Genomic DNA, 350623 nt, shown 5'->3' with positions numbered 1-350623 from the left:
ATGGTCATGCCGGGCGACAACGTGAAGATGGTGGTGACCCTGATCAACCCGGTGGCGATGGACGAAGGCCTGCGTTTCGCGATCCGCGAAGGCGGCCGTACGGTCGGCGCCGGCGTGGTGTCCAAGATCATCAAGTGACGTGACGGCGCGTCCGCGCCCAAGGCGCGGACGCCTCAGCCGGAACGTCATCCCCGCGCAAACGGGGATCCAGCGTCCGGCGGGCTACGAACAGGCGGACCGGAATCCCGGTCCGCCTGTTTTTTTGCAGAAAACCCTTCGCCATCAGCGATCGGATGCTGCAAACCAGCAAAACCTGCGCTATCATGCGCGCCCCTTGAGGGCCGCTTGGCCCGAAAGGAATCGCATGACCCGCCAGCGCCCCCTGGGAGGCCGCTGGTTCCTACCGCGAAAAGAGGTGCAGGAAGCGCCTCGTGTTCGCCAGACACGGAGTGTCGCGTGCCTTCCTGCAGGCCCTTGGGCCGGGCAGGGCGTCCCGGTGGTTGACGGGGTGTGTCACGCGTCCTATACTTTCATGTCTGGGCGGGCCGGTTTACCGGCTCGCCTAGTTTTTCAGGAAGAATCCTCAGCCGATCCGGCACTTTCCGTCCGTGGAGTCCACGCGGCCGGTGGGGAGCTGGAACAGCTTGGACTAACCGGGGCAAGGCATCCCAGAGGCCGCGCCCGTCGCTCTTTAACGAAGGAACTACCGCAATGGCGGACCAAAAGATCCGAATCCGGCTCAAGGCGTACGATCATCGTCTGATCGACCGCTCGGCCAGCGAGATCGTCGAGACGGCCAAGCGGACCGGCGCGCAAGTGCGCGGCCCGATCCCGCTGCCGACCAAGATCGAGCGCTACACCATCCTGGTTTCCCCGCACGTCGACAAGGACGCGCGTGACCAGTACGAGACCCGCACGCACAAGCGCGTGCTCGACATCGTCGACCCGAACGACAAGACCGTGGACGCGCTGATGAAGCTCGAGCTCGCGGCTGGCGTCGACGTGCAGATCAAGTTGACCTGAGGCCCACGACCATGACCGCGAAGAAATATTCGTTGGGTCTCGTCGGCCGCAAGGCTGGCATGACCCGCGTGTTCACCGAAGATGGCAAGTCCATTCCGGTGACGCTGATCGAAGCTACCCCCAACCGCATCACCCAGATCAAGACCCCGGAAACCGACGGCTACAGCGCCGTGCAGGTCGCCGTGGGCAGCCGTCGCGCCTCGCTCGTCACCAAGCCCGTCGCCGGTCACCTGGCCAAGGCCAAGGTCGAAGCCGGTCGTGGCCTGTGGGAGCTGCGCGTGGAAGCCGACAAGCTGGGCGACTTCACCGTCGGCGGCGAGATCAAGGCCGACATCTTCGAAGTCGGGCAGATCGTCGACGTCCAGGGCGTCACCAAGGGCAAGGGCTTCCAGGGCACCATCAAGCGCTGGAACTTCCGCATGGGCGACGCCACCCACGGTAACTCGCTGTCGCATCGCGCGCCGGGTTCGCTGGGTCAGCGCCAGACGCCGGGCCGCGTGTTCCCGGGCAAGAAGATGTCGGGCCACATGGGTGCCGTGCAGCAGAGCACGCAGAACCTGGAAGTCGTCCGCGTGGACGCCGAGCGCGGCCTGATCGCCGTCCGCGGCGCCGTGCCGGGTGCGCCGGGTGGCGACGTGATCGTGCGTCCGGCGAGCAAGGGTTGAGGAGAACGACCATGGAACTAGCCATTACAGGTAGCGCCAACAAGCTGTCGGTCTCCGACGACGTGTTCGGCCGCGAGTTCAGCGAGGATCTGGTCCACCAGGTCGTCGTTGCCTACCGCAACGCCGGTCGTGCCGGCACCAAGGCGCAGAAGACGCGCGCCGAAGTGAACGGCACCACCAAGAAGTCCAAGAAGCAGAAGGGCGGCGGCGCCCGTCACGGTGCCCTGACCGCGCCGATCTTCGTCGGCGGCGGCGTGACCTTCGCGGCCAAGCCGCGCAGCTTTGCGCAGAAGGTCAACCGCAAGATGTACCGCGCGGCCATCAGCTCCATCCTGTCCGAGCTGAACCGCCAGAACCGCCTGAAGGTCGTGGAAGCGTTCGATGTGGACGCCACCAAGACCAGCGCCCTGGTCGAGAAGCTGAAGGGCCTGGACCTGGGTCAGCGTCCGCTGATCGTCACCGAGGATGCCTCCGAGCACCTGTACCTGTCCGCCCGCAACCTTCCCTACGTGGAAGTGCGCGACGTGCAGGGCCTGGACCCGGCAGCGCTGGTCGGTGCCGACTCGGTGCTGATCACGGCCGACGCCGTCAAGAAGATCGAGGAGTGGCTGGCATGATCAGCAACGAAAAGATTTTTGCCGTGCTGCGTGCTCCGCGCGTCTCCGAAAAGACCGTGCGCCTGCAGGAACTCTCCAACCAATACGTCTTCGAAGTCTCGAACGATGCCACCAAGGCCGATGTGAAGGCCGCGGTCGAGCAGCTGTTCGACGTCAAGGTCGAGACGGTCAACGTGGTCAACGTCAAGGGCAAGAACAAGTCCTTCCGTAACCGCGCCGGCCGCCGCGGCGACTGGCGCAAGGCGTACGTGCGTCTGGCCGATGGTCAGGCCATCGACGTGTCGGCCAAGGCCTGAGGTAGACCCACATGCCATTGATGAAATTCAAGCCCACCTCCCCCGGTCGCCGTTCGGCGGTCCGCGTGGTGACGCCCGACCTGCACAAGGGTGCCCCGCATGCTGCGCTGCTCGAGAAGCAGAGCAAGTCCGGCGGTCGCAACCACCACGGTCGCATCACCACCCGTCATATCGGCGGTGGCCACAAGCAGCATTACCGCATCATCGACTTCAAGCGCGACAAGGAAGGCATCCCGGCGCGCGTGGAGCGGATCGAATACGATCCCAACCGCACCGCGCACATCGCGCTGCTGTGCTATGTCGATGGCGAGCGTCGCTACATCATCGCCCCCAAGGGCCTGAAGGCCGGTGACCAGGTCATCGCCGGTAGCGATGCCCCGATCAAGGCCGGCAACACGCTGCCGTTGCGCAACATCCCGGTCGGTACGACGATCCACGGCATCGAGCTGAAGCCGGGCAAGGGCGCGCAGATCGCGCGCGCCGCCGGCGCCGCCGTGCAGCTGGTGGCTCGCGAGCAGGGCTTCGCCACGCTGCGCCTCCGCTCCGGCGAAATGCGCAAGGTGCAGGTCGAGTGCCGCGCCACGGTGGGCGAAGTCGGCAACGACGAGCACAGCCTCGAGAAGCTGGGCAAGGCCGGCGCCAAGCGCTGGCGCGGTATCAAGCCGACCGTCCGCGGTGCGGCCATGAACCCGGTCGACCACCCGCACGGTGGTGGTGAGGCGAAGGCCGGCCAGGGCAACCCGCACCCGGTCACCCCGTGGGGTGTGCCGACCAAGGGTTACAAGACGCGCAAGAACAAGCGCACGCAGCAATTCATCGTCCGCGATCGTAGGGGCTAATCGACCATGGCACGTTCACTCAAGAAGGGCCCGTTCGTCGATCACCACCTCGTCAAGAAGGTGGAGGCCGCGGGCGGCAGCAAGAAGCCGATCAAGACCTGGTCGCGCCGTTCGATGATCCTGCCGGAAATGGTGGGTTTCACGATCGCCATCCACAACGGCAAGAACCACGTTCCGGTGCTGGTCAACGAGAACATGGTCGGCCACAAGCTCGGCGAGTTTGCCGTCACCCGTACCTTCAAGGGTCACGGTGGCGACAAGAAAGCCGGCGGCAAGAAGTAAGGAGAGATGACCATGGAAGCGAAAGCCATCCTGCGCACCGCGCGCATCTCCCCCCAGAAGGCCCGCCTGGTCGCCGACCAGGTGCGCGGTCTGCCCGCCGAACGCGCTGTCAACCTGCTGAAGTTCTCGGACAAGAAGGCTGCCCACCTGATCAAGAAGGTCGTGGAGTCCGCCATCGCCAACGCCGAGAACAACCAGGGCGCCGACGTCGACGAGCTGAAGGTCAAGACCATCATGGTCGACGAAGGTCCGATGCTGAAGCGTTTCATGGCCCGCGCCAAGGGCCGTGGCACCCGCATTCTGAAGCGCACCAGCCACATCACCGTGGTCGTGGGCGAGGGCAAATAAGTATGGGTCACAAAGTTCATCCGACCGGTATCCGCCTGGGCATCGCCAAGGACTGGAATTCCAAGTGGTTCGCCAACAAGCGCGACTACGCCGACTACCTCGCCGCGGACCTCAAGGTGCGCGAGATGCTTCGCAAGAAGCTGGCGCAGGCGGGCATTTCCAAGATCCTGATCGAGCGTCCGGCCAAGACCGCCCGCGTGACCATCCACACCGCCCGTCCGGGCGTGGTGATCGGCAAGCGCGGTGAGGACATCGAGAAGCTGCGCAAGGAAGTGAGCGACCTGATGGGCGTCCCGGCGCACATCAACGTCACCGAAGTGCGCAAGCCCGAGCTGGACGCCCAACTGGTGTCCGAATCGATCGCGCAGCAGCTGGAACGCCGCATCATGTTCCGTCGCGCCATGAAGCGCGCCGTCGGCAACGCGATGCGCCTGGGTGCCCTGGGCATCAAGGTCAACGTCGCTGGCCGCTTGAACGGCGCGGAAATCGCCCGTTCCGAGTGGTACCGCGAAGGCCGTGTGCCGCTGCACACGCTGCGTGCCGACATCGATTACGGTTTTGCCGAGGCGAAGACCACCTACGGCATCATCGGCATCAAGGTGTGGGTCTACAAGGGCGAAATCTTCGATTTCAGCCAGGTGGGTCAGGAGAAGCAGGACGACGCGCGCCCCGAGCGCAGCGAACGTCCGTCGCGCCCGGCTCGTGACCGCGACGCGAGGTAATCAGTCATGTTGCAACCCAAGCGAACCAAGTACCGCAAGATGCACAAGGGCCGTAACGAAGGCCTGAGCTGGAGCGGCAACCTCGTCAGTTTCGGCGAGTACGGCCTGAAGGCCACGGCGCACGGTCAGCTGACCGCGCGCCAGATCGAGGCGGCCCGCCGCTCGATCAGCCGCTACGTCAAGCGCGGCGGCAAGATGTGGATCCGTGTGTTCCCCGACAAGCCCATCACCAAGAAGCCCATCGAAGTCCGCATGGGTTCGGGTAAGGGCAACGTCGAATACTGGGTCGCCCAGATCCAGCCGGGCCGCATGATCTATGAAATCGAAGGCGTCAGCGAGGACATCGCGCGCGAGGCGTTCCGCCTGGCCGCGGCCAAGCTGTCGGTCACCACCACTTTCGTGACCCGGACGGTGCGCTAATGGAACTCAAGCAACTCCGCGAGAAATCGGCTGACGAGCTGAAGGCCCACCTGACCGAGCTGCGCAAGGAGCAGTTCTCCCTGCGCATGCAGAAGGTGACCGGCCAGCTGCCGAAGACGCATGAAACCCGCCGGGTCCGCCGCGAGATCGCTCGCGTCAAGACCCTGCTGGGCAGCCAGAAGTAAGGAGCGACCAAGATGAGCGATAACAAAGACAAAGCGCAACGCACCATCGAAGGCCGCGTCGTCAGCAACAAGATGGACAAGACGGTCACCATCCTGGTGGAGCGTCAGGTCAAGCACGCCCTGTACGGCAAGTACATCAAGCGTTCCACCAAGCTGCACGCGCACGACGCGGACAACAGCTGCAAGGAAGGCGACGTGGTGCGTGTGACCGAGATCGCCCCGATGTCCAAGACCAAGAACTGGCGCGTGGTGGAAATCATCACCCGCGCGGCCGAATAAAGGAGATCTGACTCATGATCCAGATGCAGAGCTACCTTGACGCGGCCGACAACTCCGGTGCCAAAGAACTGATGTGCATCAAGGTGCTGGGCGGCTCCAAGCGCCGCTACGCCGGCATCGGCGACATCATCAAGGTGACCGTCAAGGACGCCATCCCGCGTGGCAAGGTCAAGAAGGGCGAAGTCTACGACGCGGTCGTCGTGCGCACCCGCAAGGGCGTCCGTCGCCCCGACGGTTCGCTGATCCGCTTCGATGGCAACGCCGCCGTCCTGCTGAACAACAAGCAGGAGCCGATCGGCACCCGCATTTTCGGGCCCGTGACCCGCGAGCTGCGTTCCGAGAAGTTCATGAAGATCGTTTCGCTCGCGCCTGAAGTGCTCTGAGCGGAGGACATACAAATGGCTAACCGTATCAAGAAGGGCGACCAGGTCGTCGTCACCGCCGGCAAGGACAAGGGCAAGAAGGGCGACGTGGTGCGCGTGGACGGCGATCGCGTGGTCGTCTCCAACGTCAATGTCGTCAAGCGCCACACCAAGCCGAACCCGCAGGCCGGTATCGCGGGTGGCGTGGTGGAGAGCGAGCGCTCGATCCACATTTCCAATGTCGCGCTGTTCAACCCGGCAACGGGCAAGGGCGAGCGTATCGGTTTCAAGGTGCTGGAGGATGGACGCAAACTGCGTGTGTTCCGCTCCAGCGGTGAGGCGCTCGACGCCTGAGGAATGACATGACCACTCGTCTCGAAAAAATCTACAAGGAAGAAGTGGCGCCGGCTCTGATGAAGAAGTTCGGCTACACCAATCCGATGGAAGTGCCGAAGATCACCAAGATCACCATCAACATGGGTGTGGGTGAAGCGGCGACCAACAAGAAGATCTTGGAAAACGCCGTGGCCGACCTGGCCAAGATCACCGGCCAGAAGCCGATCACGACCAAGTCCCGCGTATCGGTGGCTTCGTTCAAGATCCGCGACGGCTGGCCGATCGGCTGCAAGGTGACCCTGCGTCGCGCCAAGATGTACGAATTCCTGGACCGCCTGATCAGCATCTCGCTGCCGCGCGTCCGCGACTTCCGTGGCGTGTCCGGCCGTTCGTTCGACGGTCGCGGCAACTACAACATGGGCGTGAAGGAACAGATCATCTTCCCGGAAATCGACTTCGACGCCGTCGACGCGATCCGCGGCATGGATATCGCCATCACGACGACCGCCAAGAACGACGCCGAAGCCAAGGCGCTGCTCGAAGCGTTCAAGTTCCCGTTCCGCAACTGATTCGCTAGGAAAACGACATCATGGCAAAGACCTCGATGGTCAACCGCGACATCAAGCGGGAAAAGCTGGCCAAGCAGTACGCCGCCAAGCGCGACGCGCTGAAGAAGATCATCTCCAGCCAGAACGCTTCGTACGAAGAGAAGGCGGACGCGGTGGTCAAGCTGCAGAAGCTGCCGCGCGACTCCTCGCCGAGCCGTCAGCGCAACCGCTGCGAGCTGTCCGGTCGTTCGCGTGGCGTGTACCGCAAGTTCGGCCTAGGTCGCAACATGCTGCGCAAGGCCACCATGAACGGCGACGTTCCCGGCCTGCGCAAGGCTAGCTGGTAAGGATGCCAGCGGGCGCCCTCAGGGGCTCCCCTGCGGTTTCAAGGACAAGTCCGGCACATGCCGGACTTGTTGTTGTACAATGTTTGGCTCCCGTGGCTCGGCCAGGGGAGGGCTGGTGAACCGGCCGCCCGCCTGGGGGTTTCCAGGGACAACACGAGATTTTCGCGAAAGCGGATATCGGTGCTACTCATAAGGCAGACTCTCATGAGCATGACTGATCCCATCGCCGACATGCTGGTGCGCATTCGCAATGCCGCCGCTGTGGGCAAGCCGACGGTGAAGATGCCGTCCTCCAAGATCAAGACCTCGATCGCCAACGTCCTCAAGGCGGAAGGCTACATCGGCGACGTCCGCGTGACGAAGACCGAGAACAACAAGGCCGAGCTCGAAATCGTCCTGAAGTACTTCGAAGGCAAGCCCGTCATCGAGAAGCTGAGCCGCGTGTCCCGTTCGGGTCTGCGCCAGTACCGTGGCAAGGCTGAACTGCCCAAGGTCCTCGGTGGCCTCGGCGTCGCCATCATCTCCACCTCGAAGGGCATCATGACCGATGCGCAGGCCCGTGCGGCCGGCGTGGGTGGTGAAGTCCTGTGCTTCGTGGCCTAAGCGAAGGAGCCCAGACATGTCCCGCGTAGCCAAGAAGCCGATCAATCTCCCGAAGGGCGTCGAACTGAATGCCCAGGGTGAAACCCTCAACGTCAAGGGCCCGAAGGGCACCCTGTCCATCGCCAAGCCGGCCGGCGTCGAACTGAACGTCGACAACGGTACGGTGAACCTGTCGCCGGCCACCCCGGCCGACGACGCCATCACCGGCACCATTCGCGCGATCCTGGCCAACATGGTCAAGGGCGTGTCGGAGGGTTTCGAGCGCAAGCTCGAGCTGGTGGGCGTGGGTTACCGCGCCGCGATGCAGGGCAAGGACCTGAACCTGTCGCTGGGTTTCTCCCATCCGATCCTGTTCAAGACGCCGGAAGGCATCACCATCGCCACCCCGACCCAGACCGAAATCCTGGTGCAGGGCGCCGACAAGCAGCGCGTTGGTGAAGTCGCCGCCAAGATCCGCGGTTTCCGTCCGCCGGAGCCCTACAAGGGCAAGGGCGTGAAGTACTCCGACGAAACCATCATCCGCAAGGAAGCGAAGAAGGCCTAACCGGGCTTTCGGCTTCGAGGAACCAGATCATGAGCATCAAGAACACCGCCCGTCTGCGTCGCGCCAAGTCGACCCGCGCGCACATCCGCGAGCTCGGCGTGCCCCGCCTGTCGGTGCTGCGCACCGGCCAGCACATCTACGCCCAGCTGTTCACCGCCGACGGCGCCAAGGTCATCGCCTCCGCCAATACCCTGCAGGCGGACGTCAACGACGGCCTGAAGAATGGCAAGAACAGCGACGCCGCGGCCCGCGTGGGCAAGGTCATCGCCGAACGCGCCAAGGCTGCGGGCATCGAGAAGGTCGCGTTCGACCGCTCGGGCTACCGTTACCACGGCCGCATCAAGGCCCTGGCCGACGCGGCCCGCGAAGGCGGCCTGCAGTTCTAATCCTGAAGGGCATGGAGGAGACTCCATGCCCTGTCCTGCCGGCGCGGGCTGCGCCGGGCGCGATCGCTCTTCTGCATCGATCGTTGCGTCACCGCTCCACACCACAACCATAAGCGGCCAAGCCGTACATACCTCATCAATCAAGGAATCCAAGCAATGGCAGAAGAACGTCAGCCGCGGGGCCGCGATCGCGACCGCAACCGCGAAGAGAAAGTCGACGATGGCATGATCGAGAAGCTGGTCGCGGTCAACCGCGTCAGCAAGACCGTCAAGGGCGGCCGCCAGTTCACCTTCACCGCACTGACGGTGGTGGGCGACGGCAACGGCAAGATCGGTTTCGGCTACGGCAAGGCCCGCGAAGTGCCGGTCGCCATCCAGAAGTCGATGGAATACGCCCGCAAGGGCATGCTCAACGTCGACCTGAACAACGGTACGTTGTGGCACCCGGTGAAGGCCGGCCACGGCGCGGCGCGCGTGTTCATGCAGCCGGCCTCGGAAGGTACCGGCGTGATCGCCGGCGGCGCCATGCGTGCCGTGCTGGAAGCGGTCGGCGTGAAGAACGTGCTGGCCAAGGCCGTCGGCTCGCGCAACCCGATCAACCTGGTACGCGCCACGCTGAAGGGCCTGAGCGACATGCAGTCGCCCTCGCGCATCGCGGCCAAGCGCGGCAAGAAGGTGGAGGAACTCCTCAATGGCTAACGAGTCCAACAAGACCGTCAAGGTGCGCCTGGTGCGCGGCCTGCGTGGTTCCCAGTCGCGCCACCGCCTGTCGGTGAAGGCGCTGGGCCTGAACAAGCTCAACGATGTGCGTGAACTGAAGGACAGCCCGCAGGTGCGCGGTCTGATCGCCAAGGTCCACTACCTCGTCAAGGTCGAGGAGTAATCAACATGCGTCTCAACACACTGAAGCCCGCCGACGGCGCCCGTACCGAACGCACCCGCGTCGGTCGCGGTATCGGTTCCGGCCTGGGCAAGACCGCCGGTCGCGGCCACAAGGGTTCGTTCGCGCGCGCCGGCAAGGGCAAGATCAAGGCGAAGTTCGAAGGCGGCCAGATGCCGCTGATCAAGCGTCTGCCGAAGGTCGGTTTCCGCTCCAAGCTCAAGCTGGATTGCGCCGAAGTGCTGTCGTACCAGCTGGAGAAGCTGGAAGCCGGCGAGATAGACTTCGCCGCGCTGCGTGCCGCCAAGCTGGTGCCCAGCACCGCCAAGCGCGCCAAGATCGTCAAGAAGGGCGAGCTGACCAAGAAGTTCGTGCTGAAGGGCGTGGCCGCCACGGCCGGTGCCAAGGCCGCCATCGAGGCTGCCGGCGGCAGCGTGCAGGAGTAACGGACGCATGGCGCAGGGTAATGCCGCCGGTGCGCTGGCAGGCGCAGGCAAGTTCACCGAACTCCGCCAGCGCCTGCTGTTCGTGCTGGGTGCGCTGATCGTCTACCGGATCGGCTGCTTCATCCCGGTCCCGGGCGTCAATCCCGATGCCATGCTTGCGATGATGCAGGCGCAGGGCGGCGGCATCGTGGACATGTTCAACATGTTCTCGGGCGGCGCCCTGCACCGTTTCAGCATCTTCGCGCTGAACGTCATGCCCTACATCTCGGCCTCGATCGTGATGCAGTTGGGCGTGCACATCTTCCCCAGCCTGAAGGCGCTGCAGAAGGAAGGCGAGTCCGGTCGCCGCAAGATCACCCAGTACTCGCGCATCGGCGCCGTGCTGCTGGCGATCGTGCAGGGCGGCAGCATCGCGACCGCGCTGCAGAACCAGGTCGCGCCGGGCGGCATGCCGGTGGTGTACGCCCCGGGCATGGGCTTCGTGCTGACCGCGGTGGTGGCGCTGACCGCCGGTACCATCTTCCTGATGTGGATCGGCGAGCAGGTCACCGAGCGCGGCATCGGCAACGGCGTCTCGCTGATCATCTTCGCGGGCATCGTGGCGGGCCTGCCGGGCGCGGTCATCCAGACCGTCGGTGCCTTCCGCGACGGTACGCTGAGCTTCATCTCGCTGCTGGTGATCGCGGTGGTGGTGCTGGGCTTCACGTTCCTGGTGGTGTTCGTGGAACGCGGGCAGCGACGGATCACGGTGAACTACGCACGCCGCCAGGGCGGTCGCAACGCGTACATGAACCAGACGTCGTTCCTGCCGCTCAAGCTCAACATGGCCGGCGTCATTCCGCCGATCTTCGCCTCCAGCATCCTGGCCTTCCCGGCCACGCTGGCGATGTGGTCCGGCCAGAACAGCGGCGCGACCACGTGGCTGCAGCGCATCTCCAATGCGCTGGCGCCGGGTGAGCCGCTGCACATGATCGTGTTCGCTGCGATGATCATCGGCTTCGCGTTCTTCTACACGGCGCTGGTGTTCAACTCGCAGGAAACCGCTGAGAACCTGAAGAAGTCCGGTGCGCTGATCCCGGGCATCCGTCCCGGCAAGGCCACCGCCGACTACGTCGACGGCGTGCTGACGCGACTGACCGCGATCGGCTCGATGTACCTGGTTGCGGTCTGCCTGTTGCCGGAAGTGATGCGCACCCAGCTGGGCACCTCGTTCTACTTCGGCGGCACCTCGCTGCTGATCGTGGTGGTGGTGGTGATGGACTTCATCGCGCAGATCCAGGCGCATCTGATGTCCCACCAGTACGAGAGCCTGTTGAAGAAGGCGAATCTGAAGGGCGGTTCGCGGGGCGGTCTTGCCCCCCGTGGCTGAGGTATAATCGCGGGCTTCCCGCACCAGTCCGGCCTTCAGGGCCGGCTGACTTAGATGGGCGGCCCCCGCAGCGATCCGGTGCGGGGGTGAGAACCGGCCAGTCCCTGCGCCAGAGTAGCGCGGGCGGGGCAGGGCAGGGGGGAAACCCCGGCTTGGCACCAGGCAGGTTCCGGCGCCGGAGCATGGGCACACTCCCCATGCCGGTCCGAAGTCGGCTCTGCCGGCACGGGCTTCCCGTAAACACCGGATCTTGCTAGAATTTCCAGTTCACTCCGCCTGTCTGCGCGAATCCCGCCCGGGATGACCGTACACGGGCCAATACTCACAGTTGGAGAGCCGCGTCATGGCGCGTATTGCAGGTGTCAACCTGCCTGCCCAGAAGCATGTCTGGGTCGGTTTGCAAAGCATCTACGGCATTGGCCGTACCCGTTCCAAGAAGGTCTGCGAAGCCGCCGGCGTCGCCTCGACCACCAAGATCCGCGACCTGTCGGAGCCGGAAGTCGAGCGCCTGCGCGCCGAAGTCGGCAAGTACGTGGTCGAGGGCGACCTGCGCCGTGAAGTCGGCATCGCGATCAAGCGCCTGATGGACCTGGGTTGCTACCGCGGTCTGCGCCATCGTCGCGGCCTGCCGCTGCGTGGCCAGCGCACCCGCACCAATGCCCGCACCCGCAAGGGTCCGCGCAAAGCCATCAAGAAGTAAGGGGCGACCATCATGGCCAAGCCAGCAGCTGCCAAAGTCAAGAAGAAGATCAAGCGCGTCATCACCGACGGCGTCGCCCACGTCCACGCTTCTTTCAACAACACCATCGTCACCATCACCGACCGCCAGGGCAACGCGCTCTCGTGGGCGACCTCCGGTGGTGCCGGTTTCCGCGGTTCCCGCAAGTCCACGCCGTTCGCGGCGCAGGTCGCTGCCGAAAAGGCCGGCCGTGCAGCCCTGGACTACGGCGTGAAGTCGCTGGAAGTCCGCATCAAGGGCCCGGGTCCGGGTCGCGAGTCGGCCGTGCGTTCGTTGAACAACGTGGGCTACAAGATCACCAACATCATCGACGTGACGCCGATCCCGCACAACGGGTGCCGTCCGCCGAAAAAGCGTCGCGTCTAAGGGGGCGATAAGAAATGGCTCGTTATATCGGTCCTACCTGTAAGCTCGCGCGCCGTGAAGGCGCCGACCTGTCGCTCAAGAGCCCGGCCCGCGCGCTGGACTCCAAGTGCAAGCTGGAGCAGAAGCCCGGCCAGCACGGCGCCACCGCCCGCAAGGGCAAGCTGTCCGACTACGCCACCCAGCTGCGCGAGAAGCAGAAGGTCAAGCGTATCTACGGTCTGCTGGAGCGCCAGTTCCGCAACTACTACAAGAAGGCCTCGACCAAGAAGGGCAACACCGGCGAGAACCTGCTGCAGCTGCTGGAAACCCGTCTCGACAACGTCATCTACCGCATGGGTTTCGCCGTGACCCGTCCGGCCGCCCGCCAGCTGGTCTCGCACCGTGGCGTGCTGGTCAACGGCAAGCCGGTCAACCTGCCGTCCTACCAGGTCAAGGCCGGTGACGCGATCGCGCTGTCGGAGAAGGCCCAGAAGCAGCTCCGCGTGCAGGAGTCGCTGACGGTCGCCGAGCAGCTCGACCTCAACCCGTCGTGGGTCGAAGTCGACGCCAAGAAGTTCAGCGGCGTGTTCAAGGCAGTTCCGGCGCGTTCGGACCTGCCCGCCGACATCAACGAAGCGCTGATCGTCGAGTTGTACTCGAAGTAATTCATTCACGCACCCCCGGGCGACCGGGGGACCGCAGGAGACAAAGCAACATGACGGGTATTACTCAGCAAGTGCTGCGCCCCCGCGGCCCGCAGATCGAGCGCCTGACCGGCAATCGCGCGAAAGTGGTCATCGAACCGCTGGAGCGTGGTTACGGCCATACGCTCGGCAATGCGTTGCGCCGCGTGCTGCTGTCGTCGATCCCCGGCTTCGCGATCACCGAAGTCGAGATCGATGGCGTGCTGCACGAATACAGCACCATCGAAGGCATGCAGGAAGACGTGCTGGAAGTGCTGTTGAACCTGAAGGATGTGGCCATCCGCATCCACAGCGGCGACTCCTCCACGCTGAGCCTGGCCAAGCAGGGCCCGGGCGTGGTGACCGCCGGCGACATCAAGACCGACCACAACGTCGAAATCCTCAACCCGGAACTGGTCATCTGCAACCTGACCAAGGACACGGCGCTGAACATGCGCCTGAAGATCGAGCGTGGTTTCGGCTACCAGCCGGCTGCTGCCCGCCGTCGTCCCGACGAGGAAACCCGCGTGATCGGCCGCCTGGTGCTGGACGCCTCGTTCTCGCCGGTCCGTCGCGTCGCGTACGCGGTGGAAGCCGCGCGCGTCGAGCAGCGCACCGACCTGGACAAGCTGGTCCTGGACATCGAGACCAACGGCACGATCGATGCCGAGGAAGCCGTGCGCACCGCCGCCGACATCCTCAGCGACCAGCTGTCGGTGTTCGGTGACTTCACGCACCGCGACCGCGGCGCGCCGAAGCAGGCCGCCAGCGGCGTGGATCCGGTGCTGCTGCGCCCGATCGACGACCTGGAGCTGACCGTGCGTTCGGCCAACTGCCTGAAGGCCGAGAGCATCTACTACATCGGCGACCTGATCCAGAAGACGGAAGTCGAACTGCTCAAGACCCCGAACCTCGGCAAGAAGTCGCTGACCGAGATCAAGGAAGTCCTGGCGCAGCGCGGCCTGTCCCTGGGCATGAAGCTGGAGAACTGGCCGCCGGCCGGTGTCGCCCAGCACGGCATGCTCGGCTGATGATGCGACACGGAACTCCCGCGTCCGCGCGGGAGTTCCTCTGCTTCAAACGCGTTACCCATGCCGACGGACCTGAAGGTCCGCGGTTATCCGGTCAGGGACGGCCGGTTCGGACCACCCGCAGTCCATTGTTGCACCGCCTGGAAGGCGACAGCGAAATCCAACGACCAACCATTCACCAGGAACCACACCCATGCGCCACCAGAAAGCCGGTCGCAAGTTCAACCGCACCAGCGCCCATCGCGAAGCGATGTTCCGCAACATGGCCGCCTCGCTCATCAAGCACGGCCTGATCAAGACCACCCTGCCGAAGGCCAAGGAACTGCGCCGCGTCGCCGAGCCGCTGATCACCCTCGGCAAGGTCGATGGCGTCGCCAACCGCCGCCTCGCCTTCTCGCGCCTGCGCGACAAGGAAGCCGTCGGCACGCTGTTCACCACCCTGGGTCCGCGTTACCAGTCGCGTCCGGGTGGCTACCTGCGCATCCTGAAGTGCGGCTTCCGTGCCGGCGACAATGCGCCGATGGCGTACGTCGAGCTGGTCGACCGTCCGGAAGCGGCGGCCGAGTAAGCCCCGCCTCCCGCAGCACACCAGAAACCCCGGCCGACGCCGGGGTTTTTGTTTGCCGGCCCTCCGGCGTCGGGGGCGGCAAGCCGCCACGGGTTACGTCCGGCGTCCCACGCATGGATAATGCGGGCACGACCTCATTCCGCCGGTGCCGATGAATCCTCTTCGCTGGAGTTTCCGCGCGCAGTGCCTGCTGGGTTTCGCGATCTGCGCAGGCCTGCTGGGCTATGCGTTGTACGTGCAGTTCGTGGGCCAGTTGGAACCGTGCCCGTTCTGCATCTTCCAGCGGCTGGCGTTCGCCGCCACCGGTGTGCTGTTCCTGCTCGGCGCGCTGCATGGACCGCGCCGGCCCGCAGGCCGCAAGGTCTATGGGGTGCTGGCGTTCCTCGGCGCCGCGACCGGTATCGGCATCGCCGGCAGGCACGTGTGGGTGCAGCTCTATCCGCCGCTGATGCCGAGCTGCGGTCCCGGCTGGGACTACATGATCGAGAACAACACCTGGCTGGGCGTGGTGCAGAAGGTGCTGACCGCGAAGGGCGACTGCAGCACGATTGACTGGAGTTTCCTCGGCCTGACCATGCCGATGTGGAGCCTGGTCTGGTTCGTGCTGCTGGCGGTCTGGGCGCTCTGGATCGGCTTCCGCGCCCGCAGGACCTCGACTTTCCGCTGATTTGACGCGGCGCATCCATCTGGCACGATGGTGGGCCCGCAGGAGTCCCCCATGAATCCGTCCGACCGCAACTTGCGCGCCGTCACCCTGCCGCCGAACTGGGCGCCGGACAGCTGGCGCCAGCGCCCGGCGATGCAGATGCCCACCTATCCGGATGCGGGGGCGCTCGAGGCTGCGCTGGCCGAACTGCGCCAGTTGCCGCCGCTGGTGACCTCGTGGGAGATCTTCTCGCTGAAGAAGCAGTTGGCCGAGGCGCAGGAAGGCAAGCGCTTCCTGCTGCAGGGCGGCGACTGCGCGGAGAACTTCAGCGACTGCGAGTCCGGGCTGATCTCCAATCGGTTGAAGGTGCTGCTGCAGATGAGCCTGGTGCTGGTGCACGGGCTGCGCCTGCCGGTCGTGCGCGTCGGCCGCTTCGCGGGCCAGTACGCCAAGCCCCGCTCAGCGGATACCGAAACCCGCGATGGCGTGTCGCTGCCCAGCTACCGCGGCGATGTGGTCAATGCGCCCGAGTTCACCGCCGAAGCACGCGTGCCCGACCCGCGCCGCATGATCAAGGCGCACGCGCGTTCGGCCATGACGATGAACTTCGTGCGGGCGCTGATCGATGGCGGCTTCGCCGACCTGCACCATCCCGAATACTGGAACCTCAACTGGGTCGGCTATTCGCCGCTGGCCGACGAGTACCAGCAGATGGTCGCCTCCATCGGCGATGCGGTGAGGTTCATGGAGACGTTGTCGGGTTCGGAGGTGCACAACCTCAACCGGATCGACTTCTACACCTCGCACGAAGCGCTGCTGCTGCCCTACGAGGAAGCGCTGACCCGCGAGGTACCGCGGCAGTGGGGCTGGTTCAACCTCAGCACGCACTATCCGTGGATCGGCATGCGCACCGCCGCCGTCGATGGCGCGCACGTGGAATACCTGCGCGGCGTGCGCAATCCCATCGCCATCAAGGTGGGGCCGTCGGTCACGCCGGACCAGCTGCTGCGCCTGATCGACGTGCTGAATCCGGAAGACGAAGCCGGCCGCCTGACCTTCATCCATCGCATGGGCGCGACCCAGATCGCGGAGAGGCTGCCGCCCCTGCTGGATGCGGTGCGCCGCGACGGCCGGCGCGTGCTGTGGGTCTGCGATCCGATGCACGGCAACACCGAAAGCACGAGCAACGGGTTCAAGACGCGCCGCTTCGACAACGTGCGCAGCGAGGTCGAGCAGTCGTTCGACCTGCATGCCGCCGCCGGCACGCGACTGGGCGGCGTACACCTGGAGCTGACCGGCGAGGACGTCACCGAGTGCACCGGCGGCGCGCGCGAACTGACCGACGCGGACCTGAAGCGTGCCTACCGGTCCACGGTCGATCCGCGGCTCAACTACGAGCAGTCGCTGGAGATCGCGATGAGCATCGTCCGCAAGCAGAACCAGGTGGCCGCGCCCGCGTCGCGCTGATCCGTGCTAGGACGCCGCGCTGCCGGCGTCGGCGGCCGGCTGCGGGATCTCCCAGGTCCTGCCGCGGGCGTAGAGCCTGGCGAATTCGGCGGCGGGCAACGGCTCGCTGAAATAGTTGCCCTGGAGTTCGTCGCAGCCGTTGGCGGCCAGCCACGCCGCCTGCTCGCGGGTCTCCACGCCCTCGGCGATCGTCCGGCACTGCAATTGAGCCGCCAGGCCGATGATCGCGCGCGTGATGGCGGCCTGATTGGGTTCTGCCACGTCGCGGACGAACGACTGGTCGATCTTCAGCACGTTGAATCCGTAGTTGCCCAGGTAGCTGAGGCTGGAAAACCCGGTGCCGAAGTCGTCGATGGCGATGCGGACGCCCAGCGCCTTCAATGCGCGCAGCGTGCGGTCGGTGCGTTGCACGTCCCGCATCAGCGTGGTCTCGGTGACCTCCAGCTCGAGGAATTCGGCGGCCAGCCCGCTGTCCTGCAGCGCGTCCACCACGGTGTCCACCAGTTCGTTGGTGTCGAAATTCGCCGCGGCGATGTTGACCGAGACGCGGATGGGCGGCAGGCCTGCCTGCTGCCAGATCCGGTTCTGCCGGCATGCCGCGCGGATCGCCCAGTGGTCGATGTCGACGATGAGGTTGGTCTCTTCGGCGATCGGCAGGAACTCGCCGGGCATCATCAGCCGGTCGCCGCGCTGCCAGCGCGCCAGTCCCTCGACGCCCACGATGCGGCCGCTGGCGCGGTCGACCTGTGGCTGGTAGTGCAGCGACAGGTCGCCGTTGCGCAGGCTGCGGCGCAGGCTGTTCTCCAGTTCGATGCGCGCATCCACGCTGGAGGCGAGTTCGCGCGTGTAGAAGCGGGTGGCGTTGCGGCCGTTGCGCTTGGCCAGGTACATGGCCGCATCGGCGCGCATCATGAGCGTGGCGGCATCGTAGCCGTCTTCCGGGAACAGGCTGATGCCGATGCTGAAGGCCTGGTGCAGTTCGTGCGATGCCACCGTGTACGGCGTGCCTGCCAGGGCCAGCAGGCGATCGGCGATCTGCAGCACGCTGTCGCGCGCCAGCACGTTGGGCAGCAGCACCACGAACTCGTCGCCACCGGTGCGGTACACCGTGCCGAGGTTGCCGATGTTGCGCTGGATGCGGCGCGCCACCTGCTGCAGCAGCTCGTCGCCGGTATGGTGGCCGAGGGCGTCGTTGACGTGCTTGAAGAGGTCGAGGTCCAGGAACAGCACCGCGATGCCGTTGCCGTGGTTGGTCGCATGGGTGATGGCCTGGCCCAGGCGCTCGTTGAGCTGCAGGCGGTTGGGCAGCCCGGTCAGCACGTCGTGGTGGGCGAGATACGTCATGCGCGAACTGAGGGCGCGGGATTCGGTGATGTCGCGCAGCACCATCACCGTGCCGACCATGCGCTCGTCGCGGTCGTGGATGGCGGACAACGAGCGTTCGACCAGCATGCGGCTGTTGTCCCGGCGCACCAGTTGCAGGTCGCCCGGCTGCACGATCGGCTGCAGCGCGTCGTCGGCGTGCGGCGTTTCAGAGCGCACCAGCGGGGCGACCTGGTCCAGCGGCTTGCCCAGCGCCTGCTCCAGGCTCCAGCCGCAGAGTGCCTCTGCGGTTGGATTCATGTAGGTCACGCGGCTCTCGCCGTCCACGGTGATCACCGCTTCGCTGATCGAGGTGAGCGTGACTTCGGCCAGTTCGTTGGCATCGTGCAGGGCATGTTCCAGCCGGGCCTTCTCGGTGATGTCGATGGACATGACGAAGAAGCCGCAGACCGTGCCGGTGTCGTCGGTATCGGGCGTGTAGAAGCTGTGCATCCGCCGCGTGCCATCGGCGGTGGCGAGGCTGCTCTCGAGCTCGCCTTCGCGCCCGGCGAGCGCCGTCTCGATGTGGGGCAGGTGGCGGAGGTAGGCCTGTTCGCCGAAGAGCTCGCGCATCGGGATGCCGGCCACCGGGGGCGTTCGCCAGCGCACCAGTTCGGCGAACGCACGGTTGTGGAAGACCAGACGATGCTGCACGTCGAACTGCGCGATCAGCGCGGGCAGGCGGTCGGTGACGCGCTTGAGATGGTCGCGCGCCATCGCCAGTTCACGGTGGGCCTGGCGTTGCTCGCTGACGTCGTTGCCCATCAGGTACCAGCCGGCGATCTTCCTGCCGGACTCGATGTCCGGCACCAGGTAAAGGTGCACGGGGCGCGCCGGTCGTCCCAGCTCGGCGTCCCAGGCGGTCCAGTGGTCCGGGGTGCAGTCGCGCATCGCGCGCTTCAGCGACGCCAGGAACTCCGGCGCGTCCGCATGCACATCGTCCACCTGCCGGTCGCTCCATTCCTCCGGTGAGCCCGACCAAGTACGGCATGCGCGGTTGGCGAAGCCGTAGCGGCCGTCGGCGTCGATGTAGGCGATCAGTGCCGGCAGGTGATCGGCCACGGCATCGAGCAGGGCCCGGCTGCGGCGCTCCGTGCGCGCCAGGTTGTGCAACAGCAGGAACAGCAGCAGGCCCAGCCCGATGCCGCACAGCGTCAGCAGCGCGATGGACGCCAGCCCGGGCATCGCTTCGTGCAGCGGCGGCGATCGCAGGACCAGTCGCCATTCGCTTCCCAGCAGCTGCAGCGCGCGTTGCTCGGTGAAGGCCGGTTGCCAGCCGTCGCCGTAGCGGCGCGTGAGTGCCGTTGTCTGGAAGATCGGCGTGTCGCCGTGATCGGCCGCGAGCAGTTGGAGATCGAATTCGCCGTCGTTGCCGTGGCCGATGGCCTCTTCCATCACGCGCTTCCAGCCGAAGCCGGCGGTGGCGAAGCCGCGCAGGAGGCTTCGCCGCGCCTCCTGGCCATCGCGCGCCGCCACCGGATCGGCATACACCGGCGCGTAAAGCAGGAAGCCGGGAATGCCCGGAATGCCGCGGGAGCTATCACCCAGCGCGACCAGCGATGCCGCCGCCAGCTCGCCGCTGTCCCGTGCCGTCTCGACGGCGCGCCGCCGCACCGGTTCGGCGAGCATGTCCTTGCCGAGCAGCGGGCGCATGCCGGGAGTGTCGGGATACAGCAGGTCGAGCACGACGTACTCGTCGCGGTCGCCGGCCGGATGGATCGCGAACGCGTCGCCGTGGTGCGCGCGCTGCGCGGCCAGGTAGGCATCGCGCTGCGCCAGGTCCACGCGGCGGGCGAACCCGATGCCGTGCACGCCGGCGCGCCGCCGTGTGACCTGCAGCTTCTCGGCGAAGGTGCGGAAGCTGTCCTGCTCGATGCTCTCGTAGCCCTCCAGCACGGCGGCCGCGGCGCGCACGGTGTCCTCATAGGCGTTCATGTGCGTGGTGACCGCCGTCGCCACCGCGTCGGTCCGCGCCTGGAACTGCGCGCGCGCGTGTTCGCGGGCCTGCTGCCAGGCGGTCGCGCCCGACCACAACGACAGCAGGCAGGCGATCACCAGCACACCCCAGGCCAGCGAATTCAGATTGCGCTGCCGCCGGCGGGCCGTGGATCCGGATCCACTGAACGTCCGCAGTTCCGCTGCCCGGTCCGCGCCTGACTCCACGCGTGCATTCCCCGCCTGCTGGTTGGCGGTTATGACGCCACGAACCTGCAGGCGCTGCAAGCATTCTCTGGCGCGTGATGGCTCACATTTCCGGCGGCCCCGGCCGGGGCTCAGCCGCGCGGCGTGCGCACCGGCAGTGTCGGCCAGTATTCGGGCGGCTTGCGCGCACGCGTGCGTTGCTCGTAGTCGTAGCCCAGCGCGATCAACGTGGCCTCGCTCCACGCCGGGCCCATGAAGGTCAGGCCCAGCGGCAGGCCGTCGCTGTGGCCCATCGGGACGGTCAGGCTCGGATAGCCGGCCACCGCGGCCGCGCTGTAGCCGGCGCCCGGAAAGTGGTCGCCGGCCTTGTGGTCGGTCAGCCAGGCCGGGCCGGTGGTCGGCGCGATCAGGGCCACCAGTCGCTGCGCCTTGAGGGCGGCATCGATGCCTTCCGGACCCGCGAGCCGGCGGGCGCGACTGCGTGCGGCGATGTACTCCGCCTCGCCCAGGCCGCCCTTGGCGTTGGCCTGTTCGAACAGTTCCTGGCCGAAGAACGGCATTTCCGACACGCGGTAGCGCTCGTTGTAGCCGATCAGCTGGGTCAGGGTGGTCAGCGGGGCCCTGCGCTCGGCCAGGTAACGCTCCAGGCCGTGCTTGAACTCGTACAGCAGCAGCTGCATCTCGTCCGCGTTCCATTGGCCGTCGGTGGGAATCTCCGCATCGACGACGATCGCGCCGGCTTCGCGCATTACCTGGATCGCGCCTTCCATCGCGGCGGCCGCGTCGGGATGGATCGCCGCCTTGCTGCGCAGTACCCCGATGCGGGCGCCCTGCAGCGCGCCGGGCTTCAGGCGCGCGCTGTAGTCGAGCGTCGTGTTCCAGGTCGCCTGGGTGGTGGCCGCGTCCGCGGTGTCGCGTCCGGCCAGTGCGGCCAGCAGCAGCGCCGCATCCGACACGCTGCGGGCCATCGGGCCGGCGGTGTCTTGGCTGTGCGAGATCGGCAGGATGCCTTGCCGGCTCACCAGCCCGACCGTCGGCTTCAGCCCCACCACGCCGTTGATCGCGGCAGGACAGAGGATGCTGCCGTCGGTTTCGGTGCCTACGCTGACGGCGGCGAGGTTGGCCGACACCGCGACGGCACTGCCCGAGCTCGACCCGCAGGGATTGCGGTCCAGCGCGTAGGGATTGCGGGTCTGCCCGCCGCGTCCGCTCCAGCCCGACGTGGAGTGGGTGGAACGGAAGTTGGCCCATTCGCTCAGGTTGGTCTTGCCCAGGATCACCGCGCCGGCCTCGCGCAGGCGCCGCACGAGGAATGCGTCTTGGCCGGGCCGGAAATCCTTCAGCGCCAGTGAGCCGGCGGAGGTGGCCATCGGCACCGCGTCGATGTTGTCCTTGAGCAGCACCGGAATGCCGTGCAGCGGCCCGCGCACGGTGTTGGCGCGCCGTTCGACGTCGCGCAGCGCGGCTTCCTTCAGCGCGTCCGGGTTGAGTTCGATGATGGCATTGAGCTGCGGCCCGGCCCTGTCGACGGCGGCGATGCGATCCAGATAGGCCTGCGTCAGGCGGCGGCTGTCCAGTTCGCCCGACTGCATGCGCGCCTGCAGGTCGGCGATGTCGAGCTCGGCATAGGTGAAATCGGTGGGGGCGGGCACCCTTGCAGCCGGCGGGTTCGCCGGCTGGCAGGCCACCAGGGCGAGCATCAGGCCGAGCGGCAGCAGGAATCGACGCATGCGGGCACCTTCACGGGATCGCCGCAGGCTACGCAGGCGCCGGCCCGCGCGTCAAATCGTGCGGCGACGCCGGATGTCCCGCCACAACACCCACACGATCACCAGGTTGACGATCAGCAGCGCCCAGGTATGCCAGCCGGGATGGTGGTACAGCGCATAGAGGTCCAGCGGCAGGTAGGCGGCCGAACCGAGGCAGCCCAGCCACGAGGCCCAGGCGCGGGCGCGCCACAGGCCCCAGGCTTCGAGCAGGCGCATGCCGGCGTAGACGGCGATGATCAGCACCGCCACATGGACCGATTCGGGATTGATGCGCGCCATCCACTGGCTGATCACGCCGGGGCCGGCGTCGGGAATGAAGCGGGTGACGATCGCCTGCACGGTTTCGCGCAGGCGGTCGGGGCCCAACGCCAGCAGGCCGCCGGCGAAGGCCAGGGCCAGCACGCCCTTGGCGCCCTCGAACAGGGCGATGGCATGCAGGCCCGGGTGCGCCCCGGGATCCGGGTCGTACGCGGATGTCTCCAAGCCGCAGGCGCCGCGATCAGGCCGCGCGCGAAGCGCGCTTGCGGTCGCTCTCGGTCAGCAGCTTCTTGCGCAGGCGGATTTCCTTCGGCGTGATCTCGACCAGTTCGTCGTCGTCGATGAAGTCCAGCGCCTGCTCCAGCGAGAACTTGATGGCCGGCGTCAGCTGGATCGCGTCGTCCTTGCCCGACGCGCGCATGTTGGTCAGCGGCTTGGTCTTGATCGCGTTGACGGTCAGGTCGTTGTCCTTGGAGTGGATGCCGATCAGCTGGCCTTCGTACACGTTGTCGCCTTCGGCGGCGAACAGCTTGCCGCGCTCCTGCAGCGGGCCCAGCGAGTAGGCCGGCGTGGCGCCCGGCGCATTGGCGATCATCACGCCGTTCAGGCGCTTGGCGATGGCGCCCTGTTCCTTCGGACCGTAGTGGTCGAACACGTGGAACAGCAGGCCCGAGCCCTGCGTCAGCGTCTTGAATTCGTTCTGGAAACCGATCAGGCCACGCGCCGGGATCATGTAATCCAGGCGCACGCGGCCCTTGCCGTCGGGCTCCATGTTCTTCAGCTGGCCCTTGCGGATGCCCAGCTTCTCCATCACGCCGCCCTGGTGGGTCTCTTCCACGTCCACGACGAGCTGCTCGATCGGCTCCATCAGCTGGCCGTCGATCTCCTTGATGATCACTTCCGGGCGCGACACGGCCAGCTCGTAGCCCTCGCGGCGCATGTTCTCGATCAGCACCGACAGGTGCAGTTCGCCGCGGCCGGAGACCAGGAACTTGTCGGCGTCTTCCAGCTGCTCGACCTTCAGCGCCACGTTGTGCACGGTCTCGCGCTCCAGGCGCTCCTTCAGCTGGCGGCTGGTCAGGAACTTGCCGCCCGACAGGTCCTTGTGGCCGGCGAACGGCGAGTTGTTGACCTGGAAGGTCATCGAGATGGTCGGCTCGTCGACGGTCAGCGCCGGCAGCGCTTCGGGCGTGTCCAGCGCGCAGACGGTGTCGGAGATGGTCAGGTCCTGGATGCCCGAGATGGCGACGATGTCGCCGGCCTCGGCGCTGTCCTGCTCGATGCGCTCCAGGCCCAGGAAGCCCAGCACCTGCAGCACCTTGCCCTGGCGCTTCTTGCCTTCGCGGTCGATGACGGCGACGGGCATGTTCTTCTTCAGCGTGCCGCGCTGGATGCGGCCGATGCCGATGACGCCGACGAAGTTGTTGTAGTCCAGCTGGCTGATGCGCATCTGGAAGGCGCCGTCCGGATCGACTTCCGGCTTCGGCGCGTGCTTCATGATCGCTTCGTACAGCGGGGTCATGTCGCCGCCGCGGACGGTGTCTTCCAGGCCGGCGTAGCCGTTCAGCGCCGAGGCGTAGACGATCGGGAAATCCATCTGCTCGGGCGTGGCGCCCAGGCGGTCGAACAGGTCCCACACCTGCTCCACGACCCACTCCGGACGCGAGCCGGGGCGGTCGACCTTGTTGATCACCACGATCGGCTTGAAGCCCATCGCGAAGGCCTTCTGGGTGACGAAGCGCGTCTGCGGCATCGGGCCGTCCATCGCGTCGACCAGGATCAGCACGGTGTCGACCATCGACAGCACGCGCTCGACCTCGCCACCGAAGTCGGCGTGGCCGGGGGTGTCGACGATGTTGATGCGGTTGCCGTTCCAGGTGATGGCGGTGTTCTTGGCCAGGATCGTGATGCCACGTTCCTTTTCCTGGTCGTTGCTGTCCATCACGCGCTCGGCCAGCACGGTGCGCTCGGAGAGGGTGCCGGACTGCTTCAGCAGCTGGTCGACGAGGGTGGTCTTGCCGTGGTCGACGTGCGCGACGATCGCGATATTGCGGAGGTTTTCGATGGACATGGATTCTGGGATCGGAAAAACGCACCCGGATACCCCCTTCGAAGGGGCAGGGCGCGAGGACGGGGAGGAAAGAAGGCGGCGTATTATAGCCGGCTACGGCGTGCTAAGCACCTGATTTTCCGGACAACGCAACAATGGATGCCGCCAACCGGCAAGGCGCGCCCTTGAAATCGTCCCGGATCGCCGTGATCTGGGATGCGGATGGCGCCTGAACGGGCGCCTGCCTTCCTCGGCGATCCCCGCGGCCCGCCCCTTTCTACCCCTGGAGAACCACCCGATGAGCCAGCTGACCGCCACGTTCGACACCTCGCGCGGCCCGATCACGATCGAGCTGTACCCCGACAAGGCCCCGCTGACCGTGGCCAACTTCGTCAACCTGGCCAAGCGTGGCTTCTACGACGGCCTGAACTTCCACCGCGTGATCCCGGACTTCATGATCCAGGGCGGCTGCCCGGAAGGCTCCGGCCGCGGTGGCCCGGGCTACCGCTTCGAGGACGAGACCACCAACGGCGTGCGCCATGAGCGCGGCGTGCTGTCGATGGCCAACGCCGGCCCCAGCACCAACGGCAGCCAGTTCTTCATCACCCACGTGCCCACCCCGTGGCTGGACGGCAAGCACACCGTGTTCGGCAAGGTCACCGAAGGCCTGGACGTGGTCGACGCGGTGAAGCAGGGCGACCTGATCACCAAGGTGACCATCAGCGGTGACGCCGATGCCGTGCTGGCGGCCAAGGCCGACCGTGTGGCGGAGTGGAATCGCGTCCTGTCGGCGTGATGCCATGGAGGGCCGGTCACCGACCGGCCCTTCCTCCGGTGAAAGGTCTGCGTTTCGACCATAGCGACGACCGGGACGGCGGCATCGACGACCGGTGAGCGGTGTCGCCGATCCGGCGGAACCAGACCATGGGCGGGTCGGTCGTGGCGGGGTGTCGTGATACCATTTTGCGCCGCAAAAAAGACGGCGGCGACGCTCCCTGACCTTTCCACGCGAGGTTGTGCAATGCCCCTGCTTGCCCGGCGCATCGGTCGCGCCAAGCCCAGTGCCATCATGGCGGTGGCCGAAAAGGCCAGGCAGCTGAAGGCCGAAGGCCGCGACATCATCAGCTTTTCGATCGGCGTCCCCAATTTCCTTCCTGGCGACCATGTCTACCAGGCCGCGCGCGACGCGTTGGCGAAGGACTCCGGCCAGTACGGCAGCAACCGCGGCACCGATGCGCTGCTGGACGCGTTCCTGCAGCACATCGAGTTGCTGGGCCTGACCGGCTACACGCGCGCCAACGTGTCCACCGGCATCGGCGCCAAGCACATCCTCTACAACCTGGCCGAGTCGCTGCTGGACGAGGGCGACACTATCGTCTATCCGTCGCCGTACTGGACCACGTACGCCGACATCGCCGACATCGTCAACGCCAAGGCCGTGCCGCTGCCGTGCCCGGCCAGCCAGGACTACAAGCTGACGCCGCCGCAGCTGGACGAGGCGCTGGCGACGCACAGGCCCAAGGTGTTCCTGTTCAACAATCCGTCCAACCCGACGGGCATGGTCTACACGCGCGACGAAGTCGCCGCGCTGGCCGACGTCCTGGTGAAGTATCCGGACACCTGGATCATCACCGACGACATCTACAACCGCATGCTGTTCGACGGGCTGGCGTACACCAACTTCGTGCAGGCGCGTCCGGAACTGCGCGATCGCACGGTGTTCGTCGATTCGCTGTCCAAGACTTACGGCATGCCGGGCTGGCGCGTGGGCTTCATGGCCGGTCCCGAGGTGGTCGCGAAAGCGCTGACCACGATGAACTCCAACCACATCACCAACGTGCCGGAAGTCGTCACTGCTGCGGCCATCGCCGCGCTGACCGGTCCGCAGGACGTGCCGGCCGCGAAAAACGCCGAGTTCCAGGCCAAGCGCGACCAGGTGCTGGCGGCCATGGAAGCGATTCCCGGCGTGATCTGCCCGCGTCCGCAGGGCGCGTTCTACGTGTTCCCGGACATCAGCTGCGCGTTCGGCAAATCGCACAACGGCGCGAAGATCGGCAACGATGTCGATTTCTGCAACGCGCTGCTCGACGCCAAGGGCGTGGCCTGCGTGCCGGGCTCGGCGTTCGGCGAGCCGCGCGCGCTGCGCATCAGCTACACCTGCCCGACGCCGCAGCTGGCGCCGGGGCTGCAACGTTTCCAGGAATTCTTTGCCGAACTGACGTAACCGCCCTGTGGGCCACCGCCCACGCAGTCCCCACGCGGTGGGCCGAGGCCCACCCTACGAACCCCCGAGGATCCGCACCATGAAAACCCCCGTCCGTGTTGCCGTCACCGGCGCTGCTGGCCAGATCGGCTACGCGCTGCTGTTCCGCATCGCCTCCGGCGAAATGCTGGGCAAGGACCAGCCGGTCATCCTGCAGCTGCTCGAGCTGCCGCTGGAAAAGGCCCAGGCCGCGCTGCAGGGCGTGATCATGGAGCTGGAAGACTGCGCGTTCCCGCTGCTGGCCGGCGTGGTCGGCACCGACGATCCGGAAGTCGCGTTCAAGGACGCCGACGTCGCCCTGCTGGTCGGCGCGCGTCCGCGCGGCCCGGGCATGGAGCGCAAGGACCTGCTGCTGGAGAACGCCAAGATCTTCACCGCCCAGGGTGCCGCGCTGAACAAGGTCGCCAGCCGCAACGTCAAGGTGCTGGTGGTCGGCAACCCGGCCAACACCAACGCCTACATCGCGATGAAGTCGGCCCCGGACCTGCCGGCGAAGAACTTCACCGCCATGCTGCGCCTGGACCACAACCGTGCGCTGTCGCAGTTGGCCAGCAAGGCCGGCGTGGCCGTGGGCGACATCGAGAAGCTGGTCGTGTGGGGCAACCACAGCCCGACCATGTACCCGGACTACCGCTTCGCCACCGTCAACGGCCAGTCGCTGAAGGACAAGATCAACGACGCCGACTGGAACGCGAACGAGTTCATCCCGAAGGTCGGCAAGCGCGGCGCCGCGATCATCGAAGCGCGCGGCCTGTCCTCGGCCGCTTCGGCGGCCAACGCCGCCATCGACCACGTGCGCGACTGGGTGCTGGGAAGCAATGGCAAGTGGGTGACGATGGGCATCCCGTCTGACGGCAGCTACGGCATCCCGGAAGGCGTGATGTTCGGCTTCGCCGTCACTACCGAGAACGGCGAGTACACGATGGTGAAGGACCTGCCGGTCGACGCCTTCAGCCAGAAGGCCATCGACAAGACGCTGGCCGAGCTGGAAGAAGAGCGCAGCGGCGTGGCGCACCTGCTGGGTTGATCGCAGGCTGCAACCGACACGGAAAGCGCCGGGCTCATGCCCGGCGTTTTTCTTTTGGGTGCGACGGAATGTCCCATGCGACCAAGGTAGGAAGGTGGCCGCCGCAGCGCGGGACTATGCTGCGCGCACGCATCGCATCCGGGAGCATCGCATGGCATACGAAGACGTCTACCGGCGCTCGATCGAGCAGCCAGAGGCCTTCTGGGGCGAGGAGGCGAGGGCGATCCACTGGCATGTGCCGCCGCAGCAGGTGCTGGACTATTCCAACCCGCCGTTCCGCCGCTGGTTCGTCGGCGGGCAGACCAATCTCTGCTACAACGCGGTGGATCGCCATCTCGCCGAGCGCGGGGACCAGTTGGCGCTGGTGGCGGTGTCGACCGAAACCGACGTCACCCGCGAACTGACCTACCGCGAGCTGCATCGCGAGGTCAACGCGTTCGCGGCCGTGCTCAGGCGACTCGATGTCGGTCGCGGCGACCGCGTCGTCATTTACATGCCCAACATGGCCGAGGCTGTGTTCGCGATGCTGGCGTGCGCTCGCATCGGTGCGGTGCATTCGGTGGTGTTCGGCGGCTTCGCCGCGCACAACCTGGCGCTGCGCATCGATGATGCGAAGCCGAAACTGCTGATCGCCGCCGATGCCGGCAGCCGTGGCGGCAAGGTCATTCCATACAAGCCGCTGGTCGACGAGGCCTGCGCGGAAGCGGCCACACCACCGCCGAAGGTGCTGATCGTCTCGCGCGGCCTGGATCCGGCCGAGCCGAAGGTGGCGGGCCGCGACGAGGACTACGCCACGCTGCGCGCCGCCGTCGGTGAGGCCGACGTGCCGGTGGAGTGGCTGGAATCGAACGAGCCCAGCTACCTGCTCTACACCTCCGGCACCACCGGCAAGCCGAAAGGCGTGCAGCGCGATGTCGGCGGCTATGCGGTGGCGATGGCGCTGTCGATGCGCACCGTGTTCGACGTGGGGCCGGGACAGGTGATGTTCTCCACTTCCGATGTCGGCTGGGCAGTGGGGCATTCCTACAACGTGTACGGCCCGCTGATCGTCGGCGCCACCTCGGTGCTCTACGAAGGTCTGCCGATCAACCCGGACGCCGGCATCTGGTGGGCGCTCTGCGAACAGTACGGCGTGCGCACGATGTTCTCCTCGCCGACGGCGGTGCGTGTGCTGAAGAAGCACGACATCGACTTCATCAAGCGCCACGACCTGTCCGAGCTGAAATACCTGTTCCTCGCCGGCGAGCCGCTGGACGAACCGACGGCGCACTGGATCACCGATGCGATCGGCAAACCGGTGATCGACAACTACTGGCAGACCGAGACCGGCTGGCCGGCGCTGACGCTGCTGCCCGGCCTGGACATGAAGCCGGTCCGCTTCGGCTCGCCCGGCTTTCCGAACCTCGGTTACCGGATGAAGGTGATCGACGAGAGCACCGGCGAGGAGGTCGGACCCGGCCAGAAGGGCGTGCTGGTGATGCAGCCACCGCTGCCACCGGGTTGCATGACGACGATCTGGAACGACGACGCGCGCTTCCTCTCCAGCTACTTCAGCCATTTCAAGGAACTGCTGTACAGCTCGCTGGACTGGGCGATCCGCGACGAGGACGGCTACACCTTCATCCTCGGCCGGACCGACGACGTCATCAACGTGGCGGGCCATCGTCTGGGTACGCGCGAGATCGAGGAATCCGTGTCCGGTTTCTCCGCGGTCGCGGAGGCGGCCGTCATCGGCGTCGCCGACGAGCTGAAAGGGCAGGTGCCCGTGGTGTTCGCCACGTTGCGCCAGGCGACCGACGAGCCGCAGGCGCGCATGCAGGCGGCCGACGGCATGCGGCGCACGGTGGAGCAGAGCCTCGGCGCCGTGGCGCGGCCGGCGCGCGTCTACATCGTCAATGCGCTGCCGAAAACCCGCTCGGGCAAGCTGCTGCGGCGTTCGCTGCAGGCGCTGGCGCAGGGCGCGGATCCGGGGGATCTCTCCACGCTGGACGACCCCAACGCGCTGGAGGAAGTGAAGCGCGCGCTGCAGCGCGGCCCCGACGTCGGCAGCTGAGTCAGCGCGCCGGCGGCGACGGCATCGCCGGGTCGACGCTGCCGTCCAGCGTCCACACCACGTCGCGGCCCTGCGGGTCGCGGCTCAGCACGAAGCGCGCGCTCGCGCCCGGCGTGAGCGGCAATGGCGAGACAGGTGCGTCGTTGTCGCCGTCGTCGTTCGCCTCGATGACCGTGCGTTCGCCGTCATGGCCGGCGATGGGCACGATGAACAGTCCGCGCGCATCGATGCCGCGTCGTGCCTTCTTCGTGCCGAGGTCGCCGATGTCGGCGATGGCGCCGTCGGTCTCCGCCAGTGGATTGCGGAAGTTGACCAGCAGGTCGGCCTTCATCGGCGGCCGGCCCGGCACGGACACCGTGCCGCCACGCACCAGCAGGTCCGGCCACACGTCGCCGTTTTCCGGCAACTCGCGGTACAGCGCCGGCGACACGCCCGTATGGCTGCCGGTGGCGATGCTGTCCAGCGCCGCCATCAGGCCTAGGAAATAGAGTTTGCGCAGGCGCTGCTTCTGCACGTCGCCCTCGATCCCGCCGGCCTCGATCAGCACGGTGCTGGCGCCCCACTGCGTGGTCAGGTCGCCGAAGGCGCGCGGGTCGAAGGTTTCGTCCCAGCGCGCGATGTGGCCGGCGAGATACGGTTCCAGCGCGGTACGGATCACGCCCGCGACTTCGATGGCGCGCGTGCGCACGTCGTTGATGTCGGCGGCATGGTTGTACGGCGGCGACAGCAGGGCGATGGCGGTGCCGCGGTCGGAGTCGCCGGCGCGGTAGCCTACGCGCTGGTCGTGCAGGTTGAAGCCGTACACCGGCTTCACGCGGTCGAACAGCGCCTTCAGCGTGCGCGCTTCCGGCGTGGCCAGCATGCGCGCATCGCGGTTGAGGTCGATGCCCTGTGCGTTGCGGCGCTGGAAGCGCGCGGCGCCGTCGGGATTGACGATGGGGAAGACGTGCAGCGTGGTGTTCGCCCGCAGCTGCTTCACCAGCGGATGATCCGGGTGTCCGCCGAGGAAGCGGAACAGGTCGGCCAGTGCCATCGAGGCGGTGCTTTCGTCGCCGTGCATCTGCGACCACAGCAGCACGGAGGTCTTGCCGTTGCCCCAGCGCACGTGGCGCAGCGGACGGTCTTCCACGCTGCGGCCGATCTCCTCGACGCGGAATCCGTGGCGCCGCTCCAGCAGCGGCGTGGCGACAGACCACCAGTGCTCCGCGTCGAACGTGCGGTCCTCCAGTCCCGCGACGCGCAGTTGCGTGTCGTAGAGCGTGTCGAGGTCGGCAAGCCAGGCGGGAGGCGGTGGGATCGGTGCCGACGCCGGCACCGTCGCGTCGGCGTCTGGCATGTCGGCGTTCCGGGCGATGGTGGTGGGGGTCATCATCGTCAACAGCAGGCACAGGGCAAGGACAGGGCGCATCGCGGCAGCGGAAGAAGCGGGCCTCCGCAGGGTCGGTGCATGCGCGGTCGATGTCAAATCCGCCTGCGGACGCAGCGCTTCTCCGTCATGCCGATGCAGCCGGCGGCGTGATGCCGGTATAGCGCGCGCGGGGCCGGATCAGCCGTCCCTGTGCCTGCTGTTCCAGCGCGTGTGCCAGCCAGCCGGCCAGACGGCCGGCAGCGAACATCACCAGCGCCGGCGTCGCGGGCAGGCGGTTGAGATGGCAGATCGCGGCGAGCATGAAGTCGATGTTTGGCCGCAGGCCGCTGATCTCTTCGGTGGCGACGATCAGCGTTTCCAGTGCGGCCATCTCGCGCGTGCCCGCGTGGCGGTCGCGTGCGCGCGCCAGCAGTTCCGCGCCACGCGGATCGCCCTGCGGATACAGCGCGTGGCCGAAGCCGGGCAGGTCGTCGCCGCGCTGCCAGCGCTGCGCGATGAAGGCGCGGGGCGATCGGGCCTGCAGCGCATCGGCGATGAGGGCATAGGCGCGCGCGGTGGCGCCGCCATGACGCGGACCCGAGAGCGCTGCCAGGCCGGTGCAGACCGTCGCGTGCAGATGCGCGCCGGTGGACGCCACCACGCGCGCGGCGAAGGCGGACACGTTGAGTTCGTGGTCCGCGCACACGACCAGGGCCGCGCGTACCAGGTCGGCGAAGCTGTCGTCGCCGGGGTGCCACGCTTCGGCGAGCACGCGATGCACAGGCGCATCGGTGGGCGCTTGTGCCACCAGCAGCGCCGCGTTGTGGCGCAGCAGGCCGGCGGCGATCTCGTGGCGCACGCGGGGCGCCGAGCTGAAGGAGTGCAATACGTCCAGCGCCAGCAGCGGGATGGCGGCCATCGCGCGTTCCAGCGGCGGCAGCGATGCATTGCCGGCGAGCGGCGCGACCACCGCAGGCCATTGCGGCAAGGCCGGTGTCGCGAAGGGATCATCGCGACCGCTGTCCCACAGTTGGCGCGCCACGTCTTCCAGCGTCGCGCCCTCGCGCACCATCGCGATCGCGGAGCGGCCACGGTAGTAGGGGCCGTCGGGACGGATCAGCGAGATCCGCGTCTCCAGCACCGGCAGGCCACGGTCCAGGCTCTGCGCCGCGCCGCGTGCAGCGCCACGGCCCACCTGCTTGCGCTGCGCCAGCCGCTCGACGTCCTGCCGCAGATACAGCCGGCTGCGATGGTCCTTGCCGGGCCGCGATTCCAGCAGCCCCCGGCTCACGTACGCGTACAGCGTGGCCTGGCTGATGCCGAGCATGTGGCAGGTCTCGCGGGCGGTCAGCAGATCGGTGGAGGCGGCCATGGGGACACATTGATCCGTTCGATCAAGATTGATCAACCTCGGCGATGGTGCCAGATTTGCGACCCGAAGAGGGGCGTACCCTTCACGCACCTCCGGCGACCGATGTCGTGGCCGCCAGATCGACAGGAGTTTCCATGGCTTCCGCTTCCGCAGGCGCCGCCTTCCGCGCCGCCCTCGCCGCCGAATCGCCGCTGCAGGTGATCGGCGCGATCAACGCCAACCACGCCCTGCTCGCCAAGCGCGCCGGCTACCGGGCGATCTATCTGTCCGGAGGCGGCGTCGCCGCAGGTTCGCTCGGCCTGCCCGACCTGGGCATCAACACGCTCGAAGACGTGCTGATCGACGTGCGCCGCATCACCGACGTCTGCGACCTGCCGCTGATGGTCGACATCGATACCGGCTTCGGCCCCAGCGCGTTCAACATCGAGCGCACGGTGAAGTCGCTGATCAAGGCCGGCGCCGCCGCGTGCCACATCGAGGACCAGGTGGGCGCCAAGCGTTGCGGCCATCGTCCCGGCAAGGAGATCGTGTCGGCGGGCGAGATGGTCGACCGCGTCAAGGCCGCCGCCGATGCGAAGACCGATCCGGACTTCTTCCTGATCGCGCGCACCGACGCCATCCAGGTCGAAGGCGTGGACGCCGCCATCGAGCGCGCGATCGCCTGCGTCGAGGCCGGTGCCGACGGCATCTTCGCCGAGGCCGCCTACGACCTGCCCACGTATCAGCGTTTCGTCGATGCGGTGAAGGTGCCGGTACTGGCCAACATCACCGAGTTCGGCAAGACGCCGCTGTTCACCCGCGACGAACTGGCCTCGGTCGGCGTGGCGATCCAGCTGTATCCACTGTCGGCGTTCCGCGCGATGAACAAGGCCGCCGAGAACGTGTACCAGGCCATCCGCCGCGACGGCCACCAGAAGAACGTCGTGGACACCATGCAGACGCGCGAGGAGCTGTACGACCGCATCGGCTACCACGCTTTCGAGCAGAAGCTCGATGCCCTGTTTTCCGCAAAGAAGTAGCCCGGCCCTTCTCCCGCCGGCGACCGCAGGAAGTCCCCGTGGGAGAGAAGGTGGCGCGAAGCGCCGGATGAGGGTACGGCGAAGTCCGGAGGGTTCTTGCCTCGTGGACTCCGCCGAACCCTCACCCCCACCCCTCTCCCACAGGGAGAGGGGCTCCAAATCTAGATGAGGAGTAGAAGATGTCAGAGAGCGTCCCCTTCAAGCCGAAGAAATCCGTCGCCCTGTCGGGCACCGCCGCCGGCAACACCGCGCTGTGCACCGTCGGCCGCACCGGCAACGACCTGCACTACCGCGGCTACGACATCCTCGACCTGGCCACGACCAGCGAGTTCGAGGAAGTCGCCTACCTGCTGGTGCACGGCAAGCTGCCCAACCGTGCCGAGCTGGCCGGCTACAAGGCCAAGCTGAAGTCGCTGCGCGGCATCCCCGCCGCAGTGAAGGCCGCCCTGGAGGAACTGCCGCCGTCGGCGCATCCGATGGACGTGATGCGCACCGGCGTGTCCGTGCTGGGCTGCGTGTCGCCCGAGAAGGACGACCACAACCATCCCGGCGCGCGCGACATCGCCGACAAGCTGATGGCCTCGCTGGGCTCGATGCTGCTGTACTGGTACCACTGGAGCCACAACGGCCGCGCCATCGACGTGGAAACCGACGACGACTCCATCGGCGGCCACTTCCTGCACCTGCTGCACGGCGAGAAGCCGAAGGACAGCTGGGTGCGCGCCATGCACACCTCGCTGATCCTGTACGCCGAGCACGAGTTCAACGCCTCCACGTTCACCTGCCGCGTCATCGCCGGCACCGGCAGCGACATGCATTCGTGCATCGCCGGCGGCATCGGCGCGCTGCGCGGACCCAAGCACGGCGGTGCCAACGAAGTCGCCTTCGAAGTGCAGAAGCGCTACGAGACGCCCGACGAGGCCGAGGCCGACATCAGGGCGCGTGTCGAACGCAAGGAAGTGGTGATCGGCTTCGGGCACCCGGTGTACACCGTCGGCGACCCGCGCAACCAGGTGATCAAGCAGGTGGCGAAGGACCTGTCGGCCGAACAGTCGAACATGAAGATGTACGACATCGCGGAGCGGCTGGAATCGGTGATGTGGGACATCAAGAAGATGTTCCCGAACCTGGACTGGTTCAGCGCGGTCAGCTACCACATGATGGGCGTGCCCACGGCGATGTTCACCCCGCTGTTCGTGATCGCCCGCACCAGCGGCTGGAGCGCGCACGTGATCGAGCAGCGCATCGACGGCAAGATCATCCGCCCGAGCGCCCACTACACGGGGCCCGAGGATCTGGAATTCGTTCCGCTCGACCAGCGCTGACCGACGCCGGACCGGGACGGGACCGAGGTCCCCTGCTTGCGGTGGAGGGGACGGGGCGGGGGCGACGTGCACCGGTCCGGAAGCCCTGGCCGCCCAGCCGTTCGGCCGGCTTGGAGGTCTGCGCCGCCCTCCTGCGGGGCCGTTTCGACGCACGTCGGGCGGCCCCGTGTCGTTTGTGTGACACGTGTGGCAGCGGGACAGGGCCGTGGCGGGGTACTACTGGCGGCCAAGGGGAACGTCGCGGTCGCCGGGAGGGGCCCGTCGCGCGGCGTCGGGGAAAGGCATGCAGAGCAGATGGAGCAAGACCGAAGCCGGTCGCAACGAGATCCAGCAGCGCAGCCGCAAGCTGCCGGCCGGACTGCGTTCGATCCTGCTGATGGTCGACGGACAGCGCAGCGACGACGAACTGCAGGCCATGATGAGCGGCCTGCACGCGCCCGACGACGCGCTGGCGCAGCTGGCGGCCGACGGCCTGATCGAGCGGCGCTCGGGTGCGGCGTCGATGCTGGCGGCGGTGTCCGCCGCGAAGACCGGCGAGCCGGCTGCACCCGCGCTGCAGGCGATGACGCCGGCCGAGCGCTACAACGCGCTGTATGCGCGCATCACCGACGACATCCGTTCGCACATCGGGCTGAAGGGGTACTTCCTGCAGCTGAAGGTCGAGCGCTGTGCCGATGCGGATGAACTGGTGGCGCTGCTGCCCGACGTGGCCACCGCGCTGACCAAGGCGCGCGACCACACCTTCGCCACGCGCTGGCTGGAGGACGTGCGCGCGTCGATGGCCTGACGCGCGCCGTCGCGGTCCTCAGGCCAGGCCTTCGGCCTTCAGGGCCGCCTGCACACCGGCATCGGCCTCCATGCGCTGCCTGAACGCGGCGATGTTCGGCAGGCCCGACAGGTCGACACCCATGCGGTCGGCCCAGCGCAGCGTGATGTAGAAATAGGGATCAGCGAAGCTGCGGAAACCGGCCAGCCAGTCGCGGCCTTCCAGCTGTCGCTCCGCGGTCTCGAACAGGCCGCGCAGGCGCTTGCGCGCGGCGTCCTTCACCGCATCGAACTGCGTCTCGTCGCCGATGAAGCGGGCCGGCCCGAACAGCGGATGGAAGGCCGGGTGCAGATCGGAATTGACGAACGCCAGCCACTTGGCGGCCAGCGCGCGCTGCTGCGGCGAGCCGTCGCCGGCGAGGTGCGCCTGCGGATGCGTGTCGGCGATGTAGCCCATGATCGCGGCGTTCTGCGTCAGCACGAAATCGCCATCGACGAGCGCCGGCACCGCGCCGGTGGGATTGATCGCGAGGTAGGCGGGCTCCTTCATCTCCGCCGCCGTCATCACCTGCACGTCGAACGGTCGGCCGGTCCACTGCAGTGCGATGTGGTCGGCGGTCGAGCAGGCGCCGGGCTTGGTGTAGAGCTTCATCGTGGGTCCGTGGAAAAGAAAAGGCCCGCGATTATCGCGGGCCTCGGATGCTGGCGGGGTGATGTGGGGTGCAACGGATCGTGCTGGGCACACGCGGTATGTATCGCGGTGGTTCGCTAATCGTCCGCGCGCCCTGTCTGGGTAGAGAGGGAGATCGCGGCGGTTTGCCATCACCCGTTCCACTCTCCCGGGGGAGAGCGAGTCGGTGCTGTGCGGAGTTGGCGCGTGCCCTGATCGTCGCGGTGTGAGGTCGTACGCAGCGCTGATTTGGCTGGGCACGTGTAGTTCGCATCGCGGCGGTTCGCCCTCACCCCTTCCCTTCTCCCGGGGGGAGAGGGGAGTAGGTGCCATGCGGAGTTGGCGCGTGCCCTGATCGTCGCGGTGTGAGGTCGTACGCAGCGCTGATTTTGCTGGGCACGTGTAGTTCGCATCGCGGCGGTTCGCCCTCACCCCTTGCCCTCTCCCGGTGGGAGAGGGGGAGTAGGTGCCGTGCGGGTTCGGCTCCGGTAGCGGGTAGCTACGTGCGGCGTCGTGCGTTCGGAAGCTTTTGTTCTTAGGAGCGGGGTTTGAGCTTCTGCACGCGCAGGAACGTGTGGTCGCCGATCGTGGCCACGTGGTAGGCGTTGCGCCAGCTCGGGCTGGCGATCTGGTGGGCCATGAAATGGCTGGCGCCCGGCACGATCTCCTGGCGCTGGCCGGGCGGCAGGGCCCAGTTGCGCTCGGCGTTGAGCGCCACGCTGACCGACTTCGCCCAGGCATCGGGGTTCTTGAGGCGGGTGTTCGGGCCGACGATGGTCGGGGCGAACTGCTTGCGGGCGGTGACCACGGAGCAGACGGAGTCGCCCCACAGGCCGCTGTCGCGGCGGCGCAGGGCGACCTCGGCGACGGCCTGCTGGCCGCGCAGGGTCTGGTCGCGGGCTTCCAGGTACACGGTGGTGCTGAGGCAAAGCGAATCGGCGGCCGGCTGCGGCAACATCTGCGACAGCCATAGGATCCAGGCCAGTTTCATGGGAACTCCTTGCTCCGTCTTTCCCGCACCCCTGCCTCTCCCGTCACGATGGGAGCGGCAAACCTGGGACATGCGGCAGGGCGTCATGGGGAGGCAGCCTTCACACGGGCTGCCCGGGGACCGGCAAGGCCGGACCAGAGGGGTCCGAGCGCCGGGCTCAGCCCGCCTGAACTGGGCGGCGGGCCGGAAAGTCGGCGCAAGGTAGGGGGGGCAGTCCCAACTCGGCCTGAACGGGCCGGCTTGACGCCGGGGGTGCCGGTCTGGCTGGAAACTGTGAGTGACGTCGCAGGAAGCAGGGCCGTAGAGCGGAGCTTGCTCCGCTGCTGGTGCCTCGGAGACCGTCGGATTTCGGACGTGCGGGAGTCGAGCAAGCTCGACTCTACGGCCGGAGCGCCTACAGGCTGGCTGCCAGCCGGCTGCCCTGGTCGATGGCGCGCTTGGCGTCCAGCTCGGCGGCCACGTCGGCGCCGCCGATCAGGTGAGGATGCTTGCCGGCGGCGATCAGATCCGCCTGCAGGTCGCGGCGCGGTTCCTGGCCGGCGCAGACGACCACGTGATCGACCGGTAGCAGCTGTTCGGCGCCGTCCACCCGGATGCGCAGGCCGGTGTCGTCCACGCCCAGGTACTCCACGCCGCCCAGCATCTTCACCTGCTTGGCCTTCAGCGTGGCCCGATGCACCCAGCCGCTGGTCTTGCCCAGTCGCGCGCCCGGCTTGCCCGGGCTGCGCTGCAGCAGCCAGACCTCGCGCGCCGGCGATTCCGGCTGCGGCTTCACCAGGCTGCCGCGGGCCTCGAAGGTCGGGTCCACGCCCCATTCCGCCATCCAGCGGGCCGGATCCAGCGAGGGCGAATGGCCTTCGTGGGTCAGGTATTCGGCGACGTCGAAGCCGATGCCGCCCGCGCCGATCAGCGCCGCGCGGGCGCCGACGGCGACGCGACCGGACAGCACGTCGACATAGCTGACCACCTTGGCGTGCCCGGCGCCCGGAAAGGCGACCTTGCGCGGCGTAATGCCGGTGGCCAGCACCACCTCGTCGAAGCCGGCCAGGTCGGCGGCGGTCACCGGCGTGGACAGCTTCACATCGACCCGCGTCTCGTCCAGCCGGTGGCGGAAGTAGCGCAGTGTCTCGTGGAACTCTTCCTTGCCCGGGATCCGCTTGGCGTAGTTGAACTGCCCGCCGATCTCGTCGGCGGCATCGAACAGCGTCACGCGGTGGCCACGTTCGGCCGCGACGGTCGCGCAGGCCAGGCCGGCCGGACCGGCGCCGACCACGGCGATCGTCTTCGGCGCGAACGTCTTCTTATAGGTGAGGTCGGTCTCGTGGCAGGCGCGCGGATTGACCAGGCAGCTGGCGAGCTTGTTCTCGAACACATGGTCCAGGCACGCCTGGTTGCAGGCGATACAGGTGTTGATCGCCTGCGGCGTACCGGCGCGCGCCTTCGCCGCCCATTGCGGATCGGCCAGCAGCGGGCGGGCCAGCGACACCATGTCGGCCTTGCCGGCGGCCAGGATGCCTTCGGCCACGTCCGGCATGTTGATGCGGTTGGTCGCCACCAGCGGTACGCGGACGTGCGGCTTGAGCTTGGCGGTGACATCGACGAAGGCGGCGCGCGGCACCGACGTGACGATGGTCGGCACGCGCGCCTCGTGCCAGCCGATGCCGGAATTGATGATGGTGGCGCCGGCGGCTTCCACCGCCTTGGCCTGGGCGACGATCTCCTCCCACTGGTTGCCGTCCTCGACCAGGTCGATCAGCGACAGGCGGTAGATGAGGATGAAGTCCGGACCGACCGCCTCGCGCACGCGGCGGACGATCTCCACCGCAAAGCGCATGCGCTTCTCCGGCGTGCCGCCCCAGGCATCGGTGCGCTGGTTGGTCCGCGGGGCGGTGAATTCGTTGATGAAGTACCCCTCCGAACCCATGATCTCGACGCCGTCGTAGCCGGCGTCGCGCGCCAGCTTCGCCGCGTTGGCGTAGGCGTTGATCTGGCGCTCGATGCCGCGGGCCGACAGCGCGCGCGGGGTGAAGGGGTTGATCGGCGCCTTGATCCTCGACGGCGCCACCGTCAGCGGGTGGTAGCCGTAGCGGCCGGCGTGCAGCAGCTGCGCGCAGATCTTGGCGCCGTGCTCGTGCACGGCCGCGGTGACGAACCTGTGCGGGCGCGCTTCCCACGGCCACGACAGCTTGCCGCCGAACGGCTTCAGCCAGCCCACCAGGTTGGGCGAGAAGCCGCCCGTGACGATCAGCCCGACGCCGCCGGCCGCGCGCTCGGCGAAGTAGGCGGCCAGGCGCGGGAAGTCCTTCGCCCGGTCCTCCAGGCCCGTGTGCATGGAACCCATCAGCACGCGGTTACGCAGCGTGGTGAAGCCCAGGTCCAGCGGGGCGAACATATGCGGGTAGGGAGCGGAGTCGGTGGCGGAGGCGGTCGACGTCATGCGGGCATTGAATACGCGGGCGTATGGGTGGGCGCACCATGCCGCGAATCCCCGGGGCACGCAAGCGCGTAGCGGGTGGGGCGATCGTCAGCGGGAGGCGTCGCCGTCGTGCGGCAGCGCGGCGTGCAGGGCCTCCTGTTCCAAGCACAGCGGACGCTCGCGCAGCGCCTGGGCGATGTCCTCCCAGCCTGCCCGTTCCGCCCACCGGCACATGGCGGCGAGCGCGGCGGGTGCCGGCGCGTGCGTGTCCAGGCCGTCCACGTCCTGGTGCAGCGGCGACATCCGCCAGGGCCGCAATCGGCGTCCGCAGGCAGCCGCCGTGTCGGCCAGGACCGCGGCGATCCGGAAACCGCCCTCGTCGATGTCCCCCCAATGCCATACGGGAAGATCGGACGGCAGCGCATCGAGCAGCCTGGCATAGGCGCGGCGCCAGGCCGGCGACGGCATGCCGCCGGTGTAGAGCAGCAGGCTGCGGTCCGCGCCGGGCGCGCGGGCGGCGTCGTGGAAACTGGCCAGGTTCTCCACGCTGAGCAGGCAGGTCGCCGACGTGCGCACGCTCCGCACGGCATCGACGGGTACGCCAAGGAAGGGGGTGGCGAGGGGCAGTTCCACCCCGTCGTCGAGCAGCAGTGTGCCGGTGCCGGCGACGAGCAGCGGCTGCGGTTCGCGACGCAGGCCCAGTGCGGCCCAGACGTGTTCCTTCGCCATCACACCGTCCGCCACCAGCGTGCCGCTGTTCAACAGGTCCAGCCAGGGCGTGAGCTGCTCCAGCCGCTTGCTGGCCTGCGCGCGGCCGGCGAACAGGCGTGCGCTCTCGCGGCGCAGGATGCGCTCGTGGGCGTCGTCGTCGAGACGGGCCTGCACCGCGCGTGCGGCATCGGCCAGGTCCTGCGCCGCCTCCGGACCGTGGCCGCGCACCTTGCGGTCACTGCGCCAAGCGTCCAGCACCTGGCCGAGGACAGGAAAGTGCGGCAGCCACGGCGAAAGCAGGTCGGCCGCTTCTCCGACACGGGCATCGAGCAGCTGCATACCCAGGTGAGCCGCGAGAGCGTCCAGGTCGATCACGGTCAACCGAAGCAGGCGCTCGCCGTCGCCGCGATGCCGGTCGCGCTGCACGGCGATCGCGCCCGCGCGTTCGGCCAGGGTCGCCTGCGCATGGAAGGTCTCGCGTTCGGCCAGCGTGCGCAGCGACAGGTAATCGCGCGCGCTGGCCTCGGTCATCGGCAGCGAGACGGGAGCGGCATCGCCGCGCAGCCGGGCGCGCTCGCCCTTGCGCAGCAGCCGCTCCAGCACGCGCCGGGCATCGCTCACACGGGCGCCTGCTGCCGTTCGATGCGTGCCGTCTCCTCGGCCAGCAGTTCCGGATGCAGGTCGAACTGGTCCGACAGCAGCAGCGCCCGCGCCGCCGCCTGCACCTCGATGCGTTCGGCCTGCAGCAGGTCGCCGTCGCGGAACAGTTCGATGTAGCTGTCCAGCACGCCGCTGAGCGTACCCTGTGCGGTATCCGGCGCGGCCAGCACCAGCTGCAGGCCGAGCGAGCGCAGGTAGTTGGTGGTGGCGCGCGCGTTCTGCGCATCGATCTTGTCGCCGAACTCGTCCAGCAGGATCAGGCCCATGCCGCCCGGGTGCGCCTCGCTCTTGCCGTACGCCGCCGCGAGCGCCGCGCCGGCGATCACGTACAGCGGGGCGCGGTGTTCGCCGCCGGAGCCGGAGCGCATGCGTTCGCTGAGCGTGCCGATCACCGTGTCGTCCTGCCGGATCTGCACCTCGAAGCGGAAGAAGCGGCGGTAGTCGTCCAGCGGCGAGGTGGCGGTGCGCGCGGCGGCGCCGTCCTCGATCAGTTCGCGGAACGCCGCCGGCACCTCGCCGGCGGTGCCGAAGAGGGTGTCCTCGCCGCCGACATCCACCGCGCGCCGGATGAAGCGCTCCAGGTCGCGGAACTCCGGTACCACCTCGTAATGGAACTGGTAGCGCTCGTTGTTGGAGAACGGCGGGCTGCTGCGCAGGGTACGGTTGAGCGTGGCGATCTGCTGGCGCAGGCGGATGAAGTTGTCGTTGAGCGCGGCGGCCACGCTGGCGCGGAAGGTCTCCACCGCGGTGTCGTAGGCCTGTCGCGCTTCGCCTTCGTAACGTACCAGGTCGGTATCGCGCAGCTGGGTCAGTTCGCGCTGCAGCAGCGCCAGCGCAGGGCGCCAGGCGCTGGGATCGATCTCCACGCCCAGCCCATGGTCGCGCGCGTACTGCGCAAGCGTGCTCCACGCTTCGGGCAGCAGCTTGGCGAGCTGGCGGTCGCTCTCGTCGGCGCGTCGCTCGCAGGTCCTGCCGCGCTCCTCCAGCGAGTCGACCCTGGTGTCGAGTTCGTCGCGGTGCCGCTCGATCAGGTTGGGATCGACATCGGGATCCCTGAAGGCCTCCACGGCGCGGCGGGCGACCAGTTCCTCCTGCTGGCGCAGGCCCTCGAGCAGGCGACGGCGGCGATCGAGTTCGGTGACCGCGACCGCTTCCTGTCCGACCAGGGCGTCGGTGCGTGTTTCGCACTCGCCGAGTTGGGCGGCCAGGTCGCGCACGGCCTCGGACAGGCGGAGCAGGTCCGGGTCCAGTGCGGCGAGCCGGCTTTCCTGCGCGGTGCGGTAGCGGCCTGCGAGCTGGCGGTGCTCGAGCGCGCGTTCGTGCAGCGCCTGCGCCACCGCGTCGGCATCGGCCAGCCGCGCGAGTCCGCGCTGGCTGTCGTCGGCGCGGCGCAGGTGCGGCTCGATCTCGCGCACCTCGCGCTCGGCCTTTTCGATCTCCTCGTGGAGCACGCGCAGGCGGGCGCGGTTGTCCGACGCACCGATGCGCAGGTCGCCCGCTGCGGGCAGGCGCAGGCGCTCGATGCTGCCACCGCGCGCGAGCAGGCCGTCGTGGGTCAGGCCCTGGCGACTGCGCACCAGCTCGGCTTCGGTGTCCACGCAGCGCAGCTCGCCGAGTTGCCGGCGCAGGAACGCAAGGGCGTCGGCGTTGACGCCTTCCAGCAGGGCGGCGACGCTGCCGGCCGCTGCGTCCTTGCCGCGCGCATCGCGTGCCTGGCTGGACAGCGCCAGCTTTACGCCGTAGACCGAGCGCCCGCCGGACAGGCTGCGATACAGCTTGACCGCGCGCTCCTCGTCCTCGCCTGGGATCAGCAGCGCTTCGACGTTGCTGCGCAGGTAGGCTTCGATGGCCGGCTGCCACGCGACGTCGGTCACGCGCACCAGGTCGCAGACGGGGCGCGCATCGATGCCGGCCTCGCGCAGGTAGCTCATCAGCCGCACGGTGTCGGCGTGCAGCTCCGCCTGGCCGGCGGCAAGCCGTTTCTGGTTCTGGCGCGCGGTCTCGAGTGCGTCGCGGGCCTTGTCGTGCGCGGCGTGCACCTGACGTGCGTGCTGATCGACCTGTTCGCGCAACGGCGTGGCCGCGCGCAGGGCGTGGCGCGCGCGCGCGAACAGGTCTTCCGGCGTCCACGGCAGGGCGTCCCCGTCCGCCAGCGCCGACAGAGCCGCGTGCCATTGGTCCCACTCGGCACGCGCGGCCTGCACGGCGCCGGCGTCGACGCCGGGCAGCGCGAGCGCCTCGAGCTGGCGGAACTGGTCGCGTACGAAGCCGATCTCGCGCAGCAGTTCCCGGTTCACTTGCGCCAGGCGGTCGCGGTCGCGGCTGGCCAGTTCGTCCAGCTGCGCCTGCTCGCCGTAGCCGGCGCTGCCCTGCAGCCGCGCCTGGGCGCGTGCCTGCTCGTCGCGCAGGGTGTCGCGTTCGGCACGCGCATCGACGAGACGGCGTCGCGTATCGGCCAGGACGTCTTCCGCGGTGGTCACTGCGCCTTCGGCCTGGTCCAGCTGCTCGCCGTACAGGTCGCGCGCGTATTCCGCCGCCAGCGCGCGGTAGGACGCGGCGCGCACGGCCTGCGCGGCGATGCGGTCGTACTGCCGCTCGACGCCTTCGGCGGCGTCGATGCGCTGGCGCACCTGCTCGATGCGGTCGCGGATCTGGCGGAAGCTTTCCAGCAGTGCGCGGAAGCGGGCGATGTCGGTGGGCCGGTCCTCGGCGACCAGCGTGCGCACGAACAGGTCCACGTCCTCCACGCGCTGCAGGTTGAGCGCGTTGAGGAAGGCCTTGCGGTAGGCGTTGATGTCGGGATTGGCACTGGGTGACGCGCGCAGGCGCAGCAGCAGGTCCTTGACGAAGCGCTCGGCCACCGTGTGCAGCGCGGGTGCGCCGCCGGCCGCCTTGCAGCGGCGCAGCGCCATCTCGCGGAACGTGGGCCAGGCCAGCGGCAGTTCCTTGCCCTTGACCTGCTCCACGTGGTCCGCCAGCTCCAGCGCCACGCCCGGCAGCAGGTACAGCCCGTGCAGGCGGTGGTCGGGTTCGTCCACCGATGCGCCCAGTGCGATGCCGGCGGTCAGCGCTTCGCCGGTGTCGGTGTCGCGGAACACGAGCGAGATGTAGGTGGTGGCGGTGCGCCGCTTGCGTCCGTCGTCGCCGCTGCGGAACACGCCCAGGCAGTAGTCGCGGATGGTGCGCGCGCGGTGGCTGCCGCCGGCCTGCGCATTGAAGCGGATGCGGCTGCGGTCGCCGCCCAGCAGCACGATCTGCAGCGCATCCAGCAGGGCGCTCTTGCCGGCGCCGTTGGGCGCGATGATGGCGGTGGTCGCATCCAGGTCCAGGGTCTGCGCCTCGAACAGGAAGAACTGCACCAGGTGCACGCGCTCAAGCTGCTGCATCGGTGTCCTCCATCGCCTCGTCGCCGCCGGTGCTGTCGGTGTCGTCGTCGCGGTTGTGCTGGTCCAGCCGCTGCAGCCACTGCTCGCCGACGATCTCGACGATGGCCGGCCGCACCTGCAGGTGGAACGGCTGCGGATCGTCGGGTTCCGATTCCACCAGGCGGCACATGCCCCAGCGCTTCAGCGTGCGCGCCAGCTCGCGCAGTGCGCCGACGTCCGGCATCGGTCGCCCGGCGAGCGCCTGGTAGGCCTCCTGCAGTTCCGGGAGTTCCACGGTGACGACGCCTTCGTCTTCCACCATGCCCTGGCGCATCGCTTCGTCGTAGCGCTGTCGCAGCACGAGCAGCAACAGGGTTTCGGCCAGCGTCACCGGCACGCCCTCGGCATGCGCGGGCAGCGCCACCACGTAGCGGTAGTGCGCATTCCGCTCCAGGCGGATCCCCAGTGGTGCCAGTGCCGCGACGAAGTCGTCGTAGTGGTCTTCCACCAGGTGGTAGGCCAGGCGCGTGCTGCGGTCGCTGGCGTACAGCACCTGTTCCACTACCAGCCGGTAGGCGGCACGTTCGAAGTCCTGCACGGCGTAGACGCCGTTGGACAGTTGGCTGAGGGTGTTCCAGCTGCGTTTCATGCGGTTTTCCGTGAGGGCTGGCCGACGCGATGCACGACGAAGCGTGGCGCGCGCAGGTAGCCGTTGTCGTCGCGTCCGCCTGCGTCGACCAGCTCGACGCGGTAACCGCGCAGCAGCCGGCCCAGCGGATCCTCGCGCCGCAGGCCGCCGATGCGATGGCTGCGCAGGGCGAGTGTGAGCAGGGTCTGGTAGGCGCGCAGGTCCTCGATGCTGGCGATGGAGAATGCGTCCGAACCGACGGCGTCCTTCGTCTCCAGGTGCGGGCCGACGTAGCGCGCCATGTCGTCGGCATTGACCAGCCGGGCGCGCTTCATCCGCCGCAGCAGGCTGAGCCTGGCCAGCTGCTCGGGCGTGGGCGGCTGCGTAGCGTTGGCGCTGCGCGGGATCGGTTGCGGCTTCTGGCGTGGCGGACGCAGGCGGCTCGCCTCCATCAGCGCGCCCGGCGCCACCGGCAGCCGCAGTGCGTCTTCCGGCGCGTGCTGGACGCCGCGGCAGGCACGACGCAACAGGATGTCCAGCTTGTCCGGCGCGCGCAGGCGGTAGTCGAGGAAGGCCAGCGCACGCCGGTTGGCCTGGCGGATGTCGTCGTCCAGCCGGCCCAGGTATTCGTCGATGCGCTCCAGTTCGCGCAGCCGGCGCAGGCTGCGCGCGAAGCGCTGGTCGCCGCGCGTCTCGTCGCCGCCGCCGACATGCTCCCGGTACCACGCCCGCAGCGCGGTGCGCCGGTCGCCGGTTTCGAGCTGCTGCGCCATCGACAGGATCGCGCTGCGCCGCGCCAGGGGGTGGTCGCCCGTGTGCAGCTCGGCATAGTCGCCGATGAAGAACGCGCTGACGTAGCGCTCGAACCATTGCCGTGCGAACTGCGCGGTGGACTCGGCCTTGCTCAGCTCCGGCATCAGGTCGCGCACCTGCAGGCTCATCGACGATAGCGACACCAGCAGCCGTCGTGCCTGGTCGGCGGCTTCGTCCAGCGCGTCGCCGGCCGCCTTGCCGTCGGCCACCTGCTGGAGCTGGTGTTCGATCGACCGCATCTTCGCCGAGACGAACGTCGGGCCGTGTTCGGCGAACTCCACCAGCAGCGAGAGGAACTGATGCACGACCGGCGGCATGGTGACCATCTCGCGCGCACCGATGCGGTCCTGCCGCAGCCATCCGGTGCTGCGGAAGCGCTCGTAGAGGGTGTTGGTGCGCACGGACAGCGGCGTGTCGGGCGTCTGGCCGTCCTCGTCCTCCCACGGGTCGTCGGCCAGCAGGTAGCGCTCCAGCGCCGCGGTGATCTCGCGGCGCTGGAAGCCCATGCTCGGCGGCACCGGCGCGTCCGGCCCGAAGAACTCGTCGAACAACCGGCACAGCAGCAGCCAGTAGTGCTCGCGGTTGGGCGAGGCGAGGGGCCCGAACAGGCCGCCGGGCAGCAGCGGGAACAGCGCCGGGACCTGCGTCATGGCCTCGAGGTCCGCTGGGGCCGGCCGGCGTGGCGATGTGGCGGGCGCGGCGGCGCCGGGGAAAAGGGCATGGCGTGATCGGACGGACGGGCGGGTCGCGCCGGAGCGCGCTGCGGCCAATCACGATATCGCAAGTCGCGCGGACGCCGGTAGCCGTCCCCGTCGGCCGGCGTTCCTTGCTCGGCCAGAGGCCGGCGTGTGCTACCAGCCGGCGAGCACCAGTTTGCCGATGGTGCTCCCGGACTCCAGCCGGCGGTGGGCTTCACGCAGGTTGGCGGCATTGATCGGCGACAGCGTACCGGTCAGCGTGCCGCGCAGTTCGCCGGCATCGATCAGGTCGGCGACGCGGTCGAGCAGTACGCCCTGTTCGCCCATGTCGGCGGTGCGGAAGCGCGGGCGGGCGAACATCATTTCCCAGTGGATGCCGATGCTCTTGGCCTTGTAGGGATCGCCGATGCGCAGCTCGCCCTTGGGTTCGACGATCAGCCCGACATGGCCGAGCGGCGCCAGCAGCTCGCCCAGCTCGGTCCAGTACCGGTCGGTATCCGCCAGGTTCAGCGCGGCGTCGACGGTCTCGAAGCCCAGCGCCTTCAACTGCGGGCCGAGCGGCTCGCGGTGGTCGACCACGTGGTCGGCGCCCATCGCCCTGCACCAGTCGCTCGTTTCCCGGCGCGATGCGGTGGCGATGACGGTGAAGCCGGCGCGCCTGGCCAACTGGGTGGCGATCGAGCCCACGCCGCCGGCACCGGCGATCACCAGCAGCGACTTGCCCTTGCCGCCACCCTCGATGGCATACGGCATGCGGTCGAACAGCAGCTCCCAGGCGGTGATCGCGGTCAGTGGCAGTGCGGCGGCCTGCGCGAAGTCGAGCGACGCCGGCTTGCGCCCGACGATGCGTTCGTCGACCAGCTGGAACTGCGCATTGCTGCCGGGCCGGGTGATGTCGCCCGCGTAGTAGACGGCATCGCCGGGCTTGAAGCGCGTCACCGCCTCGCCGACGGCTTCGACCACGCCGGCGGCGTCGTAGCCCAGCACTTTCGGCTGGGCTTCGACCTGCGGCTTCGGTGAGCGGACCTTGGTGTCGACGGGATTCACCGAGACGGCTTCCACGCGCACGAGGATGTCGTGGCCGGTGGCGGTGGGTGTCTCCAGTTCGACATCGACCAGCGAATTCGGATCGTCGATGGGCAGGTAGCGGGTCAGGGCAACGGCTTTCATGGGGGATCCTCGTGGAGAGTCAGGAGGCGTGCCGCGATGATGCGACGCGCGGTGGAAAGACGCGATGCGACGAAGCGCGCATCAGGCGCAGTTCGCTTCGGCGGCCAGCGTGAAACGCTGGCGGCGCTCCAGCGCCAGCGCCCACAGCGCGACGGCGAAGGCCGACGCAGGCACCAGCGCGGCGACCCAGGGCAGGGCGGACAGACCCAGCCCCTGCGAGATCACCACGCCACCCAGCCACGCGCCCAGCGCGTTGCCCAGGTTGAAGGCGCCGATGTTCAGGCTGGACGCCAGGCTCTGCGCGCCGCTGGCCTTCTGCAGCACCCACAGCTGCAACGGCGAGACCGTCGCGAACGCGGCCGCGCCCAGCAGGCCGGTGAACGCGATCATCGCCAAGCGGCTGTGCAGCACGAAGGTCATCGCGCCCATCACCAGCGCCAGCAGCGCGAGGGTGCCGAGCAGCGCGGGCGCCAGGCGGCGGTCGGCGAAGCGCCCGCCCAGCAGGTTGCCGAGGATCATGCCCACGCCGAACACCAGCAGGATCGGCGACACCGCCGCATCGGCGAAACCGGTCACCTGCGTCAGCAGCGGCTGGATATAGGTGTACACAGTGAACATGCCGCCGAAGCCGAGCACGGTCATCAGCAGGCCCAGCAGCACCTGCGGGCGCGCGACCACGCGCAGTTCGTCGCGGAACGGCAGCGGTGCCGGCGCGCTGCGGTCGGCCGGCACCAGCGTCGCGATGATCACCGTCGCCAGCACGCCGATGGCGGTGACCGCCCAGAATGTCGCGCGCCAGCCGTACTGCAGGCCCAGCCAGGCACCCGCCGGCACGCCGAGCAGGGTGGCCACGGTCAGGCCGGTGAACATGACGGAGATGGCCGACGCCTTGCGGTCCTCGCCGACCATGCCGGTGGCGACCACCGCGCCCACGCCGAAGAAGGTGCCGTGCGCCAGCGAGGTGATCACCCGCGCGGCCATCAGCAGTTCGTAGTTCGGTGCCAGCGCACAGGCCAGGTTGCCCAGCGTGAACACGATCATCAGTGCCACCAGCACCGCCTTGCGCGGCATCCGGCTGGTGGCGGCGGTCAGCAGCGGCGCGCCGACGAAGACGCCCAGCGCGTAGCCGGAGATCAGCAGGCCGGCGGCGGCGATCGAGACCTGCAGGTCGGCGGCGACCTGCATCAGCAGGCCCATGATGACGAACTCGGTGGTGCCGATGCCGAAGGCGCCGGCGGTCAGGGCGTAGAGGCCCAGCGGCATGCGCGGGCTGGAGGTGGGGTCGGGAGACATCTGCGGGTGGCGGGTATCGGGGGAGGCGTGCAGCGTGCCGCTTCCCGCCTTGCCGAAAAACCGACAAGATGGCGAATCACTTTCAACGGAACATTGAAAATGGACCGCGTCGGCGACCTCACCCTGTTCCTGCGCGTGCTCGACCTGGGCTCGATCACCGCGGCCGCCCACAGCCTGGACCTGTCGGTGGCGGTGGCCAGCCAGCGCCTCAAGCGGCTGGAGAAGGAACTGGGTGTGCGCCTGCTGCACCGGACTACCCGCCGGCTGCATCCCACACCGGAGGGGCTGGCGCTGGCGCAACAGGGGCGCGTGCTGGTCGAAGAACTGGAATCGCTCGGCAGCGGACTGCGCGAGGCGGCCAGCGAGGTGGCCGGTACGCTGCGGGTGACGATGTCGGCCTCGTTCGGGCGCCAGTACGTGTCTCCCCTGCTGCCCGCCTTCCTCGCCCGCCATCCCAAGGTCCGGTTGAGCGTGCATCTGAGCGACAACGTGGTGGATCTGGTCAGCGAGGGTTTCGATCTGGCCATCCGGATCGGCGCCCTGGACGATTCGCGGATGGTGGCGCGCCTGATCGCCCCCAACCGCCGGGTGCTTTGCGCATCGCCGGATTACCTGGCCCGGCGTGGCGCGCCGCAGATGCCTGCCGACCTCGCCGACCACGACTGCCTGCTGCTGGTCGGCAGCGGGGGGCGCCAGGACGTCTGGCGGCTGGGCACGCCCGGCGGCGGCGAGGTGGCCGTGCGCGTGCACGGGCGTTTCGAGAGCAACTTCGGTGAAGTGCTGCGCGATGCCTCGCTGGCCGGGCAGGGCATCGTGGTGCATTCGCTGTGGCATGTCGCCGATGACCTGCGTGCGGGACGCCTGAAGGTCGTGTTGCCCGACTTCCCGCTCGCCACGACGTCGATCAGCGCGGTGATGCCGCAGCGCCGGCTGATGCCACCGCGGGTGCGCGCGTTCGTGGATTTCCTGTCGGAGGCATTCGGCGAGCACCCGCCGTGGGAGCGCGGACTGGCGACGTAGTCAGTCGGTGTCGAAGGCGAACGCGTCCAGCGCCAGTCCGCCCATTTCCACGTCGCGATGGAGCAGCGTGCCCTTCGCGCCTTCGCCAGCGGCACCCAGCGCCACGTACAGCGGGTACAGGTGTTCGGTGGTCGGATGGTTCTGCTGCGCATGGGGCAGCGCGGTCCAGTCGAGCGCGCGATCCACGTCGCCGGCCACCAATGCCTCACGCAGCGGATCGGTGAACGCCGACACCCACGGGAATGCCGGCCCGCTCGCCTGCTGCCAGTCCAGCGCACGAAGGTTGTGCGAAAAGCCGCCGGACCCGACCACCAGCACGCCATCTGCGCGCAGCGGCGCCAGTGCGCGCCCCAGTCGGTAATGCCATCCGGCGCTCTGTGCCGGGTTTACCGACAACGCCACCACCGGAATGTCGGCAGCAGGATACATCCGTCGCAACGGCACCCAGACGCCGTGGTCGAGGCCATGGTGGTCATCCACGCGCGCCTCGAACCCGTCCGCTGCAAGCCGTCCCGCGACGTCGTGCGCAAGCGCCGGTGCACCCTGGCTGGGATAACGGATCTGGTAAAGCACGTCGGGAAAGCCGCCGAAATCGTGGATCGTGTCGGGTAGGGGCGTCGCGGTCAGCGTCGGCCGGGCGTGGACGAAGTGCGCCGACGCCACGACGATGGCGCGAGGCCTGGGAAGCAAGGTACCCAACCGGTCGAGGAAGCGAGCCGTGGGTGAATCCTCGACCGCCAGCATGGGAGAGCCATGGGAGAGGAACAGGCTGGGAAGCGGGCGGCAGAGGGCGGATGTCGTCATGGCGCGAGAATCGGCCCTTGCCACCGGGTTACCAAGCACCGCATCTGCACCAATGTGTTTTGTCCTTGACGCGTGCGCGATACCTACCGACTATCGGTCGCGCATCTGTGACGCGACATGTGAAGATCTGCTTGAATTCCCTTAAAGAGTGTTAACCTTGCCCAACTTGTTACGGGACCGTTAACACAGTCTTCACATACCCCCGCATAATCTGTTCAGCAAGGCGACGGAAGCCTGTCGCCTCGGATAACAACTAGAAACGCCGCAAGTGAAGTGCTTCGGTTTCTCTACTACTGAACTTCTACAAGGAAAGGAGCTGCAAATGAACAAGAAGATTCTCTGCGCCGCGCTGCTGGGCGGCCTGAGCTTCGCGAACCACGCGATGGCCCAGGAGTTTGATGACCGCTGGTACCTGACCGGTTCCGCCGGCTTCAACCTGCAGGACGACGACCGCACCACCCGCAACGCCCCTTTCCTGGGCCTGGGCCTGGGCAAGTTCATCAGCCCGAACTGGTCGCTGGACGGTGAGCTGAACTACCAGAACCCGAAGTTCGAAGACAACCAGGACCTGCTGTGGAGCCAGTACGGCATCTCGCTGGACCTGCGTCGCCACTTCATCCAGGAAGGCCGCGGCTGGAACCCGTACATCGTGGCGGGCCTGGGCATGCAGCGCTCGGAAGAAGAGTACGTGATCAACAGCGTCGACTCGCCGGCGCAGCGTCGTGACAACAACCTCGCCGCCAAGCTGGGCGTCGGCCTGCAGACCACGCTCGACAACCGCGTCGGCGTCCGCGCCGAAGTGGCCTACCGCGCCGACTTCGACGACCAGAGCGTCGCTGCGCCGCAGGAAGACTGGTTCGGCGACGTGCTGGCCTCGGTCGGCGTCGTGATCCCGCTGGGCCCGAAGGCCGAAGCCGCTGCTCCGCCGGCCCCGCCGGCTGCGCCGAGCTGCGCGGACCTGGACGACGACGGTGACGGCGTCAACAACTGCGACGACAAGTGCCCCGGTTCGCAGGCTGGCCAGACCATCGGTCCGGACGGCTGCCCGGTGCAGGTCTCGATCGATCTGAAGGGCGTGAACTTCGACTTCGACAAGTCGACCCTGCGTCCGGACGCGATCGCGATCCTGAGCGAAGCCGCCGAAATCCTGAAGCGCTATCCCGACCTGCGCGTCGAAGTGGCCGGCCACACCGACCTGTGCGGTGCCGACGCCTACAACCAGTCGCTGTCGCAGCGTCGTGCGCAGACCGTGTACGACTACCTGACCAACAACGGCGTCAGCGCCTCGCGTCTGGTGGGCCCGATCGGTTACGGCGAGAGCCGTCCGCTGGAGCCGACCGCGCAGACCCTGCCGGGCTGCAAGAGCGAGCGCAACCGTCGTACGGAACTGAACGTCCAGAACTGATCGGACGCGCTTCCCGCAACACCCGAAGCCCGGCCTCGTGCCGGGCTTCGTTTTTCCGGTCGTCGTGCGCGGGATTTGCGTGACCGTGTTTCCGTCTTTCCGCATTGATGCGTCGCATGGCGTCCTATTTCTTGCCATGCCGTGAGACGCTGCCTACACTCCGGGCACGTTCCGCAGGAAACCTTCAGGAGTTGTGCCGATGCGCCGTCAGATCCTCGCCAGTGTGCTGTGCATCGCCGCGATTCCGGCCGTCCAGGCCGCGCCCGACTGCAGCGGCAGCCTGGTGCCGGCTCCCCTGAAGACGCCGGCCACGGTGATCGCACCGGTCGCGCCCGAGTTCACCGCCGCCGCCACGCAGCTGGGCGCGCCGTCCGGCGTGCTGGCATCGCACGCCTTCGACGAGTCGCAGTCGGTCGACCGCGTGCTGATGCGCCTGCGCATCGAGGGGTGCCGCAACGTCGCCAAGGCGCTGCCGGCCGCGCCGGCCGCCGCGACGGCCACCGCCAGTCCGGCGGCCTACCAGCCCAAGACGGCGCACGACAACACCCCGTGGCGGTTCGACATGAGCCAGAACGGCAAGCGCATGACCGCCGATGAGTTCGACGCGTGGATGAAGTCCCGCGGCGTACGCGTGGTCAAGGCACCCGGCGCGCCGGCGGCGGCGCCCGCACCGGCTCCCGCCGAGCCCGCGAAGAAGTGATCCACGAACGGCCGGTCATCCGGCCGTTTTCCTGTCCACTCCCGTGACCTCGCGCAGACCTTCTTCCCGCAGCGCCTCGCGTGGCGTGCGCTCGCGCGCAGCGAGCGCGCAGGTAACGCGTCATGGGCTGGCCCGCGTGCTGTCCAAGCAGGGCGTGTGCTCGCGCAGCGAGGCGGCGCGCTGGATCGTCGAAGGCCGTGTGTCCGTCGATGGCCGCATCGTGCGCGATCCGGAGTTTCCGGTGGTCGCCGGCCGCGCCGTGATCCGGGTCGACGGCCAGGCCAGCGCCGCGCCGGAGCGCTGCTACCTGATGCTCAACAAGCCGCGCGGGCTGGTCACCACCGTGCGCGACGAACAGGGGCGCGACACGGTCTACCGTTGCCTGGACGGTACGGCGCTGCCCTGGCTCGCACCGGTGGGCAGGCTCGACAAGGCCAGCGAGGGCCTGCTGCTGTTCACCAACGACCCCGAGTGGGCCGCACGCATCACCGATCCGGCAACGGGTCCGGACAAGACGTACCACGTGCAGATCGACCGGCTTCCCGACGATGGCCTGCTGCAGCTATTGAAGACCGGCGTGTGCGTCGATGGCGAACACCTGTCCGCCCGCGATGTCCGCGTGCTGCGGAGCGGGGAGCGCAACGCGTGGCTGGAGATCGTGCTGGAGGAGGGACGCAACCGGCAGATCCGCCGCCTGCTCGCTGCGTTCGATGTCGGCGTGTTGCGGCTGGTGCGCGTGGCCGTGGGGACGCTGGCACTGGGGGAGCTGGGCAAGGGCGCGTGGCGCATGCTCGAGGCGCATGAGCGCGAGGCGCTGGCGCCGACCACCGGACGTTGAATGCGCGACAGCGGTCCGGGTTCGCGGCCGGGCGTCTGCCTACACTCGCTCACGCCGACCTTGGGGAAACCGCCATGTACCGTCCGATTCCGCGCCTGCCGCTGTGCTGCGCCGTGCTGCTCGCTTTCGCCCTGTCGACCGGTTGCGCGTCGACATCGCCGTCTTCTGCCGCGACCACGAAGGCAGCGCCCGACGAGATCGTCACCGTCAAGGTCGGTCCGCACGGTCACCGCTTCGACATGCAGCAGAACGGCCGCAGCATGACGGCCGAGGAATTCGATGCCTGGATGAAGGCCCGCGGCATCCGCGTGGCCAAGGGCGCGCCGGCGAAACCGAAGACGACCGCCGGCACCGCCAGAAGCGCCCGCTGACACGCGGGCGCATCGGCAGACCGATCAGCCCTTCACCACGCCCAGCTCGCGACCGATGCGGACGAACGCGTCGATCGCGCGGTCCAGGTGTTCGCGCGTGTGCGCCGCGCTGATCTGCGTGCGGATGCGCGCCTGCGCCTTCGGTACCACCGGGAAGAAGAAGCCGATCGCATAGATGCCTTCCTCGAGCAGTCGTTCGGCGAAGCGCTGCGCCAGCGGCGCGTCGTACAGCATCACCGGGCTGATCGGGTGCACGCCCGGCTTGATGTCGAAACCGGCGGCGGTCATCTTCTCGCGGAAGTAGCGGGTGTTCTCCTGCAACTGCGCGCGCAGGTGGCCGGCGGCGGACAGCATCTCGAAAGCCTTGATGCCGGCCGCCACCACGTGCGGCGGCAGCGAGTTCGAGAACAGGTAGGGGCGCGAGCGCTGGCGCAGCAGCTCGATCACTTCCTTCCGCGCCGTGGTGAACCCGCCCAGCGCACCGCCCATCGCCTTGCCCAGCGTGCCGGTGATGATGTCGATGCGGTCCAGCACGCCCTTCACTTCGGCCGAGCCGCGCCCGGTGGCGCCGAGGAAGCCGGTGGCGTGGCATTCGTCGATGTGCACCAGTGCGTTGTACTTCTTGGCGAGCGCGGTGATCTCGTCCAGCGGCGCGATGAAGCCGTCCATCGAGAACACGCCGTCGGTGGTGATGAGCTTGGTCTTGCAGCCGGCCGCATCGGCGGCCTGCAGCTGTGCTTCCAGGTCGGCCATGTCGCAGTTGGCGTAGCGGAAGCGCTTGGCCTTGCACAGGCGCACGCCATCGATGATCGACGCGTGGTTCAGCGCGTCGGAGATGATCGCGTCGTCCTCGCCCAGCAGCGGCTCGAACAGGCCGCCGTTGGCGTCGAAGCAGGCGGCGTAGAGGATGGTGTCTTCGGTGCCGAAGAAGTCGGCGATGGTCCGTTCCAGCTGCTTGTGCAGGTCCTGCGTGCCGCAGATGAACCGTACCGACGCCATCCCGAAGCCGTGGGTGTCGAGCGCCTCCTTGGCGGCCTGGATGATGTGGGGATGATCGGCAAGGCCCAGGTAGTTGTTGGCGCAGAAGTTCAATACCGTCCGCCCGTCGGCCAGGGTGATCTCCGCCGACTGCGGGCTGGTGATGATCCGCTCGGCCTTGAACAGGCCCTGGGCGCGGATCTCGTCGAGGGTGGTGGCGTAGTGGGCGGTCAGCGCGTCGGACATGGCGGGGACAGGGGCGGGAAAGCCGTCATTCTACCCGGCGCCCGCGATGCACCCGGCACGTCATGCGCGTACGGCATAAGCGAACCCCGTTTCGTCATTTCCCTGCCTGGATGTGCGCACGCAGCATCGCGTCTCCGGCCCCGGACGGGCCTTCACACGGGGAAAAGCAGCCATGCGGACACACTCGGGCCAACGCAAGCGGAAAGGCAGCGGCGTCGCCATCCTGGGCGCACTGGCCTGTTCGCTGGCGCTCCCCGTCTCCGCACAGAGCCAGCCCACCGTGCAAGAGCTACTGCAACGCCTGGAAGCCCTGGAACGCCGCGTCGGCGAGGCGCCGACGGCGGTTGCGGCGGAGGGCGAGGCGGCCCCGGCGACGTTGGGGGACCTGGACCAGCGCCTGCGCATCCTCGAGCGCCGTCTCGAACTGCAGCAGGAGGACGCCGCGGCCAAGGCCAAGGACGCGCCGGTGATCGCCGTGAACGACAAGGGCGCCTCGCTGAAGTCGGCCAATGGCGACTTCGAGTTCAGGCTGCGCGGCCTGGTGCAGGGCGACGCGCGCTTCTTCCTCGACGACGATGCCGTGCCGCAGAACGACACGTTCCTTTTCCGGCGCATCCGCCCGACCATCGAAGGGTCGCTCGGCAAGCTGGTGTCGTTCCGCCTGACGCCGGAGTTCGCCGGCGACAGCGCCACCATCGTCGACGCCTACGTCGACGTGAAGCTGGATCCGGCCTTCACCTTGCGCGCCGGCAAGGTCAAGGGTCCGATCGGCCTGGAACGCTTGCAGTCTGGCAGTGCGATCGGCCTGATCGAGCGCAGCTTTCCGACCGAACTGGCCCCCAACCGCGACCTGGGCGTGCAGGCGCAGGGTGAGCTCGCCGAGGGGCGCGTGAGCTATGTGGCGGGCGTGTACAACGGTGCGCCCGACGGCCGCGATGCCGCGACCACCAACCCGGACGACGAGTTCGAGTACGCGGGTCGCATCTTCTTCGAGCCGTTCAAGAACACCAGCAGCACGTGGTCGGGGCTCGGCTTCGGCATCGCCGGCAGCATCGGCGACAAGCAGGGCACGGGCAACAATTTCCTGCCGCGTTATCGCACCCAAGGGCAGGCGCAGTTCTTCAACTACCGCACGGCGGTGGCGGCAGATGGCGAACACAGCCGCATCTCGCCGCAGGGCTATCTGTATCGCGGCCGGTTCGGCCTGCTGGCCGAATACATCGCGTCGAAGCAGGAACTGCTGATCACCAGCGGCGCAGCGGCAGGCACGCGGGCGGATCTCGAGAACACCGCCTGGCAGGCGACGGCGAGCTGGGTGCTGACCGGTGAAGATGCCAGCTACCGCGGCGTGGTGAAGCCGTCGAAGCCGTTCAGTCCCGGCAGTGGCTGGGGCGCATGGGAACTGGTGGGCCGTTACGGCGAGCTGGAGATCGACGACGATGCCTTCCCGCTATTCGCCGATCCGCTGGTCGCCGCGCGGCGCGCCAAGGCCTGGACGTTGGGCGTCAACTGGTACCTCACCAGCAACCTGAAGCTGGTCGTCAACTACCTCGACACGCAGTTCGAGGGCGGTGCCACCGCCGGCGCGGACCGCGAAGACGAAAAGGCCGTGTTTTCGCGACTGCAGGTCGCCTTCTGATTCCCGGAGACCATCCATGAAGACTTCAATCCGCCATCATGTCCGCACTGCGCTCCTGGCCTTCGGCCTGACCCTGGCTGCCGCCGCGGGCGCCAAGGACATCAAACTGCTCAACGTGTCGTATGACCCGACGCGCGAGTTCTACCGCGAGTTCAATGCCGCGTTCGCCGCCGACTGGCAGAAGACCAGGGGGCAGAAGGTCAGCATCGAGACCTCGCACGGTGGTTCAGGCAAGCAGGCGCGCTCGGTCATCGATGGCCTGGAAGCCGATGTGGTGACGCTGGCGCTGGCCTATGACGTCGACTCCATCGCCCAGCGCGCCAAGCTGTTCCCGGCCAACTGGCAGTCGCGCCTGCCGGAGAACAGCGCGCCGTATACCTCGACCATCGTCTTCCTGGTGCGCAAGGGCAATCCGAAGAAGATCCGCGACTGGCACGACCTGGTGAAGCCGGGCATCTCGGTGATCACGCCGAATCCGAAGACCTCCGGCGGCGCGCGCTGGAACTACCTGGCGGCGTGGGCGTACGGGCTGAAGATCTTCAAGGGCGACGAGGCGAAGACGCGCAACTTCGTGCGCGGGCTGTTCCGCAACGTGCCGGTGCTCGATACGGGCGCGCGCGGCTCGACCACCACCTTCGTGCAGCGCGGGATCGGCGACGTGCTGCTGGCGTGGGAGAACGAGGCGTTCCTGTCGATCGAGGAACTGGGCCCCGACAAGTTCGACATCGTGGTGCCGTCGCTGTCGATCCTGGCCGAGCCGCCGGTGGCGCTGGTGGACCGCAACGTGGACAAGCACGGCACGCGCGAGGCGGCACAGGCCTACCTCAAGTACCTGTATTCGCCGACGGGCCAACGCCTTGCCGCCAAGCACTACTACCGCCCGCGCTATCCGCAGCACGCGGCGGCGGAAGACATCGCGCGCTTTCCCAAGCTGGAGCTGGTGACCATCAACGGCGTCTTCGGCTCCTGGGCAAAGGCGCAGGCGACGCACTTCGCCGACGGTGGCGTGTTCGACCAGATCCAGGCGAAGTAACGTGGCGGCAGTGCATCCCTGGCCGGGAAAGACGCGTCCGCGGCGCGTCATTCCCGGTTTCGGCCTCAGCCTGGGCTATACGCTGGCCTGGCTGGGGCTGATCGTGCTGATCCCGCTGGTAGGCGTGTTCGCCAAGGCCAGCGGATTGAGGCCAGCCGGCATCTGGGCCATCTGGAGCGAGCCGCGCGTGCTGGCGGCGCTGCGCATCAGTTTCGGTACCGCGTTGGCTGCCGCTGCGTTCAATGCGGTGATGGGCACGCTGGTGGCGTGGGTGTTCGTGCGTTACCGCTTCTGGGGCAAACGCGTGTTCGACGCGATGATCGACCTGCCGTTCGCGTTGCCGACCGCCGTGGCCGGCATCGCGCTGACGGCGCTGTACGGGCCGACCGGCTGGATCGGGCAATGGCTGGAGGCGGCCGGCATCAAGGTCGCGTATACGCCGCTCGGCATCACCGTGGCACTGGTGTTCATCGGCCTGCCGTTCGTGGTGCGCGTGGTGCAGCCGGTACTGGCGGAAATCGAGACCGAACTGGAGGAAGCGGCGGCCACGCTCGGTGCCAGCCGCTGGCAGGCCGTGCGTCATGTGGTGCTGCCGACGCTGTGGCCGGCCGTGCTGGCGGGCTTCGCGCTGGCGTTCGCGCGCGGCGTGGGCGAGTACGGATCGGTGATCTTCATCGCCGGCAATCTGCCGGGCGTGTCCGAGATCGCACCGCTGCTGATCACGATCAAGCTGGAGGAATTCGATTACGAAGGCGCCACGGCGATCGCAGCGGCCATGCTGCTGCTGTCGTTCGCCCTGCTGCTGCTGATCAACAGCCTGCAGGCGCGCCTGCAGCGCACCGGCAAGCGGGCAGGGGGCTAACATGGGCGACGCCATCTCCGCCGTCATCGCCATGCCCCCGGAGTCGTCTGCCGTGGAAGCGCCCGCACGTTCCGTCCGCCGCCATGCCGCCACCACCGAGCCCGCCTGGGTGCAGGTGCTGCTGGTGCTGGGTGCGCTGGGCTTCCTGCTCTCGTTCCTGTTGCTGCCGCTGGCGCTGGTATTCGTCGAAGCCCTGCGGGGCGGCTGGACGGCGTTCGTGGCCGCCGTCAGCGAAACGGACGCGCTGGCGGCGGTGCAGCTGACCTTGCTGGTGACGGCCATCGTGGTGCCGCTCAACCTCGTCTTCGGCGTGGCGGCGGCGTGGGCGGTCAGCAAGCACACGTTCCGCGGCAAGCGCTGGCTGGTCACGCTGATCGATCTGCCGTTCGCGGTGTCGCCGGTGGTGGCGGGCCTGATCTACGTGTTGATCTTCGGCGCGCAGGGTTGGGCGTATTCGCTGATCGACGAGGGCTGGCATTTCACGCTGCCGCTGCTGGGCGATCTGCACGTGCAGTTGCCGAAGATCATCTTCGCGCTGCCCGGCATCGTGCTGGCGACGATCTTCGTGACGTTCCCGTTCATCGCGCGCGAGCTGATGCCGCTGATGGAGCAGCAGGGCACCGACGAGGAACTGGCCGCGCTCAGTCTGGGGGCCAACGGCTGGCAGACGTTCTGGCGGGTGACGCTGCCGAACATCCGCTGGGCGCTGCTGTACGGCGTGCTGTTGTGCAGTGCGCGCGCGCTGGGCGAGTTCGGCGCGGTGTCGGTGGTGTCGGGCCATATCCGCGGCCGTACCAATACGTTGCCCCTCCACGTGGAGATTCTCTACAACGAATACGCCTACAGCGCCGCGTTCGCCGCGGCCTCGCTGCTGGCGCTGACCGCGCTGGTCACGCTGGTGCTGAAAACCTGGCTGGAGTGGCGCCACGGCGAAGCGCTGGCCGCCAACCATCGGCATTGAGGCGACGATGTTTTTGACGCGCATACAGGCGAAAGAAGCGGGTAAGGCGAAAGAACGCCAGGAAGCGGTGCCGTAGATGAGCCATATCTTTTACATCCGCTCTTTTCGCTCTTATCTGTGTCAAAAAAAGCAGTAAGCAGGAGTGCAGGACATGACGATCAGGATTGAACATCTCGGCAAGCGGTTTGGCGACTTCGCGGCGCTGGATGACGTTTCGCTGGAGATCCGCCAGGGCGAGCTGCTGGCCTTGCTGGGACCGTCGGGGTCGGGCAAGACCACGCTGCTGCGCGTGATCGCCGGCCTGGAACATGCCGACCGCGGGCGCGTGCTGTTCGATGGCGAGGACGCGACCCGCCTCAGCGTGCAGGCGCGTCGTGCCGGTTTCGTGTTCCAGCACTACGCACTGTTCCGGCACCTGACGGTGGAGGAGAACATCGCCTTCGGCCTGCGCGTGCGCAAGGGGCGCGATCGCGTGCCCGATGCGACGATCCGTGCGCGCGTGGCCGAGCTGCTCTCGCTGGTGCAATTGGATGGCTTCGGTGCGCGCTATCCGTCGCAACTCTCCGGCGGCCAACGGCAGCGCGTCGCCCTGGCGCGTGCGCTGGCCATCGAACCACGCGTGCTGCTGCTGGACGAACCGTTCGGCGCGCTCGATGCGCAGGTACGACGCGACCTGCGGCGCTGGCTGCGCGAGTTGCACGACCGCACGGGCCTGACCACGATCTTCGTGACCCACGATCAGGAAGAAGCGCTGGAACTCGCCGACCGCGTCGCCATCCTCAACCGCGGTCGGATCGAACAACTGGGTAGCCCCGCCGATGCCTACGACGTGCCGGCATCGCCGTTCGTCTATTCGTTCGTGGGCGCAGTGAACCGGGTGCCCGGCCATTGGCAGGAAGGATCACTCCAGGTCGGAGGGCTGCCGCTGCAGCCGCATGGTCACGCGGGCGAGGGCGACGCCGAGGTGTACGTGCGGCCCGAGGACCTGCATCTGGTGGAGCCGGAAGGTGCGCCCGCCTGGACGGCCACCATCGTCGGTGCGCAGCGCAGCGGCCCGCGCCTTCGCTTGCGCGCGCGTCTGGCGGACAGCGGCGTGGAGGTCGACGTGGATCTTCCCGCCCACAGCGAGGGCCCTGCGACCGCTGCCGGCCAACCGGTGCGCTTGGCACCAAAACGGTTCGGATGGTTTCCCCGCGACGGTGCGGCGGCACCAGCATGAGGCGACATAAGCTGCTGAATTGATTGAAAAAGAAACCAATTTCCGGTGGCTTCATCCAGCACTTGACGCCAGTGATTGGTGCGGCGCACTATCGGCTCGCAGTTAAAAAATAGTGAAGTCGTGATGACAGTCGTCTGGCGATCCACGACGCACCTGCCCACGCCCATCCTCACCGCCACAGGAGAAACCGGATGAAGCCCGTCAAGCTCTGCACCGCCCTTGCCACCGTCCTGCTGCTGTCCCTGCCGCTGGCGGCATTCGCGCAGGAGGCCGAAGAGGAAGAGGCGTCCTCGCCTTTCAGCGCCACCTTCGCGGCGACGACAGACTACGTCTTCCGTGGCGTGTCGCAGACCGACAACGGCCCGGCATTCCAGGCCGGCGCCAGCTACTCGGCACCGTTCGGCCTTTACGCCGGTGTGTGGGCGTCCAACGTGGATTTCGGCGCCGGCGGCCCGGATTTCGAAGTGGACTACTTCGTGGGCTGGAACAAGGATCTCAGCGACAGCTGGAACCTCGACCTGGCCGTGAACCGCTATACCTACGAAGGCGCGTCCGACGGCTACGGCGACATCGACTACAACGAGTACATCGCCAAGCTGGAGTGGAGTGGCCCGGTGACGGTCGGCGGCATCCTCGCGTATGCCGACGACTACAGCAACACAGGCGCCGAAGAGATCTACGCCGGCCTGTCGGCGAGCTACGACATCGGCGACTCCGGATTCTCGCTGGGCGCCTCGACCGGCTACACCTCGATCGACGCCGGCAGCGACGGCCGTGCCGACTTCTACGACGGCTCGGTCACCCTGTCGAAGGGGTTCGGCCCGGCCACCGCAACGCTGGGCTATTACGACACCTTCGGATCGGACGCCTCCGAACTGCGCCGCGGCTCGGACATCTACAAGCCGGGTCTGGTGTTCACCATCGCGGTCGAAGTTCCGTAAGCACGCATCCCGTTCCGGAAAAGAAAAAGGGCGCCGTAGGGCGCCCTTTTTTTCGTGGCATCGCGACGCCGACTCAGTTCCAGCTCAACACCACCTTGCCGGCCTTGCCCTGTTCCATCAGGTCGAAACCCTTCTGGAAATCGTCGATCGGCAACTGGTGCGTCAGCACCTTGCCGAGCGGGAAGCCGCTCAAGACGAGCTGCGTCATCTTGTACCAGGTCTCGTACATCTTGCGGCCGTAGATGCCCTGCACGGTGAGGCCCTTGAAGATGATCTTGTCCCAGTCGCAGCCGGCGCCCCTGGGCATGATGCCGAGCATCGCGATCTTGCCGCCGTGGTACATGCAGTCGAGCATGTCGTTGAAGGCGCGCGGGTTGCCGCTCATCTCCAGGCCCACGTCGAAGCCTTCCATGTGCAGGTCGGCCATCACGTCCTTCAGCGAGGTGTTGGCCACGTTGACCACGCGGGTGGCGCCCATGTCGGCGGCCAGCTTCAGGCGGAAATCGTTGACGTCGGTGACCACCACGTTGCGTGCGCCGATGTGCTTGCAGATGCCGGCGGCGATGATGCCGATGGGGCCGGCGCCGGTGATCAGCACGTCCTCGCCCACCACGTCGAACTCCAGCGCGCAGTGCGCGGCGTTGCCGTACGGGTCGAAGAACGCGGCCAGCTCGGACGGGATCTGGTCCGGGATCGGCCACAGGTTGCTGGCCGGCATCACCATGTACTCGGCGAAGGCGCCGTTGCGGTTCACGCCTATGCCGACGGTGTTCGGGCACAGGTGCTGGCGGCCGCCGCGGCAGTTGCGGCAGTGGCCGCAGACGATGTGGCCCTCGGCCGACACGCGCTGGCCGACCTCGTAGCCGGTCACGGCGGAACCCAGCTGGGCGATGCGACCGACGAACTCGTGGCCGATGGTCAGGCCGGGCGTGATGGTGCGCTGGCTCCACTCGTCCCACAGGTAGATGTGCAGGTCGGTGCCGCAGATGGCGGTCTTCTCCAGCTTGACCAGCACCTCGTTGGGACCGGGCTGCGGAACCGGCAGCTCCTCCATCCAGATGCCTTTGCCGGCCTCGCGCTTCACCAGCGCCTTCATCGTCTGAGCCATCGGACGTCGATCCAGGAGAAAGAGGGCGCGGATTATACGCTGCGGTCCCGTGGGCCCCTGTTGCGGCGGTCCTTGACAGCCAGGACCTCCGTTGCGTCCCGGCGGCCTAGGACATAAGTCATGGTCGGCCCGGATGACGGGTTCATTACAATCGGGACTTTCCTGCCAGTCCCGGGGTTTCCATGCGTCCGAACCTGCTCGCCGCCGCCATCGCGGTTCCCTTGTCCCTGCTCGCCGCCCAGCTCGCCCATGCCGGCGAAGGCATGTGGGTGCCGCAGCAGTTGCCCGAGATCGCGGGACCGCTGAAGAAGGCCGGCCTGAAGCTGTCGCCGCAGCAGCTGGCCGACCTCACCGGCGACCCGATGGGCGCGGTGGTCGCGCTGGGCGGTTGCACCGCCAGCTTCGTGTCGCCGAACGGCCTGGTGGTGACCAATCACCACTGCGCGTACGGCGCGATCCAGCTGAACTCGACCGCCGAGAACAATCTGATCAAGAACGGCTTCAACGCGCCGGCCACCACGGACGAAGTCAGCGCCGGCCCGAATGCACGCGTGTTCGTGCTGGACGAGATCACCGACGTGACCAAGGACGCGAAGGCGGCCATCGCCTCCGCAGGCGACGATGCACTGGCGCGCACCAAGGCGCTGGAGGCGTTCGAGAAGAAGCTGATCGCCGACTGCGAGTCCGACGCCGGCTTCCGCTGCCGCCTCTACAGCTTCTCCGGTGGCAACACCTACCGCCTGTTCAAGAACCTGGAGATCAAGGACGTGCGCCTGGCGTACGCGCCGCCGGGCAGCGTGGGCAAGTTCGGCGGCGACATCGACAACTGGATGTGGCCGCGCCACACCGGCGATTTCGCGTTCTACCGCGCCTACGTGGGCAAGGACGGCAAGCCGGCGGCGTACTCGAAGGACAACGTGCCGTACCGGCCGAAGCACTGGCTGACGTTCGCCGACAAGCCGCTGGGCGAGGGCGACTTCGTGATGGTGGCCGGCTATCCGGGTTCGACCAACCGCTACGCGCTGGCGGCCGAATTCGACAACACCGCCGCGTGGACCTACCCGACCATCGCGCGCCACTACAAGAACCAGATCGCGATGGTGCAGGACGCCGGCAAGAAGAACGCCGACATCCAGGTGAAGTACGCCGCGACCATGGCCAGCTGGAACAACACCAGCAAGAACTACGACGGCCAGCTGGAAGGCTTCAAGCGGATCGACGCCGCCGGCCAGAAGCAGCGCGAGGAAGCCGCCGTGCTGGCGTGGCTGAAGGGGCAGGGCGCCAAGGGCCAGCCCGCGCTGGACGCCCACGCCACGCTGCTGGCGCTGCTCGAACAGAACAAGGCGACGCGCGAGCGCGACCTGACCCTGGCGATGTTCAACAACACGGCGATGGTGGGTTCGGCGACGCAGCTGTACCGCCTGGCGATCGAACGCGAAAAGCCGAACGCGGAGCGCGAATCCGGCTACCAGGAACGCGACCTGCCGGCCATCGAGGGCGGCCTGAAGCAGCTCGAGCGCCGCTATGTCGCCGCGATGGATCGCCAGCTGCAGGAATACTGGTTGAGCGAGTACCTCAAACTGCCGGCCGACCAGCGCGTCGCGGCAGTGGACACCTGGCTGGGCGGCAACGATGCGGCGGCTGTGAAGCGAGCGCTCGACCGGCTGGCCGGCACGAAGCTCGGCAGCACGGAAGAGCGCCTGACGTGGTTCGCCGCCGACCGCAAGGCGTTCGAGGCCAGCAAGGATCCGGCGATCCAGTACGCCGTCGCGGTGATGCCCACGCTGCTGAAGCTCGAACAGGAGCGCAAGACGCGCGCCGGCGAGAACCTGGCGGCGCGTCCGGTCTACCTGCAGGCGCTGGCCGACTACAAGAAGAGCCAGGGCGAGTTCGTCTATCCGGACGCCAACCTGTCGTTGCGCATCACCTTCGGCAATGTCATGGGGTATGCGCCGAGGGATGGCGTGGAATACACCCCGTTCACCACGCTGGAAGGCGTGGTCGCCAAGGAGACCGGCGAGGATCCATTCGACTCGCCAAAGGCGCTGCTCGACGCGGTGGCGGCCAAGCGCTATGGCGGACTGGAAGACAAGCGGCTGGGTTCGGTGCCGGTCAACTACCTGTCGAACCTGGACATCACCGGCGGCAATTCCGGTTCGCCGGTGCTGGACGCACACGGCAAGCTGATCGGGCTGGCCTTCGACGGCAACTGGGAGTCGGTCAGTTCCAACTGGGTGTTCGATCCCAAGATGACCCGCATGATCGCCGTGGACGGCCGTTACATGCGCTGGATCATGCAGGAGGTCTACCCGGCGCCGCAGCTGCTGACGGAAATGGGCGTGGGCAAGTAACACCTGCAACCGAGCCGGCAGGCACGGGACGGGAGCGGTTATCATCCGCTCCCGTCTTCGTTTCCGGCCCCAGGAAACGGGACCGAATTCCCGAATGGATACACCGACGCATGCGCATCCTGCTTGCCCGCCATGGCGAAACGCCGTGGAACGCCGAAGGCCGCTACCAGGGCCAGATCGACATCCCGCTCTCGCCGGTCGGTGAAGGCCAGGCGACCGCGCTGGGCCAGCGGTTGAAGGACGTGCGCATCGATCGCGCGGTGGCCTCGCCGCTTTCCCGTGCGCAACGCACGGCACAGCTGGCGCTGGGCGAATCGCGCGCGGACATGCTGCTCACCGATCCCGAATTGCAGGAAATCGCCCATGGCGAATGGGAAGGCCTGCTCGCCAGCGAGATCCAGGAGAAGGATCCGGCGCGCCTGCTCGCCTGGCGCGAGGAGCCGGACACCGTGCTGATGCCCGGCGGCGAATCGCTGCGCCAGGTCCTCGACCGTTCGTGGCGCGGTCTGGCGCGCGCTGCCGACGGACTGGGCGACGACGACACGCTGCTGATCGTGGCGCACGATGCCGTCAACCGCGTCCTGCTGTGCCGCATCCTGGGTCTGCCCATCGCCAGGCTGTGGATGTTCCGCCAGGCCCCCACGACGCTCAACCTGCTGGAAGGCCCCTCGGTCGACCAGCTGGAAGTCGTGCGTCTCAACGACTGTGCGCACCACACGCCGTTCTTCGGCGAAGCGAAGCATCGGGCGCTCTAGCCTGCCGCCCGGACGGGCGGGTTACCCGCCGGCATGCGGAGCCATCGGGTACGATGCGCTCCGCGATCCGGTCCTGGTGCGAACCCGATGAAAAGAGTCTTGCTGGTGGCCCTGCTGGGCGTGATGCTGCCGTGCGCCGCTCTCGCCGAAACGGCGGTGCGACGCGTCGATCCCCGGGTCATCGAGGCGCCGCCACCGCGATATCCGCCCGACGCGGTGCGCGGCGGTTTTGCCGGCACCAGCGTGCTGATCGTCAGCATCTCGGAAACCGGCCAGGTCACCGACGTGCAGGTCGGACAGTCCGCAGGCCATCCTGCACTCGATGCGGCCGCGATCGAGGCCGCGCGCAGCTGGAAGTTCGCGCCCGCGATCGAGAACGGTCGCACCGTCGCGGCACGCGTCAGAATGCCGGTGGACTTCGGACTCGGTGACGAAAGAATCTACGACCCTTTCCTTGCGCGGATGACGCCGGAGGACTGGGTATCCGCGGTGCCGGTGGACGAACACGGACACCTGCCGGGTTACCTGCCCGATCCCCAGCCCATTCCGGGCGCGAACGCGGAGGAGGCGATCGCGCTGTTGATGCAGCGTGGCAACGTACAAGCGGTACAGGGAACACCGCCGGGCGTGTCGCTCTACGCGGTCGCCGACGGCAAAGAGTTCAGCCAGTGGTGGATCCATGGCGAGGGCGCGTCGCGTTCCGTCGTCAGGCGTCGGCTCGCGACGGACGGCCAGCGCGGCTTCCTGATGACGCGCGTGCTGTGCGGCGTTCCCGGCAGTCACGCGTGCCTGGTCCTGCAGGCGACCGAACAGGGCGCCCGTCCGCAGATGGCCGTCAAACTGCCGTCCTCCCCCGGCGCAACACCTGCGGGCCGTTCGCCGTGAGCGGATCGCGTGACCTGTCGGCCTGGCTGGCCTACATCGAACAGCAGCACCCCAAGTCCATCGACATGGGCCTGGACCGCGTGCGCGAGGTCGCCGCACGGCTCTCGCTGGGCAGACCCGCCACCCGCGTCATCACCGTCGGCGGTACCAACGGCAAGGGCTCGACCGTGGCCTTCATCGAGGCCATCGCGCGCGCTGCCGGCTGGAAGGTGGGCGCGTACACCTCGCCGCACCTGCTGCGCTACAACGAGCGCGTGCGCCTCGATGGCGTCGAGGTGGATGACGCCTCATTGGTCGAAGCGTTCGAGGCGGTGGAGGCGGCGCGCCTGAGCCCCTCTCCCGTCGGCGACCAACGGAAGTCCCCGCGGGAGAGAGGCGTTGGGGTGAGGGTCGAACGAAGTCCGGGCGTGTCCGACGGCGTCGCCACACCATCCCCACCCAGCCCTCCCCTTGAAGGGGAGGGCTCCGGCATTCCGCTGACCTATTTCGAGTTCGGCACGCTGGCCGCGCTCTGGCTGTTCGAGCGCGCAGGACTCGACTTGGCCGTACTGGAAATCGGCTTGGGCGGGCGACTGGATGCGGTGAACATCGTCGATCCCGACGTCGCCGTCATCACCACGGTCGACATCGACCACACCGACTGGCTCGGTAACGACCGCGAGGCCATCGGCGCCGAGAAGGCGGGCATCGCCCGCGCCTGGAAGCCGTTGGTGCTGGGCGAAGTGGATTCGCCCTCCAGCGTCCTGCGCCACGCGTACGCCATCGGCGCGAACGCACTCCGGCTGGGCAGCGACTTCTTCCACGAGCCCATCGACCGCCAGCGCTGGCGCTGGCGCGAAGTCGGCGCGGAGCTGGAACTGCCGTCGCCCGCCTTGTCCGCGCCGTCGCAACGCGCGAATGCGGCGACCGCCATCGCCGCGCTGCGCGCGTTGCCGGGCCAGGCCGTGCCGGACGAAGCGTTCGCCGAAGGCGTGGCGAACGCCGTGCTGCCGGGTCGCCTGCAGTCTTTCCAGCGCCATGGCGTGGACGTGGTGCTGGATGTCGGCCACAACCCGCAGGCGGCGCGCGAACTGGCGGCATGGCTGCAGGCACGTCCGATCGCTGGCGTCACCCGCGTGGTGTTCGCCGCGCTGGCCGACAAGGATGCGCGCAGCGTGGTCGACGCGTTCGCCGGTACGCCGCTGCACTGGTTCCTCGCGGGTCTGGTGTCCGGACCGCGCTCGCAGACGGCCGAAGAACTCGCGGCGCGCCTCGACGACCGGATCGCGACGACGGCACGCCTGCACGCGAACGTGGACGGCGCCTTGCGTGCCGCGCTCGCCGCGTCGACGCCCGGCGACCGCGTGCTGGTATTCGGCTCGTTCCACACGGTGGCCGATGCATTGAACGTGCTGCATTCAGGTCGATGACGGAAAGCGCGCGGAGGCGCGCCGTATAATCGCTGCGGCATTCCCGCCGCAGCTGCCGTGGACCTGGATGGATACTGCCCTGAAACAGCGCCTGATCGGCGCCGTCGTGCTGGTGGCGCTGGCCGTCATCTTCCTGCCGATGCTCGTGAAGGGCCCCGCGCCCGACAGCGGCGTGTCCGATGTGCCGCTGGACGTGCCGCCCGCCGCCGGCGGCGAGTTCGAAACGCGCGAGTTGCCGCTGGTGACGCCGGGCAACGCACCATCCACCGGCGCCGTGGGCCTGCAGGGCCAGGTCGCCGCGCCTGCCGCCGAACCCGCACCGCCTTCCGGCACGCTGCAGCCGGCCGCGACCGCAGGAGGCAATTTCGCCGTCAGTTTCGGGGCCTACGCCACCCGCGCCGATGCCGATACCGTCCTGGCCCGCGTGATGCAGGCCAAGCTGCCCGGGTTCGTGGAACCGGCGACCATCAACGGCCAGCCCGCGTTCCGCGTGCGCGTGGGGCCCTACGCGGACCGTCCGCAGGCCGAAGCCGCACGACTGGATGCGATCAAGATCCGCGGCGACGTCAATGCGCAGGTGGTGACGCTGGACGTTCCAGCCGACACGCCGACGACGCCGTCGCCCACGCCCGCGACCCCGGTCGCGACGGCGCCGGCCACCACGCCGGCCGTCACCACCCAGGCGCTTCCGCCGGAACCGGCCAAGCCCGCCCCGAAGCCGGCCGCGGCCGAGACGAAGCCGGTGGCCACCACGCCGCCGGCCCCTAAGCCCGCTCCGGCGACCGCGACGCCGGCCGCGCCCACTCCCAAGCCTGTTGAACCGCCCAAGCCGGCCGCCTCCGGCACCGGTTTCGCCGTGCAACTGGGTGCGTTCTCGAATGCGGCCGATGCCAATGCGCTGCGCGACCGCGCGCGCGGTGCCGGTTTCAGCGCCTTCGTCGAACAGGTCCGCACCGACAAGGGCACGCTGAGCCGCGTGCGCGTGGGTCCGGTCGCCAACCGTGCCGATGCCGACCGGTTGAAGGCGCAGGTCGCGACGAAGATCGGCGTCGACGGCATGGTGCGTCCGCATCCTTGAGGGTCTCGACGCGCCCGACAGGTGATCGCCCCGGGCGCGCCGCGTGAGCGCGCTCGACCTGACCCTGTTGGCCATCGTCGGCGTGTCGACCCTGTTCGGCCTGATGCGCGGTTTCATCAGTGCGCTGGCCTCGATGGTCGCCTGGCTGCTGTCGGGCTGGGTGGCCTTCCACTACGGCGCCGACGTCGCCCATCTGCTGTCGAGCGATGGCCAGCCCTCGGCCAGCGAACTGCTCGGCGGCTACGTCCTCAGCTTCGTCGGCGTGATGATCTTCGTGGGCTTGACCGGCTGGGCGATCCGGCACCTGGTCAAGTCGGTCGGATTGTCGGGGCTGGATCGCGTGCTGGGACTTGCGCTGGGGCTGGCACGGGGTGCTTTCGTCGCCTGCGTGGTGCTGCTGCTGACCGCCTTCACCGATCTGCCGAGCGAACCTGAATGGCATCGCTCGTCCGTGGTGCCGGTGCTGCTGCCCGGTGCGCAGTGGCTGTCGCAGTGGCTGCCGGAATGGACTGTGCAGGAACTGGACTTTGGCAACGGGCGCCCGGCGGGCGATAATGCGCGCCTGCGAAATCTGCTGCCCCTGCCGCTGGAAGAACCCGGCGCATCGCAGGAGCGCGCCCCACCGACCGCCTCGCCCGCGTCGAAACCGGAGTAGATCCACCATGTGCGGCATCGTCGGAATCGTCGGCAACCAGAACGTCGCCGGCCAGCTTTATGACGGGCTGACCGTCCTCCAGCATCGCGGACAGGACGCGGCCGGCATCGCCACCGCCGACGGAACGCGCCTGCGCGTGCACAAGGACAACGGGCTGGTGCGGGACGTGTTCAGCCCCAAGGCCATGAGCGTGCTGGAAGGCCGCGTGGGCATCGCCCACTGCCGCTATCCGACCGCGGGCTCGGAGGGCATGGACGAGGCGCAGCCGTTCTACGTCAACTCGCCGTACGGCATCGCGCTGGCGCACAACGGCAACCTGATCAACACCGAATCGCTGCGGCAGGACGTGTTCGCGCAGGACCGCCGCAACATCAACACCGATTCGGACAGCGAAGTGCTGCTGAACGTGTTCGCGCACGAACTGGACCTGCAGCGCACGCTGACGCCGGAAGCGGCCATCCGCGCCGTCGCCGGCGTGCATCGCCGGGTCAAGGGCGGCTATGCGGTGGTCAGCGTGGTGCTGGGTCTGGGCCTGGTGGCGTTCCGCGATCCGCACGGCATCCGTCCGCTGGTGCTGGGCAAGCGCGAGCACGGCGAGGGCACCGAGTACATCATCGCGTCGGAGTCGGCCGCGCTCGACATCCTCGGTTTCGTGCGCATGCGCGACGTGCAGCCCGGCGAGGCCATCGTCATCACCGCGCGCGGCGAACTGTTCAGCGAGATCGTCGCGGATGCGCCGAAGCACGCGCCGTGCATTTTCGAGTACGTGTACTTCGCACGCCCCGACTCGATGATCGACAACGTGTCGGTGCACAAGGCGCGCATGCGCATGGGCGTGAAGCTGGGCGAGAAGATCCTGCGCCTGCGTCCCGACCACGACATCGACACGATCATCCCGATTCCGGACACCTCGCGCGACGCCGCACTGGAGATCTCCAACGTGCTGGGCGTGAAATACCGCGAGGGCTTCATCAAGAACCGCTACGTCGGCCGCACGTTCATCATGCCGGGGCAGGGCGAGCGGGTGAAGTCGGTGCGCCGCAAGCTCAATCCGATCAACCTGGAGTTCCGCAACCGCGTGGTGCTGCTGGTCGACGACTCCATCGTGCGCGGCACCACCTCCAAGCAGATCGTGCAGATGGCGCGCGATGCCGGTGCCCGCAAGGTCTATCTGGCCAGCGCCGCACCGCCGGTGCGCCATCCCAACATCTACGGCATCGACATGCCGGCCGCCGACGAACTGGTGGCCCACAACCGCACGGTCGAGGACATCGAGCGCGAGCTGGGCTGCGACTGGCTGATCTACCAGGATCTCGAGGACCTGGAAGCCGCCGTGCGCGAGGGCAATCCGAACCTGGCGGAGTTCGATTCGTCCTGCTTCGACGGCGAGTACGTCACGGGCATCGAACCGGGTTACTTCGAACGCATCGAGCAGTCCCGTTCGGACGAAGCCAAGCGCAAGCGCCGCGTCGGCTGAGACGCGGCGGCTCCGCGATGACGACGTTGTTCGAGGCCGCCCGCGTCTGCCTGGATGCGGCCGACGTCGATGCGAAGGTCGCGCTGACGCAGGGTTACGCTGCGGCGTTCGCACGCGGCGAACTCGACATCCCCGAAGACGCACCGCCTCCAGCGCCCATCCGCGCGCCTGGCCGGCCGCCGAAGCCGGCGCTGGTGCATCCGCGCGATCTGCCGCGGCGCGGATTGGGCAGCGTGCAGGGCAGGGCGGCCTTCCTCCACGCCATCGCGCACATCGAACTCAACGCCATCGATCTGGCCTGGGATGCGGCCTACCGCTTCCGTGGGCTGCCGCACGATTTCTACGCCGACTGGGTGGGCGTGGCCCACGACGAGTCGCGCCACTTCGTGCTGCTGCGCGACCGCCTGCGCGAACTTGGCCACGAGTACGGCGACTTCGATGCGCACAACGGCCTGTGGGAGATGACCGAGAAGACCGCGCACGACGGCCTGGCACGGATGGCGCTGGTACCGCGGGTGCTGGAGGCGCGCGGCCTGGACGTCACGCCGGGCATGATCGTCAAGCTGCGCGAACTCGGCGACGACGCCACCGTGGCCATCCTGGACCTGATCCTGCGCGAGGAAGTCGCGCATGTCGCGGCCGGTTCGCGCTGGTACCGCTGGTACTGCGCACAAAGGGGCATCGAACCGCGTGCCCGCTTCCGCGAACTGCTGAAGCAATACGCCGGCGGTTACCTGCATGGGCCGTTCAATATCGAGGCGCGTCTGTTGGCGGGTTTCGATGAGGATGAGCTGGCGGCGCTGCAGGCGCAGACGTTGTAGGAGCGACGTCAGTCGCGACCGTAGCAACTGCGCGCTCGCGGCATCCGGCCAGATTCAATGATGACGAATGACCGCTCAGGACTATTGTCCGTCTTTGCCAAGGCATGCGGTCGCGACTGACGTCGCTCCTACAACGGACACAGTCGCTCGAGCATCATCCTATCCGGCTCCACGCGCAGCACCGAGCCCTGCTCGTACCAGTCACCCAGCACGATGCGCCGGCACGCACGATCACCGACCGTGAGATCGTGGAGGGCAGGCCGATGCGTGTGACCGTGGATCAGCGTGTCGATACCGAACTGCGCCAGCGTCGCCTCCACGGCCGACGGCGTCACGTCGGTGAGCGTCTCGAACGAGGCCTGGTTGTCCTGCTTCATGCCGCCCTGGTGCGCGGCGCTGGCGGCACGCGCCTGCGCCGCGAACGCGAGCCGCGCGGCCAGGGGCTGCGACAGGAACTGCGCCTGCCATGCGGGATTCCGCGTCTGCGCCCGGAACGCCTGGTAGGCCGTGTCGCCGGTGCACAGCAGGTCGCCATGCATCAGCAGCACCGGCTTGCCGTACAGCATGACGACGGCCGGGTCGGGCAGGATGCGCATGCCGGCGCGGCGGGCGAACGCGTCGCCGAGCAGGAAATCCCGGTTGCCGCGAATGAAGCACACCGGCACGCCGGCATCGGCCACCTCGCGGATGCGGGCGGCGACGTAGGCGCCGGTGTCCGAGGGATCGTCGTCGCCGACCCAGGCCTCGAACAGGTCGCCCAGGATGTACAGCGCGTCGGCCGTGCGGGCTTCCCCTTGCATGAACGCGCCGAACAACTCGGTCACGGCCGGGCGTTCTGGATCGAGGTGCAGGTCAGAAATGAAGAGCGTGGTCATGGCGCGATTCTAAGCCCTCCCCTTCAAGGGGAGGGTTGGGTGGGGATGGTGTCGGTGCGGTCGTTCACGAGGCGCAACGCCATCCCCATCCCGGCCTTTCCCTTGAAGGGGAAGGGGAAATGCGTCGCGCGCAGGGTAAAATTGCAGGATCCGCCTATCGAGCTTCCCCATGGCCTGCCGTACCCGCTTCGCCCCCAGTCCTACCGGCTACCTGCACATCGGCGGCGCACGCACGGCGCTCTATTGCTGGCTGGAAGCCCGCCATCGCGGCGGCGATTTCATCCTGCGCATCGAGGATACCGACCGCGAGCGCAGCACGCAGGCCGCCATCGACGCGATCCTCGATGCGATGGACTGGCTGGGCCTGAACTACGACGAAGGCCCGGTCTACCAGACCCAGCGCATCGAACGGTATCGCGAGGTCGCCGAGCAATTGGTGGCGGCGGGCAAGGCGTACTACGCCTACGAGACGCGCGAGGAACTGGACGCTATGCGCGAGGCCGCGATGGCCAAGCAGGAGAAGCCGCGCTACAACGGCGCCGCACGCGAGCAGAACCTGCCGCGTCGCGACGATCCGAACCGCGTAATCCGCTTCAAGAATCCGCTCGACGGCGTGGTCGCCTTCGACGACCTGATCAAGGGCCGCATCGAGATCGCCAACAGCGAACTCGACGACATGGTGATCTTCCGCCCCGATGGCTACCCGACCTACAACTTCGCCGTGGTGGTGGACGACTGGGACATGGGCATCACCGAGGTGATCCGCGGCGACGACCACATCAACAACACGCCGCGCCAGATCAACATCTACGAAGCGCTCGGCGCGCCGGTGCCCAAGTTCGCGCACATGCCGATGATCCTGGACGAGGAGGGCGCCAAGCTGTCCAAGCGCACCGGCGCGGCCGACGTGATGCAGTACAGGGACGCCGGCTACCTGCCGCATGCGCTGATCAACTACCTGGCGCGCCTGGGCTGGTCGCACGGCGACCAGGAGCTGTTCTCGCGGCAGGAGCTGATCGATCTGTTCGACGTCAAGGACGTGAACTCCAAGGCCGCGCGCCTGGACATGGCCAAGCTGGGCTGGGTGAACCAGCACTACCTGAAGACCGATGCGCCGGCGGACATCGCGCCGCACCTGGTCTACCAGTTGCAGAAGCTGGGCGTCGATCTCGCCGCAGGTCCTGCGCCGGCCGATGTGGTGGTCGCGCTGCGCGACCGCGTGCAGACGCTGAAGGACATGGCCGAAAAGGCGGTGGTCTGGTACCAGCCGCTGACGACGTACGACGATGCGGCCGTGGCCAAGCATCTGGGCGCGGCGGCCCGGGCCCCGCTGGCGAAGGCCCGCGAGTCTCTGGCGGCGCTGGCGGAATGGAGTGCCGAAAGCGTCTCGACGGCACTGCACGAGGCGGCCGCGGCACTGGAACTGGGCATGGGCAAGGTGGCGCAGCCGCTGCGCGTGGCCATCACCGGCACCCAGGTCAGCCCCGACATTTCGCAGACCGTCTACCTCGCCGGTCGCGACGAAGCCTTGAAACGCATCGATGCCGCACTCATCAAGTGCGGTACGGTCGCCTGAATCCGGATCGCCCATGCCGAACGCCCACGCCTGCACCGACCCGCACCACCACGTCCACGACGCCAAGGCGTTCGTGGCGGCGGTCGAGCACGCGTGCCATGAGCGTGGCCTGCGGCTGACACCGATCCGCGCCCGCGTGCTGCAGTTGATCGCCGAAGCCGGCAAGCCGGTCAAAGCCTACGAGCTGCTGGACTGGGTACGCGCCACCAAGGGCGTCGGCGCCGATGCGCCGCCCACCGTGTACCGGGCGCTGGATTTCCTGATGGCCAACGGCTTCGTGCACAAGCTCGAGTCCGTGAACGCCTTCGTCGCCTGCCACCATCCCAACAGCGCCCAGCACTCCGTGCCGTTCCTCATCTGCGACCGCTGCCACAGTGCGGTGGAGCTGGAGGACCGTGACGTGGTCGCCGCGCTCGATGCACGTGCGAAAGCGCTGGGTTTCCAGCCGCAGGCGCAGACGCTGGAAGTGCACGGACTGTGCGCACGCTGCGCGGCGGCGTGAGGCTTTCGCTGTTGTAGGAGCGACGTGAGTCGCGACCGCAAGGTCCGCCGATCCGGAAACCATCATCGCGTTTGATCTTCCAGGCGGTAGTCGCGTCCGTTGAAATGCCTGAGAGCGGATGGCGTGCGGTCGCGACTCACGTCGCTCCTACAGTCGCTCCCACAATGATCCTCTTCAAGCCGCTGCCGGCACCGCTTTCGGCGACGCCTCGCGGATCGGCAGGTTCGCCACGGCCGCGATCAATGCCAGCGCCATGTCGGCGTACCACATCCACGTGTAGTCGCCGAAGCGCTCCAGCGCCAGTCCACCCAACCACGCGCCGAAGAAGCCGCCGATCTGGTGCGACAGCAGCGTCAGCCCGAACAGCGTGCCAAGGTAGCGCGGGCCGAACAGCTTGCCGACCAGGCCCGCCGTCGGCGGCACGGTCGCCAGCCAGGTGAAGCCCAGCGCGGCCGCGAATACGTAGAACGTCAGCGGCGTCGGCGGCGCCATCAGGTACAGCGCGATCATCGCCGCGCGGCTGGCGTACATCGCCGCGAGGATCCACTTCATCCGCATCCGCTGACCCAGCGCACCGGCGACCAGGCTGCCGGCGACATTGAACAGGCCGATCAGCGCGATCGATGCCGCCGACACGCTCGGCGACAGGCCGCACAGCGCGATCTCGCCCGGCAGGTGCGTCACCAGGAAGGCGATGTGCAAGCCGCAGGTGAAGAAGCCGAGGTGCAGCATCCAGTAGCTGCGGTCGCGCAACGCGATGGCGATCTGATGCTTCAGCGTGATGTCGCCGATGGCGGTCGCAGGGGGCGCGGCGGCGTCTGGCGCCTTCTTCCTGCGCAGCGGAAAGGCCAGGGGAATCGCCAGCAGCGAGGCGACCGCGAGCGTGTACATCGCGCTGGCCCAGCCCGCCAACGCGATGACCGCCTGCACCAGCGGCGCGAACACGAACTGTCCCAGCGACCCGCCGGCATTGATGAAGCCCGCGGCGAACGAGCGCTTCTCCGGCGCAAGCTGCTGCGCGGTGGCGCCGATCAGGATCGAGAAACTCCCGGCGCCCGCACCGGCGGCCGTCAGCAGGCCCAGCGTAAACATCAGGCCCCACGGTGAAGTCAGGTGCGGGGTCAGCGCCAGGCCCAGCGCGAGCAGCACGGCGCCCAGCACGAGGACGCCGGTGGAACCGCGCTTGTCGGCGATGGCGCCGAACACCGGCTGCACCGCGCCCCAGGTGAACTGGCCGATCGCCAGCGCGAAGCTGATGGCGGCGATGCCGATGCCGGTGTCCTGATGGATCGGCGCGACGAACAGGCCCGTCGTCTGGCGTGCGCCCATGGTGATCATCAGGGTTGCCGAGGCGGCGAGCAGCAGGCCCCAGTGCATGCGCGATCCGGTCGCGCCTGCGGCGGTACTCATGTGGCGTCTCCCAGATGTTCGCGCAGGAGGTCATCCAAGCGATCGAGATCGCCGTGCAGTCGCTCGATACCGGTGTCCCCAAGCATCGCGTCGATGACGTCCTGCGCACGCCGCCAGCGCGGCTTTGCGCGGGCAAGCCGGTCGCGGCCCGCGGGTGTGAGGCCGATCATGCGCCGGCGGGCATCATCGCCGCGGACCGTCGCCACCAGGCCGGCGTCGACCAGTGGCGACAGGTTGCGGGTGAGCGTGGTGCGGTCCATGCCCAGTTCGTCGGCCAGCTCGCCCAACGCGCGCGGTTCGCGCTCGCTGCGGCGCAGGATCGAGTACTGGTTGAGGCTCAGGCCGACGGCCGCCAGTTCGTGGTCGTACACCTGCGTCACCCGACGGCTGGCGCGGCGGAGGCGGAAGCAGGTGCACACGCTGGGTGTGGTGGGGGCGGTCGTGGCAGGCATCGGAACGACGGTAACGGATGGTGGCGCCATTATGTGTATATACACATAATGGGCGTCAAGAAGGGCGGCTGCCATGCCGGCCAGCCGCCCCGGGGGAGGAACGTCAGAGGAGGATCAGAAGTAGGCGCGGATGCCGAACGCCACGCCCCGGCCCGGCAGCGGCGCGTAGTCACGCAGCAGCGAGGTATGCGGACGGGCTTCCTCGTCGGTCAGGTTGCTGCCATCCAGGAACACTTCCCAGCTCGACGCCGGGCGGTCCCAGCGATAGGCCAGGTGCGCGTCCACCAGGGTGTAGGCGTCGCTCGGCGCTTCGTTCTGCGCCACATCGTCCTGCTTGCCGTAGCGCACCGCGCCCAGCGAGGCGCGCCAGCCACCCAGCGACCAGCCCAGGTCGGCGCCCACGCGCATCGGCGAGATGCGCGGCAGGTAGCCGCCCTGCGCGATCTCCACTTCGTAGCCGTGGGTGTGGTCGCCATGCGGCACCTCGAAGGCCACCGTGCGCATGCCGCTGCCATCGAGTTCCGCGCGCACGTAGTCGCCGTACAGGCGCAGGTCCCACACGCCGGCGGTGGTGTCGGCGATCTGGATCTTCGCTTCGGCCTCGGCGCCGGTGAAGGTCGCATCGTCCTGCGTCCACAGGCGCACGGGATAACCCTCTTCCTCCACGCCGGTATCGGTGAGGTAGATGAAGTCCTTGAACCTGGTCTGGTACACGGCGAGCTTCAGGTCCACGCGGTCGGTGTGCCAGTGCGCGCCGATCTCCGCGCGCACGCCCTTCTCGGTGTCGAGCGCGGTGTCGCCGATTTCGATGGACTGCGTGGCCACGTGCGTGCCGCCGGCGAACAGCTCCTCGTTGGTCGGTGCGCGCTCGGAGCGGTCCAGGCCGAAGCGCAGGTCGAAGCCGTCGCTCAGGCGCCAGATGGCGGCCGCCGACAGGTTGATCGCATCGAAATCGGTGGACGCGCGGTCTTCCGGCTTCAGCTTGACCTGGTCGTAGCGCCCGCCCAGTTCCAGCTTCCACGGGCCGAAATCCTTCTGCTGCAGCACGAACAGGCCCAGCGTGTCGGTGATGGTGGACGGGACGAAGGCCTCTTCGCCGACGGCAGTGAAATCGGTGCTGCCGAACTGCAGGCCGAACGCGCCGCGCCAGCCGTTCCAGGTCTTCTGCACCGCTTCCAGGCGCGCGTCGTAGCCTTCGTTGGTGAAGCGCGTGCCGATCTCGTCGCCCTCGAGCTCCACGTGCTCGTAGTCGTTCCAGGCGGCGCGCAGGTTGATGCTTTCCAGGAAGGAGACCGGGTTGTACACGCCCGCCTTCATGTCCAGGCGGTTCTGCACCATGTCGATGCGCACGGGACCTTCCTCGTGCTCCTCATGGTCGTGGTCTTCTTCGCCGTCGTGGTCGTGGTCATGGTCGTCCTCGCCATGCACGTGCGCACCGGCGGGAATGCCGTAGTCGGTGCGGTAGGTGCTGGCGGCCAGGCCGAAGTAGCCGCGGTCGCCGAGGTAGGTGGCGCCGAGCGCGCCGGCCCTGGTCCTGACCGAGCTGTTGGGCAGCGTGCCGTCGGGCTGCGGTTCCTCTTCGTGCTCCTCGCCTTCCTCGTGGTCGTGCAGGATGGCGACGCCGGGGATGTCGTAGTCGTCGGTGTCGCGGACCAGGCCGTCGACATGCAGCACCCAGTTCCCGTTCACGCCATCGAGGCGGAACATGCCGGTGCGCTCGTCGTTGACCGTGTTGCCGCGCACTTCGGCGCGCCCGCTCAGCGGCTGGTCGGGAATCGACTCGGCCAGGCGTCCGTCCACCACGTTGACCGCGCCGCCGATGGCGCCGCTGCCGAACAGCAGGGTGGCCGGACCCTTCAGCACCTCGATCTGGTCGGCGAGGAAGGGTTCGATGCTGACCGCATGGTCGGCGCTGACCGTGGAGGCATCCATGGAGCCGAGGCCGCCGGACAGCACCTGCACGCGCGGGCCTTCCTGGCCGCGGATGATCGGACGGCCGACGCCGGTACCGAAGTAGGTGGTCTGCACGCCCGGCAGCTTCGCCACGGTTTCGCCGAGGGTGCCGGCCTTGGCCTGGTCCAGCTCCTCGCCGTACAGCACGTCGACGGGCGTGGCGACGGACTCGGCGTTGCCCTTCAACGGAGAGGCGGTGACCACGACGGCGTCGAGGTCCTTGGCGTTCGCGTCGCCGTCGGTCTGGGCGAACGCGGCGGGGGAGGCGAGTGCCAGGGCGAGCGCGAGGGCGAGCGGGCGGGGGGCGGGACGGCGGGGTGAAGGCATGGGTACGGAGTCGCTCATGTGGGGATAACGAATGATGTTATATTATACCAATAGTGACAATGTAACCCTCCCGGAAGTCATACTGCCCCCATGAAGCGTTCGTTCCGCCATTTTCTCGATCGACTCGGTGCCGCCGGATCGCTGATCTGCGCCGTGCATTGCGCGGTCGTGCCGTTGCTGCTGGCGCTCGCGCCCTCCCTGGGCCTGTCGCTGTGGCTGGGCGAGAGCCTGGAGGAAGTCTTCGTCGTGTTCGTGACCGTCCTCGGTGCCTTCAGCCTGATCTGGGGCTACCGCCGGCATCGCGTGTTCCGGGCCCTGGGCATGCTGCTGGTCGGCCTGGCGGCACTGTGGGCGGGCGTGCTGTACGCGCCGTTGCACGAATCGGTGGTGCCGCACGCCATCGTGATGACGATCGGCGGCATGCTGGTCGGCCTGGCGCACCTGCTGAACCTGCGCCTGAACCACTGGCACGTCCACGACGCCAGCTGCGCGCACTGAACCTCCCCGAGCCTGCGGCAGGAGCCGGCGAGGCCCCGCTGTGATAGGCTTTGCGGCCTCGCGCGCGGTCCCCTATCCGGTGGTCGCCGCGCAACCGCCCCGACCCGGGCGGACTTTCATTGAATCAGGAGAACAGAGATGGGCAAGGGTGATCGCAAGACGGCCAAGGGCAAGCGCTATTCGTCCAGCTACGGCAATGCGCGCAAGCACACCGTCGCCAAGGCGTCCGTGGCCGCTACCGCCACCGCCAAGAAGGCCGTGGTGAAGGCGCCGGCGAAGAAGGCCGTCGCCAAGAAGGCCGTCGCCAAGGCCTGAGCCATCCGCGCCGGCCGGTCCGGCAGCGCGTACGAAACCCCGGCCCCGGCCGGGGTTTTCGTTTTTCTAGATCGCCGCGACCGCGCGACCGCCCACGTACACGGCCGACACCAGGTCTCCGCCCAGCCAGTACGCCAGTTGCGCGGGTCGGTCGATCCGCCAGCAGACGAAGTCCGCCCGCTGTCCCGCGAGCAGGCGCCCGCGATCGGCGAAGCCCAGCGCCTGCGCCGCATGCACCGTGGCGCCGCGCAGGGCTTCTTCCGGCGTCAGGCGGAAGTGAGTGCAGGCCAGCGACATCGCCAGCCGCAGCGACTGCAGGGGCGAGGTGCCGGGATTGCAGTCGGTGGCGACCGCCATCGGCACGGCGTGGGCACGGAACGCGTCCAGTGGCGGCAGCGTCGTTTCGCGCAGGACATGGAACGCACCGGGCAGCAGCACGGCCACACTGCCGGCCTGCTTCATCGCGGCCACGCCGGCGTCCGACGTGTATTCCACATGGTCGGCGGAAAGGCCGCCGAAGCCGGCCACCAGCGCCGCGCCGCCGCCGTCGCTCAACTGGTCCGCGTGCAGCTTCACCGGCAGCCCCAGCGCGCGTGCGGTCTCGAACACGCGCCGCGTCTGCGCAGCGGTGAAGCCGATGCGCTCGCAGAACGCGTCCACCGCATCGACCAGACCGTCGGCGTGCAGGATCGGCAGCCAGTCGCAGACGGCGGAAACGTAGTCGTCGGCGCGGCCGGCATACTCCGGCGGCAGTGCGTGCGCGCCGAGGAACGTCGTGCGCACGGTGATGCCCAGGACCTCGCCGATCCTGCGCGCCACGCGCAGCATCTTGCGCTCGTTCTCCAGGTCCAGGCCGTAGCCGGACTTGATTTCCAGCGTGGTCACGCCGTCGTCGCGCAACGCGCGTGCGCGCGGCAGCGATTGCGCGAGCAGGTCGTCCTCGCTGGCGGCGCGGGTGGCGCGGACGGTCGAGACGATGCCGCCGCCGGCGCGCGCGATGTCTTCGTAGCTCGCGCCCTGCAGGCGCTGTTCGAACTCGCCGGCGCGGTCGCCGCCGAACACGATGTGCGTATGGCAATCGACCAGGCCGGGCGTGACCCAGTCGCCCTGCGCATCGATCACCTCGTCCGCCAGTGCATCGGGCGCTGCCGGCAAGGCAGCACGAGGACCTGTGAAGACCAGCATGCCGTCGCGCCACCCCAAGGCGCCGTCCTCGACCGCGCCATAACTCACGTCACCGACGAGGGTGACGAGGCGGGCGTTTACCAGTACGCCGTCCCAACGCGCGTCCATGCCTTCAGTCGCCACCGCCGCCTCCATCGCAACCACCGCCACTGTCCGCACCGCAGCCGGCATCGTTGTGCTGGCCCGTGCTGCCTTCGCTACCGCCGGTACCCCCGTCCGTCGCCCGCGCGTTCTTCTTCTGCGCGCGCATGGCGAGGGCCACCACCGTCAACGAAACCGCAACGGTGGACAGCGCGAGGGCGATCGCGATGAACGGTGTGGACGACAGATCCATGCAGGTGTCTTGGCCGGAGCGACGCGGTAGCCTAACGCACCCCTGTCGCCGGCCGTAACCACCGTCATGTCGAATCCCGATTCCACCGCAGGCCTGGCCACCGCTGTCGACGGCGGCTGGCGCGTGCCCGGCATCGCCAACCTGCATTCGCACGCGTTCCAGCGCGTCATGGCGGGCCTGGCGGAACGGCAGACGCATCCGGAAGACAGTTTCTGGACCTGGCGCGAGATCATGTACCGCTTCGCCGCGCGCATGGATCCGGACAGCACGTATGCCGTCGCCGCCCAGCTGTACGCGGAGATGCTGGAAGCCGGCTATACCAGCGTGTGCGAGTTCCACTACGTCCACCACCAGCCGGATGGCACGCCGTACGCCGACCGCGCCGCCATGTCGAAGGCGCTGATCGCCGCCGCCCGCGACACCGGCATCCGCCTGACGCTGCTGCCGGTGCTGTACATGACCGGCGGCTTCGACGGACGCGAGCTGTCCGCGCGCCAGCGACGCTTCGGCCACACCGTGGAGGCCTTCCTCCGGCTGCTGCAGGACCTGCACCCGCTGCAGGACGCATCGCTGCGCATCGGCTGCGCGTTCCACAGCCTGCGCGCCGTGCCGGAGATGGCCATGCGCGAGGTACTTGCGACGCTGCCGGCCGATGCGCCGCTCCATCTCCATATCGCCGAACAGGTGGGCGAAGTGCAGGACTGCCTGGCGGTGCGCGATGCGCGTCCCGTGGAGTGGCTGCTGCGCGAGTTCGCCGTCGATTGTCGCTGGACGCTGGTGCACGCCACGCATCTGACGCAGGAAGAAGCGCGGGGCATCGCATCGAGCGGTGCCACCGTGGCGATCTGTCCGACGACCGAGGCCAACCTGGGCGATGGCCTTTTCCCGCTGCGCGACTACCTGCAGGCCGGCGGACGCTGGGGTATCGGCTCGGATTCGCACGTGTCCGTCTCGCCGGTGGAGGAGTTGCGTTGGCTTGAGTACGGCCAGCGCCTGGTCACGCGTCACCGCAACATCGCGGTGACGGCGGCCTCGCCGAGCGTCGGCGAAACGCTGCTTTGCGGGGTTCGGGACAGTGCGGCGGATGCCACCGGTTTCCGGCATGCGGCGGACGATACGGTGCTGCTGGATGCGGAGGCGCCCGCGCTCGTCGGGGCCACGCCGGAGGACCTGGTGGATCGCTGGCTGTTCGCCGGCAACCGGCCGCTGGTGAAGCGGGTGCGCGTGGCGGGTCGAGAGGTGGTCGCCGACGGTCAGCATGTGCAGCGTGAGGGCATCGCGCGCCGCTATGGCGAAACGCTGCGGCGCCTGCTGCGCGACTGAGGCCGCGCCGGGATGATGACGCCGCTGCGTGGATCATCGGCCGGATCGGGGGTTCCATCGCCGCCTCGCCGGGCTCCATCCGATCCCCGCCCGGCGCGTGGCGGAGCGGGGCAGCATGGCCGCCATCCCATCCGGAGCACCGTCATGCCCTACGCACACAGCCTTGCCCTGGCGCTGGCCATCGCCAGCGGCTCCGCCCACGCGATGAACGACGCGGCGCTCGCCGACCTCGTCGGCCAGCGACTGCATGGCGACCGCACCGGCGCCTGCATGGCGGTGGCCGTGATCGAAAACGGCACCGTCGCCCGCACCTTCCAGTGCGCGGACCCGAACGAGGCCGCACGCATCGGCCCGGACAGCGCGTTCGAGATCGGCTCGGTCAGCAAGACCATGACGGCCGCGTTGCTGGCCGACCTGATCCAGCAGGGCAAGGGGTCGCTCGACGATCCGCTGTCGGCCTGGTTGCCGCCCGGCACGAAGCTGCCGGACTACCAGGGCAGACCGATCCTGTTGCGGCATGTCGTCACGCATACCTCCGGCCTGCCGGCGTTGCCGTCGCGCATGGGTGCGCCGGACATGGCCGATCCGTACGCAAGGCTCGACGAAGCCACGCTGCTCGCCTCGCTCGGCGACGTCACGCTCGACGCCGCGCCCGGCACCGCGTTCGAGTACTCCAACTTCGCTTCGATGGTGCTGTCGTACGCCATCGCGCGGCGAGCGGGCACCGACCTGGAGACGCTGCTGAAGCAGCGCCTGTTCGCACCGCTCGGCATGCGGCACGCCTATCTCGATGCCGCACCGGCCGGCGTCCGCGCCGCAGTGGGTCACACACCGGACAGGCGGCCGGCATCCGCCTGGCACTTTCCGACCGACCTCGCCGGCGTGGGCGGCGTGCGCGCGACCCTCGACGACATGGTGCGTTACGTGCAGGGCCAGCTCGGCGTGCGGGCGACGGCGATTTCCCCGGCCCTGCAGGCCTCGCAGCAGAAGCTGTCCCATGCGCCGCCGATGACGATGAACTGGATGCTGATGCCGGTGGGCGACCGCATGGTGCACGTCCATGAGGGCGGCACCGGCGGCTTCTCGTCGTTCGTGTCGTTCGACAAGGAAATGCAGCGCGGCGTGGTGATCCTGTCGGATACCACGTGGAACTCGATCGGAAGCCTCGGCTCGCTGGGCCTGCATCTGGTCGACGCCCGCTTTCCGCTCGGCCAGCCGCGCCGCGAGACCAGGCCGGAGGCGGCGTTGCTCGACGGCCTGGTGGGCGAGTACCGGCTCGCCAGCGGCATGAAGATGACGTTGCGCCGCCACGGCGATGCGCTGGAGATCGTCCCGGCGGGTCAGGGGGCGTACGTGATGGGTTACGACACTGCCGGCGATTTCTATCCGCGTGGGTTCGACGCCGTGCTGCGACCGCAGCGCACGGCGGCCGGCACCTCGTTCGTGTGGATGCAGATGGGGGCCGCGCTGCCGGCCACCCGCATCGATGCCACCTCCGGCAAGACCGCACCCGAGATCGATGCCGCCACGTTGCGCGGCTACGAGGGCGAGTATCCGCTCGTGCCGGGCTTCGCGCTCAGCGTGAAGGCGCAGGGCGGGACGCTGACCATCCAGGGCACGGGCCAACCCGCCTTGCCGGTGCAGGCGGTCGAGCCGGATGTCTTCGTCATGGACGCGGTGGGCGCGGAAATCCGCTTCGAGCGCGATGCGGCCGGCAACGTCGTGGCGCTGACCCTGAAGCAGGCGGGCCAGCAGCTGCGCGGGGAAAGGAAGTGAGCATGGAGCGAACCTATCCGCTTCGGCAGAAGCTGCCCGCCGAGGTGCTGGTCGGCGGCAACGCGGTATGGAGCCGTTACCGCCAGTACCCCGTGTTCGGCCTGCGCTGGCTGCTCGGGCGCAGCCTGCTGTTCTGCAGCGTGATCGCGGTCGTCGCCGCGTTCATCGGCGCGGGCACCGGTGTGGCGATGCAGGACCCCGGCATCGCGGTGCGGGTCGGTGTGACCCAGTTCGTCGCCTTCAGCCTGATGGCCACGCTGGGTCCGGCGCTGGCCACGGCAGTACGCCATCGCGGTCTGCCGCTGGCGTGGGAACGCAAGGCGGTGGTGGTCGCAGTGCTGTCCGGCATGGTGCTCAGCTTCTTCATCGATCGCGTGGCATCGTCCTACATCGATCAGCTGGTCAGGCCGGGACTCGCGGCGGCCGGCCTCGCGGTGAAACCTCCCGTCCTGTCGCCCGTCGTGAAGGCGGTGGGGCTGGCGATCAACGTGGCGGCGCTGGTGGTGATCTATGGCCTGTTCGGCGGCGGACTCGCCCTGCGCGCCTATTTCAGCGAGCACCGCCGCTGGGACGAGCACCGTCATGTCCGCGAACTGAGTGCGCTCGAAACCCGCGTGCACGACGCCGACCTGCGCCTGGGCGTGCTGCAGGCGCAGGTGGAGCCGCACTTCCTGTTCAACACGCTGGCGTCGGTGCGCGCCCTGGTGCGGCAGGACCCGGCGCAGGCGGAAGCGACCCTCGACGCGCTGGTCGACTTCCTGCGCGCCACGATTCCCAAGTTCCGCGATGACCGTGGCCTGCATGCGACGCTGGGCCAGCAGCTCGATCTCTGCGCGAGCTACCTGGCGCTCATGCAGATACGCATGGGCGGCCGGCTGGCGTATGCGGTGCAGGCCGACGAGGCATTGCGCGCCCTGCCGTTCCCGCCGTCGCTGCTGATCACGCTCGTCGAGAACGCCATCAAGCACGGCATCGAACCGCGGCCCGGACCCGGGCGCATCGAGGTGACGGCCGAACAGGACGGCGACAGGTTGCATGTGCGCGTCAGCGACGACGGGGCCGGCCTGCGCACGGGACCGAGTACCGGGGTCGGCCTTGCGAACGTGCGCGAACAGTTGGCGGCGCGCTACGGAAACCGGGCGAGGTTCTCGCTGGCCACGCGCCCGGACGGTCGCGGTGTCTGCGCCGAGATCGTCGTGCCGTCGGGTGTGCCCGCATGAATCCCGTCACCGCGCTGATCGCCGAAGACGAAGCCCCGCAGCGGCGCGCCCTGCAGCAGCAGTTGCGCGCCGCGTGGCCGGCGCTGGACGTGGTGGCGGTCTGCGAGGACGGCGTGTCCGCACTGGACGCGGTCGCGCGGCACCGGCCGCGGGTGGCCTTCCTCGACATCCGCATGCCGGGCGTGAGCGGACTGGACGTGGCGCGCCAGGTCGTCGCGCACGGTGGCCTGGTCGTGTTCACCACGGCCTACGAGGACTACGCGATCCGCGCCTTCGAGGCCGGCGCCGCGGATTACCTGCTCAAGCCGGTGCAGGATGCACGCCTGGAACAGGCGGTGGCACGCGTGCAGGAGCGGCTCGCCGAGGCGCGCACGCCGGACCTGCGCGCCCTGATCGACGACCTGGAGGCGCGCCTGCGCCCGCAGGGCGACCGCCTGATCCGCTGGATCACCGCCAGTGTCGGCGACAGCGTGCGCATGATTCCGATCGACGAGGTGCTGTTCTTCCAGGCGCAGGACAAGTACGTGCGCGTGGTGACCGCCGCCGACGAGGCCATCATCCGCATGCCGTTGAAGGACCTGCTGTGCGGACTGGACCCGGACGTGTTCTGGCAGGTGCACCGCGGCGTACTGGTCCGCGTGCAGGCGATCGACCGCGTGCGCAAGGACGAACTCGGCCGCCACCAGCTGAGCGTCAAGGGGCGCGACGATGTGCTGCCGGTCAGTGCGGCGTTCCAGCAGCGTTTCCGTGGCATGTAGCGGCATCAGCCGAACAGGTCGTCCGCCTTCGGCAGCGCCCCTTCGAGCTGCAGCAGGAACTGCTTGGTCGGCAGGCCGCCGCCGAAGCCGGTCAGCGATCCATCCGCGCCTATCACGCGATGGCAGGGCAGCACGATCGGCAGCGGGTTGCGTCCGTTCGCCGCGCCGACCGCGCGCATCGCAGTCGGTCTGCCGACACGCTGCGCGAGTTGCGCATAGCTGATCGTTTCGCCGTAGCCGATGCCGGCCAGCGTCCTCCATACCATGCGCTGGAAATCGGTGCCGCGCGGGGCCAAGGGAAGATCGAATGCGCGTCGTTCCGCGGCGAAGTATTCGTCGAGCTGGCGCGCGGCGCGATCGAGCAGCGCGTGGTCGCCCTCCTGCCACGCATCGCGCGACGCAGCATGGCGATTGCGCGGGAATTCGATCGCGTGCAGGCCTGCATCGGTTGCGGCGATGGTGAGAATGCCGACCGGGCTGTCGAGGTGGCGGTAGAAGATCATGGATGGAATTAGCTGTAGGAGCGACGTCAGTCGCGACCGCATGAATGAAATGTCCTTGTCGAATGAACTGCCCCGGTCGCGACTCACGTCGCTCCTACAACCGCCGGGGATCTGCTCGCCGCCATGCTGTCCTTCCAGACATGGATCACCGCGTACGCCCGCCAAGGTCGCCATGCTTCCGCGCGCGCGGTCAACGCCTTCGCGGTCATGCGCGTGCCATCGGTCGGCACGGCTTTCTGCAGCACCAGGTCGTCGGCGGGGAAGGCATCCGGATGGCCGAGCGCGCGCATGGCCATGTAATGCGCCGTCCACGGGCCGATGCCGGGCAGGGCCACCCACCGTGCGGTGAACGCCTCCAGCGTGCGTTCCGGATGGAAGTCGACGCGGCCATCCAGCAATGCGCGCGACAGTCCGCGGATGGTGTCTGCGCGGGCGCGCGTCAGGCCCAGCGCGGTCAGGTCGACGTCGACCAGCGCCTCCGGCGTGGGGAACAGGTGCGTCAGTCCGCCGAACGCCTGCGACAGCGGCGTGCCGTGCCGTTGCGCCAAGCGCGCGGTCAGCGTGCGCGCCGCCGCCACGCTGACCTGCTGGCCGATCACCGCGCGCACCGCGATCTCGAAACCGTCCCAGCCGCTCGGCAGCCGCAGCCCGGGGCGGGCGTCCAGCAGCGGGCGCAGGCGCGCGTCGTGGCCCAGTGCCTGTGCGATGACCAGCGGATCCGCATCCAGGTCGAACATGCGGCGCAGGCGTTGCACGATGCCCAGCAACTGCGCCGGCGCCGCGCCGTGCAGTTCCAGCCGCAACGCATGCGCACCGTCGCCCCACGCGCTGACGCGCAACCAGCCGGGTGCTTCGGTCGTGCCGATCACGCGCCGGTAGCTGCGCTCGTCCACCACTTCCACGCCGGGCAACGCACGCCCGCGCAGGAAATCCAGCATCGCGGCCAGGTCATACGGCGGACGGTAGCCCAGCCTCAGCGTGACGCCGTCGTTCGCGGGGGGCATGTCGCGCCTGCGCAGGTCGCGCGGCGCCATGCGGTACTCCTCGCGGAACGCGGTGTTGAAGCGGGTCAGGCTGCCGAAGCCGGCCGCCAGCGCGACCTGCGTGATGGGCAGCGTCGTCTCGGTCAGCAACTGCTTGGCGAACAACAGCCGGCGCGTGCCATGCACTTGGTTCGGCGTCGCGCCCAGGCGGTCGCTGAAGAGCCGGCGCAGCTGCCGTTCGCCCAGCCCCACCTTGTCCGCCAGCGTCGCGAGGGGGGCATCGACCAGTGCGCCCTGTTCGATCAGCTTCAGGGCACGGGCCACCGTGTCGTCGCCGCGGCGCCACGCACCGTCGCCCGGCGCCAGTTCCGGCCGGCAGCGCAGGCAGGGGCGGAAACCCGCGGCTTCGGCCGCCGCGGCATGGCGGTAATAGACGATGTTCGACGGCTTCGGCGCGGGGGCCGGACAGACCGGCCGGCAATAGATGCGCGTACTGGTGACGGCGGTGAAGAACAGGCCGTCGAAGCGCGCATCGCGGCTCAGTCGCGCCTGTTCGCAGACGCGCGGATCGGGCAGGGCGGTGGTGTCGGCCAGGGACATGCACGCAGGCTAGCACCGGTCCCGTGCGCCGACTCGCCGTTTCCGGACATCAATGCACGGTGTCTGCCCGTGGCGTCAGCGCCGGCGCGAACGTGTCCAGCGTGCCGTCGTTCGGTGCAGCAGGGATGCGCAGCAGATGGGCCAGCAGCGGATAGACGTCGACGTTGTCGAAGGCGGGCAGCTGCGTGCCGCCCACGAAATCCGGGCCCGAGGCGACGAAGAACGCACGCATCTGCGGATCCTCCGGCGCAAAGCCATGCTCACCCTTGAGGGCCTGCTTCGGCAGGGGATGCCGGCGCAGCTGCAGGCGCCAACCGGTGTCGGACTGGCAGACGATGGGCGCTACGCGCGGGCTGCGGCCGTAATGCCAGGCGGGCGGCAGGGCGTCGCGGTTCCAGCAGGCGTAGTGGTCGTGGCGGCCGACCAGGCGTCGTGCCACCTCGGCTTCGTGCCCGCTGCGCGGCGTGATGTGGGCCACCGGTCCCAGCGACGCCCACGAGAACATCGCCTCGGGCACCACATCGTCGAGATACGCCGTGTCGGACGTGCGCACATCGGCCATGCCGTGGTCGGACAGCACCACCAGGTTGGTGGTGGCCCGCAGCCCGCGCGCGTCCAGCCCGTGCAGCAACGTGGCGAGCGCGGCGTCGATCTGCTGCATGGCCTCGCTGGCCTGCGGCGAGAACGTGCCGGCGGCATGCGCGGCCACGTCGTACTGCTCCAGGTACAGGGTGATGAAGCGCGGCCGTTCCGTCGGCGGCAGGTCCAGCCAGGCCAGCACTTCGGCCACGCGCTGCGAGGGGGTGATGGCGGCATTGAACGCACGCCAGTGGTCCGGTCGCCTGCCGGCGATTTCAGCCTCGGAGCCGGGCCAGAACATGGTCGCGGTCTTCAGGCCGGCGCGCTGCGCGCCCACCCAGATCGGCTCGCCACCCCAGAAGCGACCATCGCGCCCGGAGGCCTTCTTCGACTCGAACCGGCCGAGCTGCGGGTCCTGCAGGTCGTTGTGGACGATGCCGTGCCGGTCGGGACGCAGTCCGGTCACCAGCGTGTAGTGATTCGGGAACGTCAGCGTGGGATAGGACGGATTGACCCAGGCCGCACGCGCGCCCTGCGCGAACAGCGCATCGAGCGTCGGCATGCGTCCACTGCCCGGGATGTCGGCGCGCAGGCCGTCGATCGAGACCAGCAGCAGGGTGGGTGCATCGGCGGCGGCAGTGACGGCATCGGGACGCCGCGCGGGAGAACTGCAGGCGACCAGGCACAGCAGCATCGCCAGCCAGGCCCCCCTGACGAGTGGCAGGTGCATGGGGTACGGAATCGCTCTAGAACGACGACAGCTTGGCAGACTCCGGGACAATCCGCATGACAGCCGCCGTCCGACGTTCGTCGTTGCTCCTCCTCTGGCTGTTGGCCGGCAGCCTGCAGGCCGCGCCGGCGCAGACGCAGCACCAGGCCGAATGCGAGGTCTGGCAGCGTGAACTGAGCTTCGCCCGCTCGGTCGCCGACCACGACGCGGCCGCCTTCGCCGAGCACCTGCATCCGCAGGCGGTGTTCGGCGTCAGCGGCAAGCCCGCGCGCGGACGCGAGGCGATCACCCGCGAGTGGGCCAGCCTGATCGACGGCTCCGCCCTGATCCTGCGCTGGTACCCGGCCGTGGTGACGCTGGGTGGCGACGGCCGCACGGCCTATTCCAGCGGTCCGGCGCTGTACGAGGATCCGAAGACCGGAGCGGCCCGGCTCGGCCGCTTCGGCTCGGTGTGGCAACGCGGCGACGACGGCGTCTGGCGCGTGCTGTTGGACGACGGCATCACGCCGCAGCCGGCCGACGCTGCCGCAGTGGGGCGCTTCCACGACGGGTATCGCGCCGCCTGCCCGGACGCCTGAGTTCGGCCTGAACGCAGGCGGTGGCGGGGGTGCGAGGCGGCCGAGGGAGGCGTATCGTCAAGTCACTTTCCGCCCGGGAGTCGCCCATGAAACGCATGCCTACGTTCGTGATCCTTGCCGCCGCCCTCTTTGCGGCCACCGCCCATGCCCAGGCTCCCGCGGAACCGGCAGCCACCCCGGCGCCTGCGTCGCAGTCCGTCGCGGGCACCGAGGACCGTCCGGCGGCGGAGGGCGAGAAGAAGCGCCTGTCCGACACGAACTGCGTGCGCGAGACAGGAAGCCGCATCGCCAGGCGCGACGGCACGTCGCGTTGCACCGGTCAGCCCGGCCGCTCGTACACCAAGGAAGACCTCGACCGTACCGGCCACACCAACATCGGCGACGCCTTGCGCGCGCTGGATCCCGCGGTCTACTGATCCGCAGCACTACGCCCGACGGCCGCACGCGGCGGCGCCGGGCACTCAGCAGCCGTCCGCATGCCCTGCCGCGTACGCCAGACCGCGACGGAGCTGCGCGATGAAGTTCGCATCGTCGTATACCGTTGCCTCGTGACCCAGTCCGGTGTACCAGCTGCGGCCCCCGTCGAAGGCATGGCACCACGCGATCGGGTGATCGACGCCCATCTCGCCGCCTGCGTATTCGCGTTCATCTACCGTGGCGATGACGCGTACCTGCGGCCGCGGATTCGCACGGTAGTTGTACAGCTCGTCGGTGACCGTCCAGCGCTCGCCCGCCGGCGTGGCGTCGCGTTCGGGCTGCACGTGCGTGGACTGCAGCCCCGGCGGATGGTTCTTGAAGTAGGCGCCGACCAGCTGGCCGTACCACGGCCAGTCGTATTCGGTATCCGCCGCCGCGTGGATGCCGAGGAAGCCGCCGCCGTTGCGCACGAACGTTTCCATCGCCGCCTGCTGGCGGTTGTCCAACACGTCGCCGGTGGTGCTGGCGAACACCACCACGCGGTAGCGCGCCAGATTGGCGGCGGTGAACGCCTGCGCGTCTTCGGTGTGGTCTGCCACCATGCCGGCGTCGGCCGCCAGCGCTTTCAGCGTCGCCACGGCGGTGGGAATGGCGTCGTGGCGGAAGCCGGCGGTCTTGGTGAAGACCAGGACGCGATCCGGTGGCGCCGCGAAGGTCGGCGTCACGGCCATCAGGAGGGCCGCAAGCAGGCCGGTGGACAGGATACGAAACAGGTTCATCGCCTGATGATGCCACGCCGCCCGTCGCGCACTGCAGCATCGCCCCGGCTCGCACCTGACTGCCGCCGCCGTCGATAATGGCGCCACATCTGCATCTGGAATCCGCCATGTCCGATCCCCGCCACGACCCGTCCCGCGTCATCCGCGCCCCGCGCGGCGCCACGCTCACCTGCAAGTCCTGGCTTAGTGAGGCGCCGTACCGGATGCTGCAGAACAACCTGGATGCCGAGGTCGCGGAAGATCCGACCTCGCTGGTGGTCTACGGCGGCATCGGCCGCGCCGCGCGCGACTGGGCCTGCTACGACGCCATCCTGACGTCGCTGCGCGAACTCGACGACAACGAGACGCTGCTGGTGCAGTCCGGCAAGCCGGTCGGCGTGTTTCCCACGCACCCCGATGCACCACGCGTGCTGATCGCCAATTCCAATCTGGTGCCGCACTGGGCCACGTGGGAACACTTCAACGAACTCGACCGCAAGGGCCTGATGATGTACGGCCAGATGACCGCCGGTTCGTGGATCTACATCGGCAGCCAGGGCATCGTGCAGGGCACCTACGAAACCTTCGTCGAGATGGGGCGCCAGCACTACGGCGGCGACCTGACCGGCAAGTGGATCCTCACCGCCGGTCTGGGCGGCATGGGCGGCGCGCAGCCGCTGGCCGCGGCGCTGGCCGGCGCCAGTTCGCTCAACATCGAATGCCGCCAGTCCAGCATCGACATGCGCCTGCGCACGCGCTACGTGGACGAACAGGCCACCGACCTCGACGACGCGCTCGCGCGCATCGCCAAGTACACCGCCGCCGGCGAGGCGAAGTCCATCGCGCTGCTCGGCAATGCCGCGGAAATCCTGCCGGAACTGGTCAAGCGCGGCGTGCGTCCGGATGCGGTCACCGACCAGACCAGCGCGCACGATCCGGTGCACGGCTACCTGCCGATCGGCTGGACGGTGGCGCAGTGGCTGGCCGAACAGAGGGTCGAACCCGAGCGCGTGCGCGACGCCGCCAAGCAATCCATGCGCGTGCACGTAGAAGCGATGCTCGCGTTCCAGCGGATGGGCGTGCCGACGTTCGACTACGGCAACAACATCCGCCAGATGGCGTTCGACCAGGGCCTGAAGAACGCGTTCGACTTCCCCGGTTTCGTGCCCGCCTACGTGCGTCCGCTGTTCTGCCGCGGCGTGGGCCCGTTCCGCTGGGTCGCGCTGAGCGGCGATCCCGAGGACATCTACAGGACCGATGCCAAGGTCAAGGAACTGATTCCCGACGACGCGCACCTGCACCGTTGGCTGGACATGGCGCGCGAGCGCATCAGCTTCCAGGGCCTGCCGGCGCGCATCTGCTGGGTCGGCCTGGGCCTGCGCCACAAACTCGGCCTGGCGTTCAACGAGATGGTCCGCAACGGCGAACTGAAGGCGCCGGTGGTGATCGGCCGCGATCATCTGGACAGCGGCAGCGTGGCCTCGCCCAACCGCGAGACCGAAGCGATGAAGGACGGCAGCGATGCCGTCAGCGACTGGCCGCTGTTGAACGCGATGTTGAACGTCGCCGGCGGCGCCACCTGGGTGTCGCTGCACCACGGCGGCGGCGTAGGCATGGGCTATTCGCAGCACTCCGGCGTGGTCATCGTCTGCGATGGCACCGAAGAAGCGGACAAGCGCATCGCCCGCGTGTTGTGGAATGACCCCGGCACCGGCGTGATGCGCCATGCCGACGCCGGCTACGACATCGCCGTGCAGTGCGCGAAGGAGCAGGGGTTGAAGCTGCCGATGGTGTGAGCCACCGACCCGTAGACCTGTAGCCCGGTTAGAGCGAAGCGAAAACCGGGGCCCTGGCCGTTTACGTATCGGGATAGCCGGGGATCGCGCATCCCCGGGTTTCGCCTTCGGCTCTACCCGGGCTACGGTGCAGGTACCGACAGGTCCGGAATCCCGACATCGAGACGAGGTATCGGCCGATATCGCGGATCGCGGAGGCGCGCCAGGCTGTCGGCATGGTCGACTATCGCCGATACCGCGTCCCGGGAGGGACGTTCTTCTTCACCCACATGCTGGCCGACCGCACGGCCACCATGCTGGTCGATCATGTCGGCGAACTGCGGGCCGCCATGCGCGTTGTGCGCGAGCGCCATCCTTTTTCGTTGCTCGCCATCGTCATCCTCCCGGATCACCTTCATGCCGTCATGCGGCTGCCTGCTGGCGACGACCGCTACTCGATGCGCTGGAGATTGATCAAGCGTGAATTCACCGTACGTCTGCGCGACAAGGGTGTCGCGTTACCGTCGCGCGGCGACGGCGAGCGCAGCCCGTGGGCGCGGCGTTTCTGGGAGTCGACCCTCCGCGATGCGGACAGTCTGGCGCGTCGCATCGACTACGTGCACTTCAATCCGGTCAAGCACGGATACGTCACGCGCGTGGCGGCCTGGCCACACTCGTCGTTCCACGCATTCGTGGCGCGGGGGGTGTTGCCGATCGACTGGGCAGGTGGCCGCGAAGGAGCGCCGGCGCCAAGCGGCGATTAGAACGGTCGTGGTCGGGCGTGATGCGCGGAAAGATATCGCCGTCGTAGCCCGGTTAGAGCGAAGCGAAAACCGGGGCTCCTAACGTCGAAGCACCACGGTGGCCGGGTGATCGCGCACCCCCGGGTTTCGCCGTTGGCTCTACCCGGGCTACGGGTGGGGCAATGCGGCCGCGCCGCCGGGTTTCGCGACCACGCGGTTTCTCTGCGTCGGCTCAGCCTACGCTGGCAGGCACCGGCGTGTTGAGCAGTTGCTGCTCCCACAGATAGGCGATGCCGCTGCCGGCGGCGTGCTGCTTCAGGATCTCCGTCAGCTGCCCCGCGTGCGCGGTGCGTGCCCAGTCGCGCTGCCATTCGGCGCCCAGCGCCATCCACGTCATCATGTTGGCGCCTGCCGCGATCATGCGCTGGATCGCGACCTGATGCGCTTCGACCGAGACTGCGCCGCAGGCGTCGGTGATCACGGTGACGTCCCAGCCTTCGCCCAGTGCCTGGATCGTCGGCATCGCCACGCACACCTCCGTCCACAGGCCGGCGATGATCAGCTGCTTGCGTCCGGTCGCCTTCACGACGTCCACCACCTTCGGGTCTTCCCAGGTGTTGATGAGAGTCCGGTCAATCACCTCCTGGTCCGGGAACACATCGGTGATCTGCGGGAAGATCAGCCCGCCACGCTCGGCGATCACGCTGGTCAGGATGGTCGGCACCTCGAAGGCCTTGCCCAGTTTCGCCAATGCCGTCGCCGCGTTGACCACCGCCTGCGGGTCGTGGCTGTTGAGGTTGGTCAGCTGGTAGGGCTGGTGGTCGATCAGGACGAGTACGGAGTCTTCGGGGCGAAGCAGGGACGCCAGGCCGTTACGGAAGGTCATCGATGTTTCCTTTGCGGGGAGGGGAGGGCTTGAACACGGGCACACCGGGCGGTGCATCTCGGCAAGGCCACCTTGTCATCCGATGGAAGACGGCGGTAGCGCCGGGCTGTGCCACGCTGTGTCGCGGAACGGGGAACGCAGGCTTCATCCGCTCTGTGTCACGCTACGTCGCGCAAACGGGAACGCCATCGTGGATATCGACGAGTTGCGGACATTCGTGGAGGTCGCCGATGCCGGCGGGGTTTCGCCTGCGGCGCGCAGGCTGGGCGTCTCCAAGTCGATCGTCAGTCGGCGACTGGGTCGGCTGGAGGCGGAACTCGGCGTCCAGCTGCTGGCGCGCAACACCCGCGGTGCGACGCTGACCGAGGCCGGCGCTACGTTGCGCGACCATGCCGCCCGCGCCTGTGCCGAGATCGATCTGGCCAGGGAGGCGATCCTGCCCACCGACGACCTGCGCGGCCGGCTGCGGATCTCCGTGCCGCTGTCCTTCGGTCCGACGCATTTCGCACCGGTGCTCGCGCAGATGGCCAAGCGCCATCCTCAATTGCATATCCACACGGTCTACAGCGATCGCTTCGTCGACCTGATCGCGGAAGGCTTCGATTGCGCGATCCGGCTTGGCTATCTGCAGGACTCCAGCCTGCTGGCGCGGCGGGTGGGACCGATCCATGGCGCCCTCGTCGCCAGCCCCGACTACATCGAGGCACACGGCGCCCCGGAAACGCTCCCGGACCTGCTGGCGCACGAGGCGGTCATGCAGGGGACGGAATCCTGGCGGCTGATGGACGGCGAGCAGGTCGTCAGCGTGCATCCGCGCGGCCGGTTCAAGGCCGACAACGGCACCGCACTGGTGGCGGCGGCGCTGGCGGGCTTGGGCATCGCGATGCTGCCGGATGGCCTGATCCACGAGCACGTCGCATCGGGCGCGCTCGTGCCGGTCCTGACGCGCCATGCGCCTGCGGCGGCAGGCATCTATGTGGTGCGCCCACCGGGCCAGCATCTGGCGAGGAAAGTGCGTGTACTGACGGAACTGCTGATCGAATGTTTCGAGCAGGTACCGCGCATCGTGAAGCCCGGCACCTGAGAGGCACCGACCCACAGCCTGGGGGAGTTTGCGGCGGGCGACGAGCCGGAATGTGTCATGCTGCCCGCGGTCGCGACGACCAAGGGAGTGCATGTGATGGCCAAGGGCCTGGACAAGAAGAAAGAGACGAAGAAGAAACCCGCGAAGACCCTGAAGGAAAAGCGGGCGGAGAAGGGTGAGAAGAAGGCCACGCGCGGTTTCGCGCCGACCTGATCCCTCCGGCGGAAACGCCAGTGAAACCCGGGCGAGCGTGGCGAACCCGGGAGTTCAGCGGGCCTGCCTTCGCTCAGGGCGGACCCGCACCGGTGGTAAGCCGGGCCAACTGTTCTTCCAGTTCCACCTGCCGCGAGATGTCGGTGAACACGCCGAACCAGCCGCTGGTGCCGTCCGGCATCGTTCGGCGGATCGCGCGGCTGGACACCCAGCGCCAGCGGTCGTCGAACCAGCGCAGGCGGAAACGCGTCTCGAACGTGTCGCGGACATTCACGGCGGCCAGCCACTCGGCGCGTACGCGCACGCGGTCGTCGGCATCCATGCGCGCATACCAGAGCGCCAGCCGCGCCTCCATCGGACAGCCGTCCGGCTCCTGCGGCGCCGGGCTGATGTAGTCGAGCGTGCCGTCCTCATCGCTCACCCACGCCACGTTGGGTCCGAGTTCCACCGCGCCGCGGTAGATCGCTTCGCGGGCGCGCAGTGCTTCCTCCATGCGCTTGCGGTCGGAGATGTCGATGGTGACCACGGAGACGCCGATCGGCTGCGACGTCTCGTCGGTCACGCGGGTACCGACCACCAGGAAGGTTTCCTCCCGGCCCGGAAAGCGGAACTCGATGCGGGAGATGTCGCCCCGGTCCAGGATCCGCCGCGATGCCTGCACGACCCACGCCGCGATGTCCGGGGTATAGACCTGCTCGACACGCGCATCCACGATCTCGTGCAGGGGCCGGCCCACCATGTGCGCGAACTGCGTGTTCGCCGCCGCGTAGCGCAGGTCCAGGTCCAGGAAGGCCAGGCCGACGGGGGCATTGGTATAGAGCGAGGACAACTGGTGCTGCCGCAGGTACGGCGAGAGCGGCAGCGATGCGGGCGACGCCGCGTGCACGGACGCATTGGCCAGCAGGTGCGCCACGGCATCGCCCGGCATCGGCCTGCCGGTCAGCCAGCCCTGCGCGAAATCGCAGCCAAGTTCGCGCAATACCTCTGCCTGCGCCTCGGTCTCGACCCCTTCGGCCACGACCGGCACGTGCAGGCTGTGGCCCAGGCCGATGATGGCCGAGACCACCTTGCGGCTTTCGCGGTCGCTCGACAGGCGCTGGATCAGGCTGCCATCGATCTTCAGTTCGTCGAAGCCGAACCGGCTGAGCCGCACCATGCTGGAGAATCCCGTGCCGAAATCGTCCAGCGCCACGCGGATGCCATGGGATTTCACGTAGCCGAAGGCCCGCTCGGTGGCGGGCTCGTCCTGGACCAGTTCGTCCTCGGTCATTTCGATGCAGATGCGGTCCAGCGAGAACGACGACTCGGACATCGCCTCCAGCAGCAGGCGCACCGCAGGCGCGTCCTGCAGCAGCGAAGGCGGCACGTTGAACGCCAGGCAGAAGCGGCCGGGCCACGCGCTCGCCTCGCGGCAGGCGCGGCGCACCAGGTTCAGGGTCAGCAACGGCAGCAGCGACGCCTGCAGCGCGAGGGGAATGAAGTCCTTCGGCGGCACGTCGCCGAACTCGGGATCGTGCCAGCGCGCCAACACTTCCAGGCCGTGGATGGCGCCGGTCCGCAGGCAGACGATCGGCTGGTAGGCAGGGAAGATCCTTTCGTGGCACACCGCGTCCGCGATCCGCTGGCGCAGCGCGTCGGCAGTGTGGAACGGTGGCCTCGCCATGCAGCTCCCCTGTGCAGCCTTGCAGACCTCCTGCGTCGTCGGGGTCTCTCTCCCTACCGCATCGGCTGCGGGAGACACGACTTGAGCGACTGCCGGCAGAACACCGGACGCAGCGACACCGGCACCTTAGCGCCTGCGCTCGTGCGGAGGAAGCGTGTGCTGACGTGTGGGGCCGTAAGCCGAATTACATGGTTCTGCCGGGAATTACTGCGGCACGCGGCGTAGCTTCGACACGTCGTAGCCCAACGCTTCTATCTGTTTCACCCGGGCCTGGTAGTCGGCTTCCGGGATCTGCGGCGTGCGCGCCATAAGCCACACGTAGTCGCGCTTGCTGCGGCCGACGATGGTCTGCTGGTAGTCGGCATCGACCCAGGCGATCACGTACTCGGCCTGGATCGGCCAGACGAACTGCATGTCCCACACGGCGCCACCACCGTCGGACTTGACGGTGCCGATCGGGTGCATGGTTTTCTCCGGGCCGTCCAGCGCGCCCTTGCGGAAGCGGAAGGTGGTCTGGATGCGCCCATCCGGCAACCTCTCATAGGACTCCACCGCCTTGTAGGCCTCGCGCTCCGGAAACGACGGGATGTGGGCGATGACGTACCAGTCGCCCATGAAGCGGTCCACGTCCACCGGCGCGGCGGTGGGGATGGAGGGCTTGACGTTGGAGCGGCAGGCGGACGTGGCGACCACGGCCAGCGCGAGCAACACGAAGGGCAGGGTCCGCATGTCAATGCTCCCGGGACGGACGCTGGAAACGGTAGTGGGCCACCAGCCATTCCTGGCCGTCGCGGTAGCCGAACAGTTCGGCACAGGCCATCCAGAACATGCGCCAGCGCTGGTTCCACAGCGCCGCCGCATCGCCGTAGGCCTCGCGCAGCACGGTCATCACCGCATCCCGGTGGGCGTCGTGCTGCGCCAGCCAGTGGTTGGCGGTGCGCTGGTAGTGGGTGCCGTCGAGCAGCCAGCGTTCCTGCAGTTTCAGGTGCTCCTGGAAGAACAGCAGCAGGTCGGCCGACGGCATCATCCCGCCGGTGAAGAAATGCCGGCCCATCCAGTTGTCCTCGCCCTGCGTCTCGAACGGATACATCAGGTCGCGGTGGACGAAGATGTGCACGAACAGCGCGCCGCCCGGTCGCAGCGCATCGTGGATGCGGCGCATCAGTGCGGCGTGGTTGCTGACGTGCTCGAACATCTCGACCGAGACGCAACGGTCGAAGGCCTGCGCTTCGAGCTGTAGCTGGTTGACGTCGCAGGTGATGATGCGGACGTTGCGCAGGCCCCGTTCCGCACAGCGCGCCTCGATGAACTGCCGCTGCGAGTGCGAATTGGACACCCCGGTGATGCGCGCGTTCGGGTAGCGCTCGGCCATCCACAGCGTCAGCGAGCCCCAGCCGCAGCCGAGTTCCAGGATGTCCTGGCCGTCGGCCAGCGCGGCGCGCTCGCCGTACAGCGCGAGCATCGCCTCTTCGGCCTGGTCCAGCGTCTCGTCGCCGGTCGGGTAATAGCAGCTGCTGTACTTCAGCCGTGCGCCCAGGCAGTGGCGGAAGAAGTCCGCCGGCAATTCGTAATGCTGCCGGTTGGCGGCATCGGTATGCACCGCCAGCGCGCCCTGGCGCAACGCACGCAGCCGGTGCGCCAGCAGCGCCGATTGCGCTTCCTGCCCGCCCTGGCGCTCGTCGCGCAGGCGTTGTGCGCACAGCTGGCGGATGCCGTGGCGGATCAGTGGGTCGGGCAGCAGCCCGCGTTCGGCCAGGCCGAGCAGGCCGGGAGCGGCGCGGTCGGCCGCCAGTTCGTCCACCATTGCGTTCATCGTGTCGCCTCCTTGGTGGCGGGTTTGGGAAACCAGGGGAACAGCATCGGCGTGGTGCGCTGGTACTCGCGGTACTCCTCGCCGCGCGTGCGCAGCGCCTGCGCCTCGGTATAGGGGATGCCGCTGATCCAGCGCAGGAACACGTACATCACCACCGGCCCGCACCAGGACAGCCACGCCCAGGGCGAGCCGACGGCCAGCGCGATGTAGGCGAACCAGTGCAGCCACTCGAAGAAGTAGTTGGGGTGCCGCGAATAGCGCCACAGGCTCTCGCGGCAGGTCTTGCCGCGGTTGGCCGGATCGGCACGGAAGCGCGCCAGCTGGCGGTCGGCGATGGCTTCGCCGGCCACGCTGCCGATCCAGATCGCCACGGCCAGCACGATCCATGGCCACGCCGTATCCACCGGACTGCGCGCGACGGCCGCGAAGGGCAGGGCGAACAGCACCACCAGCAGCGCCTGCGCCATGAAGAACAGGAAGAACTTGCCCTGGTGCCCGTGCCAGTGCTCGCGCAGGTAGCGGTAGCGGCCGTCTTCCGGCTCGCTGCGCACGCGGTGCCACAAGTGTAGCGCCAGTCGCGCGCCCCACAGGCCGCCGAGCACGGCCAGCGTCGCCCGCGCCTGCCACGCGCCGTCGCCCAGTACCGCCAGCAGCACCGCGCTGCCGCCGACGCAGGCCGACCACAGCACATCGACGATGCCGGCGTTCTCGCGTCGCCGCTGCCACCACCAGCCCAGCGTCATCACCGCGGCGGCCAGCACCGCGACCAGACCGAGGGAATGCAGCGCGTTCATGCGGCCTCCGGGTGGCCGGGCCGCGCCATCAACAGGTGCGACACGCCGATCGAGCGTTCCAGGAAACCGCCTTCGCAGTACGCCAGGTAGAACTCCCACAGGCGGATGAAGCGCTCGTCGAAGCCCTGCGCGCGCACCTCCGGCAGGCGGGTCATGAAGCGGCGCCGCCACGCGCGCAGCGTGTACGCGTACGACAGGCCGAAGTCCTCCTGGTGCAGCACCTGCAGGTCGCTGGCGCGCGTCTTGGCCGCGTACATGGCGCTCAGCGATGGAATGAAGCTGCCCGGGAACACGAAGCGCTTGATGTAGTCCACCGAGTCGCGCGCCTGCACGTAGCGGTGGTCCTCGATGGTGATCGCCTGCAGCAGCGCCTGGCCGCCGGGACGCAGCAGGGCGCCCAGCTTGCCGAAGAACGTGTCCAGGTACTGCGCGCCGATCGCTTCGATCATCTCGATCGACACCAGCTTGTCGTACGTGCCCTGCAGGTCGCGGTAGTCCTGCAGCAGCAGGGTGATCCGGTCCTGCAGGCCGGCGGCCGCCACGCGCTGGCTGGCCAATGCATGCTGTTCGCGCGAGATCGTGGTGGTGGTGACATGCGCGCCGTAGTGGCGCGCCGCATGCAGCGCGAAGCCGCCCCAGCCGGTGCCGATCTCGATCACGCGGTCGCCAGGCTGCAGCGCCAGCTTGCGGCAGACGGCGTCGAGCTTGCGGTACGACGCCGTATCCAGGTCGTCGTCCGGCGAAGCGAACATGGCGGACGAATACATCAGGTCCGGCGACAGGAACAGGCCGAAGAAATCGTTGCCCAGGTCGTAGTGCGCCGCGATGTTGCGCCGGCTGCCCTCCCGAGTATTGCGGCGGAGTGCGTGCCAGCTGCGCAGCGCCCAGCCCCCCAGTCGCGCGAGTCCGCCTTCCATGCCGTCGAGCAGGGCGCGGTTGCGCACCAGCAGCCGCACCAGGCCGACCAGATCGTCGCACCGCCACAGCCCCTCGATGTACGCCTCGCCCGCGCCGACGCTGCCCTGCGCGGCGACCGCGCGGTAGAACGCCGGGTCGTCGATCCACAGGTGCACGGCCGGCAGCGCGCCGTCGCCGGACTTGCCGAAGCGGTGCTCGCCCAGCGCGTCGCTCACCACCAGCACGCCATGGTCCAGCGCATCCAGGTGCGCCAGCAACCGCGAGCGCAGCAGCCGGTCCAGGGCGCCATAGGAAGGTGCTGCGGAAACGTCGACGATCTGGTTCATGGGGTCTCGGGGGCAAGGGGGGAGTGGTCGTAGACAGGCGTCCGCTTCAGCCAGAGGCGCAGCGCCTGCCAATGGATGCCGCCGATCACCTGCGCGGTCATCAACGGATAGCGCCACAGCACGCGCGCCAGCGACCTCCCGTCCAGGGGGCGCCTGAGCAGCGTCAGCGTGGCATCGAACGCGCGCTCACCGCCGCGGTCCACCCGCATGTGCACGCGCAGCGCCTCATCCGGGGTGCCGAAGCGCCAGCGGTACGCGCAGTCCATCGGCAGGAACGGCGACACATGGAACGCCTTGTCGAAGCCCCATTCCCAGCCGTCGCCGTGCGGCACGCCGTCGCGGACCGGCAGCACGTAGCTGTGTCGCTCGCGCCAGGGCGTGTTGGTGATCTCGGCCAGCACTGCCTCCAGCGTCGTGCCGTCCGGCCGGAAGCAATAGTAGAAACTCACCGGATTGAACACGTAGCCGCCGTAGCGCAGGTGCGTCAGCAGGCGAACCGGGCCCTGTGGGCGATGGCCGAGCTGGCGTTCGACGCGGTCGCGCACCGCCTCCGCCAGCGGCCGGTCGTGCGGCGCCAAGTAGTCGCGGCGACGGAATTCGGCCAGGTTGCGGCGATCCACCGACCACAGCCAGCGCCGGTCGAACACCCGGTCCAGTTCGTCCAGGTCGAGATACAGCTGCGCCATGCGGTAGCGGAACGCATGCGGCCGCGGCGCATGCCGGCGATGGCGTACCCAGCCTTCGTAGACGGCGCTGGCGAGTGGCGCGTTCACGCCGGCACCAGGGCATCTTCGTGCGCCGATGCAGTGGCGCGGGCCTCGAACGCGTCCACCAGTTCGCGCGCGCTGCGGATGCCGTCCTCGTGGAAGCCCCAGCCCCAGTAGGCGCCGGCAAACCAGGTGCGCCGCTGCCCCTGGATCTCCGCCTTGCGCTGCTGCGCCGCGACCATGGCATGGTCGTAGACGGGGTGGCGGTAGCGCATGCGGCGCAGGATGCGTGCGGGATCGATCGCCTCGCTGCGGTTGAGCGTGACCACGAACGGCTCGGGCGAGTCGATGCCCTGCAGCAGGTTCATGCAGTAGCTGACCGTGCACGGCGCGGTCGGATCGCGCGGCACGTGCGCGTTCCACGCCGCCCAGGCCTTGCGCCGGCGCGGCAGCAGGCGTGCATCGGTGTGCAGCACGGTGTCGTTCGACTGGTAGCGGATCGCGCCCAGGATGCCGCGCTCGCGCGCGTCGGCATCGTGCAGCAGCCGCAGCGCGTCGTCGCTGTGGCAGGCCATCACCACGTGGTCGAACCGTTCCGTGCCGGTCGCCGTCATCACGCCCACGCGGTCCTCGCAGCGCAGCACCGCGTGCACCGGCGTGGCGATGCGCTCCTGTACCTGCCAGCGCCGACGCAGGGCGGCGACATACGTGGCGGAGCCGCCGGTCACCACCCGCCACGGCGAGCGTTCGCCCAGCGTCAGCATGTGGTGGTTGGCCATGAACCGGACCAGGTAGCGCGCCGGAAACGCCAGGATGCCCTGCGGCGGCGACGACCATAGCGCCGACGCCATCGGCACCAGGTGCTCGTCGCGGAACATCGCCCCGTAGCCGCCCCGCTCGAGATACTCGCCCAGCGTCGGGCCGGTGGCGTCGCCCTCGAGCAGCTCGGGCGCTTCGCGGTAGAAGCGCGCCAGGTCACGCAGCATGCCCCAGAAACGCGGCGACACCAGGTTGCGGCGCTGGCAGAACAGGGTATCCAGCGAGGTCGCGTTGTATTCCATGCCGCTGCGTTCGCTGTGCACGGAGAAGCTCATCGTCGTGGGCTGCGACGCGACGCCCAGTTCGTCGAACAGCCCGCACAGCAGCGGGTAGTGATGCGGATTGAAGACGATGAAGCCGCTGTCGATCCGGTATTCGCGACCGGCCTGTTCCACCGTGTGCGTATGGGTGTGGCCGCCCAGGTAGTCGTTCGCCTCGAACAGCACCACCTCGTGCCGCTGCGACAGCCACCATGCCGAGGCCAGCCCGGCGATGCCCGATCCGATGACCGCGATACGCATGCTCAGCGCCTCGCCTTGGCCAGCACCCACGCGGGTACGGGCTTGAGGTCGCGCACCAGCCCCAGCAGCGCCATCGCGCGCAGGCCGTACCAGGTCAGGTCGATCTCCCACCAGCGGAACCCCTGCCGCGCCGTGCCGGGGAAGAAGTGATGGTTGTTGTGCCAGCCCTCGCCGAAGGTCAGCAGCGCCAGCCACAGGTTGTTGCGACTGTCGTCGCGCGTGTCGAAGCGGCGCTTGCCGAAGCGGTGCGCCAGCGAGTTGATGGTCACCGTGGCATGGAACAGCACCACGGTCGAGATGAAGAAGCCCCACACCAGCATCTGCCCGCCGCTGGTGCCCCAGTGGGGCGCGATCCGCTCGAGCAGCGCGCCCAGCGCGTACAGCGCGGCCGCCAGCATGACCGGCACCACGGTGTCGTAGCGGTCCAGCCAGCGCAGTTCGGGGTAGCGCGCCAGGTCGGGAATGCGCGACCAGTCGGTGCGGAAGCCGTCGCGGGTCAGGAACCATCCCGCATGGCTGCGCCAGAATCCATGCACCGCCGGCGAATGCGGATCGGCCGGCGTGTCGGCATGCCGATGGTGGTTGCGGTGGTGGGCGGCCCACCACAGCGGACCGCGCTGCACGCTGGACGCCCCGATCAGCGCGAACACGAACTGCAGCACGCGCGAGGTCCGGAAGGTGCGGTGCGAGAAGTAGCGGTGATAGAACCCGGTGATGGCGAACATGCGCACGGCGTACAGGGCCACGGCCACGATCACCGCCACCGGCGAGACGCCGACCCAGAACACCGCCAGGCAGGCCAGGTGCAGGCCGATGAAGGGCACCGCGCGCAGCCAGTCGATGCGCTCGCCATCGCCTTCCACGACGTCCGGCGACTGCGTGTCGAACCAGCGCCGCAGCGCGGCCGTCAGGCGCGGTGCCGGCGGTGGAGTGGGGGAGTCGCTGGCCGGCATCGGAAGGTCTCGATCACTTGGACCCGTACTACGGGCCAATGCCCGCATTGGATGCGTGAAGGCCGCCCGTCACGCGCACTGGCGCACCAGCGGCGTGGCCAGCGCGTCGCGCAATGCGCGTGCATCCGCAGGCGCGGCCGGTTGCGGGAACACGATGCGCACGTCCTGGTGCCGGCCCCGGCGGTCGCGGATCGTGGCGATGCCGGCGAACTCCAGCAGCCGCTGATCGGCGTTGGCATAGGTCAGCTGCATGGTCGGGGCGATGAAGCCGTACCAGCGGTCCAGCGTCATCGACATGCGCTGGGCCGGGATGCCGTTCCAGCGCACGACGGGCCCCGGATCCAGCTTGACCGGCACGAAGGCGAAGCGGCTGGGCAGCAGGAACGGCTGGGTCACGTCGCGCCCCGCACGCAGCGCCTCCCAGTGCAGACGCACGCTGGCGTCGAAGCCGGCATCGATGACCGCGCCCGCGGGTACCGGCACCACTTCCTCCCGAGTGCGGGCATCGGAGCTCGCCCTGACGTAGACCACGCGTCCCCGGTCGCTGCTGCGCACGCCTTCCCGGTAGCCGTCGCGGGCGTCCTCGAAGTCGAAGTCCGGCGCCTGCGCCGCGCCGCGCTCCACCACGGTCTTGCGCGCGAACGCACGGCCGTCCGGACAGCGGTAGAGCACCAGCCGGCGGGCGGCGCCGTCCTGGCGGTAGCGCCAGTGCGACTCGCGGTACACCACGGTGTCGCTCTTGCGGGCGTAGGCGGTGGCCTCCTGGCGCAGGATGTCGGCGTTCGCCGGCGCGACGGGGCTGGCCAGGGCCACGACAGCCAGCAGCGCCAGGGTGGAGGATGTACGGTGGGTCATGGCATGGGTGGGTCGATGAGGGCCCGAGGGCCTACGCGCGGCGGCGGCGGCCGGATGCGACCGCACCCGGGCAGGCGGTGCATCCGGAGGCCGGTCATCTTCGTAGAGGCCGCCATCACGAGACGCAACCGGACCTGGCATACCATGCCCATCGACCTCACAAGGAGACCGTCGCCCCTGCGGGCGGCCCGGCCCGTGTCCACTCCCGTCCCCGTGACCCGCGACACCCACGACTGGACCGGCGACATGCTCGCCGTGGCCCGCGTGCGCTGCCGCACCAGCTTCATGCGCATCTACGACCACTTCATGCCACGGCTCTGCCTGTACCTGCGCGGGCTGGGCAGTCCGGAGGCGGTGGCCGAGGAACTGGCGCAGGAAGCGCTGCTGCGGCTGTGGCAGCGCGCCGACATGTACGATCCCCAGCAGGGTGCGGTATCCACCTGGCTGTTCCGCATCGGCCGCAACCTGCACATCGACCGCGTACGGCGCGAGCCGGGCTGGGTGCAGATCCTGGAAGACGGCGGTCCGGCGAACGACGAGGAGCTGGCGCGGCCGTTCACCTCGGCCGAGGACCACGTCGAGCATGCCCACCTGCAGCGCCGCATCGAGGAGCTGCCCGCCGTGCAGGCGCGGCTGATGCGCATGTCGTACTTCGAGGCCAAGAGCCACCAGGAAATCGCCGACGAGCTGCAGATGCCGCTGGGCACCGTGAAGTCGCACCTGCGCCGCGCGTTCCTGCGGCTGCAGGGTCAAGTAAGAGGTCAGTCGTGAACCCGCACCATCATCTCGATCCTTCCACGGTGGTCAGTTACGCCGCCGGCGCACTGGCGGTCGAAGTGGCGATCGTAGCCGCCACCCACCTGGAAACCTGCGCCCACTGCCGCGCACGCGTGGACGAGGCCGAGCGCTTCGGCGGCCAGCTGGTCGAGCAGCAGCAGCCTGCCGGCGTGGACGCCGCGCGCCTGGCCGGGCTGCGCGCGTCCATCCTCGATCGGCTCGACGAGGCGCCCGCGCCGGTTGCCGCACCGCCCGCGCGCACCGCGCCGTACGAGGATGACGATCGCCTGCCCACGCCGCTGCATCCCTATTTCGGCACCTCGTACCGTGCGCTCAAGTGGCGCTGGATGGCGCCGGGCGTGCATTGCATCCGCGCACCCAACACCAGGGGCGGCTCGCTGCTGCTGCTGAAGATCGGTCCGGGCCGCAGCATGCCCGTGCACAGCCACGGCGGCACCGAACTCACGCAGATCCTGCGCGGCGCCTACCATGACGCACTGGGCCACTTCGCCCCCGGCGACGTGGCCGACCTGGACAGCGACGTCGAACACCAGCCGGTGACCGTGCCCGGCACCGCCTGCATCTGCGTGTCCGCCCTCGACGCGCCCCTGCGCTTCCCCGGCTGGTTCGCGCGCAAGCTGCAGCCGCTGTTCAAGCTGTAGGCGCACGAGCCGGCGCCTTGCCGGAATCGCCGTGATCGCCTAGCGTCTGCACAGCGAAGCAAGGAGTGCGGGCGATGAAAGCGCAGGGACGGCGGGGGTGGAAGCGTGGCCTGGTGCTACTGATCGGAATGACCGCATCCGCGGCTGCGGTTGCTGCGCCACCATGGTCGAGCATCGGCGACCGTGTGCACTACGCGCTCGAAGGTGGCGGTGATGCGCTGTCGGAAACAGGGGCATCGCTCACGGTGCAATCGAAACCGGGTGGCAGCAGCGGTTTCGGTGGTGCGGCGACCGTCATCGACGCCGTGCCGTACCGAAAGAAGCGCGTGCGCCTGTCAGGCATCATCAGTGCGAAGGACGTCGAAGGCACCGCAGGTCTGTGGCTGCGTGCCGATGGTCCGTCAGGTTCGGTGGCATTCGCCAACAGCGAACGAGCCCCGGTGTCCGGCAATGCCGATGCGGTACCGCGCGGGATCGAGATCTACGTTCCCGCCCCTGCGGACAAACTGCTGGTCGGCCCGCTGCTGGTCGGCAAGGGACGCATGACGGTCCGCGCGTTGCGTCTGGCCGTCGTACCTCCATCCCCCGACGACGAAGTGCCACCGGCGCGCATCGTGGATGAAGCAGTCCGGTTGATCCGGGCGCACGCACTGAACGCCGAACGCATCGAGTGGAACCAGGCGCAGGCCGACATCGCACGGGACATGAAGCATGTCCATGACGCCGACGCCGCCTATGCCGTGATCCGGCAGGTACTCGCCAAGCTGGGTGACCGCCACAGCGGCCTGCTGCCGCCACAGGACTTCCAGCGGTTTTCCTCGGAGGGAAAGCCATCCTTCACGCCAATGGTGGAGGTGCGCGAGCGGGTGGGCATCGTGTCGGTTCCGGCATTCTCCGGCACCGACAAGACGGCGGCCGTAGCGTTCGCGAATGAGCTTGCCGGATTGATTGCAGCCCGCGCGCGGCAGGCGCCCTGCGGTTGGGTCGTCGATCTGCGCGGCAACCAGGGCGGCAGCATGTGGCCCATGCTGTCCGGCTTGTATTCCCTACTGGGCAACGCGACGCCCGGCTACTCCCGCGATCGGGAGGGTCGACAGGATGCGTGGAAAGTCGCGCCTCCCGGCGTGTCGACACCCGACTTGTCCGCGGCCCCTGTCGTGGTGGTCACGGGCGGCAAGACGGCCAGTTCCGGTGAGGCCGTGGCGATCGCGTTCCGCGGGCGTCCGAAGACGCACAGCGTCGGACAACCCACGTTCGGCGTCAGCACCAGCAATGGCATGTATCCGTTGCCCGGCGGAGCACGCCTCAAGTTGACCGACGCGCGTTTCGTCGACAGGACGGGGCAGGCGTACGGTGACGCCGTCATGCCCGACGACGTGGTGCCGGAAGATGAGGCGGTCGCTCATGCCGTCGCTTCCCTGGCGGGCTGCGCACGCTGAGGACTTCCCGGCTTGTGCCCGGCAGCGGTGGGTCGCGAAGGTCTCCGGATTGCTGAATCCAAACCGCTGGCGTACGCGTAAAGGTTCGCCAGATCATCCGGATTCGGATCTCCGATGGCTTTTTTTGACCGCGATCAGGACAGTCCTGCCGTCCTGATGTCCGCAACGGCGCTGCTCCGGGCAATAGCTTCACGTATCCGTCTCATCGCCTGAGCGACCGCCCGATAAGATGACCCCATGCAACTGAAAGACAAGCTGGCGATCCTTGCCGACGCGGCCAAGTACGATGCGTCATGCGCCTCCAGCGGGGCGGGCAAGCGGCATTCGCTGGGCAAGGGCGGGATCGGCAGCACCGAGGGCATGGGCATCTGCCATTCGTACACGCCCGACGGGCGCTGCGTGTCGCTGCTGAAGATCCTGCTGACCAACTTCTGCATCTATGACTGCGCTTACTGCGTCAACCGCGTGTCCAGCAACGTGCCGCGCGCCCGGTTCGCCACCGCGGAGGTGGTGCGGCTGACACTGGAGTTCTACAAGCGCAACTACATCGAGGGGCTGTTCCTCTCCAGCGGCATCATCCGCAACGGCGACTACACCATGGAGCAGCTGGTGGAAGTCGCGCGCAGCCTGCGCGAGGACCACCGCTTCGCCGGCTACATCCACCTGAAGACCATTCCCGAGGCCTCGCCCGAACTGCTCGCCGCGGCCGGCCGTTACGCCGACCGCCTGAGCATCAACGTGGAACTGCCGACCGAAGCCGGCCTCAAGCAACTGGCGCCGCAGAAGGAAGCGCAGGGCATCCGCGACGCCATGGGCGAGCTGCACTGGCGCATCCAGGCGGCGAAGCCGGAGAAGAAGGAGGCCCAGCAGCCCAGGCGCAAGCGCCCGCCGAAGTTCGCACCCGCCGGGCAGAGCACGCAGATGATCGTCGGTGCCGACGGCGCCGACGACCGCGCCATCCTGACCAGCAGCGATGCGCTGTATCGCCAGTTCCGCATGCGTCGCGTGTACTACTCCGCCTTCAGTCCGATCCCCGATGCGTCTACCCAGCTGCCCCTGCGTGCGCCACCGCTGCAGCGCGAGCACCGGTTGTACCAGGCCGACTGGCTGCTGCGGTTCTACGGTTTCGACGTCAAGGAGATCGTCGACGACGCCAACGGCCCGCGCGACGGCATGCTCGACCTCGATATCGATCCCAAGCTGGCGTGGGCGCTGCGGCACCCGGACCGGTTCCCGGTCGACCTCAACACCGCGCCGCGCGAGATGCTGCTGCGCGTGCCGGGACTGGGCGCACGCAACGTGCAGCGCATCGTCGACTCGCGTCGCCAGGGCCGCCTTCGGGTCGCCGATCTGGCACGACTGCGCGCGCCCCTGCAGAAGGTGCTGCCGTTCGTCGTGCTGCTCGACCACCATCCGCGCCAGCGGCTGGACGATACGGAGCGGTTGCGGCGGGAACTGGCGCCGGCGCCGCGCCAGGCCGACCTGTTCGGCTGAGCGGCGATGTTCCGCGCCACCGTGACGCCCGCGTGGGATCTGGATGCCTGGCGTGCGCAGGCCCGCCAGGCCTGGGAGGCCGGTTTGCCGCCCGAGTCGGTGGAGTGGCAGGCCGATGCGCAGGGCGAACTGCTCGCCGCCGCGCGCGTGGACGACCAGCCCGTGCAGCGGACCGGGCTGTCGGTCCCGAGCGAGTTCATGGCCTTCGCCGCGTCCGTGCTGTGCCATCGCGACACCGGCCGCCATGCGCTGCTCTATCGCCTGCTGTGGCGGATCGGCAACGGCGAACGCGCGCTGATGGACAGAGCCACCGATGCCGACGTACACCGCGCGACGCGCTGGGCACAGGCGGTACGCCGGGACAGCCACAAGATGAAGGCGTTCGTCCGCTTCCGCCAGGTGCAGGGCGAGGACGACACCTACATCGCCTGGTTCGAGCCGGAGCATTACATCGTCGATCGGGTGGCGCCGTTCTTCATGCGCCGCTTCGCCGGCATGCGCTGGGCCATCCTGACGCCTTACCGCAGCGTGCAGTGGGATGGCGCCGACCTGTGGGCGGGCGAGGGCGCGCAGCGCAGCGATGCGCCGGCCGACGATGCCGAGGACGCGCTGTGGCGGACCTACTACGCCAACATCTTCAATCCCGCGCGCCTCAACACGCGGATGATGCGGCAGGAGATGCCGCAGAAATACTGGAAGCACCTGCCGGAAACGCATCTGCTGCCCGAGCTGATTCGGGATGCCGGCCGTCGCGTCCGCGAGATGGACGAACGCGAGGCCCAGGCGCCCCGGCGGCGCATCCCCGCACGCAGACCGCGCGAGGACTGAAACCGGCCCGGCACCGCGAGGCACCGGGCCGGGGCGGATCAGAACTTCCAGCCCACGCGGGCGTAGTAGAAGCCACCGTTGAAGCCGTAAGGCGAATGCACCGGGTAGGCCGCGCCGGCCACCGCCGCGCCCCACGGATTGTCATCCGGGGTTTCGTCGAACAGGTTCTGCGCGCCGACGTTGACGTACAGGCCCGAGGCGAACTTCCAGCCCACTTCCGCATCCACGATCAGCGAACTGCCTTCGTAGATCGGCAGGCCGCCGTCCTCCACGGTGATCGCGCCGCTGTCCAGGTGGTCCTCGTACCACGAGCCGTAGTAGCCCAGGCGCACGTTGGCGTGGAACACCTCGCGCTGGTGGTTGACGCTGAAGTAGCCCTTGGTCTTCGGCAGCGATTCCTCGATCTTGTAGACGCGGGCCTCGTTGATGAAGTTGGGGTCGTAGCGGTCCACTTCGGTCTTGTTCCAGTTCGCCGCCAGCGAATAGGTGGTCTTGCCGCCGAAGTGATCGGTTTCCACGCTCGTCACCAGGTCCACGCCGGTCGTGGTGGTGTCGAACGCGTTGCCGAAGTAGGTCACCGAACTCAGCGACGCTGCCTCCGGATTGCCCGACGCCACCAGGGCGTCGCGTTCGGCCGGGGTCAGCGCGAAGCTGGTGCTCAGCGCGATGCGGTCCTCCACCTCGATGCGGTAGCCGTCCAGCGTGACCAGCCAGTCGCCGCTGCTCCACACCATGCCGAGCGAGAGGTTCTTCGACTCCTCGGGCGTCAGGGCCTGCGCGCCCTTGAGGATGGCGATGGGGTTGGTGGGCGGCAGCGTGGCGATGTCTTCCAGCACGCTGCCGTTGAATGCGGTGCTGATCTGGCTGATGTTGGCCTGGCCCGGCGTCGGCGCGCGGAAGCCGGTGTTGTAGGCGCCACGCAGGGCGAACGTGTCGGAGACGTCGAAGCGCGCGGTGAGCTTGCCGTTGGTGGTGCTGCCGAAATCGTCGAAGTCCTCGTGGCGCACGGCGGCGGCCAGCAGCAGCTGTTCGGTGAACTGCGCTTCCATGTCCAGGTAGACCGCCCAGTTCCTGCGGTCCCACTCGCCCGCAGTGCGCGGGCTGAAGCCGTTGAAACCGTTGGAGCCCAGGGCGAAGCCCTGCTCGGTCAGCGGGCCGATGCCGGTGGACGCCGCGTCGCCGGCCTTGACCTCGAAACTTTCCTCGCGCCATTCCGCACCGGCGGACAGCCGCACGGGCTGCGCGGTGAAGGTGGTTTCGATATCGCGGCCGACATCGAAGTTCACGCCCTTCTCGGTCTGCGTGTTGCCGCCGGGGTTGAAGCGCAGGCCAGCGGGCTGTGCGGCACCGAGCGATGCGTTGACGGTGTTGTAGATGGTGAAGTCGATGTCGTTGCGGCCGTAGGTCACGCTGGCGTCCCAGTGCCAGTCGTTGCCCCAGGTGCCCTTGACGCCACCGACCACCGACATGTCTTCCAGGCTGCCGCCGAAGCGCGGGGTGAAACCGCCCGGCAGGGTCGACAGGAAGGTGAAGCAGTTCGACGGCAGCGCGGACACGGCCGCGCTGACCGTGCTGTACGGGATCAGGTTGCCGTTCGCGTCGCGCAGGGCGATGGTCGGGCAGGTACCCACGCCGGTGGTGTTGCCGATCAGCAGCGTTTCGCCGCCGTCGTTGGAGTAGACGCCCGAGCGCGCGGTGGGGTCGCGGAAATAGAACCCGCCGTCGACCTCGCGTTGCGCGTAATTGCCGAACAGGTAGACATCGACGCTGTCGCCGGTGATGCCCAGGTTGGCGACGAACTTGAGGTCGTCGTCCACCTTCGGCGAGCCCCAGATCTGCGCCGGTACCGGCACGCCCGGATAGCCGGCGGCGATGGCCGCAGCGGCATCGTCGCGCTGCACGCTGCGCGAGGTGTCGTCGGCCTGGCGCCATTCGGCGGTGAGCGTGGCATAACCGCGTTCGGTCAGCGGCAGGCCGATCTGCGCGGAGTACTGGGTGGTGAAGCCGTCGCCCTCGTAGTACTGCCCGGCGAAGGCCTCGAACGCGCCGCCTTCGCTGATCTTCTTCAGACCGAAGTTGATGACGCCGGCGATGGCATCCGAGCCGTACTGCGCCGCCGCGCCGTCGCGCAGCACTTCCACCTGTTCCAGCGCCATCGACGGGAACACCGACAGGTCGGGGCCCTGCGAGCCGTCGGACAGGCCATGGCCGAGGAAGGTGATCACGGCGGAACGATGGAAGCGCTTGCCGTTGACCAGCACCAGGGTGTTGTCCGGCGGCAGGCCGCGCAGGTTGGCGGGACGGACCAGGCTGGCGGCGTCATCGATCGGGATGGTGCTGACATTGAATGAGGGCACCAGCACGCGCAGCTGGTCGAGTGCATCGGTGGCGCCCTGGTTGCGGAATTCCTCCGCGCTGATGATGTCGATCGGCACGGCGGAGGAGGACACGGTGCGCGGCTGGCCACGGCTGCCCAGCACGGAGACCGTGTCGAGCGTGGTGGCTTCCTCTGCGGGTGGCGTTGTCGCCGGCGCGGGTGGGGGTTCCGTCGTCTGCGCGATGGCGGTGCTGCTGCCGACCAGGGTGGCGGCGGCGAGGGCCCATTTCACTGCGGATGCCAATGGCGTGCTCGAAACACGTACGTGCGGTTTCTCTCTGTTGCCCATGCGGTGCGCCCCTTGAATGTGCCGTGTGGTGTCGAAGTTGTTCTTGCGCGAGTGCAGTCAGCGGCCACGCAGATACCACCCGCACTCCGGGTAGTGGGCGTTACACATTTCTGTCATCGCCTTGCTACCGCCTGCACCTTAGGCGGCAGCAAACCGCTTGAAACGAGGCATGGATCACACGATGGCGCGGTGCACAACGAAAGTAATCGCCGTTCCGTGCTGTGTTCTTCGCACGCTTTTCACGCGATGCCCTGCACGCGAACGGTGCGCGTCGCGCCGACGTCGTGCAGTGGCGCTGCATACACGCATGTACGTGCATGGGAAAGGATCGGATATCGGCCAGTAACTCGAAACGCACCGCATGCGTGCGTTCGCCGTCCGACTTTCGCACCATGCGGATTCGCGCCGGATTGCATCCGAATGCATTGGCGCGGGAACCTTGTCGTCTTCAGGGGGGCATCGTCCAGCGTGCAGATGCGGATGGCTGGCACGCAGATTGAGCCACGTTCAAGGCTGACTTGCGAAATGCTCGCTTCGCGCCACGCATCCTGCCGCGTAGCATCGCGCCAGCCCTTGGAGGAGGCACCGACATGCTGCGCGCCACAGGTGTACTGCTGCTTTCCTGTCTTGCCGCCAGCGGCGTGGCGGGTGAACCCGGGGATCTCCCCATCCCTTTCCCGCAGCGATGGACGCCGCCTGCGCTAAGCAGTGACCAATACGAATCGTCGCCCGTGTTCTCCCCGGACGGTCGCGAGCTCTTCTTCTTCCGCGCGCCGCCGTCGTTCGACCGTTATCGCCTGCTGACTTCGCAGTGCGAAGGCGGGAGATGGCGTGCGCCACGCGAGCCGGCCTTTGCCGGCGCAGCCGACGCGCTGGAGACCGATCCCGCCTACAGCCACGATGGCACGTGGCTGTATTACGCCAGCGACCGCGCGAACAAGGACGACCTGGACATCTGGCGCGTGCAGCGCCACGCCGACGGCCGCTTCGGCGAACCCGAACGGCTGCCTGCACCGGTGAATTCGCCGCAGACCGAATTGCTGCCACGGCCGCTGCCCGATGGCCGTCTGCTGTTCGGGTCGCATCGCCCGGGAGGTGTCGGTAGGCGTGATCTTTATATCGCCACGCCGCATGTCGACGGGAGCTGGGATGTCGCGCCGCTGCCGGCACCGGTCAACACGGCGGCCGATGAGTACGAGGCCGATCTCGCGCGCGATGGCCGGGTACTGGTGGTGGTCGCCAATCGCGGCACCCGCTCGCACCTGTATGTCTACGATCTCGACGGCGATGCGTGGCGCGAACGCGGTCGCGTTCCGGCGCGCGACGATGTCTTCCAGGTGGGGCCGTTGCTGTCGCCGGACGGAAGACGGCTGCTGTTCGCGCAGGCCGATGGCGAGGCATCGGGCGAGTTCTTCCTGGTCGATCTTGCGCCGGGAGCCGACATGGCGTGGCCCCCGGCGTGCGGGGATGGGCGTGCGGATCAGCCGCGCAGTTCGACCACCGGCGAGAATCCGCCGTAGACCATGCGTTGACCGTCGAACGGCATCGGCGGATTGTCCTTGTTGGAGGGGTCCATGCGCGGGTCTTCCATCATCTTCTGCATGCCGGCATCGCGCGTGGCCTTGTCGGGCCACTCCACCCACGAGAACGCCACCGTCTCATCGCCCTTCGCCTGCACGGCCTTGCGGAAGTCAGTGACCTTGCCGTCGGGCACGTCGTCGCCCCACGCTTCGATGATGCGCGTGGCACCGTAGCCCATGAAGATGGTGTCGAAGGTGGTGGCGTAGTCGGTGAAGGCCGCCTTGCCGGCGGTGGGCGCGGCGATGATGAAGCCGTCCACGTAGGACATGGCGGTGGCCGCATCGCCGAGTTCCAGCGTCGGCACGAAGCCCCCGTAGATCAGCCGCTTGCCGTCGAACGGCATCGGATTGTGTTCCGGCGACATGCGTGGGTCGTCCATCATCTTCTTCATGCCGGCGTCGCGCGTGGCCTTGTCGGGCCATTCGATCCAGGAAAACACCACCGCCTCGTCGTCCTTCGCCTGGACGGCCCTGCGGAAATCGGTGACCTGGCCGTCGGGCACGTCGTCGCCCCAGCACTCGACGACACGCGTCGCACCCAGCTCGATGAACACGGGATCGCCGAGGCTGGCGTGGTCGATGAACTTCGGCTTGTTGGCGGTGGGCACGGCGGCCACGAAACCATCGATGTACGGCATGGAACTCCTCCGGGATGCGGCGCCGGCATGGCGCCTTCCTGAACGCGACGAATGGCCACGGAAGAATTCGACAGGCGGTTGGCCGCTGCGTGGCGGTGCGGGCGTTGAACCTGCCACGATCGAAACGAAGGTGGCGTGATGGCGGTTTCTGCAACGGGCGCGGTGCCGCGCCGGCCGGGCCTGTGGGGCATCGGCAGCGGTATCTGGATGTGGGGTCTGCTGGCCCTGGTGGGCGTGGGGTTCTGGAACACCTATTTCAGCCGCCTGGCACTGGCCGATGCGGTCACCCACCTGCATGCCGGCCTGATGCTGGCCTGGGTGGCCATGCTGCTGGCGCAGCCCTGGCTGATCCGCACGCGACGCATCGCGGCGCATCGGCAGATCGGTCAGTTCTCCTACGGCGTGATGCCCGGCGTGCTGCTGACCGCGCTGTGGCTGTCGCACCTGCGTATCGCGGCCGCCCCGCCGGAGATGTTCGGCCTGCAGGCGATGCTGTTGTACCTGGGCATGGCGGCGTCGCTGATGCTGGCGCTGTTCTGGGGTCTGGCCATCAGGCATCGGCGCGAACCTGCCCTGCACGCGCGCTACATGGTCGCCACCGCGCTGGTGATGATCGACCCCGCCGCCGCGCGGCTGATGCTGGCGGTGCTGCCGGAAGGCGCGCGCTTCAATCCGTCATGGGGCGGGTATGCGCTGACGTTCGCGATCCTGGCGGTGCTGATCGCGTTCGATCGTACGGCGCCGCGCGGGCGCAGCGTGTTCCGCTTCGTCGCCGTGGTGTTCGCGCTGAACTTCGTGCTGATGCATGTGGTGCCCGGCACGTCGGCGTGGCAGTCGTTCGCACGTGCGTGGGGCGGCCTCGGCGGATGAGGCCGGTCAGCGTTGCAGGCAGTGCCGGTAGCGTTCGTCCACGCGCGTGGCGAACCAGGCCGTGGTCAGCTCGCGGGTGATCTTGGGGCTTTCCAGCTTGATGCCCGGGATCATCGCCCGCGGCAGCGGCTTGCCCGCGCGCGCTTCGGCCAACGCGTAGACGCGCGCGTACAGGTCGGTATCGCCGAAGTCCAGCCGGTTTCCGCGCTCCAGCGCCTCGCGGATCGTCCGGTCGTCCATGCGCAGCGCGTCCGCCAGCTGGCGGACGGCGCGTTCGGTCTGCCCCGGCTTGCCCAGTGGCGCGCCGGGCGTCAGCAGGTCGCCGTCGAGCGCGAGCGTGGTGCCGGTGGCGATGCCGACCGCGCTCTGGAACGCCGCATTGCGGCTCGCATACCAGCCGGCGTTGTAGTCGGCGAAGCGATGCACCTTGCGCGTGTACGGCGTCTGGTAGCCCAGCAGATGGGCGATGCCGAAGTACATCCCGCCGCGTCGCGTGAACACTTCGTCGCGGATGCTGCCTTCGATCGGATACGGATAGCGCGAGGCATGGGCTTCGGCGAACGGAATGCCCACCTGCATCGGCCCGCCGGTCTGCACAGGGTTGAAGTCGGCGAACAACCGCTTGCCCAGCGGCACGCTGCCGATCATGTCCTCGTAGATGTCGCTGAGGTCGCGCTCGGTGCGCACGTTGCGCAGGCGGTCGGCGTAGGTGCGGCCATCCGGCGAACGCAGCGCCAATGCGGCTTCGACGACGAACTTCGGCACGTGCAGGGCAGCGGCGCGGCGGTCGATCTCGCCGCGCGCGATCTTCGGCAGGTTGGCGACGGCCGGATTGGCCACGTAGCCGGATTCCTGCTCGGTGACGGCGAGCACCGCGCAGATGTTCTCGGTGTTCGGCTCGATCCGCTGCGTGGCGAACGCGGTCTCGATATCGGCCGCCCAGCGCTCGCGGTCGGCGACCTTGGCCGGCATCCTGCGGACGATCTCGCTGCGGGTGTCGGCAGGGGGACGGGTCGGAGCCGGCGGTGCGGTCACGCAGCCGGCGAGCACCAGCAGGCCGGCCATCGCAAGGAGGCGATACTGCAATCGGCGGACGCGAGGCGATGTCATGCATGCAGCATACGGAGCGCGCCCTCCCGATGCACCACGGTCCTGTGCGGGCGTGGGCGGGTGTGGATAATCGGCATTCCCTCCCGCTGCCGCGACCCATGGATACCGCGCTCGACAACCCGTTCTGGTCCGCACTGGATTCGATCCACCGCGACATCGCGCTGCGCGAGGGCGACGTGGCGCGTTATCCCGCCGAGTTCGCGCCCTTCCTCGGCGTCGCGTCGGCGGAGGTGGAGATCGGCGATGCGTTCGCGCGTCTGGTGGCGCCCGAGGAAGCGGTGTATCTGCTCGGCGTGGCGCCGGCCACACCGGCAGGCTGGGTGCTGCGCGCGTTCCGGCCGCTCGCACAGATGGTGTGCGACGCACCGCTCGCGCCCAGCGATGGACCGGAGATCGTGCCGCTGGGCGACGCACACCGCGAGGACGTGCTGGCGCTGACCGCACTGGTGTATCCGCATTACTTTCGCCCGCGGACGATGGACATGGGGCGCTACTTCGGCCTCTATCGCGAGGGCAGGCTCGCGGCGATGATCGGCGAGCGCCTGGGCGACGACAGCCATCGGGAGATGAGCGCGATCTGCACGCATCCGGATTTCAACGGACACGGCTACGCCGGCCATCTCACCACCTGGCTGACCAACGACACGCTGGCGCAGGGGCGCCAACCGTTCCTGCATGTCAGCTACGAGAACCCTCGGGCGCTGGGCTTGTACGAGCGACTCGGGTACCGCGTGAGGCGCGATATCGGGTTCTGGTCGCTGCGGCGCGCGTAACGTCGCTGCGCTGGGCGTCAGGGAAGCAGCGAACCGCCCACGAGGGCAAGCACCACGCCCAGGCCCATGAAGGCCAAGCGGTGCAGGACGGGGAGCGGGGCGGTCGAACGATGCATGTCGCTATCCAAACCTGAGCGGCGCGAACGCGCCGTGAAGCCCCTGTATCCGTTCAACGCCGCGACCGCAAAGGACCGGCCAGCCTGCATTACCCGGCGATCGGACAGCCATCCGCCGCGCAGCCGGCAGCGGCAGGGCGGGCCGGTTGCGTCTCTTCCAGGGCTGCGATGGCCTGCGCTTCATGCACCAGCGTCGCGATCTGCGCGCCCAGCACCAGGTCCCCGACCTGGCCGAAATGCTGATGGCGGATCCGGCCGGTCGCGTCGATCAGCACGAGCGTCGGCGTGCCGCGCATGGCGTAGGCCTCCATCGTCTGCGGGATCGGGCCCGGCGTGCCGGGGCGGTCCACACCGACCGGGAAGGCGATGCGGTATTCGTGCAGGAAGGCTTCGAGTGCCACCGGCGTCATCGCCGCGTGGTGTTCGAACACGGTATGCAGGCCGACGACCGCGACCTGGTCCGCAGGGAACGTCGCATGCACGCGCGATGCCTGCGGCAGGCCGTGCGACACGCAGCCCGGGCACAGCATCTGGAAGGCTTCCAGCACGATGACCTTGCCGCGCAGGGCGTCCAGCGACAGGGGACGGGATGTGTTGAACCAACGGTCCACCTGCCAAGGTGGCGCCGGGCGATCAATGGCGTTCATGAGGAAGTTCTCGTGGGGTCGCGGCCGGCCCGATGCGGGCCGGCGCGAGCAGGGAGCGATTACTGGTTCGGCTTGCCGGGCAGGCTGAGGTTGCCGGAAGCGACCTTGAACACGTCCACCACGCACAGCAGCGGCGCGTGCACACTGGCGTTGACGCGCAGGCCGGCGGTGACGCCGTCGAAGCTGCCGGCGGTGACCACGCCGATATCGTCGAACGGCACTTTCACTTCGACCGTTTCCGCATTGAGCGTGGGGCTCCAGCCAGGACTGTCGAGCAGGATCGGAAAGCCCGGCCAGGTCTTCGGCAAACGTGGCTTGCTGCCTTCGGGAATGTCGACCACGCCCAGCGCCCCGGGACCGCAGGCCTCGTTCGGTTTCAGCACGACCCAGTGGCTGTGCCAGAGGTTGCCGTCGTTGTCGAGCCTGCCGTCGCCGTTCTCGTCGTACAGCGGCGTGTCGTCGAAGTCGGGATGCGCGGTGACGGCCATCGCCAGGATGCCGGCGCCTTTGTCGAAGCCGACCTCGTACGGATCGATGGTGGTCGGCCACACGTAGGAGAACACGTCGCTGCCGGCGAGCTTGCCGGTCGCGGCGGGCGTGCTCTTGCCGGCCTTGCCGGACACGGCCATGTGGAAGGTCGCGATGTTCTTCTCGGTGGTGATCTTGGTGTGCACGATGTCGAAATCGGCGGTCACCGCCTTGTCGGCCGTGGACGCGATGCCGCCGCTGTGGGCCTTGCCGTCGTGGGCGTGCACGCCGCCGATGGCCAACGCGAGCGCGGCGGCCAACGCGAAACGTCGGGTGGTGTTCTGGCGCATAATCGAGTTCCTCTTGCTTGCTCTTTCCGGGTGGGTGGGAGGTACCGGGCGGCGTCCGATGGCAGTCGGGCGCCGCCCATCTTTTTCCGCCTAGGGCGGAGTCGGTTGGCGGAAGCGTGCCACGCTTCCCAGCCGTTTTTCGTCGTCGGCGGGCTGCTGTTCCGCGCAGTCCACGCGCAGCTCCGGATCGCCGAAGGCCTTGTCCAGCAACGCGCAGACATGCGGCGCGTCGGGCCGGCCAGACGCGAAGGGGCGGAAGAACTCGCAGCTCAGGCACGTGCGCAGGCCGGTGGCCAAGCCTTGTTCCTGCGCTTCGTTGACCAGCAACTGGGTGACACGCAACAGCGCACCGAGGTCGGCGTCGCCCAGCGATTCGACCAGCGAACCCATGCCCTGGTCCGGCCGTTGCAACTGCGTGGCCATGCGCGAGCCGGCCGAGGTCAGCTTCACGCGGGCGGCGCGCGCATCGTCGGGGTCGGGTGTGCGGCGGATCCATTGCTTGCCTTCCAGCGCCCTCAGCGAGTCGCTGAGGCTGGCCGCCGATACGCCCAGGCGTTCGGCGATCTGCCGCGCGCGCAAACCGTCCTGCACGCCCTGCAGCATGCGCAGCACGGCCGCCTGCGTCGGCGGCAGCGAGGGCGTGCCGTCCTGGCGCCAGGATTGGGCGCGCACCAGGTGGGCGAGCTGTTCCAGGCCACGCGTGGCCTGCCTGCGCTGGAAGGGGCTATCGATCATGGGCAATAAGTTAGGAGTCCTAACTATATAAGTCAATGACCGTCCGTCGGCGGATGCGGATACGGAGGCGGTGGGCAGGGTCACCAACGCATCATCGGCAGCGGTGACAGCGGGTGCCGTCGGAACCGGCGCAGGGTGAGCTGCAGCAGGCGGCGATGGAAGCCGGCATCGGGGAACGTCCTTCGCACCTCGCGCACGACGGCGCGGGGCAGTCCGAAACGCAGCACGCCGTTGCTGACATCGATCCAGTCCGCGCGCCGGAACGTCTCCACGCTCGCCTGCGTCGACGGTGGCATCCGGCGGATCCGGTGGTGGTGATCGATCATGGCGTCCACATCCGTGCGCCATTCGGGCCGGCCGATCGTGCGCAGATGGTCGCGTGCCAGGACGCGCGAAGGCGGCAGGTAGTCGAAGGTCCGTGCGGTCCAGATGCCCAGGTCGTGGAACGCGACCGCGATGCTCAGCTTCTCCAGCATCTCCGCATCGCCGGGCGACAGCTGCCAGTAGAAGTTCGCCACGCGATAGGCGTGGTGGCGATAACCCGTCGCGTCGTCTCCCAGTTGCACGGCATGCGCCGCGAGCAGCGCATCCAGCGTGGGCAGTGCGGTCAGCATGGCCGCCCGCGTGGGATCAGGTCGCGGGACGCAGCTGGATGCGGCCACGGCGCAGCACGCGCACCTGCAACGCCATGCCGACGAGGAAGACCAGGAAGGTCGCGCCCACCAGCTTCTGCAGCAGCGGATCCTGCGGGCCCGACACCAGCGGCGCGCCGATCGGCACGCGGGTCAGCGTTTCGGTGAAGCCGGGAATGAAGTGGAAGTACACCGTCAGCGTGAACGCCAGCGATGACGCGACATGCCGCCAGGAACCCAGCACCGCATGGCGGCCCAGCAACACGGCGACCGCCAGCACGATCAGCGTCAGCACGGTCAGGCCATGCGCTTCGCTGAGCCTGCCGGTGCGCATCAGGAAGAAGCTGGTCAGGCAGGTGGCCACGGTGAACCACGTATACGTCTTGCCCAGTGGCGAGGCATAGCGGATGTCGTGATGGCGCAGCAGCGCGTACAGGCCACCGAACAGCGAGACCAGACTGATGGCGGTGTGGAACCAGCCGAACGGAGTGATGTTGAGCATGGGGATGCCTCGGTCAGGGAGAGGAAGAGGGCAGATCGAAACCGACGAGCGTCCATCGCCCGACGCGTTCTTCCCACTCGTCACCGCCGGCCGGCGTGAGGGGCAGCGCGAGGTTGGCGACGATCATGCGGTTCCCCTGCACCACGGTCGCAGCCGGAAACAGCAGCCCGCGCGGCGTGCCGTCATCGGCGATGCCGAGGAAGTCGCCGGCGCGATGGCGCACGCGGCCCTGTTCGTCCAGCGCAACGACCGTGTCGATCTGGTTGGCCGATACCCACAGCAGTCCGTCATGGAACAGCAGGCCGTCGGCGCCGTACACGCCATCCGCGAGCACGTCGATTCCGCCGGCCGGCATCCGCCAGCGCAGCACGCGGCCATCGCCGGCATTGTTGACGTAGAGGATCGATTCGTCCGCGTTGAACGCCAGTCCGTTGGCGCCGAACGGCAGTGCGCCGGTGGTCGCGAGCAGCGGGTGGCGTGCGAGCACCTCGACGCGGCAGGGCCTGCACGTCGTCGCATCGGGAATGCGGTAGATCGCGCCCTGGAACGAGTCCGACACGTAGAGCGTCCCGGCCCGGTCGAAGACCAGGCCGTTGATCGCCGGAAAGCCGGCCGAACCGAACCGGATGGTGTCGTGGCTGCCGTCCGGATTGTCGATGCGGCGTTCGGCGGGTGCGGCGGGAACGAGCGCGGTGAAGGTCACGAGGTCTTCGATGGGCGAGGTGGCGTCGAACGCCGCTTCGATGCGTTGGAGCTTCGACGCACCGAAGTTCAGCACGTACAGCTTGCCGTCGCGGAAGGCGATGCCGGTGAGGGGCGTCGCGCCGACATCGTGTTGCGCCAGCAGCCGGCCTGCGTTGTCGAAGCGCAGCAGCCGGTTGTTGCGCGTGGTCGCGGGCTCGCGCGCATCGAAGGTGCCGGCATAGATCTCGCCGCTGGCGGGGTCCACCGCCAGGCTTTCCGGATGACGCACCTCGGCCGGCAGCACCGCGAACGGCGTGGTCGGCAGCCGCGCCATCTCGGTTGCGGATGCCGGCGCGTCAGCGCAGGCGAGGAGGACTGCGAGACAGAGGACGGCAGCGAGGCGACCGGACATGCGGGTCTCCAGTAGCGGCGGAGTCTGCACGCTGGCACGCCGACGGCGACGGTGCTTGTACCGGCGTGCGGGCCACGCTTTCCGCGCATACGGAAACGCCGGCACGAGGCCGGCGTCCGTTCGGTCGTGGGAAACGACGGGTCAGCGGTGGTCGACGCTCCAGCCGCCGGCGCCGCGCGAGGCCAGCAGGATGAAACCGCCGGCGATGGCGATGTTCTTCAGGAACATGATCTGCTGGATCTGGTCGCCGAGGTTGCTGTGGAACAGGACGGCGCTGGCGATCGAGAACGCGGCGAGCAGGCTGGCCACGATGCGGGTGCGGTAACCGGCGACGATGGCCAGGCCGCCGATCACTTCCAGCGCGATGACCAGCGGCAACAGCGCGCCGGGGACGCCGACGGATTCCATGTAGCCGGCGGTGCCGGCGTAGGCGGCCAGCTTGCCGAGGCCGGAGATGACGAACAGCGAGGCGAGCAGCGTGCGGCCGGCCAGGTCGGCGGCGCCGCGAAGGGCAGGGGTGCGGGTGAGCGGTGCGGTAACGGTGGACATGGCGGACTCCGGGGAATGGGTGGGTGCAGCGGGAACGGGGCGCAGGTTAGGCCGTCGCCATGCATCCCGGAAGCCTATATATTTCGATGAATTCCATCGTCCGGAGCGATAGATGCTCGACGCCGTCACCCTCGACCAGTTGCGCACCTTCATCGCGGCGGCGGAGCAGGGCAGCTTTTCCGCCGCCGGCCGCAAGCTGCGGCGCGCGCAATCGGTGGTCAGCCAGACCCTGGCCAACCTGGAGCTGCAGCTGGGCGTGCGCCTGTTCGACCGCAGCGCCCGCTATCCGCAGCTCACCGACGCCGGCCGCGCGCTGCTGGTGGAAGCGCGCGCGGTGGCCGAGCACATGGACACCTTCAAGGCGCGCGCCCGCAGCGTGGCCGAAGGACTGGAGCCGGAACTCTCGGTGGCGGTGGACGTGATGTTCCCGATGCCGGCGCTGACCCGCGCCGCCGCGCACAGCGGTACCGCGTTCCCGCACACGCCGCTGCGCCTGTACGTGGAAGTGCTGGGCGGTGTGATCCAGCCGGTGCTCGACGGCACCTGCCGGATCGGCGTGGTGGGTTCGCTGCCGGAACTGCCGGACGCACTGGCGGTGGAGCCGCTGCCGCCGGTGCCGTTCGTCACCGTGGCCGCACCCTCGCACGCGCTGGCGCACGTACGCGGCGCCGTGCCTGCGAAGACGCTGGTCAAGCACGTGCAGCTGGTACTCACCGACCGCACGCCGCTGACGGCGGGCCGCGACTTCGCGGTGCAGTCGCCGCTGACCTGGCGGCTCGCGGACCTGGGCGCGAAGCATGCGTTCCTGCGCGCCGGCCTGGGCTGGGGCCACATGCCGCTGCATATCGTCGAAGAAGACCTCGCGGCCGGTCGCCTGTCTCGCGTTCACCTCGCCGACGCCGACCCGCGTTACGCGCAGATGCCGATGCGTGCGGTGTGGCGCAAGGAGGCGCCGCCGGGTCCGGCGGGGCGCGCGTTCATCGCGCAACTGCACCATGCCGGCGGCGCGCGTTCTCTGGGCTGACGCGGCGTCGGCCCTGCCGGCGATCCGCACGCCAGGATGGATCGGCGGTGGGGTCGAGCCTCAGGTCGCCGTCTGGCGCAGCTCGCCGCGCGCCAGCGAGGTGGCCTCGTCGACCTCCATCGGGCGACCGAAGAAATAGCCCTGCATCTCGTCGCAGCCCATCTGCTGCAGCGCGCGCATCTGTTCCGGCGTCTCCACGCCCTCGGCGATGGTGCGCAGGCCCATTTCATGGGCCAGCACGAGGATGGTGCGCGCGATCGCGCGGTCGGTGCTCGCGGCTGCGATGCCGTCGACGAAGCTGCGGTCGATCTTGATGATGTCCAGCGGCAGGCGCTGCAGGTACGACATGCTGGAGTAGCCAGTGCCGAAATCGTCCAGCGCCAGCCGCACGCCCAAGGCGTGCAGGGTCTGCAGCATCTGCTGCGCGGCGCCCATGTCTTCCACCAGCACGCTTTCGGTGAGCTCCAGCGTCAGCGCGTCGGCCGGCAGATCGTGGCGCCGCAGGCAGTCGGCGATCCACGGCGCCAGCGTGGGCTGGCCCAGCTGGCTGGGCGACAGGTTCACCGCCATGCCGAGGGTGCGCAGGCCCATGCCACGCCACCGCGCGAGTTGCTGGCACGCCTGTTCCAGCACGAAGTGGCCGATGTCCTCCATCAGTCCCGCACTTTCCGCCAGCGGAATGAAGACCGACGGCGGCACCTCGCCCCATGCCGGATGCCGCCAGCGCGCCAGGGCCTCGAAACCGGTGAGCTGTGAGGTGTCGCCCGCCACGACCGGTTGATAGACCAGCCGCAGCTGGCCGCGCGCCACCGCCTCGCGCAGCGCGGTGACGCGGCTCAGGCGGTCGTTGGCTTCCTGCTGCGTGCTGGCCGACGGCAGCCGGACCTGGTTGCGGCCGGCGCGCTTGGCCAGGTGGCGCGCGTCGTCGGCGCTGCGCAACAACGCCTGCAGGTCGGCGCCGTGCTCGGGCGCGTGCGCCAGGCCGATGCTGGCGGTGACGGTGAACGACGGATGCGTGGAATACAGGGCGATCGGCTGGCCGACCGCGCGCCGGATGTCCTCGGCCAGCCGCGTGAGCTGGTCGATGTCCACGTCGGGAAAGTGCGCGAGGAAGCCCTCGCCGCCGTAGCGGTACACACTGCCCTGACCATCGCAGGCCGCCACGATGCGCTGGCCCATGCGCCGCAGCACTTCGTCGCCGCCATCGTGGCCGAACGAGTCGTTGACCATGCCGAAGCCGTCCAGGTCGACGATGGCCAGGCTGTGGCCGAAGGTCGAGGGCGTGGCCATCTTCTCCGTGATCAGGTTGGCCTGCGCCGAGAAACGCGGCAGACCGGTGGCGCTGTCCTGCGCGGCGGCGTCGTTGAGGCGGCGTTGCGCATCCAGGCGACGCTCGGTTTCCAGCAGCAGCGAGCGCGCGGTCTCGGCCGCTTCGGACGAGCGCCGGCGCGAGATGTCGAGCAGGAACAGCACGAAGGCGATCAACAGGCCGCTGCTGAGGCCGCCGACGATCAGCGCCCGCGGCAGCGTGAACGAGGTCAGCGCGGGCGGCGCCCACAGTTCGAGCTGCACCTCGTGGCCCGGCAGGACGACGCGCTCGATCGACAGCGGCGCACCCTGCGGCTGGCCCTGCTCCAGCGTGGGCATGCCGATGGCCGTCGCGCGAACCGGTCGGTCCGACAGCACCGCCTTGCTCAGCGTCCTGATGAAATCGTCCAGCGCGATGAACGCCTGCGTCCGCCGCCCGGGCGTGTCCACGGTCAGCCACCAGCCCCCGTCGACCGGCTGCAGGTGGCCGGCATCGGCGACGGGCACGGGCGGGGAGGGCGCCACCGGCGCCTCGAAGCCCGGATGCACCCAACGGAACTCGCTGCCGTCGCCCACGCTGCGCACCACCCGGAACGCCGCGAACGCCTGCACCATGTCGGCCACGTACTGGTCGAACAGCGCCTCCGCCGCGGCGGGCTGGGCCGCGGCCAGCGAGGCGGACAGCTGGCGCAACGCGCCGCGGCGCAGTTCCATGCCACGCAGGAAGGTGGGGGCCGCCGTCGCGGCCTGCGTCTTCATGACGTTGCGCGCCATCGCATCGCGGTCGGCGGTGGCGGCGTTCCAGTACAGGCCGCCCAACAGCAGGGCCGCCGCCATCGGCAGCACGCCGAACAGGCGCTCTCGCAGCGAGTTCTCGCCGGCGACGGCCAGCGCCAGCCCCAACGCTACCAGTTGCGCCGCCGACGTCAGCGAGACCTGGTAGATCGACAGGCCTTCGCGGTGGTAGGGCAGCTGGATCAGCAGCCCCAGCGCCGCCATGCCGGCGACCGAGGCCATCGCGATGCCCAGGCCGCGGGTGATGCCCCAGCGCAGGTTTTCCCAGCGGTGCAGCGATTCCGGCAGCACGGCCACCGCCACCCAGGCGGTCAGCACGCCATAGTCGGTGTAGCCGCCGATCAGCGGCGTGGTCGGGCGCGGCAGCCAGCCGAGCCGGTGCAGCAGCGCATTGGCCGGCGTGGTGATGCCGCCCAGGGTCTGCAGCAGCGTCAGCAGCATGGGCACGGTGACCAGCGCCAGGACGATCCAGGCCGCACGCTCCTCGCCGCGATGACGCAACAGCAGGGCCAGCGCCACCAGCGCGACGCACAGGGTCGAGACCGGGCGCATCGGCGGGAAGTCCACGCCCATCTTGCCGACCAGGCTGCCCGGCACCTGCCAGCCCACCAGCGCGATCACCGCGAAGGCCATGACGAAGGCCACCAGTTCCGTGCTGGTTTCGAGGGCGCGGCCGGCATGCAGCGACGGTGTATAGACCAGCAGGAACATCGCCAGCGCCGACAGCGACAGCGACCAGCTGATCTCGGCCGGCGCGCCGCCGGCCTGCAGCGCGCCCAGTACCGGCTGTATCGCCAGCAGCAGCAGCGCGGCGGCGAACACGCGCATCACGAACTCGGCCCGGAAGCCGCGATAGACCCGCATCCACACGATGATCGTCGTGGCCGCCAGGACCAGGCAGGTGCCCAGCGCGTGGAACTGCCACAGGTGGATCAGCAGCAACGCGCTCAGCAGTCCGGCGACCGCCAGGCGCACCGGCCGCTGCGTACTGCGCCAAGTGGCGATGGCCACCAGCACGCCGACCACCGGCACGCTGTCATCCAGGAAGTGGCCGGCACCGGCATCCACCAGGGTGAACGCGGCGGCCAACAGCCACGCGAACGCAGCCGCAAAGCGCTGCGCCCACTGGACGGGACGCCGGAGGTCCTGGTGTATTGCCAATGCATTCCCCTGCGGGGCCGACGCCCCGGGGCACTGTGATACCCAAATCACGGAGAAGCCGCAAGCACGGTCGTGTGGTTACCGGATGCAGTCGACACGTCCGGCACAGCGGAGGCGATCGCGGCACACGTCCACCACCCGCCGGCACGGGAAATGCGTGTAGTGCGTCCGTGACGGGACGGCCCGCGCGCGTCACACCGCCTGCCGTCGTCGCCGGTGGCGTCCCTCTCCGCTTGGGTGGGCAGGTGGGTGTATCTCCGCGCTAGAGTGGGGCACCACATCCGGGAGTACCGTCATGCCGATCGAACTGAAGATGCTCGCCTGGTCCGTGGCGCTGGGACTGGTGCACGTGCTGCTGGGTGCGGCGCTGGTGACCCGTCAGCGCGGGCTGGCATGGAACGTCGGGGCGCGCGACGCCACGTTGCCGCCACCGACCGGCGTGGCGGCGCGGGTCGACCGCGCGCTGCGCAATTTCCTGGAGACGTTCCCGTTCTTCGCCGCCGCTGCGCTCGCCGTGGTGGTGCTGGAGCGTGGCGATGCCAGCACGGCGCTGGGGGCGCAGTGCTATTTCTGGGCGCGGCTGGTCTATGTGCCGGTGTATGCGGCCGGGATTCCCTACCTGCGCACGCTGATCTGGGCGGTGTCGATCTGGGGGCTGCTGCAACTGCTGTGGGCGCTGCTGTAAGCGGCGCGCGCGGCGGATTCATCGCAGGGTCGGGCCGCGCCCCGGGTTTGACCCTAGACTAGGACGCTCCCCCCCATGCCCGGCCGTCGCGGCCCGGCGTCGTGACGTGATCGACCGGATGCTGTCCCGCCCCCGTTTTTCCGCCTGTGCCCTGCTGCTGACCGTCGTGCTGCTGGCCGCCTGCGGTCCGTCGGAATCCGATGTCGCGTCCGACGCCGTGGCCGAAGCGCCGCCGACCGCGTCGCCCGTCCAGGAGACGCCGGCGCAGCAGGCGGAACGGGGCGACGGGGCGGTTTCGTCCGATCCGCCGGCATCGCCTGTCGGGGCCCCGGCGGAGGGGCTGCCGACCGACTGGCCGACCGCGACCGTGCGGTCCGGCAAGGCCTGGGTCAGCTGCCAAGCCGAGTACGACACCGACGAGGCCGACGGTGCCCCCCTCGAATCGCTCGCCTTCTTCAGCGTGGTCGACGCGCTGTCGCCCTGCCAGAAGGGCGGGGTGCTGCGCCTGCGCTACCAGGGCAAGATCGCGGCCGATTTCACCGACCTGGTCGCGCGGGTGGCCGACATCGCCGGTCGCATGGGCATCCACAAGCGCATCCTCGACCTCGACTCCGCCGGTGGCCAGGTGGAGGATGCGATCAAGGCCGGCGACGTGATCGGTGCGGACGGCTGGACGATCTGGGTACGCGAGGGCTCGATCTGCCACAGCGCGTGCGTGTTCGTACTGGGGGCCGGCGACAACCGCCTGATCTCCGGCAAGGTCGGCGTGCACCGCATCATCCGCATGAGCTCCACCGCCACCACGCGCGCCGAACTCAACGACGAACTGCGCGGGGTATACGGACGGGTCAAGGATTACCTGGAACGCAACGGCGTGGCGGTCGCGGTCGCCGACCTGATGATGACCGTGCCCAACCGCCGCCTGCGACTGCTGAGCAAGGACGAACTGCAGGAATACGGCCTGGACGGCACCAACGCCGCGCAGGACGACCTGGACCGGCTGCAGCTGATGCGGCGCTGTGGCGAGGACTTCGTCCTGCGCCGCGACGCCTTCATGCGCAGTTTCGATGGCGAGTGCAAGACCGCCGGTGCGGATCTCGGCGAGATGCAGGCCTGCGGGCTCGCCCTGCGCACGCGGTTCGGGTTCCCGGATGCCGAATGCCCGGCCGACAGCCCGCTGTCCGAGTTCGATCGTGTGGCCGACAGTGACGAGGCGCCGGTGCTGCCTGCGCTGCCTGCCGAGGCGTCAGGGACGTCGCCCTGAGCGACGCCGGGCGTGCTGCCGTGAGTCGGCAACCCATGCGGATCGCCGGCCGGGCCTGGCCCGGAACACGCGTGATGTGCCGGGAGCGGCGCCGAGCCTCTCTGGAGAGGCTCAGGGGGTGCCGGGAGACGCTTTCAGCCTCTTTGAAGCGGCTCAGGGTGTGTCGGGAGACGCTTTCAGCCTCTTTGGAGCGGCTCAGGGTATGTCGGGAGACGCTTTCAGCCTCTCGGGAGAAGCTCAGGGTGTGTCGAGAGAGGCTTCAAGCCTCTTTGGAGAGGCTCAGGGTGTGTCGGGAGACGCTTCGAGCCTCTTGGGAGAGGCTCAGTGCGTGTCGGGAGAGGCTTCAAGCCTCTTCAAAGCGGCCTGGTCCGGCGCTGGAGCGACGTTTTCCCGCTCTGGAAAGGCGTCGTGCCGCGTCGGAGCGGCCCGGTGTGCGGTGAGAGAGGCGTTCCGCCTCTCCGAAGACGCTTTTTTGCGCGCCGGTGCGTACGGTGGCGGGTCGAGCGCCGTACGGCGGACGCCGGCAGACGATCTCAGCCGTGCGCGTCGATGATCCGGATCTCGGCGTCCTCGATCCGCACCGTCTGTCCGGCGCGGATCTTGGCGGTCTTGCGCAGTTCCACCGCGCCATCCACCGTCACCGCGCCGCTGGCCACGATCGCCTTGCCCTGGCCTCCACTGTCGGCGATGCCGACCAGCTTGAGCAGTTGGTTGAGTTCCACGTACTCGTGGCCGGCGTCCAGGTCGAAGTCGATGCGCTGCATGCGCGCAGTGTACTGCCCGCTCACTCGGCCTCGAAGCGCGCGACCTCTTCGATCCGCGCCTGCGCACGCCGCAGGCTGCCGCCGGTGACGCTGTCGTCCATCGCCCTGGCCAGGCGGGGGCGGGCGGGGCTACGCGACCAGCGGTGGAACCAGGCCGTCGCCAGCAGGCCGGCCGCGCCCACGCCCAGCCCGATCCAGCCGATGCCAGGCGCCCTTGCCAGCAGGTCGCCGCCGCCCAGACCCGCCAGCACCACCAGCACGGGCACCCACATGAACCACCACGGCAGTCCGGTCAGCATGCCGTTGACGATGTAGGTGCGGCGCAGGGTGGCCAGTCGCTTCTGGATCTCGACGATCGGCTGCGCATAGTCCAGCTCGCGGATGCGGCGCAGCGTCTCGCCTGCCATCGCGACCGTCGCGATCCCGTAGAGCTGCACCACCACGCCGGACACCAGCACCGTCCAGGGCAACCCGCCGGACGACTGCCCGGCGCGGATCCACAGCAGGCAGGCGAGCAGGATGAACGGGATGCCGAACAGCACCTGCGCCACCTGCCCCCATACCAGCGGGCGCAAGCTGGACAGCGCCCGCTGCTTGCGCTGTTCCAGCAGGGCATGCGCCTGCAATGCGTCGTGACGTTCCAGGCGGCGCGAGAGCGCCTGCCAGGCGAGTTTCAGGTCATCGGGTTCCATGGTCGTCGTTCCGTGTGGGGTCATCGGGTCAGAGTTCGTTGCGCAGTCGCTGTTTGAGCCGGCCGATCTTGGTGGCGACATTGGTCTCGCTCAGGCCCAGCACGTCGGCCATCTCGCGGTGACTGCGGTCATCCAGGTAGAGCAGCAGCAGGGCGCGGTCGAGCGGCGGCTGCGCGTGGATGAAGCGGTACAGCAGATCGACCTGCTGGCGTCCTTCGTGGTCGTCGGCCTGCGGGTCGGCGACGTCGTGGTGCGCTTCGTCCCACGCCTCGGAGGAGGGCCCGCGCGTACGGCTGCGGACATCCGAGATGGCCACGTTCAACGCGATCCGGTACATCCAGGTGGCGAACGGGCGCGCCGGGTCGTAGTCCGGCCAGGCCTTCCACAGCTGCGTGGCGATGTCCTGCATCAGGTCGTCGCGGTCGTCGGGGTGCCAGGCGTACGTGCCGGCGACCTTGGCGACGATGCCGCGATGCGCCTGCAGCAGGGCCGGGAAGCCGTCGCGGCGGTTCGCGTCCGTCGGGGATGTCATGGCTAGGCTCGATTCCATTCCTGCACCGGGTCGATTGTGCGGTCAGCAAGGTGATTCGCCGGCGCGGGGAAAACCTCACACCGCCATTGCGCGTGAACGGCCGGGCGTGCTGCAGCGCGACAGGAGTCGCGCGAAGGCGCACAATATGCGGCTCGGCGTGCGGCTCCGCGACGCCACCGGAGTGCCCGCATGTCTACCGAATCCCCTTCGCCCGCCCCCCTCCTGTTCGCCGATCTCGGCCTGCCCGCGTCCGTCATGGCGGCGGTCACGGAGGTGGGCTACGAAACCCCGTCGCCGATCCAGGCGGCCACCATCCCCGCCATGCTGGCGGGCCGTGACGTGCTGGGGACGGCGCAGACCGGTACCGGCAAGACCGCGGCGTTCGCGCTGCCGGTGCTGGCGAACATCAAGCCAAACGCCTCCAGCCCGCAGGCGCTGGTGCTGGCGCCCACGCGCGAGCTGGCCATCCAGGTGGCCGAGGCGTTCCAGAAATACGCCGGCAAGATCCCCGGCTTCCACGTACTGCCGATCTACGGCGGCCAGAGCTACTACCCGCAGCTGCAGGCGCTCAAGCGCGGCGTGCATGTCGTGGTGGGTACGCCGGGCCGCGTGATCGACCATCTCGAGCGCGGCTCGCTGGACCTGTCCGGCCTGACCACGCTGGTGCTGGACGAAGCCGACGAAATGCTGCGCATGGGCTTCATCGACGACGTCGAGACGGTGCTGAAGAAGACGCCCGAAACGCGCCAGGTGGCGCTGTTCTCGGCGACGATGCCGCCGGCCATCCGCCGCATCGCCCAGACCTACCTGAAGGAACCGGTCGAGGTGAACATCGCCTCGAAGACGACCACGTCGGCCAACATCCGCCAGCGCTACTGGTGGGTCAGCGGCATGCACAAGCTGGACGCGCTGACCCGCATCCTGGAAGTGGAACCGTTCGACGGCATGATCGTGTTCGCCCGCACCAAGGCGGCCACCGAGGAACTGGCCGACAAGCTGCAGGCCCGCGGCCTGGCGGCGGCGGCGATCAACGGCGACATGCAGCAGGCGGCGCGCGAGAAGACCATCCAGCAGCTCAAGGACGGCAAGCTCGACATCCTCGTGGCCACCGACGTGGCCGCGCGCGGCCTGGACGTGGAGCGCATCAGCCACGTGCTGAACTACGACATCCCGTACGACACCGAAAGCTACGTGCACCGCATCGGCCGCACCGGCCGCGCCGGCCGTGCGGGCGATGCGATCCTGTTCGTCACCCCCCGAGAGAAAGGCATGCTGCGGTCGATCGAGCGCGCCACGCGCCAGCCGATCGAGGAGATGCAGCTGCCCAGCGTGGAAGCGGTCAACGACCGCCGCGTGGAGAAGTTCCTGGCGCGCATCACCGACACGCTGGCGTCCGGCAAGGCCGGTGAATTCCGCGCGCTGATCGAGCGCTACGAGCGCGAGCAGAACGTGCCGGCGGTCGACATCGCCGCCGCCCTGGCGCAGCTGGTGCAGGGCGACACGCCGCTGCTGCTGTCGCAGGAGCGCACGCCGCGCGAACAGCGCCCCGCGGTGCGCAGCGAGACCTACGGCAACGCGCCGCGCCGCGAGCGCGACGAGCGTCCGCGCCGCGACGACGGCCAGGGCGAACGCCCGGCGCGCAGCGTCGACAAGCCCGAGCGTTCGCGCATCGAGCGCCCCGACACCGAGCGTCCGCGCGCCGACAAACCGCCGCGCGGCGACAAGCCGGAGGTCGGCATGGAGACCTACCGCATCGAGGTGGGCCACGCGCACGGCGTGAAGCCGGCGAACATCGTGGGTGCCATCGCCAACGAGGCCGGGCTGGAAAGCCGCTACATCGGCCGCATCGACATCCAGCACGACCACACCCTGCTGGACCTGCCGGAGGGCATGCCGCGCGAGGTGCTGATGCACCTGAAGAAGGTCTGGGTGTCCGGCCAGCAGCTGCGCATCCACAAGCCGGGCGAGGGCGGGGGTGCGGGTGCGGGCGCGGCGCCGCCGCGCAGGTTCGGCGGGCCGGGCAAGGGCAAGCCGCGCGGCGACAAGCCGTTCGGCGCCGGCAAGCCGCACCGCAAGGGACCGCCGCGCGAGTGAGGCGCTCCGGCGTGCGGGCGCCTGACTTCGTCAGGATGTCGGCGCGGAGGCGCCGGCCGTGGCACGGAAGTTGCATTCCGTAGACGCAAGCCAGCACACCGGGGGTCCGGAAGCGGCGACGTACCGGAGTGTCTGTGAAGGGGAACGGGGATCGGATCGGCGGAATCGCAGGGTGGCTGCTGCTGCTCGCGGCCCTGTCGTGCCCGGCGTCGGCCACGCCGCTGGCGGGCCGTGACTACCTGGTCACCGGCGCACCTACGTCGGAACAGGCCCCACAGCGTCACTGCACGCCCGCGATGCGGGCCGGACTGACCGAACGCGTCGAGATTCCCGCACCGCCCGGCGGCTGGTCGGGCGCGCCGCAGGCCATCAACGTGTTCAACATCTTCGCCGGCGAGGTGCGCGTGCACCACGGCGACCGCGAGATCTGCGGCCGCATGCACGACGCGCGCACGCGCGATTCGCGCTTCCGCGCCGGCGTGGGCATGGTGGTAGTGCCCCCGGCCGGCAACCGCGAGCCCATCCAGGTGGGCTGGGAAACGCCGCTGAAGCCGGGCTGGATCCCGACCGTGCGCATCGGCGCGCCCAGCCCGGTGCAGCAGTTCGACACCGCGCGCCTGCTGGTGCGCACGGCCTGCGTGGCCATCGCCATCGCGCTGGCCTTCATGGCGCTGATGGGGTTCCTCAGCACGCGCGACCGCGCCTTCTTCGGCTACACCCTGCTGTGCGCGCTGAGCGTGCTGGGGCAGTCGGTGCTCAGCGGACTGAGCGGCTATCCGGAGCCGTGGCTGCCGGTCGACGGGCAGGAATCGCGCTGGCTGGTGGCGTTCTCCTGCCTGGGCCTGCCGGTGCTGCTGTACGTGATGTGGCTGCTGGTCGGCGGTCCCCGCATCTGGCCCGCCACGCGTCGCTGGCTGCCGTGGCTCACCGCGGGCCTGTGCGCGCTGGGCCTGGCCACGGTCTGGCTGCCGCCGGCGGGCCTGTCCCGGCTGGCCACCGCGATGGATGCCGGCTTCGTGATTGGTTGCACGTCGGTATTCGCGCTGGGGCTGGCCCTGCTGCGCCGCCACCGCGCCGACGCCACGGCCGCGCTCGCCGCCGTGCTGCCGTTCCTGACCATGGCCGCGATGGATCTGGCCGACAGCGGCCTGCTGATCGAATACCGCGTGGAAGCGATCCAGCTGTCCATCACCTGGTTCCTCACGGTCAGCGCCTACGTGCTGAACCTGCGGCTGGGGCAGCTGCGCCGCCAGCGCGACGAGATGCGCGCGCTGGCCGACACCGACGAACTGACCGGCCTGCCGAACCGGCGCGCCGGCCTGAAGCGGCTGGAGCAGCACATGCGCGATGCGCGCGCGGTCGACGACACCCTGGCGGTCGGCTTCCTGGACATCGACCTGTTCAAGCGCATCAACGACGTGCATGGGCACGAAGCCGGCGACCGCGTGCTGGTGGCCGTGGCGGCGACGCTGACGGCCGCCGTACGCGATCCGGCGGACGTGATCCGCATGGGCGGTGAGGAGTTCCTGGTGCTGTTGCCGGGCATCGGTGGCGCGACCGCGCGTGCGCGGCTGGAGGCCATGCGCAGCCAGGTGAGCGCCGCCGGCACGGCATTGGGCATCGACGGCCTGGCGGTCACCGCCAGCATCGGACTGGCCACGCTGGCGGCGGAGGACGCCGACGCGGCGTCGCTGCTGCGCCGCGCCGACGAAGCCATGTACCGGGCCAAGCGTGCCGGCCGCGATCAGGTGGTCGATGCGGAGTCCGTGCACGGTGCCCATCACTGACGCAGGGTGGCCGACAGGCCACGGATCGGGTCCGGCCGGACCAGCGGTCTCAAGCCGGTCGCCGGCGGGCCGATGAAACAGCGGGAAGCGCGGTGTCGGTGCCGTTCTTCCGCGCGGATCGACAGGAGCAAGCGTGTACGAGAGGGAAGCCAGCGTCGGGGACGGTCCGGGCCGTGACCGGGACGATCGCGGCCTGCGGCGACTGCCGGCCCGGGTGCTCGCCCTCATCGCCCTGTTCGCGCTGGGCGCCGTCCTGACCGCCGCCGTCCTCGAGACGCAGGCGGGCGCGACCGCCTACATCATCGGCGAGAGTCACTGGTCGAAGGCGCACCAGCGCGCCGTGCTCAGCCTCTACCGCTACGCCATCCATGCGCGTCCCTCCGATCTGGCGGATGCGCGCGAGGCCTTGCGCGTGCCGCTCGGCGACCGCGACGGCCGTCTGGCGCTCGAGCGGCGCCCGGTGGATCTGGCCGGCGCCCGCGCCGGCTTTCTGCAGGGCAACAACGCGCCGGAGGACATCGACCGCCTGATCTGGATGTACCGCGCGCTGGCGCGGGCGCCGTATTTCCGCGATTCCGTGCGCCTGTGGCGCGAAGCCGAGGTCGAGATCGACCAGCTCGTCGCGCTGGCCGACGCGCTGGAGGCCGACATCGCGCAGGGCCCGCTCGACGCCGACCGCGTGCTGGCCTACCGGCGCCAGTTGCTGGAGATCGACGCGCGCCTGCGGCCGAAGGAACTGGCCTTCTCGCGTTCGCTGGCCGAAGGCGCGCATTTCATGCGGCGCACGCTGCTCGCGCTCAGCGCGCTGGTCTTCCTGGCGTTGTGCGCATACGCGCTGCACGTGATGCGCAGCACGCTGCATCGCGTGCGCGAGACCGAGAGCGAGTTCCGCATGGCGTTCCACCAGTCGGTGGTCGGCATGCTCAAGCTGGACCGCGACGGCCGCTTCACCCAGGCCAACGAAGCCCTCGCGCAGATCCTGTCGCTGCCGCTGCAGGACCTGCGCGCGTGCCGCCTGCAGGAGGTGATGCATGCCGACGACCTGCAGCGCACGGAGGCCGGCGGCATCGACTGGCTGCGCATGCTGGAGCCGGGCGAGCGTCGGCTGGTGCGGCCGGACGGCGACGTGCGCTGGGTACGCTGGACCGCCTCGATGGTGGCCGGACGCACGCCGGCGGAAGACCAGGTCTTCGTGCTGGCCGAGGATGTGTCCGAAGCGCACGAACTGGCCTGCGAGATCGCACACCAGGCCAGCCACGACGAACTGACCGGGCTGATCAACCGGCGCGAGATCGCGCGCCGCCTGGAGAGCGTGCTCGGCCAGGGCAAGGGGCGGCACACGCTGTGCTACATCGACCTGGACCAGTTCAAGCTGGTCAACGACACCTGCGGGCACGAGGCCGGCGACCGCTTCCTGCGCCATTTCGCCAGCACCGTGTCCGCCCAGCTGCGCCGCGGCGACTGGCTGGGGCGCCTGGGCGGCGACGAATTCGCACTGCTGCTGCACGACACCGGCCTGGCGGACGCCGAGGCCGCGATGGAACGCATCCATGCCGTGCTCGCCGACGCCGGCTTCGTCTGGGGCGGCCGCACGTTCGGCCTGAACTGCAGCATCGGCGTGGCCGAGATCGACGACGACGCGGTGGACGTGGACTGGCTGCTGCGCGCGGCGGATGCGGCGTGCTACGTGGCCAAGGAGGAAGGGCGCAACCGCATCCGCTGCTACCGCGAATCCGATCCCAGCCTGTCGCGGCGGCGGCGCGAACTGGAGTGGGTGGCGCATACGCAGCTGGCCATCGCCGAGGAGCGCTTGCTGTTGTACGCGCAGCGGATCGTCGCGCTGGATGGCAGCGACCGCCTGCAGTACGAAGTGCTGGTGCGGCTGCGCGACCGCGACGGCGAGCTGCATGCGCCGGGCGTGTTCCTGCCGGCGATGGAACACTATGGGCAGGGCATGGCGGTGGACGGCTACGTGATCGACGCGCTGTTCCGCCACTTCGCCGACCACCCCGACCACCTGGCGACGCTGGAGCTGTGCCACGTCAACGTGTCGGCCCAGTCGATCGCCGAACCCGCGTTCCTCCATCATGTCACTGCGTTGCTGGACCGCCACCCGGCCGTGGCCCGCAGCCTCTGCTTCGAGATCACGGAGACGGCGGTGATCGCCAACATGGACGATGCCTGCCGGTTCATCGGCGCGGTGCGCGCGCGCGGCTGCCGCATCGCGCTTGACGATTTCGGCAGCGGCCTGTCCTCGTTCGGGTATCTCAAGCGGCTGGCGGTGGACATCCTCAAGATCGACGGTGCCTTCATCCGCGACCTGTCGCAGGGCGATGCGGACCTGGCGCTGGTGCGTTCGATGAGCCAGATGGGCCAGGCGCTGGGCAAGGTGACCATTGCCGAATGGGTGGAATGCGGTGCGGTGATGGCGCAGCTGCGCGAGGTCGGCATCGGCTACGTGCAGGGTTACGCGGTGCATGTGCCCTGTCCGCTGTCCGAACTGACCGCCGCCTGGGCGGCCGCGCGGCCGACCTGCGCCGCCACCGTCTGACGCACATTCCCGGTGGCCGATCACCGATAATGGCGGCATGACCACCCGCCTCAACAAGCACATCGCCGAGACCGGCTTCTGTTCCCGCCGCGAGGCCGACCGCCTGATCGCCGAGCGTCGCGTGACGGTCAACGGCATCGCCGCCAGCGTCGGCGCGGTGGTGGGCGAGGGCGACGATGTGCGCGTGGACGGCCAGCCCATCAAGGCGCGCGCCGCCAAGGCCGGCAAGCGCAAGCACGTCTACATCGTGCTGAACAAGCCGGTCGGGGTGACCTGCACCACCGAGTCGTCGGTGAAGGACAACATCGTCGACTTCATCGGCCACGAGCAGCGCATCTTCCCGATCGGCCGCCTGGACAAGGACTCGGAAGGACTGATCCTGCTGACCAGCAACGGCGACATCGTCAACCAGATCCTGCGCGCGGAGAACCGCCACGAGAAGGAATACCTGGTGGCGGTGAACAAGCCGGTGACCGACGAGTTCCTGCGCGGCATGGCGCGCGGCGTGCGCGTGCACGGGCAGATGACGCTGCCGTGCCGCACCAGCCGGATCGCCAAGTTCGGTTTCCGCATCACCCTGACGCAGGGCCTGAACCGCCAGATCCGGCTGATGGCGGCGGCATTCGACTACCGCGTCACCCAGCTGCGGCGCGTGCGCATCGACAACGTCAGGCTGGGCGACCTGAAAGTGGGCCGCTGGCGCAACCTCACCGACCCGGAACTGCGCGGGCTGTTACCGCAGCAGGAAAGCTGGTGACCCGGTAGCGTGACGGCGGTCGCGTTCGCACGGCGGACCTGCCGCGGGAACGCGGGCATACTGCCGCCGTCCCGACTCCAGAACCATGGCATGAGCCGACCGCCCAAGCCGGACAACGAGGAAGCCCGCCTGGCTGCGCTGCGCAGTTTCGACATCCTCGACAGCGAACCCGAGCGCGCCTTCGACGATCTGGTGCGCATCGCCGCCGGCATCTGCGGCGTGCCGATGGCCGCGGTCACCCTGATCGACCGCGACCGCCAGTGGTTCAAGGCGCAGGTCGGCATGGACAGCCCGGATCCCTCGCTCGATACCTCGTTCTGCGCGCACACCGTGCTGGACCCGACCGCGGCCACGGTCGTGCCCGACGCGACCCGGGACCATCGCTTCGCCGACAACCCGCTGGTGGCCGCCACCAACGGCATCCGCTTCTATGCCGGTGCGCCGCTGGTGACGCAGGACGGCTTCGCCCTGGGCGCGCTGTGCGTGGTGGACGACGAACCGCACGAGCTTGCGCCGTTCCAGCTGCAGGCCCTGGATGCGTTGTCGCGGCAGATCGTGCAGCTGCTGGAGCTGCGCCGCGTGAGCAAGCAGCTGCGCCACCAGTTGCACGAACGGGACTGGTACGAGCAGCAGATGCTGCACTACCAGAACCAGCTGGAACTGCAGAACGCCGACCTGTCCGAACAGACCCGGACCGATCCGCTGACCGGCCTGCCCAATCGCCGCGCCTTCACCGCCGCGCTCGACGCGGCCCTGAAAAAAGCCGCCCACGGCGGCGAGCCGCTCGCCGTGGCGGTGCTCGACGTGGACCACTTCAAGACCGTCAACGACATCCACGGGCACGACGAGGGCGACCGCGTGCTGGTCGCGCTGGCCGACATGCTGAAGTCGCAGGCGGCCGGCCGTGGCCTGGCGGCGCGCCATGGCGGCGAGGAGTTCGTCATCCTCATGCCGGGCACCACGCTGGAAGAAGCGCGGCTGCAATGCGAGTACATGCGCCAGGCCGTGGGCCTGCTGCCGATCGGCCTGCCGGTGTCGGTCAGCATCGGACTGGCGGCCCGCGGGCGCGAGGACACCGCGGAGACCCTGTTCCGCCGTGCCGACCAGGCCCTGTACGAGGCCAAGCGGGGCGGCCGGGACCGCGTGGTCGCCGCCGCCTGACTTGATTGCGATCAATGCGGCCTGCGACCGCCGGCCGCATGCTGTGACCGTCGGCGGCGCACCGTGCGTCGCCCAGCACGCGGAGCACGACGATGAAGATCCTGTTGGCCGTGGATGGAAGCGAGGTCGGCCTGGCCGCCGTGCGGCATCTGGTCGAGTTCGGTAAGTCGTTGGCGGAAACGCCCGCCGTCACCCTGCTGTACGTCGACCCGCCGCTGTTGCGCTCGGTCGCGCTGGAGCTGGGCAGCGACGGCGTGGAGCGCTATCACGCGGAGAATGGCGCCTATGCCATGAAGAAGGCGCGCACGGCACTCAAGCGCGCGCAGCTGCCGTTCGTGGAGAAGATCGTGGTGGGCGAGCCCGCGGAAAGCATCGTCAAGCAGGCGAAGGCGACGAAGGCCGACTTGATCGTCGTCGGCACGCATGGCCGTGGCGCACTGAAGCAGTTGTTCGTCGGTTCGGTGGCGCTGAAGGTGATCGCGCTGAGCCCGGTGCCGGTGCTGGTGGCGCGCTGAGCCGCGTGCGGCTCAGTTGCCGCGGCTGCGCCACAGTGCCGGCCAGTCGCCGGGCTCGCCGCCGCGGCACCGGTCCAGCAGGTGGTAACGCTGCAAGCGGAAGTCACGGCCGTCGTAGGTCCACGAGGCGCTCTCGCCGCAGTCGGCGATGCCGCGCCCCTTCGCCATGTGCGAGAGGTGGCCGGCACTGAATTCGACGTTGGTGAAGGCGTCCACCATCCGGCGCTCGCCCTCGATCCGCACCGGCAACGGCAGGCGCACGCGCACCGCCGTGCCACTGCCGTCGCGGCGCGTCCGGAACAGCAGGCTGGACGACTGGTAGGCGCCGCGCCAGCACTCCAGCATCACCAGTGCCTCGTCACCGTCGAGGGCGCCTGCGGCATCGAACGCGTCCGCCGGGTCGACGAAGCAGTCTTCGCGTACCACCTCGGGTGCCGCCTGCAGGCGGACGCGCGCGATCAGCGCCTGCGCCTCGTCCTCGCCCAGCGGCGGCGCGGGCACCGGCGGCACCGGTGCCGGCAACACGGGCGCCGCAGGCACGCGTGCGGCCGGCAGCGGACCGCGCCGGCGCAGCGCGGTGACCGTGTCCAGCCGTCCCTGGGTTTCGTCGATCAGCAGCAACGCCGCCGACAGGCCGGACAGCGAGGCCGTAGGTGCGTCCTGGTCCGCGCCGGCCTGCAGGTGTGCCCCGTTGCGGATGGCATCGAGGAACGCGCGGACCTGCGCGCCATCGCGGCCGATCGTAAGTGTGCCCTCGCCGGGCGGCACCAGCGCGGCGGCCGCGAACCGCGCACCGTCCAGGCGCAGGTCGCGCGGCTCCACCGGCGCGTCGGATTCCAGCGTCAGGATGGGTTCGGCCGTCGGCCCGGCTTCCAGCACTAATCGGAGCACCAGCTGCGGATAGGCATCCTGCATGCCGATCGCCTCGCACCGCGCCCCGTTGTCGCACGCCACCACCCAGTCGCCGAACGCGCGGTACACCGGCGCGGCCGCGGCGCACGCCACAGGCAGTGCGAGCACGAGGAAAGCGGTCGGGAACAGGAAGCGCTGTGGTTTCATTCGACGACGTTCTTGGCTTCGGAGGTGCCCAGGATCTCCGGGTGCGCGATGGGTTTGGGCCGCTGCACCAGCGGATGCAGGAACACGGCGGCGAGGATGATGCCGACGCCCAGGTAGAACAGCGGCGTGAGCTCGCGCTGTTCGCCCAGCAGCACGATGGCCAGCACGATGGCGTAGACCGGCTCCAGGTTGGTGACCAGCTGCACGCCATAGGCGCTGAGGTGCTTCAGCGCGACCAGCGACAGGGCGAACGGCAGCAGCGTGCAGGCCAGCGACAGCACCACCAGCAGCGCACCGTCCTTCAGGCCCGGCAGCACGAACAGGTCGCCGGCGAAGGCCGGGAACAGCATCGGCATCAGCGGCGCGAGCAGGGTCAGCAGCACCGTGCCGGCGCCCAGTTCCAGCCCGGTGATCGTCAGCGGTTCGCCGTGGTCGATCAGGCGTTTGTTGAGCGGGCCGAACAGCGCCACCAGCAGGGCCGAGATCGCGCCGACCAGCACGCCCAGCCGCATGCCGTCGGGGATGCCGCCGACCACCAGCGCCACGCCCGGCAGCACCGCGACGCCGAACAGCAGTTCGCGCCACGAGAACGGCCGTCCCGTCAGCCACGGTTCGATCACCGAGGTGAACGCCGGCGCCAGCGCGATGCAGGTCACCGCGACCGAGGCATTGGACAGCTTGATGGCCCCATAGAAGGTCAGCCAGTGCAGCGCCACGATCACGCCGATGCCGTAGTAGGCCAGCACCAGTTTCGGCGACATCGCGCGCAGGCCACGCCAGACCCGCGGCAGCAAGGCCAGCGCCGCCACCACGATCAGCATGCGCCACCACACCAGCGGCAGCGCCGACAGGCTGATCAGCTTGCCCAGGATCGGGGTGAAGCCCCACAGCAGCACGCACAGGTGGATCTGCAGCTGGGCTTTGGCGGTCGGGGTCATCGGCATGGCGCATTGTCGCCGAAGGCACGTGCGGCTGGCGATGGGCCAGGCGCCTCTCCTGTAGGAGCGACGTGAGTCGCGACCGCGAACCGACTGTTACCCGGTAGCCATGGCATCGCACATGCCGCTGGCGATAAGCCTCGTCTGCCCGGTAAGAGAACGGTCGCGACTCACGTCGCTCCTACAGGAAACCGGGCGGATGCTGTACCGGCAAGGTATACCGAAGTGCCCCCGGACTGAACATTCGCGGATGCGTTGCGCCCGTGGCAAGCTATCGAGAGCGCAAGGATCAGGTCGCCTGCCAGCATGACACTGTCTCGCTTTGTAGCCGCCGTCGAACTGATCTTCATCCTGTTGCCGCTGGCGCTACTTGCCATGTGGGGTGCGATTCTTACCTTGCCCATTGGTTTGGCAATCGCGGTCGGGAATCCCTACGAGTTTTCCGCATTTTTGCTCGGTGTTTGGTGCGGGGTGAGTTTTGTCGCGCTGGTGCTTGGCTCCCCGCTTGTGGTCAGATTAGTCAGATCAGGTCGTCCAGCCTTGATCAATACGCCAAGGCGGGAGTGGCGGGCTGCGATAGTCGGCGCATGTGCGGCTCTCGCCGGGGCGGGGCTTGCCGTTGTCTATCAGGGGCCTGCCTTTGCCATCGGACTGCCTGCGCTGGTTCCTTTCTTGCACGTGTATTGCGAGCGTCGTCTGGCGATTGCCGATCGCTCGACCTCGCCACCCCCCGCATCTCGTCAGCATGCCGAGGTCGAATGACATGGCAAATCCGCTGCAGCTCCCTCGTGTCGTGCTCCGTACGCCCGCCGCCCTCGTCGGGCTGTTGGCGCTGTCCGCCCTGGTGCTGCAGTACGTCCTGATCCTGCGGCTCACCCGCGACAATATCGGCATGGCGCTGGGTACGGTGCGCTTCTTCAGCTACTTCACCATCCTCAGCAACCTCGCGGTGGCGCTGGTCGCATGCACCGCCGCTGCGGGGCGGACGGGGTTCCTCGCCCAGGCACGCGTGCGTGGCGCGGTCGCGCTCTACATCGGCGTCACCGGCAGCATCTACTTCTTCATCCTGCGCCACCTGTGGCAGCCGCAGGGGGCGCAATGGTGGGCCGATAACGGCCTGCACTATGCGGTGCCGCTGGCGTACTGGGCGTGGTGGCTGGCGTTCGCGCCGCATGGCGGCTTGCGTTGGCGCCACGTCGCCGCCTGGTTGCTGTTCCCGCTGGTCTACGTGGCGTGGGTGTTCGTGCGTGGGGCCTGGCTGGGCGAATACCCGTATCCCTTCATCGATGTCGGCCAACTCGGCTGGGCGCGGGTCGCGACCAACGCGGTGGGCGTCATGGCGGTGTTCGTGGTGCTGGGGCTGGTCATCGTGGGTGTGGATCGCATCCTGGGCCGCCGCCGCGTCTCGTCCCTGTAGGAGCGACGTCAGTCGCGACCGTACACCCGACTTGTCCGTACATCTCGGCCAGCCGACCTACGTCGGACGATGCGGCTTCACCTGACCGGACAGCATGCGGTCGCGACTGACGTCGCTCCTACAGGGGTTCACGGTGGCGCTGGACGCGCATGGTGCGCCATGCGATGTTCGCGCGCCATGGGCATACCGACGTTCAGGACGACCGCATGACCTCTGGCGGCACATCGCATCCGATCCACCGTCCCTTCGACCGGCGCGATGCCAGGACGCTCGGCCTGTCGGCATTGGGCGGGGCGCTGGAGTTCTACGACTTCGTCGTGTTCGTGTTCTTCGCCAAGGTCCTCGGTGCGCTGTTCTTCCCGCCCGGCACCGAGCCCTGGCTGGCGCAGCTGCAGGTCTACGGCATCTTCGCTGCCGGCTACGTGGCACGGCCGCTCGGCGGGATCGTGATGGCGCACTTCGGCGACCGGCTGGGGCGCAAGCGGATGTTCACGCTCAGCGTCTTCCTGATGTCGGTGCCCACGCTGCTGATCGGCCTGCTGCCGACGTACGCCCAGGTCGGCGTGCTGGCGCCGGTGCTGTTGCTGGTCATGCGGCTGGTGCAGGGCATCGCGGTGGGCGGCGAGGTGCCGGGCGCATGGGTGTTCGTGGCCGAACACGTGCCGCGCCATCGCGTCGGCATCGCCTGCGCCACGCTGACGGCGGGACTCACCGCCGGCATCCTGATCGGCTCGCTGCTCGCAGCGTGGATCAACGCGAGTTACAGCCCGGCGGACGTGCAGGAAGGTATCTGGCGACTGCCGTTCGTGCTGGGCGGCGTGTTCGGCTTCATCGCGGTGTGGCTGCGGCGCTGGCTGGAGGAAACGCCGGTGTTCGTGGCGATGCGCGAACGCAGGCAGCTTGCGCGGCAACTGCCGGTGAAGCAGGTGCTCGCCGAACACCGGCCAGCGGTGCTGCTGTCGATGCTGGCCTCATGGCAGCTGACGGCCGCCATCGTGGTGATCGTGCTGCTGACGCCGACGCTGGCGCAGACGGGATTCGACATCGATGCCGCCACCGCCTTCCGTGGCAACAGCGTGGCGACGCTGGCGCTGGTGTTCGGCTGCCTTGCCGCGGGCTGGGCGGTGGATCGCATCGGCGTGGGCCGCGCGCTGTTGGCCGGTTCGCTCGGCCTGGGCGTGTCCGCGTACGCGCTGTACGCCGCGCTGGTGTCGGGCCACCACGCACAGTTCGTCGCCTGGTACGCGCTGGCCGGCTTCTGCTGCGGTGTGACCGGTGTGACGCCGGCGCTGATGGTCGTGGCGTTTCCGCCCGAGGTGCGCTTCTCCGGCCTGTCGTTTTCCTACAACGTCGCATATGCGGTGTTCGGCGGCATGACGCCGCCGCTGGTCGCCTGGCTGTCCACCGCATGGGGCCCGATGGCGCCCGCGCATTACGTCGCCTTCACCTGCCTGGTCGGCGTGGGTGTGCCGTTGTGGTGGCTCAAACGACCCTTGAACCCCTCTCTGTAGGAGCGCCCTTGGGCGCGATGCTTTTTTGCGAGAGGGGTATCAAAAACAAGAAGAGCATCGCGCCCAAGCGGCGCTCCTACAGCCGCTGGATCAGCTCCATCGCAGCGGCGGGATTGCGTTCCTTGGCGCTGCTGATGAAGTAGACGAAGACATCCCGCCGCGGCAGCGCCGGCGCGGGCTCGCCCACATGCGGTAGCTCGGCGATGTCCTCGCCGCGCGACCATGCGCGTGCGCGTTCGGCCCACAGTGCCAGCTCCTTCGGCGGATACCCGCTGTCGATGGGCTGCGAACGCATCAGCCGCGCGTAGACGAAGTCGGCGGTGAGGTCGGCGAAGGACGGATACTCCGTGGAGTCGGTGAATACGGTGGCGACCTGGTGCCGGCGCGCCAGATCGACGAGGCCGGCCTCCACCGCCGCCGGATCACGGACCTCCAGCGCGTGCCGCAACGGCCGTCCATCGATCTCGCGCGGCAGCAGCGAAAGGAACGCATCCAGCTCCTCGGCATCGACGCGGCGTCCCGACTCGAACTGCCAGACCAGCGGTCCCAGCTTCGCGCCGAGCTCGGCGATGCCGCCGACGAAGTCCTCCACCTGGGTTTGCGTCGAGGCCAGCGAACGCGACTGCATGATCCGCTTGGGCGCCTTGGCCGAGAAGACGAAACCATCCGGCGTCTGGTCGCGCCAGCCGGCATAGGTGGCCGGTTTCTGCGCGCCGTAGTACGTGCCGTTGATCTCTATGGCGGTCAGCTGGCGGCTGGCGAATTCCAGCTCGCGCCGCTGCACCAGGCCGGCCGGATAGAAGTTGTTGCGCCACGGTGCGTAGGTCCAGCCACCGATGCCGACGCGGATGCCGGCGGCGGACACGGGAGGCGGGGAAGCGAAGAGGTCGTCCATGCCCGAAGCATAGCCCGGCGCGTGTCGCGCCCGCGTTACCATGCGGTCAACCCGCGCCCTCGGAGATGCCGCATGACCTGGACCACGCCCGACCTGTGCGACCAGTTCCCCGACGTGCAGGTGGCCGAGCCGGTGTTCCGCGGCTTCGGCGGTCAGGCACGCTTCTGCGGGCCGGCGGTGACGGTGAAGTGCCTCAACGACAACTCGCGCGTGCGCGAACTGGCGGCGACGCCGGGCGAGGGCAGGGTGATCGTCGTCGACGGCGGCAGATCGCTGCGGCGCGCGCTGCTGGGCGACATGATCGCGGCGAATGCGGTGAAGCACGGCTGGGCCGGCTTCCTGATCTTCGGCTGCGTACGCGATGTGGAAGTCCTGGCGACGCTGCCGCTGGGCGTGCTGGCGCTGGCCGCGCATCCGATGAAGACCGAGAAGCGCGGCTTGGGCGAGGTCGATGCGCCGGTGGCGTTCGCTGGCATGTCGATCGTGCCGGGCGACTGGATCTACGCCGATGCCAATGGCGTGATCGTGGCGAACACGCCGCTTCTGTAGGAGCGCCCTCGGGCGCGATGCTTTTCAATCGATGAAGCAACAGCATCGCGGGCATGGCCCGCTCCTACAAACGCGCGGTGCGGCAGGTCCTATCGGATCGGCTCGTCCAGCATCAGCTGGCGGACGAAGCGTACCGGCGGGGCGCCGTACGACAGCACCTGGTCGTGGTAGGCCTTCAGGTTGAACTGCGCGCCCTGCTTGGCTTCCGCCGCCTTGCGCAGGTCGAAGTGCTCCTGCACGCCGACGAAGTAGGTCGGCAGCTGCGCCGAGGTCAGCTGCGCGCGGGTCCACTTGCCGGCGGCTTCGCGTTCCTGCTGGAAGGTCTGGCGCACCATCAGGTCCATCGCCTGCTCGCGCGTCCAGCCGTCCACCTGCACGCCCTGGTCGAGGATCGCGTTGGCGATCGTGCGCAGGTAGAACTTCATCTGCACCAGGTGGAACAGCGGGTCGTTGTCCAGGTAACCGGCGTCGGACATCATCTTCTCGGTGTAGACCGCCCAGCCTTCGGCGAACATGCCCGAGCGCAGCACGGCGCGCAGCGTCGACGGGAACTTGGCCGAGTGCCAGCCTTCCAGGTAGTGGCCCGGCGTGCCTTCGTGGATGCTCAGCAGGTGGATCATCCGGCTGTTGTACTCGCGCAGGAACGAGTCGACCTGCGTCTGGTCCCACTCGTCCGGAATCGGCGAGACGGCGTAGAAGGTCTTCAGGTGCTTGTCGAGCGGGCCGGGCGAATCGCAGTACGCGACGGCCACGCCGCGCTGGAATTCCGGCATCTCGATGATCTCGACCGGCGCGTCGGGCAGGGTGACCAGATCGTGCTTGCGCACGAACTCGGTGGCCTGCGCCAGCGCGGCTTCCGCATCCGGCACCACCTGGTCGCGTGCAGGGCGTTCGGTGTACGCCAGCTCGAGCGCGGCTTCGATGGCCTTCTGCTGCTCGTCCGCGGTCGGCGTTTCCGGCAGTGCGGGCGCGCCGGGCTTGTCCTTCAGCACGGTGCGGGCAATGCCGTACATCTCCTCGCGCACGCGCTTGAGTTCGCCTTCGGCGCGCTGCTTGATGTCGGCGCGCGACAGCGACGACAGCAGCGCGAACTGCAGCTTCTGGTCGTACAGCGTCTGGCCGATGCGGAAGTCGCCTTTCGCGTTCGGCACCAGGGTCTTGTCCAGCCAGGCCTGGTGTTCGGCCACGGCCTTCTTCAGACCGTCGATGGCGGCCTGCGCCTGCCGGCGGTCGGCCTCGGGCAGGTCCTTGAGGTTCGGCGTGATGAAGGTCTCGACGATGCTGAGGAGGCCGGCGTTCTGTTTGGCGACGGTCTCGGCATGGATCTTCGGCACGCGCGCCGGGTCGAGGTTGGCGCGCGCCTGCGCCAGCAGCGCGGGGATCTTCTGCATGCGCGCGGTGGCGGACTTCAGACGTTCCGGCAGTGGCGCGAACTCGCGCGCCATCAGGCCGTAGATCGCGCCGCCGGCGAGGTTGTTGTAGACCTGCGGGTCCCACGCCCAGCTCTCCAGCGTTTCCGCGGTCCAGATGTCGTACTGCAGCTGGTTGCGCAGGATGGCCGCATCGACCTGGTTCTCGCGCGACAGGGCGGCGACGTCCATCGCATCCAGTTCGCCGAGGGTCGTCTTGCTGAAGGCGAGGCTCTTCTGGCGGCCGTCGGCGCTCAGGTCGTCCAGCTCACCGTCGTACGTGTGCTCGCCGATCTGGGTGGCGCTGACCGGCGACAGCTGCAGCCAGCCCTCGAGCGCGCGCTTGGACAGGTCGGCGAAGGCGGCGTCGGCCCTGGCGGTATCCGCGGCGGTGGCGGCGGCATCCGCACCGGGGGCGACGGTCGGGGCTTCGCTCTTCTGGCAGGCGGTCATCGAGGCCAGCAGGGCGGCGGCGAGCAGGGTCTTGCGCATGGGAATCCTGTTGCGGTGCAGGGTGGGTCGGGACCGACAGCATAGGCCGAAGGTCATGCCCGGACCCGTGCCATTCGATATACGCTGGCGCCCCCGGGCCAGGAGTCGCTGTCATGAAGCATGAAGGAAGCTGCCACTGCGGTCGCATCGCGTTCGAGGTCGAGGGCGACATCGGCGACGTCATCGACTGCAATTGCTCGCTATGCCGCCGTCGCGGCGGCCTGTTGTGGTTCGCGCCGCGCGAGGCGCTGGTGTTGAAGACGCCCGAAGGCGACCTGTCGACCTACACGTTCAACAGGCACCACATCCAGCACCACTTCTGCGCGGTCTGTGGGATCGCGCCTTACGGCGAAGCCGCACATCCGAAGACCGGTACGCAGATGGCGGCCGTCAACGTGCGGTGCCTGCCGGGCGTGGACCTGGCCTCGCTGAACGTCGTGGCCTACGACGGCGCCGCGCTGTGAGGTTCCGGGGCGTGCTGCGGTTGGCCGTGGTGCTGCTGGCCACGGTCGGCGGACTGGCTGGCTGCGCCAAGCAGGAAAGTGGCCATCTGCCGCGTACCGCGATGGTCATCAAACCGGCTGCCGGCGAGTTCCTGGCCTACGAGCACGACGTCACGCTGCAGTTGGACGCCGAGCGTATTCCGGCACGGATACAGGCGCTGCAGGACGCCTGTCTGCGCAAGCAGCATGGCGACTGCACGGTGCTGGAGGTCAGCCAGCGCGGAGGCGATGAGCCGCGCGGCATGCTGACGGTGCGCATCGTGCCGGCGGGCGTCGAACCGCTGATCGCGGCCGCCGGCGAAGGCGCCGACCTGGGCCATCGCACGACGCGCGCGGAAGATCTGGCGGAAGCGGTGCGCGACACCGCGCTGACGCGCTCCCGGCTGCAGAAGGAACTCGCCGGCCTGCAGGCCTTCCAGCAGCGCCGCGACCTTTCGGTGGCGGACATGATCGCGCTGTCGCAGCAGGTCTCGAAACTGGAAGCACAGGTGGAGGCGGCCGACCAGGAGGCCGCGCAGCAGCAGCGCAGGATCCAGACGCAGAAGCTGACGTTGCATTTCGAAACGCCGGGCGGCGAGAGCGGTCGCGGGGAAATCCGCCAGGCGGTGCGCGACTTCGTCTCGACACTGGCCAGCGGCACTGCCTTGACGATCCGTGCCGTGGCGTTCCTGATTCCGGTGCTGGTCGTGCTCGCGATGCTGGTGGCCGCATGGCGCAGGTTGCGGCGACGCCGCGCCTGAGCGATCAGGGCCTTTCGCGGCGTTGTGGTGTGGTGGGCGTGGCCGCTGCGGCGCGCCCGAGGAAATCGTCCGGCATCGGCGGCAGCGGCGTGCGCTCGTCGCGCGCCTCCTCCTTCAGCCAGTCGATGAAGGTCTGCGCGGCGGCGCTGGGAGGCCGATGCGCGGGATGCACCGCGTAGTACGAAAAACGCGCCTTCAGCGCCGGCCCCGGCAGGCGCACCAGTTCGTACCGTTGCAGGTAGGGTTGCGCCACGTGGCGCCGTGCCAGCGCCGCGCCCACGCCGTACACGGCCGCGCGCATCGCATCGGTGCTGTCGCTGAAGCTGTGCATCGGCGGCAGCCGCAGGCCGCGCACGCCGGCCGCACGGAACCAGTCGCGCCAGCCCTGCAGGGCGAGGTCGGTCACCAGCGGCAGCTGGGCGATCTGGCGCGGCTCCTTGATCGCTTCGATGCCGGGCAGGGCCGGGGATGCGACCGGGAACAGTTCGTCGTCCATCAGATGGTGCGCGGTCAGGCCCGCCCAGTGCCCGGGGCCGTGGCGGATGCCGAGTTCCGGCCCTTCGTCGTCGAATCGGGTCAGCGCGATGCCCGTGTCGACATGCAGGCGGATGTGGGGATGGCGCGAGCAGAAGCGAGGCAGCCGCGGCAGCAGCCAGCAATACGCCAGTGAGTGCAGCGTGGTGATGCGCAGCGTGGTGGTCTTGCCCGCCAGCTGCAGGTGGGAGGCAACCGCATCGATGTCGCCCAGCGCCGCATTCGCCGCGTCCGCAAGCTGCCGGCCTTCGGTCGTGAGCTTCACGCCGCGCGCATGGCGCTGGAACAACACCACGCCCAGCAATGCCTCCAGCTTGCGCACGTGATGGCTGACCGCGCTGGCGGTGAGGTGCAGCTCGTCGGCCGCATGGGCGAAGTTCTGGTGGCGCGCCGCGGCGGCGAACACGCCGAGGGCGGGCAGCAGGGCAGGGCGCAGGCTCATGATCGCTCCAGGCACAAGCCAGATTTGTGGCTTGCCCGCATGCTACGCGCTTGTGGGCACTCACGGGTGATCCAGAATGGCCGCAGGCACGAACGAGGGCCGCCACGATGGCACAGGGAGACAGCATGGCCATGACCCCACCGCAAGCGGTCGAGCGGGACTGGCGCACCCCGCTGGAGCTGCTGGTGCTGGGCGCGATCTGGGGCAGTTCGTTCCTTTTCATGCGCATCGCGGCCAACCCGTTCGGTCCTTTCGCCCTGGTGGAAGTACGCCTCGCGCTCGGCGCGCTGATCCTGCTGCCGTTCCTGTGGCGCGAGCGTGCGCACTTCCGTGCCGGCCTGTGGCCGAAGCTCGCGATCATCGGCGCGATCAATTCGGCGATCCCGTTCCTGCTGTTCGCTTGGGCCGCACAGCGCTCGCCCGCGGCGATCGGCGCGATCTGCAATGCGATGACGGTGCTGTTCGCCGCGATGGTCGGCTTCCTGTTCTTCGGCCAGAAGATCGGCCTGCGCCGCTCGCTCGCCCTGTTGGTCGGCTTCGTCGGCGTGGTGGTGCTGGCGACCAGCAAGGCCGGCGGACTGAGCGTGGGCGGTGCGGTCATCGCCGGTGCGACCGCGGCGCTGCTGTACGGCGTGGGCGTGAACCTGGTGCGCAGGCATCTGGCCGGCATTCCGCCGGCGGCCGCAGCGGCCGCCACGCTCAGCTGCGCGGCGTTGCTGGTGTTGCCGTTTGCGGCGACGCACTGGCCTACGCATGCGGTCGGTGTCGGCGCCTGGGGCGCGGCGATCGCCATCGGCGTGCTCTGCACCGGCTACGCCTTCCTGTTGTATTACCGCCTGATCCAGCGCATCGGTCCCGCCCGCGCCGCGACCGTGACCTATCTGGTGCCGCTGTTCGGCGCCGGCTTCGCGTGGCTGTTCCTCAACGAACCGGTCACGCCGGCGATGCTCGCCGCCGGCGCGTTGATCCTGGGCAGCGTGGCAGTGAGCCAGCGGGCGGCGTGAGCGTGGCTCAGGCGAACAGACCCTGTGTCAGCGACAGTGGCGCATGCCGTTGCGCCACGCTTTCCACGGCGCTGCGCAGCATGGCGGGTGCGACATAGGCATGGTGGACGCCACTGATCGCGGCCATGTACGCGCGCCCGAAGGCGTTGCGGTACTGCACGCGCGTCCCCAGCGTCACCTCGACGCCCGTGTCGGTGACACACACACCGACACAGGAACGGAACACCAGGTGGCGATCATCGGCACCCAGGATCACCTGTGCCCGCTTGCCGTCCGCATCGATCCCCTGTGCGATGACCGGGAACCGCCCTGCGAACAACGGGCCCTCGGTCGTCGACAGAAGCGACGACACCGGGCAGCCGAGCGGCGAGGTGCGCAGCCGCAGCGGGCGGACCAGCACGTTGCGCAGGCGCATGAGCTGGGTCACGCCGGCCGGGCGGTACTGCAGGAATCCCTGCAGCACGTCCGCCAGCAACTCCTGCGCGGTCGTGGTCGCCATGCCCTGCAGGCGCAGGCTGAAGGTGTCCTGGTGATGGAAGCCGGGCAACTGCTCGAGCAGCAGTGAACCTTGCGGGGGCGAAGGCAATGACGCCACCGACGATGCGCGACCCTGGACGAAGCCGACCTCGGCGCACCAGCCGGCAAGCCGCGTGCGCAGACGACCGGCGGCCGCCCGCAGCGTGGTGCAGGCACGCTGCTGCCAACTGCCCGGAGGCGCATGCAGGGCCAGGCGCACGGTCGGGATCCGCTCCAGGTGTTCCGGATGACCGGTCATCCATGTGCGCACGTCGTCGGGCAGTGTTTCGGTCAGGGTGGCGATGTTGGCGTCGCCTGCCAGCACCCGATCGCGCACGACACCGTGCGCAAGGCCGCCGAGTTCGTCGGTATGGCAGGACAGCGCGAACAGCACCGGATGCGGGCTGCCCGGCTGGAGCGGCGCGAACTGGTGCCAGGTGCCGCTGCCGAAGCGCACGCTGAAAAGCGCGTCCGCCGGCAGGTCGACATGGTGCAGGGCCGCCGCGAAATGCACCGGATCGCGCGCGAGCTGTTCGTCGGAGGCGGTCGAGAAGCGCAGGCGCGCGCCGCCACTGCCGGTCACCGCCGTGAAGGTGCGGTGTCCCGCGTGACGATGGAAGGGATGACCATCGGGGCCCACCGTGAAGGTGTACAGCGCACTGCGTTCGCCGGCGTCGAAATCCGGTGCCGCGATCCGGACCGAGGGTTCATCCAGCGCATCCACGAAGCCCGGGTGTTCGCGCTGCAGCGCGCCTGCGACGGCATGGAGTCGATCGCCCGATCCCGGCCCGAGTTGCCCAAGCAGAACGACCTCTACGGGCAGCCCGCCGGAGTACGACTGGATACGGGCGATCGGAAAACCGGGGACGACATCGGCATGGCGAGGCATCGGATTCTCTCCTGCAGGCGCTCAGCGGGCCTTGGGTGTCCTGGCCAGCGCGCGGGCCTTGGCTTCGCGTTTCAATGGGCCGGCGGTCGGGCAGACCTCGAAGGCGAACCCGGTCAGCGTGTTGACCAGGTTGTCGGGCGCCAGCCGGTAGAAGACGAACTGCCCTCGCTTGTCGCTGGTGACCAGGCCGGCGGCTTCGAGCACCGACAGATGCCGCGAGATCGCGGGTGCGCTCATGTCGAAGCGTGCGGCGATCTCGCCGGCCGTCAGTTCCTGGGCTGACAGATAGGCGAGGATTTCGCGCCGCGGGCGGGAGGCGAGGGCGTCGAAGATGCGGTCGACCGTCATGTGTATTTAGATAATTAACGTATTTGCTAAATATCTAAGTGCCGAGGTCCACTGTCAAGCACCGCCTGTCGGTGAATGTAGGAGCGACGTGAGTCGCGACCGCGCGAAGTAAACACCTATGAAGCGCGGGAAGGGGATGCTGCCCTTCGGGCTTCCACCTCAACGGATGATCGACGGTCGCGACTCACGTCGCTCCTACAGGAAGCGCTTGCGACTCAGCGCTTCGCTTCGCGCACCGGCAGCGGCACGTTGCACAGGTCGATGTGGCCGGCGGGGCGCACGTACCAGTCGTCGCGGCGGTTGCGGCGGGCTTCGGTGGCGGCGGCGAAGGTCTTCGAATCCGTACGCAGCACCTGCAGCGGCACGCGTTCGTTCTCCGGCACGTCGCTGGCCAGGCGGATGGCGGTGATCGGCGTGCGCTGCTCGGGCTTCTCGTAGAAGCCCATCGGCTCGGGGCCGCGCGGGATCGCGCTGAGCAGCTCCATGCCCTTCACCACGCGGCCGACCAGGGTGATGTTGCGGTCGAGCTGGCGCGGCGACTGGCCGGTGACGACATACAGCTCGCTGCCGTTGCTGCTGTCCGGCGGGCCGCCGCGGCCGGCGCCGAGTGCGCCGTAGCAGTGCGTCAGCCAGGCTTTGCCTGCCTTGGGGTCGCGCGCGACGGGAAAGCCGTCGACGAAACCCACCTGCGGCGCCCAGCCGTCCACATCCGGCAGACGGGTGAACCTCAGGCCAGCGGACGTGCGCGCAAATTCGGCGGGCAACTTCGTCTTCGCCGTGCCCAGCGATCTGGCCTTGGCGGCATCTTCCGCATCGGCATCGCCGAACTGCACGACGAAGTTGTCCTGCGAGCGGTAGATGGCCAGTCCGTTCCAGAACCCCTCGTGCGCCAGCGTGCGGATGTTGGCCACATGCTCCGGTGCGAAGGCCGGCGCCAGTTCGATCACCACGCGTCCGCCGGGCACGTCCATGTACAGCGTGTTGGCCGGATCCAGCGTGCGCCAGTCGGCGTCAGGCGACGCGTCGAGGATCTCCTTGGCCGTCAGCGGCTTCGGCGGTTCGGCCGCATGCAGCGTGGGCAGGGCGAGCAGGCAGGCGAGCAGCAGCGGGAGACGGCGCATGGGCATTCCTGGACACGGGATGCCCGGATTGTAGTGCGCCACGCGCGCGGGCGGTGGCCGCCGCCGTGGACGATCAGCTCTTGTAGTTCTTCGCGCGATTGATGCCGAGTGCGATCAGCGTGCCCAGCGCGCCCGACAGCAGGTAGGCGCCCAGCCACGACAGGCCGAAGTTGGCGCACAGGCCCAGCGCCACCAGCGGAGCGAAGCCGGCGCCGATCAGCCACGCCAGATCGGAGGTCAGCGCCGCGCCGGTGTAGCGGTAGCGGCGGCCGAAGTTCGCGGTGACCGCGCCCGCCGCCTGGCCGTACGACAGGCCGAGCAGGGCGAAGCCGATCAGGATGAAGGCGCCCTGGCCGACCGGACCGCCTTCCATCAGCGTGGGTGCGAAGCCACTGAACATCGCGATGCCCACCGCCAGACCGCCCAGCGTGCGCGCACGGCCCACCCGGTCGGCGATCAGGCCCGAGACCACGATCGCGCCGGCGGCGATGAACGCGCCCAGGATCTGCACCAGCAGGAAGCTGACGATGGACTGTTGCGAGTACAGCAGGATCCACGACAGCGGGAAGATCGTGACGATGTGGAACAGCGCATAGCTGGCCAGCGCGGCGAACGCGCCGATCACCACATGCCGGCCCTTGGCCTGGAACAGCTCGCGGACCGGCGTGGGCTCCAGTTCCAGTTCGCCCATCTTGTCCTGGTATTCGTCGGCCACCACGATGCGCAGCCGCGCGAACAGCGCCACCACGTTGATGGCGAACGCGACGAAGAACGGATAGCGCCAGCCCCACGTCAGCAGGTCGGCTTCTTCCAGGTTGGCGTACAGGAAGGCGAACACGCCGGCAGCGACGATGAAACCCACCGGCGCGCCCAGCTGGCCGAGCATGGCGTACCAGCCGCGGCGTTCCTTCGGCGCATTCAGCGCGAGCAGCGACGGCAGGCCGTCCCACGAGCCGCCCAGGGCCAGCCCCTGCAGTACGCGCAGCACGGCCAGCAGGACGATCGAGGCGGCGCCGAGCGAGGCATAGCCCGGCAGGAAGGCGATGCCGGCGGTGGCCGTGCCCAGCAGGAACAGCGCGACCGTCAGCTTGAGGCCGCGGCCCCAGCGCGCCTGGATCTTCATCGACAGCATGGTGCCGAACGGGCGTGCGACGAACGCCAGCGCGAACAGCGCGAACGACCACAGCGTACCTTCCAGGCGGTCCACGAACGGGAAGAACACCGCCGGGAAGATCAGCGCCGAGGCGATGCCGAAGACGAAGAAGTCGAAGTATTCGGACGCGCGCCCGATCACCACGCCGACGGCGATCTCGCCCGGGGCGACATCGGCGTGGGCCTTGGTGCCGTGGTCGTGGGTGGAAGTCGTGGGGCTGATGGACGCCATGGGGACGGGGCTGCCGGGTCGGACTGCGGGAAAGGTACGACCATAGGGTCGCAGACCGCACCCGCCTCCGCGATAGGACAAAACGTCCAATACTCCGCGCCGGGCCGGCGCACTACATTGATCTCGATCAATCCGTAAGCCCCACGCCCATGTCCCTCATGCGCCGAGCCCTGCAGGCCGCCGTGGCGATGTCCGCCACCGCCGTGCTGTCGGGGTGCAACCTGCAGGTCCTCAATCCCGCCGGCGACATCGCCGCCCGCCAGGGCAACCTGATCCTGGTGGCGACGGCGCTGATGCTGATCGTGATCGTCCCCGTGATCGCGCTGACCTTCTGGTTCGCGTGGCGTTACCGCGCGTCGAACACGCAGGCCACCTACAAGCCCGACTGGGACCATTCGACGCAGCTGGAGCTGGTCATCTGGGGTGTGCCGCTGCTGATCATCATCGCGCTGGGTGCAGTGACGTGGATCGGCACGCACCTGCTGGACCCGTACCGCCCGCTGGGGCGCATCGCCGAAGGGCGTCCGGTGCCGGAGGAGGTGAAGCCGCTGGAAGTGCAGGTGGTGGCGCTGGACTGGAAATGGCTGTTCGTCTATCCCGAATACGGCGTCGCGTCGGTCAACCAGATGGCCGCGCCGGTCGATCGCCCGATCACCTTCCGCCTGACCTCGTCGTCGACGATGAACGCGTTCTACGTGCCGGCGCTGGCCGGCATGATCTACACGATGCCGGCGATGGAGACCAAGCTCCACGCGGTGATCAACAAGGAAGGGAACTACGAGGGTTTCTCGTCGCATTACAGCGGCGAGGGCTTCTCGCACATGCGGTTCCGTTTCCACGCGCTGTCCGATGAAGGTTTCGACCGCTGGATCGGAGAAGCGCGCGCCGTCGGCAAGGCGCTGAGCCGCGCCGAGTACCTGCAGCTGGAAGTGCCCAGTTCGCGCGAGCCGTCGCGCCTGTACGCGTCCGTCGATCCGGGCCTGTTCGATGCGGTGGTCAACCGCTGCGTCGACAGCGACCGACTGTGCATGGACCAGATGATGGCCTACGACGCCATGGGCGGACGCGGACTGGACGGTCCGGACGCGCTTCAGCGCCCGCGTCGCGGCAACCTGGCCGCGGGCCCGTTCGTCCGCTCCGAGCTGTGCACGGTCGAGACCGCGCGCGCAGCCGCGGCGGTATCTCCTGCTTCGTCCGCCGGCATGAAGGCGCCGTGATGCGCCGCGCCGGCACACCCCTGGATACACCGGATTCACTCCATGGCCTTTGACACCAGCACCGTCCCCCATTCCCCGATCACCGGTCGCCTGGCCTGGGACGCGATTCCCATGCTGCACGATCCGATCATCGCCGCGACCTTCATCGGTACGTGCATCGGCGGCATCGCGCTGCTCGCGGTGATCACGAAGTACCGGCTGTGGGGCTGGCTGTGGCGCGAGTGGTTCACCAGCATCGACCACAAGAAGATCGGCATCATGTACATGGTGCTGGGCCTGGTGATGCTGCTGCGCGGTTTCGCCGACGCCATCATGATGCGCCTGCACCAGGCGATGGCCTTCGGCGACAACATGGGCTATCTGCCGCCGCACCACTACGACCAGATCTTCACCGCCCACGGCGTGATCATGATCTTCTTCGTGGCCATGCCGCTGGTCACCGGCCTGATGAACTACCTGGTGCCGCTGCAGATCGGCGCGCGCGACGTGGCGTTCCCGTTCCTCAACAACTTCAGCTTCTGGATGACGACCGCCGGCGCGGTGCTGGTCATGCTGTCGCTGTTCCTGGGCGAGTTCTCGACCTCGGGCTGGCTGGCGCTGTCGAACCTGGGCAACCAGGATCCCGGGGTGGGGCTGGACTACTACATCTGGGCGCTGCAGATAGCGGGCGTCGGAACCTTGTTATCCGGCGTCAACCTGCTGGTGACCATCCTGAAGATGCGTGCGCCCGGCATGGGCATGATGAAGATGCCGGTGTTCACCTGGACGGCGCTCTGCACCAACGTGCTGATCGTGGTGTCGTTCCCGGTGCTGACCGCGGTGCTGGCGCTGATGACGCTGGACCGCTACGTCGGTACCAACTTCTTCACCACCGACCTTGGCGGCAACGCCATGCTGTACGTCAACCTGATCTGGATCTGGGGCCACCCGGAGGTCTACATCCTGATCCTGCCGCTGTTCGGCGTGTTCTCCGAGATCGTGTCCACGTACTCGGGCAAGCGCCTGTTCGGCTACTCGTCGATGGTGTACGCCACGGTCTGCATCACCGTGCTCTCGTACCTGGTGTGGCTGCACCACTTCTTCACGATGGGCTCGGGCGCCAGCGTCAACTCGTTCTTCGGCATCACCACCATGATCATCTCGATCCCGACGGGCGCGAAGATCTTCAACTGGCTGTTCACCATGTACCGCGGCCGCATCCGCTTCGAGGTGCCGATGCTGTGGACGATGGGCTTCATGGTCACCTTCGTGATCGGCGGCATGACCGGCGTGCTGCTGGCGGTGCCGCCGGCGGACTTCGTGCTGCACAACTCGCTGTTCCTGGTCGCCCACTTCCACAACGTCATCATCGGCGGCGTGGTGTTCGGCCTGTTCGCGGCGATGACGCACTGGTTCCCGAAGGCGTTCGGTTTCCGGCTCGACGATTTCTGGGGCAAGGTCTCGTTCTGGTTCTGGCTGGCCGGCTACTGGTTCGCGTTCACCCCGCTGTACGTGCTGGGCCTGATGGGCGTGACCCGCCGCATGAGCCACTTCGAGGATCCGTCGCTGCAGATCTGGTTCCAGATCGCCGCCTTCGGCGCGGTGCTGGTGGCCATCGGCATCGCCGCGTTCCTGTACTGCATCTACGTCAGCTTCCGCCGCCGCGAACAGCTGCGCGACCACACCGGCGATCCGTGGGGCGGCCGCACGCTGGAATGGTCCACGTCGTCGCCGCCGCCGGACTACAACTTCGCCTTCACCCCGGTCGTGCACGACACCGATGCCTGGACGGACATGAAGCAGCGTGGCTTCCAGCGTCCGCGCGATGGCTTCAAGGCGATCCACATGCCGCGCAACACCGGGGCCGGCGTCATCCTGTCGGCCCTGAGCACGGTCTGCGGCTTCGCCCTGATCTGGCATGTCTGGTGGCTGGCGGGCGTGTCGCTGCTGGCGACGATCGTCTACGCCATCTGGCACAGCTTCGACCGCGACCGCGACTACTACATTCCGGCCGACGAGGTCGCCCGCACCGAGCAGGCGCGCACCGAACAGCTGGAGCGCGCACTCCTGAACCAAGGCCTTGCGAACCACGCCCATGTCTGAGTCCATCGCCCTCCATCGACCCGACGGCTCGCCGGTGTTCCTGGACACCGAGGGCAGGCACCATCCCGAGAACGGCACGCTGCTGGGCTTCTGGATCTACCTGCTCAGCGACCTGATGATCTTCGGCAGCCTGTTCGCCACGTTCGGGGTGTTCTCGGGCAGCTACGCCGCCGGTCCGTCCGGCCGCGACCTGTTCCTGCCCAACCTGCACCTGATCGCGATCAATACCGGCATCCTGCTGGTGTCGTCGATCACCTACGGCTTCGCGATGCTGGCGATGCTCAGGCGCAACGCCCGCGGCACGATCGGCTGGCTGCTGGTCACCGGCCTGCTGGGCCTGGCCTTCCTGTCGATCGAGGTCTACGAGTTCCACCACTTGATCCACATCGGTGCGGGTCCGCAACGCAGCGCGTTCCTGTCGGCCTTTTTCACCCTGGTCGGCACGCACGGGCTGCACGTGCTGTTCGGCGTCATCTGGGTGGTCGTGCTGTGCGTACAGGTGCGCAAGTGGGGGCTCAACCGCACCACCACGCGCCGCATCGCGTGTCTGTCGATGTTCTGGCATTTCCTCGACGTCGTCTGGATCGGCGTCTTCACCTTCGTCTACCTGATGGGCGTGCAGTGATGGGTCATCCTTCTTCCCACTCCGAACACGACGACTTCCTCGAGGACGGCATTCCGCACGTCAGCATGAAGGAGTACGTGACCGGCTTCGTGCTTTCGGTCGTGCTGACCGCGATCCCTTTCTGGCTGGTGATGGCCAAGGTGCTGCCCACGCCCACCATCACCACGCTGGTGATCCTGGCCTTCGCCATGGTGCAGGTGGTCGTGCACATGGTGTATTTCCTGCACATGAATCCGAAGTCGGAAGGCGGCTGGAACCTGTTCGCGCTGATCTTCACCGCCGTGCTGCTGATCATCGTGCTGATCGGGACGCTGTGGGTCATGCACAACATGAACACCAACATGATGCCGGGCTCGCACGACATGCATCGGCACCAGGTGCAGGAAGCGGCGCAGAGCCTGCCGTGAACGATCCGGCCGCCGCGACCCGTCATCCTGCGCCGCGCAGGCGGTGGCGGGTCGCGTTCGCCGGCCTGCTGGCGGTCGCCTTCTGCGGATTCATCGCACTGGGCGTGTGGCAACTGCAGCGGATGGCCTGGAAGCACGACCTGATCGCGCGCGTCGATGCGCGCATCCACGCAGCGGCTGTGCCCGCGCCGTCGCGCGCTCGATGGGCGTCCGTCAGCGACGCGAACGACAGTTACCGGCGCGTGTCGGTCAGCGGGCGCTTCCTGCCCGACAGCGAGACGCGCACGCAGGCCGTCACCGAGCTGGGTGGCGGCTTCTGGCTGCTCCAGCCGCTGCAGACCGACGATGGCGATTACGTGCTGGTGAACCGCGGCTTCGTGCCGATCGGCGGGGCGGTGTCGCCTGCGCCGGACGGCCGGGTGGTGGTGGAAGGGCTCCTGCGCATGAGCGAGCCGGAAGGCGGTTTCCTGCGCCGGAACGTGCCCGCGCAGGATCGCTGGTACTCGCGCGACGTCGTCGCCATTGCGCGGAAACATCGACTGCCTGCGGAAGGCGTCGCGCCGTTCTTCATCGATGCCGACCGCGATCCGGCCGTGCGCGAATGGCCGCGCGGCGGCATGACGGTGGTGACGTTCCGCGACTCCCACCTGTCCTACGCGCTGACCTGGTTCGGCATGGCGCTGCTGACGCTGGTCGGCGGTGGGCTGCTGGTCGCGTCGGAGCGCCGGTTGCGCCATGATCGGCGCCTCCGTCGCCCCTCGGACCCGCATGTACTTCCGCCAGGCTGATTCCGTCGACGATCCCGAGCGCGCCGAGCCCCGCGTGGACGGCTCGCACGACCGCGCCGGACTGCGCAATCTGCAGCAGCTCATCCAGCTGCGCTGGATCGCGGTGGTCGGGCAGGTGGCCACGATCCTGGTGGTGCAGTACGGGCTGGGCATCGCGCTGCCGCTGGCGCCGATGTTCGCCGTGCTCGCGGCACTGGTGCTGTTCAACCTGGCCAGCCAGGCGTGGTGCCGGCGCCGCGCGCAGGTGTCGCACGCTGCGCTGCTGGTCGGCCTGCTGGTGGACGTGGCCTCGCTGACCATCCAGCTGTACCTGTCCGGCGGCATCGCCAATCCGTTCGTGTTCCTGTTCCTGCTGCAGGTGGTGATCGGCACCGTGCTGCTGCGCTCGCCGGGCAGCTGGGTGATCGCGGCGGCGGCCGCGCTGTGCGTGGTGGGGTTGGCCGCCGTGCCCGCGCCGCTCAAGCTGGCGGTGCAGCCGGCGCGCGGGCTGGCCGACCCTTACGTGCAGGGCCTGCTGGTGTGCTTCCTGCTGATCGCGGGCCTGCTGGTGGTGTTCATCACCCGCATCGGCGGCATCCTGCGCGAACGCGACGCGCGCCTGGCGGAGCTGCGCCAGCGGGCGGTGGAAGAGGAGCACATCGTCCGCATGGGCCTGCTGGCCTCCGGTGCCGCGCATGAACTGGGCACGCCGCTGTCGACGCTGTCGGTGATCCTGGGCGACTGGCAGCATCTGCCCACCATGGCGTCCGATGGCGAACTGCACAACGACGTGCTGGAAATGCAGGCGCAGGTGGCACGCTGCAAGTCCATCGTCACCAACATCCTGATGACGGCGGGCGAGACCCGCGCCGAGGCCCCCACCGAGACCACGCTGCACGCGCTGTTCGACGAACTGGCGCATGAATGGGAGCAGGCGCGCAACCCGCCGCGCTTCGATTACCGCAACCAGAGCGGCTTCGACCCCCGTATCGTCAGCGATGCCGGTGTGCGGCAGATGGTGTTCAACGTGCTGGACAACGCGCTGGAAGCCTCGCCGGACTGGGTGGCCATGGACGTGCGCTGCGAGGACGACACGGTGGTGGTCGACGTGTCCGACGCCGGCCCGGGCTTCGAGCCCGGCATCCTGCGGCGGCTCGGTACGCCGTACAACAGCAGCAAGGGGCGGCCGGGCGGCGGCCTGGGCCTGTTCCTGTCGGTCAACGTGGCGCGCACGCTGGGCGGGCAACTGCAGGCGAGGAACCGGCCGCAGGGCGGCGCGGTGGTGACGCTGACGCTGCCGCTGGCGGCGATCGCGATCGAGGAGGCGAATGATGACGACCAAGACTGAGCGCCGGTTGCTGATCGTCGAGGACGATGCGGCGTTCGCGCGCACGCTGGTGCGCTCGTTCGAGCGGCGCGGTTACCAGGTGCGCCATCTTGCCGGCGAGGACGGCATGCCGGCGCTGCTGGAGGCGTTCGCGCCCACGCATGCGGTGGTCGACCTGAAGCTCGCCGGCGGCGCATCCGGCCTGTCCAGCGTCAAGCACCTGCACGACGCCGATCCGGAGATGGTGATCGTGGTGCTGACCGGCTACGCCAGCATCGCGACCGCCGTGGAAGCCATCAAGCTGGGCGCGCGACACTACCTGGCCAAGCCGTCGAACACCGACGATATCGAAGCCGCCTTCCAGCGCGCCGCCGGCGACGCGGACGTGGAACTGACCGCGCGCACCACGTCGATCAAGACGCTGGAGTGGGAGCATATCCACGAAGCACTGGCCGCCAGCGACTTCAACATCTCCGAGGCCGCACGCCGGCTGGGACTGCACCGGCGCACGCTGGCGCGCAAGCTCGAGAAGCGGCGGGTCAAGTAGCCGCGGCGCGGCCTGCCAGCGCGCTCCGCCGTCGGCGTTCCTCACATCGCGTCCACGCACCTGTCTGCGCACGCCGCCGTCCATCGGGCCGGCAGCGCTGCCGGCGCGTGCCGATGCATCCGGCATCGATCACCCGGCGTAGGCCCTGTCGTCCCGTGCCGCACGCGCCGCGGGGCGGATGCAGCGCAGGTCCCGCGCGTGCCCGTGTTGAAGGTTCTTCCCCTGGGCACTTACCTCACAGGAACAGACACCATGAAAACGCTTCGACTCTCCGGTCTTCTCCTCGCCATCGGGCTGCTGCCGTTTGCCGCCTCTGCCGCACCCACCGTCAATACGCTCGGCGGGGATACCCGCGTGCAGCTGTCGGCCGACCTGACGGGCGCGCTGACATCGCTCGGCGTATCGGTGAAGGCGTCCTATCCCGCGCGTCTGCGCGGTGCCGGTGCGACGTTTCCCATTCCCGGTGGCGAGCTCGACCTGGGCAGCCTGAAGGGCGAAATCGACCATGCCGGCGGCCTGACGCTGCGCGCGGGCAAGACCGAGGTCAACCTGAGCAGCTACACCATCGACACCACCGGTGATGCGCCGGTGCTCACGGGACTGGTGAAGCTCAACGACAGCGTGCTCGGCCGGTTGCCGCTGTTCGACATCGCGCTGGTCGGTGCGCCGGTGGTACGCGGCCGGCACGCGCGCGTCGGGTCGGTGCAACTGGACAACGCGCAACTGACGCTCAACGGCGAGGCCGCCGAAGCGTTGAACGCGGTGTTCAACGTGTCGGCCTTCCAGGCCGGCCTGCCGGTCGGCACCGCGCGCGTGCACACCTACTTCTACGAGCCGGCGCCTTGAGCCGCAATGCCGAACCTGCGTACCGGAGGACGCCGTCCTCCGGTGCGCCGTCGTTGCAGACGCTGCGGCATGGCGGCAGATGGCGCACGCTGGTCAACGTGCTCGGCAACCAGGCGGTCTGGTTCGTGGCGGTGATCGCGGCCGGACAGGGGCACGCCTGGCCGGGGGTGCTGGCGGCGACGCTGTTCGTCCTGTCGCAGGTGTGGCTGGCGCCGCGCCGCGCGCACGAAGTCCGTCTGGTGGGACTGGCCATCCTGTGTGGCCTGGCGGTGGATGGCGTGGCGTCCGCGCAGGGGTGGGTGGTGTATCGCGCCGCTTCCTTCGGCGAGCTGGTCGCTCCGCCGTGGATCCTGGCGCTGTGGGCCTCGCTGGCGGTGACCCTCAACAGCGCGATGCGCGCCCTGCAGTCGCGCCTGTGGCTGGGGGCGCTGCTGGGTGGCGCCGGCGGGCCGCTGGCCTATCTCGCCGCGGCACGTGGCTGGGAGGCGGCGCAGTTCGCGGCGCCCCAGTGGCATGGCGTTACGTGGCTCGCGGTCGCGTGGGGCATCGCGCTGCCGGCGCTGCTGTGGGCGGCCCGTACGTGGGAGAGACGCGCGGCAGCGGCCGCGCCCGTCGAGAGTCGCGCCACCGCGTCCTGATGCGCTGTCCCGATCCGCGTGCCGCCACATCCCCCCAATACGGCGGGATGACTACTGGCACATTCGCTATATCAAAGTTCGCAATAGCATCGTCTCCAACCTAGCGGTCGGTCCGCGAAGGGGGAGCGATGAACGAACCCGACATCCATCTGAAGAAGTTCCAGAAGGAACTCAGCGCCGGCACCGTGTCGCTGGCGCTGCTGGCGGTGCTGGCCCGCGCCGGCGAGCCGCTGTACGGCTACCTGATCGCCAAGCAGCTGGAGCGCGTCGGCGACGGCGTGCTCAGCGGCAAGCAGAGTGCCCTCTATCCGGTGCTTCGCAATCTCGAAGGCGGCGGCTTGCTGGACAGCTTCGTCGAGCCCTCGGTCGCCGGGCCGCCACGCCGCTACTACCGCATCACCGAGGCAGGGCGGCAGACCCTGCAGTCCTGGGCCGCCGCCTGGCGCGCCACCCGCGATTCCGTCGATTCCGTGCTTGAGGGGATTCCTGCATGAACACCACCACTGCGGGCAGTCGCCTGCCCACCACCATTCCCGAGTATCTCGAGCAGTTGCGTGCCGCCCTGGCCGGTGCCGACAAGGCGATGGTGCAGGACGCCGTCTACGATGCGGAGGAATACCTGCGCTCGGAGCTGGCCGAAAACCCGGGCAAGTCGGAAGCCGAGGTGATCGCCTCGGTCGCCGGCAGCTACGGCGCGCCGGAAGAAGTCGCCGACATCTACCGGGAAACCGAGGTCACCGTCGCCAGGGCGCTGCGTCCGCCCGTTCCGCCCAAGCGCAAGTCGCTACTCGGGCGCTTCTTCGGCGTGGCGGCCGATCCGCGCACGTATGGCGCGCTGTTCTACATGCTGCTGTCGCTGGCCACCGGCACGTTCTACTTCACCTGGGTCGTCACCGGGGCCAGCCTGTCGGTCGGCCTGCTGATCCTGATCATCGGCATCCCGCTGCTGCTGCTGTTCCTGATGTCGGTCCGCCTGCTGTCGCTGGTCGAAGGCCGCGTGGTGGAAGTGCTGCTGGGCGAGCGCATGCCGCGCCGTCCGCTGTATACGCAGCGCGACAAGCCGTGGCTGACGCGGTTGAGGGAGTTGTTCACCGACGGCCGCACGTGGACGGCGGCGCTGTACCTGCTGCTGATGCACCCGCTGGGTGTGCTGTATTTCTCGATCGCGATCACGCTGCTGGCGCTGTCGCTGGGACTGATCGCCGCACCGGTAGCGTACTTCCTGCCGTTCGACTACGTGCTCAGCTTCGGCGAGTGGAGCGTCGTCGATGACGCGCCCTGGCTATTGCCGCTGTTCTCCGTCATCGGCTTCGTCCTGCTGTTCGCCACCTTGCATCTGGCGCGCGTCGTCGGCCTGTTCCATGGCTGGCTGGCCAAGCATCTGCTGGTGCGCACGCCGGTGGTGTGAGGACGCGATGTGGGAGCGACGCGAACGAAAAGGCCGCCCGGGAGGGCGGCCTTTCTCAATACATGGAAGCGGCAATTCTGAAAAAGCTTCGCGACTGACGTCGCTCCTACAGGACGCCGCGCTTCAGCCGGCGTACTTGGCGATGAAGTCACGGACCTGCGGGTAGACCTTCTCGCGCCAGCGGCGGCCGCTGAAGATGCCGTAGTGGCCGGCGCCTTCGACGGTGAGGTGCTGGTGGTGCGCCTTGGCGATGCCGGTGCACAGATCGTGCGCGGCGGCGGTCTGGCCCTGGCCGGAGATGTCGTCCAGTTCGCCCTCGATGCTCATCAGCGCGGTCTTCCTGATCGCCGCCGGTTTGACCAGTTCGCCGTTGACCTTCCACTGGCCACGCGGCAGCAGGAATTCCTGGAACACCGTGCGGATGGTGTCCAGGTAATACTCGGCCGGCATGTCGAGCACGGCGTTGTACTCGTCGTAGAACTTGCGGTGCGACTCGGCGTCCTGCAGGTCGCCCTTCACCAGGTCCGAATAGAAGTCCCAGTGCGACATGAAGTGGCGGCTGGGATTCATCGCAATGAAGCCGGCATGCTGCAGGAAGCCCGGATACACGCGGCGGCCTTCGCCCGGGTAGGGCGAGGGCACGGTGTGGATCACGTTGTTCTCGAACCACGACAGCGGATTGCGCGTGGCCAGGCTGTTCACTTCGGTGGGGCTGCTGCGCGCATCGATCGGGCCGCCCATCATCACTAGCGAACGCGGCGTCGCCTCGCCGCGCGCGGCCATCAGCGACACGGCGGCCAGCACCGGCACGGTCGGCTGGCAGACGCTGATGACGTGCAGCTTCTCGGCGCCGATGTGGCGGATGAACTCCTCCACGTACGCGACGTAGTCGTCCAGGCCGAAGGCGCCTTCCGTGGCGGGCACCATGCGCGCGTCCACCCAGTCGGTCACGTAGACCTTGTGGTTGCGCAACAGGGTGTGCACGGTGTCGCGCAGCAGCGTGGCGTGGTGGCCGGACAGCGGCGCCACCACCAGCACGACCGGGTCGTCCTTCAGCAGGGCGATGGTGTCGGCATCATCGCTATAGCGCTTGAAGCGCAGCAGGCGGCAGAACGGCTTCTTCAGCGCTTCCAGTTCCACGACGGGCACGGTGCGGCCGTGCGCTTCGACGTCGCGGATCTCCCACGCCGGCTTTTCGTAGTCCTTGCCGATGCGATGGACCAGTTCGTTGCCGGCGGCGATGCGCTCGGCGCCCGGCATGTTGGACAACCAACTGCTCGGTGCGGAAAACATGCGGGCGTTCGCTTCGGCCATGTAGGCCAGCGGCGCCATCCATGCGCGTCCGAGTTCATGCAGTTGGTACAGTGTCATGGCGGTCCGGAATCCCGATTTTGGTGCACGGTGCTGCGCCGCAGCATACCGCAAAGCCGGTATCGCCGCGCGCAGCCTGTTCAGGTTATCGGCCGATAATCCGCCGCCTCCAGTACCGCCACGTCGCCCGCCAGTCGCGGCCCCAGCCAGCAGTGGTTGCCGACGGACTGGAAGCCCTCGCCGTTGAACGCCTGCCGGTACCAGGCCGCCCTGCGCGGCTGGAACCCCTCATGGTCGCCCTCGAAGTCGTCCTCCTTCGCGAACGTCTCCAGGAACGCCACCCCGCCGCACAACTCCGCCAGCCCGGGCAGGCCGCGCTTCAGCTCCCGCGTCGGCACGTAATGCAGCACGTCCGAGCACACCAGCAGATCCACCGGCGCGCACGGGCGCAGGTACCGGAAATCCTCGAAGCGCGCGTGGTGCAGGTTGCGCGTGCGCCCGAAACGCCGGATGGCGTACTCGCTGCTGTCGAAGCCGAGATACTGCAGCTTCGGCCGCAGCTTAATGAGCGGTGCGCGCCATGCGCCTTCGCCGCAGCCGATGTCCAGCACGGTGCGGATCGGCCGTTCGAGATGGTATTCGGCCACCGCCACCGCCACCGCCACCTTCCGCGCGAGGCGCGGTGCGCCGCCGACGTCGCCGTCGCGGTACCAGCGTTTGAAATAGTCGGCGTCGTAGTGTTTGGTCATTGAAATACGCGGGAAGTGGAAAAGAAACGCCTGGTCGTCATCCCGGCGGTTTTCAACAGCCGAATGGCTGGTCAAGCCGGGATGCAGGTTGCCGTTGCGTTTTCGGGGAGCGTACGCAGCGACAGGATCAAGATGGGTCCCAGCTTACGCTGGAACGACGGCGAGCTGGCATCCCGGAAGTTGGACAGTTCTTGCGGCAGTAGCGGAGAATCCCGCCTCATCCTTCCGAGCGACGGAGCCGGCCAGCGTGGACAACGCCAGTCTCTACTTGTGGGTCAAGACCTTCCATCTCGTCTTGGTCATCGCCTGGATGGCGACGGTGTTCTACCTGCCGCGCATCCTGGTCAACCTGGCCGAGACCACCGGGCAGGCCGACGTGCAGGCGCGCCTGCAGTTGATGGGGCGTCGGTTGTACGGCTTCGGCCACACCATGTTCGGCATCGCGGTGATCCTGGGCGGGGTGCTGTGGTTCCACTTCGGCATCAGCGGTGGCTGGCTGCATGCCAAGCTGACGCTGGTCGCGCTGATGCTGGCGCACTACATCGTCGCCGGGCGATGGCTGAAAGGCGTGGCGAAAGGGAAGCCGCTGCCTTCACCCACTGCGCTGCGGTGGTTCAATGAGCTGCCGCTGTTCGCGTTGATCGCGGTGGTGTGGCTGGTGCTGGCCAAGCCGTTCTGAGGCGGAGGCGCCGGTTACCGGCGCCGCTTCACTTCTTTTCGAAGTCCCTGATCTTCGGCAGCTCCACCGGCACGCCGTTCGCGTCGCAGGTGCCTGCCGCGCAGAGCCGCGCGCGCAGCGTTGGCGTGGCCTGGACGATGATGTGGTAGATCGCGTTCTGTTCGACCGTGCCGCGCACGGCGTCGCTGCCGGGACCGATGGCCCAGATGCCGACGTCTTCGCCGCCGTGCGATTCCGACTTCAGCGGTACGAGGGCTTCCTGCAGGTAATCGGGGTGTTCGGTATCGACGTGGCTGAGATCCGGTCGGCCTTCCGACGGTTCGACGCTGCTGGGCGCATGCAGGAACGTCTTCGGGCCGGCGGGCTGGCGGTTGCTCGCGCCGGTGTAGCCGGGGCCGTTGGCGTAGGTCAGTGTGGTGAAGGTCAGGCCGGTCTGGTCGCGGGCGAACTCGCCCGGCGAGTCGTCTTCGCTGCCCTGGCCGCGCACCTTGCCGAGGATGGGATTGCCGCGCACCGGATAGCCGACGAAGTTGAGCGTGTGCGAATGATCCGCGGTGACCAGAATCAGGGTGTCGTCGCGCGAGGTCGCGTCCAGCGCGGCCTGCACCGCATCCGACATCGCGACCGTCTCGTCGAGCGCGCGGTAGGCGTTGCCGTAGTGGTTGGCGTGGTCGATGCGCGCGCCTTCCACCATCAGGACGAAGCCCTCCGGCTTGCGCGACAGCGTGCGGATGGCCGCACGCGTCAGGTCGGCCAGCGAGGGCTCACCCTGCGCGTCCTTGCGGCGGTCGTGCTCGAACTGCATGTGGTCGTATTCGAACAGGCCGAGCAGCTGCGGCGCATCGGCGGCGGCCTGCAACTGCTGCGTGTTGGTGACGTAGGCGCCCTGTGGGTGCGCCTGCTGCCATTCGGCCACGAGATTGCGGTGGTCCAGGCGCTGGCCGACCTTGTCGTCTTCTTCGGGATCGCGCACGTCGACCGGCAGGAATTCGCCGCGACCGCCGCCCAGCGCGACCGTGGGGCCCTTGCCGAAGCGTGCGGCAGCGAGCAACTGCTGCGCGATGTCCTTGCAGCCGGCCTCGACTGCTTCCGGCGGCAGGTCGGTGTCGTTCTCCCAGTCGCGGTGCGAGACGTGTGCGTACATCGCCGCCGGCGTGGCGTGGGTGATGCGCGCGGTGGTGACGATGCCGGTGGCCATGCCGGCGCTGTCGGCCAGCGTCAGCCAGCTGAGCAGGTCCTTGCTGCCGTCGGGCGTGCATTCGCCCTTGCGGCCGGCGGATACACCGATGGCGCCCATGTGCGACTTCACGCCACTGGCGATGGCGGTCATGGTGCCGGCGGAGTCGGGCGTCTGCGAATCGGTGTTGTAGGTCTTGCTGAAGGCGGTGTGCGGGAAGTGTTCCCAGCTCAGCAGGTTCTCTTCGCCCGGCGCTCCCTTGCGCTGGCCCTCGAAGATGCGCGCCGCCGCTACCGTGGTCAGGCTCATGCCGTCGCCGAGGAAGACGATGACGTTCTTCGCGCGCCCCTGCATGGCCCCGTTCGCCGCCGCCTTCGCCGCACCATTCCGATACCACCATTGCGGCGTTTCGCCCTGGGGGTGCGAGACGGCAGGCACATCCACGTGGAACGCGCTGGCGCGCGAGGACGCAGGAGCGCCCGGGCTGCTGGCGCACGCGGCCAGCGATGCGGCCAGCAGGGACATCAGGAACGGGTGCAGCCGGCGCATCGGGTTTCCTTGTACGGGCATGACGGTCTTCGTTGATGACGCGGTGACGGGCGTTGTCCTCATTCCGCCGGGTGCGGCCATGCGCATGGCACGCGTCGTCAGGACGGGCCGACGGGCAGGGCGCGCAATTATGCCTTCCGTGCAGTGTCCTGTTCATGACACCCGCCATTCCGTGAGCAGGGTCGCCGCTTGCAGGGGCTTGGGCTAAGGTGTCGCGTCCGCCTATGTGAGCCGTTCCGATGAAACTGGTCTCGGCCTGGTTGAAGATCCCGTTCTGGCAGCGCGTCGTCGCCGGCTTCGTGCTGGGCGCGCTGGCGGGTTGGCTGATGGGGCCGGCGGCAGGCGTCTGGCTCAAGCCGTTGGGCGATCTGTACGTCACGCTGATCAAGATGATCGCGGTGCCGCTGGTGTTCTTCGCGGTGATCAATGCCGTCTCCAGCCTGCACGGACAGAAGTCGGTCGCGGCGCTCGGCGGGCGCACGTTCCTCTGGTTCGCCACCACCGCCGCGTTGGCGGTGTGCGTGGGCCTGGCGGTGGGCTGGATCATGCAGCCTGGCAAGGGACTCACGGGCCTGATGATGGCGCCGGACTACCAGGTGCGCGAGGTGCCCACGCCGGTGCAGGTGCTGCTGGACATCGTGCCGGCCAACCCGTTCAAGGCGCTGACCGAGGGCAAGATCCTGCAGGTCATCTTCTTCGCGGGTCTGCTTGGCTTCGCCCTGGTGAAACTGGGCGAACGGAGCGCGGGCCTGCGCACGCTGGCCGGCGAGGCCAGCGACACCATGGTGCAGGTCACGCGTTTCGTGCTGGAGATGACGCCGATCGGCACCTTCGGCCTGATCGGCACGCTGGTCGGTACGTACGGTTTCGAGAAACTGCTGCCGCTGGGCAGCTACATCGGCGCACTGTATGTCGCGTGTGCGGTGCACATCGTGGTGGTGTACGGCAGCCTGCTGCTCGCGCACGGGCTGAATCCGTGGAAGTTCTTCCGCGGTGCCGCGCCGGGCATGCAGGTGGCGTTCGCCAGTTCGTCCAGTTTCGCCTCGATGCCGGTGGCGCTGCGCAGCGTCACCCACAATCTGGGCGTGGACAAGGACTACGCCGCGTTCGCCGTGCCGCTCGGCGCCAGCATCAAGATGGACGGCTGCGGGGCGATCTATCCGGCGCTGACGTCGATCTTCGTGGCGCAGTACTTCGGCCTGGACCTGTCGGTGAACCAGTACTTCGTCATCCTGCTGGCGTCGGTGCTGGGCAGTTTCGGGACCGCGGGTGTGCCCGGCACGGCGACGGTGATGGTCACGCTGGTGCTGAGCGCGGCGGGCCTGCCGTTGGAAGGCATCGGCCTGCTGGTCGCGATCGACCGCATCCTCGACATGATGCGCACGATGACCAACGTCACCGGCCAGATGCTGGTGCCGGTACTGGTGGCCAAGGAGACCGGCCTGCTGGATCGGCAGGTCTACGAGGCCGCCTCGACCAACGTGGGGCTGGACGAAGGCGAGCCGCGCGCTGGCTGATCGTAGGCCCGCGTTGTTGTGGGAGCGACGTCAGTCGCGAACGGACCGTCCGGAGCCTTCATCGCGACTGACGGCGCTCCCACGGGATGCGGCGTCGGAGGTCAGGTGACGGCGTCCTTGTCCCGCGACACCCACCAGGCGAACACCGCTGCGGTGACGAACATAAGCAGGCTGTAGACCGCCGCCGGCACCGAGATGGTGGGGTTCTGCAGCACGTTGAGCGCGATGAAGATCGCCAGCGTGCCGTTGTGGATGCCGATTTCCATCGCGATGGCGATGGCCTGCTTCTTGGGCAGCCGCAAGGCCAGCGGTGTCCCATAACCGGCGCCCATGCTGGCCAGGTTGAACAGCAGGCAGGCGAGGCCGACGATGGCGAAGTAGGTGGTCAGCGTCCTCCATTCCTGCGCGACCGCGGCCACGACCAGCAAGGCAAGCACCAGCACGGAGAGCAGGCGGATGGGCTTCTCGGTCTTTGCCGCGAAGCCGGGCGCCTTCGCGCGCAGCAGCATGCCGATGGCGACCGGCACCAGGATGATCGCGGCCACCTCGACCACCTTCTTCGTCGGCGGCGGCACGTACTGGCCGGCGCCGAGGAAGTACTCCAGCGACAGGTTCAGGATCACCGGCAGCGTCAGCAGGCACAGCAGGCTGTTGATCGCGGTGAGCGTGATGTTCAGGGCCACGTCGCCGCGGGCGAGGTGGCTGTAGATGTTGGCGGTGGCGCCGCCGGGCGAGGCGGCCAGCAGCATCAGGCCGACCGCCAGTTCGGCGGGCAGGCCGAAGCCGAGCGCCAGGCCAAACGCGACCCACGGCAGCACCAGCGTCTGCAGCGCCAGACCGATCAGCACGGCGCGCGGATAGCGGGCGACACGACGGAAATCCTCGAGCGTGAGCCCCAGCCCGAGGCCGAGCATGATGATGCCCAGGGCCAGCGGCAACAGCAGGTTGGTCAGCAGTGATGCCTGCATCGCGTACGACTCCCCTTCGTGCAACGGACAGGTGATGCGCGGCTATCGACGCGCCTCCGGAGGATGGCGGCAACCCGACATCCCGCGCAAGCTGCGGCGCATCGCGATGGCCGGACAGCATGAAGGCCGCACAAGGCGGCCTTCTGCATGGACTCACCGGCGCGGCGCGCGTTACATCGCGACGCGGCGACCGCTGAGGTAGCGGTTCGCCCAGTAGCCGGTGATCAGGCTGTCCACGCGCACGTCCTTGCCGCTGCTGGGCGAATGCAGGAAGCGGCCTTCGCCCACGTAGATGCCGACGTGGTTGATGCGCCCCTTCAGGCCGAAGAACACCAGGTCGCCCTGGCGCAGCTGGTCGCGGGCGGCGACCAGTTCGGCGTCCGCCTTGCTGGCCATGTCGCGGGAGACGCGCGGCAGCTCGATGCCCAGCGCGGTGCGGAAGACGTAGCCGACCAGTCCGCTGCAGTCGAAGCCGCTGTCGGGCGAGGTGCCGCCCCAGCGGTACGGCGTGCCCATCAGGGCCAGCGCGCGCTGCAGCACCATGTTGACCTTGCCGCCCTGCTGTTCCTGGGCGACGACGCCTTCCTTGCTCAGATCGTAGGCGGCCAGCAGCTTGCTGATGTCGCCGGCCACCATGGCCGAGCGGTCGACCAGCGGCAGCGTGTCGCTGGCGGCCAGGCGCGGCAGGAGGGCGGAGAGCGTGGCGGTGGCGGCTTCGGCCGCCTTTTCCTTGACGCTGGTGATGACCGGCTTGGCGGCGGCCGCCGGGGCAGGCGTCACGACGTCCGGGGAGGCCGGAGTTGACGCGGCGTCGACGTCGGCGGGAGCACTCTGTGCCTGCGCTACGGACGCGACGGCACACAGGCCGAGGCTCAGGAGAAGAAGGGAAACCCTCCGCGACAGGCGGTGGGTGGCGGCAGGCTGGCCTGTGGGCAGGTCGTCGTCGGTCGTCACGCGCAGGTAGGGTTTAACAAGTCAGCGGCGATAATGCCGGCTGATCGGCCCGATTTGGTTCAGAAATCGTTATTTATTTGTTAAGCGTGAACGTTGCGCGTCACAGACTTGACCGAATCCTAACGAAGTACGCGTTTGGCGCCGCTGTAGTGGTCCCGCCAGTAGGGCCCGTCCAGATGGTCGAGCCGAACTGTCCCGCCGGTGCTGGGGGCGTGCACGAAGCGGCCTTCCCCGACGTAGATGCCGACGTGAGTGACATTGCCCCGGCTGCCGAAGAACACCAGGTCGGCCGGCGCCAGTCGGCGCGGCTCGATCTTCGGCCCCTGCACCTGCGCCAGTTCGCGCGAGGTCCGCGGCAGGCGCAGGTCCAGCATGTCCCGGTACACGTAGGTCACCAGCCCGCTGCAGTCGAAGCCGGATTCCGGCGTGTTGCCGCCGTAGCGGTAGGGCGTGCCGACCAGGCCGATCGCGCGCATCAGCACCGACGTGGCAGCAGCCGGATCGTCGGCCTGCACTGCCGGCCAGTCGCGCTGCGCCGGGGGCGGCGAGGCCTTGCGCGCCTGCGGCTTGGAGCCGCCACAGCCGGCGAGCACCAGCAGGCAGGTACCGAGCACGAGGGGGGCCAACGACCGAAGTGGCGCGGGCGTGGGCAAGCCGGGATAATGTCGGGCCTTCATCGCGGCGCATCTTCGCCGCATTCCCTTGCGGCCGACAAGCCGCCCCCGTCCTGCCGGCCGGCAGGCCCCGTCCAGAGTCCCGCATGAAAATCGCAAAAGACAGCGTCGTCCGTTTCCACTACACCGTGTCCGAAGCCGGCCAGGAGCCGATCGAAAGCTCGAAGGACCGCGAGCCGCTGGCGATCCTGATCGGCCACGGCAACATCATCCCGGGCCTGGAGAACGCCATGCAGGACCGCGAGGCGGGCGAGAGCTTCGGGGTCGACGTCGCCGCAGCCGATGCCTACGGCGAGCGCCGTGACGGCCTGACCCAGCGCGTGCCGAAGAAGCATTTCGGCAACCAGCGCCTGGTGCCGGGGCAGCAGGTGGTGCTGCAGACCAACTTCGGCCCGCGCGCGGTCACCATCCAGAAGATCGGCATGAGCGTGGTCGACGTGGACCTCAACCATCCGATGGCCGGCAAGGACCTGCACTTCGACGTGGAGATCGTTGAAGTGCGCGAAGCCAGCGCCGAGGAGATCGAGCACGGCCATGTGCACGGCGACGGTGGCCACCATCACTGAGTCGCGCGGCATCGCGTGATCCGACGGCCCGCGCGAGCGGGCCGTTCTTTTTTGCAGGCGGGATCCGCGGCCGCGCATGGTCTAATCGCGGACCACATCAGGGGAAGCGAATGACGGCGACGAACACGGAGAACCTGGCCCCCATCGCGGCGGCCGAGCGCATCGGGGCAATGGACGTGCTGCGCGGCGTCGCGCTGCTGGGCATCCTGCTGATGAACCTGGAAGGCTTCGTGGGGCCGGTGATGGCCGCGGGGACCGGGCTGGATCCCGCACTGACCGGCGTGGACCGCACCGTGGACCTGCTGGTCTACGTGCTGGTGCAGGGCAAGTTCTACACCCTGTTCTCGCTGCTGTTCGGCATGGGGTTCGCGGTGATGTCGCAGCGGGCGGAGCAGGCGGGCCGGCCGTTCGCCGGCGTGTACTGGCGGCGCGGCCTGGTGCTGCTGGCCTTCGGCGTGGTCCATGCGCTCTTCATCTGGGCCGGCGATGTGCTGATGATGTACGCGCTGTGCTCGTTCCTGCTGCTGGCGTTCCGGCCGCTGCCGACCCGCTGGTTCGTGCCGCTGGCCCTGCTCGCGTACGCCATGCCGATCGGCTTCATGCTGTTGATGGGCGGCATGGGGTCGCTGCTGGCCGGCACCGAAGGCTGGGACAAGGCCATGGGGCAGATCGGCGTGCAGATGCAGGCGCTGATCGAGAGCGAGCGGACCGCCTACGGCAGCGGCACCTACGCCGAGGTCACTTGGCAGCGGTTGAAGAGCACCGGCATGGCGCTCAGCAACATCACCATGTTCGGCTTCATCGTGTTCGGCATGTTCCTGCTCGGCGCCTGGTTCGTGCGCAGCGGGGCGATCACGCGGCCGCGGGAGTTTCCGCGCTTGTATGCCTGGCTGCGCTGGGGCGCGCTTCCGCTCGGCCTGCTGGCGATGCTGGGCTCGGTGGCGCTGGTGCCGACCATGGATTTCGCCACCTTCAACCTGCGCGTGTCCGCGGCGTTCACCCTGCAGATGCTGGCCAACCTGCTGATGTGCCTGGGCTACGTGGCGTGGGTGATGCGTGCGTTGGCGTCTCCGGTCTGGCAGCGGCCGCTGGGCTGGCTGGCACCGGCGGGCCGCATGGCGCTGACCAACTACCTGATGCAGTCGCTGGTCTGCACATGGATTTTCTACGGTTACGGGCTGGGCTATTTCGAGCAGCTGCCGCGTGCCTGGCAGCCGCTGTTCGCGCTGGTGCTGTTCGGCACGCAGGCGCTGCTGAGCCGTCTCTGGCTGTCGCGGTTCCGTTTCGGCCCGATGGAATGGCTGTGGCGGTCGGCGACCTATCTGAAACCGCAGCCGCTGCGGCTTCGGACGGAGTAATTCCGACTAGACTGCCGCGGTGAATTCCCCCCACGACGACGTCCTCATCCTCGGCGCCGGCGCCATCGGACTGGCGACCGCGCTGTCGTTGCTGGAGGCCGGCCGTGGCGTGCGCGTGATCGATGCGGTGGCGGCCGGCGGCGGCGCCTCGCACGGCAACTGCGGCACCATCACGCCCAGCCACGCGCCGCCGCTGGCGGCGCCCGGTGTGGTCGCGCAGGCGCTGCGCTGGATGTTCACCCCGGACGCACCGCTCTACCTCAAGCCGCGCATCGATCCCGCCCTGTGGCACTGGCTGCTGCGGTTCGCCGCACGCTGCAATGCGCGCGACTGGCGGCAGAGCACGCAGGCGCGCGCGGCGTTGCTCAACGACGCGCGGTCACGGCTTGCCGACTGGGTGGAGCGTTATCGCCTGGCGTGCGAGTTCGAGGAGGAAGGCCTCGACTACGTGTTCCGCGATCCACGCAGGTTCCGGCAGTACGTGGACGAAGCGGCGGTACTGCGCGAGTTCGGCATCGCCACGCAGGTCTTCGATGGCGCCGCGTACGAGCGCGAGGAGCCGGCCATGCTGCCCGGCGTCGCCGGCGCGATCCGCTTCCCCGGTGACGCGCGCCTGCGGCCAGACCGCTACGTGGCGGAACTGGCCCGCGCCGTGCGCGAGCGCGGCGGCATTATCGAGCAGCATTGCCGCGTGGACCGGCTGGAACCCACCGACCGCGGCGTGCGGCTCACGACAGGGCAGGGCAGGCGCGACGGGCGCGAGGCGGTCATCGCGATGGGCGCGTGGACGCCCGTGTTCGCCCGCACGCTGGGCGTGAAAGCGCCTATCCAGCCGGGCAAGGGCTATTCGATCACCTATTCGCGCCCGGCCCGCGTGCCGCGCCATCCGATGGTGCTGAAGGATCGCGCCGTGTGCGTGACGGTGTGGGACAGCGGCTTCCGGCTGGGCAGCACCATGGAGTTCTCCGGCCACGACGACACGCTCAACGAGATACGGCTGGCGGCGCTCGAGCGCGGCGCGCGCGAATTCCTGCGCCACCCCGTCGGAGCCGAGGTGCGGGAGCGCTGGTGCGGCTGGCGGCCGATGACCTGGGACGACCTGCCGCTGCTCGGACGTGCGCCGCGCCACGACCATGTCTGGCTGGCGGCCGGCCACGGCATGCTCGGCATCAGCATGAGCGCCGCGACCGGCCAGTTGATGGCCGACCTGATGACGGGCCGCACGCCTGCCTTCGATCCTTTCCCGTACCGACCGGAGCGATTCGCATGAAACCGCAGGCTTTCGACCTGATCGTCATCGGGGGTGGTTCGGGGGGGCTGGCCGGCGCCTTCCGCGCGGCTTCGTACGGGGCCAGGGTCGCGCTGCTGGAACCGAAGGAACTGGGCGGCACCTGCGTCAACGTCGGCTGCGTGCCGAAGAAGGCGATGTGGCTGGCGGCAGAGCTGTCGCAGCGGATCGCGATGGGGTCGACGCTCGGCTTCGACACCCCGCCGCCGACGCTGGACTGGAAGGAATTCATCGTGCATCGCCAGCGCTACATCGCCGGCATCCACGCCAGCTACATGAAGCGGCTGGACGAGAGCGGCGTGGTGCTGATGCCGTGCCGGGGCCGACTGCGGGATGCGAACACCGTGGTCAACGCCGACGGCGTTGCGCTGCAGGCCGGACATTTGTTGATCGCAACGGGCGGCCACCCGGTGCGGCCGGATATCCCGGGCGCCGGGCTGGGCAAGGTCTCCGACGATTTCTTCAGCCTGTGTGCGGCACCGCCGCGCGTGGCGATCATCGGCGGCGGCTACGTGGCGGTGGAACTGGCCGGCGTGCTGCAGGCGCTGGGCAGCCAGGTGGAGGTGTTCGTGCGCGGGCCGCGCCTGCTGGATGGGTTCGACACGCAGATCACCGACGAACTGGCTGCGGACATGCGCCAGCACGGCGTGCGCCTGCACTTTGGACACGCGGTGGCGGCGCTGGAATCCGCGCCCGACAAGGGCGTGGTGTTGCTGGCCGAGGACGGCATGCGGACGGACCGGTTCGACGAGGTGATCTTCGCGACCGGTCGCCGCGCATCGACACGCGACATGGGCCTGGAGGCGGCCGGCGTTGCCCTCGACGCGAAGGGCTTCGTGCAGGTGGACGCGCGGCAGGACACGAACATCACCGGTATCCATGCGGTGGGCGACGTCACCGGCCAGGCGGCGTTGACGCCGGTGGCCATCGCGGCGGCACGACGGCTGATGGACCGGCTGTTCGGCGGACAGCCGGAGGCACGCTTCGACTACGCCGGGATTCCGACCGTCGTGTTCTCGCATCCGCCCGTGGGCACGGTGGGATTGAGCGAAGCCGACGCGCGCGCGCGATACGGCGATGCGGTGCATGTGCTGACCACGCGTTTCCGGCCCATGCTGCACGCATTGGCCGATTCGCCGCAGCGCAGCCTGTTCAAGCTGGTCTGCGTGGGCGAGGACAGGCGCGTGGTCGGCCTGCATCTGCTGGGCGAGGGCGCGGACGAGATGCTGCAGGGCTTCGCGGTGGCGTTGAAGAAGGGCATCACCCTGGCCGACCTGCACGACACCGTCGCCCTCCATCCGACCAGCGCCGAGGAAGTGGTGCTGATGCGCTGAGCCAGGCCTGCGGGAGGCGGCGATACAATGGCCGCATGGACACCTACACCCTGCATCGCGGTACCGCGCCGCTGCTGGTCAGCCTGCCGCACAACGGCACCGCGCTGCCCGACGATATCGCCGCACGCCTGACGCCGGAAGCGCGCCGCGTGCCGGACACCGACTGGCATGTGGCCGAGCTCTACGCGTTCGCGCGCGACTTGGGCGCATCCATCCTGGTGCCGGCGTTTTCGCGCTATGTCGTCGACCTCAACCGTCCGGACGACGATGTGTCCCTCTATCCGGGACAGAACACCACCGGCCTGTGCCCGATCGTGCGCTTCAGCGGCGATCCGCTGTACCTGCCGGATCAGCAGCCCACGGCGGAGGAGATCGCTGTGCGGGTCGACACCTACTGGCGACCCTATCACCAGGCGCTGCAGCAGGAGCTCGCGCGCCTCCGCGACGCGCATGGCCGCGTCGTGCTGTGGGAGGGGCATTCGATCCGCAGCGTGGTGCCCTTCCTGTTCGAAGGTCGCCTTCCGGATTTCAACCTGGGCACCGCCGGCGGCGCGAGTTGTTCGCCTGCGCTGCAACAGGCGCTGGAAGCGGAGCTGGCCTCGCAGCAGGCGTACAGCTTCATCGTCAACGGACGTTTCCGCGGCGGCTACATCACCCGTCACTACGCCGACGTCGCCAACGGCATCCAGACGGTGCAGTTGGAACTCGCGCAGCTCACCTACATGGACGAAGACACCTTCGCCTATCTGCCCGAGCGTGCGGCGCGCACGCAGGGGCTGATCCGCCGCCTGCTGGAACGCACGCTGGCGTGAGGCACGCGCCATGACACAGCCGAAGGCGGAAGACGAACTGGCGCAACCGCTCGACGTGGCGCCGGCCGAAGCGCTGGAAGCGCCGCATCCACGGCCGGCCCTGCATGCGGTCAGTCGCTCCGGCCTGGTGCTCGCGGCGCTCGGCGCCATCGCCTTCTCGGGCAAGGCCATCATCGTCAAGCTGGGGTATCGCTACGGCGCGGATGCGGTGACGCTGCTGGCCCTGCGCATGCTGGTGGCGTTTCCGTTCTTCCTGCTGATGGGCGCCTGGGCCGCGCGTCGCAGTGCGCCGCTGTCGCACGCCGACCGCATGAGGATCGTTGTGCTGGGCGTCCTCGGCTACTACCTGGCCAGCTTCCTCGACTTCGCCGGTCTGGCCTACATCACCGCCACACTGGAGCGGCTGATCCTCTATCTCACCCCGACCCTGGTGGCGCTGATCGGCTGGTTCGCACTGGGCAAACGGATCTCGCGACGCCAGGCGCTTGCGTTGGTGGTCAGCTATGCGGGCGTGGCGCTGGCATTCGGACACGACCTGCATGTGGGCGGTTCCAACATCCTGCTCGGCGGACTGCTCGTGTTCGGCAGCGCACTGGCCTACGCGCTGTACCTGGTCGGCAGTGGCGAACTGGTGGCGCGGGTCGGTGCCGTGCGACTGACTGCGTACGCCAGCAGCGTGGCCAGCGTGCTGTGCCTGCTGCAGTTCGTGGTGCTGCGGCCGATGCAGGCGCTGGTGCTGCCGTGGGAGGTCTACGCGCTGTCGCTGCTCAATGGCACGCTATGCACCGTGCTGCCGGTGCTGGCGGTGATGATGGCCGTGGCGCGGATCGGTTCCGCGCTGGCGGCGCAGGTCGGCATGATCGGCCCGGTGTCGACCATCGTGCTGAGCCTGCTGCTGCTCGGCGAACCGATGGGGCCGTGGCAGGTGGCGGGCACGGTGCTGGTGATGGCGGGTGTGTTCGCGGTGTCGCGGCAGAAGACCGTCGCGCGCTGATCCGGTGTCAGTCCGGCACGCTCGCCTGCGCCAGCCATTGCACCACGTGGGCCAGCGCTTCGCCGTGCGTATCGCCGGCGAGCCTGCACTCCTGGTAACGCTGCTGTTGACGATGCGCGCTGGTGCCGCGGTCGAGGATGCGCCACGCGTGGTCGATCTGCGGGGCGCAGTCGAGCGCCGCCACGTCGGGCGCGATGAGTTCGAGCGTGCTTTCCAGCATCTCTCGCACGCAGACGAGATCGCCACTGCCGATGTCGATCAGGCCGGCGTCGAAGCCGTGGCGCTGCGCCCGCCACAGGTTCTCCTCGATCACCGCCTGTCCCGCCGCGTCCAGCGCGGCATGCAGGCCCGGCGTGCGTTCCAGGTACCGCACCAGGCACCGGAACAGCTGCGCGATTGCCAGCGCATCGCGTGGATCCGTGCAGGCATCGGTCACGCGCAGTTCCAGGGTCGGGAACGCGAGGGAAGGGCGCAACGCCCACCATAGGAAGCTGGCGTCGCGGATGGCGCGCGCGCCGATCATGCGGCGCACGTAGTCGTCGTAATCGGCCTGGCTGCGGAACAGTGGCGGAAGTCCGGTGCGGGGGATCTCCTGGTAGGCCGTCTGCCGGTAGCCCATCAGGCCGGTGGCATGCCCCATCCAGAACGGCGACGAGGTGCTGAGGGCGAGCAGCAACGGCAGGAACGGCTGCATCCTTGCCATCAGCGGCACGCGCTGCGCCGGATCCGCCGGCTGCACATGCACATGCAGGCCGCACAGCAGGTTGCGGTGCCCGAGCATCTGCAGTTCGTCCATCACGTGGTCGTAGTGCGGTTTGTCGGTGCTGCGCTGGCCCCGCCATTGCGCGGCCGGATGCGTGCCCGACGACAGGATGTCCAGCCCGTGCGCGCGGGCGATGCGTCCGGTCGTGCGACGCAGCACAAGCAGGTCGTCCTCGGCCGCACGCGGGTCGGCGTGCACCGCCGTCTGCACTTCCACCTGCGTCTGCAGCATCTCGCTGCCGAAGCGTTCGCCCAGTTCCCCCCGGCACGCCTCGAAGAAGCGGCGCGGCATGTGCCGCAGGCGCCGGCCATTGCGCCGCACGAGGAAATATTCCTCCTCCAGCCCGAAGGTGTAGCGGTGCGTGTCGCGCTCGGCGGCCATGCCCGCGTTATCGCACCGTCGCGGTGAACACGGTGTTCAAGCGGCGCGGATCGATGGCGGCGAGCGAAAGCGCCAGCGCAATCTGCTGCATCCCGGCGGATGGCGGGATCCGGTCGGCGATCGGGCGAAGATCCTCCTCGCGCGCCCGTCCGCGAACGCCTGCGATCAGGCGTCCGGCGAAGCCAGATCGCCCTTCGTCTCCAGCCGCGTCGCGAAGAACATCCGACGGACACGGCAACGAGGCCGTCGCAACGGCCCCATCCAGCGAATCGCCGCGGTCAGACCTCTAGGGAAGCCAGATCGCCCTTGGTCTCCAGCCACGACTTGCGATCCGACGCCCGCTTCTTAGCCAGCAGCATGTCCATCAGGCCGCGCGTCTCCGGTTCGTCGTCCACGGTCAGCTGCACCAGGCGGCGCGTATCCGGGTGGATGGTGGACTCGCGCAGCTGGGACGGATTCATTTCGCCCAGGCCCTTGAAGCGGGTGACGTTGACCTGGCCGCGGATCTTCTCGCGCTCGATCTTCTCCAGCAGCAGGCGCTTCTCTTCCTCGTCCAGCGCGTAGAACACCTGCTTGCCCACGTCCACGCGGAACAAGGGCGGCATCGCCACGAAGACATGGCCCGCGCCCACGAGCGCCGGGAAGTGGCGCAGGAACAGCGCCGTCAGCAGCGTGGCGATGTGCAGGCCGTCGGAGTCGGCGTCGGCCAGGATCACCACCTTGCCGTAGCGCAGGCCGCCGATATCGTCCTTGCCGGGGTCGCAGCCGATGGCCACCGCCAGGTCGTGCACTTCCTGCGAGGCCAGCACGCTGCCGGACGCGACTTCCCACGTGTTGAGGATCTTGCCGCGCAGCGGCAGGATGGCCTGGAAATCCTTGTCGCGCGCCTGCTTGGCCGAACCGCCTGCCGAGTCGCCTTCCACCAGGAACAGTTCGGTGCGCGACAGGTCCTGGCTGATGCAGTCGGCCAGCTTGCCGGGCAGGGCGGGGCCCTGGGTGACCTTCTTGCGGACCACCTGCTTTTCGGTCTTCAGGCGCGCGCTGGCACGCTCGATGGCGATCTGCGCAATCTTCTCGCCCAGATCCACGTGCTGGTTGAGCCACAGGCTGAAGGCGTCGTGCGCCGCGCCTTCGATGAAGCCGGCCGCCTGTCGGGACGACAGCCGTTCCTTGGTCTGGCCGCTGAACTGCGGATCGGTCATCTTCAGCGACAGTACGAAGGTCACGCGGTCCCACACGTCTTCCGGCGCCAGCTTCACGCCGCGCGGCAACAGGTTGCGGAAATCGCAGAACTCGCGCAGCGCATCGGTCAGGCCGCTGCGCAGCCCGTTGACGTGCGTGCCGTGCTGGGCGGTGGGGATCAGGTTGACGTAGCTCTCCTGCACCAGTTCGCCTTCGGGCACCCAGGCCACAGCCCAGTCGACGACTTCGCTGTCCTTCTTCAGCTGGCCGACGAACAGCTCCGGCGGCAGCAGTTCGCGACCGGCCATTTCGCCGCGCAGGTAGTCGCGCAGGCCGTCCTCGTAATGCCAGCTGTCGCGCTCGCCCGTGGCCTCGTCGAACAGGGTGACGTTCAGGCCCGGGCAGAGCACGGCCTTGGCGCGCAGCAGATGCCGGAGTGCGCGCACGTTGAACTTCGGCGTATCGAAATACTTCGGGTCGGCCCAGAAGCGCACGCGGGTGCCGGTATTCTTCTTGCCGACGCTGCCGACCACTTCCAGCGGTGTGGCGCGGTCGCCGTTGCGGAAGGTGATGCGGTGTTCGCTGCCCTCGCGCTTGATGTGCACTTCCACCAGCGTGGACAGCGCATTGACCACGCTCACGCCCACGCCGTGCAAGCCACCGGAGAAGGTGTAGTTCTTGTTGCTGAACTTGCCGCCCGCGTGCAGGCGGGTGAGGATCAGTTCCACGCCGGGGATCTTCTCTTCCGGGTGGATGTCCACCGGCATGCCGCGGCCGTCGTCGCTGACTTCGCAGCTGCCGTCCTTGTACAGGGTGACCTCGATGCTGCCGGCGTGGCCGGCCAGGGCCTCGTCCACCGCGTTGTCGATGACTTCCTGCGCAAGGTGGTTGGGGCGCGCGGTGTCGGTGTACATGCCGGGACGGCGCTTGACCGGGTCAAGGCCGGAGAGGACTTCGATGTCGGCGGCGTTGTAGCGGCTGCTCATGGATGCTCGGTTTCTCGGTGCGACGGGCGGCGGCGGGGCGCCGCAGTGAACAGGAACGGGTGGACAGTCCACCGCAGGGGTGTCGCAGGGCGCGCGACGCGCTGCGTTCCCCGCCGGGACGGGCCCGGATCGGGCGGCAGTGTGCGGCCAGCCGGGCTTTTTTGCCATGTTCAGTCGAGGGCGGGGCGGCCGGCGCTAGGCTTGCGGCGTGGACAGGGATGCCCTTGGAACGCCGTCCGGCGCCCCCAGATTCCCGTCACCCATGAGGAGTACCGCCATGAAGTCCCGCAACCTGTTGCTGCTCTCCGCCGCCGTCGCCGGCGCGCTGTTCGCGGTGCAGGCGTTCGCGCAGTCGCGCACCGCCGATGACGCCGGCAAGCCCAAGCAGGACCAGTCGCAGACCAGCGATCCTTCCGATCCCGAAGCCAAGGCCCGTCGCCGTGCCGCCAACGAGGCCGCCGCCAAGCAGCGAAAGGCCGCCGAGGGCCAGCAGAAGAAGGCCGGCGAAGAGGAAGAAGAGCGCAAGCCCTGATCCGTGCCGGTCGCCTGGAAGCCTTGCGGTGCAGGGGTTTCCGGTGATCGGAGTGCTGCCAGACGCCCCGCTTCGGCGGGGCGTCGCGCTTCCGGGAAACGCGGGTTGCCTGTAGACTATGGCTTTCCGGAGCCCCGCCCATGACTCCCCTGATTTTCGTTACCGGCGGCGTTGTGTCCTCGCTAGGCAAGGGCATCGCCGCCGCTTCGCTTGCGTCCATTCTCGAAGCACGTGGCCTGAAGGTCACGATGATGAAGCTGGACCCGTACATCAACGTCGACCCGGGCACCATGAGCCCGTTCCAGCACGGTGAGGTGTACGTCACCGACGACGGCGCCGAGACCGACCTGGACCTGGGCCACTACGAGCGCTTCGTGCGCACGCGCCTGAGCCGCAAGAACTCGGTCACCACCGGCCGGATCTACGAGAACGTGATCCGCAAGGAGCGTCGCGGCGACTACCTGGGCGCCACCGTGCAGGTGATCCCGCACATCACCGACGAGATCCGCCGCTGCATCGACGAGGCCACCGCAGGCTTCGACGTGGCGCTGGTGGAGATCGGCGGTACCGTCGGCGACATCGAATCGCTGCCGTTCCTGGAGGCGATCCGCCAGATCCGCACCGAGCGCGGCCCCGAGAAGGCGCTGTTCATGCACCTGACGCTGGTGCCGTACGTCGCTGCCGCGGGCGAGCTGAAGACCAAGCCGACGCAGCATTCGGTGAAGGAACTGCGCTCGATCGGCATCCAGCCCGACGTGCTGCTGTGCCGCTCCGAGCAGCCCATCCCGGATTCCGAGCGCCGCAAGATCTCGCTGTTCACCAACGTCCCCGAGCGCGCGGTCATCAGCGTGCCGGACGTGGACGTGCTGTACCGCATCCCGATGGGCCTGCACGGCCAGGGCCTGGACGAGATCGTGCTGCGCCAGTTCCGCATCGAGAACGCGCAGGCGGCCGATCTGTCCGAGTGGGAAGCGGCGGTCGACGCCACGCTCAACCCGCTGGACGAAGTGACCATCGCCGTCGTGGGCAAGTACGTCGACCACCAGGACGCCTACAAGTCCGTCGGCGAAGCGCTCAAGCACGGCGGCCTGCGCCAGCGCACGCGCGTCAACCTCAAGTGGATCGAGGCGCAGGACCTGGAAGGCACCGACATGGCGCTGCTGCAGGGCGTGGACGGCGTGCTGGTGCCGGGCGGCTTCGGCGATCGCGGCTTCGAGGGCAAGGTGCTGACCTCGCGCTTCGCCCGCGAGCAGAAGCTGCCGTACTTCGGCATCTGCTATGGCATGCAGGCGGCGGTCGTCGATTACGCGCGCCATGTCGCCGGCCTGGAGAACGCCAACAGTACCGAGAACGACAAGCAGTCGCCGCATCCGGTGATCGGCCTGATCACCGAATGGCGTACCGCTACCGGTGATGTGGAGAAGCGCGACGAGCGTTCCGACCTGGGCGGCACCATGCGCCTGGGCCTGCAGGAGCAGCGCCTCAAGCCGGGCACGCTGGCGCGCGATCTTTACGGCAAGGACGTGGTGGCGGAACGTCATCGCCATCGGTACGAGTTCAACAACCGCTATCGCACGCAACTGGAAGACGCCGGTCTGGTCATTTCGGCCAAGTCGATGGACGACCTGCTGGTGGAGATGGTGGAGCTGCCACGCGCCGTGCATCCGTGGTTCCTGGCGTGCCAGGCGCATCCGGAGTTCCTGTCCACGCCGCGCGACGGCCATCCGCTGTTCGTCGGCTTCATCCGCGCCGCGCGCGAGAAGAAGGCGGGCGGCAAGCTGCTGAAGGAAGCGCGCGCTTGAGTAGTGTTTCCTTCTCCCTGTGGGAGAAGGTGCCCCGAAGGGGCAGATGAGGGTCCGGCGGAATCCAGTATGTTCCCGCCATCCGTATTCCGCCGTACCCTCACCCCAACCCCTCTCCCGGTGGGAGAGGGGCTCTGACCAAAGGTGAAGCAATGAAGCTTTGTGGATTCGACGTCGGCCTTGACCGGCCCCTGTTCCTGATTGCCGGCCCGTGCGTGATCGAATCGATGCAGTTGCAGATCGATGTCGCCGGCCGCCTGAAGGAAATCACCGGCAAGCTGGGGATGAATTTCATCTTCAAGTCGAGCTTCGACAAGGCCAACCGCACCTCCGGCACCAGCTTCCGCGGCCCCGGCATGGAAGAGGGTCTGAAGGTGCTGGACGCGGTGAAGAAGCAGGTGGGCGTGCCCGTGCTGACCGACGTCCACGAATACACGCCGATGGACGAGGTCGCGGCCGTCGTGGACGTGCTGCAGACGCCGGCGTTCCTCGTGCGCCAGACCGACTTCATCAGGAAGGTCTGCGCCGCCGGCAAGCCGGTCAACATCAAGAAGGGCCAGTTCCTATCGCCGTGGGACATGAAGCCGGTGGTCGAGAAGGCCAAGTCCACCGGCAACCAGGACATCATGGTCTGCGAGCGCGGTGCCTCGTTCGGCTACAACAACCTGGTCAGCGACATGCGCTCGCTGAGCGTGATGCGCGATACCGGGTGCCCGGTGGTATTCGATGCGACCCATTCGGTGCAGTTGCCGGGCGGGCAGGGCACCAGTTCCGGCGGCCAGCGCGAGTTCGTGCCGGTGCTGGCGCGTGCGGCGGTCGCGGTGGGTGTGTCAGGCCTGTTCGCCGAGACGCATCCTGATCCTGCCAAGGCGTTGTCCGATGGCCCGAACGCGTGGCCGCTGGACAAGATGGAAGCGCTGCTGGAAACGCTGCTGGCGCTGGACGGCATCACCAAGAAGAACGGTTTCCTCGAATCCACTCTCTGAGCTGAGCACACGACACGATGACCCAGATCGCCAAGATCCACGCCCGCGAAATCCTCGATTCCCGCGGCAATCCCACCCTCGAAGCCGAGGTCACGCTGGAAGACGGTTCCTTCGGTCGCGCGATGGTGCCGTCCGGCGCCTCGACCGGCACCAAGGAAGCCGTGGAGCTGCGCGACGGCGACAAGACCCGTTACCTGGGCAAGGGCGTGCGCAAGGCGGTGGAGAACGTCAACGGCCCCATCGCGAACGCGCTGCACGCATTCGATGCCACCGACCAGGAAGGCCTGGACCGCCGCCTGATCGACCTGGACGGCACCGAGAACAAGGGGCGTCTGGGCGCCAATGCGCTGCTCGGTGTGTCGATGGCCAACGCGCATGCGGTGGCCGCGTCGAAGAAGATCCCGCTGTGGCAGCACCTAGCCACCGGCGATGTCACCCTGCCGGTGCCGATGATGAACATCATCAACGGCGGCGCGCACGCCGACAACAACGTGGATTTCCAGGAGTTCATGGTGCTGCCGGTCGGCTTCGACTCGTTCGCCGAGTCGCTGCGCGCCGGTACCGAGATCTTCCACTCGCTGAAGTCGGTGCTGAAGGGCCACGGCCTGAGCACGGCGGTGGGCGACGAGGGCGGTTTCGCCCCGGACTTCCGCAGCAACGTCGAGGCGCTGGACACCATCCTGGAAGCGATCGGCAAGGCCGGCTACACCGCCGGCGAGGACGTGCTGCTGGGCCTGGACGTGGCCTCCAGCGAGTTCTTCGACAACGGCAAGTACCACCTGGTCGGCGAGAACAAGCGCCTGACCAGCGAGCAGTTCGTCGACTTCCTGGCCGACTGGGCCGCGCAGTACCCGATCATCACCATCGAGGACGGTCTGGCCGAGGACGACTGGGCCGGCTGGAAGCTGCTGACCGACCGGATCGGCAAGAAGGTGCAGCTGGTCGGCGACGACCTGTTCGTCACCAATCCGAAGATCTTCAAGGAAGGCATCGAGTCCGGCACCGCCAACGCGATCCTGATCAAGGTCAACCAGATCGGCACGCTGACCGAGACGCTGGAAGCCATCGCCATGGCCCACCACGCGAACTACGCGGCGGTCGTCTCGCACCGCTCGGGCGAGACGGAAGACACCACCATCGCCGATATCGCGGTCGCGACCACCGCCACGCAGATCAAGACCGGCTCGCTGTGCCGCAGCGACCGCGTGGCCAAGTACAACCAGCTGCTGCGCATCGAAGAGGCGCTGGGCGGCAAGGCGCGCTATGCCGGCCGCAACGCCTTCGTGTCGCTGAAGAAGTAATCCATGCGCAAGGCGCCCTGGCTCCTGCTGGTGCTCGTGCTGCTGCTGGGATGGCTGCAGTACAAGTTCTGGTTCGGCGTCGGCAGTTCGGGCCAGGTCGTCGCGCTGGAACAGCAGGTCGCGGCGCAGAAGCGCGAGAACGCGGGCCTGCAGGAGCGCAACGACGCCCTCGCCGCCGAAGTCGAGGACCTCAAGTCCGGCGAGTCGGCGGTGGAGGAGCGCGCGCGCAGCGAGCTGGGCATGATCAAGCCCGGCGAGAAGTTCTACCGCGTGGTCGAATCCGTTGCGCCCGTGCCGCCGCCGGAGGGTGGCACCGACGGAAGCGGCGATAACGTCGTGGATCGCGTTCCCTGATGGCCCGTTTGTGGGCCGTCGTGCCGGCGGCGGGACGCGGCACGCGCTTCGGCGGCGAGCTTCCCAAGCAGTATCTCGTTGTCGATGGCGCGCCGCTGATCGCGCACACGCTGGCCGCACTGTTCGCGCACGAGGCGGTGGAAGGCGCGGTGGTACCCGTGTCGGAGCACGATGCGGACTGGCCGCGCTGGACCGAATTCGCCGGCAAGCCCGTGCGCGCCTGCGTTGGCGGCGCGAGCCGCGCCGCGTCGGTGCTGGCGGGCCTGCACGCGTTGCCCGACGACGTGCGCGCGGACGACTTCGTGCTGGTACACGATGCGGCGCGTCCCAACCTGTCGCTGTCCGACCTGTCGCAACTGCTGGAACGCGGCCGCAGCGACCCGGTCGGCGCGATCCTGGCCGCACCGGTACGCGACACGTTGAAGAGGGCCGGCGACGACGGCGGCATCGATGCCACCGAATCGCGCGAGCGGCTGTGGCGCGCCTTCACTCCGCAGCTGTTCCGACGGCTGCAGTTGACCCGCGCGCTGGAGGCCGCCCTGGCCGACGGCATCGAGGTCACCGACGAAGCGATGGCGATGGAGCGCCAGGGGCTGCGTCCGCTGCTGGTCGAGGGCGCGGAAAGCAACTTCAAGATCACCACGCCGGCGGATCTGGCGCGGTTCGAGTTCGAACTGTCGCGCCGGTTGCGCAGCTAGTCGCATGATAGACGTTGCCAGGCACGCGCCGGCGCGGGTCATCCGGTGTTTCAGGTGGGCGCTGCTGGCGCCCCCCGATCAGTACCTGGTGCGCCGATCCCTGCTCAATTTCGTGTTGTCCGTCTCGGTGTCGCTCGCAATGGTGGCGGTCGCGGTGGGAATCGGTCGACTGGCCGGTGTATTCGAACATCCGCCTGGAACGAGTGGAGCCGAGGCCTCGCTTCATTTCTTCGTGGGTGCGGTGCTGGTTGCTCCTGTGATCGAGACTTGGCTATTGAGCCTGACGCTCTGGCTTCTAGTCCGCTTTGAATGGTCGATCCTCACGACGGCTTCGTTGGCAGGCCTGGTGTGGGGCGGATTCCATGCGCTCGTCGCGCCATTCTGGTTCTTCGGTACCTTCTTCGGATTCTTCGTCTACAGTTGCTGTTATCTGGTCTGGCGACCGCGGTCCTACCGCCATGCATTCCTGGCCGCCGCCCTGCCACATGGCTTCCAGAACCTCTCCGTAGTCGCTCTTGTCGCTCTTCCGACTTGACGTCGTCCATATAGTTTTCGATATCGAGGTCTTGCCCGTGACATTTCCCTCCATCCGCATCGGCCAGGGTTTCGACGTGCACGCGTTCGGCGATGGCGACCACGTCATGCTCGGTGGCGTGCGCGTGCCGCACGCGCGCGGCGTGGTGGCTCACAGCGATGGCGATGTCGTGTTGCACGCGCTGTGCGACGCCGTGCTCGGTGCGCTGGCATTCGGCGACATCGGCAGGCATTTCCCGCCGTCGGACGATCGCTGGAAGGGGGCGGACAGCCGTGCGTTCGTCCGTCACTGCCACGCCTTGATCGCCGAACGTGGCTGGCGGGTCGGCAATGTCGACGTCACCGTGATCTGCGAGCGGCCGAAGGTCGGCCCGCATGCCGACGCGATGCGCGCCTGCGTGGCCGACGATCTGGGCATCGAGGTCGATGCGGTCAGCATCAAGGCCACCACCACCGAAACGCTGGGCTTCACCGGGCGCGGCGAAGGTATTGCCGCGCAGGCCGTGGTGCTGCTGGTGAAGGCGTGAGCGACGGCCTGCCGCGCGCCTTCGGTGCGCCGGTGCTGTCGGCGCGCATCCGCAGTACGCCGGAGGACTTCTTCGTCGAGGAACTGGCAGGCTTCGAGCCCTCCGGCGAAGGCGAGCATCTGCTCCTCACCGTCGAGAAGCGCGGCATGAACACGGCGTTCGCCGCCAAGCGCATCGCCGCGTGGGCCGGCATCGCCGAGATGGGCGTGGGCTATGCGGGGCTGAAGGATCGCCATGCGGTGACCCGGCAGCGTTTCAGCGTGCACCTGCCGCGCAAGGTGGCGCCGGACCTTGCGGCATTGGAGTCCGACGAACTCAAGGTGGTGGCGTCGACCTGGCATTCGCGCAAGCTGCCGCGCGGGGCACTGGCCGGCAACCGGTTCGAGCTGGTGCTGCGCGACGTGGCGGGCGATGCCGAGGCGATCGAGGCGCGGCTGCGCGAGATCGCGGCGCACGGTCTGCCCAACTGGTTCGGTGAGCAGCGCTTCGGCCGCGACGGCGGCAACGTGGCGGCGGCGCTGTCGATGTTCGCCGGCCGGCGCGTCAGGCGCGAGCAGCGTTCGCTGCTGATCTCCGCGGCGCGCTCGGAGTTGTTCAACCGCGTGCTGGCGGCACGGCTGGCGGACGGCAGCTGGAACCGCGGACTGGAAGGCGAAGTCTGGATGCTGGCGGGCAGCCGCAGCGTGTTCGGGCCCGAGCCATGGAGCGATTCGTTGGCGCAGCGGCTGGGCGACTTCGACATCCATCCCACCGGGCCCCTGTGGGGCACCGGCGAACTGCGGACGCAGGCGGATGCGCGCGACCGCGAGACGGCGGCGTTGCAGGACGAGGACGCGGTGGTGCTGCGTGCAGGGCTGGAACTGGAGGGCCTGCGTCAGGAGCGCCGCGCCTTGCGTCTGGTTCCGCAGGCGCTGGCATGGTCGTGGCCCTCGGCCGACGCCCTGCGCCTGACGTTCGCGTTGCCGCCGGGTAGCTATGCCACGGCCGTGCTGCACGAACTGGGCCCGGTGACGGATGCGTCGCAGGGCGACGACCGTCCGTCGGCACGCGACTGAAGGCACTGGAAGCACCGCAGCGCAGGCGTATAAGCGCACTCAGGCACGCCACGCGTCAGCGTCGTCGCGGCGTCGCGTCGCCGGACCGTCTTCCCCTGTGCCGGAGACATCGCCATGAACGCCGTGATTCGAACTGCCTTCGCCGTATCCGCCTGTGCCCTGCTGGCGGCCTGCGCCACTGCCCGCGACAACGCATCGTCATCTCCGCCCGAACAGCGGCCCCTCACCGCCGAGCAGCAGTACATCGCCTACGTGGAACGGATCGCCAAGCGGCGCGGCATCCAGCTGACCTGGGTCAATCCGCCGCGGATCGAGCAAAAGAAGGCCGCGCCGCAGTAACGGCGTGGCGCCGGCCGACGGCGCGCTCAGCGGTGGGCGAGCAGCACCAGCACCGCCCCGGTGCCGCCCTGCGTGGGCGGTGCCGAGTGGAAGCCCATCACGTCGGACCGCTGGCGCAGTATCCGGTCGACCAGATTCTTCAGCACGGGCGCGTCGCTGTCCGAACGCTGGCCCTTGCCGTGGATCACGCGCACGCAGCCGTGGTCGTGCGCATGCGCCTCGGCAAGGAAGCGGCGCAACAGGCTTTCCGCCTGCAGCGCGGTGGCGCCGTGGAGGTCCAGTTCGTCCTGCACCGAGAACTGGCCGCGCTTGAGGCGATGGAAGGCACGCGTCGACAACGCCTCCCTGCGGTAGCTCAGGACATCGTCGGCCGCATGCGGATCCAGTGCGGCCAGGCCACGCTGGAATTCGCTCAATGCATCGTCTTCGTCGCGCTCTGCCATCCGCGCCGCAGGCTTCGGTGGCGCCTTGCGTGGCGGAAGTGGCGTCTCCTGCAGGCGGCGAACGGCGCCGATCGCATCGCGGAACAGTGCGGCGTCATCATCGTCGGGGGGCGTGGAACCGGCCATGCCGTCAGCGTAGCGGCATCGCGACGTGACGCAAGCGCGGGAAGCATCGGCAAGGTTCCGGTATCATGGGCCCGTCCCCGAGGAAACCCATGCGCGTACTGGTCAGCAACGACGACGGCGTCGACGCCCCCGGCATCCGAATCCTGGCAGAGGGCCTGCGTAGCGCGGGCCATGAGGTGTACGTGGTCGCCCCCGATCGCGACCGTTCGGGTGCCAGCAATTCACTGACGCTCGACCTGCCGATCCGGCTGAAGCGCATCGACCACTACACCTGCAGCATCGCCGGCACGCCGACCGACTGCGTGCACCTGGCGTTGACCGGCATGCTGGAGTTCGAGCCGGATATCGTGGTGTCGGGCATCAACAACACCGCCAACCTGGGCGACGACGTCATCTACTCCGGCACCGTGTCGGCCGCGATGGAGGGTCGCTTCCTGGGCCTGCCGGCCGTGGCCATGTCGCTGGCCACCAAGAACCACGACGCGAAGCACTACGAGACCGCCGCGCGAGCGGCCGTGGAGATCGTGGCGCGCCTGAAGGCCGATCCGCTGCCGGCGGACACCATCCTCAACGTCAATGTTCCCGACCTCGCCTGGGCCGATGTGCGGGGGTTCGAGGTCACGCGCCTGGGCAACCGCCACCGTTCCGAACCGTGCGTGCCGCAGCCGGATCCGCGTGGCCACACCGTGTACTGGATCGGGCCGGCCGGTCGCGAACAGGACGCGGGCCCCGGTACCGATTTCCATGCCGTGCGCACCGGCCACATCTCGATCACGCCGATCCATGTCGACCTGACGCGATATCAGGCGCTGGAGAAAGTGGCCGGCTGGGTGGATGGCCTGACGGCCGCGCTCGAGGATCCGGCATGACGCCACGGTTGCGGCTGCAGCCCGAAGCGGTGGGCGTGGGCATGACCTCGCAGCGCGTACGCGACCGCCTGGTCGAGCGTCTGCGCGAGGCCGGTATCGCCGACGAGCGCGTGCTCAACGCCATCCGCACCTTGCCCCGCCACCTGTTCGTCGACGAGGCGCTGGCCACGCGTGCGTACGAGGACACCGCGCTGCCGATCGGCCACAGCCAGACCATCTCGCAGCCATGGGTGGTGGCGCGGATGACCGAGGTGCTGCTGGAGACGGCACCGAAGAAGGTGCTGGAGATCGGCACCGGTTCCGGTTACCAGGCGGCGGTGCTGGCCGTGCTGGGGCTGGAGGTCTACACCGTCGAGCGCATCGGCGACCTGCTGCGGCAGGCGCGCAAGCGGCTGCGGCAGATGGGGTTCAACGTGCGCAGCAAGCACGACGACGGCCGCATCGGCTGGGTCGAACACGGTCCCTACGACGCCATCATCGTGACCGCCGCCGCGCCCGCGCTGGTGCCGGTGCTGATCGATCAGCTCGCCGTCGGCGGGCAACTCGTGGCGCCGGTCGGCGGCAGCGGCTCGCAGTCGCTGGTGCGACTGGTGAAGCGCGCCGACGGCAGCGTCGAGGAAACCACGCTGGCGCCGGTGGTGTTCGTGCCGTTGCTGTCCGGCACGCTGGATTGAGCACGTGACGACACCCGATCCTCGCCATGGACTTCCCGGCGACACTTCATCGCTCGGCGAACAGTTGGCCGCCATCATCGAACGGCTGCCGCCTGACTCGCTGAGCCTGGGCGAACTGCTGGATGTCTTCAGCGACGAGGGCCTGCTGCTGCTCACCATCCTGCTGACGCTGGTGTTCCTGATTCCTGTGTCGATTCCCGGCGTCAGCACGGTGTTCGGCGCGGCCATCCTGCTGGTCGGCATCAGTCGCCTGGTCAACCGCCCCTTGTGGTTGCCGCAGCGGATCAAGCACAAGGCCTTGCCGGCCGATCGCCTGCGGCCGGGCCTCACCTCGGGCCTGGTGTGGGTGCGCCGCATGGAGAAGATCAGCCGTCCACGCCGGCTGCGGGTCTTCGTCGACGGGCCGGGGCAGGGCGTCATCAACAATCTGGCCTTCATCCTCGCCGCGCTGCTGCTGATGGCGCCGTTCGGATTCGTGCCATTCAGCAACACCCTGCCAGCCTTGGCCTTGCTGCTGTATGCCATCGGCTTCATCCAGCGCGACGGCGGCGCCATCCTGCTCGGCCACGTGGCCAACATCGGCACGATCGTCTATTTCAGCGTGCTGATCGGGGGCGGTGGCGTGGCCGCACGCGAACTGTTCCAGCGACTGACCGGCTGAGCCTTGCGGCTCCCGCCTTGTAAGGAAACGACCGAACGCATGACCACGACGCTACGCTCCGGCCACCGCATCACGCACGCCCTCCTGATCGGCATCGCCGTGGCGGTGCTCGGCGCCTGTTCCACGACGGTGGTGCGCGAGCCTTCGGCCCCGTCGTCCACGCGCAAGCCGTCGCAGGCCAAGCCGGGTGCCACGGTGCGCGTGCAGCGTGGCGACACCCTGTACGGCATCGCGTTCCGCAACGGCATCGACGTCAACGACCTGGCGCGCTGGAACAACCTGGGTGCGCCCTACACGATCTATCCCGGCCAGTCGCTCAACCTGTTCCCGGGCGGCGGCAGCCGGCCTCCGACCACGACCGGCGCTGCCGCATCCAACCGGCCCGCGACCGGCACGGCCACGCGGCCGGTACCGCCTCCGGCCCCCGTCACCCGTCCCGCCGCAACACCGGCGCCGGCCAGCAGCGGATTCGCCTGGCGGTGGCCTGCCGACGGGCATCTGATCGGTCGCTTCGTGGCCGGCGACGCCACCAAGCAGGGCGTCGACATCGCAGGCAGCAGCGGCCAGGCAGTGCGCGCGGCGGCCGATGGCGTGGTGGTCTATTCCGGTGCCGGCCTGGTGGGCTACGGCGAACTGATCATCATCAAGCACAGCGAAGCCTGGCTGTCCGCCTACGGACACAACCGCAAGCGCCTGGTGAACGAAGGCCAGAGCATCAAGGCCGGCCAGCAGATCGCGGAGATGGGCCGCAGCGGTGCCTCGCGCGACATGCTGCACTTCGAGATCCGCCACAACGGCAAGCCGGTGGATCCGCTGCAGTACCTGCCGCCGCGGTGAGTGCCGTGCCCGTGTTCCCGTCCTCATGGCGGACGCCGGTCGCCGCCGTCCTGCTGCTGATCGCGGCGCTGGTATTGGTGGCCTGCCAGCGCCCACGGCCCGCGACGGCGCCGTCGACGATCGACGTGGTGACCCTCAACCTCTGGCACGACAAGCAGGACTGGCCGCACCGGCAGGAGATGATCGTCGCCGAGCTGAAGGCGCGGTCGCCGCAGGTGATCGTGCTGCAGGAAGTGCTGCAGGACGCCGCCTTGCCCAACCAGGCCCAGGTGCTGGCCTCGCGACTGGGCTACCAGTACCGCTTCTTCTCGGCCGATGCGCCGGACCAGGTCCGCCGCTACGGCAATGCGATCCTGGTGAAGGGCGGGATCGAAGAGTCCCGCGAAGTGAAGCTGGCGCCGCTCGACGATTACCGCAACGCGGGCTGGGTGCGCGCCACGGTCGATGGCCGCCCGTTGAACGTCTACGTGACCCATCTGCACTACAAGCCGGAGGGCAGCGCGATCCGGGCCGAGCAGGTCGCCGGCGTGCTCGCGCTGATCGACGACACGTCGGGTGGTGCGCCCTCGATCGTCGGTGGCGATTTCAATACGCGCTCGGACACCGCGGAACTGGCCCCGTTGCGCGCGCGATTCATCGAGGCCTACGAACAGGCGCACGTGGGCGAGGATGCCAATACGCCGGCGCACACCACGCTCAATACGCACCTAGGCCACGCGCCGGTCCGCATCGACCACGTGTTCGCGCAGCGCGACGCGTTTCACGTGGCCGACGCCGACATCATCCTCGACCAGGCCGATGCGATGGGTGCCTGGCCCTCCGATCACTACGGCGTGTGGGTGCGGTTGGTGCGCGCTGCCGACTGATCGGTGGTGCCCGTGCACAGCGAGGTGCCGCGACTGTGATCGGTTCCCCAGGTGCGATGTCCCGCCGTGTCGATATGGATCCGTGTCGGCGTGTAGAAACCCAATCCCATCGCCAGCGACGGTCCCCGGGTGCGCCAGAACGCGCACAGGGCATCCACGCGGGTGTCGTCGGCCAGGTCGAAGTCCAGCGCTGCGTTGAGCAGGTGGCGGCTGCGGGTGCTTCCGCCCGAACAGCGATTCACGTCCGCCGACCGGTAACCGGATCGCGCCCCGCTGCCGTCGACGATCCCCATGGCCTGCAACTGCGCCACCACGCGCAGGGTCGGCACGATGGCGGTGGCGCGATCCGTGGGTGGCAGCAGGAATTCCGGCGCCCCGCAGGCCTGCCAGCGACGACTCGACCGCAGCAGTGCGGGCATGGGGACGACGTCACCGACGCCTGCATCGGCCAGGAGGCGCGCGTACTCGCCGAGGCCCTGCGCATCCGCGCTTTCCCGCCATGCCGCGTAACGCCGGTCGGCATCCGGGGCGGGAGGGGTGCAGGCCGCGACCGCTCCGACGACCAACAGCAGCAGGGCGCGACGCATCGCCGCGCCGGGGTCAGCGGGGAGCCAGCAGGAAACCGGCCACGACCTTGCGCGATTCCCCGGCCAGCACGTTGAAGGTGCGGGCGGCGGCGGCGTTGGTCATCACTTCCAGGCCCACGCCCTGGCGCAGGCAGGCCGCCATCACGGCGGCGGGCGGGAACACCTGGCGGTCGCCGGTTCCCAGCAGGATCACCTCCGGCTGCAACGCGAGCAGGGGCGCCAGGTCCTCCGGTGACAGCGCAGCGCTGTCGCGCGCGGGCCAGTCTTCGATCAGTCGCTGCGGCGACAGGATGAAGCTGGCCGACAGCGTGCGATCATTGACGCGCGCCATGCTGCCGTCGGCGGACCGCAGGGCGAAGGCGTAGTCGGGCAGTTCGTGGCTCAGTTGCATGGCAGGCGGACCGCGTGCCGGGATCAGCCGCGCGGCAGCACGATGTGCCGGCGTTCCTTGCTGGGGCGGTACAGAACAGCGGTATGGCCGATGCGCTGCACGAGGGCGGCGTCGGCCTTGTCGGCGAGTTCGCCGATCATGGCGTCGCGGGCCTCGCGGTCTTCGCCGACGACCTTCACCTTGACCAGTTCGTGCTGCTCCAGCACGGCGTCCAGCTCGGCCAGGAAGGCCGGGGTGACGCCCTTGTTGCCGATCTGCAGCAGTGCCTTCAGGTCATGGGCCTGGCCGCGCAGGAAACGGGTCTGGGCAGCGGTCAGGGCAACAGGCATGCGGCACGGTACGGGTCTGGAAGGGCGATCAGGGTATCATGACGACCCCCACGAACGGCTCCGGCGGCTCCCGTCGCAGCGTGCCCGGAGACCCCGCCGCCATGGCCACCCGCAGCAAGAGCAGCCAGCGCTGGCTGAAGGAACACTTCTCCGATCCCTACGTGAAAAAGGCCCAGGCCGAGGGCCTGCGCTCGCGTGCGGCCTACAAGCTGGAGGAGCTGCTGGAACGCGACCGCCTGCTCAAGCCGGGCATGGTGGTGGTCGACCTGGGCGCCGCGCCGGGCGGCTGGTCCCAGTTCGTGCGCCAGGCGATGGGGGACAGCGGCCGTGTGGTCGCCATGGACATCCTGGACATGCCGCCGCTGGCCGGCGTGGACTTCCTTCATGGGGATTTCAGGGAAGACAGCGTCCTATCTCGACTGGAGGCCATGCTGGACGGTGCACGGGTGGACCTTGTGCTGTCCGATATGGCCCCCAATAAGAGTGGTGTGGATGCGGTGGACCAGCCGCGGATGATGCATCTGGCGGAACTGGCGATGGAATTCGCCGATGTCCACCTGAAACCGGGCGGGGCCTTCCTGATCAAGCTGTTCCAGGGCGCCGGCTCGGACGACTACATCCGCGAGCTTCGCCGCCGCTATGACAAGGTGGCGATCCGCAAGCCGGACGCGTCCCGCAAGCGCTCGCCCGAGGTCTACGCCCTGGGACAAGGCAAGCGGATCCAAATCAAGTAAGGTCACGTAACGTGCGCAAGCGCAAAGAGGAACACCGGAGCCGATGAGGATGAACGACCTGACCAAGAATCTGCTGCTGTGGGTAGTCGTCGCCGTCGTGCTGATGGTCGTCTTCCAGAGCTTTTCGCCGAAGGGCGCCAGCACCGCCGCGATGACCGGCGGCACCACGTATTCCGACTTCCTCGACCAGGTGGACAGCGGCAACGTGCAGCGCGTCGATTTCGGTGGCGACGCCCGCGGCGGCGTCAGCGAGATCACGTACACCCTGCGCAACGGCGACAGCAAGACCATCAATGCGCCGTTCGACCGCGACCTGATCAACGACCTGCGCCTGAAGAAGGTCGAGATCACCCAGAAGGATCCGCCCAGCGGCATCAGCCTGACGGCCATCCTGCTGAACTTCCTGCCGGTGTTGCTGATCATCGGCTTCTGGATCTTCATCATGCGCCAGATGCAGGGCGGTGGCGGCGGTGCCAAGGGCGCGATGTCCTTCGGCAAGTCGCGCGCCAAGCTGCAGGGCGAGGACCAGGTGAAGGTCACCTTCGCTGACGTCGCCGGTTGCGACGAGGCCAAGGAAGAAGTGGGCGAACTGGTCGAGTTCCTGCGCGATCCGGGCAAGTTCCAGAAGCTCGGCGGCAAGATCCCGCGCGGCGTGCTGATGGTCGGCCAGCCCGGCACCGGCAAGACGCTGCTGGCCAAGGCCATCGCCGGCGAGGCCAAGGTGCCGTTCTTCAGCATCTCCGGTTCGGACTTCGTCGAGATGTTCGTCGGCGTGGGCGCCAGCCGCGTGCGCGACATGTTCGAGCAGGCCAAGAAGCATGCGCCCTGCATCATCTTCATCGACGAGATCGACGCCGTCGGCCGCCATCGCGGTGCCGGCCTGGGCGGCGGCCACGACGAGCGCGAGCAGACCCTGAACCAGCTGCTGGTGGAAATGGATGGCTTCGAGGGCGGCGAAGGCGTCATCGTGATCGCCGCGACCAACCGTCCCGACGTGCTGGATCCGGCCCTGCTGCGTCCGGGCCGTTTCGACCGCCAGGTCGTCGTGGGTCTGCCGGACGTGAAGGGCCGCGAGCAGATCCTGCGCGTGCACATGCGCAAGCTGCCGCTGGCCGACGACGTGGTGCCGATGGTCATCGCGCGCGGTACGCCTGGTTTCAGCGGTGCCGACCTGGCCAACCTCTGCAACGAAGCGGCGCTGTTCGCCGCCCGCGAGAGCGCGAAGGAAGTCCGCATGGACCACTTCGACCGTGCACGCGACAAGATCCTGATGGGCGCGGAGCGCCGTTCGATGGCGATGAGCGAGGACGAGAAGACGCTCACCGCCTACCACGAGGCTGGCCATGCGATCGTCGGCCGCCTCGTGCCGGAGCACGACCCGGTCTACAAGGTCACCATCATCCCGCGCGGCCGCGCGCTCGGCGTGACCATGTACCTGCCGGAAGGCGACAAGTACTCGCTCAACCGCGTGGCCATCGAATCGCAGCTGTGCTCGCTGTATGGCGGCCGGGTGGCCGAGGAATTGATCTTCGGCGCGGACAAGGTCACCACCGGCGCGTCCAACGACATCGAGCGTGCCACCAAGATGGCCCGCAACATGGTCACCAAGTGGGGCCTGAGTGACGAGATGGGGCCGATCGCCTATGGCGAGGAAGAGGACGAGGTCTTCCTCGGCCGGTCGGTCACCCAGCACAAGAACGTGTCCAACGAGACCGCGCGCAAGATCGATGAAGTCGTGCGCATCATCCTGGACCGTGCCTACGCGCGGACCAAGACGATCCTGACGGAGAACCTGGACAAGCTGCACACGATGTCCAACCTGCTGCTGCAGTACGAGACCATCGATGCGCCCCAGATCGACGCCATCATGGAAGGCCGCGATCCGCCGCCGCCGGTGGGCTGGGGCAAGAGCGGCAAGGACGACGACAAGCCTGAATCGCGCCCGCTGCCGCCGATCGGTGGACCCGCCGAGCAGACCTGAGTGCGTTGCCAGCACGATGACGAAAGGCCAGACTGATGTCTGGCCTTTTTTCTTTGCACGGGATTCCATGGCAGGCGACGACAAGCGCGCGAAACATCCGATGCTGCCGGTCGGTATCGGGGCAGGCATCGCGATCGGTGTGGCGGTCGGGGCGGCGATGGGCAATATCGGTGTGGGCATCGCGATCGGTGTTGCGCTGGGCGTCGCGTTCGGCGTCGGGTCGGGCGCGGTCTCCCGCGATGAACGCCGGAAGGGCGGGAAGTGATGTTCGATACCACCCCAGTGCTGGAGTGCGGCGGTCGCGTGTTGACGCTGGATCGCCCGCGGGTCATGGGCATCGTCAACGTCACGCCGGATTCCTTCTCCGACGGCGGGTTGCACGACACGGCGGAGGCCGCCATCGCGCATGCGCTGTCGCTGGTGGAGCAGGGTGCCGACCTGCTCGATATCGGCGGTGAATCGACGCGGCCGGGCGCCGGCGCCGTAGCGCTCGACGAGGAACTGCGCCGCGTCATCCCCGTGATCGAACGACTCGTCGCGCACGTGCAGGTGCCGATCAGCATCGACACCTCCAAGCCCGAGGTGATGCGCGCCGCGGTCGGGGCCGGCGCGGGGATGATCAACGACGTCTACGGACTACGGCGCGACGGTGCGCTGGAAACGGCGGCGGCGCTCGGCGTGCCCGTCGTCATCATGCACATGCAGGGCGAGCCGCATTCGATGCAGTCCGCGCCCGACTACGACGATGTCGTCGGCGAGGTCCATCGCTTCCTCGCCGAGCGCATCTTCGCGGCCGAGATGGCCGGCATTCCGAAAAAACGCCTCGTCGTCGACCCGGGCTTCGGCTTCGGCAAGGACACCGCGCACAATCTGCAGCTGCTCGCGCAACTGGAGCGCTTCGGCGAGCTCGGCGTGCCGGTGCTGGCCGGGCTGTCGCGCAAGCGCAGCATCGGCCAGATCACCGGCCGCGAGGTGCCGGCGGAACGCATGGCCGGATCGGTCGCCGCGCACCTGATCGCCACGCAGCGCGGCGCCGCCATCGTGCGCGTGCATGACGTGGCCGCCACTGTGGACGCACTGAAGGTCTGGAATGCGGTGGCCGCGATCCCCGCGCCGCGCACGCCGGCGGCCGCCCCGACGATCCGCTGGCCCGACGACGACTGACTCCGGCAGCGCGTGGTGTCCGGCGCGTCGGCAGCGACGTCGACCCCGGGTGCCCATGTCATGCGCACCGCGGGATCGGACACGTGACGCGTCAGCGCAGCTGCCCGCCGGGCCTGCGAACGGGCGTCGGCAGGCGGGCCGGCTGCACGTCTCGCAACCAGGCGGACGTCAATGCCGCGCCCGTCTCGCCAGGCGTGGCGACCGCACCTGCCGTCGGCGTCGCCGCGGAGCGGTTCGGAAGGAGGGGCTGCGAGCCGTTGACCCGGATCGGATCGGCCGCGTTCTGCTGCTTCCAGTGCCGCAGCAACAGTCGCAGCGCCTCGGGGGGCGCGGTGGACGGCGCCGCGCCGGCCTGGTTGCGGGCGTTCTCGCCATGGCATCCGGTGCAGGTGCGGATCTCGCCGGGCTGCATCGTCACCCACAGGCGCTCGCGCACCACCGGCACGCCGGCCGCGTCCGTGCTCTGCCAGGTCAGTGCGCGGCTGGCGGGAACGAAGGCCGCGGTCGAGCCGTCGGCCGCGATGCGCACGCTGCCGCTGGGGCCACCCGCGTTGGCCGGGTTCGCGGCCACCGACATCGGCTGGGCGATCGGACGGCGCCCGCGCTGGTAGATGGAGCCGTTGTTGTAGGCGCGGATCATGTTGGCCTGCAGGATCTGGTAGTGCGACACCTCGTAGATCCTGCCGCTGCCGCCGAGCGTCTGCACGCCGCCGGGCACGCGCAGGTTGTAAGGCTGCTGCCTGTCGTCGCGGTCGCGTGCGGTCTGGTTGCGGGTGACGATCAGCGCAAGCTGGTTCGCTTTCAGCCATGCGCGGAAGGCGGCTTCGTTGACCTGCTCGCTGGCGAATACCGACTGTTCGGGCGACGCCATCGGCGTGGTCGTCACCGGCGGGCGCGATCGCGCCACGACTTCCACCGGCTCGATTTCCCACAGCGCACCGCTGTAGCTGCGCTGGGTGTCGGGATCCCACCACGTCAGGTTCTTGCTGATGCCCGGCGTCAGCGCGGGGCCGGCCACCAGCAGGCCATTGGCATTCGTCTGCAGCTGGTGCAGGCGCAGCGACACGCCCGCCTGGAAGACCGGACTGCTGGTGTAGCTGGCCACCATGTGGCCGCTGCTCATCGGCAGCGGGTTGCGGAAGCGGCCTCCGGCGAGGTTGCCGCTGCTGTCGGCCGGTGGCGAAGCATCGAGGATCTCCATCTGCTCGGCATTGAGCGAGGGCGCGCCGGTGATGCGGACGATCTGGTTGGTGCCGCCGGTGGAGAATTCGCGCGTGTAGATGGCGTAGTAGCTGCCGGCGACGGTCGGGTCCTCGCGCAGCTGGAACAGCCCGCCGTCCATGCGGATGTATTTCCTGTTGGCGATCAGTGCCGTGTTGGAATAGTCCGACAGCGCGCTGTCGCCGGCGAAGGATCTGGGCAGATAGCCGAACGAGAGCTCCTGCCGGCCGATATGGTTGAGCGTCAGTTCCTCGGTGCCGTCCTGGTTCATCTGCCACGGTGTGAACAGGTTGTACGTGAAGCCGTTGACCTGGCCGTACGGACTGCTCATGCCGGTGCGCGATTCGGGGAAGGTTTCCGGCTGCAGGCCGATGCCGGCCGCGCCGGGGGCTTCGCTGGCGACATCGTAGGCACCGTAGCCGCCCGCATCGGCCTGCTGGTCGCGCTGCAGGTGGTCCCAGCGGATGAAGACCACTCGGCCGTAGCGGTCGATGCTGGGCGAGAACGCACCGCTCGGCGCATGGTTGAGCAGGCGCACCTGTCCGGTCGGCGGATCGAGCTGCCAGATGCCGGTGATCGTCGGCGTGCTTTCGTATTCGTCCAGTTGAGGGTACAGGTGCGCTTCGCCGCCGCGCGGACGATCCGAGGTGAACAGGATGCGGTCCTGGCTGTCGTAAAGCGGCGACACGTTGTTGTAGTCCGCCGGCTGGTTCGCGACCTTGGTGATGACGGCGGTCTGGCCCTGTCCCAGGCCGGTGATCTCGTACAGCTGCCACTTCGCGGTGGGATGCACGTAACGCTGCGGCGGCCCGCCGACCACCATGCTGAAGATGGCCTTGGTGCCGTTCCAGTGAACGGCGGGCTCGCGCACCGCGATCGCGTTGGCGCCCTGCTGGCCGTCCATGCCGAAACCGGCTTCCCGGGTCAGGTTGCGCAGCGTGCCGTCGGGGTAACGGATCATCAGGTCGCCGCCGCGCGGCAGGGCCAGCATGCTCGGCAGGTGATTGGCGAACGTCGACATGCGGCTGGCGAACGGATCGCCCGCCATCGGCACCTGGGTGACGAACAGGATGGGATTGGGCACGGCGGTGGTGGGGACGGCCGCCGCCATCACGCGCGCCGGCTGCGCCACAGGCGAGGGCGATGACGCGGATGCCGGGATCGCGGTGGAGGCGCCGGAGGCGGGTGTCTCCGCGCCGCAGGCGGTGAGCAGGACGGACAGTGCGAACAGGGCCAGCAGGTGCTGGCGCGGGAACAGGAAAGACACAGGCATCCGGTCGACTCGCGCAAGGAAGGAACGCCGTCCGTTGCGCGGACAAGGGACGCGTACGCGGCGTACGCGCATCGGTCTTGTCGCTGGCATCCCCCTGTGGACGCCGCCCGACTGTACACGAGCGGTGCGCGTGCGCGCCGCTTCGCGTCGTCCAAGCATGACCGCCATCCCATAACGCCTCGGGCACGGGTGATGGCACGTTAAGCTTGGCGGCCGTCAACGCCCCACGCTCCGCATGTCGCTCGACGCACGTCCCCTCGCCATCGCCATCATGGGCCCGACCGCGTCGGGCAAGACGGCGTTCGCGCTGGAGGTGGCCGAGCGCTTCGGCGGCGACATCGTCAGCGTCGATTCGGCGCTGGTCTACCGCGGCCTGGACATCGGCGCGGCCAAACCCACGCGGGACGAACAGGCGCGCGTCCCTCACCACCTGCTCGACATGCGCGATCCCTGGCAAGCGTATTCCGCCGCCGAGTTCGCCCACGACGCGCGCCGTGCGATGGACGGCATCGCCGCTCGCGGCCGCCTGCCGGTGCTGGCGGGCGGCACCGGCCTCTACTTCCGGGCGCTGCTCGACGGACTCGCCGAGATGCCGGCCGCCGATGCCGCGCTGCGCGCCGACATCGCCGCGCAGGCACAGGACCGCGGGTGGCCCGCCCTGCATGCCGAACTGGCGCAGGTCGATCCCGTCGCCGCCGCACGCATCCACGCCACCGATCCGCAGCGCATCCAGCGCGCGCTGGAGGTGTTCCGACTGACCGGCACGCCGATCAGCCAATGGCAGCAGGAGGCACGCGGCGCGCGACTGCCGTACCGCGTGCTGAAGCTGGTGCTGGCGCCCGAGGACCGCACCGTGCTGCATGCGCGCATCGCGCGGCGCTTCGACCTGATGCTCGAGCAGGGCTTCCTCGACGAAGTCCGCCGCCTGCGCGCGCTGCCCGGCCTGCAGGCCGTGGCCGCGCCGCTCGACCTGCCGGCGGTGCGCGCGGTGGGCTATCGCCAGGCATGGGAATACCTGGACGGGCGGGGCGATGCCGCCGACTTCCGCGAGCGCGCCATCGCCGCCACCCGCCAGCTCGCCAAGCGCCAGCTCACCTGGCTGCGCGGCGAACTCGATGCGCGCTGGTTCGATCCGGCCACCGGGCGCGCCCGCCTGGACCGGGCACTGGCGCTGTTCTTGCCCGCATCGTGACCCGTTCGGCCCGCATTCGCCGGAATTGCGACCGGTTGCCTGACTCGGCAACGCCCTGCCGGGCCGATGTTGTGTAACATCGGGGCTCCGGGACGACAGGGGAGCAGTTCGTCGGCCCGGCTCGGCACCACATACCTATAAGAACGCAAGGCGGGAGTACGTCATGTCCAAGGGGCAATCCCTGCAGGATCCTTTCCTGAATGCACTGCGGCGCGAGCGCGTCCCGGTGTCGGTCTACCTGGTCAACGGCATCAAGCTGCAGGGCACCATCGAATCCTTCGACCAGTTCGTGGTCCTGCTGCGCAACACGGTCAGCCAGATGGTCTACAAGCACGCCATCTCCACCGTGGTGCCGGCGCGCAACGTGCGCGTGGGCCCGGGCGGCGGCTACGTGCAGCAGGGTGACGAAGACGCGGAAGGCGGCGACGACGAAACCGCGTGATAATGCGTGCCTCGATTGACGAGGCACGACCCCATTGTTTGAAAGATCCCGCAAGGGCGAGCATGCGCTGCTGATCCAGCCGCATGCCGGCGGCCGTCCCGACGACGGCCTCACCGAAGAGTTCAGCGACCTGGCGCGCTCGGCCGGCGCCACCATCGCCGCGCTGCTGACCGCGCGCATCGACCGTCCCAATCCCTCCACGCTGATCGGCAGCGGCAAGCTGGAGGAAGTGAAGGCGGCCGCCGACGCCACCGGCGCCGACCTGATCCTGGTCAACTTCCCGCTCTCTCCCGGCCAGGAACGCAACCTGGAGAAGTTCCTGCAGCGCCGCGTGCTGGACCGCACCGGCCTGATCCTGGACATCTTCGCCCAGCGCGCACGCAGCCACGAAGGCAAGCTGCAGGTGGAACTGGCGCAGCTGCGCCACATGGCCACCCGGCTGGTGCGCGGCTGGACCCACCTGGAGCGGCAACGCGGCGGCTCCATCGGCCTGCGTGGTCCGGGCGAAACCCAGTTGGAAACCGACCGCCGCCTGCTGCAGAAGCGCGTCGAGCAGCTGCAGAAGCGGCTGGAGAAAGTCGAAGTGCAGCGCACGCAGATGCGCCGGGCCCGCGTGCGCAGCGAGCTGCCGCGCGTGGCGCTGGTCGGCTACACCAATGCCGGCAAGTCCACCCTGTTCAACGTGCTGACCGGTGCCGAGGCCTACGCCGCCGACCAGCTGTTCGCCACCTTGGACCCGACCGTGCGCCGCATCGACCTGCCCGGCGGCGCGGTGGTGCTGGCCGACACCGTCGGCTTCGTCCGCGACCTGCCGCACGAGCTGGTCGCCGCGTTCCGCTCCACCTTGAGCGAAGCGCGCGAAGCCGACCTGCTGCTGCACGTCATCGATGCCGCCGACCCGCACCGCGAGGAGCGCATCGCGCAGGTCGACGAGGTGCTGCAGGAGATCGGCGCCGGCGACCTGCCGCAGATGCTGGTGTTCAACAAGATCGACCGCATCGAAGGCGCCGCCCCGCGCCACGACCAGCCCGACCCGGGCGTGGACGAAGGCGAGGCGCCCAGCGCCGGCATGGGTCGCGAGCGCGTCTGGCTGTCCGCACGCGACGGGCAGGGCATCGACCTGCTGCGCGGCGCGCTGGCGCAGCGGCTGGGGTTCCAGCGCGTGCGCGGCGAGCTGCACCTGCCGGCCAACTCCGCCCGCCTGCGCTCGCGCCTGCACGCGCTGGGCGCGGTGCTGGCCGAGGATTTCGAAGAGAACGGCTGGCGCGTCACCGTCGACCTCGCCCTGGCCGACGCCCAGCGCCTGGCCTCGCAGGCCGGCGGCCATCCGCTGGAGGCGCTGCTGCCGCAGGCGGAGCGGGAGGAGTGGCAGTAGGGACGGCTGCTTTCTGTAGGAGCGACGTCAGTCGCGACCGCACGGCCTCCGTCTACGTGGAAAGCCGGTGGTTCTCCTTCCGGGCGCGCTGCGGCGCGTTCCTGTTCCTGCAGGGGGGCACCGCCATCGGGGCGCGGTCGCGACTGACGTCGCTCCTACAGAAGAGCGGCAGCCCCATGACCTCCCGGCCTTGCCTCCCGGCCGGGCCGTCCCTATCTAGTAGAATCGAAACCTGCGCCGGCTCCGGCCGCGCGAATCTTCCAATACGGAGTGGGCATGGCCTGGAACACCCCCGGCAGCGGCAGTGGCGGATCTGGCAACAACGGCAACCGGAACAGCAACTGGAAGCCGCGCACCCCGCAGGGAGGCGGCGGCATCGGTGACGTGGTCGAACGCCTGCGCGGCCTGTTCGGCGGTGTCGGTGGCGGCGGCAATCCGCTGCGCTGGGTGCTGCTGGGCATCGGCCTGCTGGTGCTGTTCTCCAGCTTCCAGCTGATCGGCGAACAGGAGCGCGGCGTGGTGCTGCGCTTCGGCCAGTACGCCCGCACCATGCAGCCGGGCCCCAACTTCAAGTTCCCCTGGCCCATCGAAAGCGTCACCAAGGTCAACGCCACCGGCGTGCGCACCTTCAGCAACAGCCTGCCCGTGCTGACCCGCGACGAGAACATCATCACCGTCTCGTTCAACGTGCAGTACCGCGTCGGCGACCCCAAGCTGTTCCTGTTCGGCACCACCGACGCCACCCGCGTGCTGGAGCAGACCGCGCAGAGCGCCGTGCGCGAAGTGATCGGTCGCTCCGACCTGGATGCCGCCCTGAACAACCGCGGTCCGCTGTCGGCCACCGCCGGCACCGCGCTGCAGGCCTCGCTGGAGGCCTACCGCACCGGCCTGGTCGTCACCGAACTGAGCCTGCAGGACGCGCGTCCGCCGGAAGCCGTCAAGCCGGCCTTCGACGAGGTCAACAGCGCCCAGCAGGAAAACGAGCGCGTGGTCAGCCAGGCCCGCGCCTACGCCGCCAAGATCGTGCCTGAGGCGCGCGGCGACGCGCAGCAGATCCGCACCCAGGCCGAAGGCTACAAGACCGCCGCCATCGCCCGCGCCACCGGTGACGCGACCCGCTTCTCGCTGCTGCTGGACGAGTACCGCAACGCACCGGAAGTCACCCGCAAGCGCCTGTGGCTGGATACGGTGCAGCAGGTGCTGGGCAACAACCGCAAGGTCGTCGGCGGCGACAGCCGCCAGCTGATCTACGTGCCCATGGGCAACAGCGCCCAGGCCACGGCGCAGCCGCCGGCCGGCGTCATTCCCACCGAGGTGCTGCCGCAGGTCGAGAGCACCCCGTCCAGTTCCCGCAATTCGGCGCGCACGCCACGCCCGGCCGGCCGTGAGGAGGCGCAGCCATGAGGAATTCCCTGATCGTCGGCATCGTCGTGGCCCTGCTGCTGGGCCTGATGGGGTCCGTCTACGTGGTGCGCGAAGGACAGGTGGGCCTGGTGCTCAACCTCGGCCGCGTGGTGCGCAGCGAAATCGGCCCCGGCCTGCACTTCAAGCTGCCGCTGGTGGAAACGGCGCGCGTGTTCGACCGCCGCTTCACCGCCAACGAGTTCCCGCCCGAGCGCTCGCTGACCTCCGAGCGCAAGGACGTCAGCGTCGACTTCATCGCCATCGGCTTCATCGTCAACGCGGCGGACTTCTACCGCGCCACCGGCGGCCAGCCCGAGCTGGCCACCGAGCGCCTGGCGCCGATCATCAAGGAGTCGCTGCGCAACGAGATCAACTCGCGCACGCTGACCCAGCTGGTGTCGGGCAACCGCAACGAGCTGATCGAGAAGCAGCTGCCGGGCATCAACGCCGGCGCCAAGACCCTGGGCATGCAGATCGTCGACATCCGCTTCAAGCAGATCGACCTGCCGACCGACAGCGAAGTCATCGACCAGGTCTACAACCGCATGCGCGCCGAGCGCTCGCAGGTGGCCAGCGCCCTGCGCGCGCAGGGCGCCGAGCAGGCCCGCATCGTCGAGGCGCAGGCCAACCGCGATGTCGCGGTGCTGCTGGCCGAAGCCGAGCGCGATGCGCAGAAGCTGCGCGGCGAAGGCGATGCCGAAGCCGCCCGCATCTACGGCGAGGCCGCCAACCGCGACGCGTCGTTCTATGCCTTCCAGCGCAGCCTGGAGGCCTACCGCGCCTCGTTCAAAGACGGGCAGGGCGTGATCGTGCTGGACAAGGACGACCCGTTCCTCCAGTACATGCGCAGCGACCGCTGAGTCCTCGCACGCCGGCCGCCCCAGGGCGGCCGGTCCCGTTTCAGCCCCCGTCTTTCAACACCCTGCGCCCCACCGCAGGGCCAGGAGCCCGTCCATGTCCGACCTCTGGTCCGCCCTCTGCCTGGTCGCCATCCTCGAAGGCCTGGTGCTGTTCGCCATCCCGGGCAGCTGGAAGCGCGCCGCGTTGCAGCTGCTGCAGATGTCCGACGGCCAGGTCCGCGCCGTGGGCGGCTTCATCCTGATCTTCGGGCTGACGTTGCTTTGGGTGGTGAAACGCTGAGGGATCGCCTACGGCCCTGCGTTCGCGTCGGCGGATGAGGGGCCGCGCTTCGCGCCATTCCCGAACCTTCGACGCAGCCCCCCGCCAGGGTAGCCCCCGTCCCCCTAAACCCGGATAATGCACAAAAGCCGGATGGGCTCCCTGCGTGGGAAGACCGCCGGCTTTTTCCGTGTCTGGGCCCGGCGTGGCGGGCGGCTCCCCGATGGAGCCTGCCGGCAGCAACGGCGCCGAACCCAGCGCGAACCTTCCGGCGGCCCCGATGGTCGCCACCAATCGAGGAGTTACCCGTCATGGGTCAGTCAGTCGTCGTTCTCGGCGCCCAGTGGGGCGATGAAGGCAAGGGCAAGATCGTCGATCTGCTCACCGAGGAAATCGGAGCCGTCGTCCGTTTCCAGGGCGGCCACAATGCCGGCCATACGCTGGTGATCGGGGGCAAGAAGACCGTCCTGCACCTGATCCCGTCCGGCATCCTGCGCCCCGATGCACTGTGCCTGATCGGCAACGGCGTGGTGCTGTCGCCGGCCGCGCTGATCAAGGAAATCGACGAACTGGAATCGGCCGGTGTGGAAGTGCGTTCGCGCCTGAAGATCTCCCCGGCCACGCCGCTGATCATGCCGTACCACATCGCCCTGGATCAGGCGCGCGAGAAGGCCGCCGGCGGCAAGGCCATCGGCACCACCGGCCGCGGCATCGGTCCGGCGTACGAGGACAAGGTGGCGCGCCGCGGCATCCGCGTGGCCGACCTGCATTACCCCAAGCAGCTGGAAGAGCTGCTGCGCACGGCGCTGGACTACCACAACTTCGTGCTCACCAAGTACCTGGGCGTGGACGCCGTCGACTTCCAGAAGACCTACGACGAAGCCCTCGCCTTCGGCGAGTACGTGCAGCCGATGAAGTCCGACGTCGCCGGCATCCTGCACGACCTGCGCAAGCAGGGTAAGCGCGTGCTGTTCGAAGGCGCGCAGGGTGCGCTGCTCGACATCGACCACGGCACCTATCCCTACGTCACCAGCTCCAACACCACCGTCGGCGGCGCGTTCGCCGGCACCGGCGTGGGCGCGGACGCCATCGACTACGTGCTGGGCATCTGCAAGGCCTACGCCACGCGCGTGGGTGGCGGTCCGTTCCCGACCGAACTGGACGACGAAGTGGGTCAGGGCATCCGCGACCGCGGCCAGGAATACGGCGCCTCCACCGGCCGTCCGCGCCGCTGCGGCTGGATGGACATCGTCGCGCTGAAGCGCGCCGTCGCCATCAACGGCATCTCCGGCCTGTGCATCACCAAGCTCGACGTGCTGGACGGCATGAAGACGCTGAAGATCTGCATCGCCTACGAATACCGCGGCAAGCGCACCGAATACGCGCCGCTGGATGCCGGCGGCTGGGAAGAGTGCACGCCGGTGTACCTGGAATTCCCGGGCTGGGACGAGAACACCCACGGCATCACCGAGTGGGACAAGCTGCCGCCGGCCGCGCGGGCCTACCTGCGCGCGCTGGAGGAACTGTCCGGCTGTCCGCTGGCCATCGTCAGCACCGGTCCCGACCGCGACCACACGATGGTGCTGCAGGACCCGTTCGCGTAACCCGCTGTACGTTCGGGCAGGCGCTGTCCTGTGACACGACGGTAACGCGACTAATCAGGGGTGCACGGAATGCACGCCGCAGTGAAAGGAAGCCCCGCGCATGCGGGGCTTTTTCTTGCGGCACGGACGGGCCGGGGTTCTCCCGATGCCGCGTCCGCCCCTTCATCCCATCGATCGCACCCGTGTCGGCACACCCGTGCCGTCCGACCGTGCGCGCCTGTTTCGTGGAGCGTTACCGCATGTCCAAGTTGAACGACCCGACCGACGACGTCCTGCTGCTGGACGCATCCGTTGCGCCGCCCTACATCATCGACCGCCGCGAACCGCTGCCCCGCCATGACCCGGCCGCGCTGCGCGCCGGCCTGACCCGTGCGCAGCTGGCCACGCTGGAGTCGCTGGAAAGTTTCCGCTGGCGCCTGGCCTTCGTGCGCCGCCCGGTCTTCCAGGCGCCCATCCCCGTGCTGTTCGACCGCAACAACGAGCGCTACCTCGTCATCCGCGAAGACGGCACGCTCGACGAACAGCCCACGCTGAAACTGCGCGACTGAGCGCACGCCGTTCCGGCACAGCGCTTGCATCGCACGGGCGACCCTAAAAGACGGCCGCACACGGCCGTTACCCCTGACAGGTGTCGCCGTTATCGCTGGAGTCTCCCCATGTACCGCAATGCCGCCCGAGCCGACGTCATCCCCGGACCCTGGCCCGCGTCCCGCCCGGCCACGTCCGAGCGCCGCAAGGCCACGCCCGCGCAGCAGGCCGACGCCCTGCGCGCCGGCCTGACGCCCGCGCAGCTGATGACGCTGGAAGCGCTGGAGATCTTCCACTGGCGCCTGGCCTTTGTCCGCCGCCCACTGTTCCAGGCCCCCATCCCGGTCCTGTTCGACCGCGACGACACCCGTTACGTCGTCATCGAAGAAGACGGCACCCTCAACGAACAACCCGCCCTCCAACTCCGCGCCTGACCCCGCTGTCTGCCAGCGCAGTTCCTTCTCCCCGCCGAGCGGGGAGAAGGTGCCCGAAGAGCCTGCCCCGTACTCGATACGGGGGCGGACGAGGGACGCTTTCGATTCACCACGCACGATCAGAAAAGAAGGTTGAGACGCGGGTGATGCGCAGATCGAGCGGAGCGCCGTCGCCGTTGAGCATGGCTTCGCGCTCGCCCCTCATCCGGCCTCCGGCCACCTTCTCCCCGCCGAGCGGGGAGAAGGAACTGCAGAGCCGGCAGCAGTCCTGCTTTGCGCCACCCTCCCGCGCCACCTCCCTGAATCGATGCTGCACTCCGCCGTCGCGCCCTCACGCCACGTTGCGGGATCCCGTTCCAAGGTATCGCCCGCGTGCGCGGTCCCCGCGCACGCCTGTCCACGCCATCAGGAGCCCCCACCGGATGTCGGATCCGCATCGCCCGCACGACCTCACCGATCTCCCCGCCGAGGGAAACGCCCCCCGCACCCCCGAGCGCCGCACGGGCAAGAGCGACCACGCCACGCTGCTGGCCGGCCTCACCCCCGCGCAGCAGGCCACCGTGCAGACCATGGAAACCTTCCACTGGCGTCTGAAGTTCGTCCGCCGCCCGCTGTTCAAGACCCCCATCCCCGTCCTGTTCAACCGCGACGGCGACCGCTACGTGGTGGTCAACGAAGACGGCACCATCGACGAGAACCCGGCGCTGAAACTGAGGGATTGAGGCATCGCCCGCCCGCTCCGCCCGCCTTGCGGGGGGGCGCACGCTACAGGCGCCGCCGCAGGCGCTGGACGCGATGGCGCGGACAGAGTGAAGTAAACGATCCGCCAGCGGGCAGGGCGGCCTTCAACCCGCGATTGCCCTTGATGCATCAGACGGTGGGCCAAGGCCCACCCTACGGGGTGCGACAACGTGGCCTGAGCCGGGGAGGGGACTCGCCAGCGGGCAGGACGTACTTCGGCCCGCCATGTGCCTTGATGCATCGGATGGTGGGCCAAGGCCCACCCTACGAGGCGCGACGACGTGGCCTGAGCAGCCGGGGAGAGGATCCGCGAGCGGATAGACATCGCAGGGTGGGCCTTGGCCCACCGTCACCCGACGACGGCGGATGGATCGACCGCGACATGCGCACCAGGTCCCGCGCGCCGGGCGTCCCCCAATAGGGGAGGCGCGGCGGTGGCGCCCTGCGGCATGGATACACTCTGCCGGGCATCGGGGAGGACGGCGTGTCGATGGGCGCTTCTTGCACGGGGCGGAGACGTGACTGGCTGGGGCGGGTGTTCGGCCTGCTGTGCCTGCACGCGTGGTCGACGGCGGCGGCACCGCAGGACGTGGTGGACTACCACCGCAGCACATGGACCCAGCGCGACGGCGCGCCGCCGGACATCTGGAGCTTGGCGCAGGATCGCAGCGGGCCGCTGTGGCTGGGGACCGGCGTGGGTCTCTACCAGTTCGACGGCCTGCGCTTCGAGCGCTACAACCCGCCGCAGGGGCAGGGCTTCGCGTCCAGCAACATCACCGCGCTGCTGAGCGACCGCCGCGGCCGGCTGTGGATCGGCTTCTATCCGGGCGGCATCAGCGTGCTGGACGGCGGCCGGCTGCGCCATTACCCGCCGTCGCCCCACCTGCCGTCCGGCCTGGTGATGCGCATCGTCGAAGACCGGGCGGGGCGCATCTGGGTGGCCTCGTTCACCGGCCTGTACCGCTTCGATGGCCGGACCTGGCAGCGGATCGGTGCGGAAACCGGGTTTCCCCATGCCTATGCCGACGACGTGCTGCTGGATTCGCACGGCACCCTGTGGGTGGCCGCCGGCAACGGCCTGATGTACCTGCCGCCGGACGGCGCGCGGTTCGTGCCGACCGGCGTCGCCACCGGGCTCTACGCCTCCCTGCTGGAAACCCCCGGCGGCGCGCTGTGGGTGTCGGATGGCGTGCACGGCACGCGTTCGCTGGCGCTGGCGGCGCCCGACCGGGCGCGGGCGCCCGGCTTCGGTCATTTCGCCTCGATGCGGCTGGATCGGCAGGGCGCGTTGTGGGGCACGGACCGGCGCCGGGGCGGGGTGGTGCGGGTGGCGCAGCTGGACGCCTTCGCCCGCGGCCACGCGCTGCGCGAGCAGGACGCCACCGCGATCATCCGCGAGCCCGACGGCCTGGCGTCGGACCGCGCCATTCCGGTGCTGGCCGATCGCGAGGGCAGCATCTGGGTGGGCACCAACATGGGCCTGCACCGGTTCCGTCCCAGCCGCGTGCAGGCGCTGCAGGACGAGCGGCTGAGCCAGGACGGCGTGTACGGCCTGGCGTTCTCGCCGGCGCACGGCCTGCTGGTGTCGAGCGAGCGCCAGCTGTACCGGGTCGAGGGCGACGACCGCCTGACGTGGCTGGCCGAATCCCCGGGCAAGCGGATCTACGCCGTGCAGGCGGTGGGCCAGCGCGTGTACGCCCCCACCTGGGACCGCGTGTACGAGTACACCACCGCCGGACTGCGCGACCTGCACATGCCGGGTGACGGAAAGCTGGGCGCGGTGGCGGGCGACGGCGCCGAAGGGCTGCTGGCGATGCGCGAAGGCGAGGGCCTGTTCCACTTCGACGGCCATGCGTGGCGCCATGTGGGGGCCGGCCTGATTCCCGCGGGCGGGGCGACCTCGCTGCTGCGCGACACCGACGGCTCGGTCTGGATCGGCTACACCGGCAGCCGCCTCGTGCACTGGCGCAACGGCGCGCTGCGCACGTTCGGCGGCCGCGACGGGCTGGACATCGGTACGGTGTCGGCGCTCGCGCGCGTGGCCGCGGGCCTGCTGGCGGGCGGAGAGAGCGGCGTGGCGCTGCTGCGCGACGGCCAGGTGCGCGCGCTGCAGGCCGGCGACCGCACGCGATTGAACGGCATCACCGGCCTCCATGCCGGCAGCGACGGCGGCGTGTGGCTGAGCGGGGTCAACGGCGTGCTGCAGGTACCGGCCGAGGTGCTGGCCCGCGCCCCCGACAGCGGCCATCTCGACGGCCGGCTGTACGACACCGCCGACGGCATGCCCGGCATCGCCCAGCAGTCCGCCCTGGCCTCCACCGCCGTGGCCGACGGCGCGGGCCGCCTCTGGTTCACCACCAACCAGGGGCTGGCGATGATCGATCCGGCCCGGCGCCACCACAATCCGGTGGTACCGACGGCCAGCATCCGCGGCCTGGCGGCGGGTTCGGTGGAATACGCGCCCGAGGACGGGCGCGACTTCGCCCCGGGCACGCGCGACATCCAGATCCGCTACGGCGCCAGCAGCCTGGCCTATCCGGAACAGGTGCGCTTCCGCTACCGGCTGGAGGGCTTCGATGAGGCGTGGCAGCAGGCCGGCAACCGGCGCGTGGCGTACTACACCAACCTGCCGCCGGGCGATTACCGCTTCCAGGTACAGGCGGCCAACGAGAGCGGCGTGTGGAGCCCGCAGAGCGCCACGCTCGCGTTCTCGGTGGCGCCCAGTTTCGTGGAGTCGTGGTGGTTCATGACGTTGTGCGGGCTGAGCCTGGTGGCGGCGGTCTATGCGGCCTACCTGTGGCGGCTGCGGCGGGTGGCGCACCGCATGCGCATGCGCTACGAGGAGCGTCACCGCGAGCGCGAGCGCATCGCGCGCGAGTTGCACGACACGCTGCTGCAGAGTTTCCAGGGGCTGCTGCTGCGCTTCCAGGCGGTGGCCAGCGGCCTGCGCGACGACGATCCGGTGCGGGTGGCGCTGGAGCAGGCGATGGACCGTGGCGAGGAGGCCATCGTGGAGGGGCGCGAACGCGTGCGTTCGCTGCGCATGCCGGCCGCGTCGGTGTCCGAGCCGCTACCGTCGGCGCTGGAACGGGTCGGGCGCGAGCTGGCGCAGCTGCACCCGGCCGCGTTCGGGGTGAGCGCCGACGCGCGCCTGCCGGCGCTGGATCCGGTGGTGCGCGACGAGATCTACTGGATCGGCCGCGAGGCGCTGTGCAATGCGTTCCGCCACGCCGGGGCCACGCGCATCCAGGTGGAGATCCGCGCCAGCCGCGGGCGGGTGGTGTTGCGCATCCGCGACGACGGCCGCGGCCTGGACGAGGACGTGCGCCGCGCCGGCGCGCGCGACGACCACTGGGGCCTGCGCGGCATGCGCGAGCGTGCGCACGACATCGGCGCGCGGCTGCGGATCACCAGCCGGCCGGGCAAGGGCACGCAGGTGGAACTGGCGGTGTCGCGCGGGGCGACGGCCCGGACGCGCGAGGCGCGCGCCCCCGGGCGTCGCGGCGGAAACGTGCCGCAGCATCCCTGATCCCGGCCAACCCCCCGGCAGCGAACCGGTACCGGCGCGTCCTCCGCGCTCACGCCTCCACGGCGTCCTCGCGCATCCGTGCCGTGCGGTAGGCCCGCTGCGCCGGCGCGTCGTGCGTGGTCTTGAACGTCGACACGCTCCGCCGCAGATCGCGCGCCTGCTCCTCCATCGCGCGTGCCGCCGCCGATGCTTCCTCCACCAGCGCCGCATTCTGCTGCGTGGTCTCGTCGATCTGCACGATCGACTGGTTCACCTGGTCGATGCCGGCCGCCTGCTCCTGCGATGCCGCCGCGATCTCGGACATGATCTCGCTGACGCGCTGCACCGCGGCCACCACGTTCACCATCGAATCGCCCGCATCGCTGACCAGGGCCGAGCCATCGTTGATGCGCTCCACCGAGGCCTCGATCAGCTGCTTGATCTCCTTGGCGGCGGTCGCCGACCGCTGCGCGAGCGTCCTCACCTCGCTGGCCACCACGGCGAAGCCGCGGCCCTGTTCGCCGGCGCGCGCCGCCTCGACCGCCGCGTTCAGGGCCAGGATGTTGGTCTGGAAGGCGATGCCGTCGATGACGGAAATGATCTCGGAAATGCGGCGCGAGGACTGTTCGATCTGCGCCATCATCTGCACCGCGCGCGCCACGATCTGGCCGCCCTCGGCGGCCACGCCGGACGCGGACACCGCGTGCGTATTGGCCTGGCGCGCCGAATCCGCGTTCTGCCGCACGGTCGAGGTCAGCTCTTCCATCGAGGCGGCCGTCTCCTCCAGGTTCGCCGCCTGCAGCTCGGTGCGGCGCGCCAGGTCGGCGTTGCCGGACGAGATCTCGCTCGCGGCCGTGTTGATGGAAACGGTGGAGTCCTGGATGCCCGAGACGATGGTCCTGAGCTGCCGCACGGTGGCGTTGGCGTCATCGCGCATCGTGGCGAACACGCCCTGGAAGTCGCCGCGCATCTCCTGGGTCAGGTCGCCCCCGGCCACCGACGTCAGCAGCACCGACAGCGCGGACAGGTTGCCGTCGGTGGTGTCCATCAGCCGGTTGAGGCTGGAGACCATGTCGTGGAAGTCGTACTGGTAGCGGTCGGCCGGGCCGCGCTGCGAGAAGTCGCCCGCCGCAGCGGCGGCCGCCAGGCGCTTGATGTCGGCGTTGATGGCCAGCAGGTTGCGCTTGGCCGCGTCCATCGCCGAGGTGATGACCGCCTTCTCGCCGGGCAGCACGTCCATGTCGATCGATAGGTCCCCGATCGCATAGCGCTGGATCACCTCGACCAGCCGCATCTTCACGGCGATGTGGGACGCCACCAGGTCGTTGGTGCCGCGAACCATCTGCCCGAAACCGCCGGGAAACGCACGGTCGTCGCAGCGGAAGCTGATGGTGCCTTCCTCGTGCCGCGCCGCCATCTCGCGCTGCGACTCGACCACGCGCCGGATCGTGTCCTGCATGTCGCGCATGCTGACCAGCAGCTGGCCCACTTCATCCTGGTAGCGCGAGGGGATGCGCGCCTCCAGGTCGCCCTGCGAGATGCGGGCGGCCACCTTGGCGGCGTAGCGGACGCCGCGCGTGATCGCGCGCACCGTGTACCACGACGCGCCGACGACGAGCGAGAGGATCAACGCCACCAGGCCGATGCCGACCAGCAGCTTCGTGCGTGCCGTCGCCAGGTGCGCGCGCGACTGGCGGCCGAGCTCGGCCAGTGCCGCGGTCTCGGTGCGGTCGAGCAGCGCATGCATCCCGGTCAACGCCGCGGCATCGGCGCGTTCGTTCCTGAAGGCGGGCGCGTCCTTGACCGCGGCCTGGGCGCTGCGGAGGGCGGGGCTGACCGTCGCCGACAGCGCGATCGCCTTGTCCATCTCCTGCGCGTAGGTGAGCAGCTCGCGGCGGAACGTTTCCTGCAGGGCGAGCCGGTGGCCATCTTCGGTGTCGGCGCCGCGGCGATGGATATCGCCCTGCAGGATCGCGAGGGTCGAGCTGACGTCGGGCAGATGCTGGGTGGAGGCGATGACCAGGTGGTAGCTGTCCGGGTAGGGCGTGTAGACCAGCAGGCTTTCATCGCCGATCGTATCGACGGCCTGCAGGGCCTCGTCGACATGCGCATTCAGCGCGGGATCGTCGTGCGCCAGCGTCTTCAGCGCCGTCCATTGCTGCGCGAGCTCCCGGATGCGCGCGTGGCTGCCGGCCAGGTGCGGCGCTGCCGCCGACGCCGCCAGCGCCTTGTCGTACAGCGCGGCGATATCGGTGTTGGCCTCGGCGGCCTGCGCATCCGCGGCGCCGCGGCGCAGGTTGAGCGCCTTCACCACGTCGAGCGTCGCATCGAGGGTGGGCAGGCTGGCCACTTCGGTGCGGCTGACCGCACGCATGTCGTTCAACTGCAGCAGGTAGAAGTACGACGGCACCAGCAGGCCGACGATGGAGAGACAGGAGATCAGGGTGAGCTTGAAAGCGGTGCTGCGGTTGTTCCAGGCATCGAGAAGGGCAGTCATGTTCGGTCCGCGTCGTGGTCGTCAGGTGATCGTTCGCACGCTTTAGCGGCGCCCGTGGCGGAACCTGAGACGGCGGGCGTTAGACGTTAGGAGGGGGTAGGCCGGGCGTGCGGTCGTCCGCACGCGCCGGCCGGGCGCCGATTCCACGGCCAAGTCGTTGAAAGGCAAGCGGAAATGACCGGGGGCCGACCATTCGCCACCGTCTGGTAATCGTAATTACCATCTTTGCCACGAGGCCGCCGTGCGGCTCCAAGGGCCTGCCGCCGGGCCGCTAACAGGAAGGTGCGGATCGGCAGACCGGAGCAGGCAATGGCGTTGAAGACCATCTCGACCGAGGCGTTGAGAGCGGGGATGTACGTGGTGAAGCTGCATGGCCCGTGGCTGGAGCATCCGTTCTGGCGCACCCGCTTCGTGGTGGAGCAGGACGATGTGGACACGCTGCGGGCCAGCGGGATCACCACGGTGGACATCGATACCGACCGCGGCGACGACGTCGGGGCAGGCGAGGCCGCCGCGCCGGCGGAGAACGCCGCCGTGCCGGCGCCGTCCGCGGACGCCGACGCGCCGGCCGTGTCCGCCGCACGCGTGGTTGCGGACGCGCCCGTGCTGCCCACGCTGTCCGACGAGATGGCGCGCGCACGGCTCATCTGCGACGACGGCCGCGCGCTGGTGGAGGCGATGTTCACCGAGCTGCGGATGGGGCGCACGCTGGTGCTGGACGGGGCGCACGACCTGGCCGCGCGCATCGACGAGTCGGTCTCGCGCAATCCGTTGGCGCTGGTCAGCCTGGCGCGGCTGAAGACGGCGGACAACTACACCTACCTGCACAGCGTGGCGGTGGCCGGGCTGATGGCGGCGGTGGCGCGCGAGCTGGACCTGCCCGCCGCGCAGCGCGAGCACGCGGCGATGGCCGGCCTGCTGCACGACATGGGCAAGGCGCATGTGCCGCTGGGCATCCTCAACAAGGCCGGCGCGCTGCAGGACGAGGAGATGGCCACCATGCGCCAGCACCCGGCGCACGGCGAGAAGATCCTGCGCGAGGCGGGCCTGGACATTCCGGAGGTGCTGCACGTGGTGCGCCACCATCACGAGCGCATGGACGGGCGGGGCTATCCCGATGCGCTCGCCGGCGATGCGCTGCCCATGCTCACGCGCATCAGTGCGGTCTGCGACGTGTACGACGCCATCACCTCCAACCGGCCGTACAAGGCCGGCTGGGATCCGGCCGAGTCGCTGCGCCGGATGGCGACGTGGCAGGGGCATTTCGATGTGCGGGCGCTCAAGGGCCTGATCCGGGTGCTGGGCATCTTCCCCATCGGCTCGCTGGTGCGGCTGGCGTCCGACCATCTGGCCGTGGTCATCGCGGCCGGCGAGCATCCGTTGGCGCCGCCGAAGGTACGGGTGTTCTATTCGGCCAAGTCCCACGCCCAGGTGTTCCGCCGCGACCTGGACCTGGCCGGCGCCAAGGACAGCATCGTGTCCATCGAGTCGCCGAAGAAGTGGGGCTTCCGGAATCTGGAGCACGTCTGGATGGCCTGAGCGGCGCGCGGGCGGTTCCGGCGCCGGCGATGCCTCATTCGGGTGAGCCGGCGCTCCCCTGTCTGCGGCATGCCCGTGCGGCGCAGGACGCGCACCGTGACGGACGGGGCCGGCCGGCACCGCGACAGGGCAGGCCGGTCGCCTCGCCCGTCGGCGCGCGATGGCCGGCGATGCGCCCTGCCGCGACCGCACCGACACGAGGTTTCCCATGCGCCGTTTCGTTCTTGCCGTTCTCCTCGCGGTGACCGCCGCGACGCTGCCGCCGGCCCAGGCCTCCAAGGCGCTGCGCGCGCCCACGCGCACGGTGGCGGTGGGCGCGGACACGGTGGCCTATCGCACGTTCGGTCGCGGCACGCCGCTGCTGCTGGTCAACCGGTTCCGCGGCACCATCGACACCTGGGACCCGGCCTTCCTTGATGCGCTGGCGCGGCATCACACGCTGTATGTGTTCGACCTGCCGGGCATCGGCCATTCCAGCGGCACGCAGCCGGACTCCATGGAGGCCGGGGTGAAGCTGCTCGACGGGCTGGCCGATGCGCTGGGGCTGGCGCGGTTCGATCTGCTGGGCTGGTCATGGGGCGGGCTGCTGGCGCAGGCCTATGTGATCGATAGGCCGGGCCGGGTGGAACGGCTGGTGTTGTTGGCGACCAATCCGCCGGGCAAGACCGATATTCCGTTGCAGCCGGCGTTCCTGGAGCGGGCGCTCAAGCCGGTCAATGATCTGGCCGACGAGGAGGTGCTGTTCTTCGAGCCGGCCTCGGCGCTCAGTCGCGAACGCGCGAAGGCCTCGCGCGAACGCATCCGCCAGCGGGCGGGCGTGGACGCGCACATCCCGGCCACGCAGGCGCAGTTCGACCGGTATTTCAAGGCGGCCGGGGGTTTCCATGCGGATGCGGCGGACCGGCGCGGCCAGCTGACGCGGCTGGCGCTGCCCATCCTGCTGGTCGCCGGCGACCACGACACCAGCACGGCGGGGCAGAACTGGTTCCCCCTGATCGGCGCCCTGCGCGATACGCGGTTCGTGTTCTATTCGCAGACGGGGCATGCGCCGCATCACCAGTATCCGGAGGAGGTGGGGGAGCTGGTGACGGATTTTTTGGGGCGGTAGGGGCCGCGCACCGCCGAAGTAAGGTCTTCCCACAGTAGCCATAGCGTGGCGTATAACTTCGTCGGTCGCCACACTGTTCAAGGTTCCCGTCCCCTTGCAGGTCAATCACCAAGGTGATCGCTACGTTATGTCGACGAGAACGCGTCGATGAGGAGACGCCCGCGTTGAACTTCGAGACTGACGGCGCATCTAGGGCGTGCCTCGATGTTTGCGCTGTGCGAGGGTTGCAGTCGTACGGAGTGCGAATAACATCATTATCTCGGACTCAGAGCCTCATCGGCTAGAGCCACTCAGTTAGGTCGACGAGCCTGCGCATGGTTGATCGTGTATCTCCGGAAGTTCGGTCACGGATGATGGCTTCCATCCGAGGGCGCGACACGCAACCCGAAATGGTCGTCCGTATATTCCTGCATAGCCTTGGTTTCCGCTACCGTCTTGCTCCCCGCAATCTCCCTGGCAAGCCGGATGTGGTGCTTCCGAAGCACAACGCTGCCATATTCATTCACGGATGTTTCTGGCACGGACATATCGGGTGTCGGTTCGCAACAATGCCGAGAACCCGAACCGAGTTCTGGACGGGCAAGATCGCGGCCAATCGTGCTCGCGACCGCATCAAAGAGGCCGAACTCTATTCCAAAGGTTGGCGTGTTGCGGTGGTGTGGGAATGTGCGCTTAAGTCAGACCGAGACGCCGCACTGCAGCGCCTCGTGACCTTCATCCGTTCCGGGATGAAATTTGAAGAAATCTCCGGTCAGACGCGGAGATAGGAATACACGATACCCGCAATCTGGCGCGCCATCCAAGGCGGCACTGCATTGCCGACTTGCCCATATTGCCAGCCCTGCGCGCCCTCGAAGAAATAGTTGTCTGGGAAGGTCTGCAATCGAGCAGCTTCTCGTACTGTGAGGCTGCGCATCTGAGCAGGATCCGGATGAATGAAGTAGTGTCCGTCCTTCTTCAAGTGACTAGTAACGGTTAGGCTAGGTTCGCTACTCAGTTGCACCTTGAAGCGATCAACAAACTTGCCGCTTTTCCAGTTCTTGTGCTTCGGGTGCAGAGCCTCGGGAAACTCCGCTGCGCCACGTGGTGAGCGCCCATGCACTTCGCCGAATGCGGATACGTAGGCATACCGCTGCAGATCTTCTGCTTGGTGACTTCGTGTCTCGTGATTGAGTAGGGTGTCCAGTCGCGGATCGAGCAACCACGAGGCGAGGTGCTCAGGTACGAGTCCGCACCCCGGCGTGAGCTGTTGGCGTAGTGCCCCCCTAGTCGGGTCGCCCAGTGTCGAAGCCTCCGTTGCCAGCTGGCGCAGCCTTCTCCGCACGCTTTGATCGTCATTGACTTTTTCGGCGGTGTCGCGAAGCAGGTGAGCGGCAGTTTTTGCCCAATCTTCGATGTGGGCCTCTTTTCCGTCGATACGCATGCCGCTTCGCAAGGGAGGCAAAGCGCCGATGGCTTCCGAAACGGTGCATCGCCACTCTCGGGGAGATAGGAACTTCCCTTCGCCGATTGAATAGTCATCCCTGATTCCCAAGAGGATTACACGATGGCGGGCCTGAGGAACCCCTAACGTCTCCGCGCGTATAATGAAATCGCGCGGATCCTTAACCCCCGCTTCCAGTCCGGCTCTTGGCTTGATAAGGGGGACCAAGCGATAGCGGGGTCCCTTTGATCCGCCGGGACGCTGGAGACTCTTCGCGATCTCCTCGAATACTGAGTTGCCGTCAGCCTCGGCCGAGAGAAGGCCCTTGACATTCTCCATCACGAACGCAGCAGGCGCGAACTCGGCGACCAACTTGCGGTAGTGCTGGTACAGTCGATAGCGCTCGTCATCCTCGGCACGGTAACCGAGAATGCCGCGATTGCGAGCACGACCTACGAGTGAGTATGCCTGACACGGTGGTCCGCCGATCAGGATCCAAGGCTCATCCTTGCTTGTCGTTGCAGCAATACGCTCGCGTAACACCCTGTCATCGGCCGGATTGCCTAGCTTGAGCTGCCGAGCCTCTTCGCAGGCGGCAATCCATTGCCGCTCAGTCCGAAAGGTGTAGGGCTCTTTACGTCGTCCTGCGACGTAGTCGTAGTAGCTATCGGGGACATGTCCCGAACGGAACTGCCTGAAGAAGGCTCTTAGTCGGAGCGTGCGCCAAGCGTTCTCTTCCATCTCCGCCGAGATGGTGATGCGGAAGGGGTGGGATTTGTTAGGGGCGACGTAGCCCGAGAAACCCTCACCCAGCCCTCCTGGGCCCGCAAAGATATCGACGACGGGGATATGCATGACTATCGGGACACTGATTCAACTAATAGGCTGGATGAGCCTCGTGTCCAGGATCGCACGAACCGGCGTTTTGTCAATGTCCCGGACCAAGATTTAGTTCTCCAAGGATGCGCGGGCCAGCTCGAAGCAGTGTGCCACCAATGCTTTTCGTGCCTCTGCTGGCAGTCCGGCTATGTCCACGATCTCGTTCCTCAATCTGACGAGCTTCGTGGCGCGCCGCATGATGGGCTCCATCCTGCCGCGACCGACTTTGGCGGCCATGGCTACCCATTCCTCTGCAATGGCCATTGCGAGAGGGACATTGCCCGCGACCGACGGTCGTTCGAAAATCTGGACTGCGGCATCCTCGCTCAGCGAACGGACGAGACCCCATCGATCGGGGTGGGCCTCGCCTCGATCCAATACCTGCCCGCGCGACCACAGTCGTTGCAAAGTATTGCGCACACCACCTGAGAACCGGTGTGGGGCACAATCCGGGTATCGCCAAGCCACGATGTCCGGAGCGATCACGGTTGCCAGGTAGGACCACACGTCATCGCGCAGTGACTCTCCCGTTCCCAACTCAGGATGGGATGCTAGATAGATGGCAGCTTCGTGATCGAATCGCGACCGCGCCACTTGGCTCGAATTCTCCGGAAATCCGGACCGAATGGCGATGTCCCTTATTGCCCTTCCGAGTTCGATTGCTAGATCTTCTGATCGGCTGCCGCCGCTTGCCGCGTACGACAGCATTGAGGCCCCGTCTTCGATGATTGCACGTGCCTTGATAGGAGTCAGTTGATTCGCGTCTACTGACTCCAGAATGTTCGAGATGCCAAGGGCGGTCAGCCGAGGTAGGAGCAGCACGCTCATTAATCGGCACTCCCCATGTCCGAGGTAGCTAGGAGAGAGGCACGGAATGCACCCGGATCGCGTTCCATCAGTGCCCGGACACTTGCGACTTCCTGACCAGGGAATGCGTTGCCGAGCCATTGAAGTATCTGCTGTCCGACGGAACCCTCGTTGCAATCGACAAAGTCTTCGGCGCCCGAGACTTCCCGGAGTGCGGCCTCAATCATCTGCGACATGACATCACCCATCATGGCCTGCAGGGATAGTCGGTCACCGCTCACAACCCGAGCAAGCCATTCCGGATGATCGGAGTTCACATAGAGCCGTACGCCCGCGGAAAAATCTCCCTGCAGCGAACTTGGGCGCCAGTGCAGATACCAAGGCGCATGCTCGTGTGGCCGTCCGCCAAAGATTCGAGAAAAGCTGGCAGTCTCTACCGGAAAACGAGAGTCACCCCCGTCTTCGATCAGAATGTCGTGGTCAGCCTGCCACAGCTTGGATCCTCGGTCTTGGGGCGACAGCACGGTGCCACTCGCCTCGGGCGCATCCAGCGTAACGAGCAGCGATACCCGTAAGCGCCCCGATAGCGTCCGTCCCGATACGCTTCCAGACATCAAGAAGTTATCTGTAGCGTGGTCCACGATCACCGCGTGGAGCCTGTCTTGGCGGCGAGGCAAGGTGCCGGCACCTGTACCGACAATGAGTGAGACCTTCAGCCGAAGCTTGTCCTCCGGAAGTTGTAGAGCTCCGGCGACCGCGGCCCAATCGATCGAAATGGAGTTGGCCACCTCCAAGTCGCGGGCATAGTCCCAGTTCTCTAGCACGTCGGTTGCACGATGGAGCGGCTTGCCGGGATCTCCGATCAACCAACCCTCGGGTCGGATCGAATCTTTCGGAATCACGAGAAAGGGAAAGGCGATCCGGGGGTTCATCGCGGACTTCCGGATTGCAGCCGAAGCTTCAGACCGAGTGCAGCCGTGGCGACGGTCGGGACAAATACCTCGATCTCGCCGGCCCTATGAGCTGCATGTATCCATGAACCATCTGCACTGGCGTCGCCAAGTACGATCCTCGCGACACATAGCTCAAAGCCGCCGGGAAGATCATCACCAGCCGTGGATCCACCGTCAACGACCAGGTAGGGTTCGGCAACGACGTGAAGCTCGCTGTCTGATGCATCGTTCTGAAGCTCCGCGTGGAATCTCGCCATGGTTCGTCCATTCGGATCGAGCGCGAGTCCGGCAAACTTGGGGGCGGTGACGAAAAGGGTCTTGCGTGAGGACGCAGAGCCTGCTCGGCGTATCGACTTTCCCGGCCCCATTGCGGAGACCCTGTCGAGAAACTGCCCCATCTTGGCCGCAATCGCCGCCAGCGAGGGGGTGGAAGCGTTCGAGTCAGACGACGGTGCCGCCGGGCGTATTTGTGGGCGGGCGATCTCATGGAGGCGTTTCATCGCGACCTGGACAAAGGTCTTGGCGCTTCCCTTTGGTAGGTTGTCCGGAATCCAGTCGTCGTGTGCAGGGGGTTCGGCTAGAGCAAACGCTTCTTCGATCTCATCGCTGTCCGAGCAGACGAAAACGCCTGCCCAGTCGAAGCGCCGATCGGGAAGGGGATCACCTTCGATGTATCTGACCACGAGTTCGACCGGCCTCATGAGTGCGATATGACTAGCCTGTTTCGGAATGATTGAGTCGGATCGCGCTGCCGCACCACGTCTATCTGCTCGTAGTCCCTTTTTAATCACGACGTTGCCGAGCAATCTTTTTGGACGCCCGCACATTATTGGATTCAGGCCGCTACCTCCTGCCCTATGTTCCTGGATTGCGGCTGCAAACAAGTCGAGGGGAGGGAACTCCTCGGGCGGTGGCAGCGAGATCTTTTTTCCTTCGAGCTCCACCTCGACACTGAGCTTCTTTGAAGCCGGCGTCGAGGCGGTCATACGTGGCCAAAAGTTCCAGAGAACCGTCTCGATTATGTCTTCGATCGAGGTGCTAAGATCCACGTCGCCGAGAAGCGGGTCGATGATGAGGATAGATGTTCCGGTCTGCCGTTCGCTACGGACAGGCATCCCGATCGCGGCTGCTAGCTCCACCGCAGAATCGCCGACAGAGGGTTCTATCGAAGCGTCGCCTTCCCTGACACCCCACCAATGGCGTCCTGTGAAACGTCGTCGCACGCCATCATCCACCGTGGCATCGAAAGCCGCTCCGAGATGGCACGCCATCAGTCTCCGTTCGTCTCGGCCTGCGCATCTGGTCTGGCTGTCGACAACGATGGTCGAGCAACTACTCATCGCATAGAGCGAACTTTTCCCGTAGCCATATGTGCCACCGCCGTGGTGGGTGTCGCGGGCCGCACCGACGTTACGAAGGAAGTTAACGAAATTGAGCGGCTCTTCGCCATCATGCGGTGCATCGGCGCGCGTCGGACCGGACAGTCCTTCGGTGCCGAAGTCACACAGTTCGAATACCCGCAGCTCAGATTTTGCCAGCGAGGTGTCGATATCCGCGCGCGTCGCGTCGCCGCGAGGACGCTCAGCCAACAAACGCCCAGCCAACGCGTCCCGTTGCTCAGGTGTCAGTGTGCGCAATCGGATCAGGACGACTGCCCCCGAATCTCCATCCGAGGCATCCAGTACGTTCTGAATGCCTTCGCGCAGCATCGTGGGCAACAGTTCAAGTGTTGGCCTTCCCAACAGACGCTTGAAACCTTCCGCAGCCATGTTGCCGGTCTTGGCGAACGGTTCGCTGAATAGCTGCAGTCGGGTCATGGGATAACCTTTGCTAGTTCGCTGGCGAGCTCATTGTCAGGAACGCGGAATTCAGAGGCCGCCCGCAGGTCAACCTCGTAGGCGACGGACAGAATGCCGTCAGGAAGCACGTGTCCGGGGAACTGTTTGGCAGTCAGCCGTGGAAAGCCCGGGTCGACTCTATAGCCACTGATCTTCTCGAGGGAGAATCGGATACGGTTCCAGGCTGCGGAATCGGGATCGGGACATCCCATGGCCGCCAACGCTTCTGCAAGTCTCTCGTGAGCTACGCCGGAGCGTACGATCTCACCACACAGTGAAGAGACGGCAAGCTCACCATTGGCTGCGCGCTCCACATGCAGATGCACGAGCAATAGAGATCCGCCGATCGGTTCCGACAGTTGATCGATGCTGCTGACATGGATCGATGTCGTGTCCGCGCGAGAAGATGTCTTCACTTCGATGGCGCGGTCGCCGCGGCGGAAATCGTGACGTTGATCGAATGGTCCAGTCCAAGCGCAGATGGCGCTTGCAGATCCGCGAACCAGCTCGCGAAGAACGAAGAGTTCTCCGATGAGGCCGATGATCTCGTGATCGGGGACATCACTAACTGCAGCATCGCTCAGTAGATCACGGAAGTCGGCGATGGTGCCCTCGACGGCCTCGACCGCGCCTTCGCCGCTGGCTATGCGGTGGACAACCTCGCTGGCGAGCTCCGCGAACACAGAATCTAGGGAGCGGTCGGTGCACATCACATCGATGAAGCGGGTGGCACGACCGGCAACCTCATAACGCGACATCGTCACTGACAGCCTGTCGCTCGACAACCCGCCTGCGATCGAGGATGCAGCTCCACATGGGACCATGAGCCGGGGCTGCCCCTCCGGGCCGATGGCGAGGCGCACTGCGCCGAAGCCAGTTTCGATACCAGAAGACAAGCTTGGCACCTCGATGGCACCGTCACCCGTCCGGGTATTTCGCAAACGCATCCATTGGGCAATCGGACGTTCAGTCATTGCTGGCACTTGCCCCGTCCGTTTCTTCTAGCTGTTCAGGCGTCGGGATGTCCAGCTCGACGGAGAAGTAGCCACCGGATCTGTCGAGCGATCCCGGGAATACAATGCCGATTCCCAGCAGATCTCCCACCGCATCCAGTGCGACGCGCGTGGGTTCCCCTGTGCGTGAGTGGCTCCTTGGTGCCGGCTTGGACTCGGCCTCGATCGGATACAGCAGCAAAAGAGGGACAGCGGGCCGCCTGAGTTTGAGGTCTGCCCAAGAGTCTCCCTTGCTTGCTCCGGTCTCCTCTGCGTCGATCAAGATGTCCCGTTTCGACATCAGCGCCTTGATGTCAGCGTACTCGTCGGACTCCGCCAATTTCGACCGTCGATTAGTGGGCACGGGACCCAAGAAGCCGAGAGAACGTCTTGAAGCTTGTCCGCTTTCCGTACCCACGACAGCGATGTTCCACGAGCTCAAGTCATCGGCGGCCTTATCCAGATAGTCGAGCAACATGTCTTTTCGTAGATCCATGTGCTGATCACAGATTGCATAATCGCGGAGGAACCTACGTACTGTCGCCAAGGGGACACCAGTGAAGATACGCCTTTCCGCGTGGTAGGTGCCCTTGGTCCGCGCTTCATTGACTAACCCTTCTGCGGCGCTCCAGTTGCTGGAAACGATGTGTTCCTTGAGATGATCGAAGCGGATCGTCTGGACGTGCTTGCCTTCCAAGCTGATGCTCGTTCTGTAAGCGTGCCGCATCTTTGCCTTCGAGGTGATGGCCAGCCCGGGGATCTGCCGGACTCGGACTGCCAGGTCCAATGGAGTCGCGCCCTTGATTTCACGATACTTGGCGATGTCCTGCCGTATCTCGTCCTCGATCCGCGCGAGAGCGCGGAAATTCAGAGCGAGATCACCGGTGGTCCAAAGGCGTGGAAGGTCGGCATAGCCGAAACGGTATCCGAACCAGCGCCCCATCTGCAGTAGGGTGTCGTACTGCTGCGAAGTGCGCAGAAAGAACGATACCGATAGCCCCTCAAGGGTCAGGCCGCGAGCGAGGACCGAACCGCCTACGACAATATAGGTCTTGGCTCCGTTCATGTAGTCGAGTCGCTCGTCACTGATGCCGTTCTCGACTGCAACCTCAAGCAATTCCAGCACCTCATCCAGCCATGGTGCCAGCTCCCTCGGCATCAGTGCTGGCTCATCGCCGTTGACCAAGGGAACCTTGGCGGTCTCATCATCCCAGACCCTTTCCAAGCGTCCCCAAGCCTCGCCGGTTGCCGTCGCCAAGTCGTTGGCGCAGTCAGCGAGCCATGCGCGTATCACGTCCGCCATGCGCGCATGCTGGCTGACGTTGGGAGACGTGTGAACAAGCATTGTCATGTGTGACGCCACCTGTCCACGTCTCCGGCGTATCGCACACGTGATTAGAAACCAGAGCAACGCCTTCTCAAGTTCGGCGGTGATCTCCGGGACGAAGGTCGCTTGGGCTCTGCTGCCGGCTGGCCGAAGCTTGGCGACCTCGCCTGTCGGGATCTTGCGAATCATGTTCTTGCCGGCCGATGCCCCCTCGTCCTTATCGGCATCGTCAGGGTCGAACCCGAAGACCTCGCGTGTTCCGAAGTAGTCCTTCGGTCTTGGGAGGTCCGTTATGAAGTCCTCAGGATAAAGGTCGTCGGATTCATGCGGGTTGATGAAGACGTTTGCGAAGGGGGTGGCGGTATAGCCGACGTAAGAGACTGCGGGCAGCGCCCGAATGATCCTGCGGATCCCTTCGTTGATCCTGGTCGGGCTGTCGTCCCGATTTGAGGCATCCACCGAAGCTTGGTCGCACTCATCGTCAATGATGAGCGTCTTGAGTGACCTCAGTACCTTGGTGGGGGTCCTCTCGACCGTGCGGAGGAAAGCGTCGAGCCGATTGGTTTCCTTTTTCATGACCACCAGCTGGGCGCGCCCGGTGACCGGCATCGTGAACTGCCCGTTGGCGGGGCGGACAAAATCACCGTCATCGTCCGCAGTGGTGTAAAGCTGCCAGAGATGACGGTGTCTTTCGACGATGTCTCCCTCAAGGCGCCGCTGAGTCTGTGCCCGCAGCTTATTGGTCACGCCACCCAGCAGCACGATCAGGTTGTAGCCCGCATCGACAGCCTTGGCGATGACGGCGGTCATGTTCGCAGTCTTACCGGACTGGACATAGCCGACTACCAAGCCCTTGCAGCGGAATTGTTCTTGGGCCGGGTTGGCCAAAAGCGACACCACCTCACTCGAGCTCTCGTCGATGGAATCGATTGCGTCGGGATCCCAGCGCTTCTCGTTCTCCAGATATCCTTCCAGCGCAGGCCAATGCTGGTCGGTGGCCGCCGGGCCGACGTACCAGTTGTCACGTGGCTTTGCGAGGGAGTTGCGTCGGATGATCTCGACACTTTGAAGTGTGCTCCGGACGATCTCGAGCGCCTCTGACAGGCTCGCTTCCATCTCGGCCGGGAATTGTCCGAACACGGTTGCGATTGAGTGCCTGTATGCAGCTGCCGCGGAATCTGGGGATCCATGGCTCGGAAGCTTCTGCCGGATTTCCCTGACGAACTGTTCAACCTGGGGCGGGAGTGACCGAGGGATCATCGGTGACCCTCCCTCATCCGGACCAACTCCAAGGCCTTTGCTACACCAATTCTTTCCATGATTTCCCCGATCAAGCGCCCCTTACGGACCTGAGTTTGCCAGAGCGTTGTCACATTTTCACCGGACAAACCCTTCAAGCCTCTCCCGAGCGCCTTTCCGCCGCTTTCCCCACGCTTCAAGCCTCTCTCGAGACGCTTGATGTCTTTCCAGAGCCGCTTTCCGCCGCTTTGGAGCGACGCCGCGCCTCTCCCATCACACTTGAAGCGTCTCCAGAGAGACTTTCAGCCGCTCTTCTCACACTTCAAGCGTCTCGGGAGCGGCTTCTTCCCTCTCTGGTTTCACTCCAGGCCGCTTTAAAGACGCGTGGAGGCGCTCTGCCCAAACTTTTTCCCTCTCTCACGTTTCTATGTGTGACTAATCAGACATTAGCGATGTTCGCGTCGCATTGCGTGCGTCGCGCGCTACGCTGCGGTTGCCGGCCGGACCCGGTCGGTATCACAGAAAGGAATCGAGAAACGATCATGAGCAAAAACCGCATCAGCGTGAGTTTTCCGCCCGACAGCGTGCAGCGCATCCGCGAAGCACTGGCCATCCTGGAAACCGAGTTCACCGCCCTCGTGTCCCTCAGCAAGGACGAGCGTCGCGACCTGTTCCGCATGGGGCCCAAGTCGCAGGCGTTCTGCACCACCGCCCTCAACGTCGCCGAAGAACACTCCGGCATCATGCCGCGCGACTTCGACATCGCCGCGTTCCGCCAGGACCAGGACGCACTGGACGTCCTGCGCCCGCTCGCCATGCGCTTCGACCAGTTGAACCAGCGCCTGGCCGATACCGAACTGCTGCTGGGCAGCGACCTGATGTCCGCCGCCCTGGAGGTCTACGGCCTGGTGAAGGGCTCGGCCAAGGACAAGGGACTGGACCAGGCGCGTCAGGCACTGAGCGAACGCTTCGAGCGCAATGGTCGCCGCCGCGTCGACGCCCCCATGCCCCCCGAACTCTGAGCGCCCGCACCCGTTCCACCCCAAGGCCCCGCATCGCGGGGCCTTTCGTTTGCGCCCGTCGTCCCGCGCCGCCAGCCCGCCCTGCCGTCATCTCCCTGAACGCACCCGCGCTTCAAGACCGTCCTGCGGCGGCCGATAGGAATGTGACAAAAGCATCCGCACCGCTGGCCACCATGTCCCCGTTACTTTGCCTGCCCGGCGGCGCGCCGGCGCGCCTGCCACCGTCCCCTGCACGCCGGCGCCTGACCCGCCTGGCGCGGGCGGCCGCCTGCGTCCTGAACCTGGTCGCGGCGGGCGCGCACGCGCAGGCGCCGGATCTGGCGCGCCTGTCGCTGGAAGACCTGCTGGACGTGGAAATCGTCACCGCCTCGCGCTTCCAGCAGCGCGTCGCCGAGGCGCCCTCGGTCGTCCAGGTCATCACCGCCGAGGACATCCGCACGCACGGCTGGCGCACGCTGGGCGAGGCGCTCGACAGCCTGCCCGGCCTCTACGTCAGCGACACCGGCCTGTACACCTACCTGGGCGCGCGCGGCCTGCTGCGCGCCGGCGACTACAACACCCGCTTCCTGCTGCTGGTCAACGGCCACCGCCTCAACGACCCCGTCTACAGCCAGAGCCCCATCGGCGCCGAATTCCCGCTCGACCTGTCGCTGGTGGAGCGGATCGAATACGCGCCGGGCCCCGGCTCGGCCGTCTACGGCTCCAATGCCTTCTTCGGCGTAATCAACGTGCTGACGCGCGCACCGGCGACCTTCGGGCACGGCGAACTGCGCGCGGCCGCCGGCAACCATGGCACCACCGACCTGCAGCTGACCGTGCCGGTGCGCACGGCCGCTGGAGACACCCTGCTGTCGGCGCGCGCCTTCGATACGCAGGGCCGCACCTTGCGCTTCCCGGCCTTCGCCGACACGCCGTCCGGCGGCGTCGTACGCGACCAGGATGGCGAACGCGCACGCCAGGTGTTCGTGCAGCACACCCGCGACCGGCTGTCGCTGCAACTGGTGGCCGGCGACCGCCGCAAGGAAGATCCGGTCGCCCCGTACCAACAGACCTTCGCAGAGCCCGGCGCGCAGGTACAGGACCGCTGGATCGCCTTCGGTGCCACGCTGGACGGAACGCTGGGCGACCGCGTGGACGCGAGCGCGCGCCTGGACGCGATCGACTACCGCTACGTCGGGGACTACGTGTACGGCGGCGCGCCGACCTACCTCAACCGCGACATCGCCTCCGGCGTCGCCTTCGTGGCCAGCGGCCACCTGGTCGCACGCCTCGGCGCGCGCCATACGCTGGTCGGCGGCATCGAGGTGCAGCAGGACCATGGCGTGGTACAGCGCAACTTCGACGTGGCGCCGTATGCGTCGTACCTGGAGGCGCGCCACGACATGACCAGCTGGGGCGTGTTCGTGGATGACGAATTCCGCTTCGCCGACGCATGGCGCGTCAACGCCGGCCTGCGCGCCGACCGCAGCGATCGCGGCGTCGTGCGCCTGAGCCCGCGCCTGGCGCTGATCGGCGAACCGCAGGGCGGTGGCCTGGTGAAGCTGATCGTGGGGCAGTCCTACCGCTCGCCCAACGCCTACGAGCGCTACTACCAGGTCGAGTCGGAGGAGGGCGCGCAGCGCGCCAATCCGGCCCTCGGCGCGGAACACGTGCAGACCGCCGAACTGTTCTACAGCCGTGGCGTGGGCGCGCGCGGGCGCGCCGAGCTCGGCGTCTACCACTACCGCCTGCACGACCTGATCACCCTGCTGGCCACCGACGACGGTGCGCTGACGATGTCCAATGCCGGCCATGCCCGCTCGCGCGGCGCCGAGCTGGCCTACGTCTACCAGGGCGACCGCGGGCTGCGCCTGCGCGCCAGCTATGCCTACAGCGAGGTCGCCGACTCGGAGGCCGCGCGCCCGCTGAATGCCCCGCACGGCATCGCGCGGGTGTCGGCGGCGGTGCCGCTGGCCGAGGGCTGGCGCCTGGGCATGAGCGCGCAGCGCATGGGCGGGCGCGTCTCGCGCGAGGGCCGCCTGCCGGCCTACACCCGGCTCGACGCGCACCTGGTGTGGGACGTCCCCGCGCGTCCGCTGGCGTGGTCGCTGGGCGTGCGCAACCTGCTGGACCAGGCCTATGCCGATCCGGTCGGCCCCGAGTTCCTGCAGGACACGGTGCCGCGCCGTGGCCGCGAACTCTGGCTCCAGGCGCGGTGGCGCTGGTGAGCGTGCGGCGCGCCTCGCAGGCGATGGCGGTGCTGCTGGGGCTGGCCGTGGCCGGCGCCGGCCACGCGCAAGTGGACGAGTACGCGCTGAAGGCCGCGTTCGTCTACAACATCGCCGCGTTCGCGCAGTCTGCGCACCCGCGCGCCTCGACGCTGACCATCTGCACCCAGACCGGCGAGGCGCTGGGGGCGGCGGTCGGCGCACTGGGCGGTCGCGACCTGGCCGGCCGCCGCGTGACCGTCGTCCGGGCGGCCGCGGCGACCGCCGGCGGCTGCGACGTGCTGGTGCACGACGCCGACCGCGCGGCGCCGGCCAGCGTGGCCGCGCTGGTGATCTGCGACGCCTGCACGCTGCCCAACGGCGTCAGCACGGTGACGCTGGTGCGCGAGGGCAACAAGATCCGCTTCGACGTCGACGCCACCCGTGCGCGGGCCAATGGCGTGACCCTGAGCAGCCAGCTGCTGCGCCTGGCCCGGCGGGTGCTGTGAGCACGCCCGGCTTCCGTGCCTCCTTGGGCATGCGCAACGGGACCATCGCCGCGACGGTGGTGCTGCTGCTGGCGGGCAGCCTGCTGATGCTCATCCAGTGGATCGACATCCGCCGCGAGGTCACCGCCGACGCCGAAGCGCAGGCGCGCGTGGTGGCCTCGGGCAGCGCGGCGGCAGTGATGTTCCGCGACGCTGCGGGCGCGCGCGAGACGCTTGCGCCGCTGGTGTCGGTGCCGGCGGTACGCCAAGCCGACATCGTGTCCGCCGATGGCGAGGTGATCGCCCGTTATCCCGAGGCTGCCGAGCCCGTCGCGCCGGCGTGCGGCTACGACTGCGCACGGGTGAGTGCGCCGGTGCTGTTCCGCGATCAGCCGGTGGGCACGGTGCGCCTTCAGATCAGCATGCAGCGGGCGCATGCGCGGCTGGGCAGCCTGGCGATCGCGTTCTGCATCGCCTCGGCCGCCGCCTACGCGCTGACCCTGCCGCTGATGCGGCGCATGCGCGCGCGCGTGCGCAGCGCCGAGGCGCAGCTGCACTACCTGGCCCACAACGATCCGGTCACCGGGCTGCTGAACCGCAATGCCTTCAATGCCCACCTGGAGCACGTGCGTGCGCGGGGAGGACCCCTGGCGCTGATCCAGCTGGACCTGGACCGGTTCAAGGAGGTCAACGACAAGCTGGGCCACCACGGTGGCGACGAACTGCTGCGCCAGGTGGGTCGGCGCATCGCCGAGGCGTTGCCCGGCGACACGGGCCTGTTCCGCTTGGGCGGCGACGAATTCGCCATCCTGCTGGCCGGCGACCATGCGGCCGCGCGGGTGGAGGGCGTGGCCAGCGCGGTGCTCGACCAGTTCGCCGCCGCCTTCGTGCTGGACGGGCTGAGCCCGCGCATCACCGCCAGTGCCGGCATTAGCCTGTGGCCCGACGATGCCACGCGGCTGGAGGAACTGGCCGCCAACGCCGACATCGCCATGTACTGCGCCAAGCGCGAAGGGCGCAATCGCGCCGTGCGGTTCGAGCCGCGGCTGCGCGAAGCGCAGCTGGCCCGCATCGGCGTGCGCGAAGCGCTGGGGCAGGCGGTCGCCGCGCAGCAGCTGGCGCTGCACTACCAGCCGCAGGTGTGTACCCAGACCGGTCGGCTGCTCGGTGCCGAAGCGCTGCTGCGCTGGACGCATCCCACGCTGGGCATGGTGCCGCCTTCGACATTCATCCCGATCGCCGAGGAGGGGCCGCTGATTCTGGAACTGGGCCGCTGGGTGATCAGCGAAGCGTGTCGGCAGATCGCGGCCTGGCATGCGGAGGGGCGCGGCCACGTGCGTGTGGCGGTCAACCTGTCGGTGAGGCAGACGCGCGACGACGCGCTGCCGGGCTACATCGACGACGTGTTGCGGCACACCGGCGTGCCCGCCCACTGCCTCGAACTGGAGGTGACCGAAAGCGTGCTGATGGACGATGCCGATGTGGCGGTGGGCCAACTCGCGCGCTTGCGCGCGCGCGGCATGCATCTGGCCATCGACGATTTCGGCACGGGATATTCGTCGATGGCCTACCTCAAGCGCCTGCCCATCGACACGCTGAAGATCGACATGGCCTTCACCCAGGCCGTGCCCGGCGACGGCGAGGCCATCGCCACGGCCATCGTGGCCATGGCGCATACGCTGGGTCTGCGGGTAGTGGCCGAAGGCGTGGAAACCCAAGAGCAGCACGCATTCTTCCGCGATGCCGGATGCGAGCAGATGCAGGGTTACCTGATCGGCCGTGCCGCGCCAGCGGACGCGTTCGCAGCGCAATGGCTGGCATCGCCAGGCGTGCTCTCCTCCTCTCAGGCCGCGACCGGCTGATACGGCGGATCCGCCTGGTCTTGATTCCCGTGGGACGCGAGGCGACATATCTGAACCCCAGCCCCCGGTCGCACCCCGCCCCTGCCGAGTTTCACGGGTCGCGCACGTCGGCGGGCGATAAGGTGACATCACGCCATCCAGAACCCGTACCTTCCCCATGGACAACTCCTTGATGGCAGGCGGCTCGCACGCGCCCGCCGAGCAGCGTGTCCGCCTGTACGAAACCCTGCTGCAGACCACGCCCGACCTGGTCTACATGTGGGACCTGCAGCACCGCTTCACCTATGCCAACGCTGCCCTGCTGGCCATGTGGGGCAAGACCTGGGACGAAGCGATCGGCAGGAACTGCCTGGAACTGGGGTACGAACCCTGGCACGCGGCCATGCACGACCGCGAGATCGAACAGGTCATCGCCACCCGCCTGCCCGTGCGCGGCGACGTACCGTTCAACGGCACCAACGGCCGCCGCATCTACGACTACCTGCTGGTGCCGGTGATCGGCCCCGACGGCACCGTCGAAGCCGTCGCCGGCACCACCCGCGACGTCACCGAACGCAAGCTGCACGAAGAAGCCCGCCGCCACAGCGAGGAACGCCTGGCCGCGATGGTCGATGCCACCTCCGACGTGGTCTACCGCACCAACCAGGACTGGAGCGCCGTCGATGTGGTGGGCGGCGGCCAGCTGCTGGGCCGCCACGGCACCCTGACGCCGGACTGGCTGGATGTGCTGGTCCACCCCGACGACCGCGACCTGGTGGCCGACGCCATCGCCCGCGCCCGCGCCACCCAGACCACCTTCAGCGCCGAACACCGCGTGCGCAACCAGCACGGCGAGTGGTCGTGGGTGGCCTCGCGCGCCGTGCCCATCCGCCCCATCGGCGGCGAGGTGACCGAGTGGTTCGGCGCCGCCACCGATATCACCGCGCGCCGCCAGCACGAAGAACGGCAGCGCCTGCTGCTCCACGAGCTCAACCACCGGGTCAAGAACACCCTGGCCATCGTGCAGTCCATCGCGCTGCAGACCCTGCGCAACGCCGACGACATCGGCGCGGCGTGCGACCGCTTCGAGGCGCGCCTGCACGCGCTGGCGCAGGCGCACGACGTGCTGACCCGCCGGGAGTGGGAACACGCGCCCCTGCAGGACATCGTGCGTACCGCCATCGCGCCGTGCCTGGTGGACGACGAGGACCGCTTCGACATCGACGGACCGGACATGCAGCTGGACCCGCAACGCGCGCTGGCGCTGTCGATGGCGCTGCACGAGCTGTGCACCAACGCCATGAAGTACGGCGCGCTGTCCGCACGGCCGGGACGCGTGCGCATCCACTGGCGCGCCGACACCGTGCAGGGCCGGCGCATGCTGGTATTGTCCTGGCAGGAAATCGACGGCCCGCCGGTGGCGGCCCCGTCGCATCGCGGCTTCGGCTCGCGCCTGATCGAGCGCGGCCTGCGCCACGACCTGCGCGGCGATGTCGCCCTCGATTTCGACAGCGCCGGCGTGAGCTGCCGGATCACCGCCCCTATACCCGAGCAAGGAATGGCCGCATGACCACCCCCGACCCCGCACCGCGTGTCTTCATCGTGGAAGACGAATCCATGCTGGTGATGCTGCTGGAAGACCTGCTGCCCACGCTGGGCTACGAGATCGCCGGCAGTGCGGGCTCGGTCGAACAGGCCCTGGCCGATCTTGACGGCACGCAGGTCGATCTGGCCGTCGTGGACGTCAATCTCGCCGGCACGCCGTCGTTCCCGGTCGCCGATGCCCTGCGCGAGCGCGGCATCCCGTTCCTGTTCACCACCGGCTACGGCCAGCAGGGGCTGCCCGAGCGCTTCGCCGATGCCGCCGTGCTGGCCAAGCCGTTCCGCCGCAAGGACATCGAAGACGCGCTGGCGCGCGTGCGCGCCGCGGCGTAACGTCCATGGCGTGAGCGTGGCGGGCGCATGCGCGCCCGATCATGCAGCGCCGATCATCCGGAAAGCCGGCGCGCCTTACGTCGGCGTGTCGCCGTCGCCATGCACGTACTGGATGCCCAGCAGGCGCGCCAGCGCATGCAGCCGCCGCAGCGCGGCCGACCGCAGGTGCATGGGCGCGCCGTCGTAGACCTGCTGCCACAGGCCGCGCAGGAAGGCGTGGGGATCACCGATGTCGGCGCCGGAGCGGACCAGGCTTTCCGCGTCGGAAAGCCGCGCGTCGATACGTTCTTGGCAGAGCATGTGTTGATGCTGCGGCGTGTGCCGTAAAGACGCCGTGCGCGATGCGTCAACCTGTTCAGCGCGCAGTTGCGTTCGTCCGCATCGTGACCTGAAGCTGAAAATCCGCGCGCCCCGCTCACGGTGCATCAACGTGCCGGCGCACACGCTTGACGCCCGCAAGCGAGGAACCCGCCATGGATCGCAAGACTGTGGATGCCACCCGCGTGGCGCCCAATCCGATCGAACAGCAGCGTCGTCCCGACGGTGCGCCCGTTCCCGGTGAATCCACCGGCAAGCGCACCAACGACGAACGCAACGACCCCGAGGCCGAGCCCGGCGCGACCGAGGGCCAGCCCCGCCACCATCCCCCGCAGATCTGAGGACACCCATGACTCCACTCGACAAACCGCTGCGCCGCGAGCTGACCCTCGGCGAACAGGCCTACACGCTCACCATCGATCCCGCCGGCCTGAAGCTGGTGGAGAAAGGTCGCCGCAACGGCGTGGAACTGCGCTGGACCGATCTGGTCGCCGGCGACGCGGCGCTCGCCGCCGCGCTGCAGGCATCCACGGCAGAAAAATAGGCGCCCCTGGCGGCGCGAAGGAGCATCGTCATGAGATCCGCATCCGACCTCACCGCGCATGGCACGCCGAAGCCCAGCCAGCCCGGCACACCGACACCGCCGGGCCGGCCGACGCCACCCGGCCAACCCTCGCACCCCGGCACGCCCAGTCCACCGGGCACGCCGAGCGATCCGTATCGCCCCGAGCGGCAGGATCCACCGCCGATGCCCCGTGATCCGGGCGATCCGGACGACCTGCCGATCGGGCCGGACCAACCGCCCGAAGCACCGGCGCACATCGACGATCCGCGCGATCCGCGCGATCCGCGCAGCATCGCCGACTGATCACCGCGTACCGCTGTACCCATGCGCGCTTTGCGCATGCCGCTGCACCGTCGCCCGCGTGGCGTAACGAAAGGAAACACCGATGGCCATCGTCGTCCCCACACGACAGGAGCAGGAAGGAGTGCCCATGCGACTTGCCGATTTCATCCAGAACAACATGCAACGGATCCTCGACGATGCCGTGGAGTTCGCGCTCACCCAGGCGCCGGCCGGCGCCGACCTCAACCTCAAGCGCCTGCGCAACGACATCCCGCTGATCCTGCGCGAGATCGTCGCCGACCTGCGCACCCCGCAGAGTCCGGCGCAGCAGCGCGCCAAGGCGCAGGGCCTGGCGCCCGTGTCCGCCGGCCCGGAATCCGCCGCCACCAGCCACGGCCGCAGCCGCGCCGACGACGGCTTCGGCGTCAACCAGATGATCGCCGAGTACCGCGCGCTGCGCGCCTCGGTGCTGCGCCTGTGGGCGGCCGACGACGACTGGGTCACCACCGCCATCGACGACATGATCCGGTTCAACGAGGCCATCGACCAGGCCGTGGCCGAATCGCTGGCAGCGTTCTCACGCACGGTGGAATCGTGGCGCGACGTGTTCCTGGGCGCGCTCGGCCACGATCTGCGCGGACCGCTCACCGCGGTGGTCGGCACCGCCGACCTGCTGGTGGACAGCACCCGCGACACCCCGCACGCGCGGCTCGCCGAGCGCATCCTCAACGGCGGCGTGCAGCTGAGCCGCCTGGTCGACGGCCTGCTCGACTACAGCAAGAGCGCCCTCGGCGCCGGCATGACCCTGCACCGCGTCCCCTGCGACCTGGGCGAAGCGATCGCCGAGGAAGTCGAACTGCTGCGCACCACGCTGCAGGACGCGCCCATCACCCTGCACGTGCAGGGCGACACCCGCAGCCACGTCGACGACGCCCGCCTGCGAGAGGCCGTGCACAACCTGGTCACCAACGCGGTGAAGTACGGCGACGACGGCGAGATCCGCGTCACCGTGGAAGGCGATGGCGACCGCACCTGCATCGCCGTGAGCAACGCCGGCGACCCCCTCTCCACCGACGCCCTCAACGCCCTGTTCGACCCCCTGCGCCGCGGCTCCAACGCCGCCAGCAAGGGCGAACACACCAGCCTGGGCCTGGGACTGTTCATCGTCCGCGAAATCGCCACCGCCCACGGCGGCGACGTCACCGCCCGCGTCGAAGACGGCAGGACCCTCTTCGTCATCACCCTCCCGCGCCAGGACGTGCGGATGGCGCTGCAGGCGTGAGCGGCGAGGGGGAGTGGCTTTTCCTTCTCCCCGTGCCAACGGGGAGAGGGTGCCGAAGGCGGGTGAGGGGCGAACGGAGTTGGGATGCGTCGGCGCCCGGTGAATCACCGCGCTCTGCCCCTCATCCGCCCTCCGGGCACCTTCTCCCCGCACGCGGGGAGAAGGAACAGCCCGCATCTCGCGTGGAACTGCATTTCCTTCTCCCCCGTGAAATCGGGGAGAAGGCGCAGCTCACATCTCGCGCAGACCCGTATTCCCTTCTCCCCGTGAGAACGGGGAGAAGGTGCCGAAGGCGGATGAGGGGCGCTTTTGCTTCCGCTTGCAGCAACCACGCTCATCGCATCACCGCCACCGCATCGCGCGACGCGGAATCTTGCGTCGCCGCGATCACCACCGCGCGCACCCCTCATCCGCCCTCCGGGCACCTTCTCCCCGCACGCGGGGAGAAGGAGTAGCCCGCATCTCGCGTGGAACTGCATTTCCTTCTCCCCCGTGAAATTGGGGATAAGGTGCAGCTCACATCTCGCGCAGATCCGCAGTTCCTTCTCCCCGTGACAACGGGGAGAAGGTGCCGAAGGCGGATGAGGGGCGCTTTTTCTTCCGCTTGCAGCAACCACACTCATCGCATCACCACCACCGCATCGCGCGAGGCGGATGACTGCGCCGCTGACTTCACCACCGCGCGCGCCCCTCATCCGCCCTCCGGGCACCTTCTCCCCGCACGCGGGAAGAAGGAACAGCCCGCATCTCGCGTGGAACTGCACGAGGGCAGTCGCCCGGAATGTTGCCATGGCGTGTGCACCAGACTGAAGCCGATGCACACGATGGTCACGCGGTATCGGGAAGATCGGAGTCACGCCGTACGCAGCATCACCTGCACCGGTCTGTTCCCTTCTTCTCTACCAAGGACAATCAGATGACACGCGATACTTCAGAACGCGACGCGAACCGCGACCCCATCACCGGTGCACCGGGCTCGCACCCGGTAGGCGTGGGCGTGGGCGGTGTGGCAGGCGGCATGGCCGCCGGTGCGGTGGCCGGTACTGTCTTCGGTCCGATCGGCACGCTGATCGGTGCGGCCGCCGGGACCGTGCTCGGTGCCGCCGCCGGCAAGGGCGTGGCCGAGCGCATCGATCCGACCGGCGAAGTCGAGTACTGGCGGGAGACCGCGCCGACGCGTCCGTACTACTCCAGCGAGCACGATTTCCAGCGCGACTACGCGGGCGTCTACCACGCCGGTGCCGTCGCGCGTGGCGAGTATCCCGAACAGTCGTGGGAAGAGACCGAGCGCCGCCTGCAGGCGGGGTGGGAAGAGCGCCGCGGCGAGTCGCGCCTGGACTGGGACCGCGCGCGTCCGGCGCTGCAGGATGCGTGGGAGCGCGCCGACCGCACCTACGGCGCGTATGCGCGCAGCGACGAGCATTTCTCCAAGCGCTTCGACACCGCCCCGTACCGGCAGGGTGACGACGCCTTCGACGACTACCGGCCGGCCTATCGCTACGGCACGTACGCGCGCGCGCAGTATGCCGACCGTGACTGGGACGACAATCTCGCCGCCGACCTGGAGCGCGGCTGGGATCGCGCGCGCGGCAGCTCGCGCCTGACGTGGGAGCGCGCCAAGCACGCCGTGGCCGATGCGTTCACCCTCGACCGCCAGCGGCCGCACTGACGCAGACGCCGCGCGCCCCGCTCCGCGGAGCGGGGCGCCGCGGACCTGCATGGCTTTTCTCTTAAGACAAGGAACACGACATGACGTCATTGCCCTCCGATGCCCTGGTGGTGATTGCCGACGGACAGGGTGCGCGGCTCTTCCGCAACCGTGGCGAAGACGGCGCGGTCGCGCTGCATCAGGTCGACCTGCTGGAACTGATGAACATGAACGACGACGGCCCGGCCGGCAGCATGCCCGGCGAATCCTCGAGCCGGCAGATCGATGAGGCCACCTTCGCCAAGCAACTGGCGCAGGGACTGAACGACAGCGCGCTGAAGCAACGCTATGCGCACCTGGTCCTGGTCGCCGATCCGGTCACGCTGGGGCGCGTACGTCCGCTCCTGCACAAGGAAACCACGCAGCGCCTGATCGCCGAGATCGGCAAGGATCTGACCAACAGCCGGCTGGACGCGATCGAACAGGCGCTCGCCGCGGCATGAGCGACCATGCGGACTCTCTGCCCGTGGAGCCCACGCGTGCGGCGGTGGACGCGTTGCCTGGTACGCTGCTGCTGGAATTCGGCGCGTCCTGGTGCGGACATTGCCAGGCGGCGCAGCCGGTCATCCAGGACTGGCTGACGGACACCGGCGGCATCACCCACCTCAAGATCGAGGACGGCAAGGGACGGCCGCTGGGCCGCAGTTTCGCGGTGAAACTGTGGCCCACGCTGGTGCTGCTCGACGGCGTTCGGGAACTCGCGCGCGTGGTGCGGCCCACGCGGGCATCCGACCTCGCGCCGTTGCGCCTCGCGCTGCAGGCGACGCAAGGCCGCGCGACGCGCTGATCTCTGATGTTGTCATCCGTGCGGACGGTCAGCGCGGAACGGTGTCGCGCGCGTCCGGATAGTCCTTGTCCGGATCGCGCGGCGCCTTGTCTTCGTGCGGAATGTCGGGCTGGTCGTGGTCCTTCCACGTCGCTTTGTCGTTGCGATGCCGGTCGGGCGTGTTGGCCTGCTCGCCATCGCTATGCGGGTTGGACGGGTTGTCGGGTTGCATGATGACCACCGTGGCAGGGGAGGCGATGGCACGCCACCGGGCGTGAGGGAAGGGCGATGCGGGCACGCGTCCTGTACGACATTGCGGATCGGCGTGCGTCGCACGACCCTCGCCTCATCATGGACTCAGCGGTAGACGCGTTCGCAGCGGCGCTCGACGATGCGGTCGCCCTTGGTTTCCTGACTGTTGCCCTGCACCTTGCGGCCGATAGCGCCACCGGCCACGGCGCCGCCGACGGTGGCGACCTTCCTGCCGTTGCCGCTGCCCACCTGGTTGCCGAGCAGGCCGCCGACGACGGCACCGATGGCGGTGCCGGCCACACGGTTGGGATCGCGGCTGTTCTTCTGCACTTCCACGTTGCGGCACTCGATCCTGCTGCCGTCGCTGAAACGGCGGCCTTCATCCTGCGGACCGTAGGTCTGCGCCGCGGCGGCCGACATCACCGACATCAGGCTGAGCGAAAGCAGGTAGCGGGAGGTATTCATGTCGTATCTCCATCGTGGGAATCGCAGGCAAACGCTGCGCGCGCCATCGCGAAAGCCGGGTGAAAAGCGGCGTCGCCATTCATGCGCCAGTGTTACGTTCGTGACGCGCACACCACAAAGCTGACGACAGCCTGACGACCACGGCAGGCGTTGACGGGCGCGTGACGCCGGCACGCCTAGCGTGGCCGGCAGACCCGACGAGGAACCGCCATGCATACGCCCGAAGAACTCGAAAAGAAGCTGTGGAAAGCGATCAAGTCCGACCGCACGATGATGATCGGCCTGGACGGCGCCGAAGACGGCCACACGCGGCCGATGACCGCCCTGCTGGAACACGACGGCCGCGGCCCGCTGTGGATCTTCACCGCCACCGACAACCTGCTGGCCCAGCGCACGCAGTCGCCGCAGCGCGCCGTCGCCACGTTCGCCTCGATGGGGCATGACCTCTTCGCAAGCCTGCAGGGCTCGCTGGTGCGCGACGACGACCGCGAGGTGATCGACCGCCTCTGGAATCCCTTCGTCGCCGCCTGGTACGAAGGCGGCAAGGACGATCCGAAGCTCGCGCTGCTGCGCTTCGACGCCGAACACGCGGAAATCTGGCTCAACGAACACAGCCTGCTCGCCGGCGTAAAGATGCTGCTCGGCGTGGACCCGAAAGAGGACTACCAGGACAAGGTGGCGGAAGTGAATCTGCGCGGTTGAGGCTGCTTTTCCTTCTCCCCGTGCCAACGGGGAGAAGGAACGTCCGGCCCCAGTGGAGTTCTCCCGCTTTTCCTTCTCCCCGTGCCAACGGGGAGAAGGTGCCGAAGGCGGATGAGGGGCGCTCTTGATTTGCGGTGCGACAGGTGGGGAAGCGTGTAATGCTGCTGATTCCCAGGTCGAGCGGATCGCCGTCGCCTTTGAACCCAGCTCCGCGCTCGCCCCTCATCCGGCCTCCGGCCACCTTCTCCCCGCCTCGCGGGGAGAAGGAACATCCGACCCCAGTGAAGTGCCCCCGCTTCTCCTTCTCCCCGCCGAGCGGGGAGAAGGAGCATCCGACCCCCAGTGAAGTGCCCCCGCTTCTCCTTCTCCCCGTGCCAACGGGGAGAAGGTGCCCGAAGGGCGGATGAGGGGCGCTTTAGATTTGCTGCGTGATCCGCGAGGAAACTTGCAAGGCTGCTGATTCGCAGGTCGAGCGGATCGCCGTCGCCTTTGCACCCAGCTCCGCGCTCGCCCCTCATCCGGCCTGCGGCCACCTTCTCCCCGCCGAGCGGGGAGAAGGAGCATCCGACCCCCAGCGAAGTGCCTCCGCTTCTCCTTCTCCCCGTGCCAACGGGGAGAAGGAACTGCGGAGCGGGCAGCAGTTACTCGTTTGCCTTCTCTCCTGAAGGCAAACATGGAATGCACGCCATGCGATTCCACCACCAAGCGGGTACCGCGCCAGCGATCCTTCGACGGGGACGCACCTGCAGCCAAGCTGGGCGAAGCTAGGGCTTCGCACAACGGTACCCATGTGGTCGCCGTGGCTGTTTCACCTGGATCCGGCAGGCCGCTGTCGCGGCATCGACCACGCAGGCAGTGTTGCGTGGCGATCGCGAAGATCGCGTCAACATCATGTGTCGGCAACCACCGGACTGCTTAGCGGATCACACCATCGCATGAACCCGCGCTGTCCTGCGCGTCAACGCGCGGGCGATGGCGCCGCGGCGCTGCCCGCCTCGATGAATACCGGGTTGGAATAGAACCACAGGTCCTGCCAGGGATCTTCGCCGGGCACATCGGCCGGCGGGGTCGTGTCCAGCGTGGAGCTGCCGCGTGCGCGCACGAAGGCGCCGCGTGCGGGTACCGGCACGTTCCAGGTGACGACCAGCATGTCGCCGTCGCGGCGCCAGGCGTCCGCGCGCCAGTGGCGCGTCTGCATGACGGGCGTACCGGCATCGCCGGGAGAGCCGACGATCAGTTCCATCTGCGCCAGCGCCGGTCGCTCGCCGTTCGCGTTCGGCCGGGAGGGCTGGCGCACGCGCAGTTCGATGCGCATCGTGCTGCCGACGGGCAACGCCAGCGTCTCGCCCAGAGTCGCCACGTGCGCGGCATCGTCGCCGCGCACCGTCAGTTCCAGCGCATCGATCAGGTCGCCGGTGACCGCGAACATGCGCCCGTGGCGCAGGCCGTCGAGGATGTCGCCGGCATCGCGCCGCGCCCGGACGTAGGTCTTGCTGTATTCGCCGGGATCGTAGTCGCGGCCGCCGTCGCGCAGGTTGTGGTGGGAGTCGGAGGTGGCGGTGATCCAGAAGCGCCGGCCTTCGGCCAGCAGCGTGTCCCAGACGCCGCCGACCTGGGTGGTCATCTGGTCGAAGCCGCCGAAGGTCGGCGCGGCCCGGTTGCGGTACAGGCCACGCTCGCTGCGGATGGCCTGGTGGCCGGGCGCGCCTTCCATGCCGACCAGCACGCGCGGGGCGGCGTCGTGCCAGGCGCGCAGTTCGTCCGGCTCCACGTCGCCCCACTGGCCCACGCCGGTGGCGGTGCGCGAGGGATGGTTGACGACCATCAGCGGTGGCGCGGGCAGGCCGCGCATGTGCGCCAGCGCGGCGAGCATGATCTGCGCATCGTCGCGCTGCACGCCCTCCACCGGCTCGTTGCGGCTGAAGCGGCGTTCGATGTCGACCAGTTCGTCGCGCTCGTGGGCGCCGGGCGCGATGATCAGCGAGGCGTGCTCGGCCGCCGGCACGTCGAATTCCATGCCATTGAACTGGATCAGCGCCGGCACGTCGCGGCGCGCCTGTTCCAGCGCGGGCCAGGCGTGGTCGCGCGTCACCGTCGAGTGGCCGGGGCCGCCATGGTCGGTGTGCACCATCCAGGTGAGGCCGTACGCCAGCGCCTGGCGTGCGTTGCGGCTGCGCGTGTACGGCGAATCGCCGCCGCGGATCGGCGTGGGCGGTGACGTGGTGCGGTCCCAGTCCACGCTCCATTCGCTGTGCACGTGGTGGTCGCCGGGCTGCCAGGCGCGGCCATCATCGGCGGCCACGGCATTCGCGGACAGGGACAGGGCCAGCAGAGCCGGCAGCAGGAAGCAGCGCATGGAGACCTCGCAGGACGCGACGCCGCCGCAGGCACGGCGGGCCGCAGGAAGAAGAGGCGCGCCGCGAGCGGTGCCGCGGCGCGCCGGGGCTCAGAAATCGGCGCGCAGGCCCAGGCTGATGCGGCGGCCCGATTTCTCGTACATGGTCGGGAACGACGGATCCATGGTGTAGCCGGTGGTCGCTTCGTCGGTCAGGTTGATGCCCTTGAGGCTCAGCTTGAGGTGGTCGCTGATCCGGTAGCCGATCGAGACGTCGAGCTGGCCGTAGGCGTCGCGCCAGATCGGATACATGTTGTAGCCGATCGACTCCACGTACTCGTCCTTGTGGTTGTAGGACACGCGGGCGTCGAAGCGTGCGTTCTCGTAGTAGGCGGTGAAGTTCCAGGTCTTCTCGGACAGGCCGGGCATCGGCGTGCGGATGCCCAGGTCGGATTCGCCGGCCAGCGAACTGTCCAGCATCGTGTAGTTGGCGTTGATGCCGAAGCCGTCGAGTGCCGAGTGGAACGTGGCCAGCGGCAGGTTGGCGATCAGCTCGATGCCGTCGACATCGTACGAGCCGTCGGCGTTCACCGGCTGGTAGACGTCGAAGTCGTAGTAGCCGTTGAGCGTGCCGTTGGCGTTGTAGACGGCCACGTCCTCGACCACGCCGGTCAGCGCGTTGACCACCACGCCGTCGATCTTCTTGCGGAAGTACGACGCCGCCAGCAGGCCGCCGTTGTCCAGGTACTTCTCCAGGCCGATTTCCCACTGCTTGGCGTAGGTGGGCTTGAGGTCCGGGTTGCCGTCGGTGAAGCGGAACGAGCTCCAGCTGGCGGTGCGCTTGTAGGCCACGTCGGTCAGGGCGGGGCGGATCAGCGTCTCGGAGCCGGCGGCGCGCAGCAGCAGGCCGTCGGCCAGCTCGGCGGTCAGGTTGAAGCTGGGCAGCACGTCGGTATAGCCGCCGTCGCTGGAGATGGGCGTGTCGGTGTAGCCGGTGCTGCCGTCCGGGTTCTGTACCGGGTGGTAGCCGAACGAGGTGACCGACGTATCCACGTAGCGTGCGCCTGCGTTCACCGTCACCGGCACGCGGCCGAGGATGAAGTCGAAGTTCGTCATCGCGTACAGCGCGGCGACCTCTTCGTCCACGCGGTAGTACTGCGCGTCGTCGAACGGCGTGGAGAAGCCCGGATAGCGGAAATGGCCGCGGGCGAAGTCGTTCGACACCTGCCGCCAGTCGAGGTCCTTCACGCTGTAGGCGCCGCCCGGGACGATGTCGCCGATGGCCTGCAGCGGACTGTCGGCCAGCGTGCGCGTATTGACCCAGGAGGTATCACCCGGGCCGGGGCCGGTGATCTTCAGCTCGCCGTACTGGCGTTCCTTGCGGCGGTCGGTGTAGCGGCCGCCGAACTGCACGCTGCGCAGTGCGGAGAGGAACGGCAGGTCCAGCTTGCGCGTCACGTCCAGCTTGGCGGCGTACTTGTCGTCGTCGATCTTCTCCAGCGTGGTCTCGTAGGCCTCGAACAGGTAGCGCTCCGGCGAGCCGTACATGTCGAAGCCGGCCGAGCTGGCGCTGGGGATGGTCTCGCCGCTGCGGCCGGTCCAGCGCGTGCGCGACGGCGCGTAGGCGACATGCTTCAGGTTGGAATAGTCCAGCGTCTTCTCCGCGCCGGAGTAACCGGCCATCGCTTCGACGTCCCAGCGATCGTTGTTCCAGTCCATGGCCAGGCTGTACTGGCCGTAGTCGGTCTTGTTGATGCGCTCCTTGCTGAGGAACTCGTGCTGGGTGGCCGTGTAGGACACGTCGCGCAGCACCAGCATGCCGTACTCGGACAGCGTGGTGTCGTCGTATTCGTGGATCGTCTCCAGCGTGCTGCGGCTGGAGGCGGAATAGGCGGCCGCGTCGTACTCGTCCTCGGTGGTGTCGTAGCCGCCGATCATGGCGTCGAAGGTCAGGCTGAAGGTGCGGCTGGGCCTGTACTGCAGCGAGGCGGTCGCGCCCCACTTGTCCTGGTCGTTGAGGTAGACGCGGTCGCCCACCTTGTCCTGGAACACGATCAGGTTGCTCTCGGCGGTATCGGCGCGGTTTTCGATGGTCCATCCGGTATCGCGTTCGATCACTGCCTCGGCCTGCGCGCCGCGCGTGCCGGACGCGCCCAGGAAGCGCGACATCGGACGGAAGTTGATGCCGGACGTGGCGTCGGTGCGGTTGGTGCGCTGCGCATGCGCGAACGAGACCAGGGCGCCCCAGTCGCCCCAGGTGTCGCTGGCGAGGAAGGCGAACTTCGGATCGGTCTCTTCGGAGATCGAGTTGTGCGCGCCTTCGGCGGAGAACACCAGCTTGCGGTCGCTGTAGTCGAACGGGCGCGCGGTGGAGATCTTCACCGAACCGGCGATGCCGCCTTCCTCGTCCGCCGCGGTCGGCGACTTCTGCACGGTGACCTGCTGGATGATCTCGGAGGCGAACAGGTCGAATTCGACATCGCGTCCGCCGCTGCCGGAGGCGGTGGCCAGGTCGTTGATCGACACATGGGTGTACTCGGACGGAAGCCCGCGCACGTTGACCTTGCTGCCCATGCCCTTGTTGCGCTCGATGGTCACGCCGGGCATGCGCTGCAGCGCCTCGGCGAGGTTCTGCTCGGGAAAGTCGGCCACGTCGGTGGCGACGATGGAATCGGAGAAGCCGACGTTGTAGCGCTTGATGTCCACGGCCTGCTCCAGGCTGCGGCTGTAGCTGCCGACCACTTCGATGCTTTCCAGCTGCTGCGCATCGACGGCCGAGGCCGACGGCGCACCGACCGACGGGGCAGGCGCCGCTGCGGGCGTGGCCGGTGCGGCGGCCGGAGCGGTGGCGCCGGCGGCTTCGATGGTCACCGTGCCGGCGTTGAGATAGCGGTAGCGCAGGCCGGTGCCGTCGAGCAGTCGGGCGAGTGCCTGGTCGGACGACAGCCCGGCGGGCACGGCGCGCGTGCGCGGATTGCCGGCCTGCGCGTTGTAGACGAACTGCAGCCCGGTCTGCCGGGACAGCGCGTTGAGCGCACTGTCGAGCGACTGCGGCGGGATGGCGTCGGTGGCGACGGTCGCCTGCTGGGCGATCGCGGTGACGCCCGTGGCCTGCAGGGCGAGGGCGATGGAAAGGACAAGGAGTCGGCGCATCGTGGAGTCCGGTAGGGTGGGGTGGTGGGGTCGCGCTCATCGCGCGCGCACCCTTCCTACGATTCCGCACGAAGAAGATCGGGCACCGCTTTCTTCGTGAATTTTTTCTTACAGCGCCGGCTCAGTAGGTGCCGGATACCGGCGCGTGGCGCGCGCGCACGCGGATCTCGCCGTTGCTGGTCGTGGTCGTCAGCGTGGGGTGTTCGTCGAGGAACGCGCGCAGCGAGGCGAGGTCGTTCGCCTTCAGGTTGCCGGTCAGGCGCAGCGCGCCGGCGACGCTGTCGTCCACGTGCAGGCGCGTGCGGTTCATGCGGTTGAAGCGGTCGGCGACGTCGCGCAGCGGTTCGTCGCGGAACACGATGCGGCCCTGCCACCAGGCGGTGAGCACGTCGGCGTCTTCGCGGGTGATCGACACGCGGCGGTCGGCATGCGCGATGCGCGCTGCCTGTCCGGCGTGGAGATCGGCCAGGAGGCGACCCGCACCGCCTTCGTCGATCACCTGGATGCGCCCTTCGGTGACGCCGAAGCGCGCCTGGTCGCGCTGCAGCGAGACATCGAAGGTGGTGCCGATGTCGCGCACTTCGAGTCCGGCCGCCTGCACGCTGAAGGGACGCCGGCCGGGGGCGACGACGAAGCTGGCCTGGCTACGCGTCAGTGCCACCTGCCGGCGGAACAGGCCGTACGCGACCGAGGCCTCGCTTTCCGCATTCAGATGCAGCACGGTGCCGTCGTCCAGCGCGAATACGCGCGGGCTGCCGTGCGGCGCGGCGTAGAGGCGCGGCGATGGCGTGGCGACGTGCAGCCCGGTGGCCACGCTGAGCAGCAGCGCAGCCGCCACCGCCACGCGCGGAAGCCAGCGCCGCCGCGGCGCGCGCCGTGTCTGTGCCGCCGCGATGCGTCCGCGTCCCAGCGGCACGACGTTGTCGCCGCTGCGGCGACCGGCGATGAACGCGTCGACCTCCGCATCCGCCGGCAGGGCGCGCACGGCCTCGCCCAGTTCCGCCGCCACGCGGGCCATGGCGAGGTATTCGCGCAGATGCACGGGCGAGGCGACCAGCCAGTCCATGAAGCGCTGCTGGTCGGCTTCACTCAGCGCGCCTTCGCGCTGCAGCAGGTGCCACTGCGCGGCTGCCTCGGTGGGCGTCGTGGTGCCGGAGACAGGGGCGGTCACTTCGCGTCTCCCATCGCCCGCCGGCACACGGCCAGCCCGCGCACGACGTGCTTCTTCACCATGTGCGGCGACACGCCCATGCGGTCGGCGATCTGCCGGTAGGTCAGGCCGTCGCGGTACTGCATGACCAGCACCGCGCGGGTGCGCGTGGGCAGGCCGGCGAGCAGCGCCTGCATGTGTTCGCGGCGCTGCACGCGCTCGGTCGCGTCCTCGACGCCGTCGGGACTGGTCATCAGTGCGGCCACCTGCTCGACGTCTTCGAGGGGCACCGGCGAGCGCTGGCGGCGCGCGGCCTGTTCGCGCGCCAGGTTGGTGGCGACGGTGTAGAGATACGCCTCGGGATTGGCGATGCGCTCGCCCTCGCCCTGGTGCGCGCGCAGCAGGCGCAGGTAGGTTTCCTGCACCAGGTCTTCGGCCTCGTCGTTGGCGCCACGCCGCGCGAAGAAACCGCGCAGCGCGGGCGCCTGGTCGGTGAAGACGCGCGTGAGCGCGCGGATCGCGTGTTCGGCCAACGTCCGGTCCTGCCCCCGGTAAAGGGCGGCACGGTACGTGGCGGCGATGACGGTGCGGTGACAGAGCGGCGCCCGCACCTCTGCGCAGGCGGTCGATGGGGGAATGCGGAGGTCGGCGTGCGCGCGGCATCCTTCGCGTCGTCATCCCTGTACGCCTGTGGCGGGCAGCGTCAGCCGACGCGGGCCGGCCGCTTCACCACGCGCACCAGGCCGCTGCGCCCGCCGCCGCAATAGAAGAGGTCGCCGCCGTCGGATTCCAGGCCGCTGACATGGACGCCCGTCGGCAGCTCCACGCGCTGCAGCACGCGGCCGTCGCGCGGATCGACGCGGCGCAGGTCGCTGTCGTCGCCTTCCCACGTGCCGTGCCACAGTTCGCCGTCGACCCAGCTGACGCCGGTGACGAACCGGTCGGACGCGAGGGTGCGCAGCACCGCGCCGGTCGCCGGATCGATCTGCACGATGCGGCGCTCGCGGTACTGGCCCACCCACAGGCTGCCGTCCGCCCAGGCCATGCCCGAATCGCAGCCATGGCCCGGGGCGGGGATGGAGGCGACCACGTCGCCGGTGGCGGGATCGATCTTGTCGATGCGCGCTTCGGCGAGCTGGTACAGATGGGTGCCGTCGAAGGCGGTACCGGCGTCGGCGGCACGCGCAAGACTGCGTGCGATCTCGCCGCTGTCCGGGTCGATGGCGATCAGGCGCTCGCCGGTGGCGGCCCAGACGTGCCGGCCGTCGTAGGTGATGCCGGCCACGCCTTCGCTGCTGTCGAAGGGGCCGTATTCGCGGGCGATCTCGGCGCGGCGGGTGATGGCGGAATGCGGGGTGTCGTTCATGGCGGGCTCCGGTGCGGTGGGGACGGGCCCAATCTACGCAGCCGACGGCGAGGCCGGGAGTAACAAGATCGTCGTGAATCCGGCCAGCGGCGGCGCCACCCAGCGTTGCGTGCGGGCGCGGCCGACGGCGCGCACCTGGCCGGCGGCTTCCATCGCGGCGAGCGCGCGCTGCACCGAGCGCTGGCTGTCGCCGGTGGCCAGTGCCAGCGCCGAGGTGGACCAGGCGGTGCCATCGGCCAGCAATCCGTGCAGCGCGCCCTGTTCGCCTTCCACCGGCGGCGCCAGCACGGCCACGTCGCGCTCGCCATGCGGCGACAGTCGGAAGCCGCGCTCCGTGGCGGTGAGGGTCGCGAACGGCACCAGCAGTCGACGCAGGCGGCCGATCTCCACGCGCAGTCGTGCGCGATGCGTCTCGTCCGGTTGGCGCGTGCGGAACACGCGTGCGATCAGCGCATGGCGGTCGACGTCGCCGGGCCAGCCGATGGCGAGTGCGCGCAGCAGCGCGAACAGCACCGGGCGCCGCGCGAACGACAGCACGCCGCTGCCGTCGCGCAGTGCGTGGCGCATCGCATCGACGACCAGCGCGCCGGACGTGAGCAGGGCCTCCACCTCGTCCAGTGTCACCGGCCGTTCGTCGCCGGCCTTCAACAGGCGCGCGGCGGGACGTTGCAGGCTGGCGTCGAGCTGTGCGATCTCGGCGGAGAGGGCGGGAATGCCCGCCTGCGCGGCCGCGGTCCGTGCGCGCTGCAACGCGAGGCGCGCCTCACGCGTGCGCAGCGAGCGCAGGGCGATCTCGGCCTGGGCGAGCGCGGCCAGGGCGTGGTGCGCGGCGGGCGCGCCGTCCAGGTCGAGCATCTGCAGAGCTGCATGCGCCGCGTCCAGTCGACCGAGCAGCAGGTCGCGCCGCACGCCAATCAGGTGCGCATGGCGTGCATTGGCGCGGTCGCCGCGGTCGGCCAGTGCCTGCGCGGCGGCGTACAAGCGCTGCGACTCGGCGCCGAACTCGCGCAGCGCCAGCGCCACTTCCGCCTCGGCGACGACACAGCGCGCCCGGGCCAGGGGCTCGCGGGTACCGAACCCGCGCGCGGCGCACCGCAGCAGATCGCGCGCACGCGGATAGTCGCCCAGCTGCGCCATGGCGATGCCGCGCAGCGCGAGCGCCGGCGGGTCGTTCCGCCAGCCGACATGCTTGAGTGCGCCCAGGATGTCGCCGGTCGAGAGGGCGCGCCCGGCGGCGGCGATCAGGGAATCCATCCGGGCAGCCTACCGCGCGGAGGAGCCTTCGTCGCGCCGTCGTTATCCGGCGGCCAGTTCCTTGCGCATGCGGGCGTAGTCGCGGCGGTACTGACGCGCCAGCTGCACCTTCTTCGTGGCGCTGAGGATCTTGCCCGAGACCTGGAAGAACTTCTTTTCCTCCTCGCGCAGGTGGTGGTGCACCTTCTCGGACAGTTCGCGCGCCTTCTTCAGCCAGGCCGCATAACGGGGGTCGAGCGACTGCAGGTCCTCGACCAGTTCGTCCATCTGGTGGTGTTCGTGCAGCGCATGCCGCGATGCATCCAGTCCGCGGTCGTCCATCAGGATGGGCGCATAGAGGAAGCGCTCCTCCGCCGCCGCATGCGCGGCCAGTTCGATCCTCAGTGCCGTGAACAGGTCCAGCCGCTCGCGGGTGCCGGCCTTCGAGCGCAGCAGGCGGCGGCACAGCGAGCGCTGGAGTTCATGGCTCTCGTGCAGGGCGTCGTAGATGGACTCGGGCATGCAGCGGTTTCCTGGCGACGGGCTGGACGGAAAGGGTCAGGGCAGGGTGCGGACCTTCGGTTCGCGCGCGAACTGGCGCGTACGCGCGGCCTTGACGAAGGCCGCCGTATCGGACGCCTTCACCACGCCCGCGTCCTTGCCGATGCCGGCGGCCTGGATGACGGCGGCGGCGCCGTCGTCGTGCGCGATCGCCTTCAGGTGGCCGAAGGCATCGCGCACCCAGTCCACGGCGGCGGCTTCCGCGGCGAGCGCCTTGCCGGCGGCCGGCGACAGCACCAGCGCGACGGCATCGAACACCGTGGACGGCGTGCCGGCCAGTTGTCCGTCCGCCGGCAGGCGCTTGCCGTTGCCGAGCGTCGCGCCGCCGATCTTGGGCGCGACGATCTTGACCTGCGCGCCATCGGCTTCGACCGCCTTGCGCACTGCGGCGATCGCGGCGGCGTCCGAACCGTCATCGACCAGGATGCCCACGCAGCGGCCCTGCAGCGTCGGCTTCATCTTGCCGATGATCTGCAGCGCGGGCGAGGGCGGCATGTCCTTCGGCTTGACGGGGGTGGGCGGTGCGGGCGGCAGCGCCTCCAGCCCCAGACCATCGGCGACGCGCCTGGCCAGGTCCGCATCGATATGCCGCAGGTGGCCGACGATGGCCTCGCGCACGTGCGGGGTTTCCACCTTCGACAGCTCGAACACCAGCGCCGCGGCCATGTGCGCCTGCTCCGGCGCGGTCTGGCTGCGGAAGAACAGCCGTGCCTGGCTGTAGTGGTCGGCGAAGCTCTCCGGGCGCACGCGTCCCTTGCGGCCGTCGGCGCGGCTGGCGTGGCTGCGGAAGCCGGTCGGCGTTTCCCGCGGCGTATCCGGCTGCAGGCTGCTGGGTTCGTAGTTCACGCGGCCCTTCGGCACCTGCATCTGCATGTGGCCGTCGCGCTGCAGGTTGGCGAACGGGCACTTCGGTGCGTTGACCGGGATCTGGTGGAAGTTGGGTCCGCCCAGCCGCGACAGCTGCGTATCCAGGTAGGAGAACAGCCGGCCCTGCAGCAGCGGGTCGTTGCTGAAGTCGATGCCGGGCACGATGTTGGCCGGGCAGTAGGCGACCTGTTCGGTCTCGGCGAAGAAGTTGTCCGGCCAGCGGTCCAGCACCATGCGGCCGATCACGGTCAGCGGCACCAGTTCCTCGGGGATCAGCTTGGTCGGATCGAGATGATCGAACGGGAAGGCGTCGGCCTGCTCCTCGGTGAACAGCTGCACGGCCAGTTCCCACTCGGGGAAGTCGCCTTTCTGGATGGCCTCGAACAGGTCGCGGCGATGGAAGTCGTTGTCGGCCGCCTGCAGCTTCAGCGCCTCGTCCCAGACGGTCGACTGGAGGCCGAGCTTCGGTCGCCAGTGGAACTTGACGAAGGTGCTGTTGCCCTTGGCATCCAGCAGGCGGAAGGTGTGCACGCCGAAGCCTTCCATCATGCGCAGCGAGCGCGGCAGGGTGCGGTCGCTCATCGCCCACATGATCATGTGCATGGATTCGGGCGTGAGCGAGATGAAATCCCAGAACGTGTCGTGCGCGCTGGCCGCCTGCGGGAACGCCCGGTCCGGCTCCATCTTCACCGAGTGCACCAGGTCGGGGAACTTGATGGCGTCCTGGATGAAGAACACCGGGATGTTGTTGCCCACCAGGTCCCAGTTGCCTTCCTGCGTGTAGAACTTCACCGCGAAGCCGCGCACGTCGCGCGGTGTGTCCACCGAGCCGGCGCCGCCGGCCACCGTGGAGAAGCGACAGAACACGGGCGTGCGCACGCCGGTCTCGGCGAGGATGCGCGCGGTGGTGTATTTCTTCAGCGATTTCGTCAGCTCGAAATAGCCGTGCGCACCGGTGCCGCGGGCATGCACGATGCGCTCGGGGATGCGCTCGTGGTCGAAGTGGGTGATCTTCTCGCGCAGGATGAAGTCTTCCAGCAGCGTCGGACCGCGGTCGTGCGCGCGCAGCGAGTTCTGGTTGTCGCTGACCGGAATGCCCTGGTTGGTGGTCAGCGGCGGGTGCTTGCCGCCTGCGCTGAAGTGCAGTTCGCCACCGGCGCCACGCGTGGCATGGTCGGCGGTGGGGCGCGGGGAGGATTTCGCGGGGGATTTGCGCGCAGCCATCGGGGGTCTCCTGGACGGATGGACGGGCCATCGCGGTGCGCGAAGGCCGGTATCGTCCGATCATCGGCGCACGGGTGTGCAGGGCGCGTCACGGCGCGCTGCCGGTGCGTGTGCATTGACGCCATCCCGACGGAAGGTCGGGGACACTCGCTGTCCGCATGCCGTGGCTCACTGGCGTTTCGTCAACCGGAGGATTGCCTGATGGAAACCAACGAACTGCACCGTGGCCGCCTGATCGACCACATCCAGCTGGTCGTGCGCGACCTGCCCGCCAGCAAGGCGTTCTACAGCGCCATATTCGAGGTGCTCGGCGTGCCGATGGGCGGCGAGGGCGACGATTATTTCTGGGCGGACGAACTGTTCGTCTCGACCGCCGACAGCGAGGCGGCGGAGGGCGTACTGACCGGTCGCCATCACCTCGCCTTCCAGGCGCAGGACCGCGCGATGGTGGACCGCTTCCACGCCGTCGCGCTGGCGCAGGGCGGCAAGGACAACGGTGCGCCGGGGCTGCGCGATTACCATCCGGGCTACTACGGCGCGTTCGTGCTGGACCCGGATGGCAACAACATCGAAGCGGTCTACCACGGCGAAGCGAAGCGCAGTGCGGCGTCGGTGAAGGTGGAGTTCTGACGTTGCTACATCCCTTCTCCCCGCGAGGCGGGGAGAAGGTGCCGAAGGCGGATGAGGGGCGAGCGCTGACGGTAAAGGCAACGCTGCTACGCCGATGGCCTGGGTTCTGTCCGCTCTACAGACCTTGCCCGTCGTAGACATCGCGACCCTATCCGGACGTAATCGAAGGCAACGTGCGCATGGCGCACGCTACGCGGTCTGGTGACCGTCGGTGTCGGCCTGCGGGCGGCGGCGCACGAGCGCACGGAAGAACGGGCCGGTGAGCAGCGTCGACAGCACGGCCAGCGTGACCAGCGCGGCGAAGGCGTGTTCGGACAACAGGCCGTGGTCGCGCAGGATGGTGGCGGCGACGATTTCCATCAGCCCCTTGCATTGCAGCAGCGCACCCACCGCCAGCGCATCGCGCCGCGACAGCGTGGAGGCAGGCGGACACAGCAGCACCGCAACCAGCTTGGCGCCGACCGCCAGCACCAGCAGCACCAGCGACGCCTGCAGCGAGGCCCAGCCCAGCACGCTGCCGTCGATCTTCAGCCCGCTGTGGCCGAAGAACAGCGGAGCCAGGCCGATCAGCGCGACCTGGCCGAGCCGTTCGACCGGCAGGCGTCTGGTCCACGCCGGCGGCACCATCGCCCCGCCGAAATACGCGCCGAGCAGCGCATGCAGGCCGAGCTGCGTGCTGGCCCACGCGCCGGCGAGGAGGAACAGCGGGAGCGACAGCCACACCAGCCACGCAGGTGGCGCGCGCATGCGCGTGGCCAGCGTGCCGGCGGCCGCCAGCAGGACCGCCACCCCTGCCGCGAGCAGGTGCAGAGGGGAGGCGCCGGCCAGCAGCGATCCTCCTTCGGCCACCAGCAGCAACAGCGCCAGCCCGGCCCACAGCACGGCGTCGTCGATCACGGCGATGCGTAGGGCGAGCTGCGTCAGCGGTCGGTGCAGCGGGCCGAGTTCGCGCACGATGCCGATCAGCACAGGCAGCGCGCTCACCGCGATACACAGGCCGATCGCGAATGCGCCCATCCAGGCACCGCCGCGCGGTGCGGCCCAGCCGGGCAGGTCGGCGAGCCAGGCGTGCGCCGCGAAGGTGCCCACCGCGAACGGCAGCAGCAGCGCCATGCCGGCGCTGGCCACGAAACGAAGCGCCTGCCGGTGCGGCAGCGGTGCGGCGTCGGGTGCGCCGGGAAGATGCGCGGACTGGCGTGTTTCCAGCCCCGCGGTGAAGGCGAGCAGCAGCACACCGACGAAGCCGATCTGGTCGCCGGGCTTCGATGGCACGCCCCAGCTGGCGGGCAGCACCCCGGTGGCCGCCAGCAGCAGGCCGATGACGATGGGGATGACGGCGATCGGGATCGAGCGGCCGAGGGCCCGCCAGACGGCCCAGGCGAGACCGATGAAGATCAGGGCGTCGAGGGCGAGGGCGGTCAGCGCGGGCATGGCTGCGATGGTAAACGCTTCGGGGAAACCGCTGACCGATGCCTGCGTGGAGGCAAGCCTCCATCCTGTGGGAGCGACGTCAGTCGCGATGCCTTTCATCGGGACGCCAGAGTCTGTTCGCGACTGACGTCGCTCCCACAGGGAGAAACTCCCGGGCCGGAAAGCAGAAGGCCCCGCGATGCGGGGCCTTCCACGATCCGACCGAGGCGGCTCAGGCCTCCACTTCGTCCTTGTACGCATCCACCGGAATGCAGGCGCACATGACGTTCTTGTCGCCGTAGACGTTGTCCACGCGCGCGACCGGCGGCCAGTACTTCTGCTGTTTGAGCGTGGCCAGCGGGAACGCGGCCAGTTCGCGGGGGTAGGCGTGGGTCCACTCGCTGGCCATCACCATGGTGGCGGTGTGCGGCGCGTTCTTCAGCGGGTTGTCCTCGCGGTCCAGGCGGCCGTCCTCGACCGCGCGGATCTCCTCGCGGATCTCGATCATCGCGTCGATGAAGCGGTCCAGTTCGTGCTGCGATTCGCTTTCGGTCGGCTCGACCATCAGCGTGCCGGCGACCGGGAAGCTCAGCGTCGGTGCGTGGAAGCCGAAGTCGATCAGGCGCTTGGCCACGTCCTCGGCGCTGATGCCGGTGCGGTCCTTGATCGGGCGCAGGTCGAGGATGCATTCGTGCGCCACCAGCCCGTTGCGGCCGGTGTAGAGCGTCTCGTAGTGCGGTTCCAGCCGCTTGGCGATGTAGTTGGCGTTGAGCAGCGCCACCTGCGTGGCCTTGCGCAGGCCGGCGGCGCCCATCAGCGTAATGTACATCCAGCTGATCGGCAGGATGCTGGCGCTGCCGAAGCTGGCCGCGCTGACCATGCCGACGTCGCCTTCGCCGCCCAGCGTCTTCGGCAGGTACGGCGCCAGATGCGCCTTCACCGCGCACGGGCCCACGCCGGGACCGCCGCCGCCGTGCGGAATGCAGAAGGTCTTGTGCAGGTTGAGGTGCGACACGTCCGAGCCCCACTTGCCGGGCTTGGCCACGCCGACCAGGGCGTTCATGTTGGCGCCGTCGGTGTACACCTGACCGCCGTGCTGGTGGACGATGTCGCAGATGGCGACCACGTCTTCCTCGAACACGCCGTGCGTGGACGGGTAGGTGATCATGATCGCGGCCAGGCGCTCGCTGTACTTCTCGGCGGCGCGGCGGATGTCTTCGACATCGACGTTGCCGTTGGCATCGCACTTGGTGACCACCACGGTCATGCCGCACATCTGTGCGCTGGCCGGATTGGTGCCGTGCGCGGACTCCGGGATCAGGCAGATGTCGCGATGCGCTTCGCCGCGCGCGCGGTGGTAGGCGCGGATGGCGAGCAGGCCGGCGTACTCACCCTGTGCGCCGGAATTCGGCTGCAGACTGACCGCATCGTAGCCCGTGCATTCGACCAGCATCGCTTCCAGCTCGTCGATCAGCTGCGTGTAGCCGGCGGCCTGCTCGGCCGGCGCCAGCGGATGGATGTTGCCGAACTCCGGCCACGTCACCGGGATCATCTCGGCGGTGGCGTTGAGCTTCATGGTGCAGCTGCCCAGCGGGATCATGGTGCGGTCCAGCGCCAGGTCCTTGTCCGACAGCGCACGCATGTAGCGCAGCAGTTCGTGTTCGCTGTGGTGCGTGTTGAACACCGGATGGGTCAGGAAGTCGCTGGTGCGGCGCAGGTCGGCCGGGATCAACGACGGCGCGCTGGCATCCAGCGCGTCGACCGACGGCAGCGTGGCGCCTTCACCGGCGAACACGCCCCACAGCGCGTCGATGTCGGCGCGGGTGGTGGTCTCGTCCAGCGAGATGCACAGCGAACCGTTGCCGCGCATGCGCAGATTCAGGCGGGCGGCCTTGGCACGCGCCAGGATCGCGTCGCGGGCATCGCCCGGTTCGATGCACAGCGTGTCGAACGCGCTGGCGTGCACGGCGGGATAGCCCAGCGTGCGCAGGCCCTCGGCGAGGATGGCGGTGAGGCGGGCGACGCGGCCGGCGATGCGCGACAGGCCTTCCGGGCCGTGGTAGACGGCGTACATGCTGGCCATCACCGCCAGCAGCACCTGCGCGGTGCAGATGTTCGACGTGGCCTTCTCGCGGCGGATGTGCTGTTCGCGCGTCTGCAGCGTCAGGCGGTAGGCCGGCTTGCCTTCGGCATCGACCGACACGCCGATCAGGCGGCCCGGCATGCTGCGCTTGTAGGCGTCGCGGCAGGCCATGAAGGCCGCGTGCGGGCCGCCGAAACCGAACGGCACGCCGAAGCGCTGCGAGTTGCCGATGACGATGTCGGCGCCCATCTCGCCCGGCGGCTTCAGCAGGGTCAGCGCGAGCAGGTCGGTGGCGACGACGAACAGCGCGTTGTTCGCGTGGATGGCCTCGGCGTCCTTCGCCCAGTCGGCGATCCAGCCGCTGGAGGCGGGGTACTGCACCAGCACGCCGAAGTAGTCGCCGGCGGCGAGCTTCTCGTGGAAGGCCTCGGTGGAGCGCACCACCTCGACGGTGAGGCCCAGCGGCTCGGCGCGGGTGGCCAGCACTTCCATGGTCTGCGGGTGGGTGTCGCCGGCGACCAGGAAGGTGGTGGACTTCGACTTGGCCGAGCGCTTGGCCAGCGTCATCGCCTCGGCGGCGGCGGTGGCTTCGTCCAGCAGCGAGGCGCTGGCGATCTCCATGCCGGTCAGGTCGGTGACCATGGTCTGGAAGTTGATCAGTGCTTCCATGCGGCCCTGCGAGATCTCCGCCTGGTACGGCGTGTAGGCGGTGTACCAGGCCGGGTTCTCCAGGATGTTGCGCAGGATGACCTTCGGCGTATGGGTGCCGTAGTAGCCCTGGCCGATGAAGCTGCGGAACACCTGGTTGCGGTCGGCGACGGCGCGGATCTTGGCCAGTGCCTCTTCCTCGTTGATCGGGGCGGGCAGGGCCAGCGGCTGCGCGGACTTGATGCTGCCCGGCACGATGGCGTCGGTCATCGCGTCGAGCGAGTCGTGGCCGACCACGCGCAGCATGTGCGCGATCTCGGCGTCGTTGGGGCCGATGTGGCGTTCGAGGAACGCGCCGTGGTGCTCGAGCTCGCGCAGGGAGGGGGTGTTCGACATGGGAGGCATCCGGAAGGGCGATAGGGCCAGCGTGCGGAAGCCGCACGTGGGGTGCCCCTCTGTCCTTTTGCCTGAGAGTTTGGAAGCGCGCCGACGAGGAGGTCGCGTGCTTCGTGCCCCTTCGGCGCCGGCGCTGCCGCGAGGGCGGCCGGTCTCTCCAGAGTGTCGTTGCCGTGGTGGTATCGGGCCTGAGCGATTACGGGCGTTTGCGCCTTCGGCAGCGCGTCGCGGGCGACGCGCTTCTCCCACCGGGTCTTGCCGGCGGATTATAGCCCGCCGGAACGGCCGGCCGGCGGTTTGCGCGTACCATGGGCAGCCCGCCGCGGCCTGTTCATGAAGCCCGTGCCGCGACCGTCCGGAGTTTCCCCGCAATGAGTGCCCCCCACGCCATCTCGAACCGCCGCCTGGCCCTGCTGCTGGGCGGGTTGGCGATGTTCGGCCCGTTCTCGATCGACACCATCTTCCCGGCGTTCCCGGCCATCGGTGCGCAGCTGGGCGCGGACAAGGTGGCGATGCAGCAGACGATCAGCGTCTACCTGCTGACCTACGCGCTGATGAGCCTGGTGCACGGACCGCTGTCGGACACGTTCGGCCGCCGGCGGGTGATCCTGGGCGGGCTGTGCGTGTTCCTGCTGGCGTCGGTGGGCTGCGCGCTGGCCACCGACATGGGCACGCTGCTGGTGTTCCGGGCCGTGCAGGGGCTGTCGGCCGGCGTGGGCTTCATCGTCGGGCGCGCGGTGATCCGCGATGCCCGCGATGGCGACGACGCGCAGCGACTGATGAGCCAGGTGTCGATGATCTTCGGCATCGCCCCGGCCATCGCGCCGATCGTGGGCGGCTGGATCCTGGGCTGGAGCGCGTGGCCGATGATCTTCTGGTTCCTGGCCGGCTTCTCGCTGCTGCTGATCGTGGCCGTGATCGGCTGGCTGCCGGAAACGCATCCGCCGGAGGCGCGCCTGAAGGTGTCCCCGCGCATCCTGCTGCGCGACTACGTGGGCATCGCGCGCAATCCGCGCTTCCTGCGGCTGGCGGCGGCGGGCTCGCTGAGTTTCGGCGGCCTGTTCCTGTACATCGCGTCGGCGCCGGCGTTCGTGATGGACCTGCTGCACCTGGACGAACAGCAGTTCGCGTGGCTGTTCCTGCCCACCATCGGCGGCATGGTGCTGGGCGCGTTCCTGTCGGGACGCGCGGCCGGTCGCATCGAGGGCGCGCGGCTGGTGAGGATCGGCTACGCGTGCATGGCGGTGGCGATGGTCGCCAACGTCGGCTACAACGCGTGGGCCGGCGATGCCATCCGGGTGCCGTGGGCGGTGCTGCCGATGATGCTGGCGGCGTTGGGGGTGGCACTGGTGTTCCCGATCCTGACGCTGGCCATTCTCGACATGTACCCGCGCCAGCGGGGTGCGGCGTCGTCGCTGCAAGCGTTCAGCAACCTGATCGTCAATGCGGTCATCGCCGGTCTGCTGTCGCCGCTGTTGAGCCATCATGGCCTGCATCTGGCACTCGGCATGGCGGGCTTCGTGCTGCTGGGCTGGCTGATGTGGCAGTGGGAAGCCCATGCGCACCGGCGGCGCCTGGCCTGTCCGCGCAATGCCGCCGCCCTCGAACCCACCGATCAACTCTGAGTCCTGCGAGAACCCCCATGTCGATCCAGTCCAAGGCCCGCCGCGAGGCGAAGAAGCGCAAGGCGACCAAGGCGCACAACCAGGCACGCGCCAACGCACCGGCCATCGAGCCGCATGCCGAGCTGCGCAATCCCGAGGGTGAGCTGCTGGCGGGGGTGGTGCGTCAGGCCGGCGTGTGGGTACTGGGCCTGGACGGCCGCATCGCCGGCACGTCGGACAGCGCGGCCGAAGTGCTGGCGATGATCAAGCAGGCCGCCACCCTGCACGAGGCGCAGGGCAATGCGGTACGCCTGGTCTATTCGGACGAGCTGCGCGACACCGCGGTGATCGAAGCCGCGGCGCAAGGCCTGACGCTGCAGCAGTTCGAGGAACAGCTGGCCGAGCAGATGAAGGCGAACAAGCCTGAGCCGGCGCCGGACGTCAATTGAGCGTCCCTCTGGTTCCGGTGTGGGAGCGACGTAAGTCGCGATCGCTCAGCTTGAGCTCGCCAGAACCCTGACGCTCGCCTTTCGTCTGAGAGGCGCCGACGTATCGCGGCAGACTTCGCGACTCACGTCGCTCCCACACCCATCGCCCTGCGGCGCCGCCACGCGGCCACGCCCGCCATCATGCCCACCGGCATCCATACCCAACGCAGTTCCGACAGCAGCACCTCCGCGCCGCGCGCGCTGAAGAAACGGTTCGCGAACGGCGATACCTCGATCACCCGCCAGGGCGCGAAGTGGCGTGCGTCCGACCATGGCCAGTACAAGGCGACGCCCAGGCCGCCGTCGGTCAGCATGTCGAGCAATGGATGCGAGGCCGTGGACAGGGCGATGAACAGGAATGCCGTGATAGCCGGCGCCCTGAGCCAGCGCGCACCGCCTGCCGCCAAGGCGCCGCAGAGGAGGGCGAAAGCAAGCGAATGGCTGGCGCCGCGATGGCCGAGCGCATGCGCGTATTCGATGCCCAGCTTGAACGCCACGACGTCGGCGTCCGGCAGCATCGCCGCGATCACGCCGGCGACGACCAGGCGAGGCGAAAGGCGTTCTCGCCCGAGCGCGAGGCCGGCAGCCAGGGGTATCAGTGCGTGGGTCAGGATGGTCGGCATGGAGGTGGCGTGCGGGAGGTGGCGAGCACTCTCGGGGCGCTGCGTGTGGCCACGATGAAGCCGATGCGTGCAAAGGAAAAAGGCCGGCATGCGCCGGCCTTTTCCGTAGGCTCGCGTGGCAGCCCTCAGCGCTCGAGCGTGCCGGTCCGCCTCTGCACGAGGGGGAGACGCTCGCGTGCGGTCGGCGGGGTCACGGTCGCGGGTCCCGGTGCCGACGCGGCAGGCAATGTCCTCGCACCCTGGCCCTGCGCGACCGCACCGGCGGAACGCACCAGCGGCTGTGCTCCGTTCTCGCGGACCGGGTCGGCGGCGATCCACTGCTTGATCTGCGGGAAGATCAGGTCGAGGCGCGAGTAGTGGTCGCGGTTGGTGGCGGTGGAGAGGCTGCCGGAGTTGACGCAGCTGGCACTGCCTCCGAACAGGCCGCCGCGCAGGCGGTAACTGCCGTCGCGGTACAGCGTGAAGAGGCCGGAGCCGCTGCTGCCGCCCTCGGTGGTGCCTTCCTGCCAGCCGACGGTGTAGTTCTCGGGGTAGACGTCGGTGACGTGCTGGCCGCGCGAATACTTCTTGGCATCGCCGGAGGGATGGTGCAGGGCGATCACGCTCGCGTTCGCGGCCAGCGGGCTGGCGTCCCAGCCGGCGAAGGTGGCCGAGGCCGGGGGCGGATTGCGCAGGCGCAGCAACAGCGCATCGACATTGGCATCATGGAACATCACATCGGCACCACCGGTCAGCGGGTTGGCCCGCACGCCATTGTTGGCGCCGCAGGTCGAATTCTCGTAACCCCAGTAGGTGTTGAGGCTGAGTGCGACCTTGGCGCGGTCCTGCACCGGGACGCCGTTGGCGCCGCCGGCGAAGCAGTGGTCAGCGGTGTAGAACCACGGCACCTGGGTGCCCGGCGTGGTGTCGTTGAGCAGGGTGCCCGTGCAGATGTAGGTGCCGTGGATGCCACCCGACGTGGTGTAGGCATTGAACACCATGTGCGCCACGGCGTTTTTCGCCTGCACGTAAGCGGGGCCCAGACTGTCGACCCGGCACACCGCGTCGATGTTGCAGGACGCCGATTCACCGATCTTCTCGACGATCTTGAAGTTGTTCTCACTGTTGGCCAGCAGGTGCGATAGCTGTGGTGCCTGCAACCGGGCTTGCGCCGCGGTGACATGAGCGGGACGGTAGACCTCGATGATCTGGGTGATGCCGTCGGTGGCAGGACTCCAGTAGATGCCCTGGGCGTCCGCCGACTGCTGCGCCTGGGCGGCGCTTATGGCGGCGACCACGCGCGACGGCGTATCGGAACCGCCGAAACGCAGTTCGACGTGCGGGTGCAGGCCCGTGACCTGCAGGCCTACGCGCAAGCCCAGCGCATCGGGTGAATGGACGAGCAGGCGGGCGACCGCACCGCCGGACTTCAGCGGTATCCAACGCAGCGCGGGCGTCGTGCCACCGATGCCCTCACCGGCCAACTGCCGGCCGATGCCGATCTGGGTGGCCTTGATCTGCGGCGAGGCGTTGCGGTTCTGCACGTCCACCAGGCGTTCGATCGCCATTTCGCGATAACGCAGCGGCGTGGTCGAACGGGCCGGGAACTGCGCCAGCTTCCACGCCGGAGCCCTCTGCGCCGGCGTACGGCTGGGCTCGCCAGCGACCTCGGTCACCGCCGCATGGGTCAGGAGCGGAGCCGCCAACAGCAGGCTGGCGAACAGGGTGAGCGTCGTGGAGCGGGACATGCGCGGACATCCTTGTGGGGTCGGTGGGGAAGGAGCGGGCCGTCGCCGGCCCGCCCTCGCGACTTACGATTTGGCCGGCGCTGCCGGCGTGGGTGCAGCGGCGGTGGCCGGGACCTGCCATCCGCAGGTCTGGCCCTCGTTCTGCTGCTTAAGCCAGTCCTGCAGCGGGGCGAAATATTCCAGCACCGGGCCCGCGTCCATCTTCTCGCCGCCGGTGAGTTCCTTCAGCGTGGCCTGCCACGGCTGGCTGGCGCCCTTCTCAAGCATCGCCCAGAACTTCTGGCCCGCCGCCTTGTTGCCGTAGAAGCTGCAGTTGTACAGCGGACCCTGGTAGCCGGCCGCATCGCACAGGCCCTTGTAGAACTGGAACTGCAGCACGTGCGACAGGAAGTAGCGCGTGTACGGCGTGTTGCCCGGCACGTGGTACTTCGCGCCCGGATCGAAGAAATCCTCGCCGCGCGCGGTGGCCGGCGCCACGCCCTGGTACTTGGCCTTCAGTTCCCACCAGGCCTTGTTGTAGTCGGCCGGCTTGATGCTGCCGTCGAACACGCCCCAGCGCCAGCGGTCGATCATCAGGCCGAACGGCATGAACGACACTTTGGCCAGTGCCATGCGCATCTGGTTGTTGATCAGCGCCTCGTTGCTCTGCGTGGTGGCATCGATCATGCCGATCGACTTCAGGTAGTCCGGCGTCATCGCCAGCACCATGGTGTCGCCGATCGCCTCGTGGAAGCCGTCATGCGCGCCGGTCTGGAACAGCGGCGGCAGCTTGTTGTAGGCCAGGTAGTAATACACGTGGCCCAGCTCGTGGTAGATGGTGGTGAAGTCTTCTTCGTTGGGCTTGATGCACATCTTGGTGCGCACGTCGCCGCTCATGTTCATGTCCCACGCGCTGGCGTGGCACACCACGTCGCGGTCCATCGGCTTGATGAACTGCGTCTTGGACCAGTAGCTCTCCGGCAGCTTGGGCATGCCCAGGCTGGTGTAGAAGTCCTGCGCACGCTCGGTCATCTGGCGGGCGACCTGCAGCTGCGCGTCGCGCTCCGCCTTGAACAGCGCGTCCGTGCCCGGCCCCGGACCGGCCTTGGCGAGGGCGGCCTGGTAGTCGGCCTGGTACTGCTTCTCCAGCGCCGCAGTGATGTTGAGGTCGCCGGCGCCCTGGTAAGGCTCCAGCATGTCCCACAGGTTGCCCCAGTCCTGCTGCCACATGTTGCCCATCAGGTGCGCGGGCAGCAGGCCGTTGACCTGGCCCTTCTCCACGCCGTAGATGGCCTGCAGCTTGGTGCGGGTGTAGCAGTGCAGTTGCTCGTACAGCGGCTTGACCTGGCCCCACAGGCGGTCGGTCTCGGCGGCGATCTCGGCCGGCGTCATGTCGTAGCCGCTGCGCCACATCTCGCCGGCGTCGGCGAAGCCCATTTCCTTGGAGCCTTCGTTCACCAGTTCGACGAAGCGCGTGTAGTCCTGGCGCATCGGCTGGGCGATGGTGTGCCAGCCCTGCCAGGCATCGAGCTGCGCGTCGTAGTCGCGGCTGCTGCGCAGCACGTCCTCGAGTTCGCCCAGCTGGCGGCACTTCTTCGCATCGCCTTCGCCGGTGCAGTAGGTGCCGGCGCCGTAGGTGCCTTCCATGCGCGTGGCGATCTGGGTCAGTTCGGCCAGCTTGGCCGGATCCTTCGGAGCCGGCATGGCGGTCGCCAGTTTCAGCAACTGGATGGCGCGCGCGGTTTCCGGCGACATCTGCTGGCCCTCGAACTTCTTGGCCTGCTCGATCCATGCATTGAGCTGGGTCAGATAGCGCTCGTTGCCCTTGGCGGCCAGCAGCTGGCTGTCGTCGTTGATGTAGGTGCTGGACAGCCACTGGGCGGCCGTCAGCTCCGGATACATCTTCTTCAGCTCGTCGTTGACGCGCGCGATGAACTGGTCGGCGGTCTCGCCCTTCGGTGCGGTGGGCGCGGCGGACGTCTCCGCGGCCGGTTCGTCCTTCTTGCAGGCGGCGAGCGTGGCGATGCCCGCGCCGACGGCGAGGGCGAGCAGGAGGTGGCGAGGCTTCACGGGACGTCCTTCAGGGTGCGCGGGCGCAGGAACCCGAAGGGTAGTGAGAGCGGGGGAGGGGGTGCAAGTGCGGGATCCCTGGTCCCCTGTAGGAGCGACGTGAGTCGCGACCGTCCACCTTCCGGCGACGTGCAAGCCGGAGCATCTGACTACGAAGGCGATAACCACGCCGACGTCTTGCGGTCGCGACTCACGTCGCTCCTACAAGGGCGCGCCTTCTCAGCGGTAGGGCAGCCCGCGCTCCCGGAGGAAGGTCCGCGCATCCTCGGCATCCTGCTCGAACCACGCCTGCGTCGACCCAAGCCGGAACGTGTATCCCCATGCGTCCATGTCGGTCATCAGGCGGGCGCGCCCGACACCGGGCAGTGCATCGGCGAGGATGATCTGCAGGCAGCAGGTGGCGTCTTCCTCGATCACCGAATCGGTGGCGTCGGTGTGCACCTGCGCGCGGCGCTCGTCCGGCAGCACGATCAGGTGGCAGGCTTCGTGCAGCATCGAGTGCACGGGCGTGTCGCCGCGCACGTAGACGTGGTGGGCGATGACGCCCGCTTCCGGTTCGCCCCAGAAGCTGCCGGGGATCGGTGCGCCGTCGTCGACGACATGGAGCAGCAGGCCATGGGACGCGAGCAGCGCATCGGCCGCGCCGGGCGGCAGGTCGCGCACCCGGAGCACTCCAGCGTGGTCGGCAGCGTCGTCGGGCGTCATGGCTAGAGCGGGGCTGGCTACGATGCCTTTCGTTGCGAACCGGACGATGCCGGGCGGAGCAGGCTCCGCCCGACGGCGCCGGTCTCGTCAGTTATTGCCTTCCGGCAGGGCGACCGAGATGTCCAGCACGTCGTGGTCGCCGTCCTTGATCAGGTCGACCTTCACCGCGTCGACGTCGACGTTGACGTACTTCCTGATGACTTCAAGCAGTTCGCGGCGCAGCAGGGGCAGGTAGTCGGGGGCGCCACGCGAGCTGCGCTCCTGCGCGATGATGATCTGCAGGCGGTTCTTCGCGGTCTCGGCGGTGGTCTTCTTCGCCTTGAGGAAATCGAACAGGCCCATGCTCAACCTCCGAACAGCTTGCTGAAGAAACCCTTCTTCTCCAGGGTGGTGAAGCGCATCGGACGGTCTTCGCCCAGCAGGCGGCCGACGGTGTCGTCGTAGGCCTGGCCGGCCGGCGACTCCAGGTCGAGGATGACCGGCTCGCCCTTGTTGGAGGCGTTGAGCACGTCGCCCGATTCGGGAATCACGCCCAGGGTCTTCAGGCCCAGCACGTCTTCCACGTCCTTGATGCTGAGCATTTCGCCGCCTTCCACGCGCGCCGGGTTGTAGCGCGTCAGCAGCAGGTTGGCCTTCAGCGTTTCGCCGTTCTCGGCGCGGCGCGTCTTGGAGTCCAGCAGGCCGAGGATGCGGTCGGAGTCGCGCACCGAGGACACTTCGGGGTTGACCACCACGATGGCCTGGTCGGCGAAATACATGGCGAGGAACGCGCCCTTCTCGATGCCGGCCGGCGAGTCGCAGACGATGAAGTCGAAGCCGTCGTCGGAGAGGTCCTTCAGCACCTTCTCCACGCCTTCCTTGGTCAGCGCGTCCTTGTCGCGCGTCTGCGAGGCGGCCAGCACGAACAGCGTCTCGAAGCGCTTGTCCTTGATCAGCGCCTGCTTCAGCGTGGCCTCGCCCTGGGTGACGTTGACGAAGTCGTACACCACGCGGCGCTCGCAGCCCATGATGAGGTCGAGGTTGCGCAGGCCGACGTCGAAGTCGATGACCGCGACCTTCTTGCCGCGGCGCGCCAGGCCGCACGCGATGCTTGCGCTGGTGGTGGTCTTGCCGACGCCGCCCTTGCCGGACGTGACTACGATGATTTCAGCCAACGGTGTTCTCCTTGGTCGTTCTTATATTCGGGTAACGCCGCGCGTCATTCCTGCGCGACGATCTTGAGTTGGTCCTGGTCCAGCCAGATCTGCACGGCCTTGCCGCGCAGCTCCTTGGGTACTTCCTCCATCACCTTGTAGTGGCCGGCGACGGCGACCAGTTCGGCATGGAATTCACGGCAGAAAATACGCGCCTCGGCATTGCCGCGCGCGCCGGCGAGGGCGCGGCCGCGCAATGCGCCGTAGATGTGGATGGATCCGTCGGAGATGACTTCGGCGCCGGCGCCGACGGTGCTGAGCACGGTCAGGTCGCGGTTCTCGGCATACAGCTGCTGGCCGGAGCGCACGGGGGTCTTCTGGACCAGGCCGGGTTTTGCGTCGGCCACTTTGGCGGCGGGTGCCGGGGCGGCGGGGGCAGGCGCCGGTTCGGCGGCGGCGCGTGCCGGCGCCGGCGCGGCGTGCGCCACCGGTTCGTACTGGGCGCGGAACTTGGCCAGCAGCGGCAGGCCGAGCTGTTCGGACAGCGTCTCGGTGTCGCGGGTGCCGTACGCCAGTGCCACCGGGAGTACGCCGGCGCCGCGCAGGCCATCGATCAGGGCGCGGGCGGTATCGGTGTCGGGCAGCCGGCTCAACCCGCCGAAATCGACGATCACGGCGGCACGGCCGAACAGCTTGGGCGCGCGCTCGACACGCTCGCGCATCTCGCGGATCAGCTGGTCGACGTCCAGGGTGCGGATGCGGAGGTTGGCGATGCCGACCTGGCCGATCTTCAGTTCACCGGCCTGTTCGTAATCCAGGGGCGCTCGCGTCACGCTCATGTACCGGTCGGCCGCTGGGCGCTGGCGTCCGCCAGCAGCCGGGTGCGGGTCCACGGGAGGTCCGGCAGTGCCTCGCCATAGGTGTCGAGCACCCACGGATAGCTGCAGAGTTCCTTCATCAGCATGCTCGCCCGCACGTCCGCCTCGGCCATGACGTTCTGGCCCACTTCGCGGAAACCGAAGCTGCCATGGAAGAGCAGGGCGGGATCGGCGCCGTGGTCGAGGAAGACTTCGCAGGCCAGCTGCGGGTAACGCAGTTCGGCGAAGCTCTGCACGTCGGCATAGAACGCCCGGCCGACGCCGCCGCCGCGACGGCGGCTGGCCACGACGATGCGGTCGATGTAGAAGAACTGCGGATAACGCTCGCGGAACCAGCCGAAGTTGCTGCTGTCGTGCGTCGCACCGGAGCCGAAACCGACGAGGAAGCCGGCCAGGTTGCCGTCGCGCTCGGCGACGCGGAAGTATTCGGCGGTCTCGTAGAAGCGGCGGACCTTGGCCGAATCCAGCGGCAGGATCGCCAGTCCGGCATTGTTGTTGAGGGCTAGGACCGAATCCAGCTCGTGCTCGCGCACGTCGCGGATGACAATCGACATTACCTGACTCCGAACGGGTCTTGCAGGGCGGCACGCGGCCAAGCCGGGATTATCGCATGGGGCCGCCGCGACGGGCGAGGCGCGGGTGAGCCCGGGATGAACCCGGCAATCCCACGTTCCAACGTCGACATGACTTTAGTTGGGACATGGTCGCCCGCGATTGCGCCTAAGATGCCCGGATGTTGGGACGACTCAGCCATACCCGCCTGCTCCGCGCCGCAGGCCTCTACACGTGGGCTCTGGTGGGGATTCCCATCATCCTGAACGTGTGGGTGCTGCCGCCGTCCAGCGGCACGGACGGGCAGGGGGTCAACCTGCCGCTGACCGCCCTGTGCTACTTCAGTTTCGGGGTGGTGTACTGGCTGGCGACCCGGGCGCTGGACGGACGGCAGAACAGCCTGCCGGCGCACTGGAACGTGCCGCTGGCGATGGTGCTGACGGCGACCGCGATCGGCGTGGGGTTCTATACGCAGACCGGCCTGGGCGCGGTGCTGCTGCTGATCATGGCGGGCGTGCTGCCGTGGCTGCTGGAGCTGCGCTTCGCCGTCGCGTGGCTGCTCGCCGCGCACGTGCTGCTGGTGCCGTCGTTCATGGCACGCGACGATTTCAACTTCTGGGAAGCGCTCTTCCAGTCGATGTTCTACGTGGGGTTCGCGGCCTTCGTGCTGATCACCACCTACGTGGCGCGGCAGCAGGCGCAGGCGCGGGAGGAGCAGCGCCGGCTCAATGCGGAACTGCGGGCCACCCGCGTGCTGCTGGCCGAAAGCGCCCGGGTGAACGAGCGCACGCGCATCTCGCGCGAGCTGCACGACCTGCTGGGCCACCACCTCACCGCGCTGAGCCTGAACCTGGAAGTGGCCGGCCACATGACCGAAGGACGGGCCCAGGAGCACGTGCGGCAGGCGCACACGCTGGCCCGCCTGTTGCTGACGGATGTGCGGGAAGCGGTCAGCCAGCTGCGCGACAGCGGCGCGATCGACCTCGGTGCCGCCTTGCTGCCGCTGGCCGAAAAGGTGCCGTCGCTGGCCATGCACATGGACATCGAGGAGCCGCTGACCCTCGAGGATCCGCACCGCGCGCATGTGCTGCTCCGCTGCACGCAGGAGATCATCACCAATGCGGTGCGTCATGCCGGCGCCCGCCACCTGTGGCTGCACTGCCGGCGGGAGGGGTCGAGGATCCTGATCGATGCCCGCGACGACGGCGCCGGCAGCCCGCAGGTGGTGGCGGGCAACGGCCTGACCGGCATGCGCGAGCGGCTCGCCCAGTACGGTGGCGAGCTGCGGATCGAAACCCGTCCGGGGCATGGCTTCTGCCTGCATATCGCGCTTCCGGTCAGCGATGCGACTCCCGCGCTCTCGCCCCTTCCCGTTCTCCCACCCGAACCCATGCCCGAGCTCAGCTCCGGAGGAACCCCGTGATCCGTGTCTGTCTGGTCGACGATCAAACCCTGGTGCGCCAGGGCATCCGCTCCCTGCTCGCGCTGGACGACGGCATCGAGGTAGTGGCCGAAGCGGCGGACGGCAAACAGGCCGTGGACCTGGTGCCCCAGGTCGCGCCGGACGTGGTGCTGATGGACATGCGCATGCCGGTGATGTCGGGTCTGGAGGCGCTGCAGGCGCTGGCCAGGGCCGGCCAACTGCCCCCGACCATCATCCTGACCACCTTCGACGACGACCAGCTGGTCCTGGCCGGGCTGAAGGCGGGCGCCAAGGGCTATCTGCTGAAGGACGTCTCGCTGGAGCAGCTGGTCGGTGCCATCCGCACGGTCGCCGATGGCGGTTCGCTGGTGCAGCCGGCGGTGACGCAGCGCCTGCTGTCCGGGCTGGAGCACATGCGGAACGAGTTCGTCAGCCTGGACCGCCCCGATCCGCTGACCGACCGCGAAACCGAGATCCTGCGCCTGATGGCCAGCGGCTTCTCCAACAAGGAGATCGCCAATTCGCTGGGCGTGGCCGAGGGCACCATCAAGAACCACGTGTCCAACATCCTCTCGAAGCTGGGGGTGAGGGACCGCACCCGCGCCGTGCTGAAGGCCTTCGAGCTGCAGCTCGTGTGAGCCGTGCCGGCCGGCCCGGCCTCCTCGCGGAGTGAAGGGGAGCGGACGCGCGCGGCGGGGCGACGGAATGCCCGCCGGTGCAGCGCTGCAGGGCCTCCGGAGCCTCCGTCACATGCGCCCGCGTACGTCCCGGAAAGGGGCGGCCAACCGGTGTCAGATGGGCTGCCCGAAGCCCCGCAACCCTGCTAGGATGCGCGTTGCATTTTTTTCACGGCCGAGGCACCGGCCCCCGGAGACTCCTGAATGACCCGTTTGATCGAGTTCGTGATTGCGTTGGCGCTGGTTCTGGCGCTGTTTCTGGTGATCGGCCTGGTCCTGCCGTCCTCGCGCTCGCTGCAGGAAAGTGTCGAGACCAACCGCCGCATGACCATCGTGTTCGACACGCTGAACAACGTGCGTCGACTGAAGGACTGGAACCCGCTGATCCCGAGCGCGGCCAACGAACTCAGCTACTCCGGCGGCGAAGACAACACCGGCGTCGGCGCCAAGGTGGACTTCAATTCCGCCAACCCGGCCTGGGGCCAGGGCAGCTGGGAAATCGTCACCAGCGAGCGTCCCACCACGCCCGGCGCGCCCGGCAAGATCGTCTACTCGATCGTCGACAAGCGCATGGGCAGCGACAAGCAGGCCACCTTCGACCTGCAGCCGACCGGCAAGGACAACCGCAACGTCAAGATCACCCAGAGCTACCAGGTCACCTACGGCTTCAACCTGATCGGCCGTTACGCCGGCATGTACGTCAGCCGCCACGTCGGCGACGCCGTCAAGGCCGGCCTGGGCAAGCTGACCAACATGCTGGCCACGGTGCCCAACTTCGACTACCGCACCGAAGGCAGCCCGCTGACCGACCTGAAGATCGTCGACGTGCCTGCCGAGGATCTGCTGGTCGTCAACGCCGGCAACATCGACCGCACCAACGACGCCATCAAGGCCTCGATCAAGCAGAACCAGGAATGGATCAAGCGCGTGATGGATGCCAACGGCCTGGTCGCCGCCGGCCCGCTGCGCATCATCACCACCGACTTCGGTTCCGAGAAGTACGCGTTCGACATCGCCCAGCCGGTCCGCAAGGGCAGCGCTGCGCCGAAGACCGACGCCGCCGCCGATGCCGCGCCGGTCACGCCGCCGGCGACGCCCGTGGCGTCGACGGGTGAGCTGAAGGTCACCATCCCGTCCGGCGCCCCGGTCGAGTACGTGCGCACCGAAGCCCGCAAGTCGGCCTTCGCCAGCTACACCGGCTACATGGCCGAACTGGACAACCAGCGCAACGCGCTGCGTGCGTGGGCCGTCACCGCCGGCCACGAGGTCGTCGACCGTCCGTACGAATCGTGGAAGTCGGGTGTCGATGCCTCGTTCGAGGCCGACGGCAAGTTCGACATCTACTGGGCCGTCAAGCAGTAAACCTTCGCGGACGCTGTCCCGGATGGTCCGCTCCAACGCCAACGCGCCGCTTCATGCGGCGCGTTGCGTTTGTGGGGTGGCGATGCGGCGGCGCGGCGTCCTCCGCCGGCAGGATGCCCCGCCCACCCCGGGATCGCTGAGCCGATGAACTACGACCGCCGTCAACGCAAGCCTTCGTTCCTGGCCCTGGCCGGCGGTCTGCTCGCCGCTGCAGCGGTCGGCCTGTCCGCCTACGCCTCGCATGGGGTGGCGGCCATCCAGGCGCAGTCGCTCCTGCAGACTGCCGCGCTGTTCGCATTCGGTCATGGACTGGCCCTGGCGGCGCTGGCGCCCGGCACCACGCGCCGCATGGGCAAGGCGGCGCTGTGCCTGCTGCTGCTGGGCACGCTGCTGTTCGCGGGCAGCCTGGCGGCCGCGGTGTTCGCCGGGCTGTCCACGCGACTGGCGCCCGCGGGCGGCATGGGCCTGATGCTGGGCTGGGTAGTCTGGGCGGTCGACGCCGTCCGGCGCTGACGCCCATGCCACGGCATGCGCGCGGTTTCGATACCGAACAGGCCTGGGACCACCTGACCCGGCGCGACCGCCGGCTGGGCACTTGGATGAAGCGGATCGGCTACCTCGCACCGCAGCCCACGTGGAAGAAACCGTTCGACCCGGTCGACGCATTGGCGCGGGCGATCCTGTACCAGCAACTGAGCGGCAAGGCCGCCTCCACCATCGTGGGCCGCGTCGAGGCGGCCATCGGCAGCACGCGGCTGCATGACGACACGCTCGGCCGCATCGACGACGCGGCGTTGCGCGCCTGCGGCGTTTCCGGCAACAAGACGCTGGCGCTGCGCGACCTGGCCGCGCGCGAGCGGCGTGGCGAAATTCCCACGCTGCGGCAGATGTCGACGATGCGCGAGGACGACATCGTCGCCGCGCTGGTGCCGGTGCGCGGCATCGGCCGCTGGACGGTGGAGATGATGCTGATGTTCCGCCTGGGGCGCCCGGACGTGCTGCCGATCGACGACCTGGGCGTGCGCAAGGGCGCGCAGCTCGTCGACCGGTTGGATGCGATGCCCACGCCGAAGGAGCTGGCGGCGCGCGGCGAGAAGTGGGGGCCCTACCGTACGTATGCGACGCAGTACCTGTGGCGGATCGCGGATTTTGCGGTCGAGGCGAAGGTGCCGACGAAGCGTTCGCAGGAGTGAGGTGGTGCCCGGGAATGACGGGTACGAGTCGTCCGGAACGTCCCTAGCGGTCGGCGTCGGGGGCGAACAGCGGATCGTCGCTGAGCGAGCGCTTCGGAGCCGGCGGGTTGCGCTTCCATGCGTTCACGAAGCGGTGGTACCGGTAGGTCGCCGTCATCGCGCGGAAGTAGAAGATGGCGAACAGCAGGCCCAGCACCGGGCCGGACGGCTTGCCCGTTTCCACCATGATCAGGATCTTGGAGAGCACGAAGTAGGCCAGCATGATCGTGGCCGCAGTGCGGCTGCGCTTGTAGATGCCGAACGCGAGCAGTGCGATCAGGCCCACATCGACCAGATTCCACGCGCCGTCTCCCACGCCGTTGCCGCCGGATCCCATGGCGACGAGGGTCACCAGCAGGGTGATCGCCCCGGAGACGCACGCGGCGACCCAGCCATGCGTGATCGGTCGCGTGATGTCGTCGGGCACGTCGCGCTCACGCGGGAGGGCGGTGTCGGCGATCGTGGCCGACGGACTTTCGTACGGGTTGGGTGCGTTCATGGCGTCCTTGCGGGTATAGGGCGACCTCGGGGCCGGCCGCGGCATTGCGGATCGCGGAGATGCGTCGGTAGGCCCCACGTGCAGCGTGCGTTCACCGGATCGGCGACGTCAAGAGGTCGCAGCCCCCATGAAGCACCAATGCCACGGCTCGTAGACGATCCCGTGCGGGTTGTCGCGGGGATAGCTCATGACGAAGCCGAAGTCGCGGGCATGGCGGGTGAGCCAGGCGAACGCGGCCGTGTGCTCGAACGATTCCTCGGCCGGCGGTTCACCGGGCGTGCCGATATCCAGGGCGCGGCCGCCGTGATGTTCGCTGTAGCCGGGGGCAGCGTTGACGGTGAGGATCTGTTCCACCGTCTGCCCGCGCGCCAGCTTCCGCGCGAAGATGCCGAGCTGGTAGTCGTGGCTGCGGTAACCGGAGATCGCGTCGAGCATAATGTCCTCCCGATGCGCGGCGCGCTGCATCGCGAGCCAGGCGCGTGCGGTCGCCGCGGTCAGCCAGAGCGGGCGGCGGTAGCGGTCGCGTCCGGCGAAGACGAGCGCGGCGGGCTCGGCGACCAGTGCCAGGCCGCTGCGTTCGCCATAGGTGTCGTCCAGTCCGAGTTCGTGAAGCCGCTCCTGCAGCGCGTGCAACGGCAACGTGCCCTGGGCATCCGCATCGAAGCCGCGTGTCGCGCCCTCCGACCGATCGAGGGCGTCCCAGGCCTCGTCGAGCCCTGGTTCGCGCGACAGCGTCGGCACCAGCGGATGCACCGCCTGCGCCGACACCGCAGCCAGATAGCGGCCATCCCGCTTGCGTCGCAGCACCGCATGCGCGCCGGCAAGCGCGCGCGCATCGGCATTGCTCCGCACGCGCAACACGTCGGCGGGCCACAGCTCGATCCGCGCGGTGTTCAGCAGCAGCGTCTTGAGCGGTCGGGAGGGCAGGCGTCGCATGCCCGCAGCTTAGCGATGCGACGGCGGCGTCGCCAGTTCGCGCAGCCGCGCGAGCAGGTCGGCCGGACGCGCCGGGCTCAGCAGCACCATGCTGCCCTCGCGCAGCGGCAGTATGAGTACGCGGCGACGGTCGGTGACCAGGCAGAACACCTTGGTGAGGTTGCGCAGGCGGAAGTGGCCGGCCTTGAAGCCCGGCAGGCCGAAGCCGTTGGTCTTCAGCATCGGCGACAGGTCGGTGTGCTCCTCCAGACTCAGCACGCGTGCCCTGTCCAGGTCGATGGACTCCACAGGCAGCTTCTTCGTATAGAACGTGGCACGCACCTGCAACTCGCGGTTGTCCAGCACGATCATGCGCCGCCGCGTCGCCAGTGCGAGCACTGTGCCTATGAGCAGGACCAAGGGCACCATCATCCATGTCACCACGGGAGGTGTTCCCGGCTCCATCAACAGCGCTGCGATGCCCACTCCCATGGCCAGCAGCAGCGGCAGCCACAGCCACCAGATAGCGTGGGCTGGCAGCGGGGCTACCGGGAAGTTCTGCGGATGCTGCATGCACCGACTCCGTAAAGGGGATGGATCAGGCGGGCTTCTTGAAGAACAGGCGCACCGAGATCTCGTGCTCGATGAAGAGCGTGCTGACCAGTTCCCATCCCTGCAGGCTCATCCTGTCCAGTTCCTGCTGCATGCGGTCGGTGAGCTTGCCGGCGAACATCTTGAAGGGCACTTCGATGACCTTGTGGTTCCAGCGGTGGTTCATGGCGAATCCTTCCTGTTCGTGGAGGCGTCGCCCTTCGGCAGCCGCCCGGCCTTGCGCAATGCGTCGCGCAACACATATTCGATCTGGGCATTGAGCGAGCGCAGTTCGTCGTCCGCCCAGCGTTGCGCCGCCGCCAGGACCTCGGCGTTGATGCGCAGCGGATAGGCCTTCTTGTCCGGCTTCTCGCTCACGGTCGCTTCCTGTTGCGGCGCAGCTGCAGCACCATCGACACGATCAGTGCGTTCACCAGCACCACCATGGCGATCGCGATGCCCTGCGCCAGCCGGTCGTCATCGCCGGCCCAGTAGATGCCGACGGCGCCGGCCTGGATGGCCAGTCCCACCAGTACCCAGTGCAGCGCCATGCCGCGCGAACGGTCGTCGCTCGCCCGGCTCATCCACGCGCCGATGAGCAGGGCGGGCAGGCCGGACACGGCGAGCAGCAGCGGGGCGAGGGCGTGCATGCCGGCGGGTCCGCGTCAGTAGATGGAGCCGGTGTTGACGATCGGCTGGGTACCGCGCTCGCCGCACAGCACGACCAGCAGGTTGCTGACCATCTGCGCCTTGCGTTCCTCGTCCAGCTTCACCACGTCGTTCTTCTGCAGCTCGGCCAACGCCATCTCCACCATGCCGACCGCGCCGGCGACGATGCGCGTGCGCGCCGCGATCACGGCGTTGGCCTGCTGCCGCTGCAGCATGGCCTGGGCGATTTCCGGGGCGTAGGCGAGATGGCTGATGCGTGCCTCGATCACGTCCACGCCGGCCTTGCCCAACCGCTCGGCGATCTGTTCCTGCAGGTGCTGCGAGATTTCCTGCGGATGGCTGCGCAGCGCGATCTGGCCGTCCTCGTGCTGGTCGTACGGATAGCTGGACGCCATCGCGCGCAGCGCGGATTCGGACTGGATGTGCACGAAGCTCTCGTAGTCGTCCACGTTGAACACGGCCTCGGCCGAATCCACCACCTGCCACACGATCACCGCCGCGATCTCGATCGGGCTGCCGTCCAGCTCGTTGACCTTCAGCCGGCTGCTCTCGAAATTGCGGATGCGCAGCGAGATCTTGCGCTTGCTGAAGAAGGGGTTGTTCCAGCGCAGGCCGTTGTCCTTCACCGTGCCGATGTACTTGCCGAACAGGCTGAGCACGGCGGACTGGTTGGGCTCCAGCTTGTACAGACCGGCCAGCAGGAAGATGACCACGGCGCCGAGCAGCGCGGCCACGATCAGGTGGCCGGGCTGCTTCAGCGCAGCGCCCTGGACGAACACGACGGCGGCACCCAGCCCCAGGACCAGCAGGCCGAGCAGGGTCGGGATTCCGGGCAGCGACGACTTGGCGTTCTCTTTCATGGTCTTGGTCTCAGGACAGGATCACAGCAGCGACAGGCCGGCGCCGAGGGCGAGCAGGGCAGCGGAGAGGACAAGCAGGGTGGGGACGACCCGATGCGCCTGCGAAGGCCAGCGGCGCTGGATCTGATGGATCACATGGAGCATGGCGGTTTCCCCCTGGGTTGGTTTGCGACGATTTGAAAGATATCAATTTGATATCAGATGTCAACGGGAGGCTGCCGCCGCTTGTCGGCGCTCCGTTAAACTTGGCGCCCCCTCTGCGGACGCCTGCGCATGACCACTCTTGGAACCCCCCTGTCCCCGTCTGCGACCCGTGTCCTGCTGTTGGGGTCCGGCGAACTGGGCAAGGAGGTGGCCATCGAGCTGCAGCGCCTGGGCGTGGAAGTCGTCGCCGCCGACCGCTATGCGGACGCGCCGGCGATGCAGGTGGCGCATCGCTCGCACGTGCTGGACATGCTCGACCCCGCGGCGATCCGCGCGCTGATCGCCCGCGAGCAGCCGCACCTGGTGGTGCCGGAGATCGAGGCGATCCATACCGAGACGCTGGTCGCACTGGAAGCCGAAGGCGCCGCGCGCGTCATTCCCACCGCGCGCGCCGCACGGCTGACGATGGACCGCGAAGGCATCCGCCGGCTAGCCGCCGAAACGCTGGGCCTGCCGACCTCGCCGTACCGGTTCGTCGACACCGCCGCCGAATACCGCGAGGCCGTGCGCGCGATCGGCCTGCCGTGCGTGGTGAAGCCGGTGATGTCGTCGTCGGGCAAGGGCCAGAGCACGCTGCGCAGCGAAGCGGACATCGATGCCGCCTGGGAGTACGCGCAGACCGGTGGCCGCGCGGGCGCGGGTCGCTGCATCGTCGAAGGCTTCATCGACTTCGACTACGAAATCACGCTGCTGACCGTGCGCCACGCCGCCGGCACGTCGTTCTGCGATCCGATCGGGCACTGGCAGAAGGACGGCGACTACCGCGAAAGCTGGCAGCCGCAGCAGATGTCGCCGCGGGCGCTGGAGCGCGCGCAGCGGATCGCGCGGACCGTGACCGACGACCTCGGCGGCTGGGGCCTGTTCGGCGTGGAGCTGTTCGTGAAGGGCGACGAGGTGTGGTTCAGCGAAGTCTCGCCGCGCCCGCACGACACCGGCCTGGTGACGCTGGTCTCGCAGGAACTGTCGGAGTTCGCGCTGCATGCGCGCGCCATCCTCGGCCTGCCGATCCCGGTGATCCGCCAGAGCGGTCCGTCCGCGTCCTGCGCGATGCTGGCGCATGGCCACGGTGTGCCGGTGTTCGGCAACGTGGACGTCGCATTGGCGACGCCCGACACCGCCCTACGCCTGTTCGGCAAGCCGCGCGTGGAAGGCCATCGTCGCGTCGGCGTCACCCTCGCGCGCGCGGACAGCATCGACGCCGCACGCGCGGTGGCACGCGATGCCGCCGCCGCCATCACCATCGCACTGGAATGAGGCCGAGGCCATGAAGGGAGCGTGCGCATGAACGGCAATACCGGCTACGCCGTGTTCTTCTTCCCCCAGGCACTGGAGGCCCTGGGCGAGGCGATCAAACCCTACCTCACCAGCCAGCCCGACGGTCCGCATATCTTCTGCAAGGAAATCGACACCGGCGGCGCCTTCACCGAGATGACCCTGGTCGGCAAGAACGCCGAGGGCCATGACGTACAGGTCGAACTGATGGTGCCCGGCAGCATGATCCGCATGATCGTGTCGGCACAGAACGAATCGCTGTTCGGCTTCGGGCCGCGCGTCGCCGCCCCGGCGGTGACAGCGACGTAAGTCGAGAAGCTCCTGCTTTCCGGCCGGCCGATCGCTCCCCAGCGTGGGAGGAAAGGCGTGCTAGAGGGACAGATCCACCCACACCAGATGGTGGTCGCTGCCGTCGGCGATGGCGGCGTCCGGGTGGTCCTTCTTCGGCCAGAACACGCCGCTGCCCGCCAACGCGAAGCCGGTTGACGGCAGTACGTAGTCCAGCCGCAGCGCGCCGTTGCGGCGTCCGAAATCGCCCGTGACATGCGCAGGCGCGCCGCGGCGCTGCAGGCCCTTGGCCGCATAGGCCAGCGCGGTCTCCTCGCCGCCTTCGCTGCGCGGCGTGGCCATGCGCATCACCCGCGGGTGTTCCAGCAGTTCGAGGATGGCCTCGTGCTGTCCATCGCCATCGGACGGATCGTTATTCAGATCGCCGGCGATGACGAACCGCGCCTGCGCCGGCAGGCCGCCGCAACGCCCCTGGTCGTCGCAGAGCCAGGGCGCATCGCCCGGCGTCAGGTATTCGCGCCACAGGCGGATCTCGTCCGCGTTGCGAAGGCCGTTGCGGTTCTCCGGCCCGTCGAATACCGGCGGCGTGGGATGCGACACGAGGAAATGGATCACCCCGCCCGGTGTGCGCACCGGCACGTCCCAGTGCGACTTCGACGACAGGCGCAGCTGCTTCCAGATCGCCTCCGGATAGAACCCGGTCCCGGTGGCCGGGTCCACCGGATTGGTCGCCCCCGGCAGCGCGCTCCAGCGCAATAGCTGGAACGTGCGCACCTGTGCCTCGTCGATCGGGAAGCGCGACAGCACCAGCATGCCGTACTGGCCGGGATGCAGGCCGTAGCCCCAGGCATCGTTGCCGCGTTCGCGGCCCTCGGTACCGACCGAGCCGTTGCGGTCCAGGTCCAGGCCGCTGGGCACGCCGGTGTTGACCGGCGCGAGGTAGCGATGGGCATACCGCAGCGGTTCGCCGCCGCCGGGCTGGGCCACGTCGAGATAGCGCTGCTGGAACAGGTCGGCGGCGCGATGCGCGTCGTCGTAGTCGAACTCGTTGAGCAGCACCAGGTCCGGCCGGACCTTCTGCAGCACCGCGGCGATCTTGCGCGCGTGCGCGTCGTCGCCTTCGAGTTGCCGGATCACGCCGCCGGCATCATCGGAAAACAGCGAGGTGTTGTAGGTCGCCACGCGCAGCCGCAGGTCCTGCGGATCGGCGGGCCCACCTACGGTCGCGGAGGAGCTGCAGGCGGCGAGGGTCATGGTGAGCAGGAGGACGAGGATGCGCATGCGCGGATTCTGTCATGCCATCGTGACAGGTGTAGAAAAAACGCCCCGGCAGACCGGGGCGCTTCAGGGCTGACGACGAGTTGACCCGGTGGAACGCTAGAACGAGCACCCCATCGCGGCGTAGGCCGTCTTGGCCTGGTCCATCGCGGTCTTGCACTGGGCGGCCAGTGCGGTCTTGTCGGTCAACGCGGACCAGCCGGCCTTCGATTGCTCGATACCCTGCTTCATCATCTCGCGTTGGGCCTCCGGCACCTTGTCGCTGATGCAGGCGTAGACCTTTTCGAGGTACTGGTCGCACTCGGGGACGCCGGTGCCGGCAGTGACGGTGTCGTTTGTGGTCGCCGCGCCTTCGGAGGCCGGTGCTTCGACGACCGGAGCGTCGGCGACGGGCGGCGCTTCGTCAGCGGGCTTGCAGGCGGCAAGGGCCAGGGTGGTCACCGCCGCGAGGGCAAGGATGTTGAACTTCATGAAAGCTCCAGTCGATTGAGTGGGATGTTCCCAGGCCGGCGCAGGCGCGCCGGCGGCACATTCTGTGCGCCCGATCACGACGTTGCTATTCACATTTGCGTCTCACAGTGCGCCCGCCGCGATGGATCTTCGGCTCACAGATCCGCGCGCACCCAGCCGCGTCCGTCGAAGCGTTCGAGCGGTGAGAAGCGGCGCTTGTAATCCATCTTGCGATGGCCGTCGATCCAGTAGCCGAGATAGAGGTGCGCATAGCCGTCGCGGCGCGCCCATTCGATCTGGCGCAGGATCGCCAGCGTTCCGAGGCTGCGGGCTTCCAGCGCGGGATCGTAGAACGTGTAGACCGCCGAGAGCGCACCGGGAATCACGTCGGTCACCGCCACCGCCAGCAGTCGTCCGTCCTCGCGCAGCTCCACGAATCGGCCCCGCGACCAGCTGCCGACCAGGAACTGGTCGAACTCGGTGGCGCCGTGGTCGTCCATGCCGCCGAGCGGATGCCGTGCGGCCAGGTAGCGCTGGTACAGCGCCAGGTGCTCCTCGTCGCGCAGTGCCGCCACGATCCGCGTTTCGACCCGCGCGTTGCGCGAGGCGCAGCGTCGCTGGCTGCGGTCGGGTGCGAAGTCGGTGACCGGGATGCGTACCGCCACGCAGGCCCGACACTGGCGGCAGTGCGGCCGGTAGACGATGTCGCCGGAACGACGGAAGCCCCAGCCCAGCGCATCCGGATACAGCTGCGGCAGGCGCGGATCGCGCGGGTCGAGGACCAGGTCGCGGGCGACGCGCTCGGGCCAGTAGCCGCACGGATGCTCGCCGGTGTGGAACAGCCGCAGGTCTTCGAGCGATTGCGTGTTCTCGCCCATGTCAGCCCGTCCAGTGCCGCGCCAGCGGCCAGAACGCGCATCCCGCCACGGCGCCCGCGACCGCACCGGCTGCCAGGTCGCGCCGCGTATGCCGCCCGAGCGCGAGTCGTGACCATGCGACGGCGGCGGCGAACAGCAATGCCGCGAGCATCCACGGTGTGCCCAGTTCGCGCAGCAGGCAGGCGGCGAAGACCGCGAAGGCCAGATGCAGCGACAGCTTGCACCAGCGCGACGTCAGCACGGCGGCCAGGATCATCGCGGCGGATAGCGCCAGGCCCAGCGCGAACAGCGGCTGCCCGCCCTGCCAGCCGGCCAGGATCGCGCCGCCGCCAAGGGCGATCAGCAGGAAGCGGTTCAACGTGCTGCGTTCGTGCGTCGCGCTCGCATCCACGTGCGCCCAGCTGCCGCGCCGCACCTGCCACCACGAATAGCCCATCACCAGCGCGATGAACGCGCCAAAGCCCGCTGCGGACCACGCGGCCGTGCGCGTGTCGCCCTTCGCCAGCGCGATCGCCAGCACGGCCACCGGCAGCATCAGCATCGGGTGGCCGACGATCGACAGGGCGCGGGCGAGGGGAAGCGACATGCGGTCAGCATACTGCGCCGCCCCGGTCGCGGGCACTGCGACCGTCCGCTGCCTGAACGCGTCCAATCCGCGCGTCAACCCCGGCGGTACGGACGCGTTTTCCCTGTCGGTGGCGCAGCTGGCGCCGCGTCCTCAGGAGAACACGATGAACCGCAAGACCCTGCTTTTCGTAGCCGTGCTGGCCACCCTCGGCGCCGGCACCGCGTTCGCCGCCACGCAGGCCGGAGACGCGAAGAAGCCCGCGCGCACGAGTCTCGACACGAACAACGATGGCGCCATCGACAAGGCCGAGGCGGCGGCGCACCCGCGCCTGGCCGAACGTTTCGCCGTCATGGACAAGAACGGCGACGGCAGGCTGACCGCCGACGAACGCCCGGAGCGCAAGGGCATGCGTGGCCACGGTCGCCATGGATCGCGTCACGGCGAGGCTTTCAAGACGCTCGATACCGATGGCGACGGCAAGATTAGCCGCGCCGAAGCCGCCGCGCAGCCGCGTTTTGCCGAACGCTTCGACACGATGGATGCGAACAAGGACGGCGTGATCGACCGCGCCGATCGCGACCTGCGCGGCAAGCAGCGTCGCGATGCATGGTTCGCCAAGGCCGATGCCGACAAGGACGGCAAGCTCACGCGCGCCGAGATCGACCAGGCCGATGCGGCCAGGCGCATCGAGTTCCAGCAGCGTGCCCAGGCGCGCATGGACGCGCGTTTCGCCGCGATGGACGCGAACAGGGACGGCCGCCTCTCGCGCGATGAAGTGAAGGACAAGGGCCGCTTCGCCGAGCGCTTCGACGCGCTGGACACCAACAAGGACGGTGCCCTGTCGAAGGACGAACTGGTCGCCGGACGACCGGTCAGGAAGTAAGCCGTCCGCAGCAGGCCCGCGTAGCGCGCGCGGGCCTGCCGCTCCTGACTCAGACCACCAGCCGTCCGGAGAACCACAGCCCGGCGAGCATGCCGACGGTGGCCAGCAGCAGTCCCACGCCCATGCCCCAGCGCGAGCGACGTCGCTGGCAGGCCAGCCGGCGACGGGTACCTTCAGGGTCGATCGACAGGTCCCGCGCGTGGCGCCGCGCCAGGATCCTGGGCAGCCACCGCACGCTGGCCCAGCAGATGCCGATGAAGTAGGCCTGGGTCAGCAGCAGGTGCGGGATCCAGCCCGGAACGTCCTTCAGTGCATGGATGCCCGCCATGAAGGCCAGGATCAGCACGGTGTTGAACACGCCGTAGGCGATCAGGGCGCGGGTTTCCCTTGCGTCCAGCGGATCCCGCAGCGGCCTGCGGATGCCCAGCCACACCGCCGCGATGCCCAGCACCGTGCCCAGCGTGGCGATGCCGGCCGAACCGCCGAGCACCTTCAGCGCGCCCTGGCCCGCCGCCGCGCCGCCGCCCAGCACGGCCGCACCGGCCGCCGGCGGTGCCGCGGCCGCCAGCATGCCGAGCACGCCGCTGGCGAACGCCGCCGAGGGCGCCGACGTGCGCGCGAACTCCCCGAAGCGCGCCATCAGTTCCTCGCGGACATACTGGCGCGCGCGCGACAGGCGCTTGCGGACCGCGGCGTCGGTGATGCCGAGCAGCGCAGCGACCTGCTGCGAGCGCTGGCCTTCGCGGTAATACAGCAGCAGGACTTCGCGGCTGTCCTCCGGCAGCGCGGCGATCACCTCGCGTGCGGCCGCCTCCTGCTCGGTCTGCAGCAGCATTTCGGCCGGCGTGGGCGCGGTGTCGGCGGCGAGCGTCAGGGCGATCTCGGCGGTCTCGCCCGTCATCGGACGGCGCCGCTGCGCACGCAGGTGGTCGCGGGCCAGGTTGCGGGTGATTTCGCGCAGCCAGGGCAGGAAGCTGTCCGGGTTCTTCAGCGTCTCCAGTTGCCGCCAGCCCTTCACGAAGGCCTCCTGCGCGATGTCCTCGCTGGCCTGTACGTCGCGGGTGATCGCCAGGGCGATGCCGGTGATCGCGTTCTGGCAGAGCGCCACGATGCGGCCGTAGGCCGCGTGATCGCCCTCAGCCGCGGCGGGCAGGGCTTCGCGCAGGGACAGTTCGATTGCCTGGGTATCCATGGAGCCTCCGCATTGTCGGGATCATGCGGGCACGACGACCGACCGGGCGAAGTGTGACCCATGGGCGCGATGCGCGAACCTCAGAAGGCGATGCGTCCCGTGCGCACCAGCACGAACAGGACCGCCCCCACGGCGAGCACGCTGCTGAGCGCGATCGCCGGCTTGCCGAGCAGATAGTCGTAGCCGCGCCGGCGTTTGGCGTTGGCGGGCTGGGCCAGCATCGGGTCCATGATCCGCGGCAGCGTGACCAGGTACTGGTAATTGACCGCGCACAATCCGATCAGGGTGACGGCCACCGTCGCCATCCAGCCCGACGCCAGCATGGTCGTCAGCATCAGGCAGAACAGCCAGGCCGAGCCCGTGGCGGCATTGAGGGCCATGAAGCGACGGACCTGGAGCCGCTCCTGCGCGGTCTGGCAGAAGCGCGCCAGGTACCACCAGGTGAGGGCGTAGCCGACGAGCCCGCCGATCACGCCGCCCACCAGGCCACTGAGGGATGCCGGGTGCTGGGTGACCTGCTCGAAGATCACCCCCAGCGAGCCGCCGGCCACACCGCCCGTGACGCCACCCGTGGTCAGGCCGCTCGTGCCCAGCTTGCCCGCCAGGCCGGTACCGAGCAAGCCGGAACCGATCACCGTCGCCGCACTGGCCGCCGGCATCGCACCTACCAGACCGCCCAGCACGATCATGGTGAAGGCCGCCGTCGGCGCGGTGGAACGCGCGAATTCGCCGAAGCGCTGCAGCAGTTCTTCGCGGACCATCGCGCGGGCACGCGACAGGCGCTTGCGCACGGCCGCATCGCTCAGGCCCAACAGGTCGGCGACCTGCTGCGAGCTCTGGCCCTCGCGGTAGAACAGCAGCAGCGTTTCACGGCTGTCCTCGGGCAGCGAGGAAATGATCTCGGTGGCCACGAGTTCCTCTTCCGTCTGCAGCAGGCGCTCGGCCGGCGTGGGGTCCGGATCGGCGGCCATGCCGATGGCGATCTCCGCCACCTCGCCGGACATCGGCCGGCCGTGCTGCGCGCGCAGCCAGTCGCGCGCCAGGTTGCGGGTGATCTGCCGCAGCCACGGCAGGAAGCTGGCGCTGTTCTTCAGCCGGTCGAGCTGCTGCCACGCCTTGAGGAAGGCCTCCTGCGCGATGTCCTCGCTGGCCTGCACGTCGCGCGTGATGGCCAGTGCGATGGCGGTGACCGTGTTCTGGCAGGCGTGGACGATGCGCCCGTAGGCGTCCTGACTGCCACGTGCGGCGGCAGGCAGTTCGGCTTGCAGTATCAGGTCCAGGGACATCGCATTCATGGGGGCTGGGTCATCGGGTGGGCTGATGACCCAGACGCGCCGGGACGACGGATGTGACCGGATGCCGCATCACGCGTCGCACCGTCACGCCGGGGACTCAGCCGCCGCTGACGGGCTGGATGCGGATGCGGTCTTCCTCTTCCTCCGCCGGGGCGGCATCGGCCGGCGGCGCCTGCTCCGCCGGCGCTTGCGGCACGGCGGGCGGGGGCGGCAGCGGACGCCGCATCCACATCACCACGGCGGCCAGCGCGATCAGCGCCAGCAGGATCAGGCGGATGCGCCAGGCCCACGAGCGCCGGGGCGCTGCGTCGTCCTGCGGGCTGGTGAAGGTCAGCGCGGACGCATAGCCGGGACGCGTGCTTTCCAGCAGACCGGCCTCGCGCAGCAGTTCCCGCGCACGCGGCTGGTCGTCGGCGTGCCGCACCCAGACGGCAGGCTGCAACTGCGCCTTCACCGGTTCGGTATAGCTGAACTGGCCGCCGCGCTTGCTGTGGTACGAGCGGCCGTTGCTGATGTGCACCGGAATGCCGGCCTCGGTCAGCAGCTTGGCCACGCCCTCGACGGTTTCGATCCGCTGGCTGGAAAACACCTGTCGCATGCGCGCTCCTCAATCCTTCGCCGGTACCGCAGAGGCCGCTTCGGCATCGGGCACCACGCGGATCAGGCCTTCCTGCGCGGTGCTGGCCACCAGGCGGCCCTGGCGATCGAAGATCTGCCCGCGTGCCAGGCCGCGCGAACCGCTCGCGCTGGGGCTGTCGATGGAATACAGCAGCCAGTCGTCGGCGCGGAACGGGCGATGGAACCACAGTGCGTGGTCCAGCGACGCCATCTGCACGTTCGGCTGGTAGTAGCTGATGCCGTGCGGATACGTGGCCGTGCCCAGCAGCTGGAAATCGGAGGCATAGGCGAGCAGGGCGCGATGCAGTTCCGGCGAGTCGCCGACCGGTTCGCTCAGGCGGAACCAGACCTGCTGGAACGGCGGGCGCTTGGGCGGATTCAGTTCATCGCGCGGGTACACGTGGCGGAACTCGAACGGCCCACGACGCGACATCCAGCGCTGCACCTTCGGCGGCAGCGTGGCCATCACCTCGGCCGGCACCGGCGGCGCGGGCGCGATGTCCTCCGGCTGCGGCACTTCCGGCATCGACAGCTGGTGTTCGGCGCCTTCTTCCTCGGCCTGGAACGAGGCCGCGCAGAAGAAGATCACGCGGCCGTGCTGGATCGCGGTGACGCGGCGCACCGAAAAACTGCCGCCGTCGCGCGTGCGGTCCACTTCGTAGACGATCGGTGCCTCGATGTTGCCCGCGCGCAGGAAGTAGGCGTGCAGCGAGTGCGCGCGCCGACTGCCGGAGCCGCCTTCCACCGTCGCCTGCGCGGCCGACAGCGCCTGCCCCAGCACCTGGCCGCCGAACACGTACTTGGTGCCGATGTCGCGGCTCTGGCCGCGGAACAGGTTGTCTTCCAGCCGCTCCAGCGACAGCAGTTCGATCAGCTCGGAGACGACGGGTTCGGGAGCGGGCACGGCAGGGCCTGGTCGATGCAATGGCGATGGATTATAGCGGGCCGTCCATGGTCGGCCGACTGTCCTGTAGGAGCGACGTCAGTCGCGACTGCATTCCCGGATGCGGCATGGAGGAGTGCACGAGTTTCCGCTGCGATCCTCAGGTCCGCGACACTCCTCGGCCGTTGCACGCTTCGGACGTGCGGTCGCGACTGACGTCGCTCCTACAGGCGGCCGGTGACCGGCGGTTGCGGCAGCAGCCGCTCCAGCGGCGTGGTGCGCAGCACCGCGTCCCACGGGAACAGCGGGCCCGGATCCATCTTCCGCCGCACCAGCACGTCGGGATCGTCGCTGGCCGGCTCGCAGGCGGTGTCGAGGTCCTCGTGGCCGGCGATGAAGCGCAGGTTGGGCAGTTCGCGCTGCAGGTCCGCCAGCAGCGCGTGCAGCGATGCGATCTGCGCGTCGGTGTAGGGCTCCTCCATCCTCTGGCTGCCGGTGGCGAGCCAGTGCGGATAGCGGCCGGTGTTGACCAGTTCGATCCCGACCGAGCGCGGGTTGTAGCCGCGCACGTGGTGGGCGATGCGCGCCGGGCGCACGTACACGTGCACGCTGCCGTCCCGGTCGATGTAGTAGTGGCCGCAGTTGCCCGTGCCCGAAGCATGCAGGATGCGCTCACCGTACTCGCGCGCCATGGCCAGGTCCGGCAGCTCCGTGCAGTGGATGACCACCAGGTCGATCTGCCCGAGGGGTCGTGCCTCCAGCCGGTCCTCGTAGGGCAGGGGATCGACGATGCGGGCGAAGGCGGGAAGGTCCGGGTTCATGCGGCGATGCTAGCAGGCGGGCCGGGCGGCGACCGGGTCCGGTAAACTGGCGGCCTTCCCTGTCGCGCCCGTTCCCCATGCCGCTCAATCCCGAATCCCCGCTGGCCAGGCTGATGGCGACGCTGCCGCGCGCCGGCAAGGTGGAATGGATCGGACTGCGCCCGGCTCGCGACCAGGCCATGGTCGCCGCAGACGCGGTCATGGCCGAGACCGGCGGCGGCCTGGTCGGCGACCGCTACAAGGGCGGCAGCGGCAAGCGTGGCATCACCCTGATCCAGGCCGAGCACCTGCCGGTCATCGCGACGCTGGCGCAGCGCCCGGACCTCGTCCCGTCGCTGCTGCGCCGGAACGTGGTGGTGTCGGGCATTCCGCTGGTCGCGTTGAAGGGGCGTCGCTTCCGCATCGGCGAGGCGGTGTTCGAAGGGACCGAGGACTGCGACCCGTGCTCGCGCATGGAAGACGCGCTGGGGGCCGGCGGTTACAACGCGATGCGCGGGCACGGCGGCCTGTGCGCACGCATCGTCGAAGGCGGCACGTTCCGGCTTGGCGACGCGGTGGAAGCGCTGTGACGCGCGGCCACTGCATCCTGTCGCACGGGTTCGAGAGCGGGCCGGACGCGACCAAGGTCACCGCGCTGGCCGAGGTGGCCGAACGGCTGGGCTGGAGCCATGAGCGTCCTGATTACACCGACCTGGACGCGCGCCGCGAGGTCAGTCCGCTGGGTGACGTGGTCGCGCGGCTGGAGCGTCTGCGTGGTCTGGCACAGGCCGCCGCCGCGCGGGGTCCGCTGGTGCTCGCCGGTTCCAGCCTGGGCGGCTACATCGCCGGGCGCATTTCGCTGGAGGTGCCGGTGCGCGGTCTGTTCCTGATGGCGCCGGCGATCGCGATGGGGCCATTGCCGGCCCTCGATGCCGCCGCCGTGCCCGTGTCCATCATCCATGGCTGGGATGACGAACTGATCCCGGCGCAGGCCGTCGTCGACTGGGCCTTTCCGCGTCGCGCGCGGCTGTTGCTGGTCAACGACGGTCATCGCCTGTCCGATCATGTCCACGCTTCGGCGGAGGCGTTCGGGCAATTGCTCGCTACTCTCTGACCAACCGCCGTTCCGGCGCAAGCCGGGCTTTCAACCGCCGAATGGCGGGTCATCCATGTTGATTCTGGTTCTGCTTTGGGACGCAGGCGCAGAGCAAGATGGGTCCCAGCGTTCGCTGGGACGACGATCCTATTTGCTGAGGTTCCATCGTGAAATTCTTCGTCTCCTGCGCCAAGGGCCTGGAATACCTGCTCGCCGACGAGCTGTTGGCGCTCGGCGTGCCCAAGGCCACCGCCACCGTCGCCGGCGTCAACGCCGACGGTGAGCCGGTCGACGCGCAGCGCGCGGTGCTGTGGTCGCGCCTGGCCAGCCGCGTGCTGTGGCCGATCGCCGAATTCGAGTGCCTCAACGAACAGGCGCTGTACGACGGCGTGATGGCGATCGCCTGGGAAACGCATACGCGTCCCGAGCTGACGCTGGCGGTGGATGCGCACGTCTCCGGCGAAGCGATCACCCATGCGCGCTTCGCTGCGCAGCGCGTCAAGGACGCCGTGGTGGACCGCCTGCGCCAGCAGGGCCTGGAGCGGCCGTCGGTCGATGTGGAACAGCCTGACGTGCGCATCAACCTGTCGCTGCGCAAGGGGCGTGCGACGATCTCCATTGATCTCGGTGGCGGGCCGATGCATCGCCGCGGCTGGCGGCAGGCGCAGAACGAGGCGCCGTTGAAGGAAAACCTGGCGGCGGCCGTGCTGATGCGTGGCGGCTGGCCGGCGCTGTATCACGAGGGCGGCGCGCTGCTTGACCCGATGTGCGGCAGCAGCACGCTGCTGATCGAAGGCGCGCTGATGGCGGCCGATGTCGCGCCCGGCCTGCAGCGGCACGGCAATGTGCTGCCGTCGCGCTGGCTCGGCTTCGACGTGGAGGCGTGGCGCGCGCTGTTCGCCGACGCGGTGCAGCGCGAAACGGAAGGACGCAAGGCGTTGCGTCCGGCGTTCTTCGGCAGCGACATCGATCCTGTTGCGATCCGCGCCGCACGCGACAACGCGGTGCTTGCCGGGCTGGCGGGCCAGCTGCAGTTCGAGACGCGCGATGTGGCGCAGCTGCCGGTACAGGAGACGGAGCGTGGCCTGGTGGTCTGCAATCCGCCCTACGACGAACGCCTGTCGGCCGACGCCGACCTGTACCGCGCGCTGGGCGATGCCCTGCAGCGCGCCGTGCCGCAGTGGCGCGCCAGCCTGCTGTGCGGCAATGCCGATCTCGGGTATGCGACGGGTCTGCGCGCCGGCAGGAAGTACCAGGTGTTCAACGGTGCCATCGAGTGCGCACTGATCGTTTGCGATCCCATCGCCACGCCCGCGCGCGCGCCGCGCGAATCCAAGCCGCTGTCGGACGGCGCGCAGATGGTGGCCAACCGCCTGCGCAAGAACCTGAAGAAGTTCAAGCGCTGGCGCGAACAGGAGCAGGTGACCTGCTACCGCGCCTACGACGCCGACCTGCCGGAGTACGCCGCCGCCATCGATGTGTACATGGAAGAGGGCGGTCAGGCGCGCACCTTCCTGCACGTGCAGGAATACGCGGCGCCGGCGACCATCCCCGAGCACGATGTGCGCCGGCGTTTCAGCGAACTGCTGGCGGCCACGCGCGAGGTGTTCGGCGTGCCGCAGGAGCAGATCGCGGTGAAATCGCGGGAGCGCGGCAAGGGCGGTTCTAAGTACGGCCGCATGCAGCAGCGCGACGAGTTCATCGTCGTGCGCGAGTCCGGCGCGCGGCTGCGGGTCAACCTGTTCGACTATCTGGATACCGGCCTGTTCCTCGACCATCGCCCGCTGCGGCGGCGCATGGCACAGGAAGCGCGCGGCAAGCGCTTCCTCAACCTGTTCTGCTACACCGGCGTGGCCAGCGTGCAGGCGGCGGTGGCCGGTGCGGCATCGACGACCAGCGTGGACCTGTCGGCGACGTACCTGCAGTGGTGCGCGGACAACCTGGCCGAGAATGGCCTGGGCGGCGCGAAGCACCGGCTTGTGCAGGCCGACGCGGTGCGCTGGCTGGAAGCGGAACAGGCCGAGTACGACCTGATCTTCTGCGACCCGCCGACGTTCTCCAACTCGGCGCGCGCCGACGACTTCGACGTGCAGAAGGAGCAGGTGCGCCTGCTGCGTGCCGCCGTGGCGCGGCTGGCGCCGGGCGGCGTGCTGTACTTCAGCAACAACTTCCGCCGGTTCAAGCTGGACGAGAACGCCGTGGCCGAATTCGCGCGCTGCGAGGAGATCAGCGCGGCCACGATTCCCCCGGATTTCGAGCGCAACGCCCGCATCCACCGCGCATGGCGGCTGACGCGGGCGTAGCGCCGGTCAGCCGACGATCAGCACGAAGTCGCCGCGCTGCGACGCCATCGACAGCGCCAGCGTGCTCTCGCGCGCGGCCAGGTCGGCGGCGGACAGCGCCGTGCTCGGCGGATGCGCACGATAGCTCGTATCGTCGGCCAGCGTGTCGCGCACCACGTAGCCCATCAGCACGTTGACCAGTTCTCCCAGTGCGTCGATGGCGAGGTCGTCGTCGCACTGGTCGGGCGTGATCGACAGCAGGGAGCAGGCGATCGCCTGCATGGTCGCGCGGCCGCAGCCGATGCCGATCAGCATGGACTCCGAGCCCGCGTCGATGCGGACGTGCGCGGTGGCATCGCAGGCGGCGAGGGCGGCGGCATCGGCGATGCCGGATGCCTGGCACTGGCTGCCCAGCAGGCGCGGGAACAGGCGGTTGCTGACGCGGATCGCGCTGGTGGCCATGTCGGCGAGCGAGTGGCCGGCAATGCCGAGGGCGAGCGCGTGGTTGGCTTCGTCCAGGTCGCGGCGGTGCGCCACCAGTTCCGCCTCCAGCTGCTCGGCGGTCAGCGCGCCCTGTTCGACCAGGATCTGCCCGAACAGCTTGCGACCCTTCTTCTGGGCCGTTAGCAGGACATCCAGCTGGCCGGCGTCCAGCAATCCCATTTCCAGCGCGATGTCGCCGAAGCGGCGATCCTCGGCGCGCTGGCGGTCGTTGATGCGGCGCGCCTGGGCGGCATCCAGCATCTGGTGATGCACGGCGAGTTCGCCGAGCAGGGGATTGGAGGCGCGCTGCGCGTCCAGCGCGGCCAGCAGTTGTGCGGAGGTGATGGTGCCGCGTTCCAGCAGGAACTGGCCCAGGAATTTCGCTGCCATGATAGTGGTCTCGTACTGAAGAGGAAGGAGAACGTGCGCCGCGGTCAGGCGACCGCTTCTTGCAGCACGCGATCCATCACTTCCGGATCGATGGGCTTCTGCAGGTACGATTTCGCACCCAGCTTCAGGCACTCCTCGATGTCGCTCTGCGCGCCGAGCGAGCTGAGGATGACCACGCGGGCGCCGGGATCGTGCGAGAGGATACGGGCGAGGGCCTGCTTGCCGTCGCATTCCGGCATCACCAGGTCGAGCAGCACCACGTCGGGCTTCAGTACCTGGTACTGGTCGAAAGCTTCGTTGCCGTTGCCGGCTTCACCGACGACGTGGAAGCCGCAGTCGGACAACTGGCGTGCGGCGAGCATGCGCAGGGCGCGCGAGTCGTCGCACAGCAGGACGGTAGGACGTGACGTCATGGTGGTGGATCCCCCTGTTGGATCGTGGAGGCCCCGCGCCGGAGATCGGCGCAGGGCGACATGTAGGCACTATCGGCCGGTGCAGGGAGATCTTGAGGGGCGTGACACACACACGTCGCGCCGCGGACGGTCCGGGGAGAGGGGCGGCCGTCCGCGGCGCGCAGCGGTCAGAAGTCGAAGCGGGCGGCGATGGACACCGGCACCGACACGCGCTTGCCGGTGTCGTTGATCGAACCCAAGCCCAGTCCGCCGATGGCGCTGTCGTCGCCTTCCAGGTCGGCGACATAGCGCACGCCGGCCTGTGCGGTGATGCTGAAGCTGTCGTTGACGGGGATCAGCACGCCGACATCGATGCCGGCGCTGGCGGCCCACTTCTTTTCGGTGAACGGTGCATTGGCGATGGTGATGCCCGCATCCGGGATCTCGAAGGTCGCGCGGATGTCGTCGGTCTGCGTGGCGCCCAGGCGACCGGCGATGAACGGGCGGGTATAGCCCGGTTCCATGAAGTAGTGCCGGTAACCGGCTTCCACGGTGGTCGCCTTGTAGTCGCTGAAGGTGCCGTACACGGGCAGCGTGGTGTTCAGCGCGGGAACGAAGGCGCCGCCCACCTGCACGGTACCCGGATCGGTCTCGGTGCGGCGGATCTGGCCGAAGATTTCCGCGTTCTGGTTGAGTCCGTAGGCGAACTCCAGACCGTAGCCCATCGCGTTGTCGTAGATGTCCTCATGCGAACGCGGCTGGATGCGAAGCTCCGCGGCGACGCCGGCGAGCGCCGGATTCAACGGGCCCAGATCCGGCACCGCGGCCGTGGCGCCATCGTGGACATCGCCGCTGACCGGCGTGTCGGTACCGCCGAACACGGACATCGACAGCTTGCCCGCTTCGGGACCGGCGGCGTACACGGGAGCGGCGATCGCGAACGAGACGGCAACCGCAAAGAGCGACTTCTTCATCGGGGGACTCCTCTAGGGGAAAGGCCGACACCAGGTGCGTCGGATGCGTGCAATACGCAGCTCAATCCGCTCTGGATGCGTCACGATGCGCGCAACGTAACCGCCCCTTTCTTCACTCCGCGTCGACGTCCGGCGTGGCATTCCTCTCCTTCACGCGACTTTCACTGCGGCGAGGAGGTCTCACCGTCGCCGGTACCTGCCGTGCCGCGTGCGAGCCGTTCTTCGATGGCGGTGAACGCCGAATGCCGGCCTGGCGGGGAAGCGCCTGCATCGGTGGCGAAGTACACCACGCCCGTTCCGTCCGCACGATCCAGCCACAGGCCCGAGCGCAGCGCGTAGGCATCGCCGGAATGCCCGACGCGCGGCACCCCGTCGCCGAAGAGATCGTCGCCGCAGCCGTCATCGGCCGTGGCGAGCGTCTGCACGGCCAAGCCGTAACGGCAGTAAAAGGCGCGCGCCCGGGCACTGCCGGTGTCTTCTTCGTGGGTCACGCCGTTGTCGCCGTCGAAGGTCCACTGCGGTGTGGTCATCGCGTCGATGCTGGCGGAAGACAGCAGCCGCACGCCATCGACCTCGCCGCCGCCGAGCAGCAGCCGGCCGATCTTCGCCAGCCCGTTGGCCGAGATGCGCAGGCCGCCCTGCGGCGAGAACAGCGCGCCATTATCGCCCGCCCTCCAGCGGGAGAGATCGCAGTCGGCGCCGTCCTCGACGACCACGGCGCAGGCCGGTTTGCCGGCGCGGTTCTCGTCGCGCACCGGTGCGCGATCGCGGTACAGCACCACGGCGCGCGTCGCCGTGGCGGCATCGCAGCTTTCCCAGTTGAAGCAGGCATCCAGCTGCAGCGGCGCCAGCACCAGCCGGCGCATCAGCCGGTCGAAGCGTTCGCCGGTGGCGCGTTCCATCGCCATCGCCACCAGCGGAAAGTTGAGGTTGGTGTAGCGGAAGTGCGTGCCGGGTGCGTGCGCGTCGTCCCAGGCTTTGGGGTCGTCGAGGAGGGTCCTGAGCGGCGCGCCCAGCGGCGTGGCGTAGTAGCCGGCCGCATCGGTCAGGCTGGACTGGTGCGACAGCAGCAGGCGCAGCGTGATCGGCGTGTCCGGGTGTCGCGGATGGCGCAGCGTCCAGCCGAGGTACGTGGAGACGTCGGCCTCGAGATCGAGCGTGCCGGCTTCGACCAGCCGCATGACGCCGATCGCGGTGACCAGCTTGGAAATCGAGGCCACGCGCACCGGATCGTCGGCGGTGACCTGGCGGCCGGTGGCGAGGTCGGCCAATCCTTCCGCGTGGGTCGCGACGATGCCGTTGCGGTCGAAAGCGACGCGCACCTGCGCGACGGGCTCAGCGGCGTACGACGCCACGGACGCGGTCAGGCAGGCGAGTGAAACCAGGATGCGGAGGGAACGCAGGGACATCGGCCAGCACCTAGAGGGAACCGGCCCCGACTTTACTTCATCGTCGGCATCACGAACTCGGCCGCCTGCGTCTCGGGCCAGCGGGCGGTGATGGTCTTCAGGCGCGTGTAGAACCGCACGCCGTCCGGTCCGTGCACGTGCAGCGGACCGAAGATCGAGCGCTTCCAGCCGCCGAAGCTGTGGAAGGCCATCGGCACCGGGATCGGCACGTTGATGCCGACCATGCCGGCCTGCACCCGATGCGCGAACTCGCGCGCTGCGCCACCGTCGCGGGTGAACACCGCGGTGCCGTTGCCGTATTCGTGGCCGTTGACCAGCCGCAGTGCGGCGTCGAGGTCGGGCACGCGCATCACGCACAGCACCGGCCCGAAGATCTCTTCACGGTAGATCGTCATCGCCGGCGTGACGCGGTCGAACAGGCAGCCGCCGAGGAAGAAGCCGTCCGCGTATCCATCGACCACGTGGCGGCGTCCATCGACGACGAGATCCGCGCCTTCCGCCACGCCGGCATCCACATAACCACGCACCTTGTCGCGGTGCGCCCCGGTGACCAGGGGGCCCATTTCGGGGTCGAGGCATCCGGGGCCGATCTTCAATGCGGCGACCTTCGGTGCGAGCTTGGCGACCAGCGCGTCGGCGGTGGCATCGCCGACGCAGACGGCGACCGAGATCGCCATGCAGCGCTCGCCGGCCGAGCCGTAGCCGGCGCCGAGCAGCGCGGACACGGCACCGTCGACGTCGGCATCGGGCAGCACGACCATGTGGTTCTTCGCACCGCCCAGCGCCTGCACGCGCTTGCCGTTGGCACTGCCGCGCGCGTAGATGTATTCGGCGATCGGCGTGGAGCCGACGAAGCTCAGTGCCTGCACGCGCGGCTCATCGAGCAGCGCGTCCACCGCGGCCTTGTCGCCGTGGACCACATTGAACGCGCCATCCGGCACGCCCGCCTGTTTCAACAGGTCGGCCATGAACAGCGCCGCGGACGGATCGCGTTCGGACGGCTTCAACACGAAGGTGTTGCCGCAGGCCAGCGCCACCGGAAACATCCACAGCGGCACCATCGCGGGGAAGTTGAACGGCGTGATGCCGGCCACGACGCCCAGCGGCGCGTATTCGGTCCACGAATCGACATCGCGCCCGACGTTCATCGAGTGCTCGCCCTTGAGCAGGTGCGGGATGCCGCAGGCGAACTCCACCACTTCCAGCCCGCGGGTCACCTCACCGCGCGCGTCGGACAGCACCTTGCCGTGCTCGGAGGTGATGATCTTCGCCAGCTCGTCTGCGTGCGCCTCCAGCAATTCCTTGAAACGGAACATCACCCGCGCGCGGTTCAGCGGGGTGGTGGCGGCCCACGCGGGAAAAGCAGCCGACGCCGCGTCCACCGCCTGTTTCACGTCATCGGCCGAGGCCAACGGCACGCGTGCGGTGACACGGCCGGTGGCGGGGTCGTAGACATCGCCGAAGCGGTCGCCGCCGCCTTCCACCCGCTGTCCGTTGAAGAAGTGATGCAGCGCTTCGGTCATGGCGGACTACCTTGCTGTATCCCTCGCTCCGCGTGCGGGAGAGGGTGCCCGGAGGGCGGGTGAGGGGCGACGGCGCCCGTGTCGAAAATGCGATGCGGTGTATCGAGCGTCCGAGCGTTCGAGTTCTGGTTGCCATGCGGAATGCGGCGGCTCCGGCGTGCCCTCATCCGCCCTTCGGGCACCTTCTCCCCGCTCGCGCAGGGAGAAGGAAACAGCGGTTTACGCCAGCGCCTCGCGCGCCGGCACGTAGGCGTAACCGAGATCGTCGGCCACCGCCTTGTAGGTGATCTTGCCGGCGTGCACGTTCAGGCCGTTGAGCAGGTGTTCGTCGTCCAGCAGCGCCTGCTTCGCGCCCTTGTTCGCCAGTTGCACCGCGAAGGGCAGGGTGGCGTTGGTCAGGGCGAAGGTGGAGGTGCGGGCGACGCCGCCGGGCATGTTGGCAACGCAGTAGTGGATGATGCCGTCGACTTCGTACGTGGGGTTCTGGTGGGTGGTGGCCTTCGAGGTCTCGAAGCAGCCGCCCTGGTCGATCGCCACGTCCACCAGCACCGAACCGGGACGCATCAGCTTCAGCTGGTCGCGCGAAACGAGCTTGGGTGCGGCAGCGCCCGGGATCAGCACCGCGCCGATCACCAGGTCGGTCTCCGGCAGGCGCTCTTCGATGGCGTCGCGGGTGGAATAGATCGTGGTCAGCTGGTGGCCGTACAGCTCGTCCAGGTACTTCAGGCGGTCGAGCGAGCGGTCGAGGATGGTGACGTGCGCGTTCATGCCCATCGCCATGCGCGCGGCGTTGATGCCGACCACGCCGCCGCCGATCACCAGCACTTCGGCCGGCTTCACGCCGGGCACGCCGCCGAGCAGCACGCCGGAACCGCCCTGTGCCTTCTCCAGCGCATGCGCGCCGGCCTGGATCGACATGCGGCCGGCCACTTCCGACATCGGCGCCAGCAGCGGCAAGCCGCCCTTGCGGTCGGTGACGGTCTCATAGGCGATGCAGGTGGCGCCGGAGGCGACCAGCGCCTTGGTCTGTTCCGGATCGGGCGCCAGGTGCAGGTAGGTGTAGAGCACCTGGCCGGGGCGCAGCATGGCGCACTCGTTCGGCTGCGGCTCCTTGACCTTGATGATCATGTCGGCGCGGGCAAAGATCTCTGCGGCGGTGTCGACGATCTGCGCGCCGGCCTTGACGTACTGCTCGTCGGTCAGGCCGATGGCCTTGCCGCCCTCGCGCTGGACGATGACCTGGTGGCCGTTCGAGACGAGTTCGCGTGCGCCGGCCGGCGTAAGGCCGATGCGGTATTCGTGGTTCTTTATTTCCTTGGGGACGCCAATCAGCATGTTGCTCTCCAGTAGCGGGATGGGGCTTCGCGCGTGGGGAGCGCTGGGGCCGTTGGTCCGTAATTTTACGCGGTCGCCCGTATGGTGTCCCCCAGGACAGCCACGATCCGGTCGATGTGGTCCTTCTCCACGATCAGCGGTGGCGACAGGGCGATGACGTCGCCGGTCACCCGGGTCAGCAGGTGGCCGTCGTGGAAGGCGCGGGAGAAGACGTCGTAGGCGCGCGTGCCGGGCGCGCCCGCGCGCGGCGCCAGCTCGATGGCGCCGACCAGGCCGAAATTGCGGATGTCGACCACGTTCGGCAGCCCCTTCAGCGAATGCAGCGCGTCCTGCCAGTAATCGCCCAGCGACAGCGCCTTGTCGAACAGGTGCTCCTCCTCGTACGTGTCCAGCGTGGCGAGCGCGGCGGCGCAGGCCAGCGGATGGCCGGAGTAGGTGTAGCCATGGAACATGTCGATGAGGTGGTCCGGCCCGCCCATGAAGGCCTCGAACATGCGGTCCGACACGAAGGTCGCGCCCATCGGCACGCAGCCGTTGGTGATGCCCTTGGCGGCGGTGATCATGTCCGGCGTCACCCCGAAGCGCTGGGCGCCGAAGGCGTGGCCGACGCGGCCGAAGCCGGTGATCACTTCGTCGAAGATCAGCAGGATGCCGTGCCTGTCGCACATCTCGCGCAGGCGCTGCAGATAGCCTTCCGGCGGGATGACCACGCCGGCCGAACCCGAGATCGGCTCGACGATGACCGCGGCGATGGTGGACGCGTCGTACAGCGCGATCTGGCGTTCCAGGTCCTCGGCCAACTCGATGCCATGCGGCGGCAGGCCTTTCGAGAACGCGTTGCGCGAGACATCCAGCGTGTGGCGGATGTGCGACACCGCCGACAGCCCCGGGCCGAACCACTTGCGGTTGTTCGGCAGCCCGCCCACGGACATGCCGCCGAAACCGACGCCGTGGTACCCCTTCTCGCGGCCGATGAAGCGCGTGCGCTGGCCTTCGCCGCGCACACGGTGGTAGGCCAGGGCGATCTTCAGAGCGCTGTCCACGGCTTCCGAACCGGAGTTGCTGAAGAACACCCTGTTCAGATCGCCCGGTGCCAGCGCGGCCAGGCGCTCGGCCAGCTTGAACGGCAGCGGCGAGCTCATCGAGAAGTTGGGCGCGAAGTCGAGCGTGCCGATCTGCTGCCGGATCGCTTCGACGATGCGCGGCCGCGAGTGGCCCGCATTGCAGCACCACAGGCCGGCCGTGGCGTCCAGCACCTCGTTGCCGTCGACATCGCGGTAATACATGCCGGAGGCGCTGGCGAGCAGGCGCGGCTTGGCCTTGAACTGCCTGTTGGCGGTGAACGGCATCCAGAAATGGTCCAGCGAGGCCGGTGCCTCGAGGTTCTGGCGGGCATAGTGGTCGGCCAGGGCGCGGGAGGAGGAGGTGTCGTCGGCGCTCATCGCGGGTCCGGGGCGGGGATGATGGGCGCAGCTTAGCGCGTTGAAAAAACTTTACAACCGTGCCGGAGGTCGGGTCCTCGGCGTTTCCGCCGTCATGCCCGCCGTCTTCGTGTCGCTGGCGAATTGCCCGGAAAAGCGGATTGACCCGTCTGTGCCGGGGTGTAAAGTATCCCGCAACATTCCGGTCTTCCGGCAAGGGTGGTGATGGACATCGGCGCACGCCTGCAACTGGTCCGCAAATCCAAAGGCCTCAGCCAGCGCGAGCTGGCCAAGCGCGTGGGCGTCACCAACAGCACTATCTCGCTGATCGAGCAGAACAAGGTCAGCCCCTCGGTCAGTTCGCTGAAGAAGGTGCTGGACGGCATTCCGATCTCGCTGGCCGACTTCTTCACCCTGGACCTGGAGAAGGGGCTGCCGGACAGACCGTTCTATGTCGCCGACGAACTGCCGGACGTGGGCAGCAACGGCATTCACTATTTCCTGGTCGGCCAGCACCGCCCGCAGCGCCAGATGTGCATCCTGCGCGAGGTGATGCCGCCGGGCAGCGACACCGGCGACAGCATGCTGGCCCACGACGGCGAAGAAGGCGGCGTGGTGATCGCCGGCGAAGTGGAGGTCACCGTCGGCGAGCAGGTCCGCGTGCTCAAGGCCGGCGAAGGGTATTACTTCGAAAGCCGGGTGCCGCACCGGTTCCGCAATGTCGGCGAGGTCGATGCGGTGATCGTCAGCGCGAATACGCCGGCGACGTTTTGAACGATTCGAGCCCCTCTCCCATCGGGAGAGGGGTTGGGGTGAGGGTCCGGCGAAGCCAGTGAGTGACCGGCATCGTGGACTCCGCCGAACCCTCATCCGGCGCTTCGCGCCACCTTCTCCCGGCGGGAGAAGGGAAACCAGCCAGGAGCCCCCATGAGCAATCCCCGCACGCAACAGGACTGGCAGGCGATGGCCGCCGGCCTGTCGATCCGCACGCAGGCCTTCATCGACGGCAAGTACGTCGATGCCGCCAGCGGCAAGACCTTCGACTGCGTCAGTCCCATCGACGGGCGCGTACTTGGAAAGGTCGCCGACGGTCAGGAGGCGGACATCAACCGTGCCGTCGCCGCCGCGCGCCGCAGTTTCGATGCCGGTGCGTGGTCGAACGCGCGCCCGACGCACCGCAAGAAGGTGCTGCTCAAGCTCACGCAGTTGATCGAGCGGCACGCCGACGAACTGGCGCTGCTGGAATCGCTGGACATGGGCAAGCCGGTCAGCGACGCGCGCAGCGTCGATCTGGCCGCGACCATCCGCTGCATGGGCTGGACCGCCGAGGCGCTGGACAAGGTGTATGGCGAAGTCGCCGCGACCGGTCCGGACGAACTGGGTCTGGTGACGCGCGAACCGCTGGGCGTCGTCGGCGCCATCGTGCCGTGGAACTTCCCGCTGCTGATGGCCACGTGGAAACTGGCGCCGGCCCTGGCGACCGGCAACTCCATCGTGCTGAAGCCGTCGGAAAAATCGCCGCTGACGGCGATCCGGCTGGCCGAGATCGCGATCGAGGCCGGTATCCCGGCCGGCGTGCTCAACGTGGTCCCCGGCTTCGGCAAGACCGCCGGCGAGCCGCTGGCGCTGCACATGGATGTGGACGGGCTGGTGTTCACAGGTTCCACCGCGGTCGGCAAGCGCCTGCTGCAATGCGCAGGCCTGTCGAACATGAAACGCGCCTACATGGAGTGCGGCGGCAAGAGCCCGAACATCGTGTTCGCTGATGCGCATGATCTCGACGTCGCCGCGAAGGCCGCCGCCAGCGGCATCTTCTACAACCAGGGCGAGGTCTGCACGGCGGCCTCGCGACTGCTGGTGGAGCGATCGATCAAGGACGAGTTCGTCGCCCGCGTGGTCGAGGCCGGCAAGGCCATGCGTCCGCGGCATCCACTCGATCCCGGCGCCCCGATGGGCGCGATGGTCGACGAAGGGCAGACGCAGCGCGTGCTGGACTACATCGAGAAGGGCAAGGCCGAAGGCGCCAGGCTGGCGCTGGGTGGCACGCGCGCGGAGGTGGAGGCCGGCGGCTGCTATCTGGAGCCGACCGTGTTCGACGACGTGGCGCACGAGCACACGATCAGCCGCGAGGAGATCTTCGGGCCGGTGCTGTCGGTAATCGCGTTCGACCGCGAGGAAGACGCCCTGCGCATGGCCAACGACAGCGAGTACGGCCTGGCGGCCGGCGTGTGGACGCGCGACATCAGCCGCGCGCATCGCGTGGCGCGCAAACTGCGCGCGGGCAGCGTGTGGGTCAATTATTGGGATGGCGGCGACATGACCGCGCCATTCGGCGGCTACAAGCAGTCCGGCAACGGCCGCGACAAGTCGCTGCACGCCTTCGACAAGTACACCGAGATCAAGGCGACCTGGATCAACCTGGGAAGCTGAACATGCTGCCTGTGGGAGCGACGTCAGTCGCGATGCCGATGTCCGCCAGGCCGGACGGAGATCGCGACCCACGTCGCTCCCACAGCCCCTCGTCCGTTCTGCCAGAATCGCCCCGTCCCACCCACCGGCCCGCCGATGACCGCCACCGCCGTCGCCTCCACGCCCGTCAACTCGCCGCGGCGCGTGCTGTTCGCCAGCCTGATCGGCACCACCATCGAGTTCTTCGATTTCTACATCTACGCGACGGCGGCGGTGCTGGTGTTCCCGCACCTGTTCTTCCCGCAGGGCGATCCCACCACGGCCATGCTGCAGTCGTTCGCCACGTTCGCGCTGGCCTTCATCGCCCGGCCGGTGGGATCGGCGCTGTTCGGCCACTTCGGCGACCGGGTCGGCCGCAAGGCGACGCTGGTGGCGGCACTGCTGACGATGGGGATTTCCACGGTGCTGATCGGCCTGCTGCCGACCTATGCGCAGGTGGGCATCGTGGCGCCGTTGCTGCTGGCGCTGTGCCGCCTGGGGCAGGGCATCGGCCTGGGCGGCGAATGGGGCGGGGCGGTGCTGCTGGCCACGGAGAACGCGCCTCCCGGCAAGCGCGCGTGGTACGGCATGTTCCCGCAGCTGGGCGCGCCGCTGGGGTTCCTGTGTTCGACCGGGATCTTCCTGCTGCTGACCGAGGTGATGAGCGATGCGGACTTCCTCGCCTGGGGCTGGCGCATTCCGTTCGTCGCCAGCGCGGTGCTGGTGTTCGTCGGCCTGTGGGTGCGGCTGCGCATCGCCGAGACGCCGGACTTCCAGAAGACGCTGGACCAAGGCGAGCGCGTCAAGGTGCCGATGTTGACCGCCATCCGCGAGCATCCGTTCGCGCTGGTGACCGGCACTTTCGCGCTGGTGGCCACGTTCGTGTTGTTCTACCTGATGACCGTGTTCGCGCTGAGCTGGGGTACGTCGAAGCTCGGCTACACGCGCGAGCATTTCCTGATGCTGCAGATGGTCGGCGTGCTGTTCTTCGCCCTGACCATCCCGCTTTCGGCGCTGTACGCCGACCGCTTCGGACGGCGCAACGCGATGATCGTGGCCACGCTGCTGATCATCGGGTTCGGCTTCGCCTTCGCGCCGCTGCTGGAATCCGGCAACGACCTGGGCGTGCTGGCGTTCCTGGCGCTGGGATTGGGCGCGATGGGCCTGACGTACGGCCCCTGCGGCACGATCCTGGCCGAGATGTTCCCGACCGCCGTGCGCTACACGGGCGCATCGCTGGCGTTCAACCTGGCCGGCATCCTCGGTGCGTCCCCCGCGCCTTACATCGCCACGCGGCTCGGTGAACGCTACGGATTGGCGTCGGTGGGCGGGTACCTGGCCGGCATGGCCCTGCTGACGTTGCTGGCCTTGTTGGCGATGCCGCGTCGGCGGTAATGCGTCCAGGCTCGCGATGGGGCATCGCGTGGTCGTGCGCATAGCGCACGCTACGGTCTGGCCCCGTCATGATCCGCTACGTCGCGTGCGCCACGCGCACGGCCGCAGGATCCTTCCCCGGCGCACGCTACCCGAACAGCCGCTTCACGGTGCGGCTGAGCCAGCCGCCCTGCTGGTGATCGCGGACGAACTGGTTGAGGTGGCGCTTCACCGAGTCGGCGTAGGCCTTGTCGTCGTTGCGGATGTGGTTGAACAGCCAGCGCGACAGCAGGCTGCGCAGTTCGTCCACGATGTCCTCGCCGGCCTGGAAGCGCAGGCGGTACTCGGACACCCGCCTGGTGAAGACGTCGTGCACCCGCTTGTGGGCCGCACTGAACGGGTAACCGGCCTCCTCCATCAGCTCTTCCTCGAACGCGAAGTGCGAAAGCGTGTAGTCGACCAGTTCATCGATCACTTCGCCCACGGCGAAGCGCTCCATCGACTTCTGGGTCACGTGGAGATGGTTGATCATCTCCACGATGCGGCGGTGCTGGCCATCGATGATGTCGATGCCGGTGTCCATGTCGTCCTGCCAGATCAGCAGTGTCATGCGCGGTTCCCCCCTGCCGGCGGATGCCGGAATGCGGGGGAATCTAGGTGTGCGTCCCTGTCGCGGCATTGATCGGAATCAATGCTGCGACCGATGGACGCAGCGAACGGTGGACTGATGTAGGAGCGACGTGAGTCGCGACCGCCGACCCGATACCGTCAGCGGGCTCTGGTCGAGTTGTAGCCATTGAGGCCCCGCTTGGTCTTTCGGTTGCATGGATGCGGTTTGGGCGCACCAATCTCCCGGTCGCGACTCACGTCGCTCCTACAGAGGGCGGCTAACCGCTCGACACCACCCGGTTCCGCCCGCCCGCCTTGGCCAGGTACAACCGCCGGTCGGCTTCGCTGAGCAGATGATTGAGCGTCTGGCCCGGGAAGCGGGTGCGGAACACGCCGATGCTGACCGTCATGCGCAGCGCGTGGCCACCCACATCGACCTGCAGCGCCTCGATCGCGGCGCGCAGCGACTCGAAATACTCCACCGCCTCGCTCTCGCCCAGGTAGGGCACCAGTGCGCAGAACTCTTCGCCGCCGAACCGGGCCACCAGGTCCTGCGTGCCCGCATGACGCGCGATGGCCTGGGCGACGGCCTTCAGGGCGAGGTCGCCGGCCTCGTGGCCATGCATATCGTTGATGTGCTTGAAATGGTCGATGTCGATGATCGCCGCCGTCACCGCCTGCTGGCGGCCGAGCGTGTTGGGCAACAGCGCATGGCATTCGGCCAGGAAGTGGCGGCGGTTCGGCAGGCCGGTGAGGAAGTCGCGGGTGGCCAGGTCCTGCAGCGTACCGATCAGTTCCAACTGATCGATGTTCTGCGAGACGCGGCAGAAGAATTCCTCGCGCGAGAACGGCTTGTGCAGGAAATCGTTGGCGCCGCTCTTCAGGAAGCGCGGCACCAGGCTGCCGTCGCTGGTGCCGGAGATGCCGATGATGGCCAGGTGGTCGCGCGCGTGGCGAGCGCGCAGGCGCCGGGTGAATTCGTGACCCTTCATGCCCGGCATTTCCTGGTCGACGATGGCCAGGCGGATGTCGGGGTTGGCGTCCAGCACGGCCAGGCCGGCCTCGCCGTCCGCCGCTTCCACCACGCGGAAGCCGTACATCGAGAGCAGCGCCGCCGCGTGCTGGCGGGCCGACCGCGAGTCGTCGACGATCAGCGCGGCGATGCGGCGGTTGCGTTCCAGCCGCTGCACCAGCCAGACCAGGTAGTCGATGCTGCCGGGCGTGTTCTTCAGCACGTAGTCCACCACCTGCCGGCGCAGCACCTGCTCGCGCAGGGTGTCGTCGTATACGCCGCTGACGACCACCGTGGGCAACTGGCGCGACAGGAAGAATTCGACCACCTCGTCGTGGCTGCCGTCGGCCAGGACCAGGCTGGTGACCACCATGAACCAGTCGGGGTGCTTCTCCAGCGTCGCGCGCGCCTCCGCCAGCGTGGAGGCGTAGACGACGGGCAGGCTGAGCTTCTGCTCGATCGCTTCGCCGATCAGGCGCGCATGCGTGCGCGAGTTCTCCACCACCAGGATGCGCTGGGGCAGGGGCGACTGGCTGGCGGTGGCGGGTACGGCGCGTTGCGGACTGGACATGCTCGGGAGGGCCGAGAGGAATTCCTGTCACTGCTATCGGCCGTTGCGGCGCGGACTTGAGAGCGTCGTCACGAAACGTGATGGCGGCGTGAAGGCCTTACCACAGCGCGTCGCGCAGCTTGTACCAGGCCATGGCCGCGACCAGCAGGGGGGTGCGCAGGGCGCGACCGCCGGGGAACGGATGGTGGTCGATCTTCGCGAACAGGTCCAGCCGCTCGGACTGCCCGCGGATCGCCTCGGCAAGCACGGTGCCCGCCAGCCCCGCGGCGATCAGGCCGTGTCCCGAGAACCCCTGGGCGAAATACAGGTTGGGCGACAGCCGTCCCCAGTGCGGGGCGCGATTGAGCGAGATGTCGATCATCCCGCCCCACAGGTACTCGATGCCGACATCGCGCAGCTGCGGGAACACGCGGTGCATGCGCCGCGTCATCACGCTGCGCAGGTTGGGCGGGGTCATCGCCGAATAGCTGGCGCGGCCGCCGAACAGCAGGCGGTGGTCGCGGCCAAGGCGGAAGTAGTCCAGCGCCCAGTTGGTGTCGGCCACCGCCATGTCGTTGCGGATCAGGGCGCGTGCGCGCGCCTCGCCCAGCGGCGGCGTGGCGGCGATGTAGGTGCCCACCGGCATCATCCGCGACTCCAGTTCCGGCGCGATCCCGCGCAACAGCGCGTTGCCGGCGAGGATCGCGGTGTCGCAGGCGACCTCGCCCCGCGCGGTCTTGAGCAGCGGTCGCGCGCCGCGGACGAGTTCCGTCACGCGGGAGCCCTCAAAGATGCGGACGCCGGCGTCCAGTGCGGCGCATCCGAGCCCCAGCGCGTACGCCAGAGGATGCAGGTGGCCGCTGACCGGGTCGTACATCGCGCCCAGGTAACGGTCGCTGGCGAGTTCGCTGCGCAGGCGCTCGCGGTCCCACCATTGCACGGGGTGGTGGTAGCGGGCGTTGAAGTCCTCGACCGCCTCTTCCACGTCGCGTTGCTGGCGCGGCTTGATCGGCACCGTGGCGTGGCCGTCGCGCCAGTCGCAGTCGATCCCGTGCCGGTCGATGCGCCCGCGCAGCCAGCGCAGGCCATCGAGCGACAGGTCGAACATCTTCTTGGCGTCGTCGAAGCCGACCAACGCTTCCAGCTTCGCCTCGCCGCAGCTGAAACCGGCGATGGCCTGCCCGCCGTTGCGCCCCGACGCGCCCCAGCCGATCCGCTCGGCTTCCAGCACGACCACCCTGTAGCCGGCTTCGGCCAGTTCCAGCGCCGCCGACAGCCCGGTGTAGCCGGCACCGAGGATGCAGACATCGGCGTCGACGCGGCCTTCCAGTACCGGTTGCGCCGGCAACGGCGTGGTGCTGGCGGCGTACCAGCTGTCGGGATAGGGGGCGCTGGAAAGGGCCGTGCTCATGATGCTTGTCCGCCGTCATCCCCGCGAAGGCGGGGACACAGTGCCTTCGTGTTCGCGAGGCGGACGTCGCTGGGTTCCCGCCTTCGCGGGAATGACGATCTCCAGGGCAGCATGTTCTTCCTCACACCGATCGCAGGTACCACGCGTATTCCAGGTCGGTCACCTCGGTATAGAAGCTGTGCATCTCCTTGAGCTTCTGCTGGCCGTAGATGTGCTGGAACGAGGTGCCGAATTGCTCGCGGATGAACTCGCTGCCCATGAACGCACCGATCGCCTCCCGCCAGAACGGCGTGCGGATCTCGGTCTGGTCGTAGGCGTTGCCGGTGATCGGCGGGCCGGGGTCGAAGCCCTGCTCGATGCCGTGCAGCATGCCGGCCAGCACCGCGGCGGTGACCAGGTAGATGTTGGCGTCGGCGCCGGCGATGCGGTGCTCGATGCGCGTATTGGCTTCGTCGCTGTGCGGGATGCGCATGGCGACGGTGCGGTTGTTGTAGCCCCACACATCGTTGAGCGGCACGAAGGCGTTGAGCACGAAGCGGCGGTAGCTGTTGGCGTGCGGCGCGAACAGCAGCAGGCAATCCTGGTCGCTGCGCTGCAGGCCGCCGATCGCGTGCCTCAGCGCATCCGCGGGTGCGGCCTGCGATGAGGCGAAGATGTTGCGGCCGTCGGCATCCAGCACGCTGGCATGGATATGCATGCCGCTGCCGGCCTGCCCGGCGAAGGGCTTGGCCATGAAGCTGGCCATCAGGCCCTGCTGCTGGGCGACCGCCTTGATCGCGCGCTTCAGGTAGATGGCGTCGTCGCAGGCGAGCAGGGCGTCGTCGCGGTGCTTGAGGTTGATCTCGAACTGGCCCGGCGCGTACTCCGCCACCGCGGTGTCGGCCGGAATGCGTTGCGCACGGCAGGCGGCTGCCACGGCATCGGTGAAGCCGCGGTAATCGTTGAGGTCTTCCATGTAGTAGACCTGCGTGCTGGTGTTGCGCTGGCCGGTCGCCGGATTGATCGAGGTGCGCGGACGCCCCGCGTCGTCCATGCGCTGGTCGAACAGGTAGAACTCCAGTTCCACCGCCACCACCGGCTTCAGCCCGCGCGCGGCATAGCGCGCGAGTACGCGCTTCAGCACTTCGCGCGGATTGGCCTCGAACATGCCGCCCTTCGCATCTTCCATGCTCAGCAGCAGCTGCGCAGCGGTGCGCGGCGACCACGGCACGGGCCGCAGCGAACCCGGCACGGGGCGGCAGATGCGGTCCTCGTCGCCGATGTCGTACCCCAGCCCGGTTTCCTCCACCGTGTTGCCGGTGATGTCGGTCGCGATCAGCGACATCGGCAGGCACACGCCGTCGCGATAGACCTTTTCCAGCGCGTCGCGGGTGATGCGCTTGCCGCGCAGCAAGCCGTTCATGTCCGGCAGCAGCAGATCGATCTGCTCGCAATCGGGAAGTGCGGCCAGCGTGGCGGCATCGTCGGCAGGCAGGGAAGACGCGGCGGAATCGGGGCGCATGAGGGTCATCCGGAGGGCTGCGGCGGAGCTTAGCAGAGCGCCCGGCGCGTCAAGAATACTCAACGGAAAGAATTCCGTAAGCGGTGGAAATGCCCGAAATTGGTGCCGCGGCGCACCATATCAGCGCCAAAAACGTCATCTGACGGCGTCGTGTTGTAAAAATAAAACGGCCGGGTTAACGTGCGGACAAGCCACTTTCGGGCTTCCTGCATGACCCCGCTGCCGCGGGTCGGCCTGCCGACCGACCACAAGCACATCGGTGCGCATCCCTTCCTCGCCGTCGGCGAGAAGTACGTGCGCGCGGTGGTCGACGGGGCCAACTGCCTGCCCTTGCTGGTGCCCACGCTCGACCCGGTCCTGCCGCTGCGGCAGGTGCTCGACGGCCTCGACGGCCTGCTGCTGACCGGGGCGGTGAGCAACATCGAACCGCACCACTACAGCGACGAATCCAGCTACGAGGGCAACCTGCTGGACCCGCGCCGCGATGCCACCAACCTGCCGCTGATTCCGCTCGCCATCGAACTGGGCGTGCCCGTCCTGGCGATCTGCCGTGGTTTCCAGGAGGTCAACGTCGCCTTCGGTGGCAGCCTGTACCAAAAGGTGCACGAGCAGCCCGGTTTCATGGACCACCGCGAGAACAGGGACGATCCGCTTGACGTGCAGTACGGGCCGGCGCACGACATCGCACTGGTGCCGGGTGGCCTGCTGGCCAGGCTGGCCGGCGACACGCGCGCCACCGTCAATTCGCTGCATGGCCAGGGCGTGCGCCGGCTGGGCAACGGACTGGTGGTCGAAGCGCAGGCGCCGGACGGGCTGATCGAGGCGTTCCGCCACGAGGGTCCGGGCTTCATGCTGGCGGTGCAGTGGCACCCCGAGTGGAAAGTGGCGGAGAACCCGTTCTACCTGTCGATCTTCCGCGCCTTCGGCGATGCCTGCCGGGAGCGGGCACGGCGACTGCGGGTGGCGGCATGAAGCGGCGGCATCCACCGCCATGGGAGGGCGGGCGCTGACGCGCCCGTTCCGCAGGCGACCGGCAGACCTGCCGGCCTTCTTCCTCCCAGGACCTCAGCTTTCCATGAGCCAGAAACAGACAGAACGAAAAAAGAAGACCGCGGCCGCCGAGCCCGCCGACAGTTCACTGCTCCGCTGGCTGCGGGAACGCAGCATCACCGAGGTCGAATGCCTGGTGCCCGACATCACCGGCATCGCGCGCGGCAAGATCATCCCGGCCGACAAGTTCAGTCACGACTACGGCACGCGCCTGCCGGAGGGCATCTTCGCCACCACCGTCACCGGCGACTATCCGGACGACTACTACGACCTGACGTCGCCGTCGGATTCGGACATGTTCCTGCGTCCGGATCCGGACACCGTGCGCATGGTGCCGTGGGCGACCGATCCCACCGCGCAGGTGATCCACGACTGCCATACCAAGGACGGCAAGCCCCACGACCTGGCGCCGCGCAACGTGTTGCGGCGCGTGCTTGCGGCGTACGAAAAGGAAGGCCTGCTTCCGGTGGTGGCGCCGGAACTGGAATTCTTCCTGGTACAGAAGAATACCGACCCGGACTTCCCGCTGCTGCCGCCGGCCGGCCGTTCGGGCCGCCCGGAAACGGCGCGCCAGTCGTATTCGATCGATGCGGTCAACGAATTCGACCCCATCCTCGACCTGATGTACGACTACTGCGACGCGATGGAACTGGACGTGGACACGCTGATCCACGAATCCGGCGCGGCGCAGCTGGAGGTCAACTTCACCCACGACGACGCGCTGTCGCGTGCCGACCAGGTGTTCCTGTTCAAGCGCACCATGCGCGAAGCGGCGATGCGCCATGGCGTGTACGCCACCTTCCTGGCCAAGCCGATGGAGAACGAACCCGGCAGCGCCATGCACATCCACCAGAGCCTGGTGGACGTGAAGACCGGACGAAATGTCTTCACCGGCAAGAGCGAAGGCAAGGGCAGCAAACTGTTCGGCCATTACCTGGCCGGGCTGCAGAAATACGTGCCGATGGCGATGGCGTTCTTCGGCCCCAACGTCAATTCCTACCGGCGGCTGGCGCTGGGGCAGGTGGCGCCGATCAACGTGCAGTGGGGCTACGACAACCGCACCTGCGGCCTGCGCGTGCCGATGGACACGCCGGACAACATGCGCGTGGAAAGCCGTTTCGCCGGCTCGGATGCCAATCCGTATCTCGCGATGGCGGGCACGCTGGCGTGTGGCCTGCTCGGCATCCGCGAACAGCTCAAGCCGACCGAGCCGCTGGCCAGCAGCGCGCAGGACATCGGTTTCGAACTGCCGCGCTCGCTGGGCGAGGCGCTGGACGAACTGGAAGGCTGCAAGCCGCTGCAGGAGCTGATGGGCGCGCGCTTCGTCCGCGCGTACGTGTCGGTCAAGCGCAAGGAGTACGAAACCTTCTTCCGCGTGATCAGCTCGTGGGAGCGTGAGTTCCTGTTGTTGAACGTCTGACCGTTGATCCCTTCTCCCTCCGGGAGAAGGTGGCGCGTAGCGCCGGATGAGGGTGCGGCGGCATCGGGATGGTTCACCGCCGATGGTTCTGCCGGACCCTCACCCCAACCCCTCTCCCAATGGGAGAGGGGCCCAATCTTGGAGCCCACATGACCCGACTCGACACCCGTACCCTGCAGAAGCTCGACGCCGAGCACCACCTGCATCCGTTCAACGACAACGCCGCGCTGGCGAAGCGGGGCACGCGCATCCTGACCCGGGGCGAGGGCTGCTACGTCTGGGATGCCGACGGCAACCAGCTGCTCGACGCCTTCGCCGGCCTGTGGTGCGTCAATGTCGGGTACGGGCGCAAGGAACTGGGTGAGGTGGCGTCGAAGCAGATGACGCAGCTGGCCTACTACAACAGCTTCTTCCAGTGCACCACCGAGCCGACCATCGAACTGGCGGCCAAGCTGGCGGAGCTGGCGCCGGGCGACCTCAACCACGCCTTCTTCGTCAATTCCGGTTCGGAAGCCAACGACACCATCCTGCGCCTGGTCCGCCACTTCTGGGCGGTGCAGGACCAGCCGCAGAAGACCATCTTCATCGGCCGCCACGACGGCTACCACGGCACCACGATGGCGGGCGCCAGCCTGGGCGGCATGAAGGGCATGCACAAGCAGGGCGGGCTGCCGATCCCGGACATCCACCACATCGATCCGCCGTTCTGGTTCGCCGACGGCGGCGACCTGTCCGAGGACGAGTACGGCCTGGTCGCCGCGCGCCGGCTGGAGCAGAAGATCCTCGAACTCGGTCCCGAGCGCGTGGCCGCCTTCATCGGCGAGCCGATCATGGGCGCCATCGGCGTGTACATACCGCCGAAGACCTACTGGCCGGAGATCGAGCGCATCTGCCGGCAGTACGACGTGCTGCTGGTGGCCGACGAAGTGATCTGCGGCTTCGGCCGAACCGGCGAATGGTTCGGTTCGCAGTACTTCGGCTTCCAGCCGGACATCATGCCGGTAGCCAAGGGCATCACCTCGGGCTACATCCCGCTGGGCGCGGCCATGTTCAACGACCGCATCTCGAAGGTGCTCAAGGAGCAGGGGGGAGAACTCGCGCATGGTGCCACGTACTCGGGCCACCCCGTCTGCGCGGCCGTGGCGCTGGAGAACATCCGCATCCTGCAGGAGGAGAAGATCGTCGAGCGGGCGAAGACCGAGATCGCGCCCTACCTGGCGCAGCGCTGGGCCGAGCTGGGCGAGCACCGGCTGGTCGGGCAGGCGCGCATCGCCGGCATGGTCGGCGCGCTGGAACTGGTGCCCGACAAGCGAAAGCGCGCGTTCTTCCCCGAGCGCGGCACGGTCGGTCAGCGCTGCCGCGACCACGCGCTGAAGCATGGTCTGATCCTGCGCGCGACCTGGGACGCCATGCTGCTGTCGCCGCCGCTGATCATCACGCGTGCGCAGGTGGACGAACTGTTCGAGAAGACCTGGAAAGCGCTCAACGACACCGCGACGGACCTGGGAATGTAATGTCATCGCAAGGTCCGTGCGCTGCGTCACGGCGCTGCGGCCCGGGCGTATGATGGTTCCATCCCCCGATCCTGTTCCATGGAGACACCGATGAAGCTCAAGACCCTCACCGTCGTGCTGGCCGCCACCGTGCTGGCCGCCTGTGGCGGGACGGATGGCGCGGCCGCCGATGGCGCGTCGTCCAAGACGTTGAACGTCTACAACTGGCCCGATTACATCGCCGAGGACACCATCCCGAACTTCGAGCAGCAGACCGGCGTGAGCGTCACCTACGATGTGTTCGACAGCGATGAGATGGTCGAGACCAAGCTGCTGGCCGGCAGCAGCGGCTACGACGTCGTCGTGCCTTCGCTGAGCTTCCTGGGCCGGCAGATCCAGGCGGGCGTGTTCCTGCCGCTGGACAAGAGCAAGATCCCCAACCTGAAGAACCTCGACCCGAAGATGCTGGAGCGCATCGCGCTGCAGGATCCGGGCAACCGGTTCGCCGTGCCCTACCTGTGGGGCACCAGCGGCATCGGCTACAACGTCGACAAGATCAAGGCGATCTTCGGCGACACCGCCGTCACCGGCAGCTGGGACGTGGTGTTCAAGCCGGAGAACGCGGCCAAGCTGAAGGACTGCGGCATCACCGTGCTGGATACGCCGTCGGAACTCATCCCGATCGCGCTCAACTACCTCGGAGAGGACCCGCACAGCTTCGACCCGGCCGTGATCGACAAGGCCGCCGCGCTGCTGAAGACCATCCGCCCCTACATCCGCAACTTCCACTCGTCCTCGTACATCAACGACCTGGCCAACGGCGATGTCTGCCTGGTGGTGGGCTGGTCGGGCGACATCATCCAGGCGCGCGACCGCGCGGCGGAGTCGGGTAATGGCGTGAACGTGGCGTACTCCATTCCGAAGGAAGGCGCGCCGCAGTGGTTCGACATGCTGGCCATCCCGAAGGACGCCAAGAACGTCGACAACGCGTACGCCTTCATCAACTACCTGCTCGATCCGCAGGTCGCGGCGGCGAACACCAATTACGTGACCTATCCGAACCCGGTGCCCGCGTCGAAGCCGCTGGTCGACAAGAGCATCGCCGACGATCCGACGATCTATCCGCCGGCCGACGTGGACGCGAAGCTGTTCACCTTCGCCGTGCTGCCGCCGGACGTGGATCGGCAGTACACGCGCATCTGGACGGAGCTGAAGACCGGGCGCTGAAACAAGCACGGGCGCGTGCCGGAACGGACGCGCCCTTCGTCATCGTGGCGGCGCCCGGGGAAGCGGGCGACGGCATGGGGGAGGGGAAGGGGAGCACGACGGCACGGAACCGGCCACTGCACCGACAGCACGCCCGCGGCGGCCCAGGCCGGCAAGGGACCACATCAAGCCGCCCTCGCGGGCCGAACGGAGAGAGATGGATGAAACTGCGCGTACTGGCAACCACCCTGGCCCTGTGTACCCTCGCTGCCTGCGGCGGAAAGTCCGGTGACGAAGGCGGCAATGCCGCAGGCGCCGCCAAACAGGTCAACGTCTACAACTGGTCCGACTACATCGCCGAAGACACCATTCCGAACTTCGAGAAGGCCTCCGGCATCAAGGTGACCTACGACGTGTTCGACAGCAACGAAGTGCTGGAGACCAAGCTGCTGGCCGGCAGCAGCGGTTACGACGTGGTCGTGCCGACGATGAACTTCCTGGGCCGCCAGATCCAGGCCGGCGTGTTCCTGCCGCTGGACAAGAGCAAGATCCCCAACTACGCCAACCTCGACCCGGCCATCATGAAGCGGCTGGAGAACCAGGATCCCGGCAACCAGCACGCCATTCCCTACATGTGGGGCACCACCGGCATCGGCTACAACGTCGACAAGGTCAAGGCGGCATTCGGCACCACCGACATCGCCAACAGCCTGGACATCGTGTTCAAGCCGGAGAACATCAGCAAGCTGAAGGACTGCGGCGTGACCTTCCTCGACACGCCGTCGGAGATCATCCCGATCGCGCTCAATTATCTGGGCGAGGATCCCAACAGCCAGGACCCGGCGGTGATCGACAAGGCCGCCGCGCTGTTGAAGACGATCCGTCCCTACATCACCAACTTCCATTCCTCCCAGTACATCGACGCGATGGCCAACGGCGACACCTGCCTGGTGGTGGGCTGGTCCGGCGACATCATCCAGGCGCGCGACCGCGCGGTGGATGCGAAGAACGGCGTCAACATCGCCTACGCCATCCCCAAGGAAGGCGCGCCGCAGTGGTTCGACATGCTGGCCATCCCGAAGGACGCCAAGCACCTGGACGAGGCCTACGCCTTCATCAACTACCTGCTCGATCCGCAGGTGATGGCCAACAACTCCAACTTCATCAGCTACCCGAACGCCATTCCGAAGGCGAAGGAGCTGATGGACAAGGCGATCACCGAGGATCCGACGATCTACCCGACGCCCGAGGTGGAGGCCAAACTGTTCACCTTCGCCATCATCACGCCCGAGGTCGACCGCCAGTACACCCGCATCTGGACGGAACTGAAGACCGGCAAGTAAGCACCGCCGCCGGGACGGACGCGGTCCGTTCCGGCGCGGGGTCGCAGACATCCAACATCCACGCCGGCGTCCACGGAAGCCGGCGACCAGGGGATCTCCATGACGGCAGAACAGGGCAACGGCGCGGCACCGAACGTCAAGGCGAATACGCAGGAGTACCTGCGCATCGTCGACGTGCGCAAGGAGTTCGACGGGTTCGTGGCGGTGGATGACACCAACCTGACCATCCGCAAGGGCGAGATCTTCGCGTTGCTGGGCGGCTCGGGCAGCGGAAAGTCCACCCTGCTGCGCTGCCTGGCAGGGTTCGAGACGCCTTCCTCCGGCAAGATCTACCTAGACGGACAGCTGCTCAACGACCTGCCGCCTTACGAGCGGCCGCTCAACATGATGTTCCAGTCGTACGCACTGTTCCCGCACATGACGGTGGAACAGAACATCGCGTTCGGTCTGAAGCAGGATGGCCTTTCGAAGGACGCCATCAGCAAGCGCGTCGAGGAGATGCTGGCGCTGGTGCAGTTGGGCAAGCTGGCCAAGCGCAAGCCGCACCAGCTCTCCGGCGGCCAGCAGCAGCGCGTGGCACTGGCGCGGTCGCTGGCCAAGGGCCCGAAGCTGCTGCTGCTCGACGAGCCGATGGGCGCGCTGGACAAGAAGCTGCGCTCGCAGATGCAGCTGGAACTGGTCAGCATCATCGAGAAGTCCGGGGTGACCTGCGTGATGGTCACCCACGACCAGGAAGAGGCCATGACCATGGCCACCCGCATCGCGCTGATGGACCAGGGCTGGATCCGCCAGGTCGGCACGCCCGACGAGATCTACGAGCAGCCGACCAGCCGCTTCGCCGCCGAGTTCATCGGCTCGGTCAACCTGATCGAGGGCGCGGTGGAGGAAGACGAAGCCAACTACGTGACCATCCGCTCGCCACAGCTGCCGGACCCGATCTACATCGGCCACGGCATCTCGGGCTTCGAGGGGCAGGAGGTCGGGTTCGCGGTGCGGCCGGAGAAGCTCGGCATCGGCAAGGACGAGCCGCCGCAGCCGCACAACAAGGCCAAGGGCGTGATCGAGGACATCGCCTACTTCGGCAGCCACTCGGTCTACCACGTACGCCTGCCGAGCGGGTACAAGTTCATGGCCAACTTCGCCAACGTGCAGCGCTGGGCCAGTGAAGGGCTCACCTGGAACGACGAGGTCTGGGTGTGGTGGGGCGACAACGACGGCGTGGTGCTGACCTCATGAACCTCCTACGCTCCCTTCGGAAGCGCCTGCCGGGGCCGCGCTGGGGCGTGATCTCGGTTCCCTATGTCTGGCTGCTGCTGTTCTTCGCCATCCCGTTCCTGATCGTGCTGAAGATCTCGTTCGCCAAACTGGCGATCGCGATGCCGCCGTACACGCCCATCCTCGAGTACATCGACGAGGCGCTGACGCTCAAGCTCAACCTGGGCAACTACGCGGCGTTGTTCACCGACTCGCAGTACGTGGCGGCCTACCTCAGTTCGATCAAGATCGCCGCCATCTCGACGCTGCTCGCGTTGCTGGTGGCGTATCCGATCGCCTACGTCATCGCCCGGTTGCCGCCTTCGTCGCGCAACATCGCGATGATGCTGGTGGTGCTGCCGTCGTGGACCTCGTTCCTGATCCGCGTCTATGCCTGGATCGGCATCCTCAAGAACAACGGCCTGCTCAACAACCTGCTGATGAAGATCGGCATCATCGACGAGCCGCTGCAGATCCTGTACACGCCGCTGGCGGCCTACATCGGCATCGTCTACTGCTACCTGCCGTTCATGGTGCTGCCGCTGTACACCAACCTGGTCAAGCACGACCAGCGCCTGCTGGAAGCCGCCTACGATCTCGGCGCAAAGCCGTGGAAGGCGTTCTTCACCATCACCCTGCCGTTGTCCAAGGCGGGCATCATCGCCGGTTGCATGCTGGTGATGATCCCGGCGGTCGGCGAGTTCGTCATCCCTGAGCTGCTGGGCGGCCCGGACACGCTGATGATCGGCCGCGTGCTGTGGGGCGAGTTCTTCAACAACCGCGACTGGCCGGCGGCATCGGCGGTGGCCATCGTCATGCTGATCCTGCTGCTGATCCCGATCCTGATCTTCAACCGGGTGCAGCAGCGCGAGATGGAAGGGAGGCTGACATGAGCCGCGCGCGCCAACGCGCCGTCAACTGGACGGTGCTGGGGTTGGGCTTCGCCTTCCTCTACATCCCGGTCCTCATCCTGATGGTGTATTCCTTCAACGAGTCGCGGCTGGCCACGGTCTGGTCCGGCTTCTCGTTCAAGTGGTACGGCGAGCTGTTCCGCGACAAGCAGATGCTGCAGGCCGCGTGGATCAGCATCAAGGTGGCGTTCTGGACCGCGACCGCGGCGGTGGTGCTGGGCACGATGGCCGCGCTGGTGATGACGCGCATGCGGCGGTTCCCCGGCAAGACGCTGTTCGGTGCGCTGATCACCGCGCCGCTGGTGATGCCCGAGGTGATCATCGGCCTGTCGATCCTGCTGATGTTCGTCTCGCTGGGGCAGGTGGTCGGCCTGCAGCCGCGCGGCATCCTGTCGATCTGGATCGCGCACGTGACCTTCACCCTGGCCTTCGTCACCGTGGTGGTGTCCTCGCGGCTCTCCGAACTGGACAAGTCGCTGGAAGAGGCCGCGATGGACCTGGGCGCGAACCGGATCAAGGTGTTCTTCCTGATCACCCTGCCGATCATCGCGCCGGCGCTGGTGTCGGGCTGGCTGCTCGCCTTCACCCTGTCGCTGGACGACGTGGTGATCGCCAGCTTCGTCGCCGGTCCCAGCTCGACCACGCTGCCGATGAAGGTGTTCTCGTCGGTGCGCATGGGCCTGAGCCCGAAGATCAACGCCCTCGCCACCCTGATGATCCTGGTGGTGAGCGTGGCCGCGTTCCTCGGCTGGTGGTTCATGTCCCGGGAAGAGAAGCGCCGCCAGCGCGACATGCAGCTGGCGTTGCAGGACAACGGATAGCAAGTGGCAAGGCAGGGAGGGTCGGTCGGACGCGGGTGCGGCCGCGATCCTTGTTACGTCATCCCAGCGAAAGCTGGGATCCACTGTGATTGTCGTGTGCACGTCCAGTAAATCAGGGGCAGAAGCAGGATGGATCCCGGCTTTCGCTGGGATGACGGCGGAACCATTGGAGGCGGAGGAGATCTCCCGCCACGGCGCCATAACGTCTCCGCATCCAGAATCGCTTTCTTCTTCCGGCAGACCATGACCAAGAAGCAGCCATGACCGTCGAAACCGTCAATCCCGCGACCGGACAGGTCGAGTACCGCCACGAACTGATGACCGCCTCACAGGTGGATGCCGTACTCGCGGCATCCTTGAAGGGATTCCCCTTGTGGTCCGCGCTGTCGCTCGCCGAACGCGGCAAGGTGATGCGCGCGGTCGGCGCGGAGCTGCGTCGCAGGCGCGACGACATCCAGCGCATCATGACCGCCGAGATGGGCAAGCTGCGCAAGGAGGCGCTGGCCGAGGTCGACAAGTGCGCCGGCGCCTGCGACTACTACGCCGACCACGCCGCCGATTACCTGCAGGACCGTCCGGTCGCCACCGACGGCCAGCGCAGCTACGTGCGCTACGAGCCGATCGGCTGCGTGCTGGCGGTGATGCCGTGGAATTTCCCGATCTGGCAGGTATTCCGCTTCCTCGCGCCGGCACTGATGGCCGGCAACGTGGCGGTGCTCAAGCACGCCAGCAACGTGCCGCGATGCGCCGACGTCATTGCCGACGTGCTTGCGGCGGCAGGGCTGCCGGAGGGCGTGTTCGGCGTGCTGCACATCGATAACGACCAGGCGGCGGAAGTCATCCGAGATCCGCGTGTCGCCGCGGTGACGCTGACCGGCAGCGAGCGCGCGGGACGGTCCGTCGCATCCAATGCCGGCAGCCAGCTGAAGAAGAGCGTCATGGAGCTCGGCGGCAGCGATGCCTTCATCGTGCTGGACGATGCCGACCTGGACAAGACGGTGGCCGGCGCGGTGGCCTCGCGCTTCGGCAATGCGGGGCAGACCTGCATCGCCGCCAAGCGCTTCATCGTGCAGGAGGGCATCGCGGATGCCTTCGTGCAGCGCTTCGTCGAAGCGGCGGCGAAGCTGCAGCTCGGCGACCCGCAGGACGATGCCACCACGCTCGCGCCGATGGCGCGCCAGGACTTGCGCGACGAACTGCACAGGCAGGTGCAGGCCAGCGTCTCGAAAGGCGCCAAGGTGCTGCTGGGCGGGGAACCCGATGCCTCGCATGCGGGGTATCCGGCCACCATTCTCGATGCCGTGGCGCCGGGCATGCCGGCCTACGACGAGGAACTGTTCGGCCCGGTGGCCAGCATCCTGCGGGTCAAGGACGAGGCCGAGGCCGTGCGCGTGGCCAACGACACCACCTTCGGCCTGGGAGGCAGCGTGTGGACCCGGGACGTGGCGCGCGGCGACCGCATCGCGCGGCAGCTGGATGTCGGCGCCGCGTTCGTCAATGCGATCGTGCGCAGCGATGTGCGCCTGCCGTTCGGCGGCACCAAACGGTCCGGCTTCGGGCGCGAACTGGCCGAGCACGGCATCCACGAGTTCATGAACATCAAGTCGGTCTACGTGGCCTGATTGTTTGTAGGAGCGCCCCATGGGCGCGATGCTCCTGCTTTCGATCATTCCCGGAGCAAAAGCATCGCGCCCATGGGGCGCTCCTACGAGGAATTGCCTGCTCCGGTGGAACGGATGGTTACGGTGGCCGCCGTTCCTAAGCGGTCATGCCGGTGCCATCTTGTCGGCAGTTGACCAGGAGGCACCATGAGCACGCTGACCGATACCACGCCCGCCCACGTGATCCGCACGATCCGCGGCCGACCCACGTCCGACGGCGCCGGCGTCAAGCTGACGCGCGTCATCGGCGGCCCCGACCTGCCGGACCTGGACCCGTTCCTGCTGCTGGACGAGTTCGGCACCGACAAGGCCGAGGACTATCTCGCCGGTTTTCCCGAGCATCCCCATCGCGGTTTCGAGACGGTGACTTACATGCTCGACGGGCGCATGCGCCATCGCGACAACCACGGCAACGAAGGCCTGCTGACGCCGGGCGCGGTGCAGTGGATGACCGCCGGTCGTGGCCTGGTGCATTCGGAGATGCCCGAGCAGGAGTCCGGCCGCATGCGCGGATTCCAGCTGTGGGTGAACCTGCCGGCGCGCGACAAGATGACCGAACCGAAGTACCAGGAGTTCGACCCGGAGAAGATCCCGGTCGCGCACCCGGCGAAAGGTGTCGAGGTCAAGGTCATCGCCGGCAGCGTCGGCGACACGCAGGGCCCGATCTCGCAGCCGGCCACCGATCCGGTGTATCTCGACATCGCGCTGCAGCCGGGCCACGCCTGGGACTACGCGCTGCCGGCCGGACACAACGCGTTCGCCTACGTGTTCGAAGGCGCGGTGACGGTGGGCGAGGGCGATGCGGCGCGTCCGCTGGACACGCACGAGATGGGCGTGCTGGGCGGCGGCGATACGCTGCAGCTGCGGGCCGGCAGCCGGCCCGCGCGGCTGATGGTGGTGGCGGGGCGTCCGCTGCGCGAGCCGGTGATGCGGCACGGCCCGTTCGTCATGAACACCCGGCAGGAACTGATGCAGGCCTTCGTGGATTTCCAGGAAGGCCGGTTCTGAGGCTGGCGCGGCGGAACGTCTGTCCGCCGCGCTCGCCGCCGTCAGTTGCCGGCGGACAGCTGCGCGCCGATATTGTTCATGTCGAGTTGGCGCGCCAGCGAGATCAGCGATGCCAGTTCTTCGGGTGACGCGGCATTGATCCACACCTGCGCGTAGCGGTCGTCTTCGTACTCGACCACGGCGATGCGTCGCGATGCCATCTGCGGCAACGTCTCCTGGCCCCCCAGGTTGGGCTGGTACCAGTACATCTCCTCGCCGGAGAAGGTGCTTTCCTCCTGGCGCAGGCGTCGCTCCAGGCTGATCTTGGGGTCGCGCGCGGTCAGCATCAGGTTGAACACCTGCCGGCCATCGTCGGTGAGCGCCTTGCAGGTGATGAAGGTGGCATCGACGCGCTGCTCCCAGGTCAGCCCGGCATCGGCCGGCAGGGTCGGGCAGGCCGGCGCGGTCTGCGCCCACGCGACGGTGGAGAAAAGGGTCAGGCCAACGGCAATCACGATCTTCATGTAGTCCCCCTGGATGAAAGGTCCGGGTGGCAGACTGCGCCACGTCATCGGCCACCGCGGCGGGCCATGCGCCCTGGCGTCATCCCCTCGCATTCCACGGTGTCGACTGTCTTTCCCGCGACAGTCGACCCGACCATAGCCCATGCTGCGGCGCAAAACAACGCAGCAGGCCCGCCAACGGCGACCCGGGTCACAGCGTCGGCATGTCCGCGCCCGACGGGCCGAGCGCGGTCGGCCGACTCACTGCCGGTCGCGGCCGAGCCAGCCGTACAGCATGCCGCCGATCAGGCCACCCAGGACCGGCGCCAGCCAGAACAGCCACAGCTGCCCCATGGCGGCCGGGCCCGCGAACATCGCCACGGCGGTTGAACGCGCCGGATTCACCGACGTGTTGGTCACCGGAATGCTGATCAGGTGGATCAGGGTCAGCGCCAGGCCGATGGCGATCGGGGCGAAGCCGGCCGGCGCACGTGCGTGCGTGGCGCCCATGATGACGATCAGGAAGAACGCCGTGAGCACGACTTCGGTCAGGAAGGCCGCCGCCACGGTGAACCCGCCCGGCGACATCGCGCCGTAGCCGTTGCTGGCGAACGCGCCCGCCGCGTTGGGATCGACCGCAAAGCCGGGATGGCCACTGGCGATCTGCCACAGGATGAAGCCGGCGGCCAGGCCACCCACCACCTGCGCCACCAGGTAGGGCACCAGTTCGCGGGCGGGAAACCGTCCGCCGGCCCACAGGCCCACGCTGACCGCCGGATTGAAATGGCCGCCGGAGATGTGGCCGAACGCGTAGGCGCCGGTCAGCACGGTCAGGCCGAAGGCCAGGGACACGCCCAGCAGGCCGATGCCCAGCGGATTGCCGTCGCCGCCGAAGTTGGCCGCGAGCACGGCGCTGCCGCACCCACCCAGCACCAGCCAGAACGTCCCCAGAAACTCTGCCGCGAGTTTCTTTGCCATCGTCATGTCGGCCCCCAATGCGTGCGCCCCGTCACATGACGGTGGGCGCACGATAACGGAAGCCACGCACGGCAGATGTTTGCTTTGCGTTAGAACGGGCGCATTCGAACACCAATGAAGTGCGCCTCACATTTGCATCCCGACAGGCGGCGGGCTCAACGCTCCGGCAGCGGGATGAATTCCGTTTCGCCCGGCACGTGGCCGAAGCGGCCTTCCCGCCAGTCCTGCTTGGCCTGTTCGATCCGCTCCTTGGAGCTGGACACGAAGTTCCACCACAGATGGCGCGGCGCATCCAGCGGTTCTCCACCCAGCAGCATCGCCTTGACCGGCGTCTTCGCCCGCAGGACCGCACGGCTGCCGCGATCGAACACCACCAGGTGCTTTTCCGGGATGTCGGCGCCGTCGACCTGCGCCTGGCCTTCCAGCACGTAGAGCGCGCGTTCGACGTGGCCGTCGTCGATCTCCAGCTCTGCATCCGGCAGCAGGTCGACGGCGACGTTGAAGGTGCCGCTGAATACCTTCACCGGCGACTCTTCGCCATACGCGCGACCGGCGATGACGCGAAGGCGCGCACCACCACGCTCGATCAGCGGCAGCGCGGCGGCGGTGTGATGGTGGAACTCGGGCGCGACTTCTTCCGCCGAGCGCGGCAGCGCCACCCAGGTCTGCATGCCGTGCACGTCGTGGCGCCCGGCGCGCACGTCGCCGGGCGTGCGCTCGGAGTGGGCGATGCCGCGGCCGGCGGTCATCCAGTTGACGTCGCCCGGCGTGATGACCTGTTCCGATCCCAGCGTGTCGCGGTGGTGGATCGCGCCCGACCAGAGGAACGTCACCGTGGCCAGTCCGATGTGCGGATGCGGCCGCACGTCGATGCCGCGCCCCGGCTCGAACACCGCCGGTCCCATGTGGTCGACGAACACGAACGGGCCGACGCTGCGGGCCTGCAGGCTGGGAACGGCGCGGCGCACGTTGAAGCCGTCGCCAAGGTCGTGCACGCGGGGCGCGATGATCGTGGTCATGGGTGGGTCCTCGGGGAGAGGCGCCAAGCATCGCACGGCGCATCGGCCGCGCCTGCGACAGCAGGGAAACGGATTGTTGCGGGCGGCCTCACCCGCGCCGGGACGCGATGCGGTCGGCCAGTCGCGTGGGCTCTGGCAGGCGGTAGCCGCGCAGCGTGCGCAGCACCCCGTCCAGCGCGCCCTGCATCGAGACGCGATGCCCGGGCGAGACGATCAGCGGATTGCAGCGCGGTTTGCTGCGCAGCACCCAGCCGATCTGGTCGCCGCGATGGATCAGTGGCGTGCGCTCGCCCGCCAGCGGCCCCGGCGTCTCGTGCCTGCCGCACAGCACGTTCTTCGCCACGCCGATGCTGGGCAGGCCGGTGACCACCCCGAAATGCGCGGCGATGCCGAGACGGCGCGGATGGGCGATGCCCTGGCCGTCCACGAAGACCAGGTCGGGCACCTGCGGCAGGCGTTCGAGTGCGGCGACCAGGGCGGGCAGTTCGCGGAAGCTCAGCAGGCCCGGCACATACGGCATTGAGGTGGGAATGCGGACGACGTCGGTGGCGATCGGCTGCAAGGTATCTGCCGCCAGCAGCACGGCGGCGGCGCGGGTCGTGGCGCCTTCGTCCTCGAAACCGACATCGAAACCGGCCAGCCAGCGCGGCGTGTCGGGTGCCTCATCGCGCAGCACGACCTCGGCGGCCAATGTTTCCTGCAGCCGCCGCGCATCCGCGATGCTGCCGTCCCAGTCGCCGAAGATCCCCTTCATGGGCCGGTGGGCGCGCCGTAGCGCTGCACGTCGAGCGTCGCGCGGCCGTCGGCATCGAAATGCACGATGGACATGCGGTCGTACTCGGTTTCGTCCATCGCGGTGGTTGCGCAACCGCACAGGGCTGCCACCAGATCCGGCACGGTGTTGCTGTGTCCGACCACCAGCACCGTTCCGCTGCGATGGGCCTGCTTCCACTGCGCGGCGATCTCGGCGGCCGGCCCGCGCGCGTAGTAAGCCGTCAGCGGCAATGCGTGGGCCTCGGCGGTCGGTTGCGCGGTCTGCCGTGTGCGGCGGAACTCGGTGGCGTACACGGCCACCAGCGGTGCGTCGCGCAGGCGTTCGGCCAGCAGCGCCGCGCGCGCTTCGCCGGCCGCGGACAGGCGCGGATCCTCGGGGTCGTCGGTCGCTTTCTCGGCATGACGGACCACCACGAAGGTCAGCGGTGCGGAGATGTCGCGCACCGGCGTGCCGCTGCAGCCGGCCAGCGAGACCAGCAGCAGGCCGAGGGACAGTCGAAACCGGTGCGGCAGGCGCATGGCGATCCTTGACGGAGACGGGAACGGAGCGTGCGGTGGAGCGCCCGCCGGCGCAAGCGGCATCCTCACGGCGCTGCCGCTACGATAGGGCCGGTTCCGTGAAGAGGGGGAGACCATGCGCAAGTGGCTGCGTCGGCTGGGGCTGGCCGTGGCGCTGGTGGGTGTGGCGTCGATCGTGGCGCTGTACAGCTACGGGCGTTTCGCCGAGGGCGCGCGCGGGCCGGCCTCGTACGCGCTGCCCACCGCCGCCGGTGCGACCGCACTGGATCGCGCGGTCGCGCCGCTGCTGCGCGAGCGAGGCAGGCAGAGCGGCATGGCGCTGCTGTCGGACAACCTGGATGCCTTCGCCGTGCGCGCCGCCACCGCACGCGCCGCCGGCCGCAGCCTGGACCTTCAGTACTACATCTGGAACCACGACTTCACCGGCAACCTGCTGGGCTACGAGGCGCTGCGCGCGGCCGACCGCGGCGTGCGCGTGCGCCTGCTGCTGGACGACATGACCGCGCACGGCAAGGACTCGCACCTGGCGGCGCTGGATGCGCATCCCAACATCGAAGTGCGGCTGTTCAATCCCTCGCGCAGCCGCGCCGGCGTGTTGGGCCGCGCCAGCGAGATGCTGTTGCGTCCGATGGCCATGAACCGCCGCATGCACAACAAGGCCTGGATCGCCGACGGTCGCGTGGCCGTGGTCGGCGGGCGCAACGTGGGCGACGAGTACTTCGACGCCGCCGCGCAGACCAACTTCCTCGACCTGGACGCCGTGCTGCTCGGTCCGGCGGTCGCTCAGACCGCTGCGATCTTCGACGATTTCTGGAACAGCGCCTCGGTGATTCCGCTGGCGGCGCTGAGCACCGCCGAAGAGGGCGCGCTGGAGCGCCTGCGCGAGCACGGCGACGCCGGCTACCGGTCGCCGCAGGCGGCGGACTATGTGGCGCGGCTGCGCAGCGCACCCGGCATACGCGCGCTGGTCGGCGGCAACACGCTGCACTGGCTGGACGAGGTGGGCGTGTACTCGGACCCGGCGTCCAAGGGCCAGGGCGAGGGGCAGGGCACGTGGCTGGTGCACCGGTTGGGCAAGGCGATGGGCGAAGCGAAGCGCGAACTGCGGGTGATCTCGCCGTACTTCGTGCCCGGCGACGAAGGCGCGCGCTGGCTGGTCGGCAAGCGCGCGCAGGGCGTCGATGTCAGCGTGCTGACCAACTCGCTTGCCGCGAACGACGTGATGGCCGTGCACGGCGGCTATGCGCCGTATCGCGTGCCGCTGCTGGAGGGGGGCGTGGCGCTGTTCGAGCTGATGCCGCACGGCCAGCAGGACAGCAGCCTGTTCGGTTCCAGCGGCGCCAGCCTGCATACCAAGGCGTTCGTGGTGGATGGCGAGGCCGGCTTCATCGGCTCGTTCAACCTCGATCCGCGTTCGGTCAACCTCAACACCGAGATGGGCGTGCTGTTCCGCGACCGCAGTGCGGCCGCCGCGCTGCTGCGCAGCTACGAGGCGAAGATCGCGCCGGATACCAGCTACCGCGTGACCCTGCAGGACGGCGCCCTGCGGTGGGAAGACGCATCGACCGATCCGCCGCGCGTCTGGGACCGCGAGCCCGAGGCCAGCGTCTGGCGTCGCTGGACCGCGCGCGCCGTCGGCTGGCTGCCCATCGAATCGCAACTGTAGCGTGCGCCGTGCGCACGACCGCATGACGCGCGACCCCGCATCGTAGCGTGCGCTGCGCGCACGACTGCTTGATGCCGGATCACGCGTCGTGCGCATGGCGCACGCTACGCGGTCAGGTGGCGAGCGTGGTCAGCAGGCCTTTCGCGGCATTGAAGCGGTCCGGCGCGTCAGGCAGCGGCACCTTGATCCGCAGCTTGTCCGGGCCGTCCATGCTGTAGAGCCTGGGCTGTTTCTGGATCAGCTGGATCACCGCCATCGGGTCGATCTTCGGCTTGGCCTCGAACACGATGCGGCCGCCGTGCTCGCCCAGTTCCAGCTTGCGGATGCCCATCTCGTTCGCCGCCAGTTTCAGTTCCGCGGTGGCGAACAGGTACTTGGCCGGATCCGGCAGCAGGCCGAAGCGGTCGATCATCTCCACCTGCAGGTCGCGCAGTTCCTCCTTGTCGCGTGCGCTGCTGATGCGCTTGTACAGCGTCAGGCGTGTGTGCACATCGGGCAGGTAGTCGTCCGGGATCAACGCGGGCACGTTCAGTTCGACCTCGGCGCCGCGACGCTCCTGGCCCAGGTCGACATCGGGCAGGTGGCCCGCCTTGATCGAGCGCACCGCGCGCTCCAGCAGCTCGGTGTACAGGCTGAAGCCGACCTCGGCCATCTGGCCGCTCTGGTCTTCGCCGAGCAATTCGCCGGCGCCGCGGATTTCCAGGTCGTGGGTGGCGAGGGTGAAGCCGGCGCCCAGCTCGTCCATCGAGGCGATCGCTTCCAGGCGCCGCTGCGCGTCGGCGGTGATGCTGCGCTTGTCCGGCACCACCAGGTAGGCATACGAACGATGATGCGAACGGCCGACGCGGCCGCGCAGCTGGTGCAGCTGGGCCAGGCCGAACTTGTCGGCGCGGTTCATGATGATGGTGTTGGCGTTGGGGATGTCGATGCCGGACTCGATGATCGTCGTGCACAGCAGCACGTTGAAGCGCTGCTTCTGGAAATCCAGCATCACCTGTTCCAGTTCGCGCTCGGGCATCTGCCCGTGCGCCACGCCGATGCGCGCCTCCGGCACCAGTTCCTGCAGCTCGCGCTGCATGCGGCCGATGCTCTCGACGTCGTTGTGCAGGAAGTACACCTGGCCGCCGCGCGACAGTTCGCGCTGGAACGCTTCCTTCAGCAGCGCCGCGTCCCACGGCGTGACGAACGTCTGCACCGCCATGCGGTTGGCCGGCGGCGTGGCGATGATGGACAGGTCACGCAGGCCGGCCATCGCCATGTTGAGCGTGCGCGGAATCGGCGTGGCGGTCAGCGTCAGCAGGTGCACGTTGGCGCGCAGCGCCTTCAGCGCTTCCTTCTGGCGCACGCCGAAGCGCTGCTCCTCGTCGACGATCACCAGGCCGAGGTCCTTGAACTTCACGTCGGGCTGCAGCAGCCGGTGCGTGCCGACGATGACGTCGAGCTTGCCCTCGGCCAGCTTCTCCAGCTCCGCCTTGATCTCCTTGGCCGTCTTGAAGCGCGACAGCACCTCGACTTTCAGCGGCCAGTCGGCGAAACGGTCGCGGAAGTTGCGGTAGTGCTGCTCGGCCAGCAGCGTGGTCGGTACCAGCACGGCCACCTGCTTGCCCGCGCTGGCGGCGGCGAACGCGGCGCGCACGGCCACTTCGGTCTTGCCGAAGCCGACATCGCCGCAGACCACGCGGTCCATCGGCTGGCTGCTGGCCAGGTCACGGATCACCGACTCGATCGCATGATGCTGGTCGGGCGTCTCCTCGAACGGGAAGCCGGCCGCGAACGGTTCGTACATCGCGCGGTCCAGGTGCAGCGCCAGGCCGGCGCGGGCCTGTCGGCGCGCTTGGATCTCCAGCAGTTCGGCGGCGACGTCGCGGACCTTCTCGGCGGTCTTCCTCTTGGCCTTCGCCCAGGCTTCGCCGCCGAGCGAATGCAGCGGCGCGGTTTCCACCGACGCGCCCGAGTAGCGGCTGATCAGGTGCAACTGCGCGACCGGCACGTACAGGCGGTCGCCCTTGGCGTATTCGATCTCGAGGAACTCGCCGGGCATGCCGCCCACGTCCATCGCGATCAGGCCGCGATACCGGCCCACGCCATGGTCCTCGTGGACGATCGGCGCGCCCTCGGTCAGTTCGCCGAGGTCGCGGATGATCGCTTCCGGCTCGCGGCCGCTGCGCTTGCGCCGGTGCGCCTGGGTGGCGCGCTCGGGGAACAGCTGCCGCTCGGTGAGTACCGCGATGCGCGGATCGTCCAGGGCGAAGCCATCGGCCAGCGGCGCGACGGCGATGGCGAAGCGTGGAAGCCCCTCTCCCTCCGGGAGAGGGGTTGGGGTGAGGGTGCGGGACGTACGCGATGGTTCGGCTGCCGAGGTCTTCGCTGCGCCCTCATCCGGCGCTGCGCGCCACCTTCTCCCGGCGGGAGAAGGGAGGAACGCGCTGAAGTCGGCGACCACCTCCGGCTTCAGCTCCGCCGCCTGCAGCACTTCCAGCAGCGCCTCGCGGCGGCCCGGCGAGTCGGCGGCGATCAGCACGCGGCCCGGGTAGTGGCCAAGGAACGACTTCAGCGCCTCGCCTGCCGGCGCATCCTTGGCGGCCACCGGCAGCGGCGGCAATGGCTGCTCGCGCAGCGGCAGCGCATCGGCGTGCCGGCTGTGCTGTGCGCCGCAGACCTCGATGCGGGCGCGCTGGTTCAGGTGCTCGCGCAGGCCGTCCGGCGACAGGTACAGCTCGTCCGGCGGCAACAGCGGACGCTCGATGTCGTGGCGGCGCTGCTCATAGCGGTTGCGCGTCTGCGCCCAGAACGTCTCCGCCGCTTCGCCGAAGCCATCGGTCAGCAGCGGCAGCGCGTTCTTGTGCAGGTAGTCGAACAGCGTCGAGGTCTGGTCGAAGAACAGCGGCAGGTAGTACTCCACGCCGGCCGGCGCCAGGCCGGACTTCAGGTCCTGGTACAGCGCACTGCGACGGGTGTCGACGTCGAAGCGGTCGCGCAGCAGGGTCATCGCGCGGTCGACCGCGCGTTCGTCCAGCGGCACTTCGCGGCCGGGCAGCAGCTGCACCGCGTCCGTCCGGTCGAGCGAGCGCTGGCTTTCCGGGTCGAAGTGGCGGATCGAATCGATGGTGTCGTCCAGCAGTTCGATGCGCAGCGGCGCCTCGGCCCCCATCGGATAGACGTCGAGCAGGCCGCCGCGCACGGCGAAGTCGCCCGGGTCCAGCACCTGCGGTACATGCCGGTAGCTGGCCGCTTCCAGCCGGCGCTTCTCGGCATCGAAGTCCAGCTGCTGGCCGACCCGGTAGTCGAAACTGCCGCCGACGATATGACGCAGCGGCGACAGCCGCTGCATCAGCGTCTGCACCGGCACGATCACGATGCCGCGCGCCAGCGTCGGCAGGCGGTGCAGGGCGGCCAGGCGCTGGGAGACGATGTCCGGGTGCGGACTGAACTGGTCGTAGGGCAGGGTTTCCCAGTCGGGAAACGGCACGATCGGCAGGTCGTGGTCCGTGCCCAGCAGCGTGTGCAGGTCGGCTTCGAGCTGATGCGCTTCGTGATTGTCGCGGGCCACCACCAGCAGCGGCGCGTCATGGGTACGCGCGGCGGCCGCGATCGACCACGCCAGCGCGGTCGGCGAGACGGGTGAGCGCCACCAGGCGCGCGACTGGCCGCCACGGGGCAGCGGGGGAACGGGGAAGGCGTTTTTCAGGGTGTCGTTCATGGGCACACAACAGCGGCAGCGCCGGACACCGTGGGGGTGGCCAGCGCGAAGGGGCGCGCAGTTTACCAAGCAGGCCGGTGCCGGCCGCTCACGTGCCGCAACGGATCATTCCGCGCTCAATGGATCGATCACCTGGGCGACGGCGGAAATGCGATCGACCGGAAAGCCGCCGCGGCGCGCGTGTTCGAGCAGGAGATCCTCGTTCGGCGCGCGGTAGACGCAGTAGATGCGATCGTCGGTGACATAGCTGTGCTCCCACTGGATGCGGGGGCCGAGTTCGTCGAGTACGCGGCACGAGGTCTGCGAGACGGCCTTCAGTTCGGCCGGCGTCATCAGGCCGGCGCCCTCGATATCGCGTTCGATCACGTAGCGGGGCATGTCGGTCTCCCGGTGGCCTGGCAGGCGCCATGCCGTCACTGGAAGACACGCGGCGAGCGGAACCGGTGGGCCGACCGCCGGTCGGCAGCGTCAGGGTCCTTCGTTGAGGTCCAGCACCACGCGGACCAGGCCGGAACCGTCGTTCTCGCGCACGCGCTTGAACCCCAGCGATCCCGCCAGCGCCAGCATAGGCTGGTTGGTGTCCAGCACGTCGCCGTAGAGGCGGTCGAGCTTCTTCGAGCGCGCCCACTTGGCCAGCTTGCGCATCAGGTGGCGTCCCAGGCCCTGGCCGGCGATGAAATGGCTGACCAGGATCGCGAACTCGGCATCGCGCGTGCGCGACACCAGGGCCGCGCGCGCCACGGCGCCCACCAGCGCTTCGCCCGGCGGCAGCGGTTCGGCGGCGACCAGGGCGAACTCGGTCGTGGGGTCGGGGTGGGTCAGGCGCTGCGCCATGTCCGGCGTCAGTTCCTTCAGTGCGTACATGAAGCGGTGGCGGATCTCTTCCGGGCCCAGCAGGCCGAACGCGCCCTGGATGGGGCCGGCGTCTTCCGGCCGGATCGGGCGGATCAGCAGCTCGCGCCCACTGGGCAGGCGGAAGTGTTCATGCCAGGGCGGAAGGCGTTTCGGCGCAGTCATGGCGTGATGCTCGCATGAAATCCGCAAGGGCCGCGAGGGCCGGGGCGCCGCCGGTTCAGGCCCCGTGGCGTTTGCCGCCCAGCCGCGAGACCGCCGTGACGACGGCCACGATCACCGCGCCGGTGGCCACGCCGACGGCGGCGTTGAACAGGCTTTCCCACAGCCAGCCCAGGTCGCCTTCGGCGTAGGGCTGGATGAGGTGGTGCAGCGCCGGGATGCTGTGGACGAGGATGCCGCCGCCGACCAGGAACATGGCGGCGGTGCCGGCGATGGACAGGAACTTCATCAGGTACGGGGCGCTGTACAGGATGCTGCGGCCGAACGCGCGCTTGAACCGTGCCCAGCCGCTTTCGCGCGTGTCGGCCGCCAGCGCCAGGCCGGCGTCGTCCAGCTTGACGATGCCGCCGACCAGGCCGTACACGCCCACGGTCATGATGGCCGAGATGGCGAGCAGGGTGAGCACCTGTTCCACGAAGGTGCGGCCGGCCAGCGTGCCCAGCGAGATGACGATGATCTCGGCGGACAGGATGAAGTCCGTGCGGATGGCGCCGCGTACCTTGTCCTTCTCGAACGCCACCATGTCGACGTTCTGGTCCTGGATCGCGGCCACACGCTCCGCATGGCGCTGGTCGTCCTCGCCCTTGTGCAGGAACTTGTGCGCCAGCTTCTCCACACCCTCGAAGCAGAGGAACGCACCTCCGATCATCATCAGCGGCGTCACCAGCGGGATGTTGTAGCCGCGCCCGTGCAGCCAGGTCTCCAGCGCGCTGATCGCCAGCGCCGCCGGCACCAGGATGGCCTTGTTGACCACCGAGCCCTTCGCCACCGCCCACACCACCGGCAGCTCGCGGTCGGCCTTCACCCCGGTCACCTGCTGCGCGTTGAGCGCCAGGTCGTCGCCCAGCACGCCGGCCGTCTTCTTCGCCGCCACCTTGGTCATCACCGACACGTCGTCCAGCAGGGTGGCGATGTCGTCGATCAGGGCGAACAGGCTGGATCCGGCCATGGAGAAGGTCGTCGTGGGGAAGGAGGGGCGATTCTCGCACAGCCTCCCGACGGCGCCGCGTGATCCCGCGTCGGGGTCAGGCGGGCTGGCGCAGCCACTCCAGCCGATGGCTGGCGCCGGTCTCGCCCAGGGTGGACGCGAGCACCGGCAGCACCGGTGCCAGGGCCTGGTCGAGCTGCCAGGGCGGGTTGACCACCAGCATGCCGCTGCCGTTGAGGCGCAACGGCGAATCGTCCGGACGCACCTGCAGCTCGGCGACGAAGGCGCCCTTCGAGGGCAGCGCCGCCGCCTTGCGGAAGAACGGCAGCAGACTGCGCCGCAGCTTGATGGGATACCAGACCGCGTACGTGGCGGCCGGCCAGCGTTCCAGGGCATCGCGCAGCGAGGCGATGATCTGCGGATACTCGGCGTCCTGCACTTCGTACGGCGGATCGATCAGCACCAGGCCGCGCGCGATGCGCTGCTCGCCCACGCGCGGCGGCAGCAGCGCCTTCATCGCCGCATAGCCGTCGCGGGCATGCACGGCCACGCGCTGGTCGTCGGCGAACACCTCGCGCAGCGCCTGCGCTTCGTCCGGCTGCAGCTCGCAGGCGGCCAGCCGGTCCTGCGGGCGCAGGGCCTGCGCGACCAGCAGCGGCGAGCCGGGATAGGTGATCAGCGCGCCCACCGGGTTGTTGGCGACCACGGCGCGCAGATAGCGCTCGACGGGGTCCGGCAGGCGCGCCGCGCCCATCAGCTTGAACACGCCGCTGTCGGCCTCGGAGGTCTTGCGGCTCTCCGCGCCGCCCAGCAGGTAACGGCCGCGTCCGGCATGGGTGTCCAGCACGAAGAACGGCGTGTCCTTTCGCTTGAGTGCATCGATGCAGGCCAGCACCGCGATGTGCTTGAGGACATCGGCGTGGTTGCCGGCGTGGAAGGCGTGGCGGTAATTCATGCCGCGCAGCATATATGCTTGCGCCATGCCCCGCGTACTGATTGCCGAAGACGAAACCGCCATCGCCGATGCCGTGCTGTATGCGCTGCGCAGCGAGGGCATCGACGCCGACCACTGCCTGCTGGCGCGCGATGTGGCGCCGCGCGTCCGGTCCGGTGGCGTGGACGTGGTGGTGCTGGACGTGGGCCTGCCCGATGCCAGCGGCTTCGACGTGTGCCGCGAGCTGCGCGGCTTCAGCGACGTGCCGGTGATCTTCCTCACCGCGCGCAACGACGAGATCGACCGCGTGCTGGGGCTGGAACTGGGCGCCGACGACTACGTCACCAAGCCGTTCTCGCCGCGCGAACTGGTGGCGCGCGTGCGCGCCCGCCTGCGCCGCGTGGGTAGCGGTGCGCAGGCCCGGGCCGAGGCCGGCGAATGGGTCGTGCGTGGCGCCTTCGCCGTCGACCGCGAAGGCCACCGCATCCGCTACCGCGAGCACCTGCTGGACCTGACCCGCTACGAATACGCACTGCTGGATGCGCTGCTGCAGCGTCCCGGCGCGATCCTCAGCCGGGCGCAGCTGATGGACCGGGGCTGGGACAGCGACGCCGACAGCGCCGACCGGACCGTCGACACCCACGTGAAGACCCTGCGCGCCAAGCTGCGTGCGGCCGGCGCCGACCCCGACCCGATCCGCACGCACCGCGGACTGGGCTACGCCATCGAGGCCTGAGATGCGGCTGGGGCTGAAGCTCGTGCTCGGCTTCTTCCTGATCGTCGGCATCGCCGCGTTCTTCGTGATGCGGGTGTTCGTCAACGAAGTGAAGCCGGGCGTGCGGCAGGCGATGGAGTCCACCCTGGTCGATGCCGCCAACATGCTGGCCGAGATGGCCGCCGACGACCTGAAGGCCGGCCGCATCGCCGACGGCGCGTTCGCCGGCAACGTCGCGCAGGCACAGCAGCGCGATCCCAAGGCCTGGGTCTGGCGCTTCCAGAAGCGCACCGTCGACTACCGCGTCACCGTGACCGATGCGCAAGGCAGGGTGGTGTTCGATTCGCAGGGGCGCGACGTGGGCCGCGACAACTCGCGGTGGAACGACGTCTACCGCACCCTGCGCGGCGAGTACGGCGCGCGTTCCAGCGCCGAAGTGCCGGGCGACACGACCCACACCGTCATGCACGTGGCCGCGCCGGTCTACGATCCTGCCGACCGCAGCACCCTCATCGGCGTGCTGACGCTGTCGCAGCCCAACCGCAGCATCGAGCCCTTCATCGTGGCCAGCCAGCGCAGCATCCTGCTGCAGGGCGCGTGGCTGATCGGCATCTCGGCGCTGATCGGCGTGGTGATGACCTGGTGGCTGATGCGCGGCATCGGCGGACTCAACCGTTACGCGCAGGCGGTCAGCGCCGGCGAGCCGGTGCCGCCGCCACGGCCGCGCGCCGACGAGATCGGCGACCTGGGCCGCGCGCTGGAGACCATGCGCCGCAAGCTGCAGGGCAAGGCCTACGTCGAACAGTACGTGCAGTCGCTGACCCACGAGATGAAGAGTCCGCTGGCCGCCATCCGCGGCGCCGCCGAACTGCTGCAGGAGCCGCTGCCGGAAGCCGACCGCCAGCGGTTCGTGCGCAATATCCGGACCCAGGAGCACCGGCTCACCGAGACCATCGACAAGCTGCTGGCGTTGGCCGAAGTGGAACAGCACGGCTGGCTGCAGCGGCGCGAGCGCATCGATGCCGCCACCCTCGCCGATGACGTGGTGCAGGGGCTCGACGCCCAGCTCACCCCGCACGGGGTGGAAGTGGTACGGGCGCCGCAGGCCGGCATGTGGGCGCTGGAGGGCGATGTCTTCCTGCTGCGCCGTGCGCTGGGCAACCTGATCGACAACGCGGTCGCGTTCTCGCCGCCGGCGGGCACCGTGGAACTGTGTGTCGAGGCGTCGGAGGGGCAGGTGCGTTTCATCGTCCGCGATCGCGGTCCGGGTGTTCCCGACTACGCACGGGAACGGGTGTTCGAGCGTTTCTATTCGCTGCCGCGTCCCGACGGCGGGCAGCGCAGCTCGGGCCTCGGATTGCCGTTCGTGCGCGAGGTGATGCGCCTGCACGGTGGCGAAGCGACGCTGACGAACCGTCCGGATGGCGGCGCGGAAGCGGTGCTCTCGCTGCCGATGGTCTGATCCACCTCCGCGTTTCCTTCTCCCCGCCTGCGGGGAGAAGGTGCCCGGAGGGCGGATGAGGGGCGCTTTCCTTTTACACATCGCATCTCTCGTCGATAGCACTGCGCTTGCTGTCCGCGTTGTCATTTGCCCGTCCTGGCTGCCTCCGCTCGCCCCTCACCCGCCTTTGGCACCCTCTCCCCGCTGCGCAGGGAGAGGGGAGAGCACATCAAGCTCCGCCACCTCTACATGCCTTCTCCGCTCTCGCGTGGAGAGAATGCCGGAGCACTTCACACAGCCTTCAAACACGCTCCCTGCCGGTCGCACGCAGCCACCGGACGATGCGTCCCGTATCCAACCGGGGCATCGACATGAAGTCACTGAAGTTGCTGTTGCGTTTCCTCACCGTCGGCGGGCTGGTCCTGCTGCTGCTCATTCCGCTGCTGATGATCCGCGGCGTCATCCAGGACCGAGAGCGTTATCGCATGCAGGCCGAAACGCGCGTATCGCAGAGCATGGCCGGTCCGCAGCAGGTGGTCGGTCCGCTGCGCGTCGTCCCGTGGCGCGAGGAGCGCATGGTCAACGTGGTCGACGAGGACGGCAAGCCCGAAGCGCGCCGCGACGTGAAGGAAGGCTACATCGTGCAGATGCCCGCCACGCTGGTGGTCGATGGCCAGCTGCAGCCGGGTGAGCGACGGATCGGCCTGTACACCGTCAACGTGTACGAGTGGAAGGCCTCGCTGAAGGCCGGCTTCGCACCCCTGCAGGTGCCCGCCGCGGACGGCCGGATCTATGGGCAGCCGTACGTGGTCGCCGGCATGGCCGATGTGCGTGGCCTCGTCGGCACACCGTCGCTGACGGTGGATGGCGTGCCGCGCACCCTGTCTGCCGGCACGGGCGCGATGTCCTCGCGCATGGACGGCATCCATGCACTGCTCGATGCACAGGGCGGATCGTTGCCGGCCAGCAACACGCACCTCCAGCTGACGCTGGCGGGCACGCAGTCGATCGGCATCGCGCCGATCGCGGACAGCAACGACATCGCCATGCGGTCGACCTGGCGGCAACCGCTGTTCGGCGGCCGTTTCCTGCCCAACAGCAAGACCATCGACGACGCGGGCTTCACCGCGCGCTGGCAGGTGTCGTCGCTGGCCAGTGCCGCGCAGAGCCAGCTGGAATCGGCCTCGCGCAATCTGACCCAGCCGCCTTCGCTTGGCGCGTCGCCTGGCGAGTACGTGGCCGACGACAGCGGATCCGGTGCCATCGACAGCGCCGTGGTCAGCCTGGTCGACACGGTCGACGTATATACGCAGGTCGATCGCGCCAGCAAGTACGGCATCCTGTTCGTGGTGCTGACTTTCGTCGGTTTCGCGCTGTTCGAACTGATCAAGCGCCTGCCGATCCATCCGCTGCAGTACCTGCTGGTCGGCCTGGCGCTGGCGATCTTCTTCCTGCTGCTGCTCAGCCTGTCCGAGCACATCGCCTTCTGGCAGGCGTACCTGGTCTCGGCGGCGGCCTGCATCGGGCTGCAGTTCTTCTACCTGTCCGGCGTGCTGCAGAGCTGGCTGCGCGCGGCCGGCTTCGCGACCATGCTCACCGCGCTGTACGGCGTGCTGTACATCCTGCTGAAGTCGGAGAACAACGCGCTGCTGATGGGCTCGCTGCTGCTGTTCGGCATCCTGGCCGCCATCATGTGGGTCACCCGCAAGGTGGACTGGTACGCGCTGGGCACGGAACTGCGCTGAGGCACCTCCGTGAATCGCGTACGCCTCTACCATCGGGCGCAGCAGCTGCTTCCCGAGGCGATCCAGACCGCGGGACTGCGCGGTCTGGGGATGTCGGCCGGGCAGCTTCGATATCTGCTCTTCGGCCTGCTGTTGAGTCATGAGTCGCGCGGTGCGGTCGTGCTGGAACTGGCGCGCCACGTGGTCGCCGCCATCCAGCGCGAGGGTCTGGGCTATTTCGAAGGTGCGACGCGCTCGCGCGGTGCACTGGCGGGAGGCACACCCTCGTACTACGAAGCCTGGCGTCATCTGTCGTCGGGAAACCAGGATGGACACCATGCGGTCTGCGCCGAATGGATGGGCGTGATGGACGATGGCGTCCTGCCCGGAGAGCGGCGCGTGCTGGACGCGGCCTGGCATGACGACGCATACCTGACCCGTGACATCGGCCGCGATGCCTGGCTTGCGGTGCTGCCGGCCGCAGCCCTTGTCCTCTACAGCTGGCGGGACGCCGGATGATGGGCTTGCTGGCAGCCACGATGATGTTCGCGCTTCCTCTCGGCGTGATCGGGATCGTCGCAGCCGCGGCGGGCTTCCTCTGCCGTCCCATGCAACCGCTCCTGCTGCTGGCCATGGCTTGGGGCGTCGGGTGGCTGTGCACCGGGCTTGCGGCAGGCGACAGGTTCGCGCCCGTGATGATCCTGCCGCTGCTGCTGGCCTTCGTCATCGCGCTCGGCGCGAGCGCCGCGGTACGTCGCGGAATGGAGCATGGCTATCGAGTCGAAGCGGCCGGCCCGGTCGCCGCGGACTGACGTACCAGGGACAATGTCCGGCCAAGGACGGCCGCCTCGCTCCGGCCGATGGCGTGCGCTAGAGTTCAGGGATGACCTCTGCGCACACCATCGGCCTGTTTCGCGGGCCGCAAATCACGCCCTGGCTGGACGATGTCGCGCGCCTGAGGGCGGCCGTGTTCCGCGACTGGCCGTACCTGTACGAAGGCGATGCCGACTACGAACGCGACTACCTGGATGCCTATGCGCGCTCGGCGGAGAGCATCTTCGTGCTGGCGATGGATGCCGGCCAGGTAGTCGGCGCGTCGACCGGCCTGCCGCTGGAGGACGACACCGAGGCGTTCCGCCGGCCCTTCGTCGATGCCGGGATGGACCCGGAAGAGGTCTTCTACTTCGGCGAATCCGTGCTGCTGCCGGCCTACCGCGGCCAGGGCATCGGCCATGTGTTCTTCGACCATCGCGAGGCGCATGCGCGCGCGCTGGGCCGGTTCGCTTGGACGGCGTTCTGTGCGGTGGACCGGGAGCATGACGACCCGCGTGCGCCACAGGGCCATCGCGGCAACGAGGCGTTCTGGGACAAGCGCGGCTACACACGCCAGCCCGGCATGACCATGCGGCTGGCGTGGAACGAGATCGGCCGTGGCGAGACCGATCACGCGCTGACGTTCTGGTTGCGTGGACTGGAGCCGATGCGATGAAGGTCGCCGTCGCCAGGTACGCGATCCAGGCGCCGACGGATTTCGCCGCGTTCGCTGCGCGCCAGTCGCAGATGCTGGGCGAAGCGGCGGCGCAGGGTGCGCGCATCGTCGTGCTGCCGGAGTACCTGTCGCTGGAACTCGCGGCGACGTTCGATACCGCCACGCAGGCCGACCTGCACGCCTCGCTGGCGGCGATCCAGCGCTACCGGGAGGACTGGCTGGCGTTGTACGCCGGACTCGCGCGGGAACTGGACCTGTACCTCGTGGCCGGCACGTTCCTGCTTGCCCATGGCGCAGGCCGCTACCGCAACCGCAGCGATGTGTTCACGCCGCAGGGCGCGCATGCGTGGCAGGACAAGCTGCAGCTGACCGGCTTCGAGAAGGGGCTGGGCGTGATCGACGGCGGCGATGCGCTGAAGGTCTTCGACATCGACGGCGTGCGTGCCGGCGTGGCCGTCTGCTACGACAGCGAGTTCCCGCTGCCGGTGCGCGCACAGGCCGAGGCGGGCGCGCGCCTGCTGCTGGTGCCGAGCTGCACCGATACCGAGGCGGGCGCGACACGCGTGCGTGTAGGGTGCCTGGCGCGTGCCCTGGAGAACCGGATGTTCGTCGCGCAGGCGGTCACCGCGGGCGAGGCCGCATGGAGTCCGGCACTGGACATCAACACCGGCGAGGCGGCGATCTTCGCGCCGATGGACCGTGGCCTGCCCGACGACGGCGTGCTGGCGCAGACCCGTGGCGACCGGTCATGGGCCATCGCCGAGCTCGACGTCGATGCGCTCGACCGCAGCCGTGCCGATGCGCAGGTTGCGAACGACCGCGATTGGACTAGTCAGCTGAAGCCCGCCCTCTCACGCGCCAGGCTTCAAGCGCTGTAGGAGCGCCCTCGGGCGCGACGCTGTTCGTTGCATGCCTGGAAAAGCATCGCGCCCGAGGGCGCTCCTACAGAGGGGTTGTTGTTGCGCGTTGCATCCGCGCGTTCCAAGCCGCCTTGCGGCGTCATCCACGCTAGCCCAACAGGCTGACGCCCGGCACCATCCAGATCGACAGACCGGCCAGCGCAGTGCCGATCACCGTCGCCGCCAGCACGTCGCTGGGGTAGTGCAGCCCCAGCACCACGCGCGAGGCGGCCACGCAGGCGGCGAACGGAATCAGCAGCGGTGCCAGCAGCGGATAGTGCGCCAGCGCGACCAGGGTGAAGGCGACGGCGTGCAGCGTATGGCCGGACGGGAAGCTGAACTCGTCCAGCGGTGCGATCCACGCGCGGATGCGCACGTCGGACGCGAACGGGCGCGGGCGGCGCGTCCAGCGCTTCAACGCCTTGTACAGCGTCAGCGCGATCACGCCGGTGCTCGCCAGGTGCGCGGAGGCCGCCAGACCGTCCAGGCCATCGGCAACGATCAGCGCCGCCATCAGCACGTACCAGAACACGCCATCGCCGAGCCGGCTGACCACGGCGAAGAAGCGGCGCACGCCGAGGCCTTCGCCCCAGCGGTTGGCGAGCAGGCACCAGCCGGTATCTCGGCCCATCAAGGCATTACGCGGCAGCAGCGGACGCATGGTGGCTTCTCCGTGTCAGGGCGAGGTCGGTCAGCAGGGCGTCGAAGTCGGCGGCCACCTGGTCCGGATGCAGGGCGTGCATGGCCCGGCTGGCCGCCTGGCCCTGCGCGCGGCGCAGGGGTGCGTCGGTCGCCAGCCGCAGCGCGGCCGCCAGGAAGTCCTCGTCGTTCTGCACCGCCGCACCGTGCACGCCATCGACCAGATGTTCGCGTGCCGCCCCGTAGTCGAACGTCACCACCGGCACGCCGCTGGCCATCGCTTCCAGGGTGACGTTGCCGAAGGTTTCGCTGTGGCTGGAGAACAGGAACAGGTCGCCGCTGGCGAAGTGCCGGGCCAGTGCGTCGCCGCGCTGCACGCCGCAGAACAGGAAGTCCGGGTGTTCCTGCGCCAGCCGCTCGCGCAGCGGGCCGTCGCCGACCCAGACGAACTTCGCGGTCGGCCGCGTCTTCTGGATCGCGCGGAACGCGCGGATCGACAGATCCAGGTTCTTCTCCGCCGCGATCCGGCCCACGTAGATCACCGCCACGTCGTCCGGGCCCAGGCCCCACACGGCGCGCAGCGCGTCGTCGCGTCGCGACGGGCTGAAGTGGCGGGCGTCCACGGCGCGCGCCAGCCGCACCACGTGCCGGAAGCCCTGCGACTGCAGGAACCCGGCCAGTTCACGCGTGGGCACCAGGGTCGCGTCGGCCCCGTTGTGGAAGTAGCGCATCCAGCGCAGCGCCGTGGGTTGCAGGAAGCGCGCGCCGTAGTCGCGCATGTATTCGTCGAAGCGGGTGTGGAAGCCGGTGGCCACCGGAATGCCGAGCCGCCGCGCCGCCCGCAGCGCCGACCAGCCCAGCGGGCCTTCCGTGGCCACATACAGCGCATCCGGCGGATTGTCTTTCCACAAGGCCACCAGACGGCGCGTCGCGGGCAGGCCGAACTTCAGGCCCGGGTAGCGCGGCAGGCGGGCGCCGCGCACCAGCAGGGTGTCGTCCACCTCGCCAGCGTCGTCCGGCTGGCGCGGACGCACCACGGATACCTCGTGGCCCCGCTGGCGCAAGCCGGTTTCCAGCCCCTGCACGGTGAGGGCCACGCCGTTCACTTCCGGCGGATAGGTCTCGGTGACGATGGCAAAGCGCATGCGCAGCTCCACGTTTTGCGCATGCTGAGACGCTCAGGTGTCGTTGGTGTTTCGGTTGGGTGACGGTGGGATGACGCCGCGTGCGTGGTCCACGGCAACGCCGTTCTCTTCGGCCAGCCGTATCAGCGCCGACGCCGTCGTGGGGTCCAGCCGTTCGAGCGGCAGGCAGTGGGCGGCGCCGGGGCCGAAGTAGAACATCAGGAACCCACCCAGCGTCTTCACCCGGGGGATCGCCGCCCACCGGTGCGTATAGGCATACGTTACGCCCTCGACGTGGATCCCTTCGGCATCGAACGTATAGGTGTGGGGCGCTCGGGATCGGGTGCTGTAGTGGGCGGCAAGCGCACCGAGCGTCGCCATGATCGGCGTGAAACCGAAGGCGAAGAGCGAAATGAGCAACGTCGTGAGTCGCAAGGGCTCGCCGCTCTGGAGGTGAAGGCCGATGGCCGTGATGCCCATGGCGACGAACACCAGCGTACCGATCAGTCCCGTCCAATGCCCCAGCATGAGGATGATGTTCGCCCGGATGCGTTCGCGCAGCGTCAGGGTCATGGCAAGACGGAGTTCGTGCGGCACTGTGTCCATGGTGTCCCGAGTCTCCTGTCTGGCCGCGCCACTCTATCTGATGGCCTTCGCGACAGGGGTCGGATGCATCCGCAGGGCACGTGATATCTGTGTGCCGACACGGGAAGCATCACGGGCGATACCACTTTGTATGTCGGCCAATAGGGCCGAGTGTGTCGCGACATAGGCGTGCGTATCGTCAGAGATACCGGTTGGTATCGACGGACATGTGCAATGGTATCGCTCGACATAACCACTCACATGCCGCGTGAGACTGATCGACTGTCGCGCGATACAGCGGCGTATGTCGCACGACATGCCGCAGTGTCGACGGAGATGCCAATCGGTATCCGGCACGATACCAATCGGTATCTCCGTTCAATATCGCGCCTGTGTCGCGCCATATCTCGCAGTATGTCGCGACCTGTGCGGCATGTCCTTTGGCCGCGGATACGGACGTCTCGCGACTGCCCGCGTGTATCGGCGGAGGTTTGCCCGTCGGAGTCCCGCCGGACAGTGTGGTGTCGACGATGAGGTCGGCAGGTTTACCGGGAGGTCTGTCCGCCCATCAGATGCGTCACCAGCAGGCACGCCGCGATGCCCGTGAAGATACCGATGACGGGGCTCGCGAGGATCGACAGCGCCATGGCGAGATACGCCGGGCCATCACACGGAGCATCGCAGCCGGACGCGGGTGCCATCAGGCGCATCAGCAGCACCCAGGTCATGAAGCCCCCGAGGGCAAAGCCGACCAGGCCCGCCAGCGCCTGCAGGAGGGTTCGACCCGCACGCCTGGCCGCACTTGGCATCACTCCCCCAACGGCTCCACGACCACGGCCGTGCCGTAGCACAGCACCTCGGTCAGCCCGGCCATCACGTCGGTGGCGTCGTAGCGGACGGCGATGATGGCGTTGGCGCCGAGCTGCCGGGCGTGCTGGAACATGTCGCGGTAGGTCTCGTCGCGGGCCTGTTCGCACAGCTCGGTGTAGATGGTGATGTTGCCGCCGAACAGCGACTGCAATCCGCCCAGGAAATTGCCCACGATCGAGCGCGACCGCACGGTGATGCCGCGCACCATGCCCAGGTTGCGGATGATCCGGTAGCCGGGAAGTTCCAGTGCCGTCGTCACCATCGCGTCCGTGAGCGGCAGCGCTGCGGCGCGAGGCGTGGTGGAAGGGGCTGCGTACGCGGCGGAAGAGTTGTAGGGATCGGTCATCGTGTTTCCAGGAGGTGTGTGGTGCGGAACGTAGCGCCGGACCGGTGGGTCAGGGGGCGAGATGGCCGCGGAGTTCGGTGACCACGGCCTGCCAGTCGTGGCTGTCCTCCGTCTCTTCCCACAGTTCCCGCAGTTCCGAGTGGTCGGCCAGGATGCGGGTGAGCGCCTGTCGCGCCTGCGCGACCAGGTCGGCATCGATGCTCGGGCGGATGCGCGCAAGCCAGTCGGCCAGGCCTTCTTCCTGTTGCGCGGCGAGGGTGGGGCGCCCTGCCGCGGCCGCCACGATTTCCGCCCCCACGATGGCCAGGGCGGCGTCCGGCGCTTCAACGTACTCGGTCGAGGTGAGCACGTTGTCCAGCACCTCGCGGACCAGCGACAGGTCGCCGCTGTCCAGCACGTCGATCATGAAATCCGCCGCGTCGTCGTTGTCGAAACTGCCGATGCCCCAGGTGCCCATGGTGTTTTCCTTGGAAGAATGAAGAGGGGTGAACTAGTCGCCGTAGGTTCGCCAATGCAATACACGCGCTTGCTGCACGCTCACGCCGACAAAACGGTGTCGGGTGGCATCCGCCTGGCAGCGGAAAAACACGTACGACGTCTCCAGGGCTTCCTCGTCCGGCCACCAGGGTCGCTGGAGGGGAGCCGGACGTGTCTGCGCGTGACCAATCGCATGGCAGGTGTCGGGCAAGGGCACGGCAGTGGGTGGAGGCAGCGAGAACGTGAGCATGCTGACGTTGGAGTCCAGGTCGTGCGCTTCCCGGATATCTGTCGCATGGTCCGGTAGCCATGGTGGAATCCAGCCCTTTTCGATGTACCCCGCATCTCTGGCTTCTCGCGCGGTGGCGAAGGTCGCGTCGGAGACCGTATCGACGCAGCCGGTCACGACGGTACCGATCAGCGAGAGCGCGACAATCAAAGCGCGGCCGCCGATGGGGAGTGGTGCGCGAGGGACGGCCCTGATGTTGTCGCTGACGACGTCAAGCGGGAAACGCGCGGGATCGACAGACCGGAGATTGACGCATCCACCCGCCCATTGGACGCCCGCGTGATCGTGATCGAACGTCGCCCTGCTCCCGCTATCCATATCATTCCCCGGTAAGCCACAGGTAGGGTTGATGGAATCGTGTCAGTCGTGCGTGCGTATGGCGGCCTGGCGAAGGCGGAGTGCCTCCTGGCGCTCGTCCAGCGGGCGCATGAACACGCCCGGCTTGATCCCGTCGAACCGGGGCCCTTTCAGAAAGACCAGGCGCTGCTCGGAGTCCTGTGCGTGCGCGGCCTGGATCTGGCCGAGCGTGTAGTGAAGGTGCGACGCCAGCGGCACGAAGAGATGCCTGGGTACAGGGAGCGCGTTGGACACCAGCACGTGGTCCACCGTGATGCGCAGGCGGATCTGGTTTCGCTGGCCGGGTCCGGTACGTGCCTCGGGATCGGTGACCGGTCTGCCCGCGCCATCGATCATGTCGACGCCGGTCACACGACCGACCAGGATGTGGTCCGCAGAGAGCGCCATGTCCTCCAGCGTGGCCTCGAACGGAACGCCGGCCAGGGCGGTCATGGGAAGCAGCGCGAGCAGGGTAAGCAGAATGCATCGCATGGTTTCAGTTCTCGGACTGGTTCGGCACGGTCCGGCGATGTCGAATCTCAGACCCATACATCGTTCTTGGCGGTGTACGCACCGCCGGCGTCGCCCGTGTTCACCACGCCGCGTGGCTCCACCAGCATGATGCTGCATTCCTCCTTGGCGACCGGCCGGTGCTCGACGCCCCTGGGGACGACATACATCTCGCCGGTGGCCAGGGGAACCGTCTTGTCACGGAACTCCAGCGTCATTTCACCTGCCAGCACGATGAAGACTTCATCCGTCTCCTCGTGCGCATGCCAGACGAATTCACCGTGGATCTTGGCCAGCTTGAACTGGTAGTCGTTCATCTCGGCGACGACGCGCGGCGACCAATGGTCGGAGAAGCGGCTCAGCTTGTCTCTCAAGTTGATTGCGCTGTGGGACATGGGACTTCCGTCGGACGGGATTGGTGGCGAGGGGACGCCATTCTCATAACAGGAGCTAGGAGCGCGACCAACGCGAAGCGTAAGGCACCAGCAGTGACATGCTGGGATACTTCAGCATGTAACGGACGGGGACGATGGTGCCAGGGAGGAACCGCTTGGACCACGGTGAAATAGGGTTGTTGCAGGTGATGGGTTCCTGCTCCCCCTGCGGCGTGAACCGGTAGTACACCAGCAGATGCTCGTCTTGCTCGTAGTACAGGATTTCCGCCTCGGCGAGCTGCCCCTTGCGCAAGATGAGGTTTCTCGCATCCCTCTCGGCGCGAGACACGCCGATCACGAAAGCCACGAAGAGCGTGGCGATGAGCAGGAAGAAAATGAGCAGGGGCGTTGTCACGGCACGCGATCCCCCCGCGCAGCCGTGAACAGCGCATACCACTCTTCCCGGCTCAGGGTGATGCCGTCCGCCGCGCAGCAGGCGACCAGCCGCACCGGGTCGGTAGTGCCGACGATGGGCTGGATGCCGGCAGGATGGCGCAGCAGCCAGGCGAGCTGGATCGCTTCCGGCGTCACGCCTTTCTCTTCCGCCAGGTGCCGCAGCAGCCGCGACGTCTCGCGGATCAGCGGATCGGCGAACTCGGACGTGGTGGCGAGCCTGCCGCCCGCCAGTGGCGACCACGCCTGCACGCGGATGTCGTGCAGGCGACAGTAGTCGAGCGTGCCGGCCACCGAGGCGTAAACGTGGCCGGTGGTGTTGGCGACCACGCCGTCGTCGATCAGGGGGTGATGCAGCAGGCTGAGCTCCACCTGGTTGGCGACCAGCGGCTGGCGGACGTAGCGCCGCAGCAGCTCGATCTGGCCGGGCGTGTGGTTGCTCACGCCGAAGTGACGCACCTTGCCCGCGGCGTGCAGATCGTCGAACGCACGCGCGACCTCCTCCGGTTCCGCCAGCGCATCCGGACGGTGCAGCAGCAGGACATCCAGATGATCGACGCCGAGCCGCGTCAGGCTGCCTTCGACCGAGCCGACGACATGCGCATGGCTGAAGTCGTATCGCCCCGGCGCGCCCGGCGGATCGTCGGCGAAGCGGATGCCGCACTTGGACTGCAGCACCATGCCCCCGCGCAGGCCGGGCGAGGCACGCAACACGTCGCCGAACACCTGCTCGGACTTGCCGCGCGCATAGATGTCGGCGTGGTCGAACAGCGTGATCCCGTTCGCCAGTGCCGTCTCGACGAGGCGCTGCGCATGGCGGCGCTCGTCGGCGGTGACCGGGGTGGCATCCCACGCGCGGCTGAGCTGCATGCAGCCGCAGGCGATGCGGGAGACGGTGAGGCCGTCGGCGAGGGCGCAGGTCTTCATGGGAGGCTCGGAACGGACGACGCACGCATCATGCCAGAGCCACGGCGCGCATTAGGTGCGTGAACGCTCGTCGCGCAGCACCTGCGCCAGCACCGCGGCCTCGAGCGGGCGCGCGAGGTGGTAACCCTGCACATCGTCCACGCCGAGCGCCTGCAACGCCGCCAGTTCGGAGGCCGTCTCCACGCCCTCGGCCACCACATGCGACTGGGTCTGCCGGGCGAACTCGATCAGCGCGGCCGCCAGCGCGCGGCGCGGCGAATCGCTGTCGATGCCGCGGGTGAGGCTGAGGTCGAGCTTGATGATGTCCGGATGGATGGCCAGCACATGGCGCATGCTGGCGTACCCCGCACCGGCGTCGTCCACCGCGATGCGGACACCCGCCTCGCGCAGTGGCACCAGCCGCTCGTTGAGCAGACCGTAATCGTCGACCAGCGAGTGCTCGGTGATCTCCAGCACCACGCGGCGCGGATCCAGATCGTCGATGTAGCCGTCGATGCCGCCGATGACGATCGTCTGCGGCGACACGTTCAATGCGACGTAGAAGTCGCCCGTCACGCCGCGCAGTCCGTCCAGTGCCGACAGGATGGCATTGAGCTCGAGCCGCACGCCAAGGCCGATCTCGCGGGCCTCGGCGAACCAGACATCCGGCGTGCGGCGCGGTTCCAGGTCGAAGCGCGACAGGCACTCCACCCCGATGATGCGGCGTTCGCTGCTGCGGTAGATCGGCTGGTACACCATGTGCGGCTGGCCGAGTTCCAGCACCGAGGTGATGCGGGCGACCTTCTCCTCGTGCTCGTGCACCGCGTCGAGGTCGCCGTCGATCTGGTAGGCCAGCAGATCGGCGAAGGCACGCATCATGTGCAGGTCGCGCTGGCCCAGCGAGAGGTTGGAGGCCAGGCTGAAGCAGCAGAACGTGCCGTAGATACGGCCATCGCGCAGCTGGATGGGCACGCTGAGATGCGAGCCGATCGGCACG

At 68.4% G+C, this 350623-nt stretch carries 345 protein-coding genes, 4 pseudogenes and 1 riboswitch (1 of these 350 running past the window's edge); of the genes and pseudogenes, 196 read left to right on the top strand and 153 right to left on the bottom strand.

The window, feature by feature from the left end:
* The 30 genes and pseudogenes from VGN58_RS07260 to VGN58_RS07115 form a co-directional block, all read left to right on the top strand.
* Nucleotides 1-138, top strand: a pseudogene (locus VGN58_RS07260) (elongation factor Tu); the annotation flags it as partial.
* A 573-nt stretch (nucleotides 139-711) separates the two neighbouring features.
* Nucleotides 712-1023 (top strand): 30S ribosomal protein S10, encoded by a 312-nt coding sequence (gene rpsJ, locus VGN58_RS07255; RefSeq protein WP_027070119.1) that lies wholly within the window; start codon nucleotides 712-714, stop codon nucleotides 1021-1023.
* A gap of 11 nt (nucleotides 1024-1034) precedes the next feature.
* Nucleotides 1035-1688, top strand: coding sequence for a 50S ribosomal protein L3 (rplC, locus tag VGN58_RS07250; RefSeq protein WP_327482606.1), 654 nt, complete (start codon nucleotides 1035-1037; stop codon nucleotides 1686-1688).
* Nucleotides 1689-1699: 11 nt separating this feature from the next.
* The gene (gene rplD, locus VGN58_RS07245) at nucleotides 1700-2305 is read left to right on the top strand and encodes a 50S ribosomal protein L4 (RefSeq protein WP_192310113.1); all 606 of its coding nucleotides are present in this window, start codon (nucleotides 1700-1702) and stop codon (nucleotides 2303-2305) included.
* Nucleotides 2302-2601 (top strand): 50S ribosomal protein L23, encoded by a 300-nt coding sequence (gene rplW / locus VGN58_RS07240; RefSeq protein ID WP_055941273.1) that lies wholly within the window; start codon nucleotides 2302-2304, stop codon nucleotides 2599-2601. The genes rplD and rplW overlap by 4 nt, the downstream gene beginning before the upstream one ends.
* Nucleotides 2602-2612: 11 nt before the next feature.
* Nucleotides 2613-3440 (top strand): 50S ribosomal protein L2, encoded by an 828-nt coding sequence (rplB, locus tag VGN58_RS07235; RefSeq protein WP_162338027.1) that lies wholly within the window; start codon nucleotides 2613-2615, stop codon nucleotides 3438-3440.
* Nucleotides 3441-3446: 6 nt separating this feature from the next.
* Nucleotides 3447-3722, top strand: coding sequence for a 30S ribosomal protein S19 (rpsS, locus tag VGN58_RS07230; protein ID WP_055941277.1), 276 nt, complete (start codon nucleotides 3447-3449; stop codon nucleotides 3720-3722).
* Nucleotides 3723-3734: 12 nt separating this feature from the next.
* Entirely contained in the window at nucleotides 3735-4070 is a 336-nt protein-coding gene (rplV, locus tag VGN58_RS07225; protein WP_055943295.1) for a 50S ribosomal protein L22, read from the top strand.
* Nucleotides 4071-4072: 2 nt separating this feature from the next.
* Nucleotides 4073-4792, top strand: coding sequence for a 30S ribosomal protein S3 (rpsC, locus tag VGN58_RS07220; protein WP_327482605.1), 720 nt, complete (start codon nucleotides 4073-4075; stop codon nucleotides 4790-4792).
* Between the two features lie 6 nt (nucleotides 4793-4798).
* Entirely contained in the window at nucleotides 4799-5212 is a 414-nt protein-coding gene (gene rplP / locus VGN58_RS07215) for a 50S ribosomal protein L16 (protein WP_055941282.1), read from the top strand.
* Nucleotides 5212-5397 (top strand): 50S ribosomal protein L29, encoded by a 186-nt coding sequence (gene rpmC / locus VGN58_RS07210; RefSeq protein WP_055941284.1) that lies wholly within the window; start codon nucleotides 5212-5214, stop codon nucleotides 5395-5397. The genes rplP and rpmC overlap by 1 nt, the downstream gene beginning before the upstream one ends.
* 12 nt (nucleotides 5398-5409) lie before the next feature.
* On the top strand, nucleotides 5410-5676 hold the full coding sequence (gene rpsQ, locus VGN58_RS07205) for a 30S ribosomal protein S17 (RefSeq protein ID WP_055941286.1): 267 nt from the start codon (nucleotides 5410-5412) through the stop codon (nucleotides 5674-5676).
* A gap of 14 nt (nucleotides 5677-5690) precedes the next feature.
* The gene (gene rplN / locus VGN58_RS07200; protein WP_013535986.1) at nucleotides 5691-6059 is read left to right on the top strand and encodes a 50S ribosomal protein L14; all 369 of its coding nucleotides are present in this window, start codon (nucleotides 5691-5693) and stop codon (nucleotides 6057-6059) included.
* Between the two features lie 15 nt (nucleotides 6060-6074).
* The gene (rplX, locus tag VGN58_RS07195; protein ID WP_162338026.1) at nucleotides 6075-6392 is read left to right on the top strand and encodes a 50S ribosomal protein L24; all 318 of its coding nucleotides are present in this window, start codon (nucleotides 6075-6077) and stop codon (nucleotides 6390-6392) included.
* An 8-nt stretch (nucleotides 6393-6400) separates the two neighbouring features.
* Nucleotides 6401-6943: a 50S ribosomal protein L5 gene (gene rplE / locus VGN58_RS07190; protein WP_055941290.1), complete on the top strand. Its 543-nt coding sequence runs from the start codon at nucleotides 6401-6403 to the stop codon at nucleotides 6941-6943.
* Nucleotides 6944-6963: 20 nt separating this feature from the next.
* Entirely contained in the window at nucleotides 6964-7269 is a 306-nt protein-coding gene (gene rpsN / locus VGN58_RS07185) for a 30S ribosomal protein S14 (protein ID WP_062352415.1), read from the top strand.
* A gap of 204 nt (nucleotides 7270-7473) precedes the next feature.
* Complete coding sequence (gene rpsH / locus VGN58_RS07180) at nucleotides 7474-7872, top strand: 30S ribosomal protein S8 (protein WP_162109785.1); 399 nt, start codon at nucleotides 7474-7476, stop codon at nucleotides 7870-7872.
* A 16-nt stretch (nucleotides 7873-7888) separates the two neighbouring features.
* Nucleotides 7889-8416: a 50S ribosomal protein L6 gene (gene rplF, locus VGN58_RS07175; protein ID WP_327482604.1), complete on the top strand. Its 528-nt coding sequence runs from the start codon at nucleotides 7889-7891 to the stop codon at nucleotides 8414-8416.
* Nucleotides 8417-8445: 29 nt separating this feature from the next.
* Nucleotides 8446-8802, top strand: coding sequence for a 50S ribosomal protein L18 (rplR, locus tag VGN58_RS07170; protein WP_327482603.1), 357 nt, complete (start codon nucleotides 8446-8448; stop codon nucleotides 8800-8802).
* A 156-nt stretch (nucleotides 8803-8958) separates the two neighbouring features.
* Complete coding sequence (rpsE, locus tag VGN58_RS07165; protein WP_267793386.1) at nucleotides 8959-9501, top strand: 30S ribosomal protein S5; 543 nt, start codon at nucleotides 8959-8961, stop codon at nucleotides 9499-9501.
* Nucleotides 9494-9685 carry a 50S ribosomal protein L30 gene (gene rpmD / locus VGN58_RS07160; RefSeq protein WP_055941302.1) on the top strand — a complete coding sequence of 64 codons (192 nt, stop codon included), beginning with the start codon at nucleotides 9494-9496 and terminating at the stop codon, nucleotides 9683-9685. Before rpsE ends, rpmD begins: the two co-directional genes overlap by 8 nt.
* Complete coding sequence (rplO, locus tag VGN58_RS07155) at nucleotides 9685-10128, top strand: 50S ribosomal protein L15 (protein WP_082563251.1); 444 nt, start codon at nucleotides 9685-9687, stop codon at nucleotides 10126-10128. The genes rpmD and rplO overlap by 1 nt, the downstream gene beginning before the upstream one ends.
* A 7-nt stretch (nucleotides 10129-10135) precedes the next feature.
* Nucleotides 10136-11497: a preprotein translocase subunit SecY gene (gene secY, locus VGN58_RS07150; protein ID WP_277726983.1), complete on the top strand. Its 1362-nt coding sequence runs from the start codon at nucleotides 10136-10138 to the stop codon at nucleotides 11495-11497.
* Between the two features lie 343 nt (nucleotides 11498-11840).
* Entirely contained in the window at nucleotides 11841-12197 is a 357-nt protein-coding gene (gene rpsM / locus VGN58_RS07145) for a 30S ribosomal protein S13 (protein ID WP_055943298.1), read from the top strand.
* A 12-nt stretch (nucleotides 12198-12209) separates the two neighbouring features.
* On the top strand, nucleotides 12210-12602 hold the full coding sequence (rpsK, locus tag VGN58_RS07140) for a 30S ribosomal protein S11 (protein WP_055941307.1): 393 nt from the start codon (nucleotides 12210-12212) through the stop codon (nucleotides 12600-12602).
* Nucleotides 12603-12616: 14 nt separating this feature from the next.
* On the top strand, nucleotides 12617-13246 hold the full coding sequence (gene rpsD, locus VGN58_RS07135) for a 30S ribosomal protein S4 (RefSeq protein WP_055941309.1): 630 nt from the start codon (nucleotides 12617-12619) through the stop codon (nucleotides 13244-13246).
* Between the two features lie 50 nt (nucleotides 13247-13296).
* The gene (locus VGN58_RS07130) at nucleotides 13297-14295 is read left to right on the top strand and encodes a DNA-directed RNA polymerase subunit alpha (RefSeq protein WP_055941311.1); all 999 of its coding nucleotides are present in this window, start codon (nucleotides 13297-13299) and stop codon (nucleotides 14293-14295) included.
* A gap of 193 nt (nucleotides 14296-14488) precedes the next feature.
* The gene (gene rplQ / locus VGN58_RS07125; protein WP_271250408.1) at nucleotides 14489-14863 is read left to right on the top strand and encodes a 50S ribosomal protein L17; all 375 of its coding nucleotides are present in this window, start codon (nucleotides 14489-14491) and stop codon (nucleotides 14861-14863) included.
* 151 nt (nucleotides 14864-15014) lie between these two features.
* Nucleotides 15015-15530, top strand: a complete 516-nt coding sequence (locus VGN58_RS07120) for a disulfide bond formation protein B (protein WP_327482602.1) — start codon at nucleotides 15015-15017, stop codon at nucleotides 15528-15530.
* 51 nt (nucleotides 15531-15581) lie between these two features.
* The gene (locus VGN58_RS07115; RefSeq protein ID WP_327482601.1) at nucleotides 15582-16976 is read left to right on the top strand and encodes a class II 3-deoxy-7-phosphoheptulonate synthase; all 1395 of its coding nucleotides are present in this window, start codon (nucleotides 15582-15584) and stop codon (nucleotides 16974-16976) included.
* A 6-nt stretch (nucleotides 16977-16982) separates the two neighbouring features.
* Here VGN58_RS07115 and VGN58_RS07110 read toward each other — a convergent pair whose 3' ends face one another.
* From VGN58_RS07110 to typA, 4 genes are all read right to left on the bottom strand, one after another.
* Complete coding sequence (locus VGN58_RS07110) at nucleotides 16983-20501, bottom strand: bifunctional diguanylate cyclase/phosphodiesterase (RefSeq protein ID WP_327482600.1); 3519 nt, start codon at nucleotides 20499-20501, stop codon at nucleotides 16983-16985.
* 110 nt (nucleotides 20502-20611) lie between these two features.
* On the bottom strand, nucleotides 20612-22195 hold the full coding sequence (locus tag VGN58_RS07105; protein ID WP_414710767.1) for an amidase: 1584 nt from the start codon (nucleotides 22193-22195) through the stop codon (nucleotides 20612-20614).
* A gap of 66 nt (nucleotides 22196-22261) precedes the next feature.
* The gene (locus VGN58_RS07100; RefSeq protein ID WP_327482598.1) at nucleotides 22262-22732 is read right to left on the bottom strand and encodes a DUF2127 domain-containing protein; all 471 of its coding nucleotides are present in this window, start codon (nucleotides 22730-22732) and stop codon (nucleotides 22262-22264) included.
* A 16-nt stretch (nucleotides 22733-22748) separates the two neighbouring features.
* Entirely contained in the window at nucleotides 22749-24578 is a 1830-nt protein-coding gene (gene typA / locus VGN58_RS07095; protein ID WP_327482597.1) for a translational GTPase TypA, read from the bottom strand.
* A gap of 277 nt (nucleotides 24579-24855) precedes the next feature.
* Between typA and VGN58_RS07090 the strand changes: the two genes are divergently transcribed.
* The 4 genes from VGN58_RS07090 to prpE all read left to right on the top strand — a co-directional run bounded on the left by VGN58_RS07090 (nucleotide 24856) and on the right by prpE (nucleotide 29900).
* Nucleotides 24856-25353, top strand: coding sequence for a peptidylprolyl isomerase (locus VGN58_RS07090; protein WP_327482596.1), 498 nt, complete (start codon nucleotides 24856-24858; stop codon nucleotides 25351-25353).
* Between the two features lie 225 nt (nucleotides 25354-25578).
* Nucleotides 25579-26781 (top strand): pyridoxal phosphate-dependent aminotransferase, encoded by a 1203-nt coding sequence (locus VGN58_RS07085; RefSeq protein WP_327482595.1) that lies wholly within the window; start codon nucleotides 25579-25581, stop codon nucleotides 26779-26781.
* A gap of 79 nt (nucleotides 26782-26860) precedes the next feature.
* Complete coding sequence (locus VGN58_RS07080) at nucleotides 26861-27847, top strand: malate dehydrogenase (protein ID WP_327482594.1); 987 nt, start codon at nucleotides 26861-26863, stop codon at nucleotides 27845-27847.
* Nucleotides 27848-27983: 136 nt separating this feature from the next.
* Nucleotides 27984-29900: a propionate--CoA ligase gene (gene prpE, locus VGN58_RS07075; RefSeq protein WP_327482628.1), complete on the top strand. Its 1917-nt coding sequence runs from the start codon at nucleotides 27984-27986 to the stop codon at nucleotides 29898-29900.
* 1 nt (nucleotide 29901) lies between these two features.
* Here the strand turns inward: prpE and VGN58_RS07070 are convergent, their stop codons facing one another.
* Both VGN58_RS07070 and VGN58_RS07065 read right to left on the bottom strand, forming a co-directional pair.
* Nucleotides 29902-31308 carry a M14 family zinc carboxypeptidase gene (locus tag VGN58_RS07070; protein ID WP_327482593.1) on the bottom strand — a complete coding sequence of 469 codons (1407 nt, stop codon included), beginning with the start codon at nucleotides 31306-31308 and terminating at the stop codon, nucleotides 29902-29904.
* Between the two features lie 85 nt (nucleotides 31309-31393).
* Nucleotides 31394-32620, bottom strand: a complete 1227-nt coding sequence (locus VGN58_RS07065; protein WP_327482592.1) for a citrate synthase family protein — start codon at nucleotides 32618-32620, stop codon at nucleotides 31394-31396.
* Between the two features lie 134 nt (nucleotides 32621-32754).
* Between VGN58_RS07065 and prpB the strand changes: the two genes are divergently transcribed.
* From prpB to VGN58_RS07050, 3 genes are all read left to right on the top strand, one after another.
* The gene (gene prpB / locus VGN58_RS07060) at nucleotides 32755-33639 is read left to right on the top strand and encodes a methylisocitrate lyase (RefSeq protein WP_327482591.1); all 885 of its coding nucleotides are present in this window, start codon (nucleotides 32755-32757) and stop codon (nucleotides 33637-33639) included.
* 179 nt (nucleotides 33640-33818) lie between these two features.
* On the top strand, nucleotides 33819-34964 hold the full coding sequence (gene prpC, locus VGN58_RS07055; RefSeq protein ID WP_327482590.1) for a bifunctional 2-methylcitrate synthase/citrate synthase: 1146 nt from the start codon (nucleotides 33819-33821) through the stop codon (nucleotides 34962-34964).
* Nucleotides 34965-35247: 283 nt separating this feature from the next.
* On the top strand, nucleotides 35248-35751 hold the full coding sequence (locus tag VGN58_RS07050) for a hypothetical protein (RefSeq protein ID WP_327482589.1): 504 nt from the start codon (nucleotides 35248-35250) through the stop codon (nucleotides 35749-35751).
* A gap of 18 nt (nucleotides 35752-35769) precedes the next feature.
* Here the strand turns inward: VGN58_RS07050 and VGN58_RS07045 are convergent, their stop codons facing one another.
* The 9 genes from VGN58_RS07045 to VGN58_RS07005 form a co-directional block, all read right to left on the bottom strand.
* Nucleotides 35770-36381, bottom strand: coding sequence for a glutathione S-transferase family protein (locus tag VGN58_RS07045; RefSeq protein ID WP_327482588.1), 612 nt, complete (start codon nucleotides 36379-36381; stop codon nucleotides 35770-35772).
* Between the two features lie 553 nt (nucleotides 36382-36934).
* Nucleotides 36935-37390: a cell wall hydrolase gene (locus VGN58_RS07040; RefSeq protein WP_277726963.1), complete on the bottom strand. Its 456-nt coding sequence runs from the start codon at nucleotides 37388-37390 to the stop codon at nucleotides 36935-36937.
* Between the two features lie 394 nt (nucleotides 37391-37784).
* Entirely contained in the window at nucleotides 37785-39827 is a 2043-nt protein-coding gene (locus tag VGN58_RS07035; protein ID WP_327482587.1) for an NADPH-dependent 2,4-dienoyl-CoA reductase, read from the bottom strand.
* Between the two features lie 87 nt (nucleotides 39828-39914).
* The gene (locus VGN58_RS07030; protein WP_327482586.1) at nucleotides 39915-41138 is read right to left on the bottom strand and encodes a Wadjet anti-phage system protein JetD domain-containing protein; all 1224 of its coding nucleotides are present in this window, start codon (nucleotides 41136-41138) and stop codon (nucleotides 39915-39917) included.
* Nucleotides 41135-44563, bottom strand: coding sequence for an SbcC/MukB-like Walker B domain-containing protein (locus VGN58_RS07025; protein WP_327482585.1), 3429 nt, complete (start codon nucleotides 44561-44563; stop codon nucleotides 41135-41137). The genes VGN58_RS07030 and VGN58_RS07025 overlap by 4 nt, the downstream gene beginning before the upstream one ends.
* Nucleotides 44550-45191, bottom strand: coding sequence for a DUF4194 domain-containing protein (locus VGN58_RS07020; protein ID WP_327482584.1), 642 nt, complete (start codon nucleotides 45189-45191; stop codon nucleotides 44550-44552). Before VGN58_RS07020 ends, VGN58_RS07025 begins: the two co-directional genes overlap by 14 nt.
* Nucleotides 45188-46633 (bottom strand): Wadjet anti-phage system protein JetA family protein, encoded by a 1446-nt coding sequence (locus VGN58_RS07015; protein WP_327482583.1) that lies wholly within the window; start codon nucleotides 46631-46633, stop codon nucleotides 45188-45190. The genes VGN58_RS07020 and VGN58_RS07015 overlap by 4 nt, the downstream gene beginning before the upstream one ends.
* Nucleotides 46634-46834: 201 nt before the next feature.
* Nucleotides 46835-47851, bottom strand: coding sequence for a zinc-binding alcohol dehydrogenase family protein (locus tag VGN58_RS07010; protein WP_327482582.1), 1017 nt, complete (start codon nucleotides 47849-47851; stop codon nucleotides 46835-46837).
* 81 nt (nucleotides 47852-47932) lie between these two features.
* Nucleotides 47933-49144, bottom strand: a complete 1212-nt coding sequence (locus tag VGN58_RS07005) for an MFS transporter (protein WP_327482581.1) — start codon at nucleotides 49142-49144, stop codon at nucleotides 47933-47935.
* A gap of 99 nt (nucleotides 49145-49243) precedes the next feature.
* On the opposite strand from VGN58_RS07005, the gene VGN58_RS07000 reads away from it, so the two are divergent.
* Nucleotides 49244-50164, top strand: coding sequence for a LysR family transcriptional regulator (locus tag VGN58_RS07000; protein ID WP_327482580.1), 921 nt, complete (start codon nucleotides 49244-49246; stop codon nucleotides 50162-50164).
* Here VGN58_RS07000 and VGN58_RS06995 read toward each other — a convergent pair whose 3' ends face one another.
* On the bottom strand, nucleotides 50165-50968 hold the full coding sequence (locus VGN58_RS06995) for a class III extradiol ring-cleavage dioxygenase (RefSeq protein WP_327482579.1): 804 nt from the start codon (nucleotides 50966-50968) through the stop codon (nucleotides 50165-50167). It abuts the gene before it with no gap.
* A 322-nt stretch (nucleotides 50969-51290) separates the two neighbouring features.
* Between VGN58_RS06995 and VGN58_RS06990 the strand changes: the two genes are divergently transcribed.
* The 4 genes from VGN58_RS06990 (at nucleotide 51291) to VGN58_RS06975 (ending at nucleotide 54282) form a co-directional block, all read left to right on the top strand.
* Complete coding sequence (locus tag VGN58_RS06990; protein WP_327482578.1) at nucleotides 51291-52373, top strand: OmpA family protein; 1083 nt, start codon at nucleotides 51291-51293, stop codon at nucleotides 52371-52373.
* Between the two features lie 199 nt (nucleotides 52374-52572).
* Complete coding sequence (locus VGN58_RS06985) at nucleotides 52573-53073, top strand: hypothetical protein (protein ID WP_327482577.1); 501 nt, start codon at nucleotides 52573-52575, stop codon at nucleotides 53071-53073.
* A 43-nt stretch (nucleotides 53074-53116) separates the two neighbouring features.
* Nucleotides 53117-53911 carry a pseudouridine synthase gene (locus tag VGN58_RS06980; protein WP_414710762.1) on the top strand — a complete coding sequence of 265 codons (795 nt, stop codon included), beginning with the start codon at nucleotides 53117-53119 and terminating at the stop codon, nucleotides 53909-53911.
* Between the two features lie 74 nt (nucleotides 53912-53985).
* A complete protein-coding gene (locus tag VGN58_RS06975) occupies nucleotides 53986-54282 on the top strand; it encodes a hypothetical protein (protein ID WP_327482629.1) in 297 nt (98 codons plus the stop codon).
* 24 nt (nucleotides 54283-54306) lie between these two features.
* On the opposite strand, the gene kbl is transcribed toward VGN58_RS06975, so the two are convergent.
* Nucleotides 54307-55506 (bottom strand): glycine C-acetyltransferase, encoded by a 1200-nt coding sequence (kbl, locus tag VGN58_RS06970; RefSeq protein WP_327482576.1) that lies wholly within the window; start codon nucleotides 55504-55506, stop codon nucleotides 54307-54309.
* A gap of 172 nt (nucleotides 55507-55678) precedes the next feature.
* On the opposite strand from kbl, the gene VGN58_RS06965 reads away from it, so the two are divergent.
* The 6 genes from VGN58_RS06965 to VGN58_RS06940 all read left to right on the top strand — a co-directional run bounded on the left by VGN58_RS06965 (nucleotide 55679) and on the right by VGN58_RS06940 (nucleotide 62161).
* Nucleotides 55679-57145: an OprO/OprP family phosphate-selective porin gene (locus VGN58_RS06965; RefSeq protein WP_327482575.1), complete on the top strand. Its 1467-nt coding sequence runs from the start codon at nucleotides 55679-55681 to the stop codon at nucleotides 57143-57145.
* 16 nt (nucleotides 57146-57161) lie between these two features.
* On the top strand, nucleotides 57162-58178 hold the full coding sequence (locus tag VGN58_RS06960) for a sulfate ABC transporter substrate-binding protein (RefSeq protein ID WP_327482574.1): 1017 nt from the start codon (nucleotides 57162-57164) through the stop codon (nucleotides 58176-58178).
* A 1-nt stretch (nucleotide 58179) separates the two neighbouring features.
* Entirely contained in the window at nucleotides 58180-59040 is an 861-nt protein-coding gene (cysT, locus tag VGN58_RS06955; RefSeq protein WP_327482573.1) for a sulfate ABC transporter permease subunit CysT, read from the top strand.
* Nucleotide 59041: 1 nt separating this feature from the next.
* Entirely contained in the window at nucleotides 59042-60001 is a 960-nt protein-coding gene (gene cysW, locus VGN58_RS06950; protein WP_327482572.1) for a sulfate ABC transporter permease subunit CysW, read from the top strand.
* Between the two features lie 151 nt (nucleotides 60002-60152).
* The gene (locus VGN58_RS06945) at nucleotides 60153-61220 is read left to right on the top strand and encodes a sulfate/molybdate ABC transporter ATP-binding protein (RefSeq protein WP_327482571.1); all 1068 of its coding nucleotides are present in this window, start codon (nucleotides 60153-60155) and stop codon (nucleotides 61218-61220) included.
* A 191-nt stretch (nucleotides 61221-61411) separates the two neighbouring features.
* Nucleotides 61412-62161, top strand: coding sequence for a TorF family putative porin (locus tag VGN58_RS06940; protein WP_327482570.1), 750 nt, complete (start codon nucleotides 61412-61414; stop codon nucleotides 62159-62161).
* Nucleotides 62162-62234: 73 nt separating this feature from the next.
* On the opposite strand, the gene tdh is transcribed toward VGN58_RS06940, so the two are convergent.
* A complete protein-coding gene (tdh, locus tag VGN58_RS06935; RefSeq protein ID WP_327482569.1) occupies nucleotides 62235-63269 on the bottom strand; it encodes an L-threonine 3-dehydrogenase in 1035 nt (344 codons plus the stop codon).
* 182 nt (nucleotides 63270-63451) lie between these two features.
* Between tdh and VGN58_RS06930 the strand changes: the two genes are divergently transcribed.
* The 8 genes from VGN58_RS06930 to VGN58_RS06895 all read left to right on the top strand — a co-directional run bounded on the left by VGN58_RS06930 (nucleotide 63452) and on the right by VGN58_RS06895 (nucleotide 72700).
* Complete coding sequence (locus VGN58_RS06930; RefSeq protein WP_327482568.1) at nucleotides 63452-65620, top strand: S46 family peptidase; 2169 nt, start codon at nucleotides 63452-63454, stop codon at nucleotides 65618-65620.
* Nucleotides 65621-65730: 110 nt separating this feature from the next.
* A complete protein-coding gene (locus VGN58_RS06925) occupies nucleotides 65731-66375 on the top strand; it encodes a histidine phosphatase family protein (protein ID WP_327482567.1) in 645 nt (214 codons plus the stop codon).
* Nucleotides 66376-66480: 105 nt separating this feature from the next.
* Nucleotides 66481-67260: an energy transducer TonB gene (locus VGN58_RS06920; protein WP_327482626.1), complete on the top strand. Its 780-nt coding sequence runs from the start codon at nucleotides 66481-66483 to the stop codon at nucleotides 67258-67260.
* Nucleotides 67261-67325: 65 nt separating this feature from the next.
* A complete protein-coding gene (locus VGN58_RS06915; protein WP_327482625.1) occupies nucleotides 67326-68669 on the top strand; it encodes a folylpolyglutamate synthase/dihydrofolate synthase family protein in 1344 nt (447 codons plus the stop codon).
* Nucleotides 68670-68736: 67 nt separating this feature from the next.
* Nucleotides 68737-69747 (top strand): SPOR domain-containing protein, encoded by a 1011-nt coding sequence (locus VGN58_RS06910; protein WP_327482566.1) that lies wholly within the window; start codon nucleotides 68737-68739, stop codon nucleotides 69745-69747.
* Between the two features lie 43 nt (nucleotides 69748-69790).
* Nucleotides 69791-70402 (top strand): CvpA family protein, encoded by a 612-nt coding sequence (locus tag VGN58_RS06905; RefSeq protein WP_327482565.1) that lies wholly within the window; start codon nucleotides 69791-69793, stop codon nucleotides 70400-70402.
* 7 nt (nucleotides 70403-70409) lie between these two features.
* Nucleotides 70410-71879 (top strand): amidophosphoribosyltransferase, encoded by a 1470-nt coding sequence (gene purF / locus VGN58_RS06900; protein ID WP_327482564.1) that lies wholly within the window; start codon nucleotides 70410-70412, stop codon nucleotides 71877-71879.
* 17 nt (nucleotides 71880-71896) lie between these two features.
* The gene (locus VGN58_RS06895; protein ID WP_327482563.1) at nucleotides 71897-72700 is read left to right on the top strand and encodes a ferritin-like domain-containing protein; all 804 of its coding nucleotides are present in this window, start codon (nucleotides 71897-71899) and stop codon (nucleotides 72698-72700) included.
* Between the two features lie 128 nt (nucleotides 72701-72828).
* Here the strand turns inward: VGN58_RS06895 and lpxH are convergent, their stop codons facing one another.
* Nucleotides 72829-73575, bottom strand: coding sequence for a UDP-2,3-diacylglucosamine diphosphatase (gene lpxH, locus VGN58_RS06890; protein WP_327482562.1), 747 nt, complete (start codon nucleotides 73573-73575; stop codon nucleotides 72829-72831).
* A 169-nt stretch (nucleotides 73576-73744) separates the two neighbouring features.
* On the opposite strand from lpxH, the gene gltX reads away from it, so the two are divergent.
* Together gltX and VGN58_RS06880 are read left to right on the top strand one after the other, a co-directional pair.
* The gene (gene gltX / locus VGN58_RS06885; protein ID WP_327482561.1) at nucleotides 73745-75151 is read left to right on the top strand and encodes a glutamate--tRNA ligase; all 1407 of its coding nucleotides are present in this window, start codon (nucleotides 73745-73747) and stop codon (nucleotides 75149-75151) included.
* Between the two features lie 13 nt (nucleotides 75152-75164).
* A complete protein-coding gene (locus VGN58_RS06880; RefSeq protein ID WP_327482560.1) occupies nucleotides 75165-75653 on the top strand; it encodes a Fur family transcriptional regulator in 489 nt (162 codons plus the stop codon).
* A gap of 174 nt (nucleotides 75654-75827) precedes the next feature.
* Here the strand turns inward: VGN58_RS06880 and VGN58_RS06875 are convergent, their stop codons facing one another.
* The 3 genes from VGN58_RS06875 to VGN58_RS06865 all read right to left on the bottom strand — a co-directional run bounded on the left by VGN58_RS06875 (nucleotide 75828) and on the right by VGN58_RS06865 (nucleotide 79795).
* Nucleotides 75828-77063, bottom strand: a complete 1236-nt coding sequence (locus VGN58_RS06875) for an MFS transporter (protein ID WP_327482559.1) — start codon at nucleotides 77061-77063, stop codon at nucleotides 75828-75830.
* Entirely contained in the window at nucleotides 77060-77515 is a 456-nt protein-coding gene (locus VGN58_RS06870; protein ID WP_327482558.1) for a MarR family winged helix-turn-helix transcriptional regulator, read from the bottom strand. The genes VGN58_RS06875 and VGN58_RS06870 overlap by 4 nt, the downstream gene beginning before the upstream one ends.
* A gap of 114 nt (nucleotides 77516-77629) precedes the next feature.
* Complete coding sequence (locus VGN58_RS06865) at nucleotides 77630-79795, bottom strand: TonB-dependent receptor (RefSeq protein ID WP_327482557.1); 2166 nt, start codon at nucleotides 79793-79795, stop codon at nucleotides 77630-77632.
* Between the two features lie 90 nt (nucleotides 79796-79885).
* On the opposite strand from VGN58_RS06865, the gene VGN58_RS06860 reads away from it, so the two are divergent.
* Nucleotides 79886-80293 carry a MerC domain-containing protein gene (locus tag VGN58_RS06860; RefSeq protein ID WP_327482556.1) on the top strand — a complete coding sequence of 136 codons (408 nt, stop codon included), beginning with the start codon at nucleotides 79886-79888 and terminating at the stop codon, nucleotides 80291-80293.
* A 138-nt stretch (nucleotides 80294-80431) separates the two neighbouring features.
* Entirely contained in the window at nucleotides 80432-80608 is a 177-nt protein-coding gene (locus tag VGN58_RS06855) for a 30S ribosomal protein THX (protein WP_327482555.1), read from the top strand.
* A 66-nt stretch (nucleotides 80609-80674) separates the two neighbouring features.
* On the opposite strand, the gene hutI is transcribed toward VGN58_RS06855, so the two are convergent.
* Nucleotides 80675-81901, bottom strand: a complete 1227-nt coding sequence (gene hutI, locus VGN58_RS06850; RefSeq protein WP_327482624.1) for an imidazolonepropionase — start codon at nucleotides 81899-81901, stop codon at nucleotides 80675-80677.
* A 4-nt stretch (nucleotides 81902-81905) separates the two neighbouring features.
* The gene (locus VGN58_RS06845) at nucleotides 81906-82127 is read right to left on the bottom strand and encodes a hypothetical protein (RefSeq protein WP_327482554.1); all 222 of its coding nucleotides are present in this window, start codon (nucleotides 82125-82127) and stop codon (nucleotides 81906-81908) included.
* A gap of 66 nt (nucleotides 82128-82193) precedes the next feature.
* On the opposite strand from VGN58_RS06845, the gene VGN58_RS06840 reads away from it, so the two are divergent.
* The 4 genes from VGN58_RS06840 (at nucleotide 82194) to VGN58_RS06825 (ending at nucleotide 87204) form a co-directional block, all read left to right on the top strand.
* Nucleotides 82194-83450: a formimidoylglutamate deiminase gene (locus VGN58_RS06840; protein WP_327482553.1), complete on the top strand. Its 1257-nt coding sequence runs from the start codon at nucleotides 82194-82196 to the stop codon at nucleotides 83448-83450.
* Between the two features lie 144 nt (nucleotides 83451-83594).
* Nucleotides 83595-85226 carry a serine hydrolase gene (locus VGN58_RS06835; RefSeq protein ID WP_327482552.1) on the top strand — a complete coding sequence of 544 codons (1632 nt, stop codon included), beginning with the start codon at nucleotides 83595-83597 and terminating at the stop codon, nucleotides 85224-85226.
* A 2-nt stretch (nucleotides 85227-85228) separates the two neighbouring features.
* Entirely contained in the window at nucleotides 85229-86446 is a 1218-nt protein-coding gene (locus VGN58_RS06830; RefSeq protein ID WP_327482551.1) for a sensor histidine kinase, read from the top strand.
* Entirely contained in the window at nucleotides 86443-87204 is a 762-nt protein-coding gene (locus VGN58_RS06825) for a LytTR family DNA-binding domain-containing protein (protein ID WP_327482550.1), read from the top strand. Before VGN58_RS06830 ends, VGN58_RS06825 begins: the two co-directional genes overlap by 4 nt.
* A gap of 5 nt (nucleotides 87205-87209) precedes the next feature.
* Here VGN58_RS06825 and VGN58_RS06820 read toward each other — a convergent pair whose 3' ends face one another.
* Genes VGN58_RS06820 through VGN58_RS06810 form a run of 3 tightly spaced genes read right to left on the bottom strand, consistent with a single transcriptional unit; the run spans nucleotide 87210 to nucleotide 90599 of the window.
* Nucleotides 87210-87749, bottom strand: coding sequence for a methylated-DNA--[protein]-cysteine S-methyltransferase (locus tag VGN58_RS06820; RefSeq protein ID WP_414710766.1), 540 nt, complete (start codon nucleotides 87747-87749; stop codon nucleotides 87210-87212).
* Between the two features lie 41 nt (nucleotides 87750-87790).
* Nucleotides 87791-89284, bottom strand: coding sequence for a DNA-3-methyladenine glycosylase 2 family protein (locus VGN58_RS06815; protein ID WP_414710765.1), 1494 nt, complete (start codon nucleotides 89282-89284; stop codon nucleotides 87791-87793).
* Nucleotides 89285-89339: 55 nt separating this feature from the next.
* Nucleotides 89340-90599 (bottom strand): ectonucleotide pyrophosphatase/phosphodiesterase, encoded by a 1260-nt coding sequence (locus VGN58_RS06810; protein ID WP_327482548.1) that lies wholly within the window; start codon nucleotides 90597-90599, stop codon nucleotides 89340-89342.
* A 56-nt stretch (nucleotides 90600-90655) separates the two neighbouring features.
* Between VGN58_RS06810 and VGN58_RS06805 the strand changes: the two genes are divergently transcribed.
* On the top strand, nucleotides 90656-91177 hold the full coding sequence (locus VGN58_RS06805) for a nuclear transport factor 2 family protein (RefSeq protein WP_327482547.1): 522 nt from the start codon (nucleotides 90656-90658) through the stop codon (nucleotides 91175-91177).
* 86 nt (nucleotides 91178-91263) lie between these two features.
* A complete protein-coding gene (locus tag VGN58_RS06800) occupies nucleotides 91264-91593 on the top strand; it encodes a hypothetical protein (RefSeq protein ID WP_327482546.1) in 330 nt (109 codons plus the stop codon).
* A gap of 45 nt (nucleotides 91594-91638) precedes the next feature.
* On the opposite strand, the gene VGN58_RS06795 is transcribed toward VGN58_RS06800, so the two are convergent.
* Nucleotides 91639-92373, bottom strand: a complete 735-nt coding sequence (locus VGN58_RS06795) for a ThuA domain-containing protein (protein ID WP_327482545.1) — start codon at nucleotides 92371-92373, stop codon at nucleotides 91639-91641.
* A gap of 107 nt (nucleotides 92374-92480) precedes the next feature.
* Here VGN58_RS06795 and hutU point away from each other — a divergent pair, with 107 nt between their 5' ends.
* On the top strand, nucleotides 92481-94148 hold the full coding sequence (gene hutU / locus VGN58_RS06790; protein ID WP_327482544.1) for a urocanate hydratase: 1668 nt from the start codon (nucleotides 92481-92483) through the stop codon (nucleotides 94146-94148).
* 215 nt (nucleotides 94149-94363) lie between these two features.
* Nucleotides 94364-94891, top strand: a complete 528-nt coding sequence (locus VGN58_RS06785) for an REP-associated tyrosine transposase (protein ID WP_327482543.1) — start codon at nucleotides 94364-94366, stop codon at nucleotides 94889-94891.
* A 211-nt stretch (nucleotides 94892-95102) separates the two neighbouring features.
* Here the strand turns inward: VGN58_RS06785 and VGN58_RS06780 are convergent, their stop codons facing one another.
* Nucleotides 95103-95756, bottom strand: a complete 654-nt coding sequence (locus VGN58_RS06780) for a hydrolase (RefSeq protein WP_327482542.1) — start codon at nucleotides 95754-95756, stop codon at nucleotides 95103-95105.
* Between the two features lie 190 nt (nucleotides 95757-95946).
* Between VGN58_RS06780 and VGN58_RS06775 the strand changes: the two genes are divergently transcribed.
* Together VGN58_RS06775 and VGN58_RS06770 are read left to right on the top strand one after the other, a co-directional pair.
* Nucleotides 95947-96840: a LysR family transcriptional regulator gene (locus VGN58_RS06775; RefSeq protein WP_327482541.1), complete on the top strand. Its 894-nt coding sequence runs from the start codon at nucleotides 95947-95949 to the stop codon at nucleotides 96838-96840.
* Between the two features lie 57 nt (nucleotides 96841-96897).
* Nucleotides 96898-97053, top strand: a complete 156-nt coding sequence (locus tag VGN58_RS06770; RefSeq protein WP_327482540.1) for a hypothetical protein — start codon at nucleotides 96898-96900, stop codon at nucleotides 97051-97053.
* A gap of 73 nt (nucleotides 97054-97126) precedes the next feature.
* Here VGN58_RS06770 and VGN58_RS06765 read toward each other — a convergent pair whose 3' ends face one another.
* The 9 genes from VGN58_RS06765 to VGN58_RS06725 form a co-directional block, all read right to left on the bottom strand.
* Nucleotides 97127-98716: a sensor domain-containing phosphodiesterase gene (locus tag VGN58_RS06765; RefSeq protein WP_327482539.1), complete on the bottom strand. Its 1590-nt coding sequence runs from the start codon at nucleotides 98714-98716 to the stop codon at nucleotides 97127-97129.
* Nucleotides 98717-98920: 204 nt separating this feature from the next.
* Nucleotides 98921-99445, bottom strand: coding sequence for a lipocalin family protein (locus VGN58_RS06760; protein ID WP_327482538.1), 525 nt, complete (start codon nucleotides 99443-99445; stop codon nucleotides 98921-98923).
* Between the two features lies 1 nt (nucleotide 99446).
* Nucleotides 99447-100529 (bottom strand): cyclopropane-fatty-acyl-phospholipid synthase family protein, encoded by a 1083-nt coding sequence (locus tag VGN58_RS06755; RefSeq protein ID WP_327482537.1) that lies wholly within the window; start codon nucleotides 100527-100529, stop codon nucleotides 99447-99449.
* Nucleotides 100526-101314 carry a DUF1295 domain-containing protein gene (locus tag VGN58_RS06750; protein WP_414710764.1) on the bottom strand — a complete coding sequence of 263 codons (789 nt, stop codon included), beginning with the start codon at nucleotides 101312-101314 and terminating at the stop codon, nucleotides 100526-100528. Before VGN58_RS06750 ends, VGN58_RS06755 begins: the two co-directional genes overlap by 4 nt.
* Nucleotides 101315-101319: 5 nt before the next feature.
* A complete protein-coding gene (locus VGN58_RS06745; protein ID WP_327482535.1) occupies nucleotides 101320-102567 on the bottom strand; it encodes a cyclopropane-fatty-acyl-phospholipid synthase family protein in 1248 nt (415 codons plus the stop codon).
* Nucleotides 102564-103340: a DUF1365 domain-containing protein gene (locus VGN58_RS06740; protein WP_327482534.1), complete on the bottom strand. Its 777-nt coding sequence runs from the start codon at nucleotides 103338-103340 to the stop codon at nucleotides 102564-102566. Before VGN58_RS06740 ends, VGN58_RS06745 begins: the two co-directional genes overlap by 4 nt.
* Nucleotides 103337-104614 (bottom strand): NAD(P)/FAD-dependent oxidoreductase, encoded by a 1278-nt coding sequence (locus tag VGN58_RS06735; protein WP_327482533.1) that lies wholly within the window; start codon nucleotides 104612-104614, stop codon nucleotides 103337-103339. The genes VGN58_RS06740 and VGN58_RS06735 overlap by 4 nt, the downstream gene beginning before the upstream one ends.
* 2 nt (nucleotides 104615-104616) lie before the next feature.
* Entirely contained in the window at nucleotides 104617-105567 is a 951-nt protein-coding gene (locus VGN58_RS06730) for an acyl-CoA desaturase (RefSeq protein ID WP_327482532.1), read from the bottom strand.
* A 69-nt stretch (nucleotides 105568-105636) separates the two neighbouring features.
* The gene (locus VGN58_RS06725; protein WP_327482531.1) at nucleotides 105637-106422 is read right to left on the bottom strand and encodes a hypothetical protein; all 786 of its coding nucleotides are present in this window, start codon (nucleotides 106420-106422) and stop codon (nucleotides 105637-105639) included.
* Between the two features lie 144 nt (nucleotides 106423-106566).
* Here VGN58_RS06725 and VGN58_RS06720 point away from each other — a divergent pair, with 144 nt between their 5' ends.
* The 5 genes and pseudogenes from VGN58_RS06720 to VGN58_RS06700 form a co-directional block, all read left to right on the top strand.
* Nucleotides 106567-107193: a sigma-70 family RNA polymerase sigma factor gene (locus VGN58_RS06720; RefSeq protein ID WP_414710761.1), complete on the top strand. Its 627-nt coding sequence runs from the start codon at nucleotides 106567-106569 to the stop codon at nucleotides 107191-107193.
* A complete protein-coding gene (locus VGN58_RS06715) occupies nucleotides 107190-107861 on the top strand; it encodes a ChrR family anti-sigma-E factor (RefSeq protein WP_327482530.1) in 672 nt (223 codons plus the stop codon). Before VGN58_RS06720 ends, VGN58_RS06715 begins: the two co-directional genes overlap by 4 nt.
* A 74-nt stretch (nucleotides 107862-107935) precedes the next feature.
* On the top strand, nucleotides 107936-109300 hold the full coding sequence (locus tag VGN58_RS06710) for a S41 family peptidase (protein WP_327482529.1): 1365 nt from the start codon (nucleotides 107936-107938) through the stop codon (nucleotides 109298-109300).
* Between the two features lie 237 nt (nucleotides 109301-109537).
* Nucleotides 109538-110794 carry a putative DNA modification/repair radical SAM protein gene (locus VGN58_RS06705; protein ID WP_327482528.1) on the top strand — a complete coding sequence of 419 codons (1257 nt, stop codon included), beginning with the start codon at nucleotides 109538-109540 and terminating at the stop codon, nucleotides 110792-110794.
* A 6-nt stretch (nucleotides 110795-110800) separates the two neighbouring features.
* Nucleotides 110801-111601: pseudogene (locus VGN58_RS06700) on the top strand (TIGR03915 family putative DNA repair protein); the annotation flags it as partial.
* Nucleotides 111602-111660: 59 nt separating this feature from the next.
* Here VGN58_RS06700 and VGN58_RS06695 read toward each other — a convergent pair.
* Nucleotides 111661-114231, bottom strand: coding sequence for a TonB-dependent receptor (locus VGN58_RS06695; protein WP_327482527.1), 2571 nt, complete (start codon nucleotides 114229-114231; stop codon nucleotides 111661-111663).
* Nucleotides 114232-115019: 788 nt separating this feature from the next.
* Between VGN58_RS06695 and VGN58_RS06690 the strand changes: the two genes are divergently transcribed.
* A complete protein-coding gene (locus VGN58_RS06690) occupies nucleotides 115020-115808 on the top strand; it encodes a hypothetical protein (protein ID WP_327482526.1) in 789 nt (262 codons plus the stop codon).
* Here VGN58_RS06690 and VGN58_RS06685 read toward each other — a convergent pair.
* The gene (locus VGN58_RS06685; RefSeq protein ID WP_327482621.1) at nucleotides 115769-116137 is read right to left on the bottom strand and encodes a DUF1428 domain-containing protein; all 369 of its coding nucleotides are present in this window, start codon (nucleotides 116135-116137) and stop codon (nucleotides 115769-115771) included. The genes VGN58_RS06690 and VGN58_RS06685 overlap by 40 nt on opposite strands.
* A 6-nt stretch (nucleotides 116138-116143) precedes the next feature.
* Nucleotides 116144-116506: pseudogene (locus VGN58_RS06680) on the bottom strand (DUF1428 domain-containing protein); the annotation flags it as partial.
* A gap of 138 nt (nucleotides 116507-116644) precedes the next feature.
* Between VGN58_RS06680 and VGN58_RS06675 the strand changes: the two are divergent.
* Nucleotides 116645-117376 carry a hypothetical protein gene (locus VGN58_RS06675; RefSeq protein ID WP_327482525.1) on the top strand — a complete coding sequence of 244 codons (732 nt, stop codon included), beginning with the start codon at nucleotides 116645-116647 and terminating at the stop codon, nucleotides 117374-117376.
* Between the two features lie 6 nt (nucleotides 117377-117382).
* Here the strand turns inward: VGN58_RS06675 and VGN58_RS06670 are convergent, their stop codons facing one another.
* On the bottom strand, nucleotides 117383-118486 hold the full coding sequence (locus VGN58_RS06670; protein WP_327482524.1) for a DUF1615 domain-containing protein: 1104 nt from the start codon (nucleotides 118484-118486) through the stop codon (nucleotides 117383-117385).
* A 98-nt stretch (nucleotides 118487-118584) separates the two neighbouring features.
* Between VGN58_RS06670 and VGN58_RS06665 the strand changes: the two genes are divergently transcribed.
* Complete coding sequence (locus VGN58_RS06665) at nucleotides 118585-119259, top strand: GNAT family N-acetyltransferase (protein ID WP_327482523.1); 675 nt, start codon at nucleotides 118585-118587, stop codon at nucleotides 119257-119259.
* Between the two features lie 205 nt (nucleotides 119260-119464).
* Here VGN58_RS06665 and VGN58_RS06660 read toward each other — a convergent pair whose 3' ends face one another.
* The 7 genes from VGN58_RS06660 to VGN58_RS06630 all read right to left on the bottom strand — a co-directional run bounded on the left by VGN58_RS06660 (nucleotide 119465) and on the right by VGN58_RS06630 (nucleotide 124354).
* Nucleotides 119465-120022, bottom strand: a complete 558-nt coding sequence (locus tag VGN58_RS06660) for a redoxin domain-containing protein (protein ID WP_327482522.1) — start codon at nucleotides 120020-120022, stop codon at nucleotides 119465-119467.
* Nucleotides 120023-120081: 59 nt separating this feature from the next.
* Complete coding sequence (locus VGN58_RS06655) at nucleotides 120082-120840, bottom strand: hypothetical protein (RefSeq protein ID WP_327482521.1); 759 nt, start codon at nucleotides 120838-120840, stop codon at nucleotides 120082-120084.
* Nucleotides 120841-120930: 90 nt separating this feature from the next.
* Nucleotides 120931-121575, bottom strand: coding sequence for a MarR family winged helix-turn-helix transcriptional regulator (locus VGN58_RS06650; protein WP_327482520.1), 645 nt, complete (start codon nucleotides 121573-121575; stop codon nucleotides 120931-120933).
* A gap of 80 nt (nucleotides 121576-121655) precedes the next feature.
* The gene (locus VGN58_RS06645; RefSeq protein ID WP_327482519.1) at nucleotides 121656-122189 is read right to left on the bottom strand and encodes a hypothetical protein; all 534 of its coding nucleotides are present in this window, start codon (nucleotides 122187-122189) and stop codon (nucleotides 121656-121658) included.
* A 16-nt stretch (nucleotides 122190-122205) separates the two neighbouring features.
* Nucleotides 122206-122709, bottom strand: a complete 504-nt coding sequence (locus VGN58_RS06640) for a hypothetical protein (RefSeq protein ID WP_327482518.1) — start codon at nucleotides 122707-122709, stop codon at nucleotides 122206-122208.
* A gap of 13 nt (nucleotides 122710-122722) precedes the next feature.
* Complete coding sequence (locus VGN58_RS06635; protein WP_327482517.1) at nucleotides 122723-123805, bottom strand: hypothetical protein; 1083 nt, start codon at nucleotides 123803-123805, stop codon at nucleotides 122723-122725.
* A gap of 141 nt (nucleotides 123806-123946) precedes the next feature.
* On the bottom strand, nucleotides 123947-124354 hold the full coding sequence (locus VGN58_RS06630; protein WP_327482516.1) for a DoxX family protein: 408 nt from the start codon (nucleotides 124352-124354) through the stop codon (nucleotides 123947-123949).
* Between the two features lie 112 nt (nucleotides 124355-124466).
* On the opposite strand from VGN58_RS06630, the gene VGN58_RS06625 reads away from it, so the two are divergent.
* Nucleotides 124467-125378: a LysR family transcriptional regulator gene (locus tag VGN58_RS06625; RefSeq protein ID WP_327482515.1), complete on the top strand. Its 912-nt coding sequence runs from the start codon at nucleotides 124467-124469 to the stop codon at nucleotides 125376-125378.
* A 60-nt stretch (nucleotides 125379-125438) separates the two neighbouring features.
* Here VGN58_RS06625 and VGN58_RS06620 read toward each other — a convergent pair whose 3' ends face one another.
* Nucleotides 125439-128642: a bifunctional diguanylate cyclase/phosphodiesterase gene (locus tag VGN58_RS06620; RefSeq protein WP_327482514.1), complete on the bottom strand. Its 3204-nt coding sequence runs from the start codon at nucleotides 128640-128642 to the stop codon at nucleotides 125439-125441.
* A 295-nt stretch (nucleotides 128643-128937) separates the two neighbouring features.
* Here VGN58_RS06620 and VGN58_RS06615 point away from each other — a divergent pair, with 295 nt between their 5' ends.
* Both VGN58_RS06615 and VGN58_RS06610 read left to right on the top strand, forming a co-directional pair.
* Complete coding sequence (locus VGN58_RS06615) at nucleotides 128938-129327, top strand: MAPEG family protein (protein ID WP_327482513.1); 390 nt, start codon at nucleotides 128938-128940, stop codon at nucleotides 129325-129327.
* Nucleotides 129328-129445: 118 nt separating this feature from the next.
* On the top strand, nucleotides 129446-130591 hold the full coding sequence (locus tag VGN58_RS06610; RefSeq protein ID WP_327482512.1) for a hypothetical protein: 1146 nt from the start codon (nucleotides 129446-129448) through the stop codon (nucleotides 130589-130591).
* Nucleotides 130592-131124: 533 nt separating this feature from the next.
* Here VGN58_RS06610 and VGN58_RS06605 read toward each other — a convergent pair.
* The 3 genes from VGN58_RS06605 to VGN58_RS06595 are packed head-to-tail and all read right to left on the bottom strand — an operon-like array spanning nucleotide 131125 to nucleotide 132579.
* Complete coding sequence (locus VGN58_RS06605; protein ID WP_327482511.1) at nucleotides 131125-131355, bottom strand: RNA-binding S4 domain-containing protein; 231 nt, start codon at nucleotides 131353-131355, stop codon at nucleotides 131125-131127.
* A 20-nt stretch (nucleotides 131356-131375) separates the two neighbouring features.
* A complete protein-coding gene (locus tag VGN58_RS06600; protein WP_327482510.1) occupies nucleotides 131376-132047 on the bottom strand; it encodes a serine/threonine protein kinase in 672 nt (223 codons plus the stop codon).
* A 28-nt stretch (nucleotides 132048-132075) separates the two neighbouring features.
* Nucleotides 132076-132579 (bottom strand): sigma-70 family RNA polymerase sigma factor, encoded by a 504-nt coding sequence (locus VGN58_RS06595; RefSeq protein ID WP_327482509.1) that lies wholly within the window; start codon nucleotides 132577-132579, stop codon nucleotides 132076-132078.
* 189 nt (nucleotides 132580-132768) lie between these two features.
* Between VGN58_RS06595 and VGN58_RS06590 the strand changes: the two genes are divergently transcribed.
* The 6 genes from VGN58_RS06590 (at nucleotide 132769) to VGN58_RS06565 (ending at nucleotide 141444) form a co-directional block, all read left to right on the top strand.
* Nucleotides 132769-134673: a DEAD/DEAH box helicase gene (locus tag VGN58_RS06590; RefSeq protein ID WP_327482508.1), complete on the top strand. Its 1905-nt coding sequence runs from the start codon at nucleotides 132769-132771 to the stop codon at nucleotides 134671-134673.
* Nucleotides 134674-134807: 134 nt separating this feature from the next.
* Nucleotides 134808-136460, top strand: coding sequence for a sensor domain-containing diguanylate cyclase (locus VGN58_RS06585; RefSeq protein WP_327482507.1), 1653 nt, complete (start codon nucleotides 134808-134810; stop codon nucleotides 136458-136460).
* Between the two features lie 133 nt (nucleotides 136461-136593).
* Entirely contained in the window at nucleotides 136594-139011 is a 2418-nt protein-coding gene (locus tag VGN58_RS06580; RefSeq protein WP_327482506.1) for a putative bifunctional diguanylate cyclase/phosphodiesterase, read from the top strand.
* A gap of 37 nt (nucleotides 139012-139048) precedes the next feature.
* Nucleotides 139049-139768, top strand: a complete 720-nt coding sequence (locus tag VGN58_RS06575; RefSeq protein ID WP_327482505.1) for a pseudouridine synthase — start codon at nucleotides 139049-139051, stop codon at nucleotides 139766-139768.
* Nucleotides 139769-139777: 9 nt separating this feature from the next.
* Nucleotides 139778-140929: a GGDEF domain-containing protein gene (locus VGN58_RS06570; RefSeq protein WP_414710760.1), complete on the top strand. Its 1152-nt coding sequence runs from the start codon at nucleotides 139778-139780 to the stop codon at nucleotides 140927-140929.
* Nucleotides 140930-141021: 92 nt separating this feature from the next.
* Nucleotides 141022-141444 carry a universal stress protein gene (locus VGN58_RS06565; protein ID WP_327482503.1) on the top strand — a complete coding sequence of 141 codons (423 nt, stop codon included), beginning with the start codon at nucleotides 141022-141024 and terminating at the stop codon, nucleotides 141442-141444.
* 12 nt (nucleotides 141445-141456) lie between these two features.
* On the opposite strand, the gene VGN58_RS06560 is transcribed toward VGN58_RS06565, so the two are convergent.
* The gene (locus VGN58_RS06560) at nucleotides 141457-142503 is read right to left on the bottom strand and encodes a DUF1176 domain-containing protein (RefSeq protein WP_327482502.1); all 1047 of its coding nucleotides are present in this window, start codon (nucleotides 142501-142503) and stop codon (nucleotides 141457-141459) included.
* Nucleotides 142500-143447, bottom strand: coding sequence for a DMT family transporter (locus VGN58_RS06555; RefSeq protein ID WP_327482501.1), 948 nt, complete (start codon nucleotides 143445-143447; stop codon nucleotides 142500-142502). Before VGN58_RS06555 ends, VGN58_RS06560 begins: the two co-directional genes overlap by 4 nt.
* A gap of 300 nt (nucleotides 143448-143747) precedes the next feature.
* Between VGN58_RS06555 and VGN58_RS06550 the strand changes: the two genes are divergently transcribed.
* From VGN58_RS06550 to VGN58_RS06540, 3 genes are all read left to right on the top strand, one after another.
* Nucleotides 143748-144203 (top strand): hypothetical protein, encoded by a 456-nt coding sequence (locus VGN58_RS06550; protein ID WP_327482500.1) that lies wholly within the window; start codon nucleotides 143748-143750, stop codon nucleotides 144201-144203.
* 1 nt (nucleotide 144204) lies between these two features.
* Nucleotides 144205-144858, top strand: a complete 654-nt coding sequence (locus tag VGN58_RS06545; RefSeq protein WP_327482499.1) for a Pr6Pr family membrane protein — start codon at nucleotides 144205-144207, stop codon at nucleotides 144856-144858.
* A gap of 206 nt (nucleotides 144859-145064) precedes the next feature.
* Complete coding sequence (locus VGN58_RS06540; protein ID WP_327482498.1) at nucleotides 145065-146369, top strand: MFS transporter; 1305 nt, start codon at nucleotides 145065-145067, stop codon at nucleotides 146367-146369.
* A 76-nt stretch (nucleotides 146370-146445) separates the two neighbouring features.
* Here the strand turns inward: VGN58_RS06540 and VGN58_RS06535 are convergent, their stop codons facing one another.
* Complete coding sequence (locus VGN58_RS06535) at nucleotides 146446-147264, bottom strand: DUF72 domain-containing protein (RefSeq protein ID WP_327482497.1); 819 nt, start codon at nucleotides 147262-147264, stop codon at nucleotides 146446-146448.
* 72 nt (nucleotides 147265-147336) lie between these two features.
* Here VGN58_RS06535 and rraA point away from each other — a divergent pair, with 72 nt between their 5' ends.
* Complete coding sequence (rraA, locus tag VGN58_RS06530; protein ID WP_327482496.1) at nucleotides 147337-147813, top strand: ribonuclease E activity regulator RraA; 477 nt, start codon at nucleotides 147337-147339, stop codon at nucleotides 147811-147813.
* Nucleotides 147814-147902: 89 nt separating this feature from the next.
* Here the strand turns inward: rraA and VGN58_RS06525 are convergent, their stop codons facing one another.
* The gene (locus VGN58_RS06525) at nucleotides 147903-149714 is read right to left on the bottom strand and encodes a DUF885 domain-containing protein (protein WP_327482495.1); all 1812 of its coding nucleotides are present in this window, start codon (nucleotides 149712-149714) and stop codon (nucleotides 147903-147905) included.
* Between the two features lie 113 nt (nucleotides 149715-149827).
* On the opposite strand from VGN58_RS06525, the gene VGN58_RS06520 reads away from it, so the two are divergent.
* Both VGN58_RS06520 and VGN58_RS06515 read left to right on the top strand, forming a co-directional pair.
* A complete protein-coding gene (locus VGN58_RS06520; protein WP_327482494.1) occupies nucleotides 149828-150178 on the top strand; it encodes a GFA family protein in 351 nt (116 codons plus the stop codon).
* A gap of 11 nt (nucleotides 150179-150189) precedes the next feature.
* A complete protein-coding gene (locus tag VGN58_RS06515) occupies nucleotides 150190-150957 on the top strand; it encodes a DUF4349 domain-containing protein (RefSeq protein ID WP_327482493.1) in 768 nt (255 codons plus the stop codon).
* A 4-nt stretch (nucleotides 150958-150961) separates the two neighbouring features.
* Here the strand turns inward: VGN58_RS06515 and VGN58_RS06510 are convergent, their stop codons facing one another.
* Nucleotides 150962-151933: a LysR substrate-binding domain-containing protein gene (locus VGN58_RS06510; RefSeq protein WP_327482492.1), complete on the bottom strand. Its 972-nt coding sequence runs from the start codon at nucleotides 151931-151933 to the stop codon at nucleotides 150962-150964.
* 125 nt (nucleotides 151934-152058) lie between these two features.
* On the opposite strand from VGN58_RS06510, the gene VGN58_RS06505 reads away from it, so the two are divergent.
* Nucleotides 152059-152937, top strand: coding sequence for a DMT family transporter (locus tag VGN58_RS06505; RefSeq protein WP_414710759.1), 879 nt, complete (start codon nucleotides 152059-152061; stop codon nucleotides 152935-152937).
* Nucleotides 152938-152944: 7 nt separating this feature from the next.
* Here the strand turns inward: VGN58_RS06505 and VGN58_RS06500 are convergent, their stop codons facing one another.
* From VGN58_RS06500 to VGN58_RS06485, 4 genes are all read right to left on the bottom strand, one after another.
* Nucleotides 152945-154342, bottom strand: a complete 1398-nt coding sequence (locus VGN58_RS06500) for a DUF2867 domain-containing protein (protein ID WP_327482490.1) — start codon at nucleotides 154340-154342, stop codon at nucleotides 152945-152947.
* Between the two features lie 21 nt (nucleotides 154343-154363).
* Entirely contained in the window at nucleotides 154364-154690 is a 327-nt protein-coding gene (locus VGN58_RS06495) for a metalloregulator ArsR/SmtB family transcription factor (RefSeq protein WP_327482489.1), read from the bottom strand.
* Nucleotides 154691-154905: 215 nt separating this feature from the next.
* Nucleotides 154906-155817, bottom strand: a complete 912-nt coding sequence (locus VGN58_RS06490; protein ID WP_327482488.1) for a peptidylprolyl isomerase — start codon at nucleotides 155815-155817, stop codon at nucleotides 154906-154908.
* A 67-nt stretch (nucleotides 155818-155884) separates the two neighbouring features.
* Entirely contained in the window at nucleotides 155885-157195 is a 1311-nt protein-coding gene (locus VGN58_RS06485) for an MFS transporter (protein WP_327482487.1), read from the bottom strand.
* Nucleotides 157196-157353: 158 nt separating this feature from the next.
* On the opposite strand from VGN58_RS06485, the gene cyoA reads away from it, so the two are divergent.
* The 11 genes from cyoA (at nucleotide 157354) to VGN58_RS06430 (ending at nucleotide 167059) form a co-directional block, all read left to right on the top strand.
* Nucleotides 157354-158412, top strand: coding sequence for a ubiquinol oxidase subunit II (gene cyoA / locus VGN58_RS06480; RefSeq protein WP_327482486.1), 1059 nt, complete (start codon nucleotides 157354-157356; stop codon nucleotides 158410-158412).
* A gap of 42 nt (nucleotides 158413-158454) precedes the next feature.
* Entirely contained in the window at nucleotides 158455-160494 is a 2040-nt protein-coding gene (cyoB, locus tag VGN58_RS06475; RefSeq protein ID WP_327482485.1) for a cytochrome o ubiquinol oxidase subunit I, read from the top strand.
* Complete coding sequence (gene cyoC / locus VGN58_RS06470; RefSeq protein WP_327482484.1) at nucleotides 160487-161119, top strand: cytochrome o ubiquinol oxidase subunit III; 633 nt, start codon at nucleotides 160487-160489, stop codon at nucleotides 161117-161119. Before cyoB ends, cyoC begins: the two co-directional genes overlap by 8 nt.
* Entirely contained in the window at nucleotides 161119-161526 is a 408-nt protein-coding gene (gene cyoD / locus VGN58_RS06465) for a cytochrome o ubiquinol oxidase subunit IV (protein ID WP_327482483.1), read from the top strand. The genes cyoC and cyoD overlap by 1 nt, the downstream gene beginning before the upstream one ends.
* Complete coding sequence (locus tag VGN58_RS06460; RefSeq protein ID WP_327482482.1) at nucleotides 161523-162314, top strand: SURF1 family protein; 792 nt, start codon at nucleotides 161523-161525, stop codon at nucleotides 162312-162314. The genes cyoD and VGN58_RS06460 overlap by 4 nt, the downstream gene beginning before the upstream one ends.
* Nucleotides 162262-163641 carry an ATP-binding protein gene (locus VGN58_RS06455; RefSeq protein WP_327482481.1) on the top strand — a complete coding sequence of 460 codons (1380 nt, stop codon included), beginning with the start codon at nucleotides 162262-162264 and terminating at the stop codon, nucleotides 163639-163641. Before VGN58_RS06460 ends, VGN58_RS06455 begins: the two co-directional genes overlap by 53 nt.
* The gene (locus VGN58_RS06450; protein WP_327482480.1) at nucleotides 163625-164167 is read left to right on the top strand and encodes a response regulator transcription factor; all 543 of its coding nucleotides are present in this window, start codon (nucleotides 163625-163627) and stop codon (nucleotides 164165-164167) included. The genes VGN58_RS06455 and VGN58_RS06450 overlap by 17 nt, the downstream gene beginning before the upstream one ends.
* A gap of 252 nt (nucleotides 164168-164419) precedes the next feature.
* Nucleotides 164420-165013 (top strand): hypothetical protein, encoded by a 594-nt coding sequence (locus tag VGN58_RS06445; RefSeq protein ID WP_327482479.1) that lies wholly within the window; start codon nucleotides 164420-164422, stop codon nucleotides 165011-165013.
* Nucleotides 165010-165651, top strand: a complete 642-nt coding sequence (locus VGN58_RS06440) for a DUF2878 domain-containing protein (protein WP_327482478.1) — start codon at nucleotides 165010-165012, stop codon at nucleotides 165649-165651. The genes VGN58_RS06445 and VGN58_RS06440 overlap by 4 nt, the downstream gene beginning before the upstream one ends.
* A 128-nt stretch (nucleotides 165652-165779) precedes the next feature.
* Nucleotides 165780-166145 (top strand): PadR family transcriptional regulator, encoded by a 366-nt coding sequence (locus tag VGN58_RS06435; protein WP_062355736.1) that lies wholly within the window; start codon nucleotides 165780-165782, stop codon nucleotides 166143-166145.
* Nucleotides 166142-167059 carry a sensor domain-containing protein gene (locus tag VGN58_RS06430; protein WP_327482477.1) on the top strand — a complete coding sequence of 306 codons (918 nt, stop codon included), beginning with the start codon at nucleotides 166142-166144 and terminating at the stop codon, nucleotides 167057-167059. The genes VGN58_RS06435 and VGN58_RS06430 overlap by 4 nt, the downstream gene beginning before the upstream one ends.
* Nucleotides 167060-167182: 123 nt before the next feature.
* On the opposite strand, the gene VGN58_RS06425 is transcribed toward VGN58_RS06430, so the two are convergent.
* Entirely contained in the window at nucleotides 167183-168430 is a 1248-nt protein-coding gene (locus tag VGN58_RS06425; RefSeq protein ID WP_327482476.1) for a polyhydroxyalkanoate depolymerase, read from the bottom strand.
* A gap of 80 nt (nucleotides 168431-168510) precedes the next feature.
* A complete protein-coding gene (locus VGN58_RS06420; protein WP_327482620.1) occupies nucleotides 168511-169119 on the bottom strand; it encodes a class I SAM-dependent methyltransferase in 609 nt (202 codons plus the stop codon).
* Between the two features lie 310 nt (nucleotides 169120-169429).
* Here VGN58_RS06420 and VGN58_RS06415 point away from each other — a divergent pair, with 310 nt between their 5' ends.
* Nucleotides 169430-169798, top strand: coding sequence for a CopD family protein (locus tag VGN58_RS06415; protein ID WP_414710763.1), 369 nt, complete (start codon nucleotides 169430-169432; stop codon nucleotides 169796-169798).
* 28 nt (nucleotides 169799-169826) lie between these two features.
* On the opposite strand, the gene VGN58_RS06410 is transcribed toward VGN58_RS06415, so the two are convergent.
* Entirely contained in the window at nucleotides 169827-171524 is a 1698-nt protein-coding gene (locus VGN58_RS06410; RefSeq protein ID WP_327482474.1) for an alkaline phosphatase, read from the bottom strand.
* A gap of 239 nt (nucleotides 171525-171763) precedes the next feature.
* Between VGN58_RS06410 and VGN58_RS06405 the strand changes: the two genes are divergently transcribed.
* Nucleotides 171764-173041, top strand: a complete 1278-nt coding sequence (locus tag VGN58_RS06405; protein ID WP_327482473.1) for a dicarboxylate/amino acid:cation symporter — start codon at nucleotides 171764-171766, stop codon at nucleotides 173039-173041.
* 101 nt (nucleotides 173042-173142) lie between these two features.
* On the opposite strand, the gene VGN58_RS06400 is transcribed toward VGN58_RS06405, so the two are convergent.
* From VGN58_RS06400 to VGN58_RS06390, 3 genes are all read right to left on the bottom strand, one after another.
* Nucleotides 173143-174009 (bottom strand): bile acid:sodium symporter family protein, encoded by an 867-nt coding sequence (locus tag VGN58_RS06400; protein ID WP_327482472.1) that lies wholly within the window; start codon nucleotides 174007-174009, stop codon nucleotides 173143-173145.
* Between the two features lie 171 nt (nucleotides 174010-174180).
* Nucleotides 174181-174963, bottom strand: a complete 783-nt coding sequence (locus VGN58_RS06395; RefSeq protein WP_414710758.1) for a C40 family peptidase — start codon at nucleotides 174961-174963, stop codon at nucleotides 174181-174183.
* Between the two features lie 119 nt (nucleotides 174964-175082).
* The gene (locus VGN58_RS06390) at nucleotides 175083-175640 is read right to left on the bottom strand and encodes a C40 family peptidase (RefSeq protein ID WP_327482470.1); all 558 of its coding nucleotides are present in this window, start codon (nucleotides 175638-175640) and stop codon (nucleotides 175083-175085) included.
* Between the two features lie 83 nt (nucleotides 175641-175723).
* On the opposite strand from VGN58_RS06390, the gene VGN58_RS06385 reads away from it, so the two are divergent.
* The 6 genes from VGN58_RS06385 to VGN58_RS06360 all read left to right on the top strand — a co-directional run bounded on the left by VGN58_RS06385 (nucleotide 175724) and on the right by VGN58_RS06360 (nucleotide 181989).
* Nucleotides 175724-176203 (top strand): peptidylprolyl isomerase, encoded by a 480-nt coding sequence (locus tag VGN58_RS06385; protein WP_327482469.1) that lies wholly within the window; start codon nucleotides 175724-175726, stop codon nucleotides 176201-176203.
* Between the two features lie 110 nt (nucleotides 176204-176313).
* Nucleotides 176314-177561: a DUF418 domain-containing protein gene (locus VGN58_RS06380; protein ID WP_327482468.1), complete on the top strand. Its 1248-nt coding sequence runs from the start codon at nucleotides 176314-176316 to the stop codon at nucleotides 177559-177561.
* 19 nt (nucleotides 177562-177580) lie between these two features.
* Nucleotides 177581-178831 carry an NAD(P)/FAD-dependent oxidoreductase gene (locus tag VGN58_RS06375; protein WP_327482467.1) on the top strand — a complete coding sequence of 417 codons (1251 nt, stop codon included), beginning with the start codon at nucleotides 177581-177583 and terminating at the stop codon, nucleotides 178829-178831.
* Nucleotides 178828-180183, top strand: coding sequence for a glutathione-disulfide reductase (gene gorA, locus VGN58_RS06370; protein WP_327482466.1), 1356 nt, complete (start codon nucleotides 178828-178830; stop codon nucleotides 180181-180183). The genes VGN58_RS06375 and gorA overlap by 4 nt, the downstream gene beginning before the upstream one ends.
* 35 nt (nucleotides 180184-180218) lie before the next feature.
* The gene (hutG, locus tag VGN58_RS06365) at nucleotides 180219-180995 is read left to right on the top strand and encodes an N-formylglutamate deformylase (RefSeq protein WP_327482465.1); all 777 of its coding nucleotides are present in this window, start codon (nucleotides 180219-180221) and stop codon (nucleotides 180993-180995) included.
* A gap of 10 nt (nucleotides 180996-181005) precedes the next feature.
* Nucleotides 181006-181989 (top strand): DMT family transporter, encoded by a 984-nt coding sequence (locus VGN58_RS06360; protein WP_327482464.1) that lies wholly within the window; start codon nucleotides 181006-181008, stop codon nucleotides 181987-181989.
* A 7-nt stretch (nucleotides 181990-181996) separates the two neighbouring features.
* On the opposite strand, the gene VGN58_RS06355 is transcribed toward VGN58_RS06360, so the two are convergent.
* The gene (locus VGN58_RS06355) at nucleotides 181997-183133 is read right to left on the bottom strand and encodes a carboxylate-amine ligase (RefSeq protein ID WP_327482463.1); all 1137 of its coding nucleotides are present in this window, start codon (nucleotides 183131-183133) and stop codon (nucleotides 181997-181999) included.
* A 278-nt stretch (nucleotides 183134-183411) separates the two neighbouring features.
* Nucleotides 183412-185301 carry a DNA topoisomerase IV subunit B gene (gene parE / locus VGN58_RS06350; protein WP_327482462.1) on the bottom strand — a complete coding sequence of 630 codons (1890 nt, stop codon included), beginning with the start codon at nucleotides 185299-185301 and terminating at the stop codon, nucleotides 183412-183414.
* A 277-nt stretch (nucleotides 185302-185578) separates the two neighbouring features.
* On the opposite strand from parE, the gene VGN58_RS06345 reads away from it, so the two are divergent.
* From VGN58_RS06345 to VGN58_RS06300, 10 genes are all read left to right on the top strand, one after another.
* Complete coding sequence (locus tag VGN58_RS06345) at nucleotides 185579-185833, top strand: hypothetical protein (RefSeq protein ID WP_327482461.1); 255 nt, start codon at nucleotides 185579-185581, stop codon at nucleotides 185831-185833.
* Between the two features lie 140 nt (nucleotides 185834-185973).
* The gene (locus tag VGN58_RS06340) at nucleotides 185974-187635 is read left to right on the top strand and encodes a CTP synthase (protein ID WP_327482460.1); all 1662 of its coding nucleotides are present in this window, start codon (nucleotides 185974-185976) and stop codon (nucleotides 187633-187635) included.
* A 152-nt stretch (nucleotides 187636-187787) separates the two neighbouring features.
* Nucleotides 187788-188621, top strand: a complete 834-nt coding sequence (kdsA, locus tag VGN58_RS06335; protein WP_327482459.1) for a 3-deoxy-8-phosphooctulonate synthase — start codon at nucleotides 187788-187790, stop codon at nucleotides 188619-188621.
* Between the two features lie 17 nt (nucleotides 188622-188638).
* Nucleotides 188639-189922: a phosphopyruvate hydratase gene (eno, locus tag VGN58_RS06330; protein ID WP_327482458.1), complete on the top strand. Its 1284-nt coding sequence runs from the start codon at nucleotides 188639-188641 to the stop codon at nucleotides 189920-189922.
* 3 nt (nucleotides 189923-189925) lie between these two features.
* The gene (gene ftsB / locus VGN58_RS06325) at nucleotides 189926-190276 is read left to right on the top strand and encodes a cell division protein FtsB (RefSeq protein ID WP_327482457.1); all 351 of its coding nucleotides are present in this window, start codon (nucleotides 189926-189928) and stop codon (nucleotides 190274-190276) included.
* Nucleotides 190276-190974, top strand: a complete 699-nt coding sequence (gene ispD, locus VGN58_RS06320; RefSeq protein WP_414710757.1) for a 2-C-methyl-D-erythritol 4-phosphate cytidylyltransferase — start codon at nucleotides 190276-190278, stop codon at nucleotides 190972-190974. The genes ftsB and ispD overlap by 1 nt, the downstream gene beginning before the upstream one ends.
* 4 nt (nucleotides 190975-190978) lie before the next feature.
* Complete coding sequence (locus VGN58_RS06315) at nucleotides 190979-191509, top strand: hypothetical protein (protein ID WP_327482456.1); 531 nt, start codon at nucleotides 190979-190981, stop codon at nucleotides 191507-191509.
* Nucleotides 191510-191546: 37 nt separating this feature from the next.
* Complete coding sequence (ispF, locus tag VGN58_RS06310) at nucleotides 191547-192035, top strand: 2-C-methyl-D-erythritol 2,4-cyclodiphosphate synthase (protein ID WP_327482455.1); 489 nt, start codon at nucleotides 191547-191549, stop codon at nucleotides 192033-192035.
* Entirely contained in the window at nucleotides 192032-193090 is a 1059-nt protein-coding gene (gene truD / locus VGN58_RS06305) for a tRNA pseudouridine(13) synthase TruD (RefSeq protein WP_327482454.1), read from the top strand. The genes ispF and truD overlap by 4 nt, the downstream gene beginning before the upstream one ends.
* 114 nt (nucleotides 193091-193204) lie before the next feature.
* Nucleotides 193205-193429 (top strand): hypothetical protein, encoded by a 225-nt coding sequence (locus VGN58_RS06300; RefSeq protein ID WP_327482453.1) that lies wholly within the window; start codon nucleotides 193205-193207, stop codon nucleotides 193427-193429.
* Nucleotides 193430-193455: 26 nt separating this feature from the next.
* Here VGN58_RS06300 and VGN58_RS06295 read toward each other — a convergent pair whose 3' ends face one another.
* Nucleotides 193456-193998 (bottom strand): Smr/MutS family protein, encoded by a 543-nt coding sequence (locus VGN58_RS06295; protein ID WP_327482452.1) that lies wholly within the window; start codon nucleotides 193996-193998, stop codon nucleotides 193456-193458.
* Between the two features lie 89 nt (nucleotides 193999-194087).
* On the opposite strand from VGN58_RS06295, the gene surE reads away from it, so the two are divergent.
* From surE to VGN58_RS06270, 5 genes are read left to right on the top strand one after another with little or no spacing between them, the layout of a single operon-like run.
* A complete protein-coding gene (gene surE, locus VGN58_RS06290; protein WP_327482451.1) occupies nucleotides 194088-194867 on the top strand; it encodes a 5'/3'-nucleotidase SurE in 780 nt (259 codons plus the stop codon).
* Nucleotides 194864-195541 carry a protein-L-isoaspartate(D-aspartate) O-methyltransferase gene (locus tag VGN58_RS06285; protein ID WP_327482450.1) on the top strand — a complete coding sequence of 226 codons (678 nt, stop codon included), beginning with the start codon at nucleotides 194864-194866 and terminating at the stop codon, nucleotides 195539-195541. The genes surE and VGN58_RS06285 overlap by 4 nt, the downstream gene beginning before the upstream one ends.
* 4 nt (nucleotides 195542-195545) lie before the next feature.
* The gene (locus tag VGN58_RS06280; RefSeq protein ID WP_327482449.1) at nucleotides 195546-196202 is read left to right on the top strand and encodes an exopolysaccharide biosynthesis protein; all 657 of its coding nucleotides are present in this window, start codon (nucleotides 195546-195548) and stop codon (nucleotides 196200-196202) included.
* A 39-nt stretch (nucleotides 196203-196241) separates the two neighbouring features.
* Nucleotides 196242-197039: a peptidoglycan DD-metalloendopeptidase family protein gene (locus tag VGN58_RS06275; RefSeq protein ID WP_327482448.1), complete on the top strand. Its 798-nt coding sequence runs from the start codon at nucleotides 196242-196244 to the stop codon at nucleotides 197037-197039.
* A gap of 5 nt (nucleotides 197040-197044) precedes the next feature.
* Nucleotides 197045-197905 carry an endonuclease/exonuclease/phosphatase family protein gene (locus VGN58_RS06270; protein WP_327482447.1) on the top strand — a complete coding sequence of 287 codons (861 nt, stop codon included), beginning with the start codon at nucleotides 197045-197047 and terminating at the stop codon, nucleotides 197903-197905.
* Here VGN58_RS06270 and VGN58_RS06265 read toward each other — a convergent pair.
* Genes VGN58_RS06265 through yhbY form a run of 3 tightly spaced genes read right to left on the bottom strand, consistent with a single transcriptional unit; the run spans nucleotide 197866 to nucleotide 199212 of the window.
* Nucleotides 197866-198492 (bottom strand): D-Ala-D-Ala carboxypeptidase family metallohydrolase, encoded by a 627-nt coding sequence (locus VGN58_RS06265; protein WP_327482446.1) that lies wholly within the window; start codon nucleotides 198490-198492, stop codon nucleotides 197866-197868. The genes VGN58_RS06270 and VGN58_RS06265 overlap by 40 nt on opposite strands.
* A 13-nt stretch (nucleotides 198493-198505) precedes the next feature.
* Nucleotides 198506-198883: an Mth938-like domain-containing protein gene (locus tag VGN58_RS06260; protein WP_327482445.1), complete on the bottom strand. Its 378-nt coding sequence runs from the start codon at nucleotides 198881-198883 to the stop codon at nucleotides 198506-198508.
* A gap of 23 nt (nucleotides 198884-198906) precedes the next feature.
* Nucleotides 198907-199212 carry a ribosome assembly RNA-binding protein YhbY gene (gene yhbY, locus VGN58_RS06255; RefSeq protein WP_327482444.1) on the bottom strand — a complete coding sequence of 102 codons (306 nt, stop codon included), beginning with the start codon at nucleotides 199210-199212 and terminating at the stop codon, nucleotides 198907-198909.
* A gap of 101 nt (nucleotides 199213-199313) precedes the next feature.
* On the opposite strand from yhbY, the gene rlmE reads away from it, so the two are divergent.
* The 4 genes from rlmE (at nucleotide 199314) to folP (ending at nucleotide 203091) form a co-directional block, all read left to right on the top strand.
* The gene (gene rlmE / locus VGN58_RS06250; RefSeq protein WP_327482443.1) at nucleotides 199314-199946 is read left to right on the top strand and encodes a 23S rRNA (uridine(2552)-2'-O)-methyltransferase RlmE; all 633 of its coding nucleotides are present in this window, start codon (nucleotides 199314-199316) and stop codon (nucleotides 199944-199946) included.
* Nucleotides 199947-199995: 49 nt separating this feature from the next.
* Nucleotides 199996-201927, top strand: a complete 1932-nt coding sequence (ftsH, locus tag VGN58_RS06245; RefSeq protein ID WP_327482442.1) for an ATP-dependent zinc metalloprotease FtsH — start codon at nucleotides 199996-199998, stop codon at nucleotides 201925-201927.
* Nucleotides 201928-201994: 67 nt separating this feature from the next.
* Nucleotides 201995-202192, top strand: coding sequence for a hypothetical protein (locus tag VGN58_RS06240; protein WP_327482441.1), 198 nt, complete (start codon nucleotides 201995-201997; stop codon nucleotides 202190-202192).
* The gene (gene folP / locus VGN58_RS06235; RefSeq protein WP_327482440.1) at nucleotides 202192-203091 is read left to right on the top strand and encodes a dihydropteroate synthase; all 900 of its coding nucleotides are present in this window, start codon (nucleotides 202192-202194) and stop codon (nucleotides 203089-203091) included. The genes VGN58_RS06240 and folP overlap by 1 nt, the downstream gene beginning before the upstream one ends.
* A 91-nt stretch (nucleotides 203092-203182) precedes the next feature.
* On the opposite strand, the gene VGN58_RS06230 is transcribed toward folP, so the two are convergent.
* Nucleotides 203183-205585, bottom strand: a complete 2403-nt coding sequence (locus VGN58_RS06230) for a hypothetical protein (RefSeq protein ID WP_327482439.1) — start codon at nucleotides 205583-205585, stop codon at nucleotides 203183-203185.
* Between the two features lie 235 nt (nucleotides 205586-205820).
* Between VGN58_RS06230 and miaA the strand changes: the two genes are divergently transcribed.
* From miaA to VGN58_RS06175, 11 genes are all read left to right on the top strand, one after another.
* A complete protein-coding gene (gene miaA / locus VGN58_RS06225; protein ID WP_327482438.1) occupies nucleotides 205821-206777 on the top strand; it encodes a tRNA (adenosine(37)-N6)-dimethylallyltransferase MiaA in 957 nt (318 codons plus the stop codon).
* Between the two features lie 163 nt (nucleotides 206778-206940).
* Complete coding sequence (hfq, locus tag VGN58_RS06220) at nucleotides 206941-207219, top strand: RNA chaperone Hfq (RefSeq protein ID WP_062355623.1); 279 nt, start codon at nucleotides 206941-206943, stop codon at nucleotides 207217-207219.
* 34 nt (nucleotides 207220-207253) lie between these two features.
* Nucleotides 207254-208594 carry a ribosome rescue GTPase HflX gene (gene hflX, locus VGN58_RS06215; RefSeq protein ID WP_327482437.1) on the top strand — a complete coding sequence of 447 codons (1341 nt, stop codon included), beginning with the start codon at nucleotides 207254-207256 and terminating at the stop codon, nucleotides 208592-208594.
* Between the two features lie 276 nt (nucleotides 208595-208870).
* On the top strand, nucleotides 208871-209998 hold the full coding sequence (gene hflK / locus VGN58_RS06210; RefSeq protein WP_327482436.1) for an FtsH protease activity modulator HflK: 1128 nt from the start codon (nucleotides 208871-208873) through the stop codon (nucleotides 209996-209998).
* Complete coding sequence (gene hflC / locus VGN58_RS06205) at nucleotides 209995-210858, top strand: protease modulator HflC (protein WP_327482435.1); 864 nt, start codon at nucleotides 209995-209997, stop codon at nucleotides 210856-210858. Before hflK ends, hflC begins: the two co-directional genes overlap by 4 nt.
* A 94-nt stretch (nucleotides 210859-210952) precedes the next feature.
* Nucleotides 210953-211138 (top strand): DUF2065 domain-containing protein, encoded by a 186-nt coding sequence (locus tag VGN58_RS06200; protein ID WP_327482434.1) that lies wholly within the window; start codon nucleotides 210953-210955, stop codon nucleotides 211136-211138.
* Between the two features lie 290 nt (nucleotides 211139-211428).
* A complete protein-coding gene (locus tag VGN58_RS06195; protein WP_162109803.1) occupies nucleotides 211429-212721 on the top strand; it encodes an adenylosuccinate synthase in 1293 nt (430 codons plus the stop codon).
* 239 nt (nucleotides 212722-212960) lie between these two features.
* The gene (locus VGN58_RS06190) at nucleotides 212961-213269 is read left to right on the top strand and encodes a hypothetical protein (RefSeq protein ID WP_327482433.1); all 309 of its coding nucleotides are present in this window, start codon (nucleotides 212961-212963) and stop codon (nucleotides 213267-213269) included.
* A 108-nt stretch (nucleotides 213270-213377) separates the two neighbouring features.
* A complete protein-coding gene (locus VGN58_RS06185; RefSeq protein WP_327482432.1) occupies nucleotides 213378-213683 on the top strand; it encodes a hypothetical protein in 306 nt (101 codons plus the stop codon).
* Nucleotides 213684-214105: 422 nt separating this feature from the next.
* Entirely contained in the window at nucleotides 214106-214405 is a 300-nt protein-coding gene (locus VGN58_RS06180) for a hypothetical protein (RefSeq protein ID WP_327482431.1), read from the top strand.
* 509 nt (nucleotides 214406-214914) lie between these two features.
* The gene (locus tag VGN58_RS06175; RefSeq protein ID WP_327482430.1) at nucleotides 214915-217953 is read left to right on the top strand and encodes a sensor histidine kinase; all 3039 of its coding nucleotides are present in this window, start codon (nucleotides 214915-214917) and stop codon (nucleotides 217951-217953) included.
* A 49-nt stretch (nucleotides 217954-218002) separates the two neighbouring features.
* On the opposite strand, the gene VGN58_RS06170 is transcribed toward VGN58_RS06175, so the two are convergent.
* On the bottom strand, nucleotides 218003-220429 hold the full coding sequence (locus VGN58_RS06170; RefSeq protein ID WP_327482429.1) for a methyl-accepting chemotaxis protein: 2427 nt from the start codon (nucleotides 220427-220429) through the stop codon (nucleotides 218003-218005).
* Nucleotides 220430-220738: 309 nt separating this feature from the next.
* On the opposite strand from VGN58_RS06170, the gene VGN58_RS06165 reads away from it, so the two are divergent.
* The 3 genes from VGN58_RS06165 to VGN58_RS06155 all read left to right on the top strand — a co-directional run bounded on the left by VGN58_RS06165 (nucleotide 220739) and on the right by VGN58_RS06155 (nucleotide 223843).
* Nucleotides 220739-221968 (top strand): HD-GYP domain-containing protein, encoded by a 1230-nt coding sequence (locus VGN58_RS06165; protein WP_327482428.1) that lies wholly within the window; start codon nucleotides 220739-220741, stop codon nucleotides 221966-221968.
* 208 nt (nucleotides 221969-222176) lie between these two features.
* Nucleotides 222177-223076 (top strand): alpha/beta hydrolase, encoded by a 900-nt coding sequence (locus VGN58_RS06160; RefSeq protein WP_327482427.1) that lies wholly within the window; start codon nucleotides 222177-222179, stop codon nucleotides 223074-223076.
* A 314-nt stretch (nucleotides 223077-223390) separates the two neighbouring features.
* A complete protein-coding gene (locus VGN58_RS06155) occupies nucleotides 223391-223843 on the top strand; it encodes a very short patch repair endonuclease (RefSeq protein WP_327482426.1) in 453 nt (150 codons plus the stop codon).
* Here VGN58_RS06155 and VGN58_RS06150 read toward each other — a convergent pair.
* From VGN58_RS06150 to VGN58_RS06125, 6 genes are all read right to left on the bottom strand, one after another.
* Nucleotides 223828-225354, bottom strand: coding sequence for a DNA (cytosine-5-)-methyltransferase (locus tag VGN58_RS06150; RefSeq protein WP_327482425.1), 1527 nt, complete (start codon nucleotides 225352-225354; stop codon nucleotides 223828-223830). The genes VGN58_RS06155 and VGN58_RS06150 overlap by 16 nt on opposite strands.
* A 93-nt stretch (nucleotides 225355-225447) precedes the next feature.
* Nucleotides 225448-226206 carry a hypothetical protein gene (locus VGN58_RS06145; RefSeq protein WP_327482424.1) on the bottom strand — a complete coding sequence of 253 codons (759 nt, stop codon included), beginning with the start codon at nucleotides 226204-226206 and terminating at the stop codon, nucleotides 225448-225450.
* The gene (locus VGN58_RS06140) at nucleotides 226206-227117 is read right to left on the bottom strand and encodes a hypothetical protein (RefSeq protein WP_327482423.1); all 912 of its coding nucleotides are present in this window, start codon (nucleotides 227115-227117) and stop codon (nucleotides 226206-226208) included. The genes VGN58_RS06145 and VGN58_RS06140 overlap by 1 nt, the downstream gene beginning before the upstream one ends.
* Nucleotides 227114-228955, bottom strand: a complete 1842-nt coding sequence (locus VGN58_RS06135) for a hypothetical protein (RefSeq protein WP_327482422.1) — start codon at nucleotides 228953-228955, stop codon at nucleotides 227114-227116. Before VGN58_RS06135 ends, VGN58_RS06140 begins: the two co-directional genes overlap by 4 nt.
* Complete coding sequence (locus tag VGN58_RS06130; RefSeq protein ID WP_327482421.1) at nucleotides 228952-229950, bottom strand: PD-(D/E)XK motif protein; 999 nt, start codon at nucleotides 229948-229950, stop codon at nucleotides 228952-228954. The genes VGN58_RS06135 and VGN58_RS06130 overlap by 4 nt, the downstream gene beginning before the upstream one ends.
* Entirely contained in the window at nucleotides 229943-232435 is a 2493-nt protein-coding gene (locus VGN58_RS06125; RefSeq protein WP_327482420.1) for a Z1 domain-containing protein, read from the bottom strand. The genes VGN58_RS06130 and VGN58_RS06125 overlap by 8 nt, the downstream gene beginning before the upstream one ends.
* 641 nt (nucleotides 232436-233076) lie before the next feature.
* On the opposite strand from VGN58_RS06125, the gene VGN58_RS06120 reads away from it, so the two are divergent.
* The 6 genes from VGN58_RS06120 (at nucleotide 233077) to VGN58_RS06090 (ending at nucleotide 240006) form a co-directional block, all read left to right on the top strand.
* The gene (locus VGN58_RS06120) at nucleotides 233077-233556 is read left to right on the top strand and encodes a hypothetical protein (RefSeq protein ID WP_327482419.1); all 480 of its coding nucleotides are present in this window, start codon (nucleotides 233077-233079) and stop codon (nucleotides 233554-233556) included.
* Nucleotides 233557-233699: 143 nt separating this feature from the next.
* The gene (locus VGN58_RS06115) at nucleotides 233700-235763 is read left to right on the top strand and encodes a TonB-dependent receptor plug domain-containing protein (RefSeq protein WP_327482418.1); all 2064 of its coding nucleotides are present in this window, start codon (nucleotides 233700-233702) and stop codon (nucleotides 235761-235763) included.
* Nucleotides 235760-236251, top strand: coding sequence for a YfiR family protein (locus VGN58_RS06110; RefSeq protein WP_327482417.1), 492 nt, complete (start codon nucleotides 235760-235762; stop codon nucleotides 236249-236251). The genes VGN58_RS06115 and VGN58_RS06110 overlap by 4 nt, the downstream gene beginning before the upstream one ends.
* Nucleotides 236252-236280: 29 nt before the next feature.
* The gene (locus tag VGN58_RS06105; RefSeq protein WP_327482416.1) at nucleotides 236281-238092 is read left to right on the top strand and encodes a putative bifunctional diguanylate cyclase/phosphodiesterase; all 1812 of its coding nucleotides are present in this window, start codon (nucleotides 236281-236283) and stop codon (nucleotides 238090-238092) included.
* A 157-nt stretch (nucleotides 238093-238249) separates the two neighbouring features.
* Nucleotides 238250-239641 (top strand): sensor histidine kinase, encoded by a 1392-nt coding sequence (locus VGN58_RS06095; protein WP_414710756.1) that lies wholly within the window; start codon nucleotides 238250-238252, stop codon nucleotides 239639-239641.
* On the top strand, nucleotides 239638-240006 hold the full coding sequence (locus VGN58_RS06090; RefSeq protein ID WP_327482415.1) for a response regulator: 369 nt from the start codon (nucleotides 239638-239640) through the stop codon (nucleotides 240004-240006). The genes VGN58_RS06095 and VGN58_RS06090 overlap by 4 nt, the downstream gene beginning before the upstream one ends.
* Before the next feature lie 75 nt (nucleotides 240007-240081).
* On the opposite strand, the gene VGN58_RS06085 is transcribed toward VGN58_RS06090, so the two are convergent.
* Nucleotides 240082-240306 (bottom strand): hypothetical protein, encoded by a 225-nt coding sequence (locus VGN58_RS06085; RefSeq protein WP_327482414.1) that lies wholly within the window; start codon nucleotides 240304-240306, stop codon nucleotides 240082-240084.
* A gap of 173 nt (nucleotides 240307-240479) precedes the next feature.
* Here VGN58_RS06085 and VGN58_RS06080 point away from each other — a divergent pair, with 173 nt between their 5' ends.
* The 7 genes from VGN58_RS06080 (at nucleotide 240480) to VGN58_RS06050 (ending at nucleotide 244948) form a co-directional block, all read left to right on the top strand.
* Nucleotides 240480-240665 (top strand): hypothetical protein, encoded by a 186-nt coding sequence (locus VGN58_RS06080; protein WP_327482413.1) that lies wholly within the window; start codon nucleotides 240480-240482, stop codon nucleotides 240663-240665.
* Between the two features lie 8 nt (nucleotides 240666-240673).
* Complete coding sequence (locus VGN58_RS06075) at nucleotides 240674-240868, top strand: hypothetical protein (RefSeq protein WP_327482412.1); 195 nt, start codon at nucleotides 240674-240676, stop codon at nucleotides 240866-240868.
* 30 nt (nucleotides 240869-240898) lie between these two features.
* Nucleotides 240899-241192 (top strand): hypothetical protein, encoded by a 294-nt coding sequence (locus VGN58_RS06070; protein WP_327482411.1) that lies wholly within the window; start codon nucleotides 240899-240901, stop codon nucleotides 241190-241192.
* Nucleotides 241193-241319: 127 nt separating this feature from the next.
* Nucleotides 241320-242453 carry a HAMP domain-containing sensor histidine kinase gene (locus VGN58_RS06065; RefSeq protein ID WP_327482410.1) on the top strand — a complete coding sequence of 378 codons (1134 nt, stop codon included), beginning with the start codon at nucleotides 241320-241322 and terminating at the stop codon, nucleotides 242451-242453.
* 916 nt (nucleotides 242454-243369) lie between these two features.
* The gene (locus VGN58_RS06060; protein ID WP_327482409.1) at nucleotides 243370-244122 is read left to right on the top strand and encodes a hypothetical protein; all 753 of its coding nucleotides are present in this window, start codon (nucleotides 243370-243372) and stop codon (nucleotides 244120-244122) included.
* Nucleotides 244123-244202: 80 nt separating this feature from the next.
* A complete protein-coding gene (locus VGN58_RS06055; RefSeq protein ID WP_327482408.1) occupies nucleotides 244203-244604 on the top strand; it encodes a host attachment family protein in 402 nt (133 codons plus the stop codon).
* Entirely contained in the window at nucleotides 244601-244948 is a 348-nt protein-coding gene (locus VGN58_RS06050) for a thioredoxin family protein (RefSeq protein WP_327482407.1), read from the top strand. The genes VGN58_RS06055 and VGN58_RS06050 overlap by 4 nt, the downstream gene beginning before the upstream one ends.
* Before the next feature lie 28 nt (nucleotides 244949-244976).
* Here VGN58_RS06050 and VGN58_RS06045 read toward each other — a convergent pair whose 3' ends face one another.
* Together VGN58_RS06045 and VGN58_RS06040 are read right to left on the bottom strand one after the other, a co-directional pair.
* A complete protein-coding gene (locus tag VGN58_RS06045; protein WP_327482406.1) occupies nucleotides 244977-245159 on the bottom strand; it encodes a hypothetical protein in 183 nt (60 codons plus the stop codon).
* Nucleotides 245160-245284: 125 nt separating this feature from the next.
* Nucleotides 245285-245644 carry a glycine zipper 2TM domain-containing protein gene (locus VGN58_RS06040; RefSeq protein WP_327482405.1) on the bottom strand — a complete coding sequence of 120 codons (360 nt, stop codon included), beginning with the start codon at nucleotides 245642-245644 and terminating at the stop codon, nucleotides 245285-245287.
* Nucleotides 245645-245854: 210 nt separating this feature from the next.
* On the opposite strand from VGN58_RS06040, the gene VGN58_RS06035 reads away from it, so the two are divergent.
* Nucleotides 245855-246346, top strand: coding sequence for a pyridoxamine 5'-phosphate oxidase family protein (locus VGN58_RS06035; RefSeq protein ID WP_327482404.1), 492 nt, complete (start codon nucleotides 245855-245857; stop codon nucleotides 246344-246346).
* A 958-nt stretch (nucleotides 246347-247304) separates the two neighbouring features.
* Here the strand turns inward: VGN58_RS06035 and VGN58_RS06030 are convergent.
* From VGN58_RS06030 to VGN58_RS05995, 8 genes are all read right to left on the bottom strand, one after another.
* Nucleotides 247305-248702 carry a hypothetical protein gene (locus VGN58_RS06030; RefSeq protein ID WP_327482403.1) on the bottom strand — a complete coding sequence of 466 codons (1398 nt, stop codon included), beginning with the start codon at nucleotides 248700-248702 and terminating at the stop codon, nucleotides 247305-247307.
* Nucleotides 248703-248792: 90 nt separating this feature from the next.
* Complete coding sequence (locus VGN58_RS06025) at nucleotides 248793-251834, bottom strand: TonB-dependent receptor (protein ID WP_327482402.1); 3042 nt, start codon at nucleotides 251832-251834, stop codon at nucleotides 248793-248795.
* Nucleotides 251835-251955: 121 nt separating this feature from the next.
* On the bottom strand, nucleotides 251956-253005 hold the full coding sequence (locus tag VGN58_RS06020; protein ID WP_327482401.1) for a FecR family protein: 1050 nt from the start codon (nucleotides 253003-253005) through the stop codon (nucleotides 251956-251958).
* Nucleotides 253002-253517: a sigma-70 family RNA polymerase sigma factor gene (locus tag VGN58_RS06015; protein WP_327482400.1), complete on the bottom strand. Its 516-nt coding sequence runs from the start codon at nucleotides 253515-253517 to the stop codon at nucleotides 253002-253004. Before VGN58_RS06015 ends, VGN58_RS06020 begins: the two co-directional genes overlap by 4 nt.
* A gap of 170 nt (nucleotides 253518-253687) precedes the next feature.
* Nucleotides 253688-254350, bottom strand: a complete 663-nt coding sequence (locus tag VGN58_RS06010; RefSeq protein ID WP_327482399.1) for a glutamine cyclotransferase — start codon at nucleotides 254348-254350, stop codon at nucleotides 253688-253690.
* 33 nt (nucleotides 254351-254383) lie between these two features.
* Nucleotides 254384-255604: a helix-turn-helix domain-containing protein gene (locus VGN58_RS06005; RefSeq protein ID WP_327482398.1), complete on the bottom strand. Its 1221-nt coding sequence runs from the start codon at nucleotides 255602-255604 to the stop codon at nucleotides 254384-254386.
* Between the two features lie 42 nt (nucleotides 255605-255646).
* The gene (locus VGN58_RS06000; RefSeq protein ID WP_327482397.1) at nucleotides 255647-256105 is read right to left on the bottom strand and encodes a hemerythrin domain-containing protein; all 459 of its coding nucleotides are present in this window, start codon (nucleotides 256103-256105) and stop codon (nucleotides 255647-255649) included.
* Between the two features lie 36 nt (nucleotides 256106-256141).
* Nucleotides 256142-258235: a catalase gene (locus VGN58_RS05995; RefSeq protein ID WP_327482396.1), complete on the bottom strand. Its 2094-nt coding sequence runs from the start codon at nucleotides 258233-258235 to the stop codon at nucleotides 256142-256144.
* A 201-nt stretch (nucleotides 258236-258436) separates the two neighbouring features.
* Here VGN58_RS05995 and VGN58_RS05990 point away from each other — a divergent pair, with 201 nt between their 5' ends.
* Nucleotides 258437-258865 (top strand): VOC family protein, encoded by a 429-nt coding sequence (locus VGN58_RS05990; protein WP_327482395.1) that lies wholly within the window; start codon nucleotides 258437-258439, stop codon nucleotides 258863-258865.
* Between the two features lie 189 nt (nucleotides 258866-259054).
* Here VGN58_RS05990 and VGN58_RS05985 read toward each other — a convergent pair whose 3' ends face one another.
* On the bottom strand, nucleotides 259055-260296 hold the full coding sequence (locus tag VGN58_RS05985) for a cation:proton antiporter (protein ID WP_327482394.1): 1242 nt from the start codon (nucleotides 260294-260296) through the stop codon (nucleotides 259055-259057).
* A 211-nt stretch (nucleotides 260297-260507) separates the two neighbouring features.
* Nucleotides 260508-263411 (bottom strand): aminomethyl-transferring glycine dehydrogenase, encoded by a 2904-nt coding sequence (gene gcvP, locus VGN58_RS05980; protein WP_327482393.1) that lies wholly within the window; start codon nucleotides 263409-263411, stop codon nucleotides 260508-260510.
* A 40-nt stretch (nucleotides 263412-263451) separates the two neighbouring features.
* A riboswitch (glycine riboswitch) is annotated at nucleotides 263452-263573 on the bottom strand.
* A gap of 200 nt (nucleotides 263574-263773) precedes the next feature.
* Between gcvP and VGN58_RS05975 the strand changes: the two genes are divergently transcribed.
* A complete protein-coding gene (locus VGN58_RS05975) occupies nucleotides 263774-265027 on the top strand; it encodes a multidrug effflux MFS transporter (protein ID WP_327482392.1) in 1254 nt (417 codons plus the stop codon).
* A 17-nt stretch (nucleotides 265028-265044) separates the two neighbouring features.
* Complete coding sequence (locus VGN58_RS05970) at nucleotides 265045-265455, top strand: hypothetical protein (RefSeq protein ID WP_327482391.1); 411 nt, start codon at nucleotides 265045-265047, stop codon at nucleotides 265453-265455.
* A gap of 122 nt (nucleotides 265456-265577) precedes the next feature.
* Here VGN58_RS05970 and VGN58_RS05965 read toward each other — a convergent pair whose 3' ends face one another.
* The 8 genes from VGN58_RS05965 to VGN58_RS05930 form a co-directional block, all read right to left on the bottom strand.
* Entirely contained in the window at nucleotides 265578-266117 is a 540-nt protein-coding gene (locus VGN58_RS05965) for a metal-dependent hydrolase (RefSeq protein ID WP_327482390.1), read from the bottom strand.
* Nucleotides 266118-266242: 125 nt separating this feature from the next.
* Entirely contained in the window at nucleotides 266243-267844 is a 1602-nt protein-coding gene (locus VGN58_RS05960; protein WP_327482389.1) for a hypothetical protein, read from the bottom strand.
* A gap of 63 nt (nucleotides 267845-267907) precedes the next feature.
* Nucleotides 267908-269893 carry a M2 family metallopeptidase gene (locus tag VGN58_RS05955; protein WP_327482388.1) on the bottom strand — a complete coding sequence of 662 codons (1986 nt, stop codon included), beginning with the start codon at nucleotides 269891-269893 and terminating at the stop codon, nucleotides 267908-267910.
* A 219-nt stretch (nucleotides 269894-270112) separates the two neighbouring features.
* A complete protein-coding gene (locus tag VGN58_RS05950) occupies nucleotides 270113-270598 on the bottom strand; it encodes a hypothetical protein (RefSeq protein ID WP_327482387.1) in 486 nt (161 codons plus the stop codon).
* An 87-nt stretch (nucleotides 270599-270685) separates the two neighbouring features.
* On the bottom strand, nucleotides 270686-270940 hold the full coding sequence (gene minE, locus VGN58_RS05945; RefSeq protein WP_327482386.1) for a cell division topological specificity factor MinE: 255 nt from the start codon (nucleotides 270938-270940) through the stop codon (nucleotides 270686-270688).
* Between the two features lie 2 nt (nucleotides 270941-270942).
* Nucleotides 270943-271752, bottom strand: a complete 810-nt coding sequence (gene minD, locus VGN58_RS05940) for a septum site-determining protein MinD (protein ID WP_327482385.1) — start codon at nucleotides 271750-271752, stop codon at nucleotides 270943-270945.
* 44 nt (nucleotides 271753-271796) lie between these two features.
* Nucleotides 271797-272564 carry a septum site-determining protein MinC gene (gene minC / locus VGN58_RS05935; protein ID WP_327482617.1) on the bottom strand — a complete coding sequence of 256 codons (768 nt, stop codon included), beginning with the start codon at nucleotides 272562-272564 and terminating at the stop codon, nucleotides 271797-271799.
* 2 nt (nucleotides 272565-272566) lie between these two features.
* Entirely contained in the window at nucleotides 272567-273163 is a 597-nt protein-coding gene (locus VGN58_RS05930) for a GNAT family N-acetyltransferase (RefSeq protein WP_327482384.1), read from the bottom strand.
* A gap of 179 nt (nucleotides 273164-273342) precedes the next feature.
* On the opposite strand from VGN58_RS05930, the gene VGN58_RS05925 reads away from it, so the two are divergent.
* The 5 genes from VGN58_RS05925 to VGN58_RS05905 all read left to right on the top strand — a co-directional run bounded on the left by VGN58_RS05925 (nucleotide 273343) and on the right by VGN58_RS05905 (nucleotide 277816).
* Nucleotides 273343-274584: a sensor histidine kinase gene (locus VGN58_RS05925; protein ID WP_327482383.1), complete on the top strand. Its 1242-nt coding sequence runs from the start codon at nucleotides 273343-273345 to the stop codon at nucleotides 274582-274584.
* On the top strand, nucleotides 274581-275222 hold the full coding sequence (locus VGN58_RS05920; RefSeq protein WP_327482382.1) for a response regulator transcription factor: 642 nt from the start codon (nucleotides 274581-274583) through the stop codon (nucleotides 275220-275222). Before VGN58_RS05925 ends, VGN58_RS05920 begins: the two co-directional genes overlap by 4 nt.
* Before the next feature lie 243 nt (nucleotides 275223-275465).
* Nucleotides 275466-276623, top strand: coding sequence for a polyketide cyclase (locus VGN58_RS05915; protein ID WP_327482381.1), 1158 nt, complete (start codon nucleotides 275466-275468; stop codon nucleotides 276621-276623).
* A 144-nt stretch (nucleotides 276624-276767) separates the two neighbouring features.
* Nucleotides 276768-277136 carry a DUF423 domain-containing protein gene (locus tag VGN58_RS05910; protein ID WP_327482380.1) on the top strand — a complete coding sequence of 123 codons (369 nt, stop codon included), beginning with the start codon at nucleotides 276768-276770 and terminating at the stop codon, nucleotides 277134-277136.
* 5 nt (nucleotides 277137-277141) lie between these two features.
* Nucleotides 277142-277816: a DNA-3-methyladenine glycosylase gene (locus tag VGN58_RS05905; protein WP_327482379.1), complete on the top strand. Its 675-nt coding sequence runs from the start codon at nucleotides 277142-277144 to the stop codon at nucleotides 277814-277816.
* Nucleotides 277817-277859: 43 nt separating this feature from the next.
* Here VGN58_RS05905 and VGN58_RS05900 read toward each other — a convergent pair whose 3' ends face one another.
* The 8 genes from VGN58_RS05900 to VGN58_RS05865 form a co-directional block, all read right to left on the bottom strand.
* Nucleotides 277860-278354, bottom strand: coding sequence for a hypothetical protein (locus VGN58_RS05900; RefSeq protein WP_327482378.1), 495 nt, complete (start codon nucleotides 278352-278354; stop codon nucleotides 277860-277862).
* A 108-nt stretch (nucleotides 278355-278462) separates the two neighbouring features.
* Nucleotides 278463-279290 carry a M15 family metallopeptidase gene (locus VGN58_RS05895; protein ID WP_327482377.1) on the bottom strand — a complete coding sequence of 276 codons (828 nt, stop codon included), beginning with the start codon at nucleotides 279288-279290 and terminating at the stop codon, nucleotides 278463-278465.
* A gap of 9 nt (nucleotides 279291-279299) precedes the next feature.
* On the bottom strand, nucleotides 279300-279842 hold the full coding sequence (locus VGN58_RS05890) for a PH domain-containing protein (RefSeq protein WP_327482376.1): 543 nt from the start codon (nucleotides 279840-279842) through the stop codon (nucleotides 279300-279302).
* A 25-nt stretch (nucleotides 279843-279867) separates the two neighbouring features.
* Complete coding sequence (locus tag VGN58_RS05885; protein ID WP_327482375.1) at nucleotides 279868-280047, bottom strand: DUF4177 domain-containing protein; 180 nt, start codon at nucleotides 280045-280047, stop codon at nucleotides 279868-279870.
* The gene (locus VGN58_RS05880; protein ID WP_327482374.1) at nucleotides 280044-280238 is read right to left on the bottom strand and encodes an Arc family DNA binding domain-containing protein; all 195 of its coding nucleotides are present in this window, start codon (nucleotides 280236-280238) and stop codon (nucleotides 280044-280046) included. Before VGN58_RS05880 ends, VGN58_RS05885 begins: the two co-directional genes overlap by 4 nt.
* On the bottom strand, nucleotides 280235-280510 hold the full coding sequence (locus VGN58_RS05875) for a hypothetical protein (protein ID WP_327482373.1): 276 nt from the start codon (nucleotides 280508-280510) through the stop codon (nucleotides 280235-280237). The genes VGN58_RS05880 and VGN58_RS05875 overlap by 4 nt, the downstream gene beginning before the upstream one ends.
* Nucleotides 280511-280525: 15 nt before the next feature.
* On the bottom strand, nucleotides 280526-281389 hold the full coding sequence (locus VGN58_RS05870) for an SPFH domain-containing protein (protein WP_327482372.1): 864 nt from the start codon (nucleotides 281387-281389) through the stop codon (nucleotides 280526-280528).
* A gap of 21 nt (nucleotides 281390-281410) precedes the next feature.
* Entirely contained in the window at nucleotides 281411-281533 is a 123-nt protein-coding gene (locus VGN58_RS05865; protein WP_327482371.1) for a hypothetical protein, read from the bottom strand.
* Nucleotides 281534-281662: 129 nt separating this feature from the next.
* Between VGN58_RS05865 and purT the strand changes: the two genes are divergently transcribed.
* A complete protein-coding gene (purT, locus tag VGN58_RS05860) occupies nucleotides 281663-282847 on the top strand; it encodes a formate-dependent phosphoribosylglycinamide formyltransferase (RefSeq protein WP_327482370.1) in 1185 nt (394 codons plus the stop codon).
* Between the two features lie 27 nt (nucleotides 282848-282874).
* Entirely contained in the window at nucleotides 282875-283174 is a 300-nt protein-coding gene (locus VGN58_RS05855; RefSeq protein WP_327482369.1) for a hypothetical protein, read from the top strand.
* A gap of 60 nt (nucleotides 283175-283234) precedes the next feature.
* On the opposite strand, the gene VGN58_RS05850 is transcribed toward VGN58_RS05855, so the two are convergent.
* The 4 genes from VGN58_RS05850 to VGN58_RS05835 all read right to left on the bottom strand — a co-directional run bounded on the left by VGN58_RS05850 (nucleotide 283235) and on the right by VGN58_RS05835 (nucleotide 286345).
* Nucleotides 283235-284434, bottom strand: coding sequence for an endonuclease/exonuclease/phosphatase family protein (locus tag VGN58_RS05850; RefSeq protein WP_327482368.1), 1200 nt, complete (start codon nucleotides 284432-284434; stop codon nucleotides 283235-283237).
* A gap of 96 nt (nucleotides 284435-284530) precedes the next feature.
* The gene (locus VGN58_RS05845) at nucleotides 284531-284902 is read right to left on the bottom strand and encodes a hypothetical protein (protein WP_327482367.1); all 372 of its coding nucleotides are present in this window, start codon (nucleotides 284900-284902) and stop codon (nucleotides 284531-284533) included.
* Nucleotides 284903-285036: 134 nt separating this feature from the next.
* Nucleotides 285037-285759, bottom strand: a complete 723-nt coding sequence (locus tag VGN58_RS05840; RefSeq protein ID WP_327482366.1) for an arginyltransferase — start codon at nucleotides 285757-285759, stop codon at nucleotides 285037-285039.
* Between the two features lies 1 nt (nucleotide 285760).
* Nucleotides 285761-286345, bottom strand: coding sequence for a phosphatase PAP2 family protein (locus VGN58_RS05835; protein ID WP_327482365.1), 585 nt, complete (start codon nucleotides 286343-286345; stop codon nucleotides 285761-285763).
* A gap of 145 nt (nucleotides 286346-286490) precedes the next feature.
* Between VGN58_RS05835 and VGN58_RS05830 the strand changes: the two are divergent.
* Nucleotides 286491-287009, top strand: a pseudogene (locus tag VGN58_RS05830) (EF-hand domain-containing protein); the annotation flags it as partial.
* A 33-nt stretch (nucleotides 287010-287042) separates the two neighbouring features.
* Nucleotides 287043-287210, top strand: a complete 168-nt coding sequence (locus VGN58_RS05825; protein WP_327482616.1) for a hypothetical protein — start codon at nucleotides 287043-287045, stop codon at nucleotides 287208-287210.
* Nucleotides 287211-287259: 49 nt separating this feature from the next.
* Here VGN58_RS05825 and VGN58_RS05820 read toward each other — a convergent pair whose 3' ends face one another.
* The 5 genes from VGN58_RS05820 to VGN58_RS05800 all read right to left on the bottom strand — a co-directional run bounded on the left by VGN58_RS05820 (nucleotide 287260) and on the right by VGN58_RS05800 (nucleotide 292019).
* Nucleotides 287260-288402: an RNA polymerase sigma factor gene (locus VGN58_RS05820; protein ID WP_327482364.1), complete on the bottom strand. Its 1143-nt coding sequence runs from the start codon at nucleotides 288400-288402 to the stop codon at nucleotides 287260-287262.
* An 80-nt stretch (nucleotides 288403-288482) separates the two neighbouring features.
* Complete coding sequence (locus tag VGN58_RS05815; RefSeq protein WP_327482363.1) at nucleotides 288483-289697, bottom strand: sigma-70 family RNA polymerase sigma factor; 1215 nt, start codon at nucleotides 289695-289697, stop codon at nucleotides 288483-288485.
* Nucleotides 289698-289794: 97 nt separating this feature from the next.
* Nucleotides 289795-290295 carry a putative signal transducing protein gene (locus VGN58_RS05810; RefSeq protein ID WP_327482362.1) on the bottom strand — a complete coding sequence of 167 codons (501 nt, stop codon included), beginning with the start codon at nucleotides 290293-290295 and terminating at the stop codon, nucleotides 289795-289797.
* 9 nt (nucleotides 290296-290304) lie between these two features.
* Nucleotides 290305-291219 (bottom strand): acyl-CoA thioesterase II, encoded by a 915-nt coding sequence (gene tesB, locus VGN58_RS05805; RefSeq protein ID WP_327482361.1) that lies wholly within the window; start codon nucleotides 291217-291219, stop codon nucleotides 290305-290307.
* A 203-nt stretch (nucleotides 291220-291422) separates the two neighbouring features.
* Complete coding sequence (locus VGN58_RS05800; protein ID WP_327482360.1) at nucleotides 291423-292019, bottom strand: N-acetylmuramoyl-L-alanine amidase; 597 nt, start codon at nucleotides 292017-292019, stop codon at nucleotides 291423-291425.
* 77 nt (nucleotides 292020-292096) lie between these two features.
* Between VGN58_RS05800 and VGN58_RS05795 the strand changes: the two genes are divergently transcribed.
* From VGN58_RS05795 to rlmKL, 3 genes are all read left to right on the top strand, one after another.
* Nucleotides 292097-292588, top strand: coding sequence for an MOSC domain-containing protein (locus tag VGN58_RS05795; protein WP_327482359.1), 492 nt, complete (start codon nucleotides 292097-292099; stop codon nucleotides 292586-292588).
* Nucleotides 292585-293112, top strand: a complete 528-nt coding sequence (locus VGN58_RS05790) for a YqiA/YcfP family alpha/beta fold hydrolase (RefSeq protein WP_327482358.1) — start codon at nucleotides 292585-292587, stop codon at nucleotides 293110-293112. Before VGN58_RS05795 ends, VGN58_RS05790 begins: the two co-directional genes overlap by 4 nt.
* Before the next feature lie 149 nt (nucleotides 293113-293261).
* Nucleotides 293262-295397, top strand: a complete 2136-nt coding sequence (gene rlmKL, locus VGN58_RS05785; RefSeq protein WP_327482357.1) for a bifunctional 23S rRNA (guanine(2069)-N(7))-methyltransferase RlmK/23S rRNA (guanine(2445)-N(2))-methyltransferase RlmL — start codon at nucleotides 293262-293264, stop codon at nucleotides 295395-295397.
* Between the two features lie 6 nt (nucleotides 295398-295403).
* Here rlmKL and VGN58_RS05780 read toward each other — a convergent pair whose 3' ends face one another.
* From VGN58_RS05780 to VGN58_RS05750, 7 genes are all read right to left on the bottom strand, one after another.
* Nucleotides 295404-296249: a chemotaxis protein CheX gene (locus VGN58_RS05780; protein WP_327482356.1), complete on the bottom strand. Its 846-nt coding sequence runs from the start codon at nucleotides 296247-296249 to the stop codon at nucleotides 295404-295406.
* A gap of 44 nt (nucleotides 296250-296293) precedes the next feature.
* Nucleotides 296294-296662, bottom strand: a complete 369-nt coding sequence (locus VGN58_RS05775) for a response regulator (RefSeq protein ID WP_327482355.1) — start codon at nucleotides 296660-296662, stop codon at nucleotides 296294-296296.
* A gap of 167 nt (nucleotides 296663-296829) precedes the next feature.
* Nucleotides 296830-297615, bottom strand: a complete 786-nt coding sequence (locus VGN58_RS05770) for a hypothetical protein (protein ID WP_327482354.1) — start codon at nucleotides 297613-297615, stop codon at nucleotides 296830-296832.
* A gap of 161 nt (nucleotides 297616-297776) precedes the next feature.
* On the bottom strand, nucleotides 297777-299024 hold the full coding sequence (locus VGN58_RS05765; protein WP_327482353.1) for a serine hydrolase domain-containing protein: 1248 nt from the start codon (nucleotides 299022-299024) through the stop codon (nucleotides 297777-297779).
* A gap of 32 nt (nucleotides 299025-299056) precedes the next feature.
* Nucleotides 299057-300547, bottom strand: a complete 1491-nt coding sequence (locus VGN58_RS05760; protein ID WP_327482352.1) for a CoA-acylating methylmalonate-semialdehyde dehydrogenase — start codon at nucleotides 300545-300547, stop codon at nucleotides 299057-299059.
* 219 nt (nucleotides 300548-300766) lie between these two features.
* Nucleotides 300767-301882, bottom strand: a complete 1116-nt coding sequence (gene ald, locus VGN58_RS05755) for an alanine dehydrogenase (protein ID WP_327482351.1) — start codon at nucleotides 301880-301882, stop codon at nucleotides 300767-300769.
* Between the two features lie 65 nt (nucleotides 301883-301947).
* Nucleotides 301948-303324: an aspartate aminotransferase family protein gene (locus tag VGN58_RS05750; protein ID WP_327482350.1), complete on the bottom strand. Its 1377-nt coding sequence runs from the start codon at nucleotides 303322-303324 to the stop codon at nucleotides 301948-301950.
* A 204-nt stretch (nucleotides 303325-303528) separates the two neighbouring features.
* On the opposite strand from VGN58_RS05750, the gene VGN58_RS05745 reads away from it, so the two are divergent.
* The 3 genes from VGN58_RS05745 (at nucleotide 303529) to VGN58_RS05735 (ending at nucleotide 307146) form a co-directional block, all read left to right on the top strand.
* Nucleotides 303529-304077, top strand: coding sequence for a cupin domain-containing protein (locus tag VGN58_RS05745; protein ID WP_327482349.1), 549 nt, complete (start codon nucleotides 303529-303531; stop codon nucleotides 304075-304077).
* A gap of 153 nt (nucleotides 304078-304230) precedes the next feature.
* Nucleotides 304231-305733 carry an aldehyde dehydrogenase gene (locus tag VGN58_RS05740; protein ID WP_327482348.1) on the top strand — a complete coding sequence of 501 codons (1503 nt, stop codon included), beginning with the start codon at nucleotides 304231-304233 and terminating at the stop codon, nucleotides 305731-305733.
* 135 nt (nucleotides 305734-305868) lie between these two features.
* Nucleotides 305869-307146 carry an MFS transporter gene (locus VGN58_RS05735; protein ID WP_327482347.1) on the top strand — a complete coding sequence of 426 codons (1278 nt, stop codon included), beginning with the start codon at nucleotides 305869-305871 and terminating at the stop codon, nucleotides 307144-307146.
* 127 nt (nucleotides 307147-307273) lie between these two features.
* Here VGN58_RS05735 and VGN58_RS05730 read toward each other — a convergent pair whose 3' ends face one another.
* The 4 genes from VGN58_RS05730 to VGN58_RS05715 form a co-directional block, all read right to left on the bottom strand.
* Nucleotides 307274-307735, bottom strand: a complete 462-nt coding sequence (locus VGN58_RS05730; protein ID WP_327482346.1) for a bacteriohemerythrin — start codon at nucleotides 307733-307735, stop codon at nucleotides 307274-307276.
* Between the two features lie 277 nt (nucleotides 307736-308012).
* Nucleotides 308013-309317, bottom strand: a complete 1305-nt coding sequence (locus VGN58_RS05725; RefSeq protein ID WP_327482345.1) for a diguanylate cyclase — start codon at nucleotides 309315-309317, stop codon at nucleotides 308013-308015.
* A gap of 97 nt (nucleotides 309318-309414) precedes the next feature.
* The gene (locus VGN58_RS05720) at nucleotides 309415-310707 is read right to left on the bottom strand and encodes an FAD-binding oxidoreductase (RefSeq protein WP_327482344.1); all 1293 of its coding nucleotides are present in this window, start codon (nucleotides 310705-310707) and stop codon (nucleotides 309415-309417) included.
* Between the two features lie 121 nt (nucleotides 310708-310828).
* On the bottom strand, nucleotides 310829-312208 hold the full coding sequence (locus VGN58_RS05715; RefSeq protein ID WP_327482343.1) for a glutamine synthetase family protein: 1380 nt from the start codon (nucleotides 312206-312208) through the stop codon (nucleotides 310829-310831).
* Nucleotides 312209-312418: 210 nt separating this feature from the next.
* On the opposite strand from VGN58_RS05715, the gene VGN58_RS05710 reads away from it, so the two are divergent.
* The 10 genes from VGN58_RS05710 (at nucleotide 312419) to VGN58_RS05665 (ending at nucleotide 324375) form a co-directional block, all read left to right on the top strand.
* Entirely contained in the window at nucleotides 312419-313180 is a 762-nt protein-coding gene (locus VGN58_RS05710) for a gamma-glutamyl-gamma-aminobutyrate hydrolase family protein (RefSeq protein ID WP_327482342.1), read from the top strand.
* A gap of 103 nt (nucleotides 313181-313283) precedes the next feature.
* A complete protein-coding gene (locus VGN58_RS05705; RefSeq protein WP_327482341.1) occupies nucleotides 313284-314678 on the top strand; it encodes a glutamine synthetase family protein in 1395 nt (464 codons plus the stop codon).
* Between the two features lie 149 nt (nucleotides 314679-314827).
* The gene (locus VGN58_RS05700; RefSeq protein WP_327482340.1) at nucleotides 314828-316192 is read left to right on the top strand and encodes an aspartate aminotransferase family protein; all 1365 of its coding nucleotides are present in this window, start codon (nucleotides 314828-314830) and stop codon (nucleotides 316190-316192) included.
* Nucleotides 316193-316282: 90 nt separating this feature from the next.
* Entirely contained in the window at nucleotides 316283-317398 is a 1116-nt protein-coding gene (locus VGN58_RS05695; protein ID WP_327482339.1) for a polyamine ABC transporter substrate-binding protein, read from the top strand.
* Nucleotides 317399-317598: 200 nt separating this feature from the next.
* Nucleotides 317599-318720: a polyamine ABC transporter substrate-binding protein gene (locus VGN58_RS05690; RefSeq protein WP_327482338.1), complete on the top strand. Its 1122-nt coding sequence runs from the start codon at nucleotides 317599-317601 to the stop codon at nucleotides 318718-318720.
* A gap of 99 nt (nucleotides 318721-318819) precedes the next feature.
* Nucleotides 318820-319956 (top strand): ABC transporter ATP-binding protein, encoded by a 1137-nt coding sequence (locus tag VGN58_RS05685; protein WP_414710755.1) that lies wholly within the window; start codon nucleotides 318820-318822, stop codon nucleotides 319954-319956.
* Complete coding sequence (locus VGN58_RS05680; RefSeq protein WP_327482337.1) at nucleotides 319953-320867, top strand: ABC transporter permease subunit; 915 nt, start codon at nucleotides 319953-319955, stop codon at nucleotides 320865-320867. Before VGN58_RS05685 ends, VGN58_RS05680 begins: the two co-directional genes overlap by 4 nt.
* Nucleotides 320864-321706, top strand: coding sequence for an ABC transporter permease subunit (locus VGN58_RS05675; RefSeq protein ID WP_327482336.1), 843 nt, complete (start codon nucleotides 320864-320866; stop codon nucleotides 321704-321706). Before VGN58_RS05680 ends, VGN58_RS05675 begins: the two co-directional genes overlap by 4 nt.
* 260 nt (nucleotides 321707-321966) lie before the next feature.
* Nucleotides 321967-323328, top strand: a complete 1362-nt coding sequence (locus VGN58_RS05670) for an NAD-dependent succinate-semialdehyde dehydrogenase (RefSeq protein ID WP_327482335.1) — start codon at nucleotides 321967-321969, stop codon at nucleotides 323326-323328.
* Nucleotides 323329-323514: 186 nt separating this feature from the next.
* On the top strand, nucleotides 323515-324375 hold the full coding sequence (locus tag VGN58_RS05665; protein WP_327482334.1) for a pirin family protein: 861 nt from the start codon (nucleotides 323515-323517) through the stop codon (nucleotides 324373-324375).
* Nucleotides 324376-324416: 41 nt separating this feature from the next.
* On the opposite strand, the gene VGN58_RS05660 is transcribed toward VGN58_RS05665, so the two are convergent.
* The 5 genes from VGN58_RS05660 to VGN58_RS05640 all read right to left on the bottom strand — a co-directional run bounded on the left by VGN58_RS05660 (nucleotide 324417) and on the right by VGN58_RS05640 (nucleotide 328147).
* Nucleotides 324417-324878, bottom strand: a complete 462-nt coding sequence (locus VGN58_RS05660; RefSeq protein WP_327482333.1) for a hypothetical protein — start codon at nucleotides 324876-324878, stop codon at nucleotides 324417-324419.
* A 240-nt stretch (nucleotides 324879-325118) separates the two neighbouring features.
* Nucleotides 325119-325841, bottom strand: a complete 723-nt coding sequence (gene aqpZ / locus VGN58_RS05655) for an aquaporin Z (protein ID WP_327482332.1) — start codon at nucleotides 325839-325841, stop codon at nucleotides 325119-325121.
* 149 nt (nucleotides 325842-325990) lie between these two features.
* Nucleotides 325991-326854 (bottom strand): pirin family protein, encoded by an 864-nt coding sequence (locus VGN58_RS05650; RefSeq protein ID WP_327482331.1) that lies wholly within the window; start codon nucleotides 326852-326854, stop codon nucleotides 325991-325993.
* Between the two features lie 88 nt (nucleotides 326855-326942).
* Nucleotides 326943-327608, bottom strand: a complete 666-nt coding sequence (nfi, locus tag VGN58_RS05645) for a deoxyribonuclease V (protein ID WP_327482330.1) — start codon at nucleotides 327606-327608, stop codon at nucleotides 326943-326945.
* Nucleotides 327605-328147: a phosphoglycerate mutase family protein gene (locus tag VGN58_RS05640; protein ID WP_327482329.1), complete on the bottom strand. Its 543-nt coding sequence runs from the start codon at nucleotides 328145-328147 to the stop codon at nucleotides 327605-327607. Before VGN58_RS05640 ends, nfi begins: the two co-directional genes overlap by 4 nt.
* Nucleotides 328148-328262: 115 nt before the next feature.
* Between VGN58_RS05640 and VGN58_RS05635 the strand changes: the two genes are divergently transcribed.
* On the top strand, nucleotides 328263-329813 hold the full coding sequence (locus VGN58_RS05635; RefSeq protein ID WP_327482328.1) for a phospholipase D family protein: 1551 nt from the start codon (nucleotides 328263-328265) through the stop codon (nucleotides 329811-329813).
* 112 nt (nucleotides 329814-329925) lie between these two features.
* On the opposite strand, the gene mfd is transcribed toward VGN58_RS05635, so the two are convergent.
* From mfd to VGN58_RS05610, 5 genes are all read right to left on the bottom strand, one after another.
* Nucleotides 329926-333513, bottom strand: coding sequence for a transcription-repair coupling factor (gene mfd / locus VGN58_RS05630; protein WP_327482327.1), 3588 nt, complete (start codon nucleotides 333511-333513; stop codon nucleotides 329926-329928).
* 105 nt (nucleotides 333514-333618) lie between these two features.
* The gene (locus tag VGN58_RS05625) at nucleotides 333619-333891 is read right to left on the bottom strand and encodes a DUF4242 domain-containing protein (RefSeq protein ID WP_327482326.1); all 273 of its coding nucleotides are present in this window, start codon (nucleotides 333889-333891) and stop codon (nucleotides 333619-333621) included.
* A gap of 90 nt (nucleotides 333892-333981) precedes the next feature.
* Complete coding sequence (locus VGN58_RS05620) at nucleotides 333982-334530, bottom strand: GNAT family N-acetyltransferase (RefSeq protein WP_327482325.1); 549 nt, start codon at nucleotides 334528-334530, stop codon at nucleotides 333982-333984.
* A 55-nt stretch (nucleotides 334531-334585) separates the two neighbouring features.
* Nucleotides 334586-335536, bottom strand: coding sequence for a DUF808 domain-containing protein (locus tag VGN58_RS05615; protein WP_327482324.1), 951 nt, complete (start codon nucleotides 335534-335536; stop codon nucleotides 334586-334588).
* Nucleotides 335537-335612: 76 nt separating this feature from the next.
* Entirely contained in the window at nucleotides 335613-336470 is an 858-nt protein-coding gene (locus tag VGN58_RS05610) for a 23S rRNA (adenine(2030)-N(6))-methyltransferase RlmJ (RefSeq protein WP_327482323.1), read from the bottom strand.
* 25 nt (nucleotides 336471-336495) lie between these two features.
* Here VGN58_RS05610 and creB point away from each other — a divergent pair, with 25 nt between their 5' ends.
* The 7 genes from creB to VGN58_RS05575 all read left to right on the top strand — a co-directional run bounded on the left by creB (nucleotide 336496) and on the right by VGN58_RS05575 (nucleotide 342696).
* Nucleotides 336496-337185 (top strand): two-component system response regulator CreB, encoded by a 690-nt coding sequence (gene creB, locus VGN58_RS05605; protein WP_414710754.1) that lies wholly within the window; start codon nucleotides 336496-336498, stop codon nucleotides 337183-337185.
* Nucleotide 337186: 1 nt separating this feature from the next.
* A complete protein-coding gene (creC, locus tag VGN58_RS05600; protein WP_327482321.1) occupies nucleotides 337187-338626 on the top strand; it encodes a two-component system sensor histidine kinase CreC in 1440 nt (479 codons plus the stop codon).
* Between the two features lie 350 nt (nucleotides 338627-338976).
* Nucleotides 338977-340350, top strand: coding sequence for a cell envelope integrity protein CreD (gene creD / locus VGN58_RS05595; protein ID WP_327482320.1), 1374 nt, complete (start codon nucleotides 338977-338979; stop codon nucleotides 340348-340350).
* A gap of 9 nt (nucleotides 340351-340359) precedes the next feature.
* Complete coding sequence (locus VGN58_RS05590) at nucleotides 340360-340848, top strand: hypothetical protein (RefSeq protein ID WP_327482319.1); 489 nt, start codon at nucleotides 340360-340362, stop codon at nucleotides 340846-340848.
* On the top strand, nucleotides 340845-341141 hold the full coding sequence (locus tag VGN58_RS05585) for a hypothetical protein (RefSeq protein WP_327482318.1): 297 nt from the start codon (nucleotides 340845-340847) through the stop codon (nucleotides 341139-341141). Before VGN58_RS05590 ends, VGN58_RS05585 begins: the two co-directional genes overlap by 4 nt.
* 71 nt (nucleotides 341142-341212) lie before the next feature.
* Nucleotides 341213-341818, top strand: coding sequence for a GNAT family N-acetyltransferase (locus VGN58_RS05580; protein WP_327482317.1), 606 nt, complete (start codon nucleotides 341213-341215; stop codon nucleotides 341816-341818).
* The gene (locus VGN58_RS05575) at nucleotides 341815-342696 is read left to right on the top strand and encodes a carbon-nitrogen hydrolase family protein (RefSeq protein WP_327482316.1); all 882 of its coding nucleotides are present in this window, start codon (nucleotides 341815-341817) and stop codon (nucleotides 342694-342696) included. The genes VGN58_RS05580 and VGN58_RS05575 overlap by 4 nt, the downstream gene beginning before the upstream one ends.
* A gap of 130 nt (nucleotides 342697-342826) precedes the next feature.
* Here the strand turns inward: VGN58_RS05575 and VGN58_RS05570 are convergent, their stop codons facing one another.
* The 12 genes from VGN58_RS05570 to VGN58_RS05515 form a co-directional block, all read right to left on the bottom strand.
* Nucleotides 342827-343378: a phosphatase PAP2 family protein gene (locus tag VGN58_RS05570; protein WP_414710753.1), complete on the bottom strand. Its 552-nt coding sequence runs from the start codon at nucleotides 343376-343378 to the stop codon at nucleotides 342827-342829.
* Nucleotides 343356-344501 (bottom strand): glycosyltransferase family 1 protein, encoded by a 1146-nt coding sequence (locus VGN58_RS05565; protein ID WP_327482315.1) that lies wholly within the window; start codon nucleotides 344499-344501, stop codon nucleotides 343356-343358. Before VGN58_RS05565 ends, VGN58_RS05570 begins: the two co-directional genes overlap by 23 nt.
* Before the next feature lie 33 nt (nucleotides 344502-344534).
* Nucleotides 344535-345053 carry a YcxB family protein gene (locus VGN58_RS05560; protein WP_327482314.1) on the bottom strand — a complete coding sequence of 173 codons (519 nt, stop codon included), beginning with the start codon at nucleotides 345051-345053 and terminating at the stop codon, nucleotides 344535-344537.
* Nucleotides 345054-345610: 557 nt separating this feature from the next.
* Nucleotides 345611-345793 (bottom strand): hypothetical protein, encoded by a 183-nt coding sequence (locus VGN58_RS05555; protein WP_327482313.1) that lies wholly within the window; start codon nucleotides 345791-345793, stop codon nucleotides 345611-345613.
* An 80-nt stretch (nucleotides 345794-345873) separates the two neighbouring features.
* The gene (locus VGN58_RS05550; protein WP_327482312.1) at nucleotides 345874-346281 is read right to left on the bottom strand and encodes a YbjQ family protein; all 408 of its coding nucleotides are present in this window, start codon (nucleotides 346279-346281) and stop codon (nucleotides 345874-345876) included.
* Between the two features lie 49 nt (nucleotides 346282-346330).
* Entirely contained in the window at nucleotides 346331-346738 is a 408-nt protein-coding gene (locus VGN58_RS05545) for a DUF4259 domain-containing protein (RefSeq protein ID WP_327482311.1), read from the bottom strand.
* A gap of 33 nt (nucleotides 346739-346771) precedes the next feature.
* On the bottom strand, nucleotides 346772-347365 hold the full coding sequence (locus tag VGN58_RS05540) for a hypothetical protein (RefSeq protein ID WP_327482310.1): 594 nt from the start codon (nucleotides 347363-347365) through the stop codon (nucleotides 346772-346774).
* A 42-nt stretch (nucleotides 347366-347407) separates the two neighbouring features.
* Nucleotides 347408-347875 (bottom strand): hypothetical protein, encoded by a 468-nt coding sequence (locus VGN58_RS05535; protein ID WP_327482309.1) that lies wholly within the window; start codon nucleotides 347873-347875, stop codon nucleotides 347408-347410.
* Nucleotides 347876-347922: 47 nt separating this feature from the next.
* The gene (locus VGN58_RS05530; protein WP_327482308.1) at nucleotides 347923-348288 is read right to left on the bottom strand and encodes a cupin domain-containing protein; all 366 of its coding nucleotides are present in this window, start codon (nucleotides 348286-348288) and stop codon (nucleotides 347923-347925) included.
* A gap of 55 nt (nucleotides 348289-348343) precedes the next feature.
* Nucleotides 348344-348682, bottom strand: coding sequence for a hypothetical protein (locus tag VGN58_RS05525; protein ID WP_327482307.1), 339 nt, complete (start codon nucleotides 348680-348682; stop codon nucleotides 348344-348346).
* Nucleotides 348679-349647 (bottom strand): aldo/keto reductase, encoded by a 969-nt coding sequence (locus VGN58_RS05520; protein ID WP_327482306.1) that lies wholly within the window; start codon nucleotides 349645-349647, stop codon nucleotides 348679-348681. The genes VGN58_RS05525 and VGN58_RS05520 overlap by 4 nt, the downstream gene beginning before the upstream one ends.
* Nucleotides 349648-349698: 51 nt before the next feature.
* Nucleotides 349699-350623, bottom strand: the 3' portion of a protein-coding gene (locus tag VGN58_RS05515) for a sensor domain-containing phosphodiesterase (protein WP_327482305.1). Its footprint extends 332 nt past the window's final position; 925 of the gene's 1257 nt are visible here — the last part of the coding sequence; its start codon lies beyond the right edge, outside the window; its stop codon occupies nucleotides 349699-349701.

Source organism: Pseudoxanthomonas sp. (assembly GCF_035999195.1).
Taxonomy (GTDB): Bacteria; Pseudomonadota; Gammaproteobacteria; order Xanthomonadales; family Xanthomonadaceae; genus Pseudoxanthomonas_A.
This window is presented reverse-complemented; position numbering and strand designations above follow the sequence as displayed.

Coding starts and splice junctions, on each gene's coding strand:
- surE (WP_327482451.1), top strand. CDS start 194,088: ATGCGCGTACTGGTCAGCAACGACGACGGCGTCGACGCCCCCGGCATC.
- VGN58_RS05855 (WP_327482369.1), top strand. CDS start 282,875: ATGAACGGCAATACCGGCTACGCCGTGTTCTTCTTCCCCCAGGCACTG.
- rpsN (WP_062352415.1), top strand. CDS start 6,964: ATGGCAAAGACCTCGATGGTCAACCGCGACATCAAGCGGGAAAAGCTG.
- VGN58_RS06705 (WP_327482528.1), top strand. CDS start 109,538: ATGCAACTGAAAGACAAGCTGGCGATCCTTGCCGACGCGGCCAAGTAC.
- prpC (WP_327482590.1), top strand. CDS start 33,819: ATGTCAGAGAGCGTCCCCTTCAAGCCGAAGAAATCCGTCGCCCTGTCG.
- creC (WP_327482321.1), top strand. CDS start 337,187: ATGCGGCTGGGGCTGAAGCTCGTGCTCGGCTTCTTCCTGATCGTCGGC.
- VGN58_RS06430 (WP_327482477.1), top strand. CDS start 166,142: ATGAACACCACCACTGCGGGCAGTCGCCTGCCCACCACCATTCCCGAG.
- VGN58_RS06150 (WP_327482425.1), bottom strand. CDS start 225,354: ATGCATATCCCCGTCGTCGATATCTTTGCGGGCCCAGGAGGGCTGGGT.
- VGN58_RS06710 (WP_327482529.1), top strand. CDS start 107,936: ATGAAAGCGCAGGGACGGCGGGGGTGGAAGCGTGGCCTGGTGCTACTG.
- VGN58_RS06820 (WP_414710766.1), bottom strand. CDS start 87,749: ATGCGGTCGCGACTGACGTCGCTCCTACAGCTAATTCCATCCATGATC.
- VGN58_RS06085 (WP_327482414.1), bottom strand. CDS start 240,306: ATGCTCTGCCAAGAACGTATCGACGCGCGGCTTTCCGACGCGGAAAGC.
- rraA (WP_327482496.1), top strand. CDS start 147,337: ATGACCTGGACCACGCCCGACCTGTGCGACCAGTTCCCCGACGTGCAG.
- VGN58_RS07085 (WP_327482595.1), top strand. CDS start 25,579: ATGCCCCTGCTTGCCCGGCGCATCGGTCGCGCCAAGCCCAGTGCCATC.
- VGN58_RS05800 (WP_327482360.1), bottom strand. CDS start 292,019: ATGAACCCGGACCTTCCCGCCTTCGCCCGCATCGTCGATCCCCTGCCC.
- mfd (WP_327482327.1), bottom strand. CDS start 333,513: ATGAACGACACCCTGAAAAACGCCTTCCCCGTTCCCCCGCTGCCCCGT.
- kbl (WP_327482576.1), bottom strand. CDS start 55,506: ATGTCCGACGCGCTGACCGCCCACTACGCCACCACCCTCGACGAGATC.
- VGN58_RS06965 (WP_327482575.1), top strand. CDS start 55,679: ATGCGGACACACTCGGGCCAACGCAAGCGGAAAGGCAGCGGCGTCGCC.
- VGN58_RS06895 (WP_327482563.1), top strand. CDS start 71,897: ATGACGACGTTGTTCGAGGCCGCCCGCGTCTGCCTGGATGCGGCCGAC.
- VGN58_RS06400 (WP_327482472.1), bottom strand. CDS start 174,009: ATGCAGGCATCACTGCTGACCAACCTGCTGTTGCCGCTGGCCCTGGGC.
- VGN58_RS06500 (WP_327482490.1), bottom strand. CDS start 154,342: ATGCCTCGCCATGCCGATGTCGTCCCCGGTTTTCCGATCGCCCGTATC.
- VGN58_RS06575 (WP_327482505.1), top strand. CDS start 139,049: ATGACCACCCGCCTCAACAAGCACATCGCCGAGACCGGCTTCTGTTCC.
- miaA (WP_327482438.1), top strand. CDS start 205,821: ATGTCGCTCGACGCACGTCCCCTCGCCATCGCCATCATGGGCCCGACC.
- VGN58_RS06120 (WP_327482419.1), top strand. CDS start 233,077: ATGAGCAAAAACCGCATCAGCGTGAGTTTTCCGCCCGACAGCGTGCAG.
- VGN58_RS06755 (WP_327482537.1), bottom strand. CDS start 100,529: ATGAACGCAATGGTGGACGAACTGGCGGCCGACCGCGCCGCTCCCGGC.
- gltX (WP_327482561.1), top strand. CDS start 73,745: ATGGCCTGCCGTACCCGCTTCGCCCCCAGTCCTACCGGCTACCTGCAC.
- VGN58_RS06160 (WP_327482427.1), top strand. CDS start 222,177: ATGCGCCGTTTCGTTCTTGCCGTTCTCCTCGCGGTGACCGCCGCGACG.
- VGN58_RS05905 (WP_327482379.1), top strand. CDS start 277,142: ATGCCACGGCATGCGCGCGGTTTCGATACCGAACAGGCCTGGGACCAC.
- cyoA (WP_327482486.1), top strand. CDS start 157,354: ATGCGCCGAGCCCTGCAGGCCGCCGTGGCGATGTCCGCCACCGCCGTG.
- VGN58_RS06595 (WP_327482509.1), bottom strand. CDS start 132,579: ATGACATCCCCGACGGACGCGAACCGCCGCGACGGCTTCCCGGCCCTG.
- VGN58_RS05850 (WP_327482368.1), bottom strand. CDS start 284,434: ATGCGCATCCTCGTCCTCCTGCTCACCATGACCCTCGCCGCCTGCAGC.
- rpsQ (WP_055941286.1), top strand. CDS start 5,410: ATGAGCGATAACAAAGACAAAGCGCAACGCACCATCGAAGGCCGCGTC.
- VGN58_RS05615 (WP_327482324.1), bottom strand. CDS start 335,536: ATGGCCGGATCCAGCCTGTTCGCCCTGATCGACGACATCGCCACCCTG.
- VGN58_RS05530 (WP_327482308.1), bottom strand. CDS start 348,288: ATGTCCCACAGCGCAATCAACTTGAGAGACAAGCTGAGCCGCTTCTCC.
- VGN58_RS06880 (WP_327482560.1), top strand. CDS start 75,165: ATGCCGAACGCCCACGCCTGCACCGACCCGCACCACCACGTCCACGAC.
- VGN58_RS06795 (WP_327482545.1), bottom strand. CDS start 92,373: ATGAACCTGTTTCGTATCCTGTCCACCGGCCTGCTTGCGGCCCTCCTG.
- VGN58_RS05780 (WP_327482356.1), bottom strand. CDS start 296,249: ATGGCAGCGAAATTCCTGGGCCAGTTCCTGCTGGAACGCGGCACCATC.
- VGN58_RS05720 (WP_327482344.1), bottom strand. CDS start 310,707: ATGAGCACGGCCCTTTCCAGCGCCCCCTATCCCGACAGCTGGTACGCC.
- parE (WP_327482462.1), bottom strand. CDS start 185,301: ATGAGCAGCCGCTACAACGCCGCCGACATCGAAGTCCTCTCCGGCCTT.
- gcvP (WP_327482393.1), bottom strand. CDS start 263,411: ATGCCTCCCATGTCGAACACCCCCTCCCTGCGCGAGCTCGAGCACCAC.
- VGN58_RS07010 (WP_327482582.1), bottom strand. CDS start 47,851: ATGAAAGCCGTTGCCCTGACCCGCTACCTGCCCATCGACGATCCGAAT.
- VGN58_RS06140 (WP_327482423.1), bottom strand. CDS start 227,117: ATGAACCCCCGGATCGCCTTTCCCTTTCTCGTGATTCCGAAAGATTCG.
- cyoC (WP_327482484.1), top strand. CDS start 160,487: ATGTCTGAGTCCATCGCCCTCCATCGACCCGACGGCTCGCCGGTGTTC.
- ftsB (WP_327482457.1), top strand. CDS start 189,926: ATGCGCAAGGCGCCCTGGCTCCTGCTGGTGCTCGTGCTGCTGCTGGGA.
- VGN58_RS05970 (WP_327482391.1), top strand. CDS start 265,045: ATGTCGATCCAGTCCAAGGCCCGCCGCGAGGCGAAGAAGCGCAAGGCG.
- VGN58_RS06945 (WP_327482571.1), top strand. CDS start 60,153: ATGACGATCAGGATTGAACATCTCGGCAAGCGGTTTGGCGACTTCGCG.
- VGN58_RS07020 (WP_327482584.1), bottom strand. CDS start 45,191: ATGAAACGCAGCTGGAACACCCTCAGCCAACTGTCCAACGGCGTCTAC.
- VGN58_RS05960 (WP_327482389.1), bottom strand. CDS start 267,844: ATGTCCCGCTCCACGACGCTCACCCTGTTCGCCAGCCTGCTGTTGGCG.
- VGN58_RS05730 (WP_327482346.1), bottom strand. CDS start 307,735: ATGACACTGCTGATCTGGCAGGACGACATGGACACCGGCATCGACATC.
- VGN58_RS06560 (WP_327482502.1), bottom strand. CDS start 142,503: ATGAAACCACAGCGCTTCCTGTTCCCGACCGCTTTCCTCGTGCTCGCA.
- VGN58_RS06405 (WP_327482473.1), top strand. CDS start 171,764: ATGAAACTGGTCTCGGCCTGGTTGAAGATCCCGTTCTGGCAGCGCGTC.
- VGN58_RS06355 (WP_327482463.1), bottom strand. CDS start 183,133: ATGGCCGCCGAGCGCGACACGCACCGCTACACCTTCGGGCTGGAGGAG.
- VGN58_RS06005 (WP_327482398.1), bottom strand. CDS start 255,604: ATGGATTCCCTGATCGCCGCCGCCGGGCGCGCCCTCTCGACCGGCGAC.
- VGN58_RS06590 (WP_327482508.1), top strand. CDS start 132,769: ATGTCTACCGAATCCCCTTCGCCCGCCCCCCTCCTGTTCGCCGATCTC.
- VGN58_RS05870 (WP_327482372.1), bottom strand. CDS start 281,389: ATGAAAGAGAACGCCAAGTCGTCGCTGCCCGGAATCCCGACCCTGCTC.
- VGN58_RS06030 (WP_327482403.1), bottom strand. CDS start 248,702: ATGCGCTGCTTCCTGCTGCCGGCTCTGCTGGCCCTGTCCCTGTCCGCG.
- aqpZ (WP_327482332.1), bottom strand. CDS start 325,841: ATGACGATGGCAAAGAAACTCGCGGCAGAGTTTCTGGGGACGTTCTGG.
- VGN58_RS06645 (WP_327482519.1), bottom strand. CDS start 122,189: ATGCTGACCGCACTGCCCACGCTGGATGCGCTGCTCGCGGCGCATGCC.
- folP (WP_327482440.1), top strand. CDS start 202,192: ATGTTCGATACCACCCCAGTGCTGGAGTGCGGCGGTCGCGTGTTGACG.
- VGN58_RS05560 (WP_327482314.1), bottom strand. CDS start 345,053: ATGACCCTGACGCTGCGCGAACGCATCCGGGCGAACATCATCCTCATG.
- VGN58_RS05625 (WP_327482326.1), bottom strand. CDS start 333,891: ATGCCCCGCTACGTGATCGAACGCGATATCGAGGGCGCCGGCCTGATG.
- purF (WP_327482564.1), top strand. CDS start 70,410: ATGTGCGGCATCGTCGGAATCGTCGGCAACCAGAACGTCGCCGGCCAG.
- VGN58_RS06045 (WP_327482406.1), bottom strand. CDS start 245,159: ATGCAACCCGACAACCCGTCCAACCCGCATAGCGATGGCGAGCAGGCC.
- VGN58_RS05540 (WP_327482310.1), bottom strand. CDS start 347,365: ATGGATAGCGGGAGCAGGGCGACGTTCGATCACGATCACGCGGGCGTC.
- VGN58_RS05865 (WP_327482371.1), bottom strand. CDS start 281,533: ATGCTCCATGTGATCCATCAGATCCAGCGCCGCTGGCCTTCGCAGGCG.
- VGN58_RS06520 (WP_327482494.1), top strand. CDS start 149,828: ATGAAGCATGAAGGAAGCTGCCACTGCGGTCGCATCGCGTTCGAGGTC.
- VGN58_RS05545 (WP_327482311.1), bottom strand. CDS start 346,738: ATGGGCACCTGGGGCATCGGCAGTTTCGACAACGACGACGCGGCGGAT.
- VGN58_RS05550 (WP_327482312.1), bottom strand. CDS start 346,281: ATGACCGATCCCTACAACTCTTCCGCCGCGTACGCAGCCCCTTCCACC.
- VGN58_RS05995 (WP_327482396.1), bottom strand. CDS start 258,235: ATGGCTGCGCGCAAATCCCCCGCGAAATCCTCCCCGCGCCCCACCGCC.
- VGN58_RS06415 (WP_414710763.1), top strand. CDS start 169,430: ATGGCGACGGTGTTCTACCTGCCGCGCATCCTGGTCAACCTGGCCGAG.
- VGN58_RS05670 (WP_327482335.1), top strand. CDS start 321,967: ATGACCGTCGAAACCGTCAATCCCGCGACCGGACAGGTCGAGTACCGC.
- VGN58_RS05535 (WP_327482309.1), bottom strand. CDS start 347,875: ATGCGATGCATTCTGCTTACCCTGCTCGCGCTGCTTCCCATGACCGCC.
- VGN58_RS06495 (WP_327482489.1), bottom strand. CDS start 154,690: ATGACGGTCGACCGCATCTTCGACGCCCTCGCCTCCCGCCCGCGGCGC.
- VGN58_RS06870 (WP_327482558.1), bottom strand. CDS start 77,515: ATGCCTGCCACGACCGCCCCCACCACACCCAGCGTGTGCACCTGCTTC.
- VGN58_RS05695 (WP_327482339.1), top strand. CDS start 316,283: ATGAAGCTCAAGACCCTCACCGTCGTGCTGGCCGCCACCGTGCTGGCC.
- cyoB (WP_327482485.1), top strand. CDS start 158,455: ATGGCCTTTGACACCAGCACCGTCCCCCATTCCCCGATCACCGGTCGC.
- VGN58_RS07045 (WP_327482588.1), bottom strand. CDS start 36,381: ATGAAGCTCTACACCAAGCCCGGCGCCTGCTCGACCGCCGACCACATC.
- VGN58_RS06130 (WP_327482421.1), bottom strand. CDS start 229,950: ATGACTGAACGTCCGATTGCCCAATGGATGCGTTTGCGAAATACCCGG.
- VGN58_RS06835 (WP_327482552.1), top strand. CDS start 83,595: ATGCCCTACGCACACAGCCTTGCCCTGGCGCTGGCCATCGCCAGCGGC.
- VGN58_RS06800 (WP_327482546.1), top strand. CDS start 91,264: ATGAAACGCATGCCTACGTTCGTGATCCTTGCCGCCGCCCTCTTTGCG.
- VGN58_RS05640 (WP_327482329.1), bottom strand. CDS start 328,147: ATGCGCCTGCCGCACCGGTTTCGACTGTCCCTCGGCCTGCTGCTGGTC.
- VGN58_RS06155 (WP_327482426.1), top strand. CDS start 223,391: ATGGTTGATCGTGTATCTCCGGAAGTTCGGTCACGGATGATGGCTTCC.
- rplR (WP_327482603.1), top strand. CDS start 8,446: ATGAGCATCAAGAACACCGCCCGTCTGCGTCGCGCCAAGTCGACCCGC.
- VGN58_RS06260 (WP_327482445.1), bottom strand. CDS start 198,883: ATGCAACTGAGCCACGAACTGCCCGACTACGCCTTCGCCCTGCGGTCC.
- prpB (WP_327482591.1), top strand. CDS start 32,755: ATGGCTTCCGCTTCCGCAGGCGCCGCCTTCCGCGCCGCCCTCGCCGCC.
- VGN58_RS06200 (WP_327482434.1), top strand. CDS start 210,953: ATGTCCGACCTCTGGTCCGCCCTCTGCCTGGTCGCCATCCTCGAAGGC.
- VGN58_RS05910 (WP_327482380.1), top strand. CDS start 276,768: ATGAACTACGACCGCCGTCAACGCAAGCCTTCGTTCCTGGCCCTGGCC.
- hutU (WP_327482544.1), top strand. CDS start 92,481: ATGTCCGATCCCCGCCACGACCCGTCCCGCGTCATCCGCGCCCCGCGC.
- VGN58_RS05760 (WP_327482352.1), bottom strand. CDS start 300,547: ATGACCGAAGCGCTGCATCACTTCTTCAACGGACAGCGGGTGGAAGGC.
- VGN58_RS06425 (WP_327482476.1), bottom strand. CDS start 168,430: ATGACACTGTACCAACTGCATGAACTCGGACGCGCATGGATGGCGCCG.
- VGN58_RS05665 (WP_327482334.1), top strand. CDS start 323,515: ATGAGCACGCTGACCGATACCACGCCCGCCCACGTGATCCGCACGATC.
- VGN58_RS05715 (WP_327482343.1), bottom strand. CDS start 312,208: ATGCGCCCCGATTCCGCCGCGTCTTCCCTGCCTGCCGACGATGCCGCC.
- VGN58_RS06145 (WP_327482424.1), bottom strand. CDS start 226,206: ATGAGCGTGCTGCTCCTACCTCGGCTGACCGCCCTTGGCATCTCGAAC.
- cyoD (WP_327482483.1), top strand. CDS start 161,119: ATGGGTCATCCTTCTTCCCACTCCGAACACGACGACTTCCTCGAGGAC.
- purT (WP_327482370.1), top strand. CDS start 281,663: ATGACCACTCTTGGAACCCCCCTGTCCCCGTCTGCGACCCGTGTCCTG.
- VGN58_RS06940 (WP_327482570.1), top strand. CDS start 61,412: ATGAAGCCCGTCAAGCTCTGCACCGCCCTTGCCACCGTCCTGCTGCTG.
- rplE (WP_055941290.1), top strand. CDS start 6,401: ATGACCACTCGTCTCGAAAAAATCTACAAGGAAGAAGTGGCGCCGGCT.
- VGN58_RS06000 (WP_327482397.1), bottom strand. CDS start 256,105: ATGCCCGAGTCCATCTACGACGCCCTGCACGAGAGCCATGAACTCCAG.
- VGN58_RS06760 (WP_327482538.1), bottom strand. CDS start 99,445: ATGCGGACCCTGCCCTTCGTGTTGCTCGCGCTGGCCGTGGTCGCCACG.
- hfq (WP_062355623.1), top strand. CDS start 206,941: ATGTCCAAGGGGCAATCCCTGCAGGATCCTTTCCTGAATGCACTGCGG.
- VGN58_RS06985 (WP_327482577.1), top strand. CDS start 52,573: ATGCGCCGTCAGATCCTCGCCAGTGTGCTGTGCATCGCCGCGATTCCG.
- VGN58_RS05810 (WP_327482362.1), bottom strand. CDS start 290,295: ATGCGACAGGTGTTTTCCAGCCAGCGGATCGAAACCGTCGAGGGCGTG.
- VGN58_RS05660 (WP_327482333.1), bottom strand. CDS start 324,878: ATGAAGATCGTGATTGCCGTTGGCCTGACCCTTTTCTCCACCGTCGCG.
- VGN58_RS05750 (WP_327482350.1), bottom strand. CDS start 303,324: ATGAGCGCCGACGACACCTCCTCCTCCCGCGCCCTGGCCGACCACTAT.
- VGN58_RS05610 (WP_327482323.1), bottom strand. CDS start 336,470: ATGAATTACCGCCACGCCTTCCACGCCGGCAACCACGCCGATGTCCTC.
- rpsD (WP_055941309.1), top strand. CDS start 12,617: ATGGCTCGTTATATCGGTCCTACCTGTAAGCTCGCGCGCCGTGAAGGC.
- minE (WP_327482386.1), bottom strand. CDS start 270,940: ATGGGCCTGTTCGATTTCCTCAAGGCGAAGAAGACCACCGCCGAGACC.
- VGN58_RS06380 (WP_327482468.1), top strand. CDS start 176,314: ATGACGGCGACGAACACGGAGAACCTGGCCCCCATCGCGGCGGCCGAG.
- VGN58_RS06050 (WP_327482407.1), top strand. CDS start 244,601: ATGAGCGACCATGCGGACTCTCTGCCCGTGGAGCCCACGCGTGCGGCG.
- VGN58_RS06080 (WP_327482413.1), top strand. CDS start 240,480: ATGGATCGCAAGACTGTGGATGCCACCCGCGTGGCGCCCAATCCGATC.
- rpmD (WP_055941302.1), top strand. CDS start 9,494: ATGGCTAACGAGTCCAACAAGACCGTCAAGGTGCGCCTGGTGCGCGGC.
- VGN58_RS06975 (WP_327482629.1), top strand. CDS start 53,986: ATGTACCGTCCGATTCCGCGCCTGCCGCTGTGCTGCGCCGTGCTGCTC.
- VGN58_RS07050 (WP_327482589.1), top strand. CDS start 35,248: ATGCAGAGCAGATGGAGCAAGACCGAAGCCGGTCGCAACGAGATCCAG.
- VGN58_RS05585 (WP_327482318.1), top strand. CDS start 340,845: ATGATGGGCTTGCTGGCAGCCACGATGATGTTCGCGCTTCCTCTCGGC.
- VGN58_RS06510 (WP_327482492.1), bottom strand. CDS start 151,933: ATGAGCCTGCGCCCTGCCCTGCTGCCCGCCCTCGGCGTGTTCGCCGCC.
- VGN58_RS05875 (WP_327482373.1), bottom strand. CDS start 280,510: ATGCACGCCCTCGCCCCGCTGCTGCTCGCCGTGTCCGGCCTGCCCGCC.
- VGN58_RS05620 (WP_327482325.1), bottom strand. CDS start 334,530: ATGACTGCGCCGAAACGCCTTCCGCCCTGGCATGAACACTTCCGCCTG.
- tdh (WP_327482569.1), bottom strand. CDS start 63,269: ATGGCTCAGACGATGAAGGCGCTGGTGAAGCGCGAGGCCGGCAAAGGC.
- VGN58_RS06930 (WP_327482568.1), top strand. CDS start 63,452: ATGCGTCCGAACCTGCTCGCCGCCGCCATCGCGGTTCCCTTGTCCCTG.
- VGN58_RS06095 (WP_414710756.1), top strand. CDS start 238,250: ATGGACAACTCCTTGATGGCAGGCGGCTCGCACGCGCCCGCCGAGCAG.
- VGN58_RS05685 (WP_414710755.1), top strand. CDS start 318,820: ATGACGGCAGAACAGGGCAACGGCGCGGCACCGAACGTCAAGGCGAAT.
- VGN58_RS06265 (WP_327482446.1), bottom strand. CDS start 198,492: ATGCGTCGCGCCCTGCTGCTGTTGGTCGTCGGAGCGGTCGCGGCCTGC.
- rplN (WP_013535986.1), top strand. CDS start 5,691: ATGATCCAGATGCAGAGCTACCTTGACGCGGCCGACAACTCCGGTGCC.
- VGN58_RS05675 (WP_327482336.1), top strand. CDS start 320,864: ATGAGCCGCGCGCGCCAACGCGCCGTCAACTGGACGGTGCTGGGGTTG.
- VGN58_RS05990 (WP_327482395.1), top strand. CDS start 258,437: ATGGAAACCAACGAACTGCACCGTGGCCGCCTGATCGACCACATCCAG.
- VGN58_RS06485 (WP_327482487.1), bottom strand. CDS start 157,195: ATGGCGTCCATCAGCCCCACGACTTCCACCCACGACCACGGCACCAAG.
- VGN58_RS06925 (WP_327482567.1), top strand. CDS start 65,731: ATGCGCATCCTGCTTGCCCGCCATGGCGAAACGCCGTGGAACGCCGAA.
- rpmC (WP_055941284.1), top strand. CDS start 5,212: ATGGAACTCAAGCAACTCCGCGAGAAATCGGCTGACGAGCTGAAGGCC.
- VGN58_RS07115 (WP_327482601.1), top strand. CDS start 15,582: ATGAATCCGTCCGACCGCAACTTGCGCGCCGTCACCCTGCCGCCGAAC.
- VGN58_RS05835 (WP_327482365.1), bottom strand. CDS start 286,345: ATGTCGCTTCCCCTCGCCCGCGCCCTGTCGATCGTCGGCCACCCGATG.
- rpsS (WP_055941277.1), top strand. CDS start 3,447: ATGGCACGTTCACTCAAGAAGGGCCCGTTCGTCGATCACCACCTCGTC.
- rplV (WP_055943295.1), top strand. CDS start 3,735: ATGGAAGCGAAAGCCATCCTGCGCACCGCGCGCATCTCCCCCCAGAAG.
- VGN58_RS07070 (WP_327482593.1), bottom strand. CDS start 31,308: ATGCGCCCTGTCCTTGCCCTGTGCCTGCTGTTGACGATGATGACCCCC.
- VGN58_RS07000 (WP_327482580.1), top strand. CDS start 49,244: ATGGACCGCGTCGGCGACCTCACCCTGTTCCTGCGCGTGCTCGACCTG.
- VGN58_RS06685 (WP_327482621.1), bottom strand. CDS start 116,137: ATGTCCTACGTGGACGGCTTCATCATCGCCGCGCCCACCGCCGGCAAG.
- rplP (WP_055941282.1), top strand. CDS start 4,799: ATGTTGCAACCCAAGCGAACCAAGTACCGCAAGATGCACAAGGGCCGT.
- VGN58_RS06655 (WP_327482521.1), bottom strand. CDS start 120,840: ATGCGCCAGAACACCACCCGACGTTTCGCGTTGGCCGCCGCGCTCGCG.
- VGN58_RS06535 (WP_327482497.1), bottom strand. CDS start 147,264: ATGGACGACCTCTTCGCTTCCCCGCCTCCCGTGTCCGCCGCCGGCATC.
- ispD (WP_414710757.1), top strand. CDS start 190,276: ATGGCCCGTTTGTGGGCCGTCGTGCCGGCGGCGGGACGCGGCACGCGC.
- VGN58_RS06555 (WP_327482501.1), bottom strand. CDS start 143,447: ATGCCGATGACCCCGACCGCCAAAGCCCAGCTGCAGATCCACCTGTGC.
- VGN58_RS05520 (WP_327482306.1), bottom strand. CDS start 349,647: ATGAAGACCTGCGCCCTCGCCGACGGCCTCACCGTCTCCCGCATCGCC.
- VGN58_RS06720 (WP_414710761.1), top strand. CDS start 106,567: ATGCCCATCGACCTCACAAGGAGACCGTCGCCCCTGCGGGCGGCCCGG.
- rlmE (WP_327482443.1), top strand. CDS start 199,314: ATGGCCACCCGCAGCAAGAGCAGCCAGCGCTGGCTGAAGGAACACTTC.
- VGN58_RS06505 (WP_414710759.1), top strand. CDS start 152,059: ATGGCCATGACCCCACCGCAAGCGGTCGAGCGGGACTGGCGCACCCCG.
- rplD (WP_192310113.1), top strand. CDS start 1,700: ATGGAACTAGCCATTACAGGTAGCGCCAACAAGCTGTCGGTCTCCGAC.
- VGN58_RS05680 (WP_327482337.1), top strand. CDS start 319,953: ATGAACCTCCTACGCTCCCTTCGGAAGCGCCTGCCGGGGCCGCGCTGG.
- ftsH (WP_327482442.1), top strand. CDS start 199,996: ATGAACGACCTGACCAAGAATCTGCTGCTGTGGGTAGTCGTCGCCGTC.
- creD (WP_327482320.1), top strand. CDS start 338,977: ATGAAGTCACTGAAGTTGCTGTTGCGTTTCCTCACCGTCGGCGGGCTG.
- VGN58_RS06780 (WP_327482542.1), bottom strand. CDS start 95,756: ATGACCTTCCGTAACGGCCTGGCGTCCCTGCTTCGCCCCGAAGACTCC.
- VGN58_RS06450 (WP_327482480.1), top strand. CDS start 163,625: ATGACGACCAAGACTGAGCGCCGGTTGCTGATCGTCGAGGACGATGCG.
- VGN58_RS06810 (WP_327482548.1), bottom strand. CDS start 90,599: ATGCACCTGCCACTCGTCAGGGGGGCCTGGCTGGCGATGCTGCTGTGC.
- VGN58_RS05795 (WP_327482359.1), top strand. CDS start 292,097: ATGCCGCTCAATCCCGAATCCCCGCTGGCCAGGCTGATGGCGACGCTG.
- VGN58_RS05895 (WP_327482377.1), bottom strand. CDS start 279,290: ATGCGACGCCTGCCCTCCCGACCGCTCAAGACGCTGCTGCTGAACACC.
- VGN58_RS06855 (WP_327482555.1), top strand. CDS start 80,432: ATGGGCAAGGGTGATCGCAAGACGGCCAAGGGCAAGCGCTATTCGTCC.
- rpsM (WP_055943298.1), top strand. CDS start 11,841: ATGGCGCGTATTGCAGGTGTCAACCTGCCTGCCCAGAAGCATGTCTGG.
- VGN58_RS06135 (WP_327482422.1), bottom strand. CDS start 228,955: ATGACCCGACTGCAGCTATTCAGCGAACCGTTCGCCAAGACCGGCAAC.
- VGN58_RS06175 (WP_327482430.1), top strand. CDS start 214,915: ATGGGCGCTTCTTGCACGGGGCGGAGACGTGACTGGCTGGGGCGGGTG.
- VGN58_RS05705 (WP_327482341.1), top strand. CDS start 313,284: ATGAGCCAGAAACAGACAGAACGAAAAAAGAAGACCGCGGCCGCCGAG.
- rplF (WP_327482604.1), top strand. CDS start 7,889: ATGTCCCGCGTAGCCAAGAAGCCGATCAATCTCCCGAAGGGCGTCGAA.
- rpsH (WP_162109785.1), top strand. CDS start 7,474: ATGAGCATGACTGATCCCATCGCCGACATGCTGGTGCGCATTCGCAAT.
- rpsK (WP_055941307.1), top strand. CDS start 12,210: ATGGCCAAGCCAGCAGCTGCCAAAGTCAAGAAGAAGATCAAGCGCGTC.
- VGN58_RS06805 (WP_327482547.1), top strand. CDS start 90,656: ATGACAGCCGCCGTCCGACGTTCGTCGTTGCTCCTCCTCTGGCTGTTG.
- VGN58_RS05565 (WP_327482315.1), bottom strand. CDS start 344,501: ATGCGCTTTGCCATCGTCACCGAGACCTATCCGCCGGAAGTGAACGGC.
- VGN58_RS07015 (WP_327482583.1), bottom strand. CDS start 46,633: ATGACGCAGGTCCCGGCGCTGTTCCCGCTGCTGCCCGGCGGCCTGTTC.
- VGN58_RS06785 (WP_327482543.1), top strand. CDS start 94,364: ATGGTCGACTATCGCCGATACCGCGTCCCGGGAGGGACGTTCTTCTTC.
- VGN58_RS06725 (WP_327482531.1), bottom strand. CDS start 106,422: ATGACCCACCGTACATCCTCCACCCTGGCGCTGCTGGCTGTCGTGGCC.
- VGN58_RS07090 (WP_327482596.1), top strand. CDS start 24,856: ATGAGCCAGCTGACCGCCACGTTCGACACCTCGCGCGGCCCGATCACG.
- VGN58_RS06010 (WP_327482399.1), bottom strand. CDS start 254,350: ATGAACGACACCCCGCATTCCGCCATCACCCGCCGCGCCGAGATCGCC.
- VGN58_RS06670 (WP_327482524.1), bottom strand. CDS start 118,486: ATGACATCGCCTCGCGTCCGCCGATTGCAGTATCGCCTCCTTGCGATG.
- VGN58_RS06040 (WP_327482405.1), bottom strand. CDS start 245,644: ATGAATACCTCCCGCTACCTGCTTTCGCTCAGCCTGATGTCGGTGATG.
- VGN58_RS07120 (WP_327482602.1), top strand. CDS start 15,015: ATGAATCCTCTTCGCTGGAGTTTCCGCGCGCAGTGCCTGCTGGGTTTC.
- VGN58_RS06600 (WP_327482510.1), bottom strand. CDS start 132,047: ATGGAACCCGATGACCTGAAACTCGCCTGGCAGGCGCTCTCGCGCCGC.
- VGN58_RS06385 (WP_327482469.1), top strand. CDS start 175,724: ATGAAAATCGCAAAAGACAGCGTCGTCCGTTTCCACTACACCGTGTCC.
- VGN58_RS07080 (WP_327482594.1), top strand. CDS start 26,861: ATGAAAACCCCCGTCCGTGTTGCCGTCACCGGCGCTGCTGGCCAGATC.
- VGN58_RS06360 (WP_327482464.1), top strand. CDS start 181,006: ATGACACAGCCGAAGGCGGAAGACGAACTGGCGCAACCGCTCGACGTG.
- kdsA (WP_327482459.1), top strand. CDS start 187,788: ATGAAGCTTTGTGGATTCGACGTCGGCCTTGACCGGCCCCTGTTCCTG.
- VGN58_RS05575 (WP_327482316.1), top strand. CDS start 341,815: ATGAAGGTCGCCGTCGCCAGGTACGCGATCCAGGCGCCGACGGATTTC.
- rplX (WP_162338026.1), top strand. CDS start 6,075: ATGGCTAACCGTATCAAGAAGGGCGACCAGGTCGTCGTCACCGCCGGC.
- VGN58_RS06675 (WP_327482525.1), top strand. CDS start 116,645: ATGGCGGTTTCTGCAACGGGCGCGGTGCCGCGCCGGCCGGGCCTGTGG.
- VGN58_RS06745 (WP_327482535.1), bottom strand. CDS start 102,567: ATGAACCAGATCGTCGACGTTTCCGCAGCACCTTCCTATGGCGCCCTG.
- VGN58_RS06665 (WP_327482523.1), top strand. CDS start 118,585: ATGGATACCGCGCTCGACAACCCGTTCTGGTCCGCACTGGATTCGATC.
- VGN58_RS05820 (WP_327482364.1), bottom strand. CDS start 288,402: ATGGATACCCAGGCAATCGAACTGTCCCTGCGCGAAGCCCTGCCCGCC.
- VGN58_RS06455 (WP_327482481.1), top strand. CDS start 162,262: ATGATCGGCGCCTCCGTCGCCCCTCGGACCCGCATGTACTTCCGCCAG.
- secY (WP_277726983.1), top strand. CDS start 10,136: ATGGCGCAGGGTAATGCCGCCGGTGCGCTGGCAGGCGCAGGCAAGTTC.
- VGN58_RS06340 (WP_327482460.1), top strand. CDS start 185,974: ATGACTCCCCTGATTTTCGTTACCGGCGGCGTTGTGTCCTCGCTAGGC.
- VGN58_RS07130 (WP_055941311.1), top strand. CDS start 13,297: ATGACGGGTATTACTCAGCAAGTGCTGCGCCCCCGCGGCCCGCAGATC.
- VGN58_RS05735 (WP_327482347.1), top strand. CDS start 305,869: ATGACCGCCACCGCCGTCGCCTCCACGCCCGTCAACTCGCCGCGGCGC.
- cysW (WP_327482572.1), top strand. CDS start 59,042: ATGGGCGACGCCATCTCCGCCGTCATCGCCATGCCCCCGGAGTCGTCT.
- rpsC (WP_327482605.1), top strand. CDS start 4,073: ATGGGTCACAAAGTTCATCCGACCGGTATCCGCCTGGGCATCGCCAAG.
- VGN58_RS05840 (WP_327482366.1), bottom strand. CDS start 285,759: ATGGGCGAGAACACGCAATCGCTCGAAGACCTGCGGCTGTTCCACACC.
- VGN58_RS06735 (WP_327482533.1), bottom strand. CDS start 104,614: ATGCGTATCGCGGTCATCGGATCGGGCATCGCCGGGCTGGCCTCGGCA.
- VGN58_RS05985 (WP_327482394.1), bottom strand. CDS start 260,296: ATGCCCGCGCTGACCGCCCTCGCCCTCGACGCCCTGATCTTCATCGGT.
- VGN58_RS06195 (WP_162109803.1), top strand. CDS start 211,429: ATGGGTCAGTCAGTCGTCGTTCTCGGCGCCCAGTGGGGCGATGAAGGC.
- VGN58_RS06770 (WP_327482540.1), top strand. CDS start 96,898: ATGCTGCCCGCGGTCGCGACGACCAAGGGAGTGCATGTGATGGCCAAG.
- VGN58_RS05740 (WP_327482348.1), top strand. CDS start 304,231: ATGAGCAATCCCCGCACGCAACAGGACTGGCAGGCGATGGCCGCCGGC.
- VGN58_RS05825 (WP_327482616.1), top strand. CDS start 287,043: ATGGACGCGCGTTTCGCCGCGATGGACGCGAACAGGGACGGCCGCCTC.
- VGN58_RS06410 (WP_327482474.1), bottom strand. CDS start 171,524: ATGCGCCGGCTGCACCCGTTCCTGATGTCCCTGCTGGCCGCATCGCTG.
- VGN58_RS06650 (WP_327482520.1), bottom strand. CDS start 121,575: ATGATCGATAGCCCCTTCCAGCGCAGGCAGGCCACGCGTGGCCTGGAA.
- VGN58_RS05885 (WP_327482375.1), bottom strand. CDS start 280,047: ATGAACCACCGCTGGAACCACAAGGTCATCGAAGTGCCCTTCAAGATG.
- VGN58_RS06165 (WP_327482428.1), top strand. CDS start 220,739: ATGGCGTTGAAGACCATCTCGACCGAGGCGTTGAGAGCGGGGATGTAC.
- VGN58_RS06025 (WP_327482402.1), bottom strand. CDS start 251,834: ATGCGCCGACTCCTTGTCCTTTCCATCGCCCTCGCCCTGCAGGCCACG.
- VGN58_RS06090 (WP_327482415.1), top strand. CDS start 239,638: ATGACCACCCCCGACCCCGCACCGCGTGTCTTCATCGTGGAAGACGAA.
- VGN58_RS06550 (WP_327482500.1), top strand. CDS start 143,748: ATGACACTGTCTCGCTTTGTAGCCGCCGTCGAACTGATCTTCATCCTG.
- VGN58_RS06865 (WP_327482557.1), bottom strand. CDS start 79,795: ATGCCTTCACCCCGCCGTCCCGCCCCCCGCCCGCTCGCCCTCGCGCTC.
- VGN58_RS06525 (WP_327482495.1), bottom strand. CDS start 149,714: ATGCGCAAGACCCTGCTCGCCGCCGCCCTGCTGGCCTCGATGACCGCC.
- VGN58_RS06840 (WP_327482553.1), top strand. CDS start 82,194: ATGTCGAATCCCGATTCCACCGCAGGCCTGGCCACCGCTGTCGACGGC.
- VGN58_RS05915 (WP_327482381.1), top strand. CDS start 275,466: ATGACCCGTTTGATCGAGTTCGTGATTGCGTTGGCGCTGGTTCTGGCG.
- VGN58_RS06070 (WP_327482411.1), top strand. CDS start 240,899: ATGAGATCCGCATCCGACCTCACCGCGCATGGCACGCCGAAGCCCAGC.
- rplW (WP_055941273.1), top strand. CDS start 2,302: ATGATCAGCAACGAAAAGATTTTTGCCGTGCTGCGTGCTCCGCGCGTC.
- VGN58_RS06190 (WP_327482433.1), top strand. CDS start 212,961: ATGTCCAAGTTGAACGACCCGACCGACGACGTCCTGCTGCTGGACGCA.
- hutG (WP_327482465.1), top strand. CDS start 180,219: ATGGACACCTACACCCTGCATCGCGGTACCGCGCCGCTGCTGGTCAGC.
- VGN58_RS06830 (WP_327482551.1), top strand. CDS start 85,229: ATGGAGCGAACCTATCCGCTTCGGCAGAAGCTGCCCGCCGAGGTGCTG.
- VGN58_RS05690 (WP_327482338.1), top strand. CDS start 317,599: ATGAAACTGCGCGTACTGGCAACCACCCTGGCCCTGTGTACCCTCGCT.
- VGN58_RS06390 (WP_327482470.1), bottom strand. CDS start 175,640: ATGAAGGCCCGACATTATCCCGGCTTGCCCACGCCCGCGCCACTTCGG.
- VGN58_RS06990 (WP_327482578.1), top strand. CDS start 51,291: ATGAACAAGAAGATTCTCTGCGCCGCGCTGCTGGGCGGCCTGAGCTTC.
- VGN58_RS05635 (WP_327482328.1), top strand. CDS start 328,263: ATGCGCAAGTGGCTGCGTCGGCTGGGGCTGGCCGTGGCGCTGGTGGGT.
- VGN58_RS06615 (WP_327482513.1), top strand. CDS start 128,938: ATGCCGATCGAACTGAAGATGCTCGCCTGGTCCGTGGCGCTGGGACTG.
- nfi (WP_327482330.1), bottom strand. CDS start 327,608: ATGAAGGGGATCTTCGGCGACTGGGACGGCAGCATCGCGGATGCGCGG.
- VGN58_RS06445 (WP_327482479.1), top strand. CDS start 164,420: ATGAAAACGCTTCGACTCTCCGGTCTTCTCCTCGCCATCGGGCTGCTG.
- creB (WP_414710754.1), top strand. CDS start 336,496: ATGCCCCGCGTACTGATTGCCGAAGACGAAACCGCCATCGCCGATGCC.
- VGN58_RS06630 (WP_327482516.1), bottom strand. CDS start 124,354: ATGTCCACCGTTACCGCACCGCTCACCCGCACCCCTGCCCTTCGCGGC.
- VGN58_RS06420 (WP_327482620.1), bottom strand. CDS start 169,119: ATGACCAAACACTACGACGCCGACTATTTCAAACGCTGGTACCGCGAC.
- eno (WP_327482458.1), top strand. CDS start 188,639: ATGACCCAGATCGCCAAGATCCACGCCCGCGAAATCCTCGATTCCCGC.
- VGN58_RS06995 (WP_327482579.1), bottom strand. CDS start 50,968: ATGACGACATCCGCCCTCTGCCGCCCGCTTCCCAGCCTGTTCCTCTCC.
- gorA (WP_327482466.1), top strand. CDS start 178,828: ATGAAACCGCAGGCTTTCGACCTGATCGTCATCGGGGGTGGTTCGGGG.
- VGN58_RS05775 (WP_327482355.1), bottom strand. CDS start 296,662: ATGACGTCACGTCCTACCGTCCTGCTGTGCGACGACTCGCGCGCCCTG.
- VGN58_RS06910 (WP_327482566.1), top strand. CDS start 68,737: ATGGATACTGCCCTGAAACAGCGCCTGATCGGCGCCGTCGTGCTGGTG.
- VGN58_RS05930 (WP_327482384.1), bottom strand. CDS start 273,163: ATGTCGATTGTCATCCGCGACGTGCGCGAGCACGAGCTGGATTCGGTC.
- hutI (WP_327482624.1), bottom strand. CDS start 81,901: ATGGACGCGCGTTGGGACGGCGTACTGGTAAACGCCCGCCTCGTCACC.
- rplB (WP_162338027.1), top strand. CDS start 2,613: ATGCCATTGATGAAATTCAAGCCCACCTCCCCCGGTCGCCGTTCGGCG.
- VGN58_RS06035 (WP_327482404.1), top strand. CDS start 245,855: ATGCATACGCCCGAAGAACTCGAAAAGAAGCTGTGGAAAGCGATCAAG.
- VGN58_RS05580 (WP_327482317.1), top strand. CDS start 341,213: ATGACCTCTGCGCACACCATCGGCCTGTTTCGCGGGCCGCAAATCACG.
- VGN58_RS06540 (WP_327482498.1), top strand. CDS start 145,065: ATGACCTCTGGCGGCACATCGCATCCGATCCACCGTCCCTTCGACCGG.
- VGN58_RS06625 (WP_327482515.1), top strand. CDS start 124,467: ATGCTCGACGCCGTCACCCTCGACCAGTTGCGCACCTTCATCGCGGCG.
- VGN58_RS06845 (WP_327482554.1), bottom strand. CDS start 82,127: ATGGATCTGTCGTCCACACCGTTCATCGCGATCGCCCTCGCGCTGTCC.
- VGN58_RS05950 (WP_327482387.1), bottom strand. CDS start 270,598: ATGACGCCCGACGACGCTGCCGACCACGCTGGAGTGCTCCGGGTGCGC.
- VGN58_RS05710 (WP_327482342.1), top strand. CDS start 312,419: ATGACCCCGCTGCCGCGGGTCGGCCTGCCGACCGACCACAAGCACATC.
- hflC (WP_327482435.1), top strand. CDS start 209,995: ATGAGGAATTCCCTGATCGTCGGCATCGTCGTGGCCCTGCTGCTGGGC.
- VGN58_RS06315 (WP_327482456.1), top strand. CDS start 190,979: ATGATAGACGTTGCCAGGCACGCGCCGGCGCGGGTCATCCGGTGTTTC.
- VGN58_RS06240 (WP_327482441.1), top strand. CDS start 201,995: ATGGCAGGCGACGACAAGCGCGCGAAACATCCGATGCTGCCGGTCGGT.
- yhbY (WP_327482444.1), bottom strand. CDS start 199,212: ATGCCTGTTGCCCTGACCGCTGCCCAGACCCGTTTCCTGCGCGGCCAG.
- VGN58_RS07035 (WP_327482587.1), bottom strand. CDS start 39,827: ATGACGTCGACCGCCTCCGCCACCGACTCCGCTCCCTACCCGCATATG.
- VGN58_RS06345 (WP_327482461.1), top strand. CDS start 185,579: ATGAAGTCCCGCAACCTGTTGCTGCTCTCCGCCGCCGTCGCCGGCGCG.
- VGN58_RS06660 (WP_327482522.1), bottom strand. CDS start 120,022: ATGAACGCCATTGATCGCCCGGCGCCACCTTGGCAGGTGGACCGTTGG.
- VGN58_RS05725 (WP_327482345.1), bottom strand. CDS start 309,317: ATGTCCAGTCCGCAACGCGCCGTACCCGCCACCGCCAGCCAGTCGCCC.
- lpxH (WP_327482562.1), bottom strand. CDS start 73,575: ATGACCACGCTCTTCATTTCTGACCTGCACCTCGATCCAGAACGCCCG.
- VGN58_RS06605 (WP_327482511.1), bottom strand. CDS start 131,355: ATGCAGCGCATCGACTTCGACCTGGACGCCGGCCACGAGTACGTGGAA.
- VGN58_RS05555 (WP_327482313.1), bottom strand. CDS start 345,793: ATGACCTGGGTGCTGCTGATGCGCCTGATGGCACCCGCGTCCGGCTGC.
- VGN58_RS05925 (WP_327482383.1), top strand. CDS start 273,343: ATGTTGGGACGACTCAGCCATACCCGCCTGCTCCGCGCCGCAGGCCTC.
- rpsE (WP_267793386.1), top strand. CDS start 8,959: ATGGCAGAAGAACGTCAGCCGCGGGGCCGCGATCGCGACCGCAACCGC.
- VGN58_RS06490 (WP_327482488.1), bottom strand. CDS start 155,817: ATGCCCATGCGCCGTCTCCCGCTGCTGCTCGCCTGCCTGCTCGCCCTG.
- VGN58_RS05975 (WP_327482392.1), top strand. CDS start 263,774: ATGAGTGCCCCCCACGCCATCTCGAACCGCCGCCTGGCCCTGCTGCTG.
- VGN58_RS05900 (WP_327482378.1), bottom strand. CDS start 278,354: ATGAACGCACCCAACCCGTACGAAAGTCCGTCGGCCACGATCGCCGAC.
- VGN58_RS06285 (WP_327482450.1), top strand. CDS start 194,864: ATGACGCCACGGTTGCGGCTGCAGCCCGAAGCGGTGGGCGTGGGCATG.
- VGN58_RS06180 (WP_327482431.1), top strand. CDS start 214,106: ATGTCGGATCCGCATCGCCCGCACGACCTCACCGATCTCCCCGCCGAG.
- VGN58_RS06435 (WP_062355736.1), top strand. CDS start 165,780: ATGAACGAACCCGACATCCATCTGAAGAAGTTCCAGAAGGAACTCAGC.
- VGN58_RS05815 (WP_327482363.1), bottom strand. CDS start 289,697: ATGAATGCGATGTCCCTGGACCTGATACTGCAAGCCGAACTGCCTGCC.
- VGN58_RS06295 (WP_327482452.1), bottom strand. CDS start 193,998: ATGGCCGGTTCCACGCCCCCCGACGATGATGACGCCGCACTGTTCCGC.
- VGN58_RS06860 (WP_327482556.1), top strand. CDS start 79,886: ATGAAGCGTTCGTTCCGCCATTTTCTCGATCGACTCGGTGCCGCCGGA.
- VGN58_RS07065 (WP_327482592.1), bottom strand. CDS start 32,620: ATGGCCGCCTCCACCGATCTGCTGACCGCCCGCGAGACCTGCCACATG.
- VGN58_RS06170 (WP_327482429.1), bottom strand. CDS start 220,429: ATGACTGCCCTTCTCGATGCCTGGAACAACCGCAGCACCGCTTTCAAG.
- hflK (WP_327482436.1), top strand. CDS start 208,871: ATGGCCTGGAACACCCCCGGCAGCGGCAGTGGCGGATCTGGCAACAAC.
- VGN58_RS06545 (WP_327482499.1), top strand. CDS start 144,205: ATGGCAAATCCGCTGCAGCTCCCTCGTGTCGTGCTCCGTACGCCCGCC.
- rpsJ (WP_027070119.1), top strand. CDS start 712: ATGGCGGACCAAAAGATCCGAATCCGGCTCAAGGCGTACGATCATCGT.
- VGN58_RS05890 (WP_327482376.1), bottom strand. CDS start 279,842: ATGCAGCATCCGCAGAACTTCCCGGTAGCCCCGCTGCCAGCCCACGCT.
- VGN58_RS06915 (WP_327482625.1), top strand. CDS start 67,326: ATGGGCCTGGACCGCGTGCGCGAGGTCGCCGCACGGCTCTCGCTGGGC.
- VGN58_RS05650 (WP_327482331.1), bottom strand. CDS start 326,854: ATGACCACGATCATCGCGCCCCGCGTGCACGACCTTGGCGACGGCTTC.
- typA (WP_327482597.1), bottom strand. CDS start 24,578: ATGTCCATCGAAAACCTCCGCAATATCGCGATCGTCGCGCACGTCGAC.
- VGN58_RS07040 (WP_277726963.1), bottom strand. CDS start 37,390: ATGAAACTGGCCTGGATCCTATGGCTGTCGCAGATGTTGCCGCAGCCG.
- VGN58_RS06300 (WP_327482453.1), top strand. CDS start 193,205: ATGAACGCCGTGATTCGAACTGCCTTCGCCGTATCCGCCTGTGCCCTG.
- VGN58_RS05965 (WP_327482390.1), bottom strand. CDS start 266,117: ATGCCGACCATCCTGACCCACGCACTGATACCCCTGGCTGCCGGCCTC.
- VGN58_RS06635 (WP_327482517.1), bottom strand. CDS start 123,805: ATGTCCGGTCGCCTCGCTGCCGTCCTCTGTCTCGCAGTCCTCCTCGCC.
- VGN58_RS06765 (WP_327482539.1), bottom strand. CDS start 98,716: ATGGCGAGGCCACCGTTCCACACTGCCGACGCGCTGCGCCAGCGGATC.
- VGN58_RS05745 (WP_327482349.1), top strand. CDS start 303,529: ATGGACATCGGCGCACGCCTGCAACTGGTCCGCAAATCCAAAGGCCTC.
- VGN58_RS06075 (WP_327482412.1), top strand. CDS start 240,674: ATGACTCCACTCGACAAACCGCTGCGCCGCGAGCTGACCCTCGGCGAA.
- VGN58_RS05770 (WP_327482354.1), bottom strand. CDS start 297,615: ATGAAGAAGTCGCTCTTTGCGGTTGCCGTCTCGTTCGCGATCGCCGCT.
- VGN58_RS06875 (WP_327482559.1), bottom strand. CDS start 77,063: ATGAGTACCGCCGCAGGCGCGACCGGATCGCGCATGCACTGGGGCCTG.
- VGN58_RS07005 (WP_327482581.1), bottom strand. CDS start 49,144: ATGTCTCCCGACCCCACCTCCAGCCCGCGCATGCCGCTGGGCCTCTAC.
- VGN58_RS06230 (WP_327482439.1), bottom strand. CDS start 205,585: ATGCCTGTGTCTTTCCTGTTCCCGCGCCAGCACCTGCTGGCCCTGTTC.
- VGN58_RS06185 (WP_327482432.1), top strand. CDS start 213,378: ATGTACCGCAATGCCGCCCGAGCCGACGTCATCCCCGGACCCTGGCCC.
- VGN58_RS06060 (WP_327482409.1), top strand. CDS start 243,370: ATGACACGCGATACTTCAGAACGCGACGCGAACCGCGACCCCATCACC.
- VGN58_RS06275 (WP_327482448.1), top strand. CDS start 196,242: ATGACCACGACGCTACGCTCCGGCCACCGCATCACGCACGCCCTCCTG.
- VGN58_RS06105 (WP_327482416.1), top strand. CDS start 236,281: ATGCGCAACGGGACCATCGCCGCGACGGTGGTGCTGCTGCTGGCGGGC.
- VGN58_RS05845 (WP_327482367.1), bottom strand. CDS start 284,902: ATGAAGTTCAACATCCTTGCCCTCGCGGCGGTGACCACCCTGGCCCTT.
- VGN58_RS06055 (WP_327482408.1), top strand. CDS start 244,203: ATGACGTCATTGCCCTCCGATGCCCTGGTGGTGATTGCCGACGGACAG.
- VGN58_RS06640 (WP_327482518.1), bottom strand. CDS start 122,709: ATGCTCAACATCACTCCGTTCGGCTGGTTCCACACCGCCATCAGTCTG.
- rplQ (WP_271250408.1), top strand. CDS start 14,489: ATGCGCCACCAGAAAGCCGGTCGCAAGTTCAACCGCACCAGCGCCCAT.
- ald (WP_327482351.1), bottom strand. CDS start 301,882: ATGCTGATTGGCGTCCCCAAGGAAATAAAGAACCACGAATACCGCATC.
- VGN58_RS06825 (WP_327482550.1), top strand. CDS start 86,443: ATGAATCCCGTCACCGCGCTGATCGCCGAAGACGAAGCCCCGCAGCGG.
- rplC (WP_327482606.1), top strand. CDS start 1,035: ATGACCGCGAAGAAATATTCGTTGGGTCTCGTCGGCCGCAAGGCTGGC.
- VGN58_RS06065 (WP_327482410.1), top strand. CDS start 241,320: ATGCGACTTGCCGATTTCATCCAGAACAACATGCAACGGATCCTCGAC.
- VGN58_RS05570 (WP_414710753.1), bottom strand. CDS start 343,378: ATGCGTCCGCTGCTGCCGCGTAATGCCTTGATGGGCCGAGATACCGGC.
- VGN58_RS06730 (WP_327482532.1), bottom strand. CDS start 105,567: ATGCCGGCCAGCGACTCCCCCACTCCACCGCCGGCACCGCGCCTGACG.
- VGN58_RS05700 (WP_327482340.1), top strand. CDS start 314,828: ATGACCCGACTCGACACCCGTACCCTGCAGAAGCTCGACGCCGAGCAC.
- VGN58_RS06565 (WP_327482503.1), top strand. CDS start 141,022: ATGAAGATCCTGTTGGCCGTGGATGGAAGCGAGGTCGGCCTGGCCGCC.
- VGN58_RS07025 (WP_327482585.1), bottom strand. CDS start 44,563: ATGCAGCAGCTTGAGCGCGTGCACCTGGTGCAGTTCTTCCTGTTCGAG.
- VGN58_RS06610 (WP_327482512.1), top strand. CDS start 129,446: ATGCTGTCCCGCCCCCGTTTTTCCGCCTGTGCCCTGCTGCTGACCGTC.
- VGN58_RS05765 (WP_327482353.1), bottom strand. CDS start 299,024: ATGTCCCTGCGTTCCCTCCGCATCCTGGTTTCACTCGCCTGCCTGACC.
- VGN58_RS06960 (WP_327482574.1), top strand. CDS start 57,162: ATGAAGACTTCAATCCGCCATCATGTCCGCACTGCGCTCCTGGCCTTC.